Here is a 391,398-nt window from a genome sequence, read left to right as displayed (position 1 = left end):
GGCTTTCAGCTTGGCTTCGAGATCGGCGACGTCATTGTGCTTCCAGATCACCTTGTCGCACTTGGCGTACCGGATGCCCTCGATCATCGAGGCATGGTTCAAGGCGTCGGAGAAGATGATCAGGCCGGGGATCTTGGCACCGAGCGTTCCGAGCGCTGCCCAGTTGGAGACATAGCCCGAGGTGAAGATCAGTGCCGATTCCTTGCCGTGCAGGTCGGCGAGCTCACGCTCGAGCAGGACGTGATAGTGGTTGGTGCCAGAGATATTCCGGGTGCCTCCCGCACCCGCGCCACAGTGGTCGATGGCGTTCTTCATCGCCTCGATCACCTTGGGGTTCTGGCCCATGCCGAGATAGTCGTTGGAGCACCAGACCGTGACGTCCTTTTCACCGTCGGCCGTATGGCGGGTGGCGCGCGGGAAATGGCCGCGCTGACGCTCGAGATCGGCAAAAACGCGGTAACGGCCCTCGGCATGAAGCCCGTCCAGCTCGTTTTTGAAAAATGCTTCGAAATCCATCATATGCTCCAGTATCACGCGGCCGTTCTTGCCGACCGGACGTCCGCGCGTCAATGCTTACCCTTTGCTTTACCATCAACTGCGGCAAAAGGCCCAGATTTTTGAATGATTCCAGATAAAAAATATGCGAACCGCGATCAACCAGATTGATGCGGCCAAACGCGGTGGAATTTCGCCGAACCGCCGGGTCGGCGACAACCTTCCTATCTCAAAAAAAGCCGGACAACAGTGGACAACCCTTTCTTCCGACATAGTTTTCGAGCTAGCCTGACAAAAAACAATAGGGACGGCCTATGCCCATTGGGCGACAACCCAGGAGAAAAGAAATGAAAAAAGCTGTCATACTCGCATTGATCGGCCTGTCGATCGCAAGCTGCACGCCGACTCAGCAGGGCGCCGGCATCGGCGCTGCATCCGGTGCGGTCATCGGCGGCGCAGTCACCGGCAACGTCCGTGGCGCGGCGGTCGGCGCCGCTATCGGCGGTGTCTCCGGCGCCCTCATCGGCAGCGTCGCCGAACAGCCCGGCCAGTGCTACTATCGCGATCGCTATGGTCGCCGCTACATCGATACCTGCCCGCGCTGAGAGCGGTTGCAAGTCGCAAAACAGGAAATCCCGGACACACATCCGGGATTTTTTGTGCTAAATTAGCGCGTTGGCAATTTAAAATGGTACACCCCGCGCGTTTTTGCCGCTAAGCTGTTCATGGCTGGGCAACGAAGCTTCGTGTAGGCGTAAACCAAAAGCAGCGGATGCGGATCAGAGGGACAGGCCCGAAAACAGGTACTGCGTATCGGCGAACAGGCACCATGATGGTGGTCGCAGCGGCAGCTGCTTTCTCACCGGTCCTGATCGGCGACGCTTACGCCTTCAAGCTTTTCGGCATCACCATCTTCGGCAAGGGAGAGGACGAAGGCGAACAGGTGCCCGATCCGGTGCGCTATCACGTCGACCTCAAGGCCGACACCGCCGATCCCGATCTTAGGGAAGCGCTGGAAAACAGTTCCCGCCTCGTCAGCGACCAGAAACAGCCCGTTTCCGGCGATCTCGGCATCGTCGTCAAGGCGCGTGACGACCGCGAGCGGCTGATTGCCGCCCTGTATGAAAAGGCCCGCTACGGCGGCGTGGTGACGATCACCATCGATGGCCAGAACATCGACGACCTGCCGCCCAATCCGACCTTCGACCGCTCCGGGCCGATCCCCGTCGCCGTCGACATAACCCCCGGTCCCGTTTTCAGGGTCAGGGAAGTGCAGTTCGGCGGCGACGCCGCAGACCGTAATCCTGCCGATTACGACCTCGCCCCCGGCGCCGAGGCCGGGTCGCTCGCCATCATCAAGGCCGGCGACAGAATAGTCGAGCAGTTGAAAAGCGAAGGCCGCCCCTTCGCCAAATTGACCGAACGCAAGGTCGTCGCCGATCACAGAAGCAATACGGTCGACATCGTGCTTGCCGCCGAAGGCGGGCCTGTCGCCCCGATCGGCGATGTCGGCGTCACCGGCGAAAAAACCGTCCGGCCCGGTTTCATCCAGCGTTATTCCCGGCTGAACAAAGGCGAAGCCTACTCGCCGGAAGCGCTGAAGAAGGCGGGCGAGCGCCTTCGCGCCCTCGGCGTCTTTTCGAGCGTCACCATTCACGAAGGCGATACGTTGGCACCGGACGGCACCTTGCCGATGACGATCGAGGTTTCCGAAGGCAAGCGGCGCTATTTCGGCGTCGGCGCGCAATATTCCACCACCGACGGCTTCGGCGTTCAGGGCTATTGGGGCCACCGCAACCTGTTCGGCGAAGCCGAGACGCTGAGGATCGAGGGGTCCGTCTCCCGGCTCGGCGAAACGACCGATGTCGGCAGCCTCGACTATTCCGCCGGCATCCTCTTCACCAAGCCGGGCGCCTTCTTTCCGGCCGCCACTCTGAAGGCCGGCATCATCGCCAAGACGCAAAATCCGGACGCTTATAACGCGACGCTCGTCACCGCCTCGCTCGGCCTTTCCTACGAATTGACCGATAAGGATACCGTATCGGCGAGCGGCGAGGTCAGCTGGGAGCGCGACGACGACGCGTTCGGCACGAACGACTACCTGACCTTCACCCTGCCGCTGCAATATGACCGCGACGCCCGCGACGACAAGTTCAACCCGACGGAGGGCTATCGTGCGACGGTTTCGGCAAAGCCCGGCTACGAGATCTTCAATGCTACGCCCTATGCGGCGTTCGAAGGCTCTATCTCCGGCTATCTGCCGTTCGGTGCCGAGGATCGCCTGGTTCTGGCCGGCAAGCTTGCCGGCGGCGTGCTGATCGGCGGCGGCGGGATCGAGGACATTCCCGCCACGCAACGCTTCTTTGCCGGCGGCGGCGGTTCGGTGCGCGGATACAGCTATCAGGAAATCTCGCCTTACAACGACAATGGCGACGCCACCGGCGGCCGCTCCTATGTCACAGCTTCGGTGGAGGCCCGCATCAAAATCACCGATACGATCGGCGTCGTTCCCTTCGTCGATGTCGGCACCGTATCGGACACCACCTTCCCTGGTTTTTCCGATATCCGCGCCGGCGCCGGCGCCGGAATACGATATGCCACACCTTTCGGCCCGCTGCGGCTTGATTTTGCCGTGCCGCTGAACAAGTACGAAGATGGCACAGATTATGGAATTTACGCCGGCATCGGCCAGTCCTTCTAGGATTGCCGGTTCCGCTGTCATGTCCGATCTGTGAGCCGTCATGAAAACGGGGGTAATGTCCGCGCCGATGCAAACGCTGGCAAAAATCGTCAACTGGATCATACGGCTCACCGGCTACGTCGTGGGCGCCAGCTTGATTCTCGCTGTCGCAGCGCTTGCGATCTTCGGCTTCACCTCCTTTGGCGCTCGTATCGTCACCGAAAAAATAGCCTCCACGCTTTCCAATCGCGACATGACGATCGAGGTGCGCGAACCGGAAGGTCTGTTGACCGGCGGGCTTCGCGCCGCCGAGATCTCCATCTCCGACACGAGGGGCGTTTTTGCTGAGATCCACGGCGTGGCCATTGACTGGAATCCGCTGGCGCTGCTGACCGGAACCTTTCACGCCAAGCGCTTCGAGATCGAAGCGATCGACGTGCTGCGCAAGCCGGTGCGCACCCTGCCCTCCCGGCCCGACGCCGAAAATTCCGGCGGCTTCTCTCTCCCGATCAAGATCGACGTCGACCAGGTTGCGCTGCCCAATATCAAGCTTGCCGAACCCTTTGCCGGGCGCGCCTTTGCGCTCGCCGCCGCAGGCAGCCTCTCGGCAGATGGCGACGGCGGGGAGGCGACCGTCAATGTCAGCCGCCACGCGGTCCCGGATGCGCGACTTACCGCCGATATCGCTTATGCGCCGGCCGAAAACCGGCTGCGCCTGAAGGCACAGCTGGCCGAGCCGAAGGGCGGGCTGCTGGCAGGCTTCCTCGGCCTGCCGGATAGTCCTGCCGTCAACATCGACCTCGACGGCCAGGGACCGATATCCGACTGGAGAGGCAAATTGCAGGCGGCGCTCGACGGACAGCAGCGGGCCGCAATCGAAGGCCGGCATGCGATCGCCGCCGACGGACTGCACCATCTCGACCTCAAGGGCGGCGGTGACCTGAGCTCGCTTCTGCCGGCAGCATTCCGGCCGCTTTTCGCCGGCCAGACCAATATCGACCTTGCCTCAACCTTCGACGACCGGGGCAAGATCGATATTCAGACCGGCAATATCGCCACCGGCAGCGTCGTCATCGCCGCATCGGGGACGCTTGATCCGGCCGGCAACAACAGCCTCAACGCCAACCTGCTCGGCACATCCGGGCCTGTCGATTTCCGCTGGCCGCTCGCCGAAGGCGAAGCGCGCTTCCTGATATCCGGCCTCAACCTGGCGCTGACCGGCGACGCGCAGGCGGCGCGACTGAGCGTCAGCGGCTCGCTCGACAGCGCAACCCTCCCGCAGGCCGATATCGGCAACGTCAAACTGACGGCAAAGAGCGACGCCTTCAATCTTGCCGCCCGCGCCGGCAGCGTCCAGCTGCGCCTCGTCGCTGGCGACGCGACCTTTGCCGAGCCGAACCTCAACCGTGCGGTCAAAGGCCCGGTCACGCTCGCCGCGCCGCTGCAGATCACGGCCGGCAGCATTGGTTTCAATGGCACCACCGTCGAAAGCGCCAATATCAACGGCAGCCTCAACGGCTCCTATCGGCTGACAGACCGCGCGCTGACCGGCAATATCAAGCTGGTCGTCGAACCGGCGGCTCTGCCGGCCGCGGCGACGAGCAGGTTCGACGGGCCAATCTCGCTCGAAAGCCAGGTGGCGGGCACCGTCCCGTCGAAATTCGCGCTGTCCAACCTCGTCGTCAAATCCGGAACGCTCGAGGCCGCCGGCAACGTCGCGCTCGACGGCTCGACCTTGAACGCCGATCTCTCGGGCCGGCTGCCCGATGTCGGTAAGCTGATGGCGGGCGCGAGCGGCGGAGCCGCTTACGCGTTGCGGGTCGGGGGCGAACTGCCGGCCCTCTCCGTGACAGCCAATATCAAGGCTGCCAGCCTGCAGATGGCCGATCGCATGCTCGCCAACCTCAATATCGATCTCACGGGCGTCGCCGATCCGAAGGCGCCGCAGGGTAAGATTGCCGCGACCGGCACGATCGACGGCCAGCCGATCGGCGTCAACGGCGATATCCGCTCCGAGGACGGCAGGATGAGCATTCCGGCGCTGACCGCCGACATCGGCGGCAACCGGCTGACCGGCAATCTGGAATTTTCGCCCTCCCTGACGCCCTCTGGCGCCTTGACCTTCGATTTTCCCAATATCGGCCTGCTCGCCGCCCTCGGCGGACAGAAAGCCGAAGGCGATCTCAAGGGATCGCTCGGCATCGCCGGCGACGGCGGCAGGATTGCGCTGAAGCTGCAGGCGACCGGCGCTTCGCTCCGCCGCGATACACTCTCCGTTGTCAAACCCGAGATCGACGTCACGGTGAGCGATCTCAGCGCCCTTGCGGCCAACGGCACGGTCCGGGCTGAAGAGGTGAATGCCGGCGCAAACAGGCTGGCCGGGCTTTCGCTCGCTTTCACCAAGCAGCAGCATCAGACCGACTTCGATCTCAATGCCGCCTATGATGGCAATCCGGTGCTGGCGGCCGGCAATATCCAGACGGCAGACGGCACCGTCGACGTAAACCTCGATCGTTTCTCGGCAAGCCCGCGCAATATCCCAATCGAGCTTGCCGCAGCGACGCAGGTCAAAATCGCCGGCGGCGCCGCCAGTCTGGACGGACTGACGCTGAAAACAGGCGCCGGCTCGGTGAGCGTCACCGGTTCGGCCGGCGAGACGCTGAAGCTCGATGCCGTCATCAAGGAGCTGCCGGCAGCGCTCGCCAACGGTTTCGTGCCCAACCTTTCGGCTGGCGGCACGATCTCCGGGACGATCGCCGTGACGGGAACGCCGGCCGCGCCCATCGCCGACTTCAAGCTTGACTGGAAGGATGCGACGACGGGCCAGATCAAGGGGGCCGGGCTGGCGCCGCTCGCCATCACCGCCGGCGGCAAATTTGCCGACAAGAAGCTCGATTTCGACACGACGATCGGTAGCGCCGACGGCCTCTCGCTCAAGGCGGCCGGCAATGTCGGCCTCGCCGATCCGACGGCGCCGGTGCTCGATATCGACGCCGATATCCTCAACCTGCCCGCCCGTGTCGCCAATGGTTTTGTTCCCGATCTCGCCGCCGAAGGCGCGATCACGGGAAAATTGAGCGCCGCCGGCTCCCTCAAGGCTCCGACCGCCAATTTCGATCTCGCCTGGAAGAATGCCGCGACGAGCCACACCAGGCGCGCCGGCCTTACGGTGCTTGATGTGACCGCGTCCGGCAAATTCGCCGACAACACGCTCGATTTCGATGCCGCGGTCAGCGGCGCCGACAGCCTGTCGCTCAAGGCAAATGGCAATGTCGGCATGACAGGGACGGCGATCGGCGGCGTCAAGATCGACGCAACACTGGCCAATATCCCCGCAGCTGCTGCAAACGGTTTCGTCCCCGATCTCGCAGCGGCAGGCCTTGTCTCCGGAACGGTCTCGGCGAGCGGATCCCCTGCCGCCCCGACCGCCGATTTCGATCTCCATTGGCAAAATGCCGTCACAAGCCACACGAAACGCGCCGGCCTCGCCGGTCTCGGCGTGACGGCATCCGGCAAATTCGCCGACAATAGGCTCAATTTCGACGCCGCGGTCGATGGCGCCGACGGGCTCTCGCTCAAGACAAACGGCGATGTCGCCATCACCGGCAAGACGGTCGGTGCCGCCAAGGTCGATGCGACACTGGCAAATATCCCGGCAAGCATTGCAAACAGCTTCGTCGCCGATCTTGCTGCCGAAGGCTCGGTCTCGGGAAAAATCTCGGCGGCAGGCTCACTTTCCGCGCCGACCGCCAATTTTGATCTCAACTGGAAAGACGCTGCAACGAACCACACCAGGCGTGCCGGGCTTGCCGCGCTCGGCATTACCGCATCGGGAAAATTCGCCGAGAACAAGCTGGATTTCAACGCAGCAGCGCTCGGCGATCAGGGCCTCTCACTGAAGGCCGTGGGCAATGTCGCCCTCGCCGGCACGGCGATCGACAGCGTGAAGCTCGATGCCGAGATCGCCAAGGTCCCCGCCGCTCTCGCCAACGCCTTCGTTCCCGGACTGGCGGCCGGCGGCACGATATCCGGCACCATGTCTGCGGCCGGCACAGCCGCCGCACCGAAGGCCGATTTCAAGCTCGACTGGACGGATGCCGCAACCAGCCACACCAGAACCGCTCATCTTTCCGGCCTTGCGCTTGCCGCTTCGGGCCACCTCGCTGACAATAAGCTTGATTTCAACGCCAATCTCAGCGGCAAGGACGACCTCTCGCTGAAAGCTGCGGGCAATGTCGCGATATCGGGCGCCTCGGTCCGCAACCTTGACGTCAAGGCCGATCTCGCCAATCTGCCCGCGGGCCTTGCCAACAGCTTCGTTCCCGGCCTTGCGGCGGAGGGCATGGTGTCGGGAACGGCATCTGCCTCAGGCGCGCTTCCCAAGCCCGCCGTCGACTTCAAGATCGACTGGAAAAACGCCGCCACCGCCCAGACCAGGAGCAGCGGTCTTTCTGGTCTCAGCGCCGCGGCATCCGGCAAATTCGCCAATGACAGGGTCGATTTCGATGCCAACCTCACCGGCAAGGACGGCGTGCTGGCCAAGGCGACCGGCGGCGTCACGATTGCCGGAACGGCCATCCGCGACCTTTCGGTCAATGCCGATATTCCCGCCCTGCCGGCAAATATCGCCAATGCCTTTGTGCCCGGTCTCGGGGCCGAAGGCACGCTTTCGGCCAGCGCCGTCACATCGGGAACGCCGGCCAATCCGGTCGTCGATTTCAAGCTTGACTGGAAGGATGCGGCGACCAGCCACACCAAGGCTGCCGGCCTTTCCCGTCTTGCCCTGGCGGCAACAGGAAAATATGCCGGCGACAGGCTCGATTTTGATGCGGACCTCCGCGGCGGCGGCGGCATTGCGCTGAAAGCCGCCGGTAATCTTTCCATTGCAGGCACCTCGATCCGATCGATCGACGTCACCGCAAATGCCGCCAATGTTCCGGCTGCCCTCGCCAACGGCTTTGTTCCCGGTATCGGCGCCGACGGTACGATCTCGGCGACCGCCAAGGCGGCCGGCACGCTGTCCGCGCCCGCCGTCGATTTCAAGGTCGATTGGAAGAACGCCGCGACGAGCCAAACGAAAGGCGCCGGTCTTTCGCCGCTCAGCATCGGCGCATCCGGAAAGCTGGCCGGCAACAAGCTGACCATCGACACCAGTCTTGCCGGTGACGCCGGCATGTCGCTGAAGGGCGGCGGCAGTGTCGTGATATCAGGCAATCGGGCTCTCGACCTGCGCTTCAACGGCAACGTTCCGTTCGCAGTGCTCGGCACTCCGCTTGCGCAGCAGGGCCTGGTCGCCGACGGGGTCGCCACCGTCAATCTTACGATCGGCGGAACGGCCGCAGCACCTGTCATCAACGGCACGGTCTCGACTAATGGCGCCAAGCTCGTCGACGTCAGACGCAATCTTGCCGTCAACAATCTCGCAGCCACCGTGACCTTCAATGGCACCCAGGCCGTGATATCGCGCCTCAGCGGCAATCTTGGCGGCGGCGGCACGATTTCGGCGAGCGGCACCATCGGCATCCAGCCGGCCGGCGGCTTTCCCGCCGACATTTCTATCAAGCTCGACAAGGCAGTCTATGTCGACGGAACCCTCGTCGTCTCGACCGTCAACGGGACAGTGGGCCTGCGCGGGCCGATCATGAGCGCGACGCTGAGCGGCAAGCTGCGGCTGGACAAGACCTCGATCACCGTGCCGGAAAAATTGCCGACCTCGCTCAGCGAAATCGACATACGGCACAAGAACGCGCCGCGGGCGGTGCGTGCGCAGCTCAGGGATGAAGGCAAGGGGAAAAGCGGCGAGAAATCCTCCGTCATCACCCTCGATCTCGAAATCGATGCGCCCTCGCAAATCTTCGTGCGCGGCCGCGGCATCGATGCCGAGCTCGGAGGCCGCGTGACGATCCGCGGAACGGCGGCAGTGCCCGTCGTCACCGGCGGGTTCACCATGCGCCGCGGCCGGTTGACCATTCTCAACCGCCGTCTGAATTTCTCCGACAAGAGCAGGATCACCTTTGCCGGCGATCTAACGCCGGCGCTCGATATGGAAGCCACCTCCACCTCCGGCACGACGACCCTGACGGTTGATGTGGCCGGCCTCGCCACCGATCCTTCGATCACCTTTTCCTCCTCGCCCCAGCTGCCGCAGGACGAGGTGCTGGCGCAGCTGATCTTCGGCCAGTCGATGTCGAAGCTGTCGCCGGTGCAGATCGCCCAGCTCGCCGATGCCGTCAGCCAGCTGGCCGGCAACCGCTCCACCTCGCTTTTCGAAGGCCTGCGCAACCAACTCGGCGTCGACGATTTCGACGTCAGCACCGACGAGAAGGGCCAGACAAGCGTCAGCGTCGGCCGCTACCTCAATGACCGCACCTATTTCGAACTGCAGCAGGGCGGCGCGGCCGGCGCCAAGGCGATCATCAATCTCGATGTCGGCCGCGGCGTCAAACTGCGGGGTGCTGCCGGCGGCAACGGGGCGGGCGAAGCGGGCATCGTTTATGAGCGGGAATATTAAGCCGGCTTACCTTTGTTTTGCGCAATCCCAGGAAAACCGCTTCGCACTTTTCCTGGGATTGCTCTAAAAACCCGTCTTGCTCGTCTTCAAGAGAATGTTGGTCTCGGTCGAGTTGATACCGTTGATCAGCCGAATGCGGCGTAGCGTCTCGTCGAAGGAGGCAAGGTCGCGATCCTCCAGTTCGGCGACGAAATCCCATTTGCCGTTGGTGCTGTGAAGGGCGCGGACCTGCGGCAGACCCCGCAGCTGATCGGCCACCCTGTCGGCCAGCTTGCCGAGCACCTCGATCATGACGATGGCGCGCACGCCGGCGGATCGCGTCTCGTGACCGGTGCGGATGGTGAAGCCGACAATGGTGCCGCTGGCAACGAGCCGGTCGATGCGGGCGGCGACCGTTGCCCGCGATGCACCGGTCATCGCCGCAAGCGAGGAAACGGAAATCCGGGCATTGTGGCGAAGCGCGCTCAAGAGTTCGGTATCGAGATCGTCCACGCTGATCACTCTGTCAAAATAGCTTTATCAATCTGCGCAATCATAGTCCATTTCTGACACTTTTCCATCTTTTTGCCGGCAGCCCTTTATCCCACTATCGGCCGAAACAGGCCTCAACACGGAGCCCTCGCATGAATATCCAATCGCGATCTGTCACACTCATCGGCGCACCATTGGAAGAAGGCTCCGGCCGCAGAGGTGCTGCCATGGGCCCCGCGGCGCTGCGCATTGCCGGTGTCGACCAGACGCTGATCGATCTTGGCCACGATGTTGCGGACAATGGCGATCTCAGAATCGTGCCGGCAATGGACCTGCCGAATCATCCCAAGGCCCATAATCTGAGGATCGTCGGCGCTTACACCCGCGCGCTCGAAAGCAGCGTCTATGAAGTCGCCGCCTCCGGCCGCTTTCCGCTGATTCTCGGCGGCGACCACAGCCTTTCCATGGGCAGCGTCTCCGGCATGGCCCGCTATGCCGCCGGCAAGGGTCGCCCGCTCTTCGTGCTCTGGCTCGATGCCCATGCCGATTTCAATTCTCCGGCCACTTCCCCCTCCGGCAATATTCACGGCATGCCCGTCGCCTTCTTCTGCGGCGAGGCGGAGTTCGCCGAGATCCTGCCGAAAGGCCGTCCCTTCGTCGATCCGAAGCATGTCTTCCAGGTCGGCATCCGCTCGGTCGATGCGCGCGAGCGCGAGGAGATCCACGAACACGGTGTCAACGTCTTCGATATGCGCGCGATCGACGAACAGGGCATCGGCGCCATCATGCGCCATATTCTCGATGTCGTCGCCAAGGCCGACGGCCTGCTGCATGTCAGTCTCGATCTCGATTTCCTCGATCCCGATATTGCCCCCGGCGTCGGCACGACGGTGCCGGGCGGCGCGACCTTCCGCGAGGCCCATCTTGTCATGGAAATGCTGTCCGACAGCGGTCTCGTCTCGTCGCTCGATCTCGTCGAGCTCAATCCGTTTCTCGACGATCGTGGCAAGAGCGCCCGCATATTGGTGGAACTGACGGCCAGTCTCTTCGGCCGCCGCATCTTCGATCGTCCAACCCGTGCCGCATAGAAGGCACGTGCCGCATAGACCAGGCTTAGAGGGAGAAGCGCCATGACCACTTCGGAAAAATTGATCGCCACGGAACAGCGGCTCGGCGCCAACAATTACAAGCCGCTCGACGTGGTGCTGACGCGCGGCGAAGGCGTGTATGTCTTGGATACCGACGGCAACCGTTATCTCGATTGCCTCTCGGCCTATTCCGCCGTCAACCAGGGCCATTGTCATCCGAAGATCCTCGCCGCCATGGTCGAACAGGCGGGCCGGCTGACCCTCACCTCCCGCGCCTTCCGCAACGACCAGCTCGCCTATCTCTATGAAGAGCTCGCCGCTCTCACCGGCTCGCACAAGATCCTGCCGATGAACTCAGGCGCTGAAGCCGTGGAGACCGCCATCAAGGCGGTGCGCAAATGGGGATACGAGGTCAAGGGCGTGCCGGAAGGCCAGGCGGAGATCATCGTCTGCGCCGACAATTTCCATGGCCGGACGCTGAGCATCATCAGTTTCTCCACAGACCCCGACGCCCGCAACGGCTTCGGCCCCTACACGCCGGGCTTCCGCATCATTCCCTTCGGCGATGCCGAGGCATTCGCCGCCGCCATCAACGACAATACGGTGGCGGCGCTGATCGAGCCGATCCAGGGGGAAGCCGGCGTCATCATTCCGCCGGCCGGTTATTTCACCCGCATCCGCGAGCTCTGCACTGATAACAACGTCACCCTCATCCTTGACGAGATCCAGACCGGCCTCGGCCGCACCGGCAAGCTGCTGGCCGAAGAGCACGAGGGCATCGAGGCCGATGTGACGCTGATCGGCAAGGCGCTGTCCGGCGGCTTCTATCCGGTATCCGCGGTGCTTTCGAATTCCGAGGTTCTGGGGGTGCTGAAGCCCGGCCAGCACGGCTCGACTTTCGGCGGCAACCCGCTCGCCTGCGCGGTGGCGCGCACCGCGCTGAAGGTGTTGACGGAAGAGGGCATGATCGAAAACGCCGCAGCGATGGGCGACTATTTCCTCGAAGGTCTGAGGTCGATGCGCTCGAACATCGTCCGCGATGTGCGCGGCCGCGGCCTGATGATGGCCGTCGAACTGGAGCCCGAAGCCGGCGGGGCACGCCAATATTGCCATGCGCTGAAGGAGCGCGGCCTTCTCGCCAAGGACACCCACGACCATACGATCCGCCTCGCCCCGCCGTTGATCATCTCAAGGGAACAGGTCGACTGGGCAGTCTCGCAGATCGAAAAGACGATCGGCTGACGTAAATCGAGACTGAAACCCGGGTAATCCGGTTTCCGATTTAGATTTGGGCAACACTCTTTCGCTAATGTCGTCGTAACCGTAACGATGCTTCGCCGAATGCAAAGCCATCGCGTGGTGTGAAGGCAAAGCGCGTCAGCGCCAATGGGGGCGCACTCGCTTCTGCTTTGGCTTACGACAGTTGGGAAGAATTCTAATGGCCACGATCAATTCCACTAGCTTCAGCGGCGATACGCTCGAGATCATTGCCTTCCGCCTGCATGATCAGGAATTCTGCGTCAAGACCACGACCATCCGCGAAATCCGCGGCTGGGCGCCGTCGACGCCGATCCCGCATGCGCCGGCCGATGTCATCGGCGTCATGAACCTGCGCGGCTCGGTCATTCCGATTATCGATCTCGCCTACAAGCTCGGCATGAAGAGCACCGTCGCCAACGAGCGCAGCGCCATCGTCGTTGCCGAAGTTCACAGCATGGTCATCGGCATGCTCGTCGACCGCGTCTCGGATATCCTCACCATCTCCTCCAGCCAGGTCCAGCCGGTGCCCGAGGTGACCGCCTCCTTCGACCGCGCCTATTGCGAAGGCATCATCGCGTCGGAAAACGGCATGATCTGCTTCCTGAACCTCTCCAAGATGTTCAAGGAAAACGAAACGGACGACCTGGCAGCCTGATCGGCCAGCAGAATTCGCCCACCGAGAACCGCCCGTCCGGGCGGTTTTTTATTTGCGCACGGCCAATCTTCGGATGCGGCAATACATTCTTGACGCCATCTCCAGCGGGCTCACCGGCGCGGCATCTCGTTTCACGCGTCGTCAGGACGCACGGCGCTGCCGCGGCAGGCACCGAGAGCTGGGAAGAGTTCTGATCCCAAGCTGCATCACGTTGAACGACCCGCATCCTATAAAATCGATTCCGGCAATTACGCCGTAGGACCAAGATAAAGCGCGCCGTCGGATACCGCCTCGGCGCGCTTCGATCGGTTATCCGAACAGCGCGAAGGTCGCCCGCAGCGTCACCCATACACCCCAGAGCAGCGGAATGCCGACGACCGCCCAGGCTAGCGCCGCCTTGGCGTCGAGCCCGCCGGTGCCGATGCCGAAGGAGCCTGTCGGACCGGCATTGACGGCCGCCGACTTTGCCTGCAATGCCGCGACCTCGTCATCCCTCATGAACCACTTGTCCGGGAGCGGCCTGACAAACGCATTGGCGATGAGGCCGAGCGCCAACATGCCGGCGAGGATATACATGGTGCCGGTATAGAGGGTCGGACCGGGTGCGACGCCGGCGACGATCTGCGCTTCGCGGATATAGTTCACGACGACAGGGCCGACGATGCCGGCCGTTGCCCAGGCGGTCAGCAGCCGGCCATGGATGGCGCCGACGAACTGCGTGCCGAAGATATCGGCGAGATAGGCCGGGATGGTCGCAAAGCCGCCGCCATACATCGACAGGATAATGCCGAAGGCGAGAACGAACAGCGCCTTGTTGCCGATGCCGGCGAAGGTCGGCGCCAGCGCATAGAGCACGATGCCGATGATGAAGAAGCTGTAGTAAGTATTTTTGCGGCCGATCTTGTCGGAGAGCGACGCCCAGAAGAACCGTCCGCCGATATTGAAGAGCGACAGCAGGCCGGCGAAACCGGCGGCGATCGTCGCGATCGATGCCTTCTGCCCGGCATCGAGCTGCGCAAAGCCCACGTCAGGCAGGCCGATCAGCGAGCCGGCGAAGATCTCCTGCAGCATCGGCGAGGCCATCCCGATGACGCCGATACCGGCCGAAACGTTGAGGCAAAGCACGGCCCAGATCAGCCAGAACTGCTTGGTCTTGTGGGCGTCGCGCAGATGCACGTGTTTGGTGGTGATCATCGTGCTCTTGGCCGCCGGCGGCGTCCAGCCTTCCGGGCGCCAGCCGGCCGGCGGGATGCGGTAACCGAAGGCGCCGCCCATCATGAAGACAAAATAAATCGCCGCCATGACGATGAAGGTCTGCCAGACGCCAACCGACGTGTCGGTCTTGAAGGCATTCATCAGCAGATTGGCAAGCGGAGCGCCGATCATCGCGCCGCCGCCGAAGCCCATGATCGCCATGCCGGTCGCCATGCCGCGCCGGTCGGGAAACCATTTGATCAGCGTCGAAACCGGAGAGATGTAACCGAGGCCAAGACCGATGCCGCCGATGACGCCGGCGCCGAGCCACATCAACCACAGCTGATGGGTGATGACGCCGACGGCGGCAAGCACAATGCCGCCGCACCAGCAGCAGGCGGAAACGACGCCCGCTTTGCGCGGACCGGCCCGCTCGAGCCAGCCGCCCCAGATGGCGGCCGACGAGCCGAGCAGAACGAAGAACAGCGTATAGATCCAACCGAGGTCAGCAACCCGCCAGTCGCAGGTCGTGGTGAACAACGCCGAGGCGAGCGTCAGATCGGGGCAAGCGGTCGACGCCGTAATCCCCAGCGACTTCGACAGCGGCAGCCAGAACACGCTGAAACCATAGGCCATGCCGATGCAGAGATGGATGGCCAATGCGGCCGGTGGCACCAGCCATCTGTTGAAACCGGGCCTGGCCACGATCCTTTCGCGATCGAGCAGGCCTGAGCCCGCCACCGCTCCATCTGTACGTGTTTCCGCTGCAGTCATGAACAACTCCTCCTTGTTTCAGACCTTGCTGTGATTGGAGCGCCACCTGTCTTTTCAGGAGCGCAAAGGACGCTATAAAACTTTGAATTTCCGCCTGGATTATATTTAAATCGATTTAAATTTTGAGGGTAGTGAATGCGAAAGGCAGCATGCTGCTGCCTCCGCCGGCATAAGCCAGTTGGATTACCGGATCTGGTGTGCTTCCGCCTCCGGTTTGCGGATCATGGGAGCGGCCTGCCGCACGAGCGCATCCAGGCCGTTTTCCTCCTTTTCCAAAATTTCGAACAATTGCCGCCGCATACGCGGCTCCCAGAATTTGTTGATATGATTGGCGACCCCCGCAGCGGCCTCGCTGGCCGGCTGGCTCTTGAAGAAAGTGGCGATCTGGTTTGCCATATAGACGAGTTTGGTCTTGGTATCATGCGACATCGGCGATGCTTCCGGGCGAGATGCGGTGCGGGTGGGTGAAAATCTCGAAGTCCTCGCCGCGCACCAGGGCGACGAGCGTCATGCCGGCTTTTTCGGCCGTGCGGATGGCGAGAGCCGTCGGCGCCGAAATGGCGACAAGCACCGGGCTACCAAGGATTGCCGCCTTCTGCACCATCTCGACCGAAAGCCGGCTGGTGACGACGACGGCGCCGTCATCGCCGCTTTCGCCGCAGCCGATGACGGCGCCGCAAAGCTTGTCCAGCGCATTGTGCCGGCCGACATCTTCGCGCACGGCAATCAGACCTCTGCCGGGAATATAGAAGGCGGCGCCATGCACCGCCCGCGTCTCGCGATGCAGCGGCTGCGCCTCGTTCAGAAGCAAAACGGCGCGAACGATATCGGCATGCGAGAGCGACAGCGGTGACGTCGAGACATCCGGCACCGGCCGCACCGCCTGTTCGATCGATTCGATGCCGCAGAGCCCGCAGCCGACCGGCCCCGCCATGCTGCGGCGCCGCGCCCGCAGCCGATCGGCGACGTCGTCGACAAGGCTGACCTGCACGTCGATCCCCTGCTCGCCCGCAACGACTTCAATGCCCGATATCTCCGCCCGCTCAGCGATGATCCCTTCGGTCAGGCTGAAGCCGACGGCAAAATCTTCGAGATCGGCGGGCGTCGCCATCATCACCGCATGCGAGCTGCCGCCATAGGAAAAGGCGATCGGCACTTCTTCCGGCACGATACGAGAGCCGCTGTGCATCAGGCCGTTGCGGCGGGCGGTTTCGGGGGCGTGGGCGGTGGTGGGGAAAGTCACGATGCGCGCTCCCCCTTCTCCCCAGCGGGGGTCCGAAGGACGGGGCGAGACCCGCGGCTCGACCCCGGGCGATACGCATCGGGGCAGATGAGGGGGTGAGCGACGATAGGAGCGAACGAACGAGCCGCAGCGAGTTCGCATTTGCCTAGCCGCCCCCTCATCCGCCCTTCGGGCACCTTCTCCCCGAGGGGAGAAGGGGAAGCCTCGCCGACGCCAGCCCACTCCCCCATCGTCACTCCGCAGCCTCGAGCTTGCCGGCGATGCGGCGCGATTGCCGTGCCTGCTCGTCATATTCCATCTGCCAGTCGCTCGGCCCGTTGGAAGGCGAGACCTGCACCGCCGTCACCTTGTATTCCGGGCAGTTCGTCGCCCAGTCGGAAAAGTCGGTGGTGATGACGTTCGCCTGCGTATTGGGATGATGGAAGGTCGTATAGACGACGCCGGGCGCCACACGATCGGTGATCAGCGCCCGGAGCGTCGTGTCGCCAGAGCGGCTCATGAGCTTCACCCAGTCGCCGTCGCGGACGCCGCGCTGTTCGGCATCGTGCGGATGAATTTCCAGCCGGTCCTCCGCATGCCAGACGACATTCTCGGTGCGGCGCGTCTGCGCCCCGACATTGTACTGGCTGAGGATGCGGCCGGTGGTGAGCAGCAGCGGGAAGCGCGGACCGGTGCGTTCGTCGGTCGCCACATATTCGGTGCGGATGAACTTGCCCTTGCCGCGCACGAAGCCGCCGACATGCATGATCGGCGAGCCGAGCGGGTTCTTCTCGTTGCAGGGCCACTGCACCGAGCCCAACTTGTCGAGATAATCGTAGGAAACCAGGGCGAAACTCGGTGTCGTCGCCGCGATCTCGTCCATGATCTCCGACGGATGGCTGTAGTTCCAGTCGAGCCCCATGGTCTGGGCGAGCTTCTGCGTCACCTCCCAGTCGCCATAACCGTTGCGCGGCGTCATCACCTTGCGCACGCGATTGATGCGGCGCTCGGCATTGGTGAAGGTGCCGTCCTTCTCGAGGAAGGTCGAGCCCGGCAGAAACACATGGGCGTAATTGGCGGTCTCGTTGAGGAACAGGTCCTGAACGACGACGCATTCCATCGCCGCCAGCCCGGCCGCGACATGTTTGGTGTCGGGATCGGACTGGAGAATATCCTCCCCCTGGACGTAGAGGCCCTTGAAGGAACCATCAACCGCCGCATCCAGCATGTTGGGAATGCGCAGGCCCGGCTCGTTGTCGAGCTTCACACCCCAGAGCTTTTCGAAGATGTCTCGTGTCGCATCGTCGGAAATATGCCGGTAGCCCGGCAGCTCGTGCGGGAAGGAGCCCATGTCGCAGGAGCCTTGCACGTTGTTCTGGCCGCGCAGCGGATTCACGCCGACGCCGGGACGGCCGATATTGCCGGTCGCCATCGCCAGATTGGCGATCGCGATGACCGTGGTCGAACCCTGGCTGTGTTCGGTGACGCCGAGACCGTAATAGATCGCGCCGTTGCCGCCCTTGGCATAGAGCCTTGCCGCGCCGCGCAAATCCGCCGCCGGAACGCCGGTGAAGATCTCGGTCTCTTCGGGGCTGTGCGCCGGTTCGGCGACGAAGGCCGCCCAGTCCTCGAATTCCGACCAGTCGCAGCGCTCGCGGATGAAGGTCTCGTCATAGAGGCCTTCGGTGACGATCACATGTGCCAGCGCCGTCATGACGGCCACATTGGTGCCGGGCTTCAGCGGCAGGTGGTAGGAAGCCTCGATATGCGGCGACCGCACGATATCGGTGCGGCGCGGATCGATGACGATGAGCTTGGCCCCCTGGCGCAGCCGCTTCTTCAGCCGCGAAGCGAACACCGGATGGCCGTCGGTCGGGTTGGCGCCGATGATAACGACGACATCGGACTGTTCGACGCTGTCGAAATTCTGCGTGCCGGCCGAGGTGCCAAATGTCTGGCCGAGGCCGTAGCCGGTCGGCGAGTGGCAGACGCGGGCGCAGGTATCGACATTGTTGTTGCCGAAACCGGCGCGGACCAGCTTCTGCACCAGATAGGTTTCCTCATTGGTGCAGCGCGACGAGGTGATGCCGCCGATCGCCTCGCGGCCATACTGGTACTGGATGCGGCGGAACTCCGACGCCACATGTGCGAAGGCCTCGTCCCAGCTCACCTCGCGCCAGGGATCGCTGACCTTTTCGCGAATCATCGGGTTGAGGATGCGATCCTTATGGTTGGAATAGCCGTAAGCGAAGCGACCCTTGACACAGGAATGGCCGCGATTGGCCTGGCCGTCCTTCCAGGGCACCATGCGCACCAGCTCCTCGCCGCGCATTTCCGCCTTGAAGGAACAGCCGACGCCACAATAGGCGCAGGTGGTGATGGCCGAATGCTCGGGCTGGCCGATCGCAATCACCGACTTCTCGGTCAGCGTCGCCGTCGGGCAGGCCTGGACGCAGGCGCCGCAGGAGACACATTCGGAATCGATGAAGGCTTCATGCGCACCCGATGACACCTTGGAGCCGAAACCGCGCCCCTCGATCGTCAGCGCGAAGGTGCCTTGCACCTCCTCGCAGGCGCGCACACAGCGCGAACAGACGATGCACTTGGAGGGGTCAAAGGTGAAATAGGGATTGGACTCGTCCTTCGGCGTCCATTTCAGATTGATCTCGCCATTGTTGCGCGCCCTGACATGGTTGTCGCCGTCATAGCCGTAGCGCACGTCGCGCAGGCCGACGGCGCCCGCCATGTCCTGCAATTCGCAATCGCCGTTGGCAGCACAGGTCAGACAGTCGAGCGGGTGGTCGGAAATATAGAGTTCCATCACGCCGCGGCGGACGTCCTTCAGCCGATCCGTCTGCGTGCGTACCACCATGTTGGCCGCCACCGGCGTCGTGCAGGAGGCCGGCAGGCCGGCCCGGCCCTCGATCTCGACGAGACAGAGCCGGCAGGAACCGAAGGCATCGATCATGTCGGTGGCGCAGAGCTTCGGCACCTCGATGCCGGCCTCCATCGAGGCGCGCATGATCGACGTGCCCTCCGGCACGCTGATCTGCTGCCCGTCGATGGTCAGCGTCACCATGGTTTCCGATTTCGAAGCGGGAGTGCCGTAGTCGATTTCATGGATGAGAGACATGGTCGGCCTCCTGTATGGACGTGGAAATGAGCAATTGGGAGGAAGTTAACAGGTGGAAAGTCATCACTCAGCCGCCTCCGCAATCGGCGCCGGCGAAAAATCCTCCGGGAAATGCGTCATCGCGCTCATGACGGGATAGGGCATGAATCCGCCGAGGGCGCAGAGCGAGCCGAATTTCATCGTATTGCAGAGATCGGCCAGCAGCGCCCGGTTCTTCTCCGGCTCGATGCCATGGGCGATCTTGTCGGCCGTCTCGACGCCGCGCGTCGAGCCGATGCGGCAAGGCGTGCACTTGCCGCAGCTTTCGACGGCGCAGAACTCCATGGCGAAACGCGCCTGCTTCAGCATATCGGCGGTGTCGTCGAAGACGACGATGCCGGCATGGCCGATCAGCCCGTCCCGGGCGGCGAAGGATTCGTAATCGAACGGCGTGTCGAACAGGGCCCGCGGGAAATAGGCCCCAAGCGGCCCGCCGACCTGCACGGCCTTGACCGGCCGTCCCGTCGCCGTACCGCCGCCGATCCTGTCGACGATATCGCCGAGCGAAAGACCGAAGGCTGTTTCGTAAAGACCGCCATATCTGATATTGCCGGCGATCTGCAGCGGGATGGTGCCGCGCGAGCGGCCCATGCCGAAATCGCGATAGAAGGCGGCGCCCTTCTCCATGATCACGGGCACGGAAGCGAGCGAGATCACGTTGTTGATGACGGTCGGACAGTCGAACAGTCCCTTATGCGCCGGCAGCGGCGGCTTGGCGCGCACGACGCCGCGCTTGCCTTCGAGGCTGTTCAAAAGGGCCGTCTCCTCGCCGCAGACATAGGCGCCGGCGCCGGTGCGCACTTCGATATCGAAGGCGCGGCCCGAGCCGAGCACCGACGGGCCGAGGATCCCGGCCTGTCGCGCGATGGCGACGGCCTCGCTCATCGCAGCGATCGCATGCGGATATTCCGACCGCGTGTAGACGAAGCCCTTCGTGGCGCCGGTCGCAAGTCCTGATATCGCCATGCCTTCGATCAGCACGAAGGGATCGCCCTCCATGATCATCCGGTCGGCAAAGGTGCCGCTGTCGCCCTCATCGGCATTGCAGACGATATATTTGCGGTCGCCGGCCGCATCGAGAACGGTCTTCCATTTGATGCCCGTGGGGAAACCTGCGCCGCCGCGTCCACGCAGGCCGGAATCGGTGACTTCCTTGACGATTTCGGCGGGCGCCATCGAAACGGCGCGGCGGAGGCCGGCAAGGCCGCCATGCGCCTCGTAATCCGAAAGCGAGAGCGGATCGATGACGCCGCAGCGGGCGAAGGTCAGGCGGGTCTGTTGCTTCAGGAACGGGAGGTCTTCAACCTCCCCGAGACAGAGCGGGTGATCGCCGCCATTGGCAATGCCGGCGTCGAAAAGACCGGACACATCCTTTGCCTTCACCGGTCCGTAGCCGATGCGCTTGCCGGCAAGCTCGACCTCGACCAGCGGCTCCAGCCAGAACATTCCGCGCGAGCCGTTGCGCACGATCTCGGCATCGAGGCCGCGGGCGACGATCTCCTGGGCAATCGCCTTTGCCACCTTTTCGGCCCCGAGCGCCAGCGCAGCGGCATCGCGCGGAACATATATCTTGACTGTCATCGGCGCGCCTCCGCAACGAGTTCCGTCGCCATCTGATCGTCGACCCGGCCATACACCTCGCCATCGAGCATCGCCGACGGGCCGCAGGCGCAGAGCCCGAGGCAGTAGACCGCCTCCAGCGTCACGCTGCCGTCGAGCGTCGTCTGGTGAAAATCGATGCCGAGCAGCGCCTTGATGCGCTCGGCCAGCGCGTCGCCGCCCATCGACTGACAGGCCTCGGCGCGACAGAGCTTCAGCACATGCCGCCCGGCGGGGTGGTCGCGATAATCGTGATAAAAGCTCATCACGCCATGCACCTCGGCGCGCGAAAGGTTCAGTTCCTCCGCGATCACGGGCAGGGCTTGCTGCGGCACATAACCGAATTCCTGCTGAACTTGATGCAGAATGGGAAGCAGCGGCCCTTCAAGGAAGCGAAGGTCGGCGACAATGGAACGCGTGCGTGCTGCGATATCGCCTTCGGCGATATGAATGGTCATAAGGCAGCCCTCCCAGCCGCTGGCTCGTTGCGGAATGGCGCCCTCCCCAGCGAGGCCATCCCACACGCAGCATCTCAAGGAAGCCGGCGACGATCAATAAAGCTATCTTGTGGATTGATAGGTTTTTCCTATCAGAGCTCTTCATCCTGCACGAGCACTCGCGCTTCATGCAGCAAGGCCGACACGAGCGGCGTGAAGGGCTCGCGATAGGGCGCGACGAGGCCGACCAGATGGTGGGCCTCCGGTTCAACGATCGGAATCATGCGGATTTCTATTGGGAATCCAAATGATTTCGCGACATTGCGCGGCATGATGCTTGCCCAGCGCCCGGTTCTGACATGCGAGAACAGCACGATCATCGAATTGGATTCGAGGGTTGGATGCACCGTCGCGCCGGCTTCCGTCAGGTGCCGATTGATGATGCGTCGGTTCTGCATGTCGGCGGTCAATAGACAAAGCCGAAGATCGCCGACCTCCTTCCAGGTCACCTTGTCGCGATCAGACAGCGGGCTGCCCGCAGCCGTGATCAGATGATAGCGCTCGGCATAGAGGGGAACACTGGTGACACGGCCGAGCGGCTCATTTTCAAGGTAGGTGATACCGGCGTCGATCTCGAGATTTTCGAGCATGCTCAGCACCTGCAGCGAATTGCGCGAGACGATCGAGAAGGTCACGCCCGGATGTCGTTCCTGAAAGGGCGTGGTGATGCGCGACAGCATGGCGAGCGCCGTCGGAATGGCGGCGAGGCGAATGTGGCCGGAAAGACCGCGCCGCGCCGCGCGCATTTCCTCGCGCATGGTGCGGGCATCGCCGACGATGCGCCGCGCCCATTCGAGCACGCGCTGCCCCTCCGGCGTCAGCCCCTGAAACCGCGACCCGCGCTGCACCAGCATGACGCCGAGCTGATCCTCCAGCTGGCGGATGGCGGCCGAGAGCGTCGGCTGCGAAATCCCGCATTCCTCCGCAGCGCGGCCGAAATGCTTTTCATTGGCAAGGGCGATGAAGAATTCCAGCTTGTCGATCATCCGGTCTCCCGACCCGGCATGATATCATCCGGATCCAGCCCATCTTCTGCGCGGCAGCCGCCGCGCGACCCGACATGCTTTAACCGCTTTCGGCAGCCGGAAAAAGATCGAACAGCGATTCGAGGAAGGCAAGCACGCTGAGATTGCCGATGCTGTAATAGACCAGCCTGCCCTGACGGCGCGTATTGACCAGCCCTTCGAGCCTCAGACGCGCGAGTTGCTGCGAGACCATTGCCTGTTGTATGCCGAGAATATTCTCGATTTCACCCACTGTCCGCTCCTCATTCGCGAGGATGCAGAGGATGAGAAGTCGGCTCTGATGCGCCAGCGCCTTCAGCAGATCGCTCGCTTCATGGGCTTTTGCAGCGAGTTTGTGCAATTCCTGGCCGGTCATCCCCGGCTCCGGTATAGGCAACGGCATTCGGCATCTCGGAAGGGAAGCAAAAGGTAGATCAGCACAATAGCATATTCGCACAAGCGAATTCGTCAAATGTGATGAAATGCCAAAAAAGGTCCAAGTAAATCAGCAGATAAGCTGACCGCCGTTGATCTCGAGGACTTGGCCCGTAATGTATCCGGAGAGCGAAGAAGACGCCAGGAACAGATAGGCGGGAGCGCAATCCTCGGCCGTGCCGAGCCGTTGCAGGGGAATGGATTTTCGCGTCTGCTCCAGCTTTTCGCGGGAGGAATAGCGCTCATGGAAATCCGTCTCGATCGTTCCCGGCGAGACGCAATTGACCCGGATGCCATCCGGCGCCAGCTCACGGGCAAGCGCCTTGGAATAGGTGGAAACGAAGGCTTTCGAGGCCGAATAGACCGAAGAACCGGGACTGCCGCCAGTCAGCGCTGAAATCGAAACCGTGTTGACGATAGCCGCGCCTTCGGCCGCCTTCAATGCCGGCAACAGCGCCCGGGTCAGCGCCACCACCGACGTCTGGTTCAGCCGCACGATCGCTTCATAATCCGCGTCGGTCAGCGTCGCGGCCGGAAAACGGCCGAGCATGGTGCCGGCATTGTTGACGAGCACATGCACCTTGTCGAAGAAGGCGAGAGCGTCCTCTGCAAATTGCGCAGCGCCGCCGACCGCGGTGAAATCGGCGTTGAGCAACAGCGCCCGTCTTTCCGATTCAGCCGTCAGCAGGAAATCCGGCAGATCCCGTCCCGGTTTGCGCCCGGTATGGACGATCACCTTCGCGCCGCAGTCCAGGAACTGCCGGGCCACCTCGAGGCCGATGCCCCGCCCGGCGCCGGTGACGACGACATTGCGATTTTCGAATAGTCTCGGATGGAACACGAAGCCGTCCTCCTCGCGGACGATGCCGCCGGTTGCGTCATTCGCCCTTAACATATGCGCGCGCCGGCCGAAAGAAAGGCACGCATCGATCTTTCCGCGCAGGAGAGAGCTCCGGGAGGCTCAGCTTTCGTTCCCGCTCTCCAGAAGCCGCGCACCCGGCCCTTCCTCGCCAAGCCGATCGCAGGGATTGCGCAAGGGGCAGCTGTCGATCGACAGACAGCCGCAGCCGATGCAGCCGGTCAGACGGTCTCGCAGCAGGCTGAGCCGTCTGATTCGCTCGTCGAGTTCATTCTTCCAGCGCGCCGACAGCGTCTGCCAGTCAGCAACCGTCGGCGTGCGCCCCTGCGGCAGGGAGGCAAACGCCGTCTGGATTTCCGAAAGCGGAATGCCGACACGTTGCGCCACCTTGATGATGCCGAGCCGGCGAAGCACGTCACGTCCGTAACGCCGCTGATTGCCGCGCGTGCGGATGCTGGAGATCAGCCCCTTGGCCTCATAGAAATGCAATGCCGAGACGGCAAGACCGCTGCGTTCCGCCACTTCGCCGACCGTCAAAAGCCTGCCGAGCGGCGTAACGGTGATCGTATCCATCGCCTCTTGACCTCAATATTAGTTGAGGTTTTATAACGCCTGCTCCCCCGGGCGTAAAGCCCAGGTGCAGGAAGGAGCGACAGTCAGATCACCCGGTCGATAGCGGACTGAAATCATGGCGCCGGCATTTGCCACCCTCGCCACGGCCGCGTCCTGCCGATATATCCGCCTGAGACGAGCTCGGGTTCCGTTCCCGGCAGGTACGGAACCTCGGAAAACACCCGGGCAGGACTCCGCCCGGGTGTTTTTTCGCGTCCGCGGTTCCGTTCCGACCCGGCGGACGGATGTGTGATTTTGCGGTTGCGGTAAGAAAACCCCGATGATAGTTTTCGCTGAAATAACAGGGGAGCTCCGTGTCGCCGGGGCTGAGATGAGAAGCGCAAGCCTCCGGACCCTTCAAAGCTGATCTGGGTAATGCCAGCGGAGCGAGGTTCAGATGTTTTCCGGCGCACAAGTGTCACCCTTTCCGATATCCGGCAGGCTGGCCGGCACCATTCCCGATGTCTTCGACAGGTTTGCGCATCTGCGGCGCCGCGCGACTTTTCAAGCGCGCCAAGGGCGCCGCGGCACTTTGAATCGCTGCATGATTTTGTCCTTGGATCGATTCCGACCTGAAGAATCATGCAGCCGGACGAAAGCCTGAAATCGACGCTGATGACATCGCCACCACCATCGGATTCGCGCCTTGCCGCGCTCGGTGCCGCCCTCTACCGGGCGACCCCCGCCCTGCTCGCCGGTTTTGCTTTTCTGGCCGCATGGGAACTTTATGTCGATCTCTCCGGCATCAAACCGTCCATCCTGCCGGCGCCTTCGCGCATCCTGACCCAGGGCTGGCTGAACCGCGAAGCGTTGATATCAAACACTTGGCCGACGCTCGGCGCCACACTCGGCGGCTTCGCCCTGTCGCTCGCCTTCGCTTTCGTCTCGTCGATCCTGATGGATTTCATGCCCTTCATGCGCCGGGCATTGCTGCCGATCTTCATTGCGAGCCAGACCCTGCCGCTGGTGGCGATCGCGCCCCTCGTCGTCCTCTGGTTCGGTTTCGGCCTGTTGCCGAAGATATTGCTGGTTGCGCTCGTCACCTTCTTCCCGCTGCTCGTCGCTTTGCTGCAGGGTTATGAGGCAACCGACCGCGACATCGCTGAACTCTTGAACTCGATGAAGGCAAGCCGCTGGCGCATTTTCCGCCTGGCCCGGCTTCCCTCCTCGCTGCCCTATTTCTTCGCCGGCCTCAGGATCTCGATCACCTATGCCGTCGTCGGCGCGATCTTTGCCGAATATGCGGGAGCCGCACGCGGCCTCGGCATCTATATCCTCAACGCCAAGAACAATTTCCGGCCGGATCTCGTCCTCGCCGCCGTCGTCGTCAGCGCCGTACTGACACTCTGCCTCTTCGGAGTGACGCTGATGATCGAGCGCCTCGTCATGCCCTGGCAACCGTCCGGGGAGCGCCGCCGATGACCGATGAACTGGTCGAACTGCGCAAGATTTCGAAATCCTTCGACGGCATGCAGGTGCTCGGCGACATTTCGCTCGCTGTCGCAAGCGGCGAGTTCGTCTCGATCGTCGGCCCCTCCGGCTCCGGAAAGTCGACGGTACTCCGACTGCTGACCCAGGCGCTTCGACCCGATTCAGGCGCCTTGCTCTTCAAGGGCGCCCCGCTGGAACAGGCACCGCATTCCTTTGCCTTCATGCCGCAACGCGACGCGCTGATGCCCTGGCGCCGGATCATCGACAATGCCGCACTCGGCCTGGAGGTGGGCGGCATGAGCCGTCGCGCCGCCCGCGCCACCGTGGCGCCGCTGTTCGAGCATTTCGGCCTTGCCGGCTTCGAACACCATTATCCCGCCGAGCTCTCCGGCGGCATGCGCCAGCGCGCCGCGCTGTTGCGCACCGTCGTCCAGAGCCAGGACATGCTGCTGCTCGACGAGCCTTTCGGCGCGCTGGACGCGCTGACGCGCACGCAGATCCAGGAATGGCTGCAGGGCATGTGGACGCAACATCGCTGGACGGCCTTGTTGATCACCCACGACGTTCGCGAGGCGGTGTTCCTCTCCGACCGGATCTACGTGCTATCGGCGCGCCCGGCGCGTATCATCCGCCAATTCCGCGTTCCCCTGCCCCGCCCGAGAAGCATCGCCGATCTCGGCTCGCCGGCGGCCCAGGCGATCGAGACCGAAATCCTGCAAACCCTGCTTCATCCGCTAGAACAGGATGATTTTAGGCCGGTCGGCCTAAATCAGAATCCTGTTCCAATTTAAAGAGTTAGAGCATGATGTCGTCCGAAAACCGCTCACACTTTTCGGCATCATGCTCTAGAGACCTGAGGAGGTCACCATGCTGCTTCTCACCCGTCGACAGACGATCCTCGCCGCCCTGGCGACAAGCCTCGCCGGCCGCACCGCCTTCGCCCAGTCAGCGCCGGCAAAGGTTCGCATTGCGCTCGACTGGACGCCCAACACCAACCATATCGGCATCTATGTCGCCAAGGCGAAGGGCTTCTATGCCGCCGCCGGTCTCGACGTCGAAATTCTACCCTTTACCGACACCAGCGCCGGCACGCTGGTGTCGAACGGGGTCGCCGATTTCGGCATCAGCAGCGAGATCGAGGCCATGACGCAGCGCGCCGGCGGCGGTGACGTGAAGATGGTCTACGGCGTCGTCCAGACCGAAACCGCGCGTCTGATCTATAAGGCCGGACGCGACGACATCAAAAGCCCTAAAGATCTCGACGGCAAGACCTATGGCGGCTTTGGCGGCACCTGGGAGAGCGCTCTGATCTCCGCGATGATCCGCAATGACGGCGGCACGGGCGACGTCAAGACCGTCACCCTCGGCACTTCCGCCTACGAGGCGCTGGACAATGGCTCGGTCGATTTCACGCTGGAGATCTACACCTGGGAAGGCATCGCCGCCGAGCTGGAAAACCGCAAGCTCGGCCGCTTCCACTATTCCGATTATGGCATTCCCGACGAGCAGACGACCGTCATCGTTTCCAGCGACGCCTATCTTGCGGTGAGTCGGGAACACGCCCGCGCCTTCATCCAGGCCACGCGCCAGGGTTATGCCTATTCCGTCGACCATCCTGACGAAGCCTGCGACCTGCTGATTTCCAACAGCAATGGCGCACTGATGAATACGGAACTGGTAAAAGCGTCCCAGAAGGCATTGATCGACGGGCATTTCCTCAAATCCGAGGCCGGCGTGATCGGCACAATCGACCCGGCGAAGGCCGATGCCATCGGCGCCTTCCTGCTCGAGAACGGCATCCTGGTCGATGCGAATGGCGCAGCACTCAAGGAGAAGCCGGACTTTTCCACCTATTATACCAACGAACTCCTCGGCTGAACGCCGCCCCGGCCTTGCCCGCGGCGGCGTTCCGCGGCAAGTTTCGGATCGGGACAGTTTGAGCCGGATCGGGCAGGGTGGGGAATAACATGCGACCACAGGAGAGACTGGCCGGAGCGGACTTTCTGCGCGCGACGGCCTGCCTGCTGGTGCTTGCTCATCATCTCGCGCTCCGGCTGGATATGCGCCGAATTCCCGATGAATTGGCGTCGACGGCGCACATCCTCCGCTTCGGCAATTTCGGCGTCGCCATTTTCTTCGTGCTCAGCGGCTTTCTTCTGGCCCGTCCCTTCTGGCGCGCGCTCGATGACGGCAGCGACATGCCGAGCCTCGGGACCTACGCCATCCGCAGGGCGGCGCGCATCGCCCCCGGCTTCTGGGTCGCCGCCACCGTCAGCTTCGTTGTCAGCCTGACGCTGCTTGCCGCGCCGCTGACACCGGAGCTTGCGCTTCGCTACATCTCCGGAATGCTGTTCATGAGCCAATGGCATTGGCGCACGTTTTTCCCTGTCGAAGCCAACGGACCGCTCTGGTCCATCCCCTTCGAGGTCACCAGCTATGTGCTCCTGCCCGCCTGCTTTCTCCTGCTGTTTCCCCTGCCGCGGCTGCGGCAGCGCCGGTTGCTGGCCCGTTCCGCCTGGCTCTGCGTCATTGCCGTCGTCCTCATTGCCCATCTGGCAATCCTGAGGCTCTTCGCGCTCGACGACATCGAGCGCGGCTGGGCCTATGGCCTGCAGGGCGGGGCGAAGGAATGGATGCCCAATTACAATCCGATCGGCTTCTTCGCGGTCTTCGCGCTCGGCGCGCTTGCCGCCGGCATCGACGTCATGCTGCCTGCAAGGCGCTCCTTCTGGTTCGATGCCGCAGCGCTTCTCGCTTTTGCCATTGCCGGCTACCGCCTCGCCATATCGCCCGGCGGTTCGGCCGAGGCTTACGGCTGGCTCGACATACCTTACGGATTTCCGGTTTTTCCGCTGGCGATCGCAGCCGCGCTCGTATCGCTCTGCCATTCGCATCGCCTGGGCAGGCTGCTCGACAACGCTCCCGTCCGCTACGTCGCCAAGATCTCGTTCGGCATTTATATCTGGCAGGAGATCATCCTGACATTGATCCAGAGACTCGATCCCGGTTCGTTCGGCGCCTCCTCGGACAATGTCGTCACCGGCTGGCTGCAATCCTGCGGGCTGACGGTGGCGCTCGTCCTTCTGGTGGCAAGTCTCAGCTATCACCTGCTTGAACGACCGGCGATCGACTTGGGAAACCGTCTGACATCGCACTCACCCGATCGGGCTACTCCTTTTAAAGTATAATTTCGTTTCCACTTCAACTACAGGCATTAAGGTTAACAGGGAATACTCCCATTTTTGGTGTCTTTAGGGTTAGCAATTTCCTATTTATCCCGATGACAAACCTTACGTGAGCATGTATTTGTCTCCCTACAGTTCAGTATTGCATCTAAACTTACGGGCCTTGCGTAATGAATGCTTTTACTTCGAAGACGAATTCACGCTTCGATCCGTCTCAGCGTCAGATCAAAATCAGGACCCTGGTCATCGCGAACTCCAACATTCGCCAGCCGGAGAGCTTTTCCAATGGCGAAGGAAAGGCGGCGCTGCGACTGGCCGTGAAACGGCTGATCGACATCGTCATCTCGGCCAACGCCCTCCTCGTGCTGGCGCCGCTTTTTCTGGCGATCGCTCTTTTCATCAAGCTCGACGATGGCGGTCCGGTGTTCTTCCGCCAGATCCGCTGGGGGCTGAACGGCCGGAAGATCAACGTCTTCAAATTCCGCTCGATGCGGGCGGAAGCTTGCGATCCCAGCGGCGTCCAGCAGACCGTCAAGGGCGACGCCAGGATGACCGGCATCGGCGCAATGCTCCGCAGGACCAATATCGACGAACTGCCGCAACTGCTGAACGTCCTCAGGGGCGAGATGTCGCTGGTCGGCCCACGCTGCCATGCTATCAACATGCGCGCAGCCGGCAGGCTCTACGAGGAAGTGGTGCCGAACTACCACCATCGACACATCATGCGCCCCGGCATCACCGGCCTCGCGCAAACACGCGGCTGGCGCGGCCCGACGACACGGCCGCTGGAAGCCCGGGCCCGCATCGCCTGTGATATCTATTATGTCAGGAATTTCAGCCTGCTGCTCGACCTGAAGATCCTGTTCAAGACACTGATCATCGAGCTGCGCGGCGGCACCGGCTTCTGAGACGCTGCGGCAAAACAGCGGCTGCATAATCCGTCAGCAGCGCAGGCCGCTCCGAAAGATTGTGGCGCGCTTTTGAAGTTTTCCCTGATCTGATTGAAGCCGTCTGTTTTCTCAACCGAAACAGCCGGCCGCGTTCGTTTGAAGCCGCACGACAACGCTGTTTTCCGTATCCAAGGAAGACGACAGACACAAAAAAAGCGGCCATTGAGGCCGCCTTTCAATGAAGCTGTCGTTACCCGGTCAGTCCTGCTGGACGATGCCGCGCAGATGCGTCAGTTCCATGATGAAATGCTCGAGCTTCGACTTGTGCTCGTGCAGCTCGGCATGTTCGAGCTCCTTGCGGGCGGCCTCGATACGACGGGTCAGCTCGTCCTTGTGGAGTTCCTCGACCGGAACGGCGGATTCGGCAAGCAAAGTGCAGCCTGTCGGCAGGATATCGGCAAACCCGCCGAACACGACATAATCCTGCTTCTTGCCGGAAGCCGAACGTACGCTCACCACACCCGGCTTGATCGTCGTCATCGTCGGCGCGTGGTGCGCCATGACGGTCATTTCGCCCTCGGTCGCGGGAATGACGACCTCTGTCACCATCTCCGACAGCAGCAGACGCTCCGGCGAAACGAGCTCAAAGTTGAAATTGTCAGCCATCAGTGACTTACCTTCTCGGCTATGGCTTTTGCATCTTGCAATTTGGTCCCGCAGAACGGGCAGTGCATTATCGCCTGGTCGAGATATCCGAGGCCTTCCTCGGTCTGAACCAACCCCACGACCATCATGATCACGCCGTTGTCGGCACGGTAGACGGTAGGTGCTGCCGGTTCCGGAAGTTCCGCCACGACCCCTTTCAGGGAGTCGCAGCAGAATATCTCGTCCTGAGCATCGCTCATCAGGCAGCAGCGAGCTTCTTGGCCTTCTCGACAGCTTCGTCCATCGATCCGACCATGTAGAAGGCGGCTTCCGGCAGGTGGTCGTATTCGCCGTTGACGAGACCCTTGAAGCCCTTGATCGTGTCTTCGAGGGCGACGAGCTTGCCCGGCGAACCGGTGAAGACTTCGGCGACGAAGAACGGCTGCGACAGGAAGCGCTCGATCTTGCGGGCGCGGGCAACGGCGATCTTGTCCTCTTCGGATAGTTCGTCCATGCCGAGGATGGCGATGATGTCCTGCAGGGCCTTGTAGCGCTGCAGCGTCGACTGAACCTTACGGGCCACTTCGTAATGCTCTTCGCCGACAACCATCGGGTCGAGCATGCGCGAGGTGGAGTCGAGCGGATCGACGGCCGGGTAGATGCCCTTTTCAGCGATCGAACGCGACAGAACCGTCGTTGCGTCAAGGTGGGCGAACGAGGTTGCCGGCGCCGGGTCGGTCAAGTCGTCGGCCGGAACGTAAATGGCCTGGACCGAGGTGATCGAGCCGGTTGTCGTCGTGGTGATGCGCTCCTGCATCTGGCCCATGTCGGTTGCGAGCGTCGGCTGATAGCCGACCGCCGACGGGATACGGCCGAGCAGAGCCGACACTTCGGAACCGGCCTGCGTGAAGCGGAAGATGTTGTCGACGAAGAACAGAACGTCCTGGCCCTGGTCGCGGAAGTGTTCGGCGACCGTCAGGCCGGTCAGGGCGACGCGGGCGCGCGCACCCGGCGGCTCGTTCATCTGACCGTAAACGAGCGCAGCCTTCGAGCCTTCGCCACCGCCATGCTTGTTGACGTTCGATTCGATCATTTCATGGTAAAGGTCGTTGCCTTCGCGGGTGCGTTCACCGACGCCTGCGAAAACCGAGTAACCACCATGCGCCTTGGCGACGTTGTTGATCAGTTCCATGATCAGAACGGTCTTGCCGACGCCGGCACCGCCGAAGAGGCCGATCTTGCCACCGCGTGCATACGGGGCGAGAAGGTCGACGACCTTGATGCCGGTAACGAGGATCTGCGCTTCCGTCGACTGGTCGACATAGGCAGGCGCATCCTGGTGGATGGCGCGCTTGTGAGCGGTGACCAGCGGACCTGCTTCGTCGACCGGCTCGCCGATGACGTTCATGATACGGCCGAGCGTCTCGTTGCCGACGGGAACCATGATCGGAGCGCCGGTATCGGTAACCAACTGGCCGCGAACGAGACCTTCGCTCGAGTCCATGGCGATCGTGCGAACTTCGTTTTCACCCAGATGCTGGGCGACTTCGAGAACCAGACGGTTGCCGTTATTGTCGGTTTCGAGCGCGTTCAAAATCGCCGGCAGTTCGCCTTCGAAAGCAACGTCGACGACGGCGCCGATAACCTGGGTGACTTTGCCGACAGAGCGGGTAGCTGCCTCAGCCATATTCTTACCCTCTTTCCCTAACTCAGAGCGCTTCCGCGCCCGAAATGATTTCAATCAGTTCCTTGGTGATCTGAGCCTGACGCTGACGGTTGTAGCTAAGCGTCAGCTTGTTGATCATCTCACCGGCATTGCGCGTCGCATTGTCCATGGCGCTCATCTTGGCGCCCATCTCGCCCGCGACGTTCTCAAGGAGAGCACGGAAGATCTGGACGGAGATGTTGCGCGGGATCAGATCGTCGAGGATCGACGCCGGATCCGGCTCGTATTCGTAGACGGCGCCGGCATGGGCGGCATCTTCGGCAGCGGCTTCCGGAGCCTTGGCCGGGATGAGCTGCTGCGCGGTCGGAACCTGGCTGATCACCGACTTGAACTCGGAGTAGAACAGCGTGCAGACGTCGAACTCGCCGGCCGAAAACATCTCGATGATGCGCTTGCCGATCTGGTCGGCATTTTCGAAACCGATCTTCTTGACGTCGCGCAGCTCCTTGCGCTCGATGATCAGCGGCGCAAATTCGCGGCGAAGGATGTCGTAACCCTTCTTGCCGACGGTGAAGATCTTCACCGTCTTGCCCTCGGCAAGCAGTTTGCGGACATGATCGCGCGCAAAGCGGGCGATCTGCGAGTTGAAGCCGCCGCAAAGACCGCGCTCGGCCGTGCAGACCACCAGCAGATGGACCTTGTCCTGGCCGGTGCCGGTCATCAGCGCCGGTGCGCCATCCGCATCGGTGACGGCCTTGGCGATGTTCGCCAGAACCGCACCCATGCGCTGCGAATAGGGCCGGGCGGCCTCGGCCGCCTCCTGCGCACGCCGAAGCTTCGCCGCGGCGACCATTTTCATCGCCTTGGTGATCTTCTGCGTCGCCTTGACGGAGGCGATCCGGTTTTTCAGATCCTTAAGTGAAGGCATCCGTGATCCGTCCTAACTTAGGGCCTGATTACGAGAAAGACTTTGCGAAGCTATCGAGAGCAGCGGTGAGCTTGCCCTTGGTATCGTCGCTGATTGCCTTTTCCGTGCGGATCGCGTCGAGGATGGCGGAGCCTTCCGAACGCAGATAGGAGAGGAAGCCCTGCTCGAACTTGCCGACCGAAGCGACCGGCAGCTTGTCGAGATAGCCGTTGACGCCGGCGAAGATCACCGCGACCTGCTCTTCCGTCTTCAGCGGCGAGAACTGCGGCTGCTTCAGGAGTTCGGTCAGGCGTGCGCCGCGGTTCAAGAGGCGCTGCGTCGCAGCGTCGAGGTCCGAACCGAACTGGGCGAAGGCGGCCATTTCGCGATACTGGGCGAGTTCGCCCTTGATCGAGCCGGCAACCTGCTTCATCGCCTTGATCTGCGCCGACGAACCGACGCGGGAAACCGAGAGACCAACGTTCACGGCCGGGCGGATGCCCTGATAGAACAGGTCGGTTTCAAGGAAGATCTGACCGTCGGTGATCGAGATCACGTTGGTCGGAATGAAGGCCGACACGTCGTTGCCCTGCGTTTCGATGACCGGCAGAGCCGTCAGCGAGCCGGCGCCCTTGTCGTCGTTCATCTTCGCAGCACGCTCGAGCAGGCGCGAATGCAGGTAGAAAACGTCGCCCGGATAAGCTTCGCGGCCCGGCGGGCGGCGCAGCAGCAGCGACATCTGGCGGTAGGACACGGCCTGCTTGGACAGGTCGTCATAGCCGATCAGCGCATGCATGCCGTTGTCGCGGAAATATTCGCCCATGGCGCAGCCGGCAAACGGAGCCAGGAACTGCATCGGCGCCGGGTCGGAAGCCGTGGCGGCAACGATGATCGAGTACTTCAGTGCGCCGCGCTCTTCGAGAACCTTGACGAACTGGGCAACGGTCGAGCGCTTCTGGCCGACGGCGACGTAGACGCAGTAAAGCTTCTCACCTTCCGGACCGCTCTCGTGAATGGCCTTCTGGTTGAGGAAGGCATCGAGCAGGATGGCGGTCTTGCCGGTCTGGCGGTCGCCGATGACGAGCTCGCGCTGGCCGCGGCCGACCGGGATCAGCGCGTCGATGGCCTTGAGGCCGGTCGACATCGGCTCATGAACCGATTTGCGCGGAATGATGCCGGGCGCCTTGACGTCGACGCGCGAACGGCGGGTCGCATTGATCGGGCCCTTGCCGTCGATCGGATTGCCGAGCGCGTCGACGACGCGGCCGAGCAGTTCCGGACCGACCGGAACGTCGACGATGGCGCCGGTCCGCTTGACGGTGTCGCCTTCCTTGATGTCGCGGTCGGAGCCGAAAATAACGACACCGACGTTGTCGGATTCAAGGTTCAGGGCCATGCCGCGGATGCCGCCGGGGAACTCGACCATTTCACCAGCCTGGACATTGTCCAGACCGTAAACGCGAGCGATACCGTCACCGACGGAGAGAACCTGGCCGACTTCCGAGACTTCTGCCTCTTTGCCGAAATTTTTGATCTGGTCTTTGAGAATTGCGGAAATTTCCGCGGCGCGGATATCCATCAGCCAACCTCTTTCAATGCGAGCTTAAGGGTAGAGAGTTTGGTACGAAGAGACGTATCAATCTGACGGGACCCGACCTTCACGATCAGACCACCAAGAATTGACGGATCAACCGTGACTGAAATCGTCACGTCTTTGCCGGTGACGCTCTTGAGTGCCGCCTTCAATTCGGTTTCCTGCGCCTGGGAGAGCGCATGCGCCGAGGTGACCTCGGCGGAGATTTCACCGCGATGATTCGCGGCGATGAGGCGGAAGGCCCTGATCATGCCCGGCAGGGCAAACAGGCGGCGATTGCGCGCCACGACCTTCAGAAAATTGGCGAAGAAGCCGCTGATGCCAGCTCTCTCGCTGATGGCGACAATCGCCTTCAGCTGGTCTTCAGCGGAAAAAACCGGGCTTGCGACGAAGCGCTTCAGTTCGGCGCTCTCATCCAGCATCGCCTGGAAACGGTCGAGATCGGCGGTGACGCTGTCGACGGCGCCCTGTTCGAGCGCCAGCTCGAAAAGCGACGAGGCATAGCGCTCGGCAACACCAGAAGTAAGCTGGGACGTGTCTGCCACTGGCACAAATTTCCCTGATTTCAATCCAAAATCCGGCTCTCGGCGGGCGCCGAACCTATGATCTTGAATTCGTTTTGATTTCCCCCAGAAATCACAAGAGAAGCCTCTTGCTTCTTCCGAAATTCGGGGTCCGTCTAACATAGGATGTTCGGACTCGCAACACGCGTAATGCCCGAATACGCCTTTCACATGAATTTCTGTTCGCAAAATTGCGCAATGGCCTGAAAGCGGGCCGCGCAAGCCGCCGCCGGCGGCGAAAATTATGCCTGGAAGAAGCCGAAAACATACAGCAGCGGCAATGCCGCGATAATCGCCTGCACAACCAGAAGTAAATAGTTGAGGTAAGTACTCCCCTTATCTGACAGGATGGAGACGATGCGGGCAAACGCGGCCATGGCGAACGCTGCGCCGAAGGCGGTATAAATCATCGGCTGAGCCAGCATGATAGCAGCGAGGCCAAGACCGAGATAGAAGCCGCCCATCGATCGGACCTCGCTGAAACCTTCAGGCCGCTCGCCGCGCGGCGCCAGACCGAAGACCCTCATCGCAAGGCCGGGCGCAAACATGATGACGAAGCCGGCAAAGGCCGTGAAGGCGGCTGCGCCGAAGGCAAGCTGCTCGCCAAATTCCGTCGGAAACTCAAATTCCATGCCTCGACCCCAAATCACCCGCTGATTCTGTGTTTATGCCATGATCGGCCGGATCCGGAAACGCGGCGTGCGGAACGATCTACAGAAAGCTCTGCGGATCGATATCGAGCTGCACCTGCACCGATCCGCGCTCCTTCGGCGATTGCGACAGCATCGCCCGCAGGAAGCCCTGCATGTCGGAGTTGCGCCGACCGTGCACCAGAAGCCGGAAGCGATGGCGGCCGCGCACCAGCGCCAGCGGCGCCTCCGCCGGGCCGAGCACCGAGATTCCGGACACCTGGGGTGCGGCGTTGCGCATGCCGCGTGCATGGTTTTCGGCGTCGTGGCGGGTTTCGGCCGAGACGATGATCGAGGCCAGCCGGCCGAAGGGCGGCAGGGCGGCGCGTTCGCGCTCGGTGATCTCGCGCTCGTAAAAAGCATCGGAATCGCCGGATACGATCGCTTGCATCACGGGATGCTGCGGCTGGTAGGTCTGCAGCAGCCCATGGCTCTTGAGCCCGGTGCGCCCGGCCCGGCCGGTCACCTGCGACAGAAGCTGGAAGGTGCGCTCGGCCGCGCGCGGATCGCCATTGGCGAGGCCAAGATCGGCGTCGATGATGCCGACCAGCGTCATCAGCGGAAAATTGTGGCCCTTGGCGACGAGCTGGGTGCCGATCACGATATCGGCCTCGCCCTTGGCGATGGCATCGAGCTCCAGCCGCAGCCGCTTCACCCCACCCATGATATCCGAGGAAAGAACGATCGTCCGCGCCTCGGGGAAATGCCGCTCCACCTCTTCGGCGATGCGCTCGACGCCAGGCCCGCAGGCAACCAGATGGTCGAGCGTGCCGCATTCCGGGCATGCTTCCGGCGTGCGCTCGGCATGGCCGCATTGATGGCACTGCAACTGCTTGCGGAAACGATGCTCGACCAGCCAGCTCGAACATTGCGGGCATTGGAAGCGGTGGCCGCAGACCCGGCAGAGCGTCAGCGGCGCATAACCGCGCCGGTTGAGAAAGAGCAGCGCCTGTTCGCGCCGCTCCACCGTCTTGCCGATCGCCCGGATCAGCACCGGCGACAGGAAGCCGCCCCGCTCCGGCGCGTGCCTGCGCATATCGATGAGATGCAGGTCGGGCAGCGCCGCATCGCCGAAGCGCGTCGGCAGATGCACGGTGCTGTAGCGCCCGTTCTGGCCGTTGACCTGGCTTTCGACCGATGGCGTCGCCGACACCAGGACAACCGGGAAATCGCCGATACGGCCGCGCACCACGGCCATGTCGCGGGCATTGTAGAAGACCCGATCCTCCTGTTTGTAGGCGGGATCGTGCTCCTCGTCGACGATGATGAGGCCGAGATCCTCGAAAGGCAGGAAGAGCGCCGAGCGGGCGCCCGCCACGACACGGACTTCGCCGGTCACCGCCTGGCGCCAGACTTTTTCGCGCATGCGCGGGGCGAGGTCGGAATGCCATTCGGCGGGCTTTGCCCCGAAGCGATCCTGAAAACGCTCCATGAAACTGGCCGTCAGCGCGATCTCCGGCAGCAGGATCAGCACCTGCCTGCCACGTTTCAGCGTCTCGGCGATCGCCTCGAAATAGACCTCGGTCTTGCCGGAACCGGTGACGCCGTCGATCAGCGATACGGTAAATTCGCCCTTGCGAACGTCGGAGACGATCTCCGCGGCCGCCTCTTTCTGCGGCCCTTCGAGGCGCGCGGCGGCAAATTCGGGATCCGGCATCGCCACGACCGGCGGCGGCGGCAGGAAGATCGTTTCGAAGATGCCGAGCGTGATCAGCCCGTCGACGACGCTGGTCGAAACACCCGCCGCATGCGCCAGGCCGCTGCGCGTCCAGGACAAGCCGTCCGAAGCGGTCTCGAGCACCCGGACGCGCGCCGGCGTCAGCCGCTCCGGCTCGCCGCCGACGAACTTCAGCCCCTCGACCATCGGCTCGGGCTCGAAGGCGTTCGGCGCCCTCAGCGCCATGCGCGCGACGAGGCCGGGTGGCGAGAGTGTATAGGCCGCCACCCAGTCGATGAAATCCCGCATCTCCCTGGAAAGCGGCGGGCAGTCGAAGACATGGCTGATCGGACGGAGCTTCTTCGGATCGACGCCATCCTCGCCGCCGTCCCAGACGACGCCGATCACCTGTCGCGGCCCAAGCGGCACCTGCACGACCGAGCCGGGCTCGACCGCCATGCCCTCCGGCACCGAGTAGGAATAGGGTTTCGGCGCCGGCATCGGCACCAGCACCGGAACCGTTCGGTTCAGGGGCGGTGCTTCGAACAGCGCGCCAAAGAGATCGGACGAATCTGTGCTCATCGGGCGAGACCATGCCCGCAAATCGATGCAATTGGAACCGCAAAGACGGGAGTGCATCGCGCGGGGAATCTGAACCACGACCCGTTTTTGGCGAGATCGCCCGTGCTCATACGAAAAAGTTGCGGGGCGAGCGATTGGCCGCATAGATTGCCGGCAAGATTGTTCGAAATGCCGGAGCCCGCTCTTCGGCCACTGAATGGGAGAACACCAATGGCCAGACTGACCGAGAATGCCAGGGGCGTCTATGTGATCGCCGTAACCCCGTTCACCGACGACGGCGCGGTCGATCTCGACAGCATCGACAGCATGATCGACTTCTATGAGGGCGCCGGCGTCACCGGACTGACGGTGCTCGGCCAGCTCGGCGAGGCCCCGAAGCTGACCGCCGAGGAATCGCGGATCGTGGTCGAACGGGTGCTGAAGCGCCTCAACGGGCGCCTTCCCGTCGTCGTCGGCGTCTCGGCGCCCGGACTTGCGCCGATGCGCGAACTCGCCGAAGCCGTCATGGGCGAAGGTGCGGCCGGCGTCATGGTCGCGCCGCCCTGGACCGTCAAGACCGACGACCAGGCCTTCGCCTTCTACCAGTCGGTCGGCGAGACCCTGGGCGATACGCCCTTCGTGCTGCAGGATTATCCGCTCACCACCAATGTGACGATCGCGCCCAAGGTTATCGAGCGCATCGTCAACGACGTGCCGAATTGCGTCATGCTCAAGCATGAGGACTGGCCGGGCCTTGCCAAGATATCAGCGCTCCGCGCCGCCAGCGACAAGGGTGCCATGCGGCGCATCTCCATTCTTTGCGGCAATGGCGGGCTCTTCCTGCCCGAAGAGATGGGCCGGGGCGCCGATGGCGCCATGACTGGCTTCTGTTATCCCGAGATGATGGTCGGCGTCGTCGAAGCCTATGCGGCCGGCAATCCCGATCGCGCCCATGCGATCTTCGATGCCTATCTGCCGCTTGCCCGCTACGAACAGCAGCAGGGCATCGGCCTTGCCTGCCGCAAATATGTGCTTGCCAAGCGCGGCGTCATCAAGTCCGCCATCCTGCGCAAACCGGGCGCCAGGCTTTCGGCACTCGATATTGCCGATGTCGAGCGGCTGCTGGCCCGCCAGGCCATTCGTCTCAAGGAGATCGGCGCCTGAGGATGGGGCTTGAGGGCGACAGGATCGACGGCAGCAGATATGATTGCCGGCGGCTATGGACGGCGAAACAACGACGATTCGCCGTCAGGGCAGCCTGACCCATCGAGCTCGAGAACATGGCTATAACGGTCCCGCTCGCGCGGCTGAAACCCGAGCGACTCCCAGAATTCTGCCGCAGCATCATTTCCCGCATGAACGGTGACGGTGCTGCAGCAGGGCCGCGCATGATCGAGCAGAGAAAGGGCGAGCATCCGGCCGATGCCGCGCCGGCGCATTGCGGGACGAATATAGAATCGCCGCATCCGCAACGCCCCTGACAGGGTGGGCTCGATGGTCATGCCCCCGATGCCCGCAAGCCCCTCCGCAACATAGGCGCCCAGCAACCTTTCGCCGTCACCCTCGAACCTGACGACACCGACCGACCAATCGCCGATGAGGCGAGTGATATGGAGATGGCCCTCCCGGCGGGCCTCGTTTTCGAGATCTGCGATCTCCTGCGGCAATCGATCGCGGATCATGCGGATATCGATCGTCATGGCACGACGATCTATCTAGATTGCCGAAACGGCAAGCTCGCGAGGCATCGGCGCGGCCTGGAGGCCGACCGGCACGAAGGTTGCGTCGCCATCGCCAGCCATGTCGTGCACCGTATGTTTCTCCAGCGCCTTCGTCACCTCGTTAAGGTCGCCGTCCAGCTGTTCGGCCGGAATGAGATTGCCGATCACGAAATCGAAACGGTCGCCGCGCTTGTTCAGCAGTTCATGAAAGACCGTCATGTCGCGCAGTTCCGTCGACCATTTCGCCAGCCAGTAGAACAGGCCGGAATTGCGCGCCGTCATGTGGACGGGAAGGATCGGCAGATTGTATTTGCGCGCCAGCCCGACCGCCGACGTCTTCCATGGGCGCTCGTTCAGCCGGCCGTTCGCCCAATAGGCGATACGGCCTGATGGAAAGAGCACCGTCGCCTTGCCTTCCCTCACCGCGTGGTTGGTCAATTGCAGCGTCTCACGCGCCTTGAGCTTGCTCTTATGCTCCTCCCGCCACTCGACCGGGATGACCATCTCGGCAAAACGCGGATTGACGCGGATCGCATCGCGATTGGCAAAGAACATCATGTCGGGCCGGCGCGTTTTCAGGAGGTCGAATACGGCGACACCGTCGGCAATGCCGGTCGGATGGTTGCTGACGAGGATGAAGCCGCCTGTATCGGGGATGCGCTCGCCGTTGGCGATGCCGATGTCGAGCTTCAGCACGCCGCTCAGATATTCGAACGACTGGAAGCCCGTCATCTTGGCAACCGCGTTGGCGAATTCGATCGCCTTGTTGTAGCGCAGAAGCGTGTAGAGGAACGGCCGCATGACGGGCCAGAGCGGATTTTTGACGATCCTCTGGCCGCGTTCGGCAATCAGCGTGTCGACGATATGACCGGGCTTTCCCTGTGAAACAAGAGCGATCGCTTCCGCGAGTTGTCCGAAAGCCGTCATGGAATCGCGCCGTGCCATGAAAGATCCTGTCTATGGGGTATAAAGCTATCGCAGTAGAATATGATCTAGGGATGACAAGGTTTGGCCGGCATTAGCAATTCCATAACCGTTCCTGCTTCAAATTGGCGGACTTAAAGGCAAATTCAAGGCCAGCGACGTGAATGAACTGCTTGTTATCGCCGACCCGCGCCTGATGGCGGAACGCGCCGCGTGGCTGGAAAACCTCGCTCGTGAACGCCGTCTTTCCGAGCATACGCTCGATGCTTATGAGCGCGACACCCGCCAGTTTCTGACCTTCCTGACCGGCCATCTCGCCGGCCCGGTGACGCTGAGCGACATCCGGGAATTGCGCCCCGCCGACTTTCGCGCCTTCCTTGCCGCGCGGCGCAAGCAGGGCTCCGGCGCCCGTTCGCTCGGGCGCAACCTGGCCGGCCTTCGCTCACTGTTGCGCCATCTCGAAAAGAAGGGCCTGGTCAATGCCGCCGGTGCTGCCGCGATCCGCTCGCCGAAACAGCCGAAGTCGCTTCCCAAGCCGCTGTCGGACACGCAGGCGATCACCGTCGTCAGCAACGAAGCCCAGCTGCATGACGAGCCTTGGATCGCCGCGCGCGATGCGGCGGTCATGACGCTGCTTTACGGCTGCGGCCTGCGCATCTCCGAGGCGCTGGATCTCGTTCCTGCCGACCTGCCGACGGGGGCGGCGACGCTCCGCATCACCGGCAAGGGCAACAAGACGCGACTGGTTCCGCTGCTGCCCGTGGTATTCGACGCGGTCGAGAGATATCGCGCGCTCTGCCCCTATCATCTCGAAAGCGACGCGCCGCTGTTTCGCGGCGCCCGCGGCGGCAAGCTGCAGGCGGCGATCATCCAGCGCGCCATGCAGAAGCTGCGCAGCGCCTTCGGCCTGCCGGAGACGGCAACACCGCATGCGCTTCGCCACTCCTTCGCCACCCACCTGCTTGCCGGCGGCGGCGATCTGCGCACCATCCAGGAACTGCTCGGCCATGCCAGCCTCTCGACGACGCAGGTCTATACCGGCGTCGATGCATCGCGGCTGCTGGAGGTGTATGATCGAGCCCATCCGCGCGCTTGATGCATGGTTGTGACAGCGGCACGCCGCCTATCGGCAAGCTCAGCGCCCATGAATCCGACGTAATGCGATGCGCTAAGTTTTCGTTAACGCATTCTCTTAAAGGATTATGCGCAAGCCGAGCGTAGAGCATGAAGCATAAGGCATGTGACCGGAACATCATCATGACGACATCAATCGGCCGCCGGACCTCTTTCCTCGCAGCATCCGGCAACCTGCTGCTCTGGTTGATTGCAGCCTTCCACATGCTGCTTCTTGCGGCGCTGTTCGTCGCCTTCCTGGCGGCACGGCCGGCGTCGGCCGAAGACGGTGCCTGCACCGGCCGCAATCTGATGATCGATCTGCAGCAGAGCGACCCCGCCCGCTACGCCGAGGCGGTCAAGGAAGCCGAGGCCGTGCCGAACGGCAAGGGCATCTTCTGGAAGATCGAAAAAGCAGGGCTTGCGCCGTCATGGCTGCTTGGCAGCATGCATGTCACCGATCCGCGCGTGCTGGCTCTGCCGCCGCGCGCCAAGACAGCCCACGACGCCGCCGATACGATCATCATCGAATCCGACGAGATCCTCGATCAACGCAAGGCGACCGCCGCCCTGCTTGCGCGGCCGGAGCTGACGATGTTCACCGACGGCACGACGATCGACAAGCTGCTGTCTGCCGAGGACTACAAGCGGCTGGAAGCCGGCCTGAAGAAGCGCGGCATCCCCCTCAGCGCCGTCTCCCGCATGCGGCCATGGATGATCTCGAGCGCCGTCGCGCTTCCGGCCTGCGAACTCGCCCGCAAGGCCAGGGGCGTGCAGTTCCTCGACCAGAAGATCGCCACCGACGCCGTTGCTCAGGGCAAGCAGGTCAAGGGGCTGGAGACCCTTGCCGAACAGATCCAGGCCATGGCCGACCTGCCGGTCGAATTCCATATGAAGTCGCTGATCGAGACGCTGGAACTCGGCGACAAGATGAGCGACGTCGTCGAAACGATGACCGATCTCTACCTCTCCGGCGATATCGGCATGACAATGCCGATGCTGAAGACAGTGACGCAGGCGAATGCAGACGAGGCCGGCGATTACGCCGCCTTCGAACAGCGCGTCATCCTCGATCGCAACAAGGTGATGGCCGAGCGCGCCGCTCCCATTCTCGACGGCGGCAACGTCTTCATGGCCGTCGGCGCCCTGCACCTGCCCGGCCAGAGCGGCGTCATCGAACTGCTGCGCAGGCAGGGTTTTACGGTGACTGCGGTGAACTGAAGCATGTTGCCCGAATAGTCAGCCGCAATGGCAGCTCGTCGAGATTGACAACCTCAGTTTGCATACGTCACATGGCGGCATTTGCAGCCTTTTCTCCCAAGAAGAAGAGTTTTCAATGCCCAGGCACAATATGCTTTTCACCTCGAGAGCGTTCGCGAACGGCCCGCTGCTCATCATGGCGGCGGTGCTGACGATATTTTCCTTTTCGCATGCCCTGGCGGATGACGAGCTGGCCTGCTCGGGCAAGAACCTTTTCGCCCAATTGAAAAGGGAAGATCCGGTTCGTTTCGAAAAAGCCATTGAGAGAGCCGAGACGATACCGAACGGCAACGCGATTTTCTGGAAAATCGAAAAATCAGGTGTCGAGCCTTCCTGGCTGCTCGGCACGATGCATGTGAGCGATCCCCGTGTGTTGGATATGCCGGTAGGATTTTACCAGGCCTATGGTGCCGTCGACACTCTGACCGTCGAGCTGGCGGAAGTCGCAGAGCCAGAAAAACTTGCGATCGAAATTTTGAAGCATCCCGAACTGACGACGCTTCAGGGCGACCAAACGCTCGATCATATCCTGCCCCCTGATGCAACCAGTGACGTCGCTGCCGGCTTGAAGAAAAGGGGGATCAATATGAACCTGATGGCGAAGATGCGGCCATGGTTCATCTATATGGGTCTGCAGACACGAGGTTGCGATATCAGGCGCAGCGCAAAGGGCTTTAAGGTCCTGGACGAGGCTCTTGCCCTCGACGCGCTCAATGATGGTATCCGTCTGGTCGGCCTGGAAACGCCGGCCGAGCAATTTGAAGCCATGTCAGATGTCCCGGACAATTTCATGCTTCAAAATCTGCGGGAGTTGCTGGCACTTCCCAATGGTATGGATGACATAACCGAGACGATGATCGACCTATACGACCAAGGCAAAGTCGGAATGATCTTCTCGCTGATCGAGTTCGTTTCGACAGATCAGGCTGCCGCAAAAGCACTCGAGAGCCGGTTGATAACCGATCGAAACAAGGTCATGGCGGAACGGGCAAAGCCTTATCTCGACAACGGGCGCACAATGATCGCGGTGGGAGCAGCGCACCTGCCGGGCGGCGAGGGTTTGGTCGAATTGTTGCGCAAGCAGGGCTTCACCGTCACCGCGGTGAACTGAGGGGGCAGGCGCTCAGCCGAGTGTCATCGGTCGCAGCACAATAATTTCCCAATAGAACTGATGGGCAAGCGCGCCTAAATTTAGCGATCCGCCACAATCAAAACAGCCGCCTGCCTCGCGGCAAGCGGCTGAACGCCTCGTTACGAATATAAGATTACATGTGGATCGGCTTGAAGAAGGTCGCGAGCGCAGCTTCTTTGACCGCTTCCGACATCGTCGGATGGGCGTGGCAGCTGCGGCCGAGGTCTTCCGACGAACCGCCGAACTCCATCAGCACGGCAATCTCGTGGATCATCTCGCCGGCGCCGAAGCCGACGATATGGCCGCCAAGCACCCGGTCGGTGTCCTTGTCGGCGAGGATCTTGACGAAGCCGTCGGTCGCCAGCATCGCGCGGGCGCGGCCGTTCGCCGTGAACGGGAACTTGCCGACCTTGTAGGCGATACCCGCCGCCTTCAGCTCTTCCTCGGTCTTGCCGACCGAGGCGATCTCGGGCTGCGTGTAGACGACGCTCGGAATGACATCGTAGTTCACATGGCCATGCTGCCCGGCGAGGATTTCGGCAAGCGCCACGCCCTCGTCTTCCGCCTTGTGCGCCAGCATCGGACCCTTGACCACATCGCCGATCGCATAGATGCCGGCGACATTGGTCTTGAAGCGACCGTCGATCTCGACACGGGCGCGATTGTCGAGCGCAACGCCGGCCTCTTCGAGGCCGAGACCTGCCGTATAAGGCTTGCGGCCGGTCGCGATCAAAACGACCTCGGCGTCGAGCGTCACCTTATCGCCGCCCTTGACCGGCTCGAAGGTGACCTTGGCGCCCGTATCGCCCTTTTCGACGCCGGTGACCTTGGCGCCGAGATGGAAATCGATGCCCTGCTTGGCAAGCATGCGCTGGAACTGTTTGGAGACCTCGCCGTCCATGCCGCCGAGGATGGTGTCGAGATATTCGACGACCGTGACCTTGGCGCCAAGGCGCGACCAGACCGAGCCCAACTCGAGGCCGATGACGCCGCCGCCGACGACGATCAGCGTTTCCGGCACCTTTTCCAGCGCGATGCCGCCGGTGGAGGAAATGATGGTCTTCTCATCGATCTCGACCTGCACGCCGGGAATGCCGGCGACATCGGAGCCGGTGGCGATGACGATGTTCTTGCCTTCGATCTCCTGCACCTGGCCGTCCTCGGCGGTGACGGCAACCTTGCCGGCCGAGACGATCTTGCCGGTGCCCTGGAAGGCATCGATCTTGTTCTTCTTGAAGAGGAAGGCGACGCCGTCGACATTCGACTTCACTGTCGCATCCTTGTGCGCCATCATATTGGCGAGGTTGAGCGTCGGCGCCGGAATGTCGATGCCGAGCGCGCTCATGCCGTGACCGGCCTGATGGAACATTTCGGAGGCATGCAGCAAAGCCTTCGACGGGATGCAGCCGACGTTCAGGCAGGTGCCGCCATAGGTCGCGCGCTTTTCGACGACGGCGACCTTGAGGCCGAGTTGGGCTGCCTTGACGGCGCAGACATAGCCGCCCGGGCCGGTTCCGATAACGATCACATCGTAAGACATTGCTTCTTTCCCTTTGGATTTTTCAATTAGTCGGCGGCGCGCGACAGCGCGAGGCGGGAGACGGCCATCAGGCCGAGGAATTCGAAGATGTAGGTCATGTTGATTTCGCCCTGTCTTTCTAACGGCCGCCGCTCACATTGAGGATCGAGCCGGTGACATAGGACGCCGACGGTGACAGCAGATAGAGGATTGCATCCGCCACCTCCTCCGGCATGCCGGCCCGCTGCATCGGGACCGATGGCGCCAATTCGCGCGCCCGGTCCGGCAACCCACCGGATGCATGGAGATCGGTTTCGATGATGCCGGGCCTGACGGCATTGACGCGAATTCCTTCCGCGGCGACCTCGCGCGCAAGCCCGATGGTGAAGGTGTCGATCGCCGCTTTCGAGGCCGCGTAATCGACATACTGCGTCGCCGAACCGAGGACTGCCGCCATCGACGAGACGTTGACGATCGCCCCACCCTGCCCACCATATCGGCGCGACATGCGGCGCACGGCCTCGGCGGCGCAGAGGATCGAGCCGGTCACATTGACGCGCAGCATGCGCTCGATCCGCTCGACCGACATCTCGTCGACCCGCTGCGGATAGTCGACGATGCCGGCACTGTTGACCAGTCCGTCGAGCCGTCCGAACTGACGATCAAGCGCCGAAAACATCGCGGCGATATCGGCAGCATTGCCGACATCACCCGGGATCGCCACGGCTTCGCCACCACTTTCGGTGATCGCGGCAACGACGGCATCCGCCGCTTCGCGGTTGGCGGCATAATTCACCCCGACACGCCAGCCCTGGCGTGCGGCAAGGCGGCAGACGGCCGCGCCTATGCCCCGGCTTCCGCCGGTGACGAGAACAACAGGTGTATCGCTCATGTCGCACACTCCTTGAATGTCAGCACATCCCAAGGCGCCACCGAAGCCTTGCCCTCGCCCCAGGCGCTGGATTCGCGAATGGCGGGACCAAGCCCGGGGAGCACCAGCTTTTCGGCGGCCGCAGCGCCCTCCGGCTGCAGATTGTCCATCTCGCCCTTGGCATCCATGCCGTAGACGGCGCCCTGCCAGACCGTGCAGGCGTCGAGATCGGCGCCGGTCACATCGCCCTCGGGACAGTTGAACATCAGGATGCCGATGGCGCGCACCGGATCCTCCGACGGCATGACATAGCCTTCCATGACGACCGATATGTTGACCGCGCTCACCTTGAACTGGTTGCTGGCGGCTGCCGAGGAAGAATTCAGCGGCGCGAAGCGCAGTTCATAGGCGCCGTCACGGTCGGTGTAGACGGCCTGCTCCTGTTTGCAATCAATAGCGAACGCGGCAACCGGAATAGCGAAAAATGCGGCGGCTGCAATCGTAGCCACGCCTTTCCGTCCTGCCATGATCCCGATCGTCCCGCTCATTGCACCTTCGGCTCTCGCCGTCCGTCAGCATTCTCGATCACACCAAAATCCGTCAACAGCGCCAGCGGGCGGCCATCCTTGTCGAGGCCCCAGAAGACAGGATAGAAACCATCGCCCCAGCCGCTCCAGAACACCGCGACATTGCCCCTCTTGCCGGCCATCGGCCGGTGCAATGCATAATGGCCCTTGTTGGCATCGAGATCCGCAGCCAGTACGTCATCGTAATAATTGATGTCGGCGTCGTCGTCCTTCAGCGTCGCCAGATCTTGTCCGGGCAGGACGGCGAGTTCCCAATGATCCGGCTTACCCTCGGCAAACCGCATGCCGGCGGCGGCGATCCGCCCGAAAGCCTGGTAGAGCGTCACCGGATAGTCGCCCGGTGCAACCGTTCTTGCGAGTGCCGGCCGATCGGGTTGGGCGAGCGGATCGGCGGCGACGATGCGCCCCGAGGTCAGCTCGACATTGCCCATATGGATCACGCCGATCGATCGTCCGGAAAGCTCGGCGTCACCGAGCGTCACCAGCTCGAAATTGCTGCTGGCCTTGCTAACGTCCCAGCCGGCCGCCGATGCGGAAACCGGGGCATGCGCGGCGGCAGCGCAAAGAACAAGGCGCGCCGCTCGCATCATCCGGTTCCGCATGGGAAAGCTCCTTAGAGATCGAGAACCAGGCGTTCCGGATCTTCCAGGCTTTCCTTGACGCGCACGAGGAAGGTGACCGCTTCCTTGCCGTCGACGATGCGGTGATCGTAGGAAAGCGCCAGATACATCATCGGACGGATGACCACCTGGCCGCCGATCGCAACCGGCCGCTCCTGGATCTTGTGCATGCCGAGAATGCCGGACTGCGGTGCGTTGAGGATCGGCGAGGACATCAGCGAGCCGTAAACGCCGCCATTGGTGATGGTGAAGGTGCCGCCCTGCATGTCGGCCATGGAGAGCGAGCCGTCACGGGCTGCCTTGGCAAGACGGCCGAGGTCCTTCTCGATTTCGGCGATCGACATCTGGTCGGCATCGCGGATGACAGGAACAACGAGGCCCTTGTCGGTACCGACGGCCATGCCGACATGGCAGTAATTCTTGTAGATGACGTCGGTGCCGTCGATCTCGGCATTGACCGCCGGCAGTTCCTTCAGGGCATGCGTCACCGCCTTGGTGAAGAAGCCCATGAAGCCGAGCTTGACGCCGTGCTTCTTCTCGAAGATGTCCTTGTACTTGTTGCGCAGGTCCATGACCGCCTTCATGTCCACCTCGTTATAGGTGGTCAGCATGGCGGCGGTGTTCTGCGCATCCTTGAGGCGCTTGGCGATCGTCTGGCGCAGGCGCGTCATCTTCACGCGCTCTTCGCGCGATGCATCCTCGACCGTCGACGGGCCGCGCGCTGCGGCGGGCGCTGCCGCCGGGGCTGCCGGAGCGGAAATGCCCTTGGCGACGGCGGCAATGACATCACCCTTCAGCACCTGGCCGCGCTTGCCGCTGCCGTCGATCTGGTCGGCGGAGAGATTGCTTTCGGCCAGCATCTTGGCAGCCGCCGGGGCCGGCGGCATGCTGGAGACGGAAGCGCTCGACGACGCTGCAGCCGCAGCGGCAACCGGTGCCGGCTGAGCAGGAGCAGCCGGCGCTGGCTGGGCAGGAGCGGCGGCCGGTGCAGCAGCAGCCGGCGCGGCGGCAGCGACGGCACCTTCGGCGATCTGGCCGAGCAGCGCGCCGAGGCCGACGGTTTCGCCGGCGGCAGCGACGATTTCCGAAAGCGTGCCGGAGACCGGTGCCGGAACTTCGATGGTCACCTTGTCGGTTTCAAGCTCGAGAATCGGCTCGTCGGCCTTGATGGCGTCGCCGACCTTCTTGAACCAGGTGCCGACGGTTGCCTCGCTGACGGATTCACCGAGAGTTGGAACGCGGATTTCTGTGGCCATTGTTCAGATCCTGATTTCGTGTGTGTTCGTTTTAAGCGTTTCAGACGGCGGGCGGCCGCAAGATGATCGAGGGCATTGGCAGGATATCGAAACGGAAACCGAAACCGGAAGCGATGATCGGGTCGCCGTCGGCAAGAGCCTGCGCCGCCGCCTGATCCTCGACTTCGACGACCGCCATGCCGAAGGCGCCTTCGCCCTCGAACACGGGACCGACGACGATTGCCGATCCCGCAAAGGCCTGACGATGCCAGTATTCGACATGACGCTTCATCGCCGCCATTTCCTCCGCCGTCCCGTCATGCGGGAAAGTGGGGCGCGGCGGCAGCAGTCTCAGAAAGAAGTAAGCCATCGCGCCCCCCTTGATTTAACCGCCCAAGGCATCCTCGAGGAATGCGGCGAGCTGTGACAGATGCTTCGACATCAGGCCGGTCGCCGGCGAGGCGGCGGCCGGACGGCCGGTATAGCGGACGCGCTGGTACTTCGCATCGATATGGGCAAGCACCCATTCGAGGAAGGGGTCGATGAACGACCATGCGCCCATGTTCTTCGGTTCTTCCTGGCACCACACCATTTCGGCGTTGCGGAAGCGGGACAGCTCGTTGATGAGCGCCTTTGCCGGGAACGGGTAAAGCTGTTCGACGCGCAGCAGGTAGATATCGTCGATACCGCGCTTTTCACGTTCTTCGAGAAGATCGTAATAGACCTTGCCGGAGCACATGACGACGCGGCGGATCTTATTGTCCTTCTGCAGCTTGATCGGGCCGTCCTTGATCACCTCCGCATCGTCCCAGAGCAGGCGATGGAAAGCCGATTCGCCGGCCAGTTCGGCGAGCGTCGAAACCGCCCGCTTGTGGCGCAGCAGCGACTTCGGCGTCATCAGGATCAGCGGCTTGCGGAAGTCGCGCTTCACCTGCCGGCGCAGGATATGGAAGTAGTTCGCCGGCGTCGTGACATTGGCGACCTGCATATTGTCTTCCGCGCAGAGTTGCAGGAAGCGCTCCAGGCGAGCCGAGGAGTGCTCCGGACCCTGGCCTTCATAGCCGTGCGGCAGCAGGCAGACGAGGCCCGACATGCGCAGCCACTTGCGCTCGCCCGACGAGATGAACTGGTCGAAGACCACCTGCGCGCCGTTGGCGAAATCGCCGAACTGCGCTTCCCACAGCGTCAACGCATTCGGGCGAGCGAGCGAGTAGCCGTATTCGAAGCCGAGCACGGCCTCTTCCGACAGCATAGAGTTGATGACTTCGTAGCGGGCCTGCGTCGGCGAAAGATTGGCGAGCGGAATGTAACGTTCCTCGGTCTCCTGATCGTAGAGAACCGAGTGGCGCTGCGAGAAGGTGCCACGCTCGCAATCCTGGCCGGACAGGCGGATCTTGTGGCCTTCGAGGCAGAGCGCGCCGAAGGAGAGCGCTTCGGCCATCGCCCAGTCGATGCCCTCGCCGGTGGCGATCATGTTGGCCCGGTTTTCCATGAAGCGCTGGATCGTGCGGTGCGCATTGAAGCCGGCCGGGATCTCCGACAGCTTGCGGCCGATCTCCTTCAGCGTCTTCATCGGCATCGCCGTCTTGCCGCGGCGCTGCTCGTCGGCATTGTCGGCGGTGCGCAGCCCCGACCACTCGCCGTCCAGCCAGTCGGCCTTGTTCGGCTTGTAGTGTTGGCCGGCCTCGAACTCCTGCTCGAGATGCGCACGCCAGTCGGCCTTCATCTTTTCGACTTCGCCATCCGTGAGCAGGCCTTCGCGAACGAGACGCTCTGCATAAAGCTGCAGCACCGTCTTGTGGGCGCGGATGACCTTGTACATCTTCGGCTGGGTGAAGGACGGCTCATCGCCTTCGTTATGGCCGTAGCGGCGATAGCAGAACATGTCGACCACAACCGGCTTGTGGAACTTCATGCGGAATTCGGTCGCAACCTTGGCGGCGTAGACCACGGCTTCCGGATCGTCGCCATTGACGTGCAGGATCGGCGCCTCGATCATCTTGGCGACATCAGACGGATAGGGCGACGAGCGCGAAAAGGCCGGGTTCGTGGTGAAGCCGATCTGGTTGTTGATGATGACGTGCATGGTGCCGGCGACACGGTGGCCGCGCAGACCGGACAGGCCGAGTATTTCGGCAATGACGCCCTGGCCGGCGAAGGCCGCGTCGCCGTGGATCAGCAGCGGCAGCACCTTGGAGCGTTCGGACAGCGGAATGATGTCGCCTTCCCATACCGTCGCGCTCATGTCCTGCTTGGCACGAGCCTTGCCCATGACGACAGGGTCGACGATTTCGAGATGCGACGGATTTGCCGTCAGCGAGACGTGCACCTTGTTGCCGTCGAATTCGCGGTCGGAGGAAGCGCCCAGATGGTACTTCACGTCGCCGGAACCTTCGACTTCGTCGGGCGCATAGGAACCGCCCTTGAACTCGTGGAAGATGGCGCGATGCGGCTTGCCCATCACCTGGGAGAGCACGTTCAGACGGCCGCGATGGGCCATGCCGAACACCGCTTCCTTGAGGCCGAGATGGCCGCCGCGCTTCAGGATCTGTTCCAGTGCGGGGATCAGCGATTCACCGCCGTCGAGACCGAAGCGCTTGGTGCCCTTGAACTTGACGTCGAGGAACTGCTCGTACCCTTCGGCTTCGATGAGCTTGGCAAGGATCGCCTTCTTGCCTTCGGCCGAGAAGGCCACGCCCTTGTCAGGCCCTTCGATGCGCTCCTGGATCCAGGCCTTCTCCTCCGGATTGGAGATGTGCATGAATTCGACGCCGAGCGTCGAGCAGTAGGTGCGCTCGAGGATCTCGATCATCTCGCGGATGGTCGCGTATTCCAGGCCGAGCACGTTGTCGATGAAGATCTTGCGATCGTAATCCGCTGACGTGAAGCCGTAATTTTCCGGCGACAGCTCATGATAGTCGTCGACGGCAGCGGCGATGCCGAGCGGATCGAGCTTGGCGTGCAGATGGCCACGCATGCGATAGGCGCGGATCATCATGATGGCGCGCACCGAATCGCGGGTCGCCTGCAGCACGTCGGTGGTATCAGTGGGCTTGCCCGCGGCTTCGGCCTTCGCCTTCACCTTGGTTTCGATCGCCTTCTCGACGATGCCCCAATTGCCGTCGAGCGCCGACACCAGATCGCCGCCGGCCGGCAGCGGCCAGTTCTTCTTGCGCCAGGAGGCTCCCTTGGCCGCCTTCTTCACATCAGCAGGATCCTCTTCCAGCGCCTTGAAGAAGGCGCGCCACTGGTCGTCGACCGATGCCGGATCCTCTTCGTAGCGCGCATAGAGCTGCTCGATATAGGCCGCGTTGGCGCCATCCAGAAACGAGGTGATCTGAAACTGCTCGTTGGCTTCTTGCCGTGCCATGGTGATATGCGGACGCTTCCGTCCGCCTCCTGACTTTGATGAATTTGCCGGCTTCGTCACCGGCTGCCGCATTCCGATTGCCGCCTGTCCGCGGCGCATCTGCTGGTCTCGTGCTTGTCATACCGGGCGGAAACGCAGATGCCGTTCTTCCGCCCGGTCTATATGGCTGGCTTAGCCCTTGAGGACTTCCACCAAGGTCTTGCCGAGGCGGGCCGGAGACGGCGAGACGCGAATGCCTGCCGATTCCATCGCCGCGATCTTCGATTCCGCATCGCCCTTGCCGCCGGATACCACGGCGCCGGCATGGCCCATGGTGCGGCCCTTCGGCGCCGTGCGGCCGGCGATGAAGCCGGCCATCGGCTTCTTGCGGCCCTTCTTGGCTTCGTCCTTGAGGAACTGCGCAGCGTCTTCTTCTGCCGAGCCGCCGATTTCACCGATCATGATGATCGACTGGGTGGCTTCGTCGGCGAGGAACATCTCAAGCACGTCGATGAACTCGGTGCCCTTGACCGGGTCGCCGCCGATGCCGACGGCCGTCGTCTGGCCGAGGCCTTCGTTGGAGGTCTGGAACACCGCTTCATAGGTCAGCGTGCCCGAACGGGAGACGATGCCGACCGAACCCTTGCGGAAGATCGAACCCGGCATGATGCCGATCTTGCATTCTTCCGGCGTCATGATGCCCGGGCAGTTGGGGCCGAGTAGGCGCGACTTGGAGCGGTCGAGGCGCGCCTTGACTCGCACCATGTCCATGACGGGAATGCCTTCGGTGATGCAGGTGATGAACGGGATTTCGGCGTCGATCGCCTCGATGATGGCGTCGGCCGCACCGGCCGGCGGAACATAGATGACGGTCGCGTCGGCGCCGGTCTTTTCCTTGCCTTCGGCAACGGTTGCGAAAATCGGCAGGCTTTCGCCCTTTGCGCCGGTCCAGGTTTCGCCGCCCTTCTTCGGGTGGATGCCGCCGACCATCTGCGTGCCGTAATAGGCAAGCGCCTGTTCGGTGTGGAAGGTTCCGGTCTTGCCGGTCAGACCCTGAACGAGGATCTTGGTGTCTTTATTGACGAGAATAGACATTCTTTCCGATCCTTCAAATTAGCCGTTGATCGCCGCGACGATCTTCTTGGCCGCATCGTCCAAGTCGTCAGCCGCCGTGATCGCGAGACCCGACTCGTTCAGGATCTTCTTGCCGAGCTCGACATTGGTGCCTTCAAGGCGCACGACGAGCGGAACCTTGAGGCCGACTTCCTTGACCGCGGCAATAACGCCCTCGGCGATGACATCGCACTTCATGATGCCGCCGAAGATGTTGACGAGAATGCCCTCGACCTTGGGATCGGCAGTGATGATCTTGAAGGCCGCAGCGACCTTCTCCTTGCCGGCGCCGCCGCCGACGTCGCAGAAGTTGGCCGGCTCCTTGCCGTAGAGCTTGATGATGTCCATCGTCGCCATGGCAAGGCCTGCGCCGTTGACCATGCAGCCGATATTGCCGTCGAGCGCGACATAAGCGAGGTCCCACTTGGAGGCCTCGATTTCCTTGGCGTCCTCTTCGGTCTCGTCGCGCAGCGTCCTGACGTCGTCGTGGCGGAAGAGCGCATTGCCGTCGAACGACATCTTGGCGTCGAGAACGCGCAGATGGCCATCCTTCATGACGATCAGCGGATTGACCTCGAGCAGCGCCATATCCTTCTCGTTGAAGGCCTTGTAGAGCGCCGGGAAGAGCGACTTGGCGTCTTCTGCAGCGGCACCCTCGAGCGCCAGCGCCTTGGAGATCGCTGCGACGTCGGCAGCCGTCACGCCGGCTTCCGGATCGATGGCGATCGTCTGAATCTTTTCGGGCGTGTCATGGGCGACAGCTTCGATGTCCATGCCGCCTTCGGTGGAAACGACGAAGGCGACGCGACCAACCGAGCGGTCGACCAGCAGCGAGCAATAAAGCTCGCGAGCGATGTCGGCGCCGTCTTCGATGTAGAGACGGTTGACCTGCTTGCCGGCTTCGCCGGTCTGCGCCGTCACCAGCGTATTGCCGAGCATTTCCTTGGCGTGGGCAACCACTTCGTCGATCGACTTGGCGAGACGCACGCCGCCTTTGGCTTCCGGCGACAGTTCCTTGAACTTGCCCTTGCCGCGGCCACCGGCATGGATCTGGCTCTTGACCACATAGAGCGGGCCGGGAAGCGACTTGGCGGCAGCCTCGGCCTCTTCGACCTTGAGGACAGCCACACCCTCAGCAACCGGTGCGCCATAGCCCTTCAGCAGAGCCTTGGCCTGATATTCATGAATGTTCATGGGTTTATCCCTGTTTCGATGACTTCAGCGCCGATTACTTGAGGGCAGGCGCGATGTTGATGCAGGCTTCGCAAAGACCGGCGACGGCGCCGACGGACTTGTCGAAGGCTTCCTTCTCGGTCTTGTTGAGGTCGATCTCGATGACGCGCTCGACGCCGCCGGCGCCGATGACGGTGGGAACGCCGACATACATGTCCTTGACGCCGTACTGGCCGGTGAGATGGGCAGCGCAGGGCAGAACGCGCTTCTTGTCCTTGAGGTAGGATTCGGCCATCTCGATCGCCGAGGCGGCCGGCGCGTAATAGGCCGAGCCGGTCTTCAGCAGGCCGACGATTTCGGCGCCGCCGTCACGGGTGCGCTGGATGATCTCTTCCAGGCGCTCCTTGGTGACCCAGCCCATGGTGACGAGGTCGGTGAGCGGAATGCCGCCGACCGTCGAATAGCGGGCGAGCGGCACCATCGTGTCGCCGTGGCCGCCGAGAACGAAGGCCGTCACGTCCTGAACGGAGACGTTGAATTCCTTGGCGAGGAAGAGGCGGAAACGCGAAGAGTCGAGAACGCCGGCCATGCCGACAACCTTGTTGGCCGGAAGGCCGGAAAACTTCTGCAGCGCCCAGACCATGGCGTCGAGCGGGTTGGTGATGCAGATGACGAAGGCATTCGGCGCATACTTCTTGATGCCGGCGCCGACCTGCTCCATGACCTTGAGGTTGATGCCGAGAAGATCGTCGCGGCTCATGCCCGGCTTGCGCGGAACGCCGGCAGTGACGATGCAGACGTCAGCGCCTTCGATGGCGGAATAGTCGCTGGCGCCGGTCAGATTGGCGTCGAAGCCTTCGACCGGGGAGGACTGTGCGATATCGAGGCCCTTGCCCTGGGGAATGCCGTCGGCAATGTCGAAGAGGACGATATCGCCCAGTTCCTTCAGGCCGGCGAGATGCGCCAGCGTGCCACCAATCATGCCAGAACCAATGAGTGCGATCTTGTTACGCGCCATTTCGCTGTTTCCTTTGCGATCAAATTCGTCGAACGACGCTGAGGCACCGCTCAATGACGCAATCGCATAGACCCAAAGCCCAAAAATGGCAATCCATTAATTTTGATGTAGCGTTTTCAATCGTTTAGATACTAAAATTCTTACGTAAACGTAAGAATATTTGTCACTTGATTGTTACTCGGCGGCGCGTTTGTCATGGTGCAGCGCAAGATATTCGGCGCTGCGCATTTCGAAGAGACGCGACGCCGTGCGGTCGAATTCGAAGCCTTCGGTGCCCCGGCGGCCGACGAGCAGGCCCTCCGGCATCGCCGCCGCCGATATATAAAGCCGTACGGCGTGATCGTAGAACGTATCGACCAGAATGATGAAGCGCTTGATCTGGTTCCGTTTTTCTGGTCCGAGCAGGGGAACGTGATCGACGAAGACGATATCGAAGCGTTTGGCGATGGCCAGGAAGTCGGCCGCACCGAGCGGCTTCTCGCAAAGATCGGCGAAAGAGAACCGCGCCATGCGGTCGGCGGCGAGCGGCACATGGATGGCGCGCCCCTTCATCGGAATATCGAGCGGCTGCGCCTTGCGCCCATGCAGCGCCTGCGTCCAGGACGCCTCCATCGCCATGTCGTTATGTTCGTTGATCGGTACCAGATAGACCGGCTGGCTGTTCAGCTTCTCCATCCGGTAATCGGTCGGCGAATCCAGGGTGACGACATCGACATGCTGCCTGAGCAACGCGACGAAGGGCAGGAACAGGCCGCGGTTGAGACCGTCCTTGTAGAGATTGTCCGGCTCGACATTCGACGTCGCGACCAGCACGCATCCCCGCGCGAAGAGTTCGGAAAACAGCCGCGACAGGATCATCGCGTCGGCAATGTCGGTGACCGTGAATTCATCGAAGCAGAGCAGTTCTGCTTCCTCGTAAAGGGCTGCGGCCACCGGCGGTATCGGATCGGCCTGCTTCGTCTCGCCATTCTTGAGCTTCAGCCGGTGCGCGGCGATACGATTGTGCACATCCGCCATGAATTCATGGAAATGCGCCCGCCGCTTCTTCCGGCACGGCGCCATCGAGAAGAACATGTCCATCAGCATGGTCTTGCCGCGTCCGACGCTGCCGTGGATATAAAGCCCCTTGATGCCGCCGACGGCTTTCTTCTTCGAGGCGAACAGCCAGCCGAGCGCGCTCGATTTCGCCGCCGGTCGCTGCTGCTTCAGCCCGGCGAGCACCCGATCCAGGCTTTTGGCCACATCCATCTGGGCGGAATCGACCTGCAAAGCACCCGAAAGCGTCAGCGATTTAAGCTGTTCGCAGACGCTGAGCGCATAATCTGGCATTGGCTGCATAAGGGCATGTCCGCCTGTCGGTCATCGGCGGGGCGCCGCCGGATCGTTTACCGCGCCGGTTTGATTACCGCGCCGGTTAATTACCGGCTGAGGCTGATCGGCTGACCGGTATTCGTCTGGCCCTGGAAGCGGTTGTCGGCCGTCTTGTAGACGCTCCCGATCTGGTTGCCCGAACGGTCCTTGAGCAGCACCTGCTTGCCTGCGACTTCCCAGGAGCCCATCGCCGTCAATTCGCCGACGCAGCCGCGCGTGCCGCCGCGCGACCCGCTGCCGAGATTGGTCAACGTCAGGAACATGTCGCAGCTGCCGTTGACGCGCCAGTTTCCGACCATCGATTCCTTCGTGACGTCGAGCGCACTCGCGGCGACCGCGCCCGGCTGGGCACCCGGCATCGGCGATGTCGACGCCGGCGCCGCCGGGAACTGCGAGCTGCCGGTCGGCGGCGGAAGCTGTCCGCCCTGCACGGAGGGAACCGGCTGCGCCGTCAGCGGCGCCGGCGCGGCGCTGGGAGAGTTGGAGCTGTAATCATATGCCGTACGCTGACAACCGGCTAGCGCGAGAGCCACCACCAGACCTGTCATCGCATATCGCAACTGCATCATCATACTCCTGAAATTCGGCTGTCGCCGCAGAGAAACGGGCTTGAGACAAGATCCGATTATCGTAATTCGCTTTGGTTAATCAAGTCGGGCGGCATAAATTGCCCGTGACAACAACTAACCGAAAAACGATACAGTTCAACTGTCCCGCTGCAAAACTTCCTGCACATAGAATTTGTCAGCAAGGTGTTGCGCGCGCTGATCTCTGTCCGGATCCTTGTCGAACTCCCGCAATATCTGCGAATAACGCTCGAACGAACTCTCCAGAAAGGATCGCACCAGCACTGGCGGCTGACCTTCCCCCATTTCGCGCGTCTGTTTCTTGACATGCACGAGATCAAGTATCGCCGTTCGAACATCGGGAGCGATCGAGATCGCCTCGAGGCACTCCAGCATATTCATCGGCGGCAGCGCGCGAAACGAACGCTGCCGCATCCATTCGAGCGCGACGGCCGGGCGCACGGTGTAAAGCAGCTTCTTCAGCTTAATCGCCCCCTCGCCCTGGCTCTGAAAATGCTGCCGCATGAGCCCGACATAATGGGCAGCGACCTTTTCCGGCACCATGATGAGATCAAGCAGCGCACCGAGACGCGAGCGAAAACCCGCTTCCTCTTCATAAGCGATCGGCGATTTCAGCCATTCGACCACCACTGCGTTTCCCTTGAGGGCAAGCAGCAGCGCCTTTCGCAGATCCCAGCCGCCGGTATCGATATCGCCAACGATCGGAAACTCGATGACATCGCGCACCGAAGCAAGCGCGAGATGATGTTCGACGGGACGGATATAGACGAAACGGCAGTCATAATCGCTGTCGGGAGATGGAAACCCCCAGGCGCGGCTGCCGCTTTCGATCGCAAAACCGATACGGATGCCCTGCTCGCGGACCGAGGCGAGCCGTGACCTGATCTCTCTGACGGCTTCTGGATCGAAGCCGTCTATTCCGCCATCGGCATGCACGGCGATCAGACCCGGCGCTCGACCATCATCTTCTTGATTTCGGCGATTGCCTTGGCCGGATTGAGGCCCTTGGGGCAGGTCTGCGCGCAATTCATGATCGTGTGGCAGCGATAAAGGCGGAACGGATCCTCGAGATTGTCGAGGCGTTCGCCGGTCGCCTCGTCTCTGGAATCGATCAGCCAGCGATAGGCCTGCAGCAGGACGGCCGGGCCGAGATAACGGTCGCCGTTCCACCAGTAGCTCGGACAGGAGGTCGAGCAGCAGGCGCAAAGGATGCATTCATAGAGGCCGTCGAGCTTCTGCCGGTCCTCATGGCTCTGCTTCCACTCCTTGGCCGGCGCCGGCGACACCGTCTTCAGCCAGGGCTCGATCGAACGATGCTGGGCGTAGAAGTTAGTGAGATCCGGAACCAGATCCTTGACGACCGGCAAATGCGGCAGCGGATAGATTTTCACCGCGCCCTTGATATCGTCGAGACCCTTGGTGCAGGCCAGCGTGTTCGTGCCGTCGATATTCATCGCGCAGGAGCCGCAGATGCCCTCGCGACAGGACCGACGCAGCGTCAGCGTCGGGTCGATCTTGTTCTTGATGTAGAGCAGGCCGTCGAGCACCATCGGGCCGCAATCGTCGACATCGATGTAAAAGGTGTCGATCGACGGGTTCTGGCCGTCATCCGGGCTCCAGCGGTAGACGCGGAACTCGCGGGTGTTCGTCGCACCCGCCGGCTTCGGCCAGACCTTGCCTTCGCGCATCTGAGAATTCTTGGGGAGAGCGAGTTCAACCATACCAGGTTCCTCTTGAAATCAGTAGACGCGGGCTTTCGGCTCGATCTTGTGCGGATCGATGCCTTCCGCGATCAGGTCGGTGTGAACCGGGCGGTAATCGAGCTTGACGTCGCCTGCCTCGGTGACCCAGGCAAGCGTATGCTTGCGCCAGTTGACGTCGTCGCGGCCGGCGAATGCACCCTCGGTATAATCCTCGCGGGCATGCGAGCCGCGGCTCTCCTTGCGGGCCTCGGCGCCGTAGATCGTCGTGATGGCGTTGGCCATCAGGTTCTGCAGCTCCAGCGTCTCCACCAGATCCGAGTTCCAGACCATCGAGCGGTCGGTGACCTTGATGTCGCGCATTTCCTGCCAGATCGCCGAGATGCGCCGGCAACCGGATTCCAGCGATTCCTGGGTGCGGAAGACGGCGGCGTCTTCCTGCATGGCGCGCTGCATCTTCTCGCGCAGGTTAGCCGTCGGCGTGCCACCGCCGGCGTAGCGCAGACCGTCGAAGCGGTCCATGATCTTATCGCAGGCGGCGACATTGAGATGCGGGATCGGCGCTGCGCGGTCGATGACCTCGCCGGCGCGGATCGCAGCGGCGCGGCCGAAGACCACGAGGTCGATCAGCGAGTTGGAGCCGAGACGGTTGGCGCCGTGCACCGAGGCGCAGCCTGCCTCACCCACCGCCATCAGGCCGGGGATGATCCGCTCCGGATTGGCGCCGTCGGCATTCAGCACTTCGCCCCAATAATTCGTCGGAATACCGCCCATATTGTAGTGGACGGTCGGCAGGACCGGGATCGGCTCGCGCGTGACGTCGACGCCGGCGAAGATCTTGGCGCTCTCGGAAATGCCCGGCAGCCGCTCGTGCAGCACGGCCGGATCGAGATGGTCGAGGTGCAGGAAGATGTGATCCTTGTTCTTGCCGACGCCGCGGCCTTCGCGGATCTCGAGCGTCATGCAGCGTGAAACCACGTCGCGCGAGGCAAGGTCCTTGGCCGACGGCGCGTAACGCTCCATGAAGCGTTCGCCCTCGGAATTGACGAGGTAGCCGCCTTCGCCGCGTGCGCCCTCGGTGATCAGACAGCCCGAACCGTAAATGCCGGTCGGGTGGAACTGCACGAATTCCATGTCCTGCAGCGGCAGACCGGCGCGCGCCACCATACCGCCGCCGTCGCCGGTGCAGGTATGGGCAGAGGTCGCCGAGAAATAGGCGCGGCCGTAGCCGCCGGTCGCCAGCACCACCATCTTGGCGGCGAAGCGATGGATCGTGCCGTCATCGAGGCACCAGGCGACGACGCCGGTGCAGCGGCTGCCGTCTTCCGACATGATCAGGTCGAGCGCGAAATACTCGATGAAGAATTCGGCATTGTGGCGCAGCGACTGGCCGTAGAGCGTGTGCAGGATGGCGTGGCCGGTCCGGTCGGCGACGGCGCAGGTGCGCTGCACCGGCGGGCCTTCGCCGTAATTCTGCATATGACCGCCGAACGGGCGCTGGTAGATCTTGCCTTCCTCGTTGCGCGAGAACGGCACGCCGTAATGTTCGAGCTCATAGACCGCCTTCGGCGCTTCCATGGTCAGATACTGCATGGCGTCGACGTCGCCGAGCCAGTCGGAGCCCTTGACGGTGTCGTAGAGGTGCCATTGCCAGCTGTCGGGGGTCATGTTGCGCAGCGAGGCGGCGATACCGCCCTGTGCCGCAACCGTGTGCGAGCGGGTCGGGAACACCTTGGTGATGCAGGCGGTGCGGAAACCCTGCTCGGCCATGCCGAGCGTGGCGCGCAAGCCGGCGCCGCCGGCGCCGACGACGATCACGTCATAGGAGTGGTCGACATAATTGTAGGCCTTGCCGTTCTGGGCGGGTGAAGTCGGTGCCATATCGAGCTTATCCTACGAATGCGATTTTCAGAATGGCGAAGAGACAGAGGCCGGCAATCACGATCGCAAAGAACGTGTTCAGCATCAGCAGAGCGATCTTGCCGAACTCGCCATGCACGTAATCTTCGATGATGACCTGCATGCCGAGCTTCATATGGATGACGCCCGAGATCACCATCAAGCCCATGACGACGGCAACGAAGGGGTTCGACAGGGCGCGAACCACATCCGCATAGGGGGCGCCGGCATAGGCGATCATGAAGATGACGAAGAACAGGATCAGCGGAATATTGGCGACGGCGGTCAGCCGCTGACGCCAGAAATGGCTGGTGCCTTCCTTGGCGGAGCCGAGCCCGCGAACCTTGCCGAGGGGGGTGCGCATATCCATGAGAGGACCTTCAGAAGCGAATGAGGAAGCCGATCACCCAGACCAGCACGGTCAGACAGAGCGACCCGATGATGTTGGCGATGGCAAGCTTGGTCGAGACTTCCTTCTCGAAGCCGTAACCGAGATCCCACATGAGGTGGCGGAAACCGCCGAGCATGTGGTGCAGCAATGCCCAGGTGTAGCCGAGCAGCACGAGCTTGCCGAGAAGGCTGCCGAGCACCCAGTTGGCCCAGTCGTAGGAACTCTGGCCGCTTGCCGCCGCGATCAGCCACCAGGCGACGAGCAGCGTGCCGACATAGAGCGCCCCACCGGTAATGCGGTGGACGATGGACATGACCATGGTGGGAATAAGTTTGTAGACTTGCAAATGCGGCGACAAGGGCCGGTTATTTGTCACGTTCGCCATCAGAACCTCGCGGCGGCTTCTCTGCGCTCCCGGATTTCGGAGCATGCTCAGTCAACCACACGAATGACAAAATTCTCTGTGTGCGTTGCATCAATTGCGACGTTTACTCACCGGAAAGCCCGACGACAAGCACAATCGCTGTCTGCTTTTAATTTAATCGATTCGGGTTACCGGGAAGTTTGCGGGCTAGCGAAACTGGGCTTTCGCGCTCAATATTTACGCCGCGCCTCCCCTTTGATTGGACAAGCCGCGGCTTTTGGCGCAATCTGGCGTTAACGATTTGTTAACGATTGGATTTTGGGAGTTCGGCGCCATGTTCCGCAGTCTGTCCCCAGTCATCCTGCTTGCGCTCGCCGCGCTTGCCGCATTCCCGGCCACAGCAGGCGAGCGCCGCCATGACTATCGCTTTGCCGGCCACCGCCACGTGTTCCATGGCGGAATGTTTCTCGGTGAACGTGCGACCTGGCGCGATGAACGTGCGAACTGGCGCGATCGCGGCATCCGTTTCGACCATGCTTACGGCCGCCGGCCCGGCAGGATCAGGATGCCGATACTGACGCGGCTCTCGTCAGCGGCGACACATCGCACGGTGCACGACAGCCTCGTCATCCTCGCGCCGCAGGCGCCGGGCTGGGATAGCGGCGGCACCTATTCCGGCTCCGCCTACGTCTATCAAGCCGATGGCGGAACCTATGTCGGCGGCGACGGCTACGGGTTCTATCCGAACGTGCGGCTGGAGCCGCTGACCCCGAAGGCGAAAATCATCGACGTCGCCGTGCAGGACGATCCCTGCTCATACGAAGCCAATGTCTGCGTCATCCGGCCTTGAGAGCTGACGCGAAGCGCCACACCGTCGTCTTCTTGATGTCGCTGTCCTCCAGCGCCCGCGTCACCGGCACCTGATAGGCTGCGCAGAATTCCAGCCGGTCCCGAGGCAGATAGCTGCGCCCGGGGTCGCCGACCATCACCGGTTTTCCCTCGCCAGCCAGCCTCGCGAACCAGGGAATAAGTGCGTCGGCGAAGCCGCGGTCGTAAAATACATCGCCGGCAAGCACGATATCCGCCTCGACGCTCGCACCGACGAGGTCGGCGCCGGTGAATCCGAGCGCGACATGATTGGCCTCTGCATTCAGCCGGATCGCCGTCTGCGCCCAGGGATCGATATCGGCTGCCATCACCTCCCGGGCGCCGGCCATGACAGCCGCAATGCCGACGAGGCCGGAGCCGCTGGCAAAATCCAGCACGCGCTTGCCGCGCACCATATCAGGATGATCGAGGATGTAGCGCGCCAATCCCTGCCCGCCCGCCCAGGCAAAAGCCCAGAAGGGCGGCGGCAGGCCGATGGCTTCCAGCTCCTCCTCCGTCTTCAGCCAGAGCTCATGCGCCTCGCTTGCCAGATGGAGCGAAATCTCCGGCACATGCGGCGGCGCCATCAGACTGGTATTGGCGCGGATGAAGGCTTCCGGATCGGTTTTCAAAGGTCGTCAGCGCGGCGGATTGTCGAGCCCGCCCATGCGGCAGACCTCGGCCCATTCGTCGTCGGTCACCGGCTGCACGGAAAGACGCATGGAGGTGACGAGCGACATCTTGGCAAGCTTCTCGCTCGCCTTGACGTCCTTCAGCGTCACCGGCTTCGGCATGTCCATGACGGCGCGGATGTCGACGCAATCCCACTTCGGATCGCCCTTGGCGGTAGAATCGGGATGCGACAGGGCACAGACTTCGACGATGCCGACGATCTCCAGCCCGTCATTGGAATGGTAGAAGAAGCCCTTGTCGCCGATCTGCATCGCCCGCATATTGTTGCGCGCCAGATAATTGCGCACGCCCGTCCATTCCGTGCCCTTATCGCCGGCGGCCTTCTGCTGCTCCCAGGACCAGGAGGCAGGTTCGGACTTATAGAGCCAATGCGCCATGCTTTAAGCCTCCGGCTTGTTGAAGACCCAGTTGAAGGGCTTGATCTCAACGCTTTCGAACAGCCCGGCCTGGGCGTAGGGGTCGGCATCGGCGAGCGCCTTTGCCTCCTGCGCCGTCTCCGCCTTGACGAGCACCAGACTGCCGCAGGCCTTGCCCTCGTCGTCGAGGAAGGGGCCGGCCATCGAGAGCTTGCCTTCGGCATTGAGCTTGTCGAGATAAGCAAGATGCGTCGGCCGCGTCTCCATGCGGACGTTCAGATGTCCCGGCTTGTCCTTGCAGAGCAGGGCGAAAAGCATGTCTGTTCTCCTATTCGGTGGTGATGGGACGCGTCATCAACTGCTCGATGGCGTCCGAAATATCGAGCCTGCCGTCGATGATGGCGGAAACGGCGTCGGTGATCGGCATGCTGATCGAAAGCTCCGCGGCAAGCCGCGAGGCGACCGAGGCGGCGAGCGCCCCTTCCACCAGCGCGCCCTGCAGCGGGTCGGCCTTTTCGCCGCGCCCGAGCGCGATGCCGAAGCGCAGATTGCGCGATTGATGGCTCGTCGCCGTCAGCACCAGATCGCCGAGGCCGGAGAGCCCGCGCACCGTATCCGCCTGGCCGCCTTTGGCGACGACGAAGCGCGACATTTCCGCGAGGCCACGGGCAATCAACGCCGCACGGGCGGATTCGCCGATGCCGCGGCCCTCGACGATGCCGCAGGCGATCGCCAGCACATTCTTCAGCGCACCGCCGAGCTGCACGCCGATGCGGTCGCTGGAGGCGTAGAGCCGGAAGGTCCGGCCTGATATCGCCTGGGCGAGCCGCTCGGCAGTCTCCATATCCGCCGCCGCGATCGCCATCGCCGTCGGCAGGCCTTTGGCGATATCGGCGGCAAAACCGGGACCGGAGAGCACCGCCACCGGATGGTCCGGCAGTTCCCGCTCCAGCATGTCGGTCAACAGATTGCCCGTCGCCCGCTCGATGCCCTTGGCGCAGGTGACGACGACGGCATCCTTCGACAGATAGGGGCCATATTGCCGCGCCGCATCGGCCTGCGCCTGCGACGGCATCGCAAAAAGCACGATGGAGGCACCGGCGATCGCCTCCGCCTCGGCGGAAAATTCGAGCGATTCCGGCAGGACAATGCCGGGCAGCACCGCATCATGCAGACGCTCGGCCTTGAGATCGGCCATCAGTGACGGATTGCGTCCGACAAGTATCACCGCGCTGCGGCCGGCAAGGGTGATGACGGCGGCAAGCGCCGTTCCGAAAGCGCCCGATCCGATGACGGCGATTTTTTCGCTCATGCCTTGGCTCCTCTCTTTCCGAAGCCGATCAGCCTTTCGGCATTGGCATCGAGCGGCCAGCGCGAACGCGGCTGCACGTCGAGCGGATCGGGCGCGATACCTATGGCCATCCGCTCCAGGCCTGCCCAGGCGATCATCACCGCATTGTCGGTGCAGAGGCTCAGCGGCGGCGCGATGAAGCGGAAGCGGTTCTTGTCGCAAAGCCCCTGCAGCGTCGCCCGCAGCTCGAGATTGGCGGCGACACCGCCGGCAACGACCAGCGCCGGCGTCTCTCCGGTCGCCGGGAACTCCGTCTTGAACCGCTGCAGACCGCGGCCGATGCGGTCCTTCAGCGTGCGCGAAATCGCCCGCTGGAACGACGCGCAGATATCCGCCACGTCCTGATCGCTGAGCGGCGCGATCTCCTGCGCCGCCTGCCGCACGGCCGTCTTCAGGCCGGAGAAGGAGAAGTCGAGCCTTGCCTCGCCGACCAGCGGCCGCGGAAAATCGAAGCGGCCGGCATTGCCGTGCCGCGCCATGCGTTCCACCGCCGGGCCGCCGGGATAGGGCAGGCCGAGCAGTTTCGCCGTCTTGTCGAAGGCTTCGCCGAGCGCATCGTCGATCGTCGTGCCCCAGCGCTCGTAATCTCCGACGCCGCGCACCAGGATGAGCTGGGTATGACCGCCGGAGACGAGCAGCATCAGATAGGGAAAGGAAAGCCCGTCGGTCAGCCGCGCCGTCAGCGCATGGCCTTCGAGATGGTTGACCGCATAGAGCGGCTTGCCCGCGGCCTTGGCGATCGCCTTGCCGGTCATCAATCCCACCAGCAGCCCGCCGATCAGCCCCGGCCCCGACGTCGCGGCGATGGCGTCGACATCGGCCAGCGACACATTGGCGCGCTTCAGCGCCGCCTCGATCAGCTCGTCCAGCGCCTCGACATGGGCGCGCGCGGCGATCTCCGGCACGACGCCGCCATAGGCGCTGTGCTCATCGAGCTGGGAAAGCACCACGTCGGAGAGTATTCTGGAATGCCCCTCCGCATCGCGCTCGACGACCGCCGCGGCGGTCTCGTCGCAGCTCGTCTCGATGCCAAGGATGCGCAGAAAGGGAACCATAAGGCCTGTTCATTCATTGCGATGGGGCCGAAACCCGGTTACGAGAACTCCGGTAACAACGGAACAGAGCGGATGCAAATAAAACCTTTCCGGATCGGCACGCGGGGCAGCCCGCTGGCGCTTGCCCAGGCCCATGAAGCCCGCGACAGGCTGATGGCGGCGCATGGCCTGCCTGAAGAGATGTTCGAGATCGTCGTGCTGTCGACCAAGGGCGACCGCATCACCGACCGGTCGCTGGCCGAGATCGGCGGCAAAGGCCTCTTCACCGAGGAGCTCGAACAGAAGCTTGTCTCGGGCGAGCTGGATTTCGCCGTGCACTCCACCAAGGACATGCCGACGCACCTGCCGGACGGCCTTCATCTCTCCGCCTATCTGCCGCGCGAGGATATCCGCGACGCCGTCGTCGGCCGCACCGCGCCCAAGCTGATCGACCTGCCGCATGGCGCCACCGTCGGCTCCTCGTCACTGCGCCGCCAGGCACTGATCCGCCGCATGCGGCCCGACATCAACGTCATAACCTTCCGCGGTTCGGTCGAAACCCGGCTGCGCAAGCTCGAAGAAGGTCAGGTGGATGCGACGCTGCTGGCGCTTGCCGGCCTCAAACGTCTCGGCAAGGTCGAGGTGCTGACCGATATCCTCGATCCCGACAGCTTCCCGCCGGCGCCGGCCCAGGGAGCGATCTGCATCGAAAGCCGCGTCGGCGATACGGGGATCGACGACCTGTTGGCGGCGGTCAACGACGCCGCGACCTTCGACACCGTCTCCTGCGAACGTGCTTTCCTCGCCGCCCTCGACGGTTCCTGCCGCACGCCGATCGGCGGCTATGCCGTCTGCGAGGGCGACCTCATCCGCTTCTCCGGCCTGATCATCACACCCGACGGCCGCAGCCAGCATGCCGTGACGACCGACGGACATCGCCGCGATGCCGCCGCCCTCGGCACCCGCGCCGGCCAGGACGTGCGCGCAAGGGCCGGCAGCGCCTTCTTCGACGACTGGCACTGAAGCGGCCATGCGCGTGCTCGTCACCCGCCCCGCGCATTCGGCCGAGACAACCGCACAACGTCTGCGCGACATGGGCCACGAGCCGCTGCTGCTGCCGCTGCGTCGGCCACAACATGACAGTGCCGCAGCCGCCGGCGCGCTTGCCGCCACCAGCTGCGCGATCGCGGTGACCAGCGCCGAAGCCATGAGGGTCCTGTCAGCTCTCGGCGAGACACTTGGTCCGCACCTAGATCGCCCGATTTTTGCGGTCGGCGAGATGACGGCGCAAGCGGCGCGGCGCCTTGGCTTCCGGTCCGTCACCGCCTCTTCGGGCAACGGCCGCGATCTCGCCGATCTCGTCGCCGCGCAGAAAACGGAGGCATTGCTCTATCTCGCCGGCCTGCCGCGCGCCGAAACCTTCGAAGGCAGACTGCGTGAACTCGGCATCCGCTTTTCCGTCGCCGAATGTTATCGCATGCAGCCGGTCGCTCCCGGCCCGGCCGACATCGAGGCGATTTTTTTGGGCCATCGCCCGGATGCCGTTCTGTTCTATTCCCGGCAGACGGCCGAGGATTTCTTTCAGGTGGCAGAGCTGCGATCAGCTCTGTTGGAACAGGGCGGAATCCGCCTCCTCTGCCTCAGCGAGGCAGTGGCGCAGGCCATTCCGACCTTCCTGAAGGGAAGCGTGACGATTTCGCCGATGCCGGATGAGATAAGCCTTTTGTCGCTGCTTTGAATGCCCTAGCCGCCCAAATTTGATCTAACCTCTTCCCTTAATTGGCATCACTGTCTAGTTTCGTTGCAATGCAGGATAAAGAGGACCTCATGGTATCGGGAAACCCGCCACGCCATTCGAAGAGCGCCGACGAGCCGGTCACGATCGACCTTGAAGCACAGGATTTCGCCTCTGCAGCCGATACCGAAAAGCCGGTGGAAAATGATGTCGGCGATACCGACAACAGCCCCGCCGAGGCCGGCGTGACGCCCGAAACCGAAGCCGCGTCGCTGACCGAGCATGAACGCGCCGAACAGGAACAGCCGAAATTCGAAGGCCAGCCCGGGACGGATGCGCGAGAAGAGGAGCCGGCAGCGCCGGAACCTTCCTTCACGCCCGCTCCAGAACAGCAGGCGCCGCGGAGCGCCGGCACCTCCGCTCTCATCGCTGCCGGCATCTTCGGCGGCCTCGTGGCGCTGCTTGGCGCAGGCGCCATTCAATATGCCGGATACCTTCCGGGCTCCTCGGCGCCGCAGACGGCATCGCCTGACATCGCCGATCTTTCCGGTGAGATCGACGGCCTGAAACAGACCGTCGCCAACCTGGCCGCCAATCCCGCAGGCACGGGCGACGGCGCGCTTGAGACACGCCTAGCGGCGCTGGAAGCGGCTGCGAAAAACCCCGCAGCGGCGACGCCGGCCGATTCGGCAAATGTCGAGGCGCTCAACCAGAAGATTGCCGAGCTCAGCGGCCAGGTCGATCAGCTGCGCGCCACACTTGCCCAGTCCTCCGAGCAGCAGACGAGCAATGGCGCCGATATCGCCAAGCGCCTCGAGGAGGCCGAAAAGAAGCTGAACGAACCGCGCCAGGATGTCGCCGTCGCACGGGCGATCGCGGCAGCCGCCCTCAAGGCGGCGATCGATCGCGGCGGCCCGTTCCTCGCTGAACTCGAGACCTTCGCCGGCGTCGCGCCCGACGATCCCGCCGTCGCCGACCTGCGTAGCTTTGCCGAGACCGGCATTCCGTCGCGCACCGAGCTCGTGCGTCAGGTTCCCGACGTTGCGACCGCGATCGTCGAAGCCGTCAACCAGCCGGATCCGAACCAGAGCTGGTCGGATCGGCTGATGGCGAGCGCAAAATCGCTGGTGACCGTCCGCCCCGTCGGCAATATCGAGGGCGAAAGCGTCGAAGCGATCGCCGCCCGCATGGAGGATAAGGTGAAGAACGGCGACCTGCCCGGTGCTTCCGCCGAATGGAATGCTCTGCCGGCTCCCGGAAAGCAGGCGTCCGCTGCCTTCAAGCAGTCGCTGGAGGCGCGCATCCGCGTCGAGGAACTGGTCGGCGGGGCGCTGTCGAAAGCGGTCAGCGGCGCCGGCAAGGAGGGCTGAGACATGGTCCGACTCGTCGTCTTCGCCCTGCTCGTATTGCTTCTCGCCTATGGCTTCTCCTGGTTCGCCGATCGTCCCGGCGATCTCTCGCTGATCTGGGAAGGCCAGATCTACCAGACGAAGCTGATCGTCGCAGTGAGCGCGATCATCGCTCTGATCGCCGCCGTGATGATCGTCTGGTGGTTCGTTCGCCTGATCTGGACCTCGCCGCATTCGGTGACGCGTTATTTCCGCGCCCGCAAGCGCGACCGCGGCTATCAGGCGCTGTCGACCGGCCTGATCGCCGCCGGCGCCGGCAATGCGCTCCTTGCCCGCAAGATGGCGGCCCGCTCGCGCGGCCTCATCCGCGCCGATCAGGAGCCGCTGATCAACCTGCTCGAAGCCCAGGCCGCGCTGATCGAAGGCCGCCACGACGAGGCGCGCGCCAAGTTCGAGGCCATGGCCAACGACCCGGAAACGCGCGAGCTCGGCCTGCGTGGCCTCTATCTCGAAGCCCGCCGTCTCGGCGCCAACGAGGCCGCCCGCCAATATGCCGAAAAGGCTGCCGACAACGCGCCTTATCTGCCCTGGGCCGCCCAGGCGACACTCGAATATCGCAGCCAGGCCGGTCGCTGGGACGATGCGATCCGGCTGCTCGAACAGCAGAAGGCCGCCCGCGTCGTCGAAAAGACCGAAGCCAACCGGCTGCACGCGGTGCTGCTGACGGCGCGCGCCACCGAGAAGCTGGAAGGTAACCCGGCCGGCGCCCGCGACGACGCGTTGCAGGCGCTGAAGCTCGCCGCTGACTTCGTCCCGGCCGCCCTCATCGCCGCCAAGGCCTTGTTCCGCGAAGGCGGCCTGCGCAAGGCCGCTTCGATCCTCGAACAGGCATGGAAATCGGCGCCGCATCCCGAAATCGGCCAGACCTATGTCAGAGCCCGCAGCGGTGATTCCACGCTCGACCGGCTGAAGCGCGCCGAGCGGCTGGAGGCGTTGCGCCCGAACAATGTCGAATCCCTGCTCGTCGTCGCCCAGGCCGCGCTCGACGCGCAGGAATTCGCCAAGGCCCGCACCAAGGCGGAAGCGGCGGCGCGCATCGAGCCGCGAGAAGCCGCCTTCCTGCTGCTCGCCGACATCGAGGAGGCTGAGACCGGCGATCAGGGCCGCGTGCGCCACTGGCTGGCCCAGGCGCTGAAAGCCCCGCGCGATCCGGCCTGGGTGGCGGACGGCTTCGTCTCCGACAAATGGCTGCCGGTGTCACCCGTCACCGGACGTCTCGATGCCTTCGAATGGAAGGCGCCTTTCGGTCAGATCGAGGGTCCGCTCGAAGACGGTTCGGCGCCCGCCGCGATCGAAACTGCCCTGAAGACCCTGCCGCCGCTGCGTGACGTCAGGCCGGAAAGCCCGGTCAACGATCACCGCATCATCGAGCTGGAACGCGCCGCGACGATCGCCGAGGCCGTGCGCCCCGCGCCGGCGCCGGCAAAGCCGAAGCCCGTCGAACCGGTCGCCGGTGATAAAGCGCCGCTGCCGAACGAAGCAAAGCCCTTCTTTGGCGGGCTGCCGGATGATCCCGGCGTTCGCGATTCCAGGGCGGAACCGGAACCCAAGACACGGCTTCGCCTTTTCTGAAATGGAACGAAAACCGCATGTTCGAACGCTTTCAGGCATTCTTTCAGAAGCTCACCGCCGACCACCCCAGGAAGGGTTTCGCCCCGGATGATCCTCGCATCGCGGTGGCGGCGCTGTGCATGCAGGTCATGGAGGCCGACGGGCAGATCAAGGCCAGCGAGAAGAAGCGACTGCGCAAGCTCCTGAAGGAACAGTACGCGCTCGACGGCAAACAGCTCGACGCCCTGATGGCCGCCGGCCTCGAGGCCGAAAGCTCCGCCGTCGACTATTATCGCTTCACATCCGACCTGAAGCGGCACCTGAACACCGAGCAACGGCTGGAGCTGATTGGCATCCTCTGGGACATCGTCTATGCCGATGGCGAACGCAGCGAGATGGAAGATCATGTGATCTGGCGTATCGCCGATCTGCTGGGCGTTTCCGCGCGCGAGCGCATCCAGAAACGGCAGGAGGCCGCCGCCAGGGTGACGGATGTCCGGGTTTTGCAAGATGATTCCGACTGAGCGAATTCAGCACCGCGACGAGCGTCCGATCCTCATCGTCCTGCATCAGGAGCGATCGAGCCCCGGCCGCGTCGGTCAGCTGCTCGCCGAAAAGGGCTACCGCCTCGACATCCGCCGACCGGTGCTCGGCGAGCCGCTTCCGGCAACGCTCGAAGATTATGCCGGCGCCGTCGTCTTCGGCGGGCCGATGAGCGCCAATGATCCTGATGACTTCATCAAGAAGGAGATCGACTGGATCAATATTCCGCTGCGGGAAAAACGTCCCTTTCTCGGCATCTGCCTCGGTGCGCAGATGCTGGTGCATCAGCTCGGTGGCAAGGTGCAGGCGAATACCGACGGCTCGACGGAAATCGGCTGGTATCCGCTGCGCCCAACCGAGAAGGGCCGGCTGCTGATGCATTGGCCGAAGATGGTCTATCATTTCCACCGCGAGGGTTTCGAGCTGCCGCATGGCGCCGATCTCCTGGCCGAAGGCGATGCCTATCCGAACCAGGCCTTCCGCTACGACGGCAACGCCTGGGGCCTGCAATTCCATGCCGAACTCACCCGGGTGATGATGCATCGCTGGGTCGTGCACGGCGCCCATCGCTTCATCCTGCCGAACGCCCAGCAGGGCCGCGAACATCTGGAAGGCCGCATGCTGTTCGACGCGCCGCTGAGAGCCTGGCTGACCGAATTCCTCGATCTCGTCTTCGAGGGAAAGACCGCAAAAGCGGCGCACCCTATCACGCTTCCCGCATAGGAGCGCGCCTCCGCAGGATGCGACCTTCTCACGCTAAAGCCCTTTGTTATTATGCATGTCGTTGTCCCGGAACCGCTGCACACTTCCGGGCGACATGCATTAAGCAGGCGCGTCGAGCGTGTCGATCCTGCGCAGTTTCGGGAAGCTCGAAGCCCAGATCGCTGCGACGACCAGGGTTCCGATGCCGCCGATGACGACAGCCGGCACTGCGCCGAAGATCGAGGCCATCGTGCCCGCCCTGAATTCCCCGAGCTCGTTCGAGGCGCCGACGAAGACCATGTTGACCGCATTGACGCGGCCGCGCAGCTGATCCGGCGTCCACAGTGCAATCAGGCTCTCGCGCACATAGACCGACACCATATCCGCCGCCCCCATCAGCGCCAGTGCGGCGATCGAGACTTCGGTGTTGGTCGAGACCCCGAAGACGATGGTTCCGAGGCCGAACAGGGCGACGCCGATGAACATGTAGATGCCGGCGCGGTGCTTCAGCGGATAGGCGGCCAGGAAAATCGCCATGACGATGGCGCCAAGCCCCGGTGCTGCGCGCAACAGTCCGAGGCCCCAGGGGCCAAGCGTCAGGATATCACGGGCGAAGATCGGCATCAGCGCGGTGGCGCCACCGAGCAGCACGGCAAAAAGATCAAGCGAAATCGCGCCGAGCACCACCTTTTCGGCGCGGATGAAACTGAAGCCGCCGAGGATCATCGCCCAGCTTTTGGCCTCCCCCACCGTCTTCTGCTCCGGCTTCGGGATCAGGAAGAGAAGGCCCGCGCCGAGAATGGAAAAGATCACCGCCACCGTATAGGCGGTCGTCGCGCTGACACCATAGAGCAGGCCGCCCATCACCGGCCCGGTGATCGCCGCAAGCTGCCAGGACGATGAATTCCAGGCGATCGCGTTCGAAAGTGCATGCTCCGGCACGAGATTGGGCGCGAGGGACTGCACCGCCGGCAACATGAAGGCGCGTTCGATGCCGAAGATCAGCAGCACCGCAAACACCGGCCAGGGCGCGAAGGTGTCGGTCGCCGTCATGACGAGCAGCGCCAGCGTGCAGAGCGCGCTCACCAGCGAGCACAACGCTGCGATGGCTCGGCGGTTGTGCCGGTCGGCCACCGAACCGGTGACGAGAATGAGCAGCAGCGACGGCAGGAACTGCACGAGGCCGATCAGGCCGAGATAGATCGCCTTGCCCGTCTGGTCGTACATCTGCCAGCCGACGGCGACGCTGACGATCTGCTGCGAGAAGGAGAGCAGAAAGCGGGCGAAGAAGAAGCGGGTGTAAGACGAATGCCGGAACGCGGCAAAACGGTCTCCGGTGGGCGAAAACGACATGAGCCTTGTCCGAGGAAGCGGGCGCCGGAATGGTTGCGAGGCCGCCCGTTAAACATGATTTGCCCTGCGTTCCCACACGGCACTTGCTCGTTTAGTTGCCAATGTCTACATGTCTGTCAACAACCAATTGGAGACGACGATGTTTGCCTTGTTTCAAACCATTGATTTGGTTTTGAATATTTATACGTGGATCCTGATTGCCAGCGCCGTTTTCTCCTGGCTCTATGCGTTCAACGTCATCAATTCCAGCAACCACTTCGTCAATTCGGTCGGCATGTTCCTCTACAATGTCACCGAGCCGGTACTGAAGCCGATCCGTCGTCGGCTGCCGAACCTCGGCGGCATCGACATTTCACCGATCATCCTGCTGGTGATTATCTTCTTCCTGCGCACCTTCCTTTGGACCACAGTCTATCCGCTGGTGTCTTGAGCCCTCCCTGGAGGCTCTTCGCGGATCATCTGCGCCTGACTGTTCGGCTGACGCCGAATGGCGGGCGAGACGCGTTCGACGGCATTGAGACGGACAGCCAAGGCGAGACCTATCTGAAGGCGCGCGTCACCGCCGTTCCGGAAAAGGGAAAGGCTAATAAGGCCCTGATCGCGCTCGTTTCCAAATCGCTCGGCGTTGCCAAATCCAGCGTCAGCCTCGTTTCCGGCGAAACCGCGCGCAAAAAAATCCTCCGGATCGAGGGTGACCCGGAGGATTTGGCAAAAAAGCTCGAAACACTTTCAGGCTGAACGATCAGCCTTTCGTCTTCTTGGCACGCTCGATGGCCTCGAGGATCAGGGCGCCGGCTTCGCCGGAATCGCCCCAGCCGAAGATCTTCACCCACTTGCCGGGCTCCAGATCCTTGTAATGCTCGAAGAAATGCTCGATCTGCTTCAGCGTGATCTCGGGAAGATCGGTATAATCCTTCACCTTCTCATAGCGCAGCGTCAGCTTCGGCGACGGCACGGCAATGATCTTCTCGTCCTTGCCCGAGTTGTCTTCCATCTTCAGGACGCCGATCGGGCGCACGTTGATGACGCAGCCGGGAACGAGCGGGCGGGTGCTGGCGATCAGCACGTCGATCGGGTCGCCGTCCTCAGACAGCGTGTGCGGCACGAAACCGTAATTGCCCGGATAGGTCATCGGCGTATAGAGGAAACGATCGACGACCAGCGTGCCGGCGTCCTTGTCCATTTCATACTTGATCGGATGACCGCCGACCGGAACCTCGACAATAACGTTGACGTCTTCAGGGGGATTATTACCGATGGAAACGGCGTCGATGCGCATACGAAACTCCTGCGAGGTTGAATTGCTCGCAGCCAGATAATCAGTTTCATGCGGCAACGCAACATTGGAGATCACCAATGCGTGATGGCGTCGGCACCCAACCACATCAAAATTCTAGCAGGAGATGAGCGAACTGCAGGCTGGACGGCTCAGTTCCAGATGAAGCCGATTTTCTTCAACTGCTTGTGGTCGAAATTTTCCATGCCTTCGCAGAAATCGATCCCGCCGTGATGGCGGTAGAAGCGGCTGGCGGTCTCGTTTTCCTCGAGGCACCAGACGACCAGCCCGTTGCAGCCGAGTGACTTCAACAGCCGGCGCGCCTCGCCGAACAGCATACGGCCGAGACCGATGCCCTGATATTCGGGACGAAGGTAGAGCTCGTAGATCTCGCCTTCCTGCGGCAAAGCGCGGGCGCGGTTGAGCCCGAGCGTCGCATAACCGGCGACCGTTCCGGCGACATCGAGAACCAGCAATGTCGCAGGTCCGCGCGTTGCCTTGCGCCACCAGTTTTCGCCGCGTCGCTCGATCATCTGCGTCAGGGCGCGATGCGGAATGATGCCTGCGTAAGTGTGCTGCCAGGCGAGCCTATGGGTTTCCGAAATGGCTCGGGCATCGTGCGGTTCAGCCCGCCGGACATCGATCGACAACGTCTTCATAACGTTTACTCTGGTCCTGCCGGAGGCAATTAACCATACGCGATGACGCATTCGGCTCGATTGCCCACAGACTTGATATGTGGACGACGAATAAATTTTAACGCTTTTTTAACGATTGTCACAAGTCGGAATCAGCGCAGCGCACAATAAAAAAACCCCGGCTCTAAGGCCGGGGTTCTCAAGGGTATCTCCGAATTCTCAGAGAGCCGCTTTCGACTTTTCGAACCGCTTGCGGTCGTTTGCGTCGAGATACATCTTGCGCAGACGAATATTCTTCGGCGTCACTTCCATCAGCTCGTCGTCCTGGATCCAGGAGAGCGCGCGATCGAGCGTCATGCGGATCGGCGGCGTCAGCTTCACCGCTTCATCCTTGCCGGCGGCGCGGATGTTGGTGAGCTGCTTGCCCTTCAGGACGTTGACTTCAAGGTCGTTGTCGCGCGAATGGATGCCGATGATCATGCCGGCATAGACCTTTTCGCCCGGCTCGATGATCATCGGGCCGCGATCTTCCAGGTTGAACATCGCATAGGCGACGGCTTCGCCGGCTGCGTTGGCGAGCAGCACGCCATTGACGCGGCCGCCGATCGCACCCTTATAGGGCTGGTAGTCGTGGAACAGCCGGTTCATGATCGCCGTGCCGCGCGTATCCGTCAGCAGCTCTGACTGGTAGCCGATCAGGCCGCGGGTCGGTGCATAGAAACGCAGGCGAAGACGATTGCCGCCCGACGGACGCAGCTCGACCATTTCGGCCTTGCGCTCCGACATCTTCTGCACGACGACACCGGAATGTTCTTCGTCGACGTCGACAACGACTTCCTCGATCGGCTCCAGCAGCTGGCCGCTTTCATCCTTGTGCATGACGACGCGCGGACGCGACACGGCAAGCTCGAAGCCTTCGCGACGCATGGTTTCGATGAGAACGGCGAGCTGAAGTTCGCCGCGGCCGGAGACGTAGAACGAATCCTTGCCTTCGGCTTCTTCGATCTTCAGGGCGACGTTGCCTTCCGCTTCCTTGAAGAGACGGTCGCGGATGACGCGTGAAGTCACCTTGTCGCCCTCGGTGCCTGCCAGCGGGCTGTCGTTGACGATGAAGGACATGGTCACCGTCGGCGGGTCGATCGGCTGCGCCTTCATGGCTTCCGAAACGGCCGGATCGCAGAAGGTGTCGGCAACGGTACCCTTGGAGAGGCCGGCGATCGCGACGATGTCGCCCGCATGCGCTTCATCAATTGCCGTGCGCTCGATGCCACGGAAGGCGAGGATCTTGGAAATTCGGCCGGTTTCGATCAGCTTGCCGTCCTGGCCGAGAACCTTGACGGCCTGGTTCGGCTTGATCGAGCCCGATGCGATGCGGCCGGTGATGATACGACCGAGGAAGGGGTTGGCTTCGAGGATCGTGCCGATCATGCGGAACGGGCCTTCCTCGACGGTCGGCTCCGGAACATGCTTGAGCACCAGGTCGAGAAGCGGCGCAAGACCCTGATCCTTCGGTCCCTCAGGATTGACGTTCATCCAGCCGTCGCGGCCCGAACCGTAGAGGATCGGGAAGTCGAGCTGTTCGTCGGTCGCGTCGAGATTGGCGAAGAGGTCGAAGACTTCGTTGATGACTTCTTCATGGCGGCCGTCCGGACGGTCGATCTTGTTGATCGCGACGATCGGACGAAGGCCGACCTTCAGCGCCTTGCCGACGACGAACTTGGTCTGCGGCATCGGGCCTTCGGAGGCATCGACGAGAACGATCGCACCATCCACCATCGACAGAATGCGCTCGACTTCACCGCCGAAGTCGGCGTGGCCGGGGGTATCGACGATGTTGATGCGGACACCCTTCCACTCGACCGAGGTCGCCTTGGCGAGAATGGTGATGCCGCGTTCTTTTTCGAGATCGTTCGAGTCCATCACGCGTTCGGCTACGCGCTGATTTTCGCGGAACGAGCCGGACTGCTTGAGAAGCTCATCCACCAGGGTCGTCTTGCCATGGTCAACGTGCGCGATGATCGCGATATTGCGAAGTGCCATATGTGAAATCTCTGAGGCTGGGGCGCTACGCTCATGAGGACGCGCCTATTAGTTTGGGGCGTCCATACAGTTTTTTTTGCGCTTGCGAAAGGGGGAAACGCGCAAAAGCTGCGGCAAGGCCGTCGCCCCGCCGCATCACAGATTGTCATCAAATTGTCTTAGGCGTCGCTGCCTGTCAATTCCTCGAAGGTCGAAAGTCCCTTTTTGATCAGCATCGCATCCGGGCTCGGCAGCTTGCCGCGGAAGGCCTTGTAGGCATCTTCCGGATCGACCGAGCCGCCGACGGAATAGATGTTTTCCTTGAGCTTTTTCGCCATCTCGCCGTTGAAGGCGTCGCCCGTCTCCTCGAAGGCGGCAAAGGCATCGGCGTCGAGCACCTCGGACCACATGTAGGAATAATAGCCGGCCGAATAGCCGCCGGAGAAGACGTGCTGGAAGTGCGGCGTGGCGTGGCGCATGACGATCGATTTCGGCATGCCGATCTCGGCCAGCACCTCCGCCTGCACCGCCATCGGGTCGGCGACCGCCTCGCGCGTATGGAAGGCCATGTCGACCAGCGCCGACGAGGTGAACTCGACGGTGTTGAAGCCGGCATTGAAGGTGCGGGCCGCCAGCACCTTGTCGAGCAGCGCCTGCGGCATCGGTTCGCCGGTTTCGAAATGCACGGCATAGCGCTTCAGGATATCGGGCACGGTCAGCCAGTGCTCGTAGAGCTGCGACGGCAGCTCGACGAAATCGCGCGAGACGCCGGTGCCGGAGACCGAGGGATAGGTGACATTCGAAAGCATGCCATGCAGCGCATGGCCGAATTCGTGGAACAGCGTGCGGGCATCGTCGAGCGACAGCAGCGCCGGCTTGCCCTCGGCCGGCTTGGCGAAATTGCAGACATTGTAGATGATCGGCAATTCGCCGTGGCGGCCGTTTCTCAGTTCGAGCTTGTGCTGCGATTGCAGCGAGCTCATCCAGGCGCCGGACCGTTTCGAACCGCGGGCGAAATAGTCGCCGAGGAACAGGGCGACCAGCCTGTCTTCGCGGTCCCTGATTTCGAACACTCTGACGTCAGGGTGATAGGCGGCGACGCCCTTCTTCTCGACCGCACGGATGCCGAACAGCCGGCCGGCGACGTCGAAGCAGGCCTCGATGATCTTCTCGAGCTGCAAATAGGGCTTGAGCTCGGCCTCGGAGAAATCGAACTTCCGGGCCCGGATCTTTTCGGAATAGTGGCGCCAGTCCCACGGCATCACCTCGTGGTTCCGGCCCTCTTCGGCGATCAGCGCCGCGATATCGATCTCCTCCTCGCCGGCGCGTTTCACCGCCCGCGCCCAGACCGCTTTCAGCAGGCCGTTCACCGCTTCCGCCGTCTTCGCCATGGTGTTGTCGAGCTTCAGCTCGGCGAAATTGCCGTAGCCGAGCAAGCTCGCCACCTGATGGCGCAGCGCCAGCGTTTCCCGGATGACGGCGCGATTGTCCGTCTCTCCGCCGTTTTCGCCGCGGGCCACCCAGGCCTTGAAGGCCTGCTCGCGCAAATCCCGGCGCTCCGAGAAGGTGAGGAACGGCTCGATGATCGAACGTGACAGTGTCACCGCAAATCTGCCCTCCTCGCCGCGCTCGCGCGCCGCCGCAGCCATCGCGTCGCGCAGGAACTCCGGCAACCCGTCGAGCTCGGGCCCATCGGAAAGCACCAAGGCCCAGGCCTTTTCGTCGGCCAGAACGTTCTGGCCGAATTGCGTCCCGAGGCCGGCAAGCCTTTCGTTGATTTCGGCAAGCCTCTCCTGCTCGGCCTTCTCAAGCTTGGCGCCCGACTTGACGAAGCCCTTCCAATGGCGTTCCAGCACCCGCGTCTGTTCCAGCGTCAGGCCGAGGCTCTCGCGCTTCTCCCAGAGCGTGTCGATGCGGGCAAAAAGCGCGGCATTCATGCCGATCTTCGAATAGTGGCGCGACATCTTCGGCGAGATTTCCCGCTCCAGCGCCTGGATCACATCATTGGTATGCGCACCCGCCTTGTTCCAGAACAGCGCCGAAACGCGCGACAGCGCATCGCCGGCAATCTCCAGCGCCGTGACCGTGTTGTCGAAGGTCGGCGCATCGCTGTTCCCGGCGATCTCGTCGATTTCTTGTTCATGCGCGGCCAGCGCCGCATCGAAGGCGGCAGCAAAATCGCCGTCATCGATGGCGTCGAAACGCGGCAGGCCGTGCAGGCCGTCCCAGTTGGTGAGCGCCGGATTGAAATCATGGGGAGAAGGCATGGGAGAATTCCTTTTGGTATGCGACTGGATGGATCAATATAGGAGGGCCGCCATGGAATTGGTATGTTTCGGCAGCCAGGCTTTTGTCTCGCGCCTAGCGATCTGATGCACGTCAGCCAAATTGGTGGACAAGCTTGGTCACGTGCAAATTAACCATTTGTTAACGATTGACGCGAATCACGCGCAAGCGCTAGTTTCCGGGTGATCTTCCTGCCAGGGGACATGCGCCATGGAAATTTTTTCCCTGCGGTCTTCTCAGAGTTTGCTATTTAAAAACAACCCTAATAACGCAAAAAATTCGAAGACTGCCGATATTCACATCGAGATCAAGGCTCCGGCCCCCGTCTCGTTCCAGATCGAAGACAATCCCGACGAGGGGCCCGATTTTACTGCCGTCAGCCCCGGAGAGCTGCGCACCTACGCGCGCCAAAGCTTCGACAGCGGCGTGATCGATCAGAACACCTACGCCGCGATCTCCGAGCCTCTGCCGATGCACGCAATCGATCCGCTCGGCAACATCATCGACCTCTCCGGCGTCACCGACGGCACGAGCTTCAATTTCCTCGATTATTACAGGAACCAGCTGCAGGTCGCCATGTCGATCGGCGATTCCAACGACGTTCAGACGCTGAAATCGATCGTCAATTTCCTGGATGGCTGAATCAGGCCTTGCGCCAGCCGATGAGGCCGGGCGTCGCGTGCCATAGCGCCTGGGCGGCAAAACCCATGAAGAGGACGCCGGAGCAGCGCACGATCAGCCGTTCATGGGCGCGATAGAAGCGCCGCACGGCGCCTGCGCCGATAATGCCGATCAGGATGACGTCGGCCGTCACGAATCCCAGGAAGGACACGCCGAGAAGCACCGGCAGCGCCTCGAAATCGAGCGCGCCGGCAGAGCCGGCGACCAGGGCGGTGAAGGTGGCGAGCGCCACCGGATAACCCTTCGGATTGGTGACGCCGAAGATCAGGCCGCGGCGAAACGGCCGCTCGACCATGACAAGCGCCTGCCCATCCGCTTTCGGCTTGGCATTGACCGCGCTCCAGCCGATCCAGGCGAGATAGAAACCGCAGGCGAGACCGAGCAGATCAAAGACGAAGGTCCCGATCGTCTTCGCGCCGACAATCGCGATCAGCGCCAGCGACGACCAGATCAGATCCCCGACCAGATGCCCCATCATGAAGAAGGCCCCAGCCTTGCGCCCCTGCCCGGCGCCGATGCCGAGCAGCTGCAGGAAGGCGGGTCCGGGAATGAGCACATAGAAGAGCGCCGCCAGGAAGGCGCCGAACAGCAGGGACTGCGTCATGGAAATGCTCCGAGGGTGATTGGGGCAGACTATGCGATCATGGCCGCCCGTCAAGGGACTGCAGCGTCTCGCCCGCGGCCGATATTTTTCACCATGCTCGTTCCCACGATCCGATGGGTGGCGACTGATGCACTCAAATTCTTCGGTCGAACACGGCAACCGGCGTCTTCAGCCGATAGAGCGTCGTCGGTCGTCGGACCCGCTCAGTCTGCCGTTTTTCGCCCTCGACCACCTCGAGCAGATCCAGATCGTTGATCTTGCGGCGAAAGGCACTTTGATCCAGCCGTTCGCCCATCACTGTTTCATAGATTGCCTGCAGTTCCGACATCGTAAAGACGGCGGGAAGCAGCCTTGCCGGAATGGTCGAATAGGCGCCTTTGCCGCGCAGCCGCTCCAACGCAGCGTCCACGATTTCATTATGGTCGAAGGGCAGCTTGCCTGCAGCCTCGACTGGCCGCAACTCCAGCAGACTGGCGCCACCTGCCAAAGCTCCCCGCGGGACCAGCGCAAAATACGCGATCGATACCGACCAGTCGCGAGGATCTCGTCGCGCCGACGCGAAGGTCCGGAGCTGCTCGAAGAATATGCCCTCGACCCCTGCCTTGGAAAGAAGGATGCGCCGGACCGCCGCCTCCGCGTCGGCGTCCTCGTCCGTATGCACATAGCCGCCGATCAGCGCCGGATCGCCGACAAACGGCTCGGCGGGACGCTCAAGCAACGCCACGCATAGCTTTCCTTCGTGTAGCGTCAGTAAGACGATGTCGACCGTCACGATCGGTCGTGCGAACTCAGCCTCTGCCATCAGAATGTTCCTGCCGCCCTTCGTAGCCTCATAGCGGCCAATCGGGGAAAAAACAATTTGCAAATAGCAACTTGCAAAGTGCAATTTGCAAGTCTATATAGTTTGCTATGACGACGGCGGGCGGGGCGCCTAAGCCGGATCGCCAAGACAGCCAGCAAAGGAGTAATGCCATGGGTATGGGACGTTTCAGCACCGCCGACTGGGCGGCCTACAATGCACGCCATGTGGACGGCCGCAGCCGGTCGGAAATATTCGGCGCCACCGGCATCGATCCGCGGTTCGATCCGGCGCGCTTTTCCACCCGCGAGAGCCGCGACAGCGCCTACAATCCGCAATCGACTCCGATCATTCTGGCTTCGGATGTGACCGGCTCGATGGGCATGATCGCCCACGAGCTTATGCGCGGCGGGCTCATCACCCTGACATCGGAGATCTACGACCGCCGTCCGGTATCCGATCCGCACATCATGGTGGCGGCGGTCGGAGATGCGTTCACCGATGCCGCACCCCTGCAGGCCACCCAGTTCGAGGCCGATATCTCGCTTGCCAGCCAGATCCGCGCCTTGTGGCTGGAAGGCAATGGCGGTGGCAATAACGGCGAGAGCTACAGCGCCGCCCACCTTCTGGCAGCCCTCAAAACCTCGACCGACGCCTTCGAAAGACGCGGCCGCAAGGGGTATCTCTTCACCATCGGTGACGAGCCGGTTCACAACGGCCTGTCCGCCGACCAGATCGCCCGCATCTTCGGCATCGAACCACCGCGCGGCCTGAGCGCCCGGGAATGCCTCGCGATGGCGCAGAGATCCTACGAGGTCTTCCACATCGTCATCCGCGAAGGCTATGCAGCCACGGGACTTGACCGGGTGCTGCGGAGCTGGCAGCCGCTGCTGCCCGGCCGCACCTTCGTGCTCGATGACTACAGGCGCATTGCCGAATTGGTGGTTTCGATCATCGAAATCACCGAGGGCCGGGATGCCGGCGAGGTGGCCGCCAGCTGGCCGGATGCGGCGGCGGCAGTCGTGGCCAAGGCCATTGGCGAACGCCATAACCGGCGCCTGCTACCCCTCTTCTAAGTGAGATATTTTGAAAGGCCCCGGCGCGATCGCTCCGGGCGCCGTCGAGGAGCAGAATGATGAGTATCCCAGCAAAGGCCGTGATCGGCGCGCTTTACGGCGACGAAGGCAAGGGACTGATGGTCGATCGCCTTGCCGCAGTCACGCCAGGAGCCGTAGTGGTTCGCAGCAATGGCGGCGCTCAAGCCGGCCATACCGTGGTCGATCCCGCCGGCATCCGCCACGTCTTCCACCATATCGGCTCGGGCAGCTTTGCCGGAGCTGCCACCCACTTCAGTCGCTTCTTCGTCGCTCACCCGATGCTGTTTCTCGACGAGTTGGCCGCCCTTAATGAGCGGGGTGCGAAGCCTCAAACCAGCAGCGACCCGCGCGCCCTGATCACCACACCTTTCGACGTCCTGATCAACCAGGCCGTGGAGTTGGCGCGGGGCACTGCCCGCCACGGAAGCTGCGGCCTCGGCTTCGGCGAGACTATCGAGCGCAATCTGCACTCCGACTTCGCCCTTTCGACAAAGGACCTGTTTCGCCCTGATCTGCACGCCCGCCTTGTTTCGATCCGCGACGGCTGGGTGCCTCGACGGCTCGCCGCGCTCGGCATCACCGCCTTACCCGAAGAACTGGCTGCCGTACTGGCTGACGACATCACCATCGCCGGCTTCGAAGCTGATTGCGCCGCCTATCTCGACCACGTCACGCTGTGGCCCGACCGACGGCTGTGCGAACGCGGCACCGTCATCTTCGAGGCGGCACAAGGCCTATGCCTCGATCAAAACCGTGGCGCATTTCCTCACGTCACCCGTTCGAATACCGGGCTAGCAAATATACGCGCGATCGCCGCCGAGGCCGGCGTCACAGAGTTGGACGCGATATATGCGACGCGCTGCTACACCACTCGCCACGGCGCCGGCCCCCTCAAGGGAGAGGTTCCCACACTTCCTGGCGTCAATGTCGTCGACCCCACCAACGCACCGAACGAATGGCAAGGTAGCCTAAGGCTCGCCCCGCTCGATCTCTTCATGCTCCGCAAGGCCATCGCAGATGATCTGACCTCGGATCGCGGCGGTATTGCGGTCAAAGCCGGGCTGGCGGTAACCTGTCTCGATCAGACGGAAGACGGCTTTGCCGTCACCGATCAAGAGGAAGTAATCCGGCTTGATCCTGTCAAGGCCGCGCCTGATATAGCCGATTTCGTCGGCCTGCCGCTCTGGGCCGAGAGCTGGGGACCGCGGCGGCGTGACGTCAGGCTCTATGTCGAAGCAGCCGTCGCCTAATTCACGCAGCAATAAAAGCCCGCTCGGCATTTGCCGGCGGGTCCAATATCGTCGCTTAGTCCTGGCGCGACTGCTTGATTTCGACAGGCGTCCTCATGATGATTTCCCGGTGCGGGAACGGGATCGACACCCCGGCTTCCTTGAACGCGTCCCAAAGCGCCATCAGCACCTGGCCCCTGACATTCGTCAGACCATTTGCGGGATCGGAGATCCAGAAGCGGAGCCGGAAATCAAGCGACGAAGCGCCAAAGCAGGTAAGCCAGCATACCGGCGCCCTGTAATCGTTGGCAACGCGATCCACCGTAGAGGCAGTCGCGATTGCGATTCTGGCGACTTCATGGGGATCGCTGTCATAAGCCGTGCCGAAGTCGACATCGATCCTGACGTAGTCACTGGAGAACGACCAGTTGACGACCTGTTGGGAAATGAAATCCTCGTTCGGGATCAGGTATTCTTTGCCGTCACGCGTGATGACCGAGACGAACCGCGAGCGCAAATCGCGGATCGAACCGAAAGTATCGCCGAGCGTGATCGTGTCGCCTGGCTTGATGGATTTATCGAGCAGGATGATGATGCCCGAGATGAAGTTCGATACGACTTTCTGAAGGCCGAAGCCTATTCCGACGCCGACTGCGCCGGAAAAAACGGTCAATGCGGTAAGGTCGATGCCGGTCGCTGACAAGGCAATTGCGCCGGCGATCATGATCAGGCCGATTTTTATGAACTTGCTGATCAGGACCTTAATCGATGGCGAAAGATCGCCCGACCTCTGCACCCAACGAGACAGGACATTGCCGACGAGAACCGCCACCCAGATGAGCGCGACAGCCAAGACGACCGCTTTCAGCACAAGAAGGAGTGAAAGCCGCACCGCCCCCAGATTGACAGCCAGGCCATCGAGCGCGGAAAGCACCGGACCGTCAAGCCGGAGCGCGTACAACGCGACGTAGCTCCAACTGACGATTGCGACCGTACGCGACAAGGTGGGATTATGGATAATCTTGGTCAGCACGGAGATGATGAACCACGCCGCCGTCAGCGTCAGGGCAGTCGCCACGAGCCACCGTTGCGACGGCCAGGTGTTTTGCGTGAGAGCGACGTTTGCAAGCCACAGCCAGACCGCCAGAAAGAGCCACTTCAAGCGCCGCATGAAGGCGATTATGACGCGCAGGAGGTCCGGATTACCTTTGATGCGTCTGGCTCTCGCTTCCAACGCAGGTTCAGTGCGTGATGCCAGGAACGACGCTGCGACATAACCGACAGCGATAATCCCGAATTGGTAGAGCGTCCATTCGCTGAAGACAAACGTTCGGAACCACTGTTCGAACGCGTCGATTGTCTGCCTGACATCCATGGTTCCGGCCTTTGTAGCCCTTCAAGGCAGATAAAGGCGTCGACACCATTTTTGTTCAATTTACTGCACGATCACCGGTGATCCCATTCACGCTTTTTGACATCGTTGCCGCCAATTTCGTGGAGCGCGACCACGACAGGCGTCGACGTGCCGGACCGGCCCTTTCCTTTTTGCGCGGCCTTCATATCTAAGTCGGCGGAAACGGCGCGCAGGAGAGAAATTCTTGAACATCATCGGGGCGACAAGTGGAGTGATCGATAGAAAGACTGTCGTTCCTCTGAGAACCTGCGTCTGCCGACGTGCCGCGCTGTCCCCGGCTCAATGAGGATAAATATCATGTCGCGTCCGTCATTTGCCGGTGTCGCAGCGCTATCGCTTGTGATGACTGCCTCCTTGCCCTCTTCCGTGTGGGCGCAATCTCACTCCGCCCCGGCGGGCATCGAAAACCCGTCACCGGCATCCTTGCCGAAGATCGCCGCCAGCCGCACTGGTTTTGACGTGAAGATGCTCGAACCGGTCAACGGCATCGACTACCGGACCTACGGCCACATCACTTATGCGATGTTCCTCGATCCGGACGGTGATCACGAGGCGATCTTTAAGAAGTTCGGGACGGACAGGGCCGGTTATGAGGCGGCTGGCGCCACCTTTAGCGAGCGCATGAAAGAGGATCAGACCTTCGCGATGGTCGAGATGTTCGGCGCTTATTTTGCCGAGGAGGCGCAAGGCACCTATGCGGCGCTCGGCCGCGATGTCGCCCAGTCGGTGCTGAACCAGGCGCCGCTTCGGGAGACCGAGCCGATGCCTGAGGAAAAATTCCGGGAGATACAGGTCTATTACGGCCGCAAGGTTTCGGTCGCCGGCACGGCACTCGCGCAGCAGGATGAGATCCTCAAGCCGTATCACATCACCTTCAACGACTTTAACATCGTCGGCGCCTGGTTCTCGCGCCGGCTGGCGTTGCAGACGGCCGATCTCTCGACACCCCAGGAAAGCCCGCCGGCGCGCGCCGAAGGCACGCCGACGGAGCGACCGGAATGGGGAGGCCTCTGGCGCTTCACCTGGAAGACCCTTCAGCATACCGATACGGAAATGAAAGTGGTGGACGCCAGCCGCGACATCTGCGTCAAGAACGACATGACCGCGGATACCCTGCCGCTGATGCCCAAACCCTCGGGCGTCAAATGCGTGCTGATCGACAAGATCCACTTCTACGACAGCGGTGTTCAGATGAGCGCGCAATGCGACCACGGCGGCATCGGGACGTCATGGGGGCTCTACCTCCAACCGGAAAATGGCGGCGAAAGCTTCAGCGGCCAGATCTCCTATAACGAGGTCTACGAGGGCGATTCCGACATGCCGCAGCCGACCACGGATGTTCAGGTCAAGCGGATTGGCGAGTGCCAATGAGGAGAGCGAAAACCATGATGCGCTGTGTTCTTGCCGCCGCATTCGTGCTGAGCCCGGCCGCCGCCTTCGCAGAGGAGAGCGGCCTTCCCACGGGCCTCTGGCAAGTGAGGATCTTTACTCCGGTTCCCACGCCCGAGCTGAAGAACGATGAGCAGGTCTTCAAAATTTGCTACGACAAGACGGCCGTAAAAAGCCACATGAACCCGGTTCTGCCGAAAGCGCAGGCCGCCAAATGCAAGCTGGATTTCACCGACATGGGTGACTTGGCCTATGACGCGAGCTGCAAGGACGGCGATCACCGGCTGCGCATTTCGGAAGCTGCTGACGGCTTGTGGCGCGGGACCTACCGTTTCGTCGGAAAGAAGGATGACGTCACTCTGGAGCCTGCAGTCGAACTGAAGAGGATCGCCGATACCTGCGACTAGATTTTGCGACTACCCCGCACGCGGAATGTCGGGCATCCGATCATTTTAAACGTTCTGAGATTAGGGACGCTTGCTACCGCTTCCACGAAAACGCCCGCGCGGCAAAGCCGGCGGGCGCATATCCGGTTCGAAGGCGAAGCGTGATTACTTCGCGAGGTTGCGCTTGCCGAGCGTGCGCAGGCGCAGCGCGTTGAGCTTGATGAAGCCGGCTGCGTCCTTCTGGTCGTAGGCGCCCTGGTCGTCCTCGAAAGTGACGAGCTTGTCGGAATAGAGTGACTTCTCGCTTTCACGGCCGATGACCATGACATTGCCCTTGTAGAGCTTCAGCGTCACTTCGCCTTCGACATGCTCCTGGCTCTTGTCGATCAGCGCCTGCAACATCTCACGCTCGGGCGAGAACCAGAAACCATAATAGATCAGCTCGGCGTAACGCGGCATGATCTCATCCTTGAGATGGGCCGCACCCCGGTCGAGGGTGATCGATTCGATGGCGCGGTGCGCCGTAAGCAGGATCGTGCCGCCGGGGGTCTCATAGACACCGCGCGACTTCATGCCGACGAAGCGGTTCTCGACGAGGTCGAGGCGGCCGATGCCGTTGTCGCGGCCATAGGTGTTAAGCGTGGCCAGCAGCGTCGCCGGCGACATCTCGACACCGTTGATCGAGACGGCGTCGCCCTTGCGGAAGCCGACCTTGATCACCGTCGCCTTGTCGGGCGCGGCTTCGGGAGAGATGGTGCGCATATGCACATATTCCGGCGCCTCCTGGGCGGGGTCCTCGAGAACCTTGCCCTCGGAGGAGGAGTGCAGGAGGTTGGCGTCGACGGAGAACGGCGCTTCGCCCTTCTTGTCCTTGGCGACCGGGATCTGATGCTGTTCGGCGAAGGCGAGCAGGTCCGTGCGGCTCTTGAACGCCCAGTCGCGCCACGGCGCGATGATCTTGATGTCGGGATTCAAAGCATAGGCGGAGAGCTCGAAACGAACCTGGTCGTTGCCCTTGCCGGTCGCCCCGTGGGCGATCGCATCGGCGCCGGTCTTGCGGGCGATATCGATCAGGTGTTTGGAAATCAGCGGCCGGGCGATCGAGGTGCCTAGCAGATAGACACCTTCGTAGACGGCATTGGCACGGAACATCGGGAAGACGAAATCGCGCACGAATTCCTCGCGTACGTCCTCGATGTAGATCTCCTTGATGCCGAGCATTTCGGCCTTCTTGCGCGCCGGCTCCAGCTCTTCGCCCTGGCCGAGATCGGCGGTGAAGGTAACGACTTCGGCGCCGAGTTCCGTCTGCAGCCACTTCAGGATGATCGAGGTATCGAGGCCGCCGGAATAGGCGAGCACGACTTTCTTCACGTCTTTGTATGATGCCATGGTGATGAGGTCCGTTGCATAAAGGCCGGCGAAAACCCGGTGTCGCGGCACTTTTAGCGAGATTGGCGCGTGACGCAAGGGCAAGCCGGACACCACAAGCGCAGTTTAGAGATGGGCCGCGATATTCATGCGCCGATGCAGGATGCGAATAACCGTCAACGCTTCTTCGGTCTCAGCGTAAACGATGAAATGCGAGCGAAACGCCAGGGCGGTGTAGCCGCTCCTCAATCCAATGATTTTGCGGCCACGCTTTGTCTGTGCTGCAAGCGCCTCGCAGTCATCCCGGAGCGCAAAGATATAGTCTTCCGCTTGACCCCGGCCCCATTTCTCTTCGGTATAGTCGTAGATCCTGTCGATGTCGTCGGCAGCGGCTGGCGAGAGAACAACCGCTTTCATAGGCGGCCGCGGCGTGCTCGCTTTCCCTCGACAAAAGCATCAAAATCAAAAGGCCGTGGCTTGCCGGATTTCTCACCCTCGATAATGGCTGCCTCGATTGCGGCAAGCTCTGCCTCGCGCTGCAGAAGCCTCAAACCGGCGTCGATCACCTCGTCTGCGGAGCCATAGGTTCCCTGATCAAGCTGAGTGCCGATAAACTCCTCCATGTGATCATCGATTCTGATAGATACGACCTTCGCCACGCGCAGGTACCTCACAGTTTGACTTGCATTTCGAAACTACCATATTCGCCATCGTCCGAACAATGCTCGAGGAGAGGCTGCCCGTGACGAATATTCAAGACATTTTCAAGAAATCCAATGTTGCGGTCGTCACCGGCGGCGCGTCCGGCATCGGCCTGGCGGCGGCGAAATATTTCGCCGGCCAAGGCATGAGCGTCGCCATCGCCGATCTCGGCGGCGATCGCCTGGCAACAGCCGCCGACGAACTCAAGGCCATTGCCGGCGAAGAAGATGTCATGGCGGTCGAGACCGACGTCGCCAGCCGGGACTCCCTGGAGGCGCTCGAACGCGCCGTGCTCCAGCGTTTCGGCCGCGTGCACGTGCTGATGAACAATGCCGGAATCGGCCCGGAGACCTCGATCTTCAGCGCGCAGCCGAACTGGGATCATATCTTCGCCGTCAATCTGATGGGCGTCGTCAACGGCACGCGCGTCTTCGGTCCGAAGATGATGTCGCACGGCGAGCCCGGCCTGATCATCAACACCGGCTCCAAGCAGGGCATCACCACGCCGCCCGGCAACCCGGCCTACAACATCTCCAAGGCTGGCGTGAAAGTCTTTACCGAAGCGCTCGAGCACGAGCTGCGCAACACCGCGGCAGCGAAGATCTCCGCCCATCTGCTGATCCCCGGCTTCGTCTTTACCGGCCTCACCAAGGGCGACCGCGCGGAAAAACCCGCTGGCGCCTGGACGCCGGAGCAGACGGTCGATTTCATGGTCGAAAGCCTCGCACGCGGCGATTTCTATATCCTCTGCCCCGACAACGACGTGAGCCGCGCGGTCGACGAGCGACGCATGGCCTGGGCAATGGGCGACATTATCGAGAACCGGCCGCCGCTGTCGCGCTGGCACAAGGACCATGCCGACAAGTTCAAGGCCTTCCTGGACCAGAAGTAATGGAGGCCATCAGAAGGTTTGATTGGTAATTTTCCGGAAGCCGGATAAGAGATTGCCAGATCTTTCCGGCTTCCGAGCGTGCCATGGACTTTCTGCCCAGCCTGCCGACCCTTCTCGCCTTTGCCGCCGCGACGCTGCTGCTTGCGGCAACCCCGGGTCCCGACATGACGCTGTCGATCAGCCGCGCGCTCGCCCAGGGCAAGAATGCCGCTCTCTTCGTCGTCGTCGGCACCAGCCTCGGCATTGTCGTCCACACCATGCTGGTCGCCTTCGGCATATCCGCGCTGATCACCGCCTCGCCGACTGCCTTCCTAATCCTGAAAACCGGTGGCGCCGCCTATCTGTTATGGCTCGCGGTGCAGGCGATCCGCTTCGGCTCGAAGCTCACCGTCGCCAAGGTCGAGACGCAGAAGGGCACGGCGCTTGCGAACATTTCGTCGGGCTTCTGGGTCAATCTTCTGAACCCGAAGGTCATCATCTTCTTCATGACCTTCCTGCCGCAATTCGTCAGCGCCGGCGATCCCGCCGTGACGCAGAAGCTGCTTTTCCTCGGATTTTGCTTCATCGTGCTCGGCATGCCAGTCAATGCCGGCGTGATCCTCGCCGCCGACTGGCTCGCCTCCTGGCTCCAGAACAACAAGAAGGTGCTGCGCGGGATCGACTATGCCTTCGCCGGCGTCTTCTCGATTTTCGCAGCCAAGATCCTGCTCACCCAGGCGAAATAGCGGCGGACAGGTAAACCGGCCACGGCCTGGCCGATCAGCACGCTGTTGGCTTAGCCAATCAGCACGCTGTCGGCATTAGCCGATCAACAAAGCGTCGTCATCGAGCGTCTGGCCGCGCATCTTGCGGAACATGGCGATCAGGTCCTCGACCTGTAGGTTCTTTCGGTTGTCGCCCGCAACGTCGAGAACGATCTCACCACCATGCAGCATGATCGTGCGGTGGCCGTAGTCCAGGGCCTGGCGCATGGAATGGGTCACCATCATCGTCGTCAGCTTGCGCTCGGCCACGATCTTCTGCGTGAGGTTCATCACGTACTCGGCCATACCAGGATCGAGCGCTGCCGTGTGTTCGTCGAGCAGCAGTACCTCCGACCCGGCAAGTGTCGCCATGACAAGCGAAACGGCCTGTCGCTGCCCGCCGGAAAGCAGATCCATGCGGTCCTTCAGCCGGTTTTCCAGCCCGAGATTGAGCTCGGCGATCCGCTCCTTGAAGTAATCGCGCCTCTTGCCCCCAAGCGCCGGGACAAGCCCGCGCGTCTCACCGCGGCGGGCGGCCAGAGCGAGATTCTCCTCGATCGACAATGAGCCGCAGCTTCCTGTCAGCGGATCCTGGAAGACGCGTGCCACCAGACCGGCGCGCGCCGCCGTCGACTTGCGCGTCACCTCATTCTTGCCGATCAGCACCTGTCCCTCGCTCGGCAGGACATCGCCGGCGAGCACGCCGAGCAGCGTGGATTTGCCGGCGCCGTTCGAGCCGATGACGGTGACGAAGGAGCCCTGCTCGATGGTCAGGCTGACGCCGTTCAGCGCCTGCTTCTGCAGCGGCGTGCCGCGCCCGAAAACGACCTTGATATCCTTGACGCTGATCACGATGCGGCACCTCTGCGAAGGCGGGGAAGAATGAGTGCCACGGTCACCAGCACGGCCGTCACGAAATTGAGGTCGGAGGCCTGCAGGCCGATGACGTCGCTCGACAGCGCCAGCTGGATGGCGATGCGATAGAGGATCGAGCCGAGCACGCAGCCGATGAGCGCAATCAGCAGGCCGCGCCGCCCGAGCAAGGTCTCGCCGATGATGACGGCGGCAAGACCGACGACGATCGTGCCGACGCCGGAGGTGACATCGGCAAAACCGTTGGTCTGGGCAAACAAGGCACCGCCGAGCGCCACCAGCGCATTGGAGATCGCCATGCCGAGATAGATCTGCCGGCTGGTGTCGACGCCCTGGGCCCGCGCCATCCTGGCATTGGCGCCAGTCGCGCGCATGGCCAGCCCGGCGTCGCTTTCGAGGAAGCGCCAGACCAGGACGAGGGCGACGGTGACGAGAACGCCGACGAAGAGCGGCCGCACATAGAAATCGCGCAGGCCATGGCCGAAGAACGGGCTGATCATCGTATCGGCATTGATGAGGGCGACGTTGGGTTTGCCCATCACTCTCAGATTGACCGAAAAGAGCGCGATCATCGTCAGGATCGAGGCGAGCAGATTGAGGATCTTGAAACGCACGTTGAGCAGCGCCGTCACCATGCCCGCGCCGGCGCCCGCCGCCATGGCAATAAACGCCGCAAGCCAGGCATTGACGCCGGCGATAATCAGCACGGCGGTGACCGCTGCTCCGAGCGGAAAGGAACCGTCGACCGTCAGATCGGGAAAATCGAGGACGCGGAAGGCGAGATAGACGCCGAGGGCGACGAAGGAATAGACCAGGCCGAGCTCGACGGCCCCCCAGAATGCTATTTGGCTCAAGGCATTCAGCCCCTTTTGTTTCCGTTCCGCCCGTCGCGAAACCGCAGCCTTGTAATACTTCAGCCGCCCCCGTGCAAACGGGAGCGGCTGAATGTGAATGGTCGATGGAGCTACGACCGATTAGTCGATGACTTTGTTGGCCCGCGAAAGCACGCTCTCGGGCAGGGTGACACCCATCTTGGCCGCAGCCGCCTTGTTGACGACGAGATCGCTGCCGGCGGCGGTCTTGACCGCGATATCGCCCGGATTTTCGCCTTTCAGCACGCGCACGACGATTTCGCCCGTCTGCTTGCCGACGTCGTAATAGTTGAAGCCGAGAGCGGCGATCGATCCGCGCGATACCGAATCCGTATCGGCGGTGAAGAGCGGCAGCTTGCTTTCTTCGGCAACCGCGACGGCGCCTTCGAGCGCCGAGATGATCGTGTTGTCGGTCGGGATGTAGATCGCATCGGCGCGGCCGACGAGGGCGCGGGCAGCGCCCTGAACCTCGGCCGATTTGGTGGCGGCCGATTCGACCACCTTCAGCCCGGCCTTTTCGGCTTTTGCCTTCAGCACGGCGAGCAGCGAAACCGAATTCGCCTCACCTGAGTTGTAGAGATAGCCGATGGTTTTCGCATCAGGCAGGATTTCCTTGATCAACGCCAAGTGCTCGCCGACCGGGGACATGTCGGAAAGGCCGGTGACATTGCCGCCCGGCTTGTCCATGTTCTTGACGAGCTGGGCGCCGAGCGGATCCGACACGGCCGTGAAGACGACGGGAATGTCGCGCGTCGCCGAGACGACGGCCTGGGCGGACGGCGTGGAGATCGGCACGATGACATTCGGCTCGTCGCCGGCGAACTGGCGGGCGATCTGGGCTGCGGTCGCCGGATTGCCCTGCGCCGATTCGAACACGAATTTCAGGTTCTCGCCTTCCTTGTAACCGGCCGCCGTCAACACGTCGAGAACCCCCTTGCGGGCCGCATCCAGCGCCGGATGCTCGACGATCGCCGTCACCGCGACGGTCACGTCATCGGCTTTGGCGGGAAGGGAAAGGACCAAACTGGCGGCAAGAGCGAGCAAAATCGGGCGCATGGGTATCCTCCTATATGATTTTGGCGGCACTTTTAGGAAAAGCGCCCCCTGAAATCAATCGCGGAGAATTGTTGCGAGGATCAAACTTGCTGATCAGTCGTCGGCGCCGTGATTGGCGATCATCATCGCTTCGAAGGCCAGACGCTCGGTCTTGCGCATGCGTTCGGATTCCGATTTCAGCTGGCCGCAGGCGGCCAGAATATCGCGGCCGCGCGGCGTGCGGATCGGCGAGGCATAACCCGCCGAATTGATGAAATCGGCGAACTTCTCGATCTGCTCCCAGTCGGAACACTGGTAGTTGGTGCCGGGCCAGGGATTGAACGGAATGAGGTTGATCTTTGCCGGCACGCCTTTCAGAAGCTTGATCAGCCCCTTGGCGTCTTCCAGGCTGTCATTGACGTCCTTCAGCATCACATATTCGAAGGTGATGCGCCGCGCATTGGAAAGGCCGGGATAGGCCTTGCAGGCGTCGATCAGCTCCTTCAGCGGATACTTCTTGTTGATCGGCACCAGAATATCGCGAAGGTCGTCGCGCACCGCATGCAGCGAGATCGCCAGCATGACGCCGATCTCCTCGCCGGTGCGGAAGATCTCAGGCACGACACCGGAGGTGGAAAGCGTCACGCGACGTTTGGACAGCGACAGTCCGTCGCCATCCGTAGCGATCAGCAGCGCTTGTTTGACGGCATCGAAATTATAGAGCGGCTCGCCCATGCCCATCATCACGATATTGCTGACCTTGCGGCCTTCGGCCGGCATGATCGTGCCTTGCGGCGCTTCGCGATCCGGGAAGTCGCCGAGCCGGTCGCGGGCGAGCAGCAGCTGCGACAGGATTTCCTCCGCCGTCAGGTTGCGCACCAGCCGCTGCGTGCCGGTGTGACAGAAGGAACAGGTCAGCGTGCAGCCAACCTGGCTGGAAATGCACAGCGTGCCACGACCCTCTTCCGGAATGTAGACGGCTTCGATCTCGACCGGGCGGCCTGCGCCCCGCGCGGGAAAGCGCAGCAGCCATTTGCGGGTGCCATCATTGGAGACCTGCTCCTCGACGATCTCGGGACGCGCGATGGTGAAATGCTGCTTCAGCATTTCACGCATGTCCTTGGCGACATTCGTCATATGGTCGAAATCGGAGACGCCGCGCACATAGATCCAGTTCCAGAGCTGCGCGACGCGCATCTTGATCTGCTTCTCGGCCACGCCTTTTTCCCTGAGCGCCGCCGCCATTTCCTCGCGCGACAGCCCGATCAGGGAAGGCTTTTCGGCGCCGGAAGAGGCGTTCGGCGCCCGTGGCTTGGTGACATCAATCGCATCCATGACGGACATGGTCTTTAGATCCCGAATTCGAACACGTAACCGCCCCCGCAAGCCCCGCAGACTTCAGGAGCAAGCCGGAAGAGGTGAGGCGCATGACGGCACATTGGCAGAAATTGAATGGCGGAACGGCGACTGATATCGCGATCTGTCCGCTGTTGGCCCCGGCCTTTAGCATCATTTTGCCGGCGCGTCACTATAGAGCCTTTCCTGGTTAGATTGAAGCATTCTGCCGGAGCAGGTTTTCGTCAGGGCAGAGGCGATTGGCGACGGGCATACCCCCAGGTACGTCCGAGCCGATCGCCTCTGATCCTGACTAGAGATGCCCGGCCCACCGGCCGCACCGCTTCGCCGCGGCGAAGCGATCAGTGCGTCCGGCGCTTTTGAGTCTTGCAGATTTACCCAGCAAATCTGCGGGAGGGTTGGCTGAAACGGGCCGGCTGATCGACCGGCCGACTTGGCCGTAGAGCTGGGCTACGACACGCGCCGGCCGGTCGACCATCCGACTCCGTTTGAGCCAACAGAATGCTACAATCTAACCCGGAAAGGCTCTAGAGATGGAAAACAGCAAGGGCCGGCGCAAGGCCGGCCCTTGAAATTCCGTTGGCTAAAAAAGCGCCTACTTGCAGCTTTCGATCTGTTTCAGCGCCGCCGAGATGCCCGAGAGCGAATAGCTGTAGGACGTGCCCGTGCCCTTGCGCGAGACCGCATTGACCGTCATCGAATGACCGGTCTTCATCGCCGCGACGAGGGCCGGCTCCTGAGCCGCGTTCTCGACCCAGCCGGCCTTGTCCTTGGTGAACATCACGAAGGTCTTGTTGTCGATGACGACGTTGATCTTCGAATTTTCCTTCACCGTGTAGCCCATCATCGCCTGCGGCTCGTAGGAGATGTTCTGGCCGGGGCGCTGCGAGACGATGAAGAAATTGTCGCCGTGGTCGACGCTTGCCGGCTGCTTTGCCGTCGGCACGGACAGCACGTAGCAGACGGTGCTGGCGCCCGACTTGTAGGAATAGGCGCCCCATGCCTGGAACTGCTGAATGCGGGTCGGCGCGGCTTGCTGCGCTATCGCAACTCCGGCCATACCAAGGGTGAGTGCGAGGGCGGATACGATACTTTTTACAAACATGGATTCCTGCCGGTTCTTGCGATTCAAGGCCCGAAGCGATCATAGCGGGCGGCGCATAATCACGATCTGCTTTATTTTGACTTAATTCAGGTTACCAAATGGTCAACAATAGCTGCAATTTGTATGTGCCTGTGTCATTTCAGCTCGACCACGACTTTTGCCCCTTGCTGAAATCGGCTGCGATGCCGGTGCGCCGATGGCACCGGCCGGCCGTTCGGGTGAATCTAAGACACAAAGATTCAGGCAAGAGTTTGACCTTTCAAAAATCCGTTGTACCTCATTAAGACTTTGGAAATCCGGGACGAAATTTTCGCCGCAGGGGGCTCGTGAGACGACATGGATGCCGAGGAAAGACGGCGTTTCGCTGCCCTCGCAAAGGCTGTCGCAGACGATCGCGACCAGCAGGCCTTCTCCATCCTGTTCGACTATTTCGCCCCGCGTCTGAAGACCTGGCTGATGCGCCGGAAAATGACCTCAGGCGAGGCCGAGGAGCTGGTTCAGGAGATCATGATCGTGCTCTGGCACAAGGCCTATCTCTACGATGCCACGCGATCTTCACTCTCGACCTGGCTCTTTCGCATTGCCCGCAATCGCCGCATCGACCTGCAGCGCCGCGCCGACGCCCGCATCTTCGACGAGACGGACCCGGCCCTGCAGCCGCCGGCCGACATCGGCGCCGAGGAAATCATCGTCAATGACGATCGCGACGCCAAAATCCGTGCCGCGGTCGGCCAACTGCCGCAGGAACAGCGCGACATGCTGCGTGCCGCCTTTTTTCTCGGCCAGTCGCACGCTGAGATCGCTGAAGCGACCGGGCTGCCGCTCGGCACGGTGAAATCACGGATCCGGCTTGCCTTCGGCAAACTCCGCAAGGTGCTGGATCAGGAGCTCGGCTGAACCGGCGCCGGCCTTCAAATCGTTTTCATCGTATCCGCTGGCGGGTCGGCAAGGACGCGGTCCGCCGCGTCGTAATGGCCTGGCCGGATATGGCTGCGTACCATGGCGAAGGCGGCCGAAAGCACGGCGACATCGTCAGAAAAGCCGACGACGGCGAAAATATCCGGGATCATGTCGACCGGCATGACGAAATAGGCGAGTGCTGCGAGCAGCACACCGCGCACCTTGGTCGGTGTTTGTGGATCGAGCGCGCAGTAAAAGCCGGCGACGACGTCGCGTGAGAACGGGATCTGCCGCACGGCGCGGCGGAAAGTCGGCCAGAACTTCTGCCGCACCGTCTTCTCCCGCCGGCTCTGGGTGTCCTCGTCGCCCGGCAGCAGGATTTCCCCGAATTTGACCTCGTCCATCCCTGACATCCTTTCGTCCCTGCGCACATATGGTGATGGCGCCCAGGCTTTCAATCGGCCCCTTTCAATCGGCCCCGTTCAATCGAAGGCCTTCAGCCGAGACGTCGTGCCGCCGCCTTCTCCATCGCCTTGGCGAGCTTGAAATCCAGCTCCGTCAGTCCGCCGGCATCATGCGTGTTCAGCGTCACATCTACTCGGGAATAGACGTTGAACCATTCGGGATGATGGTTGAGCTTTTCGGCCGTGATCGCTGCCTCCGTCATGAAGCCGAAAGCCTCGATGAAATTCGAAAACTTGAATGTCTTCGAGATCGAGGAAGCCGCGTCATTGAGCGCCCAGCCGGAAAGCCCCGCCAGTTGCGCCTCGACTGCCGCCCGTTCCAGTTTTTCCCATTTCATGCCATGTTCCTCTTGTTCTTCCGACAGGTCTACCGATGACGCCTATCAGTATCCTCTTCGTTTGCATGGGCAATATATGCCGTTCTCCGCTTGCCGAGGGAATTTTTCGTCATCTCGTCAGCGAGGCTGGTCTCACCGGCCGTTTCACCCTCGATTCCGCCGGCACCGGCGGCTGGCATGAGGGCGAGCCGCCCGACCGGCGTTCGATCGCCACCGCGCAACGCCATGGCATCGACATAGCGGCGCAGCGCGCCCGCCGCATCCGGCCAACTGATTTCAGCAATTTCGAGCTGATCCTTGCCATGGACCGCGACAACCTGGCGACGCTTGGCAAGATCGCGCCGCCCAAGGTGAATATCCGCCTGTTTGGCGATGCCGCTCTAGGAACGGGAGAGGATATTCCCGATCCCTATTATGGCGGCCCCGATGGTTTTGAGCTGGTCTATACCAGGCTCTTGACCGGCTGCAGCAAGCTGCTCGAAACGCTGGGCGTCGAGCGGGCCTCGTGCAGCGGAAACACTTCCTCGGTGAGGTAAGGCCCGCCGCCCACCGATTCGCGCGATGAAAGCAGCACGAAGCGCGGCGCCGTGAAAGTTGCGGTGTGGAAGTTGCCGCGCCCGGCCAGATATTGCACGACATCGTCGAGCCGCGACGATTTGAGCCGTGCCAGCGTCACATGCGGCATGAATTTGCGGGGATCCGGCGGCAGGCCGATGCGCTGGCAGATGCGCTCGATCTCACCCTGCAGGGCGTACATCTCAGGCGATTGCGAGACGCCGGCCCAGACCGAATGCGGTTTCTTCGAGCCGAAGGAACCGATGCCTTCGAGGCGGAACTGGAATTCCGGCCGGTCGATCCGGTCGAGGCGTTCGACGATTTCATCGGCGGTGCGGCCGTCGACATCACCGATGAAGCGCAGGGTGATGTGGTAATTCTCCACATCGATCCATCGTGCTCCGGGGAGACCGCCGCGCAGCAATGAAAGGCTCATCGCCGCATTGCGCGGAATTTCGAGGGCGGTAAACAGTCTCGGCATAACGAGCACTCCCCGAATCTTTTGCAGGTGCTTACACGGAATCACGCAATCAATGAGCGCGCAAGCCCCTATTTCTTCACAGTAGAAATCGTCCCGACGAAATTTGTGACATCGGCTTCCATCTTCTGAACCATGACATCCACGCCCTTCGCATTCGGATGCATGCCGTCGCTGAGTTTGAGCCCTGCATCGAGCACCACGCCGTCAAGGAAGAAGGCATAAAGCCGAACTCCGTGTTTCTCCGAAAGTTTCCGATAAATCGGATTGAAGCGTTCGGCATAATCCGCGCCCATATTGGGTGGCGCCATCATGCCGACGAGGAGCACGGCAATGCCGCGTTCCTTCAGCCGCGTTATCATCTGGTCGAGATTCTTTTCGCTCTCTTCGGGCGGAATGCCGCGCAGCGCATCGTTGGCGCCGAGCTCCAGGATGACGCCATCGGTGCCGTCAGGCACTGACCAGTCGATGCGGGCCAGCCCCCCTGTCGTCGTATCGCCCGAAACGCCGGCATTGGCGATGGCGACGTCGAGCCCCTTCGCCTTCAAGGCCGCCTGCAGCTTTTCGGGAAAGCCGTCGCCGGGCGGCAGCTGATAGCCTGCCATCAGGCTGTCCCCGAATCCGACGAGATTGATTGTCCGCGCATTTGCGCCGGCGGCAAAGATCAGTGAGAGGGCAATGACGGTGAATTGAAGGACGGCAACTTTAAATCTCATCCTGCTTTCCCTAGATTGGCGGGGTGCCGTTATGCGGCAATTTGATTACGGGCTTATATAGGGCGATTTCCGTTGGCAAAAACCATCATCGAGTTGAAGAGCGCCGATCTGACCCTTGGCAGCGCCGCGGCCTCCGTCCATGTGCTGAAGGGTATCGATCTCGATATATCAGCGGGCGAATCCGTCGGCATCGTCGGCCCTTCCGGTTCCGGCAAGTCCACCCTGCTGATGGTGCTTGCCGGATTGGAGAAGCTCGACAGCGGCGAAATCAACATCAACGACACGCCGCTCCACGCGCTGAGCGAGGATGAGGTCGCCGATTTCCGCGGCCGTAACATCGGCATCGTCTTCCAATCCTTCCACCTGATCGCCAACATGACGGCGCTGGAAAACGTCGCCGTGCCGCTGGAGCTCGCCAATGTCCGCAACGCCTTCGAGATCGCCCACCGCGAGCTGAATTCGGTCGGTCTCGGCGAACGGTTGAACCACTATCCCGGCCAGCTTTCCGGCGGCGAACAGCAGCGCGTGGCGATCGCCAGAGCGCTCGCCCCCTCGCCCGCTTTGCTGATCGCCGACGAGCCCACGGGCAATCTCGATACCGAGACTGGCCGCCAGATCGCCGACCTATTGTTTTCCAAACAGGCCGAGCGCGGCATGACCCTGCTTCTCGTCACCCACGACGTCTCGCTTGCGAACCGCTGCTCGCGCCAGATCCGCGTCCGCTCCGGCCGGATCGAAGACGACAGCGCTGCCCGCCGCAGCGAGGCGGCATTCGCATGAGAATGATCACGCCGCGCACCGCGCTTGCTTTTCGCCTGGCACTGCGTGAGCTGCGCGGCGGCATTCGCGGCTTCTACATCTTTCTCGCCTGTATCGCGCTCGGCACAGGCGCGATTGCCGCCGTCAACTCGGTTTCGCAGTCGATCACCGACACGATCGCCTCGCAGGGGCAGGAGCTCTTGGCCGGCGACGTCCGCTTCGAGCTCAACAACCGCGAGGCCACACCGCAGGAGATGGCTTTCCTCGAAAGTCTCGGCACCGTCTCGGTGTCGACCGGTCTGCGCTCGATGGCCCGCAAGCCTGATGGTTCCGACCAGGCGCTGGTCGAGGTCAAGGCGGTCGACGACGCCTACCCGCTCTACGGCAGCTTCGCAGCCGAGCCGGATTATCCGCTTGCAGCCCTGCTTTCGGCCCAAAGCGGCACCTATGGCGCGGTCGCGGCGCCGCTGCTGCTCGACCGGCTTGGCCTTGCGGTCGGCGACGAATTACTGCTCGGCAATGTCAAACTCAGCATCACCGGCACCGTCAAGACCGAGCCGGACGCCCTCTCCGAAGGTTTCGGCTTTGCGCCGCGCCTGCTCGTCAGCCGCCGGGCGCTCGAAGCCTCGGGCCTGATCCAGACCGGAAGCCTGGTCGAACATGCCTACAAGATCCGGCTGGAGGACAAGCGCGCGATATCGGGCATCCAGGCGCGCGCCTCCAGGGAATTCCCTTCCGCCGGCTGGGCGATCCGCACCAGCGACCGGGCCGCACCCTCGCTTACCGAAAACATCACCCGCTTCTCGCAGTTTCTGACGCTGGTCGGCCTCACCGCGCTGATCGTCGGCGGCGTCGGCGTCGCCAATGCGGTGCGTGCCTTCCTCGATTCCAAGCGCACCACCATCGCCAGCTTCAAATGCCTGGGTGCGCCGGCCGCCGTCGTCGTGCTGATCTATCTCTTCCAGATCACCATCATTGCGCTTGGCGGCATCATGATCGGCCTCGTCATCGGCGCCCTGTCGCCGATCTTCGCCGCGCAGTTCCTGGCACAGTTCCTGCCGGTGTCCACGACGCCGACCCTCTATCCCGGCGCCCTGCTGCTTGCGGCGCTCTTCGGCATCCTGACGACACTCGCCTTCGCCATTCTGCCGCTTGGCCATGCCCGCGAAGTGCCGGCGACGGCGCTCTTCCGCGAGCAGGGCTTCGAGGCCCGCCACCTGCCCTCCTGGCCCTATATCCTGCTTGCGACGCTGTTCATGGCGGCCCTGGCCGGTCTTGCCATCCTCACCGCCTATGACCGCTACATCGCCGTCGTCTTCGTCGGCGCCATCATCTTCGCCTTCGCCGTCCTACGGCTCGTCGCCGCGCTGATCGCCTGGCTCGCCCGCCGCAGCCCGCGCGTTCACTCGCCGGCGCTCAGGCTCGCGATCGGCAATATCCACCGACCCGGCGCCCTGACACCCTCGGTGGTGCTCTCGCTCGGCCTCGGCCTGGCGTTGCTGGTGACGCTGACCTTGATCGACGGAAACCTGCGCCAGCAGCTGACCGGCCGCATGAACGAGGGCGCGCCGAACTTCTTCTTCGTCGATATCCAGAGCGCCGAGGTCGACGCATTCCGCAACCTCGTCCAGGCGCAGGCGCCGAAGGGCAAGCTCATGGAGGTGCCGATGCTGCGTGGCCGCATCGTCGCCTTCAACGGCGAGGACGTCACCAAGCTGAACGTGCCGGCCGCCGGCCGCTGGGTGCTGAACGGCGATCGCGGCATCACCTACTCCGACGCCGTGCCGGAAAACGCTGCGCTGACCGAAGGCAGCTGGTGGGACAAGGATTACAGCGGCGAGCCGCTGGTCTCCTTCTCCTCGGAAGAGGCCCATGAACTCGGCCTGAAGATCGGCGACACCGTTACCGTCAACGTGCTCGGCCGCAATATCACCGCCAAGATCGCCAATCTGCGCCGCGTCGAGTGGGAATCGCTGTCGATCAATTTCGTCATGGTCTTCTCGCCGAACACCTTCCGCGGCGCCCCGCACGCCTGGCTCGCGACACTGACCGATCCCGCCTCGACGCCGGCCGAAGATGCGGCGATCCTGAAATCCGTCACCAACACCTATCCGACGGTCACCAGCGTTCGGGTCAAGGACGCGATCGATATCGTCAACCAGCTGGTGGCGCAGCTGGCGACCGCGATCCGCGCCGCAGCCTCGGTGGCCCTCATCGCCTCGATCCTCGTCCTCGCCGGAGCGCTTGCCGCCGGCAACCGGGCGCGCACCCACGATGCAGTGGTGCTGAAGACGCTCGGCGCCACCCGGGCCATGCTGATCCGCGCCTTCAGTTACGAATATCTGATCCTGGGGCTTGCGACCGCGATCTTCGCGCTAATCGCCGGCGCCGCCGCCGCCTGGTTCATCGTCGCCCGCATCATGCGGCTGCCCTCGGCCTTTCTGCCCGATGTGGCGGGGCTGACGCTGGTGACGGCGCTCGTCCTGACCGTCGGCATCGGCCTCATCGGCACCTGGCGCATCCTCGGACAGAAGGCGGCGCCCGTCCTGCGCGAGCTTTGACCGGCGAACGACGGCCAAACCCTTCACCTTACGGCGATTTAACCGGCCAGGCCTTCGCAAGCCTCTTGTTTGCGAGGGGCGAAGGCCTCATATTGTCTGCAGGCATGCTGGAGCTCCGCAGCGGCGCCCGGGTCGAAAACCCCGACACCGTAACTCCATCGGAGCTTGTAAGAGGAAACTATGGCTGATCTTCGTAACTATCAAAGCCGCGCTCAAACCGGCGAGATGATTGATCAGGGCCTGCGCACCTATATGCTCAAGGTCTACAACCTGATGGCGCTGGGTCTGGCGATCACCGGTGTGGCCGCATATCTGTCGTTCCAATTCGCTTTCGCCAATGGCGAGATTACCGCTTTCGGTCAGGCGATCTATCTGAGCCCGCTGAAATGGGTGGTCATTCTGGCGCCGCTGGCTCTGGTGTTCTTCCTGAGCTTCCGGATCCATAGCATGACGGTGAGCGCCGCCCAGACGACCTTCGCGATCTATGCCGCGCTGGTCGGCCTGTCACTCTCGTCGATCTTCCTGATCTATACCGGCCAGAGTGTCGTTCAGACGTTCTTCGTCACCGCCGCCTCCTTCGGCGCGCTGTCGCTTTACGGCTACACGACGAAACGTGACCTGTCGGCAATCGGCTCGTTCCTGATCATGGGTCTCTTCGGCCTGATCATCGCCTCGCTCGTCAACGTCTTCCTGGCCTCCTCCGCGATGCAGTTCGCCATCTCGGTGATCGGCGTGCTGATCTTTGCAGGCCTGACCGCCTACGACACGCAGCGGATCAAGGAACTCTACTACGAAGCCGATGACGTTGCCGTTGCCGGCCGCAAGGCGATCATGGGCGCGCTGACGCTCTATCTCGACTTCATCAACCTCTTCATGTTCCTGCTGCAGTTCATGGGCAACCGTAAATAAGCAGGTCCATCAAGATCGAAAAGGCGGCTTCGGCCGCCTTTTTTGTTGCGCCGTTTTCGGAGGAATGGTTTTAGAGGAGCTCTGCCCCGCCGCTGGACCACTGCCCGATGTCCTTCCTTCTGCGCGACGCCTCTGAGGCCGATATCCCTGCCATTACCGGGATCTACCGTGAATCCGTTTTGAACGGCACGTCGAGCTACGAGATCACACCGCCCTCCGAGGCCGAGATCGCGCAGCGTTTTGCGGCGATCGTCGGCCAGCAATATCCCTATATCGCCGCGGCCGATGACGACGGAAACTTCCTCGGCTACGCCTATGCCTCGGCCTTCCGCACCCGCCCGGCCTATCGCTGGATGGTGGAGGATTCGATCTACCTGGCGCCCGAAGCGCGCGGCCGCGGCATCGGCAAGGCACTGATGACCGAGTTGATCGACCGCTGCATCGTCCTCGGCTTTCGTCAGATGGTGGCCGTCATCGGCGGCGCAAGCCCCGCCTCGATCGCGCTTCATCTCAAGGCGGGCTTCGTGGAGGTCGGCCTGATGCAGGGCACGGGCTACAAGCACGGCCGCTGGCTCGACACGATGCTCATGCAGCGCAGCCTCGGCGAGGGCATGACGACCGATCCGGATCCATCCGCCTATCCCGGCACGCTGTTCGCCGGCTGACCAGGCTTACTTATCGACCAGCTTCAAAGCCTTGTCGAACACCTTGAGGACGTGGTTCAGCTCGTGGCCGCGCTTCAGGATCATGCCGTTGACGTTGATGACGGAGTAGGCGCCTTGCTTGGCGGCGAGCTTCGGGTTCTTTTCGATTCGGAAGAACGGCATTTCGCCGGAGCGCTTGAAGACGGAAAACACCGCCCTGTCTTTCAGGTGATCGATGGCGTAATCGCGCCATTCCCCCTCGCCGACCATGCGACCGTAGATCCACAGGATCGCGTCGAGTTCGCGCCTGTGGAAAGTCACCGGAAGCGGGTCTTTGCTTTGTTTGTATTCCCTGAGATCGACGACGACTGAAGAACTATTGTCGACGGAGCGGCTTTCGCCGTGTCGCAAATCCGGCTGATCTGTCATCAGTCTCCCGAGGCCTCCGCTTGTGACAGGAGAATGACAGTTTGCCCGAGCCGCCACAAATTGCAAGAGTGCGGCCCGTCACATTCGGCCGCAGTGGAAGAGTCGACGCTTTCTCGGCAGCGCCGCATTTCAGTCAAAACAGCGCCTCATTTGCAGGAGAATTATGCATCCCGGTTTGGCGCCAGCGCGCCAAAGGGCCCGGCGGAGCGTATCGACCTTAACCCCAGCCCCGAATACGCTCGGCCGGGCCGCCCGGACCTTCATCCGTATCAGGATGAAATCTCAGATATTTTTGCCCGCCATCACCACCGTCGCGCCAAGGATCGCGGCCGGATCGCCGTCCGCGGTCGCCGACTGCAGCAGGATAGCGCAACCCTCAAGTTGCGGCCGCTGCAGGACGCTTGCCGGCAGCGTCAGATTGGTCGCCTTGCCATCCCACATGCCGACGGTTTCGACATTGGTGACGCTGTGCAGATAGGAGAGCTTCTTGCCGCTGTTTTCACCCTTTTCGACTTCGATCGTCTTTTCCTTGTCGAAATAGACCATGACGACATTGGCTTTACCCTGCCCTGCGCCGATCTTGATCTCCAGCTCGTCGCCGCGCATCGATGCGCTGATGGGAACGGTCAATCCGTTGCCTTCGCTGCTGTAGCTGTCGATCCGGCTGTTGATGCCCGTGAGATCAGAACCGGCGAGATGGCCGCGCCCGTTGACGATGACTTGCGGCGTGTAGACGTTGCTGCGGCCCATCGTCCTGGCATAGCCGTATTGCCGCTCGGTGTTTTCCTTCGAGCTCAGCGTATCGGCCCAGCCGAGATAATTCCAGTAATCGACGTGATAGGCGAGCGCGATGACATCGCCCTGGTTCACCAGCTTGCGGAAAGCCGCATCGGCGGGGGGACAGGAGGAGCAGCCCTGCGCCGTGAAGAGCTCGACGACGCCTTTCGGCGTGCCGTCTTCGGCATGCAGCGGGCCTGCGAGAACAACACCGGCCAATAGCGGGATCAAGAAACGGGGGGACATTCATGCACCTCTTTTTCAGCGCCGACGGCGTATTGGAACCGGAGGCGCTGAGATATGAACGTACGAATAATCCTTCCGGGTCCAAACGAAAAGTCACGAACGGGTGAGACGCGGCATGACCGGAAGCCGCGGAAAACAAATCATCGTGAGTTCGCTCGATGACTGTCGCTGCATAAGAAAGCCGCCGGAAATTGCTTTCCGGCGGCCATGATCATGTCAGGCTCTTAACGATCAGGCAGCGAGATCGCGCAGGACCGTCTGCAGGATGCCGCCATTGTTGAGGTAGATCACCTCGTCGAGCGTATCGACGCGCGACAGCAGCGGAACGTCCTTCACGGTGCCGTCGCTATAGGTGATCTTGGCGATCTTCCGCTCGCGCGGCTTGATCTTGTCCAGGCCCTCGATGGTGACGAGTTCATCGCCCTTGAGGCCGAGGCTCTGCCAGGTCGTGCCCTCTTCGAAGACGAAGGGAATAACGCCCATGCCGACCAGGTTCGAGCGATGGATGCGCTCGAAGGACTGAGCGATCACCGCCTTGACGCCGAGCAGGTTGGTGCCCTTGGCCGCCCAGTCGCGCGAGGAGCCGTTGCCGTATTCGACACCGGCGAAGATGACGAGCGGCACGCCCTCGGCCTTGTACTGCATGGCCGCGTCGTAGATCGAGGTCTCTTCCTTCGACGGGTAGTGAATGGTGTAGCCACCTTCCTTGCCGTTCGGGCCGAGCATGTGGTTGCGGATGCGGATATTGGCAAACGTGCCGCGCATCATCACTTCATGGTTGCCGCGGCGCGTGCCGTACTGGTTGAAGTCGGCAACGGCAACGTCATGGCCGATGAGGTAGGCGCCGGCCGGCGATGCCGCCTTGATCGAACCGGCCGGAGAGATGTGGTCGGTGGTGATCTTGTCGCCGAACAGGCCGAGGACGCGGGCGCCCTTGATGTCGGCGACGCCGGTGCCCTTCTTGCCCATGCCAACGAAGTAAGGCGGGTTCTGGACATAGGTCGAATCGTCGTCCCAGGCATAGGTCTGGCCCGGCGGAACCTGAACGGCCTGCCAGTTGACGTCGCCCTTGAAGACGTCGGCATACTTGCTTTCGTAGAGCTCGCGGGTCACGTATTTCAGGATGAATTCCTGGACTTCCTTCGAGGTCGGCCAGATGTCCTTGAGGTAGACGGGGTTGCCGTTCTGGTCCTCGCCGATCGGCTCCTTGGTCAGGTCCTTCTGCACCGTGCCGGCAAGCGCATAAGCAACGACGAGCGGCGGCGAAGCGAGGTAGTTCGCCTGGACGTCAGGCGAAATACGGCCTTCGAAGTTGCGGTTGCCGGAAAGGACGCCGGATACGATCAGGCCCTTGTCGTTGATCGTCTTCGAGATCGGCGCCGGCAGCGGGCCGGAATTGCCGATGCAGGTGGTGCAGCCGAAGCCGACGAGGTTGAAGCCGAGCTTGTCGAGGTCGGCCTGCAGGCCCGACTTGGCGAGATATTCGCCGACGACCTGCGATCCCGGGGCGAGCGAGGTCTTCACCCACGGCTTGGTCTTCAGGCCCTTGGCAACGGCGTTGCGGGCAAGAAGGCCGGCAGCAATCAGCACCGACGGGTTGGAGGTGTTGGTGCAGGAGGTGATGGCGGCAATCGCCACGTCGCCATGGCCGAGATCGAAATCCGTGCCTTCGACCGCATAGCGGTTGGCAAGCTGGCCGGGCTTCTTGTAGTCGGCATCCATCGAGCCGGCGAAACCGGAAGCGATGTTTTCGAGCGCGATGCGGCCTTCCGGACGCTTCGGGCCGGCCATCGACGGCACGACGTCGCCGAGGTCGAGTTCCAGCGTGTCGGTGAAGACGAGATCGGAACCGTCGCCTTCGCGCCACATGCCCTGAGCCTTCGAATAGGCTTCGACCAGCGCGATCCGGTCATGCGTGCGGCCGGACATGGTGAGGTAGTTGATGGTTTCGCCGTCAACAGGGAAGAAGCCGCAGGTGGCGCCATATTCCGGACCCATGTTGCCGATCGTCGCACGGTCGGCGAGCGGCATGTTGTCCATGCCGGGGCCGAAGAATTCGACGAACTTGGAAACGACGCCCTTCTTGCGCAGCATCTGCACGACGGTCAGAACGAGGTCGGTCGCGGTGACGCCTTCCTTGAGCTTGCCGGTCAGCTTGAAGCCGATGACTTCGGGAAGAAGCATCGAAACCGGCTGGCCGAGCATGGCTGCTTCCGCTTCGATACCGCCCACGCCCCAGCCGAGAACGCCGAGACCGTTGATCATCGTCGTGTGGCTGTCGGTGCCGACGCAAGTATCCGGATAGGCGATCGTCTCGCCGTCCTCTTCCTTCGTCCAGACGGTCTGGCCGAGATATTCGAGGTTGACCTGGTGACAGATGCCGGTGCCGGGAGGCACGACGCGGAAGTTCTTGAAGGCCTGCTGGCCCCACTTCAGGAAGCGGTAGCGCTCGCCGTTGCGCTGATATTCCAGTTCGACGTTCTTGGCGAAAGCCTGCGGCGTGCCGAATTCATCGACGATGACGGAGTGGTCGATGACGAGATCGACGGGAACGAGCGGGTTGATCTTCTCGGGATCGCCGCCGAGCGACACCATCGCGTCGCGCATCGCGGCAAGGTCGACGACGGCGGGAACGCCGGTGAAGTCCTGCATCAGCACGCGCGCCGGGCGATAGGCGATTTCGTTTTCGACCGCACCCTTGTTGTTCAGCCACTCGGCAACGGCCAGGATGTGCTCCTTGGTAACCGACTGGCCGTCTTCGAAGCGCAGCAGGTTTTCGAGCAGCACCTTCATCGAATAGGGAAGCTTCGAGACGCCGGGCAGACCGTTTGCCTCAGCCTTGGGCAGGCTGTAATAGACATAGTCCTTCCCGTTCACCGAAAGCGTGGAACGACAATTGAAACTGTCAAGAGATTTAGACACGAGAGACCCCGTTTCTGATAGCCAACACAGTCGTGCGAACGCCTATGCACTTAATGCACATCAGGATGCGGGTACGGCCATTTCCGCTGTCCGCACGTGGAACAGATGCTCCAAGTTCGGCGCAAGGATGAAATTCACGCCGACCGCTGGCGTGGTTGCAGGTCTTATAGATAATTTCCTAAAAACTTGCCATACCCGAGAACGATCAAAATCTGACATTTTTTGACCCTGCCTGAAGCCGCCACGAAGAAAGAGCCGACGCATGCATCTCACCGCCGAAAATCTAGCTGCAAGGCGCGGTGAAGATCTCATTTTCGTTAACGTTTCCTTTCACTTGGCAGCAGGAGAAGCGCTTGTCCTGACCGGCAAAAATGGATCCGGAAAGTCCACTTTGCTGCGTGTTGCCGCCGGTCTTCTTAGGCCGGAAAAGGGCACGGTGATCTTCCACGACGAAGAGAGCCCGGAGGGCCGTCATCCCGGCGAGGTCAGCCACTACCTCGGCCATCGAAATGCGATGAAGAATGAACTTACGGTTGTGGAGAATCTGGATTTTTGGCGGAGCTTTCTCGGCAATGCCGACCTCTCCACGGAAGACGCCGCCGAGGCCGTCGGCCTTGCCGGAATCACTCATCTTCCCTTCGCCTATCTCTCCGCCGGCCAGCAGCGCCGATTCGCCTTCGCCAAGCTGCTGGTCGCCCACCGCCCCGTCTGGATCCTCGACGAACCGACCGCGGCATTGGACGCAAGCGCCGACCAGCTATTCGCAGGATTGATCGAAGCGCATCTGAGAAAGGGCGGCATCGTACTGGCGGCAACGCATCAGCCGCTGGGGCTGAAAAATGCGCAGGAATTGAAGATGACGGGCTTTGCCGGAGTGGATCAGGGGGTGTGGGGATGACCGCCCTTTTCCTCCGCGACCTCAAGCTCTCGATCCGCGCCGGCGGCGGCGCGCTGATCGGGGTGCTGTTCTTCCTGACCGTCGTCGCCGTCATCCCCTTCGGCGTCGGCCCGGATCTCAAGCTTCTCTCCCGCATCGGCCCCGCCATCGTCTGGATCGGCGCCCTGCTTGCCGGCCTTCTCGGCCTCGACCGCCTGTTCCAGGCCGAGCGGGACGATGGATCGCTCGACCTGATGCTGATGCAGGACACGCCGCTCGTTCTGACCGTGCTCGTCAAATGCTTCGCCCACTGGACGGCCACCAGCCTGCCGTTGGTCATCGCCTCGCCGCTGCTCGGCCTCTTCATGAACATGGACGAAACGGCGATCGGCGCGACCATGCTGACGCTGCTCGCCGGATCGCCGGCGATCACCTTCATCGGTGCTGTCGGCGCCGCCGTCGCCGTCGCCCTGCCCCGCGGCGGCCTGCTGGTCTCGATCCTCGTGCTGCCGTTGACCATCCCGGTGCTGATCTTCGGCGTCAGCGCCACCTATGCCGCGGTTGAGGAGCCCGCGCCGTTCCTTCCGCCCTTCCTCATCCTGATCGCGCTGACGCTCTTCTTCGCCGTCATCGGCCCGGCCGCCGCCGCGCTCGCGCTGCGAAACACGGCGGATTGATTGGCCTTTCGATTGCGGGAAAAGCCGGATCAAGATAAGGAAGCGGTCATGAGCGAAACGAGCCTTGCCATCAGCAAATTCAGCGACCTCGCCAACCCGACGCGGTTTCTGGCTCTGGCGGCGCGCGTCATTCCCTGGATGGCCGGTATCACCGCCCTCTGTTTTGCCGTGGGCCTTTATCTGAGCTTCGCCACCGAGGGGGACTACCAGCAGGGTGACACCGTACGCATCATGTATGTCCACGTCCCCTCGGCCTGGCTTTCGATGATGTGCTATACAGTGATGAGCATCTCCGCGATCGGCACGCTCGTCTGGCGCCATCCGCTCGCCGATGTCTCCGCCAAGGCCGCAGCGCCGCTCGGCGCCGCCTTCACCCTGCTCGCCCTCGTCACCGGCTCGCTCTGGGGCAAGCCGATGTGGGGCACCTGGTGGGTCTGGGATGCCAGGTTGACCTCCGTTTTCATCCTCTTCCTGATGTATCTAGGCCTGATTGCGCTCGGCCGCGCCATCGACGATCCATCGAAGGCCGCACGCGTCTCCGCCGTGCTCATCCTCGTCGGCTTCGTCAACATCCCGATCATCAAATTCTCGGTCGATTGGTGGAACACGCTGCATCAGCCGGCCAGCGTGATGCGCCTCGATGGGCCGGCAATCGATCCGGAATTTCTGCGTCCGCTCTTCGTCATGGCGATCGCTTTCACGCTGCTCTTCTTCACGCTGCACATTATGGCAATGAGAAACGAGATCTGGCGCCGCCGCATCGCCGCCCAGCGCCGTCTCGCCGCCCGCATGGCCAGCCGGGAGGAATAGGCCATGACGCATGCGTTCTATGTCTACGCATCCTACGGCTTTGCGGCACTCGTAGTGATCACCGTCATTGTATGGACTTGGGCCGACGGCCAGGCGCGCCGCAAGGAGCTCGCGGCCCTCGAAGCCGCCGGCATTCGCCGCCGCTCGGCGCGCGCAAGAGATGGCGAATGAGCGAGACACCTGAAACCAAGACCACCAAGCCGCGTGGATTTGCCAGCTATGCGCTGGCGCTTCTGCCGCTCCTCGTCTTCGGCGGCATTGCGGCGACGGCCGCCAAGATGCTCTACGACCAGGATTTCCACGGCAAGAACATCGCCGAAATCCCATCGGCCCTGATCGGCACCAAGGCGCCGTCGCTGAATCTTCCGCCGCTCGACGGGGCAAACCTGCCGGCGCTCACCGATGCGGCGATCAAGGGCAAGCTGACCCTCGTCAACGTTTTCGCCTCCTGGTGCCTTCCCTGCAGGGACGAACATCCGATCTTGAAGGAACTGGCGAAGGACGGTCGGCTCAACATCGTCGCCATCAATTACAAGGACAAGAACGACAACGCCCTGCGTTTCCTCGGCGAACTCGGAAACCCCTATCGGGCGATCGGCGTCGATCCGAACGGCAAGGCAGCGATCGACTGGGGTGTCTACGGTATCCCGGAAAGCTATCTGGTCGGCCCCGACGGCACCATCCTCTACAAGCGCGTCGGCCCCTTCGACGATATCAGCCTGAAGGAAGGACTGTTTCCGGCGATGGAAAAAGCTCTGGGGAAACCGGCTTCATAAGTATCATTCCGGGCAAGACCCCTCCCCAACCCCTCCCCACAAGGGGGAGGGGCTAACGCGCTGCGCCACCCCACGACAAACGTCAACGCTTCTGCGGATGAGACAGTGAAAGGGACAGCACTGGCGGGGCATCCAAGCCCCTCCCCCTTGTGGGGAGGGGTTGGGGAGGGGTTTTAGGCTCCACCCTGCCAGACCTTGATCGCCTCCACCGGCCAGATCAGCATCACCACGTTGAGCGTCAGATTATCGCGGATCACGTAGCCGGTGAAAATCTCGAAGAAGATGGCAATCGCCACAGTCAGCGCCACCGGCGCGCGCCAGGCGAAGAAGAAGCCGAGGCACATGAAGACGGTGTCCATCGCCGAATTCAGGATGCTGTCGCCGTAATAATCGAGCGCGATCGTCGCTGTCCGGTAGCGGTCGATGATGAGAGGCGAATTTTCCAGGAGTTCCCAGGCGGATTCGATGAACAGCGCCAGCAGCAGCTTTGCCGCCAGCGGCTTGCGGCGCAGGATCAGGTGGCCGAGCCCATAGAACAGGAAGCCGTGGATGATGTGCGACGGCGTGTACCAGTCCGACAGATGCTGCGAATTGCCGCTGGTATTGACCCCACCCTCCCACAGCTTGACGTAACCGCAGGCGCAGATCGGCACGCGGCCCATCAGATGTTCGGCGATAATTTGCGCGATGAGCACCGTGAAGCAGGCGGCCAGCCAAAAGGTCTGATGCCTTATCCGATAATCGGTGTCTGCAGCGCTCACTTTTCACCGCCCGGTTCGGGAGTAAGACTGTGCTTCAGCACCAGCGGCATCTGCGCCAGCGTGAAGATGATGGTGATCGGCATCGTGCCCCAGACCTTGAAGGCGACCCAGGTATCGTCTGAAAAATTGCGCCAGACCACTTCGTTCAGCACGGCGAGGAACAGGAAGAAGACGCCCCAGCGGATCGTCAGCTTGCGCCAGCCTTCGGCATCGAGCTGGAAGGCGGCGTTGAAGACGTAGCCGAGCAGCGACCTGCCGAAAGCGAGCCCGCCAAGCAGGGCGACCCCGAAGAGCGCATTGACGATGGTCGGCTTCATCTTGATGAAGGTCTCGTTCTGCAGCCAGATCGACAGCGACCCGAAGATGACGACGACGATGCCTGATACGAAGGGCATGATCGGCAGATGGCCGAGTACGACCTTGGAAACGAAAAGCGAAACGACCGTCGCCGCCATGAAGAGCGCGGTCGCGACGAAGAGCGGGCCACCCAGTTCGGAAAGGGCCGGAAATTTCTCCACCAGCCACTGGCCGCGCAGATTGGCGAAGAAGAAGATCATCAGCGGCCCGAGTTCCAGCGCCAGTTTCAGCATCGGATGATGGCGGTCGGCGGCGCTCGGGGTGATATCGCTTTCGGTGGTCATGCGTTCTTCGAACCTGCTATTTCTAAAAATTCGTTTCCCGACCGTCCCTTGCAGGCCTTCGGCGGCTTATCTGTGGCATCATTGGGGAAGCCCGGCAATGGCGTGGGCGAAATCCTCGGCCTCGAACGGCTCGAGATCGTCGACCCCCTCGCCGACACCGATGAAATAGACCGGCAGCTTGTGCTTGGCGGAGATCGCGACGAGAATCCCGCCGCGCGCCGTGCCGTCGAGCTTGGTCATGATCAGCCCGTTGACGCCGGCGACGTAGCGGAAGATCTCGACCTGGCTCAGCGCATTCTGCCCCGTCGTGGCGTCGAGCGTCTGTAGCACCGTATGGGGCGCATCGGGATCGAGTTTGCCGAGCACCCGCACGATCTTCTCGAGCTCGGCCATCAGCTCGGCCTTGTTCTGCAGGCGGCCTGCCGTATCGACGATCAGCACGTCGCATTTCTTCGCTTTCGCCTGTTCGAAGGCGTCATAGGCAAGACCGGCGGCATCGGCGCCGAGCTTGGTGCCGACGAATTCGGATTTGGTCCGCTCGGCCCAGATCTTCAACTGCTCGATCGCCGCCGCGCGGAATGTATCGCCGGCCGCCAGCATCACCTTCAGCCCGGCGCCCGAAAGCTTCGCCGCGAGCTTGCCGATCGTCGTGGTCTTGCCGGTGCCGTTGACGCCGACGACGAGGATGACATGCGGCTTGTGCGAGAGATCGAGCTGCAGCGGTTTGGCGACCGGCTTCAGAACCTTGGCGATCTCGGACGCCATGATCCGGCTGACATCCTCGCCGGTGACGTCCTTGCCGTAGCGCTCCGAAGCCAGCGTATCGGTGACGCGCAGCGCCGTCTCGACGCCGAGATCGGCCTGGATCAGCAGATCTTCGAGATCCTGCAGCGTCTCGTCGTCGAGCTTGCGCTTGGTGAAGAGCGCAGTGATCTGGTTGGTAAGCTGCGAGGAGGTGCGCGCCAGACCATTGCGCAGCCGCTGGAACCAGCTGAGTTTCGGCTGCGGCGAGATAGGCTGCGGTTCGGCGATCGCAGGGCCGGTGGCGAAGCCTTTGGGGAGGATGGGCTCAATGGCTGGAGCTGGCTCTATCGGCTCCGATGGCGGCAGGGGCGTTTCGACCGAAAGCTCGCGATCTGTGGCTTCCCCCCCTACCTTGCCGGGCATCCCCCCCACAGGTGGGGGGAAACTCGCGGCGATGTCTTCCGCCACATCGGCTGATTCATCCGAAGCAGCGGGCTCACTCTCCACATCTGCAGGCGCACTCTCCACATCTATTGACTGGCGAGCGGCATCCAACTGCTCAGTCCCCCCACCTGTGGGGGGGACGCCCGGCAGGGTAGGGGGGGTACCTTGCTCGGCTTCCGCCTCGGCCTCCAGTAGCGACAACGGCACGACGCCCATGTCGCCCAGATGATCGGCCGGCGGCAGAACTTCCGTTTCGGCTTCGACAGGTTCCGGCTCTACTGACGCTTCATCAATATCCGCCGCCGGTCCACCCGCCGTATCCATCTCCTCGGGAAGAACCGGATCATCGGCGACCGGCAGATCTTCGTCGCGCGAGCGCGGCTCGAGTTCCCTTTCCACGGCATCGGGCACGGGCTCTTCAGCTGGCTTGCCGAAGGTGAAGACCTTTTTGATGAAACTGAGCGCCATGAGAATTCCGTGAAAGTCAGGCCGCTGCGGCCGTCAATTGCATGTCGAGATGCTTGCCATTGTGGCCGGTGATGGTGGCCGGCACAAGTTCGCCGGGGCGGAGGCCGGCGGCTGCGACCAGTGTGAAGTTCTCCGTATGCGCCAGGCCGTTGTTTTCGACAAGCAGCCATTGCCGGGTTCCGACCATGCCGTCGAGATGGGACTGATGGAGCTTATGTCCAGTGGCGCGCAGCCGGGCAGCGCGATCCTTGACCAGCGACCGGTCGAGCTGCGGCATGCGGGCGGCCGGCGTGCCGGGACGCGGGCTGTAGGGGAAAACATGCAGATGCGCGATGCCGGCCTCTTCGGCGAGCCGCACGGCATTGCCGAACATCTCTTCCGTTTCCGTCGGGAAGCCGGCGATCATATCGGCGCCGAAGCTCATTTCGGGGCGCAGGCGGCGCGCATCCTCGATGAAGCGTAGCGCATCGGCGCGCGAATGCCGGCGCTTCATCCGCTTCAGGATCATGTCGTCGCCATGCTGCAGCGACAGATGCAGGTGCGGCATGAAGCGTGGCTCGTCGGCGATGAGGTCCATCAGATGGGCATCGGCCTCGATGCTGTCGATCGAGGAAAGCCTGAGACGGCGAATATCCGGGAGCTGTTTCAGCAGCGTCTTCGCCAGAAGGCCGAGGGTCGGCGCACCCGGCAGATCGCCGCCATAGCTGGTGGCGTCGACCCCGGTCAGGACGATCTCGCGATAGCCGCTGTCGGCGAGCTTGCGGGCCTGATCGACGACCGCTCCCATCGGCACGGAGCGGGAATTGCCGCGGCCATAGGGGATGATGCAGAAGGTGCAGCGGTGGTCGCAGCCGTTCTGCACCTGGATGAAGGCACGCACGTGGCCGTCGATGTGCCTGACCATCTGCGGCGCCGTCGCCTTGACGCTCATGATATCGTTGACGCGCAGCTTCTCCTGAGCCGAAACGCCGAAATCCGGCAGGCTGCGATAGGACGCGCTCGAAAGCTTCTCCTCATTGCCGAGCACGGCATCGACCTCTGCCATTTCGGCAAAGGTCTGTTTTTCCGTCTGCGCGGCGCAGCCGGTGACGATGATGCGGGCATGCGGATTGTCGCGCCGCGCCCGGCGGATCGCCTGGCGGGCCTGGCGCACGGCCTCGCCGGTCACCGCACAGGTATTGACCAGGACGGCGTTGTTGAGCCCGGCCTTCTCGGCCTGCGCCTTCATCACTTCGGATTCATATGTGTTGAGGCGGCAGCCGAAGGTAATGACCTCGATGCCGCTCACTGCGCCTCCGCCCCTCGGGTATCATCGCGCGACCAGAGGCCGGTCGAAGGATCGAGTCTGCCCGACCACTCCCATTCGGCCGGGCCGGTCATGATCACATGATCGTCGCGCTCGCGCCATTCGATCGAAAGTGTCGCCGGCGGTTTGGCGCTTGCGACATTGATCGTCACCGTGCGGCCGGTGCGGCCGGTGCGCGCGGCGCTGACGGCGGCGGAACAGGCGGCCGAACCGCAGGCAAGCGTCAATCCCGCGCCACGCTCCCATGTGCGCGTCGTCACGGATGTCGGCGAGGTCACCTGCGCCAAAGTGATGTTGGCGCGCTCGGGAAACATCGGATGGTTTTCCAGCAGCGGCCCGAAGCGGGCGAGATCATAGGACATCACGTCCCTGTCCACCCAGAAGATCGCATGCGGGTTGCCCATCGACATGGCGGAAGGCGAATGCAGCACCGGATTATCGATCGGGCCAATCTGCAGCTCGATGCGGCTGGTGTCGTGGAATTCTTCCGAGAGCGGGATCCTGTCCCAATCGAAGACCGGTTTGCCCATATCGACGGAGATCGTCCCGTCCTCGTGCTCGACGGCGTTGAGAATGCCGGCGACCGTCTGGAAGGTGAAGGCCTTTCGGCCGGTTTCGGCGGCAAGCGCCTGCACGACGCAGCGTGTGCCGTTACCGCAGGCCTGTGCCTTCGAACCATCGGAATTCAGGATATCGATGAAGGCATCGGTGCCGTCGGCCTTCGGATCATGGATCGCCATGATCTGATCGAACTCGGTCTCAGGATCGGCATTGAGCACGACCGCCGCCGCTGCCGTTACCTTATCCGGCCGGCCACGCATGTCGACGACCAGGATCTTGTTGCCAAGCCCGTTCATCCTCGCGAATTCGACCGTTGCGCTCATAGTATCATTCCGTCCGTGTTTCCGCTGTATATGGCGGAAATGCGAAGGAATTACCAGTGGGTGAGTACCGCGAGGGCGCTGCAGCCGGCTGAGCCCTGAAACCGTCCGGCTTCTACCGCTGCCCGCCTTCGGCTTCGAAAGACGCCGCATGCGCTTCGACGATGGCGGCGGTGATGACCTTTCTCAGCTCGTAGACCAGGGAGCGGGAGCGCTTGCGATCCAGATCCTGTGCCGCCTTTGCGAGACTAAGGCCTTCGTTCAGAACAATATGATGAGCCCGCGCCAGTGCCCAGCTCTCAATATCAGCATTGATCATTCTATATCTCCGCCGGATCATCCGGCATCAAGGATATTCACGAATCATTTTACAGGATGCACTTAAGTAGAAAGTAGAATCATAAGTGGAATATTTTGCAACTGGGCTCTATCGCGAATTGGGGCCGTCAGCCGGAATTTTTACTGTGAAATATACCCGAAAGGGCGTCCGAAACCTCCGCCGGGCGGTCATCCCACGCATTCGCCTTGACTTTCGCGCGGCTTTCCTGTTTATCGCGCCCAATCCGCGACGAGCCGCATGACTCCGAGCCGCCGACCGGGACCTGAGATCCCGGAGGTCAACACCCGACAGCGCGATGCGCCCTCGGGTGCTTTTTGGCTTTGCGTCTTGTTTTCGTCACGGAAAAGCACGACGTTTCCGGGCAGATCGAACCCGCCCGAAACGTATCAAGGAAGAGCCGATGTTTGAAAACCTCCAGGACCGTCTTGGATCCATTCTGAATGGACTGACAGGCCGTGGCGCGCTTTCGGAAGCCGATGTTTCCGCAGCGCTGCGCGAGGTTCGCCGTGCGCTGCTGGAGGCCGACGTCGCGCTCGACGTGGTGCGTTCCTTCACCGACCGCGTGCGTGAAAAGGCCGTCGGCGCCGAGATCCTGAAGTCGATCAAACCAGGCCAGATGGTGGTCAAGATCGTCCATGACGAACTGATCGAGATGCTGGGCGGCGAAGGCGTCGGCATCGACCTGCATGCGCCCGCTCCCGTCGTCGTCATGATGGTCGGCCTGCAGGGCTCGGGCAAGACGACGACGTCAGCCAAGATCGCCAATCGCCTGTCGACGCGCGAGAAGAAGAAAGTGCTGATGGCGTCGCTCGACACGCGCCGTCCGGCAGCCCAGGAGCAGCTTCGCCAGCTCGGCGCCCAGGCCAGCATCGACACGCTGCCGATCATCGCCGGCCAGTCGCCGACCGATATCGCCGCCCGTGCGGTGCAGGCGGCCAAGCTCGGCGGCCATGACGTCGTCATTCTCGACACCGCCGGCCGCACCCATATCGACGAACCCTTGATGGTCGAGATGGCCGACATCAAGAAGCGTTCGAACCCGCATGAAATCCTGCTGGTCGCCGACAGCTTGACCGGTCAGGATGCCGTCAACCTCGCCCGCAATTTCGACGAACGCGTCGGCATCACCGGCCTCGTGCTGACCCGCATGGACGGCGATGGCCGCGGCGGCGCCGCGCTTTCGATGCGCGCCGTCACCGGTAAGCCGATCAAGCTGATCGGCGTCGGCGAGAAGATGAGCGAGCTCGAGGAGTTCCATCCCCGCCGCATCGCCGACCGCATCCTCGGCATGGGCGACATCGTCTCGCTCGTTGAGCGCGCGGCGGAAAATATCGACGCCGAGAAGGCGGCCGCCATGGCCGCCAAGATGGCCAAGGGCAAGTTCGATCTCGACGATCTCGCCGACCAGCTGCGCCAGATGCAGAAGATGGGCGGCATGGGCGGCATCATGGGCATGATGCCCGGCATGGCAGGCATGAAGGACAAGATGGCCGCCGCCGGCCTCGACGACAAGCTTTTCGGCCGCCAGATCGCCATCATCCAGTCGATGACCAGGGCCGAGCGCGCCAATCCCGACCTGCTCAAGCATTCGCGCAAGAAGCGCATCGCCGCCGGCTCCGGCACCGATGCCGCCGCCATCAACAAGCTTCTGAAGATGCACCGCCAGATGGCCGACATGATGAAGATGATGGGCGGCAAGGGCAAAGGCGGCATGATGAAGCAGATGATGGGCGGCCTCGCCGGCAAGATGGGGCTTGGCGGCTTAGGCGGCATGGGCGGCGGCATGCCCGATCTCTCGAATATCGACCCGAAGCAGCTCGAAGCCCTGCAGAAGCAGGCCGAAGCGGCGGGGCTTGGAAAGCCGGGTGGGGGTATGCCCGGTCTCGGCGGTCTGCCGGGTGGTTTGCCGGGCCTCGGCGGCGCCAAGCTGCCGGGCCTCGGCGGTGGTTTCCCGGGATTGCCCGGTTTGCCGAAGAAGAAGTGAAAGGATCGTTTGCCCCATGATTGATCCAGACGTCAAAGCCCAGCTCGCGAGCTACCGTCAGTCGATCGACAACATCGACGCCGCTCTCGTGCACATGCTGGCCGAACGCTTCCGCTGCACCAAAGATGTCGGCGTGCTGAAGGCCAAATACAATCTGCCGCCGGCCGATCCGGCGCGCGAGGAATACCAGATCGAACGCCTTCGCCAGCTGGCGAAAGCGGCCAATCTGGACCCGGATTTCGCCGAGAAGTTCCTGAACTTCGTCATCAAGGAAGTCATCCGGCATCATGAGCAGATCGCTGCGGATCACGCTGAACAGAGCGCCGCAGCCCGATAACCATACCGCCTTACGAAGCGGTCAAGAAAAGCCTAAGGAGTAAAGAACATGGCACTGAAAATTCGTCTCGCCCGCGGTGGCTCCAAGAAGCGTCCGTACTACCACGTCGTTCTCGCCGATGCGCGCAGCCCGCGTGACGGCCGCTTCCTCGAAAACCTCGGTTCCTGGAACCCGATGCTCGCCAAGGACGACGAGAAGCGCGTTCAGCTGAACGCCGAGCGCATCAAGCACTGGATCGAAAACGGCGCCCAGCCGACCGACCGCGTTCTGCGCTTCCTTGATGAAGCCGGCGTTGCCAAGCGCGAAGCCAAGAACAACCCGGTCAAGGCAAAGCCCGGCAAGCGCGCCCAGGAACGTGCCGCTGAAAAGGCTCAGAAGGCCGCTGACGCCGCCGCTGCTGCTGCCGACGCCGCGGAATAATCGGGACCTTCCCCAATCGAGCGGGCGGCATGGCAACATGCCGCCCGTTTTCGTTTCCAATTACCCGCACTTCGTTTATGAGGAGCCTGTCTTTCCGGCTTCACATGAAGGAACCCATGACAAAGCTTGAAAACCCCGTTCTGATGGCGACGATCGGCGGCGCACAAGGCCTGCGCGGTGAAGTGCGCGCCAAGGCCTACACCGCCGATCCGACGGCGCTCGGCGATTACGGCCATCTGCACAGCATGGACGGACGCAGCTTCGAAATCCTCGAAATCCGCGAGATGAAGAATGTCGTCGTGGTCCGCTTCCGCGGCATCAACGACCGCAACGCCGCCGAGGCGCTGAACGGCCTGGAACTCTACATCGAGCGCGACAATCTGCCCGACGAGGAGCTGGAGGACGACGAGTTCTACTATGCCGATCTCGAAGGACTCGAGGCGCAGGACGATAAGGGCGTCAGCTATGGCACGGTCACCGGCGTCTTCGATTTCGGCGCCGGCGATCTTCTGGAACTCAAAGGTCCGGGAAAGCGCCCGGTGCTGATCCCCTTCTCGGAAGCCTCGGTGTTGGAGATCGACCTCGAAGCCGGCACATTGCTGATCGATCCGCTGGCGGCCGGTTTGATCGACGATCCCGAAGAACTGTCGAAATTCACCCCGGACAAGCCGAAAAAGAAGAAGTGATGGCTTTCCGGGCGAGCGTACTGACACTCTATCCGGAGATGTTTCCGGGACATCTGGGCTTTTCGCTCGCCGGCAAGGCGATGCAGCGCGGGCAATGGTCGCTGGACGCGGTGCAGATCCGCGATTTCGCCACCGACAAACATCGCACTGTCGACGACACCCCAGCCGGCGGCGGCGCCGGCATGGTGCTGAAACCCGATGTGCTCGCCCGCGCCATCGACAGTACCTGTCAAAACGATACCCGCCCGCGCCTGCTGATGAGCCCGCGTGGGCGGCCGCTGACGCAGCAGCGCGTGCGCGAACTGGCGGCGGGCGACGGCGTCGTCATCGTCTGCGGCCGCTTCGAGGGCGTCGACCAGCGGGTGATCGAAGCGCGGGGGCTGGAAGAGGTCTCGGTCGGCGACTACGTGCTGTCGGGCGGCGAACCGGCGGCGCTGATCGTGCTCGATGCGATCATCCGCATCCTGCCCGGCGTCATGGGCAACGATCTTTCCGGCCTGCACGAAAGCTTCGAAGGCGGACTGCTGGAACATCCGCATTATACGAGGCCGCAGGCGTGGGAAGGCCGGGACATCCCCTCCATCCTGACGTCGGGCAACCACGGCGCCATCGAGAAGTGGCGCCACGAGGAGGCGGTACGGCTGACGCGGGAGCGGCGGCCGGATCTCTTCGAAAAGGCCGAGCCTAAGAAAAACGGCTGATTCCACCCTCCCCTTTCACAAAAATGTCGTGCGAGGGATGACAAGCTCCGGCCTTTCGTGTATTGGCGCACGCGGAAATGGGGTTAGCCCCGTCTGCCAGCAAACAAAGAATGGCGAATCCGCTCCCGCCCCGAAGGGGCAAAATCCTGAGGCTCGCCCAAGGGATCAGTGCCGAGCGCTCTGGCTGTTTTAGAAGAACCAAAGGTTAAGACGATGAACATCATTCAGCAGCTTGAGGCCGAACAGGCCGCCAAGATCGAAGCCAAGCGCACCCTCCCCGAATTCTCCCCGGGCGATACCGTCCGCGTCAACGTGAAGGTCACGGAAGGCAACCGTACCCGCGTTCAGGCCTATGAAGGCGTCTGCATCGCCCGCTCCGGCGGCGGCCTGCAGGAAAACTTCACGGTTCGCAAGATCTCCTACGGCGAAGGCGTCGAGCGCGTATTCCCGGTCTATTCGCCGCTGATCGAAAGCGTCGACGTCGTCCGCCGCGGTAAGGTCCGTCGCGCCAAGCTCTATTACCTGCGCGACCGTCGCGGCAAGTCCGCCCGTATCGTTGAAGACACCGGCGTCCGCGCCCGCAAGCTCAACGACGCCGAGCGCGCGGCCGTTGCCGAGGAAAAGGCACGCATTGAAGCTGAAAAGGTCGCAGCCGCTCAGGCGCTCGCCGCCGAGAAGGCAGCAGCAGAAGCCGCCGAAGCCAAGGCCGCTGCTGAAGCAGCAGCCGCCGCCGCAGCGGAACCGACAGCAGAATAAGATCTGCGCCACGCAAACTTCTTCGCTTGAAGCAAAATTCTTTCGCTTGGAAAGGCGGCCTTCGGGTCGCCTTTTCTCTTTTTTGCGTCGGTGCGCCGCCGTCGGCCTTGCCTTCGGCAGGTCTTCCGTGACAATTTTCGCGTTCAATCCGGGAGCCATTCCATGCTGTTTCGTCGTACCGTTCTTGCGGGCTTTGCTGCCCTTGCGCTCGCTTCTTTAACCGTGTCGGCGGCCGAACTGCCCAATCTCGGCGGCAAGAGCGTCGTCGTCGTCACCGAGAATGCCTATCCGCCGCTGCAGTTCGTCGATCCGAAATCCGGCAAGGCAATCGGCTGGGAATATGATGCGATGAACGAGATCGCCAAGCGGCTGAACTTCAAGGTCGAATATCAGAACACCAGCTGGGACGCGATGATCCAGGCGGTCTCCGACGGCCAGTACAACATCGGCATGACCGGCATCACCATCAAGGACGACCGCAAGCAGAAGGTCGATTTCTCCGATCCCTATATGCGCTCGCAGCAGTTCATGCTGGTGCGCGGCGACGAGAAGCGCTTCACCGACGCCAAGAGCTTTGCCGCCTTCAACGACGGCCTGATCGGCGCCCAACCCGGCACCTCGCCTTTCTACACTGCCGCCTATGAAATCCTCGATGGCAACGAACAGAACCCGCGCATCAAGCTTTTCGAAACCTTCGGCGCCACCGTGCAGGCGCTGAAGACCGGCGACGTCGACCTCGTGCTGACCGACAGCGTCGCGGCCAAGGGCTATGTCGATTCCTCGAACGGCGGGCTGAAGGTGGTCGGCGAAGCGCTCGGCACCGAGGATTTCGGCTTCATCTTCCCGAAGGGGTCCGATCTCGTCGCTCCGGTCAATGCCGCTATCGCAGCGCTGAAGGCGGACGGCACCTTTGATGCGCTGAACAAGAAGTGGTTCCTCGACTACAAGATGGGCGAATAACCCCGAGCGATCGCAGATGGCGCCACAACCATCCCTGCGACATGAGAAGGACGACCGTCCCTGGTGGCTGGCCGTCCTTGTTCTGATCGGTCTCGTTCTCGCCGTCGTTATCATCACCAACGACATTTACACCCAGGTCTTCCGGACCGTGGTGAATGGCGCCGGCATCACCGTGTTCGTGACGCTCGTCGCCTTCATACTGGCGACAGTGCTTGGTCTCGGCATCGCGCTGCTCGGCCTGGCCGACAGCATCGTGCTGCGCCAGATCGCCCGCTTCTATATCGAGATCATCCGCGGCATCCCGATCCTGGTGCTGCTCTTCTACATCGCTTTCGTCGGCGCGCCGGGTCTTGTCACGGCCTATAACATCATCATCACGCCACTGGTGAAGAGCGGCGTCGCCGAACCGATCCTCGTGCGCGACCTGTCGCTGATGTGGCGCGCCATCATCGCGCTGATGATCGGCTATTCCTCCTTCATTGCCGAGATCTTCCGCGCCGGCTTCCAGTCGGTCGATATCGGCCAGATCGAGGCGGCCAAATCGCTCGGCCTGTCGCGCTACCGCCGCTTCCGGCTCGTCGTCTTCCCGCAGGCGATCCGGGTCATCTTCCCGCCGCTCTCCAACGACTTCGTCTCGATGGTGAAGGATTCGTCTCTTGTCTCGGTTCTCGGCGTGGCCGACATTACCCAGATGGGCAAGGTCTACGCCTCCGGCTCCTTCCGCTTCTTCGAGACCTATTCGATCGTCACCTATATCTACCTGATCCTGACGATCGGCCTGTCGCTGGCGCTGCGGCGCATTGAAAAGAAGATGAAGCAGAAGCCGCGCTGAGCCACAGCACGATTCGAATTGCCGTTTCGTTCAAAAATCGCTATATGCGGGCGATGGAATCCAAGTTCAGATGCACTGGCGCGCATATTTTCGTGCTGCAGGACCATTATCGCCTGCCGGCACGGTTCTTTGCATGCGTATCCGGTGCGCTCAACAGCCGACTTCGTTGATCGAATGACGGCCGGCGGAGCCTGATCCGCTTTTTCCCGATTTTCCAAAAGCATCCAAAAACGGACTTACCGCCATGAGCGCACCGCGTACCCTCTACGACAAGATCTGGGACGACCACCTGGTCGACGAACAGGCCGACGGAACCTGTCTTCTCTACATCGACCGCCACCTGGTCCACGAGGTCACCTCGCCGCAGGCCTTCGAAGGCCTGCGCATGAGCGGCCGCAAGGTCCGCGCGCCGGAAAAGACGCTCGCCGTCGTCGACCACAACGTTCCGACATCGGCCGACCGCCATCTCGGCATCAAGAACGAAGAAAGCCGCATTCAGGTCGAGCAGCTCGCCAAGAATGCCGCCGAGTTCAACGTCGAATATTATTCCGAGAACGACAAGCGCCAGGGCATCGTGCACATCATCGGGCCGGAACAGGGCTTCACCCTGCCCGGCATGACGATCGTCTGCGGCGACAGCCATACCTCGACCCACGGCGCCTTCGGCTCGCTCGCTCATGGCATCGGCACGTCTGAGGTCGAGCACGTTCTCGCCACTCAGACGCTGATCCAGAAGAAGGCCAAGAACATGCTGGTGCAGGTCGACGGCCTGCTGCCGGCAGGCGTCACCGCCAAGGACATCGTTCTTGCCATCATCGGCGAGATCGGCACGGCGGGCGGCACCGGCTACGTCATCGAATATGCCGGCGAAGCGATCCGCGCGCTGTCGATGGAAGGCCGCATGACGATCTGCAACATGTCGATCGAAGGCGGCGCCCGCGCCGGCCTGATCGCCCCCGACGAAGTCACCTTCGAATATATCAAGGGCAAGCCGCGCGCGCCGAAGGGCGAAGCGCTGGAACAGGCGATCGCCTACTGGAAGACGCTGCGGTCAGACGAAGGCGCTCATTTCGACCGCGTCGTCAAGCTGAACGCCGCCGAACTGCCGCCGATCGTCTCCTGGGGTTCTTCGCCTGAGGATGTCGTGTCGGTCCAGGGCATCGTACCGAATCCTGATGAAATCCAGGACGAGACGAAGCGTGCCTCCAAGTGGCGCGCGCTCGAGTACATGGGCCTCAAGCCGGGCACGCCGATGACCGACATCAGCATTGACCGGGTCTTCATCGGCTCCTGCACCAACGGCCGCATCGAAGACCTGCGCGCCGTCGCCAAGGTCGTCGAGGGCAAGACCGTTGCTTCGACCGTCAACGCCATGATCGTTCCGGGCTCCGGTCTTGTGAAGGAACAGGCGGAAGCCGAAGGCCTCGACAAGATCTTCAAGGCTGCCGGCTTCGACTGGCGCGAGCCGGGCTGCTCCATGTGCCTCGCCATGAACGACGACCGCCTGAAGCCGGGCGAACGCTGCGCCTCGACCTCGAACCGCAACTTCGAAGGCCGCCAGGGCTTCAAGGGCCGCACGCACCTCGTCTCGCCGGCAATGGCCGCCGCCGCCGCAATCGCCGGTCACTTCGTCGATATCCGCGAGTGGAATTGATCCGTCATCCGACGGAAGGACAATGAAAGCCGCCCGATGCGCTCTGCCTGCATCGGGCGGTTTTCGTATTTTTATGGCGGCCGCGCCTCATTTTCCGGGAGTTGTGGATCATGCCCCAGCGCATGAGCAATATCTGCGACCACGGCTTTGCCCCGACCAACGGATCGTCGAGCTGCAATTATTGACACAACGACTGGATGTCTCGTCATAGGCGGACGCCGCCGCGAGGATCTTCCTCGGAGCGGCCGCTGATCGGGAGGGCGGTCAGAAGGCCGCCGTCATCGGATCCGGTCCCATGCGGGCACCGGCGCTGTCGAGCTTGGCGATCGCCGCCATGTCATCGGCATCGAGCTTGAAGTCGAACACCTGGAAATTCTCCTCGATGCGCGACGGCGTCACCGACTTCGGGATGACGACGAGGCCAGTGTCGATGTGCCAGCGGATGATGACCTGAGCCGGCGTCTTCCGATGTTTCCTGGCGATCTCGCCGATGACAGGGTTCGAGATGAACTGCCCCTGGCCGAGCGGGCTCCAGGATTCGGTGGCGATGTTGAGTTTCTTGTGAACCTCTTGCGCCGTCTTCTGCTGGAAGTCGGGATGCAGCTCGATCTGGTTGATGACAGGAACGACGCCGGTTTCGCCGATGATCCGCTCCAGATGCTCGGGATAAAAATTCGACACACCGATCGAGCGGGCACGCCCCTCTTCCCTTATGCGCACGAACGCCTTCCAGGTTTCGGTGTAGAGGCCGCGATGCGGCGACGGCCAGTGAACGAGATAGAGGTCGACATAGTCGGAGCCGAGCTTTTTCAGGCTGCCGTCGAAAGCACGCAGCGTATTGTCGTAGCCCTGATCGGTGTTCCTGAGCTTGGTGGTGACGAAGATGTCCTTGCGGTCGAGGCCGGAAGAGCGGATGCCTTCGCCGACACCCTCCTCATTGTCGTAACCGGACGCCGTATCGATATGGCGATAACCGGCGGCAATGGCAGTGCGCACCGTCGGGGCGGCAATCTCCTGCGGCGTCTGCCAGACGCCGAGCCCGACCTGCGGAATGGAATGTCCGTCATGGAAAGTGATGATGGGTTGAGAGGTCACAATATATCTCCGGGAGTTTGAAGAATTGGACGAGGCATGATTTGCGCCCGCCTACAGCGCCGCGCGTCTTTTCAGACGCGCAAAGGACGCTGTAGCATTTTGAATGGCTGCGGGCGTCCCGGAACGCATCTCAGCCTGAGCGTTCGGTCACCTGAGAGATATAGGCAGCCGCATCCGGAAGACAATCAGACCACCCGGACAATCGTCCCCTTGCGAAGATGCGGCAGAAGGCGGCGCATGTCGCCGAGACTCACCGCCACGCAGCCGGCCGTCGGCTCGTAGCCCGGCCGGATGAGATGGAAGAAAATCGCCGAGCCGCGGTTGCGCGCCCGGCAGGAGATGTTCCAGTCCATCACCAGGCAGATATCGTAGAGTCCGTCGCTGCGCCGCATCTCCTCGTGGCCGGCGCCGAACGGCGCCCTGACGAGGCGGTTGTAGTTGGCATTGCCGGAATGATCGCACCAGAGCATATCGGCGCGGATCCGGTGGATGGGAAGTGCAGTGGCGAGCCGGCCGTTCCGCTCGCCGCGCCGGAAGCCTGATATCAGCTTCATCGATGTGATCGGTGTGGCGCCGTCGCCCTCGCGTTTCATCACGGTGCGGCCGGAGCGACCGATGGCAGCCGGAACAGTGATCGTGCCAATGCGCACGATCGCCCGGCTCTTCTTTCCCGGCGCCGGGCGCACCACGACCGTGGACGGCTTCATCCCCCGGCTCCGCCTTGCTTTTTCCATTTTTCTCGCATGTCTTGCATTGCTTGAGGCTTTAATTGAAATCATATGAAAACCTGCCCGGCAACAGCCCGCCGGCCGATCCTTGCCAAACCCGCAATTTGGCGTAGGACTAGGGGACCTAACATGAGGACGCAACGGCATGACCGCACGCACCATTCTTCTGGTGGATGACGACGAGGACCTTCGGCAGACGCTGACAGAGCAATTGTCGCTTTACGAGGAATTCACGGTTCTGCAGGAAGCCAACGCCGGCAAGGGTGTTGCGACCGCCCGTTCGACGCCGGTCGACCTCTTGATCATGGATGTCGGCCTGCCCGATATGGACGGCCGCGAAGCGGTGAAGCTCCTGCGCAAGGGCGGCTTCAAGGCACCGATCATCATGCTGACCGGCCACGATACCGATTCGGACACGATCCTCGGCCTCGAAGCCGGCGCCAACGATTACGTCACCAAACCCTTTCGCTTCGCCGTGCTGCTCGCGCGCATCCGCGTGCAGCTGCGCCAGCACGAGCAGAGCGAGGACGCGACCTTCACCGTCGGCCCCTATCTCTTCAAGCCGAGCCAGAAGCTGCTGACCACCGACAACGGCCAGAAGATCCGCCTGACGGAAAAGGAAGCGGCAATCATCCGCTACCTCTACCGCGCCGAACAGAAGGTCGTCACCCGCGACGTGCTTCTCGAAGAGGTCTGGGGCTATAATTCCGGCGTGACCACGCATACGCTGGAAACCCATGTCTACCGGCTGCGCCAGAAGATCGAGCGCGATCCCTCCAATGCCGAAATCCTGGTGACGGAAAACGGCGGTTACAAGATCATACCCTAGAGCATCTCGGTTTCTCCGAATCACGGAAATGCTCTATCTCTTTGTTTTCACGCAGTTCCGCACGCAAACGGCTACGCAGTTTTGTTGGAATTGCTCTAAGGCGAAAAGCCCGCATGGCGCTGACGGACGACATTCATCTGCTCTCGCAGCTTCCGCTGTTCAAGGACATGAGCGAGGACCAGCTGCGACTGATCGCCTTCGGCGCCGACCGGCGCATGATCGCCGCCGGCCAGATGCTGTTTCGCCAGGGCGCGCCGGCCGAGAGCGCCTATGTCGTCTTGAGCGGCAGCCTGGAACTCCGCACGACGAGCAGCGACGGCATGCAGCGCGCCGATGCCGTTGCCGGCCCCGGCACGTTGATTTCCGAGCTGGCGCTGGTGACGTTGGTCGAGCGCAAGTTCACCGCGATCGCGCGTGAGGACACCAGCATCATCCGCATCACCCGTGCCCTCTTCCACCGGCTGCTCGAGGAATATCCGGACGCGGCCCGTCTGATCGAAAATCGCATCCGCGACAATCTCGCCGAGCTCGCGGCCAAGGCCGCAAGCCAGTTCCACCGGTTCAGCTGATCCACGTTGGTGCGATCAGAAAAGCGTCAGTCGTGGACGAGGCCGTCGATCGCCGAGGCGAGCTTTGTGAGGTCCGCGGCATAGAAGCCGGCGGCGTTGAGACAGTTCGTCTCGAGCAGCCTCAAGCCCTCTTTGGTACGGCAGATATCAATGACATAGGCTGGGGAGTAGCCGGGATTGAGATCGGCCATGTGTTGCCCGAATTCGAGCGCGTCGTCATCGATTTCGTGGCGATGGATGACGCGCGATCCTTCTTTGTAAAGCGAATAGGTGACGATCCTGTCGTTGACGGCCCAGAGACGCCATTCGCGCAGGATGCTGACAGGCTTGGTGAACATCAGCAGCGTGTCGTGACGCAGCGATCCCGCCGGGATTTCATCTTCGTCAAGCGCGAGGACCCTCTCGGCCATACGGATGATCTCGCCGGCCGATTTCACGTTGCCAGGCTCCTCCTTGCTGTCGTCGACCGGACGCAGAAACCATTCCCGTCCATCGTCAGCCAGACGCGCGGGAACCTCGCGGAGCGTCAGGAACAACGCATCGGCGCCGTTGAGAAGGTAGGGATGCCACACCTTTTCCTCGACAAACGGACGCAGCTTGAACATGCCCGGCCGGTAGCCGTTCGCCTCGGCATTTCTCCACAGCGTGTAGGAACCGAACATCACCACGGCGCTGGGATCGGCGATAACCGGCTCGGGAATAAGCTCGCCGATGAACGGGACAACCTTGTGCCAAGTGTAGGAGATACCGAGCCGGTCGAGTGCCTCGGCCAGCTTGTGAGTATCCTCGAACTCCTGAAGAATCCACTGCATCAGAGATCGAAATGCGCCGTCACCGGCACATGGTCGGAGGGCCGGTCCCAGCCGCGCGCTTCCTTCAGGATCTCGATCCGCTTCAGGTGCGGCCCGAGATCCGATGAGGACCAGATGTGGTCGAGCCGGCGGCCGCGGTCGGCCGCTTCCCAGTCCTTGGCGCGGTAGCTCCACCAGGTATAGAGCTTCTCGCTGGCCGGTACGTGCTGGCGCATGAGATCGAGCCAGGCGCCGCGCTTCATCACCTCGAGCAGCCCATCGGTTTCGACGGGCGTGTGGCTGACGATCTTCAGCAACTGCTTGTGCGACCAGACGTCGTGTTCGAGCGGCGCGATGTTGAGATCACCCACCAGGATGGCCGAGGTATTGGCCTCGCCATTGGCCTTCAAGAGCTTCATCTCCTCGATGAAATCGAGTTTATGGCCGAATTTCGGATTGATCGTCCGGTCCGGCTCGTCGCCGCCGGCCGGGACGTAGAAATTATGCAGCCGGATGCGGCGGTTGCCGCGTTCGAAGATCGCCGATATGTGGCGGGCGTCGCCCACACCGCAATAATCCTGCCGGTGATCTTCGGTCAGCGGAATGCGCGAGGCGATCGCCACGCCGTGATAGCCCTTCTGGCCGTGGATGATGATGTGATCATAGCCCATGGCCCGCAAGGGTGCGGCGGGAAAGAGCTCGTTCGGCACCTTGGTTTCCTGCAGGCAAAGAATATCGGGCCTGTGCTTGAGAACGAGTTGCTCGATGATCGGCATGCGCAGCCGTACCGAATTGATATTCCAGGTGGTAATCGAAAAGCCCATGCGGCAAGCCCTTTCACGCTTTCATGAAAGGGCTTTAGAACAAAGGCGGACCGGAGGGAACCGGGCCGCGTGCAAAAGCGTCAGGAGATCAACCGAAAAGGCTCAGAGCATGATGCCGAAAAGTGTAAGCGGTTTTCGGGCGACATCATGCTCTAACTCTTTAATTTAGAACAGGATTCAGATTTTAGGCCGACCGGGCCTAAAATCATCCTGTTCTAGTCGCGTGAAGCTGCCGTGCCGGGAATGCTCTCATAGGGAACCCGGAAGACGCGATCATCGAACTGCACGCCTGTCTTGACGTTGAAGATCATCACCGAGGTGTCCTTGCCCTGATTGTCGGTGATCGTCCACTGGCGCAGGTCATAGGTTTTCGGATCGAACATCATGGTGATGGTCGAGTTTCCGAACACCGTATTGTTGCCGAGCGCGATCGTCGTCAGGTCCGACTCTTCCTTGACGCCCTTCACCATGCCGGCCGATAGGTCGATACGCTGGGCCAGCAACAGGCTGAGCGGGGTCTTGGAGAGCGGATAGAGATCCCAGGTCTTGAGCTTGGTATTGCCGATGGCGACATTCTTGCCGTCGGCGATCACCCGCATCGGCGATGGGTCGTCATAGTTGAAACGCAGCTTGCCGGGGCGCTGGATGAAAAATTTGCCGCCGGTCTGCTCGCCGCGCGGGCCGAACTGCACGAATTCGCCCTGCATCGTCGTGACGCCGGAGAAATGGTCGGCAATCGCCTGCGCCGTGCCGGAGGCGGGCGCCGCCGCCTGCGCGAGAGCACCGAAGGGAATGGCGCTTGCCATCGCAGCCAGGCCGAAAGCGCCGAGAAGATCGCGCCGCGTCATCGTCAGGCCGGAGAGGAAGGAATCGGAGTTACGCATCTAAATCTCCTTTATGCGATCTGCATGCTGCCGAAAGGCGGCGTCTTCAAGGCATTGCGATCGGCCCGCGAGAGGTAACGGCTTTGCTGCGATCGGGTTTCCGCAAAAGCGGCCATATCTGAAATATATGGCTGTTATCTCAGCGGTCGAGGATGTCGTCTTCTGTGGGAACGAGGATTTCGCGTTTGCCGGCATGGTTGGCCGGCCCGATGATGCCCTCCTTCTCCATGCGCTCGATCAGCGAGGCGGCGCGGTTGTAGCCGATGCCGAGCCGGCGCTGCACATAGGAGGTCGAGGCCTTGCCGTCACGCAGCACGACGGCGACGGCCTGATCATAGGGATCTTCCGAGTCCGAAAGGTTCGACGTGCCGGCAGGGCCGCCGCCACCGCCGCCATAGTCGCCATCCTCGTCGTCATCGGCGGTGATCGCATCGAGATATTGCGGCGAGCCCTGTGTCTTCAGGTAGGAGACGATCTCTTCGACCTCGACATCAGAGACGAACGGGCCGTGCACGCGCTGGATACGTCCGCCACCCGCCATGTAGAGCATGTCGCCCATGCCGAGCAGCTGTTCTGCGCCCTGTTCGCCAAGGATGGTGCGGCTGTCGATCTTCGAGGTCACCTGGAAGGAGATGCGGGTCGGGAAGTTCGCCTTGATCGTGCCGGTGATGACATCGACCGACGGGCGCTGCGTCGCCATGATCACATGAATGCCGGCGGCGCGCGCCATCTGCGCCAGACGCTGGACGGCGCCTTCGATATCCTTGCCGGCGACCATCATCAGGTCGGCCATTTCGTCGATGATGACGACGATATAGGGCATCGGCCTGAGGTCGAACTCCTCGGTCTCGTACATTGCTTCGCCGGTATGGCGGTCGAAGCCGGTCTGCACCGTGCGCGAGATCGCCTCGCCCTTGGACAAGGCCTGCTCGACGCGGGTGTTGAAGCCGTCGATATTGCGCACGCCGATCTTCGACATCTTCTTGTAGCGCTCTTCCATCTCGCGCACGGTCCATTTCAGCGCGACGACGGCCTTCTTCGGATCGGTGACGACAGGCGAAAGCAGATGCGGAATGCCGTCATAGACGGAGAGTTCCAGCATCTTCGGGTCGATCATGATCAGCCGGCACTGTTCCGGCGTCATACGGTAGAGCAGCGACAGGATCATCGTATTGATGGCGACCGATTTACCCGAGCCGGTGGTGCCGGCGACGAGCAGGTGCGGCATCTTGGCGAGGTCGGCGATGACGGCTTCGCCGCCGATCGTCTTGCCGAGCGCCATGGCAAGCTTGGCCTTGCTGCCGTCGAAATCGCGGGAAGCGATCAATTCGCGCAGAAAGACGGTCTCGCGCGTCTGGTTCGGCAGCTCGATGCCGATCGCGTTGCGGCCCGGCACGACGGCGACGCGGGCGGCAATGGCACTCATCGAGCGGGCGATATCGTCGGCAAGGCCGATGACGCGCGACGATTTGATGCCGGGCGCCGGCTCCAGTTCGTAGAGGGTGACGACGGGGCCGGGACGGACGTGAATGATCTCACCCTTGACGCCGAAATCCTCGAGCACGCCCTCAAGCATGCGGGCATTCTGCTCCAGCGCGTCGGCCGACAGCGTCGAATCGCGCACCACGTTCCTCGGTTCGGCGAGCAGGTGCATCGACGGCAGCTGAAAACCCTCGGGCCGAATCAACGAACCCTGCGCCTCACGCTCGACACGGGCGCCGGGTTTCGGCCGTGCGGCCGCGGGCACGACGCGAGGCTCCGGCTTGCCTGCGGCTTTCGCCGGTGCGCGGATCATCCAGTCGTCGTCATCGTCGTCGGGCAGGATATCGGCCGGGCGCGGCGGCATATCGGTATCGAAAGGCGGATCGTCGTCCTCATCCTCGTCGTCGATGGAAAGCGACGGTGCGGCGACGACGCGCCGCGGCGAAGCCGCCCTTGCCCCCATTGAAGGCTCCATCGACGGTTCCATGCGCTCGCCGCGCACGGCGGGCGCCTTGGCGCGGACCGGTTCGTTCAGCGTGCCGAACTCATCATCGTTGAAATCATAGGGCGATTCGAAATCGCCCTGGCGCCGCTTGCGCGGTCCCATGCCGAAGAGCCGGCGCAGCCGCCCTTGGCTCATGTACCAGGCATGTGTCATCGCGCCGCTGAAAGCGACCCAGCGCGACTCGTCCTCCTCGTCCTCATCGCCGACGACCCGCGCCTTGCTTGTTGTCTCGACGTAATCGTCCTCGATTTCGTCATCCGCTTCGCTGCGGCCGACGAGGCCCGATGCAAACAGCATCATCCAGGCGGTCGGCACCGCAAAGATGCAGCCGACGACCATGGCGAAGGTGCCGGTGGGATAGGCGCCGACGAAGAGCGCGGGAAAACGCAGGATCATATCGCCAACGACGCCGCCGATGCCGTTCGGGATCGGCCAGGTGAGCGGCGGCGGGAAACAGCCGATGACGGCGGAGGACAAAACCGAACCGGCAAGCCAGGCGCCGATGCGGGCGGGAATGCGGCTGAAGGGGCGGCCCGAGATCATCGTCAGCGCCCAAGCGACGATCGGCAGCATCGAAACGACGCTGGCAAGTCCGAGGAACTGCATGACGATATCGGCAAAGGCCGCACCGCTGTAGCCGAGGATATTCGTCGGCAGGTTGGCGGTGGCGTAGGAATAGCTAGGATCCGCGACGTTCCATGTCGCCAGCGCCGCGACGCAGAACGCCAGCAACAGAAAGATCGCAAAGCCGATGAGCGCCTGGATCTGCCGCAGCATGAATGCCGAGAAGGAGAACCGATCCGGACGGCCATCCATCGCCGGCGACGTGCTTCTTGCCATGTGTCTAACCCGTCCAATGCCTGAGGGCAGGCGAATCACCGAAGCTTCGCCATGCCAAAATGCGTCCGCTCTACCTAACCAGAGCCGGGTTAAAGCGATGTTAACCATGCGTGGCTGGACGTGCATTCCGAACAGGAAACCAAAAAAAGGCCCGAACCTTGAGAGGTCCGGGCCGAATGCGGTCTATGACAGCTTTTCCGGGTCTAACCCGGAAAAGCTCTAGATAGGCCGCGACGGGCCGTGAAGCGGCGCCCTTCTGCCGGGCGCCGCAAACCCCTTGATCAAGACGAGTGATATGCGGCTTCGCCGTGGGTCGAAAGGTCGAGACCTTCCCGCTCGGCCTCGACGCTCACGCGCAGGCCGACGACGACGTCGACGATCTTGTAGAGGATCGCCGAACCGATGCCCGACCACAGCAGCGTCGTCAGGACGCCCTTTGCCTGGTTCAGGACCTGGGTTGCGGTGCCGGCATAGGTGGCGGCGAAATCGGCCGTCGAATAGTCGACGATGCCTGCACCGCCCAGCGCCGGGTTGACGAGGATACCGGTGCCGAGAGCGCCGATGATGCCGCCGATGCAATGCACGCCGAAGACGTCGAGGCTGTCGTCGTAGTTGAACTTGTTCTTCACGACGTCGACGAAGAAGTAGCAGACCGGCGAGACGATCAGGCCGAGAACGATCGAGCCCATCGGGCCGGCAAAGCCTGCCGCAGGCGTGATGGCGACGAGACCGGCGACGGCACCGGAAGCACCACCGAGCATCGAAGCCTTGCCGCGGGCGAGGCTTTCGACGATGCACCAGGAGACGGCGGCGGCAGCCGTCGCAACGAAGGTGTTGATCATGGCAAGCGATGCGTAGCCGTTGGCCTCGAGGTTGGAGCCGGCGTTGAAGCCGAACCAGCCGACCCACAGCAGCGATGCGCCGACCATGGTCAGCGTCATCGAATGCGGAGCCATGATTTCCTTCTTATAGCCCGTGCGCTTGCCGAGCATGATGGCGCCGACGAGGCCGGCGATACCGGCATTGATGTGAACGACCGTGCCGCCGGCGAAGTCGATTGCACCGTAGGAGAAGATCAGGCCGGCCGGCGAGGTGTAGGAGCTCGGGCCACCCCAGAACCAGACCATATGCGCCATCGGGAAGTAGATGAAGGTGACCCACAGCACGACGAAGAGCATGACGGCCGAGAACTTGATGCGCTCGGCGAAGGCGCCGACGATGAGGCCGGGCGTGATGCAGGCGAAGGTCATCTGGAAGACGATGAAGGTGTATTCGGGAATGGCGACGCCCTTCGAGAAGGTCTCGACCAGCGACGAGGTGTTGACGCCGGCAAGGAACGCCTTGGAGAAGCCGCCGACGAAGCTGTTCAGCGAGCCGCCATCGGTGAAGGCGAGCGAATAGCCGTAGGTCACCCAGAGCAGCGACACGACGGCCGTGATCATGAAGACCTGCATCAGCACGGAGAGCATGTTCTTGGCGCGCACGAGACCGCCGTAGAAAAGCGCAAGGCCCGGGATGGTCATCAGCAGGACGAGCGCCGAGGAGACGAGCATCCAGGTGTTGTCACCCTTGTCCATCGTCAGAGCAGGAGCAGCGGCGGCAGCAGCGGCAGGCGCAGCCTCCTGGGCAAAAGCGACGGCCGGCGCCAGAAGCGCAGCCGTTGCTGCGCAAACCCGCGCAAAGGTGGAGGAAAACTTCGAGATTGACATTGAAAAAAGCTCCTTGGTCTGCCGTTCTTTACAGCGCTTCTGAATCGGTTTCGCCCGTACGGATGCGCACGGCATGGTCGATCGAATAGACAAAAATCTTGCCGTCACCGATCTGGCCGGTCTTGGCCGACGCCGCGATGGCTTCGACGGCCCGGTCGACGAGTTCGGATGCAACGGCGATTTCGATCTTGAGCTTCGGCAGGAAGCTGACCGCGTATTCGGTGCCGCGGTAGATTTCGGTATGTCCCTTCTGGCGCCCGTAGCCCTTCACTTCGGTCACGGTCAGGCCCTGAATGCCGATCGCCGTAAGCGCTTCGCGGACCTCATCGAGCTTGAACGGCTTGATAATAGCCATCACAATTTTCATCTGGTTTCCCATCCTTCGTTATCCTCGGCGCGGAGCCGACTCTCCTTGCCGCTGACGTTCCTGAACAGCGACCGGCGATATACATTCAAAGGACGTGCCAGATTCGAGACGTGGTGTAACTTATTGAAATATAAAGAATTTGTGAAACAACACCAATAAACAGGCAAATGATTGGCCAATAAGCGCACAAATAACGCGCAAATTTGGAAATATGCACACTATTTAATCATTTGCCTTTTTCCGAATCAAACCCTCCTGGGCGACGGAGGCGATCAGCACGCCCGCGCGGGTAAACAGGCTGCCGCGGGTCAACCCCCTGGCGCCGGAAGCCGAGGGGCTATCCTGCGTATAGAGCAGCCAGTCGTCGAGCTTGCAGGGCCGATGGAACCACATGGAGTGATCGAGGCTCGCCACCTGCAAGCTCTGATCGAAGATCGACGTGCCATGCGCATAAAGCGACGTATCGAGCAGCGTCATGTCGGAGAGATAGGCAAGCACCGCCGCCTGATAGCGCCGATCGTCGGGAACAGGCCCGGTCGCCCGCACCCAGACGTCCTGCCTGGGATCGAGCTTCCTGTCGGAGAAATAATGGGTCAGCGAGACAGGGCGGATCTCGATCGGCCGCTCGCGCTGCCAGTATGCCCGGATCGCCTCCGGCGCATGCGCGAGATACTGTTCCTTGATCTCCTGCTCGCCGAGCAGCGCCTCCGGCATCTGTACCTCGGGCATGGCGATCTGGTGGTCGAAGCCCGGCTCTTCCAGCTGGAAAGAGGCCGACAGCGCGAAGATCGCCCGGCCGTGCTGGATCGCGACGACACGCCTGGTATTGAAGCTCGATCCGTCGCGGATGCGCTCCACCTGATAGATGATCGGCACCGCGGGATCGCCGGGCCGCATGAAATAGGCATGCAGCGAATGGACGAAACGCTCAGCCTCGATGGTGCGCTGCGCCGCCATCAGCGCCTGGCCGATCACCTGCCCGCCGAAGACCCGCTGCCAGCCGGCCTGAGGACTGCGGCCGCGGAAGATGTCGACCTCGATCGGCTCCAGGTCGAGCGTCGCAAGCAGCCTCTCCATCGCCGAAGGCCCTGATGTTTCGCGCGTCATTTTGTATGCCTCCCGGCGGTAGGAAGTGAAGTGGCGATGATCTATATAGATCACATCTGAGGCACAAGGTACGGGAGCGGCGTGATGCTTGATATGCTGGTTGTGGGCGGGGGCTATGTCGGCCTTTCCGCTGCCGTTGCGGTCAAGCAGGCAGCACCGCATCTGAAAGTCTCGGTGGTCGAGGCCGCACCCGAGTATGCGTGGAAGAACGACACGCGCGCTTCCGCCGTCATCGCCGCCGCGGTGAAGATGCTCGAAATCTTCGGCATCTGGAACGAGATCAAGCCGGAAGCTCAGCCGATCACCAAGATGATCGTCACCGATTCGAGAACCTCCGACCCCGTGCGCCCGATTTTCCTCACCTTCGACGGCGAAGTGGCCGAAGGCCGGCCCTTCGCGCACATGATCCCGAATGTCGCCATGGTCGCGGCCCTGCGCGGCGCCTGCGACCGACTCGGCATCGACATCCGCCACGGGCTTGGCGCGACAGAGCTCAAAACTGAGGACAGCCATGCCACCGTCATGCTTTCGGACGGCAGCACGCTGGAATCGCGGCTGGTGGTTGCCTGCGACGGCGTGCGCTCGAAGCTGCGCGATCTCGCCGGCATCAGGACCGTCACCTGGGACTACGGCCAGTCCGGCATCGTCGCGACCGTCGAACATGAGCGACCGCATGAAGGCTGCGCCGAAGAGCATTTCCTGCCGGCCGGCCCCTTCGCCATCCTGCCGCTCAGAAACAACCGCTCCTCGCTGGTCTGGACCGAGCGCACGCATGATGCCGACCGGCTGGTCGCTGCCGACGAGTTGGTCTTCGAAGAAGAGCTGGAACGCCGTTTCGGCCACAAGCTCGGGGCGCTGAAGGTCATTGGCGACAAGCGCGCCTTTCCGCTCGGCCTGACGCTCGCCCGCGCCTTCGTCGCCCCGCGTTTCGCGCTTGCCGGCGACGCCGCCCACGGCATCCATCCGATTTCAGGACAAGGTTTGAACCTCGGCTTCAAGGATGTGGCGGCGCTGGCCGAAACCGTCGTGGAAGCCGATCGTCTCGGCCTCGATATCGGTTCGATCAACATTCTCGAGCGCTACCAGACCTGGCGGCGCTTCGACACCTTCCGCATGGGCGTGACGACCGACGTGCTGAACCGGCTCTTCTCCAACGACGCAATGCCGATCCGCGTCGCCCGCGATGTCGGTCTCGGCATTGTCGACCGGCTGCCGCGCCTCAAATCCTTCTTCATCGGCCAGGCGGCCGGAACGACGGCGAAGGACAACCCCCGCCTGCTGACCGGCCAGACGATCTAAAAACAATGATGAAAAGTGCTACTCGTCGAGGCGCCGCGCCTCGGACACCAGCATGATCGGGATGCCGTCGCGGATCGGATAGGCAAGGCGCGCCTTTTCCGAAACGAGCTCATTGTGCTCGCGGTCATAGGAAAGCCGGCCCTTGGAGAGCGGGCAGACCAGGAGCTCCAGCAGTTTCGGATCGACGCGGCTCAGTTTTTCGTCCATGGCCGAAGTTTACTGCAGAACCGTGTCGGAGTCACCGAAGACCCGCGCCAGCACGATTTCGGTAATGGCGATCAGCGTCTCGGCCCGCGTCTTCAGATCGGGCGCCTCCAAGAGAGCCTGTTTTTCGGCCGGTCCGAACGGCGACATCATGGCGAGCGAATTGACCAGCGTCAGATTGCTCGCCCGCTCGACGCTCTCCCAGTCGGCTTCCAGCTTGTTGGCATCGAGATAGGCTTTGAAGGCGGTGAGCAGGGCTGTGCGATCGACCGCCTCCTCCTCGTTCTCCGCCGAGAGGTCGGCGATGAAGGGCGCGATCCGGAAGGTGCGGAATGGATAGCTGGTCACCTTCTCCTCCAGCAGCCGGAAGCGGCAGACGCCGGTCAGCGACACGATATAGCGCCCGTCGCCGGTCTCGGCGAAGGAGGTGATTCGCCCAAGACAGCCGACGGTGGCGAGGCTGGGTTCGTGCCCCTTGTCCTCATGTTCGCCGAGCGCCGGCTGCACCATGCCGATCAGCCGGTTTCCGGCAAGCGCTGCATCCAGCATCGCCAGATAGCGCGGCTCGAAGATGTTGAGAGGAAGCTGTCCGGCCGGCAGGAGGAGGGCCCCGGGCAGCGGGAAGACGGCGATGGCATCGGGCAGATCGCCCGGCTTCAGGTATCTGGCATTACCGACTTGCATGAAACCGTCCCGCATTCTTGTAAACGGGCATGCCCGTTCTGACGAGAATGTGGTGCCCCCGCTTAAAAACGCAAGGGCCGATATTCTAATCTTAGGAGAACAGCATCGCCGAAAGCTTGCGGCGGGCGGCAACCGTCGCCGGATCCTTGAAACCCCAGACCTCGAAGAACTGCAGCAGCTGGCGGCGCGCGCCGTCATCGTCGAAGCCGCGGTCCTTACGCATGATCTGAAGCAGATGTTCGGCCGCCTCGTCGCGCCGGCCTTCGACATTGAGGATCTTGGCGAGCTTCAGCCGCGCTTCGTGATTGTCGGGATTGGCGGCCAGGTCACGCTCGAGCGCAACGGGATCGCCGAGCTTGCGCGCCTCCTCGATCTGGTCGAGCTTCTTCAAGACCGCCTGGATGCCGGCATCTTTAGCGAGCTCCTCCGGCAGATCCGTCAGTGTTTCGCGCGCCCGCTCATGCTGGTTTGCGGCGATCATGCATTCGGCCATTCCGGCAAGCGCCTTGGCATTCTCGGGATCGGCCTGCATGACGGCGCCGTAAAGCTGCGCGGCCTCGTTGAGGTTGCCGGCGGCAAGCAGCTCTGCCGCTTCCGTCAGGACGGCCTCGATTTCGGCCGCCTCATCGGCGCCGGCCGGTCCGGCGATCCGGTCGATGAACTGGGTGATCTGGCTTTCCGGCACCGCGCCCATGAAACCGTCGGCCGGGCGGCCGTTGACGAAGGCGATGACGGCGGGGATAGACTGGATGCCGAGCTGGCCGGCAATCGAGGGGTGGTCGTCAATGTTCATCTTGACCAGCCTGACGCGGCCCTTGGCCTCGTTGACAACCTTCTCCAGAACCGGTGTCAGCTGCTTGCACGGACCGCACCAAGGCGCCCAGAAATCGACCAGCACCGGCTGTTTGCGCGATTCCTCGATGACGTCCTTGCCGAAATTCGCCGTCGTCGTGTCGGTGATATAGCTGCCGGCCGCCGCCGGTGCCCCCTGAGCGCCGAAGCTTGCCGTTGCCGACATCTGATTTCCGAAGGAACCGTTATAGGGGTTGTTGCTGCCGCTCATAGGTATCTCCCGCCGCGCCGATCCTGCCGGCATCATTGTAGCGCTAAAATCGTATGTCAGGACGTCACTTTCAAGACAAGCGGCTTATGTCCGGTCGCCTCCATGAAACGGACGAGGTCGCCGCTTGCAATCGATGTGGTCGCATCGTTGGCGAGCGGATGGCAGTTGACGACCTCTTCAGCCATCAGATCGGCATCGAGCACGAAGGTGACATTTCCTGCCGTATCATTGATCGCACCGAAGGCGGTGACCGCGCCGGGAATGACACCGAGATACTCCATGAGCTTCTCGGCCCTGCCGAAGGAAACCCGGCCGGAGCCGCCGATGATGGTGTGCACCTGCTTGAGGTCGACCTCGGCATTCTCCTCCACGGTCAGCAGAAAATACCTGTCCTTCTTGTCCTTGATGAAGAGATTCTTGGTGTGGCCGCCGGGGATCTCATCGCGCAAAGCAACCGATTCGGCCACGGTGAAAACAGGCGCGTGATCGACCGTCTTATGGGCAATGCCGAGTCCGTCGAGGAAGGTGAACAGATCGTCTTTCGTCTTGGGCGTGTTTTCGGGCATCGGGCAATCCGTTGGTGGCGAGGAAAAGCGAGGCGTCCTGATTAAGTCCGTCCACATCATTTGGCAATCTTCGCCACCGACGCGCTACCCCCACATTTGCGGCCTTTCCGCCGGCATCATGCGACCGCCCGAATTTTTCTTCGTCTCTTCGTCATTTCCCTGTTGCATTTGAAAATCCGTTAGGCCATATAGCGCCCGTCGCCACGAGGCGGCGCCCACGGTCCAACGACTACCCCGGACCGATGCGGATTGAGCGGGTGTAGCTCAGGGGTAGAGCACAACCTTGCCAAGGTTGGGGTCGAGGGTTCGAATCCCTTCGCCCGCTCCAGTTTTCCCAACTTCATAGCGAAGACATAGTAACAAACTGTCCTTGTGACATGGATGACAACCTCGTTCCGAACGGGTCTTATGCCGAACGCTTGTGGCTGCCTGCTCCCGGCATAGGTGGCGTCAGTCACCTGATAGCGATGTCCTTCCATTGGTGGAATCGGCTATTCGGCCTACCGCATCAAGCTCCAGAAGCCATGCTTCTTTCCATGCTGACGGTTCAGTTCGTTGACGTAAGCGTCGTGGGGTTGGGTCTTGCCGAAATCGTCGATATGAGGCGCAAGCGACGCGCATTCCGCCAGATGACGCGCGGCATGCCTGTAACGGCTGGATCGGCCATAATCGAGGGCGAAGCCGATCATCGACCGCAGCACGATGGTTGCTGCGAGCGGGTGTTTCTCCTGCAGCATTTCGGCGGCCGGCGTCATCAGCTCGTAGAGGTTGCCATCCAGTTCCGCCTGGCGCCTTGAGACGAGTTTGGCTGCCTCGGCAGCTGCGGGCCAGGCCAGGAAAAAGGCAAGGGCCTGATGAACATCGGGATAGCCGTGCGCGAAGGCGAATGCCTTTTCCTCGGCCTCAATATCATCGAAGTCGGCGAGCTTTCGCAGGAAAGCGCGAAGGTGCTCCCCGTTCAGCGTCTGCTCGAAGCATTGCCATCGATAGGCATGCGCTTCCTCCCCCCGTCCGAGCGCTTCGAGCGTTTCGGCGCGGGCTTCCTGCCATTCAAAAGGCATTTCGAACCGTCCCCGATGATCGACGCCGTCCAAAATCCTCAATGCTTCCTCGGCGCGTCCAGCTAGGAGCAGGCGGTCGGAAATCGCGATCGCGACCATCGGCACCTTTAACGTCTCTTCCGGTTGCTGGGCGATGAAGGCATCGACATCATCCTGGGCATCGGCAATGTCCTGCAGAGCGATGCGCGCCGCCTGTTGCCGCTGCTTGGCATAAATCTCGTTCAGTCCGCTGCCGCCCCAGTCGAAAATTTTCCGGTCGGCGTCGGCAGGCTTCTCCTCCGGTTCGTTCAACCATTGCACCAGGAGGCCCTTCAAACGTTCCAGGCCGTCCTTGCCCAGCGCCGGAACCATCTCGGCGATCAGCGGGTCATATTGGCCGTGGTCGTTATCCTGCAACGCAGTAAAGACCTTGTCGGCAAGGACATCGATACCGATCCCCGCGGACCTGGCGATGACGCCGGCATCGGCGCACGCCTGATGGAACGTCTCGATGAAGGCTGTGTCGCTGCTGTTGGATCGGTGGAATATCGAATCGGCAACGGCAAGGAATTGCCAGATGAGATCGAACGCTTCCTTCGGATCGTCGGCGGCCACGACGGTGACGATCGCGGATCGTTGCGTTTCGAGGTCCGCATTGACGGTTTTTACCTTATGCCATTCGATCACGCTCTGCGCCCGTGCGATGCTGCCGAGGCGCTTGCGGATCTCACGCGCGACCTCGGTGCTGCCCTGATTGCCGGCCAGTTCCATGCGAAGCCGCCGTTTATGGGCGGCACTGCCGGTGCTGATTTCGATCAGCAGTTCGGCGAGACGTGGTGCGCCGAGAGCTTCCAGGTTCTTCGCGTTGAGAGTCGTCTTTGCTGCCATGGGTCACCGCTGTCGTTTCGCGCCGACCCTAACCCGGCATTCAAATCAGTCCAAGGTGCCGAGGGCGGAGGCGCAAGTATACCGTATCGCGAATTCGTATGACTTTATCGGCGGTTAGTCTTGCCGAATCATGGCCGTTATCCAAAAAATAACGCTGCCTCGTAACGACTCCTAAAGCCCGCTTTGGCACCTTGTTGCCTATCGATATTTGCTTCCAAATTTTTCGGCTGGGGTTGGTTATGAGTCACACTAAGGACGTCTGGGTGAGCCAGCGCGCTTATTCGCTGTGGGAATTGGAAGGCCGGCCGGATGGGCGCGGGGAAAGCCATTGGGCGCAGGCGCTCAAGGAATTCGAGCAGCTGGAGCTGACAAAGGCTTCGCCCGACGGAAACGATCTCATCGAGAAGCTGAAGGCAGCCGGGCGGCTGATGCGGGTCTATGATGAGGCGCCAGCCACCAAGGACGACCTGCAGCTGAAAGCGGCGCGTTAGGCGATTGCCAATTCCCCGTGTGCCAAAATAGTCGGCGGCAACCCAGGCGATGATCGGCCTTGCCGGCAGTCGTCTTGCCACTTCGACGAAACCCTTGCCAAATCTACCGGCGGGCGGCCCAGCTGAGGCCGCGCCGCAGGATCAGCGGCATGTAGGGATGGTCGAATTCGGCCGCGACATGACCGAGAGCGGAATAAAAGATGCGGCCGGCGCCGAAATGGCGCTTGAAGACAACAGGCATCACGACATTGCGGGCCGCCGGATCGTATGCGCCGGTGAAGGTGGTGGTCGCCAGGATTTCGACCGTGGGATCGTAATGCAGATAATACTGCTCCGAACGGTAGTCGAAGTCGGGAATGCCCTCCATGACTGGATCGTCCTGGCGGGTGACGGCGACGCGGAAATCGATGATGTTGCCGGGGTGGGCGACCCAGGTGACGCCGGAGACATAGCGGAAAGGCGCGCTTTCCTTGAAGGAGGTGGCAAGCGCGCCGTGATGACCGGCAAGCCCCAGCCCGCCGCGCACCGCTTCGACCAGGGCGGCGGCATGCGGCTTCTCCAGCGTTTCGCCGGTGATGATCGGCACCAGCAGATCGGCTTTCACCAGCGTCGGAGATCCGAATATGCCGAGATCGCCGGTCACCTCGACCGCAAAGCCGTCCTCGCGCAAGAGATCGGCGACGATATGGGCGCATTGCTCCGGCTCATGACCTTGCCAGCCGCCCCAGACGACCAATGCCTTCCTCATTCACGCGCTCCCTGGCTGATTGCTGCGGACACATGGTGGTGAAAGCCCCTTAAAACGGGCGGTTATGCAAATCACGCGAATAATTCACGAAGCGCCGATCCGGCACGAATCGTAGGGCGCGCCGGGCGGTTCGGCATTTGACCGATTGCCATTCACGCCTGTCGCAGTTCCTTCTTTTTATTGCCGTCTATCTCGTCTAGGTTTCTCCCGTCTTTCAGAAACAACAAGGGTGGTGCATGGCAGGTGAAACGGTTCTTGTGGTCGGCGGCGCCGGTTATATCGGCTCGCATACGTGCCTCGACCTGGCGAACAAGGGCTACAAGCCTGTCGTCTTCGATAATTTTTCCAACGGCCATCGCGAGTTCGTCAAATGGGGGCCGGCCGAGGAAGGCGATATTCGCGATCGCGCCCGGCTGGACGAGGTGCTCGCCAAGCACAAGCCGGCGGCGATCCTGCATTTCGCAGCGCTGATCGAGGTCGGCGAATCGGTCAAGGATCCGGTTTCCTTCTATGAGAACAATGTGATCGGCACCTTGACGCTGCTTTCGGCGGCGCAGGCCGCCGGCATCAACGCCTTCGTCTTCTCCTCCACCTGCGCCACCTACGGCCTGCCGCAGAGCGTGCCGCTCGACGAGACGCACCGGCAGGTGCCGATCAACCCCTATGGGCGGACGAAATATATCGTCGAACAGGCGCTTGCCGATTACGACCAGTATAAGAGCCTGCGCTCGGTGGTGCTGCGTTATTTCAACGCCGCCGGCGCCGATTTCGAAGGCCGGATCGGCGAATGGCACCAGCCGGAGACGCATGCAATCCCGCTGGCGATCGATGCCGCGCTCGGCCGCCGCCAGGGCTTCAAGGTGTTCGGCAGCGATTACGAGACGCGCGACGGCACCTGCGTGCGCGATTATATCCACGTGCTGGATCTTGCCGATGCGCATGTGCGCGCCGTCGAATATCTCTTGAAGGGCGGAGAGTCCGTCGCGCTCAACCTCGGCACCGGCGCCGGCACGACCGTCAAGGAATTGCTCGGCGCGATCGAGGACGTGTCGAACCGGCCGTTCCCGGTCGAATATATCGGCCGTCGCGAGGGCGATTCGCATACGCTGGTCGCCAATAACGACAAGGCGCGCGACGTGCTCGGCTGGGTGCCGCAATATGATCTCTCCGAGATCATCCGCTCCGCCTGGAACTGGCATGCAAGATCCAACCAGCATTGAGCCAGCCGGAATTGAGAGCGACCGCCGGCCGAACATTCTGCTGATCACGGCGGACCAGTGGCGCGGCGACTGCCTGTCTTCTGCCGGTCATGCTTGTGTGAAAACGCCCAATGTCGACGCCTTGGCCCGGGAGGGCACGCTTTTCCGGCGGCACTATGCCGGGGCGGCACCCTGCTCGCCGGCGCGGGCCACGCTCTATACCGGCCTTTACCAGATGAACCATCGCGTCTGCCGCAACGGTTCGCCGCTCGATGCCCGCTTCGACAATCTGGCGTTGGCCGCCCGGCGGGCGGGATACGATCCGACGCTGTTCGGTTATACCGACACGGCGCCCGATCCGCGCGGCATGGATGCCGGCGATCCGCATCTGACGACTTACGAAGGCGTGTTGCCCGGTTTTACCGCGCGCCAGCTCCTGCCCGAGCATGAAAGACAATGGCTCTCCTGGCTGAGGTCGCGTGGCCACACACATGCCGTCAGCCGCGACATCCATATTCCCGTCGGTGCGCAAGCCGGCGAAATTTCCGATGCGGCGCCGGCCTATTCCCGCGACGAGACCCAGACCGCTTTCCTGGCCGGCGAATTCATCCGCTGGATGGGCGAGCAGGACGGGCCGTGGTTTGCGCATGTCTCTTTTTTGCGTCCGCATCCGCCGTTTTCCGTGCCGGAGCCGTTCAACCGGATGTTCGGGCCGGGTGACGGACCGGCTTTTGCGCGCGCGACAAATGCCCAAGCGGAAGAGGCCAGCCATCCCTATCTCGCCTATGCCATGCCGCGCACCGGCAGGGGCAATTTCATGCACGGCGCCACCGGGCCGCTCAGCGGCTGGAATGGCGGGGATTTCGCTGCGATCCGGGCAATCTATTACGGCATGATAGCCGAGGTCGACGCGCAACTCGGCCGCATCTGGCAGGCGCTGAAGGATGCGGGTGCCTGGGAGAATACGCTTATCGTCTTCACGTCCGATCACGCCGAGATGGCGGGCGATCACTGGACGCTCGGCAAGGGCGGTTTCTTCGACGGCAGCTATCATGTTCCGCTTGTCATTCGTGATCCCGCAAGCAGTGCCGCAGGCGGGACCGTCGACGATTTCACCAGCGCCGCGGACATTTTTCCGACATTGTGCGAAAAGCTCGGCATCGAGGCGAAAAACGGGCTCGACGGCCGGTCGCTCATGCCGTTCGTCAACGGCCGGAGCGAGCCGGGATGGCGGGATGCGGCATTCTGGGAATTCGATTTCCGTGATATCGCCGCCGGCGAGGCGGAACGGCATTTCGGACTGAGGTCCAACCAATGCAATCTCGCAGTGATCCGCGATGCGCGGTTCAAATATGTGCATTTTACCGCACTGCCGCCGCTGCTCTTCAATCTTCGCGCCGATCCGATGGAGCTCGACAATGTCGCGGCTGATCCGGCCTATGCGGCCACCCGGCTTGAATATGCCGAAAAGCTGCTGTCGCTGAGGGCGCGGCATCTGGATCAGACGCTTGCCTATACCGAGTTGACGGAAAAAGGGCCGGTGACGCGCCGGCCCTGATCTCATTTACCCGAGATAATCACGCTTGCCGATCGGCGCACCCTGATTGCGCAGGATGGCGTGGGCGGTCGCGACGTGGAAATAGAAGTTCGGCAGCGCGAAGGTGGTGACATATTCGTCACCCGGAAGCACGATGCCGCTGCTGCCCGGCAGGGTAATCTGGCGTCCTTCGACGCCTTCCAGCGCCTGCGCCGAAAATGTGGCGAGATAGGCCTCGGTCTTTGCCAGGCGCTCGCGCAACTCGTCGAACGTCTTTTCATTATCTTCGAACTTCGGGGCGTCGGTGCCGGTCAGCCGAGCGAGAGTGAATTTGGCGCTGTCGCTGGCGCGCTGATACTGGCCGGAAAGCGGCAGCATGTCCGGCGCAAGGCGTGCGGCGACCAATATGGCGGGATCGACATTCTTTTCCCTCGCAAAGGCTTCGGCCTTGTCGAGATAGGTTTTCAGGCTGGCGAGTCCCCGCTGAAACATCGGAACAGTGAGGCGATAGATCGAAATGGACATCTGTCCTGTCTCCAAAATCTTCAAATAGTCAGGCCGCAGCGAGAGATCGAAGGCGCCTGCGGCGGTCCACCTGTCTTCGACCCCGTCATAGATGGAGGCTCCCTTCGTCTTCCGCAATGCAGCGAATGCAGGTGCCGGGGCATAAGGCCTGTGGCATTGCGCGCCCGGTCCATATCTCGTCGCCGCTAAAGAGGCTTGACGCCGTTCCCAGAAAATGGAATGAATATTCCGAAGAACAAATTTTACGGTTTGTTTGTTCCGTTTTGCGGAACGCCGCGGGAGAGGCGGCGCGAGCGAATAGCGGCTCCAGGGCAAAATGCCTGGAGCTCCGGCGTGAGGAGGGTGCAGCCGGGCACCGTTTGTGGAGGAAGTAAAATGAAAAAGTTTATCCTGGGCACTGCGATGGCGCTCGTCATGTCGGCGGCCGCTCACGCGGAAACCGTCGGCGTCTCGATGGCGAAGTTCGACGACAACTTTCTGACCGTTCTGCGCAACGGCATGACCGATTACGCCAAGACGCTGAGCGGCGTCACCCTGCAGGTCGAAGACGCGCAAAACGACGTTTCCAAGCAGCAGAGCCAGATCCAGAATTTCATCGCCTCCAAGGTCGATGCAATCATCGTCAACCCTGTTGACACCGACGCGACGACGGCGATGTCGAAGCTTGCGGCCGATGCCGGCATTCCGCTGGTTTACGTCAACCGTCAGCCGGTCAACGTCGACACGCTTCCTGAGAAGCAGGCTTTCGTGGCCTCCAACGAACAGGAATCCGGCACGCTGGAAACCAAGGAAATCTGCCGCATTCTCGGTGGCAAGGGCAAAGCCGTCGTTATCATGGGTGAGCTTTCCAACCAGGCCGCGCGCATGCGCACCCAGGATATCCATGACGTCATCAAGACCGATGAGTGCAAAGGCATCGAGATCGTCGAAGAGCAGACGGCCAACTGGGATCGCACCCAGGGCGCCGACCTGATGACCAACTGGCTCTCCAGCGGCATCGAGTTCGACGCTGTCATCTCCAACAACGACGAAATGGCAATTGGCGCTATCCAGGCGCTGAAGGCAGCCGGCAAGGATATGAGCAAGGTCGTCATCGGCGGCGTCGACGCCACGCAGGACGCGCTTGCCGCCATGCAGGCGGGCGACCTCGACGTTACCGTGTTCCAGGATGCCGCCGGCCAGGGCAAGGGCTCGCTCGATACTGCGCTGAAGATCGCCAAGGGCGAAAAGGTCGAGAAGAAGGTCTATATTCCCTTCCAGCTCGTCACCCCTGAAAACGTCAAGGACTTCGTCACCAAGAACTGAGGCGAACGCCTAACGGGATGCGGGCAAAGCCCGCATCCTTTTCGCCTGCCCGTATCCGGAGGAGATGATATGGCCGTCAGCCCGACAACCATGGCCGCCGTGCGCGCAAGCGGCGCAGTTCCGAATGCGGAATATCTGTTGAGCGCCGAAGGCGTTCGCAAGGAATTTCCCGGTGTCGTCGCACTCGACGACGTACAGTTCCGGCTGAAGCGCGCCTCCGTGCACGCGTTGATGGGCGAAAACGGCGCCGGCAAATCGACATTGATGAAGATCCTGGCCGGCATCTACACGCCCGATAAAGGCGATATCCGCCTGAAAGGCATCGAAATCCAGCTGAAATCTCCGCTCGACGCGCTGGAGAATGGCATTGCCATGATCCATCAGGAACTGAACCTGATGCCGTTCATGACGGTCGCGGAAAATATCTGGATCCGCCGCGAACCGAAGAACCGCTTCGGCTTCGTCGATCATGGCGTGATGCATCGCATGACCGAGGAGCTGTTTGCCCGGCTCAATATCGATATCGATCCCGATATCGAGGTCCGTTACCTCTCGGTCGCCAACCGCCAGATGGTCGAGATCGCCAAGGCGGTTTCCTATAATTCCGACGTGCTGATCATGGACGAGCCGACTTCGGCGCTGACGGAGCGGGAGGTCGAGCATCTTTTCCGCATTATCCGCGACCTCAGGGCGCAGGGAATCGGCATCGTCTATATCACCCACAAGATGAACGAGCTTTTCGAGATCGCCGACGAGTTTTCGGTATTCCGCGACGGTCGCTATATCGGCACGCATGCATCGACCGAGGTCACCCGCGACGACATCATCCGCATGATGGTCGGGCGCGAGATCACCCAGATGTTCCCCAAGGAAGAGGTGCCGATCGGCGAGGTCATGCTCTCCGTCAAGGATCTTTGCCTCAAGGGCGTCTTCAAGGATGTCTCCTTCGAGGTAAGGGCAGGCGAGATCCTCGGAGTGGCCGGCCTTGTCGGCTCCGGACGGTCGAATGTCGCCGAAACGCTCTTCGGCGTGACGCCGGCAAGCTCCGGCTCCATCGAGCTCTACGGCAAGCCGGTGACGATTTCGTCACCGACCGAGGCCATCCGCAACCAGATGGCGTTCCTGACCGAGGACCGCAAGGATACCGGCTGTCTGCTGATCCTCGATATTCTCGAGAACATGCAGATCGCCGTTCTGCAGGACAGATACGTCAAGGGCGGCTTCGTGCAGCAGGGCGCGATCGAGGCGACCTGCGAAGACATGGCAAAGAAACTGCGGGTGAAGACGCCCAATCTCTACGAGCGGGTGGAAAATCTTTCGGGCGGCAATCAGCAGAAGGTGCTGATCGGCCGCTGGCTGCTCACCAATCCGCGAATCCTGATCCTCGACGAGCCGACACGCGGCATCGATGTCGGCGCCAAGGCGGAGATTCACCGGCTGGTCACCGAAATGGCGCGAAACGGCGTGGCAGTCATCATGATCTCATCCGAGATGCCCGAGGTTCTCGGCATGAGCGACCGCATCATGGTCATGCACGAGGGACGCGTGACCGGTTTCCTCAATCGCGATGAAGCAACGCAGATCAAGGTGATGGAGCTGGCTGCGCAGTGATGCGCCGTCTGCAATCGCCCAAGGGAGGTTTGACATGAGTACCAAGGCAGCAGAGGGCGCGGCTCCGCTCGCAACCCGGCAACGGCGGCGGCGCTTACCGACCGAGCTCAGCATTTTCCTCGTGCTCGTCGGCATCGCACTCATCTATGAAGCGCTCGGCTGGATGTTCATCGGCCAAAGCTTCCTGATGAATTCGCAGCGTCTGACGATCATGATCCTGCAGGTCTCCGTCATCGGCATCATCGCCGTCGGCGTCACGCAGGTCATCATCACAGGCGGCATCGATCTTTCATCCGGCTCGGTCGTCGGCATGACGGCGATGATCGCGACAAGCTTCGCCCAGTCCTCCACCTGGGGACGGGCAGTCTTCCCCTCGCTGACCGACCTGCCGGCTGTCGTGCCGATCATGGTCGGCCTGCTGATCGGAGCGGCTGCGGGTCTGGCGAATGGCGCACTCATCGCCTACACGAAAATCCCGCCCTTCATCGCAACGCTCGGCATGTTCGTGTCGGCCCGCGGCGTGGCGAAGTGGTACACCAAGGGACAGCCGGTTTCCGGCATCACCGAGCAGTTTCACTTCATCGGCACCAAGGCCTGGCCGGTCGTCGTCTTCCTGGTCGTCGCGCTGATCTTCCATATTGCGCTACGCTACACACGCTACGGCAAGTTCACCTATGCGATAGGCGCGAACCCGCAGGCGGCGCGCGTCTCCGGCATCAACATCGAGGCGCATCTCGTCAAGGTCTATGTGATCGCCGGATTGCTCGCCGGTCTTGCCGGCATCGTCACGGCGGCACGCGCGGAAACCGCGCAGGCCAGCATGGGCGTCGGATATGAGCTCGATGCGATTGCCGCGACCGTCATCGGCGGCACCTCGCTGACCGGCGGCGTCGGCCGCATCACCGGCACCGTCATCGGCACCATTATCCTCGGCGTGATGACATCGGGCTTCACCTTCCTGAGGATCGACGCCTATTATCAGGAGATCGTCAAAGGCTTCATCATCGTCGCGGCTGTTGTGATCGACGTCTACAGACAGAAGAAGCGCCGCAAGCACTGATCTCTGCCGGCATCATTCGTAATTTTGCGGGGGCTTCGGCCCCCGTTTGCGTTTTCGCGCCGATGGCCGATTTTCAAAAAAAGAGATGGCGAATTCCGTCAGCTTTTCTATTCTGGCCACTTCATTCGCCCGCTACAGCGCCGCGCGTCTGGAAAGACGCGCAAAGGACGCTGTAGCACTTTGAATGCTGCATAATTTTATCCTTAAATCGATTCCGATTTAAGGAATTAGGCAGTAGGGCAGCGCAGGAAGACAGATGCAATTCGTATTTGACGGTCACAACGACGTTCTCCTTCGACTCTGGACACATTCAAAAGACGGCAGCGACCCTATCGCGGAATTTTCGGACGGCACGACGGTCGGCCATATCGATGCGCGCCGGGCGAAAGCGGGCGGTCTGTCCGGTGGTCTCTGCGCCATCTACATTCCCTCGGGCGATCTCGTCTTCGCCGATCCGGATGCCGACGGCCGTTATGTCACGCCGATGGCCGCCCCGCTTGATCCGCTTCCGTCCCTTGCGATCGCCACTGAAATGGCGGCGATCGCGCTGCGGCTCGACCAGGCCGGCGCCTGGCGTCTCTGCCGCACGGTCAAGGACATCCGTGGCGCCATGGCGGAGGAGGTTTTCGCCGCCGTCATGCATATGGAAGGCTGCGAGGCGATCGGCGCCGATCTGTCGGCGCTCGAGGTATTCTATGCGGCCGGCCTGCGCTCGCTCGGGCCGGTCTGGAGCCGGCACAACGTCTTCGGCCATGGTGTGCCCTTCGCCTTCCCGATGTCGCCGGACACCGGGCCGGGTCTCACCGATGCCGGTTTTGCGCTGGTACGGGAATGCAATCGCCTCGGCATCCTGATCGACCTTGCCCATATCACCGAGAAGGGCTTCTGGGACGTGGCGAAGACGACCGACCAGCCGCTGGTCGCCAGCCACTCCAATGCCCATGCGCTGACGCCGGTCGCGCGCAACCTGACGGACAGGCAGCTCGATGCGATCCGCGAAAGCCGCGGTCTCGTCGGCATCAATTATGCCACTGCGATGCTGCGCGCCGACGGCCGCTCGGACAGCGATACGCCGATTGCCGACATGATCCGTCACATCGACCATCTCGTGAACCGCATCGGCATCGATTGCGTGGCGCTCGGATCGGACTTCGACGGCGCCACGATCCCTGAGGAAATCGGCGATGCGGCCGGCAATCAGAAGCTGATTGCCGCTCTCAGGGAGGCTGGTTATGGTGAGGCGGATCTCACGAAACTTGCCCGTGAAAATTGGCTTCGCATTCTCGCACAAGCCTGGCGGGAGGACGACGCCTAAAGCGCCGCCCGCCTCTGGACGCGCTGAGAACGGACAATAGTTTTAATGAGGTACGACCGACAAAACGCTTCGTAATCAATCAAGAACAGGGGAACAGACCATGATGATCACCAAGCTCAGCCGCAATTTCCGCCTGCTTTCCGCCGGAGCCGCTCTTTCGCTGCTGATGATGACGGCACCTTCCGCCTTTGCCGAAACGCCCAAAGACACGCTTGTCGAGGGTTTTGCGTTCGACGACATCATCACCATGGATCCCGGCGAGGCTTTCGAGCTTTCGACCGCCGAAATCACCAGCAACAGTTACAGCCTGCTTGTCCGTCTCGATCTCGCCGACACATCCAAGGTGAAGGGCGATCTTGCCGAGAGCTGGAGCGTTTCGGATGACGGCCTCACCTATACGTTCAAGCTGAAACCAGGCCTCAAATTCGCATCCGGGAATCCTGTTACTGCCGAAGACGTTGCATGGTCGTTCGAGCGGGCCGTCAAGCTCGACAAGAGCCCGGCCTTTATCCTTACCCAGTTCGGCCTGACCGGCGACAATGTCACCGAAAAGGCCAAGGCGGCCGATGCCAATACCTTCGTCTTCACGGTCGACAAGGCCTATGCCCCGAGCTTCGTGCTCAACTGCCTGACGGCGACGGTCGCCTCCGTGGTCGATAAAAAACTCGTGCTCGAGCATGTGAAGGCGGTAACGCCGGATGCCGAGCACAAATACGACAATGATTTCGGCAATGAGTGGCTGAAGACCGGTTATGCCGGCTCCGGCGCCTTCAAGCTGCGCGAATGGCGGGCCAACGAAGTCGTCGTGCTGGAGCGCAACGACAATTATTATGGCGATAAGTCGAAGCTCAATCGTGTCATCTACCGCTTCATGAAGGAAAGCTCGGCCCAGCGGCTGGCGCTCGAAGCCGGCGATATCGACATCGCCCGCAATCTCGAGCCCGGCGACATCGACGCCGTATCCAAGAACGCCGATCTGGCGACGACAAACGCGCCGAAGGGCACGATCTACTACGTCAGCCTGAACAACAAGAACGAGAACCTGAAGAAGCCGGAAGTCCAGGAAGCCTTCAAATATCTGGTCGACTACGATGCGATCGGCGCGACCCTGATCAAGGGCATCGGCGAAATCCACCAGACCTTCCTGCCGGAGGGCCAACTCGGCGCGCTTGATGAAAACCCCTACAAGCTCGATGTCGCCAAGGCGAAGGAACTGCTGGCCAAGGCGGGCGTCCCGGACGGTTTCTCGGTGACGATGGACGTGCGCAACACCCAGCCGGTAACCGGGATTGCCGAATCGATGCAGCAGTCGCTGGCGCAGGCCGGCGTGAAGCTGGAGATCATCCCCGGCGACGGCAAGCAGACGCTGACCAAATATCGCGCCCGCACCCACGATATCTATATTGGCCAGTGGGGTTCGGACTATTTCGACCCGAACTCGAATGCCGACACCTTCACCAGCAATCCCGACAATTCCGATGCCGGCACGGTGAAAACGCTCGCCTGGCGCAACACCTGGGAGGCGCCGGAGCTCGACAAGCAAGCCAAGGCGGCGCTGCTGGAACGTGACGGTGAGAAGCGGGCCGCCATGTACGAGGATATTCAGAAGAAGTTCCTCGCCAACAGCCCCTTCGTCATCATCTTCCAGCAGACCGAAGTGGCGGGCTACCGCAAGAATTTGAAGGACTTCAAGCTGGGTCCGAGCTTCGATACCAATTTCGTCGGTCCGATCGCCAAGGAATGATCCGGCAGGATTGGTCGCTTGAGCACCATTGAAACAACACAGGTGGCGGCACGGCCCCGAAAGGGCGGTGCCAGCACCCTCGCCAAGGCGGTCGGGCGGTTCCTGTTCGCCGCCGTCACCACCTATCTCGGCCTTCTGGCCGTCACCTTCTTCATCGGCCGCGTCGTGCCGATCGATCCCGTGCTCGCCATCCTCGGCGACCGCGCGCCCACCCATGTCGTCGAGCGTGTGCGCCGGGAAATGGGCTTCAATCTGCCGCTCTATGAGCAGTTCTACATCTATGTCAAAGGTGTGCTGTCCGGCGATTTCGGCAATTCGGTGCTGACGACCAACCCTGTGATGGTCGACATCCGCCGCGTCATGCCGGCGACGATCGAACTTGCCACACTCGGAACGCTGATCGGCGCCTGCGTCGGCGTGCCGCTCGGCGTTCTCGCCGCCGTGCGCCGCGGCAGCATCGCCGACCAGGTGGTGCGCGTCATCGGCCTGATCGGCTACTCGGTACCGATCTTCTGGCTGGCGCTGATCTCGCTCGTCATCTTCTACGCGCAGCTGCGCTGGGTGGCCTTTCCCGGCCGCATCGATATCGTCTTCGAATATACGTTCACGCCGATCACGGGCTTCTATCTGCTGGACAGCGCCTGGCAGGGGCAGTGGGATGTCTTCTATGATGTGTTCCGCCACATCATCCTGCCTGCCTCGCTGCTCGGTTATTTCTCGCTCGCCTATATCAGCCGCATGACCCGCAGCTTCATGCTGAACGAGCTGTCGCAGGAATATATCGTCGCCGCGCGCGCCAAGGGGCTTTCGGAAACGCGGGTGATCTGGGGCCATGCGCTGCGCAACGCCGCCGTGCCGCTCGTCACCGTCATCGCGCTTTCCTATGCCGGCCTGCTCGAAGGATCGGTGCTGACCGAGACCGTCTTTTCCTGGCCGGGCATCGGGCTCTACATCACCAACTCGCTGCAGAATGCCGATATGAACGCCGTGCTCGGCGGCACGATCGTCATCGGCACGGTTTTCATCGGCATCAATCTTCTGTCCGATCTTCTCTACCGGACGCTCGACCCGAGGACGCGAAACCGATGACGGCTCCCGCCAGCCCATCGCCAACGATGAGCCGCCGCGACTGGCTGCTGTCCGACCGGCCGCAATCGCGCATGCAGGCGCGCCTCGGCCGCGCCTATGTCACCTGGCGGCAGTTCACCGCAAACCGGCTTGCCGTCGTCGGCTTGCTGATTATCGTGGCGCTGCTTTTCATCGCCGCCTTCGCCGATATCATCGCCACGCACAATCCCGTCGTCGGCGATCTGCGCAATGCCCGGCTGCTGCCGCCGGGAACGGGTGAATTCCTGCTCGGCACCGACGACCAGGGCCGTGATATCTTTTCGCGGCTGATCTACGGATCGCGTTTGACGCTGCTGGTCGTCGTGCTCGTCGCCGTCATCTCGGCGCCGATCGGCCTGATCGTCGGCACCGTCTCCGGTTATGCCGGCGGCTGGGTGGATGCGACGCTGATGCGCATCACCGATATTTTCCTCGCCTTTCCGAAGCTGGTGCTGGCGCTCGCTTTCGTCGCCGCGCTCGGCCCGGGCATCCAGAATGCGATCATCGCCATCGCCATCACCTCCTGGCCGCCCTATGCCCGCATCGCGCGCGCCGAAACGCTGACGGTCCGGCGGTCCGACTATATCTCGGCGGTGAGGCTGATGGGCGCCTCGCCGCTGCGCATCATCGTGCGCCATGTCATGCCGCTCTGCATTTCCTCGCTGATCGTGCGCGTGACGCTCGATATGGCCGGCATCATCCTGACGGCAGCCGGCCTCGGCTTCCTCGGCTTGGGCGCGCAGCCGCCGCTGCCGGAATGGGGCGCGATGATCGCTTCGGGCCGGCGCTTCATCCTCGATCAATGGTGGGTGGCGGCGATGCCCGGCATCGCCATCCTCATCGTCAGCCTCGGCTTCAATCTGCTCGGCGACGGCCTGCGCGACGCGCTCGATCCGAAGGAGAGCGGCCAGTGACGACGCTTCTGACGGTCGACAAGCTCAAGGTCAGCTACCCCACGCGCACCGGCATGATCGAAGCCGTGCGCGGCGTCTCCTTCACGCTCGGCAAGGAAAGGCTCGGCATCGTCGGCGAATCCGGTTCCGGCAAGTCGCAGACCGGTCGGGCCATCATGGGCCTGACGCCGAAACACGGCATCGTCACGGCCGACAGGCTGGATTTCAGCGGTATCGACCTTCTCAAGGCCTCGGCCGGGCAACGGCGCAGGCTGCGCGGCAAGCGCATCGCCATGATCCTGCAGGATCCGAAATATTCGCTCGATCCTGTTATGACGATCGGCCGGCAGATCTGTGAAACGCTGCGCACCCATGAGAAGGTCGGCAAGGCGGAGGCGCGCGAACACGCGCTCGCCATGCTGGAGGCCGTGCAGATCCGCGATCCGAAACGCGTCTTCGACCTGCATCCGCACGAAGTTTCGGGCGGCATGGGGCAGCGTGCGATGATCGCCATGATGCTGATCGCCGGGCCGGAGCTGCTGATTGCCGACGAGCCGACCTCGGCGCTCGACGTGACGGTGCAGCTCGATGTGCTCAGAATCATGGACAGGCTGGTGTCGGAGCGCGGCATGGGATTGATCTTCATCTCCCATGATTTGAGACTGGTCTCCTCTTTCTGCGATCGCGTCATCGTCATGTATGCCGGAAAGATCGTCGAGGAGCTTGCGGCCGCCGATCTCAAACACGCGCAGCACCCCTATACGCAAGGACTGCTGAACTGCATGCCCGAGATCGGCGCGAACCGCCATCCGCTGCCCGTGCTCGACCGCAGGCCGGAGTGGGCGGTATGAGCGCAGCACTCCACGTCGACAATCTCAGCGTCGTCTACGATGAATTTCACGCCCTGAAGGATGTCAGCATCGATGTCGAACGCGGTGAATCCTTCGGTCTCGTCGGCGAGTCCGGCTCGGGCAAATCCACCTTGCTGCGCGCCGTGGCCGGACTTGCACCGATCAGCGGCGGCGCGATCCACGTCGACGGCGAAGCATTGAAAGGCGCAAAGCGCAGCAAGGCCTTCTATCGGCGTGTGCAGATGGTCTTTCAGGATCCTTATGGCTCGCTGCATCCGCGCCAGACGATCGACCGGCTGCTGCTCGAACCGCTTGCGATCCACGGCATCGGGGACAACGACAGGCGCATCGCGCGGGCGCTCGACGAGGTCGGCCTCGGCAATGGCTTCCGTTTCCGCTACCCGCATCAGCTCTCCGGCGGCCAGCGGCAGCGTGTGGCAATCGCCAGGGCGCTGATCGTCGAACCGTCTATCCTGCTGCTCGACGAGCCGACATCGGCGCTCGATGCCTCGGTGCAGGCCGAGGTGTTGAACCTGCTCGAACAGATCCGCCGCGACCGCAAACTCACCTTCATTATGGTGAGCCACGATCTCGGCGTGATCACCCATATGTGCGACAGGCTCGCCGTGATGCGCAATGGCGCCGTTGTCGAACGATTGAGCTCGCAAGCGCTGGCGGAGGGCGCGGTCCGGGAGGACTACACGAAAAATTTGATGATCGCGAGCAAAGGGTTCGTCAAAGCCTGAAAGCCAATCATTTCAAACTATTGAAAAGAAACGAGCGGCGCCGGCGTTAAGGATAATATTTCGCTAAAAGACCACCATTCAGCTAGACTATTGACAGCTGCCCCGCTTCTGTCATGATCCTGTTAACGATTGTTAGCTTTCGTGATCGATGGAGGTTGAGGCATGTTCTTTCTCGGTGGGATGACCATGGGCTACCTCGATCCTCCCGTCAGAACCGAACGCAAGGAACAGATGACGGTCGCCATGCCTGCGGAAAAGGACCGGCGCCTGATCGAGACCTCCAACCCGCCGCAGAACGAGAACGCCGTCGAGCGCTCGTTGATCTGGGCATGGCGCACGCTCTGCTAACAGCCGGTTGAATTTTCTCTTCCGCTCCCTCTGGACGGAAATTTATCTCTACCTACCTGATAGAGAATAAGAAATATAACAGCGAGCCGCACAACCGGCCGCACGAGAACAACGGAGGCGACATATGGCAGAACTGGGTATTTCGCATACTCACGTGAACCACTATGGTTCCGTACCGACCAAGAAGCCGCACGCCACGCGTCACAGGCTTCAGGCGGTGCTCCATGGGACAATCTTCACCGCGGCATTCCTGTTTGTGGTGGCCATGGTCTTCGGCCTGGTCGGATAGTCGGCAGATAACAAGCCTCGGCAGGCGCCGAGGCTGCGGCGAGTGCCGCCCTTGTTGAATGCCGGACACCGTCTCGGCGTTTCAAGCCCCTTGATCATCCTTCTCCTTATCACGCGCTCGAAAAGGGCGCCGCCTCAAGCACTCGCGGCGCATTTTTGCTCCCGTTAATGCGTGTCGCCCGGAAGTGTGCCGCGGTTCCGGGACAACGACATGCATAAAAACAAAGAGCTAAAGCGCGTTGCGTGAATCAAATTTGATGCGACGCGCTTTAGGTCTGGCCGAGTTCAAGTCGACGCACGCCCCGGTCGGACCGTGAGCAGGCGAACAAGCCGCTCAAAGGACAGCCGAAGATCCGGAAAATCCTCCCTCTGCGCCTGCCTCGCCGCAACCAGGCGCCGGCATGCTCGCCATCCCCGCCGCGCAAGCGCATCGGTCAGGCGGCGCATGCCTCTTGACTTGAATTATTCCGATGGTGTCCAACTTTTCGACATGGTTTTGCGGAGAGTGTATTGATCGCCCTCGGGTCGTCCTGGACCAGGGCTGCGCCCGATTGCATCGCTTGCCAGACGTCATTCACCCCGGCTTCATCGATCTTCGACGAATCGGGGCCCGTTCATGTAGCAGTCATGATATGCAGTGCAAAAGGCTGAGCAAAACCAGCCATAACTTTGTTTGGATCCAGAACCGAACCCATGTCTATTGCCATTCTTTCTCCGAGCCTTCCCCGCGAACCCGAGATGAAGCAGATCGATCACAATGATTCGATCCGCTCGACCTATCTTTCCATCGAGGACATCAAGGCGATGGGCGATGCAGTCGCCCGTAACGGCGTCGACAAGCTGCCGGCTTTCGCCCCTTTCGATTTCTTCGCACGCCACAAGGAAAATCAGAAGGAAATCCTGCGCGTCTACCGCACGACGGCGACGGATGTCGAGGCCGGCGAGACGATCACGCCGGCGGCGGAATGGCTGCTGGACAACCATTATATCGTCGAAGAGGCAATTCAGGAGGTGCGGCGTGACTTCCCCCGCCGCTTCTACCGCGAATTGCCGACCATGTCTGTCGGCGGAGTCGAGATTCCGCGCACTCTGGTGCTTGCCTGGCTCTACGTCGCCCATACCCACAGCACGATCTCGCAGGAAAGCCTGACGGCGCTGGTCGACGGCTTCCAGGCCAACGAGACGCTGAGGATCGGTGAACTCTGGGCGCTGCCCTCGCTGGTGCGCTACGTGCTCGTCGAAAACCTTCGCCGTATTTCGAGCCGTGTCGAAGCCAGCCGCCGGCTGCGCCGCCGCGCCAACGAGGCCGCCGACGAGCTGGTGCGCCTGACCGATCCGGCCAGGGCGGCCGCCTATCTGAAGACGCTGGAACCGCTGGCCGAGGACAATACCTTCTCGACGCAGTTCCTCTATCGCCTGCGTGACGGCTCGCAGACCTCGAGCCTGGCGATCACCTGGCTCGACGAGCGGCTGGAAGAGCTTGGCCGCAACACCGAAGAGGCGACGACGGCCGAACACAGCCGTCTCTCCTCCGGCAACGTGACGATGGGCAACATCATCCGCAGCCTGCGCGAGATCGACGACACCGAATGGTCGGTCTGGGTCGAGCAGGTCAGCCATGTCGACAAGCTGCTCTGGGAACATTCGGATTACGGCATCCTCGATTCCGGCTCGCGCAACAAATACCGCAAGCAGATCGAGAAGCTCGCCAAGCGTTCGCCGCTGACCGAGATGGAAATCGCCCAGCTGGCGCTCGATATGACGGATGCCGCCAAGGCCTCCGGCGAGCCGCAGCCGCACGAACCGAATGTCGGCGGCTTCCTGTCCGGCGCGCAGCGGCCGAAGCTCGAGGCGCGGGCGAATTACCGCCCGACGGTCACCCAGCATTTCGTGCGCGCCGTGCGCCGGTTCAACTGGCTGGCAATTGCTGTTCCCGTCATGCTGCTGACTGTCATCGCCATGGCTGTTGTCGGCAACTTCATGGCGAATGCCGGCATGGGTCCGATCGAAATCGCCGTGCTGCTGATCATGTTCTCGCTGCCGGCATCGGAAGGAGCGACAGGTCTCTTCAACACGCTTCTTTCCTTCTTCGTGACGCCGGCGCGTCTCGTCGGCTACGAGTTCAAGGAGGGCATTCCGGAGGATGCACGCACGCTGCTCGTCGTGCCCTGCCTGATCTCGAACCGCGACAGCGTCGACGATCACGTGCGCAATCTCGAGGTCCACTATCTCGCCAATCCGCGTGGCGAGATCTATTTCGCGCTGCTCAGCGACTGGCCGGACAGCGATGTCGAGGAGACGCCCGCCGATCTCGAGGTTCTCGACTATGCAAGGCGCGAGATCGCCAATCTTTCCGCCCGCTATGCCTATGACGGCAAGACGCGTTTCTACCTGTTGCATCGCCGCCGTCTCTACAACGCCTCGGAAGGCGTCTGGATGGGCTGGGAGCGCAAACGCGGCAAGCTGCACGAGCTCAACATGCTGCTGCGCGGCGACCGCGACACGACCTATCTGCCGGGCGCCAATGCCGTGCCGGCCAATGTGCAATATGTCATGACGCTCGACGCCGACACGCGCCTGATGCGTGACGCCGTCACCAAGCTCGTCGGCAAGCTCTATCATCCGATCAACCGCCCGGTCATCAATCCGAAAACCGGCCGTGTCGAAAGCGGCTACGGCGTGCTGCAGCCGCGTGTCACGCCGTCGTTGACGACGGGCAAGGACGCCTCGGTCTTCCAGCGCGTCTTTTCGATCAACCGCGGCCTCGATCCTTATGTCTTCACCGTGTCCGACGTCTATCAGGATCTCGCCGGCGAGGGCACCTTCACCGGCAAGGGCCTCTACCATGTCGATGCCTTCGAAGCCTCGCTGAAGGGCCGGATCGACGAGAATTCCGTACTCAGCCACGATCTTCTCGAAGGTTCGATGGCGCGCTGCGCCCTCGTCACCGATCTCGAGCTGGTCGAGGATTTCCCGATCCGCTACGAGGTGGAGACCTCGCGCCAGCATCGCTGGGCGCGCGGCGACTGGCAGCTCCTGCCTTACATGTTCAATCCGAAATACGGCGTCACGGCCCTCGGCCGCTGGAAGATGTTCGACAATCTGCGCCGTTCGCTGACGCCGATCGCCTGGTTCTTCGCCTCGGTGCTCGGCTGGTATTTCATGGGTCCGCTCGGCGCGCTGGTCTGGCAGATTCTGCTGATCTTCTGCCTCTTCGTGGCGCCGACCCTGTCGCTCATCAACGGCATCATCCCGCGCACCAGCGATATCGTCGCCCGCGCCCATCTCTATACGGTCTGGTCGGATATCACGGCCGCCAATGCGCAGGTCGCATTGCGGATCGTCTTCATTGCCGATTCGGCCGCCATGATGGCGGATGCGATCGGCCGTTCGCTCTACCGCCTGTTCGTCAGCCGTAAGCTGATGCTGCAGTGGCGGACCGCCGCCAGCGTTCAGGCCGGCGGGCAAGGCACCCTCACCTCTTATTACAGGCAGATGTGGCATGCGCCTGTGCTGGCGCTGCTGGCGCTTGGTTTCGCAGCCCTTCCCGGCGACAACGCCTTCCTGGTCGGCATCCCCTTCGCGCTGCTGTGGATCCTCTCGCCTGTCGTCGCCTGGTATGTCAGCCAGTCGGCCGAAACCGAGGACCGGCTCGAAGTCGCCGACTCCGTGTCGAGCGAGCTGCGCAAGATCGCTCGGCGCACCTGGCGCTATTTCGAAACCTTCACCACGGCCGAGCAGAATTACCTGCCGCCGGACAATATCCAGGAAACGCCGCATGTCATCGTCGCGGCCCGCACCTCGCCGACCAATATCGGCGTCTATCTGCTTTCCGTCGTGTCCGGCCGGCATTTCGGCTGGTTCTCCTTCGAGGAGACGCTCGAGCGGTTGGAGCAGACGATTGCCACGATCGACAAAATGGAGAAATTCCGCGGCCACCTGTACAACTGGTATCACAGCGATACGCTGCAGACGCTCGGGCCGCGTTACGTCTCGGCGGTCGACAGCGGCAATCTCGCCGGCCACCTGATCGCCGTTTCTTCGGCCTGCCGCAACTGGGCCGAGGCGCCGTCGGCCCATATGCAGGGCAATCTCGACGGTGTCGGCGATACGGCAGGCATTTTGGGCGAAGTGCTGGCGGATCTGCCGGATGACCGCAAGACCGTGCGTCCGCTGCGCCGGCGCCTGGAAGAGCGCATTGTCGGCTTCCAGAACGCGCTTGCCGCCGTCAAGCGCGAGCACGAATTCGCCTCGATCCGCATCATCAACCTCGCCGTTCTCGCCCGCGACATCGAAAAGCTCGCCGCCAATCTCGACCACGAGGTCAAGTCGAAGCAGAGCGAAGAGGTCACCCAATGGGCGGCATCCCTCGTCAAGGTCTGCGAGGCGCATATCTCCGACAGCACCTTCGATCTTTCCAAGGTCGATGCGCTCCGGCCGCGGCTGGTGGCGCTGCGCGACAAGGCTCGCGATCTTGCCTTCTCGATGGATTTCGGCTTCCTGTTCCGGCCGGAGCGGCGCCTGCTGTCGATCGGCTACCGTGTCGAAAGCGGTGAACTCGACCAGGCCTGCTACGATCTTCTCGCGTCGGAATGCCGCCTGACCAGCCTGTTCGGCATCGCCAAGGGCGACCTGCCGACGGAGCACTGGTATCGCCTCGGCCGCCAGGTCGTGCCGGTGGGATCGCGCGGCGCGCTGGTCTCCTGGTCCGGTTCGATGTTCGAATATCTGATGCCACCGCTCGTCATGCAGGAGCGCGGCGGCGGCATTCTCAACCAGACCAACAATCTTGTTGTGGTCGAGCAGATGAACTACGCCCGCAAGCTCGGTATTCCGTGGGGCATTTCGGAAGCGGCCTTCAACGCCCGCGACCATAACCTCAACTATCAGTACACGAATTTCGGCGTGCCGACGCTCGGTCTCAAGCGTGGCCTCGGCCACAATGCCGTCATCGCGCCCTATGCTTCGCTGCTCGCCAGCCAGTACGACCCGCCGGGCGCGCTCGAAAACCTGCAGCGGCTGCGCAAGGTCGGCGCGCTCGGCAAGTTCGGCTTCCACGACGCGGTCGACTTCACGCCGACGCGCGTGCCGGAAGGCAAGAAATGCGCTGTGGTCTACAATTATTATGCCCACCATCACGGCATGTCGATCGCCGCCGTCGCCAACGTCGCCTTCAACGGCCATCTGCGCGAGCTCTTCCATTCCGACCCGGTCATCGAGGCGGCGGAGCTGCTGCTGCAGGAAAAGGCGCCGCGCGACATTCCTGTTATGAGCGGCAAGCATGAATCCGACACGCCGGCCAGCATCCAGGACGATCTGCTGCGGCCGGAGATCAGGAAGATCAGCGATCCGGCGTCGCGCGACCGCGAACTCGTGTTCCTGTCGAACGGCCACTACTCGCTGATGCTGACGGCGACGGGCGCCGGTTATTCCCGCTGGAACGGCCTCTCCGTTTCCCGCTGGAAGGCCGATCCGACCGAAGATCGCTGGGGCACCTTCATCTTCCTGCGTGATACCGCCACCAACGAATGGTGGTCGGCGACAGCAGAGCCGAAGGGCGTCGAGGGCGAAAAGATCAAGGTCGAGTTCGCCGACGAGAAGGCGCAGTTCACCAAGACGGTTGGTGATCTGACGAGCGAGGTAGAATGCATCATTGCGACCGAGCATGATGCCGAGGCCCGCCGTGTCACCCTGCTCAACATGGGCACGGAAGACCGTTTCATCGAGGTCACCTCCTATCTCGAACCTGTCATCACCTCGGATGATACCGACAACGCGCATCCGGCCTTCGCCCGCATGTTCGTCAAGACCGAGATCGGCAAGCGTGGCGACGTCATTCGCGCCGAACGCAACAAACGCGATCCGAACGAGCCGAACATCAGCATCGCGCATCTGATCGTCGACAATGCCGGCGACACCCGTCACACCGAATTCGAGACCGACCGGCGCAAGTTCATCGGCCGTGGCCGCAGCCTCGCCGATGCGGCGGCCTTCGATCCGGGCGCCACACTTTCCGGCAGCGACGGCTTCATGCTCGATCCCGTCATGTCGCTGCGCCGCACCGTGCGTGTGCCGGCCGGCAAAAAGGTCAGCGTGTTCTTCTGGACGATCGCCGCTCCAAACCGCGACGAGGTCGACAAGGCGGTCAATCGCTACCGTCATCCCGACGCCTTCAACCACGAGCTCGTCCAGGCCTGGACGCGCACCCAGGTGCAGATGCGGCACGTCGGCGTCACCTCGCAGCAGGCGGCAGCCTTCCAGCATCTCGGACGCTACCTCGTCTATCCCGACATGCAGCTGCGCAAGGATGAAGCGACCGTCGAGGCCGGCCTGCAGTCGCAATCGGCGCTGTGGCCTCTGGCGATCTCCGGCGATTTTCCGATTTTCACGTTGCGCGTCAACGACGACATGGATCTCGATATTGCCCGCGAGGCCCTGCTGGCGCAGGAATATCTGCGCTCGCGCGGCGTCACTGCCGATCTCATCATCATGAACGAACGTGCCTCTTCCTACGCACAGGACATGCAGCACGCGCTCGACGCCATGTGCGAGAACGTGCGCCGCATGGGCCAGGCCGACGGCTTGCGTCAGCATATCTTCGCGGTTCGAAAGGACCTGATGGAGGAGAGCACCTATCGTGCCGTGATCGCGGCTTCCCGCGTCACCCTGCATGCGAAGAACGGCAAGGTGATCGATCAGATCAACCGCGCCGTCGCCCTGTTTGCGCCCTCGAAGGATGAACTGCAGGAGATGGAGCGCGCCGAACGCAACAAGGTTCCGGTCAAGCGCGTCGCGCCGGTGCCGCCGCCTGTCGTGCCGGCCGTCGTCATCGAGGAGGAAGGCGATCTCGACTTCTGGAACGGCATCGGCGGCTTTGCCCGAGACGGTCGCGAATATGTCGTTCGCCTGCCCGGCGGTCATGCAACGCCCCAGCCCTGGATCAACGTCATTTCCAATGACAGGTTCGGCTTTCACGTGTCGGCCGAAGGCGCAGGCTTCACCTGGAGCGTCAATTCGCGCGACTACCAGTTGACCTCCTGGTCGAACGATGCCGTGGTCAACCGCTCAGGCGAGGCCTTCTATCTCGCCGATCTCGACAGCGGTGCTGTCATGACGCCGTTCGCGGCGTTGTCGCGCCGGCCGGACATTCGTTTCGAAGCCCGCCATGGGCTCGGCTATTCGGTCTTCTCGAGCGTCCAGCACGAGATCGCGCTTGAACTGACGCAGACGATCGCCCGCGACAAGCCGGTGAAGCTGCAGCGCCTGCGCCTGCGCAATACCGGCTCGACCGGCCGCAGGCTGCGGCTCTACGGTTACGTCGAATGGGTCCTCGGCAGCAATCCGGGACGCACGGCGCCCTTCATCCTGTCGAGCCACGATGAGGAGACAGGCGCGCTGTTCGCCACCAATCCCTACAGCATCGATTTTTCCAACCGAACCGCCTTCTTCGCGGCGAGCGAGACGCCTTCGAGCGTCTGCGCAAGCCGGCGCGAGTTCATCGGCAAGGCGGGAACGATCCAGGCGCCGCAGGCCGTTGCGTCAGCGGCTGCTCTTTCGGGTGCGACCGAACTCGACGGCGATCCGGCCGCGGCTCTGGCTATCGACATCGAGCTTAGCGCCGGCGAAGAGCGCGATTTCACCTTCTTCCTCGGCGATACGCCGACGGAAGAAGAAGCGCGCGCCGTCATCGCCGATATCCGCAAGGCTTCCTTCGACGATGCCGTCGAGGCAAACCGCAGCTTCTGGCGGGATTTCACCGGCAGGCTGCAGATCTCGACGCCGGATCGCGGGATGAACAATCTCATCAACACCTGGCTGCCCTATCAGAGCCTCGGCTGCCGGATCATGGCCCGCACCGCCTTCTACCAGGCAAGCGGCGCCTTTGGCTTCCGCGATCAGCTGCAGGACACGCTGGCCTTCCTGCTGCACGAACCCTCGATCGCCCGCCGGCAGATCCTGAACGCCGCCTCGCGCCAATTCCGCGAGGGCGACGTCCAGCATTGGTGGCTGCCGGGAACGGGTGCAGGCGTCCGCACGATGATCTCGGACGACGTCGTCTGGCTGAGCTATGCGATCCACCACTATTGCAGCGTCACCGGCGACAAGAGCGTGCTCGACGAGGAAATTGCCTTTCTGGAAGGTCCGGCGCTTCTCGAGGGACAGCACGACTCCTTCTACAAGCCGGAGATTTCCGAGGATAAGGCGAGCGTCTACGAACATGCGGCGCTGGCACTCGATCTCGCCATCGCCCGCAAGGGGACTAACGGCCTGCCGCTGTTCCTCGGCGGCGACTGGAACGACGGCATGAACCGCGTCGGCATCGCCGGCCGCGGCACCAGCGTCTGGCTCGGCTGGTTCCTGGCGGGCGCCTTGCGCTCCTTCATTCCCTATGCCGAAGAGCGCGGCGACAAGGCCCGCGCAAAGCGCTGGTCTGCACATCTCAAGGACTTGAAAAAAGCGCTCGAAACGGCGGGATGGGACGGCGGCTACTATCGCCGCGGCACGTTCGACGATGGCGCGCTGCTCGGTTCCAACGAAAGCCCGGAATGCCGGATCGATTCGATCGCGCAGTCCTGGAGCGTTCTGTCCGGCGAGGGCGACCCGGCCCGCGCCGTCAAGGCCATGGACGCCGTGCTCGATCAACTGGTCGACGAGGAAGCCCGCATCATCCGGCTGTTCACGCCGCCTTTCGTCAATTCCGCCAGGGATCCCGGTTATATCAAGGCTTATCCGCCGGGCGTGCGCGAAAACGGCGGCCAATATACCCATGCCGCGACCTGGGTGGTGATGGCGCTGGCGGAGCTCAAGCGGGGCGATGATGCACTGCGCTGCTTCCAGATCCTCAACCCGATCACCCATGCGCTCGACAAGGCTTCGGCCGAGCAATACCGGGTCGAACCCTATGTCGTGGCCGCCGACGTCTATGGACATGAGCCTTATACGGCGCGCGGCGGCTGGACCTGGTACACCGGCTCGGCCGGCTGGCTCTACCGGGCTGCCGTCGAGGGCATTCTCGGTATCCGCTTGAAAGACGGCCGGCTTTATGTGCGTCCGTCGCTCCCGTCGGAATGGGACGGTTTTGCGGCAGAGGTGGAGCGGGGCGACGGCAAATACCGCATTTCGGTCTCAAAAGCGTCCAATGCCAGCGGCTACACTCTGTCGATCAACGGCAGCGAAATCGCCGATCCCGAAGAGGGATATCCGCTCGGATAAAAGCGTTTCTCCACGCAGACATCACGGCGATTCGCGGACGGCCAAAAGGGAACCCTTTTGGCCGTCGTCGCGTTTGCAAATCGGATAACAGGAGACACCCCATGGCAAGCACGCTGACCGAAGCCATCGGCGCCGAGCGCAGTTCCCTATCCGTAGCTGCGCCAGGGCGCGATACACGGCTTGACGTGCTGCGTGGCCTCGCCCTGATCATGATCTTCATCAATCATGTTCCCGGGCAGTTCTTCGAATATGCCACGACGAAGAATTTCGGCTTCTCCGATGCCGCCGAGGCCTTCGTGCTGATATCGGGCATTGCCGTCGGCCTTGCCTACGGCTCCCGCTTTCAGCCGGGCAACCGGCTCAGAATGGCGATCAAGGCGGTAAAGCGAGCCTTCACGCTCTACCTCGCCCATATGATCACGACCTTCATGACGCTGGCGCTGTTCATCTGCGGCGCCTGGCTGTTCCACCGGCCCGGGCTGCTTGTCGAAATCAATATTCTGGCGGTCCTGATGAACCTCAAGGACGGCATTCCGGCGCTGCTCCTGCTCGGCCACCAGATCGGCTACAACAATATCCTGCCCATGTACGGGGCGTTGCTGCTGATGGTGCCCATCCTCCTTCTCCTGAACGAGCGAAGCCCGCTGCTGGCGCTTGCCGTCTCGGGCACGGTCTGGCTGCTCGCCGGCATTTATCAGGTGGCGCCGCACAACATGCTGATCGAGGGCTATTGGTTTCTCAATCCGCTGTCCTGGCAGTTCCTGTTTTCGATCGGTATCGTCTCGATCCTGCACATCAAGCGCGGCGGCCGGATCCCGCGGCATCCGCTATTGCTTGCGGTCGCCGCCGCTTACGTCGTGCTGTCCTTCGTCTGGGTGACAGGTCATCTCTGGATTTTCGGCAACTCGCTGGCAGCGCTCGGCCTGCCGCCTGTTATCACCGGTTTCGACAAGACCTTCCTGTCGCTGCCGCGGCTGCTGCATGTGCTGGCGCTGACCTATCTGATTATCAGCATCCCCGCATGCTCCCGCATCCTGCGGCGTCCCGCGGATCACCCGCTGACGATCCTCGGCCGCCATTCGCTCAACATCTTTGTCGCCGGCACGATCCTCGCCATGGTCGGCCAGGTGGTGCTCTACATCACCAACAAGGATCCGCTGGTCGGCCCGATCTTCGTCATCGCCGGCATTGCGACGCAATTCGCCTATGCCTACTATCTCGAGCACAAGCGTCAGCAGGGCAAGGTCAAGAGTAAGCTCGTCACCGAGGTTGCCGCCGTCCCGGTGCCCGTGCGGATCGGCGGAGCGGCAAACACCTATCGCCGCACCAATCGGAAATAGCAGCCAGCCTTGCCTTGATATAACTGAGCCGGCGGGCCATGCCCGCCGGCTCAGTTTTTGTGAACGAGGATATTCACCAGCCTGCCCAGCGGATCGCGGACATAAAAGCGCCCGACGCCCCAGGGCTCGTCCACCGGGCCGTATTCGATCGGAAAACCGGCGGCCGACATCGCCGCGAAAGCAGCATCCAGATCGTCGACTTCGATCGAGAGGTCCGGCACCGGTGTGCCGGAGCCGCCTTGGCTGGCGACGCTCACCTGAACGTTCATAGGCCTCGCGGCGCCGAAGGTGGTGATCCAGCCGTGATCCATGATGACGTCGAGACCGAGGATATCCTGATAGAACCGCCGCGCCGGCGTGATGTCGGGTGCCGCAATATTGGCGACGATGCGCAGGACCTTCATGGGCTTTCCTTCCGATGCTTGGACAAGGCGGAAGGTAGGAAGATCGGCAGGGTGGTCAATTGGAGTTTGGCTTGGAATGGCGGCGTGCGGCACCCCTCTGCCCGGCAGGGCAGAGGGGGGTGGCTCATGGTACACGGTTATTATGTGTCGTAGGTCCCGCCAAACAAAAAGGGCCGGAAGGAGCTATCCTTCCGGCCTTTGTTTTGAAACCCGACCGATCAGGCGGCTTCGGTGGCGTGGGCCTTGCGAACTTCGTCGTCCGTCAGGATACCGCTGGCGCGCAGCAGGGCGGCGAAGCGGCCGTTGCTGTGGCTAAGCTCGTCGAAGCTGCCCTGCTCGGCGACGCGGCCGTTGTCCAGGAAGAGCACCATATCGGCTTCGCGGACCGTCGACAGACGGTGGGCGATGATGAAGGTGGTACGGTTCTCACGCAGGTTGTCGATCGCCGCCTTGACGCGGGCTTCGGTCTCGACATCGAGCGCCGAGGTCGCCTCGTCGAGCACCAGGATCGGCGCGTCCTTGAGGATGGCGCGGGCGATTGCGATGCGCTGGCGCTCGCCGCCGGAGAGCTTGTTGCCGCGTTCGCCGACATGCGTATCGTAACGGTCCTTGCGGGTTTCGATGAAGTCGGCGGCGGCGGCGGCTTCGGCCGCACGGCGCATTTCCTCTTCGCTGGCACCCTCGCGGCCGAGGCGGATATTGTCGCTGATCGAGCGGTTCAGCAGGCCGGCATCCTGGAAGACGGTGGCGATATGGCGACGCAGCGACTTGCGGGTCACCTTGGTGATATCGGTGCCGTCGACGAGGATCTGGCCACCCTGCGGGTCGTAAACGCGCTGCAGCAGGTTGACCAGCGTCGTCTTGCCGGCGCCGGTCGGGCCGACGATGGCAACCGTCTGGCCGGCCTTCACCGAGAAGGAGACATTGTGCAGACCCTGCGAGCTGTTGCCGAAGCCGAAGGAGACGTCGCGGAATTCGACTGCACCCTTGACGCTCTTGATCTCGCCGTTGCCGGCCGGCTCTTCGCGTTCACGCACCGAATCTTCGAGCGTGTAGAAGTCCTGCAGCTTGGAACGGGCCTCGAAGATCTGCGTGGCGAATTGACGCATCAGGTCGAGGCGGGCAATCAGCAGGTTGGCAAAGCCGATGAAGGCAATGACGTCACCGACGCGCAGCTGGCCGGACTGAACGAGCATTGTGCCGATGATCAAGACAACCATCATCGCGATGGTCGAGGCCATCCGGTTCAGCGCACTGGCGATCGCCCACCAGTCGAGCACCGGATACTGGGCTTCCAGCAGCCGGTCGGCGAAGGATTTCAACGCCTTGGTTTCGGCTTCGATGCGGTTGTAGCTATGCAGAACCGACACGTTGCTGATCGAGTCGCTGACATGCGAGAAGACGGTATGGTAGTGGTTCTCGACCGAAGCCTGGCCATCCTTGGTGCGGCTCATGACCACACGACCGATCAGCCAGTAGGCAATGCCGAGCACGATCAGGACGGCCGACAGCCGCAGGTCCATCGATATTGCGGTCGGCACCAGCAGGGCAAGCGCGATGACCGTCGACAGATGGTTGCGCATGAATTCCAGCCAGAGGCCGAACAGCGTCTCGCAGGCGCGCAGCAGCGTATGCAGCGCGTTGGAGGTGCCGCGCTGGTGGTGCCAGGCGAGCGGCATGGAAATGATCCGGCCGAAAGCCTCCGTCAGCAACGTGGCCCGCCGCCCATGGGCAAGCCGGTCGGCTTCGCGCGACACCAGGACGAAGGCGATGGTGTTGAACACGGCGAAGCCCGCCCACATGAACAGGATGGGCTTGACTTCACCCTTGCCCGAGATCGCATCGATGATGCGACCGAACAGGATTGGTTCCGCAATGGTGATGGTCGCCAGAACAATATTGGCAATAACGACCAGGGATACGCGGAGCTTGTAGGCGCCAAGATAGCGCAGAGCTCTTGCATAGACCTTGAATAGCGACACGTCTAACCTCTTGTGCATCTGCGAAAAACGGGAATGGTGCGATGCTACGAAAGGCTACCTGAACCGGCGATTAACGGAGTATTCAGAGTTCATCCGAGGGTTAATCAACCTGAGCCGACTTTCGCGGCTTGCGGCTAATCCGAAGCGGCATCAACAACATAGAGCAGTGGATCGGGTGACGAGAACTCACATTTTTCGCCATCGGGGTCTAGCGCGAGAATTGCGGGCACCTTATATGCCGCAACAATTTGCGCTTGCATTTTAATAAATGTTTAGCACAGCATTAAATAGAGACTGCATTTTTTGAAGAAGACCGTTCCGCGACCAAGGTGAGAATGCCGCCAACGGCCTCGATGCGGACTTGTGGTCCGGACAAAGGGCGTTTTTTGTGAAAATTAATTCGTTAATTCAATTGCTTGTCATTTTGGAAGAATGCTCCGATCCGGATGCCGTCGTCGCCGAGCTCGAGCAGGTCCTCCACCTTTCCGGCTTCGAGTATTACGGTCTGCTGCGCCATTTGCAGCAAAGTCCGGCGCAGCAGGAACTGCGGGCCGCGCCGCTCGCCGGCCGCTGGCCGGAACAATGGCTGCAGATATATGCCGCGAAAAAATATGTCCGGATCGATCCGATGGTGCGCTATCTCACCCACGCACAACGGCCGTTCCGCTGGCGGGAGAGTATGGCGGCGTTCAACGGCGACGCACATCGGCGCCGCATGGAGCAGATGATGGTCGATGCCTTCGGCCACGGATTGGAGGACGGCTATCTCTTTCCGATCCACGGGCGCAACGGCATTCTGGGCAGCCTCAGTCTCGGCGGCAGACCGATCGACTTGTCGCCGGTGGAGATCGCCTTGCTCGAGGCCGTGGCGCGCAAGACCTTCTGGCGTTTGCTCGAGCTGACAGGCGAGGCCGAGGCGCTGGAGACGCTGCTGCCGTCTGAGACGCCGCTGACGCGGCGCGAGATGGAAATCCTGCACTATCTCGCCGACGGCATGACGTCGATGGAGATCAGCAAGATGCTGAAGATCTCGAACCACACCGTCGATTGGTATATGAACGGGCTGCAGAACAAGCTGAAGGCGAAGAACAGGCAACAGGCGGTGGCGCTTGCCTTCCGCCATGGCCTGATAAGCTGAGCTTTTCCTTATCCATTTCGCCAAAATCGCTGCATACTGCCAGTCGACATGTCTCGTATGGCGAGAAAGTGCGTTTCGCAGTCGCAAGAGAAATTGAACTTCCTGTGACAAGAAGTTAAGAATTTTCTTCGCGGGTGCAGCATGCCCGCGTCTGAACGACGGAGGAGACCGTTTTGCCCATTTCCAAGATACTCGTTGCCAATCGCTCTGAAATAGCCATTCGCGTGTTCCGCGCGGCCAACGAGCTTGGAATAAAAACGGTGGCGATCTGGGCGGAAGAGGACAAGCTGGCGCTGCATCGCTTCAAGGCGGATGAGAGCTATCAGGTCGGACGCGGTCCGCATCTTGCCCGCGATCTCGGGCCGATCGAAAGCTATCTGTCGATCGACGAGGTGATCCGGGTCGCCAAGCTTTCGGGCGCCGATGCCATTCACCCCGGTTACGGCCTCTTGTCGGAAAGCCCTGAGTTCGTCGATGCCTGCAACAAGGCCGGTATCATTTTCATCGGCCCGAAGGGCGATACGATGCGCCAGCTCGGCAACAAGGTGGCGGCGCGCAATCTGGCGATCTCGGTCGGCGTGCCCGTCGTGCCGGCAACCGAACCGTTGCCGGACGATATCGCCGAAGTGGCGAAGATGGCCGAAGAGATCGGTTATCCCGTGATGCTGAAGGCTTCCTGGGGCGGCGGCGGGCGCGGCATGCGCGCGATCCGTGATCCGAAGGATCTCGCCCGTGAGGTGACGGAGGCCAAGCGCGAGGCGATGGCGGCCTTCGGCAAGGACGAGGTCTATCTGGAAAAGCTGGTCGAGCGCGCCCGCCATGTCGAGAGCCAGGTCCTCGGCGACACGCACGGCAATGTCGTGCATCTCTTCGAGCGCGACTGCTCGATCCAGCGCCGCAACCAGAAGGTCGTCGAGCGCGCGCCGGCACCTTATCTTTCCGAGGCGCAGCGCCAGGAGCTCGCCGCCTATTCGCTGAAGATCGCAGCGGCGACCAATTATATCGGCGCCGGCACCGTCGAATATCTGATGGATGCCGATACCGGCAAATTCTACTTCATCGAGGTCAACCCGCGCATCCAGGTCGAGCATACGGTGACCGAAGTCGTCACCGGCATCGATATCGTCAAGGCGCAGATCCATATCCTTGACGGGGCTGCGATCGGCACACCGGAATCGGGCGTTCCCGCCCAGGCCGACATCCGTCTCAACGGCCATGCGCTGCAGTGCCGCATCACCACCGAAGATCCGGAACACAACTTCATTCCGGATTACGGCCGCATCACCGCCTATCGCTCCGCTTCCGGCTTCGGCATCCGTCTCGACGGCGGCACCTCCTATTCCGGCGCCATCATTACCCGCTATTACGATCCGCTGCTCGTCAAGGTAACGGCCTGGGCGCCGAATCCGTCCGAAGCGATTTCCCGCATGGACCGCGCGCTGCGCGAATTCCGCATCCGCGGTGTGGCGACCAACCTGACCTTCCTCGAAGCGATCATCGGCCACCCGAAATTCCGCGACAACAGCTATACCACCCGCTTCATCGACACGACGCCGGAGCTCTTCCAGCAGGTCAAGCGCCAGGATCGCGCGACGAAGCTCTTGACCTATCTCGCCGACGTCACCGTCAACGGCCATCCCGAAGCCAAGGACCGGCCGAAGCCGCTTGCCAACGCCGCCAAGCCGGTGGTGCCCTATGCCAACGGCAACGGTGTCAAGGACGGCACGAAGCAGCTGCTCGACACGCTCGGCCCGAAGAAGTTCGGCGAATGGATGCGCAACGAGAAGCGCGTGCTTCTGACCGATACGACGATGCGCGACGGCCATCAATCGCTGCTCGCCACCCGCATGCGCACCTATGACATCGCCCGGATCGCCGGCACCTATGCGCATGCGCTGCCGAACCTCTTGTCGCTCGAATGCTGGGGCGGCGCGACCTTCGACGTCTCGATGCGCTTCCTCACCGAAGATCCGTGGGAGCGGCTGGCGCTGATCCGCGAGGGCGCGCCGAACCTGCTCCTGCAGATGCTGCTGCGCGGCGCCAATGGCGTCGGCTACACCAACTATCCCGACAATGTCGTCAAATATTTCGTCCGCCAGGCGGCCCGGGGCGGCATCGATCTCTTCCGCGTCTTCGACTGCCTGAACTGGGTCGAGAACATGCGGGTATCGATGGATGCGATCGCCGAGGAGAACAAACTCTGCGAGGCGGCGATCTGCTATACCGGCGATATCCTGAATTCCGCCCGCCCGAAATACGACCTGAAATACTATACCGATCTTGCCGTCGAACTGGAGAAGGCCGGCGCCCATATCATCGCAGTCAAGGATATGGCGGGTCTCTTGAAGCCGGCGGCGGCGAAGGTGCTGTTTAAGGCGCTGCGCGAGGCGACCGGCCTGCCGATCCACTTCCACACGCACGACACGTCGGGCATTGCGGCCGCGACCGTTCTTGCCGCCGTCGAAGCCGGCGTCGATGCCGTCGATGCGGCGATGGATGCGCTGTCCGGCAATACCTCGCAGCCCTGTCTCGGCTCGATCGTCGAGGCGCTTTCCGGCTCCGAGCGCGATCCCGGCCTCGATCCGGAATGGATCCGCCGCATCTCCTTCTATTGGGAAGCGGTGCGCAACCAGTATGCCGCCTTCGAAAGCGACCTCAAGGGGCCGGCCTCGGAAGTCTATCTGCATGAAATGCCGGGCGGCCAGTTCACCAACCTCAAGGAGCAGGCCCGCTCGCTGGGGCTGGAGACACGCTGGCACCAGGTGGCGCAGGCCTATGCCGACGCCAACCAGATGTTCGGCGATATCGTCAAGGTGACGCCCTCCTCCAAGGTGGTCGGCGACATGGCGCTGATGATGGTCAGCCAGGACCTGACGGTCGCCGACGTCGTCAGCCCCGAGCGCGAAGTCTCCTTCCCGGAATCGGTGGTCTCGATGCTGAAGGGCGATCTCGGCCAGCCGCCGTCGGGATGGCCGGCAGCGCTGCAGAAGAAGGCGCTGAAGGGCGAAAAGCCCTATACGGTGCGTCCCGGCTCGCTGCTGAACGAAGCCGATCTCGATGCCGAGCGCAAGGTCATCGAGACCAAGCTGGAGCGCCAGGTCAGCGATTTCGAGTTCGCCTCCTACTTGATGTATCCGAAGGTCTTCACCGACTTTGCGCTCGCCTCCGATACCTATGGCCCGGTCTCGGTGCTGCCCACGCCGTCTTATTTCTACGGGCTGGCCGATGGCGACGAGCTGTTTGCCGATATCGAAAAGGGCAAGACGCTCGTCATCGTCAATCAGGCGATGAGCGCCACCGACAGCCAGGGCATGGTCACCGTCTTCTTCGAGCTCAACGGCCAGCCGCGCCGCATCAAGGTGCCGGATCGGGCCCATGGGGCAACGGGTGCGGCCGTGCGCCGCAAGGCCGAACCCGGCAATGCCGCTCATGTCGGTGCGCCGATGCCCGGCGTCATCAGCCGCGTCTTCGCCTCGTCCGGCCAGGCTGTCAGCGCCGGTGACGTGCTCGTCTCCATCGAGGCGATGAAGATGGAAACGGCGATCCATGCGGAAAAGGATGGAACCATTGCCGAAATCCTCGTCAAGGCCGGCGACCAGATCGATGCCAAGGACCTGCTTGTCGTCTATGCCGGTTGAGGCTTGTGCAGGTGGCCGGCCGCTTCGGCCAATCACCCGATTGTGTGTGACCGGGCTGTCGGAAAGCTGATTTTTCGAAGCGTTTACGGCCTCCTCGCCTTGCCCGGCGAGGAGGCTTTCTCATAGACTTGAGGTCGTATTATCCGCCCCAAGACCAACCAGGAAATCGTCTCCATGAGCAAGTTGAAGATTGCCGTCATCGTCGGCAGCACGCGTATTGGCCGTTTCGCCGAACATCCGGCCAAGTGGATCGCCGGGCTCGTCGGCCCGCGCGCCGATCTCGAATGTGAGGTTCTCGATCTTCTCGACTATCCCATGCATTTCTTCGGCGAAGAGCGCGCAACGACGGCGGAAAGCGACGCCGCCGAGCGCTGGAAGAAGAAGCTGCGCGAATTCGACGGCTTCATTTTCACCGCCGCCGAGTACAATCATGGGCCGACGGCGGTTCTGAAAAATGCCATCGATCTCGGCGAGTTCATCCAGAAGCCGGTCGGCTTCGTCGGCTATGGCGGCGTTGGCGGGGCGCGGGCCGTCGAGCAACTTCGCCTGATCTTCGTCGAAATGAGCGCAGCTTCGGTCAAGACCGGCGTTCACATTGCCTTCAGCGAATATCTTGCCGTTCTCAAGGACGGCAAGCAGCTTGGGGACTACGCGCATCTCAACGAAGCCGCCAAGAACATGCTCGACCAGCTGACCTGGTGGGGCAACGCCTTGAAGGCCGCGCGCGCCGTCGTCACGGCCGCTTGATCGAAGTGCCGGCGGTGCCGGGGCGATAGCCCGGCACCGTTTAAATATCGTAGGTATGCGCCGCGTTGATCGTCGAGATGAACCGCTTGGTGCGTTCGCGCTCCGGCGCGGTGAAGATCGCTCTGGCGCTGCCCGTTTCCACCACACTGCCGGCTTCCAGGAAGACGACGTCATTGGCGATCTTGGAGGCAAGCCGCAGATCATGGGTCGCCATCACCATGGTCGTGCCTTCCCGGGCCAACTGGCCCAGCACATCGACCACTTCCGCCGAGAGTTCCGGATCGAGCGCCGAGGTCGGCTCGTCGCACAGAAGCACGCGCGGCGACGGCGCCAGCGCCCGGGCGATCGCCACGCGCTGTTGCTGGCCGCCCGATAATGTCGAGGGCCAGGCATCGGCCTTGTGCGCCATGCCGACCTTGGTCAAGAGTTCCGTGGCGCGTTCGCGGGCTTTCTCCTTCGGCCATTTCAGCACCGTGACCAGCCCTTCCATGACATTCTCGATCGCGGTTTGATGCGGGAAGAGCTGGAAGTTCTGGAAGACCATGCCGGTCTGGCGGCGGATTTTCTGAATCGCCTGCCAGCCGACGCGTTTGCCGGGCGCGAAGGAAAGCTCTGCCTCGCCGAGGCGGATTGCACCTGATGTCGGGATTTCGAGCAGGTTGATACAGCGCAGCAGCGTGCTTTTGCCGCCGCCTGAGGGTCCGACCAGCGCGGTGACGCTGCCCTCGGGGATGCGAATGCTGATATCCTTCAGGATGATGGCGTCGCCGAAGCGCTTTTCGATGTTGGAAAGCTCGATCATGCATTTGCCTCCAGCATGCCGCCATATCGCGCGAAGCGGCGTTCCAGCCGCACCTGCAGCTGCGAGAGGATGGAGCTCAGGACAAGATAGATCAGCGCCGCCTCGATATAGAGGATCAGCGGCTCATAGGTGGTGGCGACAATGCGCTGCGCGGCCTGGAAGAGCTCCGGCACGGTGATGGCGGCGGCAAGCGACGTGTCCTTCACCAGCGAGATGAAGGTATTCGACAGCGGTGGCACGGCGACGCGGCCGGCCTGCGGCAGGATGGTGCGGCTCATCGCCTGACGCCAGCTCATACCGATCGAATAGGCCGCTTCCCATTGGCCCTTGGGCACCGAGGAGATGACGGCGCGGATGATCTCGGAGCTGTAAGCGCCGATATTCAGGGTAAAGCCGATGAGGGCGGCGGGAAAGGCATCGAGCAGGATGCCGATGCTCGGCAGGCCGTAGAAGATCACGAAGAGCTGCACGAGCAGCGGTGTGCCGCGGATGACCCAGACATAGAAACGGGCGACGATCGCGACCGGTGCGGGACCGAAGAGGCGGGCGATCGCGGTGATCAGGCCGAGGATCAGGCCGAAGCTGAAGGACAGCAGCGTGAGGGGGATGGTGAAGATCAGCCCCGCCCAGAGGAGCGAGGGGAGCGATTCCGCCATCAATTGGAGCCAGTGCTGCAAGGGCGTTCCTTCTCATCGGTTGGGTGGTGATATCTCGAATACCCCTCCCCAACCCCTTCCCACAAGGGGGAGGGCTTGGATGCCGCTCCCGACGCTTTCCACTTCATCGTTTCATCCGCAGGAAGGCTGCTGTTTTCTGCAAGCGGATGCTGCGAGTTAGCCCTCCCCTTGTGGGGAGGGGTTGGGAGGGGACTTTTTCCCTCGAGCTTACTTCGATACGTCCTGGCCGAAATATTTGTCGGCGATCTTCTTGTACGTACCGTCCGCCTTGATGTCGGCGAGCGCCTTGTTGATTTCGGCGAGCAGTTCCGGCTCGCCCTTGCGGATGATGATGCCGGAGTAATCGGCATTTTCCTGCTCTGCGGCAATCTTCACCGGCGCGTCCGGCTTGTGCTTCTTGAAATCGAGGAAGGAGAGGCTGTCGTTGATCGTCGCATCGGCGCGCTTGGTCAGCACGAGTTGGATCGACTGGTCGAAACCGTCGGTGCCGACGAGTTCTGCGCCGGCTTCGGTCGCGAGCTTGCCGAAGTTGCTGGTCAGCGACTGGGCGGATTTCTTGCCCTTCAGATCGGCGAAGGTCTTGATGCTGTCGTCGCCGTCGCGGACGATCAGCACCGCCTTGGAAGCGATATAGGGTTCGGAGAAATCATACTTCTGCTTGCGGGCTTCGGTGATGCCGACCTGGTTGATGACGGTGTCGTAGCGCTTGGCGTCGAGGCCGGCGATCAGGCCATCCCACTTGCCTTCGACGAATTCGGCCTTGACGCCGAGCTTTGCGGCGATCGCTTCGCCGATCTCGACGTCGAAGCCGACGAGCTTGCCGCTTTCGTCATGATAGGTGAAGGGCGCATAGGTGCCTTCGGTGCCGATCTTGAAGACGCCGGCCGATTTGATGGCGGCAAGGTTTTCGCCGGCATGGGCGGGCAGGAGGGCAGCAGCCTGAATGAGGGCAGCGGCGGCGACGGTTTTCAACCAGTTCATTGTTCTATCCATCCTTGGGAGGTTGTGATCGGATGCGGCATAGTTCGCAGAAAACTAGGGCGTCGGAAGCGAAGAAAACTGCGAATAAAAGCAGCAAGTGCAAATATTTTTCTCAAGCGGCCGACCGGGCCTCGAATTGCCGGGAACCAGGCAATTTTGCCCTTCGTTGGTGGGGCTTTGTTTCAATAGGTCAGAAAACGTGTGGCGGTGCATGTTGCATGCACGGTCGTAAGCGTTTATGCACGTTTCACACCATTCAACTTTCGATCTGGTAGAAACATGCAGGACTTTCTGTTGCGAGAGCGCCAAGGTGTGATTTCCGAGAGGCTGCGGCTGAACGGCCGCGTGCTGGCGGCGGAACTTGCGCTCGAATTCGGCGTCTCCGAAGATACGGTGCGGCGCGACCTTCGCGAGATGGCGGCGGCGGGACTCTGCGAGCGGGTCTATGGCGGCGCCTTGCCGGTCGCGCCGGCCTATGGAAGCCTGACGCAGCGCATCGGCCTTGCCGCCGACCGGAAGCAGGCACTGGCGCGGGCCGCGGCAAAGCAGATCGCCGCCGGTTTGACGGTGTTCTTCGACGCCGGCAGCACCAATCTGGCGATTGCCAATGCCTTGCCGGCCGAACTCGAACTGACGGCTGCGACCAATGCGCCGGCGATCGCCGCGGTGCTGATCGACAAGCCCGCCGTCAACGTCATCCTGATCGGGGGCATGGTGGATCGGCAGACCGGCGGGGCGCTCGGCGCCAAGGCGCTGCGGGATATGGAACAGATATCGCCGGATCTCTGCATTCTCGGCGCCTGCGGCGTCGATCTCGAGGCCGGCATCACCGCGTTCGGCTTCGAGGATGCGGAGTTCAAACGGTTTGCCACGTCGAAAAGCAGAAAAGTTCTGGTGGCCGTGACCTCGGAAAAATTCGGCACCGCTGCGCCCCACAGCATCCTGCCGATGACGCATTGCGAATGCCTGGTTGTCGAGCACGATGCCGACCCGGCCGTCCTTGCCGGCTACCGCGAACGCGGCTGCAGGACCGTCATCGCCGAGCAAACGAACTGAGACCGCTGTCATAGAGTTTAGGGAAACCGGGCGCGCAAACCCGGCAAAGAGGAAAGACCGAGAAATGGACAGTCATGTGAGTGCACCGCGGGGAGCCCGGAGCGGCTTCATTACCAGAAACAGGGCGGCGGTTTCCCTGCTCTTTCTCATGAATGGCTTCGTCGTCGGCTGCTGGGCGCCGAAGATCCCGGATTTTGCCGAGCGTCTTGGGCTGAGCAAGTTCGAGCTCGGGCTTATGATCATCGTCTTCGGTGTCGGCTCGCTGGTCATGATGCCGATCGCCGGCGCGCAGATCGCAAAACACGGCTCGCGTGTCGTCGTTCGGGCAACCGCCGTTTGCGTGCTGCCGCTGCTCCTGGCTTTGACGCTCGCCCCGAACGTGATCACCGCGGCTATCTCGCTCTTCCTGTTCGGCGGCTTCATCGGGGCCATGGACGTGGCGATGAATGCCAACGCGGTCTCTGTCGAAAAATCCATGCGCCGCGCCATCATGTCGTCCTGCCACGCCTTCTGGAGCCTCGGCGGGTTGATCGGCTCCGGTCTCGGCGGCATTGTCATCGCCAAGCTCGGCATTCTCGGCCATGCGCAACTGGCGACCGTACTGGCGGCGATCTTCGTTGCCGTCGCCTGGCCGATGATCCTTGCGGATCCGCCCCATCCCGATGCCAAGAAGGAGAAGACGAGACTGCCGATGGTACCGCTGCCGTGGCTGCTCGGCTTGATGGCGCTGTTCTCCATGGTGCCCGAAGGCGCGGTTCTGGATTGGGGCGCGCTTTACCTCCGGCAGGAAATGAATGCGTCGGTCGCCCTTTCGGGTCTCGGTTTCGCAGCCTTTTCGGCGACCATGGCGACCATGCGCTTTGCCGGCGATCTGGTGCGCGATCGTCTCGGAGGCGTCAAGACGCTACGCATCTGCACGCTCTTTGCCATTGTCGGCATGTTGCTTGCTGGCCTTGCGCCGGACGCCGAGATCGCCATCCTGGGTTTTGCCCTTTGCGGCATCGGCATTTCCAACATGGTGCCGATCGCTTTCTCGGCGGCAGGTAATATTCCCGGCCTCAAACCCGGCATCGGCATCTCCGTCGTCACGACGATGGGCTATTCCGGCATGCTCGTCGCGCCGTCGCTGATCGGTTTCGTTGCTGAACATATCGGATTTGCCGTGGTCTTTATGGCGCTGCCGGTGCTGCTGCTGTTCGTTCTCGCGTTTTCGAAGCTGGCCCATTATGCCGACGGAGTTTCCGGGGGCGGCCATTGAGCCGCCTCCAAACAAAAGTGATATAGGGGGCGGTTGACAAGAAAGCGGTCATGATCCACCTGAAAGGCACCATTTCTAAAGCGCGGCGCAATCTTTTCAGATTCGCTTGCCGCGCTTTAGATCTTTGTTTTACGCATGTCGTTATCGCAAAACCGCTGCGCACTGCGCGACATGCTTAGGGGTGCAAGAGCTTTCAATGTTGTCAGCCGCCGATTTTGATCCGAAACCGCGCCGCGCTTCCGTTGCCGTCGATGTCGGCGGCGTCATCGTCGGCGGCGGCGCACCGATCGTCGTGCAATCCATGACGAACACCGATACGGCCGATATCGACTCGACCGTCGCCCAGGTCGCGGCCCTCCACCGGGCAGGCTCGGAGCTGGTCCGCATCACCGTCGACCGCGACGAGAGTGCGGCTGCCGTGCCGAAGATCCGCGAGCGGCTGCTGCGGCTCGGCATGGACGTGCCGCTGATCGGCGACTTCCATTATATCGGTCACAAGCTGCTCGCCGATCACCCGGCCTGCGCCGAGGCCCTGGCGAAATACCGCATCAATCCCGGCAATGTCGGTTTCAAGGACAAGAAGGACAAGCAGTTCGCCGAGATCATCGAGATGGCGATCCGCTACGACAAGCCGGTGCGCATCGGCGTCAACTGGGGCTCGCTCGATCAGGATCTGTTGACGGCGCTGATGGACCAGAATGCTGAAGCCGGTTCACCGCTTTCGGCCCGGCAGGTGACGCGCGAGGCGATCGTGCAGTCGGCGCTGCTTTCGGCGGCTCTTGCCGAGGAAATCGGCCTGCGGCGCAACCGCATCATCCTCTCGGCCAAGGTCAGCCAGGTGCAGGATCTGATCGCCGTCAATTCCATGCTCGCCGAGCGCTCCAACCATGCGCTGCATCTCGGCCTCACCGAAGCCGGCATGGGCAGCAAGGGCATCGTCGCCTCGTCGGCGGCGATGGGCTTCGTGCTGCAGCATGGCATCGGCGATACGATCCGCGTGTCACTGACGCCGGAGCCGAACGGCGACCGTACGCGTGAAGTCCAGGTGGCGCAGGAAATCCTGCAGGTCATGGGCTTCCGCCAATTCGTGCCTGTTGTTGCCGCCTGTCCGGGCTGCGGACGCACGACGTCAACGGTGTTTCAGGAACTGGCCCAGAACATCCAGAACGATATCCGCAAGAACATGCCGGTCTGGCGCGAGAAATATCCCGGCGTCGAGGCGCTGAATGTCGCCGTCATGGGCTGCATCGTCAACGGACCGGGCGAAAGCAAACACGCCGATATCGGCATTTCCCTTCCCGGCACCGGCGAGACGCCGGCCGCGCCCGTTTTCATCGACGGCAAGAAGGCGCTGACGCTGCGCGGCCCCAATATCGCTGCCGATTTCGAAGCACTTGTCGTCGATTATATCGAGAAGCGCTTCGGCCAGCGGACAGCGGCGGAATGAAGACCGGCGTGTTTGGATGAGCCGGTACTGGTCTCCCATTGTCAGCAAGCTTCGGCCCTATGTCGCGGGGGAGCAACCCCGCATTCCCGGCCTGATCAAGCTTAACACCAACGAGAATCCCTACGGGCCTTCTCCCAGGGCGCTCGAGGCGATCGGGCAGGCGGCGGACGATCGTCTGCGGCTCTATCCCGACCCGACTGCGACGGAATTGCGCGAGGCGATCGCCGCCCGTTTCGGTCTGGCAGCAGATGAAGTCTTCGTCGGCAACGGCTCCGACGAGGTGCTCGCTCATACGTTTCAGGCGCTGCTGAAACACGAGCTGCCGCTTCTCTATCCGGATGTCAGCTATCCGTTCTATCCAGCCTATAGCCTGCTATACGACGTCGAAACCATCGAAGTGCCTGTCGACGACAGGTTCCGGATCCGGCCGGCGGATTACGACAGGCCGTGCGGCGCGATCCTCATCCCCAATCCGAATGCGCCGACCGGCATCGGCCTGCCGCTTGCCGACATAGAGGCGCTTGTCGCCGCCCATCCGGATGCGGTCGTGGCGATCGACGAGGCCTATGTCGATTTCGGCGGTGAAAGCGCTGTCCCGCTCATTTCCAAATATCCCAATCTGCTTGTCATTCAGACCTTGTCGAAATCCCGCTCGCTTGCCGGTCTGCGCGTCGGTTTTGCGCTGGGGCAGCGGGAGCTGATCGAGGCGCTGGTGCGCGTCAAGGACAGCTTCAACTCCTATCCGCTCGATCGCCTGGCGCAGGTCGCCGCGACGGCGGCGATCAAGGACGAGGCGTGGTTCGAGACGTGCCGGAAGAAGCTCATCGCCAGCCGGGACGGTCTCGTCCGGGAACTCGAAGCGCTGGATTTCCACGTGCTGCCGTCTCAGGCGAATTTCGTTTTCGCAAGGCACGCAAGCCGGCCGGGCGCCGCGCTTCAAGCGGCTCTGCGCGAGCGCGGCGTCCTCGTCCGGCATTTCGCCAAGCCGCGCATTTCGGAATTCCTGCGCATCAGCATCGGCACAGACGAGGAATGCGCCTGTCTGGTGTCCGCTCTCAAGGAAATATTGGCGGCCTGATCTAACTCTTCCGGTCGGCGATGAAATGCGCCGCGGCGATGAGGGTCGATGCACGGGCGCCGTAGGGAGCCAGCAGCGCCTCGGCGTCGGCGACATGCCGGCGGAGCTCGGTCTCGGCCCATTCCACGCCATGCAGCGCCACGAGCGTTCCCTTGCCTCGGGCCGCATCCTTGCCGGTCGCCTTGCCCATGGTCGCGGCATCCGAGGTCAGGTCGAGAATGTCGTCGGCGAGCTGGAAGGCAAGGCCGATCTTTTCGCCGAAGGCGCGCAGGCGGCGGCGATCGTCCTGCGGGCTTCCCGCGATGATGGCGCCGGCCTCGCAGCCGAAGCGGATCAGCGCGCCCGTTTTCATCGCCTGCAGGCGGACAATGCCGGCCTCGTCTGGAGCCTGTCTTTCCGCCGCCAGATCGAGCGCCTGGCCGCCGGCCATGCCGCCCAGACCGGCGGCGCGCGCAAGAGCCAGCACCAGCGATGCCTTGCTGGCATCGGGAAGCGCCGTTTCCGGTGCTGCGACAATATCGAAGGCGTAGGTCAGCAAGCTGTCGCCGGCGAGGATCGCGGTGGCTTCATCGAACTTGATGTGCACCGTCGGTTTGCCGCGGCGCATATCGTCGTCGTCCATGGCCGGCAGATCGTCATGCACGAGGGAATAACAGTGCACGCATTCGAGCGCGGCGCCGATACGAAGGGCGGCCTGCGCATCACCGCCGAGAAGAGCGGCACTTTCGACGACCAGGAAGGGACGCAGCCGCTTGCCGCCGTTCAACACGGCATAGTGCATGGCGCTGCGCAGGGTCTCGGGCCTGGCGATTTCGTCGGAGAGGGCGTTCGGCGACAGCAATGCGACGAGCAGCGCCTCGATCTCGCGGGCGTTGTTCTTCAGCCTCGTCTCGAAAGTGTCCCGGTTCGCGTCCATCGGCGCTGTTTGGCATGGGGCAAGGGGGCTTGCAACGGAATTGTCGATGGCCACCGCAAGATTTCCCATGTGCTCTGGCATAAGCGCCTCACAGGCGTTATGAGAACGACAGGGGAGCGAAGTGGACTGGGGACATTTTGGATATAGCGCCGGAGACAGAGGATATCGCCGACATGCCGGCCCGTCGGCGATGGTTCGAGAATCGGCCTGTGCTGAAGCGCATCGTTCTTGCCGTGCTGGCGCTGGTCGTCCTTCCCTACGTGCTGATCTTTTTGTATCTGCTGCCCTTCATCCACCCGGTCTCGACGCTGATGCTGCGCGATCTCGTGCTGTTGCGCGGTTATGACCGCAGATGGGTGTCGCTGGACGAGATCTCTCCGGTCCTGGTGCAGTCGGTGATGATGTCCGAGGACGGGCAATATTGTTTCCATGGCGGCGTCGATTGGGCCGAGATGCGCATGCTGGTCGTGGATACGCTGAAGGGTCAGGCAACGCGCGGCGGCAGCACCATCCCGATGCAGACGGCCAAGAATCTCTTTCTCTGGAACAGCCGCTCCTTCGTGCGCAAAGCGATGGAGCTTCCGCTGGCCGTCTCCACGGATTTCGTGCTGTCGAAACGGCGGCTGATGGAAATCTATCTCAACATCGCCGAATGGGGTCCCGGTATCTACGGCGTCGAGGCGGCAGCCCAGCATCATTTCAAGGTGCCGGCCTCGAAGCTGACGCGGCGGCAGGCATCACTGCTTGCCGTCTCGCTGCCGAACCCGATCGACCGCAATGCCGGCAAACCCGGACGCGGGCTTCGTCGGCTGGCCGGCGTCATCGAAAGGCGTGCGCAGGGTTCCGGCGATTACGTCAAATGCATCTATGATTGAGATCAGAACTGATCGTTAGAAGAACCAAGCGTCATCTGACATTCTTGGTTCTGCCATATGGGCGGTGCATTGAAACCAGAACCCCTCGAGTCGCCCATGACCGCCACGACCTTTTCGCCCGAGCTTCTCGCCTACTCGAAGACCCACAATCCGACCCCGCCCGCCCATCTCGGCAGCCGCTACCGCAGGGTCGGCGGCTTTCTGCCCGAGGCCGGCAGTACCATCGTCTGTCATGTCGAGAAGGCGTCGCGGACGCAGACGGTGCTGATCGAAGCGCGCGAGAAATATCTGGCAATGCCCGAGGCCGAACAGTTCCTCTTCACGCCGATCTCCAGCCTTCACATGACGCTTTTCGAAGGTATCATCGAGACCAGACGCCGGCAGGATTACTGGCCGCGTGATCTCCCTCTCGATACGCCGATCGACGACATGACCGAGCTGCTGGCCGCACGGCTCGAAGGTTTTTCAATGGCCGAGCCCTTCAAGATCGCCGTCGTCGAAGCCCGACCGTCGGGACTGCTCGTCGATGGGGCAACCGAGAAGGACCGCAAGATCATGCGCGCCTGGCGCGACGCATTTGCTGATCTTCTCGGCTATCGCCAACCGAACCATATGGACTACAAGTTCCATATCACCTTCGCCTATCCGATCGAACGGCTGGAGGACGAAGCCTTGCCGCGTTGGCAGGCAATGCTTGACGACGTGGCCGAGGATATCCGCCGCAAGGCTGCTGTTTTCGAGATGACGCCGCCGGCATTCTGCGTGTTCGAGGACATGAACCATTTCCACGAACTACTGATCTTCGAATTCGACGCCTGAACGGGAGAGGCCCCATGGACAGACCGACGCTCTACATCGCCAACAAGAATTATTCCTCCTGGTCGTTCCGGCCATGGATGGCGCTGACCGGTGCCGGTATTGATTTCGAGGAAGTTCTGATCCCCTTCGACTATCCCGGCGGCAATCCCGACATCAAGGCCATCTCGCCAAGCGGCAATGTGCCGGTCCTGCAGCACGGCGCATTGAAGATCTGGGAATCGCTGGCGATCATCGAATATGCCGCCGAGCTTTATCCCGAAGCCGGCCTTCTGCCGAGGGATCGCGCTGCGCGGGCGCTCGCCCGTTCGGTTTCGATGGAAATGCTGTCGAGCTTCCGGGCCCTGCGCGGCGCCTGCCCGATGAATATCCGCCGGCCGAAGGCCAGGATCGTCTTGCCGGATGGTGTCGCCGCCGATATCAGCCGTATCGAGACGATCTGGCGCGACCTTCTGCAGAAATCCGGCGGACCGTTTCTCTTCGGTGCCTTCAGCGGTGCGGATGCGATGTTTGCGCCTGTCGTCAACCGGTTCGACATTTATGACCTCGTCGATCGGGACGACACGCTCGCCTATATGACGACGATGAAGGCGCATCCGGCCTGGCGCAAATGGGAAGAGGCGGCCCGCGCCGAACGTTGGATCGTGGCGGAAGACGAAGTCTGAGGCAGGAATCGTCGCCTCGCAAAAAATATTCATGGGGACTGGTCAAGGCCGCCCCTTGCATGTATAAGCGCGCAAAATTTCCGAAATCGCGACATGTCCGTTTCGGCCGCCAGTCTGGCCGTGGGAATGTTTTGCCCGCAAGTGGAGTAAGAGAAATGGCTGTACCGAAGAGAAAAACGAGCCCGTCCAAGCGCGGCATGCGCCGTTCGGCTGATGCGCTGAAGGCTCCGACCTATGTCGAAGACAAGAATTCCGGCGAACTGCGCCGCCCGCATCACATCGACCTGAAGACCGGCATGTATCGTGGCCGCCAGGTTCTGACGCCGAAGGAAAGCGCATAATTTTCCGATCCGGCTTGTCCGATCGAAAGTTTCAGAGGCCGGCGTCACGCCGGCTTTTTGCATTTCGGCGATATAATATTTGCAATGACTTGCGGTGGGGCAACGGTTTACGGCAGTATTCTTCCGGTCGCCAAGGAGAGATTGCCGATGATAGCCGCCATGCCGCTGATGATTATCCCGTTTATTCTCTACAATCTGGCGATGCTCGGCCTGATGGGCGGCGGCGGCATTGCGGCGCTGCAGCACGACATCATTGTGCTGTCGATGCTCTCGGGCGCGATCTGGAGCATGGCGCTCGGCGATCTCTTCATCGTCATAGCGCTCGTCGTGCTCTTCTTCGAAATCCTGAAGGCAACCAGAACCGGCCCCGGCAACCTCATCAACCACATCTTGTCGATGCTGGTGTTCATCGCCTTCCTGGTCGAGTTTCTGCTCGTCCAGGACGCTGCGACGCAGGTATTCTTCATTCTGATGACGATCGCTCTGATCGATGTGATCGGCGGTTTTGCCGTTTCGATCCGAAGCGCCGGGCGGGATGTCTCGATCGGCTTATAGGTTATCGAGCTTGTTCTGAAGGGCGCGGAGCTGTTCCTTCAGCTCGTCGATATCCTTGGCCTCGGCCTTGCGGCTTTCCTTGGCCGCCGGCGGGTTCATGAAAGGCGAGAACATCTGCATCGCCTGCTGAAACAGCTCCGTATTCCGGCGAACCTGGTCCTCGACCATCTGCATCGGCAATTGCAGGTTCTTGCCGAGCGGCGTTTCGCCAAAGGCGCGGTTCACCTGCTCGCGCATCTGGGCCTGCTGTTCGCTGAAGGCGCGCATCGAATGTTCGAGAAAGCTCGGCACGACCATCTGCATCTGGTCGCCGTAATAGGTGATGAGCTGGCGCAGGAACGAGATCGGGAGCAGTGTGTTGCCGGTCTTCGATTCCTGTTCGAAGATGATCTGGGTCAGCACCGAATGGGTGATGTCATCTCCGCTTTTTGCATCCTGGACGGTAAAATCCTCGCCCCTCTTCACCATCTCCGCCAGATCTTCCAGCGTCACATAGGTGCTGGTGCCTGTATTGTACAGGCGGCGATTGGCGTATTTCTTGATGACTATCTGACCCTCATTCTTCGCCATATCAGTCTCCTGAACCCCCGTCTGATTTATGGATGTTCCTCCACTTCAGACTGTAAACGCAAAAGAAGGCCGGTGACAATCTCTTTGTGCGATGCGGCAAACCTTTAACAGATCATACGAATTGGCTTTACGGGCCGCCGCCGAAAAATGCCGCCGGCCGGTCTTCGCGTTTGACTTGTGCTCAAAGCTTTGCCAGTTTCCCCTTATGTAAGTGGGACGAAAAACGAGGAGCCTCCCCATGAGCAATTCATCCGTCGTCATCGCCAGCGCAGGTCGAACCGCAGTCGGTTCGTTCAACGGCGCTTTCGCAACGGTCCCCGCCCATGAACTCGGCGCGGCGGTCATCAAGGGTGCGCTCGCGCGCGCCGGCGTCGACGCCGGCGAAGTCGACGAGGTGATCCTCGGCCAGGTGCTGGCCGCCGGCGAGGGCCAGAACCCGGCCCGCCAGGCGGCGATCAAGGCCGGTATTCCCAAGGAAGCGACGGCCTGGGGCGTCAACCAACTCTGCGGCTCGGGCCTGCGCGCCGTCGCGCTCGGCATGCAGCAGATCGCCACCGGCGATGCCAGGATCATCGTTGCCGGCGGCCAGGAATCCATGTCGATGGCGCCGCATGCCGTGCATTTGCGCGGCGGCGTCAAGATGGGCGACGCGAAGATGGTCGACACGATGATCAAGGACGGCCTGACCGATGCCTTCCATGGTTATCACATGGGCATCACCGCCGAGAATATTGCGCGCCAATGGCAGCTTTCGCGCGACGAGCAGGATCAGTTCGCCGTCGCTTCGCAGAACAAGGCGGAGGCCGCCCAGAAAGCCGGCCGCTTTACCGATGAGATCATCCCGTATGTCATCCAGACGCGTAAGGGCGACGTGACCGTCGATGCCGACGAATATATCCGCCACGGCGCCACGCTGGAGGCGATGGGCAAGCTGCGTCCGGCCTTCGACAAGGACGGCACGGTGACGGCTGCAAATGCCTCCGGCCTCAACGACGGCGCCGCCGCCGCGGTGCTGATGAGCGAAGCCGAAGCGGTCCGCCGCGGCATCCAGCCGCTCGCCCGCATCGTTTCCTGGGCAACGGCGGGCGTCGATCCGTCGATCATGGGCACCGGCCCGATCCCGGCGTCCCGCAAGGCGCTGGAAAAGGCCGGCTGGTCGGTCGGCGATCTTGATCTCGTCGAAGCCAACGAGGCTTTTGCGGCGCAAGCCTGCGCCGTCACCAAGGATCTCGGATGGGATCCGGCCATCGTCAACGTCAATGGCGGGGCGATTGCGATCGGCCATCCGATCGGCGCGTCCGGCGCGCGTGTTCTCAACACGCTGTTGTTTGAAATGAAGCGCCGCGGCGCGAAGAAGGGCCTGGCCACGCTTTGCATCGGCGGCGGCATGGGCGTCGCCATGTGCTTCGAGGCATTTTAATAGCATACGATACGATCCGTCATTGATTGAAATCCCGCCACGCGGGCGAAAACACGAGGGGAGCGGAACATGAGCAGAGTGGCTCTGGTCACCGGAGGTACACGCGGCATCGGCGCAGCCATATCCATGGCGCTGAAAAACGCCGGATACAGGGTTGCGGCGACTTATGCCGGCAATGACGAGAAGGCCAGAGCCTTCCACGAGGTCACCGGCGTTGCCGTATTCAAGTGGGACGTTTCGGACTATGCCGCCTGCGGTGAAGGGATTGCCAAGGTTGAAAGCGAGATCGGACCGGTCGAGATTCTCGTCAACAATGCCGGCATCACCCGCGATGCAATGTTCCACAAGATGACGCCGCAGCAGTGGCACGAGGTGATCAATACCAACCTCACCGGCCTGTTCAACATGACCCATCAGGTCTGGACAGGCATGCGCGACCGCAGCTTCGGGCGCATCGTCAACATCTCCTCGATCAACGGCCAGAAGGGTCAGATGGGCCAGGCGAACTATTCGGCCGCCAAGGCCGGTGATCTCGGCTTCACCAAGGCGCTTGCCCAGGAAGGGGCGGCGAAAAACATCACGGTCAACGCTATCTGCCCCGGTTACATCGGAACGGAAATGGTGCTGGCCGTGCCGGAGAAAGTGCTGAACGAACGGATCATTCCCCAGATTCCCGTCGGCCGTCTCGGCGAGCCGGAAGAGATCGCCCGTTGCGTCACCTTCCTCGTCTCCGACGACGCCGGCTTCATCACCGGCTCGACCCTGACGGCCAATGGCGGGCAGTTCTTCGTCTAGCCCATTCTCCGAGCATCACGTGGACTGAAAAAGGAGCGCATCCGGCTGGATGCGCTCCTTTTCTGTCCCGGCACGCCACTGTTGGCGCTGACGGCTGCGGCCGGCAAAGAAAAACGGGCGCCGAAGCGCCCGTTGGGAAGTCCGATATGCGCTTGCCGGTCAGTAGCGGCAACGGGCCTCGTAGCGGCGGCCGTAGCGGTCGCGATAGATGCAGTAGCCGCGGCGTTCGACCGACTGGCCGATCAGAGCGCCGGTCAGACCGCCGGCAACGGCGCCGACAGCGGCACCACCCCAGCTGTTGGTGACGGCGCCACCGATGACCGCACCGGTGCCGGCGCCGATCGCCGTGCCTTGCTCGGTCGCCGTGCAGGATGCGAGAGCGCCTACGAGCGCGCCAACGAGAACAATCTTCTTCATCATGTCGTAACTCCCCAGGTTGTCGGGCTTTAGATGCGGCCCATTAGTACAAGGATAATGATAATGACGAGAACTAGCCCCAAACCGCCGGAAGGTCCATAGCCCCAGCCACGGCTATAACCCCAATTCGGCAGGGCTCCGATCAAGAGCAGAATGAGGATAACGAGAAGTATCGTGCCAAGCATGGTGTGTTTCCTTCATTTCATCCGCAATCTGAATGGACAAGAAACACGCATTGGCGATTTTTGTTCCCGGTTGAGCGCGCGAATTGTGATGCGACGCGATTCATGGTTTGCGATCCGTCTTCCCCGGTAAATTGTCGCTATGGTTAAAAAGACGTTTAAATACAATATGTTGCGGAGAACAAAGCGGGAAGGTCGCGATGTCGCCGATTCGTCGGTGATTCGTTCCGTTTTTGATCGATCCGACCGCGCAAGCGGTCCCCGGCTTAAGACTGTGTGAATTTCGTCGTCGAAAGATTAACGCCCGCCCAAAGCGTCAGACGCGAGGATCTGTCGCCTGCCTGCATCTAGCGGCGGCACGTAGCGGCGCCACCAGATCTTGCCGTGAACGAAAGGTGAAAGCTGTTCGGTCGGCGATTCGTCTCCGATTCGTTCCGGATTTGGTCGAGGGGTTAATTTGGGGTGGAATTTTCGCTTGGCAAAAAGCGCGCGGCAGACCGCCGGTAAGGCGACAGAAATGGGAACGGGACGGAGTCTCGCGATTCAGCATCTAGTGGGAAAAAGTGATTCAAAATCAATACTTAGCCGTGAACAAAAGCTGAATCAGCGGGAGTCAGCGATTCGTCGCTGATTCGTTCTCAGGCTGTTCCGAATCGGAAATGCAGGCCTTCCCCATGACTCGCAAAGGTCGTAATCGCGGAAGCATTTTAAAATCTGCCCTTGCGTTTGCGGCGGCAGCTGTCCATGTGTTCTGTGCCTCCGTCGCGAGGCGACAGTTTTCCTGGGGCCGCCTGCCTCATTTGCATGGACCATGACTCTGACTTCGCAGCCGATGATTCTGAGCGGGCGCGGTGTGACCGCGATGCTCGGACCAACCAATACCGGCAAGACCCATTATGCCATTGAGCGCATGGTCGCGCACGGGACCGGCGTGATCGGCCTGCCGCTCCGGCTGCTGGCGCGCGAGGTCTATACGCGGGTGGTGGAGAAGGTCGGCGTGCAGAACGTGGCGCTGGTCACCGGTGAGGAAAAGATTTCGCCGGCCAACGCGCGTTTTTCCGTCTGTACCGTCGAAGCGATGCCGCGCGACACCAAGGCCGCCTTCGTCGCAATCGACGAGGTGCAGCTCGCCGGCGATCTCGAGCGCGGCCATATCTTCACCGACCGCATCCTGCACCTTCGCGGCCGCGAGGAGACGCTGCTGCTCGGCGCGGCAACAATGCGGCCGATCCTGCAGCAGCTCCTGCCCGGTATCACCATCGTCGAGCGGCCGCGGCTTTCGCATCTTTTCTATGCCGGGCAGAAGAAGATCACCCGGCTGCCGCAGCGTTCCGCCATCGTCGCTTTTTCGGCCGACGAGGTCTATGCCATCGCCGAGCTCATCCGCCGGCAGCGCGGCGGTGCGGCGGTCGTGCTGGGCGCGCTCAGCCCGCGCACGCGCAATGCGCAGGTCGCGCTTTATCAGGCGGGCGACGTCGAATATCTGGTGGCGACCGATGCGATCGGCATGGGCCTCAATCTCGATGTCGATCACGTCGCTTTCGCCCAGGACAGAAAATTCGACGGCTACCAGTTCCGCAACCTCAATCCGGGTGAACTCGGCCAGATCGCCGGCCGCGCCGGGCGGCATGTGCGCGACGGAACCTTCGGCGTCACCGGCCAGGTCTCGCCCTTCGACGAAGAGCTGGTGCAGCGCATCGAGGGCCACGAATTTGACAACGTCAAGGTTTTGCAATGGCGCACGACCGAGATGGATTTCTCCTCGATCCAAGCGCTGCGCGCCAGCCTCGAGGCGGGACCGCGCGTAGCGGGGCTGACGCGGGCACTGCCCGCGGTCGACCAACAGGCGCTGGAACAGCTTTCGCGCTATCCCGAGGTCCTCGATCTCGCCGATCGGCCGGCCCGCGTCGAAAAACTCTGGGAGGCTTGCGCACTTCCCGACTACCGGCGTATCACTCCGGCACAACATGCCGATCTTATCTCGACCCTCTTTTCCGATCTCGTCCGCTATGGCACGGTGAACGAGCAGTTTCTGGCGGAGCAGGTTCATCGCTCCGATCGGACAGATGGGGAAATTGACACGCTTTCGGCGCGAATCGCGCAGATAAGAACCTGGACCTATGTTTCGAATCGGCCCGGCTGGCTGGCTGATCCGACACATTGGCAGGAAAAGACGCGGGAAATCGAAGATCGATTGTCCGATGCGTTACATGAAAGGTTGACGAAACGCTTTGTTGATCGCAGGACATCTGTGCTCATGAAGCGCCTGAGAGAGAATGCGATGCTGGAAGCTGAAATCAGTGTGAATGGCGATGTCTTCGTTGAAGGACATCATGTAGGGCAGTTAAGCGGATTCCGTTTCACGCCGGTGGCGGGAACGGACGGACCGGATGCCAAGGCGGTTCAGGCTGCGTCACAGAAGGCGCTCGCGCTCGAATTCGAAGCCAGAGCGGCGCGGATGCATGCCGCCGGCAATAGCGATCTGGCGATCGGCTCGGACGGGTTGATCCGCTGGCTCGGCGACCCGGTGGCGCGGCTTTCGGGCAGCGATCACGTCATGCGCCCGCGGGTGATCCTGCTGGCCGACGAACAGTTGACGGGCAATGCCCGCGATCACGTCGCCGCCCGCATCGAGCGCTTCGTCAATCATCATATCAGCACGGTGCTGAAGCCGCTCGACGATCTGTCGCGCGCCGAGGACCTGCAGGGGCTGGCCAAGGGGCTGGCCTTCCAGCTCGTCGAAAATCTCGGCGTGCTCTTCCGTCGTGACGTGACCGAGGAGGTGAAGTCGCTGGATCAGGAGGCCCGCGCCTCCATGCGCCGCTACGGCGTACGTTTCGGCGCCTATCATATCTTTGTGCCGGCACTGCTGAAGCCGGCGCCGGCCGAACTGATCACGCTGCTCTGGGCATTGAAGAACGACGGTTTGGACAAGCCGGGTTACGGTGACCTCATTCCCGTGCTGGCCGCCGGCCGTACCTCCGTCGTGACCGATCCGAGCTACGAGCGGATGTTCTACAAGCTCGCCGGCTTCCGTTTCCTCGGCAAGCGCGCCGTGCGCATCGACATTCTTGAGCGGCTTGCCGATATCATCCGTCCGCTGCTGCAGTGGAAACCCGGTCAGAACAACCGTCCGGAGGGCGCCTATGACGGCCGCCGCTTCACGACGACGACGGCGATGCTGTCGATCCTCGGCGCGACGCTCGAGGACATGGAAGAAATCCTCAAGGGTCTCGGCTATCGCGCCGATGCCGTGAAGGCGGAAGAGGCCTCGGCTCATCTTGCCGCGCAGGACGCCGCTTCGGCGCCTGCCGCCGTCGCGGAAACCTCCGCGGAGGAGACGGTGGAAAAAGCCGATCATGACGACGCCGACGCGGCGGCGGAAGAGGCTGCTTCCGAGCCATCCCCGGCCGAGACGGCCCCGGCCGCAGCCGACACGCCCACGGCAGAAGCACTCCAAAGCAACCCTGCGGCCGAAGCGGTCGAAACATCCGCCTCGGCGGAGGCTTCGGCTGCCGGCGACGCGGCCGCTGCTTCCGGGGAGGCTGGCGAACCGGCGGAACCGAAGCCGGTTCTTCTGTGGCGCCTCGGCGGCCGTAACGATAATCATCGCCAGGCGCGTGGCCATGGCGAACGCCGCGGCGGCCAGGGCCACGATCGCGGCCAGAACCAGGACCGCGGCGAGCGCAATCGTCGTCCGGGCGGAGGTGAAGGCGGCGAGGGCAATCGCGGCGGCGACGGACGCGACAACAACCGCAACAACCGCGGCAAGGACGGCGGTCGTGATGGCCGGCCGCAGCAGGCAAGGGGCGGCGAGCGCAAGGACCAGCCGCGCGGCGACCGGCAGGACCGTGGCGATCGCAAGGATCGCGGCGAGCGCAACGATCGCAATGACCGTAACGATCGCAACAACAATCGCGGCGCACAGCCGCTGCGCTTCGAGGCCAAGCCGCCACGCAAGGAGAAGCCGATCGATCCGGATTCGCCCTTCGCCAAGCTCGCCGCTCTCAAGGAACAGATGAAGAAGTAGTCATGGGCGGGGAGACACAGCCGGCAAGCGGTTCGCGCCAGCGCATCGACAAATGGCTGTTCTTCACGCGCATGGTGAAGTCGCGTTCGCTGGCGCAGAGCCATGTCCAGTCGGGGCACGTGCGCATCAACGGCGAGCGTTGCAGCCACCCGAGCCAGATGGTCAAGCCGGGCGACCGCATCGAGTTGGCGCTGGACCGGCGTGACGTCGTTCTCATTGTACGCCTCGCCGGGGAGCGGCGGGGTCCCTATGAGGAGGCCCGCCTCCTCTATGATGACCAATCCCCGCCGCCGGATGAGGCAAAACGCCTCACCCCCTACGAGCAGGCGATCCGGGCGACCGGGACCGGCCGTCCGACCAAAAAGGAAAGACGCGCAATCGACAGGCTGATGTCGGACGAGGATTAGAAAACTCTGTCTGCGGCGGCGGCTTTTGCAGATCGTTTATCCTTGAAATCCGGCGATAAAGCCGATACGTCACTGACAACCTGCCGGAAGCGTGCTTGCCTCCCAAGCCTGTCCACGCTTCGTCCGGCACGGGGGATAGGCGCGACGTTCCAGGTTGCCCGGCCCCATCCGCATGGAATCCTGGAGTTCTTCATGACCTATGTCGTGACCGACAATTGCATCAAGTGCAAATACACCGATTGCGTAGAAGTCTGCCCCGTCGACTGCTTCTATGAAGGGGAGAATTTCCTCGTCATCCATCCCGACGAATGCATCGATTGCGGCGTCTGCGAGCCCGAATGTCCCGCCGAGGCGATCAAGCCGGATACCGAGCCGGGCCTCGACAAGTGGCTGAAGATCAACACCGAATATGCCAGCATCTGGCCGAATATCACGGTCAAGAAGGACCCGCTGCCGGAGGCCAAGGAGATGGACGGCCAGACCGGAAAATTCGAGAAGTATTTCTCCGAAAAACCCGGTTCCGGCGATTAACGGGCTACCCGATTCGACCGCCGGATTCGGGCGTTTCCGCGATGAAACGTTTTAAATCCTGCGTGTCTGATATGGGTGATCTGTGTTGCCCGCATGACTCAGGCGAACCAAATTATTGATTTCCTCATATTTTTATGATAGGTTTCGCCTACTGTTCCATTTGTGGCATGACGCATGCCCAAAACCATCACGAAAGCAAAACCAATCCGTACGCGGTTTCCGTGACATATCAACGCTTTGAGCGCCGGGTCCCCCAGATCGCGCGCAAGAAGTCCTTGCTTTTGCCTGATGGGACCAGAGTGAAGTCACCCGACGGATGCAACCGTCTCAACCGGGCCTGACTGACCCGGCTCCGGCCGCCGCCGGATGCGTAACAGGGAGTTTTTGGATAGAATGACGACTCAGCAGAAAAAACCTTCTACAGCACGTCACGGCTTCAAGACCGGTGAATCGATCGTCTACCCCGCTCACGGCGTCGGTACCATCACCGCTATTGAAGAGCAAGAAGTTGCCGGCATGAAGCTCGAACTTTTCGTTATCGATTTCGAGAAGGACAAGATGCGCCTGAAGGTTCCGGTCGCGAAGGCGATGAGCATCGGCATGCGCAAGCTTTCGGAAACGGATTTCGTCGATCGTGCCTTGAAGGTTGTGCAGGGCAAGGCGCGCGTCAAGCGCACGATGTGGTCCCGCCGTGCCCAGGAATATGATGCCAAGATCAATTCCGGCGACCTGATTTCCATCGCTGAAGTCGTGCGTGATCTTTATCGTGCGGAGAACCAGCCCGAGCAGTCCTATTCCGAGCGCCAGCTCTACGAGGCTGCGCTCGACCGCATGGCGCGCGAAATCGCCGCTGTCAACAAGATGTCGGAAACCGAGGCTGTCCGCCTCGTCGAGACCAACCTCAACAAGGGTCCGAAGCGCGGCAAGGCCATCGAGGAAGACGATTCGCAGGACGAAGCCGCATAAGGCGACCCTGTTTTTCCTATGAAAAAACCCGGCCTTCGTGCCGGGTTTTTTATTGGAACTTTTTCCCGGCTGCCGCGTTTATCACACGTAATTGCGGACTGCTCGTCGGGCGCTGGCTCGTCGGGCGAACTGCCATTCCGTCAATGTTCGGTGAGGAGCGGATCATGCCTTTTCATTATCGCCCATCCGGCAACGTGAAGAAACAGGTCCGGCCCGGCCGTCTTAGCGGCACATGATGAGAATTAGGGCCTCCCCCTGAAAAGTCCAGGGGTGAGGCCTTCATGCACTCGCAACCCCATTCAGTCCGGACAGCGATGTTCCGGAAGGTGAGTTTTATTGTTCATTTTGAGGGCGAAGGCCTGTTTTGGGAGATCGAAATGAAGAACATGTCTGCAGATCGGCGCATGATCAAAATCGCGATGGCCGCCCCCTATCTCGCCCGCCAGGAAGAGCACGACCTCGCCACCCGCTGGAAAGATCACGACGATCGCGGTGCGCGCAACCAAATCGCCATGGCGCATATGCGGCTGGTGATCTCCATGGCCGGCAAGTTCCGCAATTTCGGCCTGCCGATGAGCGACCTCGTGCAGGAGGGCTATGTCGGACTGCTGGAGGCCGCCGCGCGTTTCGAACCGGAACGTGATGTGCGCTTTTCGACCTATGCCAGCTGGTGGATCAGGGCGTCGATCCAGGACTATATCCTGCGCAACTGGTCGATCGTGCGCGGCGGCACGAGTTCGGCGCAGAAGGCGCTGTTCTTCAATCTGCGTCGCCTGCGCGCCAAGCTCGCCAAGGGCGACACGCAACTGACCCTGCAATCCATTCATCAGGAAATCGCCGCCGCCCTCGGCGTCAGCCTTGCCGACGTTCAGACCATGGACGCCAGACTTTCCGGCAACGACGCTTCGCTGCAGGCGCCCTCGGTCTCCGGCGATGCCGAGAGCGCGGAGAAGATGGATTTCCTCGTCAGCGACGACCCGTTGCCGGACGAACAGGTTTCCAACATGATCGACGGCGAGCGCCGCCGCGTCTGGCTCGCCTCGGCGCTGAAACATCTCAACGAACGCGAGATGAAGATCATCAGCGCCCGGCGACTGGCCGAAGATGGCGCCACACTCGAAGAACTCGGCGCCGATCTCGGCATTTCCAAGGAGCGCGTGCGTCAGATCGAAAGCCGGGCGATGGAAAAACTTCGCAGCGCGCTGGTCAGCGCCGACCCGCATATGGCCGCCTACGCCTAGCCCGACAGTGCTTACAGCATCCTTTGCGCGTCTGAAAAGACGCGCGCCGTAAACCGCATTCCCCTCCAGCAGCACAGACTGGCCCGGCGCAAGCCGGGCTTTTTTTACTCGGCAATGATCTTGACGCGATCGCCGGGTGAAACGGCTGCACCCATGGGCAGGGCGTTGATGAGTTTGAAGAGATCGAGCTTGCGGTCGGTGCCCATCATACGGGCGGCGAGCGTCGAGATGTTCTCGCCCGGCCGCACCGTGACGACACGGATACGCAGCGGCTTCAGCGAGGCCGCCTCCGCCGGCGTCATGCGCCGGAAACTCGCCCGCAGAACATTGGCCGTCGGCTCCAGGGCCGCGCTGCCTTTCGGCACGGCGGTGAGGAAACGGAAGATCTGCGCATTGTTGCGGATCACGGTGACATCGAAATCCCAGCGGTCGGCGCTGGCGCGTGCGGTAGCAGCTTCCATGCCATTGACGGTGATCTGCTGGATGGTCGATGGATCGAGACCGGTCACCCACCCGCTGGAGATATAGTTGGTAAGGCTCTGGTTCTGGTTGTCGGCGACGCCATCGAAACGGACGGCGATGTCGCTCGGGCCGGTGGCCATCACCGCCTCGACCTTGTTATCGATGTGAAAGTCCGGTGGCACGTCGAAGCGGATGCCGAGACCGCCGTGCAGGAAGGTCTGACCGCGCACATAGCCTTCCTCCGGGCTGTCGCCGTAGAGCAGGCCGTCTATGCCGTCGAGATAATAATCGCGGCCCTTGTCGCCGACCGAACCTTCCTGGCCGAAGGCCCGCGCATGGGTGCGGGCAAGCTCGATGCGTTGGGCGGAATTCGGGTGGCTCGACAGGAAGTCGAGGCTCTGGTCGGCTTCCGGATCGACCGACATGAAGCGACTGTAGGCCGCCATGGAATCGAGGAAGCGGGCAGCCGCATAGGGATCGTAGCCGGCTTCGCCAAGCATGCGCACGCCGATGACATCGGCCTGCAGTTCCTGCTGGCGGGAGAAGGCGGCGAGCCGCAGCTTGCCGCGGGCCAGCGCCTGTTTGCCGGCGATATCACTGGAAAGGACCTCGGCGACGACGCGGCTGGCGATGACCTCCGCCTCTTCGCGCTTCTGCCGCTCGATGCCGTGGTTCGCCGTCACGTGGCCCATCTCATGCGACAGCACGGCGGCGACCTCCGAGGCGTCATTGGCAAGGGCGAGCAGGCCGCGGGTAACGTAGAGGTAACCGCCCGGCAGCGCAAAGGCGTTGATAGCAGGCGAGTTCAAGATGGTGATGCGGTAGGACTGGCTCGGATTTTCCGACACCGCCGTCAGCGCGCCGGCGATGCGGGCGACCAGACGCTCGGTCTTGGCATCCTTATATTCGCCGCCGTAGCTTGCCACGATGCGCGGATGTTCGCGGGCGCCCATCGCCGCACGCGGGTCGTTCTTCTGCACCTCGTCGACGATCTGCGGATTGGAAGACGGCGAGATGCTCGGCTGATAGGATTGTTCGATCAGCGATTGACACCCGTTCAGCGTCATTGCGATGGCTGAAAGCAACATCAGGCGACGCGCGAAACGGCACGGCGCGGAGATGGCATCACTGGAAAGCGCGGGTGATTTCCACGTCGTCAAGCTGTCCAGTCTGGTTCTCCGCATCATGTCGCTGCTTTGCCGGTTTGCCGCAAATCGGGACCGGCCTTGGGACCTCAACAGGTGTGCACCCCTGATCTCGCGCTGCACAATAGGCCGATACAAGTCATTGCTGTAGCTGATTTACGCATCGGTTGCATAGCGAGACTCTGTTTAATTGTGGCGCCGTTGCATTTTGGCAATGCCTCAGCCTTGAGGCTCCCTTCGCTCGGATGAAATTATGGCGAAAGTTCCGTCATGCGGCGCAGATTTGTCGGCGGCACGGAAAAAGAACGGGGTGATTGCGGCAATCGCCGCAGAAACAGCAGCGATGCGCGAAAATCACAACTCATGATCGTTAATTGGAGGAGGGGACCCCTGGCGTGAGGCATTCCGGTTTTGCCATTGGGCTATTCCGCCGCTTCCGCCGTTGCCGGTTGCAGTTGCTTCGTCTCGCCGGCGCGCGGCAACTGCACGGGCTTCAGCATCACGGCGGCGGCAAGGCCGATCAGGGCAATGGCGCAGGAGGTCATGAACAGCGGCGAGAAGGCGGCGGCATAGAGATCGGCGACGGCCTGGCGGCTCGCTTCGGGAAGGGCGGCCATCATCTTCGGCGTCAGCTGTTCGATATCGGCAACACCGGCAATGGGAACGCCGGCCTTGCCGAGACCGGAGGCGATGATGGCGCCGTAGATGGAAATGGCGATCGAGGCGCCGCCCATGCGCGAGAGCGTCACCGAGCCGGTCGCGGCGCCGACGTCGCGGGCCGGCGCGGCATTCTGCACGCCGATAACGGGAACCTGCTGGGCAAGGCCGATGCCGATTCCGTGCAGCAGCATAATCGCGCCGATGAAGGCGATCGGCGTTCCGGCCTGGATCTGCGACATCAGCGCGAAGGCAACGGCGCTACAGGTGAAACTGGCGATGGCGAAGGGTTTGTAACGTCCCGTCCTGGAGATGATGCGGCCTGCCGATAGCGATCCGCACACGAGACCGCCCGTGAGAAGGATAAAGAAAAGGCCGGCGGCGGAGGGCGAAAGACCGGTGGTGGTCTGCAGGAAGAGAGCGAAGTAATTGACCATGCCGATGGCGATGGCGCCGCCCATGATCGAGATGATCAGCATCAGGCTGAAGGTCGAATTACGAAAGAGCTGCAGCGGCACGATCGGCTCCAATGCGCGGCGCTCGACGAAAACCCAGGCGACGGCGCAAACGACGCCGAAGGCGACGACTCCAATACTCTCAGGCGAGATCAATGCGCCGAACAGTTCGCTGCTATCGGTGGCGAGCACGATGCTCGTCGCCGTCAGCGCAAGCAGCAACGCACCGGCATAGTCGATCTTGGGGCGGCGATGCGGTTTGCGGTAAGGCAGCATGAAGGCAAGGCCGGTCAGCGCGATGACGCCGATCGGCACGTTGACGAGGAAGATCGAGCGCCAGCCGAAGAGGTCGCTCATCGTGCCGCCGAGCACTGGCCCGATCGCGCCCGACGCCATCAGCACCAGGCTGGAATAGCTCTGATAGCGCGCCCGCTCGCGCGGTTCGAACAGATCGGCGTTGACGGCAAAGATCGATACCATGATGCCGCCGCCGCCGAGGCCCTGCAGCACGCGGGCGGCGATCAGCGTATCCATCGAGACGGCGAGGCCGCAGACCGCGGAGCCGACGGTGAAGATTGCGATTGCCGTCATCATTACGTATTTGCGGCCGAAGAGATCGCCGAGCTTGCCGTAGAGCGGCATGACGGCGCTGAGCGCCAGAAGATAGGCCGAGCCGATCCAGCCGAAACGTTCGAGATGGCCGAATTCGCCGACGATCGTCGGCAGCGCCGTGGAAACGATCTGATTATCCAGCGTCGCCATGAACATGGCGGTCATCAGGAAGAAGAAGAGGATAAGCCGGCGGCGAGGGTCCGTCACCAGCGGCGCGGGCGCGAGTTGCATGTCCATGGGGCGTCGTTCCGATTGGTCGGCTTTTTATGTGCTGTTAGCATATATTTGTCAATAGCACATTATTGACGTCGGCATATTCAGTTTCCGCTTCCGCTCTGTTATGGTGTCGTCATGAATGAAACTCTGACCAGCATCCTGTCCAACAGCGCGGCCGAGCCGGACGACGACAACGTGCCTCTCATCGGCCGGAGCATGGCGCGCATGCGGCTGATGACAGGGCGGCGGCTGATCGGCCGGTTGGCGATCCAAAGCGCCGCACCGGGCCTCGAGCTTTCGCATCTCGATGTGCTCGATGCCGTGCGCAGGGCGCAGCCTGCCGGCGAGGTCACGGTCGGCCTGATCGCGGAGATGCTGCGCATCGATCCCTCTCGGGCAAGCCGGGTGGTCGCCGACATGGTCGGACGCAACGTGCTGCGCCGCGAGGCGTCGCAGGCCGATGCGCGGCGGATCGTCGTCGTCATGACGGCGGCGGGCGAGGCCCTGCTTGCGGAGATCCGCGCGCAGAAATTCGCAATCATTTCTCAGATCGTCTCCGATTGGCCTGAAGAGGATGTCGAACGCTTCGCGACGCTGTTCGATCGCTTTATCGGCGGTTACGAGGCGATCTTCCTGTCGCGTGACAAGGATACGCCGGGTTGAGGTGATCCGCCGATCCTTCGGCCCTTCCCCTCGACCCCCCGTTTGCGCTAAGGGCAATGCCCATGAGCCAATCCACCTTCACCATTCTGCTCGGCGGCGAACTCAGCCTGACGGAGCGTCTGCGCCGTGCGATCGGCGGCAGCCGCTTCATCGCAGCCGATGGCGGCATGCGGCATGCAACCGCACTCGGCGTGACGCCGGAGCTCTGGGTCGGCGATTTCGATTCGACGCCGGCCGATCTCGAAGGGGCGTTTCCCGATGTGCCGAAACAGCCCTATCCCGTGGCGAAGGCGGCAACGGATGGCGAGATCGCGGTATCGGAAGCGATCGCCCGCGGTGCACGGCGGCTGATCCTCGCCGGCGCGCTCGGCGGCGAACGCTCCGATCATGCCCTTCAGCACCTGTTGTCGGCCGTCAGCCTGGCGGAAGAGGGTTTCGACATGCTGCTGACCTCGGGCAAGGAAGAGGCCGTGCCGCTGGTGGCAGGCGCGATCGAACTCGACCTTCCCAAGGGCAGTCTGTTTTCGGTGCTCGGATTCAGCGCGCTCACCGGGCTTTCGATCGAGAATGCGCATTATCCGCTCAGCGATTTCCATCTGCCTTTCGGCTCGTCGCGTCCCATTTCCAACGTCGCGCAAGGCGCAGTTCGCTTTTCGCTCGGCAGCGGCCGGGCGATCGTGCTCGCCCGGCCCTATGATCTTTCCGGAGTCTGATTTTTGGCCCCTCCCATTCTGAAACTCGACGATATCTTCCTGAGCTTCGGCGGCGCGCCGCTTCTGGCGGGCGCTTCGCTGCAGGTCGAGCCCGGCGACAAGATCTGTCTCGTCGGCCGCAACGGCTCGGGAAAATCGACGCTGCTGAAGATTGCCGCCGGCCTGGTCGAGGCGCAGTCCGGCGAGGTCTTCCGCCATCCCTCTTCGACGGTGCGTTATCTCGAACAGGCGCCGGATTTTGCCGGCTTCAGCACGGTGCAGGCCTATGCGGAAGCCGGGCTTGGGCCGGGCGACGACCCCTATCGCGTCACCTATTTGCTGTCGCATCTGGGCCTGACCGGCGAGGAAGACCCGAACACCCTTTCCGGCGGCGAATCGCGCCGTGCCGCCCTTGCCCGCGTCCTGGCGCCGGAACCTGACATTCTCCTGCTCGACGAGCCGACCAACCACCTCGATCTGCCGACGATCGAATGGCTGGAAGGCGAACTGCAGAAGACGCGCAGCGCGCTGGTTCTGATTTCGCACGACCGGCGGTTCCTCGAAAAGGTTTCGACCGCAACCGTCTGGCTCGACCGCGGCAGCTCGCGCCGGCTCGACAGGGGGTTTGCGCATTTCGAGGCCTGGCGCGACCAGGTGCTGGAGGCCGAGGAATTGGAACAGCACAAGCTCGGCAAGGCGATCGAGCGCGAGGAGCATTGGCTGCGCTACGGCGTCACGGCGCGGCGTAAGCGCAATATGCGCCGCCTCGGCGAGCTGCAGACGATGCGTTCGCAGTATCGCGGCCATAAGGGACCGCAGGGCACGGTGCAGGCGACGGTTTCCGACGCGCAGGAATCCGGCAAGCTGGTGATCGAGGCCGACAAGATCACCAAGAGTTTCGGCGAGCGCGCCATCGTCACGCCCTTCTCCATCCGCGTGCATCGCGGCGATTGCATTGGCTTGGTCGGGCCGAACGGCGCCGGCAAGACGACATTGCTGAAAATGCTGACCGGGCAGCTTTCTCCGGATAGCGGCACGATAAAGCTCGGCACCAATCTGGAGATCGCGACACTCGACCAGAAGCGCGAGGATCTCGATCCCGAGGATACGCTTGCAAACTACCTGACGGACGGGCGCGGCGAAAACCTGATCGTCAACGGTGAGCAACGGCATGTCACTGGTTACATGAAGGAGTTCCTGTTTCAGCCGGAACAGGCGCGGACGCCGATCAGGAGCCTCTCCGGCGGCGAGCGCGCCCGGCTGATGCTGGCCCGCATCCTGTCACGCCCGGCAAACCTCCTGATCCTCGACGAGCCGACCAACGATCTCGATATCGAGACGCTCGACCTCCTGCAGGAAATCGTCGCCGGCTTTCCCGGCACCGTCATTCTCGTCAGCCACGATCGCGATTTCCTCGACCGCACCGTGACGTCGACGATCGCACCGGCCGTGCCGGACGCGCCAGACGGCCGCTGGATCGAATATGCCGGCGGCTATTCGGACATGCTTGCCCAGCGCAAGGGCGCGCTTGAAGAGCGCAAGAAGGCCGAGAAGGCGGCGGAGAGGCCGAAAACCCAGGAGACGGCGCCTGCCGCGGGAAGCGCGAAGGGCAAGCTCTCCTTCAAGCAGAAATTCGCGCTGGAAAGCCTGCCGAAGGAGATGGCGAAAGCCGAAGCCGAGATTGTCAAGCGCGAACAGGTGATGGCAGATCCCAATCTCTTCACGCGTGATCCGGCAGCCTTCAACCGGCTTGCCGTCGAGATGGAGAAACTGCGCGCCAGCCTCACGAAGATGGAAGAGGAGTGGCTAGAGCTCGAAATGCTGCGGGAGGAGCTGGAGGGCTGACCTTCACAACTCAGCCTCTCGCGTCATCCATGTAACCGGACGGACGGCCGGAGCGGCCTTAAAGCGCCGGGGCTGGGACGGCAGCAGCGCCCGCACTGGCGCTGGCGCCCGTCTGGGCGACCTGGGGCTGCGCCTCTTCGGATTTTGACGGCAGCGCCTGCAGATGCAGGACGCGCGGCTGCAGCGCCTCGAGATAGGCTTCGGAGCGGCCGATATAGATCATGCCGGTTTCGGGCATGGAGGTCAGCAGCTTTGCCATCGTTGCCTGCCACTCCGGCTCCATGCCTTCCAGCACTTCGTCGAAGACGATCCAGCGCGGGCGCACGAGCAGCAGGCGGGCGAAGCCGATCGCCTTCTGTTCGTCGCTGTCGAGCAGCTTGTCCCAGCGAGCGCGGGTATCGAGCCTTGTGATCAGCGAATGCAGGCCGGCCTTGTCGAGGGCGGCCTCGACGGCGGCTTTCTCGTAAGCATTGGGGCTTTCGGGAAAAGCCAGCGCCTCGCGCAGCGTGCCGCCCGGAACATAGGCGATCTGCGGCACGAACAGCGTATCGTCGACCGGCGGCAGACCCATCGTGCCGCTGCCGCATGGCCAGAGGCCGGCCATGGCCTGGAACAACAGCTTGCGGTTGACGCTGTGATCGCCGTTGATCATGATTTTCTCGCCGGCCTTGATCACGACATCGGTTTCGCGCAGGCGGAAACCGCCGCATTCGTCGATATCTTCGCCGATCTTGGCGTTGATCACCACATCCTTCAGCGTCAGCGTGTCGGGCGCGGTGTTTTCATAGGCGATGCTGTCCTTCAGGTCGTAGTCCTCGTCCATGTCGAGCAGCGCCTGGCGGAAATCGGTGACGCGCATCAGCGTGGCCCGCCATTCGGCGATCGGGCCGAAATTGGCGACATACCAGCGCAGCGCGGTGTTGACCTGGTTGAAGGCGCCGACCGACATCATCAACTGGCCGAGGGTGAGGCCGCCGGAGAAATAGGCGGGCGCAGCGACAATGATCGGAATGACGATCACCAGCCAGCCATAGCCGGCCGAAACCCAGGTGAGGTTGGTATTGGCCATGGCCAGCCGCTTGACGACCCGCAGCACCGAGCTGATGTCGGTGTTGATGCGCCGGCGCTCGTTCTCCTCGCCGCGGGCGACGGTGATCGCCGGCATGTTCTCATTGGCATGCATCAGCGTGAAACGAAGCTCGGCCTCTTTCGAGAAGCGGTCGGCATTGAGCTTCACCAGCTTGCGGCCGACGACCTGGCTCAGCACCGAGGCGGAAGCGGCATAGAAAATCGCCGCCCAGACCATGTAGCCCGGAATGGAGAAGCTGTGGCCGTTGATGTGGAAGATGAAGCCGCTGGAAAGCTGCCAGAGCACGCCGATAAAGCTGACCAGAAGAATGGTCGATTGCAGCAGGCCGAGAACGAGCCCCGTCGTGCTTTCGGCGAGATTGCGGGAATCCTCGTGCAGCCGCTGGTCCGGATTGACGCCGATCAGGCCGCTGGAGGCGAGCCGCAGCGCCCGCTTGCGCTTCAGCCACTGGTCGACGAGATCGCGCGACAGGCCCTCGCGCATATAGAGCGCAGTCATCTGATTGAGCCAGGCCTGCAACACGTTGAGCAGCAGCAGCGTGCCGGCGATCATCGCGAAGATTTCGAGCTGGTGGAAGAATTCGCCGAGGTCGCGGCGCTCCAGCGAGTCGTAGAAGGGGGCATTCCACTCGTTCAGGATGACCTGGCCATAGGAGGTCGCCAGGATGACGAGGATCAGCACGGTCGCCAGAAACAGCACCTTGCCACGCACTTCAGAATTCCAGAATGCTGAGAACATCACCCCGAGGCGATATGTCAGGCTGAGATCGTACCCTACCCTGTCCTGCCTTCGGATGCCCGGCCTCCCCTTGGTCTTATCTGCCATCACGCTTTTCCAACACCGCCCATACTGTCATTATTAGCATGGTGGCGTTACCGGTCTATCAACAGATTCTATCAGTCATTAAACTGTGATGAGGCTTGCCTGAGTCGCCGCTGCATGCATTCGGCAGTTGATTCGTCGCGCAACTGGGACTAATTAAGGCATTCCGTGGTGATTTGGCCGGCCGGCTTGCAGCCACGTTAAAAAATTCGCTAAAGGGCCGCGTGCGGACCGGTAGCGATTTTTTGTCGCCGCCGGTTTTTTATTTTTGATCGAGTGACCGCAATGCCCATCAAGATCCCCGATACGCTGCCCGCCTTCGAAACCCTCGTCCAGGAGGGTGTGCGGGTAATGACCGAGACAATGGCGATCCGACAGGATATCCGCCCGTTGCAGATCGGGCTGCTCAATCTCATGCCGAACAAGATCAAGACCGAATTGCAGATGGCCCGCCTGGTCGGCGCCTCGCCGCTGCAGGTGGAGCTGTCGCTGATCCGCATCGGCGGGCACAAGGCGAAGAACACGTCCGAAGATCACCTGCTTGCCTTCTACCAGACCTGGGAGGAGGTAAAGCAGCGCAAATTCGATGGCTTCATCATCACCGGCGCGCCGATCGAACTCCTGCCCTATGAAGACGTCACCTATTGGAAAGAGATGCAGGAGATTCTCGACTGGACCGAAACCAACGTCCATTCGACGATGAACGTCTGCTGGGGCGCGATGGCGGCGATCTATCATTTCCACGGCGTTCCGAAATACGAGCTGAAGGAGAAGGCCTTCGGCGTCTACCGCCACCGGAACCTGAAGCCTTCCTCGATCTATCTCAACGGCTTTTCGGATAATTTCGAAGTGCCGGTATCGCGCTGGACGGAGGTGCGGCGCGCCGACATCGAGAAATCCGACAGCCTGGAAATTCTGATGGAATCGAGCGAGATGGGTGTCTGCCTCGTGCATGAGAAAAGGGGCCGGCGGCTCTACATGTTCAATCATGTCGAATATGATTCCACCTCGCTCTCCGACGAGTATTTCCGTGATGTCGACGCCGGCGTGCCGATCAAGATGCCGCACAATTACTTCCCGCATAACGATCCGGCGCTTGCGCCGCAGAACCGCTGGCGCAGTCACGCACATCTCCTGTTCGGCAACTGGATCAACGAAATCTACCAGACGACGCCCTATGACGTCGAAGAGATCGGCATGGATCTCTGAGCGGATCAGCGGATGCCGCGGCATTTCTTTCTGATCCGACCGGTTGCGGATTGAAGCAAATGCGGGCAGGTTCCGGTCCTGAACCCCAAGGATAGAACGGAACGGATGTCGATCATGTCGGAGAAGTTGGAGCGGGAAGTTTTCGGGCAGACGAAGGCGGGCGAAACCGTCTATCGTGTCGTCATCAAGGGCGGCGGGCTGACGGCCAAGATCATCAGCTGGGGCGCGGTCATCCAGGATCTGCGCCTCGAGGGACATGACGCGCCGCTCTCGCTCGGCTTTGAGGATTTCGACAGCTATCCGCTCTATTCCGCCTATTTCGGCGCGACGCCCGGCCGCTGCGCCAACCGCATCGGCGGCGGTAAATTCACCCTCGACGGTAAGGACTATCAGCTCGAGCCGAACGAAAACGGCGTCACGCATCTGCATGGCGGCAGCGACAATATCGCCAAACGCAACTGGACGATCGTCGAGCATGCCGTCGACCGCGTGGTGCTGAAAATCGTCGATCCCGATGGCCGCGCCGGCTATCCCGGCAATTGCACGATCCAGGCAACCTTCTGGGTGCACGGCAGCGGCGAACTGTCGGTGACCTACGAATCGACCAGCGATCAGCCGACGCTCGCCAATGTCTGCCAGCACGCCTATTTCAATCTCGACGGCCGCGAAGATGCGCTTGGCCACGACATCATGATCGCCGCCGATCATTATCTGCCGACCGATGACAGGCAGGTGCCGACCGGCGAGATCCGTTCCGTTGCCGGCACGGAATTCGACCTGCGCGAAATGGCGCCGATGAAGCGTTTCGTCGGCAGCGAGCAGGTGCTGTACGACCATAATTTCTGCCTGTCAGCCGAACGCACCGCCAAGCGCAGCGTCGCGCTCGCCCGCAGCCTTTATTCTGGTGTGTCGCTTGAGGTGCGCAGCACCGAGCCGGGCGTGCAGTTCTATGCCGGCTTCAAGCTGAACACCGGGGCGCCCGGCCTCGGTGGGCGCAAATACGGCCCCTTCGCCGGCTTCTGCCTGGAAACGCAGGTCTGGCCGGATGCCATCAATCACCAAGGTTTCCCGAATGCGGTGCTGCGCCCCGGCGAAGTGCTGCGCCAGGAGACGGATTATATCTTTACCAAGAGCTGAGCGTCCGCCCAGACGAACGCCTGTCAAATTTGAGCGCTATGAACCCTCTCCGGACACTCGCCGGGGAGGGTTTTTTCTATGGGCATCCGATTGCGTCTTGCCGATTGGTTCTAAATAGGTTCTATTGCCTGCCCATGGATAGAACCAGTCTGATAGCGGAACTGAACAGCCGCGGTCTGCGTGACGCGGGCCTGACCGGGCCGCTCTACAAGCGGCTGGCGCAGGCCCTGACCGGCCTTGTGCAGGAAGGCCTGCTGAAGCCCGGCACAGCGCTGCCGGGCGAGCGCGACCTTGCCGAGGCCTTGAAGCTCGGCCGCGTCACCGTGCGCACCGCCTATCGCGACCTGATGGCGTCGGGCGTACTGGAATCGCGCCATGGAAGCGGTACTTTCGTATCAAGCAGAGTGGAGCGCATGGAACAGTCGCTCTGGCGGCTTTCCTCCTTCTCCGCCGACATGCGCTCGCGCGGGCGGCTGCCGGCCGCACGGATCTTGTCGCGGTCGGTCAACAGGCCGTCGCCGGAGGAATCCTTCCTGCTCGGCCTCGGTGGCGACGAGCCGGTTCTGCGGCTCGACCGCTTGCGTCTTGCCGACGGCCTGCCGCTGGCGATTGAGCGCGCCGTGGTGCCGATCAAGTTCCTGGGCGACGATGCCGGCGGCGAAGGATCGCTTTACGATGCGCTGGCGGCCAACGGCCACAGGCCGGTGCGGGCGCTGCAGCGGCTGACCGCGGTCACCCTCGACCCGTCCTCGGCCGCCATCCTGAACGTCAAATCAGGCGCGCCGGCGCTTCTGATCGAACGCGTCTCGCGCCTGGAAGACCAGCGCGTCGTTGAATACACCCGCTCGCACTATCGCGGCGATGCCTATGATTTCGTTGCCGAATTGAGAATCGGAGATGACCTATGAGTGAGAATCAGTCGCTGATGCTGCAGGAAGCCGGCCAGTCGCCGGAGGTGGTGGCCACACTTCTCGAAAAGGAAAAGCCGGTCTTTGCCGAGATCGCCCGGCTGTTTTCGTCCGCCCGCCCGAGCGTCGTGACGACGGCGGCGCGCGGCTCTTCGGATCACGCCGCCACCTTCTTCAAATATCTCTTCGAGATCACCTGCGGCGTTCCCGTCGCGTCCGTCGGCCCGTCGATCGCTTCCGTCTACGGCGCCGCACTCCATCTGAAGGGCGGCGTGCATTTCACTGTCTCGCAGTCGGGTGCCAGCCCCGATATCGTGGCGCTGCAGGAGGCGGCCAAGAAGGGCGGGGCGACGACGATCGCCGTCGTCAACGTCACCGACAGCCCGCTGGCAAAACAGGCCGATATCGTTCTCGGCCTGAATGCCGGCGCCGAAAAGAGCGTTGCGGCAACGAAGTCCTTCATCGCTTCCGTTGCCGCTCTTGCCGGCGTCACGGCTGCGATCGGCGGCGGGTTCGACCTGCAGACAGCGCTCGCCAAGCTGCCGGAGGCGCTTTCGGCAACCGCCGGGATCGATACGGCGGCAGCCGAAGACGTGCTCTTCCACGCGACCTCGCTCTATACGGGCGGCCGCGGCCCGGCTTTCGCGATCGCACTTGAAGCGGCATTGAAGGCCAAGGAAACCGCCGGCCTGCATGCGGAGGCCTTTTCGCTGGCGGAACTGATGCACGGTCCGATGCGCCTGGTGCAGCCGGGCTTTCCGATTGTCGCCTTTGCGCCCGACGACGCGGCCTTCGCCAATAACGGCCAGGCGCTGGAGCGGCTGCAGAAACTCGGCGCCACCACTGTCGGCTTCTCCACGCAGCCGCTCTCCGGCCTCAATCTGCGGGTGCCGACGACGGGCAACGGTCTCGTCGATCCGCTGGTGTCGCTGCTCGTCTATTACCGGCTGATCGAGTCGGTGACGCGCCGCAAGGGCTTCGATCCGGACAAGCCGGCAAACCTGCTCAAGGTGACGGAGACGGTCTGATGGCCCGCAAGATCTTCATCGGCGCCCGTATTTTCGACGGCGAGCGCTTTCATGACGACAAGGCGCTGATCGTCGCCGACGGCCGGGTCGAAGCGATCGTTGCGACAAACGATCTGCCGGACGGCGAGACGGTGACGCTTGCCGGCGGCGTGCTTTCGGCCGGCTTCATCGATGCGCAGGTCAACGGCGGCGGCGGGCGGATGCTGAACGACGAACCATCAATCGCCTCGATGGAGATCATCGCACAGGGGCATCGGCCCTATGGCACGACGTCGCTGCTGCCGACGCTGATCACGGATACGGCAGAGGCCTCCATTGCCGCGATCGAGGCCGCGATCGAGGCTGTCAAAGGGAACCGCGGCGTCGCCGGCCTGCATCTCGAAGGCCCGCATCTGGCGCCGGCGCGCAAAGGCGCACATCTGGCCGAATTGATGCGGCCGGTCGAGGACCGCGACGTCAAGGCCTTCATCCGTGCGCGTGAGGCGATCGGCACGCTGCTCGTCACTATTGCCGCCGAACAGGTGACGGTTGCCCAGGTAAGCGAACTTGCCGAAGCCGGCGTCACCGTCAGCATCGGCCATTCCGATTGTTCGAGCGAGGCGGCGGAGGAACGTTTCGATGCCGGGGCGCGCGGCGTCACGCATCTCTTCAACGCCATGAGCCAGCTGGGACATCGCGCTCCCGGCCTCGTCGGCGCCGCGATCGATCATCCCTCCACCTGGTGCGGCATCATTGCCGACGGTCATCACGTCGATCCGAAGGCCTTGCGCACGGCGCTGCGCGCCAAGCGGGGCGAAGGCAAACTGTTCTTCGTCACCGACGCAATGTCGCTCGTCGGATCAAAAGAGGATTCGTTCACGCTGAACGGTCGCATCGTCCGGCGCGAAAGGGGCGGCTTCTGCTCGAAGCTGGTGCTCTCCGACGGCACGCTGGCCGGTTCCGACGTCGACATGATCTCGACGATCCGTTACGGCGTCACTTATCTCGACCTGACGCTCGCCGAGGCTCTGCGCATGGCGACCCTCTATCCCGCCCGTTTCCTCAGGCTTGCCGATCGCGGCCATCTCTCGCCGGGCGCGCGCGCCGATCTCGTCCATCTCACCGATGCGCTCTCTGTTACCGCCACCTGGCTTGCCGGCGAAGCGGCCTGACATCAAGGAGACCTGGCATGACTGATATCACCGATGCCTATTTCTCCAATCTGATCGGCCGGCTGGAGACGCTGAAGCAGGTACTTGCCGAGCCGATGGCGCAGGCAGCGTCGGTGATCCTCGATGCCGCCCGCGGCGACAAGCGCGTCTATGTCTTCGGCACCGGCCATTCGCACATGCTGGCGGAGGAGGTGCACTACCGCGCCGGCGGGCTCGCCTTCACGGTGCCGGTGCTTGTCGGGTCGGCCATGCTGCACGAGGGAGCGGTCATCAGCTCGGTCTATGAACGCACCCAGGGCCTGGTGCGGCCGATGCTGGAGCGTTACGGCATGCAGCCGGGCGACGTCATTATCATTGCCTCGAATTCCGGCGTGAACGCCGCGCCGATCGAAGCCGCCGACTATGCGCATGAAATCGGCGCCAAGGTGATCGCCATCACCTCGATCGCCTATTCCGCAGCGATCGCCAATGGCCGCCGGCGGCTCGCCGAAGTCGCCGATATCGTGCTCGACAACGGGCTGCCGCCGGGTGATGCCGTTCTCGACCTTGCAGGCACAGGACTTCGGGTCGGGCCGGTCTCGACGGCGGTCGGGGTCACAGTCATCAATGCGATCTTTGCCGAAGTCGCCTCGGAACTTTCCAAATCCGGCGATGCGCCGGTCTATCTCAGCGCCAACATGCCGGGGGCGGCCGAGATCAATCAGAAGCTGGTGAAGAAGTACAGGCCGCGCAATCCGCATCTCTGATATCGCGGATACAAAAAAGGCCGGTCTGAGCCGGCCTTTTGCGCGAGATGCAACCAGGATCAGTCCTTGGCGCGCTCGACGTAGGAATTGTCTTCGGTCGCGATGACGACGCGGGTGCCGGCATTGATATGCGGCGGCACCATGGTGCGCACGCCGTTCGACAGCATTGCCGGCTTGTAGGAGGACGACGCCGTCTGGCCCTTGACGACCGGCTCGGTCTCGGTGATTTCGAGCGTGACGTGGCGCGGCAATTCGAGCGCCAGCGGAATGCCTTCATGGATCGACAGGATGCAGGACATGCCTTCCTGAAGGAAGGCCTTCTGGTCGCCCATGGTTTCGACGTCGACCACGACCTGGTCGTAGGTCGCCGGGTTCATGAAGTGGAAACCTTCGCCGTCTTCATAGAGATACTGGAAGGAGACGTCTTCGACGAAGGCGCGCTCGACCTGTTCGGTGGTGCGCCAGCGCTCGGAAACCTTCACGCCGTCAACGATGCGGCGCATGTCGACCTGGGTGACCGGCGTGCCCTTGCCCGGATGAAAGTTCTGGGCGGTGAGAACGACGTAAAGCTTGCCGTCGACATCGAGAACGTTGCCCTTGCGGACCGAAGAGGCGATGACCTTGACCATAAGACTTCCTTGTAACTCGGCTTTCGGCGTCGTAGAGGACTGTCGAAACGCCCTGAAGACGCAAATATTTTTCTTTGGGGGCGCAACTAACCTAAAATCCGGGAAATAGCCACCCCCATACCGGCTTCTCCGGCGAAGAAAGCTTGGAATGAACTCTGCGGCCAAAGCGTCCCCCTGGTGGACCCCGTCCGTGCATGCCGATCGCCGCCCGTTCCTCATCGGGCGCAATGCGATCCAGGCCACGTTGCGCGGGTTTTTCGCGCGCGAGGACTTCATCGAGGTGGATACCGCGGTGCTGCAGATATCGCCGGGCAACGAGGCGCACCTGCATGCCTTCGCGACGGAAGCGGTGACGACGGACGGGCAGAGGGCGCCGTTTTATCTGCACACTTCGCCGGAATTCGCTTGCAAGAAGCTGCTTGCTGCCGGCGAGCAGCGCATCTCCTGTTTTGCCCATGTCTACCGCAATCGCGAGCGCGGGCCGCTGCATCACCCGGAATTCACCATGCTCGAATGGTATCGGACCGGCGAAAGCTATGAGAGCCTGATGATGGATTGCGTGCGCATTCTGGCGCTTGCGGCCGAGACGGCGAAGACTGACAGGCTTGGCTATCGCGGCCGTGAGAGCGATCCCTTTGCAGGGCCGGAGCGGGTGAGCGTCGCCGAAGCGTTCGAGCGCCACGCCGGCATCGATCTTCTCGCCTCCGTCGCCGCCGGCGGTTCGACCGATCGTGAGCATCTGGCGGCCGAAGTCCGGCGCGTCGGCATGCGTGTGGCCGAAGACGACGGCTGGGCCGATCTCTTCAGCCGGGTGCTGGTCGAGAAAATCGAGCCGCATCTCGGCTTCGGCCGCATCACCATCCTCGACGAATATCCGGTCTCGGAGGCGGCCCTTGCCCGCCCATCAGCCCGCGATCCGCGTGTTGCCGAGCGTTTCGAGCTCTATGCCTGCGGCGTCGAGCTCGCCAACGGCTTCGGCGAGCTCACCAACGCCGCCGAACAAAAGCGGCGGTTCGAGATCGAGATGGCCGAGAAGATGCGGGTCTATGGTGAGACCTATCCGATCGACGAGGATTTCCTGGCGGCACTGTCGTCGATGCCCGAGGCAAGCGGCATTGCGCTCGGTTTCGACCGGCTTGTCATGCTGGCGACGGGCGCTTCGCGCATCGATCAGGTGCTCTGGGCACCGGTCGCGGAGTATGGGCGATGAACGCCGTCAAGCCGCTCAAGAGCGTCGATGATCTTCTGCAGGCAGGTCTGGCCACGCTCGGCGATCGTGCAATGCTCGACGAAGTGGCCGCGCGTTACGCGATCGCGCTGACGCCTGCCGTCACGAGGCTGATCGACCGCGCCGATCCCGATGATCCGATCGCACGGCAATTCGTGCCCGACGCCGCCGAACTGACGGTCGCGCCCGAGGAACGCGCCGATCCGATCGGCGACCATACCCATAGCCCCGTCGAAGGCATCGTCCACCGCTATCCCGATCGCGTACTGCTCAAAGCCGTGCATATCTGCCCGGTCTATTGCCGCTTCTGCTTCCGACGCGAAATGGTCGGACCGCAGGGTCTCGGCACGCTCGATGCGGCGGCGATGCAGAAAGCCTTCGATTACATAGCCGGCCACCAGGAGATCTGGGAGGTGATCCTCACCGGCGGCGATCCGCTGGTGCTTTCCGCGCGCCGGCTCCGCGACATCATGGAGGCGCTGGCGGCAATCGCGCATGTCAAGATCGTGCGCTTCCACACCCGCATTCCCGTGGTCGATCCCGAAAAGATCGACGCGGCGCTGATCGATGCCCTGAAGGCGAGCGGCAAGACGGTCTATGTGGCGCTGCATGCCAACCATCCCAGCGAGCTGACAAGCGAAGCGCGCGCGGCTTGCGCCCGCCTGGTCGACGCCGGCATCGCCATGGTCAGCCAGTCGGTACTGCTGAAGGGCGTCAATGACGATCCCGACGTGCTTGCCGAACTGATGAAGGCCTTCGTCGAGATCCGCGTCAAACCCTATTACCTGCACCATCCGGATCTCGCGCCCGGCACCGGCCATTTCAGATTGACGATCGACGAGGGGCAGCGGATCGTCGCGGCGCTGCGCGGACGGATTTCCGGGCTTTGCCAGCCGGCCTATATCCTCGATATCCCAGGCGGCCACGGCAAGGCCGTCATCAGCGAAAGCGTGATCAGGGCAACAGGTGACGGATGTTATTCCGTCTCGGACTATCGCGGCGGCGAGCATTTCTATCCCCCCGCCGGTTGACGCAAAATGGCGCTTTGCGTGTCATTTCTGTACTCGTCGCGTCGACGAGCGCCGCAAGCTTCGTTGTCGAAACTCTATTAAACTATTGATGTAGAATTGTTATTTTTACTCCAGCCAAGCCGATCGCTAAAATCCTAACTGTGAGTGCTAATCATATTTAACCCAACAAATTAGCGGAATGTTCTGTTTTCCGCACTAAAAGAACGCTCATGACAAGGCGATGAACGCCGGTTCGGGATCATGAGAATCTTGGAGTGATGGGATGAATACGACAATCCGCGACCTCGTAGCCAAATTTGGCAAGCTTCCGACGTCGATCGACCAGATCGCCGACGATGCCGATCTTTATGCAGCAGGTCTGACGTCCTTCGCTTCGGTGCAGCTGATGCTCGGCATTGAAGAGGCGTTCGACATCGAATTTCCCGACAATCTCCTGAACCGCAAATCCTTCGCGAGCATCTCGGCGATCGCCAAAACCGTCGATCTCATCCGGGACGGCCGGAAGGTCGCCTGATGAATTTCCCCGTCAAGATCATGCAGGACGGTCTTGTCGCAAGGGTGGCTCGCGTCGCCGAAATCGCGGCCAAACATGCCGATGCCGTTGACGCCGAGGGCCGTTTCCCACGGGAGGCCGTGGATGCCATGAAGGCCGAGAGGCTGCTCGGCATTCAGGTGCCGCACCATCTCGGCGGTGAATCGGCCTCGATCACCGAGATCGCCGAATTGTGCTCGATGCTCGGCCAGGCTTGCGCGGCGAGCGCCATGGTCTTCGCCATGCACCACATCAAGCTGTCGAGCCTTGTCGAACACGGCGCCGACAGCCAATGGCATTGCCATTTCATGCGCCGCATTGCTGCCGAGCAGCTGCTGATCGCCTCCGCCACCACCGAGGGCGGGATCGGCGGAAACCTGCGCAACAGTATTTGCGCGGTCGAAGTCGATGGCGATATCTGCCGCCTCGAAAAGGATGCGACCGTCATTTCCTACGGCTCGCATGCCGACGCCATTCTCATCACCTCGCGCGCCCACGCCCAGGCCGCCTCCTCCGATCAGGTGCTGACGGCCTTCCTCAAGGACCAGTACACGCTCGAAAAGACGCATGTCTGGAATACGCTCGGCATGCGCGGCACCTGCTCCGACGGCTTCCTGTTCAAAGGGCAAGCGCCGGCGCATCAGATCCTGCCGAAGCCTTTCGCCGAGATCGCGGCGCAATCCATGCTCGCTTCCTCGCACCTGTTGTGGAGCGGCGTCTGGTACGGGATTGCGGTCGACGCCGTTGCTCGCGCGCAGGCCTTCGTGCGCGCCGCCGCCCGCAAGGCCCCCGATGCCCAGCCGCCCGGCGCCCTGCGCCTCGCCGAGGTCTCGAACCTGCTGCAGATGGTGAAATCCAACGTGGTGGCCGGCCTGAAGGCCTATGAACATGCCAAAGCCGATCCCGACAGACTGTCGTCGATGGGCTTCGCCGTGGCGATGAACAACGTCAAGATCGCCTCGTCCGAGACGATCCTGGAGATCGTCAACCATGCCATGCTGATCTGCGGTATCATGGGCTACAAGAACGGCACGCCCTTCAGCCTCGGACGCCATCTGCGCGACGCGCATTCCGCACAACTCATGATCTCGAACGACCGCATCCTCGGCAATACGTCGAGCATGCTTCTTGTCCACAAGCAGGACACTAGCCTACTGGGGTAACAGTCATGGATATGCAGACCTCGTTTCTCGACCGGCTTTTCGAAGCCGGCCTGCTGATCGACACGGGCATCGATGGACTCTATGGCCGCAGCGGCCAGTTCGAAGAGGTGATCGCTGCCTTCGAGCGCCTCATCGACAAGGTCGGCGGCGGCGACGGTGCGGAGGCCATGCGCTTTCCTCCGGGCATGAACCGCGCCTTCTTCGAAAAGAGCGGCTACATGAAGAGCTTCCCGCAGCTGGCCGGCACGGTGCACAGCTTCTGCGGCAGCGAACTCGACCATGTCAGCCTGCTGCAATGCATGGAAGTCGGCGAGGACTGGACCAAGGGGCAAGAGGCGACCGACATCGTGCTGACGCCGGCGGCCTGCTATCCGCTCTATCCGACGGTCGCCAAACGCGGCAATCTGCCGAAGACCGGCGGCCTCTTCGACCTGCAATCCTATTGCTTCCGCCACGAGCCGTCGAAAGACCCGGCCCGCCAGCAGCTGTTCCGCATGCGCGAATATGTCTGCATGGGCACCGAAGAGCACGTCACCGATTTCCGCCAGCGCTGGATGGATCGCGGCATCGAGATGATGAAGGCCGTCGGCCTCGAGGTGACGATCGATATTGCCAACGATCCGTTCTTCGGCCGCGCCGGCAAGATGCTCGCCAACAATCAGCGCGACCAGAATCTGAAGTTCGAACTGCTGATCCCGATCACCTCGACCGCCAATCCGACCGCCTGCATGAGCTTCAACTATCATCAGGACGCCTTCGGCGCGAAATGGGGCCTCAACCTCGAGGACGGCAGCGTTGCGCACACGGCCTGTGTCGGCTTCGGGCTCGAGCGCATCGCGTTGGCATTGTTCCACCATCACGGGCTCGACGTGAAGCAATGGCCGGCCAATGTGTGGAAAGCGCTGTGGGGCTGAGCTACTCGATGACATCGGTATTCCCGGGGATCAGCCCGGAAAGCTACCGTCAGCACGCGCTGCATTCCAGCGAGCGCGCCTGGCCGGAAACCAACTGTTACGTCGATCTCTGGATCGAAGTGCTGGCGACGTCGGGGGCGGTACCCGAGGCGATGCTGGGTTTCACCCTGGCGCAGGATTTCGAAGGCGACCAATTCACCTTCTTCAAGGTGCCGCTCGAGGATCTCGAGACACTTTACGGCATCCGCGCGACCGAGCTTGCCATCTATGACCGGGTCGAGCGGCATGTCGACGTGCAGATCGCGCGGGGCCGCCTCTGCCTGATCGAGATGGATTCGTTCTATATGCCGGATACGCGCGGCACCGCCTACCGGCAGGAACACGGCAAGACGACGGTTGCGATCAACCGGCTGGACGTTGCGGCAAAGCGTGTCGACTATTTCCACAATGCCGGCTATTTCCGCCTCGAGGGCGAGGATTTCGACGGGCTGTTCCAGCTGCAGCTGACGGAGAACGACCCGCCGTTCCTGCCTTACACGGAATTTGCACGTTTCCCGGAAAAGCCCGCCGACGAAGCGCATCAGCGCGCAACCGCGCGGCGGCTTGCCGGGGTTCATTTCAACAGGCGGCCCAGAGAAAATCCGATCCGCGCCTTCGCCGCCATCTTTCCGCAACAGGTGGAAGCGGTGGCTGAGCGGCCGTTCGGCTTCTTTCACAAATATGCCTTCAATACGCTTCGTCAGGTCGGCGCCAATTTCGAGCTGGCGGCCGATCACCTGGCGTGGCTCTCCGCGGATGAATTCGCAACCGCCGCCGAGCATGCGCGGCGCATTTCGGACGCGGCGAAATCCGTGCAGTTCCAGCTTGCCCGCGCCGTCGCCCGCAGGAAGTTCGAGCCGCTGCAGGCAGCTCTTGATCCGGCCGCCGATGCGTGGGATTTGATGATGGCATCGCTTGCAGAGCGAATCTGAGGCCGGAGATCAGACCATGCGGGGGCGTTTGGCAAGCATCGGAGCCGAGGAAAGCGTGCTTTCCGAAGGCTGGAACCTGGTCCTGACGGAACCGGATGCCTGTGCGGTGCCGCACGACATTCCGCTCTCCGCGCAGTTCATTCCCGCACCCGTACCCGGCACCGTCGCCGCCGCACTCGAAAAAGCCGGGCTCTTCGACCGGGAAAATCCGGAACCGCTGAACGCGAAAGACGCCTGGTATCTCTGCCGGCTCTTCGATGCCGAGCCCGGCGATGCGATCCTGCGTTTCGCGGGGCTCGCGACGCTGTGCCATGTCTTTCTCAACGGCCAGGAAATCCTCTTTTCCGAAAGCATGTTCACGGCGCACGAGATTCCCGTGACGCTTACGGGCGGCGACGAACTGGCGCTCTGCTTCCGGGCGCTCGGCCCGCGGCTGTCGGAGCCCGGCCCGCGCGCGCGCTGGCGGCCGCAGATGATCACGCCGGTAGGCCTGAGAAATTTCCGCACGACGCTGCTCGGCCATATGCCGGGCTGGTGCCCCGATATTCACGCGGTCGGCCCGTGGCGACCGATTTCGCTGCTGCGGCGCAATCCCGTCTCGATCGACAATGTCTCCATCCGCGCCGTCCTGGACGAGAGCGGCGTCGGCCGGCTGAGCGTTTCCCTGCACAACAATGCCGACAACCCGTCGATGCTGCTGCGCTGCGGCGGCATGGAACAGCCGTTCGAGAAAGTCGGCGACAATCATTATTCGGCTATCCTCAAGCTGGCCGACATCGAGCCCTGGTGGCCGCACACCCATGGCGCTCCACGTCTCTACGAACTGACGCTGGTTTCCGATGGCGCCGAGTACTTGCTCGGCAGCACCGGCTTCCGGCGTATCGAGGTCGAGCGCGGCGATGACGGCGATGACTTCGCGCTTCTCGTCAATGGCGAGCGCGTCTTTTGCCGCGGCGCGGTGTGGACGACGGCGGATATCGCCCGCTTGCCAGGCGGACGGGCGGACTACGAGCCGTTCCTGCGTCTTGCCACTGACGCCGGCATGAACATGATCCGCATCGGCGGCACCATGACCTATGAGACGCCGGATTTCTTTGCGCTCTGCGACGAGCTCGGCCTGCTCGTATGGCAGGACTTCATGTTCGCCAATTTTGACTATCCGCGCAACGACAAGACTTTTCTCGGTCACGTGCATGCCGAGGTCGAGGAATTCCTGCACGGCGTCCAGGCCTCGCCTTCGCTCGCGGTGCTTTGCGGCGGCAGCGAGATCCACCAGCAGGCGGCGATGCTCGGCCTGCCGATGGAATTCTGGAGTGGGCCGATCACCGATGAGATCATCCCGGCCGTCATCGCGCGCATGCGTCCCGACGTTCCCTATGTCCCGAATTCTCCCTATGGCGGCGCAATGCCTTTTTCGCCGAACGCCGGTATCGCGCATTATTACGGCGTCGGCGCCTATATGCGGCCGATTGCCGACGCCCGCCGCGCCGAGGTGCGGTTTGCCTCCGAAAGCCTCGCCTTCGCGCATGTGCCGCAGCAAAGGACGCTGCATCGTCATCTCGACGTGCCGGCCGTCCACAGCCCGCTCTGGAAGGCGCGCGTGCCGCGCGACCGCAGCGCATCGTGGGATTTCGAGGACGTTCGCGACTTCTATCTGCAGCTGCTTTACGGCTGCGATCCGGCCCGGCTGCGCCGCGAAGATCCGGAACATTATCTCGATCTCTCCCGCGCCGTCACCGGCGAGGTGATCGAGGAAACCTTTGCCGAATGGCGGCGCAAGGGCTCCGGCTGCAGCGGCGCGCTCGTCTGGACGCTGCAGGACCTGTTGCCCGGCCCCGGCTGGGGCGTGATCGATTCAACCGGCGAGCCCAAGCCGGTCTGGTATGCGATGCGCCGTGCCTTCCGGCCGGTTCAGACTGTCTTTACCGATGAGGGAACCAACGGCCTCGATGTGCATGTCGTCAACGAGACGGACGCCGCACTCGACGTGGAGCTCGAAGTCTTCTGCCTGCGCGACGGCAAGCAGCAGGTCGTCAGCGGCAATACCGGCTTCACGCTGGCGGCAAGGAGCGCGGAACGTTTTGCGTCCACCGCGCTGTTCGGCGCCTTCTTCGATACGACCTATGCCTTCCGCTTCGGCCCACCGGCGCATGATGTGGGCGTGGCGCGACTGCGCTCGCTCGCCGACGGCGCCGTTCTCGCCGAAAGCTTCCACTTCCCCTTGGGACGCGGCAAAGCGCTTCACGATGCGGGCATTGAGGCATCGCTCGGCAAGGCCGGCGACGATTGGTTCGTCGATCTCAGGACCGACCGGCTGGCGCAATCGGTGCATATCGACGTCGAAGGCTATCGGGCCGACGACGATTGGTTCCATCTGGCCCCCGGCGCGATGCGGCGCGTGAAGCTTCACGCACTCTCCGGCACGGAAGGCGATCTTCCACCTGCGGGCGAGATCAGAAGTCTGGGCAGTTCACATCGCGTCATGCTCCAGGGCTGATGCTTCCGCCAAAAATAATGCCGACGCATTGAGAAAGACCCGTGATTTGAGAACGATATACCGCTTTCTGCGCGCCCATGTCCTGCAGCGGCTGATTCCGCGGTCGCGTCTGGCCTTCAATCCGCGCAGGCCGGTGGAAATCGTCGGCTATCTCTCGATGGCCGTCGGCGTCGGCGAATCGGCAAGGCTCTGCGCCGGGGCTCTGTCGGAGGTCGGGCGGGCGATTTCGCTCTCCGACGTCAGCACCCATCCCGACGAGAATTCCTTCGCCGGCTGGACGCCGTCGCGTCTCTCCACCGAACCGCCGGGAAGCCGTATCTGGCATCTCAATCCGCCGATGCTGCCGCGCGCCATCCTGAAGAAGGGCGTCGCGAATTTCACCCGCGCCTTCAACATCGGCTATTTCGCCTGGGAACTCGAAGTCGTGCCGGCGGAATGGCGCAATGCGATGCATTATATGAACGCCGTCTTCGTGCCGTCGGAATTCACCCGGCGGGCGATCGCACCGCTGACCAAGGCGCCGGTCATCGTCGTCCCGCATCCGGTCACCGAGGCGGCGGCAACCGACGGCATGCGGGAGAGATTCGGCATCGAGAAGGATGCCTTTCTCGTCAGCTTTATCTTCAGCGCCGGCTCCTCGATCAACCGGAAGAACCCGCAGGCCGTCGTCGAGGCCTTCAGGATCTTTGCCGCCGAAGCCCCAGGCGCTGTCCTGCTGATGAAGGCCAGCGGCGATGTGAACAAGGATGAAGGCCTGCGCGAGCTGATTGCTTCGGTGAAGGGCGAAAGCCGCATCAGGATCGTCACCGACAGGCTGTCGAACGCCGATATCAACGGTCTCATCCGCTGTTCGGACGCCTATCTTTCGCTGCATCGGTCCGAGGGTTTCGGGCTGACGGTCGCCGAGGCGATCATGCAGCGTACCCCCGTTATCTCCACCGCTTGGTCGGGCACGGCGGATTTCTGCGATCCGGACAATACATGGCTGGTCGGCTCTCCCCTCATTCCCGTGGTCGATACTCATCCGGAATTTGCCGGGCTCGCGGGCGCGGTCTGGGCCGATCCCTCTCCGCAAGCTGCGGCCGAGCACCTCAGGGACATCTTCCGCGCGCCCGAGCTTGCGCTGGACAAGGCGGAGAAGGCCCGGGCGTTCCTGCTGCGCTATCTCGCTGAGAATAGCTACGAGAAGGCGCTTCGGCGGCTGGCGGCGATGCAGGCGAGCTAAGCTGAGGTCGTCACCCCGCTTTATTTTAACATTTTCGCATTAGAGATGGCGAGTGTCCGGCCTAGTGGGCCGATCCTGACGGATGGACGGATGTCGAAGGGTATTATCGCAAATTCGGTGGTGAATGCGGCGGCGGGCATGCTGCTGTTGCTGACGGGATTCGTTTCCTCGATCATCACCGCGCGGCTGTTGGGGCCGGAAGCCAACGGCATCGTCGCCTTTTCGCTCTGGCTGGTGGTGACCGGCGCCTCGATCGCCGAGCTCGGCTCCAGCATCACGCTCCTGAAGACGCTGCCGCAGCTTTCGGCCGAAGGTTACGATGCACGCCGCCGGCGGGGGTTTGCCGCCATCCTCGTCAGCTTCATGATGTTTTCGACCGTCGTGCTGCTCGCCCTCTACGCGCTGTTTTTCCTGACCTCCGAGGAGATGCACTGGGCCGAGACCACGCCGTCCGTCGCTCTGGTCACCGGCGGGCTGTTCTTCGTCCAGGCGATCGGATCCTTCGTCAAATTCTACCTGATCGGAGAGAAGAAACTCGGCGCCTTCTTCCGGCTGACCGTCGTCGTCTCGATCGTGCAGCTTGCCGGCGTCGCTGGCGGCGCCGTCCTCTATGGCGTCCAGGGCGTTCTTATCGGTTACGCGCTCGGCCAGCTTGTCTTGTTCTTCGCCACGCTGCCGATCCTTCTTACGCGGCGGGACTGGTGCGGCGTGTCGCTGAAATACCTCGCCTCGTCCTCCGTCATCCTGTCGATCCAGTTCATCATCGATTCCATCTTCCTCAACCGGCTCGAGCTGCTCTTCCTGCAGCAGTTCTGGTCGGTGGAGATGGTCGGTTACTACGCCGTCGGCCTGTCGATCGCCAATATCGCGCTGCAGCTGCCGATCCAGATGACCGGCAGCCTGCTGCCCTATTATTCCGAGCGGCGGCATAACAGCGACGATTCGACCTTGCCGGTCGAAGTCTTCGCCGCCGTCACCCGCAGCATGGCCTATATCGTATTGCCGATGAGCCTCGGGCTTGCGGCGATCTCAAGCGAACTGGTGCTCGTGGTGTTCGGCGAAGCGTTCCGCCGCAGCGGTACGGTGGTGGCGCTGCTGGCGCTGGTGGCGCCCGCCTATACCTTCATGCAGATCCTCAGCCTCTACCTCCTGTCGATGGACAGGGCCCGCTCCCGCCTGAACATCAGTGTGATAGGTGGCCTTCTGATGGTAGTCGGTTGTTTACTGATTATACCTAGGCTCGCCGCCGAGGGTGCCGCACTCGTGCGCATTCTCGTCTTCGTTGCGATGTCGGTGATGATGATCAGACAGACAGGATTCGGATCTCAGCTTTCAGGCCTCTACACGAGCCTGACGAAGGTGACGCTGGCTGCCGTGCTGTGCGCTTGCGGAGCCATTTCCGTGCTGGAATTTGTCCATGGTCCGGCCGGACTGGTCGGCGCGATCATCGCCGGCACGTTCTGCTATTTCGCAGCGCTGCGGGTACTGCGCGCCGTACCGACCGAAGATGTTGACGTCATGCGTTCCATTCTCGACAAGATGCCGTCCGTGCTGCGCAAGCCGGTCGGGCACGCAATCAATTTCGTTGCGCCGGCGCTTCCCGGCGATCCCGATCGCGCCAAGGTCGCTCCCGGAGAGTTCTCGCTCGAACCGGCCGAGGGGGCTGGACGCAGCGCTGCCCTGCCTGTCGTCTTCGACGGTACGATCGGCCTGTTCATGCCTGAGAGTGCAGGGGTGAAGAAGCGGTCGGCCGCCGTGCTCTTCGTCAGCCCCTGGGGTTTCGAGGAGATGTGCAGCCGCAAGTTTTTTCGCGTTGCGGCCGAACATTTTTCGGATATCGGTGTGCCGAGCCTACGCTTCGACTATCGTGGCGCCGGCGATGCGCTGGATTTCGACGCGCTGCCGGCAAGGCTGGAAACCTGGGAAAATTCGATCCGCGCGGCGGCCGCCAAGCTGAAGTCGCTCGCCGGCTGCGACCGTATCGTCCTCATCGGCCAGGGCCTCGGCGCAACGCTTGCCCAACGCATCGGCTCTTCGATCGACGGCGTCGACAGCCTCGTCATGCTGGCGCCGGTGCTGAGCGGCCGGGCCTATCTGCGCGAACTCACCATGTGGTCGAAGATCATCGATGCCGATCTCGGCCTTGGCAAGGAGCATGTCCAGACCGCCAAGGTTCAGATCGCCGGGCTCGTCATGCCCGAGGAGATCGCCGGCGAGCTCGGCAAGCTCAACATCGCCTCGCCGCAGGGATTGGCGGCGTCGCGCTATCTGATCCTCGAACGTCCCGCCAAGGCCGACGATACCGGCTTTGCCGACACACTGAAGGCGCTTGGCGCCGATGTCGAGCAGAAGGCTTTCGAAGGCTATGACGAGCTCGTCACCAATCCACTCTTCGCCAAGACGCCGATGGCTGTCGTCGATCTGCTGACGACCTGGCTGGAGGGCGCCACGGTGGAGACATCCGCCGCCCCTTCGCCGGCAGAAATCGAGAACCCGCCGCTGGCCGGCGATGGGTTTGTCGAAATGCCGGTCCGTTTCGGAAGCCATGGTCACCTGGTCGGCGTCGTCAGCCGGCCGCCCGGCGAGATCAAGGGCAGTGCCGTGCTCTTCCTGTCGACGGCCTATGACCGGCATGCCGGCTGGGGGCGGACGACGGTTGATATGGCGCGCGAGCTTGCGCGCCAGGGCGTGGTTTCGCTGCGCTTTGATTCCGCCAATGTCGGCGACAGCCCGCCGCGACCCGATGCGCCGGAGCAGGTGCTCTATTCCGATACGCAGACCGCCGATGCGGTCGCCGCGCTCGATCTGCTCGAAGGCATCGCCGCCGGCCCGGTGATGGTGGCCGGCCGATGCAGTGGCGGCTATGTCGCCTTCCGCGCCGGCGTCGCGGACGAGCGGCTGAAGGCCGTCGTGTCGATCAATCCCTTCGTTTATTACTGGGATCCTGAGATACCGGTGCGTAAGGAACATGTTGTCTCCGTTCCCCGCAGCCTCGATGATTATGGCCAGCGCCTGGCGCGGCTCGATACGCTAAAGCGGCTGCTGCGCGGCCAGGTGGATGTCGTCTCTGCGCTGCAGAACATGGTCATCGCTGCCGGTCGTCGTCTGTCCCCATGGATCGCGCCGCTGCTCGAGCTGCTTCCCGACCGGCGCCACATCGCCCGCGAAGTCCGGCATTCCTTCACTGAGTTCGGCAAGCGTAAGGTGCCGTTGACGCTGATCTACAGCGAAGGCGACGTTGGCCTCGATCACGTCTATTTCCATTTTGGACCGCGCGGCGCCAAGCTTTCCCGCTATCCGAACGTGCGGCTGCTGATGCTGCCGGACGCCGATCACAATCTGACGCCGCCGCAATCACGCAGGTTCGTGCTCGATGAGATTATCCGTCTCGCCAAAGCGTGACGGAAATTTCAGGCTGGCAGGATCAGACCCGGTCGGCAGCGGCGACGTTCAGCGATCGATAAAGATCGACATAACGTCCGGCGACAATATCCCAGGAATAGCCGCCCACGGCGTCGACCAGCTCGGCGCGAACGACATCCGGTTGGCGCGCGAGTGTTTCATAGGCCGCCTCGATCACTGTCGCGGCGGTCTCCGGATGGGTGAAATCGGCTAGCCTGATGACAGGATGCCGGCCGGCAAGCATTGTAAAGGCGTCATTGGCATTCAGCACCGGCAGCAGGCCGGCGCTCATCGCCTCCAGCGCCACCAGCCCGAAGCCTTCATACTCCGAGGCGGAGGCAAACAGCGAGGCGTCAGTGATGATGCGCCGGATGGCGCCGTTGTCGGGCGAGACGTGCAGGGTGACGCGGCCGGCAAGGTTGCGGCCTTCGATGGCGGCTTCGACATCGGCCCGGTTCAGGTCGGATTCGGCCCCGACGATGTCGAGATGCCAATCCGCATCGCGGCTCTGCAGTACGGTCATCGCGTCGAGCAGATGGTCCAGCCGCTTGTTCACCGAGAAGCGGCCGATGGTGACGATGCGGCGCCTTGGCCGCTGCGACGCGCTATTGGCGAACTTGCCGATATCGGCGCCGTTTTCGATCAGCAGGCTGTCGGGTGCGATCGCGGAAAACTGCTTGAGATCGGAGGCGCTGCAGCAGACGACGCGCCGATAGGCCAGTGCCGAAGCGCGGGTCAGCATGCGGAACCAGATCTTCTTGATCGCGGCGTATTTGCGGGTGTGGAAGAAGCCGCCATGGGTGGTGACGATCATCGGCTTGCGATGCAGCAGCCGGCCCCAGGCGAGCGCGTCGAAGAAGAAGTCGATGGCATGGACATGCACGAGATCGGCATCGGCCAGATGGCGGAAAACCTTGGGCGCCAGCGGATAACGGCTGCTGCCGGACCAGGGAATGCGCACCACCTCGATGCCGTCGATGTCCTCGCGCGCCGGCAGTTTATCCTTCGGTGCGGTGAACAGCGAATCGAGTGTGACGACGCGAACGCGATAACCGCGCCGGACGGTCTGGCGGGCAAGATTGGCGACCACATCTTCCAGGCCGCCGCGATTGGGCAAAAACTGGCGCACGACATGGACGATCAGCGGCGCCGTTTCCGGCTGCGGCCTCTCGCGCACCCTGTCTGCCTCGACGATCGCCATTTCCCACCTATCGCTGCGCACGCCGCCTCCTGTCGAGGCGGCCTTCTTATAGCAACGATGAGATATCCCAGGCGTTAAGCCGCAGTTTCAGCGACGTTGGGAAAGGCGATTCTTCGCGAAAAAGGTTAACCGCGTCTGACGGAATGCTCTTTTTTGTTTCACGCAATTCCCGGCAAAAGCGCTTCGCGCTTTGCCTGGCAAAACCGCTGCACACTTTTGCTGGAATTGCTTTTAGAACGCCTTGAAGGTCAACGTCGTCAGTGAGCGGACGATGCCGGGAATATTGGCGAGGTTGTCGTTGATGAACTTGCCGATGTCCTGACCTTCCTCGATGTAGACCTTCAGCAGCAGATCGTAATCGCCGCTGGTGGAATAGAGCTCCGAAACCAGTTCGGTCTGGTAGATGGCGTCGGCGACCTCATAGGTTTTGCCGGGGGCGCATTGGAGCTGGACGAAGATCGGCTTCATGGGATTTCCTGCAGAGGTTGTTTGGCTGATATAATGGTCGAAAGCGCCATGCCGATGCAAGCCGTTCCTCACGCAGCCGGATTGGCGGCGGCTTCCGCGACGATCCAGTCGCGAAAGGCGGCAAGCGGCGCATAGTCGGCGCGTTCGCGCGGAAAGGCGAGATAATAGCGCTCGCGGCTCTCCATCTCCCGATCGACGGCGGCGACAAGATCGCCGCGCTTGAGCTCCTCCTGCATCAGGAATGTCGGCAGCAGGGCGACGCCGAGACCGGCGATCGCCGCCTGCGCGGCGGTGGCGAACTGGTCGAAGAGCATGCCGTGCACGCTTTCGAAGGAAACGCCGTTGCCGGCGAACCACTGCTCCCAGGCATCCGGCCGCGTCGTGAGATGCAGAAGCGGAACGGCGAGCAGATCCTGCGGTTCCGAAATCCGGTGCTGCTTCAGAAAGTCAGGGCTGCAGGCCGGCACCGTGCGCTCCGACATCAAAAAGGCGAGCTCGGCGCCAGGCCAGTGCGGATGACCGAAATGGATCGCGGCATCGATCGAATCGAGGCGGAAATCGAAGGGCGAAAGCCGGGTCACCAGATTGATGGTTACGCCGGGATTGGCGGCAAGGAAGCGCCCGAGCCGCGGCGCCAGCCAACGCGTGCCGAAGGTCGGCAGGATGGCGAGATTGAGCGTGCCGCCATGCGGATTGGCGCGCAGGTTCAAAGAGGCACTGGAGATGCGCCGCAGCGCCTCGCGGATTTCGCGGGCGTAGCTGTCGCCTGCCAGCGTCAGCCGCATGGTCTGGCGTTCGCGCAGGAACAGCTCGACGCCAAGCTGCTCCTCCAGCGCGCTCACCTGGCGGCTGACGGCGCTTTGCGTCAGATCGAGCTCGCGCGCGGCCGCCGTGACGCTGCCGGTGCGGGCGACAGCCTCGAAGGCGGCGAGATGTGAAATCGACGGCAGAAAGCGTCTCGAAGCGATCATGATCATTCCGTTTCAGAATGAGCTATTTCCGAATTAGCGATATTTCCGGCTTCGCAGCGGTTGTAAAGAGTTTCATCCTGCAAAAACGGAATGAGTCGGAGTTTTCAAGATGCCGCAAACCTTCGTTTCCACTGACCGCATCCGTTCGCTTTTCACCGAGGCGATGTCGCAGATGTACCGGACGGAGGTGCCGCAATACGGCACGCTGATTGAACTGGTCGCCGATGTGAATGCCGGCTACCTCGAACGCGATCCGGCTCTGCGCGAGCGCCTGGCCCGCGCCGGCGAGCTCGAACGCATCGATGTCGAGCGCCACGGCGCCATCCGCCTCGGCACGGCGGATGAACTTTTCACCATCCGCCGGCTGTTTTCGGTCATGGGGATGCAGGCGGTCGGCTATTACGATCTCTCGGTTGCCGGCGTGCCGGTTCATTCCACCTGCTTCCGGCCGATCGACGAGGCGGCACTCAACATCAATCCGTTCCGCGTCTTCACCTCGCTGCTGCGCCTGGAACTGATCGAGGACGAAGAGCTGCGCAGCGAAGCCGAGGCCATTTTGGCAAAGCGGCGCATCTATACGCCGCGCGCCGTCGCGCTGATCGAGCGTCACGAGCAGAATGGCGGCCTGACGGAAGCGGAAGCGGCGGAATTCGTCGCCGAGGCGCTTGAAACCTTCCGTTGGCACGGCGAGGCGACGGTTAGCGCCGAAACCTACAAGCGCCTGCACGACGCACATCGGCTGATCGCCGACGTCGTCAGCTTCAAAGGGCCGCATATCAACCATCTGACGCCGCGCACGCTCGATATCGATGCGGTCCAGGCCCGCATGCCGGAACGCGGCATCACGCCGAAGGCCGTCATCGAAGGGCCGCCGCGCCGTCATTGCGATATCCTGCTGCGGCAGACGAGCTTCAAGGCGCTGGAGGAGGCGATCATCTTTGCGGGTGACGCGGAAGCCGTTCAAGGGACGCATACCGCCCGTTTCGGCGAGATCGAACAGCGCGGCGTGGCGCTGACGGCCAAGGGCCGGGCGCTTTACGACCGGCTGCTCGCCTCGGTTCGCGGCGAAGTGCAGGTCGGCGCCGGCGGCGCCAAGGCCGGCGCTTACGATCAGGAACTCGCCGATCGTTTCAAGGCGCTGCCGGACAGCTGGGACGAACTGCGCAGGCAAGACCTGGCCTTCTTCCGTTATTCCGCCACGTCGGAGGGCATTGCCGCCGCGGTCAACGGCACGCTGCCTGGCGATCCGGAAGCGCTGATCGCCAGGGGTCACCTTGCCTTCTCGCCGATCGTCTACGAAGACTTCCTGCCCGTCAGCGCGGCCGGCATCTTCCAGTCAAATCTCGGCACCGATCAGCAGCAGAATTATGCGACGCGCTCGAACCGCGACGCCTTCGAGGCCGCACTCGGCGCCACCGTTCAGGACGAGTTGGCGCTTTATGCCGAGCGCCAGGCCGCATCGCTGGATGCAGCGATGGAAGCGCTCGGCCTTGCCGGCCTGCAGCTGAAGACCGTTGCGTGAAATGCGCGCTTCAACGCTTCATCATATGGGTTAAACTACCGCGATTTCGTTCCGATCGGACTGAACCATGCTGAATGATCCGCGCTCCCACGGCCTCTGGGAAAAGACCGCAGCTGAACCGCCTGTTACCTCGCCTCTCGCAGGCGCGGTATCGGCCGACGTCGTCATCGTCGGTGGCGGCTACACCGGCATCTCCTCTGCCCTGCATCTTGCCGAAGCCGGCTCGAAGGTGGTGTTGCTGGAGGCAAAGGAGATCGGTTTCGGCGGCGCGGGGCGCAATGTCGGCCTCATCAATGCCGGCATGTGGGTGATGCCCGACGATCTGCCCGGCGTGCTCGGCCCGCTGCATGGCGAACGCCTGCTCGAGCTGCTCGGCAATGCGCCGAAGCTGGTCATGGAACTGATCGACAGGCACGGGATTGCCTGCGAACTCGAACGCAACGGCACGCTGCACTGCGCGGTCGGGGCGGAGGGGCTGAAGGAGATCGAGGAACGCGCGGCGCAATGGTCGGCGCGCGGCGCACCCGTGACGCTGCTCGACGCGGCGGAGACGGCCAGACGCATCGGCAGCGACGCTTATACCGGTTCGCTGCTCGACATGCGCGCCGGAACGCTGCAGCCGCTTGCCTATGCGCGCGGCCTTGCCCATGCCGCCGTCAAGGCGGGTGTTATCATCCATACATCCAGCCCCGTCATCGCAACGGAGCGCAGCGGCAACCGCTGGACCGTGAAGACGAAAGGCGGCGAGGTCAGCGCGGACTGGATCATCGTCGCGACCGATGCCTACAGCACCGGCCCCTTCGAGCAGGTGCGCAACGAACAGGTCTATCTGCCCTATTTCAACTTCGCCACCGTGCCGCTCGGCCACAATCTGCGCCAATCGATCCTGCCGGGACGGGAAGGCGCATGGGACACCAAGGACATTCTGTCCTCCTTCCGCATGGACCAGGCCGGGCGTCTCGTTTTCGGCAGTGTCGGGGCGCTGCGCAATACCGGACTTGCCGTGCACAAGGGCTGGGCCAAGCGCGCCCTGAAGCGGCTCTTTCCCATGATCGGCGATGTCGAATTCGAATGCGAATGGTACGGCCAGATCGGCATGACCGACAATGCGCTGCCGCGCCTTCATAAATTCGCCCCCGGCGTCATCGGCTTTTCCGGTTATAATGGCCGCGGCATTGCCCCCGGCACGGTTTTCGGCCGGACACTGGCCGAGCATATTCTCGGCCGGCTTTCGGAAGCCGATCTGCCGCTGCCGCTGACCTCGCCCACCGAACCGAGCTTCCGGGCGCTTAAGGAACTATGGTACGAAGCCGGCGCTCAGGTCGCCCACTTCGCCGATGCCCGCTTCTGAGAAGCGAAACGCGCTTCTGGAATAACAAGATTGGAACCACGACAATGAACATCGCCGTCCTCGATCTCGCCACCGAAACCGCCAAGCTGCTCGCCGAACTCGGCGTCGACGCCGGCCGCTATCACGGCGGCACCCTTTCCGTCACCTCGCCGGTGACGGGCAAGGAAATCGGCAAACTCAAAGAGCACACCGTTTCCGAGACGAAGGCGGCGATCGAAGAGGCGCACAAGGCTTTCCTCGAATGGCGTTCCGTTCCGGCACCGAAGCGCGGCGAGCTGGTCCGCCTGCTCGGTGAGGAGCTGCGCGCCGCCAAGACGGCGCTTGGCCGTCTCGTCTCGATCGAGGTCGGCAAGATCACCTCGGAGGGTCTCGGCGAAGTGCAGGAGATGATCGATATCTGCGATTTCGCCGTCGGCCTGTCCCGCCAGCTTTACGGTCTGACGATCGCCACCGAGCGCTCCGAACACCGGATGATGGAAAGCTGGCACCCGCTCGGCGTGGTCGGCATCATCTCCGCCTTCAACTTTCCCGTCGCCGTCTGGTCGTGGAATGCGGCACTTGCGATGGTCTGCGGCAATTCCACCGTCTGGAAACCTTCGGAAAAGACGCCGTTGACCGCGCTTGCCGTGCAGGCGCTGTTCGAGAAAGCACTGAAGCGCTTCGTCGCCGAGGGCGGCACGGCGCCGGCCAATCTGTCGACCTTGATCATCGGCGGCCGTGAGGTCGGTGAGGTGCTGGTCGATCATCCGAAAATCCCGCTCGTATCCGCCACCGGCTCGACCGCCATGGGCCGCGCCGTCGGCCCACGCCTGTCGCAGCGTTTTGCCCGCGCCATCCTCGAACTCGGCGGCAACAATGCGGCGATCGTCTGCCCGAGCGCCGATCTCGACCTGACGCTGCGCGGCGTCGCCTTCTCCGCCATGGGCACGGCCGGTCAGCGCTGCACGACGTTGCGTCGTCTCTTCGTCCATGAAAGCGTCTACGACCAGCTGGTGCCGCGCCTGCAGAAGGCCTACGGCTCCGTCACCATCGGCAATCCACTCGAAACCGGCACGCTGGTCGGACCGCTGATCGACGGCCAGGCCTTTGAAAAGATGCAGGCAGCACTCGGCGAAGCGGCTTCTGCCGGCGGCAAAGTGATCGGCGGCCAACGCGTCGACAACGGTTCGGCCGATGCCTTCTATGTTCGCCCCGCGCTCGTCGAAATGCCCGATCAGACCGGACCGGTCGAGCACGAGACCTTCGCGCCCATTCTTTACGTGATGAAATACAGCGATTTCGACGCGGTGCTGGCCCTGCACAATGCCGTGCCGCAGGGGCTGTCCTCGTCGATCTTCACCAACGACATGCGCGAGGCGGAAACCTTCGTCTCGGCGCGCGGTTCCGATTGCGGTATCGCCAACGTCAATCTCGGCCCTTCGGGCGCCGAGATCGGCGGCGCCTTCGGTGGCGAGAAGGAGACCGGCGGCGGACGCGAATCCGGCTCCGATGCCTGGAAGGCCTATATGCGCCGCGCCACCAACACGATCAATTACGGCAGCACGCTGCCGCTCGCGCAAGGCGTCAAGTTCGACGTCGAATAAGTGCAATAGCGAGAGAGGCGGCGCTCGCACAGCGTCGCCTTTCTTGACTGAATTGGGGCTTATCCCCTCGTGATATGAAATATTTCGTCAAGATATTGTGATGCGTTTTTCGCGGCGACCAAACTTGAAAAAGCTAGTCAAGAAAAATATACGCCTCTTACCCCTCGGGGTGACATTGCCATGGAGGCCATCATGACTACTGCTCTTAATCGTTTTTCCCAGGTGCTGGGGTTTGCCGCTTCGCTTCTCTCCGCCACGGCGCTCGCCGGCAGCGCCAATGCGCAGGATGAGGGCCTCGTCGTCTACAATGCTCAGCATGAAAGCCTGGGCCGCGAATGGATCGATGCCTTCACCAAGGAGACGGGCATCAAGGTCACCATGCGCCAGGGCAGCGACATGCAGTTCGCCAACCAGATCATTCAGGAAGGCGACGCCTCGCCGGCCGATATCTTCCTGACCGAGAATTCGCCGGCGATGACGCTGGTCGATGGCGCAGGCCTCTTCGCGCCGGTCGAAAAGGACACGCTGGATCAGGTTCCCGATCAGTACCGCCCGGCCGACGGCATGTGGACCGGCATTGCCGCCCGCACCACCGTCTTTGCCTATGACAAGACGAAGCTCACCGAGGACAAGCTGCCGAAGTCGATGCTCGACCTCGCCGATCCGGCCTGGAAGGGCCGTTGGGGTGCGGCGCCGGCCGGCGCCGACTTCCAGGCGATTGTCGCGGCGCTGCTGCAGCTCAAGGGCGAAGACGCCACCAAGGCATGGCTGAAGGGCCTCAAGGACAATGCCACCCCCTACAAGGGCAACAGCGTCGCCATGAAGGCGGTCAATGCAGGCGAAGTCGAAGGCGCGGTCATCTATCACTATTACTGGTTCGGCGATCAGGCCAAAACCGGCGAGAACAGCAAGAATGTCGGCATGCACTACTTCAAGAACCAGGATCCGGGCGCTTTCGTCAGCGTTTCGGGCGGCGGTATCCTGAAATCCACCCAGCACATGAAGGAAGCCCAGGCTTTCCTGAAGTTCATCACCGGCAAGGCCGGCCAGGCGGTTCTGAAGGACGGCACGTCCTACGAATATGCCATCGGCAAAGATGCAGCCTCCAACGGCAAGCTGGTCCCGCTCGCCGATCTCAACGCGCCGAAAGTCGAGGCTTCGACGCTGGACAGCAAGAAGGTCGTGGAGCTGATGACCGCCGCCGGCCTGATCTGACACTTCTGCCGCAGGCTTGCAGCGGCCAAAACTATTGCTTTTGGCTCAAGAAAACCTTAGGGCATGACGAAATCCGGCAACCGTCCTTCAAAGGCGGTTGCCTTCCTTTTTCAGCGTGTAAAGGCATCGGCCTTGCTGCAGGACAACAGATTGCTCGCATCCGGTGGCGAGGCGCCGGCCGCGCCGGGGACCGTGCGAATGGTTTTGCCGCGCGGGCGCATACCGCACGCATCCGTCATGCTCCTCGCCACCGCGGTCGCGCTGTTCAGTCTCGTGCCGCTCGGCTTCATCGGCTGGATCACCTATGATGTCGGCTGGGAAACCGTGAAGGCGCTCGTCTTCCGGTCGCGCGTCGGCGACCTCCTCATCAATACGGTTCTCCTCGAATCGATCACCATTCCGCTGTCGGTCGCGCTGGCCGTGACGCTGGCCTGGCTGACCGAGCGGACGGATGTTCCTTTCGCCAGGCTGTGGGCCTGGCTGGCGATCGCGCCGCTCGCCGTGCCGGCCTTCGTGCATAGCTATGCCTGGGTCAGCCTCATTCCCGGCATGCGCGGCCTGCAGAGCGGCGTCTTCGTTTCGGTGATCGCCTATTACCCCTTCCTCTATCTGCCGGTCGCCGCAGCCTTGCGCCGCCTCGATCCCGCCATCGAGGATGCCGCGGCCTCGCTCGGCCTCAATCCCTGGCGTGTCTTCTTCCGCGCCGTGCTGCCGCAACTGAGATTCGCCATCTGCGGCGGCTCGCTGCTGATCGCGCTGCACCTGCTTTCGGAATACGGTCTGTTCGTCATGATCCGGTTCGACACTTTCGCGACGGCGATCGTCGACCAGTTCCAGTCTTCCTACAACAGCCCGGCCTCCAACATGCTCGGCGGCGTGCTCGTCGCCTGCTGTCTTTTCCTGCTGGGCCTCGAAGTGCTGCTGCGCGGCAACGAACGTTATGCCCGCGTCGGCGCCGGCTCGCCGCGTCCGGCCGATCGCCGGCGTCTCGGCTGGTTCGTAGTGCCGGCCATCGCGCTGCCCGTCGTCCTGGCGGTGCTGACGCTCGGCGTACCGCTGGTGACGCTGGGCCGCTGGCTCTATCTCGGCGGCAGCGAGATCTGGCGTATCGAGGTCGCCAGCGCCTTCGTGCAGACGATCGTGCTCGCCCTTGCCGGCGGCGTGCTGGCGACGATAGCCGCAGCGCCGATGGCGTGGCTGTCCGTGCGTGCACCCGGCCGCTTGCAGCGCCTGCTCGAAGCCTGCCACTATTATGTCGGCTCGCTGCCGGGTGTCGTCGTGGCGCTGGCGCTGGTGACGATCACCGTGCGCCTGATGCTGCCGCTCTATCAAACCTTCGCAACCCTGCTCGTCGCCTATGTGATGCTTTTTCTGCCGCGCGCCATGGTCGGGCTGCGCACCAGCATCGCCCAGGCGCCGGTGGAGCTGGAGCGCGCCGCGATGGGTCTCGGCCGCACCCCCGGCCAGGCGGTGCGGCAGATCACCATGCGGCTTGCAGCGCCCGGAGCCGCCGCCAGCGTGGCGCTCGCCGCACTCGGCATCACCAATGAACTCACGGCGACGCTGATGCTTTCGCCCAATGGCGTCGATACGCTGGCAACGAAATTCTGGTCGCTGACCAGCGAAATCGATTATGTCTCCGCCGCCCCCTACGCCTTCATGATGATCGTGCTGTCGCTGCCGCTCACCCTGACGCTCTATACGCAATCGAAACGGACCGCCGGCCAATGACGCTGCTTACGATCGAGAACATCAGCAAGCGTTACGGCCCGGTGCAGGCGCTGAAGGATATTTCGCTCGAAGTGCAGGCGGGCAGCCGCACGGCGGTCGTCGGGCCGTCCGGTTCGGGCAAAACGACGCTGCTGCGCATCATTGCCGGCTTCGAGCAAGCCGACACCGGCAGGGTGACCCTGGATGGCGACGTGCTGGCGGACGGTCCGGCCGCGGTGCCGGCCCATAAGCGCGGCATCGGCATCGTCTCGCAGGACGGAGCGCTGTTTCCGCATCTGAGCGTTGCCGAGAATATCGGCTTCGGTTTCGAGAAGGGGGCTGTGGATCGCGAGAAGCGCATCATCGATCTGCTCGATATGGTCGAGCTCGATCGCGGCATGCTGGCGCGGCGCCCGCACCAGCTTTCCGGCGGCCAGCAGCAGCGCGTCGCACTTGCCCGCGCGCTCGGCCGCAAGCCGCGGCTGATGCTACTCGACGAGCCGTTCTCGGCGCTCGATACCGGCTTGCGTGAAAACATGCGCAAGGTGGTGGCGCGCGTGCTGCAGGCAGCCGGCATTACCGCCGTTCTGGTGACGCACGATCAGGAAGAGGCGCTGAGCTTTGCCGATCAGGTGGCGGTCTTAAGGGAAGGGCGGCTGATCCAGGCCGGGTCGCCGCAATCATTGTATCTGCATCCCAGGGATCGCGAGACGGCGCTGTTCCTCGGCGATGCCGTGTTGTTGCCCGCCATCATCCGAAACGGCCAGGCCGATTGCGCCCTCGGCCGCGTCGCCGTCGACGGCAGCCGGCAGGGCAAGGCGGAGATCATGCTGCGGCCCGAACAGATCCGTGTCATTGCCGATGAAAGCGATCGCGATCATGGCGGACGTGTCGTCGAGGTGGAGTTCGGCGGCGCGGTCTGCACCGTTGCCGTTTCGCTCGATGGCGTTGCCCTGCCGCCGATCCGGATCAAGACCTCGAGCGTCGCCCTTCCCTCGCGCGGAGATCTCGTTCGCCTCGATATATCAGGCAAGGCGCATGTCTTCGAACGGTAATCAGCCGACCTTGCGTATCAGCTCTTCCGGTTCGATGCCTTCGAGCCAGCCGCCGGCAAAACCGGCGCGCTCGAGGCCGAGACGGATGACCGGCGACTGCCGCATCAGTCTCCAGATGAAGTCGGAGCGCTCGTTTTCGACGGTCATGACGACAAGCCCCTGGTCGATGCCGACGGTGCGATCGTCGACCCAGCCTTCCGGCCGCTTGGTCTTGACCGTCGGGTTGAAGCCGCCGGGAAAGCCGCCCTCCAAGAGCAGGTTTGGATAGCTGGTCAAAAGTGCCTTGGTGCCGTCGAGAGCCGCCTGCCGGTCGTAGGGCAGGCAGGCGAGGGCCGCCCAGGGCGCGATCGTCCCGTCATCCGGGCCGAGCGGCGCGCCGCGCGCGGCATAACCCAGAACTTTCGGCTGGCGGCCGCCGCGCATGCGCCGGGTCGGCGGCGGGCCGTCGCAAGCGGAAAAACCCCAGATATTCCTGTTGTAGCCGACGAACTGGCCGGGATTACGCTCGGCATAGTCACGCTGGACGTTGATGACCACCTGCGTGTTGCGGAAATAATCCCAGTTCCGCTCCGCCATCGGCCTGTCCCGAATGCCGCGGAAATCAATCCAGGCATGGGAGAAGAGATGGATGAACAGCGGGCCGGCATAGAGATAGGGCTGTTCGCCGTGCATCATCCAGGAATAGCTGGACGTGAAGGCATCGTAGCACGATTGCGGGATGGGATGCGTCGGTGATGCCAGCGCCAGGGCATAGAGGATGATCGCCTCGTCGAAGCCGTGATAACGCCAGCGCAGAAAGCCCGACGAGGGCTTCCAACCCATGGAAATGGTGTCGCCCTTGTTCAGCGCCCAGCGCCAGTCGACGCGTTCGTAGATGAAGGTCGCGAGCTCACGGATTTCAGTCTCGGTCTCGTCCTGGCGATCGAAATATTGCGCTGATGTCAGGATACCGGCAACGAGCAGCGCGGTGTCGATGGTCGAAAGTTCGCTGTTCCAGGCGCGGTTGCCGGTGTCCATGTGCAGGAAATGGTAGAAGAAGCCGCGGTGGCCGGTCGCATGACGTTCCTCGCCCTGGCGCGCCTCGGCAAAGAAACGCAGCGTATTGACCGTTCGTTCGGCCGCTTCCTTGCGAGTGATCCAGCAACGTTCGACGCCAACGGTATAGGAGGAAAGCGCAAAGCCGACGGCCGCGATGCTCGCCGGCACGCCGCCGATCGAGGTATCCGCCACCAGGCCATTCTCGGGATTGGAATATTTCAGGAAGTACTTGAATGCCGAATACTGCAACCTGTCGACCAGGGCGGCATCAATGTCTTCAATCCGTTGCAGCATAGGCTCCTACCCAACTGTTGCATCGCCCCCATGGTTGAACATGAGGGCCGTCCCCCGGCAAATCAAACCTTTTTGATTCGCAAGGATAAGAGAACACAAACGACGGGTATCGGTCGTTAACAATTATCGGTGAAATAATATCTAGCATAAGTCATATAAGCGGTGCAGCAAAAAGAGGCGCCGCGCCGCGGCGGCACAGCTTATCTCAGGCAATACTTGTTGCCTCACGGCGCCCTGCAAGGCGGTCGCCTATCGGCCGACCGCATAGGCCTGCATCAGGCGCGGGGTGGCTGCGGCGCGCATCAGCCCGTCGGCATCGCGCCGTGCGGCAGTCAGCCGGCCGATCGTCCAGGCATCGGTAATCGTCAGCTTGTGACCCTTCCGCGAGAGCGCGCCGAGCACATCCGAGCCAAAGCTCTCTTCCGCCATCAGGCTGCCGGGTTCGCGGGTGCGCGGATAGAAGGAGCTCGGAAAATGGGCGGTATGAAAGAGCGGCCGATCGATCGCCACCTGCAGGTTCAGCTTGTGATTGACATGGCGCAGGAAGAAGGAAAGCTGCCATTGCTCCTGCTGATCGCCGCCCGGCGTGCCGAAGGCAAGGGTCGGGCGGCCTTCATAGAGGCCGAGTGACGGCGTCAGCGTCGTGCGCGGCCGTTTCCCCGGCGCAAGCGAGGTCGGCAGGCCCGGCTTCAACCAGAACATCTGCGCACGGGAATTGAGGCAGAAGCCGAGGCCGGGCACGGTCGGCGAAGACTGCAGCCAGCCGCCGGACGGGGTAACGGAGACCATGTTGCCGTGACGATCGATCACGTCGATATGCACGGTGTCGCCGCGCTTTTCGGACAGATGCGCCATGGTGGGCTCGTAGACGGCGCCGGTCTTGGAATCGGCGCCGAGCATATTCATCGTCAGATCACGCTGTGCCTCGAAGCCCGGAACGATGCCGGGGCGAAGATCGAAGGAGGCGTCCGCGCCGATCAGCTTGCGGCGTTCGGCAGCATAGATCTCCGACAGCAGATGCGCGACGGGGATCTCGGAAAAACCGGGATCGCCGTAATAGACCTCGCGGTCGGCGAAGGCGAGCTTCATCGCCTCGACGACGGTGTGAACGAACTCTGCCCCATCCGGGTTCATCGCGGCGAGGTCGAAATCTTTCAGGATCGACAACGCCTGCAGGAAGACGGGACCCTGGCCCCAGGGACCGGTCTTGGCGACGGTCCAGCCGTGATAGTCATAGGTCAGCGGTTCCTCGATCGTCGCCGACCAGCCCGCCATGTCGTTGGCGGTCAAAACGCCCCTGTGGCGGCTGCCGCTTGCGTCCATCACTTCGGCGGTCTTCAGATAGGCGTCGATCTTTTCGGCGATGAAGCCGCGATAGAAAGCGTCGCGGGCCGCCTGCACCTGTGCTTCCCGACTGCTTTTTGCCTCGGCTTCGGCAATGATGCGCTTCCAGGTTTCGGCAAGCGCCGGATTGCGGAAATTCGCCTGCGCTTCGGGGACACGTCCGCCCGGCAGCCAGGTCTCGTGGGACGTCGGCCATTCCTTTTCAAAGAAAGCCGCAAGCCCCTTGATGGTCGCTGAGACGCGCGGCAGCAAGGGATGGCCGTGTTCGGCGTAAAAGATCGCCGGTTCCAGCACCTCGCGCACGCTCATCGTGCCGTAGTCGCGCAGCATCAGCATCCAGCCGTCGAAGGCGCCGGGAATGACCGTTGCAAGCAGGCCATCGCCGGGGATCAGAGAAAGACCTTCGCTTGTGTAATGCTCGATCGTCGCGCCCGCGGGTGCGGGCCCTTGCGCGCAGATGACCTCGACCTTGTCCTTCTTCCTGGAATAAATCACCGCCGGCAGATCGCCGCCGGGGCCACAGAGATGCGGCTCGACGATCTGCAGCACGAAGCCGGTCGCGACCGCGGCATCGAAGGCATTGCCGCCCTTCTCGAGAATACTCATACCGACGGCGGAGCCGATCCAGTGGGTCGACGTGACGACGCCGAACGTGCCGAGAATTTCAGGTCGGGTGGTAAATCCGGTCATGCCGAACATCCTTTTTGGGAAATTATCTCGCCGGCTTCGGTGAAATTTTAAACCTGGGGTGAGCGCGCGGAGAGGAAGACCTGCGGCTCGAAGGCAAAATCCTTGTCGAAAGGATAGGTCGGATGCTGTTTGCGCAGCCGCGGCAGGCGCTCGACGAACTGATCGACCACGCCCTCCGACAGTGCCATGAGGTTCGGATTGGCGATCGGCGCCAGTTCCGGCGAAAGATAGCCCGATTTGACGACGATGATTTTGGCTGCCTGCGGGTCGAGGCCCAGCCGGGTGAAGTCGGCGATATTGTGATAAGGCCGCCGTTTGGCCGAAAGCACCAGATCGATACCGCCGAGCGATACCACCGCCTGACGGTCTGAAGGGTCCGGCGCTTCGTGCAGGAACTTGACGGTGAAACGGGCAATCACCGGCTTGCTGCCCTGGGTATCGAGCGAAGCGCCGACGCTGAGTTCCAGCTCGGTACCCACGCCTGCGGCGTAACAGGCTTCGGTCGCCGCCTTGTCGGTGATGCCGGCGAAGACCACACCGCTGGCGTTTCCGGAGATCAGCTCGGCCAAGACGTCGGCTCGGTCCCCGACGCCGCCGCCGGTCGGGTTATCGCCGGATTCGGCGAGCACGACAGGAGCCGTCGGGCTGGCGATGGCTCTCGCGACGCATTCCTCGACCGATCCCGTCTCGCAGCCGAAAACGAAGTCCTCGCGCGCATCCCAATAGGCTTTTGCGAGACGTCGGGCCTCACGCTCGAGCACCGCCCGATCGGTGCCGGTCATGATGGCGGCAGCCGTGGCGCGCGGTTCGTCGGCCCAGACGTAGCCGACCATCAGCGACGCATCCCAGACGCCATCGATCGCATCGATTTCAGGCAGCATGGCATAGAGGCTCTTAGCCGGCTCATCGACGGTGCTCGTGCGTTCGCCCGGCAGCACGACCGGGATCGGCGCCCAGAGAACAACCGGCTTCACGCCTGTTTTCAGGCTCGTTACCAGCATGGAGACCGAGCGGCGCATTGTCTCCTCGACATCGATATGCGGCGCCGTGCGATAGGTCGAATAGATATCGAGCGCATCGATGATGCGCTGGGTGACATTGCCGTGCAGGTCATAACTCGCCGAAACCGTGCAATCCTCGCCGACCAGCGCACGGGCGGCACCGATCCAATCGCCTTCGGCATCCTCCATGCCGTCCACATACATGGCGCCGTGCATGGCGAGGTAGAGGCCATCGAGCGGCAGCAGCGGTTTCAGCCGCTCGAGGAATTCGCTCTTGAACGCCTCATAGGTGGCACGCGAAACCGGCCCGCCGGCAATGGCCCGGGCATGGATCGTCGGCAGGAATTCCGCGTCATAGTCCATGAGGAAGGCAAAGTAGGACGACTCCAGCAGCCCCTCGCCGCGCAACACCCGAAAATCCTTCTCCTCGTTCAGCACGGGATTGTATGTGCTGCACTCGATATGAATGCCACCGACGGCAATGCGCATGAGAACCTCGGTTGATGGTGGGAGCAATCGGGACGTTATGGCGGTACCGGCAGACCCGCGCCTTTCGAGGCCAGTGCCGCCTTCTGGTGTTCACGCGTCATCTTGACATCAAGTGCGGGCGCACCGCAAGCGAATGGCTTGGCATCTTTGCCGGCATATCGGCCCTCCTCCCCCAGCGCGGTTAAAACCGGCTGAACGCAAGACACCGGCGTAGAGCCGGCAGCGTTTGAAGGGTCCGACAGGATAAGGCGGGCCTTATGCCGCGCCCATGAAGATCCTCGTTTGCCGAACTCGACCGCGAATACGCAAGATGCAATGTGCTCGACCCTGTGTCCATCAGGAGTTGTGCCGCTCGGGAGGAGCGTCAAATGATCACGCATCGTCTTGCGGTGGGCATGGCCGTCAGCCTTGCCCTCGCGCCTGCCATCGTCCGCGAATACGGGCTTTTTCTCAAAGCCACGCGCATCGCGCGCTTTGACGCAGGTGTCGGCCACGGACTTGCCGTGCCCGCCAAACCGGTATGTGCGGGAGACGCCTCCTGACGAATGCGGGGCGGGCCGATGCGGCACCCCGCTCTCTGCTGCATGCCGCAGGAACAGGAAAAGTGTATTCGCCAACCAAGGGAGGCAGTTATGTCACTGGAGACGGAAGCGGTTATTTCAGGTCCAATTGTCAGGGAAGAGACGTCCGCTGCGTTCAAACGACGCTTCATGATCAGGATGATTGCCGTTCTCACCGGCGGAATGCTGCTCGATGGCTACATTCTCGGGGTCATCGGCCCGGTAACGGCTGTCATGAAGGCCGAAATGGGAATGACGACGGTCGATATGGGCCTCATCGCCTCGGCTGCGCTGTTCGGGATCCTGATCGGCTCGCCGCTCGGCGGGTGGGCGGGCGACAAATTCGGCCGCAGGCCACTGTTCATGATCGACATGGGACTGTTCGTGCTGGCCTCGGCGATGCAGTTCTTCATCGACTCGGTGACGATGCTATTCGCAGTGCGGCTGCTGATGGGCATCGCGATCGGCGCCGAGTATTCCGTCGGCTGGCCGCTGATGTCGGAATTTGCGCCTGCCCGGCTGCGGGGAAGGCTGATGGGGGTCACGATCCTTGCCTGGTACGGCGGATTCATGATCGGTTACACCGTTGGTTACGTCTTGAACCTGCCGGAGCCGATGCCGTGGCGGATCATCATCGGAACAAGCACCCTTATCTCGGTCATCCTGTTCTTTGCGCGGATCGGCCTGCCTGAATCGCCGCGCTGGCTGTGGAGCAAGGGGCGCAAGGACGAGGCGCGCGCGATCGCGCGCAAGTATCTGGAGAGCGCCGAGGAGGTGGCCGACATCGAGAGCACGGAGGTGCGTCAAGGCCGGTTCGCAGATCTGTTCTCCGCGAAATATTGGCGGATGACGGCTTTCGTTTCATGGTTCTGGTTCTGCAATGTCCTGCCGTATTTTGCGATCGCCACCTTCGCCGACAGCGTGTTGGAGCAATATGGCCTCAATGGCGGGCTTGCCGGCGGCGTCGGACTGTCGATGGTTGCGGTGGCCGGGGTCGCCATCACGGTGGCGTTGATCGACAAGGCCGGCCGGCGTCTGTTCACGGTACCGCCGCAGTGGATCACCACAGTCGTCTTCCTGGTGATCGGCTTGTGGTCGGGAGCGCCTTCGGCCGTCGTGCTGGGTCTCTTCCTCATCTTCTCGTTCCTGAATGCGATGAACGGGACGCTGACGAGCATCTATCCCGGCGAGGTGTTTCCCACCGAAGTCCGCGGGGTCGGCACCGGCTTTGCCGCCGCCGTCAGCCGGGTCGGTGCCGGTTTGGGCACCTTCCTGTTGCCGATCGGGGTCGAGAAATTCGGCGTTTCGACCACGATGCTGGTCGCTGCGGCCGTCGTGTTCAGCGGCGCTCTGGTGTCACAATTGTGGGCTCCGGAGACGAAGGGGAAAAGCCTGAGCGAGACCGCCGCCGGCTTTTCGCACTAAAGCATGTCGCGCAGCGGTTTTGCGATAACGACATGCGTAAAACCAAAGCGCGGCAAGCGAATCTGAACGGTCGCGACGCACTTTAAAGCCAAAGCGCGTCGCACCGGATTTGATTCATGCGGCGCGCTTCAGCCCCTTGGTCTACGGATCTCGTTTCCGGCATCATGTGGCTGGTCTTTTGCGTATCTGAAAGACGTGCGACCCTGTGTCGATGATCCCTCGGACGATGATGTTATCGCATGCTGCTCAAACGCCGTTATCTCCCCTCGCTCGGTTCCTTCGCCACTTTCGAAGTCGCGGCGAAGCATTTGAGCTTTACCCTTGCCGGGAACGAGCTCAACGTCACCCAGGCTGCCATCAGCCAGCAGATCCGCGGTCTCGAAAAATCGCTCGGCGTGATCTTGTTCATCCGCAAGCACAACAGCCTCGAACTGACGTCTGACGGTCAACGGCTCTTGACTGCGGTCAGTGGCGGGCTCGACATAATTTGCGACGGGATCAACAATATCAACGCTCCCTCCGACCCTCCCGTCATCACCTGTTCGGGCACCAATGCGGCGATCGCCTGTTGGCTGAAGCCCCTCGTGGACCGCTTCCGTTCCGATCGGCCGGATGTCAGGTTCGTGCTTTTGGCCTCGGACGAAGACGACACGCTGCGGAACTTTGATGAGGTCGATCTTTCTCTGATTTGCGGAAACGAGCGCTGCGAGGTCGGGGAGAATCTCTATTATCTCTTTCCGGATATCGTCCAGCCGGTCTGCAGCCCCGACTATCTCGAACGCCACGGGCCGTTTCCGGATGCGCAAAGCTTGGAACGCGCGGATTTGCTGGATCTGCACCGCAAGCACTGGACTTCCGATGCCATTGGCTGGCATCCGGTCACCTGGGACGATTGGTTTCAGGCAAGCGGCCTCGGGGTACCGCACGTGTTGCCAGCCATGGTCAGCAACAATTATCCGCTTCTCGTGAACGCTGCAGTCAAAGGAGAGGGGATCGTGCTGGGGTGGCATCATCTCGTGAGGACGCTCATGGATGAAGGCGCACTCTGCCCGTTGTTCGACACTCCGCTTCGGGTGGACCGCGGTTATTATTTGAAGGTGAACCGGGCATCGCTGGATAAGCCGCATGTGCAGGAGTTCATAGATTTCGTGCTCACGGGTCTTGCGGCTTTGGAACAAGCGCATCAGCGCCCGGGTGCGGCGATGCGGGATGAGCTCTGAGTTGGCGCGCCCGTATGGGTCCGCCAGACGAAAATCTGGCAGGTGGATCAGAACCAAGCAGAAACTGGAAATCACGAATCGGCAGCGGCATCCGGCTCGTCACCCGGGATGTGTCGTTACCTATGTCTTCGGGATGGACGTGAAGGCCATGGCGGAGAGGGTGGGATTTGAACCCACGATACCCTTGCAGGTATGCCGCATTTCGAGTGCGGTGCATTCGACCACTCTGCCACCTCTCCGCGGTCAGGTCGGCGCTTGTTCGGCGCGGGCGTTCTCATAACGAGCCTATGACAGGTTGGCAAGCCGAAATCTCAAGCTTTTCCATCCTTTTGCCTTGACACCTTTCTGTCACTCGCGTATCCCGCATCCGCAATAGGAGTGGAGTAATCCGCCCCTTGCCCGCCTCGCGCTCGCGCGGGGTTTCACCGGCAGACCAGAATTCCGGGCTAGCTCCCTGAAATCCCTGCTTAACCTCGACTGATAAAAAGACGGCCACCTGCTTCGTTAGCGGGGAGCGCCGGAACGAACATGAAAGGATAAAAAATGTTCGCAGTCATCAAGACCGGCGGTAAGCAGTACCGAGTGGCAGCCAATGACGTGCTGACCATCGAGAAGCTTGAAGCATCCGCTGGCGACTCCATTGAATTCACCGAAGTGCTCGTGATCGGCGAAGGCGCCGACGCTGCGATCGGTGCGCCCTTCGTCACCGGCGCCTCTGTCAAGGCAGAAGTCGTCGAACAGAACCGCGGCAAGAAGGTCATCGCCTTCAAGAAGCGCCGCCGTCAGAATTCGAAGCGTTCGCGCGGCCATCGTCAGCATCACACGGTCGTCCGTATCACGGACATCGTGGCTGCCAAGTAAGATCAACGGGACAAGGTTTAAAGGAGAACTCCAATGGCACACAAAAAAGCTGGCGGTTCCTCGCGCAACGGTCGCGATTCCGAATCCAAGCGCCTTGGCGTGAAGAAGTTCGGCGGCGAAGCCGTCATCGCAGGCAACATCATCGTGCGTCAGCGCGGTACGCAGTGGCATCCGGGTTCCAACGTCGGCCTCGGCAAGGATCACACGATTTTTGCGCTTACCGCCGGCAATGTGAACTACCGAACGAAGGCCAACGGTCGCGTCTACGTGTCTGTCATGCCGAAAGCGGAAGCAGCGGAATAAGCCGGTAGCGCTCAAAAACAGCCGGCGTCTCATCGACCCGGCTGGCCGTACCAGGTTCAGTCCAGAAAACAGGGGAGATGGGGCGCCATCTCCCCTTTTTCTTTGTCCAAACAGGAGGACTGAACATGCAAGGCGAATTGTTGAGGGCAGACCAATCACGGTCTCCCCGGGAAGACCAGCGGTCTCCCATAGAACGGCTGAGGCCGGAACGGTTAAGGACCGATTGCCCTGTCTTGTTATCGGAAAGGCTCGTCATGCGCGCGCCCCACGAGGAAGACATCGACGCCCTTGCCCATCTCGCCAACAACGCCAAAGTCGCCACCATGGTATCGCGTATGCCGCACCCCTATACCGCCAATGATGCCGCCGACTTTGTTTGGCGTACGCGAAATGGCGAGATTGGTAAGTGCGTCTATGCCATCACCAAAGCCGAAAACGGCGCCTTTATCGGCTGCTGCGGCGTGGAACCGCATACCGACGGCAAGACCGTCGAGATCGGTTACTGGCTGGGTGAGCCCTATTGGAACCAGGGCTATACGACCGAGGCCTGCCATGCCCTGGTCGATATGGTGTTCAGGACCCGTCAGGACGTCGACCAGATCGACGCCCGCTGCCGGGTGATGAACGTCGCCTCGCGGCGCGTCATCCAGAAGTGCGGCTTCCAGTTCCAGGGCTCGGGGCTTGCCGCCTCGCTGGCGCTCGGCAGCAACGTGCCTGTGGAATGGTACAGGCTCGACCGCAAGACCTGGATGTCGCTGAGAAGCTGGGGGAACATCGCATGAGCACGACCGCGCTGCAAAGGCCGGACACCAGGCCGATGATGCCCGGCCCCGCGCCTGTCATCTCGACGGCCCGGCTGACGCTCCGCCCGCACAGGCTGAGCGATGCGCCTGCGATCGCGGAATCGCTTTCCGATTTCGCGATCACGCGTATGCTGTCCCGTGTTCCCGCGCCCTTCGACCGGCAGGATGCGCTGGACTGGCTGATGCCGGTCACCTCGGGCACCCTGCCCGACTGGCCCCTGGCGATAACAGGTCAGGACGATGTCCATATCGGCAACGTCTCGATCGAGCTGCGCCACGGCCGCTGGCACCTCGGCTACTGGCTGAACCGCTACTACTGGCGGCGCGGCTATATGAGCGAGGCGGTGGCGGCGATCATCGAGCGCTTCTCGCGCCGCATGCCGGAGACGCCGATCCATTCCGGCGTCTTCGCCGACAACCCGGCGTCGCTGCGGCTGCAGGAAAAGCTCGGGTTCCGCATGACGGGTTGCGGCGAAATCTATTGTTTCGCCCGCAACACCATGGTGTCGCACATCGAAACCGTGCTGCAGCCGGGTATGCTGCAGCGGCGGAAGGTGGCTTAATCAAAAAGGAGACGCCGCCGCCGGCGGCGGCGTCTCCGTCAATTTTCGATCTCGACCCAGAGCGGGAAATGATCGGAGCCGACGGATTGCGTGTCGATCCGGGCGGATTTCAACCGGCTCACGAGGCCGCAACTGACAAAGCAATAATCGAGATGCATGCGTTTGCCGTGATCCTCGGGATCCATCCAGCTGTAGCTCTCGGGGCGATAAGCTTCGAGCGCCGCAAAGGCGTCGACCGGCGTGCCGATCCTGGCGACGCGGCCGTAATATCCGCCGGCAGCGCCGGCAAGCGCGCAATATTCCGGCGATTCCGGCTCCATGTTGAAATCACCCAGAATGACGTAATCCTCCGGCAGCGGCGGCTCCGGCAGATCGAATTCGGCCGCCCCCGTCAGCGACCCGCCCTCCTGGACGAAAGCATTGATATGCGCGTTCAAAAATTGCAGCTGGCGGATGCGTTCGTCGGGCGAAACGTGGTCGAGATGGACGGAATAGACGCGGATCGCGTCCCCGGGCGCTGTGATGACCGCCTCGGTCGCGCCGCGCTGCGGGTTGATCTTGCCGAGCGTCCGGCTGCGCGGCAGAAGCAGCGTCCGGGTCGAGACGATCGGCCAGCGCGACAGCACCATATTGCCGAACTGAAAACGCGTGCCGGGTGCCGGCGCGGACTTGCCTTGATCAGCCTCGACATGCAGGTCGCAGGCCGGCCCATACACCCAGAAATAGTCGGGAAAGAGGGCGGCAATACCGGCGACCATGTCGGCAAAACCGTTGCGCGAGAAGCCGCGGGTCACCTCCTGCAGCGCGATGATGTCGGCGCCTTCGAGGCTCCGGGCAATGCGCGGGAGATCGTATCTGCCGTCGAGACCGAAGCCGTACTGTATGTTATAGCTCGCAAAATTCACGATAATCTTTGACCTCCGTCGGAACCGCCTATATCGAATGGGCCAAGACGGGCCGTCCAACTGCCACCGGATACTGGAAGTAAAATGAAATTTCTCGACGAAGCAAAGGTCTATATCCGATCCGGAGACGGCGGCGGCGGCAGCGTTTCCTTCCGGCGCGAGAAATTCATCGAGTTCGGCGGCCCCGATGGCGGTGACGGCGGACGCGGTGGCGATGTCTGGGTGGAGACCGTCAACGGCCTCAATACGCTGATCGATTTCCGCTACCAGCAGCATTTCAAGGCGACGATCGGCACCCATGGCATGGGCAGGAACCGCACCGGCGCCAATGGCAGCGACGTGACGCTCAAGGTCCCTGTCGGCACCCAGATCTTCGAGGAAGACCGGGAAACGCTGATCTGCGACCTCACCGTCGAGGGCCAGCGCTACTGCCTCGCCCATGGCGGCAATGGCGGCTTCGGCAACGCCCATTTTAAGACCTCGACCAACCAGGCGCCGGATTGGGCCAATCCCGGCCTGCCCGGCGAGGAAAAGACCATCTGGCTGCGCCTGAAGCTGATTGCCGATGCCGGCCTCGTCGGCCTGCCCAATGCCGGCAAATCGACCTTCCTGGCATCCGTCACCCGCGCTCGGCCGAAAATCGCCAACTATCCCTTCACCACGCTGCATCCCAATCTCGGCGTCGCCTCCATCGACGAACGGGAATTCATTCTGGCCGACATTCCCGGCCTGATCGAAGGCGCCCATGAAGGTGTCGGCATCGGCGACCGGTTCCTCGGCCATGTCGAGCGCACCCGCGTGCTGCTCCATCTCGTCTCCGCCCAGGAGGAAAAGGTCGGCAAAGCCTATAAGACGGTCAAGCACGAGCTCGAAGCCTATGGCAACGATCTCACCGACAAGCCGGAGATCGTGGCGCTGTCGCAGATCGACGTGCTCGACGAGGCCGAGTTGAAAAAGAAGACGAAGGAACTGGCCAAGGCCTGCGGCAAGACGCCGTTCCAGATTTCGGCCGTCACCGGCAAGGGCATGACCGAAGTCCTGCGGGCGCTGCGCGATATCATCGTCGAAGAAAATGCCGAGGAAAAGCCGGCCAAGGTGCCGAAGCTCAGGCATCGCGACATGATCGTCTCCGAAGAGGACACGGGCGAGGATGGGGCCGATGACCAACCGTAAGCCGCTTGGCCGCTACCGCCGCATCGTCATCAAGATCGGCTCGGCCCTCCTCGTCGACCGCAAGGCCGGGCTGAAAAAGGCCTGGCTCGACGCCATGTGCGCCGACATATCAGGACTGAAGGCCAAGGGGATCGATGTGCTCGTCGTTTCCTCGGGCGCCATCGCGCTCGGCCGCTCGGTGCTCGACCTGCCTTCCGGCGCGCTGAAGCTCGAGGAAAGCCAGGCGGCCGCCGCCGTCGGCCAGATCGCGCTCGCGCGTGCCTGGTCGGAAAGCCTGTCGCGCGACGAAATCGTCGCCGGCCAGATCCTGCTGACCCTCGGCGATACCGAAGAGCGCCGCCGCTATCTCAATGCGCGCGCCACCATCAACCAGCTTTTGAAAATCGGCGCCGTGCCGATCATCAACGAAAACGACACGGTCGCGACCAGCGAAATCCGCTATGGCGACAATGATCGCCTCGCGGCCCGCGTCGCGACGATGACCGGCGCCGATCTGCTCATCCTTCTCTCCGACATCGACGGCCTTTATACCGCGCCGCCGCATCTCGATCCGAATGCGGCCTTCCTGGAGACGATCGCCGAAATCACCCCTGACATCGAAGCGATGGCCGGGGGTGCGGCTTCCGAGCTTTCACGCGGCGGCATGCGCACCAAGATCGATGCCGGCAAGATCGCCACGACATCGGGCTGCGCCATGATCATCGCCTCCGGCAAGACCGACAGCCCGCTGTCGGCAATCGAGAACGGCGCCCGCTCCTCCTGGTTCGCACCCTCGGGCACGCCGGTGACCGCCCGCAAGATCTGGATCGCCGGACAGCTGCAGCCGGCCGGCGAACTGCATGTCGATGACGGCGCCGTCGTCGCCCTCGGGGCCGGCAAGAGCCTGCTTCCCGCCGGCGTTCGCAGCGTTTCCGGCCTGTTCAGCCGTGGCGATACGGTAGCGATCGTCGGCCCTGAAGGCCGCGAGATCGCCCGCGGGCTTGCCAGCTACGATGCCGAGGACGCCCGCCGAATCGCCGGCCGCAAGTCGGCCGAGATCGAGGCCATCCTCGGTTATGCCGGCCGCGCCGCCATGGTCCATCGCGACGACATGGTGATGACCACACAGATCAGACAGAAATTGGAAAGGCAGAAGAAGGACGCGGCCCATGCCTGATACCGTTGCGCTAAGCCCTGACATTGACGCGCTGATGAACGACATCGGCCGCAAGGCGAAGGCTGCCGCACGACCGTTGGGCTTCGCATCCACCGAGGCGAAGAACCGCGCCTTGCACGCCATGGCCGATGCCATCCTGGCCAACAGCGCCCATATTCTTGCCGAGAATGCCAAAGACCTGAAGGACATCGAAGGCAGCGAGACGCTTGCCTCCTTCGTCGACCGGCTGACGCTGAACGACAAGCGCATCGCCGAAATGGCCGAGGGAATCCGCGCCATCGCCGCCCTTGCCGATCCGGTCGGCGAAGTCATCGCCGCCTGGGACCGGCCGAACGGCCTGAAGATCGAGCGCGTCCGCACGCCGCTCGGGGTCATCGGCGTCATCTTCGAAAGCCGGCCGAATGTCACGGCGGATGCCGGCGCCCTCTGCCTCAAGGCCGGCAATGCCGTCATCCTGCGCTGCGGCTCGGATTCGCGTCGTTCATCGCAGGCTATCCATGCCTGCCTCGTCGACGGCCTGAAGGCGGCAGGACTTCCAGAGCATGCTATCCAGCTCGTTCCGGTCACCGACCGCGCCGCCGTCGGCGCCATGCTGCGCGGCCTGGACGGCGCGATCGACGTCATCGTGCCGCGTGGCGGCAAAAGCCTGGTGGCCCGGGTGCAGAGCGAGGCCCGCGTGCCGGTCTTTGCCCATCTCGAAGGCCTTTGCCACATCTATGTCGATGCCTCCGCCGATATCGAGATGGCGAAGCAGATCGTCGTCAATGCCAAGATGCGCCGCACCGGCATTTGCGGCGCGGCCGAAACCCTGCTTGTCGACGGTGCCGCGATCGGCACACATCTGACGCCGCTGCTCGAGGTCCTCACCGAAGCCGGCTGCGAGATCCGTGGCTCCGCGACGGTGCTGAAGGTCGCCCCCGGCATCAAGCCGGCGACCGAGGAGGACTGGACGACCGAATATCTCGACGCGATCATTTCGGTCGCCGTCGTCGACGGCATATCGGGCGCCATCGCCCATATTCAGACCTATTCGTCGAACCACACCGAGGCAGTGATCGCCGAAGACCCCGCCGTCGTCGAGCGTTTCTTCACCGAGGTCGATTCGGCGATCCTGCTGCACAATGCCTCGACGCAATTTGCCGATGGCGGCGAGTTCGGCATGGGCGCGGAGATCGGCATCGCCACCGGCAAGATGCATGCGCGCGGCCCCGTCGGCGTCGAGCAGCTCACCTCCTTCAAATACCGGGTGCGCGGTGCCGGACAGACCCGACCTTGACGTGACGACGGAAAATCTGGATCGGCGCTACCTCCGCATGCCGCACAGCGAACGCGGCATGGTCATCGGCCTGTTCGGCGGTTCGTTCAATCCGCCGCATCAGGGCCACGCGCTTGTTGCCGAGATCGCCATCAAGCGGCTCGGCCTCGACCAGCTCTGGTGGATGGTGACCCCGGGCAATCCGCTGAAGAGCCGCAACCAGCTCGCACCGCTTACCGAACGCATTGCCGAAAGCGAGCGTGTCGCCGCCGATCCGCGCATCAAGGTCACCGCCTTCGAACAGGCGCTCGGCGTCAGCTACACCGCCAATACGCTGGCCCGCATCAAGGCCCGCAATCCGCATGTGCATTTCATCTGGATCATGGGCGCCGACAGCCTGCAGACCTTTCACAAATGGCAGAAGTGGCAGGAGATTGCCCGCACCTTCCCGATCGCCGTGATCGACCGGCCTGGCGCGACACTCTCCTATCTCTCCTCGAAGATGACGCGGACCTTCGATTTCGCCCGCATCGACGAGGACGACGCGCGCGTCCTCTGGAAGAAACCGGCACCGGCCTGGACCTTCATCCACGGACCGCGGTCCGGCCTGAGCTCGACGGCAATCCGCAACGGCGCGTTGCCGGGCGCAGTCAAATAGGCTGATTTTCAAGGAAATCCCAAAAACGAGAAAGCCCGACGGGGGAGGATCCGTCGGGCTTATGAACTCGATCGACAACTGGGAGGAGGAGTGTTGTCGATCCTGTCGAACGGCTTATGGGAGGAGGAGAAAGCCGTTTCGATGAGTGTGTTGTACCATATTCCTGAGGAAGTTGAATATCGATTTGTGCAATGCAGCAATGCTGGCGATGCAACACTGAAGGCGAGAGGCTTCGACTGCTGCCGATTTTATCGGCAAGGCGGACGAAAATGGGCATTGTCCCGGCGGGTCTTGTGGTTTGTCGTCGGCTTTCCCAGGCGTATCAGTACCGCCAAATCTCCTGTTCTCAGAACAGCCATGCGCTTCATGAACACGTGGATCTTCATCGCCAATCGATAGGGTTATATTTCCTTAGATATATCCCTAGCCAAAACCGCAGTGTCGTTATATTCGTCAAAATATTTCGAAGCCTGGGATAGAATCATGCAGAACCGCCGCCAATGGATGAAACTGGCAACCGCCGCGATCGCGGCTCTCTGGCTTGGCGCGGCCGTGCTGCCGACACCGGCAGAAGCCGCTGAAAAGCTGACCGTCTTTGCCGCAGCGAGCCTCAAGGACGCGCTCGATGCCGCCAATGCCGCCTGGGCCAACGAGAACGGCAAGGAAGTCGTCGCCTCCTATGCGGCAAGCGGCGCGCTCGCCAAACAGATCGAAAACGCGGCCCCTGCCGATATCTTCATCTCGGCCGACCTCGACTGGATGGATTACGTCGCCAAGAAGAACCTGATCAAGGCCGACAGCCGCACCAACCTGCTTGGAAACCGGATCGTGCTCGTTGCCGAAAAGGACAAGGCTAAACCGGTCGAGATCAAGCAAGGCTTCGATCTTGCCACTCTACTCGGTGACGGCAAGCTGGCCATGGGTGAGCCGAAATCGGTTCCGGCCGGCAAATACGCCATGGCCGCGCTCGAAAAGCTCGGCGTTTGGACATCGGTCGAAACCAAGGTCGCCGGCGCCGAAAGCGTACGCGCCGCCCTTGCCCTCGTCTCCCGCGGCGAGGCGCCCTATGGCATCGTCTACCAGACCGACGCAACGGCCGATAAGGGTGTCGCCATCGTCGGCACCTTCCCGGCCGATTCCCACCCGCCGATCATCTATCCGGTCGCCATTCTTGCCGAGAGCAAGAACCCGGATGCAACGGCCTATCTCGACTTCCTGAAATCCGACAAGGCAGCCGGCTTCTTCACGGCGCAGGGATTTACTGTCTTGAAATGATGGGCTGAATTGATTGCGGAATCGATGGTGACAGCTTAGCGTTAAGCTGCCCCTCACCCTAACCCTCTCCCCGTAAACGGGGCGAGGGGACGTGCCCAGCGAAACGTTGGCGAGGGACGGAAGGGTTGCGGCTGCTCCCCTTCGCCCCGCAAGCGGGGAGAAGGTGCCGGCAGGCGGATGAGGGGCAATCGGGTGACACCGGATTTTCCAGGGAGACAACTGCGTTTGGATATGTTCGGCCTGAGCGATGAAGAATGGACGGCGATCCTGCTCAGCCTGCGCGTCTCGGTGGTCGCCATGCTGGCGAGCCTGCCCCTCGGCATCATGGTCGCTTTGCTGCTTGCCCGCGGCCGTTTCTGGGGCAAGTCGGTGCTGAACGGCATTGTTCACCTGCCGCTGATCCTGCCCCCCGTCGTCACCGGTTTTCTTCTCCTCATCCTCTTCGGCCGCCGTGGCCCGATCGGCAGCCTGCTCGACCAGTATTTCGGCATCGTCTTTTCCTTCCGCTGGACGGGTGCGGCACTCGCCTGCGCCGTCATGGCCTTTCCGCTGATGGTGCGCAGCATCCGCCTGTCGATCGAGGCGGTCGACCGCAAGCTCGAGGAGGCCGCCGGAACGCTGGGGGCCGGCCCGATCCTGGTCTTTCTGACGGTGACGCTGCCACTGACCCTGCCCGGCATCATCACCGGCATGATCCTTTCCTTCGCCAAGGCGATGGGCGAATTCGGCGCAACGATCACCTTCGTCTCCAACATTCCCGGCGAGACCCAGACCTTGTCGTCCGCCATCTACACCTTTACCCAGGTGCCCGGCGGCGATGCCGGCGCGCTGCGCCTGACGCTGGTCGCCGTCATCATTTCCATGACCGCCCTGCTCGCCTCCGAGTTCCTCGCGCGTTTCGCCGGCCGAAGGATTGATCCGGAATGACGTTGATCGTCGAGGCAAAACACAGGCTCGGCGCCTTTCTTCTCGACGCCGCCTTCACATCCGAAGGCGGCGTGACCGCGCTGTTCGGACGCTCCGGCTCCGGCAAGACCTCACTGATCCGCATCATCGCCGGCCTCACCCGTCCGGACGAGGGCCGCGTTATCCTTGACGGCGAAACCCTGACCGAAACCAAAGCCGGCCGCTTCGTTCCGAAACACCGCCGTCATTTCGGTTATGTCTTCCAGGAGGCGCGGCTGTTCCCGCATCTCAGCGTCCGCGCCAATCTTTCCTACGGCCGCTGGTTCGCGCCAAGACCTGCACGCGGCGAGAGCTTCGATCACGTCGTCGACCTGCTCGGCATCGAGACGCTGCTGGATCGCAGCCCCGCCAAACTTTCCGGCGGCGAGAAGCAGCGGGTCGCGATCGGCCGCGCCCTTCTCTGCTCGCCCCGGCTGCTGTTGATGGACGAGCCGCTGGCCGCCCTCGACGAGGCGCGCAAGGCAGAGATCCTGCCCTATCTCGAGCGATTGCGGGATCAGACCGAAATCCCGATCGTCTATGTCAGCCATTCGATCGCCGAGGTGGCGCAGCTCGCAAACAAAGTGGTGGTCATGCGCGATGGCAGGGTGGAGGCGGTTGGCCCGGCCGTCGACATTTTGAGCCGCGCCTCTGCCGCCTTCGACCGGAAAGAGGCGGGGGCGCTGCTGCAAGGCATCGTCGAAAGCTTCGACGCGCGTCATCATCTCTCGACCGTCGCCCTCAAATCCGGCCGGCTGCATATTCCCGGCGCGGCACTCGCGCCCGGCAGTCCGGTCCGTATCCGCATCCCGTCGCGCGACGTCATGCTGGCGACGGCAAGACCGGAGGGGCTCAGTGCCCTCAACATTGTCGAAGGCAGGATCGAACAGTTATTTCAGGATACGGACGGAACGGTTGAAATCCGGCTCGACTGCGGCGGCGATAGCATCCTCTCGCGCGTCACCGCGCTCTCCTGCGAGCGCCTCGACCTTCGACCCGGCAAGACCGTCTTCGCCGTCATCAAGACGGTTGCCCTAGAACAGGATGATTTTAGGCCTAGTCGGCCTAAAATCTGAATCCTGTTCTAAATTAAAGGTTTAGAGCATGATGTCGTCCGAAAACCGCTCACACTTTTCGGCATCATGCTCTAGAGGCTTAGCCGTGCCCATCCCGCCGCGGGTTGCGCTTTGCCTCGAGCCAGGCAAGGTCCTCGGCAAGGCTCGCTTGCAAAATGCTTTCCATCCGGCGAAACCGCGCCAGCAGTTGCTCGCCGAACGGCGTCAGCGCCGCACCGCCGCCCTTCTGGCCGCCGCGTTGTGATTCCACCACCTGTTCGCAGAACATCCGGTTCATCTCGCTGACCAGCAGCCATGCGCGGCGATAGGACATATCCATCGCCCGCCCGGCTGCGGAGATCGATCCGGTCGCGCGGATGTGCTCCAGCAGCTCCATCTTGCCGCGTCCGAGCCGATCCTCATCCGGGAAGCTGATTCGCAAGATGGGAACGAGTGTTTTTGCGGCCGGATCGGTCATTCGAATCTGCAGATGGTGGAATTTCCGGCACTTTACGCTGCGCCCTGGAAACTGTACACCGCCCGGACAAGCAGCGAGGGCAGCAATATAGTTCAATTCGGTCGCCAGATCGGATTTTCCGCCGCTCCGTACGTTAGCACGTCTTGAAACATTAATGGTTTGATGCCTATCTTAACCATGATCCGGTCGTGATCGGATCTCGTGTTGTGCATGGCTTGTCATTCCAGGAAAGGGAAAGCACTGACAACAGTACACGCCAAGGGAAAAACGCTCGCCGTTCTCCCGAAGAGCGCAGAACGTGGCGCCGATGCCGCTGCCCGCGCCCTAGAAGCCGTCCTCGCCAGCCTCGAGGACTCCAAAGCCGAAGATATCGTCACCATCGACATTGCCGGAAAATCGGCGCTGGGAGACTACATGATCGTCGTCTCCGGCCGCTCGAACAGGCATGTCATGGCGATCTCGGACCACCTGCTCACCGATCTCAAGGACGAAGGCTTCGGTACGGCCCGCGTCGAAGGTCAGGAGGGCGGCGACTGGATCCTGATCGACACCGGTGACATTATCGTGCATGTGTTCCGTCCTGAAATCCGAGAGTTCTACAACATCGAAAAGATGTGGGCGGCTCCCGATATGGATGAAGAAACACGGCACTGACAGGCGGTCCGGCATTCTGACCGGCGCCTGAGACGTGGCATTGACTGGCTGGGAAACATCGTGAGCCGGCCGGTGGGCGCGCTTCGTGCGTCGCAAATGCCTCATGAGCGGGAGCGGGTGAATGCGCGTTGGTCTTTTTGCGGTGGGACGGCTGAAATCCGGCCCCGAAAAGGATCTTGCGGCCCGTTATTTTGATCGTTTCGCCAAGGCCGGCCCTGCGGTCGGCCTCGAACTTGCCCGTATCGCCGAGGTTGCCGAAAGCCGCGCTTCCAATGCGGAGACCCGCAAACGCGAGGAGGCGGCGATGCTGTTGAAATCGCTTGCCGAAGGCAGCGTCCTTATTCTTCTCGACGAACGCGGCAAGGCGCTCGACAGCGAAGCCTTCGCAAATCTGCTCGGCGCCTATCGCGACCAGGGCAAACGCGAGCTGATGATCGCAATCGGCGGCGCCGACGGCCTCGATCCCGCGCTCTACGATCGCGCCGACGCCACGCTCTGCCTGGGCAAAATGACCTGGCCGCACCAGCTCGTCCGCACGCTGATCGCCGAGCAGCTCTATCGCGCCGTCACCATCCTGTCCGGCCATCCCTATCACCGCGTCTGAAATGTTCCACGTGGAACTCAAGTCTTTGACGATGCGTCGCATTGTCACGCAGCCGTGTTTCGCGTGGCCGGCCGTTCGCTTGCAAACTTTCTGGCAAAGCGTGCCAAATCAGCTTAGTCTCCGCGCGATTTTGAGAGAGTGCCCCGACACGCATGACGACGACACCAACCAGGCGACACCGCGTGATTCTGCCGGCACTTGCGGCCGGTTTTGGTGCCGCCGTCATCATCGTGTCCGCAAACACCTTCACCGTCCGGGCCCAGGAAGCCGCGCCGGAGGCGGCACAATCTGCAGCCCAGCCGCCGGCAGCCGAGCCGCCGCCGCCCGATCCGGCCGCTGAACTTGCCGCCAAACGCGATCAGACCCGCACCGAGCTCGAAACCCTGTCGAAATCAATCAGCCTTTCCTCGGACAAGGTAAGTGAACTCCAGCAAAGCATCGCCAATCTGGAAAAAAGCACGCAGAGCATCCGCCAGGCGCTGATCGATTCCGCCGCCCGCCGCAAGGGCCTCGAGAAGCAGATCCTCGAAAGCGAGAAGAAGCTGGCCGATCTCGGCGTCAAAGAGGATGGCATCCGCCGTTCGCTGCACGAGCGCCGCGGCTTGCTGGCCGAGGTATTGGCCGCACTCCAGCGCATGGGCCGCAACCCGCCTCCGGCTTTGCTGGTCACTCCCGATGACGCGCTCGCTTCCGTGCGCAGCGCCATCCTGCTCGGCGCCGTCGTGCCCGGCATCCGCAAGGAAACCGACAAGCTCGCCGCAGATCTTGCAAGCCTCGCCGCGCTGCAGACGGCAAGTGCGGCCGAGAAGGCCGGCCTGACGGCGACGATGACCGATAGCATCGAGGAAGAGCGGCGCATGGACCTGCTGCTTGCCGAAAACGACAAGCTCAGCCGCAGCAGCGCCGCCGAACTACAGGCCGAAAGGAAACGTTCGGAGGAGCTGGCGGGCAAGGCGACCAGCCTCGAAGGCCTCGTCGCCTCCATGGAATCCGAGATCGCTTCGGTGCGCGACGCGGCTGCCGCCGCCCGCCAGGCCGAGGAGAACCGCAAGCTCCTGACGGACGAGCAGCGGGCTCAGGCCAAGGCTCTGGCCGAGAGCGGCGTGCCCGATAAAAACCGCATTGCGCCCGCATATCCCTTCGGAGAATTGAAGGCCAAATTGGAGCTGCCGGTGGCAGGCGATATCCTGCGCCAGTTCGGCGATGCCGACGGCACCGGCCACGAAGCCATGGGCATGACGGTCGCCACCAACCCGGAGACAGTGGTGACTGCGCCTGCGGACGGCCTGGTGGTTTTCGCCGGCGCTTTCCGCAGTTACGGCCAGATGATCATTCTCGACGCGGGCGATGGATATCATCTGGTTCTCTCGGGAATGGATACGATCAATACCCGTCAGGGAAAGTTCGTTTTCTCCGGCGAGCCGCTCGCCGTGATGGGAGCGAAAAGAGTGGCAAGCGCAACTGCATTGGCGCTGGAAACGGACCGGCCAACGCTTTACATTGAATTTCGAAAAGACGGTAAACCGGTCGATTCCCGACCGTGGTGGACCGCCAAGGACACTGGAAAGGCACGCAATGATTCGTAGGGCTTCTCTTGTTCTGGTCGGCGCATTGATGGGTGCGACCGCGATGAGCGTCATTTACTCGGCAGGTGTGCCGGCAGAAGCGGCCGGATCCTCTACATACAAGGAACTCTCGGTATTTGGCGATGTCTTCGAACGTGTGCGTGCGCAGTACGTCACGCCGCCGGCCGAAGACAAGCTGATCGAGAATGCCATCAACGGCATGCTTTCCTCGCTCGATCCGCATTCGAGCTATATGAATGCGAAGGACGCCGAGGACATGCGCACCCAGACCAAGGGTGAGTTCGGCGGCCTCGGCATCGAAGTCACGATGGAAGACGAGCTCGTCAAGGTCATCACCCCGATCGACGATACGCCCGCCGCCAAGGCCGGCGTTCTCGCCGGCGACTACATCTCCGAGATCGACGGACAGTCCGTGCGCGGCCTGAAGCTGGAAGACGCGGTCGAGAAGATGCGTGGCGCCGTCAACACGCCGATCAAGCTGACGCTGATCCGCAAGGGCGCCGACAAGCCGATCGAGCTGACGATCGTCCGTGACGTCGTCGCCGTCCAGGCGGTCAAATCGCGCGTCGAGGACGATGTCGGTTACCTCCGCATCATCTCCTTCACCGAGAAGACCTATCCCGACATGGAAAAGGCGATCAAGAAGATCAAGGACACCGTTCCGGCCGACAAGCTGAAGGGTTACGTCCTCGACCTGCGCCTCAACCCGGGCGGCCTGCTCGACCAGGCGATCAATGTCTCCGACGCGCTGCTACAGCGCGGCGAGGTCGTCTCGACCCGCGGCCGCAATCCGGATGAAACCCGCCGCTTCAACGCCGGCCCGGGCGACCTGACCGACGGCAAGCCGGTCATCGTGCTGATCAACGGCGGTTCGGCCTCCGCATCGGAAATCGTTGCCGGCGCGCTTCAGGATCTGCGCCGCGCCACCGTTCTCGGCACCCGTTCCTTCGGCAAGGGTTCCGTCCAGACGATTATCCCGCTTGGCGAGAACGGCGCGCTGCGCTTGACCACGGCACTTTACTACACACCGTCGGGCCGCTCGATCCAGGGCACCGGCATCACGCCTGACATCAAGGTCGAAGAGCCGCTGCCGGAAGAACTGCAGGGCAAGATGGTGACCGAAGGCGAATCCAGCCTGCGCGGCCACATCAAGGGCCAGAGCGAAACCGATGAAGGTTCGGGCTCCGTTGCCTACGTGCCGCCGGATCCGAAGGATGACGTTCAGCTGAACTACGCGCTCGACCTTCTGCGCGGCAAGAAGACCGATCCGGCCTTCCCGCCGAACCCTGACAAGGCCGTCGTCGCCAAGTAATCGATCGTCGCAAGGCCGGGCACTCGCCCGGCCTTGACCCTTTATGCTGTTTCCCGGTTTTGGAGCGGGCGAGAAAATTGGGAACGGACCTGCATGCGCCTTTGGGGCGCAACCGCAAAACCGCCAGCCGGCGTCCTGGCGTGCTGCGCCTCGGCCGCATTGCAGCCAGCCTGTGCCTTTTCGCGATAGGCGGCTTTTCTCTCTATACCGCCTTTCGGGGCGACGGGCTGGAGCGCGCCAAACCGCCGGCGGCCGAACAGGCCGCAACCCAAGCGTCCGGCAAACCGCCAACGACCGCTGCCGACCAGGCGGTGGACGGAATGCCCCGCGCCGATCCACGCTCGGGCGCCAATGTCGAACAGATGATCACCGGCGATGGCTCCGTCGTCACCAAATACAGTCCCCGCCCGCGCGACGGCAGCGGGCCGGTGCTGGTCGATGCCATGCAGATCGGCCAGGATCCGCGCATGGCAGCCCAGCCCAATGAAGCGCTGCTCGAAGACACCGCGTTTGGCAGGCTGCCGATCGTCGGCCCCGACGGCCGGCGGCCGATGGACCAATATGCCCGCCCCTCATCCGGCGCACGCGGGATCCGCATTGCCATCGTCGTCAGCGGCCTTGGGCTCAGCCAGACGGGGACGCAGCGCGCCATCGCCGAATTGCCGGAGGAAATCACCCTCGCCTTTGCCGCAAGCGGCAACAGCCTGCAGCGCTGGATGCAGGAAGCCCGCCGCGGCGGCCACGAGATTCTTCTGCAGGTCCCGCTCGAGCCATTTGATTATCCGGCCAATGATCCCGGTCCGGAGACCCTGCTGACCTCGAAGCCGGTGGCCCGCAACATCGAGAACCTGCACAAGGCGATGGGTGAGATCACCAATTACACCGGCATCATGAACTATCTCGGCGGCCGTTTCCTCTCCGACCCCGCCGCCATGGAACCTGTCATGCGTGATATCGGCAAACGCGGCCTGCTCTTCCTCGACGACGGCACGTCGGCACAGTCGAAAACGGCGACGGTCGCCAAGGGCACCGAACTGCCTTATGCCTTTGCCGACCTGCAGCTCGACGGCCAGGTCGATATCAGCGCCATCCTGAAGAAGCTCGACGAGCTCGAACGCATCGCCCGCAAGAATGGCCAGGCGATCGGCATCGCCTCGGCTTTCGACGAAAGCGTCGACGCCATCGCCAAATGGAGCGAGGAAGCGTCCATGCGCGGCATCGAGATCGTCGGCGTCGCGGCGCTTTCCAACGACCCGAGAAGCCCCTGAGATAATTCCTGAACGGAGAAGAAGATGAGCCAGGCGACCGTGAAAGCCGAGGATCTGCCCTACCGTCCCTGCGTCGGCGTCATGATCCTGAACCGCGATGGCCTGGTCTGGGCCGGGCGACGGATCCCCGACGGCAATTCCGAATATGACGGCTCCCCGCAGCTGTGGCAGATGCCCCAGGGTGGCATCGACAAGGGCGAGGATCCCTTGGACGCCGCCTATCGTGAGCTCTATGAGGAAACCGGGATCAGAACGGTGACCCTGCTTGCCGAAGCAAGAGATTGGATCAACTATGATCTGCCGCCGGCGCTGATCGGCATCGGACTGAAAGGGAAATTCCGCGGCCAGACACAGCGCTGGTTCGCCTTCCGCTTCGAGGGCGACGAAAGCGAGATCGCCATCAACCCGCCGCCGGGCGGCCATGAGCCGGAATTCGACGCCTGGGAATGGAAGCCGATGCAGGAGCTGCCCGGTCTGATCGTCCCCTTCAAGCGCGCCGTCTATGACCAAGTGATCGCCGAGTTCCGGCATCTGGCAGCGCTGCAGGCCGAAGACTGAGCGCCCGTTTGCGGCTCGCAGGTGTGAGATGCCGGCCGCGCGGAGCGGCCGGCGTTCCTATCCGAATTATTCGGCTTCGTTGGCGGAATCGGCGTTGAGCTGGCCGTATTTGCTCTCACCGATTTTCTCGAGCAGATCGATCTGCGTTTCGAGGAAGTCGATATGGCCTTCCTCATCCGCCAGCAGTTCTTCGAAAAGTTTCATGGAAACGTAGTCGCCGGCCTCGTGACAGATATCACGCGACTTCTTGTAGGCCGTGCGGGCGTCATATTCGCCGGCAAGATCGGCTTCCAGCACTTCCTTGACGTTCTGGCCGATGCGCAGAGGCGCCAGTGTCTGCAGGTTGGGATGGCCTTCGAGGAAGATGATGCGCGCGACAAGCCTGTCGGCATGGTGCATCTCTTCGATGGATTCGGCACGCTCCTTCTTGGCGAGCTTGGTGTAGCCCCAGTCCTCGAGAAGCCGATAATGAACCCAATATTGATTGACCGCGCCGAGCTCGAGGAACAGTGCCTCGTTAAGCCGCTCGATGACCTTTTTGTCGCCTTTCAATGTCCGCTCTCCTGTTTTCCTCATGGAATTGTTTCAAGCGTGACATGAAATCAAATATTTCGGTCTCCGTCGAGTGGCGACGGGCGTGATATTCCTCGGTCGTCTGGATAATGATATCGACCACATTGGGGAAGCAGCCGCAGCAACGGCCGCGTTTTTCCATCGCGTGGTAGACCTTCGCAGGCACGATAAGCTGCCAACAGTCTTCGTCGAGAAGGTTGGTGATAACCTCCCGGATTTCCTTGTCGGTTATATAATTGCAGCTGCAGACAAGCACGTCTTCATTTCCAAACATGACACTGACTATCGTGTTTTCTGCTAAAGAAGATGGTGGCTGTCAAGAAAAAATTCGAGTCCGGCCCCATCGGGCAGCAGCGATGGGCAACGCTTGTTGCAGATTATCTAAATTATGGGGGCGATTCCGGGCGGTAACGCCCACACACAATGAAGGCATGTCCGGATGATTTCGACCGGCGCGGCGCACGTCAATGAAAATTCCGCCCGCGCGGCATGACTTCGGCGGTTTCCGCCACGCCCGCATGGCGGCCTGCGGCCAGCACCCGTTTTTCCAATTCCGCCCCCTTCCGCGCGTCGGCGATCTGCCGTTGGTCGCCTCCCGGTCTCAGCACCTCGTCCGAACGCTCGCAGGCGCCGAAACGGCGCGCCTCGCGTTGCAGGATGCCGAGCGCCGGTGTCATGTCCTCGATATGCTCGACGACCGTATGGATCACGCCGCTATGGCTTTGCAGCCTGCCGCGGATTTTTACGAGCCGAGCCCCCATGACGATCGCCCGGTATTTGTCGAATACCTTGTTCCAGACGATCGCATTGGCGACCCCGGTCTCATCCTCCAGCGTCATGAAGATCACGCCCTTGGCCGAACCCGGCCGCTGGCGCACGAGCACCAGCCCGGCGATCGTCACCCTCTTTCCGTTCGGCACTCTGAGAAGATCGACATTGCGAGTGATGCCGATCTTCCGGAACTCCTCGCGCAGGAAGGAGACCGGATGCGCTTTCAGCGACAGGGAGAGATAACGATAGTCCTCGATCACCTGCTCTCCCGGCAGCATATCCGGCAGCACCGCCGCGGGTTCTGGCTGAAGGTCGACATGACGGACCTGTTCGAAAAGGGGCAGTTCTTCGGCTGCACTCTTCACATCCAGTGCCCGCACAGCCCAAAGCGCTTCGCGCCGTGACAGATGAATGGATCGGAACGCATCCGCATCCGCCAGCCGCTCGATGACCGATTTCTGCAGGCCGGACCGCAGCCAGAGATCACGCACCGTACTGTATCCTTGACCGCGATTGTCGACGAGCCGTTTCATATCGTCCGGCGAGAGACCCTTGATCTGCCGGAAACCCAGCCGCACCGCATGCCGGGTCTTGATGATCCCGCGCATCTCGCCATGCCGGAAATCGACGGCCTTCCGGTCGAAGGCAGCCTCCTCAAGGGTACAATCCCAGTCCGATTCATTGATGTCGACCGGCAGGATCTTTACTCCATGCTCGCGCGCATCCCGCACCAGCTGGGCCGGCGCATAGAATCCCATCGGCTGGGAGTTCAGCATCGCCGCGCAGAAGACATCGGGATAATAGGCCTTGAGCCATGAAGAGGCATAAACCAGCAGCGCGAAGGAAGCGGCATGGCTTTCCGGAAAGCCGTACTCACCGAAACCTTTGATCTGATTGAAACATTGTTTTGCGAACTCGGGATCGTAATCCTTTGAGACCATTCCCTCGATGAAGCGCTTCTCGAAATCGCCGATCGTACCGGTTCGCTTGAATGTCGCCATCGCCCTGCGAAGTTTGTCGGCCTCTGCCGGCCTGAAGCCTGCAGCGGTGATCGCGATCTGCATCGCCTGCTCCTGAAACAGGGGCACGCCGAGGGTTCTTTCGAGGACCGCTTCCAGCTCCTTGCTCGGATATTCGATCGGGATGTTCCTGGCGCGCTGTTCTCGGCGTTTCAGATAGGGATGGACCATATCGCCCTGGATCGGCCCCGGCCGGACGATCGCCACCTCGATGACGAGGTCGTAGAATATCTTCGGCTTCAGGCGCGGCAGCATGCTCATCTGCGCCCGGCTTTCAATCTGGAAGACGCCAAGCGTATCGGCCCGGCCCATCATCTCATAGACCGGTTTGCCCTCGTCCCCATGCTCCCTGTTGCCGAGGTCTGCGAGCGTCTTCTTGACATCATAATGCAGTTCAAGCAGCGAAAAGGCCTTCCGCAGGCAGGTCAGCATGCCGAGCGCCAGCACATCCACTTTAAGGATCTTGACGTTGTCGAGATCGTCCTTGTCCCATTCGATCATGTAGCGATCCGGCATCGCCGTCTTCATGATCGGCACGACCTCGTCGAGCCGGTCCCGTGTGATGACGAAGCCGCCGACATGCTGGGTGAGGTGGCGCGGGAAGCCGAGAAGCTCGGAGGCATATTTCAGCACATTCCGGGTCACCGGATCCTTGACGTCGAGACCGGCCGCCTTGGCATCCCTCTCGGAAAGATTGTCCTCCGACCAACCCCAGACGAGGCTGCTGATCGCCGACTGAACATCCTCCGACAGGCCGAAGGCCTTGGCGACCTCGCGGCCGGCCGAACGGGTGCGGTAGGTGGTAACCCCTGCCGTCAGCCCGGCATGTTCTCTCTTGTAGTTTTTGTAGATGAACTGGATGACCTCTTCACGCCGGTCATGTTCGAAATCGACGTCGATATCCGGCGGTTCGTCGCGATCCATCGAAATGAAGCGGTCGAAGAGCAGCGTGCTCTTTTGAGGGTCAACTTCCGTTATTTCGAGACAATAGCAGATGACCGAATTTGCCGCCGATCCGCGCCCCTGGCACAAGACCTTGAGGTCATAACGGGCGTGTTGGATGATCCTGTGAACCGTCAGGAAGTAGGAGGCGTAGTTCTTCTTTCCGATGAGATCGAGTTCATACTCGATCTGCGGCGCAACTTTGACCGGAATCCCCTCGGGATAGCGCTTTGCCGCCCCCGCCCTTGTCAGTCTCTCGAGGGTCTCCTGCGGCGTTTCGCCAGGATCGTTTTCAGGCGGATAATTATGCTCCAGTTCCTTCAGTGAAAAGGTCAACTTCCCGAAAAAGGTCTGCGTATTTTCGATCGCACCAGGATAGTCCCGGAAGATCCGGACCATTTCACGTGAATCCTTGAGGTAGCGCTCGGCATTCGGTGCCAGCAGGAATCCGGCTTGCGATATCTGCACATGCTCCCGGATCGCGATCACGACATCCGAAAGCGGCCGGCGTTCAGGATGGTGGTAAAGTGGCTGGTTGGTGGCAATCAACGGCACGCGATTTCGGGCGGCAAGCATGGCAAGCACCGCAAAGACCTGCCTATCGCGGCCGTCATAGGCCGGCGCCAACGCCATAAAAAAAGCCTTGCGGAACCGTCTGCGAAACCGCTCCAGACAATCTTCCAGCGTCGACTGGCCCTGCTGATGATCGACAAGGGTACGATCCGGAACGAGGGCAAGCATCATCTCGTCTCCCCATTCCATGAGCTCTTCTTCCGTCAGGATGCAGGTTCCCTTGACCGCTTCCTCCTTCAGATTGCCGGCGCTGAGAAGCCGGCAGAGATTTGCCCAACCGCGGCGGTTTCTGGGATAGGCGAGAATGTCGGGCGTATCATCGCAGAAGACGAGACGGGCACCCGGCTGAACCCTGACCGGATCGAGGATTTCCTCGCCTTCCTTCGCCTGAAAATCCGTCTCATGTCTGTTCTTGTACTTCTCCTCGAGCTGCAACGCCTGCGCATGCGCCCTGACCACGCCGGCAACCGAATTCCTGTCCGCAATCCCGAGGCCGCCGAGCCGGAGATGGGCGGCCTGTACGACCATCTCCTCGGGGCCGGAGGCGCCTTCGAGAAACGAGAAATTCGTCCTCGCGCCAATCTCGAAGAATGCACGTTCGGCCTTCATGCGAATACCCCGTGCATGAACCAGCGAGGGTCGAGCTCCTGACCATAGAAACCTCGACGATAGATCCAGAAGCGATGTCCGGCCTCGTCCTCGATACGGAAATAATCGCGCGCCTCCGCGTCGCTTCCGTCGATCCACCACTCCATGGCAATCCGCTCAGGACCTTCGCTTTTTGCCACTTGATGCTGCATGCGCCGCCAGCGGAAGATCTGCGGCGGGCCATCCGGCACTTCGGCGAGTACGGTCTCGACAGGCTCCGGCGTTGCAAAAAGCCGCAACGGACGCTCTTCGCGGAAAGGGAGAGGACCGCTCTGTTCCGCCTTCCCCCGTCTTGAAAGCTTATCCATCGTCGGAACTGCGATGACGGCGCGTTCCGGCACATGGCTCTCACGGAGTTGGAAGCTTTGCAGGCAATCCGCACCCAGCCGGGCGGAGACACGGTCGACGAAAGCCGAAAGGGAGATTTCTCCCTGACGATCGCCCTCGAAATCAGCCTGCGCTTCGTTGAAGGGATCATGCTGCAACACATTCAGCCGCACGATCTCGAAACCATAGCCGGCATCGAGATCGTCATAGACCGCCTGCAGTCGTTCGGAAAAAAGCCCGGCGATAAATTTCGGTTCGCGAAGCGGTTGCGAAGCGCCGACGGAAATACGGAAGACCCTGCCGTCGACGCGGAATAGAACCAATTCGAACACCCGCCCGCCGGCGCCTCGTGCCTCCAGCGACGGCTGCAGCGACACGGCGACTTGCCTGGTGACGGCAAGGATCTGTTCCTCCGTTCCGATGGGCTCGATCAGGCGGCTTTCGGCCGAAAGACTGGCGACGGGGCGACGGGGCGAAACCGGTTCTTCTTCATGCCCTAGCGCCTGGTCGAGACGCAAAAGCAATTCCGGCCCGAACCGGCGGGTCAGCGGCGCCCGCGGCGCATTGATGACGTCGCCGATATATTTCAGGCCGAGTTTCTTCAGCGCATCGACGGTTTGCCCTTGCAGCCGCAAGGCTGCGATCGGCAAAGACATCAGCACACGCTCCGTCTCCTCATCCCCGATCACGCCGCTTTGCCCGAAACGCGACACGGCCCAGGAAAGGCCCGGCGACGATGAGATCGCGCCGCGCGCATCGATCCCCATATGAAAGAGCCGCGACAGAACATCCTTGAGAAGCGCCTTCTCACCGCCGAAAAGATGCGTGCAGCCGGTAATGTCGAGAAACAGACCGTCCTTGCCGTCGAACGCCACCAAAGGCGTATAACGGTCGCACCAGTCGGCAATTGCTTCCAGCAGCCGGCGGTCGGCGGCCGGATCTTCTTCCACCACCTCGAGCGTCGGATACATGGCGCGCACCTCGGCAACGCCCTGATCCTTCTTCAGCCCCAGCCGCTCGGCCAATTCGTCCAGTGCCGTCAGCCGCATGGCATTGTTGAGCTTGGCCGAACAGACGATGGCCGGCGCCTCAGGACGCTCTTTCGAACGCCAGGAGGGCCCCCATCGCCTGCGGGCGATACGGTCGGTTGGTAGATGCGGGAAGCTGAGCGCCAGAATGCGCTGACTGTTCGCCTGGAGGACGAATGAGGTTTGGTTCGATGACAGGGAAAAATTCGCGTTCATGGGGGCTCCACTCCAGGAGAAAGGAGAGCGGGGCCGGATTGCGGCTCTTCTCCAGCGTGAGACGGAAAATCGGATTGCCGATGCTGCCGGCAAGCTTCGATCCGTCCGGTAACGGCCGCAGAGCAGACGGTCCCGGTTCGACATGCAGGCGCAAGGCCGCACTGCTGGCCTCCTCCGCCCCTGCCTGCCGCACGACAAAGAGCGGACGGCGGGCAGCATGCGCCCTGAGACTGAGCCTGCGGCTTTCGGTCAGGCCGAAATGCACAGGGTTGCCCCGCACTTCGAGGATGACGACCGAGAAAGCAGCGCTTTCCACCGCCGCCTCCGCCAGCCAGAGCGCTTCGTCCAGCTTGCGCGGCGCGGCATGGAGAAATCGCTCAGGGCTCAACCCGAAATCCCGAAGCCCGGGAGCATAGGGACGGCCGGCCTCCAGCGTACCGACTGCATCGCCGATCCAGAGCAGCGGCATCAGCCTGCCGGCATCTGATTCCTGTTTCTGCAGCCGCGCGGCAACAGCCATCGCCAGTCCGCTTGCCGCGCCGGCGTCGCGAGACAGCGCGGAACGGAATTCGGTAATCGCATCGAGGGGCAGGCCGCCCTCCAGCGCCCGATCGAGAAGCTCCAGCCCGAACGGCAGGGATGGCAGAATGCGCTCCTGGCGCGTCTTGCGTCCTTCCGCCAAGGCTTCCCGCTCCGCGGCCGCAAATGCCGGCGCGGGCTTTCCTTCCAGTCTGGCAATGGTTTCGCGGAGCGCAAAAAGCCGCTCGCGCGCCAGGGCGTTCTGCGCCATGGCGTTCACTCCGATCCGTCTTGTTCCTGTTATGTTCTTATAGATTCCAGAGAGCTAATGAAGAGTCAACAATCATTTTCTATGAATTTATTCCTGCCTTTGATTCCGCACTCGAAAATCGGCAATAAAGGTTCTATATGGGCCCGCAAAGGAAGGAATATTCATGGCCCGCATAGACCAGAGCGATGATTGGCGGGACCGCCATGCGCCGACGATCAGCACCTTCGAGTCGCTGGCCATGGAGGCCTACAGCCATCTGCCGGATGAATTCCGCCAGCTGACGACCAACCTCACGATCGAGATCGAGGACTTCCCCGATGACGACGTTTTCGAGGACATGGCGCTGGAAACCCCTTTCGATCTGCTCGGCCTTTTCGAGGGCAGGGGCATTTCCGAACGTTTCACGGTGGAAACCGGCGAAATGCCGAACCGCATCCGCCTCTACCGGCGCCCCATTCTCGATTACTGGGCGGAGAACGACGAGACGCTCGGCGATATCATCACCCATGTCCTGATCCACGAGATCGGCCACCATTTCGGGCTGAGCGACGATGATATGGAGCGGATCGAGGCCAGCGCCGAGGAAGCCGCGGAGCGTTAGGCGTCTATCCTGGAATTAAGTCTTACTGCTCGGAGAGTTTCATCTCCGGATCATAATCCTTGCCTTCGACGGTCTTGACGACGGCCTGGCCGCACTGCATCGCGCCGGTTGCGGCATTGAAGGCATAGGTCGGCGAACCCTCCAGCGACCAGCCCTTGTTGAGGGCGGCGGTGACCTTGTGGCAGAAGGAAGCATCGTCGGGACCGGTCAGGAAGCGGTAGAGTTTCATCAGGCGGGCTTTCTTGCAGATATCAGGCGAGCTTTATGAACCAGAGCCTCGGCCTGGACAAGATGCAGCCGTTCGATCATCCGTCCATTGGCATTGATGACGTTGAGGCCCCTGGCGTCAGGATCGGCAAAAGCTGATATGACCGCCTCGGCCTCCGCAATCTCCTCCGCACTCGGCCCGAAATGCCGGTTCGCGGGCTCGATCTGCGAGGGATGGATCAGCATCTTGCCAGCAAAACCCATGGCGCGGCCCTGGCCGCATTCGGCGTCGAAGCCTTCGGCATCCTTGAAATCGTTGAAGACGCTGTCGATCGCATCGAGCCCATAGGCCCTGACCGCAAGGACGACCTGCATCAGCCACGGCACGAGATGGCTCCGTCCCGGCTGGGGAAGCACGCCCGTTTCCTTGCGCAGGTCATTAAGCCCGACAACGAGGCAATCGAGCCTTGCACCCGGCGTGCGGCCGGCTCCGGCGATCGCTCCGACATTCAGCACGCCGCGCGGTGTCTCGATCATCGCCCAGATGCGCAGCGCCTCCGGCGCCTCCGCATCGGCAAGCAGATCGCTGATGTCCGTCACATCACCAGGCTCGTCCACCTTCGGCAGGAGAACGGCGTCGGGCAGAAGCGCCTTGACCAGATCGAGGTCCGCCGACCCGAATTCGGATGACAAAGAATTGATGCGGATGATCCTCTCCTTGCCCTCAAGCGGCGGCCCGGCAAAAAAGCCGCGCAGATTTTCCCGCGCCTGCCCCTTCTTCTCGGGCGAGACGGAATCCTCCAGGTCGAAAATAACCGCATCGCAATCAAGGGAATGGCTCTTTTCAAGCGCCCGGAGATTGATGGCGGGCACGCTCAGCACCGAGCGGCGCAGATGTAGGGAACGGGGAGGTATGGTTCGGCTCATCACTCATTAGTGCCAAGCTTCGCAAAGCCCGGCAAGACAACAAAAAGCCATGCTTGCCTTGCAGAGAGAAAAAAGAAGGACCACATTCCTTTCTGTAGAAAGGTATCAAACCCATGCAGAACATTCGCTCCATCTTCTTCATGCTTGCCGGCGCCACCGTTTTTGTCGCCATGCTGCTTCTCACCTTTTCGGTGACGCTTGCCGTCGGCGGCATCCTGACCGTGCTCATGGTCGGCCGCGCCCTTTCGATGAAGATGAAGCCCGCTCCGGTCCGCGCCAAGGCAAACAACGGCCAACGCGAGATGCGCATCTGGAACGACGGTCGCGGCACGATCATCGATCTCTAAGCCGCGTCGCTCAAAAAAACCGACCGACATTGTCGGACCATGCGTCCATGATACGTCTTTAAGCAGCCAGGCATTCAGCCGGCGCTTGAACACGATGGAGGACGAGCATGGATACGACGACGGAAAACAACCCGGTTAAAATGCCGCCGGTCAAGAATGGCCTGCTGCCCTATCTGACGGTCGACGGCGCGGTGAAAGCCGCGGAATTCTACAAGAAGGCCTTCGGCGCCGAAGAGGCGCATCGGGTGCCGGTCGATGAGAGCGGCCGCACCATGCATATTCATCTCTATATCAACGGCAGCTCGCTCATGCTGGCGGATGCCTATCCCGAATATGGCCATCCCTTCAAAGGCCATGAAGGCTTCGCCATCCAGCTGATCATCGACGATATCGATTTCTGGTGGGAGCGCGCGGTGGCCGCCGGCGCCGAAGTCGTCATGCCGATCGAACTGATGTTCTGGGGCGACCGCTACGGCCAGCTTCGCGATCCTTTCGGCGTGCTTTGGGGCCTGAACGCCCCGACCAAGTAAGAACGCACGCACTCTTCGGGCCGCGCGAAACGTCGCGCGGCCGCGATTTAGAGCATGTCGCGCAAAAGTGTGCGGCGGCTTTGCGATAACGACATGCGTCAAAACAAAGACCTAAAAGCGCAAGGAGCGAATCTGAAAGATCGCGACGCGCTTTAGAAAGATTCTCCTTCATTTCGGCGGAAAACTGGACTAGATGCACATTCAGGAAAGTACATTTGCTGAAGTGGAGCATGGGTCATGGATAAATTCGTGAAGCTCACGGGCGTTGCGGCGCCCCTGCCGGTCGTCAACATCGACACCGACATGATCATTCCGAAGGATTATCTGAAGACCATCAAGCGCACCGGCCTCGGCACCGGCCTTTTCGCCGAAGCCCGTTATAACGAAGACGGCTCGGAAAATCCCGATTTCGTGCTGAACAAGCCGGCCTATCGTGATGCCAAGATCCTCGTCGCCGGCGACAATTTCGGCTGCGGTTCCTCGCGCGAACACGCTCCCTGGGCGCTGCTCGATTTCGGCATCCGCTGCGTGATCTCCACCAGCTTCGCCGACATTTTCTACAACAACTGCTTCAAGAACGGCATCCTGCCGATCAAGGTCAGCCAGGAAAACCTCGACAAGCTGATGGACGACGCCTCACGCGGCTCCAACGCCATCCTGACGATCGACCTGGAAAACCTGGAAATCACCGGCCCCGACGGCGGCTCGATCAAATTCGATCTCGACGAGTTCAAGCGCCACTGCCTGCTGAACGGCCTCGACGATATCGGCCTGACGCTGGAAAAGGGCGAGGCGATCGACGAATTCGAAAAGAAGAACGCCTCTGTGCATCCTTGGGCTGCCTGAGCCCGAACGAATGACGATCGATCAAGCCGGGCTTTCGCCCGGCTTTTTCTTTGGTCGAAGCATGTCGCGCAAAAGTGTGCAGCGGTTTTGCGGCAACGACATGCTTCAACAAAGAACCTAAAGCGCAAGGAGCGAATCCGAAAGAACGCGCTTTAGAGATCAGAGAAACTTCTCTTTCCAGAGCCTCAGCTTTTCCAGCGACACGCCGATGCCGCCGCAGACTTCGATCAGCGGATTGTCGAAGCGCGCAAGCAGCCCGGCATGCACATCGGCAGCGGCAAGGGCGGCACCGCAGGCCGGCTCGACCAGAATGCGCTGCGCATCGGCAAATTTCAGGCAGGCGGCAACGGCATCGGCATCGCTGACAAGAACGCTTTCGATCGGGTGCTGTTTCGGCAGGTCGAAGACATGCTGCGCCACCTGCCGCGCGCCGAGCGAAGTGGCGATCGAGGTGATGGCAGGCAGCGTAATGCGCTCATTTGCCTTGAGGCTTTCATGCAGTGAAGCCGCCCCTTCGGTTTCGACGGCAATGACGGGCACGTCGGGCAGCCCGTTTCTCTTCAGCCCCTCGACGATGCCGGCAAGCAGCCCGCCGCCGCCAACACTGGTGACGACGCAGTCGAATTCCGCACCCTTCGCCACCACCTCGTCGATCAGCGTCGCATGACCATCCCACAGAAGCGGATGATCGAAAGGATGCACATAGCTTGCCTTGCGGCTGCGGGCGAGTTCGACCGCGTGGGCATTGGCTTCGTCGAAAACGGCGCCGTGCACGAGGACATTGGCGCCGGTTGCCGCAATCGTCTGCCGAACATCGGCTGCCGTCGTCTCCGGCACGACGATCGTCACCGGCACGCCGAGCGCCCGGCCGGCATAGGCCGCGGCAATGCCGGCATTGCCGCCGGAAGCGCAGAAGATCTCGCGCGCGCCATTTTCCACCTCGTGCTGGCAAAGCCGGCCGACGCCGCGCAGCTTAAAGCTGCCGGAGGGCTGCAACGCATCGAGCTTCAGCCAGAGAGGCTTGCCGCTGGCGCTGTAGTCGGGGGCGGTCCGAAACAGCGGCGTGTCGAGATGGAGACGTGTAAAGGCCATGGGAGAATATCCGGGAAATAAAAGGGTGGCGACCGTTCTAATCCGTTTGCCGGTCCAGGAGCAACCATTGCGGCGGGCGGCGAAGCGTACCGATTCAGGCCTTCTCTCGCTTGAAATGCCCATTTCCGGGGGCTAAGAAGCCGCAGCTTGTTTTTCCAGGAGGGCTTCATGACAGCGCGCAATCTTTTCCTGCTGCCGGGTGACGGCATCGGTCCCGAGGCCATGGGCGAGGTCCGCAAGATCATCGCCTATATGAACGAGACGATGAATGCCGGTTTTGTCACCGACGAAGGCCTTGTCGGCGGCTCTGCCTATGATGCCCATGGCGCGGCGATCTCGGAAGCCGACATGCAGAAGGCGCTTGCCGCCGATGCCGTTCTGTTCGGCGCCGTCGGCGGCCCGAAATGGGATAGCGTGCCGTATGAAGTGCGTCCGGAAGCCGGCCTGCTTCGCCTGCGCAAGGATCTGCAGCTCTTCGCGAACCTGCGTCCCGCCATTTGCTATCCGGCCCTCGCCTCGGCCTCCTCGCTGAAGCCGGAGCTGGTCGAAGGCCTCGATATCCTGATCATCCGCGAGCTGACCGGCGGCGTCTATTTCGGCGAGCCGAAGGAGATCATCGATCTCGGCAACGGCCAGAAGCGCGGCATCGACACGCAGGTCTATGATACCTACGAGATCGAGCGCATCGCCGGCGTCGCCTTCGAAATGGCCCGCACGCGCCAGAACCGGGTCTGCTCCATGGAGAAACGCAACGTCATGAAGTCGGGCGTGCTCTGGAACCAGGTGGTGACCGAGACGCACAAGGCGAAATATTCCGACGTCCAGCTCGAACATATGCTCGCCGATGCCGGCGGCATGCAGCTGGTGCGCCAGCCGAAGCAGTTCGATGTCATCGTCACCGACAATCTCTTCGGCGACATGCTCTCCGACGTCGCCGCCATGCTGACCGGCTCGCTCGGCATGCTGCCCTCGGCCTCACTCGGCGCGCCGGACGGCAAGACCGGCAAGCGCAAGGCGCTCTACGAGCCGGTGCACGGCTCGGCCCCCGATATTGCCGGCAAGGGCATTGCCAATCCGATCGCCATGATCGCCTCTTTCGCCATGTGCCTGCGTTACTCCTTCAACATGGTGAAGGAAGCCGACGACCTGGAAAAGGCGATTGCCAACGTGCTCGACAAGGGCATCCGCACCGGCGACATCATGGCCGATGGCGCAAGGCAGGTCGGCACCGTCGAGATGGGCGATGCGATCCTTGCCGAGTTCAAGGCGCTCTCGGCCTGATATATTTCACGTGAAACAGTATCAGCCCTTCGCATCCCACGCGGAGGGCTGCTTTTTCTGCAGTCGGCGACCGCAACGCTTGGTCGAATTCTCCGAGCCGGACTATCCTCGGCCACAATCTCGTGTATTTTTGCGCCGGATTTCACGAGCGCATGACCGAGAACCGAGATCGATTTCCGGCCATGCCAATTCGAACGGACGACGGCATGCGGGCATTTTGGACTTCCCTGGACAGGCGCTGGCGCCGAAGCGACGCTGCCATGCCGCCTTTGCGCTGGCAGGCCTGCCTCTTTATCACGATCAATGCCGTGATCCTTTCCATGCTGCTCTTCGATGCGCCGATAGGCGCCAGCAAACCTCCCGCTCCAGTGAAGCAGCTTGGCGAGCTCCTGACCGGTTTCGGCGATTCCGCCTGGCTGATCCTTACCAGCATCCTGCTCTTCTTCCAGGGCAGGGCGGGTTACAAGCTCCTGAAGACGGCGCGAGCCAGGGCGCAGGCACTCTATGTAAGCTGGATCGGCGCCTATCTCTTCACCACCGTCGTGTTCTCTGGGCTTCTCGCCAATCTCCTGAAGCGGGCGATCGGAAGGGCTCGCCCCGATCACTTCCACGATTACGGCATGTTTTCTTTCACGCCCTTTTCGGGCCATTCCGCTTTCGAAAGTTTTCCCTCCGGCCATTCCACCACGGTCGGCGCTTTCTTCGCGGCCTTCGCGCTTCTGTTTCCGCGCTACCGCGTTGCCTTCATCGCCTGCGCCATCTGGCTCGGCATGACGCGTGTCATGGTCGGCGCCCATTATCCGAGCGATGTCATCGCCGGCCTTGCCTTCGGCGCCTGGTTCTCGCTGTTGATGGCGATCGTCTTTGCCCGCTGCGGGTTGCTCTTCAAACTAGCGCCGGATGGCTGGCCGCTCGCCAAGCGCCTTTTCCCTGACATGGAAAAGCCCGGCGCCTTGTGAGCGCCGGGCCGCTTCTCGAGCTTCTCAGACGCGAACGCGCCATCAATCCATTGCGTGGATATCCCTGTTCTTCGTTTCCGGCAGGAAGATCAGGCCGATCACCAGGGTGATCGCCGCAAAGACGATCGGATACCAGAGACCGTAATAGATATCGCCCGCCGCAGCGCTCATCGCGAAGGCCGTCGCCGGCAGCAAGCCGCCGAACCAGCCATTGCCGATGTGATAGGGCAGCGACATGCCGGTATAGCGGATGCGGGTCGGGAAGAGCTCGACCAGAAGTGCCGCAATCGGGCCGTAGACCATCGTCACATAGAGGACGAGGACGAACAGGATGGCGACCGTGCCGATCCAGTTGACGCGGGCAGGATCGGCGGTCATGGCGAAGGTGCCGCCATTGGCGATGTTGTAGACCGCCATATCGGTGACGCCATTGGCCTCATCCGCCGTCAGCAGCTTGCCTTCGACCAGCTTGGCCGCCGGCATGGTTTCCTTCTCGCCGGCGCGGATAGCTTCGGCATTGAGCGCCAGTTCCGGATTGGCGGCGATGAAGGCATCGAGCTTGGCATCCGGCACCTTGGCGACGCCGCGTTTCAGCGGATAGCCGGCATCGTGAAGCGCGATGTTGATGCTCTTTTCGAAGGCGGCGGTCATGCCCTTCGCCTTGTCGCCGGCAGCAGCGGCGTCGAAGCTCGGCACCGTCGCGTTACCCACCTTCACCGTCGCCGGTTGTCCGGCAGGGCCGGCCACGACGTCATAAGGCACCGAGTTCTTCGTCAGGAACGCCGTCGCCACGTCGCAGGAGCTGGTGAACTTCGCCGTGCCCGTCGGGTTGAACTGGAACTTGCAGTCCGCCGGATCGGCCGTGACCGTCGCGCGGATCGAAGCCTGCGCTTCGGCAAGCCCCGGGTTTGCCGTCCAGGTCATCGCCTTGAACAGCGGATTATAGGTCACCGCGGCGATAAGAAGACCAGCCATGATGATCGGCTTGCGGCCGATCCTGTCGGAGAGGCCGCCGAAGATGACGAAGAAGGGCGTTCCAAGCAGAAGTGAGATGGCGACCATGATGTTGGCCGATTGCAGATCCACTTTCAGCACGTTCTGCAGGAAGAACAGTGCATAGAACTGGCCGCCGTACCAGACGACCGCCTGGCCCATCGTCGCGCCGAGAAGCGCGATGATCGCGATCTTGGCGTTGCGCCATTGGCCGAAAGCTTCGGTCAGCGGCGCCTTGGAGCCTTTGCCCTCCGCCTTCATGCGCTGGAATGCCGGCGACTCGTTCATCTTCAGGCGAATCCAGACGGAAATACCGAGCAGGACGACCGAGACCAGGAACGGAATACGCCAGCCCCAGGCGGCGAATTGAACCGGCCCCATCAGCGACTGAACCAGGATGATAACGATCAGCGACAGGAACAGGCCGAGCGTCGCCGTCGTCTGGATCCAGGAAGTGAAATAGCCGCGGCGCCCGTTCGGCGCATGTTCGGCGACATAGGTTGCCGCACCGCCATATTCACCGCCGAGCGCCAGGCCCTGCAGCAGGCGCAAGCCGATCAGGATGATCGGGGCTGCAATGCCGATGCTGGCGGCACCCGGCAGAATGCCGACGAGGAAGGTCGACATGCCCATGATCAGGATCGTCACCAGGAAGGTGTATTTGCGGCCGACAAGATCGCCGAGACGGCCGAATACCAGCGCGCCGAAGGGACGCACCAGGAAGCCGGCGGCAAAGGCGAGCAGCGTAAAGATGTTACGCGTCGCCTCGGGATATTGGGTGAAGTAGGTTGCGCCGATATAGGTAGCGAGCGAACCATAAAGATAGAAATCATACCATTCGAATACGGTGCCGAGCGAAGAGGCGAAGATGACCTTCTTCTCCTCGCCGGTCATCGGAGCGGCCTTCGCGCCGTCGATGCTTGCGACATTTGCCATTGTCTGTCCTCCACAGAGTGATGAGCAACGCGCGCGGCCTACTCTCCTCGAGCATACCCCTGGCCGCGACACGCCTGACGGGAGTGTGCCAGAAACGGCAGATCAAAAAGAGGGATGCTTTGGGATTATGACTTTAGTCTAACAGCAGGGCGCTTTGTCGCGCGCATCGCGCTCCGTTGGAAGGAAGTTTGACTGCGGTTTGCGATCTGGACCGTTACGCTCTCAGCGCCTGCGCCGGCGATTGCCGATAGGCGAGCACCGCCGGCAGAGCGGCAAGAATTGCGGCAAAGGCGAGCAGTGCCGCCGCAAGCCCGGCGTCTTCACGGGCGAAGCCGACCGGCATGGCGATACCGCTCGTCTCGGAGAATAGGCCGGACAAAGTCAGCGCCGCAGCATAACCGAAGCCGAATCCGAGCCCGATGCCGACCGCCACCAGGAAGAAGAATTCCAGCCAGACGATGCCGAAGATCGCGCCGCGCGGGGCGCCGAAGGCCCTCAGCGCGCCGATCTGACGGCGGCGCTGGCCGATATGGATGACCGTGACCAGCACCAGCGAGGCGGCGACGAGAGTTTGCGCCCCGGCGGCGACCGCGACGAGGATCTGCTTGGCGTTACCGAGCGTGGCGTAGAGATTGGTCAGCACCTCGCCGGGAAAGACGGCGACCGTATTGCCGCTGCGATAGTCCTGCCGAAGCTTGTAGGCATCGGCGATCGTCTTCGGCTTGACGAGAATAGCGGGAAGGCCAGGAGTGTCCGCAGTCCAGTTCTCGTTGAGCGCGGCATCCGGATCGGCCTCGCCGTGATGCTCATGCCCATTGTGATGATCGCCGGCTTCTTCATGCTCGTGGCCGGGTTCAGCGGCAGCCGTGGCGGACGCCGCCTCATGATCGTGCCCGGCGCCCTCCTCCGCATGCTCATGCGCCTCCATACCATGGATATGCCAGACTGCCTGGATCGGAACGAGAATGGCCCGATCCCAGGCGGTCCCCGTCGGCCGCAGGCGGCCGGCGACGTGATAGACGAGTTCGGTGTGGGTCTCGCCGCCTTCTTCGGCCGAGCCATGCATCGGCTTGATTTCACCGCCGAGCGGCAGCTTGACCGCGGAGCCGATCACCGCCTCTCCCTCATGTGCGAAAACCTTGCCCTCGGCAAAGCCGCCGGACAGCTTCTCCGCCAGCGTTACCGTCGTCCCGACGATCGGATAGCCGGAGAAGGAATCGCCGAAGCCGATCGGCGCGGCCCAGTCGACACGGGGATCGGCGGCAAGCCTGGCCAGCACCTCGCCCGGCATCAGCGGCAGGGGCGAGGGCTGCAGAAAAACGGAGGAGAGCACGAGCTGCGTCTCGCTGCCGCCGGCGCCGATGACGAGATCGAACTTGTCGGCGGCGCGCGCGCTGCCGAGCCGAAGCGCCCGCTCCTGCAGGACGACGCAAACGCCGAGCGCGGTCGCCAGCGCCACCAACAGCACGACGACCAGCGATCCGGCCCAGAGGCGGCGAAGATCGACAAGAATGAAGCGGATCATGCAGCTTCCCCCGCCGCCGCAGCGGAATCCTCGCTGATCCGGCCGGAGCCGAAGGTGATGCGTCGGTCGAGGCGGCCCGCGAGGCGCTGGTCGTGCGAAACGATGATCAGCGTGCTGCCTTCGGCAACGGCAAGATCAAGGATGAGATCGCCGACGGCCTCGCCGCTTTCGGCGTCGAGACTTGCAGTCGGCTCGTCGGCGATAATGACGCCGGGTTTGCGCAGCAGCGCGCGGGCGATCGCCACGCGCTGCATCTCGCCGCGCGACATGGTCTCGATCTTCTGGCCCGGGCGGGAAAGACCGACCGTGTTGAAAAGCGCATGCGCCCGCTCGATGACGGCGGCCGTGGCGGCGCCGGCAAGCCGGGCGGGCAGGAGCACGTTTTCAAGTGCCGACAGGCCTGGGAAAAGATGGAATTCCTGCATGACCAGGCCGATATTGGCGGCGCGGAACCGGTCGCGCCGGCTTTCCGAGAAGCCGGCAATATCCTCGCCGTTCCAGCGGATGCGGCCTTGGCGAGCCCGCTCCAGCCCGGCAACGATATTGACGAAGGTGCTCTTTCCGGAGCCGGACGCCCCGGTGATGACAACCCTGCTGCCGGCATCGATCGACAGGCGGCCGATCGCCAGCGCCGGCGAGGCGAGCCCCGGGAAGGTGACATCAAGGTTTTCGATATCGAGCGCGAGCATGTCGGGTTCACACGGCGAAATATTCGGCCTGGCGGATGCGCAGCAGGCTGACGAAGCCGGTTTCCGGATCCGTCCAGGAACCATATTCCAGCGTGCCGCGCACTTCGATCGTCTGGCGCGGCTGCACGAAGGTCTGCTTCTCCCCGAGATAGACGACGACGATATTATCAGGCCAGTCCGCATCGGAAGAGCAGAAGGGGCAGAGCGACATCGGCACTTCGGTGAGCACGAAGAACTGCGCCTCGGCCTTCAGCGGCGGCGCCATGAAGCCCTTCATGCTGATCTCCTGGCCGGCGAGACGCTTGACCTTATCGGAGAACTCAAGGCCGAGCACGCCGAACTTGCCATAGAGCTCGTCGAAGGAGAGCAAAGCGCTGGCGGCACGAACGGCGTTGGCGGTGAAGGGGAGCGCAACGGCAGCGCCGATCAGCCGGCGGCGGCTGAGATGCAGCGAAGAGAATATGTCCATGGCGACCTCCAGGAAACAAATCCCGGCCGCTGAACGGCCGGGACCATGATCGACGAAAGACGCAAGGCCGGCAAGCGGCCTTGCATCCAGAGATCAGTTCGTTTGCTTGGCGCCGAGGGCGAAGGTATCGGCGAGCACGCGATAGACGTCGCTCTGTTCCATGTAGCCATGGAAGCCTTCGGCGCCCGGACCGGCCGACTGCAGAACGACGTCGTCGACGGCATGGACGCCGCTCTCGCTGCTCTTCGGCAGATTGCCCTGAACGAGGACCGCGCCCGGAACATCCTTGTACTGTTCGTTGGCGACATATTCCTTCTTTTCGTTCTGGACAGCCGGAACGAACGGACCGTCGAGCTTCGGACGGAAAGTTTCGTAATGGTCAGGGCCGTTATTGGCGCTGAGGAACAGGCGGCGGCTGACGTCGACCTTGTCGGGGTAACCGTCGCCGTTTTCGTCCTTGTAGTTCGGGAAGCCGGCTTCGGCATAGGTGCCGACCTTTTCGCGCATTTCCGTGCCCGGCTTCTCGTCATCGACGGTGCCGATGATCGAAACGCCATGCGTGTGGTCGCCGGTGACGACGATCAGCGTATCCGGATGCGCCTTCTGGAATTCGCGGGCAACGCCGATCGCCTTGTCGAATTCGATGGTGTCGATGACGGCGCGATCCCAATCGAGCGGATGCGACATCTTGTCGATCGAGGAGCCTTCGACCATCAGGAAGAAACCGTCAGGATTCTTGGAGAGGCGATCGAGCGCAACCTTGGTCATGTCGACAAGACCCGGCTGGTTCGGAAACTTGTCGACGGTGCCCTTCTTCAGGAATTCGCGATCGAGCGTGACGTCCATGTTGCCGGTGTGGAAGAGACCGAGGAGATTGCCGTCAGCCGACGCATTGGCTGCAAGCTCGTTCTTATCGGTCGCAAGCTTGTAGCCGGCATCCTGGAACAGCTTGATGTAGTCCTGATTGTCCTTGCGCTTGGAACCGGCGACTTCCTTGCCGAGGAAATAGGCCGAGCCGCCGCCGAGGATGACTTCCGGCTTGACCTCGAGGAGCATGCCGACGATGTCGGCCTTGTCGTTGCGGCTGCGGGTATGGGAAACGACGGCAGCCGGCGTTGCATCCTCGATTTCGGACGTCGCGACGATACCGATCGACTTCTTGGTCGTGCGGCGAACGGCTTCCCCAATGGTTTCGACACGCGGGTCGTCGAGCGGCGCGGGCGTACGGTCCGCATAAACGCCGAGCGCGTTGACGGCCGTCTTATGGCCGGTCATGAACGCCGACATGGTGTTGGCCGAGTCCGTGGCGACGGCATTCGTCGAGGACGTGCCGATGAAAGCCATATGATCGAGATCGTCCATGTTCAGGCGGCCATTGGCTTTGCCTTCGGTCATGCCCTTGGACATGATGCGGGCGGCAGTGCGATGGGCGACGGAAAGGCCGTCGCCGAGCAGGAAGATGATGTTCTTGGCCTTCGGCTGACCGGCGGTTTCGTAAACGTTCCAGGTGACCGACTTCGTTTCGTCGCCGGCAGAGACCTCGACCTTGTAGTCGCCCGGCGCGGAAATCTTCAGGCCGCGCAGCAGCAGGGCGGAGCCGAGGGCCTTATCTTCCTTGCCCTTTTCCAATTCGATGAACTGAGCCTCGCCTCCGAGAACGGTCTTGTAATCCTGGCCGTTGACCGTGATCTTCACGTCTTCAGGCTTGACCTGCTTGTTGAGCTCGACCTTGAAGTCGAACGGCGAACCGACAAGGATCGTCGCGCGATCAAGCGGGTAGACCGTCGTCGCCTGAGCGGCGCCAGCGAGAATGGTGGTGGCCGCAAAGGCGGCGAGAAGCATACGCATGGAAAACCCCCGTTTTCGTTGCAGATATTAACAACCGGGTCGGGATACCCCCGGGTGATGACAGCGGCATGACAAGGCGCGGCAGGACGGCACCGCTCCTTCCGCCTGGCGGCTGACGGCGCAAAAACCTTGACTCCTGTGGAAAACCTTCTAAGAGCAACAGCGGAAAAGGAATCTCCATGGTTCGCGACGAACACGCCATTGCCGCATGCAGTGACCGGGCACGGGTTGCCGGGGTGGATATTGCCGTTCCGGTTTCTGCCAAAACCAAGGCCAAAACGACGACGAAAACCGTCTGACGTCTCTGGCCTGCCGCTCTCTCCCCGGCTCGGCTGGGGACAGGAAGACGCGATCCGTCGCGCCTTCCCCCCTCACCGGACCAGAGGAGAGAAGAGAAAGAGAGCTTGAGAAATGGGTTTCAAAGTAGCAATTGCGGGAGCGACCGGAAATGTTGGCCGGGAGATGCTCAACATCCTCTCCGAACGTGGCTTCCCCGCCGATGAGGTCGTGGCGCTCGCCTCGGCGCGTTCGCAGGGCACCGAGGTGTCCTATGGTGACCGGACATTGAAGGTCTCCAATCTGGAGAACTACGATTTCTCCGACACCGACATCTGCCTGATGTCGGCCGGCGGCGAGGTTTCCAAGAAGTTCTCGCCGAAGATCGGCCAGCAGGGCTGCGTTGTTATCGACAATTCCTCGGCCTGGCGCTACGACGCCGACGTGCCGCTGATCGTGCCGGAAGTGAACCCGGATGCCATCAGCCAGTTCACCAAGCGCAACATCATCGCCAACCCGAATTGCTCGACCGCCCAGCTGGTGGTGGCGCTGAAGCCGCTGCACGACTTCGCCAAGATCAAGCGCGTCGTCGTCTCGACCTACCAGTCCGTCTCCGGCGCCGGCAAGGACGGCATGGACGAGCTCTTCAACCAGACACGCGCCGTCTTCGTCGCCGATCCGATCGAGAACAAGAAGTTCACCAAGCGCATCGCCTTCAACGTCATCCCGCACATCGATAGCTTCATGGAAGACGGCTATACCAAGGAAGAGTGGAAGGTGCTGGCCGAGACGAAGAAGATGCTCGACCCGAAGATCAAGGTGACCTGCACGGCCGTGCGCGTGCCCGTCTTCATCGGCCATTCGGAATCGGTCAACATCGAGTTCGAAAACGAGATCACCGCCGACCAGGCCCGCGACATCCTGCGCGACGCCCCGGGCTGCCTCGTCATCGACAAGCGCGAGAACGGCGGCTACATCACGCCCTATGAATCCGCCGGCGAAGATGCGACCTACATTTCGCGTATCCGCGAGGACGCGACGGTCGAAAACGGCCTCAATATGTGGGTGGTTTCCGACAACCTGCGCAAGGGCGCGGCGCTGAACGCCATCCAGATCGCCGAGCTGCTCGTCAATCGCGGCCTGGTCAAGCCGCGCAAGCAGGCCGCCTGATACCATTTGTAAACCATAAGATGTTAAAGCCCGGCTCGCTGAGCGGGGCTTTTTCAAGCAAATACAGCTGTATAAGCGTTCGCTAAAAGGTGATCGTAACAAAATCGCGGGTGACTGGCATTCTCTTGCCCGCCTAAAAACTATGCAGATCGAGAGTGGGGTTTCTCAATGCGCATGACAAAGTTGTTTCTGGCGGCCGCTGCGGCAATGGGCCTTCTCCATGCAGTACCGGCGTTCGCGCAAGGACCAGAATGTGGCAATACCAGCGCCGGCTTCGACGCCTGGGTCGCCGATTTCAAACAGACGGCAGCCGCGAACGGCGTCAGCCAGTCGGTGCTCAGCCGCGCCTTCGCCAACGTCAACTACAACAAGCCGACGATCGCCGCCGACCGCGGCCAGAAGAGCTTCAAGCTCTCCTTCGACGCCTTCATGCAGAAGCGCGGTGGTGCTGCCATCATCTCCCGCGGCCGCTCGATGAAGGCGGCCAACCAGGCGCTTTTTGCCTCGCTCGAGCGTCGCTTCGGCGTTCCCGCCGGCCCGCTGATCGCCATCTGGGGCATGGAGACCGGTTTTGGCAGCTATATGGGCAACCAGCATACGCTGTCGGCTGTTTCGACCCTTGCCTATGACTGCCGTCGTTCGGAATATTTTACCGACCAGCTCTATGCCGCGCTCCAGCTCGTCTCGGAGGGCTATCTGAGCCCGCAGGCCAAGGGTGCGGCCCATGGTGAAATCGGCCAGACGCAGTTCCTGCCGAGGAACGTCGTGCGTTTCGGCGCCGACGGCGACGGCGACGGCCGTGTCGACATGGTCGGTTCCCGTGCCGATGCGCTGGCCTCGACCGCCAATTTTCTCAAGGGCCACGGCTGGCGGGCCGGCGCCGGCTATCAGCCGGGAGAGCCGAATTTCGCTGCCATCCAGGGCTGGAACGCCGCCAGCGTCTATCAGCAGGCGATTGCCTATATCGGCCAGCAGATCGACGGCGGCAGATAGGCCTGCATAGACAACGATCCCCCGAAACGCCGCTGCAAGATGCGGCGTTTTTCATAGGCGGGAATCGAAACCACCGCCGGAGGCCGTCTTGCGGCGCTCCTCCTGCGGCGGAGCCGGTACGACCGGCCCCGAAACGACGCAGTTGCGGCCGGAGGCCTTGGCGGCGTAAAGCGCCAGATCTGCGCGTTTGACAAGATCCTCGAAGTTCCGGCTTGCGCCGTCGTTTGCCCGGCCGGCGCATCCGAAACTCGCCGTCACCTTGAGCAGCTCGCCGCTCGGTAAAGGGATTTCCGCCATCTCGATCGCCAGCCGCACCCGCTCGGCGACGATGGCAGCGTCGTCCGGCGTCGAATCGGGCAGAAGCGCCAGGAACTCCTCGCCGCCGTGACGCACCAGCAGATCGAAGGAGCGGAAATTCTCGCGCGCGATGCCCGCGACATGGCGAAGCACGGCGTCGCCGGCATCATGACCGTTGACATCGTTGATCTTCTTGAAATGATCGAGATCGAACAGCACGACGGATATCCAGCGCGATCCGTGTTCGGCCTGGGTGAGAAGCGCCGATGCGGCGACCTCGAAGCCGCGCCTGTTGTACAGGCCGGTCAAGAGGTCGGTCTGGGCGGCGTTGCGCAGCTCCGCCACCAGCGCCTCGCGATCCTGCGTCAGCCGGTCGATCAGGCGCAGACCCCTTGCCGCCAGCACCATCACCAAAGTGGCGAGGATCAGCAGACCAGCGCACAGCGCCAGGATCCGCGTCAAATGCAGGTGCGAACGCGTCGAAAAGTTCTCGCCGGTGTCGTGAATATCTCGGGCGGCTTCGATCATCTTCTGCTGCAGGAAGCTCATGCGTTCGTTCTGCGCCGTGGCCCAGACGTCACGTATTGCGCGCGTCGGCCGCGATCCGGCGAGGATCGCATCGGTGATGGCATTCGCCTTCACCTGGCTGCTGCGACCGAGATAGCCGACGATATCGCGCTCGATCGACGTCGCGGAATGGAAGACCATGTGATCCATACCCTCGCCGATCATCACTTTTCCCTGCACGAACAGCTCCACCGGAAATCTGGCGGAAGGGCCGCGGTCGAGGTAACGCGTGCCGATCCCGGTGATCAGCCTTTCGCCGTAGTAGGTCAGCATGATGCCCATCAGCTGGTTGGATTTCTCGAGCAGCACCGGATCGTTGATCAGCGGGGAGAGCGCATCGACGACGGCAAGCTGCTTGAGAGCCGCGTACCAGTAGATGGCACCGGGATCGCTGCCGGCATAACGACCTTGGTCGACGGCGCTTCGGGCGGCGACGATGCGGCTATAGGCGAGGCTGAGAGCCGACAATTCGTCCACGAGCCCTTCGTCGAGCGCATCGCGGGAAGGCAGGCTGGCGTGAAAAGCCAGGCGTTCGTCGTCGAGCGTCGCCCGACTGCGCTGCATTTCGATCGCGGTCCTGCTGCTGGGATGGGCGAGATAGCGGCGCGTGGCGCCGATTTCACTCAGGATTTCCGTGGCGGCGATGGACCCGCCGCGGGCAAGCACGTCGGCGAACTGCCGGTCTTTCTCGAGGTTCCAGTATTGCGTCAGCGAAGTCCAGATAACGACGACGCCTTCAATGAGCATGAAGACGAAGGGCAGCATGATGGCCGCCAGAATAACCTTTTTGATGGTTTCGAACTTCATCGCCAATCGCCACGGTGATCAAGACGTCGGTCGTGCGCGACCAATTCCGGCAGCTTAACAACAATCCTTAAAAAACTGATAAACCCGTTGATCCCTAGATCTCGGGGCGAATGAAATCACGCGTTTCGGCGTCCATGACCCAGAGTTCACCCGTCGATATGTCGAACCAGGCGCCGTGGAGATGCATTTTTCCCGCTTCCTCGAGCGCCTTGATGTCGGGAAAGCTTCTGAGATTGTCGATCGAATTGCGGATCGAGACACGCTCCAGCGCCGTCTGCCGCTCGGCGGCCGTCATCACGTCATTGCTCTGGATCTGCTCGGCTGCCGGTTTGACCAGCGACATCCAGCGACCGATGAAATCGCCCGGCGACAGCGGCTCGGCATTCGGATCGAGCGCCGCGCGGATGCCGCCGCAGCGGCCATGGCCCATCACCACGATATCCGAGACCTTCAGCGCCTGCACGGCAAATTCGAGCGCGGCCGATGTCGAATGGAAATGACCGTCCGGCTCGTAGGGCGGCACCATGTTGGCGACGTTGCGGATAACGAAAAGTTCGCCCGGGCCGGCATCGAAGATCAGCTCGGGAGCCGCACGTGAATCCGAACAGGCAATCACCAACGTGCTGGGACTTTGACCGTTTTCGGCCAGTTGCCGATACCGGTCGCGGGCGTCGGCGTAACGCCCGTTCATAAAGTTGCGATAACCGTCCAGAAGGGTGTTTGGAAAACGCTGCATGTTTCTGGATTAGCGCGCGCGGAAGACAAGATCAACTGCTGCACCGCAAAATGAGTAAACTGACAGATGCGTCATTTTTTCCGCCGCTGCGCCGGGTGCACAAGGCGCCGCATCTGCACCATGGCCATCGGCGTCGAAAGGCTGGACGCGTCGCTTGCCAGCATCAACTCGTTGCTGCCGCGCTTGACGGCACGCGCCAGCACTTCGAACACGCTGGCGGTGGCAAGCTGCAACGCCTTTTCATCCTCGAGGCCGGACAGCAGGCGCGACAGGAAAACCGCGGCGAGCAGGTCGCCGAGACCATTCGGCGGGTTCTCGACGACGCGGTGCTCGGCAAGCAGCGCGTGACGGCCGGAGAGGTAGAGATTGCCGGTACCGCCCGCCATCATCGGCACCGCCGAGGTGACGAGCATGCGCGATGGCCCGAGCGCCAGCGCCGCCTCCATGATCGCGCTGTTGTCGTCAAGGGCTGCTCCCGACAGCCAGGCGAGCTCGTAGCGGTTCGGCGTCGCCAGCGAAGCGAGCGGGATGAGATGATCACGAATGGCCTCGGCCGTGGCTTCCGGCACATAGAGGCCACCGAGATCGCCCATCACGGGATCGCAGACATAGAGCAGTTCGGGATTGTTCTGGCGGAGCACAGCGATCAGCCGGGCGACGGAGCGCGCCTGGGCGGCATTGCCGAAATAACCCGAAAGCACGGCCCGGACTTCACCGATCCAGGGCGCACGGATCAGATCGTCGATCGCCGCGTCGAAATCGGCTTCCGCAAATGTCAGCCGCGTCGAACGGCCATGGCCGGGATGCCAGGGCAAAACAACGGTCGGCAGCGCCCAGACCGGATGGCCGAGCGTCTCCAGCGCAAACACCGCCGCCCGGTTGCCGACCGAGCCGCGCACGACATGGCTGGAAATGACGATGACTGCGCCCGCTGCATTTTCCGACATGATACCGAGGTCCGAATGATGATGGCGTTTGATGATCTTTTTGACGCCGCGCTGTCAACCATTCTTCACGTGAGCATGGAAATGTGCGGCGGAAGAAAAAACAAAAAGAGGGCCGTCCACGTTTGTTTTGGCTACGAAATCGGAAAAATCTCCGACAATTTCCCATTTCCGACGTCAAAAAAGCATCAAAACCATCCCGCTGGCCCCTATTTTAGAGATTTTTTCGAAGAATCTTCTGCTAGCTTGCAGAAAATCAGTCCATTGCGGGAGGCGATCCATGGCTGCCAGAAACAATCCGAAACGAGAAAAACAGATTGAAGGCGCGCGAAAGATCGCCAAGGAGAGGGGCGAGGCCCATCTCGATCCGGAAATTCTCTTCGGCCGGGCAAGCAATGACGATCTCGAACGCTACACGTCTGAAATGCTGGCGCTTTCTGCCGTGCATTCGGCGAAAGAACTTGCCGCCTGGAACAGCAAGACCCCGCGCGTCAGTATCGACACCATCGCCGGTGTGGCGCCTGACGGCATTGCCGTCTCGGTGCTTTCGGTCACCGACCGGAATATGCCTTTCCTCTATGAATCGGTGATGGGTGAAGTGACGAGCACCCACCGCGATCTCTTCATGGCCGTGCATCCCATCCTCATCATGGAGAAGGGCAAGGCGCCTACGCTCTATTCCGCCGACCAGCCGAGTGATCCCGCGACACGTGTCAGCCACATCCAGCTTCATATCGCCCCGTTGAATTCCAGCCAGGCTGCCGATCTCGTCAATCGCATCCAGACCGTGCTCGAACATGTCCGTCTGTCCGTCTCGGACTGGGAGCCGATGCTCTCCAAGCTCGACGGGGTGATCGCCGAGCTTTCGGCCAATGGCGCCGGCCGCAGGAAGGCCGAACACGCCGAGGCGGTGGCGTTCCTCACCTGGCTGCGCGACGAGAATTTCACCTTCCTCGGCATGCGCGAATATGTTTATTCTGGCAAGGGCGCCGACGCCAAGGTCGAGCGCGACAAGGGAACGGGCCTCGGCATCCTCTCCAATCCCGATGTTCTCGTGCTGCGTACCGGCAAGGATGCCGTGACCACGACGCCCGAGATCCTCGCCTTCCTCGACGGCCCCGACTTCCTGATCGTCACCAAGGCGAACGTGAAATCGATCGTCCATCGCCGCGCTTATATGGATTATGTCGGCGTCAAACGTTTCGACGCCGAGGGCAATGTCACCGGCGAACTGCGCATCGTCGGCCTCTTCACCTCGACCGCCTATACCTCGCTCGCCTCGGAAATCCCGCTGCTGCGTTCCAAGATCGAAAAGGTGAAGGAGCATTTTGGCTTCGACCCGATGAGCCATTCCGGCCGCATGCTGGATAACACGCTGGAATCCTATCCGCGCGACGATCTTTTCCAGATCGACACAACATTGCTTGCAAGCTTTGCCGAGCAGATCAACGACCTGGCCGACCGGCCGCGCGTGCGCGTCCTGCCGCGCATCGACCACTTCGACCGCTTTGTCTCCGTGATCGTCTATGTCCCGCGTGAGGAATACGATTCCATCGTTCGCGAGCGGATCGGCACCTATCTGAAGACGGTCTATGACGGGCGTGTCTCCGCCTATTACCCGGCTTTCCCCGAAGGCGGCGTAGCGCGCGTGCATTTCATCATCGGCCGCTCCGGCGGCAAGACGCCGCGCATTCCGCAAGCCAAGCTCGAGCAGACGATCCGCGAAATCACCGCCCGCTGGGACGACCGCTTCGAAGTGCTGGCCGGGCCGAAGGCGCCGAAACTATCGGTCGACCAGGCCTTCCAGGATTCCTTCACCCCGGAGGAAACCGTGGCGGACCTCGCCGATATCGGCGCCTGCGCCGCCGGCGAGCCGCTCCGCATCCAGTTCTATCATCGTCAGGAAGAACAGGGCCGCATCCTTTCGCTGAAGATCTTCCACGCCGGCGGCCAGCTGGCGCTGTCACGGCGCGTGCCGCTTCTCGAGAACCTCGGCTTCAATGTCGTCAGCGAACGCACCTTCGATATCGGGGTGCCGGTCGCCGACGGCCAAACCGAACTCGTCGTGCTGCATGACATGGAGCTCGAGACCCGCAACGACCGCGACATCGACCTGCAGCGTTATGGCGCCGCCCTCGAGGAAGCCTTCGTCGCCGCCTTCGCCGGCACGATCGACAATGACAGCTTCAACCGGCTGATCCTTTCGGCGGGGCTCTCGGCCCGCGAGACGAATGTGCTGCGCGCCTATGCCCGCTACCTCCGCCAGGCCGGCATCGCCTATTCGCAGGACTATATCGCAACGACGCTCGACAAATATCCTGATGTCGCTGCCGCCATTTTCCGGCTGTTCCACGACACGCTCGATCCCAAGCTGCCGGAGAAGGCCCGGGTGAAGAAGCTTGCCGAGCTGCACCAGGCGATCGAGGCCGAGCTTGCCGAAGTGCCGAGCCTCGACGACGACCGCATCCTGCGCCGCTACGTCAACATCGTCGATGCGACGCTGCGCACCAATTATTTCCAGAAAAACCCTGATGGTGCGCCGAAGGCGATGCTCGCCTTCAAGCTCGACCCGCACCTGGTCGACGGGCTGCCGCAGCCGAAACCCTTCCGCGAGATGTTCGTCTACGGCGTCGAGGTCGAAGGTGTGCATCTGCGCTTCGGCAAGGTGGCGCGCGGCGGCCTGCGCTGGTCGGACCGCGCCGAGGATTACCGCACCGAGGTGCTCGGTCTCGTCAAGGCGCAGCAGGTCAAGAACGCCGTCATCGTGCCGGTCGGCGCCAAGGGCGGCTTCTATCCGAAAAAGCTCCCCGCCGGCGGCAGCCGCGACGAGATCTTCAATGCCGGCCGCGAGGCCTACAAGACCTATATCCGCACGCTGCTTTCGATCACCGACAATATCTCCGGTACCGAGATCGTGCCGCCGAAGGATACGGTGAGGCTCGACGGCGACGACCCCTATTTCGTCGTCGCCGCCGACAAGGGCACGGCAACCTTTTCCGACACCGCCAATGCGCTGGCGCAGGAAGCCGGCTTCTGGCTGGACGACGCCTTCGCCTCCGGCGGCTCGGCCGGTTACGACCACAAGAAGATGGGCATCACCGCCCGCGGCGCCTGGGAAACCGTCAAACGCCATTTCCGCGAAATGGACATCGACATCCAGACGACCCCCTTCACCGTCGCCGGCGTCGGCGACATGTCGGGCGACGTCTTCGGCAACGGCATGCTGCTCTCGCCGAAGATCCGGCTCGTCGCCGCCTTCGACCACCGCGACATCATCATCGATCCCGATCCCGACATGGAAAAGACGCTGGCAGAACGCCAGCGGCTCTTCGACCTGCCGCGCTCGAGCTGGCAGGATTTCGACAGAAGCGTGCTTTCCAAGGGAGCGATGATCATTTCCCGCGCGGCGAAATCGGTGACGCTGACGCCGGAAGCGGTCGCTGCGATCGGCATCGACAAAGCCGTGGCCACGCCGTTTGAGATCATGACGGCGATCCTGAAGAGCCCGGTCGACCTGCTCTGGTTCGGCGGCATCGGCACCTATGTGAAAGCGCCGTCCGAAACCGATACCGAGGTCGGCGACCGTGCCAACGACCCGATCCGCATCACCGCGGCGGAGGTGCGCGCCAAGGTGATCGGCGAGGGTGCAAACCTCGGCGTCACCCAGAAGGGCCGTATCGCCTACGGTCTTACCGGCGGGCGCTGCAATTCCGACGCCATCGACAACTCGGCCGGCGTCAACACCTCGGACGTCGAGGTCAATATCAAGATTGCGCTGGCGGCCGCCATGCATGACGGGCGGCTGACGCGGGCAAAACGCGACCAGCTGCTTTCGTCGATGACCGGCGAAGTGGCGGCCCTGGTGCTGCGCAACAACTACCTGCAGTCGCTGGCGATCTCGCTGACCGAGCGCAAGGGCACGGCCAACGGCCTGGAGCTCGGCCGCTTCATGAGCGTGCTCGAGGGCGCCGGTCAGCTGAACCGCAAGGTCGAAACCTTGCCCGACGACCAGACCCTCGCCGAACGTTATACGGCCGGCAAGCCGCTGACGCGGCCGGAGATCGGCGTGCTGGTGTCCTATGCCAAGATCGTGCTCTTCGATGCGCTCGCCGCCAGCGATCTGCCCGACGACCCCTATTTTGCCGCGACGCTGTCGAATTATTTCCCCGTCAAAATGCAGAAGTCGAACGCCGGCGACATTGCCAGCCACCGCCTGCGGCGTGAAATCGTCGCGACCGTGCTTGCCAACGAAGCGATCAACCGCGGCGGGCCGAGCTTCACCGTCGCCATGATGGACGCGACGGCGGCTTCGGCGCCGGAAGTGGTGCGCGCCGCGATCGTCGCCCGCGACGGTTTCGACCTCACCCGGCTCTGGGCTGAGACGGATGCGCTCGACGGCAAGGTTTCCGGCGAGGTGCAAAACCGTATCTACGAGGAGATCAGCCACAGCTTCACCGTGCTGGCGCGCCTGCTTCTGAAGACCGGCATGGGCAAAATCGATATGGCGGAAGTGATTAGCCGGCTGCAGGCAGCTCTGAAAAAGCTAAAGCCTGCCTTCGCCGAACAGTCCGCCGTCGATGCCGCCGCGCGCCAGGCGGACTATGTTCAAGCCGGCGTGCCGGAGAAACTCGCAGCCGAGATCGCCAATCTCCAGAGCTTCGCGCTGGTGCCGGAGATCATGCAGATCGCCGAACGCACCGGCGAACCCCTGGTGCGCGCCGCCGAGAACTATTTCGCGGTGTCGCAGACCTTCCGGATCGCGCGGCTGCTGGCGGCGGGTGGACGCATCCTCACCTCCGATCACTACGAAAACCTGGCCCTTGCCCGCAGCATCGACCAGATCGCCAGCGCAAGGCGCGACATCGTCATCTCGGCCCTTTCCGACCACGGCAAGGAGAAGCTGCCCGTCCAGGCCTGGCATGCCCAGGATCGCGTCCGCATCAACCGCATCGTCGAGGAGCTTTCGAGCCTCAGCGACAGCGGCGATCCCAATCTTGCGCGTATTACCGTTGCTGCAGGTATCCTGACCGATCTTGCGCGCGACCGGGCGAGGTGAGACAGTCCGCCAAAACAGGAGCGGATGTTGAATCGCATAGACTGGACAGGGACGCAGCCGCCGAAAGCCACGGAGAAGGGCATCTGGGGATGGATGTTCTTCGATTGGGCGGCGCAGCCCTTCTTCACCGTGGTCACCACCTTCATCTTCGGGCCCTATTTCGTTTCGCGCCTGACCGATGACCCGGTGTCGGCGCAGACGACGTGGAGCAACATGGCGACGATCTCCTCGGTGATCATCGCCCTGCTCTCGCCGGTTCTCGGCTCAATCGCCGACCAGTCGGGCGCACGCAAACCGTGGATCGGCTTCTTCGCGATCATCAAGATCGCGAGCCTGTTCGGCCTGTGGTTCGCCGCCCCGGGTTCGCCTGTCCTCTATCCCGTGATCTTCATGATCCTCGCCTCGATTTCGGCCGAGTTTTCGATCGTCTTCAACGATTCGATGATGCCGCGCCTGGTCGCCAAGCACGAGGTCGGCAAGCTTTCCAACACCGCCTGGGGGCTTGGTTATCTCGGCGGCATGATCGTGCTGATTGCCGTCGTCACGCTTCTGGCGGCAAGTCCGGAAAGCGGCAAGACCGTTCTCGGCCTCGACCCGCTTTTCGGCCTTGATCCCAAGACCGGCCAGGATGCGCGCATCACCGGGCCGATCTCGGCCATCTGGTACCTGATCTTCATCCTGCCGATGTTCTTCTTCACGCCCGATGTCGGCAGAGGCCTGCCCTTCGGCACCGCCATCCGCGCCGGCCTGCGGGAGTTGAGAAACACGCTCGGCGAACTCAAAGAGCGGCGCGGCATCCTGAAATTCCTGATTGCCCGCATGATCTATCAGGACGGCGTCAACGGCCTGCTGATCCTCGGCGGCGTTTTCGCCGCCGGCATGTTCGGCTGGGCGACGATCGAGATCGGCCTCTACGGCATCATCCTCAACGTCGTCGCCATTTTCGGCTGCCTGATCGCCGGCCGCATCGACAAGGGCGTCGGTTCGAAGGTAACCGTCGTCATCAGCCTCACCATGCTGCTTCTCGCCACCATCGGCATCATCTCGACCGGGCCGGGCTACACGATGTTTGGCCTGATGGCGCTGCCGTCGGCCGATTCCGGCGGCCTCTTCGGCACCGCGGCGGAAAAGGCCTATATCCTCTATGGCCTCTTGATCGGGTTCGCCTTCGGGCCGGTGCAGGCCTCGTCGCGCTCCTATCTCGCCCGCAGCGTCAGCCTGGAGGAAGCCGGCCGCTACTTCGGCATCTACGCGCTTTCAGGGCGCGCCACGAGCTTCATGGCGACGCTGCTCTTCTCGCTGATGACCTATATCAGCGGATCACCGCGGCTAGGAATGGCGACGTTGATCCTGTTTCTTGCCGGCGGCCTGCTGCTCTTGATCCGCACGCCCTATCCGGCCGACCGGGCATAGGAATGCCCGGTCATTTCCGGCACTTCTTCAGAGCATGATGCCGAAAAGTGTGAGCGGTTTTCGGGCGACATCATGCTCTAACTCTTTAATTTAGAACAGGATTCAGATTTTAGGCCGACCCGGCCTAAAATCATCCTGTTCTAGTGCCGGAAGTGACGCATGCCGGTGAAGACCATCGCGACGCCGTGTTCGTTGGCGGCATCGATGACCTCCTGATCACGCATCGAGCCGCCCGGCTGGATCACCGCCGTCGCGCCTGCGGCGATCATCGACAGAAGACCGTCGGCAAACGGCAGAAAGGCTTCGGAGGCAACCGCCGAACCCTTTGTCATCGGAACCGCAAGGCCGAGCGCCTTGGCGGCCTCTTCGGCCTTCAGCGCCGCGATGCGGGCCGAATCGACCCGGCTCATCTGGCCGGCGCCGATCCCGGCCGTCTGGCCGTCCTTGGCGTAGACCACGGCATTCGATTTGACATGTTTACCGACCTTGAAGGCGAACTTCATGTCCTCGAGCTCCTGCGCCGTCGGCGCCCGCTTGGTGACGACCTTCAGCTCCAGATCCTCGACCATGCCGTTGTCGCGGCTCTGGACCAGCAGGCCGCCGGAGACGGTCTTCGCCGTCAGCCCTGCAACGCGCGGATCGGGCAGGCCGCCGGCCGACAGCAGCCTCAGGTTCGGCTTGCGGGCGACGATCGCCTTCGCCTCTTCGGTGACATCGGGAGCGATGATCACCTCAGTGAAGAGCTTGACGATCTCTTCGGCCGTTTCGGCGTCCAATATCTGGTTGAGCGCGATGATGCCGCCGAAGGCGGAAACGGAATCGCAGGCAAGCGCCCGCTGATAGGCTTCGACCAGGCTCGAACCGGTGGCGACGCCGCAGGGATTGGCGTGCTTGATGATGGCACAGGCCGGCGCCTTTTCCGGCAGAAACTCGGCGACGAGCTCGTAGGCGGCATCGGTGTCGTTGATGTTGTTATAGGAGAGCTGTTTGCCCTGCAGAAGGACAGCCGTCGAAACACCCGGACGCTTTTCGCCGGTCACATAGAAGGCCGCCTTCTGGTGCGGGTTTTCGCCGTAGCGCATCTCTTCCTTCAGCACGCCGCCGATGACGCGGTGGCGCGGCGTGTCGATCGACAGCGCCTCGGCAAACCAGTTGGAAATCGCAGCGTCATAAGCCGCGGTGCGGGCATAGGCCTTGGCGGCCATGCGCTGGCGGAAGGCATAGGCCGTCTTGCCGGCATCGGCCGAAAGCTGCTCCTTGAACTCGGCATAATCGTTGGGATCGGTCAGAATGGTCACATAGGCGTGGTTCTTGGCCGATGCCCGGATCATCGCCGGGCCGCCAATATCGATGTTCTCGACGGTCGTCGGATAATCGCCGCCGGCCGCGCGCACCTCTTCGAAGGGATAGAGGTTGATGACAGCGAGATCGATGGCCTCGATGCCATGCTTCTTCATCGCTTCCTGGTGCTCGCTGTCATCACGGATCGCCAGCAGGCCGCCATGCACTGTCGGGTGCAGCGTCTTGACGCGTCCATCCATGATTTCCGGAAAACCAGTGATGTCGGAAACATCAGTGACGGCGAGACCGGCCGCAGCAATCGCCTTGTAGGTGCCGCCGGTCGACAGCAGGCGCACGCCTCTTTCAGACAAGGCCTGGGCGAGCTCGACGACGCCGGTCTTGTCGAAGACGGAGAGGAGCGCGGTCTTGATTTCGACCTGGTCCGGGGCGGGGATCTTCTTGGAAATGACGGCCATGAACTTTCTCCGTTCGGCTTCGGTTCTGCTTGCGCCGCGTTAGCACAGCTTCGCCGCTGCGCAAACAGGCGCTATCCCTTGCGGGATAAAAACCAGCGGATTTCCGTCTTCTCGGCAAGATCGAAATCGATCTCGATCTGGTCCGAGCCGCAAATGCCGGAGCTGTCGGCAAAGAAAATATCCTCGGAAATCAGCACTTCATTGCCGGGAGCGGAAAACAGCCAGCTTTCGCCGTCCGGCGCCGTCAGCAGCACCGACTCCCCGTCACTCTGCTGCAGGACGATCGAAGGATGGACGTGAAAACGGGCGACAGCCTTCACCGGCTCGTCAATCTCATATCCTTCACGGACGACAAGCCGGTCGCGGCCCGTCACGATCGTGCCCGCCGCATTGAGCGTAATTTCGCGCTCGTGCAGCACACCGAAGGCTCGCACATAACCGTCATGGCTGAGCTTGATGCCGTCGCGTCCATCCTCCGTTTCGGCACGCTCGACGGTGACGGTCCTGACCGGTTCGGTAATCGCGTGGTTGAGGAAGGGCGAGAGCGAAAAGCGGCTGGACGACGTGTCGTTGAGGATGACGGTCGAATGCGCCGCGGTGGTGCGCGCCATCTGGACATAGCGGTGCCCGGCAAATTTCGGCGAGCCGGAATTGACGATGAAGCGATGGCGGCCGGACGACATCTCGAAGGAGAGGGTGCCGGCATGCACACTGCGCAACGCGCCTCCCGAAGGCGGCGTGCCGGTATCGGCGATGATGATTGTCTTGCCCCCGGCAAGCCGTTGATAGCGCGACTGCGGCAAAGCCTTGAACGGCTGACCGGCGGTCTCGTCATATCTGAGCACCGACATCAGTTCATTGGCGAGCGTCGACGTCGCGCCGTTGAAAAGCGCCAGATCCCCGTCCTGATGGCGAAAGAACCGCAAGGCCGGATACATGCGGTCGATGCCGGAGATCAGCTTTTGCGGCAGATCATGGCCGAGATTGACATAGGTCTGGCGCAGCGGCAGCAGATCGAGCAGCAGTTCCAGCCCGGCGCGCGGATTGCGCGAGACATGGCCGCCATCCGGAAGAATCTGGCTATCGAATTCGCGGTCGAGCGCCTGGGCCGCCCGTTTGAGCGTGGAGGCGCGGGTCGGCATGGCGACGGAGGCCATGGCGAGCGCAATGCGCAGGCGAAACAGCTCCAGACCGCCGAGCGTATAGGGCGCCATGCGATGCAGGAACCTGACCTGAAACGCCAGCGACTTCATGAACCGGCGATAGAAACCGCGGTCGGCATTCTGCAGCACGACCGGCGAATGCGACAGCCAGGCGATGACGCGCTGGGCAGTGACGTCGGTCTCCCAGGCAATTCCTTCCATGCGGCCGGCATGAACGGAAAGCCAGCTGTCGACGATGGCGCGGGCGGCGGCCGAGTTGCGTTCCGTCTTGTGCGCCCGCATGTGCCGCAGCCAGCCGAAGCTGTGAAGGCGGGTGGCGAAGGGGCGCGAGGGCAGGGTGAAGGTAAAGGGCGATTTGCCGTTCGTCTCCAACATCCGCCCGGCCAGGAGAAACCGTCCGTTGAGAATTTCGTCGGCCACATGCGGATCGATGCCGCGCAGATCGGTCGGCGCGACGATCAGGCGCTCGGGTACTTTGATCGAATGGCGAAAGAGCTTCAGGCGCAGCAGCGCGACGCGGCGCAAGGCGCGCCGCCAAGCTTCCCGAACATACATGCTCGCAAAACGCCGACCGGACTGCATATTCTATTGTCTATTGACCCTCGTGGTTAAGAATAGGTGAAAAGCGGCCGATTTCATCGCCCGCAATGAATTAATTCGTGACAAAGTTCGAATATACGCAAATTACTGCATTTCAGTTGAGATCATTCGACGGTTCACAACGCACCGTGGCGATGATGCGAGGATTTCAAATCCCCGCATGCTTTGCTCCGACCTTTGAGGTTGGTCAGCCCGCTCGCCGCAGCACGGCCGCGTAAAAGCCGTCGAGGCCGGAGGCGATGCCCTCAGGCATTTTCAGCATGGTCGGAAGCGTGCGGAATTCGCCGAGCGGCGTGATCGCTGCCTCAAGGCCGGGCCAGTCGCCCGCGCTGATCGGAACGCGCTCGATCGCGCCGGTATCGGAAAGAACACGGGCGACAACCTCCTCGCCCTCGGCGGGATCGAGCGAGCAATTTGAAAACACCAGCATGCCGCCGGGCGTCAGCAAGGTCAGTGCATGACGCAGCAGCCGCTCCTGCAACGCCGCCAGCCTGGCGATATCCTCCGGCCCCTTGGTCCACAGCACATCGGGGTGCCGGCGCGTCGTGCCGGTGGAAGAGCAGGGGGCGTCGAGCAGGATCGCATCGAAGCCTTCTGGCGGCTTGAATGTCGTCAGATCTGCCGCGACCGTTTCCGCCGTCAGGCCGAGCCGATCGAGATTCGAGCGCAGCCGTCTTAGCCGGCTTTCCGACTGATCGAGTGCGGTGACCGTGCCGCCGGCAAGGATGAGCTGCGCCGTCTTGCCGCCCGGCGCGGCACAAAGATCGGCGGCACGTTTTCCCGAGAGATCGCCGAAAAGCCTGGCCGGAATGCTTGCCGCCGCATCCTGAACCCACCAGGCGCCCTCATCGAAGCCCTCGAGCGACGGAATGCCGCCGTCGAAGGCGGCGAGCCGCACGCCGCCCGTCGGCAGCGCAACGCCGTTCAACCTCTTTGCCCAGCCTTCGGCGTCGGATTTGACGGTCAGATCGATCGCCGCCGGCTCGAGCTGCGATTGCGAGATCGCCAGCGCCGCGTCGCGGCCATAGGCCTTTTCCAGCCGTGCAAGGAACCAGAACGGCATCGGCGCGACCTTGCCGATCTCCGCCAACACCTCGTCCTTTTCGCGGCCGAGCCGACGCAGCACGGCGTTGACGAGCTTGGCGAAACGGCGATTGCGCGGATCCTGATTGGCCTGTTCGACGGCAAGATCGACGGCCGAATGATCGGGCACGTCGAGATAGAGAATCTGCGCCGCGCCGATTGCCAGAACGTGATGCAGCGCCCGCGCGCCCTCCGGCAGCGGCGATTCCAGCAGCGAGGCGATCGCCGCATCGATGCGCGGCAGATGGCGCAGCGTCGTGTTCAGAATGGCGCGGACAAGCGCCCGGTCGCTTTCGCCGAGCGCCTTATAGGCAGGATTGCCATGTTCGTGATCGAGAGCGCCGTCGAGCGGCAGCTTGCGGTCGACGACGGCGGCGAGAATTTTTGCCGCCGCGGCCCGGGCCCGCAGGCCGGGCTTGGCCGGCGCCGATCGGCCGGCCGGCCGGTCGGTGGAAGGTTTCTGTTTACGGAATGGCTTTCTCGTGCCGTCTGAATTCAAGACCACGGACCTCTTGGCGGTTGCGAACCACCGCGACCCGTATTCGGAACAGAGCGCGATTTGCGCGTCGGATTAACAGCACGAACCGGTCCCGTCGAGACATTCATGCCGCTTTGCGCCATCTCCTGCAGCGCGGCAATGCGGTTTTCCGTGTCTGGATGCGTCGAAAACAGATTGTCCATGCGCTCGCCGGAAAGCGGATTGATGATGAACATATGCGCCGTCGCCGGATTGCGCTCGGCATCCTCGTTCGGCACTTGGGCGGCACCGCGGGCGATCTTGCCGAGCGCCGACGCGAGCCAGAGCGGATTGCCGCAGATTTCGGCGCCGCGACGGTCGGCCGAATATTCGCGCGTGCGGCTGATCGCCATCTGCACCAGCATGGCGGCGAGCGGCGCCACGATCATCGCCACGAGGACGCCGACGAAACCGAGCGGATTGTTGTTGTCGCGATTGCCGCCGAAGAAGAAGGCGAAATTGCCGAGCATCGAGATCGCCCCGGCAAGCGTTGCCGTGATCGTCATCGTCAGCGTGTCGCGGTTCTGAATATGGGCAAGCTCATGCGCCATCACGCCGGCGACTTCCTCAGGAGACAGTGCCTGGAGCAGGCCCGTCGAGGCGGCGACGGCGGCATTTTCGGGATTGCGGCCGGTGGCGAAGGCATTCGGCTGCGGGCTGTCGTAGAGATAGACCTTCGGCATCGGCAGGCCGGCATTGTGGGCGAGATCACGGATGATCGCGAAAAATTCCGGCGCATTGCGCTCGTCGACCTGCTGGGCGCGATAGGCCGAAAGCACCATGCGATCAGAATTCCAGTAGGAGAAGAAGTTCATGCCGGCGGCAATGAGGAATGCGATCATCATGCCGGCCCGACCGCCGATCAGGAAGCCGACAAACATGAAGAGCGCCGTCATGAAGGCAAGCAACATGGCAGTGCGAACGAGGTTCATTGCGAATCTCCAACTCCGATTTCGGCGCCGCAAGCTTTTAATCCCGGCGCCGGCGCATTATGATTTGGTTATTCACCAGCCATTTTCAATGTTTTCCGGCAGGAGAAGCCATGCAGGACGCCGATAACGACAATAGCCAATCGCCGACGGCCGAAGGATCGGAGCCGCCGCGCAAAATGCTGTCCCCGGCGGCCCAGCGTGCGCTTGCCGAGGCCGAGGAGCGGCGAAAGCACCAGAAGCCGCTGGACCTGCCGCCGGAGATCGGCGGCCGCGGCGGAGCCGAGCCGGCCCGCTTCGGCGATTACGAGATCAATGGCCGGGCGATCGATTTCTAAGCAAGGATTGTCGATCCCGAATCCGGGCCTTGTGCAGGCCGTCCAATATCAGCCAGCAATGTAAAGTGAGCCGCTCCGGGACTCGGATGGTCGGGAGCGGCTCTGTGTGTCAGGCGGTCGCCTTGTTCTGTCGGTTGGCGATCAGATCGTCGACCACGGCAGGATCGGCGAGTGTCGAGGTGTCGCCGAGCGCGCCGAAATCGTCCTCGGCGATCTTGCGCAGGATGCGGCGCATGATCTTGCCCGAGCGGGTCTTCGGCAGGCCGGGCGCAAACTGGATCTTGTCCGGCGCGGCGATCGGCCCGATTTCGGCGCGCACATGTTTGACCAGATCCTGGCGAAGCGTGTCCGTTCCTTCATGGCCGGCCATCAGCGTCACATAGCAATAAATGCCCTGGCCCTTGATCGAATGCGGATAGCCGACGACCGCCGCTTCCGAAACCAGATTGTGCGACACGAGCGCCGATTCCACCTCCGCCGTGCCCAGCCGGTGGCCGGAGACGTTGAGCACGTCGTCGACGCGGCCGGTGATCCAGTAATAGCCGTCCTCGTCGCGGCGGCAGCCATCGCCGGTGAAGTACTTGCCCTTGTAGGTGGAGAAATAGGTCTGGATGAAACGCTCGTGATCGCCGTAGACGGTGCGCATCTGGCCCGGCCAGCTGTCGGTGATGCAGAGATTGCCGTCGGCGGCCCCTTCCAGCACCTTGCCCTCATTGTCGAGCAGCTCAGGCTTGACGCCGAAGAACGGCGTCGTCGCCGAACCGGGTTTCAGGTCGGTCGCACCGGGCAGTGGCGTGATCATGTGGCCGCCGGTCTCCGTCTGCCACCAGGTATCGATCACAGGGCAGCGTTTGTCGCCGACGACGTTGTAATACCACTCCCAGGCCTCCGGATTGATCGGCTCGCCGACCGTGCCGAGCAGGCGCAGCGAAGAGCGCGACGAACGGGTGACGAATTCATCGCCGGCGCCCATCAGCGAGCGGATCGCCGTCGGCGCGGTATAGAAGATATTGACCTTGTGCTTGTCGATGACTTCCCAGAAACGGCCCTGATCCGGGAAGTTCGGCACGCCCTCGAACATCAGCGTCGTCGCGCAGTTCGAAAGCGGCCCATAGACGATATAGGAATGGCCGGTGACCCAGCCGACATCGGCGGTGCACCAGTAGACGTCGCCATGATGATAGTCGAAGACATATTCATGCGTCATCGATGCGTAGACGAGGTAGCCGCCCGTCGTGTGCAGCACGCCCTTCGGCTTGCCGGTCGAGCCTGAGGTATAGAGAATGAACAGCGGATCTTCCGCCTTCATCTTCACCGGCGGGCATTCGGCCTTCACCGTGGCGACTTCCTGGTGATACCAGAGGTCGCGGCCCGGCGCCCAGCCGGTCTTGCCGCCGGTGCGGCGCACGACCAGCACTTTGCTGACATTGACGTGCTGACGGGCGGCGATGTGGATCGCCGTATCGGTATTGTCCTTCAGCGGCACCGGCTTGCCGCCGCGCACGCCTTCGTCGCAGGTGATGACGAAGGTGGATTCGCAGTCGACGATGCGCCCCGCCAGGGCTTCCGGCGAGAAACCACCGAAGACGACCGAATGAACCGCGCCGATGCGGGCGCAGGCGAGCATCGCGTAAGCCGCCTCGGGGATCATCGGCATATAGATGGTGACGCGATCGCCCTTCTTGACGCCGTGCTTCTTCAACACGTTCGCCATCCGGCAGACGTGCTCGTAGAGCTCGTTATAGGTGATCTTCTTGTCGATATAGGGATTGTCGCCTTCCCAGATGATCGCCACTTGGTCGCCATTCGTCTTCAGATGGCGGTCGATGCAATTGTAGGAGACGTTGGTCTGGCCGTCCTCGAACCATTTGATCGAGACCTTGCCGGTAAAGGAGGTGTTCTTGACCTTGGTATAGGGCTTGAACCAGTCGATCCGCTTGCCGTGTTTGCCCCAGAACTTGTCCGGGTTCTCGACGCTCTCCTCGTACCATTTCAGGTACTTTTCCTTATCGATCAGGGCACGCGCCTTCACCGGCTTCGGCACCGGATGGATCTTCTCCGACATGGAACTCCTCCTCATGGGACATGCGACGGGCCAAGCGATCTACGAGCCCGAACTTCAAATCAGGGCAATTCATAGCAGGTCGCATCGCCACGGCAATTAGACAAAGGTCATTTGATTTCGGAAGAATTGCAATTCTGCGACAGTCCGGTTATATAGCGGCATATTTCCCGGACATTGTGGTGACAATCCACGGACCGCGACCGGCGCGGACGATAGAAGGACTATATCCATGGCTCAAACACTGCTCATGCCGAAGGCGACCGCCATCTGGCTTGTCGACAACACGGCGCTGTCTTTCGATCAGATTGCGCAGTTCTGCAAACTGCATCCGCTCGAGGTCAAGGCGATTGCCGATGGCGAAGCGGCGCAGGGCATCAAGGGCCTCGATCCGATCTCGACCGGTCAGCTTTCCCGCGACGAGATTGCCCGCGCCGAAGCCAATCCGAACCACAAGCTCAAGCTCTCCGAACCGAAGGTGCGCGTGCCGGAATCCAAGCGCCGTGGCCCGCGTTATACCCCGGTTTCCAAGCGTCAGGACCGCCCGAACGCCATTCTCTGGCTCGTGCGCAACCATCCGGAGCTGAAGGACGCGCAGATTTCCCGCCTCGTCGGCACGACGAAATCGACGATCGAGCAGATCCGCGAGCGCACCCACTGGAACTCCGCCAACCTGGCGCCGATGGATCCGGTGACGCTCGGCCTCTGCAGCCAGATCGATCTCGACATGGAAGTGGAAAAGGCCTCCAAGGGCCGGCCGCTGCCGACGGCCGCCGAGCTTGGCGCGACGCTGCAATCGGCTCAGGAAACCGAACGCCTCACGCCGAGCTACGAGCGCGAAGAGGAAAAGGAAATCGACGCCGACGCCGTCTTCCGCAAGCTGAGCTCGCTGCGCTCGGCTCCGAAGGACGAGGACGAAGAAGATCAGTACTGAGATACCAGCGATCTCATCAGGAAAACCCCGCCGAGCGAACCGCCCGGCGGGGTTTTTTATTGAGGATCGCCTCTCCCCGCATCAGCTGCGGAACAGGGTGAGGATGTTTTGTGCCGAGCTATTGGCGATCGAAAGCGACTGGATGCCGAGCTGCTGCTGCGTCTGCAGCGCCGAGAGCCTGCTCGATTCCTCTTCCATATCGGCATCGACCAGGCGACCGATGCCCGAGTCGATGGAATCGTGAAGACCGCTGACGAAATTCTCCTGCAGCTGGATGCGCGTCGAGATCGAGCCGAGAGCGGAGCCGGCAGCGGTCATGGCACCGAGAACCAGTTCGATCCCGGTCAGGGCTGCGTCGAGCTGGCCTTGGGTGAAACCGATAATGTCGAGATCATAGATCGACGGCATGACGATGACGGTGCCGCCATAGGTGCCGTTGAAGGCGGTGCCGATGATACCGCTGCTCGTCTCGATCGCACCCGTGCTGGTCATGCCGAAGAGCACATTGCCGAGCGAGCCTGAATCGAGCACATAATCGGTCATCTTCACTGAAACGGCATTGCTGCCGTCACGGACGAAGGACGAGACGACGCTCTTCGTTCCGGAAGCGCCAGCCACCCAGTTTTCGCCGGAGAAGGATGCGGACTGGGCAATGCTGAGCAGCTGCTCCTGCAGCTGGTCGAGTTCCTGCTGGATCTTTGTCTTGTCGACGCCCTTTTCTGTGGCGGCGACGATCTTCGCCTTGATTTCGCTGACGACGTCAAGCGCGCTGTCCATGGCCGCATAGGCGGTATCGACCTTGGCCGCACCGAGGCCGAGAGCGTCGGAGACGGCCGAAAGCGCCAGGTTGTCGGAACGCATGGTCGTGGCGATCGACCAGTATGCGGCATTGTCGGCGGCCTTCTCGACACGATAACCGGAGGAAACGCGCCCCTGGGTGTCCTTGAGGCTATCGTTTACGCCGCGCAAAGTCTGCAGCGCTGCCATGGCAGCGTTGTTGGTGAGGATGCTCGTCATGATCCGCTCCACAATCGGAGAAAGGGGCATTCCGGACTACCGCGCCGCGCGTCTTTTCAGACGCACAAAGGACGCTGTAGCACTTCAACTGCTGCATGATTTTATCCTTAAATCGATTCCGATTTAGGGAATTGTGCAGCAGGCCGGTAACGGCGACCGCGTCATGCAAAGCCTGCTATGCAAGCCATTGCCGTTAACAAATCCTTGCGCAACATGGTTAACAATTCCTCAATTAGGCTTATCGAATGCTTAATTTTTACATCGGCAGAGAGCCGAACCCGCGCTTGCGCAGCGCCTCGGCGATCTCCTCCAAAATCGCCGGATCATCGATGGTTGCGGGCATTTTCCAGGGTATGCTGTCGGCAATTTTCTGCATGGTGCCGCGCAGGATCTTGCCCGACCGCGTCTTCGGCAATCGGTTGACGGTGATCGCCGTCTTGAAGGCGGCGACAGGCCCGATCTGATCGCGAATCATCGCCACCACCTCCGATTCGATCGCCGTCGATTCGCGAACGACATGCCGCTTCAGCACCAGGAAGCCGCAGGGAGCCTGACCCTTCAGCGCATCGATCACGCCGATAACCGCGCATTCGGCGACATCGGGGTGACGCGCGCAAACCTCCTCCATCGCACCTGTCGAGAGCCGATGACCGGCGCAATTGATGATGTCGTCGGTCCGCGACATGATGAAGAGGTAGCCGTCTTCGTCGACATAGCCGGCGTCGGCAGTCTTGTAGTAACCGGGAAACTCGTCGAGATAGGCCGATCGGAAACGATGGTCCGCATGCCAGAGGGTCGGCAGGCAGCCGGGCGGCAGGGGCAGCTTGATGACGATATTGCCGAGCGTCCCCGCCTCGATCGGATGGCCGGCATCGTCGAGCACCGTCACCTCGTAGCCCGGCATCGGCAGTGCCGGCGAACCGTGCTTGACGGGCAGGGCGCCGAGGCCGAGCGGATTTGCGGCGATCGGCCAGCCGGTCTCCGTCTGCCACCAGTGATCGATGACGGGGATGGCAAGCATGCGTTCGGCCCATTTCAGGGTCTCCGGATCCGCCCTCTCGCCGGCAAGAAACAGTGCCCGCAAATTCGGCATCTTGTGGTTCGCGATCAGTTCGCCGTCCCCATCCTCGCGCCGGATGGCGCGAAAGGCGGTCGGCGCCGTGAAGAGCACGCGCACGTCGTGCTCTGCAACGACGCGCCAAAATGCGCCGGCATCGGGCGTGCCGACCGGCTTTCCCTCAAAAATCAAGGTCGTCACGCCCGATATCAGCGGTGCGTAGACGATATAGGAATGGCCGACGACCCAGCCGATATCGGAGGCCGTCCAGAAGACCTCGCCCGGCGTCACGCCGTAGATATTCCGCATCGACCAGTTGAGCGCGACCATGTGGCCGCCATTGTCGCGCACCACGCCCTTCGGCTGGCCGGTCGTACCAGAGGTGTAGAGAATGTAGAGCGGATCGGTCGCCTTGACGGAAACACAAGCCACCTCGGCGCCGCGATGGCGCGCCACCGCTGCCTCGAAATCCTCATCGCGGCCGCCGATGAGATCGGCTCGAAGCTGCGGCCGCTGCAGCACCAGACAGCGCTCCGGCTTTACCCGCGCAATCTCGATCGCCTGATCGACCAGCGGCTTATAGGCGACGACGCGACCGGGCTCGAGCCCGCAGCTCGCGGTAATCACCAGCCTGGCGCCGCTGTCGTCGATGCGCGCCGCAAGCTCGCTGGCGGCAAACCCGCCGAAAACGACCGAATGGACGGCACCGATCCGCGCGCAGGCAAGCATGGAAAACACTGCCTGCGGCAGCATCGGCATATAGAGGATGACGCGATCGCCTCGGCCGATGCCGAGCGCCAGCAGCGTCGCGGCGATGGCCTTCACCTCGCCGAGCACCTCGTCATATGAGAACCGGCGCTTCTCGCCGGTCATGGCGCTGTCGAAGATGATGGCCGTCTCGCCGCCGCGTCCGGCCGTCACATGCCGGTCCAGGCAATTGTGACAGGTATTGGTTTCCGCTCCCGAGAACCAGCGGCCGTAAATACCGTCATCAGGCGAAAACACCCGCTCCGGCGGCTTGAACCAGTCGATCTCGGCGGCGGCTTCGCGCCAGAAGGCTTCGGGATCGCGTTTCCAGGCCGCATAGGCCTGATGATAGCCGTTCTGCATCTGCTCCTCCCCAGGACATGCAAGCCTCGATGTTAATCTAGGCACAGGGGAGGGGAACGGGAAGCCCGACCAAAGCAGCGTATCAGCGCGCGCCGAAAATCGCCGATCCGACGCGGACGCTGGTGGCGCCGAAGGCGATCGCTGTCTCGTAATCGCCCGACATGCCCATGGAGAGTTTCTCAACGCCGCATTTCGACGCGAGCTTTGCCAGCAGGGCAAAATGCGGTCCGGGATTTTCCTCGGCCGGCGGAATGCACATCAGACCTTCGATCAAAAGACCGAGCTCGCCACGGCAAAGCGAGACGAAAGCCGGCGTGTCGTCAGGCGCGATGCCGGCCTTCTGCGGCTCGAGCCCGGTATTGACCTGGACGTAAAGCCTCGGCCTCCTGTCTTGCCGCTTCATCTCCTCGGCAAGGGCGCGGGCAATCTTTTCCCGATCGACGGTCTCGATCACGTCGAAAAGCGCCACCGCGTCCGCCGCCTTGTTCGATTGCAGCGGCCCGATCAGATGCAGCTCGATGTCGGGATGTTCGGCTTTCAGCGCCGGCCATTTGCCTTGGCTTTCCTGCACCCGGTTCTCGCCGAAAATGCGCAGTCCGGCTTCGATCGCCGGGCGGATCGCCTCCGCCTCGAATGTCTTCGACACTGCGACGAGCCGAACCGAGCCGGCCGGCCGGCCGGCCTGGCGTTCTCCGGCGGCAATCCGCGATCGCACGTCGTTCAAGCGCTCTTGAAGTTCCATCGTTCTGCCTCGACATTTCAGCATGAGAGTGATGGCAATGAACTAGCCAGCCATTCTGTGCTTGCCAAGACCCGCTGCCGCGAAATCGCCCGGCCGGAATGAAGATCGGACGCTTGCAGCGCCTGCAAAACTTGACGCTACGGTGGTTTCATGGTGAAGGTCTCGACCAACCTCCCCTGATTTTCCGGAATTTCGAATACAATGGCCACCGAACGTTATAATCCGCGCGATGCCGAGCCCCGCTGGCAGCAGAAATGGAATGAAGACAAGGTCTTCGAGACCGACAACGCCGATCCGCGCGAAAAATATTACGTCCTCGAAATGTTCCCCTATCCGTCGGGGCGCATCCATATGGGCCATGTCCGCAACTACGCCATGGGCGATGTCGTTGCCCGCTACAAGCGTGCCCGCGGTTATAACGTGCTGCATCCGATGGGTTGGGACGCCTTCGGCATGCCGGCGGAAAACGCCGCCATGGAACGCGGCGTCCACCCCGCCTCCTGGACCTATCAGAACATCGCCTCGATGAAGGCGCAGCTGAAGGCCATGGGGCTTTCGCTGGACTGGAGCCGCGAGTTCGCCACCTGCGACGTCGACTATTACCAGCACCAGCAGCATCTCTTCGTGGATTTCCTGGAGAAGGGTCTGGTCTACCGCAAGCAGTCGAAGGTCAATTGGGATCCGGTCGACAACACCGTGCTCGCCAACGAACAGGTGATCGACGGCCGCGGCTGGCGGTCCGGCGCGCTGGTCGAACAGCGTGAACTGACGCAATGGTTCTTCAAGATCACCGATTTCAGCCAGGACCTCTTGGACGCGCTGGATACGCTCGACCAGTGGCCGGAAAAAGTTCGCCTGATGCAGAAGAATTGGATCGGCCGTTCGGAAGGCATGACCATTCGCTGGGAGATCGTGCCGGAAACGGCGCCGGCCGGCGAAACCGAGATTACCGTCTATACCACCCGGCCGGATACGCTGTTCGGCGCCTCCTTCCTGGCGATTTCCGCCGACCATCCGCTGGCCAAGGATGCCGCCGCCACGAACGCCGAGATCGAGGCCTTCTGCGAGGAATGCCGCCGCGCCGGCACTTCGCTCGCAGCACTCGAGACCGCCGAAAAGAAGGGCTTGGACACCGGCATCCGTGTGCGCCATCCGCTCGATCCCTCCTGGGAGCTGCCCGTCTATATCGCCAATTTCGTGTTGATGGATTACGGCACGGGCGCGATCTTCGGCTGCCCCTCCGGCGACCAGCGCGACCTCGATTTCGCCCGTAAATACGGCCTGCCGGTCGTGCCCGTGGTCATGCCGAGCGATGGCGACGCTGCGAGCTTTTCCGTCGGCGATACCGCCTATGACGGCGATGGCGTCATGATCAATTCGCGCTTCCTCGACGGCAAGACGACCGAAGAAGCCTTCAATATCGTTGCCGACCGGCTGTCGGCCGCTTCGCTCGGCAATACGCCCCAGGCTGAGCGGAAGATCAATTTCCGCCTGCGCGACTGGGGCATTTCGCGCCAGCGCTATTGGGGCTGCCCGATCCCGGTCATCCATTGCGATGCCTGCGGTGTCGTGCCGGTGCCGAAGAAGGACCTGCCGGTGAAATTGCCGGACGACGTCAGCTTCGACCAGCCGGGCAACCCGCTCGACCGCCACCAGACCTGGCGTCACGTCGCCTGCCCGAATTGCGGCAAGGATGCCCGCCGCGAGACCGATACGATGGACACCTTCGTCGATTCGAGCTGGTATTTCACCCGCTTTACCGCGCCGTGGGAGGGCAAGCCGACCGATCCTGAGGCGGCTAACCGTTGGCTGCCGGTCGATCAATATATCGGCGGCATCGAGCACGCGATCCTGCATCTGCTCTATTCGCGCTTCTTTACCCGCGCCATGCGCGAGACCGGTCACGTTGCGGCGAGCGAACCCTTCAAGGGCCTGTTCACCCAGGGCATGGTGGTTCATGAGACCTACAGCCGCAACGCCGGCGCCGGCCGTGAATGGGTGGCTCCCGCCGATATCCGCATCGAGGAGATCGACGGCAAACGCCGTGCCCTGCTCTTGGCGACAGGCGAGGAGGTCGCCATCGGCTCGATCGAGAAGATGTCGAAATCGAAGAAGAATGTCGTGGATCCCGACGATATCATCGCCTCCTATGGCGCCGATACTGCCCGCTTCTTCGTGTTGTCCGATTCTCCGCCGGAGCGCGACGTCATCTGGTCCGAAGCGGGTGTCGAAGGCGCTCACCGTTTCACCCAGCGCCTGTGGCGGCTGATTTCCGAAGCGGCCGGCGTCCTGTCGACCGTTGAGGCAGCACCGGCAAGCGAAGGCGAGGCGCTGGCGATCTCGCAGGCGGCGCACAAGACGCTGAAGGCCGTTCAGAACGACTACGACAAGCTCTGGTTCAACAAGGCCGTCGCCCGCATCTACGAGCTCGTCAATGCGCTCGCCGCGCCGCTGACGAGGGTTGCGGCAGGGGAGGGCGATATCGCCTATCGTGCCGCCGTGCGTGACGCGGCCGAGATTCTGATTCAACTCGTCGCCCCGATGACGCCGCATCTCGCTGAAGAATGCTGGGCCACGCTTGGCAATACGGAGCTGCTTGCCCGCACCGACTGGCCGCGTTTCGTCGAAGCGCTCGTCGTTGAAAACGACGTTGTCCTGCCCGTGCAGATCAACGGCAAGAAGCGCGCCGAATTGACAATTTCTCGCGATGCGGATCAGAATGCCGTCACCGACGCCGTGCTGGAACTGGACGCGGTGAAGAATGTGCTGAACGGTCAGGCACCGAAGAAGATCATCGTGGTTCCCCAAAGGATTGTGAACATTGTCGTCTGAAATCGCTCGCAAGCTGGCCCGCAATGCCGGCATCGCCATGATCCTTGCCGCCGCGACATTTCTGTCGGCCTGCCAGGTCCGGCCGCTTTATTCCGAGAGCTCGGGCGTCACCGAAAAGCTGTCCTCGGTCGGCTTTTCCGACGCATCCGGCCGCATCGAACAACAGGTGCGCAATCGGCTGATCTTCCTGGCGTCGCGCGGCGCCGGCGAAGCGGCAAATCCGCAGTATCACGTTGAACTGCGGGCCACGTCGAGTGTCGCCGATACGCTCCTGCGGCAATCCGGCGACACGTCGCGCGCCGGTCGTGTCACCGTCACCGTCACCTATACGCTGAGCGCCATCGCCGATGGTCGCGTCATCAAGGCCGGCAGCCGCCAGGCGACCGCGCTGGTGGATTTCTCCGAGCAGGAATTTGCCAAGCAGAGGGCGATCCGCGATGCCGAGAACCGCGCTGCCGATCAGACGGCGGAATTCGTAGGGGCCGATCTCGCCGCTGCCCTCAGCCGCTGAGGGCGGACAGGTGGCGGAGATCAAGTCCCACGAGTTCGAGACCTTTCTGCAGAAATCGGCGCGGAACTACCGGATTTTCGTCATTTACGGGCCGGATCGGGGTCTGGTGTCCGAGCGCGCCGGCCAGCTCGCCGGCAAGACCGGCGTCGCGCTGGACGACCCTTTCTCGCTGACAAAACTCGATATCGCCGATCTGCAAAAGGATCCCGGGCGACTGGTTGACGAGGCCCAATCCATCGGGCTGTTCGGCGGCGAAAAACTCATCTGGATCCGCGGCGCCGCCAACGAGAAATACCTTGTCGATTCCCTGGCGCTCTTGGCTGAAAAACCGCTCGAGGCCGCCTATCTGATCGTCGAGGCCGGCGATCTGAAAAAGGGATCGCTGCTGCGCAAGACCGCGGAAGCCGCGCGAGCCGTCATGACGGTGCCGTCTTATGCCGACGACAGCCGCGCCTTGAACGGCTTGATCGATGCTGAACTCGGGGTGGAAAAGCTCGGTATTACACCGGCGGCGCGCCAGGCGCTGATCGCACTGATCGGCGGCGATCGTATCGCTTCACGCAATGAAGTGCGCAAGCTCGCCCTTTACTGCCGCGGCCTCGATACGGTCGAAGAACATCACGTTACCGAAATAATCGGCGATGCCAGCGCGATCTCCGTTGATGATGCCGTCGACGCCATCCTCGGCGGCGACCTCAACGGCTTCCTCCATGCCATGCAAAAGATCAGCAGTTCGAAAACAGCGATCTTTCTCGTGCTGCAGGCCTGTTTGAAGCAGTTCCAGCTTCTGGATACCATGCGTGCAGAGATGGAAGACAAGCGCCTGCAGGCGCCGCAGGTGATGCAGACAATGGGACGGCATCTGCATTTTCGCCGCAAGCCGATCCTCGAGCAGGCGCTTCGCCAGTGGTCCGCGGAAAGCATCGCGCGTGAATCCAACCGTCTGCAGGCCGCCATTCTTCAGAGCCGGCGTCGGCAGGTGCTGGAAGACAGCGTTGCGATGCAGACACTGCTCTCCACCACCCTGCAATCCGGTCGCAAGTCGGCGTGATTATCGCCGTTCCAGCAAGCGGCAGACTTCCTCGAGCTGCTCGAGCGACTTGTAGGAAATTTTGATCTGGCCGCCGCTCGTTTTGTGATTGATTGACACCTCGAGCCCGAGGGCATCGGACAGCGTGCGTTCCAGCGCCAGCGTATCCGAGTCCTTTTGATCGCGGCGCGAGGCCGTCTGCTGCGGCTCCGATTGCGCCTTGATATTGTTCTGCGCCAGCTTTTCGGCATCACGCACCGACATGCCCTTGGCAACGATTGTGCGGGCAAGGCTTGCCGGATCGGGTGTCGACACCAGCGCACGCGCATGTCCGGCCGAAAGACTGCCGGCGGCCAGCAGATCGCGAACCGGATCCGGCAGTTTCAGCAAACGCAGCGAATTGGCGACATGACTGCGGCTCTTGCCGATAATTTCGCCAAGATCGTTCTGGGTATAGCCATATTCCGCGATAAGCTGCTCATAGCCCAACGCCTCTTCAAGAGGATTGAGATCCGCGCGCTGCACGTTTTCGACAATGGCAATCTCCAGCGCCGTTTTATCGTCGACGTCGCGGATAATGACGGGGATCTCGATCAGGCCGGCAAGCTGCGCTGCGCGCCACCGCCGTTCGCCGGCGATGATTTCATAGCGGTCCCGCTCCATCGTTCGCACCACGATCGGCTGCACGATGCCGTGCTGGCGGATGGAGCTGGCAAGATCGTGCAATTCGGTGTCGTCGAAAAAACGACGGGGGTTGCGGGGGTTGCGACTGACGAACTCGATCGGGATCATCCGGTCGGCGCTGACGGTTCGTTCAGCCTCCACCGGAACAGGTTGATCCATTTCACCAATCAGCGCCGCAAGGCCACGGCCCAATCGCCTTTTCGATATATCGTCATTCATGATCTACACTCACCTGCATCCTGAAATGATTTTACGCAGCCAGCCTCTGGCGCTCCCGCTGAATGACCTCGGAGGCCAGCTGCAGATAGGCCTGGCTGCCCGCGCATTTCAGATCATAGAGAATGGCCGGCTTGCCGTAGGACGGCGCCTCGGACACCCGGACATTGCGCGGAATTAACGTATGGTAAACCTTCTCGCCGAGATGCGTGCGCACATCATTGACCACCTGTTGGGCAAGATTATTGCGCGCATCGAACATCGTCAGGACGATGCCCTGGATATCCAGCCGCGGGTTGACCGTCCGGCGCACCTGACTGACGGTTTCGAGCAGCTGGCTCAGCCCCTCGAGCGCGAAAAATTCGCACTGCAGCGGCACCAGCACCGAATGGGCCGCTGCCATGGCATTCATCGTCAGCAGGTTGAACGAAGGCGGGCAATCGAGAAGAATATAGGAAAACGCCATGGCTTCAGCGGACGACAGTGCCTTCCGCAATTTAAAGACACGATCGCTCTGCTGCGAGATCTCCATCTCGATGCCGAGCAGATCCATGGTCGACGGCACGATGAAGAGGTTGGGAACCGCAGTTTCCAGCGTCACCTCGCTGATCCCGCGCTCTCCGACCATCAGGTCGTAGGAGGAAAGTTTGCGATCGCGACGGTCGATGCCGAGGCCGGTGCTGGCGTTGCCCTGCGGATCGAGATCCACGATCAGGACGCGCTCGCCGATAGCGGCCAGCGCTGTTGCCAGGTTGATGGCGGTGGTCGTTTTGCCAACGCCACCCTTCTGATTTGCGATGGTGATTATCCGATGTCGTTCGCCAGCCATTGCCGCAATATCCGATCTGTTAAACCAAGCGCCGGAGATTCGATATTTCCAAAATAACAGATTCCTGCTCGACGGCGCTCTTATGTTCTAACAGATCGAATTCCCACCGGCCACGTGCTTCGTCGATTTCCCTCAGGTAATCCCGGCCTTTATGAAAAAACCCACGACAATTTTCCTTGCCAAGCATCCAAGGCGCTGCATAGCCGATCAGCCCGTCGAGGTCGGCGAGTGCTCTGGCTGAAATCGCATCACACTCGCCGATCTCGGCATGGGCATCCTCGATTCGAATGGCATGAACGCTCCCGCGTGCATTTGTCTCCCGCAGTGCGGTTCGCAAAAATGCTGCCTTTTTGTGGTTGCTTTCGACAAGATGCACCCACCCATCCTGCAGTTCCGCCAGGAAGATCGCGGTGATCACGCCGGGAAAGCCGCCGCCGCTGCCGAGATCGACCCAGCGAACCGGCTCGGGGTAAATCTGGAAAATCTGGCTGCTGTCGGCGATATGACGCCGCCACAGATCATCGAGCGTCGATGGCGCTACGAGATTGATGGCCTTTGCCCATTTCTGAAAGAGTGCCGCAAACTGTTGGAGTCGTGCCTGTGTTTCACGTGAAACACGCAAACCGTTCAATTCCATTCTCAAAGACTCTCAAATCTTGTGTTAGGCAGTTTGACGCTCTGCACCGCTCCGCCGGCGCAAATGCACCAGCAACAGCGCGATAGCGGCCGGCGTCATGCCCTCGACAATGGCTGCCTGCGCGACGTTGAACGGGCGGGCCGCACTAAGCTTCGTCTTGAGCTCGTTCGACAAGCCGGAAAGCGCAGAATAGTCGAAATCATCAGGGATACGCCGCTCCTCGTCGCGCTGCTGGTCGGCAATGGCCGCCGCCTGCCGGTCGAGATAAACGGAGTAGCCCGCTTCGATCTCCAACGCCTCGGCAACCGTCGGTCGGATCGCGCCGAGGGCATCCGGCCAGACCTGCCGGAGGGCGGCAAAGTCGTAATCCGGGTAGGACAACAAATCATAGGCCGTCCGGCGCTGACCATCCAGATTGATGTTCAGGCCGGCGCGCCGCGCTTCATTGGGAGTCACCGTCAGCGACATCAGTTGGGCGCGCCCGGCGTCGACTTCCGCTTGATAGGCCGTGAATCGCCGCGCGCGCGCGCTGCTGACGCAGCCAAGCCGCATGCCCAGCGGTGTCAACCGAACATCGGCATTATCGGCCCGCAGAGTCAGACGATACTCCGCGCGCGACGTAAACATCCGATACGGTTCCGTAACGCCTCGCGACGTGAGGTCATCGATCATAACCCCAATGTAAGAATTCGCCCGGCTAAAATGGAACGGATCCGAATCGGTGCTTCGCAGTGCAGCATTCAAGCCCGCCGCCAGCCCCTGCGCCGCTGCTTCCTCATAACCGGTGGTCCCGTTGATCTGGCCGGCGAGAAACAGGCCTCTCAACCGCTTGACTTCAAGCGATGGCGTCAGCTGCCGCGGGTCGACATGATCATACTCGATGGCATAACCCGGCTGGAGGATCCGCGCTGTTTCGAGTCCGGGAATGGTCTTGATGAATTCCGCCTGGACCTCGGCCGGCAGCGACGTCGAAATGCCATTCGGATAGACCGTATCGTCGTCGAGGCCCTCGGGCTCGAGAAAGACCTGATGGCCATCGCGTTCGCCGAACTTGACCAGCTTGTCCTCGATGGATGGGCAGTAACGCGGCCCGACACCTTCGATTTGCCCGGAATACATGGCCGAACGCTTGATATTGTCTACGATGATCCGGTGTGTCGCTTCGGTCGTCCGGGTGACGCCACATTCGATCTGCCGCGTCGTGATCGAATCCGTCATGAAGGAAAAGGGCACGAGATCCTCGTCCGCACCCTGCCGACCGACGGACTGCCAGTCGATCGTCTTGCCGTCCAGCCGGGCCGGCGTGCCCGTCTTCAATCGCCCGAGGCGCAGCCCCAGCCGGGCCAGAGTCGCCGACAGCCCGAGCGAAGGGGGTTCGCCGACACGGCCGGCGGGTGTCTTTTCCGAACCGATATGGATCAGACCGCGCAGAAAGGTGCCGGTCGTCAACACGACTGCCGGCGCTTTCAGCCGCCGGCCATCCTTCATGATCACGCCGGCAACACGGTTATCGACGACGTCGAGATCGAATGCGTCACCTTCGACGATATCCAAGCCTGGTGTCGCTTCGATCGCCGCCAGCATCGCCAGTCGATACAGCTTGCGATCCGCCTGCGTTCGCGGACCGCGGACGGCCGCACCCTTCTTCCGGTTCAGCATTCTGAACTGGATACCGGCTAGATCGGCGACCCGGCCCATCAGACCGTCCATCGCGTCGATCTCGCGGACCAGATGTCCCTTGCCAAGCCCGCCAATCGCTGGATTGCAGGACATGACACCAATCGTGTCTCGCCTGTGGGTGACCAAGGCGGTTTTCGCCCCGAGGCGCGCAGCTGCACTGGCAGCCTCCGTGCCCGCATGGCCGCCGCCGATCACAATCACATCATAGACATTGCCGGTCATCTCAAACTCCAACTCGGCGGGGTTTCACGTGAACTCGGGCGACAGCCTCAAGAAGGTTTCACGTGAATCATTTGCCGATACAAAACTCCGAGAAGATCACATCGAGCAGCTGCTCGACATCAACCCGCCCGGTAATCCGTCCCAAATACTCAGCCGCCAGGCGAAGCTGCTCCGTGCGCAGTTCGAGATTCGTCTCGCTCTGCGAGATTGCCGCATCGAGCGCTGCCAAACATTTCGCCAGCGAATCCTTATGCCGCTGTCGGCTCGGGATCGCCATAGACAGGCCATCAAACCGCTCTTTGACGACGCGCCCGATCAGCGCCCGCAATTCCGGCAGGCCTTCACCGGTTGCCGTCGAAATCCGCAGATCATATCGATCGGAGCCAGTCTCGATGAGATCCTTCTTCGTTCCGACCCTAACATGCGGCAAAGCCTGGTCCAAGTCGGCAGGAATAACGGGATCGCTCACATCGACCAGCAACAACACAAGATCGGCATCGCGAAGCGCAACCCGCGCCCGCCGCACGCCTTCCATCTCGACCCGGTCGTCCGCCTCACGCAGACCGGCCGTGTCATAGAGTTTGACAAGATAGCCGTCAATGTCGAGATCGACCTGCAGGACGTCACGGGTGGTTCCGGCAATATCCGTGACGATGGCGACGTCACGTCGGGCGAGAGCATTCAGCAGGCTCGATTTTCCCGCATTCGGCGCGCCGGCGATCACCACCTTAAGGCCGTCCCTGATAATCTCGCCCGCCGAAGCCGCGTCGAGATGATGGCGGATATCATTGCGAAGGCGATCCATATCGGCCCAGACCATATCCGACACCGATCCCGGGACATCATCCTCGTCGGCAAAATCGAGTTCCGCTTCGATCAAGGCGCGCGCGCGGGTCAATCGTTCCGCCCACGAATCATATACTGCCGAGACGCCACCAGCGCTGTGTTCCACGGCCAGGCGGCGCTGCATCTCGGTCTCAGCCCCGATGAGATCGGCCAGGCCCTCGACCTCGACCAGATCAAGCTTGCCGTTTTCGAAAGCGCGTCGGGAAAACTCGCCTTCAATCGCCATACGAACACCGGGAGTATCACCCAACACCTGAAACAGCGCTGCCAGGACGGCCTTGCTGCCATGGATCTGCAGCTCGGCGACATCCTCGCCGGTAAACGAGTTTGGAGCGGGGAAAAACAGTACCAGACCGCTATCGATCGGCTGGTTGTTACGTGCCCGAATCGTTCGGTAGGAAGCCAGCCGATCAGGCGGCACTGACCCGACCAGCCTGGTTAGCAGGTCTCTGGTCAACGGACCGCTGATGCGAATGACCGAAACACCCGAGGGCGGGGCGCCACTCGACAGCGCATAAATCGTATCATCCACCATGGCCACGCGTCCGCCTGTCAGTTCGAATCCGAATCAATTCCTCTCAAATAAAAAGCTGGCGACATCGAGGCGATGCGCCAGCTCTCAAAAGATGAATCCGGCTAAGGATCAGGTATTCATCGAGTCGAAGAAATCAGAATTGTTCTTCGTCTGCTTCAGCTTGTCGATCAGGAATTCAATCGCATCGGTGGTGCCCATCGGAGCGAGGATACGGCGAAGAACGAAGATCTTCTGCAGATCCTGGCGTGGAACGAGCAGGTCTTCCTTACGCGTGCCGGACTTGAGGATGTCCATCGCCGGGAAGATGCGCTTGTCGGCGACCTTGCGGTCGAGGACGATTTCCGAGTTGCCGGTACCCTTGAACTCTTCGAAGATCACTTCGTCCATGCGGCTGCCGGTATCGATCAGCGCCGTTGCGATGATGGTCAGAGAACCACCTTCTTCGATGTTGCGCGCGGCGCCGAAGAAGCGCTTCGGCCGTTGCAGCGCGTTGGCGTCGACACCACCCGTCAGCACCTTGCCGGAGGAGGGGACGACCGTGTTGTAGGCGCGCCCGAGGCGTGTGATCGAATCGAGCAGAATGACGACGTCGCGGCCATGCTCGACGAGACGCTTGGCCTTTTCGATGACCATTTCGGCCACCTGGACGTGACGCACCGCCGGTTCGTCGAAGGTGGAGGAAATGACCTCGCCGCGGACGGAACGCTGCATGTCCGTCACTTCCTCCGGACGTTCGTCGATCAGAAGGACGATGAGATAGCATTCCGGGTGGTTGGCCGTGATCGAATGGGCGATGTTTTGCAGAAGGACGGTCTTACCGGTGCGCGGCGGCGCGACGATCAATCCGCGCTGGCCCTTGCCGAGCGGCGCCACGAGATCGATCACGCGGGGCGACAGATCCTTGGAGGTCGGAATATCAAGTTCCATCTTGAAGCGCTCATTCGGATAGAGCGGCGTCAGATTGTCGAAATGAACCTTGTGACGGATCTTTTCCGGATCGTCGAAATTGATGGTGTTGACCTTCAGCAGCGCGAAATAGCGCTCGCCTTCCTTCGGTCCACGGATCGGTCCCTCGACGGTGTCGCCTGTCTTCAAAGAGAAACGGCGGATCTGCGACGGCGAGATATAAATATCGTCAGGGCCGGGCAGGTAGTTGGCGTTGGCCGAGCGCAGGAAGCCGAAGCCGTCCTGCAGCACTTCGACCACCCCTTCGCCGATGATCTCCACATCCTGGCTGGCCAGCATCTTGAGGATCGCAAACATCAATTCCTGTTTGCGCATCGTGCTTGCATTCTCGACCTCGAGCGATTCGGCAAAAGCCAGAAGATCCGTCGGGGATTTGCTCTTAAGTTCCTGAAGCTTCATTTCAGCCATGAAGTGACCAATACTCTTTTCATTTTCGAAGGGGAAAGGCGATGTTGGGTCGTATTCGGTACTGCGAAAGGGGCTCGCAGACGACTGAACTCTTCACACATGCCACGTAGATGAGATGCGCGGAAAATAGCGAGTCGCAATCGCCGCCGCAAGGGGGCTGATTAAAATGAAGCAAATTTAACCTGAGGAAGATTTTCCTCAGAACGGCTTCACCACCACGAGGATCACGATCAGGATCATCAGCAGTGTCGGCGCCTCGTTCATGAACCGCCAATAGCGTGCCGAGCGGCGATTTTCGTCGCGCTCGAACGCGCCGACCGCACGCCTGAAGAACATATGAACAGCGGTCAGCAGCACGACCAGACCGATCTTGGCATGCAGCCAGCCGCCCTGGAATCCATAGACCGACCAGGCGAGATAAAGACCGAAGATCCAGGTCAGCATCATCGCCGGTGTCATGATGATCCGCAGCAGCCGGCGCTCCATCACCTTGAAGGTCTCCGACTGCACCGAGCCCGGCTCCGCGTCGGTGTGATAGATGAACAGCCGCGGCATGTAGAACAGTCCGGCCATCCAGGAAATCACCGCGATGATGTGAAGCGCCTTGATCCAGAGATAGAGATTGTCGGGGTTCCAGGCGAAAAGCCCGACCGCCATCAGCGCGAAGAAGGCCAGCGCAAAATGGGCACGGCGCCGGGCATAAGCGCCGGGTTTCCGATCCGTCTGCCTTTCCGTCGTCACTTCGCGCCCCGCACGCGTTCGACCAGCTGACGCACATGGTCCGGATCGGCCTGCGGCGTGATGCCGTGGCCGAGATTGAAGATCAGCGGTCCATGGCCGAGATGCTGCAGAATATCATCGATACCCTCTTCCAGCGCCCGGCCGCCGGCAACGACGCGCATCGGATCGAGATTGCCCTGCACCGGTCCATCCTTCTGAAGTTCGGCGGCAAAGGCCAATGGAACCGACCAGTCGAGGCCGATCGCATCGGCACCGGTCTTCTGACGATAGGATTTCAGCTGATAGCCGGCCCCCTTGGCGAAGGCGATGATGCGCGCATGCGGGCGCTGCGACTTGATCGACGCGATCATCCGCGCAACCGGCCTGATCGCGAAGGCTTCGAACTCCTTCTCCCCGAGAACCCCAGCCCAGGAATCGAAGATCTGGACGGCATCGGCGCCGGCGTCGATCTGGGCGACGAGATAGTCTGCCGATACGTCGGCAAGCAGCATCAGCAGATGTTCGAAAGCGCGGGGATATTTGTAGGCGAAGAGACGGGCAGGGGCCTGATCCGGCGTGCCGTGTCCGGCGATCATATAGGTCGCAACCGTCCAGGGCGCGCCGCAGAAGCCGAGCAGGGTCGTCTCATCGGGCAACGCCGCCCGCAACCGTCGCACCGTTTCCAGAACCGGTCTGAGATAGGCGACGACCTCTTCCCCGTTCAATCGCCCGATCCCGGCTTCATCGATCGGATCCATCTCCGGCCCATGCCCTTCAGTGAACCGGACATTCCGTTTCATTGCATCGGGGATGACCAGAATATCGGAAAACAGGATGGCCGCGTCGAAGCCATAACGGCGGATCGGCTGCAGCGTCACCTCGACGGCGTAATCGGGCGTGTAGCAGAGATCGAGAAAACTTCCGGCCTTTGCCCGTGTCTCTCTGTATTCCGGCAGATAACGTCCCGCCTGCCTCATCAGCCAGAGAGGAGGAGGGCTCAGGCTTTCGCCATCGAGAACCCTCATGATCTTTCGGCGCGTGTCGCTCAAGCGCTTCTTCCCTATAAAAAATCAAAGATATTTTAAAAGGTTTCTATTTCTTAGAGTCGGTGTCTATCAAGGATTAAAATCCATCCACTGCCGATGCCATTTGTCGCGCGTCCGCTATACAACTCGAAAAGAATTTTCCGATTCTGCGAAATTTCGGGGAGAAGGCGAATCCGGAAATGATTCCAAAATCTTGCTCGGCAAGCAATTTTCTCCTTCCTGTGGATAAGTTGTGGGGCTTTCGTCGACAAACCGATTTCGTCCCCATCCTCCACAGGACCTGGCAAAACCAGTCCGCAAAATCCGAAATGTGGATAAGGCGGCGTGTTTTCCCTTGCCCGAGGCAGCCTCGCCGCCTTAGCTCTCCATCATCCAGTGTTTTCAACAGGCAGCGGAAAATAGCGTGGAGAACAGAACGAACTTCTTTCATCTGCATCTGATTTCTGACTCGACGGGAGAGACTCTGATCTCTGCCGGCCGCGCCGCCTCGGCGCAGTTCCGATCGGCTCAGCCGATCGAGCACGTCTATCCGCTGATCCGCAACCGCAAACAGCTGCTGCCGGTTCTACAGGCGATCGACGATGCGCCCGGCATCGTGCTCTACACCATCGTCGACCGGGAACTGGCGAGCCTGATCGACGAGCGCTGCACCGAAATGGGCGTCGCCTCGGTCAATGTGCTGGAGCCGGTCATGAATGCGTTTCAGATCTATCTCGGCGCTCCGTCGCGTCGCCGGGTCGGAGCCCAGCATGTGATGAATGCCGGCTACTTCGCCCGCATCGAAGCGCTGAATTTCACCATGGATCACGACGACGGCCAGATGCCGGACGATTACAACGATGCCGATGTCGTCATCATCGGCATCAGCCGGACGTCCAAGACACCGACGAGCATCTATCTCGCCAATCGCGGCATCAAGACGGCCAACATTCCGATCGTCTACGGCGTGCCATTGCCCGAGAGCCTGCTTGTCGCGACCAAACCCCTGATCGTGTGCCTGATCGCCACCACCGACCGCATCTCCCAGGTGCGGGAAAACCGCATCCTCGGAGCGACCCAAGGCTTCGATCGCGAACACTATACCGATCGCGCCGCGATTTCCGAGGAGCTGAAATATGCCCGCTCGCTTTGCGCCCGTCACAACTGGCCGCTGATCGACGTGACCCGCCGCTCGATCGAGGAAACCGCCGCGGCAATCGTTGCCCTGCGCCCGAAGCTGCGCTAAGCGCTGACGGAAAGCCGGCACTCCGAGGAACCTATGACAACAAAAATCATCCTTGCATCGTCGAGCCCGTTTCGCCGGATGCTGATGGAAAATGCCGGTCTGTCCTTCGAGGCGCATGCCGCAAGGATCGATGAAAGGGCGCTGGAAGCGCCCTTGGAAAAAGCCGGCGCGACGCCGGATGCCGTTGCCCTCGCGCTCGCCAGGGCCAAGGCCGAGGATGTCAGCCGCCGTTTTTCGGACAGCCTGGTTATCGGTTCGGATCAGACGATGTCGCTCGGCGACCGCGTCTTCCACAAGCCGAAGGACATGGCCGACGCGGCGAGCCATCTTCAAGCCCTGTCGGGAAAAACGCATCGATTGAACAGCGCCGTAGCCATCGTTACCAATGGCGTGGTCCTGTGGGAACATCTCGCCCATGCGGAGCTGGCGATGCGACCGCTGACGACGGATTTCATTGCCGGGCATCTGGCGCGGGTCGGCGACAGAGCGCTTTCGAGCGTCGGCGCCTATCAATTGGAGGGACAGGGCATTCAGCTCTTCGAGAAAATCGAAGGTGATTATTTCACCATCCTCGGCCTGCCGATGCTGCCGCTTCTGAAGAAATTGCGCGAACTCGGAGCGATCGATGGGTGATTCACGTGAAACATTCGGGCCGAAAGCGTTTGTCACCGGCTTTCCGGTCAAGCATTCGCGCTCGCCGTTGATCCACGGATATTGGTTGAAGACGCTCGGCCTGCCGGGCAGCTACCGCGCTCACGAAGTTGCACCGGGGGCCTTTGCCGATTTCATCGCTTCACTGAAGGATGGCAGTTCCGGCTTTGCCGGCGGCAATGTCACCATTCCCCATAAGGAGTTGGCCTTCCGCCTCGCCGACGAACCGGACGCGCTGTCAGGCGAACTCGGCGCGTCGAACACGCTGTGGCTGGAGGATGGCCTTCTCCATGCGACAAATACCGATGGCCGCGGTTTCACTGCCAATCTTGACGAACGCCATCCGGGCTGGGACCGGCATGACACGGCCGTGATCTTTGGCGCCGGCGGCGCCAGCCGGGCCGTCATCCAGGCGGTTCGCGACCGCGGCTTTAAGACAATTCACGTCGTCAACCGTACGGTCGAACGGGCCCGCGAACTGGCCGACCGCTTTGGCTCGAAGGTTCACGCCCATCCGGCCGGGGCGCTTGCCGAGGTCATGAAAGGCGCCGGCCTCTTTATCAACACCACGTCGCTCGGCATGGATGGCGAGGCGGCACCGCAGCTCGATTTCACCCCTCTTGCGGCCGATGCCGTCGTCACCGATATCGTCTATGTGCCGCTGAAGACGCCGATCCTGGCGCAGGCGCAAGAGCAGGGCTTTGCGATCGTCGATGGTCTCGGCATGCTGCTGCATCAGGCCGTGCCGGGCTTCGAGAAATGGTTCGGCAAGCGCCCGGTCGTCGACGCCGCACTGCGTGCACTGATCATTGCGGATATGGAAGCACACTGATGCTGAAGATCGGATTGACCGGCTCGATCGGAATGGGAAAGTCGACGGCCGGCAAGCTCTTTGCCGAGGCCGGGATCCCGCTGAACGATTCGGATGCCGTGGTCCACGATCTCTATGCCGGCGAGGCTGCCCCGCTGGTGGATATCGCCTTTCCCGGCACGATGAAGGACGGCGTGATCGACCGGCACGAACTCGGCCGCCAGCTGGCGCTCGATCCCGACGGCTTCAAACGGCTGGAGGCGATCGTTCACCCGCTGGTCCGCAAGCGCGAGACGGAATTTCTGGCGCACCACCGCGCCGCCGGCGCCGAGATGGTTCTGCTCGATATCCCGCTGCTTTTCGAAACCGGCGCCTGGGAAAGGGTGGATGTCATCGTCGTCGTCAGCACCGATCCACAGATTCAGCGTCAGAGGGTGCTTGCGCGCGAAGACATGACCGAGGAAAAATTCGACATGATTCTCTCTCGCCAGACGCCGGATGCAGAAAAGAGGCGCCGTGCCGATTACCTGATCGACACCAGCCACAGCATTGAGCAGACGAGGAAACGGGTGCTTGAGATCGTCGCCGATCTGAAAATACGAATTGCCAAGGGAGATTTCCGGAATGCGTGAGATCATTTTCGATACGGAAACCACCGGCCTCGACAACCGGATGGACCGCATCATCGAAATCGGCGGCATCGAACTCTTCAATCACTTCCCGACCGGCAACACGCTTCATATCTACATCAATCCGGGAGATCAGAAGGTCCATCCGGATGCGCTCGCCGTGCACGGCATTACCGACGAATTCCTGAAGGACAAGAAAGCCTTCGCCGAGATCGCCGAGGAAATTCTCGCCTTTTTCGGCGATGCCAAATGGATCGCCCATAATGCTACCTTCGACATGGGCTTCATCAATGCTGAATTTGCGCGAATCGGTTTGCCGCCGATCCTGCCGGAACGGGTGGTCGATACACTGTCCATGGCGCGGCGCAAACATCCGATGGGACCAAATTCGCTCGACGCGCTTTGCCGGCGTTACGGCGTCGACAATTCGCACCGCGCCAAACACGGCGCGCTTCTCGACTCCGAACTGCTGGCCGAAGTCTATATCGAAATGATCGGCGGCCGGCAGGCGGCCCTTGGCCTCGGCCTATCGGGCCAATCCGGCCAGACGGCGCGCGGCGGAATGGCGATGGAAGATGATGGCGTGATAGCAGCGGTGCTTGAGCGGCCCCGCCCGCTTGCGCCCCGCCTCAGCCAGGCCGAAGCGCAGGCGCATGAGGCACTGGTCGCCAAGCTCGGCGAAAAAGGCATCTGGTCGAAATTCGGCAGCCCGCCGGCGTGATTCCTTAAATTTCAGATGCGCAGCGCTGAATTGAAAATGCCCGGGACTTGCCCGGGCATCCGCATGTCAGAACCGAAGGAATTCGATCAGTTCGGAACGGCCTGAACCTTGGCGCGGGCCTGCTCTTCGGCAACGCGCTGGGCGAACATCTGCGTGAAGTCGATCGGATCGATCATCAGCGGCGGGAAGCCGCCGTTGCGGGTGACGTCGGCGATGATCTGACGGGCGAAGGGGAAGAGCATGCGCGGGCATTCGATGAAGAGAACCGGCAGCATGTGCTCCTGCGGGAAGCCGGCAACGCGGAAGACGCCGCCATAGACGAGTTCGGTATGGAACACCGTCTTGTCATCGTCCTTGGCTTCGGCATTCAGCGACAGCACGACATCGAAATCCGTGTCGGAAAGCGGATTGGCGTTGACGTTCACATTGATGTTGATCGTCGGTGCCTTGTCGCGGGCCTGCAGCGAACGCGGCGCACCCGGATTTTCGAAGGACAGATCCTTCGTATATTGCGCAAGGATCGAAAGGGTGGGGTTGGTCGCACCGTTGCTGTTGTTGTCGTCTGCCATTGGCTTTTCCTCGAAGGGCATGGGAATGGTGCCGCCATCTAACATTTCGGGGAGGGGCTTACAACCCTGGGCGCTGGGCGCAGTTGCTCGGTCGAACCACCTCAATCACCGAGATGTTTGCCGGACCACGGCGAGTTGCGATCCGGCTGCCTATGATAATCCTCCTCGTCGAGATCCACCACCTTCGAATTCCGGTTGCCGTCGCGGAAATCCGGTTTCGGGCCGGCGGAAAAGCCACGCTCGGCGTTGACGACGACAAAGCGCTTGGCGATCGAGCGCCAGACGAGATCGCGCACCGGCGGAATAAGAATGAGGATTGCGATGATATCGGTGACGAAGCCGGGAATGATCAGAAGCAGCGCGGCGATGACGTTCATCGCCGGCTTCAGCAATTCGCTACCGGGCATCACGCCGTTTCGTCCTTCGCTCGACATGCGGCGCAGGATACCGATGCCCTGCCGGCGCAGCAGGACCACGCCGAAAACAAAGCTCGCTACGACGAGCGCAAGTGTCAGCGCCAAGCCGAGCGCCCGGCCGACGACGACGAAACCGGCAATTTCGCCAAGCGGCAGCAGCAGAATGAAAGCCGGCAGGATTGAAAAACGCATGGTCGTCATGTCCCGGACTGGCCGGTCTCCTCTTGGCGCCGGCGAAGATGCCAGCCATCATTTGAATCATCTGTATAGGCGGACTATATGGGAGTACAAATCAGAGATGTTAACGGCGGCTGCGATACGATATGAGTTCGAACGACTTCATCACATTATTCTTCCTGGTGGCGGCGGTGCTGATTTTCTTTCAGCTCCGCTCCGTGCTCGGCCGCCGCACGGGAAACGAGAAGCCGCCGCGCGATCTCTATACGCCGCGGGACGCCGCACCTGCCGAAGCCGCCGATGCCGGCAAGGTCGTGACGCTGCCGCGGCGTGATGCGACGGCCGAGGACGAAGATCGCTTCGCCGCCATCGATGCCGTTGCCGCGCCCGGAACGCCGCTCAACGAATCGCTGCGCGCCTTGAACAAGGCCGATCCCTCCTTCAATCCGAAGGAGTTTTTGAACGGCGCCCGCATGGCCTATGAAATGATCGTCATGGCCTATGCCGACGGCGACCGGAAAACGCTGAAGAACCTGCTGTCCCGCGAGGTCTATGACGGCTTCGATGCGGCGATCGGCGAGCGCGAAGCCCGCGGTGAGAAAGTGAAGTCCACCTTCGTCGGCATCGACAAGGCCGAAATCACCCATGCCGAGACGAAGGGCAGCGAAGCGCAGATCACCGTGCGCATCGTCAGCCAGCTGATATCGGCCACTTACGACAAGGCGGATGCGCTGATCGAAGGCGATGCCGAGAACGTCGCCGAGGTCAATGACCTCTGGACCTTCGCCCGCGATACCCGCTCGCGCGATCCGAACTGGAAACTTGTGGCGACCGAATCGGAACATGAGTGACCACGCATCGGACTTCGTCCTGCAGGCCGTAAGCTTCGACACTTTGGAAGGCTGGAAGGATGATGATCCCTCCGGCCTTTTTGAAGTCATGCGATGCTGTCGGCGCCAGATCACCGAGGTCAAACCCTACCGCGCCGGCTCGCTCGGCCTGAGCTCGGAAGATTTGCTTCCGCTTCTGATCGCCGCTGAAGATTTCGCACCGTCCTCTCCCGCATCGGCACGCGGCTTTTTCGAAACACACTGCCGGCCATTCCTGATCCGCCGCAAGGATGGCAATCCCGGCTTCGTCACCGCCTTCTACGAGCCCGAGATCGAGGTATCAGAAACGCCGGATGACGTTTTTCGTTTTCCCTTCTATCGCCGTCCGGACGATCTGATCGATCTCGACGACGGCAATCTCCCGGCCGAACTGGACGAGGCCTATGCGTTCGGCCGCCGCCATGATGACGGCCGCATCGGCGCCTATCCGGATCGCCGTGCGATCGACCAGGGTTTTCTTGAAGGCCTCAGCCTTGAAATCGCCTGGGCGAAGTCGAAGGTCGATGTCTTCTTCGTGCATGTGCAGGGCGCCGCCCGGCTGCGCTACAGAAATGGCCGGATCGGCCGGATCACCTACGCGGCGAAGGCCGGCCATCCCTTCTCGGCGATCGGCAAACTGCTGATCGAGCGCGGAGAAATCGACCGAGCCGAGATTTCGATGCAGTCGATCCGCGCCTGGCTGGCGCGCAATCCCGAGCAGGTGGACGAAGTGCTATGGCACAACCGCTCCTATATTTTCTTCCGGGAAGCGGCGGTCGCCGATCCTGAGGCCGGTCCGATCGCGGCCGCCAAGGTGCCGCTTCTTGCCGGCCGCTCGCTGGCCGTCGACCGGCTGATCCATACCTTCGGCTTTCCCTTTTTCATCCGCGCCGAAAGCCTCACGCATCTCGACGATGGCCGGGCCTTCGGCCGGCTGATGCTGGCGCTCGATACCGGCTCGGCGATCGTCGGGCCGGCGCGCGGCGACATCTTCACCGGCTCGGGGGATATGGCGGGAGAACGAGCCGGCACCGTCCGCAACGACGCCGATTTCGCCATCCTCATTCCTAACGCCGCCGCCGGACGATTCGACTGATGGCCAAGGATCGCAAGCTCAGTGCCGATGAAAGGATCCTCTGGGGCAAGGTTGCCCGCAGCACGCGGCCGATGCCCGGCAAGGCAGGTGAGCTCAGCGAACTCGATACCTTTCTCGCCGAGACGGAAGCGGCGGCGGAACGGGAGAAGGCCGAAAAGCAGCTGCCCGCCTCGTTTACGCCGGACCAGCCGGCAACGCCGTCGGCGTCGAAACGGCCGGCCGGGGTGCATCATCCGCTGGAAAAGCCGGTCAAGCGCAAGATCGCCAAGGGCCGGCTGGCGCTGGAGGCGCGCATCGACCTGCACGGCCTGGTGCAAAGCGAGGCCCATGTCATCCTTCTCGATTTTCTGATCCGCGCCCACGAGCGCGGCATGCGCCACGTGCTTGTGATCACCGGCAAGGGCAGTTCGATGGGCAGCGCCGGTGCGCTGAAGCGGGCCGTGCCGCTCTGGTTCTCGAAGCCGGAATTCCGCTACCTGATTTCGTCCTATGAACAGGCCGCACAGCATCATGGCGGTGAGGGCGCGCTCTATATCCGTCTGGCGCGGCGGCATGGGGAAAGGCCATGACCCCCTTCGGCGAGGCGGTTCGCCGGCTGAGGGCGCGCAAGGGCGTCTCGCAGAAGGAGATGGCGGAAGCGCTGAACGTCTCTCCCGCTTATCTCTCGGCGCTCGAACATGGCAAGCGCGGTCTGCCGACATTCGATCTGCTGCAGCGCATCGCCGGCTATTTCAACATCATCTGGGACGAGGCCGAGGAACTGTTCCTGCTCGCCCGTTCCTCCGACCCGCGCGTCGTCATCGACACCTCGGGCCTGCCGCCGGAATATACCGAATTTGCCAACCGGCTGGCCCGGCGGATCCGCGAGCTTGACAGCGCTGAGATCGCCCGGTTATCGGCTCTTCTAGAAAATGGCGGCAAAGGCGACGGAAAAGCGTCATAATCCCCTGTTTTATGGCTTGTTCAGGGGACTTGCCATTGGGAACCGGGCTCAAAAAACCTATATACGAGGGTGAAGAAAGCCGGTGATTCGCAAGGCGCGCCGCCGCTTTACGACAACAGGGAAAATCTCGACAGAATGAGCGATACATCCGCGACGGAAAACGGCGTAAGCACCGAATATGGCGCAGATTCCATCAAGGTCCTGAAGGGCCTCGATGCCGTGCGCAAACGCCCCGGCATGTATATCGGCGATACCGACGACGGCTCCGGCCTGCATCACATGGTCTATGAAGTCGTCGACAACGCGATCGACGAAGCGCTGGCCGGCCATGCCGACATCGTCACCGTCAGCCTCAATCCGGATGGTTCGGTGACCGTCACCGATAACGGCCGCGGCATCCCGACCGACATCCACACCGGTGAAGGCGTGTCGGCGGCCGAGGTCATCATGACGCAGCTGCACGCCGGCGGCAAATTCGACCAGAATTCCTACAAGGTCTCCGGCGGTCTGCACGGCGTCGGCGTTTCCGTCGTCAACGCGCTTTCCGTCTGGCTGAAACTAAAGATCCGCCGCCATGGCAAGATCCATGAAATGAGCTTCACCCATGGCGTGGCCGATGCGCCGCTGAAGGTCACGGGCGAGGCGCCAGACGAGACCGGCACCGAAGTGAGCTTCATGCCGAGCAGCGAAACTTTCACCATGACGGAATTCGACTACGGCACGCTGGAACATCGCCTGCGCGAACTCGCCTTCCTCAACTCGGGCGTCCGCATCCTGCTGACCGACAGGCGCCATTCCGATATCAAGCAGGAAGAGCTACGCTATGACGGCGGCCTCGAGGCCTTCGTCGCCTATCTCGACCGCGCCAAGAAGCCGCTCGTTGACAAGCCGGTCGCCATCCGCGGCGAAAAGGACGGCATCACCGTCGAAGTCGCGATGTGGTGGAATGACAGCTATCACGAGAACGTGCTCTGCTTCACCAACAATATTCCCCAGCGCGACGGCGGCACCCATATGGCCGGCTTCCGCGCGGCCTTGACGCGCCAGGTGGTTTCCTATGCCGACAATTCCGGCATCACCAAAAAGGAAAAGGTGACGCTGCAGGGCGAAGATTGCCGCGAAGGTCTGACCGCGGTTCTGTCGGTCAAGGTGCCTGATCCGAAATTCTCCTCGCAGACCAAGGACAAGCTCGTTTCCTCGGAAGTCCGTCCTGTTGTCGAAAGTCTGGTCAACGAGGCGCTGAGCACCTGGTTCGAAGAGCATCCGAGCGAAGCCAAGATCCTCGTCGGCAAGGTCGTCGAAGCCGCCGCCGCCCGCGAAGCAGCCCGCAAGGCCCGCGAATTGACCCGCCGCAAGGGCGCCCTCGATATCGCCTCGCTGCCCGGCAAGCTTGCCGACTGCTCCGAGCGCGATCCGGCAAAATCCGAAGTTTTCCTGGTCGAGGGCGATTCCGCCGGCGGCTCTGCCAAGCAGGGGCGGTCGCGCGAAAACCAGGCGATCCTGCCGTTGCGCGGCAAGATCCTCAACGTCGAACGCGCCCGTTTCGACAAGATGCTGTCGAGCCAGGAAATCGGCACGCTGATCACCGCCCTCGGCACCGGCATCGGCAAGGACGAGTTCAACGTCGAAAAGCTGCGCTACCACAAGATCATCATCATGACGGACGCCGACGTCGACGGCGCTCATATCCGCACCCTGCTGCTTACCTTCTTCTTCCGCCAGATGCCGGAGCTGATCGAGCGCGGCCATCTCTATATTGCTCAGCCGCCGCTCTATAAGGTCGCTCGCGGCAAGTCGGTGCAGTATCTGAAGGACGAAAAGGCGCTCGAGGAATATCTGATCGCCCAGGGCCTGGAAGATGCCGCGCTGAAGCTCGGCAGCGGCGAAGTCCGCACCGGCCAGGATCTGCGCGAAGTCATCCTCGATGCGCTGCGCATGCGCGCTTTGCTCGACAATCTCCATTCGCGTTACAATCGTGCAGCCATCGAACAGGCGGCAATCGCCGGCGCCCTCAATGCCGAACTCGTCAGCGACCGGGCGAGAGCGCAGGCATTGGCGAGCGAGGTGGCAAGCCGTCTCGACATCATCGCCGAGGAAACCGAGCGCGGCTGGCAGGGCGATCTGACCAGCGATGGCGGCCTGCGCCTCGAGCGTATGGTCCGCGGTGTCAAGGAAATCGTCGTGCTCGACATGGCGCTGATCGGCTCCTCCGACGCCCGGCACATCGATCAGCTGACGTCACGTCTCAAGGAAATCTACCAGACGCCGCCGTCGCTGCATCGGCGCGAAGGCGACATCGAGATTTCGGGGCCGCGCGCCCTGCTTGACGCGATCTTCGCCAGCGGCCGCAAGGGCCTCTCAATGCAGCGCTACAAGGGGCTTGGCGAAATGAACGCCGAACAGCTCTGGGAAACGACGCTCGATCCGAACGTCCGTTCGCTGCTGCAGGTCAAGGTCGCGGATGCCACCGATGCCGACGGTCTCTTCGCCCGCCTGATGGGTGACGAGGTCGAGCCGCGGCGCGAATTCATCCAGGACAATGCCTTGAGCGTCGCAAACCTCGATATCTGATCCATATTTTTTCAGCAAAAGGCCCCGCTGTCCTCGAACCGCGGGGCCTTTTGTTTGTCCGGTTTCGCTCAGTTCGCGACGAAACGGCCGTTGAAGGCGACTTCGGAGAGCGGCTTGCGCTGGCTGGGGAATTCGCGCGCCTGGTTGCGTTCGGAAAGGACACCCTTATCGGCCAGGCGGCCGACGGCGACACCCGCTTCGACCCTGTACCCCGCGGGAATGCCGAACGTCTTCATGATGTCTTCGTGTTTGATGCCGCCCATGCCATGGGCGTAGAAACCGGAGAGGCGCGCCTGCAGCGCCAGGTGGCCCCATGCCGCGCCGGCATCGAAGGAATGCGTGTAGCTCGGCTTTTCCTCGCCGGAACTGGCAGCTCCGGTGAAGCTGCGCGACACGACGAAGATCAGCGCTGATGCATTCTTCGCCCATTCCTGATTGGCATCGACGAGCAATGCGACGAATTTCTCCCAATGTTCTGAACCTTTCAGGGCATAGACGAAGCGCCAGGGCTGCTGGTTGGAAGAAGACGGCGCCCAGTGGGCGGCGTCGAGCAGGCTGAGAAGCTGTGCCTCCTCGATGATCTCGCCGGTGAAGGCGCGCGGCGACCAGCGATCGAGAAACATCGGATCGATCGGATATTGGGATTCGCGGTTATTGCTCTTCGTCATGCATGTTCCGGGGTCGGGGGGCAGAATTTCGGATCAGGTTCGGGTCAGTCCGTCCAGACGATGTCGAGTTCCTCGCGAAAGGCGAAGCGCTTCAGGTGATCGTCGATGACGCCCTGCATCCTTGCCTGCTGGGCGGGATCGGCGACGGAAAGCATTATGGTCAGGCCCGCATCATCGGCGGCAAAGGTCACCTCAGCACTGTCGCTGAACGGAACCCGGCCCCTGTGCGGGTCGAAATCGACGCTGAACTTGTGGCTCCAATGTTTGCAAAGCTGCTGCAGATAGCGGCTCGCATGTTCGGTGCGCACGGTTGCCTTGGAGAGGTGCATGTCGAACTCCATCTCATCTTGCACTGCAGAAAAGTCATATTCCTGCCTTGCAGCGCTTTGCAAGCGCAGTGTCGTCACAGTTGCGGTGCACAGACTGTCTTCATAAAAGCAACCTCACGCCGGCGTCGAAGCAGGATAAGGAACCCTTCAGTCAATCGATCGGAGAGTTGCGCATGCTGGTGAAGGGAAAATGGACGGAAGACTGGCAGCCCGTTCAGGCAAAGGATGAAAAGGGTGGTTTCGTCAGACAGGTCTCGAGTTTCCGCAACTGGGTGACGCCGGACGGCAGCGCGGGGCCGACGGGCGAGGGCGGTTTTAAAGCCAGTGCCGGCCGCTACCATCTCTATGTCGCTTATATCTGCCCCTGGGCCTCGCGCACCCTGATCGGCCGCATGCTCAAGGGTCTGGAAGAGGTCATCTCCGTTTCCGTTGTCGAACCGGTGCTGACAAAACAGGGCTGGCGCTTCGGCGACTATCCCGGTGCGACGCAGGATCACGTCAACGGCACGACCTATATGCATGAAATCTACACACGGGCGGCGCCGGATTTCACCGGTCGGGCCACCGTCCCGGTTCTCTGGGACAAGCAGGCTCAGACCATCGTCAACAACGAATCCGCCGATATCCTGCGGATGCTGAACGACGGCTTCGGCGATCTGGCAAAACATTCGATCGATCTCTACCCCATGGAGAAACGCAGCGAGATCGATGCTTTCAACGACCGCATCTATCCCGCCCTCAACAACGGCGTCTATCGCGCCGGTTTCGCCACCACGCAGATCGCCTACGAGGAAGCTTTCGCCGATGTCTTCTCCTGCCTTGACTGGGTCGAACCGCAGGTCGAGGGCCGGGCGTTTCTCTTTGCCGATCATCCGACGGAAAGCGATATCCGGCTTTTCGTGACGCTGGTGCGCTTCGATGCCGCCTATCACGGCATCTTCAAATGCAATCTGCGCCGGCTGTCGGATTATGCCAATCTGCGCGCCTTCTGCCGCCGCATGCTCGATTGGCCGGGCATCGCTCAGACGGTCAATCTCGATCATATCAAGCGCGGCTACTACTCGGTGGAAAGCCTTAATCCGACGAAGATCGTTCCCGCCGGTCCTGACTTGTCTGAAATTTTCTAGAAGGCCGTACCGCTTCCCGGCAAAGCCGTAATGACACCGATGAATAATTCGTTCATAGGTGATCGCAACTTCGTTTTTGATGAGGAGGAATTCCATGAAGCTGATGCGTGTTGGCGAAACAGGTCGGGAAAAACCGGCACTTCTCGATGCCGATGGCAAAATCCGCGATCTCTCCGGTCATGTCGCCGATATCGGCGGCGAGGCAATCTCGCCGGCGGGCCTGGCAAAGATCGCGGCGATCGATCCGAACAGCCTTCCCGAACTCAGCGCTGGCCGCATCGGCGCTTGCGTTGCCGGCACCGGCAAATTCATCTGCATCGGCCTCAATTTCTCCGACCACGCCGCCGAAACCGGCGCCACCGTGCCGCCGGAGCCGGTGATCTTCATGAAGGCGACGTCGGCCATAACAGGCCCGAACGACACCGTTCTCATCCCGCGCGGTTCGGAAAAGACCGATTGGGAAGTCGAACTCGGCGTTGTCATCGGCAAGACCGCGAAATATGTCAGCGAAGCCGACGCGCTCGACTACGTCGCCGGTTACTGCGTGTCGCACGACGTTTCCGAACGCGCCTTCCAGACGGAACGCGCCGGTCAGTGGACCAAGGGCAAGTCCTGCGACACGTTCGGACCGATCGGCCCCTGGCTTGTGACCAAGGACGAGATCGCCGACCCGCAGAACCTCGGCATGTGGTTGAAGGTCAACGGCCAGACGATGCAGAACGGCTCCTCGAGGACGATGGTCTACGGCGTCGCCCACATTGTTTCCTATCTCAGCCAGTTCATGTCGCTGCATCCGGGCGACGTCATCTCGACGGGCACGCCGCCCGGTGTCGGCATGGGCATGAAGCCGCCGCGCTATCTCCGGGACGGCGATGTCGTCGAGCTCGGCATCGAAGGCCTCGGCAGCCAGAAGCAGAGCTTCGTCGCCGATCGTTAACGACACTCATTACGCTGAAGCTTAAGCTTTCAGTTCTATGGTGATGCCAGGGATCAACACTCTGGCATTTCCTGTGCAGGTTCGGCACGTCCATGTTGCTGTGCAACAAAAACCTGTTAGTCTGCGTTACGTGCCAGCGTGCGGAAAGATTCGATGTCTATCAATCGACGTCATCTTTTCGATAGAGAAAGGCGGCGCCTTGTATGTTTTATCAGCTTTATGAATTGAATCATGCTGCCATGGCGCCGTTTCGCGCCGCGGCGGATATCATGCGTTTTGCCTATGCCAATCCGCTGAACCCGTTTGCCCACACCCCGTTCGGCCGCACGATGGCGGCAAGCCTCGAAATGTTCGAGCGCACGACACGCCGCTACGGCAAGCCGGAATTCGGCTTGAAGCAGACGACGATCGAGGACCAGACGGTTTCCGTGCGTGAAGAGGTCGTCTGGTCGCGCTCTTTCTGCAATCTGCTGCATTTCGCGCGGAACGTTCCGCCCGGCCGCGCGAGCGACCCGCGCATCCTGATCGTGGCGCCGATGTCCGGTCACTATGCGACGCTATTGCGCGGCACGGTCGAGGCGCTGTTGCCGAGCGCCGATGTCTACATCACCGACTGGATCGACGCCCGTATGGTGCCGATGACGGAAGGCACGTTCGATTTCGACGATTATGTCGATTACATCATCGAGATGCTGCATTTTCTTGGTCACGACACCCATGTGATCGCCGTCTGTCAGCCCTCCGTCCCGGTGCTGGTCGCAGCCGCGGTGATGGAGGAAGCCAACGATCCGCTCTCGCCATCCTCGATGACGCTGATGGGCGGCCCGATCGATACGCGCATCAATCCGACCGCCGTCAACAAGCTCGCCCAGGAACGGTCGCTGCAGTGGTTTTCCGACAATGTCATCATGAATGTTCCCTGGCCGCAGCCGGGCTTCATGCGGCCTGTCTATCCGGGATTCCTGCAGCTTTCGGGCTTCATGTCGATGAACCTCGACCGGCACCTCGTCGCCCACAAGGAATTCTTCATGCACCTCGTGAAGAACGACGGCGAACCGGAAAAACATCGCGATTTCTACGACGAATATCTGGCGGTGATGGATTTGACGGCCGAATTCTACCTGCAGACGGTCGAGCAGGTCTTCATGAAGCATTCGCTCCCGAAGGGCGAATTGATGCATCGCGGCAAACGCGTCGATGCCGCGGCGATCCGCAACGTCGCGCTTCTGACCGTCGAAGGCGAGAATGACGACATCTCGGGCGTCGGCCAGACCAAGGCGGCGCAAACCATCTGCGTGAACATTCCCGAAGATATGCGCATGCATTATCTCCAGCCGGATGTCGGCCATTATGGTGTTTTCAATGGCTCGCGTTTTCGCCGCGAGATCGCGCCGCGCATCGTCAATTTCGTCCGCCAGCATTCGCGTGCCGCGGTCAAGCGCCGCCCGGTGCCGCGCGTCATCAAGGGCGGCCGGACGGCGTAAATCAGGGCCAGCTGAATTAGAAAAATGGATTCAAGACCTTGTCCGATTTTGCGGGCAATCGTCTTGAAGCCTGCTATTGCGGTAACCACATCGATTTCAGCGTTCGGCATCTTGCCGGGCGCAGAACGCGAGGATACCGCACGATGAACCAGTCAGCATTGCTTCGACCGGATTGGACTCCGGCTACCATTGCCCTGATGATTCTCGGCTTCATGGTTTTCTGGCCTCTGGGTCTGGCCATGCTTGCCTACATCATCTTCGGCGAGCGTCTGCGCGGCTTCAAGCGCGACGTAAACCAGGCGACCGACGGCTTCTTTGCCTCCTGCCGCCGTTCGCATGGCCATCACCGGCCGCATTTCTCGACCGGCAATGTCGCCTTCGACGACTGGCGCAAGGCTGAACTCGACCGGATCGAGGAAGAGCGCCGCAAGCTCGACGAAATGCGCGAGGAATTCGATACCTATATGCGCGAACTTCGCCGCGCCAAGGATCAGGAAGAGTTCGATCGTTTCATGCGTGACCGCAGGAATGCCAAGCGCGACGATAACGGCGGCCCGGTCGCGGAATTTCAGACGCCGTAAGCGGTTGAGTGATGAAGCGATGACCGGCATCTTGACCGATGCCGGTTTTTCCATGTCTGCCCGCCGGGCAATCGTTTAGATTCGCCGGCGAATCGTATAGAAAACACCCATGTTTCCGCTTCTGAAAACACGGCCAAAGGCGCGCAAGCCGGCTCCGCCCGAAACGCGAACGCTTGATGTCGCCGGCCGGCTGATGCCTCTCACCATCAAGCATCATGAACAGGCGACGCGCATTACGCTGCGCATCGAGCCGGGCGGCCGGGCCTTGAAGATGACGGTTCCGAAAGGGCTTGCACCACGCGAGGTCAATGCCTTCCTTGACCGTCACCAAGGCTGGCTGCTCACCAAGCTTGCCAAATTCTCGACCGATGGCGGCCTGCGCGATGGCGGCAAGATTCTCTTGCGCGGCGTTTCCCATCGGATCGAACATTCCGGCAGCCTGCGCGGACTGACGGAAGCGGTCTTGGCGGAGAACGGACCGGTCCTGCGCGTCAGCGGCATGCCGGAGCATATGGGGCGGCGTGTCGCGGCGTTTCTCAAGAAGGAGGCGCGCACCGATCTCGAGAAACTGGCAGCGATGCATGCCGCAACCATCCGGGCGCCGATCCGCTCGATCTCGATGAAGGATACCCGCAGCCGCTGGGGTTCCTGCTCGTCGGAGGGAAATTTGAGTTTTTCCTGGCGGATCGTCATGGCGCCGCCTGCGGTGATCGATTATCTTGCGGCTCATGAGGTCGCCCATCTCAAGGAGATGAACCACGGGCCGCGCTTCTGGGCGTTGTGTAAAAAGCTTTGCCCCGGGATGGAGGAGGCGAAAGCCTGGCTGAAGCGGCATGGCAGCCAGCTGCACGCCATTGATTTTGATTAGTCGAAAGCCGCGCTAAATACAGCTTCCCATGCAAATTGGCTCGACTCTTGCCGCATTTCGTGTCACTTCGCTGCCATGAAACCGGATATCAAAATCTGTGGCTTGAAGACGCCGGAAGCGATTGATCGCGCGCTGAAACGCGGCGCGACCCATATCGGTTTTATCTTCTTTGAAAAGAGTCCGCGCTACATCGAGCCGGACCTGGCGGCAAAACTTGCCGAGCCGGCGCGTGGCAAGGCGAAGATCGTCGCCGTCGTCGTCGATCCCACCAATGACGAGCTGGACGAGATCGTCTCGCTGTTGAAGCCGGATATTCTGCAGCTCCACGGCAACGAAAGCCCCGAACACGTGCTGACTATAAAGGCGCTCTATGGCTTGCCGGTCATGAAGGTCTTTTCGGTGCGCACGGCCGACGATCTGAAGCGGGTCGAGGCCTATATCGGTATCGCCGACCGTTTCCTGTTCGATGCGAAAGCGCCGAAGGGTTCCGAACTGCCGGGTGGCAACGGTATTTCCTTCGACTGGAGCCTTCTCGGTTGGATCGACGAGAGCATCGACTACATGCTTTCCGGCGGCCTGAACAAGAACAATGTCGCGGATGCGCTTGTGAAGACCAAGGCGCGTGGTATCGACGTCTCCTCGGGTGTCGAAACCGAGCCCGGCGTAAAAAGCGTTGCATTGATCGATGAATTTTTCGATGCGGTCGAAAAGGCGGATGCGCCTGTCATGGCCTCAGGGAGTTGAGAGTGAACGAGACGCCTAAACCGAATTCCTTCCGTTCCGGGCCTGACGAAGACGGCCGCTTCGGCATTTACGGCGGTCGTTTCGTTGCCGAAACATTGATGCCGCTGATCCTCGACCTGCAGGACGAGTGGAACAAGGCGAAGACCGATCCGGTCTTTCAGGCTGAATTGAAGCATCTCGGCGCGCACTACATCGGCCGCCCGAGCCCGCTTTATTTCGCCGAGCGGCTGACGGCCGAACTCGGCGGCGCGAAGATCTATTTCAAGCGCGAAGAGCTGAACCACACCGGTTCGCACAAGATCAACAATTGCATCGGCCAGATCCTGCTCGCCAAGCGCATGGGCAAGACCCGCATCATCGCCGAAACCGGCGCCGGCCAGCACGGTGTCGCCTCCGCCACCGTTGCCGCCCGCTTCGGCCTTCCCTGCGTCGTCTACATGGGCGCCACCGACGTCGAACGTCAGGCGCCGAACGTTTTCCGCATGAAGCTGCTCGGCGCCGAAGTGAAGCCGGTGACGGCAGGCAGCGGCACGCTGAAAGACGCCATGAACGAGGCGCTCCGCGATTGGGTGACCAATGTCGAGGATACCTATTACCTGATCGGCACGGCGGCCGGCCCGCATCCCTATCCGGAGATGGTCCGTGACTTCCAGTCGGTGATCGGCACGGAGGCGAAAGAGCAGATGCTGGCGGCCGAAGGCCGTCTGCCGGATCTCGTCGTCGCTGCCGTCGGAGGCGGCTCAAATGCGATCGGCATCTTCCACCCCTTCCTCGACGATTCCTCCGTCAAGATCGTCGGTGTCGAAGCCGGCGGCAAGGGCCTGCAGGGCGATGAACATTGCGCCTCGATCACTGCCGGCACGCCGGGCGTGCTGCACGGCAACCGCACCTATCTGCTGCAGGACGGTGACGGCCAGATCAAGGAAGGCCACTCGATTTCGGCCGGTCTCGATTATCCCGGCATCGGCCCGGAACATTCGTGGCTCAGCGATATCGGCCGCGTCGATTATGTGCCGATCATGGATCACGAAGCGCTCGAAGCCTTCCAGACCCTGACCCGCCTCGAAGGCATCATCCCGGCGCTCGAGGCCGCGCATGCGATTGCCGAGGTGATCAAGCGCGCGCCGACGATGGGCAAGGACGAGATCATCCTGATGAACCTCTCCGGCCGCGGCGACAAGGATATCTTCACCGTCGGCAAGATTCTGGGAATGGGACTGTAAGACATGACCGCACGCATGGACAAACGCTTTGCCGAGCTGAAGGCCGAGGGCCGTCCGGCGCTTGTGACCTATTTCATGGGCGGCGATCCCGACTACGATACTTCTCTCGGCATCATGAAGGCGCTGCCGGAGGCGGGTTCCGACATCATCGAGCTCGGCATGCCCTTTTCCGATCCGATGGCTGACGGCCCGGCGATTCAGCTGGCCGGCCAGCGCGCCCTGAAGGGCGGCCAGACGCTGAAGAAGACGCTGCAGCTGGCCGCCGATTTCCGCAAGACCGACGATGCGACGCCGATCGTGATGATGGGCTATTACAATCCGATCTACATCTACGGCGTCGAAAAATTCCTTGATGATGCGCTCGCCGCCGGCATCGACGGCCTGATCGTCGTCGACCTGCCGCCCGAGATGGATGACGAACTCTGCATTCCGGCGATCCGCAAGGGCATCAATTTCATCCGCCTGGCAACGCCGACCACCGACGAGAAGCGCCTGCCGACAGTGTTGAAGAATACCTCGGGCTTCGTCTACTACGTCTCGATGAACGGCATCACCGGTTCGGCGCTGCCCGATCCGTCGCTGGTTTCGGGCGCCGTCCAGCGCATCAAGCAGCATACCGAGCTGCCCGTCTGCGTCGGCTTCGGCGTCAAGACGGCGGAACATGCCAAGGTCATCGGCGGTTCGGCCGACGGCGTCGTCGTCGGCACCGCCATCGTCAATCAGGTCGCCACCAGCCTGACCAAGGACGGCAAGGCCACGGCGGACACGGTTCAGGCGGTCGCAACGCTGGTGCGCGGCCTCTCATCAGGAACCCGTTCGGCGCGCCTTGTTGCTGCCGAATAGTTTTCCCACATTGGCACTTGTCAATCAGGAGTATTCGAGTTGAACTGGATCACCAACTACGTTCGCCCGCGGATCAATTCCATGCTGGGCCGTCGCGAAGTGCCGGAGAACCTCTGGATCAAGTGCCCGGAAACGGGTGAAATGGTCTTTCATAAGGATCTCGAATCCAACAAATGGGTCATTCCGGCATCCGGTTATCACATGAAGATGCCGGCCAAGGCGCGTTTGGCCGATCTCTTCGACAATGGCGAATATGAATCGCTGCCGCAGCCGAAGGTCGCCCAGGACCCGCTGAAGTTCCGCGATTCCAAGAAATATATCGATCGCCTGCGCGACAGCCGGCTGAAGACCGAACAGGAGGACACGATCCTTGCCGGTCTCGGCAAGGTGCGGGGGCTGAAGCTCGTCGCCGTCGTGCACGAGTTCAACTTTATCGGCGGTTCGCTCGGCATTGCCGCCGGCGAGGCGATCGTCAAGGCGTTCGAACGTGCGACGTTGGAAAAGTGCCCGCTGGTAATGTTCCCCGCCTCCGGCGGCGCGCGCATGCAGGAAGGCATTCTCTCGCTGATGCAGCTGCCGCGTACGACGGTCGCCGTCGACCTGCTGAAGGAATCCGGCCAGCCCTATGTTGTCGTGCTGACCAACCCGACGACCGGCGGCGTGACCGCCTCCTACGCCATGCTCGGAGATATCCATCTGGCCGAGCCCGGCGCCGAAATCGGCTTTGCCGGCAAGCGCGTCATTGAGCAGACGCTGCGTGAGAAGCTGCCGGAGGGCTTCCAGACCTCCGAATATCTGCTGGAACATGGTATGGTCGACATGGTCGTCAAGCGTCACGATATTCCGGAAACCCTGGCGCGCCTGCTGAAGATCCTGACGAAGAAGCCCGTCTCGGCGGCCAATGACATGAATGGCGGCGCCATCGCTCTGGCGGCGAGCGCCTGATAACCGACAAGCAGGCGGGGTGCCGAATTGATACCCAGAGGCCAAACCGCGGTGAGTGAGGCAGCGCAAGAGATCGAAAAACTCATGGGATTGCATCCCAAGGGGTTCGATCTGTCGCTCGATCGCATCACTCGTCTTCTCGATCAACTCGGCAATCCGCACAGGAAATTGCCGCCGGTGATCCATGTCGCCGGCACCAACGGCAAGGGGTCTGTCACCGCCTTCTGCCGGGCTTTGCTCGAAGCCGGCGGCTACAGCGCCCATGTTCACACCTCGCCGCATCTCGTCAATTGGCATGAGCGTTATCGCATCGGTGTGGCGGGCGGACGCGGACAGCTCGTCGATGATGCCGTGTTTGCAGAGGCCGTGCGCCGTGTTGCCGATGCCAATGCCGGTCAGCACATCACCGTCTTCGAGATCCTGACGGCGGTCACCTTCATTCTGTTTTCCGAGCATCCGGCCGACGCGGCGATCATCGAAGTCGGTCTCGGCGGCCGGTTCGATGCCACCAATGTCATTTCCGATCCGGCTGTTTCGGTGATCATGCCGATCTCGCTCGATCACCAGCCCTATCTCGGCGACAGGGTCGAGCTGATCGCGGCTGAAAAGGCCGGCATCATGAAGCCGGGATTGCCTGTCGTCATCGGCCACCAGGAATATGACGCCGCACTCGATGTCCTGATGTCGACGGCCGAGCGGCTGCATTGCCCGAGCGCCGTTTTCGGGCAGGATTTCATGGCGCATGAGGAATATGGCCGGCTCGTTTATCAGGACGAATACGGGCTTGCCGACCTGCCGCTGCCGCGCCTTCCCGGCCGCCATCAATATGCCAATGCCGCTGCCGCTATCCGCGCCGTCAAGGCTGCGGGTTTCACCGTCACCGAGACGATGATGGAAAAGGCGATGAATTCGGTCGAATGGCCCGGCCGGCTGCAGCGTCTGGGCGATGGTCGGCTGCTGCAGCATGCGCCCGCCGGCGCCGAGATCTGGGTCGATGGCGGGCATAATCCCGGTGCCGGCGAAGTGATCGCCGAAGCCATGGCCAATTTCGAGGAACGCCAGTCTCGGCCGCTGTTCCTGATCATCGGCATGATCAACACCAAGGATCCGGTCGGCTATTTCAAGGCCTTCGCCGGGCTGGTCGAGAAGGTTTTCTGCGTGCCGATCCGCGGCAGCGATGCAATGATCGATCCGGTGATCTTGTCGAATGCTGCCTATGATGCCGGTTTGGTTGCCGAACCGATGTCGACGGTCGGCGAGGCGCTCGAAGCCATAAAAGCCGTTACCGATCCACAGGCGCTGCCGCCGCGCATCCTCGTCGGCGGTTCTCTCTACCTCGTCGGCGACGTGCTTTCCGACAACGGCACGCCGCCGAAATGAGCGCAGTGCATTAGAAAAGCCCGGTCGACGCCGGGCTTTTCGTCAATCTGATAATCAGAATATATCAATCAGGCAGCGTTCGAAATCCAGTTCGAAAGCGCGGTCTTCGGCTTGGCGCCGACCGAGATATCGGCGACTTCGCCGCCTTTGAAGATTGCAAGGGTCGGAATGGAGCGCACGCCGAACTGCGCGGCAAGCTCCGGATTCTCGTCGATATTCAGCTTGGCCACCTTGACCTTGCCTTTCATCTCGACGGCGATTTCTTCGAGGCTCGGAGCAATCATCTTGCACGGGCCGCACCATTCAGCCCAAAAATCGACGACGACGGGTTCTGCGGATTCCAGGACTTCCGACTGGAAGTTATTGATATCGACTTTCACGGTAGCCATGGGCTGCTCCTTTGGAGGAATTGGGTGTTGAACCACATGTGATGGTGCGGTGCCGAATTTTCAATGTCCGGTATTTCACTTTGTCTTCAGTCCTGCAAGCGCCAAACCAAGCGCCTTTTCGCTCAGCGTGTAGAGCGAGGCATTCTCGGTATAGACGAGCATGCAGTCGATGCGCTTGCCGGGATAGAGCGGCGCCAGGATCTCGCGATAGATCGCCAGCTGGGCCCGGTGCGCGAAGGGGATGGTCTCCTCGGTCGCCGGCGGCACCCGATTGGTTTTGTAATCGAGAATGACGACGCGATCGGCAAGGACGGCCAGCCGGTCGATGCGGCCGGAAACGGCATAGCGTCTGCCGTCGAGCATCAATGTCCCCATGATCGAGACCTCAGGCCGGGCCTGCTCCCCGAGGACGGGCTGCAAGTCCTTCTCGTCCAATAGTTTCAGAACCGAATCGACCAGCTTGCGCCGTTCGGCCTCCGGCCAGAAACGGGCCGCCCGTTCGCCGTAACGCTGCGCCGCACCGGGCCGCTCCTCCGGCGGAATATCGGGAAGCGCCTGCAGCATGCGATGCAGCAGCCTGCCTTTCTCCAGCGAGCGATCGCTGCGTGGCTTCTCGGAAAAGAGCGGCGAAGCGACAACCAGGCCGCCTTCGTCTTCGTCGATGATCGTCCCGGCGCCGGAAGGGCTGAGGGGCCGGGGCAGTTCCGCCTGTGGCGGCAATGGCTGCAGCAGGCCCGCAGGCAATGCCTCTTCGTTGTCGCGCGCCTCGCTGCGGCTGATACGCTCGAAGCGCCGCTCCACCCGCGGCACGCGCCATCGGATGCCCGGCCATTCCCCGTCGGGGTCGGAGAAGCTGGCCGCCTCCACATGCGGATGGCCTTCGCTGAGCGCGGTGGAAATCATCATATGCCAGCTGTCGTTGTTGGCGCGCACGCCGCGATAGCCGCAGACGACCAGCCGGTCGGCGGCCCGCGTCATGGCGACATAGAGCAGCCGGCGATACTCCTCCTCGGCCAGTATCTGGATTCGCGCTCCATCGTTCTGCGTCAGCGAATTGGCGAGGTCGGCGACGGGAACCCAGGCGGGCATCGGCGGTTCGTCCGGGTCTGTTTCGATCAGGCGAAGCTTCGGCAGATGCGTATGCGTGAAGGCCTTGGAGCCGCCGTCGACCAGGAAAACGATCGGTGCTTCAAGACCCTTTGAGGCATGCACGGTCATGATCCTGACCTCGTTGCGCCCCTTGTCCTGCTCGCGTTTCACCTCGGGTGCTTCGAGCTCGAGCGTCGAGACGAAGGATTGCAGCCCGGGAAGGCCGGCGCTCTCATGGTCGAGGGTGAAGGTCAGGAATTCGTCGAGGATATCGCTGACTTCGGTGCCGAGGCGGGCAAGAAACTGCCGCCGTCCGCCGTGGCTGCCCAGCAGGCGCGCATAGAAATCATGCACCGAAAGGTTTTTCGACTGCCGGAGGAACAGTTCCAGCTTTTCGACCGCCGCGCGGAAACGCTCATTACCGTCGGCGGCGAATTTCTTGAGATGGCTCCAGACGCTCTCATTGTCGCCCCGCAGTGCCGCGGCTGCAAAGATGTCCTCCTCGGAGAGATCGAAAAGCGGGCTCTTGAGCACGGCGGCGAGCGAAAGGTCGTCTTGCGGCAGGAGCAGGAAGCGGCCGAGTGCGAGCAGATCCTGCACGGCGATATGGCTGGTCAGCACCAGCCTGTCGGCGCCGGCGACGGGAATGTCGCCGCGACGCTTCAAGGCGCGCGTCAACGCGTTGACGAAGGCGTCGCGCTTGCGCACCAGCACAAGAATATCGCCGGCCTCGATCAACCGCTCCTTGCCTTTGTCGACGATCGTTTCACGGCCGACCAGCGCGCCGATCGAATGGGCGATCCGTCGCGCCAGGATTGCGGCCGGCGCGCTTTCCGGCGTCGCATCGAAGGGCGCCGTCCAATCCTCTTCCTTCACCACCGCTTCCGGCGCGACCATTTCCCAGAGGTCGACGGCGCCGGGATGTCCGATGCGGCTGGAACGATGCACGACCGGCTCGCCGACGGCGCTGAGGCCGCGCGCATTGTCGGCTGTCCTGAAAATCTCGTCGACGGCCTCGAGCACGTCGGCGGTCGAGCGGAAGGAGAGCGGCAACCGCACGGAAGAAAAGCTCTGGCCGCTGTCGGAGACTCGCCGCCGCGTCCGGTCGCTCTCTTCGGAAAAACGCTCGGGCCGCGCCCCCTGAAAAGAATAGATCGACTGTTTCTCGTCGCCGACGGCAAACAGCGTGCGCACGATCGGCCGGGCGCTCTCGCCGGAGAAGAAATCCTCGGCGAGCGACTGGATGACGCTCCATTGGATCGGACTGGTATCCTGCGCCTCGTCGACGAGGATATGATCGATACCGCGGTCGAGCTTGTAATGGATCCAGGGACCGACGCCGCTCTTCGTCAACAGGTCGGCGGTGCGGGTGATCAGGTCCTCGAAATCGAGTTGGCTGCGCTGCTTCTTCAATTCCTCGTAATCGTGATTCAGCCGGTCGGCGAGCACGAGCGCGGCCTGCGTGGCGCCATGCATCCGCATCAGTTTCAGCCGGTCGCGGCTTGCCGCGACATGCGCGCGGGCGGCGGCGACGGCCTCGGTTAATTGCGGGGCTTCGGCAAGCATGGCCTTGACCAGGAACTGCGAATCCGTTTTCGGCTCGCCCTTGGCCGTCAGGAAAATTTTCTCGAGCATCGCGGCGCGTCTGGCGTCATCCGGCTCCCGGCCGGCGAGTCTGAGGCCATAGGCAACCTCCTGCGCCTTGGCGCCGCCCTTTTGGTCGGCCAGCGACAGATAAAGTTCCAGCGTGCCGCCCGAAAGTCCCGGCAGCGGCCAATATTGCGCCGCGATCCCTTTCTCGGTGTCACCGGCGGCGAGACCGAGCCTTTTGCGCAGGACCACGTCCACGCCGCCCTGCTGTTCGGCCGCGGCGGTGAAACGGCGGATGGCGTTGCGGTTGGCGACAATGTCGCCGAGCAGGTTCTCCAGGCCGGATTCGTCGCCGAGATTGAGCACGGAAGCGAAAGCCTCTGCAAGGGCGCTTCCTTCTTCCGGCGCGGTCGCCGTCAGCAGCGCCCGGCGTGCATCGGAAAGCAGCGCCGCGGCGGCGCGATCGTCGAGAACGGAGAAATGCCCGGCGACATTGGCCTCCAGCGGGAACTGATGCAGCAGCGCCTCGCAAAAGGCGTGGATCGTCTGGATCTTCAAGCCCCCCGGCGTCTCCAGCGCCTTGGCAAACAGCCGCCGGGCCTCGGCCAGTTTTATCCGGTCGGGCGCCGTACCTTCGATCTGCATGATCCGCCGGCTGAGATCGTCATCGTCAAGCACCACCCAGTCGGCCAGCCGTTCGAAGACGCGGTTCGACATTTCCGAAGCCGCGGCCTTGGTGTAGGTGAGGCAGAGAATGGCCGAAGGCCGCGCGCCGGCGAGCAGAAGCCGGATGACGCGCTGGGTTAGGACATGCGTCTTGCCGGAACCGGCATTGGCCGAAACCCATGCCGAGCGCACCGGGTCGGAGGCGATCGCCTGCTGGATGGTGGTCCAGCCGATCCAGGCCCCGGGATCGTCGCTATCAGGAAGGTCGCTCACCTCACTCATCGCCGCCACCTTCCTCATTCTCGGCCGTCGACCATTCGGAGACGCGGGCGAGATGATCGTAGTCGCCGCCGAAATCAAATTGCTGTGCCGGAATGAGCCGCGAGGTAAAGCCCTTTTCGCCGGATTGTAGCAAGCTGACGAACTTGACCAGCTGGTCGACCGATTCCTCGGCAAGGTCGATCGCCGATTTCGCCTTGTCGCTGCGGGCGGCGTTTTCATTGTTGACCATATCGACCTGGAACCGGCTTCCGGGACGCAGGCGGACATAGAGAAGATCCTGCGGCGTCAGGCTGCCGGCATCGCGAAAGGCGCCGGCGCGCAAGGCCGCGGCTTCCAGCGCGAGCTGCGGATCGAGAAGCGCGCGTGCCTGCGCCGGCGAGGGGTTGTAGCCGGTCTTGTAGTCGATGATATCGGCGGCGTTCGGCCCGGTGATGTCGATCCGGTCGGCGACACCGTTGAGCCGGATATTGATCGCCTCCAGCTCCACGCCGCCGCGCACCTCCGTCAGTGTCCGGCGGATGGCTGGCCGTCGTCCGGCCTCCCATTCGAGGAAGGCGCGCGCCACTTCGCGAAAGCGCGGCCGCCAGACGGCATCGATATGCGGCGGCAGCTTTTCCATGTCGAACAGCTCGGTCAGAATCTGCTCCATCGCCGCTGCCGCCTCCGGCGTGCCGGCGACATGGGCCGCGCGGATGAACCGGTCGATGATCGTGTGATAAAGCGTACCGCGTTCGGCTGCTCCGGGATCGCGATTGAACGCGTCGACCGGATCGAGCCGCAGGATGCGGCGGGCATAGATGGCATAGGGATCGCGGCGTAGCCGTCCGACCTCGCTGAAGGAATAGGATTTCGGCTGCAGCGCCAGCGGCGGTTTCGGCGAGGGCCGCTGCGCCGGCGCCTGGCTCTCTCCACGATCGATGAGGCCGGCCCATTGCAGGAACCGGGTGCCGCGCCCCTTGAGTTCCGCTTCGAACGCCTCCCCGCCCAGCGCCAGCAGCCGCTGCAGCCAGCGCGAGGCGACCGTCGGCGTCGAGCCCTGGCGCAGCGCCCTGGAATAGATCAGGTGGCAGGTGCCGTTCGCCATCTCGAAATCATGCGCCAGCTGGCCGATGCGCCGCTCCGGCGGTTCTAGCCCGATCTCCGTCTTCATCATTCGCGGAATGAAGGGGTTGTTGGCGCTCTGCCCGGGCCATGAGCCTTCGTTCAGCCCGCCGAGGATCAGCGTATCGACGCTCTGCAGCCGGGCTTCCAGCGTGCCGAAGATGAACAACCTGGGATGGCTGAGCGCCCGTGGTTTCACCGCATGGCCGGCGGCGAGCGCGGCCATGATGTCGATCCATTGCGGCCCGTCGGCCTCCATCTGCCCGTCCGTGTCGATCACTTCGCCGAGAAGGGAGGCAAGCGCGTCCCCCGCCTCGTTCGACCAGAGATCGGCAAGATTGCCCTGCGGATCGGCCGCGACCGCTTCGAGAGCGCGACCGGTTCGCTCGGCCCATTCGGACAGCGTGAAACTCGCTGTCTTGCCGCGATCTTCGGGCCGGTGCCGGAAGAGCGCAGAGGCGAGAGGCTCGGTCGCCCGGGTAATCCGGCGGGCAAGCTCGGATGCGGCATTGGCGGCGTCGGCGGGAAGCGCCTTTCGCCATTGCGGTGCGTGCCGGTCCAGGGCCTGTTCGGCAAGCTGATGGGTCAGAAGCACCTCAAGCGTGCTGATATCCACCTCGGTCACGCCGCCGCGCAACGCCAGCAGCTCGAGCGCCTCGGTGGCGGAAATCAGGGTGTCGCGTTCAAGGCCGAAGCGGGCCAGGGGATGTTTGAGCAGAGCGACGGTCGCGACCGGATCACCCGGCCGCAGTGCCGCCTCCAGCAGCAATTGCAGAAGCGTGCCTTGCGGCGTGGCCGAAAGCGGCGTGCCGGCCGAATCATCGGCGAGGATGCCGAAGCGGGAAAGCTCCGCCATCACCCGACGGGCGAGGTTGCGGTCCGGCGTGATCAGGGCTGCCCGGCTCTCGCCGTCCTGCCCCGGCCGTTCCAGCGCCAGTCTGAGCGCGACGGCAATCGCGGTTGCTTCCTCGCGCTCGTTGGCGGCTTCGATCAGCGCAACGTCGTTGAAGGCCGAAGTCAGCGCTCCCGCGGGCAGCTCGCTCTTCCATGTTCCCCAGTCGCTGGTCGCCTCTGCCGGGGCAAGCGCCCGGGACAGGATTTCGGCGCGCCGGTCAAGATCGGCCCCCGGTCTGTCAAGGATGCTGACATCGGCCCGTGTCAGCCTTAGCCTCTTCAGCAGCGACGACAGCCCGTATTGCGGATGGCTCCGGCTTGCGGGATTGGCATGCTGGCCCGGCGCCGGTTCCGGCGCGACCATCTGCCAATGTCCTTCGGGCATGGCGAGATCGAGGCCTGGAAGCACGATGACGCCTTCGGGCAGATCGGCGACGGCAGCAATCAGATCGGCGGTTGCCGGAACCGAACCCGTCGACCCGGCGATGATGACCGGCCCGCTAGGTTTTGCCGCCGAAAGCCGGGCCGCTTCGGCCCTGAGAATGGCGTTTCTGTGCCGCGCCGGCGACGATTTGCCCAGTTCGGAAAGCCGCGCCGGCCAGAAGGCGCTGGCGATCTGCAGAAACTCCGCGGTCAGCTGCCACCAGGCGGCATAGTCGCCGGTATCGAGCTTCGACAGTTCCGACCAGTCGAGATCCTCGGTTTCGATGGAATCGATCAGCTCGGCGAGGTTGCGGGCAAGCCAGATCGCGTCCGCCGGGCTTGCCGGCGCAACGAGCGGCGAGTCCGAATGAATATGGCGGACGATCTCCGGCAGTTTGTTGCGCCAGGCAAGGATCAGGCGCGCCAGTTCGAGCAGCCGCGCAGTATTCGACAGCGGCTGGGCGAGGTCGATCGTCGCCGGCAGCGCCTCGTCGAAATAGCCGCTGTCATCGTCGGTTTCGCCGAGGGGGCGGATGACAGGCAGGATCGCCGACCGGCCGCCGAGCAGATCGACGAATTCCGAGCGCAGCACACGCACGGCGCGCCGGGTCGGCAGGTAGATGGTTACTCTGGCGAGCGACAGCGGGTCGTCGGCGTCATGCCGGAAAAGCGGCGTCAACCGGCCGTCGCAAAGTGTCGTCGCCAGGGTTTTCAGGAAGGGAAGGCCCGCCGGGATCGTCAGGATTCGTGGCTGGTGCCGCTCCCTCATGGCTCACGCGAACGCCCGCAACCTGCGGATCGTTTCCTCCGCCTCGCCGATCGCCTCCGGCGTCCCCACCGTCAGCCAGTGCCCATCGAGCACCAGGCCGAAAAGCCGGTCGCGTGCGATCGCCTTGTCGAAATAGATATTCAGATTGAAGGCATCCTGTGGCGCATCGTCGAACAGCGACGGGTTCATGGCGATCGCGCCGGCATAGACAACGGGATTGGATGGATCGTCGCGGTAACGCCTCAGCCGGCCGTCGGCCGCAAGGCTGAAGTCGTTCTTGCCGTTGTGACCGGTGGTATCTTCAATGCCGACACAAAGCAGCGCCATGTCCATCTGCTCGGCATCGAAGAATCCGGCTAAGCGCTGCAGGTTCGTCGGCCGTCCCGGCTGCTCGCCGATCCAGAAGAGGTCCGCATTCATGACGAAGATATCGTCTCGGTCGAGCAGCCTCAGTCCCTTCGCCAGCCCGCCGCCGGAATTCATCAGCCCGTCCCGCTCGTCGGATATGATGATCTCGAGGCCGCGATAATTGCCGAGATGGTCGAGCATCTGGTCGGCATGGTGGTGAACGTTGACGACGGCCCGTTCGACGCCGGCCGCCACCAGCGCGTCCAGCGCATAATCGATCATGGCCTTGCCGTCGATCTTCACCAGCGGCTTCGGGATCGTGTCGGTGATCGGGCGCATGCGGGTTCCGAGACCCGCGGCCAGTACCATGGCTTGTCTGATGGTCATCTTGATCCGGAATTTATGATTCGCTCTGGCCTATTCCAGCCCTTGCGCACCAATCGCGCAAGGGGGCAAGCGTCTCATGCTCGAGCGCGACGTTGAGATAGGCGAGCGTGCGCGGCATATGCTTGAGATAGCCGGGCTTGCCATCCCGCTGCAGCAGCCGCACCCAGAGGCCGGCAAGTTTGCAGTTGCGCTGCGCCGACGTGATCGCCCAGGCCTTCATGAATCCGGCTTCATCGAAACCGCCCTGCCCATGGCGAAGAGCGAGATAATCGTCCATCAGCTGCCGGAACAGCTCCGGCTCGATCGTCACGCGTGCGTCCTGGACGATCGAGGCAAGATCATAGGCCGTCGGGCCGATCATGGCATCCTGGAAATCGATCAGACCGATCCGCCGGACGCCGGTCTCCTGCGGGCGCCAGATGATGTTCGGCGAGTGGAAGTCGCGCAGCAGCAGGTTCTTTTCGGCCGCGGCGAGTTCATCGATCAGCGCGTCCCAGATCGCCAGATAGTCCTTGCGCTCTGTGTCCGAGGGTGCGGAGCCGCGCTTCCAGGCGATGTGCCAGTCGAGCACCAGCTGCACTTCCATCTTCATCGCGGTGCGATCGAAGTCGGGAATGTGATGCGTGTGCGCGGCGGAAACGGGGATATCCTGCGGAAACTGCATGGAATGAAGATGGGCAAGGCAGGCGACGCTTTGGCGGTAACGCTCGGCGATCGGCCGGCCGGCGTCATCGAGCACGCCTTCGGTGCCGAGATCTTCGATCAGCAGGATGCCCTGCTCATAGTCGACCTTGTAGATCTCCGGCGCTGCAAAACCCCGTTCGCGCAACGCATCGGCAATCGCAACGAAGGGATAGGCGTTCTGTGCCAGATGCGCGACCTTGGGATAGGGCTTGCCGTCGTAGACCGGCGGCCCCTCGGGATGCGGACGCCAGTCCATCAGGATTTTTCGCGGAGCAGCATCCGGATAGATCGCTTCATAGGCGCGCAGCGACGCATCGCCGGTCAGGAAGCGGCGTTTGGCGTCGAGATAGCCGGCCCCGTCGAGGAAATCGCGGATCGCGAAGACCCGGCGGATGCGTTGGGCCTGCTGGCCGGCGGCCTCGATCGTTGCCCGGCGACCGCTGCCCTCATGCACCAGCGCCAGGGCGATGCGCTCTGCCGGCAATTCGCTCTCAGCCATCTCCGGCCATTCGACGAGGCAGATGCCGTTCTCCAGCGCCTCGTCGAAGCCGAGCTCCGTCAATTCGCTGGCGTCGCCGAGCCGATAGAGGTCGAAGTGCGAAACCGGGATCCGTAGATCGTAGGATTGCACCAGCGTGAAGGTCGGGCTCGGGACCTCAAGCCCATCGTCATCGGCCATGGCACGCAGGATCGCCCGGGCGAGCGAGGATTTGCCGGCGCCGAGATCACCGGAAAGAGCAAGGCAATCGCCGGCCTTCAAGGCGAGCGCCAGGTCTTCGCCGAGGCGAATGGTGGCCGCCTCGTCCTTCAGGAAAAGCGAGATCGTATCGGTCGTCATTCGGCAGCGGCGGAATGGGGGATATCGACCGAGGGGATACGGCAGACGACCGTCGTGCCCTTGCCCGGCTCGCTGTCGATCGTCACGTCGCCGTGATGCAGGCTGACGAAACTGTCGACGATCGAAAGGCCGAGGCCGGCGCCGCCGCGTTTTCCGCTTTTAGCGCCCGTCGCGAACCGGTCGAACACGGTCGCGATCATGTCGGGCGAGATGCCGGGGCCGCGATCGCGGACGGAGAAAACGAAATCCGTGCCTTCGCGTTGGCATTCCAGCGAAATCGAGCTGCCCTCCGGCGAGAAGTTCGCCGCGTTGGAGAGAAGCTTCAGCAGGATCTGCTTCAGCCGTTGCGGATCGGCGGCGATCGAGCCGAGATAGGCAGGCGCGGTGATTTCGAGCGCCACGCCGCTTTCCTGCAGCCGATCGGCGATCTGCATCGAGACGTCGTCGAGCAGGTCGTTGAGATCGATTTCCGCATAGTTGAGACGCATGATGCCGGCATCGACGGTCGCAAGGTCGAGAATATCGTTGACGAGCGTCAGCAGAACCGAGGACGAGGTCGAGATATGGTCGATATATTCGGCCTGTCGCTCGTTCAGCGGCCCCACACCCTGCGTGCGCAGCAGATCGGTGAAGCCGATGATATTGGTCAGCGGCGAGCGCAATTCATAGGAAACGTGCTGAACGAAGTCGTTCTTCAGCTCGTCGGCCTTGCGCAGCGCCTCGTTCTTTTCGGTCAGCGCCCGCTCGGCCCGCACGCTGTCCGTCATATTGACGAAGGTCAGCATGGTCTGCGCGTTCGGCAGCGGGATGACGGCGTAGTCGAGCACGAGGCCGGAGAACAGTTCCAATGTTCCCTGGCCCGAGCGGCGCTCGTCGTCGAAGCTGGTGATCAGTTCCGCGAAGGTCTTCCAGCCGTCCGGCCGGTCGTAGGAGGGGGCGCAGGCCTCGCCGAGTGCACGGATATGGGTGCCGGGCTTTGCCTCGGCTTCGGTGATCCCCCAGAGCGCCCGGAAGGCCGGGTTGGACAGGCGGATGCGTCCATCCGGGCCGAACACCGCCACACCTTCGGAAAGATGGTCGATCGTTTCGCCCTGCACCTTGACCAAGGTGTTGTAGCGCGTTTCGAGATCGACCTGCTCGGTCAGGTTTTCGAACACCCAGGTGGCGCCGCCCTGCGGATGGGCGGTGGCGAAGACGCGCAGCGTCTGACCGTTCGGCAGGTGCCAGAGGTCCGATTGCGTATCGAGCGCGCGATAGACGGAAAGCGCCGCTTCCTTCCAGCTTTTCCAGTTGAGCTGGTCCGGCAGCTTCTTGGCCGCCCGCAGGCGCTCGAGCAGCTCGCTATTGTCCGGCCGGCCTTCGAGAAAGGCGATATCGAGCTCCCAGAGCGCCACGAAGGCCTGGTTGTAGAATTGCAGCCGGCGCTCGCCGTCGAAGATGGCGACGGGCGTGGCGAGATGGTCGAGCGTCTCGGCATGGCTTTTCAGCGTCCGGTCCAGCTCGGCGCGCACCGCCTCGATATCGGACACGTCGATCGCCATGCCGGCCGAGCCGCCGGGAAGCGTGACGTCGACGACATCGAAGAATGTTCGGTTGCCATGCACGACCGTCGAGATCGTGTCGTGGAACGGCGATTCCGGCGTCGTCGTCGCGCGAATGCGTTCGCGCGCCACCGTCGTCAGCATCTCGCGGCCTTCATTGATCGCCTGTTGCGGTGAGCGCGCCTCGACCGCGTCGCCATAGGCCTGGTTGACCCAGGTGAGGCGCCCCGCCGGGTCGCGCTGCCAGGCCGGCATGTCGATCGCGTCGAGCATGGTCTGAAAAGCCGAGATCGACGTCATCAGCCGGTCGCGCTCGATCCGGAGTTCGGCAAGCTCGGCGCGCAGATTGTTGAGCGCCACGAAGCGGACGAAGGCGCGTCCGCCGGAAACCCGGCCCTGCGCCTCGAGGATCTCGTCGCGGATGGTCTCGACCACCATGTCGAAGCTCTGCGCTTCGTCGCGCAGCCGGTCGATCGCCTTTTCCAGGTCAGCGGCCGAGCGTGATTTCAGCCAGAGGCCGAAGGCCAGGAATTCGCCATCCTGCGGCGCGCCGGTCTCCGGCGGAAGCTGGCCGAGCAATTCAGGACGGGCATTGCCGTCCCAGATGACGATCCGCCGGTTCTTGTCGGCGATCAGCGCCTGATATTGTGAAATGCGTTGCTGAGCGTCTGAGAGCGCCGAGCGGATTTCCCGGCTCTCGTTTTCCAGATTGCCGCGCTGGCGCACCAGCCAGAGCGTCGAAAGCAGCGCTGCCGATATGACGCCGATGACGACGGAAACGCCGATGACCTGCGAGGAGGTGAAGAGGTGAGCCGAGGCTGCCGCCTGCTGCTCGCCCTGGGCCAGAACCGGCCGCGCCAGCGCGGCAAGCGCCGTGCCGGCCGCGCAGGTTTTCAGGAAGCGCGCCAATGATCGATGCTCTTGCTTTGCGGCCTCGTGTGCCGTTGCAGATTTATAGTCTTGGCCTGCCGTCGGCGGGCGGCGATGGGCGCGAGCGCCGTCGTCCGCCTGACCGGGCAGGCTGTTTTTCAATTCCGACATCCGCGGTATGTCTCCGTCCTTCAATGTGCCGCATTACGACAAGACATCCCATTTTCGGAGCGGTCGGACGGGGTCCGGCGCCACGAATCAAGTCTTAAAACAATACTTCGGAAGGGAATCGGCGGGAAGGGAGCGGCCAAAAAATAAGCCGCGGCATTTGTCAATGCTGCGGCTTCTACATCTTGTGGATATCGATGATGAGATCAATATCTGTAGTGGTCGGACTTGAACGGGCCCTTCGGCGAGACGCCGATATAGGCAGCCTGCTCTTCGCTGAGCTGGGTAAGCTTCACACCGAGCTTGTCGAGATGCAGGCGCGCGACCTTTTCATCGAGGTGCTTCGGCAGGATGTAGACCTTGTTGTCGTACTGGCCGGGCTTGGTAAAGAGCTCGATCTGCGCCAGCGTCTGGTTGGTGAAGGAAGCCGACATGACGAAGGACGGATGGCCGGTGGCGTTGCCGAGGTTGAGCAGGCGGCCTTCGGAAAGCAGGATGATGCGGTTGCCCTTGGGGAACTCGATCAGGTCGACCTGCGGCTTGACGTTGGTCCACTTGAGGTTCCGCAGCGCGGCGACTTCGATTTCGTTGTCGAAGTGGCCGATATTGCCGACGATCGCCATGTCCTTCATCTCGCGCATATGGTCGATGCGGATGACGTCCTTGTTGCCGGTCGTGGTGATGAAGATGTCGGCCGAGGAAACGACGTCCTCGAGCAGCACGACTTCATAGCCATCCATCGCCGCCTGCAGGGCGCAGATCGGATCGGCTTCGGTGACCTTGACGCGGGCGCCGGCGCCGGAGAGCGAAGCGGCAGAACCCTTGCCGACGTCACCATAACCGCAGACGACGGCGACCTTGCCGGCCATCATCACGTCGGTGCCGCGGCGGATGCCGTCGACCAGCGATTCCTTGCAGCCGTACTTGTTGTCGAACTTCGACTTGGTGACGGAATCGTTGACGTTGATCGCCGGGAAGGGCAGCAGGCCCTTCTGGCTGAGCTGGTACAGACGGTTGACGCCGGTCGTGGTTTCTTCGGTCACGCCCTTGATCGCATCGCGCTGCTTGGTGAACCAGCCCGGCGAAGCGGCAAGGCGCTTCTTGATCTGTGCGAAGAGGATTTCCTCTTCCTCGGAATGCGGATGGGACAATACGTCCTCGCCGGCTTCGGCGCGGGCGCCGAGCAGGATGTACATGGTGGCATCGCCGCCGTCATCGAGGATCATGTTGGAAAGACCGCCATCGGCCCACTGGAAGATCTTGTCGGTATAGACCCAGTAATCTTCGAGCGACTCGCCCTTGATGGCGAAAACGGGAACGCCGGCAGCGGCGATCGCGGCAGCGGCATGGTCCTGCGTCGAGAAGATGTTGCACGAGGCCCAGCGGACTTCGGCGCCGAGGGCCACCAGCGTTTCGATGAGCACGGCCGTCTGGATGGTCATGTGCAGCGAACCGGTGATGCGCGCGCCCTTCAGCGGCTTTGCGTCGCCAAATTCGGCGCGGCAGGACATCAGCCCCGGCATTTCGGTTTCGGCGATCGTAATTTCCTTGCGGCCAAAATCCGCAAGCCCGATATCGGCGACGACATAATCTTTTTCAGTGCTCATAGAGGTCTCCAGGCTGAAAAACGTCTCAAAAATTGGCGCAGGCGCGAAGATGACCGCGCGACGGATAGGCCGCGTGCCGATGCATATCGCCCGGATATGTGCAGCAGTTCCGGGATCGCGAGATGCACAACACCAAAGAGCCAAACCGCATTGCATGAACCAGGTTCGATGCGACACGCTTCAGCGCACGGCATGTCCGCCGTTTAGCAGGCTTCTGCTGGGAAGGCAATAAGGATATAAAGAAGTCTTTATATGTTTATATGAGCTCGGCCTATGCTCACATCTCTTCGCCGAACCGGTTCTGGATCAGCTGGTCCAAGGCCTCCAGCGCTTCCTCGGCCTGGCTGCCGCTCGCCGAGACGACGACGCTGGAGCCCGGGCTTGCCGCAAGCATCATCAGGCCCATGATCGACGTGCCGCCGACCGTCATTCCGTCCTTGGAGACGGTGATGGCGGCATCGAAGGTCTCGACCATCTGAACGAATTTGGCGGAGGCGCGCGCGTGAAGGCCGCGCTTGTTGATGATGAGGAGTTCCCGGGAAAGCGATGTCATGAAGCGCCGTTATTTTCCGCTGAGCACACGGCTCGCGACATTGATATATTTCCGCCCGGCTTCGGAAGCCTCGACCAGCGCCTTCTCCATATTGTTCTCGCCGCGCACCCCGGCGAGCTTGATCAGCATCGGCAGGTTGACGCCGGCGATGACCTCGGTATGGCCGCTGCTCATGACCGATATGGCGAGATTGGACGGCGTACCGCCGAACATGTCGGTCAGGATGACGACGCCATGGCCATCATCGGCACCGGAAACGGCTTGCAGAATGTCCTGCCGCCTCTGGTCCATGTCGTCTTCGGGGCCAATACAGACCGTCTCGATGAATTTCTGAGGACCGACGACGTGCTCGACAGCATGACGAAACTCTTCAGCCAGCTTGCCATGAGTGACAAGCACAAGTCCGATCATGATATTACTGCTCCCATATACGCAAACGATGGCTGAGATATCGCAATGCAGCAATTACGTCCACCGGTGGGGGCACATCTTGGCGATGAAAAGCCGAAGTGCAAGATAAAAATGCAAACATATAAGGCAGATTGATCAATCTGGAAGCCTTCAATCGCCGATATCAGGCGCTTTCGCCATCAGGACTGCCAGCGGTGACGGCACGCCTGTGAGCAACCGCAACGCGGGAAGCGAAAAACCGGCGGCAAGGCTGACGATTTCGCCCTCGGGGGGGACGCGGTTTTCGCCGGAAGCACTGCCCGGAAGCACGGCATAATGCATGGCCGCCCGAGGGATATGGTCCAGCCGGACGATGCCGGTGCCGCGCAGTTCGATCAGCCCGGCGATCGACGGCGGGCAGGTGGCGATCACCGAGCCTGCCTCTTCTGACAGCAGCACCTGATCGTCGGCAACCAGCGCCGCGAACAGACCGAGCCGGCGGGCCTCTGTCATGCAGGTAAAGGCCAGCATCGATTTGCCCCAGCCGGAGGGCCCGCTGAACAGGAGCCCCGTCCTGCCCACGACGATCGCCGTCGCATGGATGTTGGGAGCCTCGCTCATGCTGCGGCATCGAGGGGCAGGGCGAGGATGAAGCGCGCGCCGACTATGCGTCCGTTCTCGCCCTCGGTGATGTTTTCCGCTCTCAGCGAACCGCCATGGGCTTCGGCGATCTGCCGGCTGATCGACAGGCCAAGGCCGGAATTCTGGCCAAAACCTTCCGATTCCGGCCGATCCGTATAGAAGCGCTCGAAGATGCGGTCGATATTCTCCGCCTGGATGCCGGGACCGTTGTCCTCGATGGTGGTGACGCAGCGCGACCGTGTGCGCACCAGCCGCACGGTGATCTTGCCGCCCTTCTCAGGCACGAAGGAGCGGGCATTTTCGATCAGGTTCGTTATGATCTGGCCGATGCGCAGGTCGTGGCCGTTGACGACGAAGCGCGTCTTGATGTTCGGCTTGCGCTCGATCGCATATTCGATCTCCACCTGCTTCTTGCTGCCCCTGATCTGGCGGGACACGTCGATCAGGTCGCGCAGCAGCACTTCCATGTCGACGGAGCCGGCATCGACGCGCGCGAGTTCGGCATCGAGACGCGAGGCGTCGGAAATATCGCTGATCAGGCGGTCAAGACGGCGCACATCGTGCTGAATGACATCCAGCAGCCGTTTCTTGGAATCCTCGGATTTGGCGAGCGGCAGCGTTTCGACGGCGCTGCGCAGCGAGGTCAGCGGGTTCTTGAGTTCGTGGCTGACATCGGCCGCAAAGCTTTCGATCGCATCGATGCGGTCGTAAAGGGCCGTCGTCATCTCGCGCAAGGCGATGGAAAGATTGCCGATTTCATCCTGGCGGGCGGAGAAGTCGGGGATCTGCTCGCGTGTTTTGGCGCCGCGGCGCACCCGGATGGCCGCAGCCGAAAGACGGCGCAGCGGATTGGCGATGGTCGACGACAGCACCAGCGAAAGCAGCACGTTGACAAGTGTCGCCACGCCAAAGACCCGCATGATGGCAAGCCGTTCGGCATGCACGATATTGTCGATGTCGCCAGCCTGCGTCGACAAGAGCAGCACGCCGAGCACGGCGCGGAAGCGCTGGATCGGCACGGCGACGGAAACGATGAGTTCGCCTTTCTCCGTGGTGCGCACGACTGCGCCGCGCACGCCGGTCAGCGCGTTCATGACTTCGGGATAGATCGAACCGTCGCCGCCCGGTGCTTCCTTATAGAGCGGCAGATTGCCGGGCTGCAGCGCCTTGTTGAACAAGGTCACGAACCAATCGCTCCAGGTCTGCTTCTCTTCCTCGACCGGCGGCAGGTCGAAGCGCAGCACCTGGCCACGCGAATAAAGGTGACGTGAATCGAGCAGCAGATTGGCGTCGGCATCGAAGATGCGGGCGCGTGTGCGCGTCGGGGAGATCAGCCGGCGCAGGACGGGGGCGACCTTCTCCGGATCGATCGGAAACTCCAGGTCCTCGTCGTTCGGCACCGGGGTGATGCTCTGGCCGGCCTGCAGCTCGAGCAGCTTCTGCGGATCGATGGTGATCGAATTCGTATCGACCGATGCGGAGGCCGAAACGGCGCCGGCGATGATCTCGCCCTGGGTCAACAGGCTTTCGGCGCGGGCGTCGATCAATCCCTCGCGAAACTGATTGAGATAGAGGATGCCGCCGACGAGCACCAGCAGCGCGACGAGATTGAAGAAGACGATGCGCCGCGTCAGGCTCGAAAAGACGGCATTGCCGAAGATGCGGCGAATCAGCGTGAAGGGATGCGACCAACGGCGGCCTCGGACGCGACGGGTGCTCACGCCCTCCGCATCGTCCAAATCCCTTTCCTGCACCAATTGTGCCAATGACAGGCCCTTTCGAAGGGCGGGGCCGGATAACTGGCCCGCAACCCTCAATTATGTCTCGCGCTGCGCCGTCGAGGCTCAGGCTGCTTCGCGGAACCGGTATCCCACTCCGTAGAGCGTTTCAATCATATCAAAATCGGTATCGACCATCTTGAATTTCTTGCGCAGCCGCTTGATGTGGCTGTCGATCGTCCGGTCGTCGACATAAACCTGTTCATCATAGGCGGCGTCCATCAGCGCGTCGCGGCTCTTGACGACGCCCGGACGCTGCGCCAGCGAATGCAGGATCAGGAACTCGGTCACCGTCAGCGTCACCGCTTCGCCCTTCCAGGTGCAAGTATGCCGCTCCTGGTCCATGACCAGCTGGCCACGCTCCAGCGAACGGGCCTGCTGCACGGCCCCGGCCTTTGGCGTGCCGCTCGGGCTCGTGCCGCCGGCGGCCGCGGCTTCGCGGCTCGAAGCGCGACGCAGGACGGCGCGCACGCGCTCCACCAGCAGGCGCTGCGAGAAAGGTTTGGTGATGAAATCGTCGGCGCCCATCTTCAGGCCGAACAGCTCGTCGATCTCCTCATCCTTGGAGGTGAGGAAGATGACCGGGATATCCGATTTTTGCCGCAGGCGGCGCAACAGCTCCATGCCGTCCATGCGCGGCATCTTGATATCGAAGATTGCCAGCTGCGGCGGTCGCGCCAGCAGCCCGTCGAGCGCCGAGGCACCGTCCGTGTAGGTCTCGACCTTATATCCTTCGGCCTCCAGTGCGATCGACACCGAGGTGAGGATGTTGCGGTCGTCGTCAACGAGCGCGATTGTCGGCATGGTGTTGGTCTCCGTCATCAGTGCGCAATCTCCCGGATTTTCGTCGTCCCCAGGCGGTCTCAATGACCGGATGCGCTTATGGAGGATAAAGGTGGAACAAATTGTGGCAAAGATAAAGGGGAGGATTGTCGTAAAAATTCCCCACAATCCTAAGTAGCGCGACAAACTGTTGCAACGCGACCTCTTCAAACGATTTAAAATACTGTCAAGAAATTTAAATCGATTAATACTTTGATATTACTGAACTTTCTCAATTTTAGTCTCTTGTGTTTTAAAATTTCTACCCTTATTTTCGCAGTCAGTTTTAACGGCAACGCGCCTGAGCGAAGGGAAGTAGCCATGGAAAAGTTCGGAGTTCATAACCCGGCAACGGAGCTTGCAACGGTTGGATTGGGCGGCGCAGCCAGCGTTCGCTATAACTTTTCCGCCGCAGCGCTCTATGAAGAATCCATTCGCCGGGGTGAAGCCGAACTGACCGCTCAGGGCGCGCTCAGAGCTCTCACCGGTCAGCATACGGGTCGCTCGCCGCGCGACAAGTTCGTCGTTCGTGACGCCAATACCGATGGCCAGATCTGGTGGGACAACAACAAGCCGCTCTCGCCGGAGCATTTCGCGCTGCTGCGCGACGATATGCTGGCCCATGCCGCCGGCAAGGACCTTTTCGTCCAGGACCTCATTGGCGGCGCCGAGGAAGGCCATGCCCTGCCGACCCGCGTCGTCACCGAATTCGCCTGGCATTCGCTGTTCATCCGCAATCTTTTGATCCGCCCGGAGACGGCGGCGCTCGCCGCCTTCGTGCCGAAGCTGACGATCATCGACCTGCCGAGCTTCAAGGCCGATCCGGCCCGCCACGGCTGCCGCACGGAAACGGTGATCGCTTGCGATCTCACCAACGGCCTCGTTCTCATCGGCGGCACCTCCTATGCCGGCGAAATGAAGAAATCGGTCTTCACCGTGCTCAACTACCTGCTGCCGGCCAAGGGCGTGATGCCGATGCACTGCTCGGCCAATGTCGGTCCCGATGGCGATGCGGCTGTCTTCTTCGGCCTTTCCGGCACCGGCAAGACGACGCTTTCGGCCGACCCGGCGCGCACGCTGATCGGCGACGACGAGCACGGCTGGAGCGAAAACGGCATCTTCAACTTCGAAGGTGGCTGCTACGCCAAGACCATCCGCCTGTCGGCCGAGGCCGAGCCGGAAATCTATGCGACGACTCAGCGCTTCGGCACCGTGCTCGAAAATGTCGTGCTGAACGACCGCCGCGAGCCCGATTTCGACGACGGGTCGCTGACCGAAAACACCCGCTGCGCCTATCCGATGCATTTCATCCCGAACGCCTCGGCAACGGGCCGCGCCGGCCATCCGAAGACGATCATCATGCTGACCGCCGATGCCTTCGGCGTCATGCCGCCGATCGCCCGGCTGACGCCGGATCAGGCGATGTACCATTTCCTCTCCGGTTACACCGCCAAGGTGGCCGGCACCGAAAAGGGCGTCGTCGAGCCGGAAGCGACCTTCTCGACCTGCTTCGGCGCGCCCTTCATGCCGCGGCATCCGGCCGAATACGGCAACCTGCTCAAGGATCTGATCGGCCGCCACGGCGTCGAATGCTGGCTTGTCAATACCGGCTGGACCGGCGGCGCCTACGGCACCGGCAAGCGCATGCCGATCAAGGCGACGCGCGCGCTGCTCGCCGCCGCCCTCAGCGGCAAACTCGGCCAAGTCGAATTCCGCACGGATGCGAATTTCGGCTTCGCCGTGCCGGTTTCCGTCGACGGTGTCGACGGCGGCATTCTCGATCCGCGCTCGACTTGGGCCGACAAGCCGGCCTATGACGCACAGGCCGAAAAGCTGGTTTCGATGTTCATCGCCAACTTCGCCAAGTTCGAGAATCACGTCGACGGCGGCGTCCGCGATGCGGCACCCGGCGTCAAGGTCGCAGCCGAATAAGCCGAATAGAAGAACAGATCTCTGACTCACGTGAAACCCGGCATCGCAGGATTGCCGGGTTTTTCGATTGACGGCCGATATTTTCAACCGGCTGCCGATATGAGATAGAACGCCGCATGGCCAGCGACGCGCTCTATATCGATGACAGGATCACCATCTCAGGATGGGAGCTGACGGAACAGTTCGTTCTGGCAGGCGGCCCCGGCGGTCAGAACGTCAACAAGGTTTCGACGGCGGTCCAGCTGTTTTTCAACGTCGCGAATTCGCCTTCGCTTAATGACCGCGTCAAGGCCAATGCGATCAGGCTTGCCGGCCGGCGCCTGTCGAAGGACGGCGTGCTGATGATCGAGGCAAGCCGCTTTCGCAGCCAGGATCGCAACCGTGAGGACGCGCGCGAACGGCTGAAGGAGTTGATTCTGGAGGCCGCCAAGCCACCGCCGCCGCCGCGCAAGAAGACCAAGCCGACCAAAGGTTCGGTCGAACGCCGTCTGAAGGAAAAATCCGGCCGCTCGGAAGTCAAGAAAATGCGCGGCCGTCCCGGTGGCGGCGACTGACATGCCCGAACTGTCGAACGGCGTCCGCCATCTGCCTGAATATCTCGACCGGTCGCGTCAGGAAGCGCTGGTCGAGGTGATCCGTGCCGTGGTCGCCGAGGCGCCGCTTTTCGTGCCCGCCATGCCAGGCACCGGCAAGCCGATGTCGGTGCGCATGACCAATTGCGGGCCGCTCGGCTGGGTGACGGACAAGGAGCGCGGCTATCGCTACCAGCCGACGCATCCTGTCACCGGCAGGCCCTGGCCTGATATGCCGCAGTCGTTGCTCCAGATCTGGAATGACGTGTCGGGTTATGAAAAACCGCCGGAAGCCTGCCTCGTCAACTTCTATTCCGACGACGCGCGCATGGGCCTGCATCAGGATAAGGACGAGCGCAATCTGCAGGCGCCTGTCGTCTCGATCTCGCTCGGCAATAGCTGCCTCTTTCGCGTCGGCGGTCTGAGCCGCAATGATCGCACGCTATCTTTCAAACTGTCGAGCGGTGATCTGGTCGTATTGGGCGGCGAGGGCAGGCTGTGTTTCCACGGCGTCGACCGGATTCATGCGGCAACATCGACGCTGTTGAAGAATGGCGGCCGCATCAATCTGACGCTGCGCCGCGTGAATCCCTGAGACGGACAGTCGAGATCGACTGCTACAATTTTCGCAGCGCCACCTGTTCGATCAGGTGATCCTTGCCCTTTTTGAGGATGAGATCGGCGCGTGGCCGTGTCGGCAGGATGTTCTGGCGCAGGTTCTTCAGGTTGATGTTCGTCCACAGATCCGCAGCGATATCGAGAGCTTCCGCATCGCTGATCGAGGCATAGCGATGGAAGTAAGAGTTCGGATCGCGGAAGGCGGTCTCCCGCAGCCGCATGAAGCGCGTGACGTACCAGTTATGAATCTGGTCTTCCGCGGCATCGATATAGATCGAGAAGTCGAAGAAGTCGGACACCATCGGCACGATCTTGCCATCGGCCGGCAGGTCGCGCGATTGCAGCACGTTGATGCCTTCGAAGATCAGGATGTCAGGCCGGTCGACGATTTTGTACTCGTCCGGCAGCACGTCGTAGACGAGGTGCGAATAGCAGGGCGCCTGCACGTCCGGCCGGCCGGCCTTGATCGCCGAGAGGAAGCGCAGGATCGCCGCCGTGTCGTAGCTTTCCGGAAAACCCTTGCGCTGCATCAGCTTTTCCCGCTGCAGCACGGCGTTCGGATGCAGGAAGCCGTCGGTGGTTATGAGATCGACCTTCGGGCTGGAGGGCCAGCGCCCCAAGAGTTCCTTGAGGATACGGGCCGTGGTCGATTTTCCCACCGCGACCGAGCCGGCGATGCCGATGACGAAGGGCGTTTTCGTCACGTCGGACAGGCTCAGGAAGCGGTTGCGCTGTTCGAACAGCATTTGCGAGGATTCGACATGCGCCGACAGCAGCCGCGACAGCGACAGATAGATGCGCCTGACCTCGTCGAGATCGATCGGGTCGCCCATCGAACGCAGCCGCTTGACCTCGTCGCTGGTCAGCGTCAGCGGCGTGTCGGCGCGGAACTTCGCCCATTGTTCGGAAGAGAAGAAGTGGTAGGGCGAATAGGATTCGGACTGGAAGTGATCCAATGTTTCCGGCACCCCGATGATCTCAGTCGCGATACTCATGAACTCTGCCGATTGGCCTTTTCCTTGAGACCGGACTGCGCGGTTCTGCGCTCGAGTTCGGCCATGACATTCTCTAACGGTATTTCAGCAATCTTCAATACGACCAATAGGTGATAGAGCACGTCGGCGGCTTCATAGGTCAGATTGTCGCGGTCGCCGGTCGCCGCCGCCATCACGGCTTCGATCGCCTCCTCGCCAAGCTTCTTTGCCGCTTTCGGCTGGCCGCCGGCCACGAGTTTCGCCGTCCAGGACTGGTCCGGCGAGGCCTTCGATCGCTCTTCAACGATCCTTTCGAGATCGGCAAGGGAAAATCCGCTCATATGTCCGCTTTCAAGCCTCAGTCGAGACGCATGTCGATGCCGCACTTCGACATATAGTGTTTCGCCTCGCTGACGGAATAGGTGCCGAAGTGGAAGATCGAGGCGGCGAGAACGGCATTGGCGTGACCTTCCTTCACCCCGGCGACGAGGTCGTCGAGGTCGCCGACACCACCCGAGGCAATGACGGGCACGCGCACCGCGTCGGCAATCGCCCGGGTCAGTTCCAGGTCGTAGCCGACCTTGGTGCCGTCGCGGTCCATCGACGTGACCAGAAGCTCGCCGGCGCCGCGCGCCACCATCTTCTGGGCGAATTCGACGGCGTCGATGCCGGTCGCGTTGCGGCCGCCATGCGTATAGATTTCCCAGGCGCTGAGATTGTCGCCGCCGACCGCCTGCGTGAGCCTGCGCTTGGCGTCGATCGAGACGACAATGCACTGGTCGCCGAACTTGTCGGCTGCCTCGGCGACGAAGTCGGGATTGTTGACCGCAGCCGAGTTGATCGAAACCTTGTCGGCGCCGCACAGCAGCAGCCTGCGGATATCGGCGATGGTGCGTACCCCGCCGCCGACCGTCAGCGGCATGAAGCACTGGTCGGCCGTGCGCGACACGACATCGAAGATCGTTTCGCGATTGTCCGATGAAGCGGTGATGTCGAGGAAGCAGAGTTCGTCGGCGCCGGCCGCATCATAGGCTTTCGCCGCTTCGACGGGATCGCCGGCATCGACGAGATTGAGGAAGTTGACGCCCTTGACGACGCGGCCGTCCTTGACGTCGAGGCAGGGGATGACACGGGCCTTGAGGGTCATTTAAGCGGTCTCCTTGGCCCTGCTGGCCTTGATCAGCGCCAGCGCTTGCCTGGGGTCGATCCGGCCGTCATAAAGCGCCCGGCCCGAAATCGCGCCTTCGAGCTTGCGTGCATCGGGTTCCAGCATGCGTCTGACGTCGTCGAGCGAGGCAAGACCGCCGGAGGCGATGACGGGAATGGAGACGGCACCGGCAAGTTCCAGCGTCGAAGCCCAGTTGATGCCGGCAAGGATGCCGTCGCGGTCGATATCCGTGTAGATGATCGCGGCGACGCCCGCGCCTTCGAATTTCTGGGCGAGCTCGATGACGCCGAGTTCGGAAGCCTCAGCCCAGCCTTCGACAGCCACCTTGCCGCCCTTGGCGTCGATGCCGACGGCGACGTGACCGGGAAATTTCCGGCAGGCCTCGATGACCAGATCAGGATTTCTGACCGCCACCGTGCCGAGAATGACGCGACGCAGCCCGCGCGCGAGCCAGGCCTCGATATGATCGAGCGTGCGGATGCCGCCGCCGAGCTGCACCGGGTTCTTCGTCGCCCTGAGGATCGCTTCGACGGCCTCGCCATTGGCCGAATGTCCCGCAAAGGCGCCGTCGAGATCGACCACATGCAGCCATTCGAAACCCTGGTCTTCGAAGGATTTCGCCTGGGCGGCCGGATCGGTGTTGTAGACCGTCGCCTGCTGCATGTCGCCGAGCTTCAGGCGGACGCATTGGCCGCCCTTCAGATCGATCGCGGGAAAAAGGATCATGTCGTCTTACGTCCGTAAAGTGGTCGATACCATCAGCGCATTCCACGCATCTACGATATCCGAGCGGAAAAAGACAGCGGCAATGGTGGCCGCGCCGAAAAGCAGAAGGAGCAGCAGGGTGACGGCAAAGCCGGCGCGAACCTGGCGCCAGAAGCCGAGGCGCCGCTTCATCGATTTCTCGATGTCGCGCACCCCCCGCAGCGCCTGGCTGTTGACGGCGGCGAGCCGAATTTCCGGCTCCATCGCCTCCACATAGGTTTCGGCATAACTCGCAAGGATCTGCGAGGCCCGGTCGCGCAGCGTATTGCGCAGGTCGGTCGAGAGATAATTGCCGGAGACGGCGGCAAGCTCGGCCTCGTTGGGCGAACGGCCGGCATTGCGCTTGCGGTAGCTGAGCACGAAGTCGCGCTTCTGCCGCTCATAAAGGGCATAGGCAAGCAGGCCGATCAGATCGTCCTCGCCTTCGATATAAAATTCCAGCACGGCTTCCGTGATGTCGCCGGCGTTGATGCCGTTGGCGCGCAGCTGCGAATTCTCGTTGCCGGCAAGGAATTCGTGGATCATCGGTCCAGCCTTTCTGTCAACGACTTGGCCGCATTGGAAAGCGCTCTCCGGTGAATGGCCTCATCGACACGGCGGATGATCGTTCCATCGGGAAGCCGGATGTCCGAGAAGGGCGGCAGCCCCTCTCTGGAGGGTCTCAGCATATAGAACACCTTGCCTGATTTCCGCGAAGCCGGCATCGAGCGCACTCCTGTTCCCGTGTTTCATAAAGGGAAAATAAGGCGGCGGTATTACGGGTTCCAGCGCAGGAAATTGGCGATCAGGGCGAGGCCAAGCTTCTGGCTCTTTTCCGGGTGAAACTGAGCGCCCACCATGTTGTCGCGCCCGACGAGAGCCGTCATCGGCCCACCATAATCGACCGTCGCAATGACGTCGTCGGCATTTTCGGCGGCAAGATGGTAGGAATGCACGAAATAGGCGTGCAAGCCCTCGGAGCCCGTTGGAATGCCGTCGAACAGCGGATGTTCGCGCTTCAGGTCGAGCGTGTTCCAGCCGATCTGCGGAATTTTCAGCGCGGGATCGTCAGGCGTCATCTCGATGACATCACCGGGGATCCAGCCGAAGCCGTGCGTCACCGTCTTCTCGAGGCCGCGCGAGGACATGAGCTGCATGCCGACGCAGATGCCGAGGAACGGCCGCGCCCTCTTTTCGACAGCTTCGATCAACACCTCGGCCATGCCGGGCACGGCATCGAGGCCGCGCCGGCAATCGGCATAGGCGCCAACACCAGGAAGCACGATGCGATCGGCGGCGGCAACATTTTCCGCTTTGTCGGTGAGATCGATCTGCGCATCGATGCCCGCCTCGCGCGCGGCCCGCTCAAAAGCCTTGGTGGCCGAGCGCAGATTGCCGGAACCATAGTCGATAATTGCGACGCGCATCGTCAGCGTCCTCCATCAAAACCAAAGAGACCAAGCGATGTAGTCTGGCCATGCGGGCTGTTCGGGCGGGTCTTGTTCTCCCAGCCCGGCACGGCGGCGTCAGTATCGGCCTGGACCGCCTTGTCGGAGAAGTACACGTCTTCGGCAATGCCGATCGTATCGGCCGCAATGAGTGCGTCTTCGCTCCAGCCGCGGCCGGCGAGATTGCGAATACGGAGGTTCTGGCCCTCGAGGCCGACCAGCAGGTTCACGCCCAGCGTGATTGCCGCTCCCGCCGGCCAGAAACCCGGTTGGTCCATCAGCGCACCGCCGATTGCCTGCACCAGAAAGGCCGCTGCCGCGTATAGCCACAGCCGATGGACCAGCAGCCAGACCCATGGAAACAGCAAACCGAGCCATGTGAAGCCGTCGCGGATCACCCGCGTCTCGTCAAGGCGAGTGCCTGCGCTGCCGGGCGGCGTCAGAAAAATATAGCTGGATGTCATTGTCGCCGCTCCTTTGAGAGGCTCAGACGAGCGTGCCCTTGGTTGAGGGAACACGGCCCGCCTGTCTCGGATCGATCTCTGTCGCCGTGCGCAATGCGCGGGCGACGGCCTTGAAGCATGTCTCAGCAATATGGTGGTTGTTGGCGCCATAATGGTTGAGAATATGCAAGGTGATGCCGGCATTCTGGGCGAGCGCCTGGAAGAATTCGCGGACGAGTTCGGTGTCGAAAGTGCCGATCTTCGGGGCGCTGAAGGCGACGTTCCAGACGAGGAATGGCCGGCCGGAAAGATCGACCGCCGCCTTGGTCATCGTCTCGTCCATGGCAAGATCGATCGAGGCATAGCGGGTGATGCCGCGCCGGTCGCCGAGCGCCTTGGAGATCGCCTGGCCGATCGCAATGCCGGTATCCTCGACCGTATGATGGTCGTCGATATGCAGGTCGCCCTTGGCGTCGATTTCCATGTCGATGAGGGAATGCCGCGAAAGCTGGTCGAGCATATGGTCGAAGAAGCCGACGCCGGTCGAAATCTTCGACTTGCCGGTGCCGTCGAGATTGACGGAAACGGAAATCGAGGTCTCGTTGGTCTTGCGGGAAACGCTGCCCGTACGGCTTGCTGCGGTCTCGGCCATTTGGCCCTCCATCGGAATAAGGCCGTTCCTTATCAGGCGCATCGGCAAATATCCAGAAGCCGGGGAAGAGAAAAGCCGGCCCATTTGCAATCGGCTCCGGCCTGCTTACATAGGGCTCAACAAGGCCGATGTGCGGTCGAGGTAAAAGCCCGCGTCATGGGCAGACAGGTGTTTTATGACAACGATCATTACTGTTCGAAAAGGCGGCAAGGTGGTGATGGCGGGCGACGGCCAGGTGAGCCTCGGCCAGACCGTGATGAAGGGCAATGCCCGCAAGGTGCGCCGCATCGGCAAGGGCGAAGTGATCGCCGGTTTTGCAGGCGCCACCGCCGATGCCTTCACCCTGCTCGAAAGGCTTGAAAAGAAGCTGGAGCAATATCCCGGCCAGCTGATGCGCGCCGCTGTCGAGCTCGCCAAGGACTGGCGCACCGACAAATACCTGCGTAATCTCGAAGCCATGATGCTCGTCGCCGACAAGTCGATTACGCTCGCGATCACCGGCAACGGCGACGTGCTGGAGCCGGAACACGGCACGACGGCGATCGGTTCGGGCGGCAATTTTGCCCTCGCGGCCGCCCTGGCACTCATGGATACCGACAAATCGGCGGAAGAGATTGCCCGCCGCGCCCTCGATATCGCGGCCGACATCTGCGTCTACACGAACCATAATGTCGTGATGGAAGTGCTGGATGCCGAAGGCTGAACCCTATGCCTTCCGGCCGCTTGCCGTGGCTGATCTGCCGCTCCTCGCCAAATGGCTGGAAAGCCGACATGTCAGGCGCTGGTGGCGCGATCCGGCCGAGGCGCTGGCTTCAATGGAAGAGCATATCGATACGGCCTCCGTCTCTTGCTTCATCGTCACGCTGAATGGAAAGGACTTCGCCTTTATCCAGGCGGCCAATCTCGACGACGAGGACGATGAAGCGTTCGCCGGCCAGCCGAAGGGCACCTACGGCATCGACCAGTTCATCGGCATAGAGGAACTCGTTGGCAAGGGTCACGGACCGGCCTTTATGATAGGGTTCTGCGATATGCTCTTTGCAAAGGGTGCGCAGCGGATCCTCGTCGATCCGCATCCTGACAATGTTTTCGCAATCAGAGCCTACACCAAGGCGGGCTTTCAAGGACTTGGCGAAACAACGACTAATTACGGCCGGGCGCTGTTGATGGCCCTGGACCGCCAGGAGAATGATACGCAATGACCACCTTTTCCCCCCGCGAGATCGTTTCCGAACTCGACCGCTACATCATCGGCCAGCATGACGCCAAGCGCGCCGTTGCGATTGCGCTGCGCAACCGCTGGCGCCGCCAGCAGCTCGACCCGAGCCTGCGCGACGAAGTCATGCCGAAGAACATCCTGATGATCGGCCCGACCGGTGTCGGCAAGACCGAGATCTCCCGCCGCCTGGCAAAACTCGCCGGCGCGCCCTTCATCAAGGTGGAGGCGACCAAATTCACCGAGGTCGGCTATGTCGGCCGCGATGTCGAGCAGATCATCCGCGACCTGGTCGAGGTCGGCATCGGCCTGGTGCGCGAAAAGAAGCGGGCCGAGGTCCAGGCCAAAGCGCATGTGAGCGCCGAGGAGCGTGTCCTCGATGCGCTGGTCGGCACCACCGCTTCGCCCGCCACCCGCGAAAACTTCCGCAAGAAGCTGAGGGACGGCGAACTCGACGACAAGGAAATCGACATCGAAGTGGCCGATACCGGTTCCGGCATGGGCGGCTTCGAGATCCCCGGCATGCCGGGCGCCAATATCGGCGTGCTCAATCTGTCGGAAATGTTCGGCAAGGCGATGGGCGGGCGCACCAAGAAGGTCCGTACGACGGTCAAGGCCTCCTATACCGACCTGATCCGCGACGAGTCCGACAAGCTGATCGACAATGAGGTGATCCAGCGCGAGGCCGTTCGCTCCACCGAGAATGACGGTATCGTCTTCCTCGACGAAATCGACAAGATCGCCGCCCGCGACGGCGGCATGGGCGCCGGCGTTTCGCGCGAAGGCGTGCAGCGCGACCTGCTGCCGCTCGTCGAAGGCACGACCGTCTCGACCAAATACGGGCCTGTGAAGACCGACCATATCCTGTTCATCGCCTCCGGCGCCTTCCATGTCTCCAAGCCTTCGGATCTGCTGCCGGAACTGCAGGGCCGCCTGCCGATTCGCGTCGAGTTGCGTCCGCTGAACAAGGAGGATTTCCGCCGGATCCTGACCGAGACCGAGGCGAGCCTCATCCGCCAGTATCGCGCGCTGATGGAAACCGAAAGCCTGAACCTCGATTTCACCGACGACGCAATCGATGCGCTGGCCGATGTCGCGGTGCATTTGAACTCCTCCGTCGAGAATATCGGCGCGCGCCGCCTGCAGACGGTGATGGAGCGGGTTCTGGACGATATTTCCTACAACGCCCCGGATCGCGGCGGCACGGCCATCACCATCGATGCCGCCTATGTGCGCGAACATGTGGGCGATCTCGCGCAGAATACCGATCTCTCGCGCTTCATTCTGTGATCTCGGCGCACCGGTGCGCGTCTTTGCCGATGTGAATGGCGGATTGTGACGAACTCCACTCTCGACAGCGGGCCTTTTACTTTCTAGTGAAGGCCCGTTTTGTTTTCCGCTCCGGCTTTATTCGGCCAAGATTCTGGTCCAGTCAGCCGCATCGCAAGCAGGACGATGAACGGACGGGATAGCGGATCGTGCGACGCCTTTTGACAAGCCTTTTGATTGCCGCTGCCCTGGTAAATTCGGCGCCGGCCTTCGCCATGCAGACGGTGCCGGCGGGCAACCGTCACGTCGAGCAGCCCGATATTCCGGGCGCTTCCGTTCGCCGCACCAAGGGCACGAAGAGCAGCTTCGATCTGAAATACGAAAAGGTCCATGAGCTTCTGGCGACCGACCGGGAGCTGATGGCGAAAATCCGCAAGGTCTCCAGCGCTTACGGCATCAATCCCATCCATATCGTCGGCGCCATCGTCGGCGAGCACACCTATAATGTCGATGCCTATGACCGGTTGCAGGCCTATTACGTCAAGGCCGCCTCCTACGCCGGAGAAAGTTTCCGCTTCGCCTATGACGGCGAAAACGTCGATGATTTCGTGGCGCGGCCGCAATTTGCTCAGTGCAAGGGCAAGAGCGATTCCTACACGCTCTGGTCCTGCCGGGAAGATGTCTGGGAAAGCGATTTCCGCGGCAAGACGGTCGGCGGCCAGAGCTTCCCCAATAACCGCTTCAGCGCGGTCTTCTTCCAGCCCTTTTATGCCGGCCAGACTTTCGGCCTTGGCCAGGTCAATCCGCTGACGGCGCTGATGCTCTCCGATCTCGTCAGTCGCGTGTCGGGTTATCCGAAGCTGAACGAGAAGAATGCCGGCGCCGTTTACAGGGCGATCATGGACCCCGATATCTCGCTCGCCTTCGTCGCCGCTTCCATCCGCAGGTCGATCGACGACTACAAGGAGATTGCCGGCATGGATATCTCGGGCAATCCCGGCCTGACGGCGACGCTTTATAATGTCGGCAATTCGCGCCAGCGCGCCGCCGCACTCGCTGCGAAAAACCGTTCTTCCGGTGCGACCGTCTGGCCCGAAGAGAATTATTACGGCTGGCTGATCAACGACAAGCTGGACGAACTCAAGGGCCTGCTCTAGCTACAAGCCTGACGGGAAGCGTTGATCTTCCCCGAAAGGCTTTTCCGATGGACATGCGTCCTGATCCCTTCGTTCCGCCGGCACCGCTGCCGCGCACCGTGCCGCCGAGCCGGCTTGAGATCATCCGCATCATCCTGCGCAATCCGCTCGAACTCTGGGGCGAGCCGTCCTACACGCTGCCCTGGATCAGGACAAGCTTCTTCGGTCAACACACCCTGATCGTCAACGATCCCGGCCTGATCAAGCATGTGCTGGTCGACAATGCAGCGAACTATCGCATGTCTGACATTCGCCAGCTGGTGCTGCGGCCGATCCTGCGGGATGGCCTGTTGACGGCGGAAGGTCAGGTCTGGAAGCGATCGCGAAAGGCGGTCGCACCCGTCTTCACGCCGCGCCATGCCAAAGGTTTCGCCGGCCAGATGCTGCGACAATCCGAAGAATACGTCCGCAAATACGAAGGCGCCGGTCCGGCTGGTCAGGTCTTCGACATCGCCGCCGACATGACCGATCTCACCTTTGCGATTCTTGCCGAAACGCTTTTCTCCGGCGAAATCGTCTCCTCCAGCGGCCATTTTGCCGACGACGTCAACGAACTTCTCCACCGCATGGGCCGCGTCGATCCGATGGACCTGTTGCGCGCGCCCTCCTGGGTGCCGCGGCTCACCCGCATCGGCGGCCGGAGAGTGCTGGAGAAATTCAGGGCGATCGTGCGCGATACCATGGACATGCGGCTTGCGAAGATGAAGGCTGACCGCGCCACAGCGCCGGACGATTTTCTGACGCTGCTTCTCGAGCAGGCCGGTCCCGACGGCCTGACCAAGGAGGAAATAGAGGACAATATCCTGACCTTCATCGGCGCCGGCCACGAGACGACCGCGCGGGCGCTGGCCTGGACGCTCTATTGCGTCACAAACAGCCCGCATATTCGCGAAGCAATGGAAGCGGAGATCGACACTGTTCTGGCAACCGACGCCGAGCCGGTCGAATGGCTGGATCTCATGCCGGTGACGCGGGCAGCGTTCGAGGAGGCGCTCAGGCTTTATCCGCCCGCACCCTCGATCAATCGCGCCGCGATCGCCGATGACGTCTGGACCAATGCGAAGGGCGAAAAGGTCGAAATCCCGGCCGACATCACCGTGCTCATCATGCCCTGGACGCTGCATCGTCACGAACTCTATTGGGACAGGCCGCGCGCCTATATGCCGGAACGCTTTTTTCCTGAAAATCGCGGCAGCATCGGCCGTTTCCAATTCCTGCCGTTCGGCGCCGGCCCGCGCGTCTGCATCGGCGCGACTTTCGCGTTGCAGGAGGCGGTGATCGCGCTTGCCGTCATGATGCACCGCTTTCGCTTCGACCAGACGGAAGCGACCGACCCCTGGCCGGTGCAGAAGCTGACGACGCAGCCGCAGAACGGACTGCCGATGCGCGTGACGCCGCGCATAATTTCCCGTGCGGCATAAATCTTTCGAATTATTGCGGAATTGACTGTGAATGAAAGCCGGGCAAAGTGGCAGCATTCAAAGTCGTTGCCAGGGAGAATATCGCATGAGCCGCGTTGATAAGAACGGTCTTGCCGTCGAAGCCGTCCTTCATGATTTCCTCGTCCAGGAAGTTCTGCCCGGTCTGGCGATCGATGCGGACAAGTTCTTTGCCGATTTTTCGGCGATTGTCCATGATCTCGCCCCCAGGAATCGGGCGCTGTTGACGAAGCGCGATGAACTGCAGCTCAAGATCGACGACTGGTATCGCCAGCACGGCGCTCCGACCGATATGGATGATTACCAGTCCTTCCTGCGCGCAATCGGTTATCTCCTGCCAGAGGGGTCGGATTTCCAGGTTTCGACCCAGAATGTCGATCCCGAGATCGCCTCGATCGCCGGTCCGCAGCTCGTCGTTCCCGTCATGAACGCGCGTTATGCCCTCAACGCCGCCAATGCCCGCTGGGGTTCGCTCTATGATGCGCTCTACGGCACGGACGCCATTCCCGAAAGCGACGGCGCCGAAAAGGGCAGGGGATATAACCCGAAGCGCGGCGAGAAGGTCATCGCCTGGGTGCGCGATTTCCTCGATGCATCAGTGCCGCTGCAGGACAGCCACTGGAAGGATGTCGCAAGCTTCGCCGTCAGGGATGGAGCGCTCATCATCCGGTCGACCGATGGCGAGCAGGCGGCGCTGAGGGACGGCGGGCAGTTTGCCGGCTATCGCGGCGATGCCGCCACTCCCTCGCATATTCTGCTGAAGAACAACGGCATTCACATCGAGATCGTCATCGATGCGGCAACGGCGATCGGCAAGACCGATCCCGCCCATATTTCCGATGTCTGGCTGGAATCGGCGATCACCACAATCATGGACTGCGAAGATTCGATTGCCGCCGTCGACGCCGAGGACAAGGTCGTCGTCTACCGCAACTGGCTCGGCCTGATGAAGGGCGATCTGCAGGAAGAGGTGGCAAAGGGCGGCGCGAGCTTCATCCGCAAGCTCAACCCGGATCTGGACTATACAGGTCCGGATGGGACCGCCTTCGCGCTGCATCGCCGTTCGCTGATGCTGGTGCGCAATGTCGGCCACCTGATGACCAATCCTGCCATTCTCGACCGCGATGGCAACGAAGTGCCGGAGGGCATCATGGATGCCGTCATCACCGGCTTGATCGCGCTTTACGATATCGGCCCGGCCGGCCGGAAGAAGAACTCCCGCACCGGCTCCATGTATGTGGTCAAGCCGAAAATGCATGGACCGGAAGAAGTCGCCTTCGCCGCCGAGATCTTCTCGCGGGTTGAAGATGCGCTTGGGCTGGCGCGCAACACCATCAAGATGGGCATCATGGACGAGGAGCGCCGCACCACGGTCAATCTCAAGGAATGCATCCGCGCTGCCCGTGAGCGTGTCGTCTTCATCAATACCGGCTTCCTGGATCGCACCGGCGACGAGATCCACACCTCGATGGAAGCCGGTCCGATGATTCGCAAGGGTGATATGCGTCAGGCCGCCTGGATATCGGCCTATGAGAACTGGAATGTCGACATCGGCCTTGAGTGCGGCCTTTCCGGCCATGCGCAGATCGGCAAGGGCATGTGGGCGATGCCGGATCTGATGGCGGCGATGCTGGAGCAGAAGATCGCCCATCCCAAGGCCGGCGCCAACACCGCCTGGGTCCCATCGCCGACGGCCGCGACCCTGCATGCCACCCATTATCACCGTGTCAATGTCGCCAAGGTTCAGCAGGGACTGAAGGACCGCGCCCGCGCCAAACTATCCGACATTCTCTCGGTACCGGTCGCCGTGCGGCCGAATTGGACTCAGGAGGAAATCCAGCGCGAACTCGACAACAATGCTCAGGGTATCCTCGGCTACGTCGTGCGTTGGGTCGATCAGGGCGTCGGTTGCTCGAAGGTGCCCGACATCAACAATGTCGGCCTGATGGAGGATCGCGCCACTTTGCGCATTTCGGCCCAGCACATGGCGAACTGGCTGCATCACCAGGTGGTCAGCGAAGCTCAGATCGTCGAAACGATGAAGCGCATGGCCGCCGTCGTTGACCGGCAGAACGAGCAGGATCCGGCCTATCAGCCGATGGCCGGTAATTTTGATGGGTCGATCGCTTTCCAGGCAGCCCTCGACCTCGTGTTGAAGGGCAGGGAGCAGCCGAACGGCTATACCGAGCCGGTGCTTCACCGCCGCCGCCTCGAGCTGAAGGCGAAGCAGGCCGGTTGAGCGCATGGTCGAGAATAAGAAAGGCCGCCGGAACGACAGTCCGGCGGCCTTTTTTATACCGAATTCGGTCTCTACCTTACTGGATGACGATGACCTTGGACGTGCCCTTGCCGGGACGGACGCGGCTGTAGAGGTCGATAACGTCCTGGTTCATCAGGCGAATGCAGCCCGAGGAAGCGGCAGTGCCGATCGAAGCCCATTCCGGCGTGCCGTGCAGGCGGAACAGCGTGTCCTTGCCGTCCTCGTTGAAGAGATACATGGCGCGCGCGCCGAGTGGATTGGTGAGGCCGGGTCCCATGCCGTCTTCGACATATTTGGCGACGTCAGGGCGGCGTTCAGCCATTTCCTTCGGCGGGTGCCAGGTCGGCCATTCCTGCTTCCAGGCGACGTAGGCGGTGCCGGCCCATGCAAAGCCCTGCTTGCCGACGCCGATGCCGTAACGCATCGCCTTGCCGTTGGCGAGGATGTAATAGAGGAAGCGCTCGCGCGTGTTGACGATGATCGTGCCCGGACGCTCGGTGGTCTGGTAGCTGACGACCTGGCGGCGGAACTGCGGCTTGACCCTGTCGATCGGGATCGCCGGCAGCGAGTATCCGGCATCCTTCGTCAAGCCATAGGCGTCATTGAAGATTTGCGCCGTCTGGACTGTCGGGCCTGCGCCCTTGTCGTCGACGGAGGCGCTGTCTGAGGTCGTGGAGCAACCGGCCAGAGCGAGCGTCGCCAGCAGGCCAAATACAGGGAATGCATTGCGGAAGCGCATAGATGACTCTTGAAGTTTTGCGGCAAGGAGAACGGTCTTTCGACCATCGTTGATTATGGTTTATTTTCGATTAACTTGCGCTTTGCAAGGCTGCTGCGGCGCGGCGAAATGGTCCGCCGCGCAAATTAAAAGCGCATGGTTTTTTTGCAACAACCTGCCCAGCCCCACGATGGTTATCCATGACGATTTTGAGCGTTTACAATAACAATCCGTTAATCGACGGCCGGCAATCGGACAGGGCCATGATGGTGCGGAGGGGCACGCAGATATTGCTGCATGAAATGCGCCACGCCGTGCTGCCCGAACTGCCGCTGGCGAGCGGGCGTCGCGCCGATCTGATCACGCTTTCGGAAAAGGGCGAGGTCTGGATCATCGAGATCAAGACGTCGATCGAAGATTTCCGGGTCGATCGCAAATGGCCGGAATACAGGCTGCATTGCGACCGCCTGTTCTTTGCCACGCATCAGGACGTACCGCTCGACATCTTTCCCGAGGAATGCGGGCTCTTCCTCTCGGATGGCTATGGCGCCCATATGATTCGCGAGGCGCCGGAACATCGTATGGCGCCCGCCACCCGCAAATCCGTCACACTCAATTTCTCGCGTGCCGCCGCCCAAAGGCTGATGATGGCCGAATGGGCGAACGGAAAACCCTTCACCGTCGACGACGTCTAACGGCGTTGGGTTCCGCCCTCCTGCGAACGATCCGACGATATGCGAGAGAACAAAGTTCTAAAGCGCAAGGCGCGAACCGGAAGGATCGCGGCGCGCCTTATTGGAAACGGCAGCATATGCGCGCGTAACACGCGTCAGGCGTTCTGAATTGGGCCAATACCCATGGCCAGGCTGATCTGATGCCGTGATGCGCCCCGGTCCGCTAAGGACGATTTCCGGCTCCGAGAGATCCGTCTGATAAAGCCGATCGCTTGGGAAGATGTCGCAGGGATATTTGACGTTGGGCAGCGTCGACAGCGCGAGCGCCGGTCCTTGCCCGACAGCGGATTCGAGCATGCCGCCGATCCAGCACGGAACGTCGCGGGCAGCACAGAGGTCATGAATGGCGATTGCATTGGTCAGGCCGCCCACTCGGCCCGGCTTAATGTTGATCCAGCCGCAGGCGCCGATGTCGATCGCCTTTCGCGTCCGGTCGACCGATGTGATGCTCTCGTCCAGGCAGATCGGCGTCGTCAGTTCGGCCTGGAGACGCGCGTGGTCAATGAGATCGTCATAGGCAAGCGGCTGCTCGATCATCGCGAGGCCGAATCGGTCGAGTTCGCGAAACATGGCGATATCATCAAGTGTGAACGCGCTGTTGCAATCGACATGCAGAACCGCATCGGGGAAGGCTTCGCGCACGCGGGCGACCATTTCGAGCCCCCATCCACGGCGGAATTTCAGTTTCGTCCTCTGGAAACCGTCCTCCTGCGCCTTGCCGACCGCCGATACGAGTTCGTCGAGATCATCCATCACCGCTATATCGGCGCCGACGATCGCGTCCGGTCCCTTTCCGCCGATCATCTTCCAGAGCGGCTCGCCGGCAAGCTTCGCAGCAAGATCCCACCAGGCGGTATCGAGGCCGGCCTTCGCGAAATGATTGCCCTTCAGCGGCGCCAGTTCCCGCTGCAGAACGTCAGCACTTTCGATGCGCTTGCCGATCAGTGCAGGGGCCATGACGTCGCGCAGCAGCGCAAAAGCGCCTGAAGCCCATTCCGGCGAAAACTGCGGCAGGCGATAGGGTGCGGTCTCGCCCCAGCCCTCTTCGCCCTCTCCCCTCAACCGAACCAGGATCGAGTCGATGGCGGTCTCCTCGCCAAAGGCCGTCCGCCATGGCGCCTTGAGCGGCATGGCAACGTGAAAAAGCTCAATTTCATCAATCAGCATTGCATTTCCTTCTGCTCCGGCCCCAATGCCGGAGCGACATCAATTGCTGGGGTCGATCTCTTCCATCATCGCGAAGAGATCTTCGATGCGGCTCAGCCTCTCGCGCCCTCCTTCGCCGGCCGCGGCGACGACTTCGGTGCAGAGGTAATTGGCGAGGCTGATCACCGCGACATAGGAATCGAACAGCGACATGCCCCGCACCTGGCAGGGAAAGGTCCACGTCGCAAACTTCGGCGTGGTGACCGCCACGCGATCGGTGAAAAAGGCGATGGGCACGCCGAGATCGCGAACGATCTTCATCGCGCGCCCCAGCGCCGGCGTTCGGCGTCGCAGCCCGACCGCAATCATCAGATCGTCAGGCGTAGCGCCGGCCAGCTCCTCCATCAGCGTCTGCCCGGCAGCCGGCACAAGCATGACGTCGGAGCGGACCTGGATCAGCTGCCGGCGGATGTAGGCGGCGAAGAAGTAGCTGTTGCGAAAGCCGAGGACCCAGACGCGCCGAGCCGTGAGGCAACGGCGAACAACCTCGCCGAGATCATCGGGACTCACCGCCTCGAAGGTCTGGCGCAGATTGGCGATATCGCGCTCGAGATGCTGTTGCAGACGGGTGCGATCGGGCGCGGGTCCGAGCAGGCCGGTATTGAGGTAAACCGGCTCTCCGGCCTCCTGCGCCTCTCGGACCTCGCGCTGCATCTCGCGATAATCCTGATAGCCGAGGCGTTTGACGAAACGGGTAACGGCCGCTTTCGAGACGCGGCCGCGCTCGGAGAGCTCCGTCGCTGAATAAACCAGGAGGTCGCCGGGAAATTCCAGGATCAGATCGGCGAGCGCGCGCTCGCTGCCCGGAAGATCATCGTACTGGCTCTGGATGCGTTTTTCGAGCATGCGCGGCTTGCGCGTCGCTTCTGTCATGAAGGCCTCATTTCGTGGTCGGATTAAAACACTAGTATCGATCTGTTGACAATCTGAAATTTTTGTATCGTAATTGCCAGCAGGGAACGACGCCGAAAAATATGGGCGCGCCAAAGGGGAACTGGGATGAATGGCAGAGCCGCGGCACTGCACATGCCGTGGCATCGTGAGTGCGACCCGCTTTCGTATAGGCCGATGACCGTCCAGTCGCGGAAGGAAGATTCGTCTTGCCTGCCTTGGCCGCTCGTTGCCGAACTGCAGACATGCCCCGCACGTCGAATTTGCACGCCTGCCACAGACGAAAACGCCAAACTGGAAAGGAACAATCAATGCATAAGAGGCACTTCATCGCTATCCTTGTCGCCGTGGGAAGCGCCGCCCTCAGCCTGGCCCTCCCCGTTTCCGCAGCCCGCGCCGACACGCTCTCGGACATTACGTCCAGCAAGACGGTCCGCATAGCGGTCCCGCAGGATTTCCCGCCATTCGGTTCTGTCGGCACCGACATGAAGCCTCGGGGGTATGATATCGACATGGCGACGCTCATCGCGGAGAAACTCGGCGCGAAGCTCGAGATGGTGCCGGTAACATCCGCAAACCGCGTACCATATCTGCAGACGAAAAAGGTCGATCTGGTAATCTCGAGCCTCGGCAAGAACCCGGAACGCGCCGCGGTGATCGACTTCTCCGATGCCTACGCGCCCTATTTCAACGGCGTCTTCGCTCCAGACGACGTGGCGATCAAATCGCTTGACGATCTGTCCGGAAAGGTCGTTGCCGTGACCCGCGGATCGATCGAGGATCTGGAGCTCACGAAGGTCGCGCCTGCCGATGCGACCATCAAGCGCTACGAGGACAACAATGGCACGATCTCGGCCTTCCTGTCGGGGCAGGTCGTGGCAGTGGTGACCGGCAATGTCGTGGCAGCAGCAATTCTTGACAAGAATCCGCCCCGCAAACCCGAACTGAAGTTCCTGATCAAGAACTCGCCCTGCTATGTCGGCATGAACAAGAACGAGCCGGAACTGATGGCCAAGGTCAACGAGATCATCGCCGCGTCCAAGAAGGACGGCACGTTGGACGGCATCTCGATGAAGTGGCTTCACCAGCCGCTCGACAAGAGCCTCTGACCCGTAAACAGCCGGGCCGGTCTTGCGATTGGCCCGGGAGCCTGGCGAGGCCCATCGATGACCTATACATTCGAATTCAGCTGGCTGGCAGTCTATTATCCGGAGATCTTGAGCGGCATTGCGATCACCGTCGAGCTGATTGCTGTCGCGGCCTCTGTCGGGATCGCGGTCGGCATCTCATGTGCTTGGGTGCGCGCGCTGGGGCCTGCCTGGCTGAAGCCGCCGGTGACGGCCTATGTGGAGCTCATCCGCAACACACCCTTTCTCATCCAGCTCTTCTTCGTTTATTTCGGCCTGCCGCAGCTTGGCCTGCGCCTGAGTGAGATCGAGGCCGCCAATCTGGCGATGATCGTGAACCTCGGCGCCTATAGCTGCGAAATCATCCGCGCCGGCATCCAGGCCACGCCGAGGGGCCAGTTCGAAGCTGGCGCGAGCCTGGCCATGACGCCTTTCCAGACTTTCCGTCATGTCGTCGTCGTCCCTGCTCTGCAGCGGATCTGGCCGGCGCTTTCCTCGCAAGTGGTCATCGTCATGCTGGGCTCGGCCGTCGTCTCGCAGGTTGCAGCGCAGGATTTGAGCTTCGCCACGAATTTCATTCAGTCCCGCACCTTCCGCTCTTTCGAGGCCTATTTCTTTTCCACCCTCGTTTATCTGGTTCTTGCGATCCTGCTGCGCTGGATGCTCGCCCGGATCGGAGCAATGATCTTTCCACGGAGGGCCGTGCGGTGAGTGAATTCACCACTTGGGACATCGTCCGAAATCTCCTGCTTGCGACGCGCTGGACCGTGCTGCTGTCCCTGACGGCGTTCATCGGCGGCGGGATGCTCGGGGCAATTCTGCTTTTCATGCGGATCGGCAAGCACCGGGCTGTCGGCCTCTTCGTAAAATACTACACGGAACTTTTCCAAGGCACGCCGCTGCTGATGCAATTGTTTCTCGCCTTCTTCGGCCTCGGACTGTTCGGCATCGACGTGCCGGCCTGGACGGCCGCCGGAGTTGCGCTGATGCTGTGGTCGGCTGCCTTCCTTGTCGAGATATGGCGTGGCTGCGTCGAATCCATTGCCCGCGGCCAATGGGAAGCTTCGGCCAGCCTCGGCATGGGCTATATCCAGCAGATGCGGCACGTGATCCTGCCGCAGGCGCTTCGGGTCGCTGTGCCGCCGACGGTCGGGTTCCTGGTGCAGGTCATCAAGGGCACGGCGGTGACCTCCATCATCGGCTTCATCGAATTGTCGAAAGCCGGCACGGAGGTCACCAACGCAACCTTCGAGCCTTTCAAAGTCTACGGCATCGTCGCGCTCATCTATTTTGTCTTGTGCTGGCCGCTCTCGAAAAGCAGCCAGATCCTGGAGAGGAAGCTGAATGTCGCTCATCGAAATCACTGAGGTCCGCAAGAGTTTCGGCGACAACGAAGTTCTCAAGGGCATCGACATCGACGTCGAGCCCGGCGAGGTAATCGCGATCATCGGCAAGAGCGGCTCGGGCAAATCGACGCTGCTGCGTTGCATAAACGGGCTGGAGAATATCGATTCGGGCTCGATCTCGGTCGACGGCGCCCAACTCCTGCCCGACGACGTGCATTTGAAGGCGCTTCGGCTGAAGGTCGGCATGATCTTCCAGCAGTTCAATCTGTTCCCGCATCTGACCGCAGGGGCCAATGTCATGCTCGCGCAGACGGTGGTGAAGAAGGCGCCGAAAGGCGATGCGGAACGGATCGCTCGGGAAATGCTTGCCCGGGTCGGGCTGGCCGAGAAGTTCGATGCCTATCCGGACGAGCTTTCCGGCGGCCAGCAGCAGCGCGTGGCGATCGCGCGGGCGCTCGCCATGCAGCCGATCGCGCTTCTTTGCGACGAGATAACCTCGGCGCTCGATCCGGAGCTTGTTGCCGAGGTGCTTGCCGTCGTCCGCACGCTTGCCGCCGATGGCATGACGCTGATCATGGTGACCCATGAGATGAATTTTGCCCGGGACGTCTGCAATCGTGTGGTCTTCATGCACCAAGGCCGCGTCCACGAGATAGGGCCGCCCCGGAAGATTTTTTCCGAACCGGCGACCCCGGAACTCCAACAGTTTCTGGGTGTCAAGGCTTCGGCATAGGACGATCGGAGCTGGACGCCGAATGCCGCGGCGCCGTTTGCTATTTCGGCGCCCGTTTGGCGAGAATACGCTGCAGCGTGCGACGGTGCATGTTGAGCCGGCGCGCCGTTTCCGAGACATTGCGCTCGCACATTTCATAGACCCGCTGAATGTGTTCCCAGCGCACACGGTCGGCCGACATCGGATTTTCGGGAAGTTCGGCCTTTTCGCCCGGCCGCTGCGTCAGCGCCGAAAAGACGTCGTCGGCATCTGCGGGTTTTGCCAGGTAGTCGACGGCTCCGAGTTTCACGGCCGTCACCGCCGTCGCGATATTGCCGTAGCCGGTGAGCACGATGATTCGCGTGTCGTCGCGCCGCTGGCGGATCGCTTCGATGACGTCGAGCCCATTGCCGTCGCCGAGCCGGAGGTCGACCACTGCATATTTCGGCGGCCTGCCTTTCGATTTCGCAACGCCTTCCGCCACGGACTCAGCCGTTTCCACCTGAAAGCCGCGCGTCTCCATCGCCCGTGCGAGACGGCGCAGGAACGGCCCGTCGTCGTCGACGATCAGCAAGCTGGCGTCGGGCCCGATATGGTCTTCATCCGACGCGGCCAAATTTCCATGATTCTGTTCTGTCATCGTCTCAGGTCCCGGCGCTTGAACGCCCGATCTCGGTCAACCGTTTTTCATTCTACTTATGCCGATAAAGTCATTTTGTCGAATTTGCGTCGAGCAGCATTCGCGGCCATTCGATGCGGATGCGCGCGCCGGCTCTCTCCGGCTCGCGGTTCTCGAAAATCAGCGATGCGCCGGAGCGCTCCAGCAGCGTCTTGGCGATGAAAAGTCCGAGCCCGAGGCCCCCGGCCGTGTCTTCCTTCTGCCGCCTGGTCACATAGGGCTCGCCGATCCGGGTCAGGATGTCGGGTGAATAACCGTTGCCGTCGTCCTCGATGACGATCAGCACCTTGTCGTGATCGTGCTCGACGGTGATCGTCACTTTCTCCCTGGCATAGTCGACGGCATTCTCGATGAGGTTGCCGAGCCCGTACATGATCCCGGCATTGCGATCAGTGACCGGCTCGCTCTTGCGCGGGCTTTTTTCGATCAGCTCGAGCGCGATGCCGAATTCCCGGTGCGGCGCAACGATCTCCTCGATCATCGAGGACAGCGGCAGCCGGCGCATATGCGCCTCGTCTTCCGAAGACAGCGTCGTCAGCCGCCGCAGAATGTCACGGCAGCGTTCGCTCTGGCTGCGCAGCAGCATGACGTCCTCGCGGAACCGATCGTCGTCCTTCAGTTCCCGCTCCATTTCCTTGGCAACGACGCTGATCGTCGCAAGCGGCGTGCCGAGCTCGTGGGCGGCGGCCGCCGCCAGCCCGTCGAGCTGCGAAAGGTGTTTTTCCCGCTGCAGCACGAGTTCGGTCGCGGCCAGCGCATCGGCAAGCTGGCTCGCTTCCATCGAGACGCGGTAGGCATAGAAAGCGGCAAACGCCATCGTCGAGGCGATCGAGCACCAGACGCCGAACTGCATGACATTGTGCACGTTGATCTCGGTCCCGTCGAACCACGGCAGCGGAAAGGGCGAAAAGGCAAGCACCGTGATGCAGACCATCGCAATGCCGATCAGCGCGGTGCTGTAGCGGATCGGCTGCGAGGCAAAGGAGATGATGACAGGCACGCAGACGAGGGCTGCGAAGGGATTGGCAAGACCGCCGGTGATGAAGAGCAGCGCGCAGAGCTGCAAGAGATCGAAGCCGAGCAGCGCAAAGGCGGCCGGCGGTTCCAGCCGATGCGTCGGCGGGTAGCGGATCGTCAGATAGAAATTCACCCAGGCAAGAGCGGCAATCAGTGAAGAGCTGGCGATCAGCGGCAAGGGAAATTTCAGCCAGAAGGCGACGATGAAAACCGTCAGCGCCTGCCCGCCGACAGCAAGCCAGCGCAGCCGCACCAGCGTCTGCAGGCGCAGCCTGCGGCTGCTGTGCCGATCCTCCATCGTATGGCTTTCTGCCTTGTCGATCATTCCGAGGGGCTCCTTGGGTCGCCCTCATGTACCACGCGGCTTTGCCCGTGTCGTCGGCAATGCCTCTTCCGGCCGCTCCGGCCAGGGATGGCGTGGGTAGCGCCCGCGCATCTCGGCCCGCACGTCCTTCCATGAGCCGGCCCAGAAGCCCGGCAGGTCGCGTGTCGTCTGGATCGGCCGGTGCGCCGGCGACGTCAGTTCGAGCAGCAGCGGCAGTCGGCCTCCGGCAATCGCCGGGTGCTGCTTGAGCCCGAACAGCTCCTGCACCCGGATCGTCAGCACCGGCTCCTCGCCCTCGTATTGAATCGGATGTCGTTGGCCGGTCGGCGCCTCGAAATGCGTCGGGGCGAGCCGGCTAAGATCACGCTGCAACTCGTGCGGAACCAGCGACATCAGCCCGTTGGATAGCCCGCCCGCCGATATGTCCGAGAGGCCGCGGGCGTCGCTCTGAAACGGCGCGAACCATTCGTCCAGTCTGGAAAGCAGCGCGGCGTCGCCGACATCCGGCCAGGGATCGCCGATCGTCCTGTGAAGGAAGCCGATCCGCTCGCGAAGCTGAATGGCTTCCTTCGAGAAGGCAAGCTGGTCGAGCCCGAGTTCGCGCACGCCTTCCATCAGCGCCTGGGTCACGGCTGCTCCGGAAGGCCGCGGCAGGGGCGTCTCGTCGAAGATGATCGCGCCGAGCCGGGTGGCGCGCCGCGCCCGTATCTGCCGGCTCTGCCGATCGAAGAATATCTGGTCGTCGGTTCTGATCTCGCCGGGCAGCTCGGCATCGATATCGCCGCGCGTCACCTCGGCGGCCGCCAGAACCCGCGCCTGCGCCGCCCGGCCGGTGAGATCGGCGATGACAAGCATCCGGCTGCCTGCGAGCCTCTCGGTTTCCGGCAGTTCCGCTCCCCGCCCGTTGGCCATCACGAATCGTCCGCGGCCGCCGCGCTGAAGCGCTATTCTGTCAGGGAAGGCGTGCAGCAGCAGCTGCCCCGCCAGCGCCGGCGCCGCTGCCTCAACCCTGTCGAGCCCGTTCGCCAGCCGCCCGGCCAGCCGCCGCGAAGCCTCCGCCCTTTCGCCGCGCTCGGCCTTGAAGCGCCGCAGCCGCTCCTCGATATCGAGGCTCGTTCCGCCGAGCCCTTGTTCGGTCAGCAGCACGGCGATTAATGCCGCATCCCGGGCATGCCCCGATTCGCCCGCCGACACGACCATCGCGGCAAGGCGTGGCGGCAGGGCGAGATCGCGCATGACCTTGCCGCGCGCGGTCAGTATTCCGTTGTCGAGCGCGCCGAGCTGACCAAGCAGCGTCCGTGCTTCCTTCAGCGTCGTTTCCGGCGGCTGATCGACAAAGGCGAGCGATGCCGGGTCCTGAACGCCCCAGTGCGCGAGATCGAGCACCAGCCCGGAAAGATCGCTCGAAAGGATCTGCGGCGGCGTGAAGGCCGGCAGCGCCGCCGTTTGTCCCTGGTGCCACAGCCTGACGGCGATGCCCGGTTCCGTTCGCCCGGCGCGGCCCGCTCGCTGATCGGCCGAAGCCCGCGACACGCGCACCGTCTCGAGACGGGTGATTCCGGTCGATGCCTCGAACACCGGCAGGCGCTGCAACCCGCTGTCGATGACGATCCTCACGCCGTCGATGGTGATCGAGGTTTCGGCAATCGATGTCGCAAGCACGATCTTGCGCTGACCGGCGGCGGCGGGCCGGATCGCGGCGTCCTGCTCCTTCTGGCCGAGATTGCCGTAAAGCGGCGCAATCAGCGTTTCGGGGCCGAATCGTCCCTGCAGCCGCTCTGCGGTCCGCGTGATTTCCGCCTGGCCGGGCAGGAAAGCAAGGATCGAACCGGTTTCGCTGGCATGCGCGTCGACAATCGCCCGCGTCACGGCATCTTCGATGCGTTCGCCGCCCGGCCGGTCCTGATAACGGATATCGATGGGAAAGCTGCGTCCCAGGCTTTCGATGACAGGCGGATCTTCCAGCAGGGCGGCCACACGTTCGATGTCGAGCGTCGCCGACATCACCAGGATGCGCAGATCCTCGCGCAGGGCCGATTGAACGTCGAGCGCCAGCGCCAGCCCGAAATCGGCATCGAGCGAACGCTCGTGGAATTCGTCGAAGATCACGGTCGAGACGCCGGAGAGTTCAGGATCATCGAGGACCATCCGGGCAAAAACCCCTTCCGTCACCACCTCGATCCGTGTCGTCGCCGAGATCCTGTTGTCGAGGCGCATGCGGTAGCCAACCGTGCCGCCGACCTGTTGACCGATCAGCGACGCCATCCGGCTTGCAGCCGCCCGCGCCGCCAGCCGCCGCGGTTCCAGCAGGATGATCCTGCCGTCGCCGCGCCAGGCTTGCTCGAGCAGGTAAAGCGGCACCAATGTCGTTTTACCGGCGCCGGGCGGCGCCGAAAGAACCGCACGCTTCTGCTCGGCCAACGCCGCACCGATAGCCGGAAGGACATGTGAAACCGGAAGTTCCGGCAATGAAGGACTGATCGTCACTTGCGGCCCGTCACCGTTTCATAGGCAAGAATCGCGCCGGCGAGATCTTCGAGCGCCGCGCCGACGGATTTGAACAGCGTGATTTCGGTCTCATCGCTTCGCCCGCCATCGGCGCCACTGACGAGTTCCGCAAGCTCTGCTTTTATGTCGCTTTCCCTCAGCACGCCGCTTTTCAACGGCTGGACGATATCGCCCGCCTCACTGATGGCGCCGGCACGGGTATCGACATAGACGCTGGCGCGGCGGATCGCCTGGCGCACCGGCATGACGCAGTCGCTGCCGAACATGTCGGCGATCGCCAGTTCCGGCCAGGGCAAGGCCGCGCGCGTCTGTTCTTCATCGAGGACAAGCATTCTCCGCTCCGCTGGATCATCATCGCTGCCAAATTAGCGAGCGTGCCGCGCCATAGGCAAGCGCCCTGGAATTTCGCGTCAGGCTTCCCATATAGGATCTTATCTCCCTTGCCGAAGTCCTTCCCGGAGGATTCGGCAAAAACGAATCTCAAAACCGCCCCATCGGGCGGCAGATTTGCTCGTTTTCGAAAACAAGAGATAAAAGCCCTTCATTTTCAACCTGTTACAAAAATGTCAAAAAACTTTTGGTATGGCTGTTGACTTGGAAAAGGGGTTGGTTCTAT

At 62.1% G+C, this 391,398-nt stretch carries 355 protein-coding genes, 2 tRNA genes, 4 pseudogenes and 2 riboswitches; of the genes and pseudogenes, 186 read left to right on the top strand and 175 right to left on the bottom strand.

The window, feature by feature from the left end; all coding sequences use genetic code 11:
* A partial coding sequence (locus tag CO671_RS11420; protein ID WP_141514462.1) for an aminotransferase class I/II-fold pyridoxal phosphate-dependent enzyme occupies window positions 1-516 on the bottom strand: 516 nt, incomplete at its 3' end.
* 326 nt (window positions 517-842) lie between these two features.
* Between CO671_RS11420 and CO671_RS11415 the strand changes: the two genes are divergently transcribed.
* The 3 genes from CO671_RS11415 (at window position 843) to CO671_RS11405 (ending at window position 9,686) form a co-directional block, all read left to right on the top strand.
* Window positions 843-1,100, top strand: a complete 258-nt coding sequence (locus tag CO671_RS11415) for a YMGG-like glycine zipper-containing protein (protein ID WP_003582726.1) — start codon at window positions 843-845, stop codon at window positions 1,098-1,100.
* A gap of 167 nt (window positions 1,101-1,267) precedes the next feature.
* Window positions 1,268-3,196 carry an autotransporter assembly complex family protein gene (locus CO671_RS11410; protein ID WP_170964964.1) on the top strand — a complete coding sequence of 643 codons (1,929 nt, stop codon included), beginning with the start codon at window positions 1,268-1,270 and terminating at the stop codon, window positions 3,194-3,196.
* Between the two features lie 67 nt (window positions 3,197-3,263).
* Window positions 3,264-9,686, top strand: a complete 6,423-nt coding sequence (locus tag CO671_RS11405) for a translocation/assembly module TamB domain-containing protein (RefSeq protein ID WP_097606010.1) — start codon at window positions 3,264-3,266, stop codon at window positions 9,684-9,686.
* A gap of 63 nt (window positions 9,687-9,749) precedes the next feature.
* Here the strand turns inward: CO671_RS11405 and CO671_RS11400 are convergent, their stop codons facing one another.
* Window positions 9,750-10,187 carry an Lrp/AsnC family transcriptional regulator gene (locus CO671_RS11400; protein WP_170964963.1) on the bottom strand — a complete coding sequence of 146 codons (438 nt, stop codon included), beginning with the start codon at window positions 10,185-10,187 and terminating at the stop codon, window positions 9,750-9,752.
* Between the two features lie 122 nt (window positions 10,188-10,309).
* Between CO671_RS11400 and rocF the strand changes: the two genes are divergently transcribed.
* From rocF to CO671_RS11385, 3 genes are all read left to right on the top strand, one after another.
* Window positions 10,310-11,245 (top strand): arginase, encoded by a 936-nt coding sequence (rocF, locus tag CO671_RS11395; protein ID WP_097605983.1) that lies wholly within the window; start codon window positions 10,310-10,312, stop codon window positions 11,243-11,245.
* Window positions 11,246-11,287: 42 nt separating this feature from the next.
* Entirely contained in the window at window positions 11,288-12,487 is a 1,200-nt protein-coding gene (rocD, locus tag CO671_RS11390) for an ornithine--oxo-acid transaminase (protein WP_097605982.1), read from the top strand.
* Between the two features lie 196 nt (window positions 12,488-12,683).
* A complete protein-coding gene (locus CO671_RS11385) occupies window positions 12,684-13,160 on the top strand; it encodes a chemotaxis protein CheW (RefSeq protein ID WP_011427049.1) in 477 nt (158 codons plus the stop codon).
* A gap of 309 nt (window positions 13,161-13,469) precedes the next feature.
* Here CO671_RS11385 and CO671_RS11380 read toward each other — a convergent pair whose 3' ends face one another.
* The 10 genes from CO671_RS11380 to soxR all read right to left on the bottom strand — a co-directional run bounded on the left by CO671_RS11380 (window position 13,470) and on the right by soxR (window position 24,489).
* Window positions 13,470-15,128 carry an OFA family MFS transporter gene (locus CO671_RS11380; protein WP_097605981.1) on the bottom strand — a complete coding sequence of 553 codons (1,659 nt, stop codon included), beginning with the start codon at window positions 15,126-15,128 and terminating at the stop codon, window positions 13,470-13,472.
* A 183-nt stretch (window positions 15,129-15,311) separates the two neighbouring features.
* Complete coding sequence (locus tag CO671_RS11375; RefSeq protein WP_097605980.1) at window positions 15,312-15,557, bottom strand: formate dehydrogenase subunit delta; 246 nt, start codon at window positions 15,555-15,557, stop codon at window positions 15,312-15,314.
* Window positions 15,547-16,371, bottom strand: a complete 825-nt coding sequence (gene fdhD, locus CO671_RS11370; protein WP_097605979.1) for a formate dehydrogenase accessory sulfurtransferase FdhD — start codon at window positions 16,369-16,371, stop codon at window positions 15,547-15,549. Before fdhD ends, CO671_RS11375 begins: the two co-directional genes overlap by 11 nt.
* 232 nt (window positions 16,372-16,603) lie before the next feature.
* Window positions 16,604-19,483, bottom strand: a complete 2,880-nt coding sequence (gene fdhF / locus CO671_RS11360) for a formate dehydrogenase subunit alpha (protein ID WP_097605977.1) — start codon at window positions 19,481-19,483, stop codon at window positions 16,604-16,606.
* 63 nt (window positions 19,484-19,546) lie between these two features.
* On the bottom strand, window positions 19,547-21,103 hold the full coding sequence (locus CO671_RS11355) for an NADH-quinone oxidoreductase subunit NuoF (protein ID WP_097605976.1): 1,557 nt from the start codon (window positions 21,101-21,103) through the stop codon (window positions 19,547-19,549).
* The gene (locus tag CO671_RS11350; protein ID WP_097580631.1) at window positions 21,100-21,579 is read right to left on the bottom strand and encodes a formate dehydrogenase subunit gamma; all 480 of its coding nucleotides are present in this window, start codon (window positions 21,577-21,579) and stop codon (window positions 21,100-21,102) included. Before CO671_RS11350 ends, CO671_RS11355 begins: the two co-directional genes overlap by 4 nt.
* Window positions 21,580-21,710: 131 nt before the next feature.
* The gene (locus tag CO671_RS11345) at window positions 21,711-22,604 is read right to left on the bottom strand and encodes a LysR family transcriptional regulator (RefSeq protein ID WP_097605975.1); all 894 of its coding nucleotides are present in this window, start codon (window positions 22,602-22,604) and stop codon (window positions 21,711-21,713) included.
* 79 nt (window positions 22,605-22,683) lie between these two features.
* Window positions 22,684-23,025: a metalloregulator ArsR/SmtB family transcription factor gene (locus CO671_RS11340; protein ID WP_097605974.1), complete on the bottom strand. Its 342-nt coding sequence runs from the start codon at window positions 23,023-23,025 to the stop codon at window positions 22,684-22,686.
* A 102-nt stretch (window positions 23,026-23,127) separates the two neighbouring features.
* Window positions 23,128-23,898 (bottom strand): SDR family oxidoreductase, encoded by a 771-nt coding sequence (locus CO671_RS11335; RefSeq protein ID WP_097606009.1) that lies wholly within the window; start codon window positions 23,896-23,898, stop codon window positions 23,128-23,130.
* A gap of 120 nt (window positions 23,899-24,018) precedes the next feature.
* Window positions 24,019-24,489, bottom strand: coding sequence for a redox-sensitive transcriptional activator SoxR (gene soxR, locus CO671_RS11330; RefSeq protein ID WP_097605973.1), 471 nt, complete (start codon window positions 24,487-24,489; stop codon window positions 24,019-24,021).
* A gap of 332 nt (window positions 24,490-24,821) precedes the next feature.
* A riboswitch (TPP riboswitch) is annotated at window positions 24,822-24,935 on the top strand.
* A gap of 208 nt (window positions 24,936-25,143) precedes the next feature.
* Between soxR and CO671_RS11325 the strand changes: the two genes are divergently transcribed.
* The 5 genes and pseudogenes from CO671_RS11325 to CO671_RS11305 all read left to right on the top strand — a co-directional run bounded on the left by CO671_RS11325 (window position 25,144) and on the right by CO671_RS11305 (window position 30,052).
* Window positions 25,144-25,950 carry an ABC transporter permease gene (locus CO671_RS11325; RefSeq protein ID WP_097606008.1) on the top strand — a complete coding sequence of 269 codons (807 nt, stop codon included), beginning with the start codon at window positions 25,144-25,146 and terminating at the stop codon, window positions 25,948-25,950.
* Window positions 25,947-26,758: pseudogene (locus CO671_RS11320) on the top strand (ABC transporter ATP-binding protein). The gene CO671_RS11325 and the pseudogene CO671_RS11320 overlap by 4 nt, the downstream one beginning before the upstream one ends.
* A 68-nt stretch (window positions 26,759-26,826) precedes the next feature.
* Entirely contained in the window at window positions 26,827-27,837 is a 1,011-nt protein-coding gene (locus CO671_RS11315) for an ABC transporter substrate-binding protein (protein WP_097605971.1), read from the top strand.
* Window positions 27,838-27,926: 89 nt separating this feature from the next.
* The gene (locus tag CO671_RS11310; protein ID WP_097605970.1) at window positions 27,927-29,147 is read left to right on the top strand and encodes an acyltransferase; all 1,221 of its coding nucleotides are present in this window, start codon (window positions 27,927-27,929) and stop codon (window positions 29,145-29,147) included.
* A 167-nt stretch (window positions 29,148-29,314) separates the two neighbouring features.
* A complete protein-coding gene (locus tag CO671_RS11305) occupies window positions 29,315-30,052 on the top strand; it encodes a sugar transferase (protein ID WP_097605969.1) in 738 nt (245 codons plus the stop codon).
* Window positions 30,053-30,292: 240 nt separating this feature from the next.
* Here CO671_RS11305 and CO671_RS11300 read toward each other — a convergent pair whose 3' ends face one another.
* From CO671_RS11300 to CO671_RS11265, 8 genes are all read right to left on the bottom strand, one after another.
* Complete coding sequence (locus tag CO671_RS11300; protein ID WP_010053653.1) at window positions 30,293-30,700, bottom strand: F0F1 ATP synthase subunit epsilon; 408 nt, start codon at window positions 30,698-30,700, stop codon at window positions 30,293-30,295.
* A complete protein-coding gene (locus CO671_RS11295; protein WP_097605968.1) occupies window positions 30,700-30,939 on the bottom strand; it encodes a hypothetical protein in 240 nt (79 codons plus the stop codon). The genes CO671_RS11300 and CO671_RS11295 overlap by 1 nt, the downstream gene beginning before the upstream one ends.
* Window positions 30,939-32,366: a F0F1 ATP synthase subunit beta gene (atpD, locus tag CO671_RS11290; protein WP_097605967.1), complete on the bottom strand. Its 1,428-nt coding sequence runs from the start codon at window positions 32,364-32,366 to the stop codon at window positions 30,939-30,941. Before atpD ends, CO671_RS11295 begins: the two co-directional genes overlap by 1 nt.
* A gap of 22 nt (window positions 32,367-32,388) precedes the next feature.
* On the bottom strand, window positions 32,389-33,273 hold the full coding sequence (locus CO671_RS11285; protein ID WP_097605966.1) for a F0F1 ATP synthase subunit gamma: 885 nt from the start codon (window positions 33,271-33,273) through the stop codon (window positions 32,389-32,391).
* A 28-nt stretch (window positions 33,274-33,301) separates the two neighbouring features.
* Window positions 33,302-34,831, bottom strand: a complete 1,530-nt coding sequence (gene atpA / locus CO671_RS11280; protein ID WP_097605965.1) for a F0F1 ATP synthase subunit alpha — start codon at window positions 34,829-34,831, stop codon at window positions 33,302-33,304.
* Complete coding sequence (locus tag CO671_RS11275) at window positions 34,831-35,397, bottom strand: F0F1 ATP synthase subunit delta (RefSeq protein WP_170964966.1); 567 nt, start codon at window positions 35,395-35,397, stop codon at window positions 34,831-34,833. The genes atpA and CO671_RS11275 overlap by 1 nt, the downstream gene beginning before the upstream one ends.
* Window positions 35,398-35,651: 254 nt before the next feature.
* Window positions 35,652-36,041, bottom strand: coding sequence for a hypothetical protein (locus CO671_RS11270; RefSeq protein ID WP_010026651.1), 390 nt, complete (start codon window positions 36,039-36,041; stop codon window positions 35,652-35,654).
* A gap of 79 nt (window positions 36,042-36,120) precedes the next feature.
* Entirely contained in the window at window positions 36,121-38,337 is a 2,217-nt protein-coding gene (locus tag CO671_RS11265; RefSeq protein ID WP_097605964.1) for a primosomal protein N', read from the bottom strand.
* A 210-nt stretch (window positions 38,338-38,547) separates the two neighbouring features.
* Here CO671_RS11265 and CO671_RS11260 point away from each other — a divergent pair, with 210 nt between their 5' ends.
* On the top strand, window positions 38,548-39,480 hold the full coding sequence (locus CO671_RS11260) for a dihydrodipicolinate synthase family protein (protein WP_097605963.1): 933 nt from the start codon (window positions 38,548-38,550) through the stop codon (window positions 39,478-39,480).
* Between the two features lie 53 nt (window positions 39,481-39,533).
* On the opposite strand, the gene CO671_RS11255 is transcribed toward CO671_RS11260, so the two are convergent.
* Together CO671_RS11255 and CO671_RS11250 are read right to left on the bottom strand one after the other, a co-directional pair.
* Window positions 39,534-40,016: a GNAT family N-acetyltransferase gene (locus tag CO671_RS11255; protein WP_097605962.1), complete on the bottom strand. Its 483-nt coding sequence runs from the start codon at window positions 40,014-40,016 to the stop codon at window positions 39,534-39,536.
* A 15-nt stretch (window positions 40,017-40,031) separates the two neighbouring features.
* Window positions 40,032-40,982, bottom strand: a complete 951-nt coding sequence (locus tag CO671_RS11250; RefSeq protein ID WP_097605961.1) for a GNAT family N-acetyltransferase — start codon at window positions 40,980-40,982, stop codon at window positions 40,032-40,034.
* 139 nt (window positions 40,983-41,121) lie between these two features.
* On the opposite strand from CO671_RS11250, the gene CO671_RS11245 reads away from it, so the two are divergent.
* The 3 genes from CO671_RS11245 (at window position 41,122) to CO671_RS11235 (ending at window position 44,445) form a co-directional block, all read left to right on the top strand.
* A complete protein-coding gene (locus CO671_RS11245; RefSeq protein ID WP_097605960.1) occupies window positions 41,122-42,057 on the top strand; it encodes a tyrosine recombinase XerC in 936 nt (311 codons plus the stop codon).
* Window positions 42,058-42,218: 161 nt separating this feature from the next.
* A complete protein-coding gene (locus tag CO671_RS11240) occupies window positions 42,219-43,295 on the top strand; it encodes a TraB/GumN family protein (protein WP_097605959.1) in 1,077 nt (358 codons plus the stop codon).
* A 115-nt stretch (window positions 43,296-43,410) separates the two neighbouring features.
* Window positions 43,411-44,445: a TraB/GumN family protein gene (locus CO671_RS11235; RefSeq protein ID WP_097605958.1), complete on the top strand. Its 1,035-nt coding sequence runs from the start codon at window positions 43,411-43,413 to the stop codon at window positions 44,443-44,445.
* Window positions 44,446-44,599: 154 nt separating this feature from the next.
* Here CO671_RS11235 and lpdA read toward each other — a convergent pair whose 3' ends face one another.
* The 17 genes from lpdA to sdhC form a co-directional block, all read right to left on the bottom strand.
* Complete coding sequence (gene lpdA / locus CO671_RS11230) at window positions 44,600-46,006, bottom strand: dihydrolipoyl dehydrogenase (protein WP_097605957.1); 1,407 nt, start codon at window positions 46,004-46,006, stop codon at window positions 44,600-44,602.
* Window positions 46,007-46,124: 118 nt separating this feature from the next.
* Entirely contained in the window at window positions 46,125-46,877 is a 753-nt protein-coding gene (locus CO671_RS11225; RefSeq protein ID WP_097605956.1) for an SDR family oxidoreductase, read from the bottom strand.
* A complete protein-coding gene (locus tag CO671_RS11220; RefSeq protein ID WP_097605955.1) occupies window positions 46,874-47,404 on the bottom strand; it encodes a hypothetical protein in 531 nt (176 codons plus the stop codon). Before CO671_RS11220 ends, CO671_RS11225 begins: the two co-directional genes overlap by 4 nt.
* Complete coding sequence (locus CO671_RS11215) at window positions 47,401-48,045, bottom strand: DUF4241 domain-containing protein (protein ID WP_097605954.1); 645 nt, start codon at window positions 48,043-48,045, stop codon at window positions 47,401-47,403. Before CO671_RS11215 ends, CO671_RS11220 begins: the two co-directional genes overlap by 4 nt.
* An 11-nt stretch (window positions 48,046-48,056) precedes the next feature.
* Window positions 48,057-49,319, bottom strand: coding sequence for a 2-oxoglutarate dehydrogenase complex dihydrolipoyllysine-residue succinyltransferase (gene odhB, locus CO671_RS11210; RefSeq protein WP_097605953.1), 1,263 nt, complete (start codon window positions 49,317-49,319; stop codon window positions 48,057-48,059).
* A 40-nt stretch (window positions 49,320-49,359) separates the two neighbouring features.
* The gene (locus CO671_RS11205; RefSeq protein ID WP_010028355.1) at window positions 49,360-49,668 is read right to left on the bottom strand and encodes a YciI family protein; all 309 of its coding nucleotides are present in this window, start codon (window positions 49,666-49,668) and stop codon (window positions 49,360-49,362) included.
* 15 nt (window positions 49,669-49,683) lie between these two features.
* Window positions 49,684-52,668 (bottom strand): 2-oxoglutarate dehydrogenase E1 component, encoded by a 2,985-nt coding sequence (locus CO671_RS11200; protein ID WP_097606007.1) that lies wholly within the window; start codon window positions 52,666-52,668, stop codon window positions 49,684-49,686.
* Window positions 52,669-52,839: 171 nt separating this feature from the next.
* Window positions 52,840-53,742: a succinate--CoA ligase subunit alpha gene (gene sucD / locus CO671_RS11195; protein WP_010028330.1), complete on the bottom strand. Its 903-nt coding sequence runs from the start codon at window positions 53,740-53,742 to the stop codon at window positions 52,840-52,842.
* 18 nt (window positions 53,743-53,760) lie between these two features.
* A complete protein-coding gene (gene sucC, locus CO671_RS11190) occupies window positions 53,761-54,954 on the bottom strand; it encodes an ADP-forming succinate--CoA ligase subunit beta (protein ID WP_077992130.1) in 1,194 nt (397 codons plus the stop codon).
* Window positions 54,955-54,988: 34 nt separating this feature from the next.
* Window positions 54,989-55,951 carry a malate dehydrogenase gene (gene mdh / locus CO671_RS11185; RefSeq protein ID WP_010034465.1) on the bottom strand — a complete coding sequence of 321 codons (963 nt, stop codon included), beginning with the start codon at window positions 55,949-55,951 and terminating at the stop codon, window positions 54,989-54,991.
* 174 nt (window positions 55,952-56,125) lie between these two features.
* Window positions 56,126-57,289 (bottom strand): cell division protein ZapE, encoded by a 1,164-nt coding sequence (zapE, locus tag CO671_RS11180; protein WP_097605952.1) that lies wholly within the window; start codon window positions 57,287-57,289, stop codon window positions 56,126-56,128.
* An 80-nt stretch (window positions 57,290-57,369) separates the two neighbouring features.
* Entirely contained in the window at window positions 57,370-57,888 is a 519-nt protein-coding gene (locus CO671_RS11175) for a protease inhibitor Inh/omp19 family protein (RefSeq protein WP_097605951.1), read from the bottom strand.
* Window positions 57,889-58,026: 138 nt separating this feature from the next.
* On the bottom strand, window positions 58,027-58,845 hold the full coding sequence (locus CO671_RS11170) for a nucleotidyltransferase domain-containing protein (RefSeq protein WP_010034454.1): 819 nt from the start codon (window positions 58,843-58,845) through the stop codon (window positions 58,027-58,029).
* Window positions 58,846-58,850: 5 nt separating this feature from the next.
* Window positions 58,851-59,630: a succinate dehydrogenase iron-sulfur subunit gene (locus CO671_RS11165; protein ID WP_088677571.1), complete on the bottom strand. Its 780-nt coding sequence runs from the start codon at window positions 59,628-59,630 to the stop codon at window positions 58,851-58,853.
* Window positions 59,631-59,648: 18 nt separating this feature from the next.
* Window positions 59,649-61,490: a succinate dehydrogenase flavoprotein subunit gene (gene sdhA, locus CO671_RS11160; protein WP_097605950.1), complete on the bottom strand. Its 1,842-nt coding sequence runs from the start codon at window positions 61,488-61,490 to the stop codon at window positions 59,649-59,651.
* Window positions 61,491-61,497: 7 nt separating this feature from the next.
* Window positions 61,498-61,878: a succinate dehydrogenase, hydrophobic membrane anchor protein gene (gene sdhD / locus CO671_RS11155; RefSeq protein ID WP_010028649.1), complete on the bottom strand. Its 381-nt coding sequence runs from the start codon at window positions 61,876-61,878 to the stop codon at window positions 61,498-61,500.
* Window positions 61,879-61,888: 10 nt separating this feature from the next.
* Window positions 61,889-62,284, bottom strand: a complete 396-nt coding sequence (gene sdhC, locus CO671_RS11150) for a succinate dehydrogenase, cytochrome b556 subunit (RefSeq protein WP_097605949.1) — start codon at window positions 62,282-62,284, stop codon at window positions 61,889-61,891.
* A gap of 313 nt (window positions 62,285-62,597) precedes the next feature.
* Here sdhC and CO671_RS11145 point away from each other — a divergent pair, with 313 nt between their 5' ends.
* Window positions 62,598-63,113, top strand: a complete 516-nt coding sequence (locus CO671_RS11145) for a hypothetical protein (protein WP_097605948.1) — start codon at window positions 62,598-62,600, stop codon at window positions 63,111-63,113.
* Here the strand turns inward: CO671_RS11145 and CO671_RS11140 are convergent.
* From CO671_RS11140 to tsaD, 5 genes are read right to left on the bottom strand one after another with little or no spacing between them, the layout of a single operon-like run.
* A complete protein-coding gene (locus CO671_RS11140; RefSeq protein ID WP_097605947.1) occupies window positions 63,100-63,762 on the bottom strand; it encodes a methyltransferase in 663 nt (220 codons plus the stop codon). The two genes, CO671_RS11145 and CO671_RS11140, sit on opposite strands and share 14 nt — an antisense overlap.
* Window positions 63,763-63,768: 6 nt before the next feature.
* Window positions 63,769-64,200, bottom strand: a complete 432-nt coding sequence (locus CO671_RS11135) for an EVE domain-containing protein (RefSeq protein ID WP_097605946.1) — start codon at window positions 64,198-64,200, stop codon at window positions 63,769-63,771.
* A 3-nt stretch (window positions 64,201-64,203) separates the two neighbouring features.
* Entirely contained in the window at window positions 64,204-64,497 is a 294-nt protein-coding gene (locus CO671_RS11130; RefSeq protein ID WP_064683805.1) for a YciI-like protein, read from the bottom strand.
* Between the two features lie 10 nt (window positions 64,498-64,507).
* The gene (locus CO671_RS11125; RefSeq protein ID WP_097605945.1) at window positions 64,508-65,491 is read right to left on the bottom strand and encodes an NAD(P)H-dependent glycerol-3-phosphate dehydrogenase; all 984 of its coding nucleotides are present in this window, start codon (window positions 65,489-65,491) and stop codon (window positions 64,508-64,510) included.
* Entirely contained in the window at window positions 65,488-66,585 is a 1,098-nt protein-coding gene (gene tsaD, locus CO671_RS11120; protein WP_097605944.1) for a tRNA (adenosine(37)-N6)-threonylcarbamoyltransferase complex transferase subunit TsaD, read from the bottom strand. The genes CO671_RS11125 and tsaD overlap by 4 nt, the downstream gene beginning before the upstream one ends.
* A gap of 72 nt (window positions 66,586-66,657) precedes the next feature.
* On the opposite strand from tsaD, the gene hemC reads away from it, so the two are divergent.
* From hemC to CO671_RS11090, 6 genes are all read left to right on the top strand, one after another.
* Window positions 66,658-67,587: a hydroxymethylbilane synthase gene (gene hemC, locus CO671_RS11115; RefSeq protein WP_097605943.1), complete on the top strand. Its 930-nt coding sequence runs from the start codon at window positions 66,658-66,660 to the stop codon at window positions 67,585-67,587.
* A 7-nt stretch (window positions 67,588-67,594) separates the two neighbouring features.
* Complete coding sequence (locus CO671_RS11110; RefSeq protein WP_010029945.1) at window positions 67,595-68,302, top strand: uroporphyrinogen-III synthase; 708 nt, start codon at window positions 67,595-67,597, stop codon at window positions 68,300-68,302.
* 68 nt (window positions 68,303-68,370) lie between these two features.
* Window positions 68,371-69,669 carry a COG4223 family protein gene (locus CO671_RS11105; RefSeq protein ID WP_170964962.1) on the top strand — a complete coding sequence of 433 codons (1,299 nt, stop codon included), beginning with the start codon at window positions 68,371-68,373 and terminating at the stop codon, window positions 69,667-69,669.
* 3 nt (window positions 69,670-69,672) lie between these two features.
* Window positions 69,673-71,280: a heme biosynthesis protein HemY gene (locus tag CO671_RS11100; protein WP_097605941.1), complete on the top strand. Its 1,608-nt coding sequence runs from the start codon at window positions 69,673-69,675 to the stop codon at window positions 71,278-71,280.
* 17 nt (window positions 71,281-71,297) lie between these two features.
* Complete coding sequence (locus CO671_RS11095) at window positions 71,298-71,783, top strand: TerB family tellurite resistance protein (protein WP_097605940.1); 486 nt, start codon at window positions 71,298-71,300, stop codon at window positions 71,781-71,783.
* Complete coding sequence (locus tag CO671_RS11090) at window positions 71,770-72,525, top strand: glutamine amidotransferase (RefSeq protein ID WP_245424970.1); 756 nt, start codon at window positions 71,770-71,772, stop codon at window positions 72,523-72,525. The genes CO671_RS11095 and CO671_RS11090 overlap by 14 nt, the downstream gene beginning before the upstream one ends.
* Before the next feature lie 99 nt (window positions 72,526-72,624).
* Here CO671_RS11090 and CO671_RS11085 read toward each other — a convergent pair whose 3' ends face one another.
* Window positions 72,625-73,857 (bottom strand): MFS transporter, encoded by a 1,233-nt coding sequence (locus tag CO671_RS11085; protein WP_097605938.1) that lies wholly within the window; start codon window positions 73,855-73,857, stop codon window positions 72,625-72,627.
* Between the two features lie 139 nt (window positions 73,858-73,996).
* Here CO671_RS11085 and CO671_RS11080 point away from each other — a divergent pair, with 139 nt between their 5' ends.
* Together CO671_RS11080 and CO671_RS11075 are read left to right on the top strand one after the other, a co-directional pair.
* Window positions 73,997-74,287, top strand: coding sequence for a YggT family protein (locus tag CO671_RS11080; RefSeq protein WP_245424969.1), 291 nt, complete (start codon window positions 73,997-73,999; stop codon window positions 74,285-74,287).
* The gene (locus tag CO671_RS11075) at window positions 74,284-74,595 is read left to right on the top strand and encodes a DUF167 domain-containing protein (RefSeq protein WP_097605936.1); all 312 of its coding nucleotides are present in this window, start codon (window positions 74,284-74,286) and stop codon (window positions 74,593-74,595) included. The genes CO671_RS11080 and CO671_RS11075 overlap by 4 nt, the downstream gene beginning before the upstream one ends.
* Before the next feature lie 4 nt (window positions 74,596-74,599).
* Here CO671_RS11075 and ppa read toward each other — a convergent pair whose 3' ends face one another.
* The 4 genes from ppa to CO671_RS11055 all read right to left on the bottom strand — a co-directional run bounded on the left by ppa (window position 74,600) and on the right by CO671_RS11055 (window position 80,057).
* Window positions 74,600-75,136, bottom strand: coding sequence for an inorganic diphosphatase (gene ppa / locus CO671_RS11070; protein WP_064683816.1), 537 nt, complete (start codon window positions 75,134-75,136; stop codon window positions 74,600-74,602).
* Window positions 75,137-75,285: 149 nt separating this feature from the next.
* Window positions 75,286-75,792: a GNAT family N-acetyltransferase gene (locus CO671_RS11065; RefSeq protein ID WP_010027368.1), complete on the bottom strand. Its 507-nt coding sequence runs from the start codon at window positions 75,790-75,792 to the stop codon at window positions 75,286-75,288.
* A 198-nt stretch (window positions 75,793-75,990) separates the two neighbouring features.
* On the bottom strand, window positions 75,991-77,811 hold the full coding sequence (typA, locus tag CO671_RS11060; RefSeq protein ID WP_012485506.1) for a translational GTPase TypA: 1,821 nt from the start codon (window positions 77,809-77,811) through the stop codon (window positions 75,991-75,993).
* Between the two features lie 158 nt (window positions 77,812-77,969).
* A complete protein-coding gene (locus CO671_RS11055) occupies window positions 77,970-80,057 on the bottom strand; it encodes a M3 family metallopeptidase (RefSeq protein ID WP_097605935.1) in 2,088 nt (695 codons plus the stop codon).
* A gap of 229 nt (window positions 80,058-80,286) precedes the next feature.
* Here CO671_RS11055 and CO671_RS11050 point away from each other — a divergent pair, with 229 nt between their 5' ends.
* Window positions 80,287-80,718: a hypothetical protein gene (locus tag CO671_RS11050; RefSeq protein WP_010030754.1), complete on the top strand. Its 432-nt coding sequence runs from the start codon at window positions 80,287-80,289 to the stop codon at window positions 80,716-80,718.
* A gap of 1 nt (window position 80,719) precedes the next feature.
* Here the strand turns inward: CO671_RS11050 and CO671_RS11045 are convergent, their stop codons facing one another.
* Complete coding sequence (locus CO671_RS11045; protein ID WP_010030753.1) at window positions 80,720-81,361, bottom strand: LysE family translocator; 642 nt, start codon at window positions 81,359-81,361, stop codon at window positions 80,720-80,722.
* Between the two features lie 133 nt (window positions 81,362-81,494).
* Window positions 81,495-82,226, bottom strand: a complete 732-nt coding sequence (locus tag CO671_RS11040; RefSeq protein ID WP_245424968.1) for an NUDIX hydrolase — start codon at window positions 82,224-82,226, stop codon at window positions 81,495-81,497.
* A gap of 107 nt (window positions 82,227-82,333) precedes the next feature.
* Here CO671_RS11040 and CO671_RS11035 point away from each other — a divergent pair, with 107 nt between their 5' ends.
* Both CO671_RS11035 and CO671_RS11030 read left to right on the top strand, forming a co-directional pair.
* Window positions 82,334-83,236 (top strand): hypothetical protein, encoded by a 903-nt coding sequence (locus tag CO671_RS11035; protein ID WP_097605933.1) that lies wholly within the window; start codon window positions 82,334-82,336, stop codon window positions 83,234-83,236.
* Window positions 83,237-83,295: 59 nt separating this feature from the next.
* Window positions 83,296-84,507 carry an adenylosuccinate synthetase gene (locus tag CO671_RS11030; RefSeq protein WP_097606005.1) on the top strand — a complete coding sequence of 404 codons (1,212 nt, stop codon included), beginning with the start codon at window positions 83,296-83,298 and terminating at the stop codon, window positions 84,505-84,507.
* 55 nt (window positions 84,508-84,562) lie between these two features.
* Here the strand turns inward: CO671_RS11030 and CO671_RS11025 are convergent, their stop codons facing one another.
* Window positions 84,563-85,861, bottom strand: a complete 1,299-nt coding sequence (locus CO671_RS11025) for a mechanosensitive ion channel domain-containing protein (RefSeq protein WP_097605932.1) — start codon at window positions 85,859-85,861, stop codon at window positions 84,563-84,565.
* Between the two features lie 336 nt (window positions 85,862-86,197).
* On the opposite strand from CO671_RS11025, the gene CO671_RS34160 reads away from it, so the two are divergent.
* Both CO671_RS34160 and CO671_RS11015 read left to right on the top strand, forming a co-directional pair.
* Entirely contained in the window at window positions 86,198-87,271 is a 1,074-nt protein-coding gene (locus CO671_RS34160) for a hypothetical protein (protein WP_245424967.1), read from the top strand.
* Between the two features lie 14 nt (window positions 87,272-87,285).
* The gene (locus CO671_RS11015; protein ID WP_010031897.1) at window positions 87,286-87,696 is read left to right on the top strand and encodes a hypothetical protein; all 411 of its coding nucleotides are present in this window, start codon (window positions 87,286-87,288) and stop codon (window positions 87,694-87,696) included.
* A gap of 144 nt (window positions 87,697-87,840) precedes the next feature.
* Here the strand turns inward: CO671_RS11015 and CO671_RS11010 are convergent, their stop codons facing one another.
* The 3 genes from CO671_RS11010 to CO671_RS11000 all read right to left on the bottom strand — a co-directional run bounded on the left by CO671_RS11010 (window position 87,841) and on the right by CO671_RS11000 (window position 89,702).
* Entirely contained in the window at window positions 87,841-89,064 is a 1,224-nt protein-coding gene (locus CO671_RS11010) for an argininosuccinate synthase (protein WP_097580576.1), read from the bottom strand.
* Window positions 89,065-89,169: 105 nt separating this feature from the next.
* On the bottom strand, window positions 89,170-89,460 hold the full coding sequence (locus CO671_RS11005; RefSeq protein WP_097605931.1) for a type II toxin-antitoxin system RelE/ParE family toxin: 291 nt from the start codon (window positions 89,458-89,460) through the stop codon (window positions 89,170-89,172).
* On the bottom strand, window positions 89,457-89,702 hold the full coding sequence (locus tag CO671_RS11000) for a type II toxin-antitoxin system ParD family antitoxin (RefSeq protein ID WP_097606003.1): 246 nt from the start codon (window positions 89,700-89,702) through the stop codon (window positions 89,457-89,459). The genes CO671_RS11005 and CO671_RS11000 overlap by 4 nt, the downstream gene beginning before the upstream one ends.
* An 83-nt stretch (window positions 89,703-89,785) precedes the next feature.
* Between CO671_RS11000 and CO671_RS10995 the strand changes: the two genes are divergently transcribed.
* Complete coding sequence (locus tag CO671_RS10995; protein WP_097606002.1) at window positions 89,786-90,637, top strand: SDR family NAD(P)-dependent oxidoreductase; 852 nt, start codon at window positions 89,786-89,788, stop codon at window positions 90,635-90,637.
* Window positions 90,638-90,720: 83 nt separating this feature from the next.
* Window positions 90,721-91,362 (top strand): LysE family translocator, encoded by a 642-nt coding sequence (locus tag CO671_RS10990; protein ID WP_097605930.1) that lies wholly within the window; start codon window positions 90,721-90,723, stop codon window positions 91,360-91,362.
* Between the two features lie 75 nt (window positions 91,363-91,437).
* On the opposite strand, the gene CO671_RS10985 is transcribed toward CO671_RS10990, so the two are convergent.
* From CO671_RS10985 to CO671_RS10955, 5 genes are all read right to left on the bottom strand, one after another.
* A complete protein-coding gene (locus CO671_RS10985; RefSeq protein ID WP_097605929.1) occupies window positions 91,438-92,232 on the bottom strand; it encodes an ABC transporter ATP-binding protein in 795 nt (264 codons plus the stop codon).
* Window positions 92,229-93,107: an ABC transporter permease gene (locus CO671_RS10980; RefSeq protein WP_097605928.1), complete on the bottom strand. Its 879-nt coding sequence runs from the start codon at window positions 93,105-93,107 to the stop codon at window positions 92,229-92,231. Before CO671_RS10980 ends, CO671_RS10985 begins: the two co-directional genes overlap by 4 nt.
* A 120-nt stretch (window positions 93,108-93,227) precedes the next feature.
* The gene (locus tag CO671_RS10975) at window positions 93,228-94,181 is read right to left on the bottom strand and encodes an ABC transporter substrate-binding protein (RefSeq protein ID WP_097605927.1); all 954 of its coding nucleotides are present in this window, start codon (window positions 94,179-94,181) and stop codon (window positions 93,228-93,230) included.
* A gap of 93 nt (window positions 94,182-94,274) precedes the next feature.
* Window positions 94,275-95,504: a 23S rRNA (adenine(2503)-C(2))-methyltransferase RlmN gene (rlmN, locus tag CO671_RS10970; RefSeq protein ID WP_064683826.1), complete on the bottom strand. Its 1,230-nt coding sequence runs from the start codon at window positions 95,502-95,504 to the stop codon at window positions 94,275-94,277.
* A 607-nt stretch (window positions 95,505-96,111) separates the two neighbouring features.
* Complete coding sequence (locus CO671_RS10955; protein WP_097605926.1) at window positions 96,112-96,621, bottom strand: invasion associated locus B family protein; 510 nt, start codon at window positions 96,619-96,621, stop codon at window positions 96,112-96,114.
* Between the two features lie 336 nt (window positions 96,622-96,957).
* Between CO671_RS10955 and CO671_RS10945 the strand changes: the two genes are divergently transcribed.
* Window positions 96,958-97,518, top strand: coding sequence for a sigma-70 family RNA polymerase sigma factor (locus CO671_RS10945; protein WP_097605924.1), 561 nt, complete (start codon window positions 96,958-96,960; stop codon window positions 97,516-97,518).
* 14 nt (window positions 97,519-97,532) lie between these two features.
* Here the strand turns inward: CO671_RS10945 and CO671_RS10940 are convergent, their stop codons facing one another.
* Window positions 97,533-97,925 (bottom strand): YkvA family protein, encoded by a 393-nt coding sequence (locus CO671_RS10940; protein ID WP_064683829.1) that lies wholly within the window; start codon window positions 97,923-97,925, stop codon window positions 97,533-97,535.
* 92 nt (window positions 97,926-98,017) lie between these two features.
* Entirely contained in the window at window positions 98,018-98,323 is a 306-nt protein-coding gene (locus CO671_RS10935) for a 4a-hydroxytetrahydrobiopterin dehydratase (RefSeq protein WP_097605923.1), read from the bottom strand.
* 35 nt (window positions 98,324-98,358) lie between these two features.
* Here CO671_RS10935 and CO671_RS10930 point away from each other — a divergent pair, with 35 nt between their 5' ends.
* Window positions 98,359-98,859 carry a low molecular weight protein-tyrosine-phosphatase gene (locus tag CO671_RS10930; protein WP_097605922.1) on the top strand — a complete coding sequence of 167 codons (501 nt, stop codon included), beginning with the start codon at window positions 98,359-98,361 and terminating at the stop codon, window positions 98,857-98,859.
* On the opposite strand, the gene thpR is transcribed toward CO671_RS10930, so the two are convergent.
* Window positions 98,766-99,359 (bottom strand): RNA 2',3'-cyclic phosphodiesterase, encoded by a 594-nt coding sequence (thpR, locus tag CO671_RS10925; protein ID WP_097580566.1) that lies wholly within the window; start codon window positions 99,357-99,359, stop codon window positions 98,766-98,768. The two genes, CO671_RS10930 and thpR, sit on opposite strands and share 94 nt — an antisense overlap.
* 68 nt (window positions 99,360-99,427) lie before the next feature.
* Window positions 99,428-100,072 (bottom strand): arylesterase, encoded by a 645-nt coding sequence (locus CO671_RS10920; RefSeq protein WP_097605921.1) that lies wholly within the window; start codon window positions 100,070-100,072, stop codon window positions 99,428-99,430.
* Between the two features lie 72 nt (window positions 100,073-100,144).
* On the opposite strand from CO671_RS10920, the gene CO671_RS10915 reads away from it, so the two are divergent.
* From CO671_RS10915 to CO671_RS10900, 4 genes are all read left to right on the top strand, one after another.
* Entirely contained in the window at window positions 100,145-100,852 is a 708-nt protein-coding gene (locus tag CO671_RS10915) for an ABC transporter ATP-binding protein (protein WP_097605920.1), read from the top strand.
* Window positions 100,849-103,392: an ABC transporter permease gene (locus CO671_RS10910; protein WP_097605919.1), complete on the top strand. Its 2,544-nt coding sequence runs from the start codon at window positions 100,849-100,851 to the stop codon at window positions 103,390-103,392. Before CO671_RS10915 ends, CO671_RS10910 begins: the two co-directional genes overlap by 4 nt.
* A 180-nt stretch (window positions 103,393-103,572) precedes the next feature.
* Window positions 103,573-104,301, top strand: a complete 729-nt coding sequence (locus CO671_RS10905; RefSeq protein WP_097580562.1) for a Bax inhibitor-1/YccA family protein — start codon at window positions 103,573-103,575, stop codon at window positions 104,299-104,301.
* 107 nt (window positions 104,302-104,408) lie between these two features.
* Window positions 104,409-104,966, top strand: coding sequence for a GNAT family N-acetyltransferase (locus CO671_RS10900; RefSeq protein ID WP_097605918.1), 558 nt, complete (start codon window positions 104,409-104,411; stop codon window positions 104,964-104,966).
* Window positions 104,967-104,972: 6 nt separating this feature from the next.
* On the opposite strand, the gene CO671_RS10895 is transcribed toward CO671_RS10900, so the two are convergent.
* From CO671_RS10895 to acnA, 3 genes are all read right to left on the bottom strand, one after another.
* The gene (locus CO671_RS10895) at window positions 104,973-105,374 is read right to left on the bottom strand and encodes a DUF2794 domain-containing protein (protein WP_010026852.1); all 402 of its coding nucleotides are present in this window, start codon (window positions 105,372-105,374) and stop codon (window positions 104,973-104,975) included.
* Window positions 105,375-105,656: 282 nt separating this feature from the next.
* The gene (locus tag CO671_RS10890; RefSeq protein WP_097605917.1) at window positions 105,657-106,397 is read right to left on the bottom strand and encodes a thioredoxin family protein; all 741 of its coding nucleotides are present in this window, start codon (window positions 106,395-106,397) and stop codon (window positions 105,657-105,659) included.
* A gap of 231 nt (window positions 106,398-106,628) precedes the next feature.
* A complete protein-coding gene (acnA, locus tag CO671_RS10885; protein ID WP_097605916.1) occupies window positions 106,629-109,319 on the bottom strand; it encodes an aconitate hydratase AcnA in 2,691 nt (896 codons plus the stop codon).
* A gap of 262 nt (window positions 109,320-109,581) precedes the next feature.
* Between acnA and ccmA the strand changes: the two genes are divergently transcribed.
* The 5 genes from ccmA to CO671_RS10860 are packed head-to-tail and all read left to right on the top strand — an operon-like array spanning window position 109,582 to window position 112,459.
* Window positions 109,582-110,217 (top strand): heme ABC exporter ATP-binding protein CcmA, encoded by a 636-nt coding sequence (ccmA, locus tag CO671_RS10880; RefSeq protein ID WP_097605915.1) that lies wholly within the window; start codon window positions 109,582-109,584, stop codon window positions 110,215-110,217.
* A complete protein-coding gene (ccmB, locus tag CO671_RS10875) occupies window positions 110,214-110,873 on the top strand; it encodes a heme exporter protein CcmB (protein WP_097605914.1) in 660 nt (219 codons plus the stop codon). The genes ccmA and ccmB overlap by 4 nt, the downstream gene beginning before the upstream one ends.
* A 48-nt stretch (window positions 110,874-110,921) precedes the next feature.
* The gene (locus CO671_RS10870) at window positions 110,922-111,683 is read left to right on the top strand and encodes a heme ABC transporter permease (RefSeq protein ID WP_097606001.1); all 762 of its coding nucleotides are present in this window, start codon (window positions 110,922-110,924) and stop codon (window positions 111,681-111,683) included.
* A 3-nt stretch (window positions 111,684-111,686) separates the two neighbouring features.
* Window positions 111,687-111,854 carry a heme exporter protein CcmD gene (gene ccmD, locus CO671_RS10865; RefSeq protein ID WP_010028274.1) on the top strand — a complete coding sequence of 56 codons (168 nt, stop codon included), beginning with the start codon at window positions 111,687-111,689 and terminating at the stop codon, window positions 111,852-111,854.
* On the top strand, window positions 111,851-112,459 hold the full coding sequence (locus tag CO671_RS10860) for a DsbE family thiol:disulfide interchange protein (RefSeq protein ID WP_097605913.1): 609 nt from the start codon (window positions 111,851-111,853) through the stop codon (window positions 112,457-112,459). Before ccmD ends, CO671_RS10860 begins: the two co-directional genes overlap by 4 nt.
* Before the next feature lie 173 nt (window positions 112,460-112,632).
* On the opposite strand, the gene CO671_RS10855 is transcribed toward CO671_RS10860, so the two are convergent.
* The 6 genes from CO671_RS10855 to CO671_RS10830 all read right to left on the bottom strand — a co-directional run bounded on the left by CO671_RS10855 (window position 112,633) and on the right by CO671_RS10830 (window position 118,044).
* Window positions 112,633-113,220: a DUF2585 domain-containing protein gene (locus CO671_RS10855; protein ID WP_097605912.1), complete on the bottom strand. Its 588-nt coding sequence runs from the start codon at window positions 113,218-113,220 to the stop codon at window positions 112,633-112,635.
* Window positions 113,217-113,861: a septation protein A gene (locus tag CO671_RS10850; protein WP_097605911.1), complete on the bottom strand. Its 645-nt coding sequence runs from the start codon at window positions 113,859-113,861 to the stop codon at window positions 113,217-113,219. Before CO671_RS10850 ends, CO671_RS10855 begins: the two co-directional genes overlap by 4 nt.
* A gap of 78 nt (window positions 113,862-113,939) precedes the next feature.
* Window positions 113,940-115,517: a signal recognition particle-docking protein FtsY gene (gene ftsY / locus CO671_RS10845; RefSeq protein ID WP_097605910.1), complete on the bottom strand. Its 1,578-nt coding sequence runs from the start codon at window positions 115,515-115,517 to the stop codon at window positions 113,940-113,942.
* A 16-nt stretch (window positions 115,518-115,533) separates the two neighbouring features.
* Window positions 115,534-116,805, bottom strand: coding sequence for a tRNA (N(6)-L-threonylcarbamoyladenosine(37)-C(2))-methylthiotransferase MtaB (mtaB, locus tag CO671_RS10840; protein ID WP_097605909.1), 1,272 nt, complete (start codon window positions 116,803-116,805; stop codon window positions 115,534-115,536).
* Entirely contained in the window at window positions 116,802-117,707 is a 906-nt protein-coding gene (gene dapF / locus CO671_RS10835; protein ID WP_097605908.1) for a diaminopimelate epimerase, read from the bottom strand. Before dapF ends, mtaB begins: the two co-directional genes overlap by 4 nt.
* Window positions 117,708-117,819: 112 nt before the next feature.
* Window positions 117,820-118,044, bottom strand: coding sequence for a hypothetical protein (locus tag CO671_RS10830; protein WP_097605907.1), 225 nt, complete (start codon window positions 118,042-118,044; stop codon window positions 117,820-117,822).
* 400 nt (window positions 118,045-118,444) lie between these two features.
* Here CO671_RS10830 and ffh point away from each other — a divergent pair, with 400 nt between their 5' ends.
* The 9 genes from ffh to leuC all read left to right on the top strand — a co-directional run bounded on the left by ffh (window position 118,445) and on the right by leuC (window position 126,374).
* Entirely contained in the window at window positions 118,445-120,028 is a 1,584-nt protein-coding gene (gene ffh, locus CO671_RS10820) for a signal recognition particle protein (protein ID WP_097605906.1), read from the top strand.
* A 16-nt stretch (window positions 120,029-120,044) separates the two neighbouring features.
* The gene (locus CO671_RS10815) at window positions 120,045-120,365 is read left to right on the top strand and encodes a chorismate mutase (protein ID WP_097605905.1); all 321 of its coding nucleotides are present in this window, start codon (window positions 120,045-120,047) and stop codon (window positions 120,363-120,365) included.
* A 48-nt stretch (window positions 120,366-120,413) separates the two neighbouring features.
* Complete coding sequence (gene rpsP, locus CO671_RS10810; protein ID WP_009994363.1) at window positions 120,414-120,785, top strand: 30S ribosomal protein S16; 372 nt, start codon at window positions 120,414-120,416, stop codon at window positions 120,783-120,785.
* Between the two features lie 116 nt (window positions 120,786-120,901).
* Window positions 120,902-121,471 (top strand): ribosome maturation factor RimM, encoded by a 570-nt coding sequence (gene rimM, locus CO671_RS10805; RefSeq protein WP_097606000.1) that lies wholly within the window; start codon window positions 120,902-120,904, stop codon window positions 121,469-121,471.
* A complete protein-coding gene (gene trmD, locus CO671_RS10800; RefSeq protein ID WP_097605904.1) occupies window positions 121,471-122,172 on the top strand; it encodes a tRNA (guanosine(37)-N1)-methyltransferase TrmD in 702 nt (233 codons plus the stop codon). Before rimM ends, trmD begins: the two co-directional genes overlap by 1 nt.
* 213 nt (window positions 122,173-122,385) lie before the next feature.
* A complete protein-coding gene (gene rplS, locus CO671_RS10795; RefSeq protein WP_097605903.1) occupies window positions 122,386-122,928 on the top strand; it encodes a 50S ribosomal protein L19 in 543 nt (180 codons plus the stop codon).
* 162 nt (window positions 122,929-123,090) lie between these two features.
* Window positions 123,091-123,888: a transporter substrate-binding domain-containing protein gene (locus CO671_RS10790; protein WP_097605902.1), complete on the top strand. Its 798-nt coding sequence runs from the start codon at window positions 123,091-123,093 to the stop codon at window positions 123,886-123,888.
* A gap of 16 nt (window positions 123,889-123,904) precedes the next feature.
* The gene (locus tag CO671_RS10785; RefSeq protein WP_097605901.1) at window positions 123,905-124,720 is read left to right on the top strand and encodes an amino acid ABC transporter permease; all 816 of its coding nucleotides are present in this window, start codon (window positions 123,905-123,907) and stop codon (window positions 124,718-124,720) included.
* A 244-nt stretch (window positions 124,721-124,964) separates the two neighbouring features.
* Window positions 124,965-126,374 carry a 3-isopropylmalate dehydratase large subunit gene (gene leuC / locus CO671_RS10775; protein ID WP_097605900.1) on the top strand — a complete coding sequence of 470 codons (1,410 nt, stop codon included), beginning with the start codon at window positions 124,965-124,967 and terminating at the stop codon, window positions 126,372-126,374.
* 264 nt (window positions 126,375-126,638) lie between these two features.
* Here leuC and CO671_RS10770 read toward each other — a convergent pair whose 3' ends face one another.
* Together CO671_RS10770 and CO671_RS10765 are read right to left on the bottom strand one after the other, a co-directional pair.
* Complete coding sequence (locus CO671_RS10770; RefSeq protein WP_097605899.1) at window positions 126,639-127,469, bottom strand: aldo/keto reductase; 831 nt, start codon at window positions 127,467-127,469, stop codon at window positions 126,639-126,641.
* Between the two features lie 185 nt (window positions 127,470-127,654).
* Window positions 127,655-128,176, bottom strand: coding sequence for a L,D-transpeptidase family protein (locus tag CO671_RS10765; RefSeq protein WP_097605898.1), 522 nt, complete (start codon window positions 128,174-128,176; stop codon window positions 127,655-127,657).
* A 166-nt stretch (window positions 128,177-128,342) separates the two neighbouring features.
* Here CO671_RS10765 and CO671_RS10760 point away from each other — a divergent pair, with 166 nt between their 5' ends.
* Both CO671_RS10760 and CO671_RS10755 read left to right on the top strand, forming a co-directional pair.
* On the top strand, window positions 128,343-129,026 hold the full coding sequence (locus CO671_RS10760) for a response regulator transcription factor (protein WP_011427159.1): 684 nt from the start codon (window positions 128,343-128,345) through the stop codon (window positions 129,024-129,026).
* 113 nt (window positions 129,027-129,139) lie between these two features.
* Window positions 129,140-129,595, top strand: coding sequence for a cyclic nucleotide-binding domain-containing protein (locus CO671_RS10755; protein WP_097605897.1), 456 nt, complete (start codon window positions 129,140-129,142; stop codon window positions 129,593-129,595).
* A gap of 26 nt (window positions 129,596-129,621) precedes the next feature.
* Here CO671_RS10755 and CO671_RS10750 read toward each other — a convergent pair whose 3' ends face one another.
* The 7 genes from CO671_RS10750 to tesB all read right to left on the bottom strand — a co-directional run bounded on the left by CO671_RS10750 (window position 129,622) and on the right by tesB (window position 138,104).
* Window positions 129,622-130,407: an ATP-grasp domain-containing protein gene (locus tag CO671_RS10750; RefSeq protein WP_097605896.1), complete on the bottom strand. Its 786-nt coding sequence runs from the start codon at window positions 130,405-130,407 to the stop codon at window positions 129,622-129,624.
* Complete coding sequence (locus CO671_RS10745) at window positions 130,407-131,210, bottom strand: exodeoxyribonuclease III (RefSeq protein ID WP_097605895.1); 804 nt, start codon at window positions 131,208-131,210, stop codon at window positions 130,407-130,409. Before CO671_RS10745 ends, CO671_RS10750 begins: the two co-directional genes overlap by 1 nt.
* A 215-nt stretch (window positions 131,211-131,425) precedes the next feature.
* Window positions 131,426-132,094 carry an outer membrane lipoprotein carrier protein LolA gene (locus CO671_RS10740; RefSeq protein ID WP_097605894.1) on the bottom strand — a complete coding sequence of 223 codons (669 nt, stop codon included), beginning with the start codon at window positions 132,092-132,094 and terminating at the stop codon, window positions 131,426-131,428.
* Between the two features lie 139 nt (window positions 132,095-132,233).
* Window positions 132,234-134,921 carry a DNA translocase FtsK gene (locus CO671_RS10735; RefSeq protein ID WP_097605893.1) on the bottom strand — a complete coding sequence of 896 codons (2,688 nt, stop codon included), beginning with the start codon at window positions 134,919-134,921 and terminating at the stop codon, window positions 132,234-132,236.
* Between the two features lie 281 nt (window positions 134,922-135,202).
* Window positions 135,203-136,630 (bottom strand): ammonium transporter, encoded by a 1,428-nt coding sequence (locus tag CO671_RS10730; protein ID WP_064683862.1) that lies wholly within the window; start codon window positions 136,628-136,630, stop codon window positions 135,203-135,205.
* A 28-nt stretch (window positions 136,631-136,658) separates the two neighbouring features.
* Window positions 136,659-137,009, bottom strand: coding sequence for a P-II family nitrogen regulator (locus tag CO671_RS10725; RefSeq protein WP_003543684.1), 351 nt, complete (start codon window positions 137,007-137,009; stop codon window positions 136,659-136,661).
* A 210-nt stretch (window positions 137,010-137,219) separates the two neighbouring features.
* Complete coding sequence (gene tesB / locus CO671_RS10720; protein ID WP_097605892.1) at window positions 137,220-138,104, bottom strand: acyl-CoA thioesterase II; 885 nt, start codon at window positions 138,102-138,104, stop codon at window positions 137,220-137,222.
* Window positions 138,105-138,188: 84 nt separating this feature from the next.
* On the opposite strand from tesB, the gene CO671_RS10715 reads away from it, so the two are divergent.
* Entirely contained in the window at window positions 138,189-139,403 is a 1,215-nt protein-coding gene (locus CO671_RS10715; RefSeq protein WP_097605891.1) for a ubiquinone biosynthesis hydroxylase, read from the top strand.
* Window positions 139,404-139,421: 18 nt separating this feature from the next.
* Here CO671_RS10715 and CO671_RS10710 read toward each other — a convergent pair whose 3' ends face one another.
* The 4 genes from CO671_RS10710 to CO671_RS10695 form a co-directional block, all read right to left on the bottom strand.
* The gene (locus tag CO671_RS10710) at window positions 139,422-139,610 is read right to left on the bottom strand and encodes a Trm112 family protein (RefSeq protein WP_010034724.1); all 189 of its coding nucleotides are present in this window, start codon (window positions 139,608-139,610) and stop codon (window positions 139,422-139,424) included.
* Window positions 139,611-139,619: 9 nt separating this feature from the next.
* Complete coding sequence (locus CO671_RS10705; RefSeq protein ID WP_170964961.1) at window positions 139,620-140,306, bottom strand: LON peptidase substrate-binding domain-containing protein; 687 nt, start codon at window positions 140,304-140,306, stop codon at window positions 139,620-139,622.
* A gap of 76 nt (window positions 140,307-140,382) precedes the next feature.
* Entirely contained in the window at window positions 140,383-141,354 is a 972-nt protein-coding gene (gene trxA / locus CO671_RS10700; protein WP_097605890.1) for a thioredoxin, read from the bottom strand.
* A gap of 56 nt (window positions 141,355-141,410) precedes the next feature.
* On the bottom strand, window positions 141,411-141,920 hold the full coding sequence (locus CO671_RS10695; protein ID WP_097605889.1) for a prolyl-tRNA synthetase associated domain-containing protein: 510 nt from the start codon (window positions 141,918-141,920) through the stop codon (window positions 141,411-141,413).
* A gap of 253 nt (window positions 141,921-142,173) precedes the next feature.
* Between CO671_RS10695 and CO671_RS10690 the strand changes: the two genes are divergently transcribed.
* Window positions 142,174-142,248: transfer RNA gene (locus CO671_RS10690), tRNA-Gly, on the top strand.
* A gap of 172 nt (window positions 142,249-142,420) precedes the next feature.
* On the opposite strand, the gene CO671_RS10685 is transcribed toward CO671_RS10690, so the two are convergent.
* Complete coding sequence (locus tag CO671_RS10685; protein ID WP_097605888.1) at window positions 142,421-143,848, bottom strand: DUF6880 family protein; 1,428 nt, start codon at window positions 143,846-143,848, stop codon at window positions 142,421-142,423.
* A 239-nt stretch (window positions 143,849-144,087) separates the two neighbouring features.
* Here CO671_RS10685 and CO671_RS10680 point away from each other — a divergent pair, with 239 nt between their 5' ends.
* Window positions 144,088-144,339, top strand: a complete 252-nt coding sequence (locus CO671_RS10680) for a DUF2934 domain-containing protein (RefSeq protein ID WP_097605887.1) — start codon at window positions 144,088-144,090, stop codon at window positions 144,337-144,339.
* Between the two features lie 103 nt (window positions 144,340-144,442).
* Here the strand turns inward: CO671_RS10680 and CO671_RS10675 are convergent, their stop codons facing one another.
* Complete coding sequence (locus CO671_RS10675) at window positions 144,443-145,087, bottom strand: ThuA domain-containing protein (protein WP_097605886.1); 645 nt, start codon at window positions 145,085-145,087, stop codon at window positions 144,443-144,445.
* A 236-nt stretch (window positions 145,088-145,323) separates the two neighbouring features.
* On the opposite strand from CO671_RS10675, the gene galE reads away from it, so the two are divergent.
* Both galE and CO671_RS10665 read left to right on the top strand, forming a co-directional pair.
* A complete protein-coding gene (galE, locus tag CO671_RS10670; RefSeq protein WP_097605885.1) occupies window positions 145,324-146,307 on the top strand; it encodes a UDP-glucose 4-epimerase GalE in 984 nt (327 codons plus the stop codon).
* Window positions 146,285-147,844 carry an alkaline phosphatase family protein gene (locus CO671_RS10665; RefSeq protein WP_097605884.1) on the top strand — a complete coding sequence of 520 codons (1,560 nt, stop codon included), beginning with the start codon at window positions 146,285-146,287 and terminating at the stop codon, window positions 147,842-147,844. Before galE ends, CO671_RS10665 begins: the two co-directional genes overlap by 23 nt.
* Before the next feature lie 6 nt (window positions 147,845-147,850).
* On the opposite strand, the gene CO671_RS10660 is transcribed toward CO671_RS10665, so the two are convergent.
* Window positions 147,851-148,348, bottom strand: coding sequence for a DUF1993 domain-containing protein (locus tag CO671_RS10660; RefSeq protein ID WP_097605998.1), 498 nt, complete (start codon window positions 148,346-148,348; stop codon window positions 147,851-147,853).
* A gap of 375 nt (window positions 148,349-148,723) precedes the next feature.
* On the opposite strand from CO671_RS10660, the gene CO671_RS10655 reads away from it, so the two are divergent.
* The 13 genes from CO671_RS10655 to opgC all read left to right on the top strand — a co-directional run bounded on the left by CO671_RS10655 (window position 148,724) and on the right by opgC (window position 170,169).
* Window positions 148,724-149,653 carry a sugar ABC transporter substrate-binding protein gene (locus tag CO671_RS10655; protein ID WP_097605883.1) on the top strand — a complete coding sequence of 310 codons (930 nt, stop codon included), beginning with the start codon at window positions 148,724-148,726 and terminating at the stop codon, window positions 149,651-149,653.
* A gap of 69 nt (window positions 149,654-149,722) precedes the next feature.
* The gene (locus CO671_RS10650; protein ID WP_038691901.1) at window positions 149,723-151,264 is read left to right on the top strand and encodes a sugar ABC transporter ATP-binding protein; all 1,542 of its coding nucleotides are present in this window, start codon (window positions 149,723-149,725) and stop codon (window positions 151,262-151,264) included.
* A gap of 34 nt (window positions 151,265-151,298) precedes the next feature.
* Entirely contained in the window at window positions 151,299-152,324 is a 1,026-nt protein-coding gene (locus tag CO671_RS10645) for an ABC transporter permease (RefSeq protein WP_097580528.1), read from the top strand.
* Window positions 152,325-152,580: 256 nt separating this feature from the next.
* Complete coding sequence (locus tag CO671_RS10640) at window positions 152,581-153,639, top strand: dipeptidase (protein ID WP_097605882.1); 1,059 nt, start codon at window positions 152,581-152,583, stop codon at window positions 153,637-153,639.
* A 100-nt stretch (window positions 153,640-153,739) separates the two neighbouring features.
* Complete coding sequence (locus CO671_RS10635) at window positions 153,740-155,383, top strand: ABC transporter substrate-binding protein (RefSeq protein ID WP_097605881.1); 1,644 nt, start codon at window positions 153,740-153,742, stop codon at window positions 155,381-155,383.
* 18 nt (window positions 155,384-155,401) lie between these two features.
* Complete coding sequence (locus tag CO671_RS10630) at window positions 155,402-156,472, top strand: ABC transporter permease (protein ID WP_097580525.1); 1,071 nt, start codon at window positions 155,402-155,404, stop codon at window positions 156,470-156,472.
* Window positions 156,469-157,404, top strand: a complete 936-nt coding sequence (locus CO671_RS10625) for an ABC transporter permease (protein WP_097605880.1) — start codon at window positions 156,469-156,471, stop codon at window positions 157,402-157,404. The genes CO671_RS10630 and CO671_RS10625 overlap by 4 nt, the downstream gene beginning before the upstream one ends.
* The gene (locus CO671_RS10620) at window positions 157,401-158,234 is read left to right on the top strand and encodes an ABC transporter ATP-binding protein (protein ID WP_097605879.1); all 834 of its coding nucleotides are present in this window, start codon (window positions 157,401-157,403) and stop codon (window positions 158,232-158,234) included. The genes CO671_RS10625 and CO671_RS10620 overlap by 4 nt, the downstream gene beginning before the upstream one ends.
* Window positions 158,231-158,980 carry an ABC transporter ATP-binding protein gene (locus CO671_RS10615; RefSeq protein WP_097605878.1) on the top strand — a complete coding sequence of 250 codons (750 nt, stop codon included), beginning with the start codon at window positions 158,231-158,233 and terminating at the stop codon, window positions 158,978-158,980. The genes CO671_RS10620 and CO671_RS10615 overlap by 4 nt, the downstream gene beginning before the upstream one ends.
* A gap of 162 nt (window positions 158,981-159,142) precedes the next feature.
* Window positions 159,143-159,328 carry a hypothetical protein gene (locus tag CO671_RS10610; protein WP_097605877.1) on the top strand — a complete coding sequence of 62 codons (186 nt, stop codon included), beginning with the start codon at window positions 159,143-159,145 and terminating at the stop codon, window positions 159,326-159,328.
* A 124-nt stretch (window positions 159,329-159,452) separates the two neighbouring features.
* Window positions 159,453-159,617, top strand: a complete 165-nt coding sequence (locus tag CO671_RS33700; RefSeq protein WP_012485575.1) for a hypothetical protein — start codon at window positions 159,453-159,455, stop codon at window positions 159,615-159,617.
* Window positions 159,618-160,309: 692 nt separating this feature from the next.
* Window positions 160,310-168,829, top strand: coding sequence for a glucoamylase family protein (locus CO671_RS10605; RefSeq protein ID WP_097605876.1), 8,520 nt, complete (start codon window positions 160,310-160,312; stop codon window positions 168,827-168,829).
* A gap of 101 nt (window positions 168,830-168,930) precedes the next feature.
* Entirely contained in the window at window positions 168,931-170,169 is a 1,239-nt protein-coding gene (gene opgC, locus CO671_RS10600) for an OpgC domain-containing protein (RefSeq protein ID WP_097605875.1), read from the top strand.
* Window positions 170,170-170,219: 50 nt separating this feature from the next.
* On the opposite strand, the gene CO671_RS10595 is transcribed toward opgC, so the two are convergent.
* Both CO671_RS10595 and CO671_RS10590 read right to left on the bottom strand, forming a co-directional pair.
* A complete protein-coding gene (locus CO671_RS10595; RefSeq protein ID WP_097605874.1) occupies window positions 170,220-170,573 on the bottom strand; it encodes a VOC family protein in 354 nt (117 codons plus the stop codon).
* Window positions 170,574-170,791: 218 nt separating this feature from the next.
* A complete protein-coding gene (locus tag CO671_RS10590) occupies window positions 170,792-172,555 on the bottom strand; it encodes a glucan ABC transporter ATP-binding protein/ permease (RefSeq protein ID WP_064683884.1) in 1,764 nt (587 codons plus the stop codon).
* A 388-nt stretch (window positions 172,556-172,943) separates the two neighbouring features.
* Between CO671_RS10590 and CO671_RS10585 the strand changes: the two genes are divergently transcribed.
* The 3 genes from CO671_RS10585 (at window position 172,944) to CO671_RS10575 (ending at window position 178,078) form a co-directional block, all read left to right on the top strand.
* Entirely contained in the window at window positions 172,944-173,693 is a 750-nt protein-coding gene (locus CO671_RS10585) for a LuxR family transcriptional regulator (RefSeq protein WP_097605997.1), read from the top strand.
* Between the two features lie 173 nt (window positions 173,694-173,866).
* Window positions 173,867-177,331, top strand: a complete 3,465-nt coding sequence (gene pyc, locus CO671_RS10580; RefSeq protein WP_097605873.1) for a pyruvate carboxylase — start codon at window positions 173,867-173,869, stop codon at window positions 177,329-177,331.
* A gap of 174 nt (window positions 177,332-177,505) precedes the next feature.
* A complete protein-coding gene (locus tag CO671_RS10575) occupies window positions 177,506-178,078 on the top strand; it encodes an NAD(P)H-dependent oxidoreductase (protein ID WP_097605872.1) in 573 nt (190 codons plus the stop codon).
* A gap of 40 nt (window positions 178,079-178,118) precedes the next feature.
* Here CO671_RS10575 and CO671_RS10570 read toward each other — a convergent pair whose 3' ends face one another.
* The 3 genes from CO671_RS10570 to CO671_RS10560 all read right to left on the bottom strand — a co-directional run bounded on the left by CO671_RS10570 (window position 178,119) and on the right by CO671_RS10560 (window position 180,538).
* Window positions 178,119-178,880, bottom strand: coding sequence for an amino acid ABC transporter ATP-binding protein (locus tag CO671_RS10570; RefSeq protein WP_096762083.1), 762 nt, complete (start codon window positions 178,878-178,880; stop codon window positions 178,119-178,121).
* Window positions 178,877-179,557 (bottom strand): amino acid ABC transporter permease, encoded by a 681-nt coding sequence (locus tag CO671_RS10565; protein WP_097583229.1) that lies wholly within the window; start codon window positions 179,555-179,557, stop codon window positions 178,877-178,879. Before CO671_RS10565 ends, CO671_RS10570 begins: the two co-directional genes overlap by 4 nt.
* 207 nt (window positions 179,558-179,764) lie before the next feature.
* Window positions 179,765-180,538, bottom strand: a complete 774-nt coding sequence (locus CO671_RS10560; RefSeq protein ID WP_038691934.1) for an amino acid ABC transporter substrate-binding protein — start codon at window positions 180,536-180,538, stop codon at window positions 179,765-179,767.
* Between the two features lie 279 nt (window positions 180,539-180,817).
* On the opposite strand from CO671_RS10560, the gene CO671_RS10555 reads away from it, so the two are divergent.
* From CO671_RS10555 to hisC, 4 genes are all read left to right on the top strand, one after another.
* Complete coding sequence (locus CO671_RS10555; RefSeq protein ID WP_097605871.1) at window positions 180,818-181,594, top strand: DeoR/GlpR family DNA-binding transcription regulator; 777 nt, start codon at window positions 180,818-180,820, stop codon at window positions 181,592-181,594.
* Window positions 181,595-181,658: 64 nt separating this feature from the next.
* A complete protein-coding gene (locus tag CO671_RS10550; RefSeq protein ID WP_097605870.1) occupies window positions 181,659-182,852 on the top strand; it encodes an MFS transporter in 1,194 nt (397 codons plus the stop codon).
* Between the two features lie 196 nt (window positions 182,853-183,048).
* Window positions 183,049-184,299 (top strand): flavodoxin-dependent (E)-4-hydroxy-3-methylbut-2-enyl-diphosphate synthase, encoded by a 1,251-nt coding sequence (gene ispG / locus CO671_RS10545; protein WP_097605869.1) that lies wholly within the window; start codon window positions 183,049-183,051, stop codon window positions 184,297-184,299.
* 16 nt (window positions 184,300-184,315) lie between these two features.
* Complete coding sequence (hisC, locus tag CO671_RS10540) at window positions 184,316-185,377, top strand: histidinol-phosphate transaminase (RefSeq protein ID WP_097605868.1); 1,062 nt, start codon at window positions 184,316-184,318, stop codon at window positions 185,375-185,377.
* A 1-nt stretch (window position 185,378) separates the two neighbouring features.
* Here the strand turns inward: hisC and CO671_RS10535 are convergent, their stop codons facing one another.
* A complete protein-coding gene (locus CO671_RS10535; protein ID WP_097605996.1) occupies window positions 185,379-186,293 on the bottom strand; it encodes a polyprenyl synthetase family protein in 915 nt (304 codons plus the stop codon).
* Between the two features lie 137 nt (window positions 186,294-186,430).
* Between CO671_RS10535 and mtgA the strand changes: the two genes are divergently transcribed.
* From mtgA to CO671_RS10510, 5 genes are all read left to right on the top strand, one after another.
* On the top strand, window positions 186,431-187,168 hold the full coding sequence (gene mtgA / locus CO671_RS10530) for a monofunctional biosynthetic peptidoglycan transglycosylase (protein WP_010029764.1): 738 nt from the start codon (window positions 186,431-186,433) through the stop codon (window positions 187,166-187,168).
* Window positions 187,169-187,264: 96 nt separating this feature from the next.
* Window positions 187,265-187,987, top strand: coding sequence for a DUF1868 domain-containing protein (locus tag CO671_RS10525; RefSeq protein WP_097605867.1), 723 nt, complete (start codon window positions 187,265-187,267; stop codon window positions 187,985-187,987).
* A 14-nt stretch (window positions 187,988-188,001) separates the two neighbouring features.
* Window positions 188,002-188,649, top strand: a complete 648-nt coding sequence (locus CO671_RS10520; protein WP_097605866.1) for a glutathione S-transferase family protein — start codon at window positions 188,002-188,004, stop codon at window positions 188,647-188,649.
* Between the two features lie 155 nt (window positions 188,650-188,804).
* Window positions 188,805-188,990 (top strand): 50S ribosomal protein L32, encoded by a 186-nt coding sequence (gene rpmF / locus CO671_RS10515; protein WP_003543812.1) that lies wholly within the window; start codon window positions 188,805-188,807, stop codon window positions 188,988-188,990.
* Between the two features lie 147 nt (window positions 188,991-189,137).
* Entirely contained in the window at window positions 189,138-189,545 is a 408-nt protein-coding gene (locus CO671_RS10510) for a hypothetical protein (RefSeq protein ID WP_097605865.1), read from the top strand.
* On the opposite strand, the gene phaR is transcribed toward CO671_RS10510, so the two are convergent.
* Entirely contained in the window at window positions 189,540-190,115 is a 576-nt protein-coding gene (gene phaR / locus CO671_RS10505) for a polyhydroxyalkanoate synthesis repressor PhaR (protein ID WP_097583212.1), read from the bottom strand. The two genes, CO671_RS10510 and phaR, sit on opposite strands and share 6 nt — an antisense overlap.
* A 238-nt stretch (window positions 190,116-190,353) precedes the next feature.
* Here phaR and CO671_RS10500 point away from each other — a divergent pair, with 238 nt between their 5' ends.
* On the top strand, window positions 190,354-191,535 hold the full coding sequence (locus CO671_RS10500) for an acetyl-CoA C-acetyltransferase (RefSeq protein WP_097605864.1): 1,182 nt from the start codon (window positions 190,354-190,356) through the stop codon (window positions 191,533-191,535).
* A 69-nt stretch (window positions 191,536-191,604) separates the two neighbouring features.
* Window positions 191,605-192,330 (top strand): beta-ketoacyl-ACP reductase, encoded by a 726-nt coding sequence (locus tag CO671_RS10495; RefSeq protein WP_064683899.1) that lies wholly within the window; start codon window positions 191,605-191,607, stop codon window positions 192,328-192,330.
* Window positions 192,331-192,489: 159 nt separating this feature from the next.
* Here CO671_RS10495 and CO671_RS10490 read toward each other — a convergent pair whose 3' ends face one another.
* Window positions 192,490-192,750: a YMGG-like glycine zipper-containing protein gene (locus CO671_RS10490; RefSeq protein WP_010029962.1), complete on the bottom strand. Its 261-nt coding sequence runs from the start codon at window positions 192,748-192,750 to the stop codon at window positions 192,490-192,492.
* 26 nt (window positions 192,751-192,776) lie between these two features.
* Window positions 192,777-192,932: a DUF3309 family protein gene (locus tag CO671_RS10485; protein ID WP_003543790.1), complete on the bottom strand. Its 156-nt coding sequence runs from the start codon at window positions 192,930-192,932 to the stop codon at window positions 192,777-192,779.
* An 808-nt stretch (window positions 192,933-193,740) separates the two neighbouring features.
* Here CO671_RS10485 and CO671_RS10480 point away from each other — a divergent pair.
* The 5 genes from CO671_RS10480 to CO671_RS10460 all read left to right on the top strand — a co-directional run bounded on the left by CO671_RS10480 (window position 193,741) and on the right by CO671_RS10460 (window position 200,104).
* On the top strand, window positions 193,741-196,959 hold the full coding sequence (locus tag CO671_RS10480; protein WP_097605863.1) for a helicase-related protein: 3,219 nt from the start codon (window positions 193,741-193,743) through the stop codon (window positions 196,957-196,959).
* A 2-nt stretch (window positions 196,960-196,961) separates the two neighbouring features.
* On the top strand, window positions 196,962-197,366 hold the full coding sequence (locus tag CO671_RS10475) for an RNA-binding S4 domain-containing protein (RefSeq protein WP_097605862.1): 405 nt from the start codon (window positions 196,962-196,964) through the stop codon (window positions 197,364-197,366).
* Window positions 197,367-197,558: 192 nt separating this feature from the next.
* Window positions 197,559-197,897 (top strand): ferredoxin FdxA, encoded by a 339-nt coding sequence (gene fdxA / locus CO671_RS10470; RefSeq protein WP_011427210.1) that lies wholly within the window; start codon window positions 197,559-197,561, stop codon window positions 197,895-197,897.
* A gap of 393 nt (window positions 197,898-198,290) precedes the next feature.
* On the top strand, window positions 198,291-198,863 hold the full coding sequence (locus tag CO671_RS10465) for a CarD family transcriptional regulator (RefSeq protein WP_011427211.1): 573 nt from the start codon (window positions 198,291-198,293) through the stop codon (window positions 198,861-198,863).
* A 377-nt stretch (window positions 198,864-199,240) separates the two neighbouring features.
* Window positions 199,241-200,104 carry an RNA polymerase factor sigma-32 gene (locus tag CO671_RS10460; RefSeq protein WP_018244054.1) on the top strand — a complete coding sequence of 288 codons (864 nt, stop codon included), beginning with the start codon at window positions 199,241-199,243 and terminating at the stop codon, window positions 200,102-200,104.
* 104 nt (window positions 200,105-200,208) lie between these two features.
* Here CO671_RS10460 and CO671_RS10455 read toward each other — a convergent pair whose 3' ends face one another.
* Both CO671_RS10455 and CO671_RS10450 read right to left on the bottom strand, forming a co-directional pair.
* Complete coding sequence (locus CO671_RS10455) at window positions 200,209-201,753, bottom strand: M48 family metalloprotease (protein WP_097605861.1); 1,545 nt, start codon at window positions 201,751-201,753, stop codon at window positions 200,209-200,211.
* A gap of 380 nt (window positions 201,754-202,133) precedes the next feature.
* Entirely contained in the window at window positions 202,134-203,672 is a 1,539-nt protein-coding gene (locus CO671_RS10450) for an MDR family MFS transporter (RefSeq protein WP_097605860.1), read from the bottom strand.
* 114 nt (window positions 203,673-203,786) lie between these two features.
* Here CO671_RS10450 and CO671_RS10445 point away from each other — a divergent pair, with 114 nt between their 5' ends.
* The 3 genes from CO671_RS10445 to CO671_RS10435 are packed head-to-tail and all read left to right on the top strand — an operon-like array spanning window position 203,787 to window position 206,851.
* The gene (locus CO671_RS10445) at window positions 203,787-204,314 is read left to right on the top strand and encodes a MarR family winged helix-turn-helix transcriptional regulator (protein WP_097605859.1); all 528 of its coding nucleotides are present in this window, start codon (window positions 203,787-203,789) and stop codon (window positions 204,312-204,314) included.
* Window positions 204,315-204,370: 56 nt separating this feature from the next.
* Entirely contained in the window at window positions 204,371-205,027 is a 657-nt protein-coding gene (locus CO671_RS10440) for a thiamine diphosphokinase (protein WP_170964960.1), read from the top strand.
* Window positions 205,028-205,030: 3 nt separating this feature from the next.
* On the top strand, window positions 205,031-206,851 hold the full coding sequence (locus tag CO671_RS10435; protein WP_097605857.1) for an ABC-F family ATP-binding cassette domain-containing protein: 1,821 nt from the start codon (window positions 205,031-205,033) through the stop codon (window positions 206,849-206,851).
* A 58-nt stretch (window positions 206,852-206,909) separates the two neighbouring features.
* Here CO671_RS10435 and CO671_RS10430 read toward each other — a convergent pair whose 3' ends face one another.
* Window positions 206,910-208,766, bottom strand: coding sequence for an ABC transporter ATP-binding protein/permease (locus CO671_RS10430; protein ID WP_097605856.1), 1,857 nt, complete (start codon window positions 208,764-208,766; stop codon window positions 206,910-206,912).
* A 155-nt stretch (window positions 208,767-208,921) separates the two neighbouring features.
* A riboswitch (SAM riboswitch) is annotated at window positions 208,922-208,999 on the top strand.
* Between the two features lie 49 nt (window positions 209,000-209,048).
* On the opposite strand from CO671_RS10430, the gene metA reads away from it, so the two are divergent.
* From metA to CO671_RS10400, 6 genes are all read left to right on the top strand, one after another.
* Window positions 209,049-209,972: a homoserine O-succinyltransferase gene (gene metA / locus CO671_RS10425; RefSeq protein WP_004674197.1), complete on the top strand. Its 924-nt coding sequence runs from the start codon at window positions 209,049-209,051 to the stop codon at window positions 209,970-209,972.
* A 114-nt stretch (window positions 209,973-210,086) separates the two neighbouring features.
* Window positions 210,087-211,109 (top strand): aldose epimerase family protein, encoded by a 1,023-nt coding sequence (locus tag CO671_RS10420; RefSeq protein ID WP_097605994.1) that lies wholly within the window; start codon window positions 210,087-210,089, stop codon window positions 211,107-211,109.
* A gap of 134 nt (window positions 211,110-211,243) precedes the next feature.
* Entirely contained in the window at window positions 211,244-212,017 is a 774-nt protein-coding gene (locus CO671_RS10415) for a GntR family transcriptional regulator (RefSeq protein ID WP_097605855.1), read from the top strand.
* Window positions 212,014-213,045, top strand: coding sequence for an SIS domain-containing protein (locus CO671_RS10410; protein ID WP_097605854.1), 1,032 nt, complete (start codon window positions 212,014-212,016; stop codon window positions 213,043-213,045). Before CO671_RS10415 ends, CO671_RS10410 begins: the two co-directional genes overlap by 4 nt.
* Entirely contained in the window at window positions 213,045-214,196 is a 1,152-nt protein-coding gene (nagA, locus tag CO671_RS10405) for an N-acetylglucosamine-6-phosphate deacetylase (protein WP_097605853.1), read from the top strand. Before CO671_RS10410 ends, nagA begins: the two co-directional genes overlap by 1 nt.
* Window positions 214,197-214,213: 17 nt before the next feature.
* A complete protein-coding gene (locus CO671_RS10400) occupies window positions 214,214-214,942 on the top strand; it encodes an SIS domain-containing protein (RefSeq protein ID WP_097605852.1) in 729 nt (242 codons plus the stop codon).
* A gap of 59 nt (window positions 214,943-215,001) precedes the next feature.
* Here CO671_RS10400 and efp read toward each other — a convergent pair whose 3' ends face one another.
* Window positions 215,002-215,571, bottom strand: coding sequence for an elongation factor P (efp, locus tag CO671_RS10395; RefSeq protein WP_010031711.1), 570 nt, complete (start codon window positions 215,569-215,571; stop codon window positions 215,002-215,004).
* A 148-nt stretch (window positions 215,572-215,719) separates the two neighbouring features.
* Here efp and epmA point away from each other — a divergent pair, with 148 nt between their 5' ends.
* The 9 genes from epmA to CO671_RS10350 all read left to right on the top strand — a co-directional run bounded on the left by epmA (window position 215,720) and on the right by CO671_RS10350 (window position 228,534).
* A complete protein-coding gene (epmA, locus tag CO671_RS10390; RefSeq protein ID WP_097605851.1) occupies window positions 215,720-216,781 on the top strand; it encodes an EF-P lysine aminoacylase EpmA in 1,062 nt (353 codons plus the stop codon).
* Window positions 216,778-217,830: a lysine-2,3-aminomutase-like protein gene (locus CO671_RS10385; protein ID WP_010031712.1), complete on the top strand. Its 1,053-nt coding sequence runs from the start codon at window positions 216,778-216,780 to the stop codon at window positions 217,828-217,830. The genes epmA and CO671_RS10385 overlap by 4 nt, the downstream gene beginning before the upstream one ends.
* Before the next feature lie 262 nt (window positions 217,831-218,092).
* Entirely contained in the window at window positions 218,093-218,344 is a 252-nt protein-coding gene (locus CO671_RS10380) for an acyl carrier protein (protein WP_010031713.1), read from the top strand.
* Window positions 218,344-219,525 (top strand): acyl-CoA dehydrogenase family protein, encoded by a 1,182-nt coding sequence (locus tag CO671_RS10375; RefSeq protein ID WP_097605850.1) that lies wholly within the window; start codon window positions 218,344-218,346, stop codon window positions 219,523-219,525. The genes CO671_RS10380 and CO671_RS10375 overlap by 1 nt, the downstream gene beginning before the upstream one ends.
* 5 nt (window positions 219,526-219,530) lie before the next feature.
* On the top strand, window positions 219,531-220,439 hold the full coding sequence (locus tag CO671_RS10370; protein ID WP_097605849.1) for an amino acid--[acyl-carrier-protein] ligase: 909 nt from the start codon (window positions 219,531-219,533) through the stop codon (window positions 220,437-220,439).
* Window positions 220,440-220,447: 8 nt separating this feature from the next.
* Complete coding sequence (locus tag CO671_RS10365; protein WP_097605993.1) at window positions 220,448-221,410, top strand: DUF1839 family protein; 963 nt, start codon at window positions 220,448-220,450, stop codon at window positions 221,408-221,410.
* Window positions 221,411-221,426: 16 nt separating this feature from the next.
* A complete protein-coding gene (locus CO671_RS10360; protein ID WP_097605848.1) occupies window positions 221,427-223,907 on the top strand; it encodes a glycoside hydrolase family 2 protein in 2,481 nt (826 codons plus the stop codon).
* Between the two features lie 46 nt (window positions 223,908-223,953).
* A complete protein-coding gene (locus CO671_RS10355; RefSeq protein ID WP_097605847.1) occupies window positions 223,954-225,132 on the top strand; it encodes a glycosyltransferase family 4 protein in 1,179 nt (392 codons plus the stop codon).
* Window positions 225,133-225,222: 90 nt separating this feature from the next.
* Window positions 225,223-228,534, top strand: coding sequence for an alpha/beta fold hydrolase (locus CO671_RS10350; protein WP_097605846.1), 3,312 nt, complete (start codon window positions 225,223-225,225; stop codon window positions 228,532-228,534).
* Window positions 228,535-228,556: 22 nt separating this feature from the next.
* Here CO671_RS10350 and CO671_RS10345 read toward each other — a convergent pair whose 3' ends face one another.
* The 3 genes from CO671_RS10345 to CO671_RS10335 all read right to left on the bottom strand — a co-directional run bounded on the left by CO671_RS10345 (window position 228,557) and on the right by CO671_RS10335 (window position 231,180).
* Window positions 228,557-229,735 (bottom strand): glycosyltransferase family 4 protein, encoded by a 1,179-nt coding sequence (locus tag CO671_RS10345; RefSeq protein ID WP_097605845.1) that lies wholly within the window; start codon window positions 229,733-229,735, stop codon window positions 228,557-228,559.
* 231 nt (window positions 229,736-229,966) lie between these two features.
* Window positions 229,967-230,203 (bottom strand): Lrp/AsnC ligand binding domain-containing protein, encoded by a 237-nt coding sequence (locus tag CO671_RS10340; protein ID WP_010029047.1) that lies wholly within the window; start codon window positions 230,201-230,203, stop codon window positions 229,967-229,969.
* Window positions 230,204-230,271: 68 nt separating this feature from the next.
* Window positions 230,272-231,180, bottom strand: a complete 909-nt coding sequence (locus tag CO671_RS10335; protein ID WP_097605844.1) for a LysR family transcriptional regulator — start codon at window positions 231,178-231,180, stop codon at window positions 230,272-230,274.
* Between the two features lie 103 nt (window positions 231,181-231,283).
* Here CO671_RS10335 and CO671_RS10330 point away from each other — a divergent pair, with 103 nt between their 5' ends.
* The 6 genes from CO671_RS10330 (at window position 231,284) to CO671_RS10305 (ending at window position 239,610) form a co-directional block, all read left to right on the top strand.
* Window positions 231,284-232,696: a DUF1338 family protein gene (locus tag CO671_RS10330; protein ID WP_097605843.1), complete on the top strand. Its 1,413-nt coding sequence runs from the start codon at window positions 231,284-231,286 to the stop codon at window positions 232,694-232,696.
* Between the two features lie 67 nt (window positions 232,697-232,763).
* Complete coding sequence (locus CO671_RS10325) at window positions 232,764-234,047, top strand: FAD-binding oxidoreductase (RefSeq protein WP_097605842.1); 1,284 nt, start codon at window positions 232,764-232,766, stop codon at window positions 234,045-234,047.
* Window positions 234,048-234,091: 44 nt separating this feature from the next.
* Window positions 234,092-235,630, top strand: coding sequence for an aldehyde dehydrogenase family protein (locus CO671_RS10320; protein WP_097605841.1), 1,539 nt, complete (start codon window positions 234,092-234,094; stop codon window positions 235,628-235,630).
* A gap of 192 nt (window positions 235,631-235,822) precedes the next feature.
* Complete coding sequence (locus CO671_RS10315; RefSeq protein WP_097605992.1) at window positions 235,823-236,845, top strand: iron ABC transporter substrate-binding protein; 1,023 nt, start codon at window positions 235,823-235,825, stop codon at window positions 236,843-236,845.
* A 63-nt stretch (window positions 236,846-236,908) separates the two neighbouring features.
* A complete protein-coding gene (locus tag CO671_RS10310) occupies window positions 236,909-238,576 on the top strand; it encodes an iron ABC transporter permease (protein WP_097605840.1) in 1,668 nt (555 codons plus the stop codon).
* Entirely contained in the window at window positions 238,573-239,610 is a 1,038-nt protein-coding gene (locus tag CO671_RS10305; RefSeq protein ID WP_097605839.1) for an ABC transporter ATP-binding protein, read from the top strand. The genes CO671_RS10310 and CO671_RS10305 overlap by 4 nt, the downstream gene beginning before the upstream one ends.
* Here the strand turns inward: CO671_RS10305 and CO671_RS10300 are convergent, their stop codons facing one another.
* The 3 genes from CO671_RS10300 to CO671_RS10290 form a co-directional block, all read right to left on the bottom strand.
* The gene (locus tag CO671_RS10300) at window positions 239,611-240,942 is read right to left on the bottom strand and encodes a glucoamylase family protein (protein WP_097605838.1); all 1,332 of its coding nucleotides are present in this window, start codon (window positions 240,940-240,942) and stop codon (window positions 239,611-239,613) included. It abuts the gene before it with no gap.
* Window positions 240,943-241,191: 249 nt separating this feature from the next.
* A complete protein-coding gene (locus tag CO671_RS10295; RefSeq protein WP_097605991.1) occupies window positions 241,192-242,976 on the bottom strand; it encodes a gamma-glutamyltransferase family protein in 1,785 nt (594 codons plus the stop codon).
* Between the two features lie 47 nt (window positions 242,977-243,023).
* The gene (locus CO671_RS10290; protein WP_097605837.1) at window positions 243,024-244,466 is read right to left on the bottom strand and encodes a M81 family metallopeptidase; all 1,443 of its coding nucleotides are present in this window, start codon (window positions 244,464-244,466) and stop codon (window positions 243,024-243,026) included.
* A gap of 368 nt (window positions 244,467-244,834) precedes the next feature.
* Here CO671_RS10290 and CO671_RS33695 point away from each other — a divergent pair, with 368 nt between their 5' ends.
* The 3 genes from CO671_RS33695 (at window position 244,835) to CO671_RS10280 (ending at window position 247,671) form a co-directional block, all read left to right on the top strand.
* Window positions 244,835-245,008, top strand: coding sequence for a hypothetical protein (locus tag CO671_RS33695; protein WP_170964959.1), 174 nt, complete (start codon window positions 244,835-244,837; stop codon window positions 245,006-245,008).
* Between the two features lie 90 nt (window positions 245,009-245,098).
* Window positions 245,099-246,451: an MFS transporter gene (locus CO671_RS10285; RefSeq protein WP_245424966.1), complete on the top strand. Its 1,353-nt coding sequence runs from the start codon at window positions 245,099-245,101 to the stop codon at window positions 246,449-246,451.
* Between the two features lie 239 nt (window positions 246,452-246,690).
* Window positions 246,691-247,671 (top strand): LysR substrate-binding domain-containing protein, encoded by a 981-nt coding sequence (locus CO671_RS10280; protein WP_097605835.1) that lies wholly within the window; start codon window positions 246,691-246,693, stop codon window positions 247,669-247,671.
* 149 nt (window positions 247,672-247,820) lie between these two features.
* Here the strand turns inward: CO671_RS10280 and CO671_RS10275 are convergent.
* A tRNA-Ser gene (locus CO671_RS10275) sits at window positions 247,821-247,910 on the bottom strand.
* 304 nt (window positions 247,911-248,214) lie between these two features.
* On the opposite strand from CO671_RS10275, the gene rplU reads away from it, so the two are divergent.
* The 4 genes from rplU (at window position 248,215) to CO671_RS10255 (ending at window position 250,201) form a co-directional block, all read left to right on the top strand.
* Complete coding sequence (rplU, locus tag CO671_RS10270; RefSeq protein WP_016736254.1) at window positions 248,215-248,532, top strand: 50S ribosomal protein L21; 318 nt, start codon at window positions 248,215-248,217, stop codon at window positions 248,530-248,532.
* 33 nt (window positions 248,533-248,565) lie between these two features.
* Window positions 248,566-248,835 (top strand): 50S ribosomal protein L27, encoded by a 270-nt coding sequence (gene rpmA / locus CO671_RS10265; RefSeq protein WP_004127267.1) that lies wholly within the window; start codon window positions 248,566-248,568, stop codon window positions 248,833-248,835.
* Window positions 248,836-248,960: 125 nt separating this feature from the next.
* Window positions 248,961-249,617: a GNAT family protein gene (locus CO671_RS10260; RefSeq protein WP_038692019.1), complete on the top strand. Its 657-nt coding sequence runs from the start codon at window positions 248,961-248,963 to the stop codon at window positions 249,615-249,617.
* Window positions 249,614-250,201: a GNAT family N-acetyltransferase gene (locus tag CO671_RS10255; protein ID WP_097605834.1), complete on the top strand. Its 588-nt coding sequence runs from the start codon at window positions 249,614-249,616 to the stop codon at window positions 250,199-250,201. The genes CO671_RS10260 and CO671_RS10255 overlap by 4 nt, the downstream gene beginning before the upstream one ends.
* A gap of 38 nt (window positions 250,202-250,239) precedes the next feature.
* Here CO671_RS10255 and CO671_RS10250 read toward each other — a convergent pair whose 3' ends face one another.
* Entirely contained in the window at window positions 250,240-251,106 is an 867-nt protein-coding gene (locus CO671_RS10250; RefSeq protein ID WP_097605833.1) for an endonuclease/exonuclease/phosphatase family protein, read from the bottom strand.
* An 84-nt stretch (window positions 251,107-251,190) separates the two neighbouring features.
* Between CO671_RS10250 and obgE the strand changes: the two genes are divergently transcribed.
* From obgE to modC, 8 genes are all read left to right on the top strand, one after another.
* Window positions 251,191-252,279, top strand: coding sequence for a GTPase ObgE (gene obgE, locus CO671_RS10245; RefSeq protein WP_097605832.1), 1,089 nt, complete (start codon window positions 251,191-251,193; stop codon window positions 252,277-252,279).
* Complete coding sequence (proB, locus tag CO671_RS10240; RefSeq protein WP_097605990.1) at window positions 252,266-253,435, top strand: glutamate 5-kinase; 1,170 nt, start codon at window positions 252,266-252,268, stop codon at window positions 253,433-253,435. The genes obgE and proB overlap by 14 nt, the downstream gene beginning before the upstream one ends.
* A complete protein-coding gene (locus tag CO671_RS10235) occupies window positions 253,428-254,711 on the top strand; it encodes a glutamate-5-semialdehyde dehydrogenase (protein ID WP_097605831.1) in 1,284 nt (427 codons plus the stop codon). Before proB ends, CO671_RS10235 begins: the two co-directional genes overlap by 8 nt.
* A 37-nt stretch (window positions 254,712-254,748) precedes the next feature.
* Window positions 254,749-255,348 carry a nicotinate-nucleotide adenylyltransferase gene (locus CO671_RS10230; RefSeq protein WP_245423742.1) on the top strand — a complete coding sequence of 200 codons (600 nt, stop codon included), beginning with the start codon at window positions 254,749-254,751 and terminating at the stop codon, window positions 255,346-255,348.
* 93 nt (window positions 255,349-255,441) lie between these two features.
* Window positions 255,442-255,747 carry a hypothetical protein gene (locus CO671_RS33340; protein ID WP_141514461.1) on the top strand — a complete coding sequence of 102 codons (306 nt, stop codon included), beginning with the start codon at window positions 255,442-255,444 and terminating at the stop codon, window positions 255,745-255,747.
* A gap of 84 nt (window positions 255,748-255,831) precedes the next feature.
* Complete coding sequence (gene modA / locus CO671_RS10225; RefSeq protein ID WP_097605829.1) at window positions 255,832-256,623, top strand: molybdate ABC transporter substrate-binding protein; 792 nt, start codon at window positions 255,832-255,834, stop codon at window positions 256,621-256,623.
* 225 nt (window positions 256,624-256,848) lie between these two features.
* Window positions 256,849-257,550, top strand: a complete 702-nt coding sequence (modB, locus tag CO671_RS10220; RefSeq protein WP_010031297.1) for a molybdate ABC transporter permease subunit — start codon at window positions 256,849-256,851, stop codon at window positions 257,548-257,550.
* A complete protein-coding gene (gene modC / locus CO671_RS10215) occupies window positions 257,547-258,644 on the top strand; it encodes a molybdenum ABC transporter ATP-binding protein (RefSeq protein WP_097605827.1) in 1,098 nt (365 codons plus the stop codon). The genes modB and modC overlap by 4 nt, the downstream gene beginning before the upstream one ends.
* A 79-nt stretch (window positions 258,645-258,723) precedes the next feature.
* Here modC and CO671_RS10210 read toward each other — a convergent pair whose 3' ends face one another.
* A complete protein-coding gene (locus CO671_RS10210) occupies window positions 258,724-259,101 on the bottom strand; it encodes a winged helix-turn-helix domain-containing protein (RefSeq protein ID WP_010031295.1) in 378 nt (125 codons plus the stop codon).
* A gap of 210 nt (window positions 259,102-259,311) precedes the next feature.
* Between CO671_RS10210 and rsfS the strand changes: the two genes are divergently transcribed.
* The 6 genes from rsfS to CO671_RS10180 all read left to right on the top strand — a co-directional run bounded on the left by rsfS (window position 259,312) and on the right by CO671_RS10180 (window position 265,083).
* On the top strand, window positions 259,312-259,755 hold the full coding sequence (rsfS, locus tag CO671_RS10205; protein WP_064683947.1) for a ribosome silencing factor: 444 nt from the start codon (window positions 259,312-259,314) through the stop codon (window positions 259,753-259,755).
* A gap of 121 nt (window positions 259,756-259,876) precedes the next feature.
* Window positions 259,877-260,359: a 23S rRNA (pseudouridine(1915)-N(3))-methyltransferase RlmH gene (gene rlmH / locus CO671_RS10200; RefSeq protein ID WP_096769794.1), complete on the top strand. Its 483-nt coding sequence runs from the start codon at window positions 259,877-259,879 to the stop codon at window positions 260,357-260,359.
* 182 nt (window positions 260,360-260,541) lie between these two features.
* Window positions 260,542-261,945 (top strand): murein hydrolase activator EnvC, encoded by a 1,404-nt coding sequence (locus CO671_RS10195; protein WP_097605826.1) that lies wholly within the window; start codon window positions 260,542-260,544, stop codon window positions 261,943-261,945.
* Window positions 261,935-263,257, top strand: a complete 1,323-nt coding sequence (locus CO671_RS10190) for a S41 family peptidase (protein ID WP_003543943.1) — start codon at window positions 261,935-261,937, stop codon at window positions 263,255-263,257. Before CO671_RS10195 ends, CO671_RS10190 begins: the two co-directional genes overlap by 11 nt.
* A gap of 77 nt (window positions 263,258-263,334) precedes the next feature.
* Window positions 263,335-264,525: a divergent polysaccharide deacetylase family protein gene (locus CO671_RS10185; protein ID WP_097605825.1), complete on the top strand. Its 1,191-nt coding sequence runs from the start codon at window positions 263,335-263,337 to the stop codon at window positions 264,523-264,525.
* Window positions 264,526-264,549: 24 nt separating this feature from the next.
* A complete protein-coding gene (locus CO671_RS10180) occupies window positions 264,550-265,083 on the top strand; it encodes an RNA pyrophosphohydrolase (protein ID WP_097605824.1) in 534 nt (177 codons plus the stop codon).
* Between the two features lie 66 nt (window positions 265,084-265,149).
* Here CO671_RS10180 and bfr read toward each other — a convergent pair whose 3' ends face one another.
* The 5 genes and pseudogenes from bfr to CO671_RS34155 all read right to left on the bottom strand — a co-directional run bounded on the left by bfr (window position 265,150) and on the right by CO671_RS34155 (window position 271,970).
* Window positions 265,150-265,635, bottom strand: a complete 486-nt coding sequence (bfr, locus tag CO671_RS10175; protein ID WP_064683952.1) for a bacterioferritin — start codon at window positions 265,633-265,635, stop codon at window positions 265,150-265,152.
* Window positions 265,601-266,000 (bottom strand): annotated as a pseudogene (locus tag CO671_RS10170) ((2Fe-2S)-binding protein). The gene bfr and the pseudogene CO671_RS10170 overlap by 35 nt, the downstream one beginning before the upstream one ends.
* A 120-nt stretch (window positions 266,001-266,120) precedes the next feature.
* A complete protein-coding gene (locus CO671_RS10165; RefSeq protein ID WP_097605822.1) occupies window positions 266,121-269,570 on the bottom strand; it encodes an error-prone DNA polymerase in 3,450 nt (1,149 codons plus the stop codon).
* Window positions 269,567-271,015, bottom strand: coding sequence for a DNA polymerase Y family protein (locus CO671_RS10160; protein WP_280953327.1), 1,449 nt, complete (start codon window positions 271,013-271,015; stop codon window positions 269,567-269,569). Before CO671_RS10160 ends, CO671_RS10165 begins: the two co-directional genes overlap by 4 nt.
* 10 nt (window positions 271,016-271,025) lie before the next feature.
* On the bottom strand, window positions 271,026-271,970 hold the full coding sequence (locus CO671_RS34155; RefSeq protein ID WP_245423740.1) for a hypothetical protein: 945 nt from the start codon (window positions 271,968-271,970) through the stop codon (window positions 271,026-271,028).
* 163 nt (window positions 271,971-272,133) lie between these two features.
* On the opposite strand from CO671_RS34155, the gene CO671_RS10155 reads away from it, so the two are divergent.
* On the top strand, window positions 272,134-272,571 hold the full coding sequence (locus CO671_RS10155) for a metallopeptidase family protein (RefSeq protein WP_008528622.1): 438 nt from the start codon (window positions 272,134-272,136) through the stop codon (window positions 272,569-272,571).
* A 22-nt stretch (window positions 272,572-272,593) separates the two neighbouring features.
* Here the strand turns inward: CO671_RS10155 and CO671_RS10150 are convergent, their stop codons facing one another.
* Both CO671_RS10150 and CO671_RS10145 read right to left on the bottom strand, forming a co-directional pair.
* Window positions 272,594-272,800, bottom strand: coding sequence for a DUF1737 domain-containing protein (locus CO671_RS10150; protein ID WP_009996762.1), 207 nt, complete (start codon window positions 272,798-272,800; stop codon window positions 272,594-272,596).
* Window positions 272,800-273,705 carry a CoA ester lyase gene (locus tag CO671_RS10145; protein WP_097605820.1) on the bottom strand — a complete coding sequence of 302 codons (906 nt, stop codon included), beginning with the start codon at window positions 273,703-273,705 and terminating at the stop codon, window positions 272,800-272,802. Before CO671_RS10145 ends, CO671_RS10150 begins: the two co-directional genes overlap by 1 nt.
* Before the next feature lie 113 nt (window positions 273,706-273,818).
* Between CO671_RS10145 and CO671_RS10140 the strand changes: the two genes are divergently transcribed.
* The 3 genes from CO671_RS10140 (at window position 273,819) to leuD (ending at window position 275,428) form a co-directional block, all read left to right on the top strand.
* Window positions 273,819-274,052, top strand: a complete 234-nt coding sequence (locus CO671_RS10140; protein WP_010028885.1) for a hypothetical protein — start codon at window positions 273,819-273,821, stop codon at window positions 274,050-274,052.
* Between the two features lie 107 nt (window positions 274,053-274,159).
* Window positions 274,160-274,582, top strand: a complete 423-nt coding sequence (locus CO671_RS10135) for a glyoxalase/bleomycin resistance/extradiol dioxygenase family protein (protein WP_097605819.1) — start codon at window positions 274,160-274,162, stop codon at window positions 274,580-274,582.
* Between the two features lie 237 nt (window positions 274,583-274,819).
* Window positions 274,820-275,428, top strand: a complete 609-nt coding sequence (gene leuD, locus CO671_RS10130) for a 3-isopropylmalate dehydratase small subunit (RefSeq protein ID WP_097605818.1) — start codon at window positions 274,820-274,822, stop codon at window positions 275,426-275,428.
* Between the two features lie 159 nt (window positions 275,429-275,587).
* Here the strand turns inward: leuD and CO671_RS10125 are convergent, their stop codons facing one another.
* On the bottom strand, window positions 275,588-276,520 hold the full coding sequence (locus tag CO671_RS10125) for a pyridoxal-phosphate dependent enzyme (protein WP_097605817.1): 933 nt from the start codon (window positions 276,518-276,520) through the stop codon (window positions 275,588-275,590).
* A gap of 168 nt (window positions 276,521-276,688) precedes the next feature.
* On the opposite strand from CO671_RS10125, the gene leuB reads away from it, so the two are divergent.
* Both leuB and lpxE read left to right on the top strand, forming a co-directional pair.
* Complete coding sequence (gene leuB, locus CO671_RS10120) at window positions 276,689-277,801, top strand: 3-isopropylmalate dehydrogenase (RefSeq protein WP_097605989.1); 1,113 nt, start codon at window positions 276,689-276,691, stop codon at window positions 277,799-277,801.
* Between the two features lie 206 nt (window positions 277,802-278,007).
* Window positions 278,008-278,760 carry a lipid A 1-phosphatase LpxE gene (gene lpxE / locus CO671_RS10115; protein WP_210201909.1) on the top strand — a complete coding sequence of 251 codons (753 nt, stop codon included), beginning with the start codon at window positions 278,008-278,010 and terminating at the stop codon, window positions 278,758-278,760.
* Between the two features lie 42 nt (window positions 278,761-278,802).
* Here lpxE and CO671_RS10110 read toward each other — a convergent pair whose 3' ends face one another.
* From CO671_RS10110 to CO671_RS10090, 5 genes are all read right to left on the bottom strand, one after another.
* Window positions 278,803-280,689, bottom strand: a complete 1,887-nt coding sequence (locus CO671_RS10110; protein ID WP_097605815.1) for an MFS transporter — start codon at window positions 280,687-280,689, stop codon at window positions 278,803-278,805.
* A gap of 214 nt (window positions 280,690-280,903) precedes the next feature.
* The gene (locus CO671_RS10105; protein ID WP_097605814.1) at window positions 280,904-282,214 is read right to left on the bottom strand and encodes an ABC transporter permease; all 1,311 of its coding nucleotides are present in this window, start codon (window positions 282,212-282,214) and stop codon (window positions 280,904-280,906) included.
* A complete protein-coding gene (locus CO671_RS10100; protein WP_097605813.1) occupies window positions 282,211-282,903 on the bottom strand; it encodes an ATP-binding cassette domain-containing protein in 693 nt (230 codons plus the stop codon). Before CO671_RS10100 ends, CO671_RS10105 begins: the two co-directional genes overlap by 4 nt.
* A gap of 7 nt (window positions 282,904-282,910) precedes the next feature.
* A complete protein-coding gene (locus CO671_RS10095) occupies window positions 282,911-283,372 on the bottom strand; it encodes a hypothetical protein (RefSeq protein WP_097605812.1) in 462 nt (153 codons plus the stop codon).
* 93 nt (window positions 283,373-283,465) lie between these two features.
* Window positions 283,466-285,220, bottom strand: a complete 1,755-nt coding sequence (locus CO671_RS10090; protein ID WP_097605811.1) for an alkaline phosphatase — start codon at window positions 285,218-285,220, stop codon at window positions 283,466-283,468.
* Between the two features lie 119 nt (window positions 285,221-285,339).
* Between CO671_RS10090 and CO671_RS33995 the strand changes: the two are divergent.
* The 3 genes and pseudogenes from CO671_RS33995 to CO671_RS10080 form a co-directional block, all read left to right on the top strand.
* Window positions 285,340-285,519: pseudogene (locus CO671_RS33995) on the top strand (hypothetical protein); the annotation flags it as partial.
* 112 nt (window positions 285,520-285,631) lie between these two features.
* Window positions 285,632-286,666: an aspartate-semialdehyde dehydrogenase gene (locus CO671_RS10085; protein ID WP_064683966.1), complete on the top strand. Its 1,035-nt coding sequence runs from the start codon at window positions 285,632-285,634 to the stop codon at window positions 286,664-286,666.
* Window positions 286,667-286,834: 168 nt separating this feature from the next.
* Entirely contained in the window at window positions 286,835-287,659 is an 825-nt protein-coding gene (locus tag CO671_RS10080) for a lytic murein transglycosylase (protein ID WP_097605810.1), read from the top strand.
* A 51-nt stretch (window positions 287,660-287,710) separates the two neighbouring features.
* On the opposite strand, the gene CO671_RS10075 is transcribed toward CO671_RS10080, so the two are convergent.
* The 3 genes from CO671_RS10075 to pdxY form a co-directional block, all read right to left on the bottom strand.
* Entirely contained in the window at window positions 287,711-289,330 is a 1,620-nt protein-coding gene (locus tag CO671_RS10075; RefSeq protein ID WP_097605809.1) for a GGDEF domain-containing protein, read from the bottom strand.
* Window positions 289,331-289,424: 94 nt separating this feature from the next.
* Window positions 289,425-290,066 (bottom strand): carbonic anhydrase, encoded by a 642-nt coding sequence (locus CO671_RS10070; RefSeq protein WP_010031455.1) that lies wholly within the window; start codon window positions 290,064-290,066, stop codon window positions 289,425-289,427.
* Between the two features lie 71 nt (window positions 290,067-290,137).
* Window positions 290,138-291,013 carry a pyridoxal kinase PdxY gene (pdxY, locus tag CO671_RS10065; RefSeq protein ID WP_097605808.1) on the bottom strand — a complete coding sequence of 292 codons (876 nt, stop codon included), beginning with the start codon at window positions 291,011-291,013 and terminating at the stop codon, window positions 290,138-290,140.
* Between the two features lie 15 nt (window positions 291,014-291,028).
* On the opposite strand from pdxY, the gene CO671_RS10060 reads away from it, so the two are divergent.
* The 3 genes from CO671_RS10060 to CO671_RS10050 are packed head-to-tail and all read left to right on the top strand — an operon-like array spanning window position 291,029 to window position 297,479.
* On the top strand, window positions 291,029-291,331 hold the full coding sequence (locus tag CO671_RS10060; RefSeq protein WP_097605807.1) for a hypothetical protein: 303 nt from the start codon (window positions 291,029-291,031) through the stop codon (window positions 291,329-291,331).
* Window positions 291,291-296,066, top strand: a complete 4,776-nt coding sequence (locus tag CO671_RS10055) for an NAD-glutamate dehydrogenase (RefSeq protein ID WP_097605806.1) — start codon at window positions 291,291-291,293, stop codon at window positions 296,064-296,066. Before CO671_RS10060 ends, CO671_RS10055 begins: the two co-directional genes overlap by 41 nt.
* A gap of 24 nt (window positions 296,067-296,090) precedes the next feature.
* The gene (locus CO671_RS10050; protein ID WP_097605805.1) at window positions 296,091-297,479 is read left to right on the top strand and encodes an MFS transporter; all 1,389 of its coding nucleotides are present in this window, start codon (window positions 296,091-296,093) and stop codon (window positions 297,477-297,479) included.
* Window positions 297,480-297,619: 140 nt separating this feature from the next.
* On the opposite strand, the gene purH is transcribed toward CO671_RS10050, so the two are convergent.
* The 4 genes from purH to htpX all read right to left on the bottom strand — a co-directional run bounded on the left by purH (window position 297,620) and on the right by htpX (window position 303,531).
* The gene (purH, locus tag CO671_RS10045; protein WP_010031776.1) at window positions 297,620-299,236 is read right to left on the bottom strand and encodes a bifunctional phosphoribosylaminoimidazolecarboxamide formyltransferase/IMP cyclohydrolase; all 1,617 of its coding nucleotides are present in this window, start codon (window positions 299,234-299,236) and stop codon (window positions 297,620-297,622) included.
* 71 nt (window positions 299,237-299,307) lie between these two features.
* A complete protein-coding gene (locus CO671_RS10040) occupies window positions 299,308-300,981 on the bottom strand; it encodes a heparinase II/III family protein (RefSeq protein WP_097605804.1) in 1,674 nt (557 codons plus the stop codon).
* 205 nt (window positions 300,982-301,186) lie between these two features.
* Window positions 301,187-302,587 carry an RsmB/NOP family class I SAM-dependent RNA methyltransferase gene (locus CO671_RS10035; RefSeq protein WP_097605803.1) on the bottom strand — a complete coding sequence of 467 codons (1,401 nt, stop codon included), beginning with the start codon at window positions 302,585-302,587 and terminating at the stop codon, window positions 301,187-301,189.
* A complete protein-coding gene (htpX, locus tag CO671_RS10030) occupies window positions 302,578-303,531 on the bottom strand; it encodes a zinc metalloprotease HtpX (protein WP_097605802.1) in 954 nt (317 codons plus the stop codon). Before htpX ends, CO671_RS10035 begins: the two co-directional genes overlap by 10 nt.
* A 110-nt stretch (window positions 303,532-303,641) precedes the next feature.
* On the opposite strand from htpX, the gene CO671_RS10025 reads away from it, so the two are divergent.
* The gene (locus CO671_RS10025) at window positions 303,642-303,866 is read left to right on the top strand and encodes a DUF1674 domain-containing protein (protein ID WP_010027923.1); all 225 of its coding nucleotides are present in this window, start codon (window positions 303,642-303,644) and stop codon (window positions 303,864-303,866) included.
* Window positions 303,867-303,975: 109 nt separating this feature from the next.
* Here CO671_RS10025 and acs read toward each other — a convergent pair whose 3' ends face one another.
* Complete coding sequence (gene acs, locus CO671_RS10020; protein ID WP_097605801.1) at window positions 303,976-305,931, bottom strand: acetate--CoA ligase; 1,956 nt, start codon at window positions 305,929-305,931, stop codon at window positions 303,976-303,978.
* 229 nt (window positions 305,932-306,160) lie between these two features.
* On the opposite strand from acs, the gene CO671_RS10015 reads away from it, so the two are divergent.
* Complete coding sequence (locus CO671_RS10015) at window positions 306,161-306,862, top strand: DUF1013 domain-containing protein (protein WP_064686261.1); 702 nt, start codon at window positions 306,161-306,163, stop codon at window positions 306,860-306,862.
* A gap of 81 nt (window positions 306,863-306,943) precedes the next feature.
* Here the strand turns inward: CO671_RS10015 and CO671_RS10010 are convergent, their stop codons facing one another.
* From CO671_RS10010 to CO671_RS10000, 3 genes are all read right to left on the bottom strand, one after another.
* A complete protein-coding gene (locus CO671_RS10010; RefSeq protein WP_010030682.1) occupies window positions 306,944-307,879 on the bottom strand; it encodes a flagellin in 936 nt (311 codons plus the stop codon).
* A gap of 256 nt (window positions 307,880-308,135) precedes the next feature.
* The gene (locus CO671_RS10005) at window positions 308,136-310,046 is read right to left on the bottom strand and encodes a propionyl-CoA synthetase (RefSeq protein WP_097605800.1); all 1,911 of its coding nucleotides are present in this window, start codon (window positions 310,044-310,046) and stop codon (window positions 308,136-308,138) included.
* Window positions 310,047-310,128: 82 nt separating this feature from the next.
* Entirely contained in the window at window positions 310,129-310,788 is a 660-nt protein-coding gene (locus CO671_RS10000; protein WP_010029890.1) for a YggS family pyridoxal phosphate-dependent enzyme, read from the bottom strand.
* A 201-nt stretch (window positions 310,789-310,989) separates the two neighbouring features.
* Here CO671_RS10000 and leuS point away from each other — a divergent pair, with 201 nt between their 5' ends.
* Genes leuS through holA form a run of 3 tightly spaced genes read left to right on the top strand, consistent with a single transcriptional unit; the run spans window position 310,990 to window position 315,182 of the window.
* Window positions 310,990-313,620, top strand: a complete 2,631-nt coding sequence (leuS, locus tag CO671_RS09995) for a leucine--tRNA ligase (protein ID WP_097605799.1) — start codon at window positions 310,990-310,992, stop codon at window positions 313,618-313,620.
* Window positions 313,610-314,131, top strand: coding sequence for an LPS assembly lipoprotein LptE (gene lptE / locus CO671_RS09990; protein ID WP_097605798.1), 522 nt, complete (start codon window positions 313,610-313,612; stop codon window positions 314,129-314,131). The genes leuS and lptE overlap by 11 nt, the downstream gene beginning before the upstream one ends.
* Before the next feature lie 10 nt (window positions 314,132-314,141).
* The gene (gene holA, locus CO671_RS09985) at window positions 314,142-315,182 is read left to right on the top strand and encodes a DNA polymerase III subunit delta (RefSeq protein ID WP_097605797.1); all 1,041 of its coding nucleotides are present in this window, start codon (window positions 314,142-314,144) and stop codon (window positions 315,180-315,182) included.
* Here holA and CO671_RS09980 read toward each other — a convergent pair whose 3' ends face one another.
* The 8 genes from CO671_RS09980 to hemE all read right to left on the bottom strand — a co-directional run bounded on the left by CO671_RS09980 (window position 315,183) and on the right by hemE (window position 323,953).
* Window positions 315,183-316,064, bottom strand: a complete 882-nt coding sequence (locus tag CO671_RS09980) for a ParB/RepB/Spo0J family partition protein (protein ID WP_038692102.1) — start codon at window positions 316,062-316,064, stop codon at window positions 315,183-315,185.
* 31 nt (window positions 316,065-316,095) lie between these two features.
* Window positions 316,096-316,890: a ParA family protein gene (locus CO671_RS09975; RefSeq protein WP_038692104.1), complete on the bottom strand. Its 795-nt coding sequence runs from the start codon at window positions 316,888-316,890 to the stop codon at window positions 316,096-316,098.
* 19 nt (window positions 316,891-316,909) lie between these two features.
* A complete protein-coding gene (gene rsmG, locus CO671_RS09970) occupies window positions 316,910-317,527 on the bottom strand; it encodes a 16S rRNA (guanine(527)-N(7))-methyltransferase RsmG (RefSeq protein ID WP_097605796.1) in 618 nt (205 codons plus the stop codon).
* Window positions 317,528-317,551: 24 nt separating this feature from the next.
* Window positions 317,552-319,429, bottom strand: coding sequence for a tRNA uridine-5-carboxymethylaminomethyl(34) synthesis enzyme MnmG (gene mnmG, locus CO671_RS09965; protein ID WP_097605795.1), 1,878 nt, complete (start codon window positions 319,427-319,429; stop codon window positions 317,552-317,554).
* Between the two features lie 67 nt (window positions 319,430-319,496).
* The gene (gene mnmE, locus CO671_RS09960; protein ID WP_170964958.1) at window positions 319,497-320,816 is read right to left on the bottom strand and encodes a tRNA uridine-5-carboxymethylaminomethyl(34) synthesis GTPase MnmE; all 1,320 of its coding nucleotides are present in this window, start codon (window positions 320,814-320,816) and stop codon (window positions 319,497-319,499) included.
* Between the two features lie 102 nt (window positions 320,817-320,918).
* Complete coding sequence (gene rho, locus CO671_RS09955; protein WP_003571435.1) at window positions 320,919-322,184, bottom strand: transcription termination factor Rho; 1,266 nt, start codon at window positions 322,182-322,184, stop codon at window positions 320,919-320,921.
* A 198-nt stretch (window positions 322,185-322,382) separates the two neighbouring features.
* Window positions 322,383-322,925 carry a protoporphyrinogen oxidase HemJ gene (gene hemJ, locus CO671_RS09950; RefSeq protein WP_097605793.1) on the bottom strand — a complete coding sequence of 181 codons (543 nt, stop codon included), beginning with the start codon at window positions 322,923-322,925 and terminating at the stop codon, window positions 322,383-322,385.
* Window positions 322,922-323,953 carry a uroporphyrinogen decarboxylase gene (gene hemE / locus CO671_RS09945; protein WP_097605792.1) on the bottom strand — a complete coding sequence of 344 codons (1,032 nt, stop codon included), beginning with the start codon at window positions 323,951-323,953 and terminating at the stop codon, window positions 322,922-322,924. Before hemE ends, hemJ begins: the two co-directional genes overlap by 4 nt.
* Window positions 323,954-324,353: 400 nt before the next feature.
* On the opposite strand from hemE, the gene CO671_RS09935 reads away from it, so the two are divergent.
* Genes CO671_RS09935 through dnaQ form a run of 5 tightly spaced genes read left to right on the top strand, consistent with a single transcriptional unit; the run spans window position 324,354 to window position 327,987 of the window.
* Complete coding sequence (locus CO671_RS09935; RefSeq protein ID WP_037115893.1) at window positions 324,354-325,175, top strand: pyruvate, water dikinase regulatory protein; 822 nt, start codon at window positions 324,354-324,356, stop codon at window positions 325,173-325,175.
* 33 nt (window positions 325,176-325,208) lie between these two features.
* Window positions 325,209-325,808, top strand: a complete 600-nt coding sequence (locus CO671_RS09930; protein WP_097605791.1) for a Maf-like protein — start codon at window positions 325,209-325,211, stop codon at window positions 325,806-325,808.
* A complete protein-coding gene (locus CO671_RS09925; protein ID WP_097605790.1) occupies window positions 325,801-326,658 on the top strand; it encodes a shikimate dehydrogenase in 858 nt (285 codons plus the stop codon). The genes CO671_RS09930 and CO671_RS09925 overlap by 8 nt, the downstream gene beginning before the upstream one ends.
* Complete coding sequence (coaE, locus tag CO671_RS09920) at window positions 326,658-327,269, top strand: dephospho-CoA kinase (protein WP_097605789.1); 612 nt, start codon at window positions 326,658-326,660, stop codon at window positions 327,267-327,269. The genes CO671_RS09925 and coaE overlap by 1 nt, the downstream gene beginning before the upstream one ends.
* Window positions 327,262-327,987: a DNA polymerase III subunit epsilon gene (gene dnaQ, locus CO671_RS09915; protein ID WP_097605788.1), complete on the top strand. Its 726-nt coding sequence runs from the start codon at window positions 327,262-327,264 to the stop codon at window positions 327,985-327,987. Before coaE ends, dnaQ begins: the two co-directional genes overlap by 8 nt.
* Window positions 327,988-328,073: 86 nt before the next feature.
* Here the strand turns inward: dnaQ and secB are convergent, their stop codons facing one another.
* Window positions 328,074-328,556, bottom strand: coding sequence for a protein-export chaperone SecB (secB, locus tag CO671_RS09910; protein ID WP_037115887.1), 483 nt, complete (start codon window positions 328,554-328,556; stop codon window positions 328,074-328,076).
* A 101-nt stretch (window positions 328,557-328,657) separates the two neighbouring features.
* Window positions 328,658-329,164 (bottom strand): FxsA family protein, encoded by a 507-nt coding sequence (locus tag CO671_RS09905; protein ID WP_097605987.1) that lies wholly within the window; start codon window positions 329,162-329,164, stop codon window positions 328,658-328,660.
* Between the two features lie 131 nt (window positions 329,165-329,295).
* Between CO671_RS09905 and CO671_RS09900 the strand changes: the two genes are divergently transcribed.
* The 5 genes from CO671_RS09900 (at window position 329,296) to gyrB (ending at window position 334,628) form a co-directional block, all read left to right on the top strand.
* A complete protein-coding gene (locus CO671_RS09900; protein ID WP_010030215.1) occupies window positions 329,296-330,000 on the top strand; it encodes a Tim44/TimA family putative adaptor protein in 705 nt (234 codons plus the stop codon).
* Window positions 329,993-331,114, top strand: a complete 1,122-nt coding sequence (locus tag CO671_RS09895) for a murein transglycosylase A (RefSeq protein ID WP_097605787.1) — start codon at window positions 329,993-329,995, stop codon at window positions 331,112-331,114. The genes CO671_RS09900 and CO671_RS09895 overlap by 8 nt, the downstream gene beginning before the upstream one ends.
* Entirely contained in the window at window positions 331,114-331,683 is a 570-nt protein-coding gene (locus CO671_RS09890) for a Smr/MutS family protein (RefSeq protein WP_097605786.1), read from the top strand. Before CO671_RS09895 ends, CO671_RS09890 begins: the two co-directional genes overlap by 1 nt.
* Window positions 331,680-332,057: a helix-turn-helix transcriptional regulator gene (locus tag CO671_RS09885; RefSeq protein WP_010030279.1), complete on the top strand. Its 378-nt coding sequence runs from the start codon at window positions 331,680-331,682 to the stop codon at window positions 332,055-332,057. Before CO671_RS09890 ends, CO671_RS09885 begins: the two co-directional genes overlap by 4 nt.
* Window positions 332,058-332,192: 135 nt before the next feature.
* Window positions 332,193-334,628 carry a DNA topoisomerase (ATP-hydrolyzing) subunit B gene (gyrB, locus tag CO671_RS09880; RefSeq protein ID WP_097605986.1) on the top strand — a complete coding sequence of 812 codons (2,436 nt, stop codon included), beginning with the start codon at window positions 332,193-332,195 and terminating at the stop codon, window positions 334,626-334,628.
* Window positions 334,629-334,696: 68 nt separating this feature from the next.
* Here the strand turns inward: gyrB and CO671_RS09875 are convergent, their stop codons facing one another.
* Both CO671_RS09875 and CO671_RS09870 read right to left on the bottom strand, forming a co-directional pair.
* Entirely contained in the window at window positions 334,697-335,296 is a 600-nt protein-coding gene (locus CO671_RS09875; protein WP_097605785.1) for a nitroreductase family protein, read from the bottom strand.
* 44 nt (window positions 335,297-335,340) lie between these two features.
* Window positions 335,341-335,625: a DUF2218 domain-containing protein gene (locus CO671_RS09870; protein ID WP_097605985.1), complete on the bottom strand. Its 285-nt coding sequence runs from the start codon at window positions 335,623-335,625 to the stop codon at window positions 335,341-335,343.
* A 173-nt stretch (window positions 335,626-335,798) separates the two neighbouring features.
* Between CO671_RS09870 and CO671_RS09865 the strand changes: the two genes are divergently transcribed.
* From CO671_RS09865 to CO671_RS09820, 10 genes are all read left to right on the top strand, one after another.
* Complete coding sequence (locus CO671_RS09865; protein ID WP_097605784.1) at window positions 335,799-336,752, top strand: glutathione S-transferase family protein; 954 nt, start codon at window positions 335,799-335,801, stop codon at window positions 336,750-336,752.
* A 94-nt stretch (window positions 336,753-336,846) separates the two neighbouring features.
* Window positions 336,847-337,689: a fumarylacetoacetate hydrolase family protein gene (locus tag CO671_RS09860; RefSeq protein ID WP_097605783.1), complete on the top strand. Its 843-nt coding sequence runs from the start codon at window positions 336,847-336,849 to the stop codon at window positions 337,687-337,689.
* Window positions 337,690-337,892: 203 nt separating this feature from the next.
* Window positions 337,893-339,173 (top strand): polyhydroxyalkanoate depolymerase, encoded by a 1,281-nt coding sequence (gene phaZ, locus CO671_RS09855; RefSeq protein ID WP_097605782.1) that lies wholly within the window; start codon window positions 337,893-337,895, stop codon window positions 339,171-339,173.
* Between the two features lie 143 nt (window positions 339,174-339,316).
* Window positions 339,317-339,754 (top strand): DUF2852 domain-containing protein, encoded by a 438-nt coding sequence (locus CO671_RS09850; protein WP_097605781.1) that lies wholly within the window; start codon window positions 339,317-339,319, stop codon window positions 339,752-339,754.
* Between the two features lie 109 nt (window positions 339,755-339,863).
* Window positions 339,864-340,622, top strand: a complete 759-nt coding sequence (locus tag CO671_RS09845) for a SprT family zinc-dependent metalloprotease (protein WP_097605780.1) — start codon at window positions 339,864-339,866, stop codon at window positions 340,620-340,622.
* 75 nt (window positions 340,623-340,697) lie between these two features.
* Window positions 340,698-341,366, top strand: coding sequence for a phosphoribosylanthranilate isomerase (locus tag CO671_RS09840; RefSeq protein WP_097605779.1), 669 nt, complete (start codon window positions 340,698-340,700; stop codon window positions 341,364-341,366).
* Between the two features lie 2 nt (window positions 341,367-341,368).
* A complete protein-coding gene (gene trpB / locus CO671_RS09835) occupies window positions 341,369-342,589 on the top strand; it encodes a tryptophan synthase subunit beta (protein WP_097605778.1) in 1,221 nt (406 codons plus the stop codon).
* 3 nt (window positions 342,590-342,592) lie between these two features.
* Window positions 342,593-343,432: a tryptophan synthase subunit alpha gene (trpA, locus tag CO671_RS09830; protein WP_097605777.1), complete on the top strand. Its 840-nt coding sequence runs from the start codon at window positions 342,593-342,595 to the stop codon at window positions 343,430-343,432.
* A 39-nt stretch (window positions 343,433-343,471) separates the two neighbouring features.
* Window positions 343,472-344,377: an acetyl-CoA carboxylase, carboxyltransferase subunit beta gene (gene accD / locus CO671_RS09825; RefSeq protein WP_097605776.1), complete on the top strand. Its 906-nt coding sequence runs from the start codon at window positions 343,472-343,474 to the stop codon at window positions 344,375-344,377.
* Window positions 344,378-344,404: 27 nt separating this feature from the next.
* The gene (locus tag CO671_RS09820; protein WP_170964956.1) at window positions 344,405-345,757 is read left to right on the top strand and encodes a folylpolyglutamate synthase/dihydrofolate synthase family protein; all 1,353 of its coding nucleotides are present in this window, start codon (window positions 344,405-344,407) and stop codon (window positions 345,755-345,757) included.
* A 68-nt stretch (window positions 345,758-345,825) separates the two neighbouring features.
* Here CO671_RS09820 and trxA (CO671_RS09815) read toward each other — a convergent pair whose 3' ends face one another.
* The 12 genes from trxA (CO671_RS09815) to CO671_RS09760 form a co-directional block, all read right to left on the bottom strand.
* On the bottom strand, window positions 345,826-346,146 hold the full coding sequence (gene trxA, locus CO671_RS09815) for a thioredoxin (RefSeq protein ID WP_097605774.1): 321 nt from the start codon (window positions 346,144-346,146) through the stop codon (window positions 345,826-345,828).
* Window positions 346,147-346,221: 75 nt separating this feature from the next.
* Window positions 346,222-349,773: a double-strand break repair helicase AddA gene (addA, locus tag CO671_RS09810; protein WP_097605984.1), complete on the bottom strand. Its 3,552-nt coding sequence runs from the start codon at window positions 349,771-349,773 to the stop codon at window positions 346,222-346,224.
* Window positions 349,766-352,960 carry a double-strand break repair protein AddB gene (gene addB / locus CO671_RS09805; RefSeq protein WP_097605773.1) on the bottom strand — a complete coding sequence of 1,065 codons (3,195 nt, stop codon included), beginning with the start codon at window positions 352,958-352,960 and terminating at the stop codon, window positions 349,766-349,768. Before addB ends, addA begins: the two co-directional genes overlap by 8 nt.
* Before the next feature lie 3 nt (window positions 352,961-352,963).
* Window positions 352,964-353,695 carry a nucleotidyltransferase family protein gene (locus CO671_RS09800; protein WP_097605772.1) on the bottom strand — a complete coding sequence of 244 codons (732 nt, stop codon included), beginning with the start codon at window positions 353,693-353,695 and terminating at the stop codon, window positions 352,964-352,966.
* 13 nt (window positions 353,696-353,708) lie between these two features.
* Window positions 353,709-355,217 (bottom strand): tRNA (adenosine(37)-N6)-threonylcarbamoyltransferase complex ATPase subunit type 1 TsaE, encoded by a 1,509-nt coding sequence (gene tsaE, locus CO671_RS09795; RefSeq protein ID WP_097605771.1) that lies wholly within the window; start codon window positions 355,215-355,217, stop codon window positions 353,709-353,711.
* The gene (locus CO671_RS09790; protein WP_097605770.1) at window positions 355,214-357,799 is read right to left on the bottom strand and encodes a PAS domain-containing sensor histidine kinase; all 2,586 of its coding nucleotides are present in this window, start codon (window positions 357,797-357,799) and stop codon (window positions 355,214-355,216) included. The genes tsaE and CO671_RS09790 overlap by 4 nt, the downstream gene beginning before the upstream one ends.
* 203 nt (window positions 357,800-358,002) lie before the next feature.
* Window positions 358,003-359,403 (bottom strand): adenosylhomocysteinase, encoded by a 1,401-nt coding sequence (gene ahcY, locus CO671_RS09785; RefSeq protein WP_097605769.1) that lies wholly within the window; start codon window positions 359,401-359,403, stop codon window positions 358,003-358,005.
* 277 nt (window positions 359,404-359,680) lie between these two features.
* On the bottom strand, window positions 359,681-359,956 hold the full coding sequence (locus CO671_RS09780; RefSeq protein ID WP_003544133.1) for an HPr family phosphocarrier protein: 276 nt from the start codon (window positions 359,954-359,956) through the stop codon (window positions 359,681-359,683).
* A gap of 9 nt (window positions 359,957-359,965) precedes the next feature.
* Window positions 359,966-360,367 (bottom strand): PTS sugar transporter subunit IIA, encoded by a 402-nt coding sequence (locus CO671_RS09775; protein ID WP_004672623.1) that lies wholly within the window; start codon window positions 360,365-360,367, stop codon window positions 359,966-359,968.
* A gap of 150 nt (window positions 360,368-360,517) precedes the next feature.
* The gene (locus tag CO671_RS09770) at window positions 360,518-360,967 is read right to left on the bottom strand and encodes a serine/threonine protein kinase (RefSeq protein ID WP_097605768.1); all 450 of its coding nucleotides are present in this window, start codon (window positions 360,965-360,967) and stop codon (window positions 360,518-360,520) included.
* Window positions 360,964-362,754 (bottom strand): sensor histidine kinase, encoded by a 1,791-nt coding sequence (locus CO671_RS09765; RefSeq protein ID WP_097605767.1) that lies wholly within the window; start codon window positions 362,752-362,754, stop codon window positions 360,964-360,966. The genes CO671_RS09770 and CO671_RS09765 overlap by 4 nt, the downstream gene beginning before the upstream one ends.
* Before the next feature lie 78 nt (window positions 362,755-362,832).
* Complete coding sequence (locus CO671_RS09760; protein WP_190233656.1) at window positions 362,833-363,570, bottom strand: response regulator transcription factor; 738 nt, start codon at window positions 363,568-363,570, stop codon at window positions 362,833-362,835.
* A 339-nt stretch (window positions 363,571-363,909) separates the two neighbouring features.
* On the opposite strand from CO671_RS09760, the gene CO671_RS09755 reads away from it, so the two are divergent.
* From CO671_RS09755 to CO671_RS09745, 3 genes are all read left to right on the top strand, one after another.
* Complete coding sequence (locus CO671_RS09755; protein WP_097605766.1) at window positions 363,910-365,520, top strand: phosphoenolpyruvate carboxykinase; 1,611 nt, start codon at window positions 363,910-363,912, stop codon at window positions 365,518-365,520.
* 116 nt (window positions 365,521-365,636) lie between these two features.
* Window positions 365,637-366,074 carry an alternative ribosome rescue aminoacyl-tRNA hydrolase ArfB gene (arfB, locus tag CO671_RS09750; protein WP_037142462.1) on the top strand — a complete coding sequence of 146 codons (438 nt, stop codon included), beginning with the start codon at window positions 365,637-365,639 and terminating at the stop codon, window positions 366,072-366,074.
* 1 nt (window position 366,075) lies between these two features.
* The gene (locus tag CO671_RS09745; protein WP_097605765.1) at window positions 366,076-366,687 is read left to right on the top strand and encodes an alpha-ketoglutarate-dependent dioxygenase AlkB; all 612 of its coding nucleotides are present in this window, start codon (window positions 366,076-366,078) and stop codon (window positions 366,685-366,687) included.
* Between the two features lie 22 nt (window positions 366,688-366,709).
* Here the strand turns inward: CO671_RS09745 and coaA are convergent, their stop codons facing one another.
* Genes coaA through hisB form a run of 9 tightly spaced genes read right to left on the bottom strand, consistent with a single transcriptional unit; the run spans window position 366,710 to window position 372,139 of the window.
* The gene (gene coaA, locus CO671_RS09740) at window positions 366,710-367,705 is read right to left on the bottom strand and encodes a type I pantothenate kinase (protein ID WP_097605764.1); all 996 of its coding nucleotides are present in this window, start codon (window positions 367,703-367,705) and stop codon (window positions 366,710-366,712) included.
* A complete protein-coding gene (locus CO671_RS09735; RefSeq protein ID WP_010033281.1) occupies window positions 367,702-368,025 on the bottom strand; it encodes a phosphoribosyl-ATP diphosphatase in 324 nt (107 codons plus the stop codon). Before CO671_RS09735 ends, coaA begins: the two co-directional genes overlap by 4 nt.
* 17 nt (window positions 368,026-368,042) lie before the next feature.
* Window positions 368,043-368,831: an imidazole glycerol phosphate synthase subunit HisF gene (gene hisF, locus CO671_RS09730; protein WP_097605763.1), complete on the bottom strand. Its 789-nt coding sequence runs from the start codon at window positions 368,829-368,831 to the stop codon at window positions 368,043-368,045.
* Window positions 368,832-369,578, bottom strand: coding sequence for a 1-(5-phosphoribosyl)-5-[(5-phosphoribosylamino)methylideneamino]imidazole-4-carboxamide isomerase (gene hisA / locus CO671_RS09725; RefSeq protein ID WP_097605762.1), 747 nt, complete (start codon window positions 369,576-369,578; stop codon window positions 368,832-368,834). It lies immediately after the preceding gene.
* Between the two features lie 6 nt (window positions 369,579-369,584).
* On the bottom strand, window positions 369,585-370,142 hold the full coding sequence (locus tag CO671_RS09720; protein WP_010033268.1) for a hypothetical protein: 558 nt from the start codon (window positions 370,140-370,142) through the stop codon (window positions 369,585-369,587).
* On the bottom strand, window positions 370,139-370,321 hold the full coding sequence (locus CO671_RS09715) for a hypothetical protein (protein ID WP_010033265.1): 183 nt from the start codon (window positions 370,319-370,321) through the stop codon (window positions 370,139-370,141). Before CO671_RS09715 ends, CO671_RS09720 begins: the two co-directional genes overlap by 4 nt.
* 51 nt (window positions 370,322-370,372) lie before the next feature.
* Window positions 370,373-371,023, bottom strand: coding sequence for an imidazole glycerol phosphate synthase subunit HisH (hisH, locus tag CO671_RS09710; protein ID WP_010033263.1), 651 nt, complete (start codon window positions 371,021-371,023; stop codon window positions 370,373-370,375).
* Window positions 371,024-371,025: 2 nt separating this feature from the next.
* The gene (locus tag CO671_RS09705; protein WP_097605761.1) at window positions 371,026-371,508 is read right to left on the bottom strand and encodes a DUF2628 domain-containing protein; all 483 of its coding nucleotides are present in this window, start codon (window positions 371,506-371,508) and stop codon (window positions 371,026-371,028) included.
* A 22-nt stretch (window positions 371,509-371,530) separates the two neighbouring features.
* Window positions 371,531-372,139: an imidazoleglycerol-phosphate dehydratase HisB gene (hisB, locus tag CO671_RS09700; RefSeq protein ID WP_010033258.1), complete on the bottom strand. Its 609-nt coding sequence runs from the start codon at window positions 372,137-372,139 to the stop codon at window positions 371,531-371,533.
* A 175-nt stretch (window positions 372,140-372,314) separates the two neighbouring features.
* Between hisB and hslV the strand changes: the two genes are divergently transcribed.
* The 6 genes from hslV (at window position 372,315) to CO671_RS09670 (ending at window position 379,498) form a co-directional block, all read left to right on the top strand.
* A complete protein-coding gene (gene hslV, locus CO671_RS09695) occupies window positions 372,315-372,842 on the top strand; it encodes an ATP-dependent protease subunit HslV (RefSeq protein WP_097605760.1) in 528 nt (175 codons plus the stop codon).
* The gene (locus CO671_RS09690; RefSeq protein ID WP_097605759.1) at window positions 372,829-373,341 is read left to right on the top strand and encodes a GNAT family N-acetyltransferase; all 513 of its coding nucleotides are present in this window, start codon (window positions 372,829-372,831) and stop codon (window positions 373,339-373,341) included. The genes hslV and CO671_RS09690 overlap by 14 nt, the downstream gene beginning before the upstream one ends.
* Window positions 373,338-374,645 (top strand): ATP-dependent protease ATPase subunit HslU, encoded by a 1,308-nt coding sequence (gene hslU, locus CO671_RS09685; protein WP_097605758.1) that lies wholly within the window; start codon window positions 373,338-373,340, stop codon window positions 374,643-374,645. The genes CO671_RS09690 and hslU overlap by 4 nt, the downstream gene beginning before the upstream one ends.
* Before the next feature lie 188 nt (window positions 374,646-374,833).
* Window positions 374,834-375,781, top strand: coding sequence for a DUF1402 family protein (locus CO671_RS09680; protein WP_097605757.1), 948 nt, complete (start codon window positions 374,834-374,836; stop codon window positions 375,779-375,781).
* A gap of 47 nt (window positions 375,782-375,828) precedes the next feature.
* Window positions 375,829-377,241, top strand: a complete 1,413-nt coding sequence (locus CO671_RS09675; RefSeq protein WP_097605756.1) for a cytochrome P450 — start codon at window positions 375,829-375,831, stop codon at window positions 377,239-377,241.
* Between the two features lie 85 nt (window positions 377,242-377,326).
* Window positions 377,327-379,498, top strand: coding sequence for a malate synthase G (locus CO671_RS09670; RefSeq protein WP_097605755.1), 2,172 nt, complete (start codon window positions 377,327-377,329; stop codon window positions 379,496-379,498).
* Between the two features lie 76 nt (window positions 379,499-379,574).
* On the opposite strand, the gene CO671_RS09665 is transcribed toward CO671_RS09670, so the two are convergent.
* Window positions 379,575-380,258 carry a L,D-transpeptidase gene (locus tag CO671_RS09665; protein WP_097605754.1) on the bottom strand — a complete coding sequence of 228 codons (684 nt, stop codon included), beginning with the start codon at window positions 380,256-380,258 and terminating at the stop codon, window positions 379,575-379,577.
* 179 nt (window positions 380,259-380,437) lie between these two features.
* On the opposite strand from CO671_RS09665, the gene CO671_RS09660 reads away from it, so the two are divergent.
* A complete protein-coding gene (locus CO671_RS09660; RefSeq protein WP_010029986.1) occupies window positions 380,438-380,932 on the top strand; it encodes an MmcB family DNA repair protein in 495 nt (164 codons plus the stop codon).
* Between the two features lie 57 nt (window positions 380,933-380,989).
* Here the strand turns inward: CO671_RS09660 and menC are convergent, their stop codons facing one another.
* Both menC and CO671_RS09650 read right to left on the bottom strand, forming a co-directional pair.
* Window positions 380,990-382,138 (bottom strand): o-succinylbenzoate synthase, encoded by a 1,149-nt coding sequence (gene menC / locus CO671_RS09655; RefSeq protein ID WP_097605753.1) that lies wholly within the window; start codon window positions 382,136-382,138, stop codon window positions 380,990-380,992.
* A 39-nt stretch (window positions 382,139-382,177) separates the two neighbouring features.
* Window positions 382,178-383,050, bottom strand: a complete 873-nt coding sequence (locus tag CO671_RS09650; protein ID WP_170964955.1) for a MurR/RpiR family transcriptional regulator — start codon at window positions 383,048-383,050, stop codon at window positions 382,178-382,180.
* A 329-nt stretch (window positions 383,051-383,379) separates the two neighbouring features.
* On the opposite strand from CO671_RS09650, the gene CO671_RS09645 reads away from it, so the two are divergent.
* Genes CO671_RS09645 through CO671_RS09630 form a run of 4 tightly spaced genes read left to right on the top strand, consistent with a single transcriptional unit; the run spans window position 383,380 to window position 386,274 of the window.
* Window positions 383,380-384,177: a transporter substrate-binding domain-containing protein gene (locus tag CO671_RS09645; protein WP_097605751.1), complete on the top strand. Its 798-nt coding sequence runs from the start codon at window positions 383,380-383,382 to the stop codon at window positions 384,175-384,177.
* 57 nt (window positions 384,178-384,234) lie between these two features.
* Window positions 384,235-384,906: an amino acid ABC transporter permease gene (locus CO671_RS09640; protein WP_097605750.1), complete on the top strand. Its 672-nt coding sequence runs from the start codon at window positions 384,235-384,237 to the stop codon at window positions 384,904-384,906.
* On the top strand, window positions 384,903-385,562 hold the full coding sequence (locus CO671_RS09635) for an amino acid ABC transporter permease (protein WP_097605749.1): 660 nt from the start codon (window positions 384,903-384,905) through the stop codon (window positions 385,560-385,562). The genes CO671_RS09640 and CO671_RS09635 overlap by 4 nt, the downstream gene beginning before the upstream one ends.
* Window positions 385,540-386,274 carry an amino acid ABC transporter ATP-binding protein gene (locus tag CO671_RS09630; RefSeq protein ID WP_097605748.1) on the top strand — a complete coding sequence of 245 codons (735 nt, stop codon included), beginning with the start codon at window positions 385,540-385,542 and terminating at the stop codon, window positions 386,272-386,274. The genes CO671_RS09635 and CO671_RS09630 overlap by 23 nt, the downstream gene beginning before the upstream one ends.
* A 40-nt stretch (window positions 386,275-386,314) precedes the next feature.
* On the opposite strand, the gene CO671_RS09625 is transcribed toward CO671_RS09630, so the two are convergent.
* The 4 genes and pseudogenes from CO671_RS09625 to CO671_RS09610 all read right to left on the bottom strand — a co-directional run.
* Entirely contained in the window at window positions 386,315-386,893 is a 579-nt protein-coding gene (locus tag CO671_RS09625; protein WP_097584093.1) for an ActR/PrrA/RegA family redox response regulator transcription factor, read from the bottom strand.
* Window positions 386,894-386,963: 70 nt separating this feature from the next.
* The gene (locus CO671_RS09620) at window positions 386,964-388,274 is read right to left on the bottom strand and encodes an ActS/PrrB/RegB family redox-sensitive histidine kinase (protein ID WP_097605747.1); all 1,311 of its coding nucleotides are present in this window, start codon (window positions 388,272-388,274) and stop codon (window positions 386,964-386,966) included.
* Between the two features lie 24 nt (window positions 388,275-388,298).
* The gene (gene hrpB / locus CO671_RS09615; RefSeq protein ID WP_097605746.1) at window positions 388,299-390,761 is read right to left on the bottom strand and encodes an ATP-dependent helicase HrpB; all 2,463 of its coding nucleotides are present in this window, start codon (window positions 390,759-390,761) and stop codon (window positions 388,299-388,301) included.
* Window positions 390,758-391,015: pseudogene (locus CO671_RS09610) on the bottom strand (ornithine cyclodeaminase family protein); the annotation flags it as partial. The gene hrpB and the pseudogene CO671_RS09610, both read right to left, overlap by 4 nt.
* Between the last annotated feature and the right edge of the window lie 383 nt (window positions 391,016-391,398).

Origin of the sequence: Rhizobium sp. M10 (assembly GCF_002531955.1) — a bacterium.
GTDB classification, from domain to species: Bacteria; Pseudomonadota; Alphaproteobacteria; order Rhizobiales; family Rhizobiaceae; genus Rhizobium; species Rhizobium etli_C.
This window is presented reverse-complemented; position numbering and strand designations above follow the sequence as displayed.

Bases quoted from the DNA above. Each gene is read 5' to 3' on its own strand.
- CO671_RS11415 (WP_003582726.1), top strand. From the start codon at position 843: ATGAAAAAAGCTGTCATACTCGCATTGATCGGCCTGTCGATCGCAAGC.
- CO671_RS11410 (WP_170964964.1), top strand. From the start codon at position 1,268: ATGCGGATCAGAGGGACAGGCCCGAAAACAGGTACTGCGTATCGGCGA.
- CO671_RS11405 (WP_097606010.1), top strand. From the start codon at position 3,264: ATGCAAACGCTGGCAAAAATCGTCAACTGGATCATACGGCTCACCGGC.
- rocF (WP_097605983.1), top strand. From the start codon at position 10,310: ATGAATATCCAATCGCGATCTGTCACACTCATCGGCGCACCATTGGAA.
- rocD (WP_097605982.1), top strand. From the start codon at position 11,288: ATGACCACTTCGGAAAAATTGATCGCCACGGAACAGCGGCTCGGCGCC.
- CO671_RS11385 (WP_011427049.1), top strand. From the start codon at position 12,684: ATGGCCACGATCAATTCCACTAGCTTCAGCGGCGATACGCTCGAGATC.
- CO671_RS11380 (WP_097605981.1), bottom strand. From the start codon at position 15,128: ATGACTGCAGCGGAAACACGTACAGATGGAGCGGTGGCGGGCTCAGGC.
- CO671_RS11375 (WP_097605980.1), bottom strand. From the start codon at position 15,557: ATGTCGCATGATACCAAGACCAAACTCGTCTATATGGCAAACCAGATC.
- fdhF (WP_097605977.1), bottom strand. From the start codon at position 19,483: ATGTCTCTCATCCATGAAATCGACTACGGCACTCCCGCTTCGAAATCG.
- CO671_RS11355 (WP_097605976.1), bottom strand. From the start codon at position 21,103: ATGACAGTCAAGATATATGTTCCGCGCGATGCCGCTGCGCTGGCGCTC.
- CO671_RS11350 (WP_097580631.1), bottom strand. From the start codon at position 21,579: ATGACCATTCATATCGCCGAAGGCGATATCGCAGCACGCACGCGTTCC.
- CO671_RS11345 (WP_097605975.1), bottom strand. From the start codon at position 22,604: ATGATCGACAAGCTGGAATTCTTCATCGCCCTTGCCAATGAAAAGCAT.
- CO671_RS11340 (WP_097605974.1), bottom strand. From the start codon at position 23,025: ATGCCGTTGCCTATACCGGAGCCGGGGATGACCGGCCAGGAATTGCAC.
- soxR (WP_097605973.1), bottom strand. From the start codon at position 24,489: ATGGATACGATCACCGTTACGCCGCTCGGCAGGCTTTTGACGGTCGGC.
- CO671_RS11325 (WP_097606008.1), top strand. From the start codon at position 25,144: ATGACATCGCCACCACCATCGGATTCGCGCCTTGCCGCGCTCGGTGCC.
- CO671_RS11315 (WP_097605971.1), top strand. From the start codon at position 26,827: ATGCTGCTTCTCACCCGTCGACAGACGATCCTCGCCGCCCTGGCGACA.
- CO671_RS11310 (WP_097605970.1), top strand. From the start codon at position 27,927: ATGCGACCACAGGAGAGACTGGCCGGAGCGGACTTTCTGCGCGCGACG.
- CO671_RS11305 (WP_097605969.1), top strand. From the start codon at position 29,315: ATGAATGCTTTTACTTCGAAGACGAATTCACGCTTCGATCCGTCTCAG.
- CO671_RS11300 (WP_010053653.1), bottom strand. From the start codon at position 30,700: ATGGCTGACAATTTCAACTTTGAGCTCGTTTCGCCGGAGCGTCTGCTG.
- CO671_RS11295 (WP_097605968.1), bottom strand. From the start codon at position 30,939: ATGAGCGATGCTCAGGACGAGATATTCTGCTGCGACTCCCTGAAAGGG.
- atpD (WP_097605967.1), bottom strand. From the start codon at position 32,366: ATGGCTGAGGCAGCTACCCGCTCTGTCGGCAAAGTCACCCAGGTTATC.
- CO671_RS11285 (WP_097605966.1), bottom strand. From the start codon at position 33,273: ATGCCTTCACTTAAGGATCTGAAAAACCGGATCGCCTCCGTCAAGGCG.
- atpA (WP_097605965.1), bottom strand. From the start codon at position 34,831: ATGGATATCCGCGCCGCGGAAATTTCCGCAATTCTCAAAGACCAGATC.
- CO671_RS11270 (WP_010026651.1), bottom strand. From the start codon at position 36,041: ATGGAATTTGAGTTTCCGACGGAATTTGGCGAGCAGCTTGCCTTCGGC.
- CO671_RS11265 (WP_097605964.1), bottom strand. From the start codon at position 38,337: ATGAGCACAGATTCGTCCGATCTCTTTGGCGCGCTGTTCGAAGCACCG.
- CO671_RS11260 (WP_097605963.1), top strand. From the start codon at position 38,548: ATGGCCAGACTGACCGAGAATGCCAGGGGCGTCTATGTGATCGCCGTA.
- CO671_RS11255 (WP_097605962.1), bottom strand. From the start codon at position 40,016: ATGACGATCGATATCCGCATGATCCGCGATCGATTGCCGCAGGAGATC.
- CO671_RS11250 (WP_097605961.1), bottom strand. From the start codon at position 40,982: ATGGCACGGCGCGATTCCATGACGGCTTTCGGACAACTCGCGGAAGCG.
- CO671_RS11240 (WP_097605959.1), top strand. From the start codon at position 42,219: ATGACGACATCAATCGGCCGCCGGACCTCTTTCCTCGCAGCATCCGGC.
- CO671_RS11235 (WP_097605958.1), top strand. From the start codon at position 43,411: ATGCCCAGGCACAATATGCTTTTCACCTCGAGAGCGTTCGCGAACGGC.
- lpdA (WP_097605957.1), bottom strand. From the start codon at position 46,006: ATGTCTTACGATGTGATCGTTATCGGAACCGGCCCGGGCGGCTATGTC.
- CO671_RS11225 (WP_097605956.1), bottom strand. From the start codon at position 46,877: ATGAGCGATACACCTGTTGTTCTCGTCACCGGCGGAAGCCGGGGCATA.
- CO671_RS11220 (WP_097605955.1), bottom strand. From the start codon at position 47,404: ATGAGCGGGACGATCGGGATCATGGCAGGACGGAAAGGCGTGGCTACG.
- CO671_RS11215 (WP_097605954.1), bottom strand. From the start codon at position 48,045: ATGCGGAACCGGATGATGCGAGCGGCGCGCCTTGTTCTTTGCGCTGCC.
- odhB (WP_097605953.1), bottom strand. From the start codon at position 49,319: ATGGCCACAGAAATCCGCGTTCCAACTCTCGGTGAATCCGTCAGCGAG.
- CO671_RS11205 (WP_010028355.1), bottom strand. From the start codon at position 49,668: ATGGCTTACTTCTTTCTGAGACTGCTGCCGCCGCGCCCCACTTTCCCG.
- CO671_RS11200 (WP_097606007.1), bottom strand. From the start codon at position 52,668: ATGGCACGGCAAGAAGCCAACGAGCAGTTTCAGATCACCTCGTTTCTG.
- sucD (WP_010028330.1), bottom strand. From the start codon at position 53,742: ATGTCTATTCTCGTCAATAAAGACACCAAGATCCTCGTTCAGGGTCTG.
- sucC (WP_077992130.1), bottom strand. From the start codon at position 54,954: ATGAACATTCATGAATATCAGGCCAAGGCTCTGCTGAAGGGCTATGGC.
- mdh (WP_010034465.1), bottom strand. From the start codon at position 55,951: ATGGCGCGTAACAAGATCGCACTCATTGGTTCTGGCATGATTGGTGGC.
- zapE (WP_097605952.1), bottom strand. From the start codon at position 57,289: ATGCAGCCAATGCCAGATTATGCGCTCAGCGTCTGCGAACAGCTTAAA.
- CO671_RS11175 (WP_097605951.1), bottom strand. From the start codon at position 57,888: ATGCAGTTGCGATATGCGATGACAGGTCTGGTGGTGGCTCTCGCGCTA.
- CO671_RS11165 (WP_088677571.1), bottom strand. From the start codon at position 59,630: ATGGTTGAACTCGCTCTCCCCAAGAATTCTCAGATGCGCGAAGGCAAG.
- sdhA (WP_097605950.1), bottom strand. From the start codon at position 61,490: ATGGCACCGACTTCACCCGCCCAGAACGGCAAGGCCTACAATTATGTC.
- sdhD (WP_010028649.1), bottom strand. From the start codon at position 61,878: ATGGATATGCGCACCCCCCTCGGCAAGGTTCGCGGGCTCGGCTCCGCC.
- sdhC (WP_097605949.1), bottom strand. From the start codon at position 62,284: ATGGCGAACGTGACAAATAACCGGCCCTTGTCGCCGCATTTGCAAGTC.
- CO671_RS11145 (WP_097605948.1), top strand. From the start codon at position 62,598: ATGTTCCGCAGTCTGTCCCCAGTCATCCTGCTTGCGCTCGCCGCGCTT.
- CO671_RS11135 (WP_097605946.1), bottom strand. From the start codon at position 64,200: ATGGCGCATTGGCTCTATAAGTCCGAACCTGCCTCCTGGTCCTGGGAG.
- CO671_RS11130 (WP_064683805.1), bottom strand. From the start codon at position 64,497: ATGCTTTTCGCCCTGCTCTGCAAGGACAAGCCGGGACATCTGAACGTC.
- CO671_RS11125 (WP_097605945.1), bottom strand. From the start codon at position 65,491: ATGAGCGAAAAAATCGCCGTCATCGGATCGGGCGCTTTCGGAACGGCG.
- tsaD (WP_097605944.1), bottom strand. From the start codon at position 66,585: ATGGTTCCCTTTCTGCGCATCCTTGGCATCGAGACGAGCTGCGACGAG.
- hemC (WP_097605943.1), top strand. From the start codon at position 66,658: ATGCAAATAAAACCTTTCCGGATCGGCACGCGGGGCAGCCCGCTGGCG.
- CO671_RS11110 (WP_010029945.1), top strand. From the start codon at position 67,595: ATGCGCGTGCTCGTCACCCGCCCCGCGCATTCGGCCGAGACAACCGCA.
- CO671_RS11105 (WP_170964962.1), top strand. From the start codon at position 68,371: ATGCAGGATAAAGAGGACCTCATGGTATCGGGAAACCCGCCACGCCAT.
- CO671_RS11100 (WP_097605941.1), top strand. From the start codon at position 69,673: ATGGTCCGACTCGTCGTCTTCGCCCTGCTCGTATTGCTTCTCGCCTAT.
- CO671_RS11095 (WP_097605940.1), top strand. From the start codon at position 71,298: ATGTTCGAACGCTTTCAGGCATTCTTTCAGAAGCTCACCGCCGACCAC.
- CO671_RS11090 (WP_245424970.1), top strand. From the start codon at position 71,770: ATGATTCCGACTGAGCGAATTCAGCACCGCGACGAGCGTCCGATCCTC.
- CO671_RS11085 (WP_097605938.1), bottom strand. From the start codon at position 73,857: ATGTCGTTTTCGCCCACCGGAGACCGTTTTGCCGCGTTCCGGCATTCG.
- CO671_RS11080 (WP_245424969.1), top strand. From the start codon at position 73,997: ATGTTTGCCTTGTTTCAAACCATTGATTTGGTTTTGAATATTTATACG.
- ppa (WP_064683816.1), bottom strand. From the start codon at position 75,136: ATGCGCATCGACGCCGTTTCCATCGGTAATAATCCCCCTGAAGACGTC.
- CO671_RS11065 (WP_010027368.1), bottom strand. From the start codon at position 75,792: ATGAAGACGTTGTCGATCGATGTCCGGCGGGCTGAACCGCACGATGCC.
- typA (WP_012485506.1), bottom strand. From the start codon at position 77,811: ATGGCACTTCGCAATATCGCGATCATCGCGCACGTTGACCATGGCAAG.
- CO671_RS11055 (WP_097605935.1), bottom strand. From the start codon at position 80,057: ATGCCTTCTCCCCATGATTTCAATCCGGCGCTCACCAACTGGGACGGC.
- CO671_RS11050 (WP_010030754.1), top strand. From the start codon at position 80,287: ATGGAAATTTTTTCCCTGCGGTCTTCTCAGAGTTTGCTATTTAAAAAC.
- CO671_RS11045 (WP_010030753.1), bottom strand. From the start codon at position 81,361: ATGACGCAGTCCCTGCTGTTCGGCGCCTTCCTGGCGGCGCTCTTCTAT.
- CO671_RS11035 (WP_097605933.1), top strand. From the start codon at position 82,334: ATGGGTATGGGACGTTTCAGCACCGCCGACTGGGCGGCCTACAATGCA.
- CO671_RS11030 (WP_097606005.1), top strand. From the start codon at position 83,296: ATGAGTATCCCAGCAAAGGCCGTGATCGGCGCGCTTTACGGCGACGAA.
- CO671_RS11025 (WP_097605932.1), bottom strand. From the start codon at position 85,861: ATGGATGTCAGGCAGACAATCGACGCGTTCGAACAGTGGTTCCGAACG.
- CO671_RS34160 (WP_245424967.1), top strand. From the start codon at position 86,198: ATGTCGCGTCCGTCATTTGCCGGTGTCGCAGCGCTATCGCTTGTGATG.
- CO671_RS11015 (WP_010031897.1), top strand. From the start codon at position 87,286: ATGATGCGCTGTGTTCTTGCCGCCGCATTCGTGCTGAGCCCGGCCGCC.
- CO671_RS11010 (WP_097580576.1), bottom strand. From the start codon at position 89,064: ATGGCATCATACAAAGACGTGAAGAAAGTCGTGCTCGCCTATTCCGGC.
- CO671_RS11005 (WP_097605931.1), bottom strand. From the start codon at position 89,460: ATGAAAGCGGTTGTTCTCTCGCCAGCCGCTGCCGACGACATCGACAGG.
- CO671_RS10990 (WP_097605930.1), top strand. From the start codon at position 90,721: ATGGACTTTCTGCCCAGCCTGCCGACCCTTCTCGCCTTTGCCGCCGCG.
- CO671_RS10975 (WP_097605927.1), bottom strand. From the start codon at position 94,181: ATGCGCCCGATTTTGCTCGCTCTTGCCGCCAGTTTGGTCCTTTCCCTT.
- rlmN (WP_064683826.1), bottom strand. From the start codon at position 95,504: ATGTCCGTCATGGATGCGATTGATGTCACCAAGCCACGGGCGCCGAAC.
- CO671_RS10955 (WP_097605926.1), bottom strand. From the start codon at position 96,621: ATGTTTGTAAAAAGTATCGTATCCGCCCTCGCACTCACCCTTGGTATG.
- CO671_RS10945 (WP_097605924.1), top strand. From the start codon at position 96,958: ATGGATGCCGAGGAAAGACGGCGTTTCGCTGCCCTCGCAAAGGCTGTC.
- CO671_RS10940 (WP_064683829.1), bottom strand. From the start codon at position 97,925: ATGGACGAGGTCAAATTCGGGGAAATCCTGCTGCCGGGCGACGAGGAC.
- CO671_RS10935 (WP_097605923.1), bottom strand. From the start codon at position 98,323: ATGAAATGGGAAAAACTGGAACGGGCGGCAGTCGAGGCGCAACTGGCG.
- CO671_RS10930 (WP_097605922.1), top strand. From the start codon at position 98,359: ATGACGCCTATCAGTATCCTCTTCGTTTGCATGGGCAATATATGCCGT.
- thpR (WP_097580566.1), bottom strand. From the start codon at position 99,359: ATGCCGAGACTGTTTACCGCCCTCGAAATTCCGCGCAATGCGGCGATG.
- CO671_RS10920 (WP_097605921.1), bottom strand. From the start codon at position 100,072: ATGAGATTTAAAGTTGCCGTCCTTCAATTCACCGTCATTGCCCTCTCA.
- CO671_RS10910 (WP_097605919.1), top strand. From the start codon at position 100,849: ATGAGAATGATCACGCCGCGCACCGCGCTTGCTTTTCGCCTGGCACTG.
- CO671_RS10905 (WP_097580562.1), top strand. From the start codon at position 103,573: ATGGCTGATCTTCGTAACTATCAAAGCCGCGCTCAAACCGGCGAGATG.
- CO671_RS10900 (WP_097605918.1), top strand. From the start codon at position 104,409: ATGTCCTTCCTTCTGCGCGACGCCTCTGAGGCCGATATCCCTGCCATT.
- CO671_RS10895 (WP_010026852.1), bottom strand. From the start codon at position 105,374: ATGACAGATCAGCCGGATTTGCGACACGGCGAAAGCCGCTCCGTCGAC.
- CO671_RS10890 (WP_097605917.1), bottom strand. From the start codon at position 106,397: ATGTCCCCCCGTTTCTTGATCCCGCTATTGGCCGGTGTTGTTCTCGCA.
- ccmA (WP_097605915.1), top strand. From the start codon at position 109,582: ATGCATCTCACCGCCGAAAATCTAGCTGCAAGGCGCGGTGAAGATCTC.
- ccmB (WP_097605914.1), top strand. From the start codon at position 110,214: ATGACCGCCCTTTTCCTCCGCGACCTCAAGCTCTCGATCCGCGCCGGC.
- CO671_RS10870 (WP_097606001.1), top strand. From the start codon at position 110,922: ATGAGCGAAACGAGCCTTGCCATCAGCAAATTCAGCGACCTCGCCAAC.
- ccmD (WP_010028274.1), top strand. From the start codon at position 111,687: ATGACGCATGCGTTCTATGTCTACGCATCCTACGGCTTTGCGGCACTC.
- CO671_RS10860 (WP_097605913.1), top strand. From the start codon at position 111,851: ATGAGCGAGACACCTGAAACCAAGACCACCAAGCCGCGTGGATTTGCC.
- CO671_RS10850 (WP_097605911.1), bottom strand. From the start codon at position 113,861: ATGACCACCGAAAGCGATATCACCCCGAGCGCCGCCGACCGCCATCAT.
- ftsY (WP_097605910.1), bottom strand. From the start codon at position 115,517: ATGGCGCTCAGTTTCATCAAAAAGGTCTTCACCTTCGGCAAGCCAGCT.
- dapF (WP_097605908.1), bottom strand. From the start codon at position 117,707: ATGAGCGCAACGGTCGAATTCGCGAGGATGAACGGGCTTGGCAACAAG.
- CO671_RS10830 (WP_097605907.1), bottom strand. From the start codon at position 118,044: ATGATCCGGCGGAGATATAGAATGATCAATGCTGATATTGAGAGCTGG.
- ffh (WP_097605906.1), top strand. From the start codon at position 118,445: ATGTTTGAAAACCTCCAGGACCGTCTTGGATCCATTCTGAATGGACTG.
- CO671_RS10815 (WP_097605905.1), top strand. From the start codon at position 120,045: ATGATTGATCCAGACGTCAAAGCCCAGCTCGCGAGCTACCGTCAGTCG.
- rpsP (WP_009994363.1), top strand. From the start codon at position 120,414: ATGGCACTGAAAATTCGTCTCGCCCGCGGTGGCTCCAAGAAGCGTCCG.
- rimM (WP_097606000.1), top strand. From the start codon at position 120,902: ATGACAAAGCTTGAAAACCCCGTTCTGATGGCGACGATCGGCGGCGCA.
- trmD (WP_097605904.1), top strand. From the start codon at position 121,471: ATGGCTTTCCGGGCGAGCGTACTGACACTCTATCCGGAGATGTTTCCG.
- rplS (WP_097605903.1), top strand. From the start codon at position 122,386: ATGAACATCATTCAGCAGCTTGAGGCCGAACAGGCCGCCAAGATCGAA.
- CO671_RS10790 (WP_097605902.1), top strand. From the start codon at position 123,091: ATGCTGTTTCGTCGTACCGTTCTTGCGGGCTTTGCTGCCCTTGCGCTC.
- CO671_RS10785 (WP_097605901.1), top strand. From the start codon at position 123,905: ATGGCGCCACAACCATCCCTGCGACATGAGAAGGACGACCGTCCCTGG.
- leuC (WP_097605900.1), top strand. From the start codon at position 124,965: ATGAGCGCACCGCGTACCCTCTACGACAAGATCTGGGACGACCACCTG.
- CO671_RS10765 (WP_097605898.1), bottom strand. From the start codon at position 128,176: ATGAAGCCGTCCACGGTCGTGGTGCGCCCGGCGCCGGGAAAGAAGAGC.
- CO671_RS10760 (WP_011427159.1), top strand. From the start codon at position 128,343: ATGACCGCACGCACCATTCTTCTGGTGGATGACGACGAGGACCTTCGG.
- CO671_RS10755 (WP_097605897.1), top strand. From the start codon at position 129,140: ATGGCGCTGACGGACGACATTCATCTGCTCTCGCAGCTTCCGCTGTTC.
- CO671_RS10750 (WP_097605896.1), bottom strand. From the start codon at position 130,407: ATGCAGTGGATTCTTCAGGAGTTCGAGGATACTCACAAGCTGGCCGAG.
- CO671_RS10745 (WP_097605895.1), bottom strand. From the start codon at position 131,210: ATGGGCTTTTCGATTACCACCTGGAATATCAATTCGGTACGGCTGCGC.
- CO671_RS10740 (WP_097605894.1), bottom strand. From the start codon at position 132,094: ATGCGTAACTCCGATTCCTTCCTCTCCGGCCTGACGATGACGCGGCGC.
- CO671_RS10735 (WP_097605893.1), bottom strand. From the start codon at position 134,921: ATGGCAAGAAGCACGTCGCCGGCGATGGATGGCCGTCCGGATCGGTTC.
- CO671_RS10730 (WP_064683862.1), bottom strand. From the start codon at position 136,630: ATGTCAATCTCGAAGTTTTCCTCCACCTTTGCGCGGGTTTGCGCAGCA.
- CO671_RS10725 (WP_003543684.1), bottom strand. From the start codon at position 137,009: ATGGGAAACCAGATGAAAATTGTGATGGCTATTATCAAGCCGTTCAAG.
- tesB (WP_097605892.1), bottom strand. From the start codon at position 138,104: ATGACGCGCGAAACATCAGGGCCTTCGGCGATGGAGAGGCTGCTTGCG.
- CO671_RS10715 (WP_097605891.1), top strand. From the start codon at position 138,189: ATGCTTGATATGCTGGTTGTGGGCGGGGGCTATGTCGGCCTTTCCGCT.
- CO671_RS10710 (WP_010034724.1), bottom strand. From the start codon at position 139,610: ATGGACGAAAAACTGAGCCGCGTCGATCCGAAACTGCTGGAGCTCCTG.
- CO671_RS10705 (WP_170964961.1), bottom strand. From the start codon at position 140,306: ATGCGGGACGGTTTCATGCAAGTCGGTAATGCCAGATACCTGAAGCCG.
- trxA (WP_097605890.1), bottom strand. From the start codon at position 141,354: ATGAGCGGCAGCAACAACCCCTATAACGGTTCCTTCGGAAATCAGATG.
- CO671_RS10695 (WP_097605889.1), bottom strand. From the start codon at position 141,920: ATGCCCGAAAACACGCCCAAGACGAAAGACGATCTGTTCACCTTCCTC.
- CO671_RS10685 (WP_097605888.1), bottom strand. From the start codon at position 143,848: ATGGCAGCAAAGACGACTCTCAACGCGAAGAACCTGGAAGCTCTCGGC.
- CO671_RS10680 (WP_097605887.1), top strand. From the start codon at position 144,088: ATGAGTCACACTAAGGACGTCTGGGTGAGCCAGCGCGCTTATTCGCTG.
- CO671_RS10675 (WP_097605886.1), bottom strand. From the start codon at position 145,087: ATGAGGAAGGCATTGGTCGTCTGGGGCGGCTGGCAAGGTCATGAGCCG.
- galE (WP_097605885.1), top strand. From the start codon at position 145,324: ATGGCAGGTGAAACGGTTCTTGTGGTCGGCGGCGCCGGTTATATCGGC.
- CO671_RS10665 (WP_097605884.1), top strand. From the start codon at position 146,285: ATGCAAGATCCAACCAGCATTGAGCCAGCCGGAATTGAGAGCGACCGC.
- CO671_RS10660 (WP_097605998.1), bottom strand. From the start codon at position 148,348: ATGTCCATTTCGATCTATCGCCTCACTGTTCCGATGTTTCAGCGGGGA.
- CO671_RS10655 (WP_097605883.1), top strand. From the start codon at position 148,724: ATGAAAAAGTTTATCCTGGGCACTGCGATGGCGCTCGTCATGTCGGCG.
- CO671_RS10650 (WP_038691901.1), top strand. From the start codon at position 149,723: ATGGCCGTCAGCCCGACAACCATGGCCGCCGTGCGCGCAAGCGGCGCA.
- CO671_RS10645 (WP_097580528.1), top strand. From the start codon at position 151,299: ATGAGTACCAAGGCAGCAGAGGGCGCGGCTCCGCTCGCAACCCGGCAA.
- CO671_RS10640 (WP_097605882.1), top strand. From the start codon at position 152,581: ATGCAATTCGTATTTGACGGTCACAACGACGTTCTCCTTCGACTCTGG.
- CO671_RS10635 (WP_097605881.1), top strand. From the start codon at position 153,740: ATGATGATCACCAAGCTCAGCCGCAATTTCCGCCTGCTTTCCGCCGGA.
- CO671_RS10625 (WP_097605880.1), top strand. From the start codon at position 156,469: ATGACGGCTCCCGCCAGCCCATCGCCAACGATGAGCCGCCGCGACTGG.
- CO671_RS10615 (WP_097605878.1), top strand. From the start codon at position 158,231: ATGAGCGCAGCACTCCACGTCGACAATCTCAGCGTCGTCTACGATGAA.
- CO671_RS10610 (WP_097605877.1), top strand. From the start codon at position 159,143: ATGTTCTTTCTCGGTGGGATGACCATGGGCTACCTCGATCCTCCCGTC.
- CO671_RS33700 (WP_012485575.1), top strand. From the start codon at position 159,453: ATGGCAGAACTGGGTATTTCGCATACTCACGTGAACCACTATGGTTCC.
- CO671_RS10605 (WP_097605876.1), top strand. From the start codon at position 160,310: ATGTCTATTGCCATTCTTTCTCCGAGCCTTCCCCGCGAACCCGAGATG.
- opgC (WP_097605875.1), top strand. From the start codon at position 168,931: ATGGCAAGCACGCTGACCGAAGCCATCGGCGCCGAGCGCAGTTCCCTA.
- CO671_RS10595 (WP_097605874.1), bottom strand. From the start codon at position 170,573: ATGAAGGTCCTGCGCATCGTCGCCAATATTGCGGCACCCGACATCACG.
- CO671_RS10575 (WP_097605872.1), top strand. From the start codon at position 177,506: ATGAGCAAGTTGAAGATTGCCGTCATCGTCGGCAGCACGCGTATTGGC.
- CO671_RS10570 (WP_096762083.1), bottom strand. From the start codon at position 178,880: ATGATCGAGCTTTCCAACATCGAAAAGCGCTTCGGCGACGCCATCATC.
- CO671_RS10560 (WP_038691934.1), bottom strand. From the start codon at position 180,538: ATGAACTGGTTGAAAACCGTCGCCGCCGCTGCCCTCATTCAGGCTGCT.
- CO671_RS10555 (WP_097605871.1), top strand. From the start codon at position 180,818: ATGCAGGACTTTCTGTTGCGAGAGCGCCAAGGTGTGATTTCCGAGAGG.
- CO671_RS10550 (WP_097605870.1), top strand. From the start codon at position 181,659: ATGGACAGTCATGTGAGTGCACCGCGGGGAGCCCGGAGCGGCTTCATT.
- ispG (WP_097605869.1), top strand. From the start codon at position 183,049: ATGTTGTCAGCCGCCGATTTTGATCCGAAACCGCGCCGCGCTTCCGTT.
- hisC (WP_097605868.1), top strand. From the start codon at position 184,316: ATGAGCCGGTACTGGTCTCCCATTGTCAGCAAGCTTCGGCCCTATGTC.
- CO671_RS10535 (WP_097605996.1), bottom strand. From the start codon at position 186,293: ATGGACGCGAACCGGGACACTTTCGAGACGAGGCTGAAGAACAACGCC.
- CO671_RS10525 (WP_097605867.1), top strand. From the start codon at position 187,265: ATGACCGCCACGACCTTTTCGCCCGAGCTTCTCGCCTACTCGAAGACC.
- CO671_RS10520 (WP_097605866.1), top strand. From the start codon at position 188,002: ATGGACAGACCGACGCTCTACATCGCCAACAAGAATTATTCCTCCTGG.
- rpmF (WP_003543812.1), top strand. From the start codon at position 188,805: ATGGCTGTACCGAAGAGAAAAACGAGCCCGTCCAAGCGCGGCATGCGC.
- CO671_RS10510 (WP_097605865.1), top strand. From the start codon at position 189,138: ATGATAGCCGCCATGCCGCTGATGATTATCCCGTTTATTCTCTACAAT.
- phaR (WP_097583212.1), bottom strand. From the start codon at position 190,115: ATGGCGAAGAATGAGGGTCAGATAGTCATCAAGAAATACGCCAATCGC.
- CO671_RS10500 (WP_097605864.1), top strand. From the start codon at position 190,354: ATGAGCAATTCATCCGTCGTCATCGCCAGCGCAGGTCGAACCGCAGTC.
- CO671_RS10495 (WP_064683899.1), top strand. From the start codon at position 191,605: ATGAGCAGAGTGGCTCTGGTCACCGGAGGTACACGCGGCATCGGCGCA.
- CO671_RS10490 (WP_010029962.1), bottom strand. From the start codon at position 192,750: ATGATGAAGAAGATTGTTCTCGTTGGCGCGCTCGTAGGCGCTCTCGCA.
- CO671_RS10485 (WP_003543790.1), bottom strand. From the start codon at position 192,932: ATGCTTGGCACGATACTTCTCGTTATCCTCATTCTGCTCTTGATCGGA.
- CO671_RS10480 (WP_097605863.1), top strand. From the start codon at position 193,741: ATGACTCTGACTTCGCAGCCGATGATTCTGAGCGGGCGCGGTGTGACC.
- CO671_RS10475 (WP_097605862.1), top strand. From the start codon at position 196,962: ATGGGCGGGGAGACACAGCCGGCAAGCGGTTCGCGCCAGCGCATCGAC.
- fdxA (WP_011427210.1), top strand. From the start codon at position 197,559: ATGACCTATGTCGTGACCGACAATTGCATCAAGTGCAAATACACCGAT.
- CO671_RS10465 (WP_011427211.1), top strand. From the start codon at position 198,291: ATGACGACTCAGCAGAAAAAACCTTCTACAGCACGTCACGGCTTCAAG.
- CO671_RS10460 (WP_018244054.1), top strand. From the start codon at position 199,241: ATGAAGAACATGTCTGCAGATCGGCGCATGATCAAAATCGCGATGGCC.
- CO671_RS10455 (WP_097605861.1), bottom strand. From the start codon at position 201,753: ATGATGCGGAGAACCAGACTGGACAGCTTGACGACGTGGAAATCACCC.
- CO671_RS10450 (WP_097605860.1), bottom strand. From the start codon at position 203,672: ATGGACATGCAACTCGCGCCCGCGCCGCTGGTGACGGACCCTCGCCGC.
- CO671_RS10445 (WP_097605859.1), top strand. From the start codon at position 203,787: ATGAATGAAACTCTGACCAGCATCCTGTCCAACAGCGCGGCCGAGCCG.
- CO671_RS10440 (WP_170964960.1), top strand. From the start codon at position 204,371: ATGCCCATGAGCCAATCCACCTTCACCATTCTGCTCGGCGGCGAACTC.
- CO671_RS10430 (WP_097605856.1), bottom strand. From the start codon at position 208,766: ATGGCAGATAAGACCAAGGGGAGGCCGGGCATCCGAAGGCAGGACAGG.
- metA (WP_004674197.1), top strand. From the start codon at position 209,049: ATGCCCATCAAGATCCCCGATACGCTGCCCGCCTTCGAAACCCTCGTC.
- CO671_RS10420 (WP_097605994.1), top strand. From the start codon at position 210,087: ATGTCGGAGAAGTTGGAGCGGGAAGTTTTCGGGCAGACGAAGGCGGGC.
- CO671_RS10415 (WP_097605855.1), top strand. From the start codon at position 211,244: ATGGATAGAACCAGTCTGATAGCGGAACTGAACAGCCGCGGTCTGCGT.
- CO671_RS10410 (WP_097605854.1), top strand. From the start codon at position 212,014: ATGAGTGAGAATCAGTCGCTGATGCTGCAGGAAGCCGGCCAGTCGCCG.
- nagA (WP_097605853.1), top strand. From the start codon at position 213,045: ATGGCCCGCAAGATCTTCATCGGCGCCCGTATTTTCGACGGCGAGCGC.
- CO671_RS10400 (WP_097605852.1), top strand. From the start codon at position 214,214: ATGACTGATATCACCGATGCCTATTTCTCCAATCTGATCGGCCGGCTG.
- efp (WP_010031711.1), bottom strand. From the start codon at position 215,571: ATGGTCAAGGTCATCGCCTCTTCGGTCCGCAAGGGCAACGTTCTCGAT.
- epmA (WP_097605851.1), top strand. From the start codon at position 215,720: ATGAACTCTGCGGCCAAAGCGTCCCCCTGGTGGACCCCGTCCGTGCAT.
- CO671_RS10385 (WP_010031712.1), top strand. From the start codon at position 216,778: ATGAACGCCGTCAAGCCGCTCAAGAGCGTCGATGATCTTCTGCAGGCA.
- CO671_RS10380 (WP_010031713.1), top strand. From the start codon at position 218,093: ATGAATACGACAATCCGCGACCTCGTAGCCAAATTTGGCAAGCTTCCG.
- CO671_RS10375 (WP_097605850.1), top strand. From the start codon at position 218,344: ATGAATTTCCCCGTCAAGATCATGCAGGACGGTCTTGTCGCAAGGGTG.
- CO671_RS10370 (WP_097605849.1), top strand. From the start codon at position 219,531: ATGGATATGCAGACCTCGTTTCTCGACCGGCTTTTCGAAGCCGGCCTG.
- CO671_RS10365 (WP_097605993.1), top strand. From the start codon at position 220,448: ATGACATCGGTATTCCCGGGGATCAGCCCGGAAAGCTACCGTCAGCAC.
- CO671_RS10360 (WP_097605848.1), top strand. From the start codon at position 221,427: ATGCGGGGGCGTTTGGCAAGCATCGGAGCCGAGGAAAGCGTGCTTTCC.
- CO671_RS10350 (WP_097605846.1), top strand. From the start codon at position 225,223: ATGTCGAAGGGTATTATCGCAAATTCGGTGGTGAATGCGGCGGCGGGC.
- CO671_RS10345 (WP_097605845.1), bottom strand. From the start codon at position 229,735: ATGGCGATCGTCGAGGCAGACAGGGTGCGCGAGAGGCCGCAGCCGGAA.
- CO671_RS10340 (WP_010029047.1), bottom strand. From the start codon at position 230,203: ATGAAGCCGATCTTCGTCCAGCTCCAATGCGCCCCCGGCAAAACCTAT.
- CO671_RS10335 (WP_097605844.1), bottom strand. From the start codon at position 231,180: ATGATCATGATCGCTTCGAGACGCTTTCTGCCGTCGATTTCACATCTC.
- CO671_RS10330 (WP_097605843.1), top strand. From the start codon at position 231,284: ATGCCGCAAACCTTCGTTTCCACTGACCGCATCCGTTCGCTTTTCACC.
- CO671_RS10325 (WP_097605842.1), top strand. From the start codon at position 232,764: ATGCTGAATGATCCGCGCTCCCACGGCCTCTGGGAAAAGACCGCAGCT.
- CO671_RS10320 (WP_097605841.1), top strand. From the start codon at position 234,092: ATGAACATCGCCGTCCTCGATCTCGCCACCGAAACCGCCAAGCTGCTC.
- CO671_RS10315 (WP_097605992.1), top strand. From the start codon at position 235,823: ATGACTACTGCTCTTAATCGTTTTTCCCAGGTGCTGGGGTTTGCCGCT.
- CO671_RS10310 (WP_097605840.1), top strand. From the start codon at position 236,909: ATGACGAAATCCGGCAACCGTCCTTCAAAGGCGGTTGCCTTCCTTTTT.
- CO671_RS10305 (WP_097605839.1), top strand. From the start codon at position 238,573: ATGACGCTGCTTACGATCGAGAACATCAGCAAGCGTTACGGCCCGGTG.
- CO671_RS10300 (WP_097605838.1), bottom strand. From the start codon at position 240,942: ATGCTGCAACGGATTGAAGACATTGATGCCGCCCTGGTCGACAGGTTG.
- CO671_RS10295 (WP_097605991.1), bottom strand. From the start codon at position 242,976: ATGACCGGATTTACCACCCGACCTGAAATTCTCGGCACGTTCGGCGTC.
- CO671_RS10290 (WP_097605837.1), bottom strand. From the start codon at position 244,466: ATGCGCATTGCCGTCGGTGGCATTCATATCGAGTGCAGCACATACAAT.
- CO671_RS33695 (WP_170964959.1), top strand. From the start codon at position 244,835: ATGATCACGCATCGTCTTGCGGTGGGCATGGCCGTCAGCCTTGCCCTC.
- CO671_RS10285 (WP_245424966.1), top strand. From the start codon at position 245,099: ATGTCACTGGAGACGGAAGCGGTTATTTCAGGTCCAATTGTCAGGGAA.
- CO671_RS10280 (WP_097605835.1), top strand. From the start codon at position 246,691: ATGCTGCTCAAACGCCGTTATCTCCCCTCGCTCGGTTCCTTCGCCACT.
- rplU (WP_016736254.1), top strand. From the start codon at position 248,215: ATGTTCGCAGTCATCAAGACCGGCGGTAAGCAGTACCGAGTGGCAGCC.
- rpmA (WP_004127267.1), top strand. From the start codon at position 248,566: ATGGCACACAAAAAAGCTGGCGGTTCCTCGCGCAACGGTCGCGATTCC.
- CO671_RS10260 (WP_038692019.1), top strand. From the start codon at position 248,961: ATGCAAGGCGAATTGTTGAGGGCAGACCAATCACGGTCTCCCCGGGAA.
- CO671_RS10255 (WP_097605834.1), top strand. From the start codon at position 249,614: ATGAGCACGACCGCGCTGCAAAGGCCGGACACCAGGCCGATGATGCCC.
- obgE (WP_097605832.1), top strand. From the start codon at position 251,191: ATGAAATTTCTCGACGAAGCAAAGGTCTATATCCGATCCGGAGACGGC.
- proB (WP_097605990.1), top strand. From the start codon at position 252,266: ATGACCAACCGTAAGCCGCTTGGCCGCTACCGCCGCATCGTCATCAAG.
- CO671_RS10235 (WP_097605831.1), top strand. From the start codon at position 253,428: ATGCCTGATACCGTTGCGCTAAGCCCTGACATTGACGCGCTGATGAAC.
- CO671_RS10230 (WP_245423742.1), top strand. From the start codon at position 254,749: ATGCCGCACAGCGAACGCGGCATGGTCATCGGCCTGTTCGGCGGTTCG.
- modA (WP_097605829.1), top strand. From the start codon at position 255,832: ATGCAGAACCGCCGCCAATGGATGAAACTGGCAACCGCCGCGATCGCG.
- modC (WP_097605827.1), top strand. From the start codon at position 257,547: ATGACGTTGATCGTCGAGGCAAAACACAGGCTCGGCGCCTTTCTTCTC.
- CO671_RS10210 (WP_010031295.1), bottom strand. From the start codon at position 259,101: ATGACCGATCCGGCCGCAAAAACACTCGTTCCCATCTTGCGAATCAGC.
- rsfS (WP_064683947.1), top strand. From the start codon at position 259,312: ATGGCTTGTCATTCCAGGAAAGGGAAAGCACTGACAACAGTACACGCC.
- rlmH (WP_096769794.1), top strand. From the start codon at position 259,877: ATGCGCGTTGGTCTTTTTGCGGTGGGACGGCTGAAATCCGGCCCCGAA.
- CO671_RS10190 (WP_003543943.1), top strand. From the start codon at position 261,935: ATGATTCGTAGGGCTTCTCTTGTTCTGGTCGGCGCATTGATGGGTGCG.
- CO671_RS10180 (WP_097605824.1), top strand. From the start codon at position 264,550: ATGAGCCAGGCGACCGTGAAAGCCGAGGATCTGCCCTACCGTCCCTGC.
- CO671_RS10165 (WP_097605822.1), bottom strand. From the start codon at position 269,570: ATGAAGGCCGAACGTGCATTCTTCGAGATTGGCGCGAGGACGAATTTC.
- CO671_RS34155 (WP_245423740.1), bottom strand. From the start codon at position 271,970: ATGGCGCAGAACGCCCTGGCGCGCGAGCGGCTTTTTGCGCTCCGCGAA.
- CO671_RS10155 (WP_008528622.1), top strand. From the start codon at position 272,134: ATGGCCCGCATAGACCAGAGCGATGATTGGCGGGACCGCCATGCGCCG.
- CO671_RS10150 (WP_009996762.1), bottom strand. From the start codon at position 272,800: ATGAAACTCTACCGCTTCCTGACCGGTCCCGACGATGCTTCCTTCTGC.
- CO671_RS10145 (WP_097605820.1), bottom strand. From the start codon at position 273,705: ATGAGCCGAACCATACCTCCCCGTTCCCTACATCTGCGCCGCTCGGTG.
- CO671_RS10140 (WP_010028885.1), top strand. From the start codon at position 273,819: ATGCAGAACATTCGCTCCATCTTCTTCATGCTTGCCGGCGCCACCGTT.
- CO671_RS10135 (WP_097605819.1), top strand. From the start codon at position 274,160: ATGGATACGACGACGGAAAACAACCCGGTTAAAATGCCGCCGGTCAAG.
- leuD (WP_097605818.1), top strand. From the start codon at position 274,820: ATGGATAAATTCGTGAAGCTCACGGGCGTTGCGGCGCCCCTGCCGGTC.
- CO671_RS10125 (WP_097605817.1), bottom strand. From the start codon at position 276,520: ATGGCCTTTACACGTCTCCATCTCGACACGCCGCTGTTTCGGACCGCC.
- leuB (WP_097605989.1), top strand. From the start codon at position 276,689: ATGACAGCGCGCAATCTTTTCCTGCTGCCGGGTGACGGCATCGGTCCC.
- lpxE (WP_210201909.1), top strand. From the start codon at position 278,008: ATGCGGGCATTTTGGACTTCCCTGGACAGGCGCTGGCGCCGAAGCGAC.
- CO671_RS10110 (WP_097605815.1), bottom strand. From the start codon at position 280,689: ATGGCAAATGTCGCAAGCATCGACGGCGCGAAGGCCGCTCCGATGACC.
- CO671_RS10105 (WP_097605814.1), bottom strand. From the start codon at position 282,214: ATGATCCGCTTCATTCTTGTCGATCTTCGCCGCCTCTGGGCCGGATCG.
- CO671_RS10100 (WP_097605813.1), bottom strand. From the start codon at position 282,903: ATGCTCGCGCTCGATATCGAAAACCTTGATGTCACCTTCCCGGGGCTC.
- CO671_RS10095 (WP_097605812.1), bottom strand. From the start codon at position 283,372: ATGGACATATTCTCTTCGCTGCATCTCAGCCGCCGCCGGCTGATCGGC.
- CO671_RS10090 (WP_097605811.1), bottom strand. From the start codon at position 285,220: ATGCGTATGCTTCTCGCCGCCTTTGCGGCCACCACCATTCTCGCTGGC.
- CO671_RS10085 (WP_064683966.1), top strand. From the start codon at position 285,632: ATGGGTTTCAAAGTAGCAATTGCGGGAGCGACCGGAAATGTTGGCCGG.
- CO671_RS10080 (WP_097605810.1), top strand. From the start codon at position 286,835: ATGCGCATGACAAAGTTGTTTCTGGCGGCCGCTGCGGCAATGGGCCTT.
- CO671_RS10075 (WP_097605809.1), bottom strand. From the start codon at position 289,330: ATGAAGTTCGAAACCATCAAAAAGGTTATTCTGGCGGCCATCATGCTG.
- CO671_RS10070 (WP_010031455.1), bottom strand. From the start codon at position 290,066: ATGCAGCGTTTTCCAAACACCCTTCTGGACGGTTATCGCAACTTTATG.
- pdxY (WP_097605808.1), bottom strand. From the start codon at position 291,013: ATGTCGGAAAATGCAGCGGGCGCAGTCATCGTCATTTCCAGCCATGTC.
- CO671_RS10060 (WP_097605807.1), top strand. From the start codon at position 291,029: ATGATGATGGCGTTTGATGATCTTTTTGACGCCGCGCTGTCAACCATT.
- CO671_RS10055 (WP_097605806.1), top strand. From the start codon at position 291,291: ATGGCTGCCAGAAACAATCCGAAACGAGAAAAACAGATTGAAGGCGCG.
- CO671_RS10050 (WP_097605805.1), top strand. From the start codon at position 296,091: ATGTTGAATCGCATAGACTGGACAGGGACGCAGCCGCCGAAAGCCACG.
- purH (WP_010031776.1), bottom strand. From the start codon at position 299,236: ATGGCCGTCATTTCCAAGAAGATCCCCGCCCCGGACCAGGTCGAAATC.
- CO671_RS10040 (WP_097605804.1), bottom strand. From the start codon at position 300,981: ATGCAGTCCGGTCGGCGTTTTGCGAGCATGTATGTTCGGGAAGCTTGG.
- htpX (WP_097605802.1), bottom strand. From the start codon at position 303,531: ATGAACCTCGTTCGCACTGCCATGTTGCTTGCCTTCATGACGGCGCTC.
- CO671_RS10025 (WP_010027923.1), top strand. From the start codon at position 303,642: ATGCAGGACGCCGATAACGACAATAGCCAATCGCCGACGGCCGAAGGA.
- acs (WP_097605801.1), bottom strand. From the start codon at position 305,931: ATGTCGGAGAAGATCCATCCGGTGCCGAAGCCGGTGAAGGCGCGTGCC.
- CO671_RS10015 (WP_064686261.1), top strand. From the start codon at position 306,161: ATGGCTCAAACACTGCTCATGCCGAAGGCGACCGCCATCTGGCTTGTC.
- CO671_RS10010 (WP_010030682.1), bottom strand. From the start codon at position 307,879: ATGACGAGCATCCTCACCAACAACGCTGCCATGGCAGCGCTGCAGACT.
- CO671_RS10005 (WP_097605800.1), bottom strand. From the start codon at position 310,046: ATGCAGAACGGCTATCATCAGGCCTATGCGGCCTGGAAACGCGATCCC.
- CO671_RS10000 (WP_010029890.1), bottom strand. From the start codon at position 310,788: ATGGAACTTCAAGAGCGCTTGAACGACGTGCGATCGCGGATTGCCGCC.
- leuS (WP_097605799.1), top strand. From the start codon at position 310,990: ATGGCCACCGAACGTTATAATCCGCGCGATGCCGAGCCCCGCTGGCAG.
- CO671_RS09980 (WP_038692102.1), bottom strand. From the start codon at position 316,064: ATGAATGACGATATATCGAAAAGGCGATTGGGCCGTGGCCTTGCGGCG.
- CO671_RS09975 (WP_038692104.1), bottom strand. From the start codon at position 316,890: ATGGCTGGCGAACGACATCGGATAATCACCATCGCAAATCAGAAGGGT.
- rsmG (WP_097605796.1), bottom strand. From the start codon at position 317,527: ATGGAATTGAACGGTTTGCGTGTTTCACGTGAAACACAGGCACGACTC.
- mnmG (WP_097605795.1), bottom strand. From the start codon at position 319,429: ATGACCGGCAATGTCTATGATGTGATTGTGATCGGCGGCGGCCATGCG.
- rho (WP_003571435.1), bottom strand. From the start codon at position 322,184: ATGGCTGAAATGAAGCTTCAGGAACTTAAGAGCAAATCCCCGACGGAT.
- CO671_RS09930 (WP_097605791.1), top strand. From the start codon at position 325,209: ATGACAACAAAAATCATCCTTGCATCGTCGAGCCCGTTTCGCCGGATG.
- CO671_RS09925 (WP_097605790.1), top strand. From the start codon at position 325,801: ATGGGTGATTCACGTGAAACATTCGGGCCGAAAGCGTTTGTCACCGGC.
- coaE (WP_097605789.1), top strand. From the start codon at position 326,658: ATGCTGAAGATCGGATTGACCGGCTCGATCGGAATGGGAAAGTCGACG.
- dnaQ (WP_097605788.1), top strand. From the start codon at position 327,262: ATGCGTGAGATCATTTTCGATACGGAAACCACCGGCCTCGACAACCGG.
- secB (WP_037115887.1), bottom strand. From the start codon at position 328,556: ATGGCAGACGACAACAACAGCAACGGTGCGACCAACCCCACCCTTTCG.
- CO671_RS09905 (WP_097605987.1), bottom strand. From the start codon at position 329,164: ATGCGTTTTTCAATCCTGCCGGCTTTCATTCTGCTGCTGCCGCTTGGC.
- CO671_RS09900 (WP_010030215.1), top strand. From the start codon at position 329,296: ATGAGTTCGAACGACTTCATCACATTATTCTTCCTGGTGGCGGCGGTG.
- CO671_RS09895 (WP_097605787.1), top strand. From the start codon at position 329,993: ATGAGTGACCACGCATCGGACTTCGTCCTGCAGGCCGTAAGCTTCGAC.
- CO671_RS09890 (WP_097605786.1), top strand. From the start codon at position 331,114: ATGGCCAAGGATCGCAAGCTCAGTGCCGATGAAAGGATCCTCTGGGGC.
- CO671_RS09885 (WP_010030279.1), top strand. From the start codon at position 331,680: ATGACCCCCTTCGGCGAGGCGGTTCGCCGGCTGAGGGCGCGCAAGGGC.
- gyrB (WP_097605986.1), top strand. From the start codon at position 332,193: ATGAGCGATACATCCGCGACGGAAAACGGCGTAAGCACCGAATATGGC.
- CO671_RS09875 (WP_097605785.1), bottom strand. From the start codon at position 335,296: ATGACGAAGAGCAATAACCGCGAATCCCAATATCCGATCGATCCGATG.
- CO671_RS09870 (WP_097605985.1), bottom strand. From the start codon at position 335,625: ATGCACCTCTCCAAGGCAACCGTGCGCACCGAACATGCGAGCCGCTAT.
- CO671_RS09865 (WP_097605784.1), top strand. From the start codon at position 335,799: ATGCTGGTGAAGGGAAAATGGACGGAAGACTGGCAGCCCGTTCAGGCA.
- CO671_RS09860 (WP_097605783.1), top strand. From the start codon at position 336,847: ATGAAGCTGATGCGTGTTGGCGAAACAGGTCGGGAAAAACCGGCACTT.
- phaZ (WP_097605782.1), top strand. From the start codon at position 337,893: ATGTTTTATCAGCTTTATGAATTGAATCATGCTGCCATGGCGCCGTTT.
- CO671_RS09850 (WP_097605781.1), top strand. From the start codon at position 339,317: ATGAACCAGTCAGCATTGCTTCGACCGGATTGGACTCCGGCTACCATT.
- CO671_RS09845 (WP_097605780.1), top strand. From the start codon at position 339,864: ATGTTTCCGCTTCTGAAAACACGGCCAAAGGCGCGCAAGCCGGCTCCG.
- CO671_RS09840 (WP_097605779.1), top strand. From the start codon at position 340,698: ATGAAACCGGATATCAAAATCTGTGGCTTGAAGACGCCGGAAGCGATT.
- trpA (WP_097605777.1), top strand. From the start codon at position 342,593: ATGACCGCACGCATGGACAAACGCTTTGCCGAGCTGAAGGCCGAGGGC.
- trxA (WP_097605774.1), bottom strand. From the start codon at position 346,146: ATGGCTACCGTGAAAGTCGATATCAATAACTTCCAGTCGGAAGTCCTG.
- addA (WP_097605984.1), bottom strand. From the start codon at position 349,773: ATGAGTGAGGTGAGCGACCTTCCTGATAGCGACGATCCCGGGGCCTGG.
- addB (WP_097605773.1), bottom strand. From the start codon at position 352,960: ATGAGGGAGCGGCACCAGCCACGAATCCTGACGATCCCGGCGGGCCTT.
- CO671_RS09800 (WP_097605772.1), bottom strand. From the start codon at position 353,695: ATGACCATCAGACAAGCCATGGTACTGGCCGCGGGTCTCGGAACCCGC.
- tsaE (WP_097605771.1), bottom strand. From the start codon at position 355,217: ATGACGACCGATACGATCTCGCTTTTCCTGAAGGACGAGGCGGCCACC.
- CO671_RS09790 (WP_097605770.1), bottom strand. From the start codon at position 357,799: ATGTCGGAATTGAAAAACAGCCTGCCCGGTCAGGCGGACGACGGCGCT.
- ahcY (WP_097605769.1), bottom strand. From the start codon at position 359,403: ATGAGCACTGAAAAAGATTATGTCGTCGCCGATATCGGGCTTGCGGAT.
- CO671_RS09780 (WP_003544133.1), bottom strand. From the start codon at position 359,956: ATGACATCGCTTTCCCGGGAACTCCTCATCATCAACAAGCGCGGCCTT.
- CO671_RS09775 (WP_004672623.1), bottom strand. From the start codon at position 360,367: ATGATCGGACTTGTGCTTGTCACTCATGGCAAGCTGGCTGAAGAGTTT.
- CO671_RS09770 (WP_097605768.1), bottom strand. From the start codon at position 360,967: ATGAGCGAGGCTCCCAACATCCATGCGACGGCGATCGTCGTGGGCAGG.
- CO671_RS09760 (WP_190233656.1), bottom strand. From the start codon at position 363,570: ATGCCGACAATCGCGCTCGTTGACGACGACCGCAACATCCTCACCTCG.
- CO671_RS09755 (WP_097605766.1), top strand. From the start codon at position 363,910: ATGGAAAAGTTCGGAGTTCATAACCCGGCAACGGAGCTTGCAACGGTT.
- arfB (WP_037142462.1), top strand. From the start codon at position 365,637: ATGGCCAGCGACGCGCTCTATATCGATGACAGGATCACCATCTCAGGA.
- CO671_RS09745 (WP_097605765.1), top strand. From the start codon at position 366,076: ATGCCCGAACTGTCGAACGGCGTCCGCCATCTGCCTGAATATCTCGAC.
- coaA (WP_097605764.1), bottom strand. From the start codon at position 367,705: ATGAGTATCGCGACTGAGATCATCGGGGTGCCGGAAACATTGGATCAC.
- CO671_RS09735 (WP_010033281.1), bottom strand. From the start codon at position 368,025: ATGAGCGGATTTTCCCTTGCCGATCTCGAAAGGATCGTTGAAGAGCGA.
- hisF (WP_097605763.1), bottom strand. From the start codon at position 368,831: ATGACCCTCAAGGCCCGTGTCATCCCCTGCCTCGACGTCAAGGACGGC.
- hisA (WP_097605762.1), bottom strand. From the start codon at position 369,578: ATGATCCTTTTTCCCGCGATCGATCTGAAGGGCGGCCAATGCGTCCGC.
- CO671_RS09720 (WP_010033268.1), bottom strand. From the start codon at position 370,142: ATGATCCACGAATTCCTTGCCGGCAACGAGAATTCGCAGCTGCGCGCC.
- CO671_RS09715 (WP_010033265.1), bottom strand. From the start codon at position 370,321: ATGCCGGCTTCGCGGAAATCAGGCAAGGTGTTCTATATGCTGAGACCC.
- hisH (WP_010033263.1), bottom strand. From the start codon at position 371,023: ATGCGCGTCGCAATTATCGACTATGGTTCCGGCAATCTGCGCTCGGCC.
- CO671_RS09705 (WP_097605761.1), bottom strand. From the start codon at position 371,508: ATGACATCCAGCTATATTTTTCTGACGCCGCCCGGCAGCGCAGGCACT.
- hisB (WP_010033258.1), bottom strand. From the start codon at position 372,139: ATGGCCGAGACCGCAGCAAGCCGTACGGGCAGCGTTTCCCGCAAGACC.
- hslV (WP_097605760.1), top strand. From the start codon at position 372,315: ATGACAACGATCATTACTGTTCGAAAAGGCGGCAAGGTGGTGATGGCG.
- CO671_RS09690 (WP_097605759.1), top strand. From the start codon at position 372,829: ATGCCGAAGGCTGAACCCTATGCCTTCCGGCCGCTTGCCGTGGCTGAT.
- hslU (WP_097605758.1), top strand. From the start codon at position 373,338: ATGACCACCTTTTCCCCCCGCGAGATCGTTTCCGAACTCGACCGCTAC.
- CO671_RS09675 (WP_097605756.1), top strand. From the start codon at position 375,829: ATGGACATGCGTCCTGATCCCTTCGTTCCGCCGGCACCGCTGCCGCGC.
- CO671_RS09670 (WP_097605755.1), top strand. From the start codon at position 377,327: ATGAGCCGCGTTGATAAGAACGGTCTTGCCGTCGAAGCCGTCCTTCAT.
- CO671_RS09665 (WP_097605754.1), bottom strand. From the start codon at position 380,258: ATGCGCTTCCGCAATGCATTCCCTGTATTTGGCCTGCTGGCGACGCTC.
- CO671_RS09660 (WP_010029986.1), top strand. From the start codon at position 380,438: ATGACGATTTTGAGCGTTTACAATAACAATCCGTTAATCGACGGCCGG.
- menC (WP_097605753.1), bottom strand. From the start codon at position 382,138: ATGCTGATTGATGAAATTGAGCTTTTTCACGTTGCCATGCCGCTCAAG.
- CO671_RS09650 (WP_170964955.1), bottom strand. From the start codon at position 383,050: ATGACAGAAGCGACGCGCAAGCCGCGCATGCTCGAAAAACGCATCCAG.
- CO671_RS09645 (WP_097605751.1), top strand. From the start codon at position 383,380: ATGCATAAGAGGCACTTCATCGCTATCCTTGTCGCCGTGGGAAGCGCC.
- CO671_RS09640 (WP_097605750.1), top strand. From the start codon at position 384,235: ATGACCTATACATTCGAATTCAGCTGGCTGGCAGTCTATTATCCGGAG.
- CO671_RS09630 (WP_097605748.1), top strand. From the start codon at position 385,540: ATGTCGCTCATCGAAATCACTGAGGTCCGCAAGAGTTTCGGCGACAAC.
- CO671_RS09625 (WP_097584093.1), bottom strand. From the start codon at position 386,893: ATGACAGAACAGAATCATGGAAATTTGGCCGCGTCGGATGAAGACCAT.
- CO671_RS09620 (WP_097605747.1), bottom strand. From the start codon at position 388,274: ATGATCGACAAGGCAGAAAGCCATACGATGGAGGATCGGCACAGCAGC.